The organism is Saccharothrix longispora (assembly GCF_030852425.1).
Classification (GTDB): domain Bacteria; phylum Actinomycetota; class Actinomycetes; order Mycobacteriales; family Pseudonocardiaceae; genus Actinosynnema; species Actinosynnema longispora.
The window spans coordinates 1-351,671 of the sequence record NZ_NSDM01000011.1 but is presented as its reverse complement, the minus strand read 5'-3'; the positions used below and the strand labels follow the sequence as shown (position 1 = coordinate 351,671).

Annotated in this window: 317 protein-coding genes, 4 pseudogenes and 1 riboswitch; of the genes and pseudogenes, 178 read left to right on the top strand and 143 right to left on the bottom strand. The window is 73.4% G+C overall.

The features are described from left to right. Positions 1–34 precede the first annotated feature (34 nt). From CKY47_RS25515 to CKY47_RS25505, 3 genes are all read right to left on the bottom strand, one after another. A complete protein-coding gene (locus CKY47_RS25515; RefSeq protein WP_306748682.1) occupies positions 35–21,520 on the bottom strand; it encodes a toxin glutamine deamidase domain-containing protein in 21,486 nt (7,161 codons plus the stop codon). Between the two features lie 200 nt (positions 21,521–21,720). Further along, a complete protein-coding gene (locus tag CKY47_RS25510) occupies positions 21,721–23,373 on the bottom strand; it encodes a WXG100 family type VII secretion target (protein ID WP_306748681.1) in 1,653 nt (550 codons plus the stop codon). A gap of 17 nt (positions 23,374–23,390) precedes the next feature. Beyond that, entirely contained in the window at positions 23,391–23,894 is a 504-nt protein-coding gene (locus CKY47_RS25505; protein ID WP_306748680.1) for a YbaB/EbfC family nucleoid-associated protein, read from the bottom strand. Positions 23,895–24,301: 407 nt separating this feature from the next. Between CKY47_RS25505 and CKY47_RS25500 the strand changes: the two genes are divergently transcribed. From CKY47_RS25500 to CKY47_RS25475, 6 genes are all read left to right on the top strand, one after another. Then, positions 24,302–25,438 (top strand): BMP family lipoprotein, encoded by a 1,137-nt coding sequence (locus tag CKY47_RS25500; RefSeq protein WP_306748679.1) that lies wholly within the window; start codon positions 24,302–24,304, stop codon positions 25,436–25,438. Positions 25,439–25,578: 140 nt separating this feature from the next. Continuing rightward, on the top strand, positions 25,579–27,138 hold the full coding sequence (locus CKY47_RS25495; protein ID WP_306748677.1) for an ABC transporter ATP-binding protein: 1,560 nt from the start codon (positions 25,579–25,581) through the stop codon (positions 27,136–27,138). Next, positions 27,138–28,208, top strand: coding sequence for an ABC transporter permease (locus CKY47_RS25490; RefSeq protein ID WP_306748675.1), 1,071 nt, complete (start codon positions 27,138–27,140; stop codon positions 28,206–28,208). Before CKY47_RS25495 ends, CKY47_RS25490 begins: the two co-directional genes overlap by 1 nt. After that, positions 28,205–29,470, top strand: coding sequence for an ABC transporter permease (locus CKY47_RS25485; RefSeq protein ID WP_306748673.1), 1,266 nt, complete (start codon positions 28,205–28,207; stop codon positions 29,468–29,470). Before CKY47_RS25490 ends, CKY47_RS25485 begins: the two co-directional genes overlap by 4 nt. Further along, positions 29,463–29,852 carry a cytidine deaminase gene (locus tag CKY47_RS25480; protein ID WP_306748671.1) on the top strand — a complete coding sequence of 130 codons (390 nt, stop codon included), beginning with the start codon at positions 29,463–29,465 and terminating at the stop codon, positions 29,850–29,852. Before CKY47_RS25485 ends, CKY47_RS25480 begins: the two co-directional genes overlap by 8 nt. Further along, complete coding sequence (locus CKY47_RS25475; protein ID WP_306748670.1) at positions 29,849–31,123, top strand: thymidine phosphorylase; 1,275 nt, start codon at positions 29,849–29,851, stop codon at positions 31,121–31,123. The genes CKY47_RS25480 and CKY47_RS25475 overlap by 4 nt, the downstream gene beginning before the upstream one ends. Before the next feature lie 132 nt (positions 31,124–31,255). Here CKY47_RS25475 and CKY47_RS25470 read toward each other — a convergent pair whose 3' ends face one another. Next, positions 31,256–32,455 (bottom strand): coiled-coil domain-containing protein, encoded by a 1,200-nt coding sequence (locus tag CKY47_RS25470; protein ID WP_306748669.1) that lies wholly within the window; start codon positions 32,453–32,455, stop codon positions 31,256–31,258. A gap of 409 nt (positions 32,456–32,864) precedes the next feature. Between CKY47_RS25470 and CKY47_RS25465 the strand changes: the two genes are divergently transcribed. After that, the gene (locus CKY47_RS25465; protein ID WP_306748668.1) at positions 32,865–33,929 is read left to right on the top strand and encodes an adenosine deaminase; all 1,065 of its coding nucleotides are present in this window, start codon (positions 32,865–32,867) and stop codon (positions 33,927–33,929) included. Positions 33,930–33,983: 54 nt separating this feature from the next. Here the strand turns inward: CKY47_RS25465 and CKY47_RS25460 are convergent, their stop codons facing one another. The 5 genes from CKY47_RS25460 to CKY47_RS25440 form a co-directional block, all read right to left on the bottom strand. After that, a complete protein-coding gene (locus tag CKY47_RS25460; protein ID WP_306748667.1) occupies positions 33,984–35,192 on the bottom strand; it encodes a SatS C-terminal domain-containing protein in 1,209 nt (402 codons plus the stop codon). Positions 35,193–35,256: 64 nt separating this feature from the next. Then, positions 35,257–35,766, bottom strand: coding sequence for a YbaB/EbfC family nucleoid-associated protein (locus CKY47_RS25455; protein ID WP_306748665.1), 510 nt, complete (start codon positions 35,764–35,766; stop codon positions 35,257–35,259). Continuing rightward, positions 35,763–36,119, bottom strand: coding sequence for a YbaB/EbfC family nucleoid-associated protein (locus CKY47_RS25450; RefSeq protein WP_306748663.1), 357 nt, complete (start codon positions 36,117–36,119; stop codon positions 35,763–35,765). Before CKY47_RS25450 ends, CKY47_RS25455 begins: the two co-directional genes overlap by 4 nt. Positions 36,120–36,123: 4 nt before the next feature. Further along, a complete protein-coding gene (locus CKY47_RS25445) occupies positions 36,124–37,287 on the bottom strand; it encodes a bifunctional WXG100 family type VII secretion target/C40 family peptidase (RefSeq protein WP_306748662.1) in 1,164 nt (387 codons plus the stop codon). Position 37,288: 1 nt separating this feature from the next. Next, a complete protein-coding gene (locus CKY47_RS25440) occupies positions 37,289–37,612 on the bottom strand; it encodes a hypothetical protein (RefSeq protein ID WP_306748661.1) in 324 nt (107 codons plus the stop codon). A gap of 167 nt (positions 37,613–37,779) precedes the next feature. Here CKY47_RS25440 and CKY47_RS25435 point away from each other — a divergent pair, with 167 nt between their 5' ends. The 8 genes from CKY47_RS25435 to CKY47_RS25400 all read left to right on the top strand — a co-directional run bounded on the left by CKY47_RS25435 (position 37,780) and on the right by CKY47_RS25400 (position 43,497). Further along, the gene (locus CKY47_RS25435) at positions 37,780–38,337 is read left to right on the top strand and encodes an SMI1/KNR4 family protein (protein ID WP_306748660.1); all 558 of its coding nucleotides are present in this window, start codon (positions 37,780–37,782) and stop codon (positions 38,335–38,337) included. A gap of 64 nt (positions 38,338–38,401) precedes the next feature. Then, on the top strand, positions 38,402–38,788 hold the full coding sequence (locus CKY47_RS25430; RefSeq protein WP_306748658.1) for a Panacea domain-containing protein: 387 nt from the start codon (positions 38,402–38,404) through the stop codon (positions 38,786–38,788). Between the two features lie 279 nt (positions 38,789–39,067). Next, positions 39,068–39,412 carry a hypothetical protein gene (locus CKY47_RS25425; RefSeq protein WP_306748656.1) on the top strand — a complete coding sequence of 115 codons (345 nt, stop codon included), beginning with the start codon at positions 39,068–39,070 and terminating at the stop codon, positions 39,410–39,412. Between the two features lie 78 nt (positions 39,413–39,490). Continuing rightward, on the top strand, positions 39,491–40,003 hold the full coding sequence (locus tag CKY47_RS25420) for an RNA polymerase sigma factor (protein ID WP_306748655.1): 513 nt from the start codon (positions 39,491–39,493) through the stop codon (positions 40,001–40,003). Then, positions 40,000–40,806 carry a cupin domain-containing protein gene (locus tag CKY47_RS25415; protein WP_306748654.1) on the top strand — a complete coding sequence of 269 codons (807 nt, stop codon included), beginning with the start codon at positions 40,000–40,002 and terminating at the stop codon, positions 40,804–40,806. The genes CKY47_RS25420 and CKY47_RS25415 overlap by 4 nt, the downstream gene beginning before the upstream one ends. 14 nt (positions 40,807–40,820) lie before the next feature. Next, positions 40,821–41,606, top strand: a complete 786-nt coding sequence (locus CKY47_RS25410) for an ABC transporter ATP-binding protein (protein WP_306748652.1) — start codon at positions 40,821–40,823, stop codon at positions 41,604–41,606. After that, positions 41,603–42,952 carry a hypothetical protein gene (locus CKY47_RS25405; RefSeq protein WP_306748651.1) on the top strand — a complete coding sequence of 450 codons (1,350 nt, stop codon included), beginning with the start codon at positions 41,603–41,605 and terminating at the stop codon, positions 42,950–42,952. The genes CKY47_RS25410 and CKY47_RS25405 overlap by 4 nt, the downstream gene beginning before the upstream one ends. Further along, positions 42,952–43,497 (top strand): hypothetical protein, encoded by a 546-nt coding sequence (locus CKY47_RS25400; protein ID WP_306748648.1) that lies wholly within the window; start codon positions 42,952–42,954, stop codon positions 43,495–43,497. The genes CKY47_RS25405 and CKY47_RS25400 overlap by 1 nt, the downstream gene beginning before the upstream one ends. A 45-nt stretch (positions 43,498–43,542) precedes the next feature. On the opposite strand, the gene CKY47_RS25395 is transcribed toward CKY47_RS25400, so the two are convergent. From CKY47_RS25395 to CKY47_RS25375, 5 genes are all read right to left on the bottom strand, one after another. Further along, a complete protein-coding gene (locus CKY47_RS25395; protein WP_306748647.1) occupies positions 43,543–44,406 on the bottom strand; it encodes an aldehyde dehydrogenase family protein in 864 nt (287 codons plus the stop codon). Then, positions 44,399–45,826: an aldehyde dehydrogenase family protein gene (locus tag CKY47_RS25390; protein WP_306748645.1), complete on the bottom strand. Its 1,428-nt coding sequence runs from the start codon at positions 45,824–45,826 to the stop codon at positions 44,399–44,401. The genes CKY47_RS25395 and CKY47_RS25390 overlap by 8 nt, the downstream gene beginning before the upstream one ends. Positions 45,827–45,829: 3 nt before the next feature. Beyond that, positions 45,830–46,795 carry a deoxyribose-phosphate aldolase gene (gene deoC / locus CKY47_RS25385; RefSeq protein WP_306748644.1) on the bottom strand — a complete coding sequence of 322 codons (966 nt, stop codon included), beginning with the start codon at positions 46,793–46,795 and terminating at the stop codon, positions 45,830–45,832. Positions 46,796–46,874: 79 nt separating this feature from the next. Continuing rightward, positions 46,875–47,522: a DUF1707 SHOCT-like domain-containing protein gene (locus CKY47_RS25380; protein ID WP_306748643.1), complete on the bottom strand. Its 648-nt coding sequence runs from the start codon at positions 47,520–47,522 to the stop codon at positions 46,875–46,877. Between the two features lie 469 nt (positions 47,523–47,991). After that, positions 47,992–48,975 (bottom strand): Gfo/Idh/MocA family protein, encoded by a 984-nt coding sequence (locus tag CKY47_RS25375; protein WP_306748641.1) that lies wholly within the window; start codon positions 48,973–48,975, stop codon positions 47,992–47,994. A gap of 119 nt (positions 48,976–49,094) precedes the next feature. Between CKY47_RS25375 and upp the strand changes: the two genes are divergently transcribed. After that, a complete protein-coding gene (gene upp, locus CKY47_RS25370; protein WP_306748640.1) occupies positions 49,095–49,718 on the top strand; it encodes a uracil phosphoribosyltransferase in 624 nt (207 codons plus the stop codon). Positions 49,719–49,900: 182 nt separating this feature from the next. On the opposite strand, the gene CKY47_RS25365 is transcribed toward upp, so the two are convergent. Beyond that, on the bottom strand, positions 49,901–50,749 hold the full coding sequence (locus CKY47_RS25365; protein ID WP_306748638.1) for an SDR family oxidoreductase: 849 nt from the start codon (positions 50,747–50,749) through the stop codon (positions 49,901–49,903). A 234-nt stretch (positions 50,750–50,983) separates the two neighbouring features. On the opposite strand from CKY47_RS25365, the gene CKY47_RS25360 reads away from it, so the two are divergent. Continuing rightward, positions 50,984–52,294 (top strand): glycoside hydrolase family 18 protein, encoded by a 1,311-nt coding sequence (locus tag CKY47_RS25360; protein WP_306748636.1) that lies wholly within the window; start codon positions 50,984–50,986, stop codon positions 52,292–52,294. A 63-nt stretch (positions 52,295–52,357) separates the two neighbouring features. Here CKY47_RS25360 and CKY47_RS25355 read toward each other — a convergent pair whose 3' ends face one another. After that, on the bottom strand, positions 52,358–52,963 hold the full coding sequence (locus tag CKY47_RS25355; RefSeq protein WP_306748635.1) for a TetR/AcrR family transcriptional regulator: 606 nt from the start codon (positions 52,961–52,963) through the stop codon (positions 52,358–52,360). 77 nt (positions 52,964–53,040) lie between these two features. Between CKY47_RS25355 and CKY47_RS25350 the strand changes: the two genes are divergently transcribed. From CKY47_RS25350 to CKY47_RS25335, 4 genes are all read left to right on the top strand, one after another. Then, positions 53,041–53,247, top strand: a complete 207-nt coding sequence (locus CKY47_RS25350) for a type II toxin-antitoxin system VapB family antitoxin (RefSeq protein ID WP_015105038.1) — start codon at positions 53,041–53,043, stop codon at positions 53,245–53,247. Between the two features lie 383 nt (positions 53,248–53,630). Next, a complete protein-coding gene (locus tag CKY47_RS25345) occupies positions 53,631–54,014 on the top strand; it encodes a type II toxin-antitoxin system death-on-curing family toxin (RefSeq protein WP_306748633.1) in 384 nt (127 codons plus the stop codon). An 81-nt stretch (positions 54,015–54,095) separates the two neighbouring features. Further along, complete coding sequence (locus CKY47_RS25340; protein WP_306748632.1) at positions 54,096–54,479, top strand: MerR family transcriptional regulator; 384 nt, start codon at positions 54,096–54,098, stop codon at positions 54,477–54,479. A 44-nt stretch (positions 54,480–54,523) separates the two neighbouring features. Continuing rightward, complete coding sequence (locus CKY47_RS25335; RefSeq protein ID WP_306748699.1) at positions 54,524–55,432, top strand: aldo/keto reductase; 909 nt, start codon at positions 54,524–54,526, stop codon at positions 55,430–55,432. A gap of 42 nt (positions 55,433–55,474) precedes the next feature. Here the strand turns inward: CKY47_RS25335 and CKY47_RS25330 are convergent, their stop codons facing one another. Beyond that, complete coding sequence (locus tag CKY47_RS25330) at positions 55,475–55,924, bottom strand: flavodoxin family protein (protein ID WP_306748631.1); 450 nt, start codon at positions 55,922–55,924, stop codon at positions 55,475–55,477. A gap of 247 nt (positions 55,925–56,171) precedes the next feature. Here CKY47_RS25330 and CKY47_RS25325 point away from each other — a divergent pair, with 247 nt between their 5' ends. Next, positions 56,172–56,504 (top strand): hypothetical protein, encoded by a 333-nt coding sequence (locus tag CKY47_RS25325; protein ID WP_306748630.1) that lies wholly within the window; start codon positions 56,172–56,174, stop codon positions 56,502–56,504. An 18-nt stretch (positions 56,505–56,522) separates the two neighbouring features. Here CKY47_RS25325 and CKY47_RS25320 read toward each other — a convergent pair whose 3' ends face one another. From CKY47_RS25320 to CKY47_RS25310, 3 genes are read right to left on the bottom strand one after another with little or no spacing between them, the layout of a single operon-like run. Beyond that, a complete protein-coding gene (locus CKY47_RS25320; protein WP_306748629.1) occupies positions 56,523–58,139 on the bottom strand; it encodes a phospho-sugar mutase in 1,617 nt (538 codons plus the stop codon). Beyond that, positions 58,136–58,966, bottom strand: coding sequence for a purine-nucleoside phosphorylase (locus tag CKY47_RS25315; protein ID WP_306748628.1), 831 nt, complete (start codon positions 58,964–58,966; stop codon positions 58,136–58,138). The genes CKY47_RS25320 and CKY47_RS25315 overlap by 4 nt, the downstream gene beginning before the upstream one ends. A 46-nt stretch (positions 58,967–59,012) precedes the next feature. Further along, positions 59,013–60,707 carry a serine/threonine-protein kinase gene (locus CKY47_RS25310; protein WP_306748627.1) on the bottom strand — a complete coding sequence of 565 codons (1,695 nt, stop codon included), beginning with the start codon at positions 60,705–60,707 and terminating at the stop codon, positions 59,013–59,015. 99 nt (positions 60,708–60,806) lie between these two features. Here CKY47_RS25310 and CKY47_RS25305 point away from each other — a divergent pair, with 99 nt between their 5' ends. The 6 genes from CKY47_RS25305 (at position 60,807) to CKY47_RS25280 (ending at position 68,813) form a co-directional block, all read left to right on the top strand. Then, positions 60,807–62,612, top strand: a complete 1,806-nt coding sequence (locus tag CKY47_RS25305; RefSeq protein ID WP_371320731.1) for a methylmalonyl-CoA mutase family protein — start codon at positions 60,807–60,809, stop codon at positions 62,610–62,612. Then, entirely contained in the window at positions 62,609–64,795 is a 2,187-nt protein-coding gene (gene scpA / locus CKY47_RS25300; RefSeq protein ID WP_306748626.1) for a methylmalonyl-CoA mutase, read from the top strand. The genes CKY47_RS25305 and scpA overlap by 4 nt, the downstream gene beginning before the upstream one ends. After that, positions 64,788–65,774 (top strand): methylmalonyl Co-A mutase-associated GTPase MeaB, encoded by a 987-nt coding sequence (meaB, locus tag CKY47_RS25295; protein WP_306748625.1) that lies wholly within the window; start codon positions 64,788–64,790, stop codon positions 65,772–65,774. The genes scpA and meaB overlap by 8 nt, the downstream gene beginning before the upstream one ends. Positions 65,775–65,889: 115 nt before the next feature. After that, positions 65,890–66,210, top strand: a complete 321-nt coding sequence (locus CKY47_RS25290) for a hypothetical protein (RefSeq protein ID WP_306748624.1) — start codon at positions 65,890–65,892, stop codon at positions 66,208–66,210. 177 nt (positions 66,211–66,387) lie between these two features. Further along, complete coding sequence (locus tag CKY47_RS25285; RefSeq protein ID WP_306748623.1) at positions 66,388–67,554, top strand: M20 family metallopeptidase; 1,167 nt, start codon at positions 66,388–66,390, stop codon at positions 67,552–67,554. Next, on the top strand, positions 67,551–68,813 hold the full coding sequence (locus tag CKY47_RS25280) for an amidohydrolase (RefSeq protein WP_306748620.1): 1,263 nt from the start codon (positions 67,551–67,553) through the stop codon (positions 68,811–68,813). Before CKY47_RS25285 ends, CKY47_RS25280 begins: the two co-directional genes overlap by 4 nt. 176 nt (positions 68,814–68,989) lie before the next feature. Here the strand turns inward: CKY47_RS25280 and CKY47_RS25275 are convergent, their stop codons facing one another. Beyond that, positions 68,990–69,364, bottom strand: coding sequence for a DUF6968 family protein (locus CKY47_RS25275; protein WP_306748619.1), 375 nt, complete (start codon positions 69,362–69,364; stop codon positions 68,990–68,992). Positions 69,365–69,489: 125 nt separating this feature from the next. Continuing rightward, the gene (locus tag CKY47_RS25270) at positions 69,490–71,208 is read right to left on the bottom strand and encodes a glycerol-3-phosphate dehydrogenase/oxidase (RefSeq protein ID WP_306748618.1); all 1,719 of its coding nucleotides are present in this window, start codon (positions 71,206–71,208) and stop codon (positions 69,490–69,492) included. Positions 71,209–71,396: 188 nt separating this feature from the next. Here CKY47_RS25270 and CKY47_RS25265 point away from each other — a divergent pair, with 188 nt between their 5' ends. Both CKY47_RS25265 and glpK read left to right on the top strand, forming a co-directional pair. Beyond that, complete coding sequence (locus CKY47_RS25265; RefSeq protein ID WP_306748617.1) at positions 71,397–72,137, top strand: MIP/aquaporin family protein; 741 nt, start codon at positions 71,397–71,399, stop codon at positions 72,135–72,137. 14 nt (positions 72,138–72,151) lie between these two features. Then, on the top strand, positions 72,152–73,657 hold the full coding sequence (gene glpK / locus CKY47_RS25260) for a glycerol kinase GlpK (protein ID WP_306748616.1): 1,506 nt from the start codon (positions 72,152–72,154) through the stop codon (positions 73,655–73,657). A 53-nt stretch (positions 73,658–73,710) separates the two neighbouring features. Here the strand turns inward: glpK and CKY47_RS25255 are convergent, their stop codons facing one another. Then, entirely contained in the window at positions 73,711–75,114 is a 1,404-nt protein-coding gene (locus tag CKY47_RS25255; protein ID WP_306748615.1) for an NAD(P)H-quinone dehydrogenase, read from the bottom strand. A 147-nt stretch (positions 75,115–75,261) separates the two neighbouring features. On the opposite strand from CKY47_RS25255, the gene CKY47_RS25250 reads away from it, so the two are divergent. Beyond that, complete coding sequence (locus CKY47_RS25250; protein ID WP_306748613.1) at positions 75,262–75,711, top strand: gamma-glutamylcyclotransferase family protein; 450 nt, start codon at positions 75,262–75,264, stop codon at positions 75,709–75,711. A 98-nt stretch (positions 75,712–75,809) separates the two neighbouring features. Here the strand turns inward: CKY47_RS25250 and CKY47_RS25245 are convergent, their stop codons facing one another. From CKY47_RS25245 to CKY47_RS25205, 9 genes are all read right to left on the bottom strand, one after another. Then, positions 75,810–76,724 carry an endonuclease domain-containing protein gene (locus tag CKY47_RS25245; RefSeq protein WP_306748611.1) on the bottom strand — a complete coding sequence of 305 codons (915 nt, stop codon included), beginning with the start codon at positions 76,722–76,724 and terminating at the stop codon, positions 75,810–75,812. A gap of 158 nt (positions 76,725–76,882) precedes the next feature. Continuing rightward, entirely contained in the window at positions 76,883–77,680 is a 798-nt protein-coding gene (locus tag CKY47_RS25240; RefSeq protein WP_306748610.1) for an ESX secretion-associated protein EspG, read from the bottom strand. Then, positions 77,680–78,996, bottom strand: coding sequence for a PPE domain-containing protein (locus CKY47_RS25235; RefSeq protein ID WP_306748608.1), 1,317 nt, complete (start codon positions 78,994–78,996; stop codon positions 77,680–77,682). Before CKY47_RS25235 ends, CKY47_RS25240 begins: the two co-directional genes overlap by 1 nt. 30 nt (positions 78,997–79,026) lie before the next feature. Beyond that, complete coding sequence (locus CKY47_RS25230; RefSeq protein ID WP_306748607.1) at positions 79,027–79,437, bottom strand: transcriptional regulator; 411 nt, start codon at positions 79,435–79,437, stop codon at positions 79,027–79,029. Positions 79,438–79,500: 63 nt separating this feature from the next. Next, entirely contained in the window at positions 79,501–80,088 is a 588-nt protein-coding gene (locus CKY47_RS25225; RefSeq protein ID WP_306748604.1) for a DUF3558 domain-containing protein, read from the bottom strand. Positions 80,089–80,094: 6 nt separating this feature from the next. Then, positions 80,095–80,535 carry a GNAT family N-acetyltransferase gene (locus tag CKY47_RS25220; RefSeq protein WP_306748602.1) on the bottom strand — a complete coding sequence of 147 codons (441 nt, stop codon included), beginning with the start codon at positions 80,533–80,535 and terminating at the stop codon, positions 80,095–80,097. An 11-nt stretch (positions 80,536–80,546) separates the two neighbouring features. Beyond that, positions 80,547–81,419, bottom strand: a complete 873-nt coding sequence (locus CKY47_RS25215; RefSeq protein WP_371320730.1) for an HAD family hydrolase — start codon at positions 81,417–81,419, stop codon at positions 80,547–80,549. Next, the gene (locus tag CKY47_RS25210; protein ID WP_306748601.1) at positions 81,416–81,796 is read right to left on the bottom strand and encodes a DUF1707 SHOCT-like domain-containing protein; all 381 of its coding nucleotides are present in this window, start codon (positions 81,794–81,796) and stop codon (positions 81,416–81,418) included. Before CKY47_RS25210 ends, CKY47_RS25215 begins: the two co-directional genes overlap by 4 nt. Before the next feature lie 9 nt (positions 81,797–81,805). Continuing rightward, complete coding sequence (locus CKY47_RS25205; protein WP_306748600.1) at positions 81,806–83,575, bottom strand: acetyl/propionyl/methylcrotonyl-CoA carboxylase subunit alpha; 1,770 nt, start codon at positions 83,573–83,575, stop codon at positions 81,806–81,808. A gap of 115 nt (positions 83,576–83,690) precedes the next feature. Here CKY47_RS25205 and CKY47_RS25200 point away from each other — a divergent pair, with 115 nt between their 5' ends. Continuing rightward, the gene (locus tag CKY47_RS25200) at positions 83,691–84,359 is read left to right on the top strand and encodes a hypothetical protein (protein WP_306748599.1); all 669 of its coding nucleotides are present in this window, start codon (positions 83,691–83,693) and stop codon (positions 84,357–84,359) included. 97 nt (positions 84,360–84,456) lie between these two features. On the opposite strand, the gene CKY47_RS25195 is transcribed toward CKY47_RS25200, so the two are convergent. Then, positions 84,457–85,818, bottom strand: coding sequence for a dicarboxylate/amino acid:cation symporter (locus CKY47_RS25195; protein WP_306748597.1), 1,362 nt, complete (start codon positions 85,816–85,818; stop codon positions 84,457–84,459). A 176-nt stretch (positions 85,819–85,994) separates the two neighbouring features. Then, positions 85,995–86,603 carry a Maf family protein gene (locus CKY47_RS25190; protein WP_306748596.1) on the bottom strand — a complete coding sequence of 203 codons (609 nt, stop codon included), beginning with the start codon at positions 86,601–86,603 and terminating at the stop codon, positions 85,995–85,997. Positions 86,604–86,721: 118 nt separating this feature from the next. Here CKY47_RS25190 and CKY47_RS25185 point away from each other — a divergent pair, with 118 nt between their 5' ends. Continuing rightward, positions 86,722–87,129 carry a hypothetical protein gene (locus tag CKY47_RS25185; protein WP_306748593.1) on the top strand — a complete coding sequence of 136 codons (408 nt, stop codon included), beginning with the start codon at positions 86,722–86,724 and terminating at the stop codon, positions 87,127–87,129. Positions 87,130–87,157: 28 nt separating this feature from the next. Here the strand turns inward: CKY47_RS25185 and CKY47_RS25180 are convergent, their stop codons facing one another. Together CKY47_RS25180 and CKY47_RS25175 are read right to left on the bottom strand one after the other, a co-directional pair. Beyond that, positions 87,158–87,370 carry an acyl-CoA carboxylase subunit epsilon gene (locus CKY47_RS25180; RefSeq protein ID WP_306748592.1) on the bottom strand — a complete coding sequence of 71 codons (213 nt, stop codon included), beginning with the start codon at positions 87,368–87,370 and terminating at the stop codon, positions 87,158–87,160. Beyond that, positions 87,367–88,998 (bottom strand): acyl-CoA carboxylase subunit beta, encoded by a 1,632-nt coding sequence (locus CKY47_RS25175; protein WP_306748591.1) that lies wholly within the window; start codon positions 88,996–88,998, stop codon positions 87,367–87,369. The genes CKY47_RS25180 and CKY47_RS25175 overlap by 4 nt, the downstream gene beginning before the upstream one ends. 176 nt (positions 88,999–89,174) lie before the next feature. On the opposite strand from CKY47_RS25175, the gene CKY47_RS25170 reads away from it, so the two are divergent. The 7 genes from CKY47_RS25170 (at position 89,175) to CKY47_RS25140 (ending at position 95,419) form a co-directional block, all read left to right on the top strand. Next, entirely contained in the window at positions 89,175–89,981 is an 807-nt protein-coding gene (locus CKY47_RS25170; RefSeq protein WP_306748590.1) for a biotin--[acetyl-CoA-carboxylase] ligase, read from the top strand. Between the two features lie 30 nt (positions 89,982–90,011). Then, the gene (locus tag CKY47_RS25165; RefSeq protein ID WP_306748589.1) at positions 90,012–90,542 is read left to right on the top strand and encodes a PH domain-containing protein; all 531 of its coding nucleotides are present in this window, start codon (positions 90,012–90,014) and stop codon (positions 90,540–90,542) included. Next, positions 90,529–91,458, top strand: coding sequence for a hydroxymethylglutaryl-CoA lyase (locus CKY47_RS25160; RefSeq protein ID WP_306748587.1), 930 nt, complete (start codon positions 90,529–90,531; stop codon positions 91,456–91,458). Before CKY47_RS25165 ends, CKY47_RS25160 begins: the two co-directional genes overlap by 14 nt. A gap of 100 nt (positions 91,459–91,558) precedes the next feature. Next, entirely contained in the window at positions 91,559–92,065 is a 507-nt protein-coding gene (locus CKY47_RS25155) for a YbaB/EbfC family nucleoid-associated protein (protein WP_306748586.1), read from the top strand. Next, entirely contained in the window at positions 92,062–92,370 is a 309-nt protein-coding gene (locus CKY47_RS25150; protein ID WP_306748585.1) for a hypothetical protein, read from the top strand. Before CKY47_RS25155 ends, CKY47_RS25150 begins: the two co-directional genes overlap by 4 nt. Positions 92,371–92,384: 14 nt before the next feature. Further along, complete coding sequence (locus CKY47_RS25145; protein WP_306748584.1) at positions 92,385–95,144, top strand: TNT domain-containing protein; 2,760 nt, start codon at positions 92,385–92,387, stop codon at positions 95,142–95,144. Further along, entirely contained in the window at positions 95,141–95,419 is a 279-nt protein-coding gene (locus tag CKY47_RS25140) for a hypothetical protein (protein ID WP_306748583.1), read from the top strand. The genes CKY47_RS25145 and CKY47_RS25140 overlap by 4 nt, the downstream gene beginning before the upstream one ends. On the opposite strand, the gene CKY47_RS25135 is transcribed toward CKY47_RS25140, so the two are convergent. Both CKY47_RS25135 and CKY47_RS25130 read right to left on the bottom strand, forming a co-directional pair. Further along, on the bottom strand, positions 95,406–96,680 hold the full coding sequence (locus CKY47_RS25135) for an ATP-binding protein (RefSeq protein ID WP_306748582.1): 1,275 nt from the start codon (positions 96,678–96,680) through the stop codon (positions 95,406–95,408). The genes CKY47_RS25140 and CKY47_RS25135 overlap by 14 nt on opposite strands. Next, entirely contained in the window at positions 96,680–97,345 is a 666-nt protein-coding gene (locus tag CKY47_RS25130; RefSeq protein ID WP_306748696.1) for a response regulator transcription factor, read from the bottom strand. Before CKY47_RS25130 ends, CKY47_RS25135 begins: the two co-directional genes overlap by 1 nt. Before the next feature lie 39 nt (positions 97,346–97,384). Between CKY47_RS25130 and hisN the strand changes: the two genes are divergently transcribed. Beyond that, complete coding sequence (gene hisN / locus CKY47_RS25125; protein WP_306748581.1) at positions 97,385–98,173, top strand: histidinol-phosphatase; 789 nt, start codon at positions 97,385–97,387, stop codon at positions 98,171–98,173. A gap of 176 nt (positions 98,174–98,349) precedes the next feature. On the opposite strand, the gene CKY47_RS25120 is transcribed toward hisN, so the two are convergent. The 3 genes from CKY47_RS25120 to CKY47_RS25110 are packed head-to-tail and all read right to left on the bottom strand — an operon-like array spanning position 98,350 to position 101,844. Further along, a complete protein-coding gene (locus CKY47_RS25120) occupies positions 98,350–98,904 on the bottom strand; it encodes a GtrA family protein (RefSeq protein WP_306748579.1) in 555 nt (184 codons plus the stop codon). Positions 98,905–98,908: 4 nt separating this feature from the next. Further along, entirely contained in the window at positions 98,909–99,424 is a 516-nt protein-coding gene (locus tag CKY47_RS25115; protein WP_306748695.1) for a GtrA family protein, read from the bottom strand. Positions 99,425–99,459: 35 nt separating this feature from the next. Then, on the bottom strand, positions 99,460–101,844 hold the full coding sequence (locus tag CKY47_RS25110; RefSeq protein WP_306748578.1) for a sigma-70 family RNA polymerase sigma factor: 2,385 nt from the start codon (positions 101,842–101,844) through the stop codon (positions 99,460–99,462). A gap of 228 nt (positions 101,845–102,072) precedes the next feature. Between CKY47_RS25110 and CKY47_RS25105 the strand changes: the two genes are divergently transcribed. Beyond that, positions 102,073–102,798, top strand: coding sequence for a GGDEF domain-containing protein (locus CKY47_RS25105; RefSeq protein ID WP_306748577.1), 726 nt, complete (start codon positions 102,073–102,075; stop codon positions 102,796–102,798). Positions 102,799–102,887: 89 nt separating this feature from the next. On the opposite strand, the gene CKY47_RS25100 is transcribed toward CKY47_RS25105, so the two are convergent. Continuing rightward, on the bottom strand, positions 102,888–103,370 hold the full coding sequence (locus CKY47_RS25100) for a ricin-type beta-trefoil lectin domain protein (RefSeq protein ID WP_306748576.1): 483 nt from the start codon (positions 103,368–103,370) through the stop codon (positions 102,888–102,890). 234 nt (positions 103,371–103,604) lie between these two features. On the opposite strand from CKY47_RS25100, the gene CKY47_RS25095 reads away from it, so the two are divergent. The 6 genes from CKY47_RS25095 to CKY47_RS25070 all read left to right on the top strand — a co-directional run bounded on the left by CKY47_RS25095 (position 103,605) and on the right by CKY47_RS25070 (position 108,957). After that, the gene (locus tag CKY47_RS25095; protein WP_306748574.1) at positions 103,605–104,021 is read left to right on the top strand and encodes a GntR family transcriptional regulator; all 417 of its coding nucleotides are present in this window, start codon (positions 103,605–103,607) and stop codon (positions 104,019–104,021) included. Beyond that, a complete protein-coding gene (locus tag CKY47_RS25090; RefSeq protein ID WP_306748573.1) occupies positions 104,018–104,917 on the top strand; it encodes an ATP-binding cassette domain-containing protein in 900 nt (299 codons plus the stop codon). Before CKY47_RS25095 ends, CKY47_RS25090 begins: the two co-directional genes overlap by 4 nt. Further along, a complete protein-coding gene (locus tag CKY47_RS25085; protein WP_306748572.1) occupies positions 104,914–105,954 on the top strand; it encodes an ABC-2 membrane transporter-related protein in 1,041 nt (346 codons plus the stop codon). The genes CKY47_RS25090 and CKY47_RS25085 overlap by 4 nt, the downstream gene beginning before the upstream one ends. 69 nt (positions 105,955–106,023) lie before the next feature. Further along, the gene (locus tag CKY47_RS25080; RefSeq protein ID WP_306748570.1) at positions 106,024–107,226 is read left to right on the top strand and encodes a 5-(carboxyamino)imidazole ribonucleotide synthase; all 1,203 of its coding nucleotides are present in this window, start codon (positions 106,024–106,026) and stop codon (positions 107,224–107,226) included. Beyond that, a complete protein-coding gene (gene purE, locus CKY47_RS25075) occupies positions 107,223–107,756 on the top strand; it encodes a 5-(carboxyamino)imidazole ribonucleotide mutase (RefSeq protein ID WP_306748569.1) in 534 nt (177 codons plus the stop codon). The genes CKY47_RS25080 and purE overlap by 4 nt, the downstream gene beginning before the upstream one ends. Positions 107,757–107,793: 37 nt before the next feature. Then, positions 107,794–108,957, top strand: a complete 1,164-nt coding sequence (locus tag CKY47_RS25070; RefSeq protein WP_306748568.1) for an acyl-CoA dehydrogenase — start codon at positions 107,794–107,796, stop codon at positions 108,955–108,957. A gap of 61 nt (positions 108,958–109,018) precedes the next feature. Here CKY47_RS25070 and CKY47_RS25065 read toward each other — a convergent pair whose 3' ends face one another. Together CKY47_RS25065 and CKY47_RS25060 are read right to left on the bottom strand one after the other, a co-directional pair. After that, positions 109,019–109,498, bottom strand: a complete 480-nt coding sequence (locus CKY47_RS25065; RefSeq protein ID WP_306748567.1) for an SRPBCC family protein — start codon at positions 109,496–109,498, stop codon at positions 109,019–109,021. Continuing rightward, positions 109,495–109,827 carry an ArsR/SmtB family transcription factor gene (locus CKY47_RS25060; protein ID WP_306748566.1) on the bottom strand — a complete coding sequence of 111 codons (333 nt, stop codon included), beginning with the start codon at positions 109,825–109,827 and terminating at the stop codon, positions 109,495–109,497. Before CKY47_RS25060 ends, CKY47_RS25065 begins: the two co-directional genes overlap by 4 nt. Positions 109,828–109,982: 155 nt before the next feature. On the opposite strand from CKY47_RS25060, the gene CKY47_RS25055 reads away from it, so the two are divergent. Continuing rightward, positions 109,983–110,393 (top strand): DoxX family protein, encoded by a 411-nt coding sequence (locus tag CKY47_RS25055; protein ID WP_306748565.1) that lies wholly within the window; start codon positions 109,983–109,985, stop codon positions 110,391–110,393. Here the strand turns inward: CKY47_RS25055 and CKY47_RS25050 are convergent. The 3 genes from CKY47_RS25050 to CKY47_RS25040 form a co-directional block, all read right to left on the bottom strand. Next, on the bottom strand, positions 110,390–111,085 hold the full coding sequence (locus CKY47_RS25050) for a TIGR03089 family protein (protein ID WP_306748563.1): 696 nt from the start codon (positions 111,083–111,085) through the stop codon (positions 110,390–110,392). The two genes, CKY47_RS25055 and CKY47_RS25050, sit on opposite strands and share 4 nt — an antisense overlap. A gap of 304 nt (positions 111,086–111,389) precedes the next feature. Further along, positions 111,390–112,619, bottom strand: coding sequence for an LCP family protein (locus tag CKY47_RS25045; protein WP_306748562.1), 1,230 nt, complete (start codon positions 112,617–112,619; stop codon positions 111,390–111,392). Between the two features lie 84 nt (positions 112,620–112,703). Further along, on the bottom strand, positions 112,704–114,143 hold the full coding sequence (locus CKY47_RS25040) for an LCP family protein (RefSeq protein ID WP_306748561.1): 1,440 nt from the start codon (positions 114,141–114,143) through the stop codon (positions 112,704–112,706). A 269-nt stretch (positions 114,144–114,412) separates the two neighbouring features. On the opposite strand from CKY47_RS25040, the gene rfbB reads away from it, so the two are divergent. Continuing rightward, positions 114,413–115,405, top strand: a complete 993-nt coding sequence (gene rfbB, locus CKY47_RS25035; RefSeq protein WP_306748559.1) for a dTDP-glucose 4,6-dehydratase — start codon at positions 114,413–114,415, stop codon at positions 115,403–115,405. 1 nt (position 115,406) lies between these two features. After that, positions 115,407–116,300, top strand: a complete 894-nt coding sequence (rfbD, locus tag CKY47_RS25030; protein ID WP_306748557.1) for a dTDP-4-dehydrorhamnose reductase — start codon at positions 115,407–115,409, stop codon at positions 116,298–116,300. Between the two features lie 67 nt (positions 116,301–116,367). On the opposite strand, the gene CKY47_RS25025 is transcribed toward rfbD, so the two are convergent. Beyond that, on the bottom strand, positions 116,368–116,769 hold the full coding sequence (locus CKY47_RS25025) for a hypothetical protein (protein WP_306748556.1): 402 nt from the start codon (positions 116,767–116,769) through the stop codon (positions 116,368–116,370). A gap of 277 nt (positions 116,770–117,046) precedes the next feature. On the opposite strand from CKY47_RS25025, the pseudogene CKY47_RS25020 reads away from it, so the two are divergent. The 4 genes and pseudogenes from CKY47_RS25020 to CKY47_RS25005 all read left to right on the top strand — a co-directional run. Continuing rightward, positions 117,047–117,325 (top strand): annotated as a pseudogene (locus CKY47_RS25020) (FtsX-like permease family protein); the annotation flags it as partial. Between the two features lie 82 nt (positions 117,326–117,407). Next, entirely contained in the window at positions 117,408–118,088 is a 681-nt protein-coding gene (locus tag CKY47_RS25015; protein ID WP_306748555.1) for an ABC transporter ATP-binding protein, read from the top strand. Further along, on the top strand, positions 118,088–118,702 hold the full coding sequence (locus CKY47_RS25010; RefSeq protein ID WP_306748694.1) for a TetR/AcrR family transcriptional regulator: 615 nt from the start codon (positions 118,088–118,090) through the stop codon (positions 118,700–118,702). The genes CKY47_RS25015 and CKY47_RS25010 overlap by 1 nt, the downstream gene beginning before the upstream one ends. Positions 118,703–118,743: 41 nt before the next feature. Beyond that, positions 118,744–119,520 (top strand): hypothetical protein, encoded by a 777-nt coding sequence (locus tag CKY47_RS25005; RefSeq protein WP_306748554.1) that lies wholly within the window; start codon positions 118,744–118,746, stop codon positions 119,518–119,520. On the opposite strand, the gene CKY47_RS25000 is transcribed toward CKY47_RS25005, so the two are convergent. The 3 genes from CKY47_RS25000 to CKY47_RS24990 all read right to left on the bottom strand — a co-directional run bounded on the left by CKY47_RS25000 (position 119,517) and on the right by CKY47_RS24990 (position 121,194). Continuing rightward, complete coding sequence (locus tag CKY47_RS25000) at positions 119,517–119,957, bottom strand: Imm1 family immunity protein (protein WP_306748553.1); 441 nt, start codon at positions 119,955–119,957, stop codon at positions 119,517–119,519. The two genes, CKY47_RS25005 and CKY47_RS25000, sit on opposite strands and share 4 nt — an antisense overlap. A 236-nt stretch (positions 119,958–120,193) precedes the next feature. Next, entirely contained in the window at positions 120,194–120,382 is a 189-nt protein-coding gene (locus CKY47_RS24995; RefSeq protein ID WP_306748552.1) for a DUF397 domain-containing protein, read from the bottom strand. Further along, the gene (locus tag CKY47_RS24990; RefSeq protein WP_306748550.1) at positions 120,364–121,194 is read right to left on the bottom strand and encodes a helix-turn-helix domain-containing protein; all 831 of its coding nucleotides are present in this window, start codon (positions 121,192–121,194) and stop codon (positions 120,364–120,366) included. Before CKY47_RS24990 ends, CKY47_RS24995 begins: the two co-directional genes overlap by 19 nt. A 127-nt stretch (positions 121,195–121,321) precedes the next feature. On the opposite strand from CKY47_RS24990, the gene CKY47_RS24985 reads away from it, so the two are divergent. Beyond that, entirely contained in the window at positions 121,322–121,612 is a 291-nt protein-coding gene (locus tag CKY47_RS24985) for a hypothetical protein (protein ID WP_306748549.1), read from the top strand. On the opposite strand, the gene CKY47_RS24980 is transcribed toward CKY47_RS24985, so the two are convergent. From CKY47_RS24980 to CKY47_RS24965, 4 genes are read right to left on the bottom strand one after another with little or no spacing between them, the layout of a single operon-like run. Then, positions 121,588–122,673, bottom strand: a complete 1,086-nt coding sequence (locus CKY47_RS24980; protein WP_306748548.1) for a glycosyltransferase family 4 protein — start codon at positions 122,671–122,673, stop codon at positions 121,588–121,590. The genes CKY47_RS24985 and CKY47_RS24980 overlap by 25 nt on opposite strands. After that, positions 122,666–125,176 (bottom strand): glycosyltransferase, encoded by a 2,511-nt coding sequence (locus CKY47_RS24975; protein ID WP_306748547.1) that lies wholly within the window; start codon positions 125,174–125,176, stop codon positions 122,666–122,668. Before CKY47_RS24975 ends, CKY47_RS24980 begins: the two co-directional genes overlap by 8 nt. A gap of 29 nt (positions 125,177–125,205) precedes the next feature. After that, positions 125,206–125,613: a CU044_2847 family protein gene (locus tag CKY47_RS24970; protein WP_306748546.1), complete on the bottom strand. Its 408-nt coding sequence runs from the start codon at positions 125,611–125,613 to the stop codon at positions 125,206–125,208. 48 nt (positions 125,614–125,661) lie between these two features. Beyond that, positions 125,662–126,582 (bottom strand): glycosyltransferase family 2 protein, encoded by a 921-nt coding sequence (locus tag CKY47_RS24965; RefSeq protein ID WP_306748543.1) that lies wholly within the window; start codon positions 126,580–126,582, stop codon positions 125,662–125,664. Between the two features lie 20 nt (positions 126,583–126,602). Here CKY47_RS24965 and CKY47_RS24960 point away from each other — a divergent pair, with 20 nt between their 5' ends. From CKY47_RS24960 to CKY47_RS24935, 6 genes are all read left to right on the top strand, one after another. Then, a complete protein-coding gene (locus tag CKY47_RS24960; RefSeq protein WP_306748541.1) occupies positions 126,603–127,637 on the top strand; it encodes a glycosyltransferase family 4 protein in 1,035 nt (344 codons plus the stop codon). 79 nt (positions 127,638–127,716) lie between these two features. Further along, positions 127,717–128,841, top strand: a complete 1,125-nt coding sequence (locus CKY47_RS24955; RefSeq protein ID WP_306748693.1) for a glycosyltransferase family 4 protein — start codon at positions 127,717–127,719, stop codon at positions 128,839–128,841. Between the two features lie 66 nt (positions 128,842–128,907). Continuing rightward, positions 128,908–129,351 (top strand): DUF4396 domain-containing protein, encoded by a 444-nt coding sequence (locus CKY47_RS24950; RefSeq protein ID WP_306748540.1) that lies wholly within the window; start codon positions 128,908–128,910, stop codon positions 129,349–129,351. A 10-nt stretch (positions 129,352–129,361) separates the two neighbouring features. After that, positions 129,362–130,213 (top strand): glycosyltransferase family 2 protein, encoded by an 852-nt coding sequence (locus tag CKY47_RS24945; protein ID WP_306748539.1) that lies wholly within the window; start codon positions 129,362–129,364, stop codon positions 130,211–130,213. Between the two features lie 9 nt (positions 130,214–130,222). Further along, entirely contained in the window at positions 130,223–131,083 is an 861-nt protein-coding gene (locus CKY47_RS24940; protein ID WP_306748537.1) for an NACHT N-terminal helical domain 7-containing protein, read from the top strand. Further along, on the top strand, positions 131,059–132,138 hold the full coding sequence (locus CKY47_RS24935; RefSeq protein ID WP_306748536.1) for a hypothetical protein: 1,080 nt from the start codon (positions 131,059–131,061) through the stop codon (positions 132,136–132,138). The genes CKY47_RS24940 and CKY47_RS24935 overlap by 25 nt, the downstream gene beginning before the upstream one ends. Positions 132,139–132,153: 15 nt before the next feature. Here CKY47_RS24935 and CKY47_RS24930 read toward each other — a convergent pair whose 3' ends face one another. After that, complete coding sequence (locus tag CKY47_RS24930) at positions 132,154–132,549, bottom strand: hypothetical protein (protein ID WP_306748535.1); 396 nt, start codon at positions 132,547–132,549, stop codon at positions 132,154–132,156. Between the two features lie 156 nt (positions 132,550–132,705). Here CKY47_RS24930 and manB point away from each other — a divergent pair, with 156 nt between their 5' ends. Continuing rightward, on the top strand, positions 132,706–133,782 hold the full coding sequence (gene manB / locus CKY47_RS24925) for a mannose-1-phosphate guanylyltransferase (protein ID WP_306748534.1): 1,077 nt from the start codon (positions 132,706–132,708) through the stop codon (positions 133,780–133,782). Further along, on the top strand, positions 133,783–134,706 hold the full coding sequence (locus CKY47_RS24920; protein ID WP_306748533.1) for a DNA-3-methyladenine glycosylase family protein: 924 nt from the start codon (positions 133,783–133,785) through the stop codon (positions 134,704–134,706). It abuts the gene before it with no gap. A 25-nt stretch (positions 134,707–134,731) separates the two neighbouring features. Here the strand turns inward: CKY47_RS24920 and CKY47_RS24915 are convergent, their stop codons facing one another. From CKY47_RS24915 to CKY47_RS24900, 4 genes are read right to left on the bottom strand one after another with little or no spacing between them, the layout of a single operon-like run. Then, complete coding sequence (locus CKY47_RS24915) at positions 134,732–135,274, bottom strand: NUDIX hydrolase (protein WP_306748691.1); 543 nt, start codon at positions 135,272–135,274, stop codon at positions 134,732–134,734. A gap of 2 nt (positions 135,275–135,276) precedes the next feature. Then, positions 135,277–136,605: a coenzyme F420-0:L-glutamate ligase gene (locus CKY47_RS24910; protein WP_306748690.1), complete on the bottom strand. Its 1,329-nt coding sequence runs from the start codon at positions 136,603–136,605 to the stop codon at positions 135,277–135,279. Then, positions 136,598–137,563, bottom strand: a complete 966-nt coding sequence (cofD, locus tag CKY47_RS24905) for a 2-phospho-L-lactate transferase (protein WP_306748532.1) — start codon at positions 137,561–137,563, stop codon at positions 136,598–136,600. Before cofD ends, CKY47_RS24910 begins: the two co-directional genes overlap by 8 nt. A gap of 25 nt (positions 137,564–137,588) precedes the next feature. Beyond that, the gene (locus CKY47_RS24900) at positions 137,589–138,341 is read right to left on the bottom strand and encodes a site-2 protease family protein (protein WP_306748531.1); all 753 of its coding nucleotides are present in this window, start codon (positions 138,339–138,341) and stop codon (positions 137,589–137,591) included. Between the two features lie 340 nt (positions 138,342–138,681). On the opposite strand from CKY47_RS24900, the gene CKY47_RS24895 reads away from it, so the two are divergent. Both CKY47_RS24895 and CKY47_RS24890 read left to right on the top strand, forming a co-directional pair. Further along, a complete protein-coding gene (locus CKY47_RS24895; protein ID WP_179118482.1) occupies positions 138,682–138,918 on the top strand; it encodes a WhiB family transcriptional regulator in 237 nt (78 codons plus the stop codon). A gap of 131 nt (positions 138,919–139,049) precedes the next feature. Then, positions 139,050–142,352, top strand: a complete 3,303-nt coding sequence (locus tag CKY47_RS24890) for a glycosyltransferase family 2 protein (RefSeq protein WP_306748529.1) — start codon at positions 139,050–139,052, stop codon at positions 142,350–142,352. Between the two features lie 192 nt (positions 142,353–142,544). Here CKY47_RS24890 and CKY47_RS24885 read toward each other — a convergent pair whose 3' ends face one another. Further along, positions 142,545–142,991, bottom strand: a complete 447-nt coding sequence (locus CKY47_RS24885; protein WP_306748689.1) for a metallopeptidase family protein — start codon at positions 142,989–142,991, stop codon at positions 142,545–142,547. Between the two features lie 146 nt (positions 142,992–143,137). Between CKY47_RS24885 and CKY47_RS24880 the strand changes: the two genes are divergently transcribed. The 6 genes from CKY47_RS24880 to CKY47_RS24855 all read left to right on the top strand — a co-directional run bounded on the left by CKY47_RS24880 (position 143,138) and on the right by CKY47_RS24855 (position 148,467). After that, the gene (locus CKY47_RS24880) at positions 143,138–143,494 is read left to right on the top strand and encodes a DUF3499 domain-containing protein (RefSeq protein WP_306748527.1); all 357 of its coding nucleotides are present in this window, start codon (positions 143,138–143,140) and stop codon (positions 143,492–143,494) included. A 145-nt stretch (positions 143,495–143,639) separates the two neighbouring features. After that, the gene (locus CKY47_RS24875) at positions 143,640–144,992 is read left to right on the top strand and encodes a phosphomannomutase/phosphoglucomutase (protein ID WP_306748688.1); all 1,353 of its coding nucleotides are present in this window, start codon (positions 143,640–143,642) and stop codon (positions 144,990–144,992) included. 5 nt (positions 144,993–144,997) lie between these two features. Beyond that, positions 144,998–145,195 carry a Trm112 family protein gene (locus CKY47_RS24870; protein WP_306748687.1) on the top strand — a complete coding sequence of 66 codons (198 nt, stop codon included), beginning with the start codon at positions 144,998–145,000 and terminating at the stop codon, positions 145,193–145,195. A 4-nt stretch (positions 145,196–145,199) separates the two neighbouring features. Then, the gene (locus CKY47_RS24865; protein WP_306748526.1) at positions 145,200–146,276 is read left to right on the top strand and encodes an SIS domain-containing protein; all 1,077 of its coding nucleotides are present in this window, start codon (positions 145,200–145,202) and stop codon (positions 146,274–146,276) included. An 11-nt stretch (positions 146,277–146,287) separates the two neighbouring features. Continuing rightward, on the top strand, positions 146,288–147,499 hold the full coding sequence (gene manA, locus CKY47_RS24860) for a mannose-6-phosphate isomerase, class I (protein ID WP_306748525.1): 1,212 nt from the start codon (positions 146,288–146,290) through the stop codon (positions 147,497–147,499). Positions 147,500–147,540: 41 nt separating this feature from the next. Then, on the top strand, positions 147,541–148,467 hold the full coding sequence (locus CKY47_RS24855) for a cation diffusion facilitator family transporter (RefSeq protein WP_306748523.1): 927 nt from the start codon (positions 147,541–147,543) through the stop codon (positions 148,465–148,467). Between the two features lie 54 nt (positions 148,468–148,521). On the opposite strand, the gene CKY47_RS24850 is transcribed toward CKY47_RS24855, so the two are convergent. Continuing rightward, positions 148,522–149,811, bottom strand: a complete 1,290-nt coding sequence (locus CKY47_RS24850; protein ID WP_306748522.1) for a glutamate mutase L — start codon at positions 149,809–149,811, stop codon at positions 148,522–148,524. Between the two features lie 80 nt (positions 149,812–149,891). On the opposite strand from CKY47_RS24850, the gene CKY47_RS24845 reads away from it, so the two are divergent. After that, positions 149,892–151,412, top strand: a complete 1,521-nt coding sequence (locus CKY47_RS24845) for an amino acid permease (RefSeq protein WP_306748520.1) — start codon at positions 149,892–149,894, stop codon at positions 151,410–151,412. Between the two features lie 45 nt (positions 151,413–151,457). Here the strand turns inward: CKY47_RS24845 and CKY47_RS24840 are convergent, their stop codons facing one another. Beyond that, positions 151,458–153,839 carry a hypothetical protein gene (locus tag CKY47_RS24840; RefSeq protein WP_306748519.1) on the bottom strand — a complete coding sequence of 794 codons (2,382 nt, stop codon included), beginning with the start codon at positions 153,837–153,839 and terminating at the stop codon, positions 151,458–151,460. Positions 153,840–153,963: 124 nt separating this feature from the next. On the opposite strand from CKY47_RS24840, the gene ahcY reads away from it, so the two are divergent. Beyond that, a complete protein-coding gene (ahcY, locus tag CKY47_RS24835) occupies positions 153,964–155,427 on the top strand; it encodes an adenosylhomocysteinase (protein ID WP_306748518.1) in 1,464 nt (487 codons plus the stop codon). Positions 155,428–155,503: 76 nt separating this feature from the next. On the opposite strand, the gene CKY47_RS24830 is transcribed toward ahcY, so the two are convergent. Continuing rightward, positions 155,504–156,475, bottom strand: a complete 972-nt coding sequence (locus CKY47_RS24830) for a hypothetical protein (protein ID WP_306748516.1) — start codon at positions 156,473–156,475, stop codon at positions 155,504–155,506. A 140-nt stretch (positions 156,476–156,615) separates the two neighbouring features. Between CKY47_RS24830 and CKY47_RS24825 the strand changes: the two genes are divergently transcribed. From CKY47_RS24825 to secA, 7 genes are all read left to right on the top strand, one after another. Continuing rightward, positions 156,616–157,257: a dTMP kinase gene (locus CKY47_RS24825; RefSeq protein WP_306748514.1), complete on the top strand. Its 642-nt coding sequence runs from the start codon at positions 156,616–156,618 to the stop codon at positions 157,255–157,257. Between the two features lie 186 nt (positions 157,258–157,443). After that, positions 157,444–158,121: an MtrAB system response regulator MtrA gene (mtrA, locus tag CKY47_RS24820; RefSeq protein ID WP_015104936.1), complete on the top strand. Its 678-nt coding sequence runs from the start codon at positions 157,444–157,446 to the stop codon at positions 158,119–158,121. Between the two features lie 16 nt (positions 158,122–158,137). Next, entirely contained in the window at positions 158,138–159,880 is a 1,743-nt protein-coding gene (gene mtrB, locus CKY47_RS24815; protein WP_306748513.1) for an MtrAB system histidine kinase MtrB, read from the top strand. Beyond that, complete coding sequence (locus CKY47_RS24810; RefSeq protein ID WP_306748512.1) at positions 159,877–161,625, top strand: LpqB family beta-propeller domain-containing protein; 1,749 nt, start codon at positions 159,877–159,879, stop codon at positions 161,623–161,625. Before mtrB ends, CKY47_RS24810 begins: the two co-directional genes overlap by 4 nt. 83 nt (positions 161,626–161,708) lie before the next feature. After that, on the top strand, positions 161,709–162,335 hold the full coding sequence (locus CKY47_RS24805; RefSeq protein ID WP_306748511.1) for a ComF family protein: 627 nt from the start codon (positions 161,709–161,711) through the stop codon (positions 162,333–162,335). A gap of 430 nt (positions 162,336–162,765) precedes the next feature. Further along, on the top strand, positions 162,766–163,455 hold the full coding sequence (gene hpf / locus CKY47_RS24800; protein WP_306748510.1) for a ribosome hibernation-promoting factor, HPF/YfiA family: 690 nt from the start codon (positions 162,766–162,768) through the stop codon (positions 163,453–163,455). A gap of 316 nt (positions 163,456–163,771) precedes the next feature. Beyond that, positions 163,772–166,651 (top strand): preprotein translocase subunit SecA, encoded by a 2,880-nt coding sequence (secA, locus tag CKY47_RS24795; RefSeq protein WP_306748509.1) that lies wholly within the window; start codon positions 163,772–163,774, stop codon positions 166,649–166,651. Positions 166,652–166,762: 111 nt separating this feature from the next. Here the strand turns inward: secA and CKY47_RS24790 are convergent, their stop codons facing one another. Beyond that, positions 166,763–167,098: an Rv3235 family protein gene (locus CKY47_RS24790; protein WP_306748508.1), complete on the bottom strand. Its 336-nt coding sequence runs from the start codon at positions 167,096–167,098 to the stop codon at positions 166,763–166,765. 50 nt (positions 167,099–167,148) lie between these two features. Here CKY47_RS24790 and CKY47_RS24785 point away from each other — a divergent pair, with 50 nt between their 5' ends. Next, positions 167,149–167,553, top strand: coding sequence for an HAD-IA family hydrolase (locus CKY47_RS24785; RefSeq protein WP_306748507.1), 405 nt, complete (start codon positions 167,149–167,151; stop codon positions 167,551–167,553). A gap of 19 nt (positions 167,554–167,572) precedes the next feature. On the opposite strand, the gene CKY47_RS24780 is transcribed toward CKY47_RS24785, so the two are convergent. Further along, complete coding sequence (locus CKY47_RS24780; RefSeq protein WP_371320729.1) at positions 167,573–168,316, bottom strand: TrmH family RNA methyltransferase; 744 nt, start codon at positions 168,314–168,316, stop codon at positions 167,573–167,575. A 63-nt stretch (positions 168,317–168,379) separates the two neighbouring features. Here CKY47_RS24780 and CKY47_RS24775 point away from each other — a divergent pair, with 63 nt between their 5' ends. Genes CKY47_RS24775 through CKY47_RS24765 form a run of 3 tightly spaced genes read left to right on the top strand, consistent with a single transcriptional unit; the run spans position 168,380 to position 170,943 of the window. After that, positions 168,380–169,051 carry a phosphotransferase gene (locus tag CKY47_RS24775; protein ID WP_306748505.1) on the top strand — a complete coding sequence of 224 codons (672 nt, stop codon included), beginning with the start codon at positions 168,380–168,382 and terminating at the stop codon, positions 169,049–169,051. A gap of 27 nt (positions 169,052–169,078) precedes the next feature. Beyond that, on the top strand, positions 169,079–170,455 hold the full coding sequence (locus CKY47_RS24770) for a WS/DGAT/MGAT family O-acyltransferase (protein WP_306748504.1): 1,377 nt from the start codon (positions 169,079–169,081) through the stop codon (positions 170,453–170,455). After that, complete coding sequence (locus CKY47_RS24765; protein ID WP_306748503.1) at positions 170,452–170,943, top strand: DUF6912 family protein; 492 nt, start codon at positions 170,452–170,454, stop codon at positions 170,941–170,943. Before CKY47_RS24770 ends, CKY47_RS24765 begins: the two co-directional genes overlap by 4 nt. Positions 170,944–170,971: 28 nt before the next feature. Here the strand turns inward: CKY47_RS24765 and CKY47_RS24760 are convergent, their stop codons facing one another. The 3 genes from CKY47_RS24760 to aroA all read right to left on the bottom strand — a co-directional run bounded on the left by CKY47_RS24760 (position 170,972) and on the right by aroA (position 173,908). Then, entirely contained in the window at positions 170,972–171,340 is a 369-nt protein-coding gene (locus CKY47_RS24760; RefSeq protein WP_306748502.1) for a VOC family protein, read from the bottom strand. A 290-nt stretch (positions 171,341–171,630) separates the two neighbouring features. Beyond that, complete coding sequence (rsgA, locus tag CKY47_RS24755) at positions 171,631–172,641, bottom strand: ribosome small subunit-dependent GTPase A (protein WP_306748500.1); 1,011 nt, start codon at positions 172,639–172,641, stop codon at positions 171,631–171,633. 1 nt (position 172,642) lies between these two features. Beyond that, complete coding sequence (gene aroA / locus CKY47_RS24750) at positions 172,643–173,908, bottom strand: 3-phosphoshikimate 1-carboxyvinyltransferase (protein WP_306748499.1); 1,266 nt, start codon at positions 173,906–173,908, stop codon at positions 172,643–172,645. An 85-nt stretch (positions 173,909–173,993) separates the two neighbouring features. Here aroA and CKY47_RS24745 point away from each other — a divergent pair, with 85 nt between their 5' ends. Both CKY47_RS24745 and CKY47_RS24740 read left to right on the top strand, forming a co-directional pair. Beyond that, positions 173,994–174,755 (top strand): SOS response-associated peptidase, encoded by a 762-nt coding sequence (locus CKY47_RS24745; RefSeq protein WP_306748686.1) that lies wholly within the window; start codon positions 173,994–173,996, stop codon positions 174,753–174,755. Then, complete coding sequence (locus CKY47_RS24740; RefSeq protein WP_306748498.1) at positions 174,752–175,366, top strand: alpha/beta hydrolase family protein; 615 nt, start codon at positions 174,752–174,754, stop codon at positions 175,364–175,366. The genes CKY47_RS24745 and CKY47_RS24740 overlap by 4 nt, the downstream gene beginning before the upstream one ends. Before the next feature lie 15 nt (positions 175,367–175,381). Here the strand turns inward: CKY47_RS24740 and ybaK are convergent, their stop codons facing one another. Further along, positions 175,382–175,858 (bottom strand): Cys-tRNA(Pro) deacylase, encoded by a 477-nt coding sequence (ybaK, locus tag CKY47_RS24735; protein WP_306748497.1) that lies wholly within the window; start codon positions 175,856–175,858, stop codon positions 175,382–175,384. Between the two features lie 214 nt (positions 175,859–176,072). Here ybaK and CKY47_RS24730 point away from each other — a divergent pair, with 214 nt between their 5' ends. After that, complete coding sequence (locus CKY47_RS24730) at positions 176,073–176,699, top strand: sigma-70 family RNA polymerase sigma factor (protein ID WP_306748496.1); 627 nt, start codon at positions 176,073–176,075, stop codon at positions 176,697–176,699. After that, positions 176,696–176,998 carry a mycothiol system anti-sigma-R factor gene (gene rsrA / locus CKY47_RS24725; RefSeq protein WP_306748494.1) on the top strand — a complete coding sequence of 101 codons (303 nt, stop codon included), beginning with the start codon at positions 176,696–176,698 and terminating at the stop codon, positions 176,996–176,998. The genes CKY47_RS24730 and rsrA overlap by 4 nt, the downstream gene beginning before the upstream one ends. Before the next feature lie 77 nt (positions 176,999–177,075). On the opposite strand, the gene CKY47_RS36970 is transcribed toward rsrA, so the two are convergent. After that, positions 177,076–177,150 (bottom strand): 50S ribosomal protein bL37, encoded by a 75-nt coding sequence (locus CKY47_RS36970; protein ID WP_096498094.1) that lies wholly within the window; start codon positions 177,148–177,150, stop codon positions 177,076–177,078. 107 nt (positions 177,151–177,257) lie between these two features. Between CKY47_RS36970 and CKY47_RS24720 the strand changes: the two genes are divergently transcribed. Continuing rightward, positions 177,258–177,473, top strand: coding sequence for a biotin/lipoyl-binding carrier protein (locus tag CKY47_RS24720; RefSeq protein ID WP_306748493.1), 216 nt, complete (start codon positions 177,258–177,260; stop codon positions 177,471–177,473). Then, positions 177,474–178,952 (top strand): PAS domain-containing sensor histidine kinase, encoded by a 1,479-nt coding sequence (locus CKY47_RS24715; RefSeq protein ID WP_306748685.1) that lies wholly within the window; start codon positions 177,474–177,476, stop codon positions 178,950–178,952. Between the two features lie 126 nt (positions 178,953–179,078). On the opposite strand, the gene CKY47_RS24710 is transcribed toward CKY47_RS24715, so the two are convergent. Together CKY47_RS24710 and CKY47_RS24705 are read right to left on the bottom strand one after the other, a co-directional pair. Further along, the gene (locus CKY47_RS24710) at positions 179,079–179,333 is read right to left on the bottom strand and encodes a WhiB family transcriptional regulator (RefSeq protein ID WP_015104912.1); all 255 of its coding nucleotides are present in this window, start codon (positions 179,331–179,333) and stop codon (positions 179,079–179,081) included. A 247-nt stretch (positions 179,334–179,580) separates the two neighbouring features. After that, entirely contained in the window at positions 179,581–180,525 is a 945-nt protein-coding gene (locus tag CKY47_RS24705) for a diacylglycerol/lipid kinase family protein (RefSeq protein ID WP_306748484.1), read from the bottom strand. Between the two features lie 254 nt (positions 180,526–180,779). On the opposite strand from CKY47_RS24705, the gene CKY47_RS24700 reads away from it, so the two are divergent. The 3 genes from CKY47_RS24700 to CKY47_RS24690 all read left to right on the top strand — a co-directional run bounded on the left by CKY47_RS24700 (position 180,780) and on the right by CKY47_RS24690 (position 183,064). After that, complete coding sequence (locus CKY47_RS24700; RefSeq protein WP_306748483.1) at positions 180,780–181,178, top strand: hypothetical protein; 399 nt, start codon at positions 180,780–180,782, stop codon at positions 181,176–181,178. 125 nt (positions 181,179–181,303) lie between these two features. Continuing rightward, entirely contained in the window at positions 181,304–182,053 is a 750-nt protein-coding gene (locus CKY47_RS24695) for a S1 family peptidase (RefSeq protein WP_306748481.1), read from the top strand. A gap of 204 nt (positions 182,054–182,257) precedes the next feature. Beyond that, the gene (locus CKY47_RS24690; protein ID WP_306748480.1) at positions 182,258–183,064 is read left to right on the top strand and encodes an SAM-dependent methyltransferase; all 807 of its coding nucleotides are present in this window, start codon (positions 182,258–182,260) and stop codon (positions 183,062–183,064) included. Here CKY47_RS24690 and CKY47_RS24685 read toward each other — a convergent pair. Then, entirely contained in the window at positions 183,054–183,494 is a 441-nt protein-coding gene (locus tag CKY47_RS24685) for a MarR family transcriptional regulator (protein ID WP_442638271.1), read from the bottom strand. The two genes, CKY47_RS24690 and CKY47_RS24685, sit on opposite strands and share 11 nt — an antisense overlap. 61 nt (positions 183,495–183,555) lie before the next feature. Here CKY47_RS24685 and CKY47_RS24680 point away from each other — a divergent pair, with 61 nt between their 5' ends. Beyond that, a complete protein-coding gene (locus CKY47_RS24680) occupies positions 183,556–184,074 on the top strand; it encodes a hypothetical protein (protein WP_306748474.1) in 519 nt (172 codons plus the stop codon). On the opposite strand, the gene CKY47_RS24675 is transcribed toward CKY47_RS24680, so the two are convergent. The 4 genes from CKY47_RS24675 to sodN form a co-directional block, all read right to left on the bottom strand. Then, complete coding sequence (locus CKY47_RS24675; RefSeq protein ID WP_306748472.1) at positions 184,019–184,519, bottom strand: GNAT family N-acetyltransferase; 501 nt, start codon at positions 184,517–184,519, stop codon at positions 184,019–184,021. The genes CKY47_RS24680 and CKY47_RS24675 overlap by 56 nt on opposite strands. Next, positions 184,512–185,117 carry a histidine phosphatase family protein gene (locus CKY47_RS24670; RefSeq protein WP_306748471.1) on the bottom strand — a complete coding sequence of 202 codons (606 nt, stop codon included), beginning with the start codon at positions 185,115–185,117 and terminating at the stop codon, positions 184,512–184,514. The genes CKY47_RS24675 and CKY47_RS24670 overlap by 8 nt, the downstream gene beginning before the upstream one ends. 68 nt (positions 185,118–185,185) lie before the next feature. Beyond that, positions 185,186–185,497, bottom strand: a complete 312-nt coding sequence (locus CKY47_RS24665) for a hypothetical protein (protein WP_306748470.1) — start codon at positions 185,495–185,497, stop codon at positions 185,186–185,188. A 124-nt stretch (positions 185,498–185,621) separates the two neighbouring features. After that, a complete protein-coding gene (gene sodN, locus CKY47_RS24660) occupies positions 185,622–186,041 on the bottom strand; it encodes a superoxide dismutase, Ni (protein ID WP_306748469.1) in 420 nt (139 codons plus the stop codon). Between the two features lie 78 nt (positions 186,042–186,119). Here sodN and CKY47_RS24655 point away from each other — a divergent pair, with 78 nt between their 5' ends. Next, positions 186,120–186,434, top strand: a complete 315-nt coding sequence (locus tag CKY47_RS24655) for a S26 family signal peptidase (protein ID WP_306748468.1) — start codon at positions 186,120–186,122, stop codon at positions 186,432–186,434. Between the two features lie 7 nt (positions 186,435–186,441). Here the strand turns inward: CKY47_RS24655 and CKY47_RS24650 are convergent, their stop codons facing one another. Continuing rightward, positions 186,442–187,035, bottom strand: a complete 594-nt coding sequence (locus CKY47_RS24650; protein ID WP_306748467.1) for a dTDP-4-dehydrorhamnose 3,5-epimerase family protein — start codon at positions 187,033–187,035, stop codon at positions 186,442–186,444. A 286-nt stretch (positions 187,036–187,321) separates the two neighbouring features. On the opposite strand from CKY47_RS24650, the gene CKY47_RS24645 reads away from it, so the two are divergent. The 5 genes from CKY47_RS24645 to CKY47_RS24625 all read left to right on the top strand — a co-directional run bounded on the left by CKY47_RS24645 (position 187,322) and on the right by CKY47_RS24625 (position 193,922). Next, positions 187,322–188,506 (top strand): NAD(P)-dependent malic enzyme, encoded by a 1,185-nt coding sequence (locus CKY47_RS24645; protein ID WP_306748466.1) that lies wholly within the window; start codon positions 187,322–187,324, stop codon positions 188,504–188,506. A 235-nt stretch (positions 188,507–188,741) separates the two neighbouring features. Continuing rightward, positions 188,742–191,951 (top strand): bifunctional diguanylate cyclase/phosphodiesterase, encoded by a 3,210-nt coding sequence (locus tag CKY47_RS24640; protein WP_306748464.1) that lies wholly within the window; start codon positions 188,742–188,744, stop codon positions 191,949–191,951. Between the two features lie 63 nt (positions 191,952–192,014). Next, entirely contained in the window at positions 192,015–192,464 is a 450-nt protein-coding gene (locus CKY47_RS24635; RefSeq protein ID WP_306748463.1) for a YbaB/EbfC family nucleoid-associated protein, read from the top strand. Next, on the top strand, positions 192,461–193,273 hold the full coding sequence (locus CKY47_RS24630) for a hypothetical protein (RefSeq protein ID WP_306748462.1): 813 nt from the start codon (positions 192,461–192,463) through the stop codon (positions 193,271–193,273). The genes CKY47_RS24635 and CKY47_RS24630 overlap by 4 nt, the downstream gene beginning before the upstream one ends. A gap of 55 nt (positions 193,274–193,328) precedes the next feature. Then, positions 193,329–193,922, top strand: coding sequence for a hypothetical protein (locus CKY47_RS24625; protein WP_306748461.1), 594 nt, complete (start codon positions 193,329–193,331; stop codon positions 193,920–193,922). 3 nt (positions 193,923–193,925) lie between these two features. On the opposite strand, the gene CKY47_RS24620 is transcribed toward CKY47_RS24625, so the two are convergent. After that, positions 193,926–195,485, bottom strand: coding sequence for a bis-aminopropyl spermidine synthase family protein (locus CKY47_RS24620; RefSeq protein WP_306748460.1), 1,560 nt, complete (start codon positions 195,483–195,485; stop codon positions 193,926–193,928). 109 nt (positions 195,486–195,594) lie between these two features. Here CKY47_RS24620 and CKY47_RS24615 point away from each other — a divergent pair, with 109 nt between their 5' ends. The 4 genes from CKY47_RS24615 to CKY47_RS24600 are packed head-to-tail and all read left to right on the top strand — an operon-like array spanning position 195,595 to position 198,914. Further along, positions 195,595–196,644, top strand: a complete 1,050-nt coding sequence (locus CKY47_RS24615) for an ABC transporter ATP-binding protein (protein WP_306748458.1) — start codon at positions 195,595–195,597, stop codon at positions 196,642–196,644. Between the two features lie 49 nt (positions 196,645–196,693). Then, on the top strand, positions 196,694–197,296 hold the full coding sequence (locus CKY47_RS24610) for an ABC transporter permease (RefSeq protein ID WP_306748684.1): 603 nt from the start codon (positions 196,694–196,696) through the stop codon (positions 197,294–197,296). After that, the gene (locus CKY47_RS24605; RefSeq protein WP_371320732.1) at positions 197,296–198,033 is read left to right on the top strand and encodes an ABC transporter permease; all 738 of its coding nucleotides are present in this window, start codon (positions 197,296–197,298) and stop codon (positions 198,031–198,033) included. The genes CKY47_RS24610 and CKY47_RS24605 overlap by 1 nt, the downstream gene beginning before the upstream one ends. After that, positions 198,030–198,914: an ABC transporter substrate-binding protein gene (locus CKY47_RS24600; protein WP_306748456.1), complete on the top strand. Its 885-nt coding sequence runs from the start codon at positions 198,030–198,032 to the stop codon at positions 198,912–198,914. Before CKY47_RS24605 ends, CKY47_RS24600 begins: the two co-directional genes overlap by 4 nt. 192 nt (positions 198,915–199,106) lie before the next feature. On the opposite strand, the gene CKY47_RS24595 is transcribed toward CKY47_RS24600, so the two are convergent. After that, entirely contained in the window at positions 199,107–199,886 is a 780-nt protein-coding gene (locus CKY47_RS24595) for an IclR family transcriptional regulator (RefSeq protein WP_306748454.1), read from the bottom strand. Between the two features lie 44 nt (positions 199,887–199,930). On the opposite strand from CKY47_RS24595, the gene CKY47_RS24590 reads away from it, so the two are divergent. From CKY47_RS24590 to hutI, 9 genes are all read left to right on the top strand, one after another. Next, on the top strand, positions 199,931–200,410 hold the full coding sequence (locus CKY47_RS24590) for a SigE family RNA polymerase sigma factor (RefSeq protein WP_306748453.1): 480 nt from the start codon (positions 199,931–199,933) through the stop codon (positions 200,408–200,410). Between the two features lie 124 nt (positions 200,411–200,534). Then, positions 200,535–201,395, top strand: coding sequence for a hypothetical protein (locus CKY47_RS24585; RefSeq protein WP_306748452.1), 861 nt, complete (start codon positions 200,535–200,537; stop codon positions 201,393–201,395). Further along, on the top strand, positions 201,359–202,864 hold the full coding sequence (gene hutH / locus CKY47_RS24580) for a histidine ammonia-lyase (RefSeq protein WP_306748450.1): 1,506 nt from the start codon (positions 201,359–201,361) through the stop codon (positions 202,862–202,864). The genes CKY47_RS24585 and hutH overlap by 37 nt, the downstream gene beginning before the upstream one ends. After that, positions 202,864–204,504 carry a urocanate hydratase gene (gene hutU / locus CKY47_RS24575; RefSeq protein WP_306748448.1) on the top strand — a complete coding sequence of 547 codons (1,641 nt, stop codon included), beginning with the start codon at positions 202,864–202,866 and terminating at the stop codon, positions 204,502–204,504. The genes hutH and hutU overlap by 1 nt, the downstream gene beginning before the upstream one ends. Continuing rightward, entirely contained in the window at positions 204,504–205,697 is a 1,194-nt protein-coding gene (locus CKY47_RS24570) for an allantoate amidohydrolase (protein ID WP_306748447.1), read from the top strand. The genes hutU and CKY47_RS24570 overlap by 1 nt, the downstream gene beginning before the upstream one ends. Beyond that, positions 205,694–206,974, top strand: coding sequence for a formimidoylglutamate deiminase (locus CKY47_RS24565; RefSeq protein ID WP_306748446.1), 1,281 nt, complete (start codon positions 205,694–205,696; stop codon positions 206,972–206,974). The genes CKY47_RS24570 and CKY47_RS24565 overlap by 4 nt, the downstream gene beginning before the upstream one ends. 92 nt (positions 206,975–207,066) lie before the next feature. Continuing rightward, a complete protein-coding gene (locus CKY47_RS24560) occupies positions 207,067–207,897 on the top strand; it encodes a helix-turn-helix domain-containing protein (RefSeq protein ID WP_306748445.1) in 831 nt (276 codons plus the stop codon). A gap of 14 nt (positions 207,898–207,911) precedes the next feature. Next, complete coding sequence (locus CKY47_RS24555) at positions 207,912–208,088, top strand: DUF397 domain-containing protein (protein ID WP_306748444.1); 177 nt, start codon at positions 207,912–207,914, stop codon at positions 208,086–208,088. Further along, the gene (gene hutI / locus CKY47_RS24550) at positions 208,085–209,245 is read left to right on the top strand and encodes an imidazolonepropionase (RefSeq protein ID WP_306748443.1); all 1,161 of its coding nucleotides are present in this window, start codon (positions 208,085–208,087) and stop codon (positions 209,243–209,245) included. The genes CKY47_RS24555 and hutI overlap by 4 nt, the downstream gene beginning before the upstream one ends. A gap of 297 nt (positions 209,246–209,542) precedes the next feature. Here hutI and CKY47_RS36965 read toward each other — a convergent pair. Beyond that, positions 209,543–210,046 (bottom strand): annotated as a pseudogene (locus CKY47_RS36965) (DUF222 domain-containing protein); the annotation flags it as partial. 134 nt (positions 210,047–210,180) lie between these two features. Between CKY47_RS36965 and CKY47_RS24545 the strand changes: the two are divergent. From CKY47_RS24545 to CKY47_RS24530, 4 genes are read left to right on the top strand one after another with little or no spacing between them, the layout of a single operon-like run. After that, on the top strand, positions 210,181–210,768 hold the full coding sequence (locus CKY47_RS24545; RefSeq protein ID WP_306748441.1) for a hypothetical protein: 588 nt from the start codon (positions 210,181–210,183) through the stop codon (positions 210,766–210,768). Between the two features lie 17 nt (positions 210,769–210,785). Then, positions 210,786–211,829 carry a sensor histidine kinase gene (locus tag CKY47_RS24540; protein ID WP_306748440.1) on the top strand — a complete coding sequence of 348 codons (1,044 nt, stop codon included), beginning with the start codon at positions 210,786–210,788 and terminating at the stop codon, positions 211,827–211,829. Beyond that, positions 211,826–212,473, top strand: coding sequence for a response regulator (locus CKY47_RS24535; protein WP_306748439.1), 648 nt, complete (start codon positions 211,826–211,828; stop codon positions 212,471–212,473). The genes CKY47_RS24540 and CKY47_RS24535 overlap by 4 nt, the downstream gene beginning before the upstream one ends. A 59-nt stretch (positions 212,474–212,532) precedes the next feature. Beyond that, positions 212,533–213,525, top strand: a complete 993-nt coding sequence (locus CKY47_RS24530; protein ID WP_306748438.1) for an aldo/keto reductase — start codon at positions 212,533–212,535, stop codon at positions 213,523–213,525. A 52-nt stretch (positions 213,526–213,577) separates the two neighbouring features. Here CKY47_RS24530 and CKY47_RS24525 read toward each other — a convergent pair whose 3' ends face one another. Further along, positions 213,578–214,123, bottom strand: coding sequence for a hypothetical protein (locus CKY47_RS24525; protein WP_306748436.1), 546 nt, complete (start codon positions 214,121–214,123; stop codon positions 213,578–213,580). Positions 214,124–214,348: 225 nt separating this feature from the next. Here CKY47_RS24525 and CKY47_RS24520 point away from each other — a divergent pair, with 225 nt between their 5' ends. Next, complete coding sequence (locus CKY47_RS24520; protein ID WP_306748435.1) at positions 214,349–214,957, top strand: TetR/AcrR family transcriptional regulator; 609 nt, start codon at positions 214,349–214,351, stop codon at positions 214,955–214,957. 254 nt (positions 214,958–215,211) lie between these two features. Here the strand turns inward: CKY47_RS24520 and CKY47_RS24515 are convergent, their stop codons facing one another. The 3 genes from CKY47_RS24515 to CKY47_RS24505 all read right to left on the bottom strand — a co-directional run bounded on the left by CKY47_RS24515 (position 215,212) and on the right by CKY47_RS24505 (position 219,871). Beyond that, the gene (locus CKY47_RS24515) at positions 215,212–215,676 is read right to left on the bottom strand and encodes a hypothetical protein (protein WP_306748433.1); all 465 of its coding nucleotides are present in this window, start codon (positions 215,674–215,676) and stop codon (positions 215,212–215,214) included. Positions 215,677–215,906: 230 nt separating this feature from the next. After that, complete coding sequence (locus CKY47_RS24510; RefSeq protein WP_306748683.1) at positions 215,907–216,089, bottom strand: DUF6104 family protein; 183 nt, start codon at positions 216,087–216,089, stop codon at positions 215,907–215,909. Positions 216,090–216,166: 77 nt separating this feature from the next. Then, positions 216,167–219,871, bottom strand: coding sequence for a multifunctional oxoglutarate decarboxylase/oxoglutarate dehydrogenase thiamine pyrophosphate-binding subunit/dihydrolipoyllysine-residue succinyltransferase subunit (locus CKY47_RS24505; protein ID WP_306748432.1), 3,705 nt, complete (start codon positions 219,869–219,871; stop codon positions 216,167–216,169). A 359-nt stretch (positions 219,872–220,230) separates the two neighbouring features. On the opposite strand from CKY47_RS24505, the gene CKY47_RS24500 reads away from it, so the two are divergent. Together CKY47_RS24500 and CKY47_RS24495 are read left to right on the top strand one after the other, a co-directional pair. Then, a complete protein-coding gene (locus CKY47_RS24500) occupies positions 220,231–220,587 on the top strand; it encodes an ArsR/SmtB family transcription factor (RefSeq protein WP_306748431.1) in 357 nt (118 codons plus the stop codon). Next, the gene (locus CKY47_RS24495) at positions 220,584–221,081 is read left to right on the top strand and encodes an SRPBCC family protein (RefSeq protein WP_306748429.1); all 498 of its coding nucleotides are present in this window, start codon (positions 220,584–220,586) and stop codon (positions 221,079–221,081) included. Before CKY47_RS24500 ends, CKY47_RS24495 begins: the two co-directional genes overlap by 4 nt. Before the next feature lie 39 nt (positions 221,082–221,120). Here the strand turns inward: CKY47_RS24495 and CKY47_RS24490 are convergent, their stop codons facing one another. The 6 genes from CKY47_RS24490 to ald all read right to left on the bottom strand — a co-directional run bounded on the left by CKY47_RS24490 (position 221,121) and on the right by ald (position 229,150). Beyond that, positions 221,121–224,885, bottom strand: a complete 3,765-nt coding sequence (locus CKY47_RS24490) for an ABC transporter ATP-binding protein (RefSeq protein ID WP_371320727.1) — start codon at positions 224,883–224,885, stop codon at positions 221,121–221,123. Positions 224,886–224,962: 77 nt separating this feature from the next. Beyond that, positions 224,963–225,835, bottom strand: coding sequence for an ABC-2 transporter permease (locus tag CKY47_RS24485; RefSeq protein WP_306748427.1), 873 nt, complete (start codon positions 225,833–225,835; stop codon positions 224,963–224,965). Beyond that, a complete protein-coding gene (locus CKY47_RS24480) occupies positions 225,835–227,091 on the bottom strand; it encodes an ABC transporter ATP-binding protein (protein WP_306748426.1) in 1,257 nt (418 codons plus the stop codon). Before CKY47_RS24480 ends, CKY47_RS24485 begins: the two co-directional genes overlap by 1 nt. 50 nt (positions 227,092–227,141) lie before the next feature. Continuing rightward, a complete protein-coding gene (locus tag CKY47_RS24475) occupies positions 227,142–227,516 on the bottom strand; it encodes a hypothetical protein (RefSeq protein ID WP_306748424.1) in 375 nt (124 codons plus the stop codon). Between the two features lie 4 nt (positions 227,517–227,520). Continuing rightward, positions 227,521–227,703, bottom strand: a complete 183-nt coding sequence (locus CKY47_RS24470) for a hypothetical protein (protein WP_041315353.1) — start codon at positions 227,701–227,703, stop codon at positions 227,521–227,523. Between the two features lie 340 nt (positions 227,704–228,043). Continuing rightward, positions 228,044–229,150, bottom strand: coding sequence for an alanine dehydrogenase (gene ald / locus CKY47_RS24465; RefSeq protein WP_306748423.1), 1,107 nt, complete (start codon positions 229,148–229,150; stop codon positions 228,044–228,046). A 197-nt stretch (positions 229,151–229,347) separates the two neighbouring features. Further along, a riboswitch (glycine riboswitch) is annotated at positions 229,348–229,438 on the top strand. Positions 229,439–229,562: 124 nt separating this feature from the next. On the opposite strand from ald, the gene gcvH reads away from it, so the two are divergent. The 3 genes from gcvH (at position 229,563) to CKY47_RS24450 (ending at position 232,192) form a co-directional block, all read left to right on the top strand. Beyond that, the gene (gene gcvH, locus CKY47_RS24460; RefSeq protein ID WP_306748422.1) at positions 229,563–229,943 is read left to right on the top strand and encodes a glycine cleavage system protein GcvH; all 381 of its coding nucleotides are present in this window, start codon (positions 229,563–229,565) and stop codon (positions 229,941–229,943) included. Positions 229,944–229,945: 2 nt separating this feature from the next. Then, positions 229,946–231,310, top strand: a complete 1,365-nt coding sequence (locus CKY47_RS24455; protein WP_306748419.1) for an L-serine ammonia-lyase — start codon at positions 229,946–229,948, stop codon at positions 231,308–231,310. A 117-nt stretch (positions 231,311–231,427) separates the two neighbouring features. Further along, complete coding sequence (locus CKY47_RS24450) at positions 231,428–232,192, top strand: hypothetical protein (protein ID WP_306748418.1); 765 nt, start codon at positions 231,428–231,430, stop codon at positions 232,190–232,192. A gap of 45 nt (positions 232,193–232,237) precedes the next feature. On the opposite strand, the gene CKY47_RS24445 is transcribed toward CKY47_RS24450, so the two are convergent. The 3 genes from CKY47_RS24445 to CKY47_RS24435 all read right to left on the bottom strand — a co-directional run bounded on the left by CKY47_RS24445 (position 232,238) and on the right by CKY47_RS24435 (position 233,892). Beyond that, complete coding sequence (locus CKY47_RS24445) at positions 232,238–232,723, bottom strand: glutathione peroxidase (protein WP_306748417.1); 486 nt, start codon at positions 232,721–232,723, stop codon at positions 232,238–232,240. Beyond that, positions 232,683–233,282, bottom strand: a complete 600-nt coding sequence (locus CKY47_RS24440) for a hypothetical protein (protein ID WP_306748416.1) — start codon at positions 233,280–233,282, stop codon at positions 232,683–232,685. Before CKY47_RS24440 ends, CKY47_RS24445 begins: the two co-directional genes overlap by 41 nt. Positions 233,283–233,535: 253 nt before the next feature. Beyond that, positions 233,536–233,892, bottom strand: coding sequence for an SSI family serine proteinase inhibitor (locus CKY47_RS24435; RefSeq protein ID WP_306748415.1), 357 nt, complete (start codon positions 233,890–233,892; stop codon positions 233,536–233,538). A 217-nt stretch (positions 233,893–234,109) separates the two neighbouring features. On the opposite strand from CKY47_RS24435, the gene CKY47_RS24430 reads away from it, so the two are divergent. Continuing rightward, positions 234,110–235,405, top strand: a complete 1,296-nt coding sequence (locus CKY47_RS24430; protein WP_306748414.1) for an MFS transporter — start codon at positions 234,110–234,112, stop codon at positions 235,403–235,405. On the opposite strand, the gene CKY47_RS24425 is transcribed toward CKY47_RS24430, so the two are convergent. Then, a complete protein-coding gene (locus CKY47_RS24425) occupies positions 235,394–236,413 on the bottom strand; it encodes a Gfo/Idh/MocA family protein (protein WP_306748412.1) in 1,020 nt (339 codons plus the stop codon). The two genes, CKY47_RS24430 and CKY47_RS24425, sit on opposite strands and share 12 nt — an antisense overlap. Positions 236,414–236,562: 149 nt before the next feature. Between CKY47_RS24425 and CKY47_RS24420 the strand changes: the two genes are divergently transcribed. Both CKY47_RS24420 and metX read left to right on the top strand, forming a co-directional pair. Further along, positions 236,563–237,852 carry a bifunctional o-acetylhomoserine/o-acetylserine sulfhydrylase gene (locus tag CKY47_RS24420; RefSeq protein WP_306748411.1) on the top strand — a complete coding sequence of 430 codons (1,290 nt, stop codon included), beginning with the start codon at positions 236,563–236,565 and terminating at the stop codon, positions 237,850–237,852. Next, positions 237,849–238,946, top strand: coding sequence for a homoserine O-acetyltransferase MetX (metX, locus tag CKY47_RS24415; protein WP_306748410.1), 1,098 nt, complete (start codon positions 237,849–237,851; stop codon positions 238,944–238,946). Before CKY47_RS24420 ends, metX begins: the two co-directional genes overlap by 4 nt. A gap of 80 nt (positions 238,947–239,026) precedes the next feature. Here metX and CKY47_RS24410 read toward each other — a convergent pair whose 3' ends face one another. Continuing rightward, entirely contained in the window at positions 239,027–239,527 is a 501-nt protein-coding gene (locus CKY47_RS24410) for a hypothetical protein (RefSeq protein WP_306748408.1), read from the bottom strand. Between the two features lie 160 nt (positions 239,528–239,687). Between CKY47_RS24410 and CKY47_RS24405 the strand changes: the two genes are divergently transcribed. From CKY47_RS24405 to CKY47_RS24385, 5 genes are all read left to right on the top strand, one after another. Beyond that, positions 239,688–240,542 carry a histidine kinase dimerization/phosphoacceptor domain-containing protein gene (locus tag CKY47_RS24405; protein ID WP_306748407.1) on the top strand — a complete coding sequence of 285 codons (855 nt, stop codon included), beginning with the start codon at positions 239,688–239,690 and terminating at the stop codon, positions 240,540–240,542. After that, positions 240,506–240,814, top strand: a complete 309-nt coding sequence (locus CKY47_RS24400) for a sensor histidine kinase (RefSeq protein WP_306748406.1) — start codon at positions 240,506–240,508, stop codon at positions 240,812–240,814. The genes CKY47_RS24405 and CKY47_RS24400 overlap by 37 nt, the downstream gene beginning before the upstream one ends. After that, a complete protein-coding gene (locus CKY47_RS24395; protein ID WP_306748404.1) occupies positions 240,811–241,446 on the top strand; it encodes a response regulator in 636 nt (211 codons plus the stop codon). Before CKY47_RS24400 ends, CKY47_RS24395 begins: the two co-directional genes overlap by 4 nt. Before the next feature lie 63 nt (positions 241,447–241,509). Further along, positions 241,510–242,181, top strand: a complete 672-nt coding sequence (locus tag CKY47_RS24390; protein ID WP_306748403.1) for an alpha/beta hydrolase — start codon at positions 241,510–241,512, stop codon at positions 242,179–242,181. After that, complete coding sequence (locus CKY47_RS24385) at positions 242,178–243,074, top strand: acyltransferase family protein (protein WP_306748402.1); 897 nt, start codon at positions 242,178–242,180, stop codon at positions 243,072–243,074. The genes CKY47_RS24390 and CKY47_RS24385 overlap by 4 nt, the downstream gene beginning before the upstream one ends. Here the strand turns inward: CKY47_RS24385 and CKY47_RS24380 are convergent. Continuing rightward, on the bottom strand, positions 243,053–245,197 hold the full coding sequence (locus CKY47_RS24380; protein ID WP_306748401.1) for a phospholipase A2: 2,145 nt from the start codon (positions 245,195–245,197) through the stop codon (positions 243,053–243,055). The genes CKY47_RS24385 and CKY47_RS24380 overlap by 22 nt on opposite strands. 95 nt (positions 245,198–245,292) lie before the next feature. Continuing rightward, complete coding sequence (locus CKY47_RS24375) at positions 245,293–245,868, bottom strand: SACE_7040 family transcriptional regulator (protein ID WP_306748400.1); 576 nt, start codon at positions 245,866–245,868, stop codon at positions 245,293–245,295. A 190-nt stretch (positions 245,869–246,058) separates the two neighbouring features. Here CKY47_RS24375 and CKY47_RS24370 point away from each other — a divergent pair, with 190 nt between their 5' ends. From CKY47_RS24370 to CKY47_RS24355, 4 genes are all read left to right on the top strand, one after another. Then, positions 246,059–246,847, top strand: a complete 789-nt coding sequence (locus tag CKY47_RS24370; RefSeq protein ID WP_306748399.1) for an SGNH/GDSL hydrolase family protein — start codon at positions 246,059–246,061, stop codon at positions 246,845–246,847. Between the two features lie 114 nt (positions 246,848–246,961). Further along, positions 246,962–248,566, top strand: a complete 1,605-nt coding sequence (locus tag CKY47_RS24365; protein WP_306748397.1) for a carboxyl transferase domain-containing protein — start codon at positions 246,962–246,964, stop codon at positions 248,564–248,566. 5 nt (positions 248,567–248,571) lie between these two features. After that, positions 248,572–250,494 (top strand): acetyl-CoA carboxylase biotin carboxylase subunit, encoded by a 1,923-nt coding sequence (locus tag CKY47_RS24360; RefSeq protein WP_306748396.1) that lies wholly within the window; start codon positions 248,572–248,574, stop codon positions 250,492–250,494. Positions 250,495–250,497: 3 nt separating this feature from the next. Then, positions 250,498–251,655, top strand: a complete 1,158-nt coding sequence (locus CKY47_RS24355) for an acyl-CoA dehydrogenase family protein (protein WP_306748395.1) — start codon at positions 250,498–250,500, stop codon at positions 251,653–251,655. On the opposite strand, the gene CKY47_RS24350 is transcribed toward CKY47_RS24355, so the two are convergent. Together CKY47_RS24350 and CKY47_RS24345 are read right to left on the bottom strand one after the other, a co-directional pair. Then, entirely contained in the window at positions 251,645–251,857 is a 213-nt protein-coding gene (locus CKY47_RS24350) for a DUF397 domain-containing protein (RefSeq protein ID WP_306748394.1), read from the bottom strand. The genes CKY47_RS24355 and CKY47_RS24350 overlap by 11 nt on opposite strands. Beyond that, entirely contained in the window at positions 251,857–252,729 is an 873-nt protein-coding gene (locus CKY47_RS24345) for a helix-turn-helix domain-containing protein (protein ID WP_306748393.1), read from the bottom strand. Before CKY47_RS24345 ends, CKY47_RS24350 begins: the two co-directional genes overlap by 1 nt. Positions 252,730–252,842: 113 nt before the next feature. Between CKY47_RS24345 and CKY47_RS24340 the strand changes: the two genes are divergently transcribed. Beyond that, complete coding sequence (locus tag CKY47_RS24340) at positions 252,843–253,436, top strand: Scr1 family TA system antitoxin-like transcriptional regulator (RefSeq protein WP_306748392.1); 594 nt, start codon at positions 252,843–252,845, stop codon at positions 253,434–253,436. Between the two features lie 24 nt (positions 253,437–253,460). On the opposite strand, the gene CKY47_RS24335 is transcribed toward CKY47_RS24340, so the two are convergent. Together CKY47_RS24335 and CKY47_RS24330 are read right to left on the bottom strand one after the other, a co-directional pair. Further along, the gene (locus CKY47_RS24335; protein ID WP_306748391.1) at positions 253,461–254,222 is read right to left on the bottom strand and encodes a crotonase/enoyl-CoA hydratase family protein; all 762 of its coding nucleotides are present in this window, start codon (positions 254,220–254,222) and stop codon (positions 253,461–253,463) included. After that, positions 254,219–255,811: an acyl-CoA dehydrogenase family protein gene (locus CKY47_RS24330; protein WP_306748390.1), complete on the bottom strand. Its 1,593-nt coding sequence runs from the start codon at positions 255,809–255,811 to the stop codon at positions 254,219–254,221. Before CKY47_RS24330 ends, CKY47_RS24335 begins: the two co-directional genes overlap by 4 nt. A gap of 88 nt (positions 255,812–255,899) precedes the next feature. On the opposite strand from CKY47_RS24330, the gene CKY47_RS24325 reads away from it, so the two are divergent. Further along, positions 255,900–257,243, top strand: a complete 1,344-nt coding sequence (locus tag CKY47_RS24325; RefSeq protein ID WP_306748389.1) for an FAD-binding oxidoreductase — start codon at positions 255,900–255,902, stop codon at positions 257,241–257,243. Positions 257,244–257,257: 14 nt separating this feature from the next. After that, positions 257,258–258,490 carry an SAM-dependent methyltransferase gene (locus CKY47_RS24320; RefSeq protein ID WP_306748387.1) on the top strand — a complete coding sequence of 411 codons (1,233 nt, stop codon included), beginning with the start codon at positions 257,258–257,260 and terminating at the stop codon, positions 258,488–258,490. A 144-nt stretch (positions 258,491–258,634) separates the two neighbouring features. Here CKY47_RS24320 and CKY47_RS36960 read toward each other — a convergent pair. The 5 genes and pseudogenes from CKY47_RS36960 to CKY47_RS24290 form a co-directional block, all read right to left on the bottom strand. After that, a pseudogene (locus tag CKY47_RS36960) lies at positions 258,635–258,927 on the bottom strand (S1C family serine protease); the annotation flags it as partial. A 118-nt stretch (positions 258,928–259,045) separates the two neighbouring features. After that, the gene (locus tag CKY47_RS24305; RefSeq protein WP_306748383.1) at positions 259,046–261,172 is read right to left on the bottom strand and encodes a putative bifunctional diguanylate cyclase/phosphodiesterase; all 2,127 of its coding nucleotides are present in this window, start codon (positions 261,170–261,172) and stop codon (positions 259,046–259,048) included. A gap of 316 nt (positions 261,173–261,488) precedes the next feature. After that, positions 261,489–262,253: an ESX secretion-associated protein EspG gene (locus CKY47_RS24300; RefSeq protein WP_306748382.1), complete on the bottom strand. Its 765-nt coding sequence runs from the start codon at positions 262,251–262,253 to the stop codon at positions 261,489–261,491. Beyond that, positions 262,250–263,929 carry a PPE domain-containing protein gene (locus CKY47_RS24295; RefSeq protein ID WP_306748381.1) on the bottom strand — a complete coding sequence of 560 codons (1,680 nt, stop codon included), beginning with the start codon at positions 263,927–263,929 and terminating at the stop codon, positions 262,250–262,252. The genes CKY47_RS24300 and CKY47_RS24295 overlap by 4 nt, the downstream gene beginning before the upstream one ends. Positions 263,930–263,943: 14 nt before the next feature. Then, complete coding sequence (locus CKY47_RS24290; RefSeq protein WP_306748380.1) at positions 263,944–264,324, bottom strand: hypothetical protein; 381 nt, start codon at positions 264,322–264,324, stop codon at positions 263,944–263,946. Positions 264,325–264,536: 212 nt separating this feature from the next. Here CKY47_RS24290 and CKY47_RS24285 point away from each other — a divergent pair, with 212 nt between their 5' ends. Beyond that, positions 264,537–267,269 carry an AfsR/SARP family transcriptional regulator gene (locus CKY47_RS24285; protein WP_306748379.1) on the top strand — a complete coding sequence of 911 codons (2,733 nt, stop codon included), beginning with the start codon at positions 264,537–264,539 and terminating at the stop codon, positions 267,267–267,269. 221 nt (positions 267,270–267,490) lie between these two features. Here CKY47_RS24285 and CKY47_RS24280 read toward each other — a convergent pair whose 3' ends face one another. After that, complete coding sequence (locus CKY47_RS24280) at positions 267,491–269,146, bottom strand: FAD-binding dehydrogenase (protein WP_306748378.1); 1,656 nt, start codon at positions 269,144–269,146, stop codon at positions 267,491–267,493. Positions 269,147–269,457: 311 nt separating this feature from the next. Beyond that, positions 269,458–270,285, bottom strand: a complete 828-nt coding sequence (locus CKY47_RS24275; RefSeq protein WP_306748377.1) for a hypothetical protein — start codon at positions 270,283–270,285, stop codon at positions 269,458–269,460. Between the two features lie 256 nt (positions 270,286–270,541). On the opposite strand from CKY47_RS24275, the gene CKY47_RS24270 reads away from it, so the two are divergent. Next, positions 270,542–273,787, top strand: coding sequence for a S8 family serine peptidase (locus tag CKY47_RS24270; protein WP_306748376.1), 3,246 nt, complete (start codon positions 270,542–270,544; stop codon positions 273,785–273,787). Positions 273,788–273,844: 57 nt separating this feature from the next. On the opposite strand, the gene CKY47_RS24265 is transcribed toward CKY47_RS24270, so the two are convergent. Then, positions 273,845–274,234, bottom strand: coding sequence for a hypothetical protein (locus CKY47_RS24265; protein WP_306748374.1), 390 nt, complete (start codon positions 274,232–274,234; stop codon positions 273,845–273,847). Between the two features lie 44 nt (positions 274,235–274,278). Continuing rightward, entirely contained in the window at positions 274,279–275,421 is a 1,143-nt protein-coding gene (locus CKY47_RS24260; RefSeq protein WP_306748373.1) for a mechanosensitive ion channel family protein, read from the bottom strand. 195 nt (positions 275,422–275,616) lie between these two features. On the opposite strand from CKY47_RS24260, the gene CKY47_RS24255 reads away from it, so the two are divergent. Further along, on the top strand, positions 275,617–276,453 hold the full coding sequence (locus tag CKY47_RS24255) for an alpha/beta fold hydrolase (RefSeq protein WP_306748371.1): 837 nt from the start codon (positions 275,617–275,619) through the stop codon (positions 276,451–276,453). On the opposite strand, the gene CKY47_RS24250 is transcribed toward CKY47_RS24255, so the two are convergent. The 3 genes from CKY47_RS24250 to CKY47_RS24240 form a co-directional block, all read right to left on the bottom strand. Continuing rightward, a complete protein-coding gene (locus CKY47_RS24250; protein WP_306748369.1) occupies positions 276,434–277,765 on the bottom strand; it encodes a DUF4153 domain-containing protein in 1,332 nt (443 codons plus the stop codon). The two genes, CKY47_RS24255 and CKY47_RS24250, sit on opposite strands and share 20 nt — an antisense overlap. 63 nt (positions 277,766–277,828) lie before the next feature. Beyond that, on the bottom strand, positions 277,829–278,875 hold the full coding sequence (locus CKY47_RS24245) for a HAMP domain-containing sensor histidine kinase (RefSeq protein ID WP_306748368.1): 1,047 nt from the start codon (positions 278,873–278,875) through the stop codon (positions 277,829–277,831). Further along, positions 278,872–279,540 (bottom strand): response regulator, encoded by a 669-nt coding sequence (locus tag CKY47_RS24240; RefSeq protein WP_306748366.1) that lies wholly within the window; start codon positions 279,538–279,540, stop codon positions 278,872–278,874. The genes CKY47_RS24245 and CKY47_RS24240 overlap by 4 nt, the downstream gene beginning before the upstream one ends. 148 nt (positions 279,541–279,688) lie before the next feature. On the opposite strand from CKY47_RS24240, the gene CKY47_RS24235 reads away from it, so the two are divergent. Then, positions 279,689–280,783 (top strand): hypothetical protein, encoded by a 1,095-nt coding sequence (locus CKY47_RS24235; RefSeq protein WP_306748364.1) that lies wholly within the window; start codon positions 279,689–279,691, stop codon positions 280,781–280,783. A 9-nt stretch (positions 280,784–280,792) separates the two neighbouring features. Then, positions 280,793–282,970: an SF1B family DNA helicase RecD2 gene (gene recD2, locus CKY47_RS24230; RefSeq protein WP_306748363.1), complete on the top strand. Its 2,178-nt coding sequence runs from the start codon at positions 280,793–280,795 to the stop codon at positions 282,968–282,970. 51 nt (positions 282,971–283,021) lie between these two features. On the opposite strand, the gene CKY47_RS24225 is transcribed toward recD2, so the two are convergent. Next, on the bottom strand, positions 283,022–283,864 hold the full coding sequence (locus tag CKY47_RS24225) for a MerR family transcriptional regulator (RefSeq protein WP_306748362.1): 843 nt from the start codon (positions 283,862–283,864) through the stop codon (positions 283,022–283,024). A gap of 41 nt (positions 283,865–283,905) precedes the next feature. Then, entirely contained in the window at positions 283,906–284,148 is a 243-nt protein-coding gene (locus CKY47_RS24220) for a DUF2630 family protein (protein ID WP_306748361.1), read from the bottom strand. A gap of 150 nt (positions 284,149–284,298) precedes the next feature. Here CKY47_RS24220 and CKY47_RS24215 point away from each other — a divergent pair, with 150 nt between their 5' ends. Then, positions 284,299–286,068: a M14 family zinc carboxypeptidase gene (locus CKY47_RS24215; protein ID WP_306748360.1), complete on the top strand. Its 1,770-nt coding sequence runs from the start codon at positions 284,299–284,301 to the stop codon at positions 286,066–286,068. A gap of 91 nt (positions 286,069–286,159) precedes the next feature. Here CKY47_RS24215 and CKY47_RS24210 read toward each other — a convergent pair whose 3' ends face one another. From CKY47_RS24210 to CKY47_RS24200, 3 genes are all read right to left on the bottom strand, one after another. Then, positions 286,160–286,552 (bottom strand): hypothetical protein, encoded by a 393-nt coding sequence (locus tag CKY47_RS24210; RefSeq protein WP_306748359.1) that lies wholly within the window; start codon positions 286,550–286,552, stop codon positions 286,160–286,162. 423 nt (positions 286,553–286,975) lie between these two features. After that, complete coding sequence (locus CKY47_RS24205) at positions 286,976–287,455, bottom strand: MarR family winged helix-turn-helix transcriptional regulator (RefSeq protein ID WP_306748358.1); 480 nt, start codon at positions 287,453–287,455, stop codon at positions 286,976–286,978. A 106-nt stretch (positions 287,456–287,561) separates the two neighbouring features. Continuing rightward, positions 287,562–289,190 (bottom strand): glycosyl hydrolase family 18 protein, encoded by a 1,629-nt coding sequence (locus CKY47_RS24200; protein WP_306748357.1) that lies wholly within the window; start codon positions 289,188–289,190, stop codon positions 287,562–287,564. 254 nt (positions 289,191–289,444) lie between these two features. On the opposite strand from CKY47_RS24200, the gene CKY47_RS24195 reads away from it, so the two are divergent. Next, a complete protein-coding gene (locus CKY47_RS24195; RefSeq protein ID WP_306748356.1) occupies positions 289,445–290,542 on the top strand; it encodes a serine hydrolase domain-containing protein in 1,098 nt (365 codons plus the stop codon). Between the two features lie 140 nt (positions 290,543–290,682). Here the strand turns inward: CKY47_RS24195 and CKY47_RS24190 are convergent, their stop codons facing one another. Next, positions 290,683–291,144, bottom strand: coding sequence for a heme-degrading domain-containing protein (locus CKY47_RS24190; protein WP_306748355.1), 462 nt, complete (start codon positions 291,142–291,144; stop codon positions 290,683–290,685). Between the two features lie 125 nt (positions 291,145–291,269). On the opposite strand from CKY47_RS24190, the gene CKY47_RS24185 reads away from it, so the two are divergent. Genes CKY47_RS24185 through CKY47_RS24175 form a run of 3 tightly spaced genes read left to right on the top strand, consistent with a single transcriptional unit; the run spans position 291,270 to position 294,103 of the window. Further along, positions 291,270–292,310 carry an ROK family transcriptional regulator gene (locus tag CKY47_RS24185; protein ID WP_306748354.1) on the top strand — a complete coding sequence of 347 codons (1,041 nt, stop codon included), beginning with the start codon at positions 291,270–291,272 and terminating at the stop codon, positions 292,308–292,310. A 54-nt stretch (positions 292,311–292,364) separates the two neighbouring features. Then, complete coding sequence (locus CKY47_RS24180) at positions 292,365–293,114, top strand: PP2C family protein-serine/threonine phosphatase (RefSeq protein WP_306748353.1); 750 nt, start codon at positions 292,365–292,367, stop codon at positions 293,112–293,114. Next, a complete protein-coding gene (locus tag CKY47_RS24175; RefSeq protein ID WP_306748352.1) occupies positions 293,087–294,103 on the top strand; it encodes a hypothetical protein in 1,017 nt (338 codons plus the stop codon). The genes CKY47_RS24180 and CKY47_RS24175 overlap by 28 nt, the downstream gene beginning before the upstream one ends. Here CKY47_RS24175 and CKY47_RS24170 read toward each other — a convergent pair. Further along, complete coding sequence (locus CKY47_RS24170) at positions 294,096–294,773, bottom strand: ArsR/SmtB family transcription factor (RefSeq protein ID WP_306748351.1); 678 nt, start codon at positions 294,771–294,773, stop codon at positions 294,096–294,098. The two genes, CKY47_RS24175 and CKY47_RS24170, sit on opposite strands and share 8 nt — an antisense overlap. Positions 294,774–294,838: 65 nt before the next feature. Between CKY47_RS24170 and CKY47_RS24165 the strand changes: the two genes are divergently transcribed. Further along, positions 294,839–296,179 carry an isocitrate lyase/PEP mutase family protein gene (locus CKY47_RS24165; RefSeq protein ID WP_306748350.1) on the top strand — a complete coding sequence of 447 codons (1,341 nt, stop codon included), beginning with the start codon at positions 294,839–294,841 and terminating at the stop codon, positions 296,177–296,179. Positions 296,180–296,208: 29 nt separating this feature from the next. Here CKY47_RS24165 and CKY47_RS24160 read toward each other — a convergent pair whose 3' ends face one another. After that, on the bottom strand, positions 296,209–297,495 hold the full coding sequence (locus tag CKY47_RS24160) for a PepSY-associated TM helix domain-containing protein (protein WP_306748349.1): 1,287 nt from the start codon (positions 297,493–297,495) through the stop codon (positions 296,209–296,211). Between the two features lie 69 nt (positions 297,496–297,564). Continuing rightward, on the bottom strand, positions 297,565–298,086 hold the full coding sequence (locus CKY47_RS24155) for a hypothetical protein (RefSeq protein ID WP_306748348.1): 522 nt from the start codon (positions 298,084–298,086) through the stop codon (positions 297,565–297,567). A 406-nt stretch (positions 298,087–298,492) separates the two neighbouring features. Between CKY47_RS24155 and CKY47_RS24150 the strand changes: the two genes are divergently transcribed. Then, complete coding sequence (locus tag CKY47_RS24150; RefSeq protein ID WP_306748346.1) at positions 298,493–301,171, top strand: ATP-binding protein; 2,679 nt, start codon at positions 298,493–298,495, stop codon at positions 301,169–301,171. 13 nt (positions 301,172–301,184) lie between these two features. Here CKY47_RS24150 and CKY47_RS24145 read toward each other — a convergent pair whose 3' ends face one another. From CKY47_RS24145 to CKY47_RS24125, 5 genes are all read right to left on the bottom strand, one after another. Next, positions 301,185–301,646: a DUF6194 family protein gene (locus CKY47_RS24145; protein ID WP_306748345.1), complete on the bottom strand. Its 462-nt coding sequence runs from the start codon at positions 301,644–301,646 to the stop codon at positions 301,185–301,187. A gap of 72 nt (positions 301,647–301,718) precedes the next feature. Further along, positions 301,719–303,002 (bottom strand): RNA polymerase sigma factor, encoded by a 1,284-nt coding sequence (locus tag CKY47_RS24140; RefSeq protein ID WP_306748344.1) that lies wholly within the window; start codon positions 303,000–303,002, stop codon positions 301,719–301,721. Positions 303,003–303,058: 56 nt separating this feature from the next. Continuing rightward, positions 303,059–303,490 carry a YciI family protein gene (locus tag CKY47_RS24135; RefSeq protein ID WP_306748343.1) on the bottom strand — a complete coding sequence of 144 codons (432 nt, stop codon included), beginning with the start codon at positions 303,488–303,490 and terminating at the stop codon, positions 303,059–303,061. A gap of 177 nt (positions 303,491–303,667) precedes the next feature. Further along, positions 303,668–304,099 (bottom strand): DoxX family protein, encoded by a 432-nt coding sequence (locus tag CKY47_RS24130; protein ID WP_306748342.1) that lies wholly within the window; start codon positions 304,097–304,099, stop codon positions 303,668–303,670. Between the two features lie 65 nt (positions 304,100–304,164). Further along, entirely contained in the window at positions 304,165–304,884 is a 720-nt protein-coding gene (locus CKY47_RS24125; RefSeq protein WP_306748341.1) for an MSMEG_6728 family protein, read from the bottom strand. 72 nt (positions 304,885–304,956) lie between these two features. On the opposite strand from CKY47_RS24125, the gene CKY47_RS24120 reads away from it, so the two are divergent. Next, on the top strand, positions 304,957–305,628 hold the full coding sequence (locus CKY47_RS24120; RefSeq protein WP_306748340.1) for a TetR/AcrR family transcriptional regulator: 672 nt from the start codon (positions 304,957–304,959) through the stop codon (positions 305,626–305,628). Then, positions 305,625–306,263, top strand: coding sequence for a ThuA domain-containing protein (locus CKY47_RS24115; protein WP_306748339.1), 639 nt, complete (start codon positions 305,625–305,627; stop codon positions 306,261–306,263). Before CKY47_RS24120 ends, CKY47_RS24115 begins: the two co-directional genes overlap by 4 nt. 22 nt (positions 306,264–306,285) lie before the next feature. On the opposite strand, the gene CKY47_RS24110 is transcribed toward CKY47_RS24115, so the two are convergent. Next, positions 306,286–307,557, bottom strand: coding sequence for an ROK family transcriptional regulator (locus tag CKY47_RS24110; RefSeq protein ID WP_306748337.1), 1,272 nt, complete (start codon positions 307,555–307,557; stop codon positions 306,286–306,288). Between the two features lie 156 nt (positions 307,558–307,713). Between CKY47_RS24110 and CKY47_RS24105 the strand changes: the two genes are divergently transcribed. From CKY47_RS24105 to CKY47_RS24085, 5 genes are read left to right on the top strand one after another with little or no spacing between them, the layout of a single operon-like run. Further along, positions 307,714–309,402, top strand: a complete 1,689-nt coding sequence (locus CKY47_RS24105) for an ABC transporter substrate-binding protein (protein ID WP_306748336.1) — start codon at positions 307,714–307,716, stop codon at positions 309,400–309,402. Between the two features lie 26 nt (positions 309,403–309,428). Continuing rightward, entirely contained in the window at positions 309,429–310,418 is a 990-nt protein-coding gene (locus CKY47_RS24100; RefSeq protein WP_306748335.1) for an ABC transporter permease, read from the top strand. Between the two features lie 17 nt (positions 310,419–310,435). Further along, complete coding sequence (locus tag CKY47_RS24095; RefSeq protein ID WP_306748333.1) at positions 310,436–312,232, top strand: dipeptide/oligopeptide/nickel ABC transporter permease/ATP-binding protein; 1,797 nt, start codon at positions 310,436–310,438, stop codon at positions 312,230–312,232. Next, positions 312,229–313,092, top strand: a complete 864-nt coding sequence (locus tag CKY47_RS24090) for an ABC transporter ATP-binding protein (RefSeq protein ID WP_306748332.1) — start codon at positions 312,229–312,231, stop codon at positions 313,090–313,092. The genes CKY47_RS24095 and CKY47_RS24090 overlap by 4 nt, the downstream gene beginning before the upstream one ends. Continuing rightward, on the top strand, positions 313,089–315,146 hold the full coding sequence (locus CKY47_RS24085; protein ID WP_306748331.1) for a glycoside hydrolase family 36 protein: 2,058 nt from the start codon (positions 313,089–313,091) through the stop codon (positions 315,144–315,146). Before CKY47_RS24090 ends, CKY47_RS24085 begins: the two co-directional genes overlap by 4 nt. A gap of 338 nt (positions 315,147–315,484) precedes the next feature. On the opposite strand, the pseudogene CKY47_RS36955 reads toward CKY47_RS24085, so the two are convergent. Then, a pseudogene (locus CKY47_RS36955) lies at positions 315,485–316,153 on the bottom strand (DUF222 domain-containing protein); the annotation flags it as partial. A gap of 197 nt (positions 316,154–316,350) precedes the next feature. Then, positions 316,351–318,471: an alpha-galactosidase gene (locus CKY47_RS24075; RefSeq protein WP_306748328.1), complete on the bottom strand. Its 2,121-nt coding sequence runs from the start codon at positions 318,469–318,471 to the stop codon at positions 316,351–316,353. Between the two features lie 119 nt (positions 318,472–318,590). On the opposite strand from CKY47_RS24075, the gene CKY47_RS24070 reads away from it, so the two are divergent. From CKY47_RS24070 to manA (CKY47_RS24045), 6 genes are all read left to right on the top strand, one after another. Next, a complete protein-coding gene (locus CKY47_RS24070; protein WP_306748327.1) occupies positions 318,591–321,080 on the top strand; it encodes a glycoside hydrolase family 2 protein in 2,490 nt (829 codons plus the stop codon). Further along, entirely contained in the window at positions 321,077–321,937 is an 861-nt protein-coding gene (locus CKY47_RS24065; RefSeq protein ID WP_306748326.1) for a LacI family DNA-binding transcriptional regulator, read from the top strand. The genes CKY47_RS24070 and CKY47_RS24065 overlap by 4 nt, the downstream gene beginning before the upstream one ends. After that, positions 321,934–322,914 (top strand): L-glyceraldehyde 3-phosphate reductase, encoded by a 981-nt coding sequence (gene mgrA / locus CKY47_RS24060; protein ID WP_306748325.1) that lies wholly within the window; start codon positions 321,934–321,936, stop codon positions 322,912–322,914. Before CKY47_RS24065 ends, mgrA begins: the two co-directional genes overlap by 4 nt. A 10-nt stretch (positions 322,915–322,924) precedes the next feature. Further along, positions 322,925–323,932, top strand: a complete 1,008-nt coding sequence (locus CKY47_RS24055; RefSeq protein WP_306748324.1) for a Gfo/Idh/MocA family protein — start codon at positions 322,925–322,927, stop codon at positions 323,930–323,932. 133 nt (positions 323,933–324,065) lie between these two features. Beyond that, complete coding sequence (locus CKY47_RS24050) at positions 324,066–325,028, top strand: ROK family protein (protein WP_306748323.1); 963 nt, start codon at positions 324,066–324,068, stop codon at positions 325,026–325,028. A gap of 16 nt (positions 325,029–325,044) precedes the next feature. Next, positions 325,045–326,142: a mannose-6-phosphate isomerase, class I gene (gene manA / locus CKY47_RS24045; protein ID WP_306748322.1), complete on the top strand. Its 1,098-nt coding sequence runs from the start codon at positions 325,045–325,047 to the stop codon at positions 326,140–326,142. A gap of 110 nt (positions 326,143–326,252) precedes the next feature. Here manA (CKY47_RS24045) and CKY47_RS24040 read toward each other — a convergent pair whose 3' ends face one another. The 3 genes from CKY47_RS24040 to CKY47_RS24030 all read right to left on the bottom strand — a co-directional run bounded on the left by CKY47_RS24040 (position 326,253) and on the right by CKY47_RS24030 (position 328,333). Beyond that, positions 326,253–326,924, bottom strand: a complete 672-nt coding sequence (locus CKY47_RS24040) for a lytic polysaccharide monooxygenase auxiliary activity family 9 protein (RefSeq protein ID WP_306748321.1) — start codon at positions 326,922–326,924, stop codon at positions 326,253–326,255. Positions 326,925–327,098: 174 nt separating this feature from the next. Beyond that, positions 327,099–327,527, bottom strand: a complete 429-nt coding sequence (locus tag CKY47_RS24035) for a nucleoside deaminase (protein WP_306748319.1) — start codon at positions 327,525–327,527, stop codon at positions 327,099–327,101. Beyond that, a complete protein-coding gene (locus CKY47_RS24030; RefSeq protein WP_306748318.1) occupies positions 327,524–328,333 on the bottom strand; it encodes an LLM class flavin-dependent oxidoreductase in 810 nt (269 codons plus the stop codon). The genes CKY47_RS24035 and CKY47_RS24030 overlap by 4 nt, the downstream gene beginning before the upstream one ends. A 93-nt stretch (positions 328,334–328,426) precedes the next feature. Here CKY47_RS24030 and CKY47_RS24025 point away from each other — a divergent pair, with 93 nt between their 5' ends. Beyond that, entirely contained in the window at positions 328,427–328,885 is a 459-nt protein-coding gene (locus tag CKY47_RS24025; protein ID WP_306748317.1) for an Lrp/AsnC family transcriptional regulator, read from the top strand. Positions 328,886–328,891: 6 nt separating this feature from the next. Here the strand turns inward: CKY47_RS24025 and CKY47_RS24020 are convergent, their stop codons facing one another. The 3 genes from CKY47_RS24020 to bdeA form a co-directional block, all read right to left on the bottom strand. Further along, the gene (locus CKY47_RS24020; protein WP_306748316.1) at positions 328,892–329,749 is read right to left on the bottom strand and encodes a hypothetical protein; all 858 of its coding nucleotides are present in this window, start codon (positions 329,747–329,749) and stop codon (positions 328,892–328,894) included. Next, a complete protein-coding gene (locus tag CKY47_RS24015; RefSeq protein WP_306748313.1) occupies positions 329,746–330,372 on the bottom strand; it encodes an RNA polymerase sigma factor in 627 nt (208 codons plus the stop codon). The genes CKY47_RS24020 and CKY47_RS24015 overlap by 4 nt, the downstream gene beginning before the upstream one ends. A 373-nt stretch (positions 330,373–330,745) precedes the next feature. Then, positions 330,746–331,654 carry a bis(hydroxyethyl) terephthalate hydrolase gene (gene bdeA, locus CKY47_RS24010; protein ID WP_442638272.1) on the bottom strand — a complete coding sequence of 303 codons (909 nt, stop codon included), beginning with the start codon at positions 331,652–331,654 and terminating at the stop codon, positions 330,746–330,748. A 254-nt stretch (positions 331,655–331,908) separates the two neighbouring features. On the opposite strand from bdeA, the gene CKY47_RS24005 reads away from it, so the two are divergent. From CKY47_RS24005 to CKY47_RS23990, 4 genes are all read left to right on the top strand, one after another. Next, complete coding sequence (locus CKY47_RS24005) at positions 331,909–334,533, top strand: glycoside hydrolase family 3 protein (protein WP_306748311.1); 2,625 nt, start codon at positions 331,909–331,911, stop codon at positions 334,531–334,533. Between the two features lie 888 nt (positions 334,534–335,421). After that, positions 335,422–336,102, top strand: a complete 681-nt coding sequence (locus tag CKY47_RS24000; protein ID WP_306748310.1) for an SAM-dependent methyltransferase — start codon at positions 335,422–335,424, stop codon at positions 336,100–336,102. Between the two features lie 134 nt (positions 336,103–336,236). Beyond that, positions 336,237–338,360, top strand: coding sequence for a putative bifunctional diguanylate cyclase/phosphodiesterase (locus tag CKY47_RS23995; RefSeq protein WP_306748308.1), 2,124 nt, complete (start codon positions 336,237–336,239; stop codon positions 338,358–338,360). Between the two features lie 207 nt (positions 338,361–338,567). Further along, positions 338,568–338,978, top strand: a complete 411-nt coding sequence (locus CKY47_RS23990; RefSeq protein WP_306748306.1) for a DoxX family membrane protein — start codon at positions 338,568–338,570, stop codon at positions 338,976–338,978. A gap of 40 nt (positions 338,979–339,018) precedes the next feature. Here CKY47_RS23990 and CKY47_RS23985 read toward each other — a convergent pair whose 3' ends face one another. Further along, positions 339,019–339,801: a TetR/AcrR family transcriptional regulator gene (locus CKY47_RS23985; protein WP_306748305.1), complete on the bottom strand. Its 783-nt coding sequence runs from the start codon at positions 339,799–339,801 to the stop codon at positions 339,019–339,021. A 58-nt stretch (positions 339,802–339,859) separates the two neighbouring features. On the opposite strand from CKY47_RS23985, the gene CKY47_RS23980 reads away from it, so the two are divergent. Both CKY47_RS23980 and CKY47_RS23975 read left to right on the top strand, forming a co-directional pair. Beyond that, positions 339,860–340,780 (top strand): ATP-binding cassette domain-containing protein, encoded by a 921-nt coding sequence (locus tag CKY47_RS23980; protein ID WP_306748304.1) that lies wholly within the window; start codon positions 339,860–339,862, stop codon positions 340,778–340,780. Further along, a complete protein-coding gene (locus CKY47_RS23975; protein ID WP_306748303.1) occupies positions 340,777–341,535 on the top strand; it encodes an ABC transporter permease in 759 nt (252 codons plus the stop codon). Before CKY47_RS23980 ends, CKY47_RS23975 begins: the two co-directional genes overlap by 4 nt. Positions 341,536–341,857: 322 nt before the next feature. Here CKY47_RS23975 and CKY47_RS23970 read toward each other — a convergent pair whose 3' ends face one another. Continuing rightward, positions 341,858–342,088 (bottom strand): hypothetical protein, encoded by a 231-nt coding sequence (locus CKY47_RS23970; RefSeq protein WP_306748301.1) that lies wholly within the window; start codon positions 342,086–342,088, stop codon positions 341,858–341,860. A 233-nt stretch (positions 342,089–342,321) separates the two neighbouring features. Between CKY47_RS23970 and CKY47_RS23965 the strand changes: the two genes are divergently transcribed. Together CKY47_RS23965 and CKY47_RS23960 are read left to right on the top strand one after the other, a co-directional pair. Then, the gene (locus tag CKY47_RS23965; RefSeq protein WP_306748300.1) at positions 342,322–342,606 is read left to right on the top strand and encodes a hypothetical protein; all 285 of its coding nucleotides are present in this window, start codon (positions 342,322–342,324) and stop codon (positions 342,604–342,606) included. After that, positions 342,603–342,806 (top strand): cold-shock protein, encoded by a 204-nt coding sequence (locus CKY47_RS23960; RefSeq protein WP_306748299.1) that lies wholly within the window; start codon positions 342,603–342,605, stop codon positions 342,804–342,806. Before CKY47_RS23965 ends, CKY47_RS23960 begins: the two co-directional genes overlap by 4 nt. An 84-nt stretch (positions 342,807–342,890) precedes the next feature. On the opposite strand, the gene CKY47_RS23955 is transcribed toward CKY47_RS23960, so the two are convergent. The 3 genes from CKY47_RS23955 to CKY47_RS23945 all read right to left on the bottom strand — a co-directional run bounded on the left by CKY47_RS23955 (position 342,891) and on the right by CKY47_RS23945 (position 346,525). Beyond that, positions 342,891–344,399: a helix-turn-helix domain-containing protein gene (locus CKY47_RS23955; protein WP_306748298.1), complete on the bottom strand. Its 1,509-nt coding sequence runs from the start codon at positions 344,397–344,399 to the stop codon at positions 342,891–342,893. A gap of 311 nt (positions 344,400–344,710) precedes the next feature. After that, on the bottom strand, positions 344,711–345,460 hold the full coding sequence (locus CKY47_RS23950) for an SDR family oxidoreductase (RefSeq protein WP_306748297.1): 750 nt from the start codon (positions 345,458–345,460) through the stop codon (positions 344,711–344,713). Positions 345,461–345,619: 159 nt separating this feature from the next. Next, a complete protein-coding gene (locus CKY47_RS23945; RefSeq protein ID WP_306748296.1) occupies positions 345,620–346,525 on the bottom strand; it encodes an AraC family transcriptional regulator in 906 nt (301 codons plus the stop codon). A gap of 141 nt (positions 346,526–346,666) precedes the next feature. On the opposite strand from CKY47_RS23945, the gene CKY47_RS23940 reads away from it, so the two are divergent. From CKY47_RS23940 to CKY47_RS23920, 5 genes are all read left to right on the top strand, one after another. Next, positions 346,667–347,020 carry a putative quinol monooxygenase gene (locus CKY47_RS23940; protein ID WP_306748295.1) on the top strand — a complete coding sequence of 118 codons (354 nt, stop codon included), beginning with the start codon at positions 346,667–346,669 and terminating at the stop codon, positions 347,018–347,020. Between the two features lie 40 nt (positions 347,021–347,060). Beyond that, positions 347,061–348,041 (top strand): alpha/beta hydrolase, encoded by a 981-nt coding sequence (locus CKY47_RS23935; protein WP_306748292.1) that lies wholly within the window; start codon positions 347,061–347,063, stop codon positions 348,039–348,041. 147 nt (positions 348,042–348,188) lie between these two features. Beyond that, on the top strand, positions 348,189–348,497 hold the full coding sequence (locus CKY47_RS23930; RefSeq protein ID WP_306748291.1) for a site-specific integrase: 309 nt from the start codon (positions 348,189–348,191) through the stop codon (positions 348,495–348,497). Between the two features lie 1,041 nt (positions 348,498–349,538). Then, the gene (locus tag CKY47_RS23925) at positions 349,539–350,744 is read left to right on the top strand and encodes a pentapeptide repeat-containing protein (protein ID WP_306748290.1); all 1,206 of its coding nucleotides are present in this window, start codon (positions 349,539–349,541) and stop codon (positions 350,742–350,744) included. Positions 350,745–351,066: 322 nt separating this feature from the next. Then, the coding region (locus CKY47_RS23920) for a suppressor of fused domain protein (protein ID WP_306748289.1) at positions 351,067–351,671 on the top strand (605 nt) is incomplete at its 3' end.

Here is a 351,671-nt window from a genome sequence, read left to right as displayed (position 1 = left end):
ATGTCTGCTGCTCTGGTCGGGGTGGTGCAGGACGCTACGGGACCGGGCCGGCCGTCGGCGTCGCGGTGGTGGGCGGCGGGCCCGGCTGCGGCAGGTCCGGCAGCGGGATGAACTGGATCGTGACCACGTCGCGCTCCAGGTCGGCCGGGCGGTGGTTCTGCGAGTCGAAGAACGTGATGTCGCCGCGGTCGTTCCAGGCGTTGAAGACGTGCCCGGTGCCGTCGGGGCGGGTGATGCCGACGCTGACGTGCCTGCCCGGCTGCGCGGCGAGGTGGTCGACCACCTCGTGGTAGTTCGCGACGGTCCGGAACGTCGAGGCGAAGGTGGCCTCCAGGTACGAGCCCTGCGCCGGTGCGGGCAGCGGCGGCGCCGCGACCGGGCGGCCGTGCAGCGTCTCGTGCGTGGCGATCACGCAGTTCGTGCAGTTGACGTTGTGGCCGGGGACGTTGTTCTCGAAGTTCACCCGGTTCACGTTCGACAGGCCGGGGTAGGCCGTGTTCGCCCACGTGGCCGCGGCGTTGTCGTCGGCGAACGCCGCGGCGTGCTTCGTGCCCGGCGGCAGCCACCTGGCCAGCTCGGCCGCGTGCTCGGCGTTGTGCCGGGCGTTGAGCCGGTCCTCCTCGGCCTTGCGCTCGGCTGCCTGGCGGGCGTCGAGCGCCGCCTCGGCCTGCTGCTGCTCCAGCAGCTGCCTGGCCTTGAGGTCCTGCTCCGCCTTGAGGCGCTCGGCGTCCTGAGCGGTCTTGAGCTGCTGGGCGGCCTGCTGCCGTTCGACGAGCTGCCGCTGGTCGAGCTGCTGCTCGGCGGTCTTGCGGTCCTGGTCCTGCCGGGCGACCAGCTCCTTCTCGACCCGCTGCCGCTCGGCGGCCTGCTCGGTGTCGAGCTGCTGCTCGACGGTGCGCAGGAAGGCCGCCTGGTTGTTCAGGACCTGCTGCCGGACCTGGTCCGGGTCGAACGACCCGGGCGCGACGGCGAGCTGCTGCTGGATCTGCGCCTCCACCTGGTCCCGCTCCAGCTTCTGGTGCGCCAGGACCTGGGTGGCGAACTGCTGCCGGTACGCCTGCTGGTTGGCCGCCAGCTCGGCGGAGACGCGGTCGTACTCGGCCTGGAGCCGGGCGGCGAGCGCGTTGCTCTCGGTGACGCGGTCCTGCTGCTGCCTGGTGAGCAGGTCGGCCTCGGCCTTGAGGCGCTCGGCGTCGAGCCTCGCGGCCACGGCGGCGCTCTCGGCGTTGTAGTCGGCCTGCTGCTTCGCCGTGAGCGCCAGCGCCTCGGCCTGCTTCTCGGCCGCCTGGCGGGCCGCGACGGCGTTGCTCTCCGCGGTCCGCTCGGACCGGTGGCGCGAGGTCAGCGCGGCGGCGGCGGCGTCACGCCGGGCGGCGGTGCTCGACGGGCCCGGCGTCGGCGTGCCGGGGGTGGGTGTGCCGCCCGCGGCGGGTGCGCCGAAGGTGCTCGTGGCGGTGACCGCCGGCGCGCCGAAGGTCTGCGCGCCGAAGGTCTGCGCGCCGAAGGTCTGCGCGCCGGGCGGGGGGACGAAGGCGGGGCCGGACCGGGGGGTGGTGGTCCCGGAGGCGGGCGGAGGGGTGCCGGTGGACGGGGTGCCGGTGGACGGGGTGCCGGTGGACGGGGTGCCGGTGGACGGGGTGTTGAACGTCGCCAGTCGCCGGTCGGCCTCGGTCTTGGCGTTCCACCAGTTCGCCTGCTGGACGTCGGCCGCGTCCTGCTGCTGCGCCAGGTCGGTCCCGACGGTGGTGATCCGCGTCTCCAGGTCGGCGCGTTCCCGCACGACCCGCTGGTGGTCGAACTCGGCCGCCTGCCTGTCCTGCTCGGCCCGGCGGGCGTTGCCGCGGGCCTCGCGGAGCCGGTCGTCGGCCGTGGCGAAGTCGCGGCGCGCGTCGGCGGCGGCACGCTCGGCCACCTCCAGGTCGGTCCTGGCCCGGTCCGCCGCGGCCTTGGCGTCCGCGGCCGCGTCGGCCGCTGTCCGCTGCCGGTCGAGGGCGGTCCGGTGGTCCTGCCGGGCCTTCGCCAGGTCGAGCGCGGCCCTCTCCTGCCGGGCCTGCCGGTCGTCGCGGATCTCGGTCGCGTCCTGGACGGCCCGCACCAGGGCCGACCGCACCTGGTCGGCGTCGGCGTCGGAATCGGCGTCGGTGGTCGGTGTGCCGGGCGTGGTGTCCGGGTCGGTGGTCGGTGTGCCGGGCGCGGCGTCGGGATCGCTGGTCGACGTGTCGGCCTCGTCGTGCTCGGCCAGGGCCGTCTCGGCGTCGCGCAGCGCCCGGTCCGCCAGGGCGCGGGCGTCGTCGACGGCCCGCGCGTGGGCCTCCGCCCGCCCGACGCCCTCCTGCGTCGTCCGGACGTCCGCCGCCGCGTCGCCCAGCGCCTCGTCGGCCCGCCGGGAGGCGTGGTCGAGGTCGACCGCGCGGGTCTCGGCGTCCTCCAGCGCGGTCTCCGCCGCGTCACGGGCGGTGCGGGCCTCGTCGACCGCGGTGGCGTGGGCGCCCAGCGCGTCGAACGCCGTCTCCGCGTCCCGCGACCGGGTGTCCAGGACGGTCTGGCGGTTGGTGACCTCGATGTCCGCGCCGGTGCGCTGGACCAGCAGGTCCTGCGCCTGGTGGCGCGTGGTCTCCACGGCGGCCTCGGTGGTGCGCCACGTCTTCGCCACGTCCCGCACGCCGTCCAGCGCGGTCGCCAGGTCCGGCGGGACGGTGCGGCCCAGCGTCGCCTCGACGTCCGCCAGCGGCATCCGCAGGTCCACCGAGTCGGGCACGGTCAGGTCGTAGACGCCGACCTTGCCGCCGCCGAGGTCGGCGACGAACCGGTACTCCACGGTGAACCCCACCAGGCCGGTGCGCCCGGACGGCTTCACGTTCTGCTGCGTGCCGCTGACCGGGCCGCCCGAGTCGGCGGTCGAGTCGTCGGCGCTGTGCTTGAACTCCGGGAAGGCGAACGCGGAGTTGGCCGAGTCGACCAGGTTCGGGTTGCCCTGCGCGTCGTCCGCCTTCTTGTTCACGCCGCCCGTCGGCGCGACGACGAAGTCCCCGCTCTGGGTGTGCTTCGCCTCGGACGTGGTGGTGTGCGTGGTGGAGGTCGGGTTCTCCAGCTTGACGCCGTCGCTGAGCGAGCCGAGCCGGGGGTCGACCAGCTTCGCGTACACCTTCAGGTTCGCGTGCTGCGCCCTGCCCAGCGTCGCCTCGTGCAGGCCCGGCACCTCCAGCGGGCCCTTCGTCATGCCGGGCAGCATCGACTGGAGCGTCTCGGAGCTGAGCGTGGACAGCAGCGAGTTGAGCGAGCCGGTGCCCTTGCCGGTGATGCCCTTGCCCGCACCCGCGCGTTCGAGCGCCGCGACGGCCGCCATCCGCACGTCCTGGACGCCGCGCATCCCCTCGACCGACGCACCGCCGGGCACGTCGTGGCCGCCCCGCTTCCAGGCGTCGACCTGGGCCCGCGCCGCCTCGGTCGGCGGCCGGCCGGTCGCCTCCGCGCCGTACGGGCGGCCGTCGGCCGGCACGTCCGCCGAGTCCACGCGGACGTTGTCGGCGTGGACCCGGACGGTGATCGGCGCTTCGTCGGCCTTGACCCGCGCGACCTCCTTGTCGCCCTTGTGCACGACCAGCTCGAACTCGACCGGCACCTCGTAGCGCACGGCCGGGCCGGTGGCGGTGTGCTTGTGGCCGAACAGCTCGGTCGTGGTGTCGGTGGTGGTCTTGGCCTGCGCGAAGTTCAGGCTCGCGCCGACCGCGCCGCCGGCGGCGGGCGACTGGCCGTTCTTCACGTCCGGCAGGTGCTGGCCGCCCGCCCTGGCGCTGACGCCCCAGGAGGACCCCGTGGTGACGGCGTCGGAGTTCTTGTTCGAGCCGGCCAGGATGTGCTCGATGTCGCGGCCGTCGTTGACCGCCTCCAGGAACTTCGGCTGCCCCACCTTGGCCTTCAGCGTGACCTGGTAGGTGTTCTTGCCGATCACCGCGCCGGGCTTGTGCAGCAGCAGCGGCACGCCGCCGTCCACCGCGGAGTCGATCAGGCCCTTGACGCTCGTCGGCGACGTCAGGTCGACCAACCGCTGGAGGTTGCGCATCGAGTCGTCCAGCACCGAGTCGGGGATGAGCTCGCGCTTGGAGTTCTGGTTGACGACCGCGGCGAGCTGCGCGACCACGGGGGACAGGTCCGGCACGTCGTCCACCAGGCTGAGGCCCAGCCCGCCGGGCTCGCCGGGGTTGAGCCGCTTCGGCGGGCGCATCGTGCCGTGGTCCGGCGAGTCGTGCGGCGGCACGTCCTCCAGCAGGCCCATGTCCCGCGCGACCTGCTCGCTGACCCGCACGAACACGCCGCCCGGCAGGGTCACCGTGCCGCCGCCGGCGCGCGGGGTGCCCTTGTGGATCGCGTTGCCGGACCGGCTCTCGCCGACGATGGAGAATGTCGCGTCCATCTGCACCAGCACGGTCCGCTCACCGGACGGGCGGACCAGCTTGCGGTCGACGTTGCCGCCGACCTCGCGGGCCGTCGTCCCGGTCTTCGACCACGGCGTCCACTTCGCGCCCGCGGTGAACGTCGCCCCGCCCCGGGGCGTCGCGTCGTTCGGCTTGCCGCCGAGCCCGACGCCCACCGAGCCCTCCACCGACTGGCCGTGCGCGACGCTGTCGCCGGCCTTGAAGCCGCCGGTCGTCCACGTCTCGACCGGTGTGGTGTCGGAGATGGACACCAGCTTCGCCCCGCCCAGCTCGACGGTCATGCCGACCGCGCCCGTGCGGTCGGTGACGCGGCGGTCGAACCGCAGGCCGTCCTCGACCAGGCCCGTCTCGGCCATCCTGCGCAGGTTCGCCTTGAGGTTCTCCGGGCTGAACATCCTGTCGATCTGGTTGCGCGCCTGCGTGCCGGGCACGGTCAGCGACCCGTCCGCGCCCGCCGAGGTGTTCAGCCACTCGACCGCCTTGTCCCGCAACGCCTCCGCGTTCGTCACGGCTTCGACGTGCAGCCACTCGTGGCGTGGCGGGCGGGTCGTGCCCGGCTTGAGCAGGGCGGAGATGGTGGTGCCCGGCGGCAGCGCGCCGTCCACCGGCTCGCCGGGCTTGAAGTCGGTCGACGGGGTCTTGAGCGCGGAGCCGTCCGGCACCCAGAGCTGCACCTTGCCGCCGATCTGCGGCAGGATCGTCGGGTTGCCGGGGGCGTTCGGGGCCGGCGGGTTGTCCGGGTCGGCCGTCCGGACGACGGTCTTCTCCTTCGGCACCTGGAGGAACGGCGAGCCCGGCGTGACCCGCTTGACCCACGACCGGTTGCGGCTGAACGTGGTGATCTCGATGTCGAACTCGATGTCGTGCGCGAACACCTGCGACCTGGGGTCGCCGACGTTGAGCGCCACGTCGTTCACCACCGGCCCGGCGGTGGTCTTGTTCGCCGTCGTGCTGCTGTACTTCACGGCCGCGTTGCCGGTGGGCGCGAGCGCCGCGGTACCCGGCTTGACGTTCGCGCCGCCGCGACCCTCGACGCCCGCGCTCCAGCCCTTCGTCGTGGTGGTCGCGCTGTCCAGCTTCGGCGCGGAGGAGGACAGGCCGCGCACCTGGCGGGCGTCCGCCTCGCCGAGGTGCTTCCCCCCGCTCAGCCTGGCCTTGACCGTGACGTTGACGAAGTCGTTGGTGGCGAGGCCCTGCCGCTTGAGCTGCACCTGCACGCCCGGACCGAGCAGGCTGTCCATCTTCGCCTTCAGCGCGGTCGGCGACAGCTCCGCGTCGAGCTTGCGCTGGTTGTTCAGCCTCTCCACGACGTCGGCGAAGTTCTTGCCGTCCGCGCGCGGGTCGGTGCCCCGGTTCCACTCGGGCAGGAAGCCGTCGAAGTCCGGCAAGCCCTTGAGGGCGTTCTCGACCTGCGCCTGCACCTGGTTCGCGGTGGCGAACTCGCCGACGCGGATGTTGCCCGCCGCGAGGCCCTCGGCCAGGTAGGGCGGTTCGAACCGGGTGTCCTCGGTGCCGGGCTTGGTGACCCGGGCCTGGGTGCCCGCCGGTACGGGCAGGCCGTGCGCGTTGGCCTCCGGCAGGCCGAGCCGCACGTGCGCGGTCACCGGGACGGTCACCGTGCTGCCGTTGGGCGTGCGCACCTCGACGTTGGCGGACACCCTGTACAGGCCGGTCTGCCCGCCGACCTGCATGCCGGCGCGGTTCACCGACGTGGTGCCCGCCGACGAGCTCTCGGAGGTCTTGGCGGACGCCGAACCCGTGATGCCCGCCGTGCCGATGGGCACGCCCGGCGTGCCGACACCGCCGCCGACGGCCGCGTTCACCTCGACGCCCGAGCCGACGGTGGCCGTGACACCCGTGTTCGTGGTCGCCGTGTCGTGCATCCGGAACTGCGTGCCGCCGTGCGTGCCGACGAGCTCGGCCTCCACCAGCGTCGCCTTCATCTGCACGGCCGAGCCGTACGCCGAGTGCGGGCTGGTCAGGTTCGGCGAGGTGACCCAGCCGTTCAGCATCACGTGCAGGTTGTCGCGGATGTTCGTGGCGCTGAGGAAGTCCCGGAGCACCGTGCGGCCGTCCGCGCCGGGCTTCGTGACCGACGGGTGCAACTGCGCCGCCACGTCCCGGAACGCCCGGTCGGCGTCGATGTCCGTGACCGCCTCGGGCACGAGGTGCTCGACCTTCGCGCCCCAGGCCCCGTCCGCCGGCCGCACCTTGCCCAGGGCGTTGTCGGTGTTCGCCAGGTTGCGCAGGTCGTCCGGGATCTGGAGGGCGACGCCGGTCCCGTCGGTCCGGACGTCCGTGCTGCCGACGACGACGCCCCGCGCGTCGGTCAGCGTGACCCGGTACGTGACCGGCACGTCGTGCTTGGTCGAGCCGTCGCCGCCGCGGACCTCGCGGTCGTCCAGCGCCGACGTCGTGGCGGTGTTGCCGGTGACGGGGGTGGAGAGCGTGGTCTTCACACCGACCGTGCCGTACACGCCCATGCCCTGGCTCGCGGTGGCGTTGAGCGAGACGTCGTTGCCGGTCGTCAGGCTCGTGGTCGTCGTGGTGGTCGCGCCGCTGTCCACCCGGCTGTCGACCTTGGCGGGCGACGCCGTGCCGGGGCCCGTCGCGGGGTTGAGGACCGCCGTGACCTTGGCGTCGTAGAAGTTCTTGCCGACCTGGACCTGGAACGTGCGGCCGTTGCCCAGGAAGGACTCGAAGTCGTCGTCCAGCGCCTTGCCGATGCGGTCGACGCCCCGCGGCGTCACCCCGTCCACGGTGGGCAGGAGGTCGTCCACCGCGGACGTGACCTGCTCCGCGCCGCGCACGCCGTTGACGGCGACCGAGCCGAGCGCCTGGTTGTTCTGGAAGAAGTCCGGCAGGTCCACCGAGGCGAAGACCGGTTCCGGGACGGGCGGGGTGATCGTGACCAGCGGGACGGCCGGGGGCGGCGCGGGCCGGGACCGCCGGAACGGCGCGTTCGGGGCCTGCACGTCCGACTGGACCGTGTCGAGGACCTCCTCGGCGAAGGTGTCCGACACGCGCGGCGGCCGGTGGTCGATCCGGGGCGCGGTGCCGCCGGGGGCCGGGACCACGGCGCTCGGGTCCGTCCACACGGCCGCCGGGTCGTTGGACGACTCCAGCGCGCGCATCCGGTTCTCGACCAGCCACAGGTTGCGCGGCTTGAGGCTCGCGTCGGCCTCGTCGATGCCGTCGGTCGTGGGCGCGTTGTCGCCCATGACCCGGCCCTTGCCGTCCTGGTGCTGGAAGATCGGCCTCGCCTTGCCGGTCTCGAAGTACTCGTCGTGCAGGCCGAGGAAGTGGCCGACCTCGTGCGCGAGGCGGCGCGGGTCGGTGTCCACGGGCCAGCTCAGCTGGTTGGCGCGGCCGTCGGGCGCGGCGACCTCCACGGTGGCGTGGGCGTCGGCGGGGTCGGTGGTGAACTCGACGGTGACGTGGAACTGCTCGCCGCTCGGCAGCCGGTGGCCCTGGTTGAACAGGTGCTCCACGCCCGCGCGGGTGCGGTCGCGCACGTCGGCGAGCTGCGCGGGATCGGCGTGGCCTGCCGGGTCGAGGTGCACCTTGACGGTGAAGTCGCGGACCGGGGTGCCGTTGACGTCCAGCACGCGGGTGTCGTAGGCGATCGGGCCGCGCCACGCCTTCATCTTCACGCCGTCGCGACCGACGGTGGTGGTGTTCATGACACCGCCGTCCTCGCCGCGGACGCGGCCGGTGATCGGCGCGCCGGCGCGGGCGGTCCCGATGTCGGCGTCGGACGCGGGCGCGGGGTTGGCGAACCAGTCGGCGGTGGGTGCGGTGCTGTGCCGCCAGGACGGGTCGTCCAGCACCGGGTGCGGGGCGGCCGGTCCGGACGACGTGATGACGGTGTCGGTGACCTTGGCGCCCACCGGGGCGGCGGGCGGGGTCCAGCCGTCGGCGCGCTTGAGCTCCCAGTCGACGTGCACGTCGGTGGTCGGCGTCGTGGTGTCGCGGACGGTCGCGTCGATGCCGTGCGCGGCCAGGGCGTCGGCCACGAGCCGCGCGTCCGGGCCGGTGACCGCGACGGTGGGCCGCTGGTAGCCCTTGCGGTCGCGGATGCCGTTCTGCTCGACCAGGTCCTTCGCCAGGGTGTCGAGCACCGCGCGGTCGGCCGGCGGCAGGTCGGTGGCGCCGGGCGGCAGGTCGAACGACCGCTCGGGCCTCGGGCCGCGCACCGCGCGCGCGGCGGGGGGCGTGCCGGCCGCATCGGTCTGGGCCGCATCGGTCTGGGCCACCTGGGGGACGCCCGGCTGCGTCACCGGCACGTCGCGGTTCAGCGGCGGTGCGGCGGGCGGCGTGACGACCGGCGTCCCGGGCGGCGGCGCGCTGTTCGGGGCGGTCCCGGGAGGCGGCGGGGTGCCGTCGTTCGTCGACGCGGGGGCCGGCGCGGGAGCCGGGACCGGTGCGGGAGCCGGGGTCGCGTTGTAGGTGTCGACGCGCTGGTCGACGACGCGCTTGGCGTCCCACCACGCCTGCTGCCGCGCGTCCGCCTCCTGCCGGCGGTCGTTCAGCACGACCTCGGCCGCGGCGATCCTGGCCTCCTGCGCGTCCCGCGCGGCGAGCAGCACGTCGTAGCGGGCCTGCTTCGCGTCGCGGTCCGCCGTCGTGTCGCGGACGGTCCGCTGCTGGTCGCGCAGGTCGGTCTTGGCCTGGTCGAGGGTGTCGCGCGCGGTCTTCAGGTCGTCGCGGGCGGTCTTCAGGTCGCCCTCGGCCCGCTCCAGGTCCGCGTTGGCCCGCTCGGCCGCGTCCTTCGCGTCGCGCTGGGCGTCGAGGTCCGTCGAGTGCTGCGCCTTCGCGTCGTCCAGCTCGGTGCCGAGGCGGTCCACGCCGGCCTGCACGCCGTCGCGGGTGCTCTTCGCGGTGTCCACCGCGTCGGCCAGGTCCCGCTCGACGGCCGGGTCCACCGGCGGCGCGCCCTCGGCGGGCGGCGGCGCGGCCCGGTGGTCGGCGAGCGCCTTCCCGGCCGCGTCGAGGTCCTGCTTCGCCGTGTCGAGCTTCTCCCGCGCCTCGCCGAGCCGGAACTCCAGGTCGGCGACGGTGTCGGCGGACGACTCCACGTCCGCGGTCGCGTCGCGCAGCGCCTCGTCGGCGTTCTGGGCGACGACGTCCAGCTCGCCGACCTCGGTGTTGAGGTCCTTGACCCGCTGCTGGAGGTCGGCCACGGAGTCGCGCGCGTCGTCCACGGCCTTCGCCAGGCCGTCGACCTTGCCCGACTCGGCGCCGGCGGCGCCGATCACGCCGTTCAGGTCGTTGGACAGCGCGTGCACCTCGGCGTCGGTCTTCGCCAGTTCGGCGGCGGCGGCGTTGATCGCGTCCTGCGCCGCGTGCCGGGCCTTGTCGACCTCGACCTCCGCGTCGCGCCAGCTCTTCGCCGCGGCCTTGACGTCGTCCTGCGCCTTGGCCAGCTCCGGGTCGAAGTCCTTGCCCAGCACGGCCTGCGCCTCGGGCGCGGGCATCCGCACCGCGGCCGAACCCGGCACGGCCAGGTCGACGACACCCGTCCTGCCGCCGATCGTGGCGACGACCCGGTACTCGACGTCGAACTCGACCAGGCCGGTGCGGCCCTGCGCCTTGAGGTTGTTGACCTTGTTGTCGGTCGCGCCGCCGGACACCGCCTGCGAGTCCTCGGCCGCGTGCCTGACCTCGACGCCGCCGGTGTTGAAGTTGACCGTGTCCTTGGGGTCCGTCCCCTGCTTCACGGCCGCGCTGCCGGTCGCGAAGCCCACCGACACGTCGGCGCTCTCGGTGACCTTGGCCTCGCCGCTGGTGGTGCTGACCACCGAGACCGGGTTCTCCAGGTTCACGCCGTCGCTGAGCGCGCCGAGCCGGGGGTTGACCAGCTTCGCGTACACCTTGACGTCGGCGTCCTGGCCGAACGTGAGCGCGGCCTCGTGCAGGCCGGGCACGTCCAGCGGCCCGTCCAGCATGCCGGGCAGGCCCGGCTGGAGGTTCTCCGAGCTGAGCGTGGACAGCAGGGTGTTCAGCGGTCCGGTGCCCTTGCCGGTGATGCCCGGCTTCGCACCCGCGTCGGTCAGCGCCTTCACCGCCGCGTCCCGCAGGTCCTTCGCGCCGCGCAGGTTCTCCACCGACGCGTTCGGCGGCAGCGACGACGGCGACCCCGCCCGCTGCCACGCCCGCGCCGCGGTCGGCGTGCCGAACTCGGCGCCGCGCTTGATCGCCGCCGCCATGTACGGCGGCGTCGGCCCGGCGGCCGGGTCCGCGACGCGCTGGTTGTCGGCGTGCAGCCGGATGCCCATCTCCTGCGCGCCGGTGGTCGCCCTGGCGATCTCCTTGTCGCCGCGCTCCACCACCAGCTCGAACTCGACCGGCACGGTGTACTTCGCGGCCGGGCCGCTGCCCGCGCGCAGGTGGCCGAACTGGTGCGTCGTGGCGTCGGTGACCGTGCTCGACTTGGCGTGCCCGTAGTTGGCCGACGCGATGACGCCCGCGGTGCCGGACACGTTCGGGTTCGCGCTGCCCGGCGAGGCCAGGCCCGGCGCCTTGACGCCCACGCCCCAGCCGGAGCCCCGGCCCTGCCCGGTGGTGACCTTCTCGGCCCCGGCGATCGTGTGCTCCACGTCGACGCCGTCGTTGACCACCCGGTCGAACTTCGGCTCGCCCGCCTTCGCGCGCAGCGTGACCTGGAACGAGTCCTTGCCGAACGTCCCCGGCTGGTGCACCAGCAGCGGCACGCCGCCGTCCAGCGCGCTGTCGATCATCGCCTTCACCGAGGCCGGCGAGGAGAAGTCGACCAGGCGCTGGAGGTTGTTCATCGAGTCCTTGAGGACCGAGTCGGGCACCAGCGGGTCGCCGAACCGCTTCGACGTCTTCGCGTTCACCTGCGTCACGAGGTCGTCCACCGCGGCGGACAGGTCCGGCACCTTGTCGACGGCGGACAGGCCGAGCGAGCCCGGCTCGTCCTTGGCGAGCGTCTTCGGCGGCGCCATCCCGCCGAAGTCCGGCGAGCCGACCGTCGGCGCGACGTTCGGCAGCACGCCCAGCTCGCGCGCCACGTCCTCGCTGACCCGCACGAACACCGACTTGGGCAGCTTCACCGACGCGCCCTCGGCGCGCGGCGTGCCGCCGTGGACGACGTTGCCCGCGCGGCTCTCGCCGACGATCGTCACGTCCGCGTCGAGCTGGATCAGCACGGTCCGCGCGGCGGGCGGCGTCACCACGTTGCGGTCGACGCTGCCGGCCACCTCGCGCGCCTCGGACTTCGAGTCGGCCCACGGCGTGTACTTGCCGACCGCGGCCACACCGCCGGCGCCGCTCGCGGGCGTCGGCTCGCCGGCGGGCGGCGGGGTGGCGTTCGGCCTGATCGGCACGTTGACGCCGCCGGTGATGTCCACCGACCGGCTGGTGGACGACGCGTCGCCCGCCTTGTAGCCGCCGGTGACGGCGTTCTCCGTGCCGGTGTCGTCGGCGATCGACACGAGCTTCGGGTTGCCCAGGGTCATCGACATGCCGACCGAGCCGGTGCGGTCGGTGACCCGCCGGTCGTACTTGAGGCCCTGCTCCTGCATGCCCGTCTCGACGAGCTTGCGCAGGTTCGCCTTGATGTTCTCCGGGCTGAACATGCGGTCGATCTGGTTGCGCGACTCGGTGCCCGGCACGGTGAGCGCCGAGTCGCCGTTCGCCGCGCGGTTGAGCGCGTCGATCGCCTGGTCCCGCAGCGCGGTGGTGTTCGCGACCGCCTCGACGTGCAGGAACTCCGGCGACGCCGGCTTGGTGCGGTTGGTCAGCAGGTCCTTCACCGTCGGCGCGTCGGTCAGCGTCGTGACCTGCGGGTCGCCGGGCTTGAAGCCCTTCGGGTCCACCTTCAGGGCCGAGCTGTCCGACACCCAGACGTTCACCTTGCCGCTGATCGCGGGCAGGATCTCGGGGTTGTTCGGCGCGGCCGGGTCGAGCGACGCGCCCACGGTGCGCGCCACGACGCGCGGCTGCGGCGCCTGCCGACCGGGCAGGCCGGGGGTCACCCGCTGCACCCAGGAGCGCGGCCGGGTGAACGTGGTGATCTCGACCTCGAACTCCACGTCGCCCTGGAACACCTGGGCGTTCGGGCTGCCGACGTTGAGCGACGTCGAGTTGACCGTCGGGCCGCCGGTGTTCTTCGACGTCCACGAGTGGTTGTACTTGGCGCCGAACTGCGGGGTCGGCATGAGCGTCGCGTTCGCGGTCTTGGCCGGGATCACCACCTTGCCCTCGACGCCGCCGCTCCAGCCCTTCGTGGTGGTGGTGGCGCTGTCGAGCTTCGGGCCGCTGGACGACGCGCCGCGGATGTTGCGGGCGTCGGCCTGACCGAGGTGCGTGGTGCCGGAGAGCTTCGCCTTGACCGTGATGTTGACGTAGGTGTTGGTCGTGGCGTCGGAGTTCTTCAGCTGGACGTTGACGCCCGGTCCGAGCAGGCTGTCCATGTTGGACTTCAGCGCGGTCGGCGACAGCAGGTTCAGCTTGCGCTGGTTGGCCAGCCGCTGCGCGACGTCCGCGAAGCCCTGCCCCTTGCCGCTGCGCGGGTTCGCGTTCGGGTCGTTCCAGTTCGGCAGGAAGTCCTTGAACCCGGCCACGTTCTTCAGCGCGGCCTCGACCTGCGACTGCACGCGGTTCGCCGGCTCGAAGTCGCCGACGCGCGCGTTGCCCGCGGCGAACGCGGAGTCCAGGTACGGCGGCGCGAAGCGGGGCGTGTCGGTCGGCTTGGTGGTGCCCTTCTGCGTGCCGTCGGGCACCGGCAGGTCCAGCGCCGCCGCCTCCGGCAGGCCCAGTCGCATGTACGTGGTGACGGGCACGGTGACGTTCGCGCCGCTCGGCGTGCGCACCTCGACGTCCGCGGTCACCTTGTAGAGGCCGGTCTGGCCCTTGAGCTGGATGCCGGTCTTGTTCACGGTGTTCGTGCCCGCGTTCGAGCTGTCCGCGGTGCGCGCCGAGTACGTCGCCGTCACGCCGACCTGCCCGCCGAGCACGCCGGCCTGGCCGATGTTGCCGCCGAACCCGGCGGTGGCGTCGAACCCGGTCTTCGTCGTCGCGGTGACACCCGTGCTCGACGAGGTCGAGTCGTGCAGGCGCAGCTGGGACGCGTCGTGCACGCCGACCAGTTCGGCGCCCTTCAGGGTCGCGCGCGCCTGGACCGCCGAGACCTTGCTCGCGTGCGGGCTGACCAGGTCCGGCGAGGTCACCCAGCCGGTGAGCATCGCGCCCATGTTGTCGCGCATGGTGGTCGGGCTCAGGAACGTCTGGAGCGCCGCGCGACCCGGTGAGCCGATCTTGGTGATCGACGGGTGCAGCTTCGCCGCGACGTCCGAGAACGCCTTCGTCGAGTTCACGTCCGTGACGGCCTCGGGCACGGCGTGCTCGACGCGCGCGCCCCAGTCCGCGCGCGGCGCGTTCGGGTTCGCCGCGAGCGCCGGCTTCGAGTCCGCGATGGTCGACAGGTCGTCCGGGATCTGGAGCGTCACGTCGACCGGGCCGGCCGGGTCCGAGTCGACCGTGATCGGCGGCTGGGCGTTGCCCCGCGCGTCGGTCAGCGTGACCCGGTAGCTGACCGGCACCTTCGCCGTGGTCGAACCCTCACCGGAGCGGATGATCCGCTGGTCGGTGGTGGCGGTCGAGCTGGTGATGCCGGTCGCCGGGGTCGCCTGCTGGGCCTTGCCGCCGATCGAGCCGTAGGGCCCCGTCGCGACACCCGCAGTGGCTGCCGCGCCGACGTCGTTCGCCGTGGTCAGGTTGGTCGTGGTGGACGTCGCCGTGCCGCTCTGCGCGGTCATGTCGACCTTGGTGGTCGTGCCGGGCGTCGTCACCGCCGCGGCAGGGTCGGCCGGCGGCATCATCGTGGCCTGGACGTTGGCCTCGAACCAGTTCCGGCCGATCTTGACCTGGAAGTTCCGGCCGTTGCCGAGGAACGACTCGAAGTCCGAGGTCAGGGCGCTCTCGATGGCGGCCTTGTCGTCGGCGCGCAGGCCGTTGACGGCCTCGGTGACCTTCGGCGCGCCCCGCACGTCGACCGGGGCGATCGTGCCCAGCGCCTGGTTGCCCTGGAAGAAGTCCGGGAGGTTCTTCGTGGTGAGGACCGGTCCCGGGGTGGGCGGGGTGAGCGTGGCCATCGGGATGACCGGGTTCGGCGTGGGCCGGGACCGCAGGCGCGGCGCGTTGGGCGGTTGCACGTCCGCGTCGGTGTCCGTGCGGGTGTCGGTGCCGAGGTCCCGGGAGCGCGTCTCGGGCACGACCGGGGCCGCGGTGTCCGGGCTCGTGGTGCCGGGGGCCGTGCTGGTGGGGGCGGTGGTGTCCGGGGTCGTGGTGTTCGAGGTCGACGGGACGTCGGGCGTCGGCGCCGGCCTGGTGCCCGGCACGTCGGGGGTCGGCGCGGGGCGCGTGCCGGGCACGTCCGGGGTCGGCGCGGGGCGCGTGCCCACGACGTCCGGCCCGGAGGCCGGGGCGACGTGCGGGGTGTAGGTGCTCCGGCCGTTCGGGCCCTGGACCGCGTCCACCTCGATCGGGGCGACCTCGGGCAGGTCCGTGCCGAACGGCGTGTAGGTCGTCGGCGGACCGGACGGGTGGTGCACCACGATCGGCGTCCGGAGCTGCGTCGCGAGCGCCTGGGCGGCGATGTGGTCGGCGTTCGCCGCGCTCTCGGCGTCGGCCCTCACCTGCGCGGGGTCCGGCACGTCGGGCAGCGGACCCGTCTCCACCGGTCCACCGTCCGGGTGAACGTCGGGGCCCGTCATCACGTTGCGGGACTCCGCGCCGGGCACTTCTCGCAGGACGGACGGGTCGAACTCCGGGTTCGGCCCCGGCTGCACGACCGAGTTGACGAGGTCGCCGTTGGTGGTCGGGTGGTCCGTGATGAAGTCCGCGAGCTGCCGGCGGATCTCGATCTCGGCCTCCGCCTGCGCCTTGGCGTCACCCCTGAGCTTGCCCTTGTCGGCGCTCAGGGACGACACGTAGTCGGTCACGTCGCCGCGCAGCTGCGCCGGGTCGACGTTCTGCGCCTTGCCCACCGCGTCGTACAGGCCGTTCGGGGCGGGCGGGAGCGTCGAGGGCAGGTTCGAGATGTTGTTCATCGCGCCGAACCTGCGCTGCATCGACGCTTCCGGCCCGGACATCGCGGTGTTGACGCCCGCGACGGTCTTGACGATCCGGTTGCGCTGGTCGATGCCCGCCGTCACGCCCGGGTGGCCGGGCACCGGCGTCGACATCGCCGAGTCCATCTTGCGGCTGGGGCCGGCACCCAGGTCCTTCGCGACCTTGGCGACCTCCTTGAACTGGGGCGCGGTCGACGGCTGGGGCGGGGGTGCGGTCGGGTTGTCCCTGGGGGGCTTCGTCTGCGGGGGGTTCGGGTTCAGCTGGGGGTCCGGGTCGGCCCCGAGGTTCGCGGGGTCGCGGTTGACGCCGGCGAGCTTCGGGAACTTGTCCCGGAAGCCGCTGAGGCTCGTGCCGGACTTGTCCTCCTTCCGGTGGAAGAAGCGGTCCGCGACACCGCCCAGCGCGGCGTGCGTCTGGGGGAGCGAGCCGGACTGGACGTAGGTGACCGCGATGCGCGTCAGGTCGGTCTCGACCGCGCCGCCCTTGAAGTCCGAGATGAACGCCCGGGTCCGGATCGGGTGGCTGTAGTTCTGGGCGTCGACCGCCAGCTGCGAGAGCTGGACGTCCTTCTGGTCCGCCACGTCGGCGGCGGTGTCCGCGGCGACGTCGGCGTCCATGTCGACGTCGGCGTCGGCGTTCGCCCCGGCGTCGGCGTTCGCCTCGATGTCGGCGATCTTCTGGTCGTAGACGGCGCCGAGCTCGTTGGCGAAGAAGTTGTTCAGCGACCTGCCGAGCATCGAGAACTCCGCGCCGCCGTCGCCGAACCGCACGGTCGGGTCGACCAGCGGCGCGACCCCGTCGAAGAACAGGTTCGGCTCGGGCGTGTACGGCAGCATCGGGCTGGTCTTGGCCTGCTCGACGCGGGCGTCCATGTCCTGCGTGATCTTCCGGGCGAAGTCGCTCTTGAACGCCTCCGGGTCCGGGATGGTCCCGCCGGTCTGCTGGAGCTTGGCCTCCACGTCCTGGACCAGGGTGTCGAGGTCGGGCGTCCGGTAGCCGCCGCTGAACATCAGCGGGCGGGCCGGCGGGAGGCCGTCGGGGCCCTTCATGCTGTCGACGACGTGGTTGAAGATGTGCCGACCCGACGGCACGTTGCGCGAGCCCAGGTCGAAGTCCTGCACCGCGATGTACGGGTGGCTCCCGTTGTTCGCCATCGCCGAGATCGCGAACTTGTTCGGCGTGCTGTCCAGGGTCTCGTTGCGCATCGTGCCGTACGGCAGGTTGCCGCTGGACGGCATCTTCCAGGTGAAGCCGGTCAGGGCCACCGGCACGTCGATGTCCGCGAGCACCGGTTCCAGCTCGGCCAGCTTCGCCTCGACCGCCGCCTGCGCGTTCGGGTCCAGGTCGCCCCGGGTGTTCACGCCGATCACGAACGCGACCTTGCCGTCGAGGCCCTTGGCGTCCGCCGTGATCTGGCCGATCACGTCCCGCAGCGAGTTCGCGTCGATGTCCTTGATCGGCACGATGGCGTTGACGACGAAGCCGACCGGCTTGTCGTTCTTGACGTTCGCGTCGAGGTCCGCCAGGTAGCCGCCCGGCGTCGGCAGGTGGACCGGCCTGCCGTTCGCGAGGTCCTTGAAGGCGTCGTTGAACTTGGTCGTCGCGTTGCTCTGGAGGTCGACCACCGGGCCGTTCACGTCCCCGACGGCGTCGGTGCCGGCGTCGGGCATCTCGACGTCGGCCGCCGGGTCGAGCGGGGCGTTGACGTCGTTGTCCCACGTCACGCCGGTGATCGGGTCCGTGTCGGTGCGCGGGCGCTTCGACACGTCCCGGACGTCGGTGTCGGTGTCGACGTCCATGTCGGTGTCGACGCCGTCCTCGCCGTCGCGCTTGCGCTTGCCGCCGCTGGGGGCGGGCCGGCTGCCGGGCGTCTCCGGCGGGGTGGCGTTCGGGTTCGGCGCGTTCGGGCCCGGGTTGGCGGGGTCCGGCGCCGGGGCCGGTGCCGTGGTCACCGGGGGCGCGTACGTCGTCGGGGGCCTCGACGTGGGGCCCGGGTCGTTGAGCAGCGTGTCCGGGACCGCGACCTGGCTGTTGGCCGCGCGCTCGACCAGCCACAGGTGGCGGGGTCGCAGGCCGGGGTCGTTGCCGAGGACGTCGCGGCCCATCATGCCGCCGTCGTTCAGGTGCACGCCGGAGTTGGTGGCGTGCTGCTGGAAGACGCGGGTGGAGTCCGAGTACTCGTCCGGGACGCCCAGGTAGTGCAGGGTTTCGTGGGCGAGGAGGTTGGGACTGGAGTTCGGGTTCCAGTGGGTCTGGTCGGTGCCGGTCTTGCCGACCTCGATGGTGGTGTGGGCGTCCTTCGGGTCGTTCGTGAACTCCAGGTTGAGGTGGAACTGGTCGCCGCTCGGCAGGCGGAAGCCCTGGTTGAGCAGGTCGTCCACGCCGGTCTTCGCCTTGACCTTGAGGTCCGCGATGGTCTGCGCGTCGACGTCCGGGTCCTTGCCGGGCTTGAGGTGGACCTTGACCGTGTAGTCCTGCACGAACTTGCCGGGCGCGACCTCGATGCGGCGCAGGTCGTAGTTGACCAGCCCCTGGTAGGACTTGATCTTGCTGGGCGTGCTGTCGGTGGTGACGTCGGCGACGACCGTGTTCACGGTCTTGAAGTGCGCGTCGGCCCGGCGAGGCGCCCACACGTCCGGCGACACGGGGTCGCTGGGCGCGAACCAGTCGGCGGTCCTGGCGGGGTCGTGCCGCCAGGACTCGTCGGCGATGACGTCCTTGCCGCGGGGCCCGGTGGGGGCGTCCAACTTGGGCGGCGCTCCACCGCCGCGGACCTTCTTGTTCTTCGCCGGTGCCGGCGGTGCGACCGGTGGCACGACCACGGCGGCCGCGGGGGTCTGCACCTGGGTGTCCGGCGCGGGCCGGGTCTTGACGTCCGGTGCGGCGTTGGCAGCCGGTGCCGCGTCGGTCGCGGGTGCCTTGGGCGACGTGCCGGGAGCCCCGGAGTTCGGCGGCGTGCCCGGAGTGGGCGGCGCGGTGGCGGTCGGCGCATTGCTGTTGGGCCCGCTGGTGTGGGGCGCGGTGGTGTTCGGCGTTCCCGGCGGGGCCGGTGGTGTGGAGGCCGGCGGCGGTGCGACCGGCGGCGTGCCGGCCGCAGGCGTGTTGACGGCCGGGGGAGTTGCTGCCGGGGGTGTGGGGATCGGCGGGGTGACGGCAGGCGGGACGACCGAGGGCGCGTTGACCGGAGGGGCGCTCGCTACCGGCGGTGTCGAAACCGGCGGCGGTGCGACGGGCGGCGTCGAAATCGGAGGCGTGGAGATCGACGGCTTCGAGACCGGTGGCGTCGAGGCGGGGGGCGGGGTGGAGGCAGGGGGCGTCGAGACGGGGGGTGTGGAAGCCGGTGGCGTCGAGGTGGTCGGCGACGAGATCGGTGGCGTGGAAGCCGGTGGCGTGTTGACCGGTGGCGTGTTGACCGGCGGGGTGCTGACCGGCGGCGTTGCGACCGGGGGTGGCGAGACCTGTGGTGTCTTTGCGACCGGTTGGGCCGGGGTCGGCTGGTTCGGGGCCGGCGGGTTCGTGCTGGGCGTGTTCGCGGCCGGCGGGGTGTTGACCGGCGGCGTGTTGACCGGCGGTGGCGTGCTGATGGACGGGGTGGCCGGCCTGGGCTGAGCGGCCGGGGGCGCCTGCGACCCGGCGGGGGCGGACTTGACCGTGCCGTCGCCCGCAGGGGGCTTGGGTGCGTCGAAGACGCCGTTCGGGCCGCTCGGCTTGGCGGTCCCGCTCGTGCTGCCCGTGGTCGGCGGCGCGGTCGCGGCCGGCGTGGCAGCCGGGGGCACCGCGCTTGGCGGCACCGCGGTGGACGGAGTTGCGGTCGAGGGTGCGGTGATCGGCGGTGCCGCGACCGGGGGAGGCGTGACCGGCTGTGGTGTCTTCACGGCCGGTTGCTGCGTGCTCGGCTGCTGCCCGGCCGGGGACGGCGTCGACGTGGGACTCGGCGTCGACGTCGGATTCGGCGGCGGCGTGACGCTCGGGGTGGTCGGGGTGTTGATCGTCGGCTTGGGTGCCGGTGGTGGGGTGGACGAGGAGGTGGGCGGGGCTTTGGTGATGGTGCCGTCGGCGGTGGGTGCCCTGGGTGCGTCGAAGGTGCCCTTGCCGGGTCCGCCGGTGAACTTGCTGGACCGGTCCGTGCCGCCTGCCGCGCCGGGTGCCGCGCCGCCCATGGGGCCGCCGGCCATCGGGGCTCCGCCCGCGGGCGGGGTGACGGTCGAGGGCGTTCCCGCAGTCGGCTTCGGCGTCGTCGGCGGGGCGGTGGCCGTGGTCGACGGCGGGGTGGAGGTCGTGGGCGTGCCGGGCGTGCTGCCGGGAGCGCCGGTGCTCGGGACGCCGCCACCCTGGGCCCCGCCGCCCGGGGTGCTGATGCTCGGGACGCTCGGGGTGGTCGGGGTGTTGATCGTCGGCTTGGGTGCCGGTGGTGGGGTGGACGAGGAGGTGGGCGGGGCTTTGGTGATGGTGCCGTCGGCGGTGGGTGCCCTGGGTGCGTCGAAGGTGCCCTTGCCGGGTCCGCCGGTGAACTTGCTGGACCGGTCCGTGCCGCCTGCCGCGCCGGGTGCCGCGCCGCCCATGGGGCCGCCGGCCATCGGGGCTCCGCCCACGGGCGGGGTGACGGTCGAGGGCGCGCCACCGAGAGCGGCGGTGATCTTCGACGCCGCCGTGCCCGCGCCGGGCTGCGTGGTCACGCCGGTGACCGGGGCCGCCCCCGGCGTCGGGCCGCCCTTGGCGATGGGGCCTGCTCCGGACGCACCGGGCACACCCGTCACCGGGCTGACGCCGGGACCACCGGTCGAACCCTTCGAACCACCCGGCGTGGCACCGGGGGCACCGGGCACACCGGCGATGGGGCCGACACCGGGTCCGCCGGTGGTCCCGCGCGTCCCGCCGGGGGTGGTGCCGGTGGCGCCGGGGACGTTCGTGATCGGCCCGACGGACGCCCCACCGGGGGTCTTGCCGCCGCCGGGCGTGGTGGCGCCGGTGGCGCCGGGGATGTTGGCGATGGGGCCGACGGACGCCCCGCCCTTGGGGCCGCGAGTGCCGCCGGGGGTGGTGCCGGTGGCGCCGGGGACGTTCGTGATGGGGCCGACGGACGCCCCGCCGGTGGTCTTGCCGCCGCCGGGCGCGTTGGGGCCGGTGGCCCCGGGGACGTTCGTGATGGGGCCGACGGACGCCCCGCCGGTGGTCTTGCCGCCGCCGGGCGCGTTGGGGCCGGTGGCCCCGGGGACGTTCGTGATGGGGCCGACGGACGCCCCGCCGGTGGTCTTGCCGCCGCCGGGCGCGTTGGGGCCGGTGGCCCCGGGGACGTTCGTGATGGGGCCGACGGACGCCCCGCCGGTGGTCTTGCCGCCGCCGGGCGCGTTGGGGCCGGCGGCCCCGGGGACGTTCGTGATGGGGCCGACGGACGCCCCGCCGGTGGTCTTGCCGCCGCCGGGCGCGTTGGGGCCGGCGGCCCCGGGGACGTTCGTGATGGGGCCGACCGATGCCCCGCCGGTGGTCTTGCCGCCGCCGGGCGCGTTGGGGCCGGTGGCCCCGGGAACGTTCTTCACCGGGCTGACCGACGGCCCGCCGGCCGTCCTGCTGCCGCCGGACCCGTTGGGCCCGGACGCGCCCGGCTGGTTGTTGACCGGTGAGACCTGCGGCCCGCCGGGGCCCTTCGTCCCGAGCGGACCGGTGCCGGGCGACCCCGGCTGCCGCTGGGCGTTCGAGTTCGGGTCGATCGCCTTGAACTGGTCGCGGCTGAACTGGTCGTTCTGCACGTGGGTCTGCGCGGTCGCCTTCAGGCCCGACTGCACGTTGCCCATCGCGGTCGACGCGTTGTTGGCCTGCGCGACCGACGCGTCGTTGGAGTTGTTCAGGGCGGGAACGGCGACGATGCCGATGGGACCGAGGGCGTTCGGCCCCAGCTTGAGGCCCGTGAGGCCGCTGGAGATGGCGGCGAGGCGGGCCTGGAAGTCACCGGCCTTGCGCTGGAGCCCCTCCATGGAGGAGGAGTTCATGCCGAAGCCGGAACCCCCGGTCGGCCCACCGGCCGGGGGTGGCGGGGCGGACGGCGGCGGCGAGGACGGGCTCCCCGAGGGGTTGCCCGGGGAACTGGGGTCTGCGCCGCCACCGCGTGCCATGGATGCTTCTCCGCGCTCTTGGACCGTGACCGGGCTCTCGTGCACACCGGACCTCGTGGGCCGGTGGGCACGAGGCCTCAGGTGGTGACCGAGTTGCTGCCGTTCGTGCCGCCGCTGTTCTGGGAGTACTTCTCCTGGTAGGCGTCGTAGCTGGACTTCGCGGCCTCACCGGCGGCCTTCGCGTCGTCCGCCGCCTTCTCGACCGCGGCGCCGGCCTGCTCGGCCTTCTTCGACGCTTCCTCCGCGGCCTTGATGTCGGCGTCGTCGCCCGACGCGAACGCCTTGGCGTTGGCCTCGGCGGCCGCCGCGTTGGCCGCCGCGAAGTCCACGTTGGCCTGCTCGTACGTGGCGTTCGCCGCCTTCGCCGCGTCGTTCTTCGACGACATGTCGGTCTCGGCGGACGTGCGGCCGGGGTCGTCCGGGCCCGGGTTGTTCTTCTTGTACTCCTCGTACGCGGCCTTCGCGGCCTCGTCCGACGGCTTCGCCGCGTTCAACGCGTCGTTGCTGGCCTTCGCGGCGTCGGCGACGTCCCGGCTCTCCTTCGCGGCGGCCTCGGCGGCCTTCGCGGCGTCCGAGCGGGCCGCGTCGGCCTCGGTCTTGGCCGACTCGTACTTCGCCATCGCGGCGTCGTACCCGGCCTGGTCGCCGCGCGCGGCGGCGGCGTTGGCCTCGTCGATGGCCGAACCGACCTTGTCGTTCGCGGCGGCGGCCTTCTCCGAGGCGGTGTTCAGCGCCTCGTTGGCCTTCTTGGCCTCCTCGGCGGCCTTGGTCTCCGCCGCCTTGGCCTCTTCGTACTTCTTGTTGGCCTCTTCGGCCTTGTTGTTGGCCTCGGTGACCTTGTCGTCCTGCGCGTCCTTGGCGAGCGCCTTGTCGATCTCGCGGTCGACGCCCTTCTGCGCCTTCCACGACTCGTAGCCGACCTCGGCGACGTCGGCGATGTTCTCGAACCGGTTCCAGCCCTTGCCGACCTTCTCGGTGATCTCGTCGAGGTTCTTGATCCGGCCCATCTGGCGGGTGAGCGCGGCGGTCAGGCGGGCGATGCGGGACGCGATGTTCACGCCGAGCGCCACGGCCTTGCCGACCGCGAAGCCGATGTAGGCGGCGATCGACGCGCCGAACGTGATGATCGCGGTGGCGGCGGCGATCAGCGCGCCCGCCAGCAGCGACCCGAGCAGCTGGGCGATCAGGTCGCGCACGATGTCGCGCAGCACCGACACCAGCACGCCGCAGATCGCGACGATCTTCGCCTTCTGCTCGACCGCGTTGGCCAGCGCGTCCAGCTCCTGGCCCATGCTGTCCATGTTGGTCTTGAACGCCTCGGACGACGCGCCGGACCACCCGTCGAACGTGGCCAGCCCGCTGCGGTGGTCCTCGGCCAGCACCCGGATCTCGGCGGCCTGCGCCTTCGTCGCCTCGACGTTGGCGTTGATTTCCTCGGGGTCGCCCATGAGCTGGTCGAGCGGCTCCTTGAGGAAGCTCACGTGCTCGATCAGCCAGCCGATGCCCGCGCCGAGGATCGTGCCGAAGGGGTCGACGGCGAGCATCGCCATCGACGACGCCGTGCCGATCGCGGCGAAGGTGATGTCGAGCGCCTTCTCCGTCTCGGTCTCGGCGTCCTTGCCGATGCTCGTGATCATCTCGTCCCAGGCCGAGATGAACAGCGACCCCTTGAACTTGTTCTCCTCGGTGATCTCCATCCCCGGGGGCGAGGCGATGGGGGTTTCAGGCATGGTTCAGACCTTCCTCGTCACCAGGGCTGGTTCTCGTCGTCGTCGTCGTCCGCGGGCGACCTGCGGGCAGGGCGCGCGGGCATCTGCATCTGCCGGGACGCGTACGGCGGCGTCGCGCGGGCGGGCTCCGGTTCCGGCTCGGGGTCCGGCTCGGCGTAGTCGTGGTCGTCGACCTGCGACTGGTCGTCGTCCGGGATCGAGTCGCTGACCATGCGCATGGCCTCGGTGCCCTCGCCCAGCGGCTCGAACGCCTCCATCACCTTCTGCGCGGCCTGCTTCTGCGCGGTGCGGGCGGTCTGGAGGATGACCGCGGTCAGGCGGGCGGCGCCCAGTTCGACGGCGCGGTGCCCCAGTTGGAGGTTGAGCAGGCCCCCGTTCGGACCGACCGTGACGGTCACCGAGCCGTCCTGGCTGGTGGCCGTGGCCTGGGAGTTCTCGAAGTTCTCCTGGAGGTCCGCCGACTTGCGCTGGAGGTCGGCCAGCTTTGCCTCGAAGTTGTCGAGCCACTGCTGGGGGTCCAAGGTCGTCCTCCTGGGGTGGATACCGGTGCAGCCTGGAGTGCACCTCCACCCACCAACGCGCGCCCAACGCGTCACCAACGGGCTAACCGGGCGATGACGCTGCGGAACGCCGTATGCGAGGCGAAGGCCGGGACCCCGCCGTTGGCCCCGACCTCCACCAGGGGTTACGGGGGAGCGCGGGCGGTGGTTCACCAATTTACCCTGCGTGACGGAGTGCGACGCGCGGAACACGGGGGATCACGCCGAGTGGCGGTGTCGCCCGGTCGCACCAACGATTAGGTCACGGCGGGCCGGTAGGTGCGCGGGCGTCATTACCACGGGGTACGGTTCGCCACTCGGAACCCGACATGGCCGTCGGGATTGGTCTGCTCACTGAGCAGGGAGGGAGACGAGCTGTGCGTCGTCGTATGCGTGGCCTAGCGGTGGCCGCGGTCGCGTTGACCAGCGTTCTGTCGATGGCCGCGTGCGCCAAGGACACCGGTGGCAACACCGGCGGGTCCGGGTCGACCAACACCGCCGAGGGCTGCAAGCTGGCCGACAAGCCGGCCGCCGCCTCGGCGACCTCCAGCGCGTCCAACGCCGGCGAGAAGATCGACGGCAGCGCCCTGAAGGTGGGTCTGGCCTACGACATCGGCGGCCGGGGCGACGCGTCGTTCAACGACTCCGCCGCGGCGGGCCTGGACAAGGCCAAGGCCGACTACGGCATCAAGCCGGAGAACGTCAAGGAGCTGACCGCCGCCCCGAACGAGGCGGAGGACGCCAAGCAGACCCGGCTGCGCCAGCTCGCCAGTGAGGGCTTCAGCCCGATCATCGGCGTCGGCTTCGCGTACGCCGAGTCGCTGAAGGTCGTGGCGCCGGAGTTCCCGGACGTCAAGTTCGCGATCGTGGACGGCGCCGTCGAGGGCGCGGCCAACGTGACGCCGCTGGTGTTCGCCGAGGAGCAGGGTTCCTTCCTGGCCGGCGTCATCGCCGCCTACCAGTCCAAGTCCTGCCACGTCGGCTTCGTGGGCGGCGTGGAGATCCCGCTGATCCAGAAGTTCCAGGCTGGCTTCGAGCAGGGCGCCAAGGCCGCCGCGCCGGACGTCAAGATCGAGGAGAAGTACCTCACCCCCGCCGGTGACTTCACCGGTTTCCAGGACCCGACCAAGGGCCAGGAGGCCGCGACCGGCCAGATCGAGGCCGGCGCCGACGTGCTGTACCACGCGGCCGGCGCGTCCGGCAAGGGCGTGTTCTCCGCCGCCAAGACGGCCAACGTCAAGGCCATCGGCGTCGACTCCGACCAGTACAACCAGACCACCGTCGCGGAGTCCAAGGACGTGATCGTCTCGTCCATGCTCAAGCGCGTCGACGTCGCGGTGTACGACTTCGTGGGCGCGGTCGCCAAGAACGACCTGGCGAGCCTGCCGAAGGTGTTCGACCTGAAGGTCGACGGCGTCGGCTACTCCACCTCCGGCGGCAAGATCGACGCGGCGCTCCAGGAGGTCCTGGAGGGCTACAAGGCCCAGATCATCGAGGGCAAGATCACCGTCAAGTCCACGCCCTGACCCATCGGGCCGGCCCACCGGGCGCCGCCCCGTCGGGCCCCACCCCAATCCGGCCTCCGGCGCACCGGGCCCTGCGAGCACCCTCGCAGGGCTCGGTGCGTGGTTAGCCCCGGCGCAGCCGGAGAACTGACGGAGCTTCCATGAGCACTACCACCCCTGCCGTCGTCCTGTCGGGCATCACCAAGCGCTTCCCCGGTGTCGTCGCCAACAGCGACGTCCACCTGAGCGTGCAGGCCGGCGAGGTGCACGCCCTGTGCGGTGAGAACGGCGCGGGCAAGTCCACCCTGATGAAGATCCTCTACGGGATGCAGCAGCCCGACGAGGGCACCATCGAGGTGGCCGGCAGACAGGTCCGGTTCCGCACCCCGGCCGACGCCATCAAGGCGGGCATCGGCATGGTGCACCAGCACTTCATGCTGGCCGACAACCTGACCGTGCAGGAGAACGTCGTGCTCGGCGCGGAGTCCCTGCACGGCATCGGCGGCAAGGCGCGCAGGCGCATCCAGGAGCTGGCGGAGGCCACCGGCCTGACCGTGGACCCCGGCGTCCTGGTCGAACGGCTCGGCGTGGCCGACCGGCAGCGCGTCGAGATCCTCAAGGTCCTCTACCGGGGCGCCAAGGTGATCATCCTCGACGAGCCGACCGCCGTGCTCGTGCCCCAGGAGGTGGACGAGCTGTTCGCCACCCTGCGCGGCATGCGGGAGCAGGGCTTCACGTTCCTGTTCATCTCGCACAAGCTCGACGAGGTCCGCGCCATCGCCGACTCCGCCACGGTGCTCCGCCGCGGCACGACCGTCGGCACCGTCGACCCGAAGACCGTCAGCTCCCGCCAACTCGCCGAGATGATGGTCGGCAGCGAGCTGCCCAGCCCCGAGACGCGCGAGTCCACCGTGACCGACCGCGTCGTGCTCAAGGTCGAGAACCTCGGCCTGGTCGCCGAGGAGGGCACCCGCCCCGTCCTCGACGGCATCGACCTGGAGGTGCGGGCCGGCGAGGTCGTCGGCATCGCCGGCGTCGAGGGCAACGGGCAGACCGAGCTGGTCGAGACGATCATGGGCATCCGCCGGGCGCACCACGGCCGCGTGCTGCTGAACGACCGCGACCTGACCCGGGCGAGCACCCTCCAGCGCCGCGAGGCCGGCATCGGCTACGTCCCCGAGGACCGCCACCGCCAGGGCCTGCTGCTGGAGCAGCCGCTGTGGGCCAACCGCATCCTCGGCCACCAGACCCGCCGACCCGTCGCCAAGGGCCAGTGGCTCGACCTCGCCGGGGCCAAGGAGGACACCCGGCGGATCGTCGAGGAGTTCGACGTGCGCACGCCCGGCATCGACGTGGCCGCCGCCGCCCTGTCGGGCGGCAACCAGCAGAAGCTCGTGGTGGGCCGCGAGCTGTCCGGCGACCCGGTGCTGCTCATCGCGTCCCACCCGACCCGGGGCGTGGACGTCGGCGCACAGGCCCTGATCTGGGACGAGATCAAGAACGCCCGCGCGCGGGGCCTCGCCGTGCTGCTGATCTCGGCCGACCTGGACGAGCTGATCGGGCTGTCCGACACCATCCGGGTGATGCTGCGCGGCCGGCTCGTGGCCGACGCCGACCCGGCCACGGTGACCCCCGAGGACCTCGGCAGCGCGATGACCGGTGCGGGCACGGGCACGGGCGCCACCGCGGCCCGGCCCGGTGCGGAAGTGGAAGGCGAGTAATGGGAATCTTGCGCGGCAAACTGCTGCCGCCGGTGCTGGCGATCCTGTTCTCCGCCCTGCTGTGCGGCATCGCGCTGGTCGTGTCCGGCGCGAACCCGCTGCGGGCGTTCGGGGTCATGGTGTCGCAGGTCGGCCAGGGCACCACGGCCGTCGACATCGTCAACAGCACCGGGACGTACTACATCGCGGCGCTCGCCGTCGCGATCGGGTTCCAGATGAACCTGTTCAACATCGGCGTCGAGGGCCAGTACCGCGTCGCGGCCGTCGTCGCCGCGGTCGTCGGCGGCTCGATCGCGCTGCCGCCCGGCATCCACGCCCTGGTGATCATCCTGACCGCCGCCGTCGCCGGCGCCCTGTGGGCCGCCGTCCCGGCGATCCTCAAGGTGACCCGGGGCGTCAACGAGGTCATCTCCACGATCATGATGAACGGCCTCGCGCTGGGCCTCGCGGCCTACCTCATCGGCTCCGACGTGTTCGGCGAGCTGCGCGGCAACAACATCCGCACCCCGGAGATCCCGGAGAGCGGCTGGGTGCCCGGCATCTCCTTCGGCTCGTCCGGCACCGTGTTCGGGCTGGTCTTCCTGGCCGCGGCGCTCGGCATCGGCTACTGGGTGATGATGAACCGCACCCGGTTCGGCTTCGAGCTGCGCGCCTCCGGCCAGTCCTCCACGGCCGCCGCCGCGGGCGGTGTGAACGCCAAGAAGATGGTCCTGATCGCCATGCTGCTCTCCGGCGCGATCGCGGGCCTGGTCTCGATGCCCGAGATCCTCGGCCGCGACCACACGTACAACCTGAACTTCCCCGCCGGCCTGGGCTTCTCGGGCATCGCCATCGCGCTGCTCGGTCGCAACCACCCCGGCGGCATCGCGTTCGGCGCGCTGCTGTGGGCGTTCCTGGACAAGTCCGGCCTGGCCCTGGACAACGTCGGCGTGCCCCGCGAGATCGTGACGATCATGCAGGGCGCGATCGTCCTCTCCGTCGTCGTCGCCTACGAGGTGGTGCGGCGGTTCGAACTGGCCGCGCAGCAGCGCCAGGTCGGCAAGCAGCTCGGAACGGTGGGTGCGGCATGAGTACTTCCCTGATGAACCCCTCCGAGGCGCCCACCACGGTGCCGCCGCCCCGCAAGTCCCGGCGCATCCCCGGCTGGGCGGTCGGCGCGCTCGGCGTGGCCGGGGCCGTGGTGCTCCTCTCGACCACGTCCTACCTGACCGGCGTGCCCCAGCTCACCTCCACCGGCACCATCCAGACCGCCGTCCGCCTCGCGCTCCCGATCCTCCTCGCCGCCCTCGGCGGCCTGTGGGCGGAACGCGCGGGCGTCGTGAACATCGGCCTCGAAGGCATGATGATCATGGGCACCTGGGGCGCCGCGTGGGCGGGCTACCAGTGGGGCCCCTGGGCGGCCCTCGTCTCGGCGGCCGTGTTCGGCGCGCTGGGCGGCCTCCTGCACGCCCTCGCCACGGTCACGTTCGGCGTGAACCACATCGTCTCCGGCGTGGCCATCAACCTCCTGGGCGCGGGCCTCACGAAGTACCTCTCCACGCTGATCTTCTTCCCCCTGTCGAACAACCCGCGCGAGTCCCCGGCGGTGCCCAAGTTCGACACCTACTCGGCGCCGGGCGTCTCCGACTGGCTCGCCGACCTCGAAGCGCAGCAGCGCGTCGGCATCTCCGACGTGGCCGGGATCGTCCGCGGCCTGATCACCGGCGTCTCGCCGCTGACCATGCTCGCCATCGCCCTGGTCGTCGGCAGCTACCTGCTGCTGTGGAAGACCCGCTTCGGCCTCCGCCTGCGCTCGTGCGGCGAGAACCCGGTCGCCGCCGAGTCCCTGGGCGTCAACGTCTACCTGCACAAGTACGTCGCCGTCATCGCCTCCGGCGCCCTCGCGGGCATCGGCGGCGCGGCCCTCGTCCTCAACCCGGGCCAACCGGGCTACCTGGAGGGGCAGACCAACGGCCGCGGCTTCATCGGCCTCGCCGCGCTGATCTTCGGCAACTGGCGGCCCGGCGGCCTCCTCGGCGGCGCGGCCCTGTTCGGCTACGCCGACGGCCTCCAGCTCCGCTCCGGCGGCAAGACGTTCCTCGCCCTCATCTACGGCGCGGTCCTGCTGCTCGCGGCCATCGTCGTCTGGCAGCTCGTCCGCCGCCGCTGGTTCGCCGCCGCCGCGGGCATCGTCGCCGCGGGCGCCCTCTACGCCGTGTACTACACCGTCGACGAGGTGCCGTCCGAGCTGACCACCTACGCCCCGCACGTGGTCACCCTGGTCGTCCTGGCGGCGGCGTCCCAACGCCTGCGGATGCCCGCGGCCGACGGCGTGGTGTACCGCCGTGGGTGACGTCGACTGGGAGGCGCTCCGCGCCAAGGCGGTCGAGGCCGCCCAAGCCGCCTACTGCCCCTACTCGAACCTCCAGGTGGGCGCCGCGGCCGTCTGCGACGACGGCCGCGTCATCACCGGCTGCAACGTGGAGAACGCCGCCTACGGCGTCGGGCTCTGCGCCGAGTGCACCCTCGCGGGCCAGCTCTTCCTCACCGGCGGCGGCAAGCTGGTCGCCCTGGCGTGCCGCAGCGGAGAGGGCGACCTGCTCATGCCCTGCGGCCGGTGCCGCCAGGTGATCTACGAGCTGGGCGGCCCCACCTGCCTGATCGACACCCCGTCCGGCGTCAAGCCGATGACCGAGGTCCTGCCCGACGCCTTCGGACCCGGAGACCTGCCGTGAACCACACCGCCGTGGACGTCATCAGGGCCAAGCGCGACGGCGGGGCCCTCTCCGACGAGCAGATCGACTGGGTGGTCGACGCCTACACCGAGGGCCTCGTGGCGGACGAGCAGATGTCCGCCCTGGCCATGGCCATCCTGCTGAACGGCATGACCGCGCGGGAAACCGCGCGCTGGACCCGCGCGATGGTGGACTCGGGCGAACGGCTGCACCTGGACGTCGGCCGCCCCACCGTCGACAAGCACTCCACCGGCGGCGTGGGCGACAAGATCACCCTGCCCCTGGCCCCGCTGGTGGCGGCCTGCGGCGCGGCGGTGCCCCAGCTCTCCGGGCGGGGCCTGGGCCACACCGGCGGCACGCTGGACAAGCTGGAGTCCATCCCCGGCTGGCGGGCGCAGCTGTCCGTGGACGAGGTCCGGGCGCAGCTCCGCTCGGTGGGGGCCGTCATCTGCGCGACGACCGAGGGCCTGGCCCCGGCGGACCGGAAGCTCTACGCCCTCCGCGACGTGACCGGCACCGTCGAGGCGATCCCCCTGATCGCCTCCTCCATCATGTCGAAGAAGATCGCGGAAGGCGCCGAGGCGCTGGTCCTGGACGTCAAGGTCGGCTCGGGCGCGTTCATGAAGTCCGAGGAGCGGGCCCGTGCCCTGGCGGCGGCCCTGGTCTCCATCGGCGTGGACCACGGCCTGGCCGTCTCCGCCCTGCTGACCGACATGTCCACCCCCCTCGGCAGGGCGGTCGGCAACGCGGTGGAGGTGGAGGAGTCCGTGGACGTCCTCAAGGGCGGGGGTCCGCAGGACGTGATCGACCTGACGGTCGCCCTCGCCCGGGAGATGCTGGCGCGAGCGGGCATCACCGCCGACCCGGCAGCCGTCCTGGCCTCGGGCGAGGCGTACGAGACCTGGGCGCGCATGATCCGCGCGCAGGGCGGCGACCCGGAGGCCGCACTGCCCCGCGGCGGGCACCGGCACGTGGTGACCGCCCCCGCCGACGGCTACCTGACCAGGCAGGACGCCTACGCGATCGGCGTGGCGGCGTGGCGCCTGGGCGCGGGCCGGGCCCGCAAGGAGGACCCGGTGCAGGCGGGCGCGGGCATCCTCTGCCTGGCCAAACCGGGCGAGCGGCTCGCCGAGGGCCAGCCCTTCCTCGAGCTGTACACCGACACCCCCGAGGCCATCCCGGCAGCCCTGGCCACGCTCGCGGACGCCCACGGGATCGGCGACGAACCGCCGCGCCCGACCCCGCTGGTCATCGACACCATCAGGGGCTGAGCACAGCTCGCGATCCCGGCCCCCGCGCGGGGGCCGGGATCGTCGGACCCCCGGGCACGACGAAGCAGGGGCCCCCGTGGCGGGGACCCCTGCGAGGCGCGATCCGCCGATGGTCAGCCGACCTGCCGACCGTCAGGCGCCCTCGGCCGTGAGGTCGTCGTCGTCCCGCACGTCGGACTTGGGCCCGTTCTTCCGGGTCCGCCGCTGCGGCCGGGGCAGCGCGGTGGGGGGCGGCGGCGGGGTGGGCGAACCGCCACCCAGGATCAGCTCCGCGAACGTGGCCATGGCCTCGTCCAGCTGACCGCCGATCCGCAGCTCCGACTCCTGGTTGCTCCGCCGCACCAGCGACGCCAGAGAGTCGGCGTCGGGCCGCGAGGACAGCGTGCCCTCGACCTTGGCGATGCCCTGCTCCACGACGCCGGACAGCTCGCCCAACCGCGCCGCGAAGTCGTCCTCCACGGAGTCGAGCCGCGTGGTCATGGTGTCCAACCGCGAGGTGACCTGCTCCAGGCGCTGCGCCAGCGCCTCCAGCCGGTCCGTCGCGTCGACCTGGTCGCGCGTCTCGTCCAGGGCCGCGTGCAGCGCCTCGCGCGCCTCGTCGAGCTTGCCGGTCACGGTGCTCCGCGTGTCGGCCAGCGACGAGTGCAGCGAGTCGCGCGTCTCGGTGAGCGAGGAGTGCAGCCCGTCCCGGGTGCTGTTGATGTTGTCGCGCGTCTCGTCGATGCGGCCGTGGAGCGCGTTCGTCGAGTCGGTGAGCGACCGCTGGAGCGCCTCGCGGGTGCCGTCGAGGTGCTCGTGCACGCCCTCGTCGACCTCGTCCAGGCGACCGCGCAGCGCGACCTCCAGGGCCTCGATGCGCTCGCGCAGCGGCGCGACGATCGCGTTCGGGAGCTGGTCGACCTTGGTGTCCTGCTTGTCCAGGTGCAGGTCGAGGTCGTCGATCCGCTTGTGGATGTGGGAGAGCTTGTCCTCCAGGCCGTCCATGCGGCCCGCGACGCCCTCGAACCGACCGGCCACCCCGTCCAGTCGGCCGTCGAGCTGCGCGAACGGCTTGGCCAGCTTGTCGACCAGGCCGTCGACGGCACGACCGATGCCCTGGACGGCGTTGTCCTGCGCCTCCAACCTGGCGAGCGCCTCGTCCAGCCGCTCGGCCAGCACGCTGATCTCGGTCCGGTCGGGCAGCTCGGACAGGCGCTTGCGAACGGAACCCAGCGACTCGAGCGGGGACATCCGTGCGTGGATCTCGTCCAGTGCGTCGAAGATCTGCTGCTGCTCGCTCTCACGGATCTCCGCGGCGCGCGTGAGCATGTTGCGCATCCGATCGAAGGACATCGTGGAGTTGTTGTTCTCGTTCACGGCTCGGGTGCCTTCGTCCAGGGGAGGGGAGACCTCCGGGAGCCTAACCAGGTTGGGGCTCGAAGCTGTACCAGCCCCCGACGGGGACCGCCCGCCTCGACCTTCCGTGTAGTCCGTTCGAGTTACCGAGGTCGACCCTACCCGAAAGTAACCTCAGGACCGGGTCTGACTGCGTCGCGTGAGCATCCGCCGTGCGAGTGACTAAAGCCGAGGTGGAGGTAGCGGAAAGTTCTGCATCACGACTGCACAACAACCAAACGAACCTGATCTAGTGGTTCTGCACACACACCCGTCCGAGTTAAGGACGTGATCATACCGGAACAAGATCATCGAACGCGGCAAGCGGGACGACGTGTCGCGCGACCCACCCGTATACGGTGACGCCATGCCGACCCCGCTTACCCAGGAGGCCCTCCGCAGCGCGCCGAAGGTGCTGCTGCACGACCACCTCGACGGTGGCCTCCGACCCCAGACGGTGATCGAACTCGCCGACGCCTGCGGCCACCAGGGCCTGCCCACGACCGACCCGGCCACGCTGGGCGAGTGGTTCCGCGACAACGCCAACTCCGGCTCGCTGGTCCGCTACCTGGAGGGCTTCGCCCACACCTGCGGGGTCATGCAGGACGAGGAGGCGCTGGTCCGCGTCGCCTCGGAGGCCGTGCAGGACCTCGCCGCCGACGGTGTCGTCTACGCCGAGATCCGGTACGCGCCCGAGCTGTTCACCGACAAGGGCCTCTCCCTCGAACAGGCCGTCGAGGCGGTCCAGGAGGGCTTCCGCAAGGGCGAGGAGGCCGCCGGCCGCACGATCCGCGTCGGCACCCTGCTCTGCGCGATGCGCCAGAACGACGGGTGGCAGCGCATCGCCGACCTGGTCGTCCGCTACCGGGACGCGGGGGTCGTCGGCTTCGACATCGCGGGCCCCGAGGCCGGGTTCCCGCCGAGCCGCGAGCTGTCCGCCTTCGAGTACCTGCGGCAGCAGAGCGCGCACTTCACCATCCACGCCGCCGAGGCCGCGGGCGTCGAGTCGGCCTGGGAGGCCGTGCAGCTCGCGGGCGCCGAACGGCTCGGGCACGGCGTGCGCCTGGCCGAGGACATCCGGGGCGACGAGGTCGGCCCGCTGGCCGCCTACGTGCGGGACCGGCGCATCGCGCTGGAGATGTGCCCCACGTCGAACGTGCACACCGGCGCCGTGGCGTCCCTCGCCGAGCACCCGATCAAGCGGATGCACGAACTCGGCTTCCGGGTCACCGTGAACACCGACAACCGCCTGATGAGCCAGGTGTCGCTGAGCGGCGAGCTCGCCACCGCGGCCGAGCACTTCGGCTTCGGCTGGGAGGACCTGCGCGCGTTCACCACGAACGCCGCGAAGGCCGCGTTCATCACGCACGAGGAGCGCGGGGCGCTGATCCGGAACGTGATCAACCCGGCGTTCGACGAACTGGGCGGGTGAGCGAAGGGGGCGGCCCCGCGAGGCCGCCCCCTCCCCACCGCCTGGTGGAACCGCCTAGTGGACCTTCAACCGGTCCTCGAACTGCGCCACGAGCGTGCGCCACGCCGTCACCTCGTCGTCGAACGGCGCACTGGGCGCCAGCCGCGTCGGGTCGGGCTTGAGCACGTAGTTGACCAGCCACCCCAGCCGCTCGGACCCGTTGAGCGCCACCTTCACGGTGTCGTCGTGGGCCCACTCGCCGGCGTCCTCCAACAGCTCCACGACCAGGTCGAGCTGCGTCGGGTCCACCGCGTCCGGGCCGTCGGCGATGTCCTCGTCCAGACCGGTGAGCACGTAGACGTTGTCCGGGTCGACCTCGACGTCCAGGTCGCCGCCCGTCGCCTTGGTGACCAGCTCGCCCCAGGTCGACACCTCGTTCATGTCGTTGTCGTCGGCCTCGACGATGAACCGGGCCAGCGCGCGCGGCGAGCCGAACACGTCGATCTTGCCCTTGCGGCCCAGGAACACCGGCTGGTCGTCCAGGTAGCAGCGCAGCGTGTAGTACTCGCCCGCGCCGGTGATGATCTTGATCGGGTCGATGCCGACCTCGCCCCAGAAGCCGACCGGCTCCTCGTCGGAGTCCTCGTCGTCCTCGTCCGACCCGACGGCGGCGGCGTTGGCCTCCTCGAACGCGGCCAACTCCTCCCGCGTGGTCCTCAGCGTCGTCTCGTCCACGTCGGGCGTCGTCACGACCTCGTCGATCGCGTCGAGCACCTCGTCCCACTTGTCGGAGACGACCTGGGCGATCTCGGTCCACAGCGCCTGGCCCTCGCGACCGGTGAACGGCAACGTGCCCTGCGGCAGCAGCGAGAAGCCCTCCGCCGAGTCCAGGATCTCGTGCACCTTCTCCAGGTCGCACACGTCCGCCAGCGAGCGCACGATCGAGATCACGTCGGCCAGCTCGCCGATGACCCAGGTGTCGGGCTCCTCGGCGACCAGCTCCGGCACGCCCACCAGGTCGAACTGGTGGTTGTCGTCCGGCGACAGCTCACCGACCGTCAGCGCGGGCACCACGTGCCACGCCGGGTGGTCGACCAGGTCGTGCTCCTCGGCCGTGCGCACGAACGCCGCCAGGTGCGCGGCATCGGGAAAGACGTACAGGTCCTCCTCGTGGCCGAGGAACGCTTCCCACTCCTCGCCCTCTTCCCGCCAGCGGGGAGCCCACAGGGTGACGACATCACCCTGGGTGAGTCCCAGCTCGATCGGGACGATGTCCTGTGCCATCCGACCTCCCGGTCACGCCATGCCCCTTTGCGATGCGGGGCAAGAGTACGGGGTCGATCACCCACTACTGCCGTTGACCACGGAAAGGGTCGGCGAAGTAGTCGTCGTCGTCGACCTCCCCGGGTTCTCCGCGGTGGCGCGCGGGGGGTGAAGGCCGAGGTCGGCGGGAGAACGGGCCCGGCGCGACCGGGCCCGGCGGGACCGGCCCCGAAGCTGCGGGGCCCGAAGCCACGGGAGCCGCGGCGGCGGGCGGACGCGCCGCCCGGGCGAACGGCGGCGGCCCGGCGAACGCCTCCACCGCCATCGCCACGCCGTCACCCAGCGACTTCGCCAGCTCGTCGTAGCTCCGCTGCACCGCCACCCCGGTGGCCAGCGCCGCCGTCTCCACGACCAGCGCGCCCACCGCCTGCGGCCCCCGCGCCAACGCCGCCGGGTGCAGGTCGAGCGCCACCAGTTCGCCGCCGGCCGTCGCCGTCACGCGGGCCAGGCCCGACGGGTGCTCCGCGCTGCCGGTCGTCCGCGCCAGCACGCGGGTCAGGGCCTCGGCGGCGGCGAGCTTCTCCTCCGCGCTCACCGCACACCCCTCGGGAAGCCGAAGTCCTCGTCCGGACCGCGCTCGAACCCGATCTCCGCCAACGCGGCCACCGCCTCCGGCTCGACGACCCGCTCCAACGACCGGTCCGCCGCGTCCCGCGACGCCCGCCGCGACACCCGCAGGATCTCGTCGGCCAGCGCCCTCGGCCCCATGCGCAGCGCCGCCGGCGACACCCGCACCTCGCGCGGCGGTCCTCCCGGGACCGCCACCACGGTGACCGCGCCGTCCGGCGACGACGCCCGGCCGAACACCGGTCCCGTGCGCGCCACGTGCTCGGCGGCCCGCCGCCCCGCCTCCGCGACCCGCCGGGCCGCCCTCTCCACCTCGTCCACGTCGTCAGCCCGTCGGTCGGTAGAAGCCGTAGAAGGACATGCCGCTGTTGCCGGTGCGGATCGCGCCGACCTGCACCGGGTCGCCCGCCTCCACCATCTGCCCGTTGCCGATCACCATGGCCACGTGCCCGTCCCACACCACCAGGTCACCGGGCAGCAGCTGGTCGGCCGGCACGGAGGCGCCCATCGCCTGCGAGGACGCGGGGCGCGGGAGGTCGAACCCGGCGCCCGCGTACGCCCACTGCGTCAGGCCGCTGCAGTCGGTTCCCCGCGGCGGGTTCGCGCCGCCCCACACGTACGGGGTGCCCAGCGCCGACAACGCGTTGCGCACGGCTTGCGCGGCGACCTCGTTGGGCGCTTCGGCGGAGCTGCCGTCCGGCAGGTTGACGCCCACGCCGGTCCCCGGCTGGGGCGGGATGGCCACCGGCAACCGCGGACCGCTGCCGCCGCCACCGCCCGACCCGCCGCCCGACCCACCGCCGCCGCCCGACCCACCGCCGCCGCCGGACCCGCCACCGGTCCCCGACCCGTTCCCGCTCCCGTTGCCGGAGCCGCTCCCGCCGTCGCCGACCGACGACACGGACGTGGTGCCGCCCTCGGCACCCAGCGGAGCCCCGAGCCCGGCGAAGTCCGGCTGCCGGAGCCCCTGGAGCAGGGCGACGACCGCGGTCAGCTCGCCGCGGACCCGCTCCAGCTCCTGCCCGGTCTTCCCCTCGTACTCCCGCGCCTTGGCCGTCACCTCGGCCGCGACCGCGAGCACCGCGCCGATCCCGCCCAGCACCGACGCCGCCGCGGCGGCCGCGAGCCGGGGCCAGGCCCACCCGGTGAACTCGTCGATGAGCCCCCGGATCGCGGTGCGGCCGGACGTCACCGCGTCCACCGCCGTCGTCACCGCCTCCCGGGTGGCCGTCGCGTTGCGCGCCAACGCGCCCACCCCGCCGGAGAACGCCGACACCCGCTCCTGGAACGCGTTCGCCTTCTCGCCGTACCAGGTGGCCAGCGCGGCGTTCGCGGCACCGGTGTGCCTGCCGTCGACCTCGGTCAGCGCCGAGGACGCCCGCCCGAACGCGTCGGCCGCGCCCGACGCGGCGCCGGTGTCGCCCTCCAGCCGGGCGAGGTGGTCCTCCATCGGCCGGACCAGACCCGCGAGGAAACCTGCGACGTCCACGTCAGCCCCGGTACGCCCGGCCGAGGTCGGCGCCCGTCGCCGCTTCCTGCTCCACGTACGCCTCGCCCGACTTCCGCACGGCGTCGGCGAACCCGGTCAACCCGGCGGCCGCCGCGGCGACACCGTCCACTTGGGCCTGCGCGGCCCGCTGGAAGGCGGCGCCCAGGCCGACCTCGTCGCCGATCCTCCCGAAGCTGCCCGCGGCCAACGCCGTCGTGCCCGCCAACGTCGACGTGCCGACCTCGCCGACCTCGCCCGCCAACCCGGCGGCGGCGCCGCCGTACGCCGACAGCGCCGCGGTGTCGACGCCGAAACCCCGTTCCACGCTCACGTCCCCCTCGCGGTGCCTTCCCGAGCCCCCGGTCGCCGGGGTGCCCGTGCGAGCCGATCCTGCCCGATGGCGCGGGCCGACGTGCCGCGTTCCGGCGGATCGTCCCCGATGGGCGGTACCGCGGCGGGGTATCGCGACCTGATCATGTCGGGGTGGGTGTTGTGCGCCATTGGGAACGGATCGTGGCGTGGCTCGACGATCACGCGCCCTCGACCCGAGCGGTGTTCGCGCCCCCCGAGGGCCCCGCCGCCGTCGAGGCGCTGGTGGCCGCCACCGGACTCGACCCGCCCGACGACCTGCGTGCGTGGTGGGCCGTCTGCGGCGGCACCGCCGACCTGGCGTTCGCCGAGGTGCTGCCGCCCTTCTACACCCCGCTCGGCCCGTCGGACTCGCTGCGCTCGTGGCGGCTCAAGGAGCGGTTCTGGCCCGGCGACCCGGCCACGGAGGCGGGCACGCCGACCACCGGGTTCCACCCCCGGTGGCTGCCGATCGCGTTCGACGGCTGCGGTGACGCCCTCGCCGTGGACCTGCGGCCCGGCGTGCTGTCCGGCTGCGTGGTCGAGTGGGACCGCGAGGCGGGGGAGATGCCCAAGCCGCAGTGGACGAGCCTCGACGAGATGCTGGACGGGATCGCCACGGCCCTGGAGCACCGCGGCGCGCTCGGCCACTGCGAACCGCTCGTCACGACCGACGGCCGCCTGGGCTGGCGCACGAACTAGGCCGCCGGCCCTGCCGCGACCGGGTGATCCGGAGGAACGGGTCTTCCCGGCTCACGGCCTGGCGGTGGCATGGCGAACGTCCACGACGTGGCCGCGGCCGTGCTCGACGCCGGTCCGAGTCGCCGGTGAAGCTCCTCCGCACGCCCGGGCGTGGCACCTGGCCGGGCACGACGAGCCGCTGTTCGACGCCCGGATCGAGGCGTGGTGGCGCGGCCCGGTGGTGCCCGGGTCCTACCACCGCCACCAGGGCCGGTCCGAGCCCGCCGCGCCGGCCGAGCGCGAGCGCACCGCGGTGCGCTCGGTGGCCGAGCGGTACGGCCACTTCGGCAGGCGGGAGCTGAGCGACATGGCGCACGCGGAGGAGCCGTGGCGCGTGGCGACCTGCCGGAGTCCGAGCCCGGCAGCGGGTCGCTCGGGCACGACGTGCCGGCCCGGTACTCCCGCCGGCTGACCCGCACCCCCGACGACACCTCGCCCGCGCACGGTTCCCGGACCGGTTCTCGTCCACTTCGCCGAGGTCGACGCGCTGCGCCCGTTCCGGGAGGGCAGCGATCGCGCGCGGCGGGCGTTCTCCGGGCAGCCGGCGCCGGAGGCCGGGTGGCGCGTCGCGGTCGCCCAGCCGGACCCGGTGGCGTTCACGGCCGCCTGCCGCGCGGGCACGACCGGACCCCGGACGCCCTGCGTGGTGTTCGACCAGGTCTGAGGCCCGCCTGACGGGGTACCCGGCGGCATGACCAGCTACGAGTACCGCGCGCCGGTCGGGATGGCCGCGCAGGAGTTCTTCGGGTTCCTCGCGCGCCCCGGCAGCCTGTCCCAGCACCTGCCCGGCCTGTCCGGGACGACCCCGGGCGTCGACCAGGACAGGCGGGTCGTGACGTGGGACGAGAACGGCTACCGAGGCGAGCTGACCGTCGTCGAGGACGGCGCCGGGCAGAGCGAGATCGTGATCGTCGTGGAGACCGAGCAGGGCGGTGACGTGCGCAAGGAGTTGGCGGAGGCGGTCGCCGCGGTGTCCCACCGGGCGACCGCCGAGGCCGAGACCAGCGCCACCGCGGAGGAGAACAGCTGGTATTGATGTGACGCAGATCACGTAAAATCGAGAACCTCGTCCGGGCAGCCGGTCGTCTTGCCGGGTGTGGACGAGGAGAGGTTGGTGCGGGCGGTCGCCGGGGGCGACCGCGCGGCCTTCGAGGAGCTGTACCGGCGGACGTCGCCGTGGCTCGCCGTGCGCCTGCGCCGCCGGTGCTCCGACGAGCAGGTCGTCGCCGAGGTGATGCAGGAGACATACCTGGCGGTGTGGCAGGCGGCGGGCTCGTTCGCGGGCTCGGCGGTGGACGGCACGGCCGTCGGCTGGCTGTGGACGATCGCCGCCCGCCGCCTGGTCGACGCGTTCCGCAGGCGCGCCCGGCAGGACCGGGCGCCCGACACCTCCCCGACCCCCGCCCCCGCCCCCGCCGCCGAGGACGAGGTCCTGGCCGGCGCGCTGGGCGACGAGGTGGGCGGCGCGCTGCGCGACCTCGCCCCCGAACTCAGGCAGGTCCTCCAGGCGATGGTGCTCGACGGGCTGACCGTGCGCGAGACCGCCGTCCTGCTCGGGGTGCCCGAGGGCACCGTCAAGACCCGCGCTCGGCGGGCGCGCACCGCGATGCGGGAGGCACTGTCATGAGGGAGCACGCGCCCGGGAACGACCCCCGGAACGGCGACGGGCACGCGTCCGCCGACCTGATCGCCCGCTACGCCGCGGGCGACGACATGCCCGCCGACCTGCTGTGGGCCGTCGAGGCGCACCTGGAGACCTGCGGGCTGTGCCGGTTGCGGCTGGCCGACGCGGCCCCGCCGCGGGTCACGGCGCTGACCGAGGCCGTGTGGGCGGACCTCGACCCGCCCGGCACGCCCGCGCCGCACCGGCGGCCGCTCGCCCGCTGGGCCCCGCCCGCGCTGGTGCCGTGGTTCGCGATGACCACGTTCGTCGTGCTCCTGGCGCTGCTCGTGGACCTCGTCGCGCCCAGCGGCGTGACGGCGTCGGCGGTGCTGCTGCTCGCGCCGGTCGTGCCGCTGCTCGGCGTCGCCGGGGCCTGGTCGCGCTCCCTCGACCCGGCCTACGAGCTGGTCGTGTCGACGCCGCGCGCCGGTCTGCGACTGCTCCTGCGCCGGACGTTCGCCGTGCTCGTGGTCGTGCTGCCGGTCCTGCTGGCGGCCGGGTGGCTGACCGGCGCGTCCCCGGCCTACTGGCTGCTCCCGTGCCTGGCGGTCACCTCGGTGACGCTCGCGCTCGGCAGCGTCCTCGGCGTGCGCCGGGCCGCGATCACCACCGCGTCGCTGTGGGCGGCGCTGGTGGTCGGCCCGGCGGTGGTGCTCGGCGGTGTGCCCGGCGTGCTCGCACCCGGTGCGGCGCCGCTGTGGGCGGCGGCGCTGACGGGGGGCGCCGCCGCCGTGTTCTTCAGGTCCGCGGCGTACGCGCGATCGTGACGGAGGAGGAAATGGTGCGAGCGGTGGGTGCGGCGGAGGTCGCGCCGACGGGGTACGCCTGGCAGGTCAGGGCGGAGGGCCTGCGCGTGCGCGCGGGCCGGCGGATGGCGGTCGACGGGCTGGACCTGCGGCTGGGCCGCGGCGTGCACGGCCTGCTCGGCCCGAACGGCGCGGGCAAGACGACGCTGATCCGGGCGCTGGCGACCGTGCTGCGGCCCGCGTCGGGGGAGTTGGAGGTGCTCGGCTCGTCGGTGACCGGCCACGTCGACCTGAGGTCGGTGCGGCGGTCCCTGGGGTACCTGCCCCAGGACTTCGGCTACTACAAGCGGTTCACGGTGCGCGAGTTCGTCGAGTACGTGGCCTGGCTCAAGGAGATGCCCAAGCGCGACGTGCCCGGCGCGGTGCAGCGGGCCGTGGAACGGGTCGGGCTCGCCGACCGCGCCGACGACCGGCTCAAGACGCTGTCCGGCGGCATGGTGCGGCGGGCGGGCATCGCGCAGGCGATCGTCAACGACCCCGAGGTGCTGCTGCTGGACGAGCCGACGGCCGGGCTCGACCCGGCGCAGCGCGTCCGGTTCCGCGAGCTGGTGCAGGAACTCGGCGCCGACGCGTGCGTGGTGATCTCCACGCACCTCGTGGAGGACGTCGCGGCGGCGTGCGCGGACGTCGCGCTGGTGTCCGCGGGCAAGGCCGTGTTCCAGGGCACGCCCGACGAGCTGGCCGCCGCGGGCGGACCGGACGACGTCGGCGACAGCCCGCTGGAGCGCGGCTACTCGGCGCTGCTCGGGGGTGCCTGGTGAGGCGGGTCCTCGGGATCGAGCTGCGGCGCGGCTCGGCCCTGCTGCTCGGCGCCGCGGTGGCGCTGCTTGTGGTGGGGCTGCTGGACTGGGCCCCGTCGATCAAGAACAGCACGGCGTGGACGCGCCAGTGGTCGACGATGGCCGAGTGGGCGCGGTTCATGCTCGTCTTCGCCTGGCCGCTCGCGCTCGGCGTGGGCGCGCTCCAGGGCCTGCGGGAGCGGCGGTCGGGCGTCGGGGAGCTGTTCTCGTCCACGCCGCGCCCCCGCGCGCACCGCGTGGCCGGCACGTTCGGCGCGCTCGCCGTCGGCCTCGTCGGCGGCTGCGCGGTGGTGCTGGTGGTGGGCGGCGTGCAGGTCGCGTCGGCCACCGACCACCTGCACTGGCGCTGGGTGCCCGCCGCGCTCGTCGGGGCGCTCGCCCTGGTCGCCGCCGCGTGGCTCGGCTGGGCGCTGGCGCAGCTGGTCGCGTCACCGCTGCTGCCGCCGGTCCTGGCGGTGGGCGCCATGGTGCTGATGGCCTTCGCCCAGGGAGCGGACGCCGGGGAGGCGTTCCGGTGGGCGTTGCTGCTGCCGTTCCTGCCCCAGCCGGAAAGCGCGTTCACGTCCGTCACCGGGACGGTGAGCGCCGTGCAGGCGCTGTGGTGGGCCGCCCTGGCCGCCTCGGCGTTCCTGGTGGTCGGGCTGCCGCGCAGGCGGTGGGCCGCGGTGCTCCCGGTGCTGCTGGCGGGCGCGGTCGCGGTGCCGCTGCTGCCCACCTCGGAGCAGGAGGCCCGACGGGTGGACCCGGTCGCCGCCGAACTGGTGTGCGCCGACGGGCTGTGCCTGACCCGGGCACACGAGGACGAGCGGGCCGCCCTCGCCGGACCGGCTCGCGAGGCGCTGCGGCGGCTGGCGGGGCTGCCGTCCCCGCCCACCTCGGTCCGTGAGGTCGCGGCGCCCGTGCACCAGCGGCAACCGCGCGGGCCGGAGTCGACCGACGCGGTGTGGGTGGCCCTGGACGAGTTCACCTACTTCCGGCGGGACCCCCTGCCGGCGGACCGGCTGGTGCGGCACCTGCTCGCCGGGGCGGGCACCCGCACGTGCCTCGGCGTCCGGCACGAGCAGGAGGACGCGGTGCGCGAGACCGCGGCGCGGGCCGTGATGGGCTCGTGGCCGACCGGGCGGTTGGAGGAGCTGCCCGGCTACCAGGCGGGGGCGGGGGACGAGGCCGACGCGCTGGCCGCGTCCGCCTGGGACGCGCTGCGGGCGCTGCCCGAGGCGGAGCAGGCCGCGCGGGTGCAGGCGGCGCGCGACGCGCAGAGCGCGTGCTCCGGCGACCCCTACGCCGTGCTCACCGGGACGTCGTGATGCGCTGGGCGCTGCTGTACGCCCGGTCGCGGGAGGTGCCGGCGTCCGCCGCGGTCGTCGTGGTGGCGGTGACGCTGCTCGGGCTGCCCGAGGGGGACCTGCGGCTGTCCGCGTTCGCCGCCGCCGTCGGGGTGGCGGCGCTCGCGCTCGGCCTCGGCGCGCACGACGTGGCGCTCGACCGCGGCGCGGCGTTCGGCTGGCCGCCCCGCCGGGCCGCGCACCTGCTGCTCGGCGGCCTGTTCGTCGGCGGCCTGCTGCTCACCGTCGGACCGGACGTCCCCGACCACGCGGTCGTGTGGCGCAACGTCGCCGGCCTGGGCGGCCTGGCCGCGCTCGGCGCGCTGCTGTTCGGCTCGCGCACCGCGTGGGCGCTGCCCGTCACGTGGACCGGCGCCACCCTCGTGGTCCCCTCCGGCGACCTGTGGTTCGAGGAGCTGCTCGGCTGGCCCGTGCAACCCGCCGGCACCACCTCGGCCACCACGACCGCGCTGGTCCTGGGCCTGGCCGGCCTCCTCGCCGGCACCGCCCGGACCACCCGCCGCTGACCCGCCGCGGTCCGACGCCCGGCGTCGGACCGCGGCGGCCCGGGGTCAGGTGCCGGTGGGGTGCCAGACGGTCTTCGTCTCCAGGAACGCCCGCAGGCGGGACAGGTCCGGCTCGCGGGTGAAGTCCTCGGCCGGCCGGGTGCGCGGCACGCGCTTCACCGTGCCCGCCGCCGAGCGCTCCAGGTCGGCGCGGGCCTGCTCCGGCGCGCCGGTCAGGTCGAGCGCGTTCACGTCGGCGTGCGACGCGAGCCACGGCGCGATCTCCGCCGTCCGCCCCGTCAGCACGTTCACCACCCCGCCCGGCACGTCGGACGTCGCCAGCACCTCGGACAGCGTGATCGCGGGCAGCGGCCGGTCCTGCGACGCCACGACCACCGCCGTGTTGCCGGTTGCGATGACCGGCGCGATCACGCTCACCAGGCCCAGCAGCGACGACTCCTGCGGCGCCAGCACGGCGACCACACCCGTCGGCTCCGGCACCGAGAACGAGAAGTACGGCCCCGCCACCGGGTTCGCCGCACCCAGCACCGTGGCGAACTTGTCGGTCCACCCCGCGTACCAGACCCAGCGGTCGACGGCCGCGTCCACCAGCGACTGCGCCTTCTTCAGCGGCACGCCCTCGGACGCGGCGACCTCCGCCGCGAACTGCTCGCGGCGGCCCTCCAGCACCTCGGCCACCCGGTACAGCACCTGCCCGCGGTTGTACGCCGTCGCACCCGACCACCCCGCGAACGCCTTGCGCGCCGCGACCACCGCGTCCCGGGCGTCCTTGCGCGACCCCTGCGCGGCGTTGGCCAGGAACGCGCCCTTGGCGTCCACGACCGGGTAGGAGCGCCCCGACTCCGACCGGGGGAACCCGCCCCCGACGTAGAGCTTGTACGTCTTCGCCACGGCGATGCGGTCAGACATCGAGGTACGCCTCCAGCCCGGTGCGGCCGCCCTCGCGGCCGAAGCCCGACTCCTGGTAGCCGCCGAACGGGGCGGTCGGGTCGAAGCGGTTGAACGTGTTGGCCCACACCACGCCGGCGCGCATCTTCTGCGCCGCCCACAGGATGCGGGAGCCCTTCTCGGTCCAGATGCCCGCGGACAGCCCGTACGGCGTGTTGTTCGCCTTGGCCACCGCCTCGTCCGGCGTGCGGAACGTCAGCACCGACAGCACCGGCCCGAAGATCTCCTCGCGCGCGATCCGCATCGCCTGCGACACGTTGGAGAACACGGTCGGCGCGAAGTAGAAGCCCTTGTCCGGCAGCGGGCACGCCGACGTCCAGCGCTCGGCGCCCTCCTCCTCGCCGGACGCCGCCAGCTCCTGGATCCTCACCAGCTGCTCGCGCGAGTTGATCGCGCCGACGTCGGTGTTCTTGTCCAGCGGGTCGCCGACGCGCAGCGTGGACACGCGCACGCGCAGCTTCTCCAGCAGCTCCTCGGCCACCGACTCCTGCACCAGCAGCCGCGACCCCGCGCAGCACACGTGGCCCTGGTTGAAGAAGATGCCGTTGACGATGCCCTCGACGGCCTGGTCGAGCGGGGCGTCGTCGAACACGATGTTCGCCGCCTTGCCGCCCAGCTCCAGGGTGAGCTTGCGGTTGGTGCCCGCGAGCTGCCGCTGGATGGCCTTGCCGACGTCCGTCGAACCGGTGAACGCGACCTTGTCCACGTCCGGGTGGTTCACGACGGCCGCGCCGACGTCACCCGCGCCGGGCAGGATGTTGACCACGCCGGGCGGCAGGTCGGCCTGCTGGATGATCTCGGCGAGCACCAGCGCGGTCAGCGGCGTCGTCTCGGCGGGCTTGAGCACCACGGTGTTGCCGCAGGCCAGGGCGGGCGCGATCTTCCACGCCGCCATCAGCAGGGGGAAGTTCCACGGGATGACCTGGCCGGCCACGCCCAGCGGCCGCGGGTCCGGCCCGTGGCCCGCGTAGCCGAGCTTGTCCGCCCAGCCCGCGTGGTAGAAGAAGTGCGCGGCGGCCGTGGGCACGTCCACGTCCCGCGACTCCTTGATCGGCTTGCCGTTGTCCAGCGACTCCAGCACGGCCAGCTCGCGACCGCGCTCCTGGACGAGCCGGGCGATGCGGAAGAGGTACTTGGCCCGCTCGGAGCCGGGCATCCTCCCCCACACCCGGTCGTAGGCGCGGCGGGCGGCCTTCACGGCCTTGTCGACGTCCGCGGTGGTGGCCGTGGAGACCTCGGCGAGCACCTCCTCGGTGCCCGGGTTGATCGTCTTGAGCGGTTCGCCGCCGCCCTCGACGAACTGGCCGTCGACGAACATCCGGTAGGTCGGCTTGAGGTTCGCGATGTCCCGCGACTCGGGCGCGGGCGCGTATTCCCACATGTCTCAGTCCACCGTCACGTAATCGGGGCCGCTGTAGTGGCCGTCCAACTGGGTGCGCCGCTGCATCAGCAGGTCGTTGAGCAGCGTGGAGGCGCCGAACCGGAACAGGTCCGCGGTCAACCACTCGGGGCCCGCGACCTCGTGCACCGCCACCAGGTACTTGATCGCGTCCTTGGTGCTGCGGATGCCGCCCGCGGGCTTCACGCCCCGCAGCCCGCCGGTCAGGGTGTACCAGTCGCGCACCGCCTGGAGCATCACGTGCGCCACCGGCAGCGTCGCGGCGGGCGACACCTTGCCGGTGGAGGTCTTGATGAAGTCGCCGCCCGCGAGCAGGCCCAGCCACGAGGCGCGGCGCACGTTGTCGTAGGTCGCCAGCTCGCCGGTCTCCAGGATGACCTTGAGGTGCGCGTCGCCGCACGCGTGCTTGACCTGCACGATCTCGTCGAACACCTGGCCGTAGCGGCCGGAGAGGAACGCGCCCCGGTCGATCACCATGTCGATCTCGGTGGCGCCCGCTTCCACCGCGAACGCGGTGTCCTCCAGCTTCACCTTCAGCGACGAGCGGCCCGACGGGAACGCGGTGGCCACGCTGGCCACGTTGACGCCCGTGCCCTCCAGCTCCTTCACGGCGGTCGCGACCATGTCCGGGTACACGCACACCGCGGCGACCCTCGGCACCTCCGGCCGCTCCGGGTCGGGCCTGCGCGCCTTGGCCGCGAGGGACCGCACCTTGCCGTGCGTGTCCGCGCCCTCCAGCGTGGTCAGGTCGACCATGGAGATCGCCGTGTCGATCGCCCACAGCTTCGCGGCCTTCTTGATGCTGCGCGTCCCGAGACCGGCCGCGCGTTGTTCGACGCCGACCTGGTCCACCCCGGGCAGCCCGTGCAGGAACCGGCGCAGCGACGCGTCGTCGCGGACGGCGTCGGCGAGCACCGGGGGCAGCGACGCCTCTGTCGATGGAGCAGCCATGCCGCCGAGTCTAGGCGGAGTGGGACGGCCGTCCTAAGTGAGCGGGTCCGGGCAGGTCAAGGCCGGTCCGGGGGTCCCCTCAGCCTTCGATCTCGTCCCGCTTCACGCCCTTGACCTTCTTCTTCTTGGGGCGGCGCACCTCGACCCCGGCCATCACCGCGAAGCCGGTGATGCGCACCACCGGACCGCCCGGGATGGTCGGTTCACCCTTGTGGGTCGAGTCCTCGAAGGCGCCCATGAACCCGATGCCGTCCACGCGCACGGTGACGTCCGGCGGCACGATGATCTCGATGCCGCCCATCAGCGCGTAGGCGTTGATCGTCGTCTCCTGCTGCGCGAACCGGGCGCGGGTGAGGTCCAGCTGGACGCCTCCCATGATCGCCACGGCGTTGTGCGTGGCGGGCACGACCCACTCGCCGCGCCGCTCGACGCCGGACCAGAACGCGAACGACGTGGCCGAGCCCGGCGTGCCGCCGATCCGCGTGGACGGCAGGTTCTGCTGGAGCGGAGCCGGCAGCACGGTGGGCGTCGCGACGCCGAGGTCGGCGGTCAGCGGCACCAGGTCGCCGTAGGTCTTCGACGCGTACACCGCCGCCAGGCGCTCGTCCAGCTCGCCCAGGTCGAGCCGGCCCTCGCCGTGGGCCTGCTGGAGCACCCGGGCGACCTTCTCGCGGTCGGCGTCCGAAGCGCGCATCTGACGGGGGTCCGGGACCAGCTCGTCGCTCACACGGGTGAGTCTAGGAGCACGTCGTGCGTTTGACGACGGAACGCGGGATCGCGCCGGAACCGGTCGCGGTCGCGTCGGTCACGTCCCGGTGGCGGTGAGGACGAGCGTGCCCGTCCCGACGTCCGGGTACGCCGCGCCCACCACCCGTCCTGGGAGAACGCGCTGGTCGACACCTCACCGGTGCCGAACGGGCCGGGTGGGAGCGCGTCGCGCGGACCGTCCGCCACCGACGGCTCGCGGCCTTCCGCGACCGGGTGGTGCGCCGACACCGGGCCGGTCACCCGGTCGGCCGGCGGCGTCACCACCGCGTCGGTCCGGCAGGTCGAGGGGCCGGGCACGTCGGCGCGCCCGTACGTGCCCGACGTCCACCGCGCGCACGCCGGGGTCCCCAGCCCCGGGACCGCGACCGCCCACGGCCTCCCGGACGACCGGCCGCGGATCGCACGCCGGCCGCGTCCGGGGAGCGGGATCAGCTCGGCCGGCGAACCGGGAGACCGGCGGTCGTGTAGATCGCGTCGATCACCCGCATGCCGGCCACCGCGTCGTCGGCCGTCGTCGGGAACGGCGTGCCGTGCAGGACCGCGTCGGCGAACGCGTCCAGCTGGTAGGCGTAGGACGGCCGGCGGTCGAAGCGCTCCACCCGGCGCTGCCCTTCGAGCTTCACGGTGAGCCGGTGGCCCAGTTGCGGCATGAAGGGGTTGAGCACGCGCATCTCGCCGCGCTCCCCGATGACCCTCGCCGACAGCTTGAGCAGCGAGCGCGACCACATCGACGTCACCACGGTGCCGGTGTGCCCGGCCGGGAACAGCAGGCCCGCCCGCATCGCCCGGTCCACGCCCTCGCCCTTGAGCAGCGCCCGCGCCGACCGCACCTCGGGCTCGCCGCCGCCCAGCAGCCGCACCAGGTTCACCGGGTAGCACCCGGCGTCCATCAGCGCGCCGCCCGCCAACCCCAGCGAGTACCGGATGTCGCCGAACCTCGGCAGCGGGAACGACATGCGCGCGTCGACGTGCCGCAGCGGCCCCAGCTCGCCGACGACCTCGACCATCCGCGCGACCAGCGGGTGGTAGCGGTAGTGGAACGCCTCCATCACCACCAGCCCGCTCGCGTTCGCCACCTCGGCCACCTCGGCCGCCTCGTCGGCGTTGGCGGCGAACGGCTTCTCGCACAGCACGTGCTTCCCGGCCGCCAACGCCCTCAACGTCCACTTCCCGTGCAGCCCGTTGGGCAGCGGGATGTAGACCGCGTCGATGTTGGGGTCGTCCAACAGCGCCTCGTAGCTGTCGTGCACCTTGGCGACCACGTGCCGGTCGGCGAACTTCCGCGCCCGCCCGGCGTCCCGCGCCGCCACCGCCGCCACTTCGACCGCCGTCGAGGACCGAGCCGGTCGAACCACTGCCGCCGGCGCGATCCGCGCCGCACCCAAGATCCCGATCCGCACGTGGTCGGTCATGTCAGGGACGCTACCCGCGCGAGCGCCTCGTCAACCCCGAGCCGCCGAACGCGCGGCCGGCGCGGGGGCGGTCGGCCGACGGCGGCGACCCGACCGGGGGTGTCACATACTGTTCGACCATGGACGTCCTCGTCGTCGATCACCCCCTCGCGCGTGCGCGGTTGACCACCATGCGCGACGCGCGCACCGACAACGCGGCGTTCCGCGCCGCGCTGCACGAGCTGACCGTGATGCTGGTCTACGAGGCCAGCCGCGAAGCCCCGGTCGCCGAGCAGAAGGTGCACACGCCGGTCGCCCGCACCACCGGGTACCGGCTGGCGAACCCGCCGCTGCTGGTGCCGGTGCTGCGCGCCGGGCTGGGGATGGCCGACCAGGCGCACAAGCTGATCCCCGACGCGCAGATGGGGTTCGTCGGCCTGGCGCGCGACGAGGAGACGCTCCAGCCCACGCCGTACATGGAGTCGCTGCCGGAGAGCCTGGCCGGGCGGCCGGTGTACGTGCTGGACCCGATGCTCGCCACCGGCGGGTCGATGGCCTACACGATCCGCCTGCTCACCGACCGGGGCGCGACGGACGTGACCGCGATCTGCGCGCTGGCCGCGCCGGAGGGCATCGAGCACCTGGCCGACTCCGGCCTGCCGGTGCGCCTGGTGACCGCCAGCGTCGACGAGCGCCTGAACGACTCGGGCTTCATCGTCCCGGGCCTCGGCGACGCCGGCGACCGCCAGTACGGCTCCGTCTGACCCACCCACCCCGCGAGTCGTACGTCCGCACCCCGCGAGTCGTACGTCCAGGGCCCCTGAGTTCTACATTCGCGCTCACACCGGCAGGCATGAGCGCGTGACTCGCGGTCGTGAACGCCGACCTCGCGGGGCGTGGACGTACGACTCGCGGGGCGTGGACGTACGACTCGCGCGGGGTGGGGTTACGACTCGCGGGTGAGGTCGGCGGCGTGGTCGGCGGCCCACTCGGCCAGGGTGCGGCCGCGCCTGCCGGTGACCTCGGTGAAGTCCGGGGTCACGGCGGCAGGCTCCTCGGCGTGCTGCGCCATGTACCCCAGCAGGTACTCGGCCACGTCGTAGGGCAGGCCCTCGTCGCGGATCAGCGCGGCCCGCGCCTGCCCGTAGGTGAGGCGCTCGAACCGGATCGGCCGACCCAGGCCCCGCGCGAACGCCTCCGCCTGCTGCCGGTGCGTCAGCGCCTCGGGGCCGCTGAGCGTGTAGGCGCGACGCTCGTGCCCGTCGCGGAGCAGGGCGTGCACGACGACCTCGGCCACGTCTGCCTCGTGCACCGGCGCACCGACCGAGTCCGGGAACGGGGCGCGCACCACGTCCTCCTCCCTGATGCCGCGCGCCCAGACCAGCTTGTTGGCCATGAACTCGCCGGGCCGGACGTGCGTCCACGCCACCCCCGACGCCTCCACCACCCGCTCCACGTCGCGGTGCAGCTCGTAGCTGCCCGGCCGCCGCGCGGTGACCGCGCTGCTGGACAGGAACGCCACCCGCCGCAGGTCGGGCGCGGCCGCCAGGAAGGCCTCGGCGTGCGCGGGCGCCTCGTCCGACTCGACGACCGCGATCAGGTACGCCGCCGTCACGCCCGCCAGCGGCAGGTCGGCCGGTCGGGTCAGGTCGCCCGCCACGACCTCCGCGCCGGCCGGCAGGTCCGCCCGCGCCGGGTCACGGGTGAGCGCCCGCACCGGCACGCCCGCCGCCACGAGCTGTTCCACCACGGAGCGTCCGATCGTGCCGGTCGACCCGGTGACCAGGATCGTCACGTGTTCCCCCTAGAACCTCGGTGTTCAAATTTGAGTACCGAAGCTAGCGCGGTGGGGCGGTCACACGCACATGCAAAAGTTTGCAGGGTGGGCGGGGTGTGCCCAGGGGGATCGGGTCGGGAACCGGGAATGGCCGGATTGGGCCGTTCGGTCGTAGCAATGGTCTAGACCTCATGACTACCGTGGTCCAGACCACAACCGGAATGCTGCCGCCGCACCCCCGCGAGGAGAAGCATGTCGAGCAGGAGATGGGTGCTCCCCGCCCTCCTGGCCACCGCACTGGTCGCCTCCCTGGCGCCCCAGGCCGCCGCCCACGGCGACGACCGGCACGGCGGCGACCGCCACGTCGGCGGGACCAAGACCCGCACCGTCGGGTACTACACCCAGTGGAGTGGCTACGACCGGAACTTCCTGGTCAAGAACCTCGTCACCAACGGCACCGCGCCGCGCCTGACGCACCTGAACTACGCGTTCGGGTTCCTCGACGAGGGCGGCGCGTGCGTCAGCTCCGACCCGTGGGCCGACTACCAGCGGCCGTTCACCGCCGAGCAGTCCGTCAGCGGCAAGGCCGACGAGGCGGGCCAGGCGCTGTCCGGCAACCTCAACCAGCTCAAGCAGCTCAAGGCCAAGTACCCGAAGCTGCGGATCAACATCTCCCTCGGCGGCTGGACCGGCTCGAAGTACTTCTCCAACGCCGCCCTCACGCCCCGGTCGCGCGCCGCCCACGTGGCGTCCTGCGTGGACATGTGGCTCAAGGGCGACCTGCCCGGTCTCGCGCCCGGCGCGGCGGCCGGCGTGTTCGACGGCATCGACCTCGACTGGGAGTGGCCGGCCAGCGAGGCCGCACCCGGCAACGTCGTGCGCCCCGAGGACAGGGAGAACTTCACCGCGCTGCTCGTCGAGTACCGCAAGCAGCTCGGCAAACTCACCTGGCGGACCGGCAGGACCTACGACCTCACCGCGTTCCTGCCCGCAGACCCGCGCCAGGTCGACCGGGGCTTCGAGGTCTCCCGCGTGTTCGGCCTGCTGACCTTCGGCACGATCCAGGGTTACGACTACCACGGCGCCTGGGACCCGCGGACCAACCAGCAGTCGTCGATCCGCACGCCCGCGGGCGATCCCGCGCCGCTGCCGTTCAGCTCGCAGGTCGCGATCGACCACTACCTGAAGAACGGCGCGCCGAAGAACAAGGTCGTCATGGGCGTGCCCTTCTACAGCCGCGGCTGGACCGGTGTGACCAACGCGAACAACGGCCTGTTCCAGGACGCCACCGGCCCCGCGCCGGCGACGTACGAGGCGGGCTACGAGGACTACCGCGTCCTCAAGGCGCAGCTCCCGCGGTTCACGGTGCACCGCGACACCAGGGCCGGGCACGCCTGGCTGTTCGACGGCACCACTTTCTGGACCTGGGACGACCCCACCGAGATGAAGCGCAAGGGCCGCTACGTGGCGGACCGGCGGCTCGGCGGCGCGATGATCTGGTCGCTCGACGGCGACACCGCCGACGGCGAGCTGATCAAGGCGCTCACCAGCGGACTGTCCTGACAAGGGCAGTCCACGGGGTCCGGGGGGATTTCGCGGCGGCCGTCCCCCCGGACCCCACCTTCCTCACCGGCGGCGCCAGCCGCCGGTGAGGGCGCGCAGCGCACCCTCGTAGATCGCGTCCACGTCCAGCGTGGTCGGCAGGTTGCCGTTCAGCTCCAGGGTCAGCAGGCCGTGCACCGAGCCCCACAGGCCCACCGCGAGCCGCGCCGCGACCTCCGCGGTCGGCTCGCCCTCGAACAGGCCCGCCTCCAGGGCGCGCAGGACCCGCTCCAGCAGCGGGGCGAAGGTCGCGCAGGAGGTCGCGAACACCTCGGCGGACGGCTCGAAGCCCGGCACGGACTTGCTGTACATCACCAGGTAGAACCGCGGTTCGGCGAGCGCGCCGCGCCGGTAGCCGAGGCCGAGTTGCACGAGGTCCTCGACCGGGTCGTCGGTCAGCGGCACCTCCGCCAGCCGTTCACCGAAACGGTGGAACGCCTCCTCGTAGAGGGTGTTGAGCAGTGCCGGCTTGCCGCCGAACAGCGAGTAGACCGCGGTGGTCGAGGTGTTGACATCGGCCGCCAGCCTGCGCAAGCTCAGTGCTCCCGGCCCTTCCGCGGACAGCAGCTCGCCTGCGCGGACCAGCAAGCGGGCGCGGAGAGCGTCGTCGTGCGTCTTGGGGCGCGGCACCCCCGCATTGTATATGAAAACAGCGTTACCAAATACTTCCTGGCCATCGTGGTATCAAGTTGGTACCGTCGTTCCCCATGGCGATGACCCTGCGTCTGAGCGACGAGGAGAACCGGCGGCTCGACGAGCTCGCCGCGGCCGAGGGACGTTCCAAGCAAGAGGTGGTGCGCCTGGCGCTCGCCGAGCGCTGGGCGAGGCTGCAGAAGGAGGAACAGCTGTCCGAGGTGCTCGGGCGCGTGCTCCCCAAGTACCGCGGCCTGCTCGACCGGCTCGGTTCCGCCTGACCCCCGTTCGTCGCATTGCGGACTTCCGCAGCTCTGCGTAGTCGATCTACTCGATCGTGTGATCACCTCCTTTTGCCCTCGTCGTTCGAACATATGTTCGATACGATGAATCCGTGCAGCTCAACGACTGTCAGCCGCTCCGTCTGCGTGCGCACCCGTGCGAACGTCCGCGACGCCGCCGGGGGCCCCGGTATGGTGCGCCGTTGAAGATCGGGCCGCGTCCGGGTTGCGCATCGGTGAGCCGCGCGGCCGACACCATCCTCGACGCCGCGCGGGCGGAGAGGCGATACGGACCTGAGGGGGTGGGTGGTGGCGCCAGAATGCCGGCGGCGGCGTGGCCGTCCCGGAGTCCCCGCCCTTCAGGACAGGGAGCGCGTCAAGCAGTGGTCAACTACCTCGACGCCGGCGACTTGCTCGTGCTGGCGACCGCCGTCACCGGCGGGGACCTGGTCGTGCGCGACTTAGGTCTCCTCGACTCCGCAGCCCACCGTCCCAGGGCAACAGTGCTGGGGGTCGAGGCGTACGACACGCTCTGGCTGAAAGCCGCCGCCCTGCTCGACTCGATCGTCCGCACCCGTCCCCTCGTCGAGGGCAACTGGCGGCTCGGCTGGGTCGCGGCCGTGGCGCTGTGCGACATCAACGGCTGGTGGATCGACGCGGAGGAGGACGAGGCGCTCGACCTCGTCCGCGCCCTCGGCCGGGAACAGATCGACGTCGCCGGCATGGCGGCCCACCTGGAGGCGTGGGGCCTGCCCAAGGAGGACTGAACGGCGTTCGTCCCGGCCCGGGTGGGGTCGTCGCCCGAAACGGGTTGACCTGGAGTGCACTCCAGCTCCTACGGTCGTCCGGTGACTTACTCGATCGCCCAGGCGGCGCAGCGCAGCGGGCTGTCCATCGACACGCTGCGCTACTACGAACGCATCGGCCTGGTGGACCCGCCCGCGAGGGACTCGGGCGGGCGGCGCACCTACAGCGACGACGACCTGGGCTGGCTCCACTTCCTCACCCGCATGCGCACGACCGGCATGCCGATCCGCATGATGCGCGAGTACGCGCAGCTCAGGCACCGCGGCGTGGTGACCGCGGGCAGGCGCAAGCAGTTGCTGTTCGAGCACCGCGCGTCGGTGCGCGCGCGGATCGCCGAGTTGCAGTCCTGCCTGGAGGTGCTTGACCACAAGATCTCCCACTACGAGCAGATCGAGCACACCTTCGCGGAAGGGATCACGGCGTGACGCTGCTGGGCGGACTCGAAGCGGGTCGGCAGGGCCTGGGCTGCATGGGCATGAGCCAGTCGTACGGCGCGGGCGACGAACGCGAGTCGATCGCCACCGTCCACCGCGCCCTCGACCTCGGTGTCGTGCTCCTCGACACGGCCGACGTCTACGGCGCGGGTGCCAACGAGGAACTGGTGGGGCGGGCCGTCGCGGACCGCCGCGACCGGGTCGTCCTCGCGACCAAGTTCTCCCTCGCCGACCCCGACCGCCGCCCGCGCGGCGACGCGGCGTACGTGCGGCAGGCGGCCGAGGCGTCGCTGCGTCGGCTCGGCGTCGACCACGTGGACCTGTACTACCAGCACCGCGTCGACCCGACCGTGCCCGTCGAGGAGACCATCGGCGCGATGGCCGAGCTGGTCGCGGAGGGCAAGGTGCGGCACCTCGGCATGTCCGAGGCGTCGGCCGCCACGATCCGCCGCGCCCACGCCGTGCACCCGATCGCCGCGCTCCAGAGCGAGTGGTCGCTGTGGACGCGCGACGTCGAGGCGGACGTGGTGCCCACGTGCCGTGAGCTGGGTATCGGCCTCGTGCCGTTCTCGCCGCTCGGGCGGGGCTTCCTGACCGGCCGCGTCCGGTCCGTCGACGACCTGGCCGACGACGACGTGCGCCGCGGCCTCCCGCGGTTCGCGGAGGAGAACTTCGCCCGCAACACCGCGATCGTCGAGGCGCTCCGCGCGCTCGCGGCCGAGCGCGGCGTCACCGCGGGTCAGCTCGCCCTGGCGTGGGTGCACCACCAGGGGCCGGACGTCGTGCCGATCCCCGGCACCAAGCGGGTGGCCTACCTGGAGGAGAACGTCGCCGCCGCCGACCTGGAGCTGACGGACGACGACCTGCGGGTGATCGGGGCGGCCGCGTCGACCGTCGCCGGCGAGCGGTACACGCCGGAGATGCTCGAGCTGTCCAACGGCTGAGCCGACGGAGCGGGCCCGGCGCGGTCGACCGCGCCGGGCCGTTCACATGATCGTGGCGGCGACCACGCCGCCCAGCTCGTAGCACCGCTCCCGCGCGGCCCGGTCCGGTGCGCCGGTGATCGACACGGTCTCGCCCACCGGCGCCCACCCGAGCCCGGTCGTGATGTCCCGGATCGCCTTCACCGCGCCCTCGGTGCCCTGGTTGCCGTGCACGTAGGCGCCGAACGGCCGGCCGCGGGTGGCGTCGAGGCACGGGTAGTAGACGGTGTCGAAGAAGTGCTTCAACGCGCCGCTGACGTACCCGATGTTGACGGGCGTGCCGAGCACGAACCCGTCGGCCGCGAGCACGTCGGACGCCGTCGCGGACAGCGCCGGCACGCGCACCACCTCGACCCCCGCGACCCCGGGGTCGTTCGCCCCGGCCACGACGGCCTCGAACAGGTCGTGCATCGCCGGTGACGGGGTGTGGTGGACGATCAGCAGGCGCGGCATCCCGCCGAGGGTGCCGTGGAGCGGTCCCGCGCGCAATCGCGGTGCTGCCCGGATTCGTCGGGAGTGGTGACCGCCTGTGCGGTCGACCGGGGACCCCGCGGTGGTGCGGCGGGCGGCGAGGTGTGGTCGGCTGGAGGTCGGGGATGTCCCACCGGCCGTCGTCGACCCGCCCTGGTGCATGATCGACATCTGTCGCGGGGAACCGGCGCGGCCCCCGCGCGTCTTTAATGGTGACCGGGAGGGAGTCATGGAAACTCGCAGCATCGCCACGATGGAGCGCAACCGCAGGATCGCCTGGGGCGGCGGCGTCGGCCTCTCGCTCGTCCTGATCGGCCTGCCGCTGGTCGCGATCTCGCTGTGGCCGGGCGTCGACCACAGCCCGTGGGAGGTCAACACGATGATCCTGGCGGTCGGCGTCGCGCTGTGCACCGCGGGCTACGTCGCCGGGCGCATCTCGATCGCCGCCATCACCGAGAACCGGCCGAACCGCGTGAGCCCGCCGACCAGGCGGCCGTACCTGGTGGCGGGCGGTGCGCTCGCGGTCGCCGTGCTGTGCCTGGTGATCGCGATCATGTCCTAGTCGGGTCCCGGGCGCCGCTCAGGTCGCGAGCAGTTCCGACACGCGGGCGCGCAGCTCGGCCAGCCGGGTCGTGGCGCGTTCGCGGGCCGCCGGCAGGTCGTCCGACACGGGTTCGACGACCTCCAGGTACGCCTTCAGCTTCGGCTCGGTGCCGGACGGCCGCACGACGACCCGCACGCCCTCGGCCGTCAGCCGCACCACGTCGGCCCGCGGCAGCAGGTCCTCGAAGGCGAAACCGGCCGGCGGCTCGGCGCGCAGCCGCGCCATCAGCGACCCGATCAGCGACAGGTCGGTGAACCGCAGCGACACCTGGTCGGTCAGGTGCAGGCCGTGGTCGACGGCGAGCTGGTCGAGCGCGTCGAGCAGGTCGCGTCCGGACGCCTTCAGGCCCGCCGCCAGGTCGCACGCGAGGACGGCCGCCGAGATGCCGTCCTTGTCGTTCACCGCGTCCGGGTCGACGCAGGTGCCCAGCGCCTCCTCGTAGGCGAACACCAGCCCCTCGCCCGCGCGGACCAGCCACTTGAACCCGGTGAGCGTCTCGGCGTACCGGGCGCCGTGCGCCGCCGCGACGGACCCCAGCAGCGACGACGACACGATCGTCGTGGCCACCAGCGGGTCCGGCCGGTCCACCGTGGACAGGACGAGCGAACCGAGCAGCACGCCGGTCTCGTCGCCGCGCAGCATCCGCCACGACCCGTCGCGCTCCCGCACGCCCAGCGCGCACCGGTCGGCGTCCGGGTCGAGCGCGATCGCCAGGTCCGCGTCGACCTCCGCGGCGAGCGCGAGCAGGCGGTCCGCCGCACCCGGCTCCTCCGGGTTGGGGAACGCCACGGTGGGGAAGTCCGCGTCCGGCACGGCCTGCTCGCGCACGACCCGCACGTCGGTGAACCCGGCCCGCCGCAACGCGTCCACGGCCGTCGCGCCGCCCACGCCGTGCATCGGCGTCAACACCACCCGCAGGTCGCGCGCCGTGCCGCGGGGCAGTGACGCGACCCGCTCCAGGTACTCGTCCACCTCGGCGTCGGTCACGGTCCCCCACGACTCCGCCAGCGGCACGGACACCGCCGCGGGCACCGCGCGGATCGCGGCCTCGATCTCCCGGTCCTCCGGCGGCACGATCTGCCCGCCGCCCGCCAGGTACAGCTTGTAGCCGTTGTCGGCGGGCGGGTTGTGCGAGGCGGTGATCTGCACGCCCGCCACCGCGCCGTGCCGCTTGACCAGGAACGCGAGGACCGGCGTCGGCAGCGGCCGGGGGAGCGCGCGCACGTCGAAACCGGCGGCGGCCAGCACCCCGGCCGCCGCGGCGGCGAAGTCCTCCGAGCCGTGCCGGGCGTCGCGGCCGACGAACACCGTGCCGGTGTGCCCGTTCGCCGCGAGCCACGCGGCCAGCCCGGCCGTGGTGCGCACGACGACGGCCCGGTTCATGCCGTTGGGCCCGGCGCGCACGGGGCCGCGCAGCCCGGCGGTGCCGAACGTGAGCGGCCCGTTCATCCGGTCGGCCAGCTCGTCGACCGCCACCGGGTCGCCGCCCATGGCCCGCGCCAGCACGCCCTGGAGCTCGGCGCGGGTGGCCGGGTCGGGGTCGTCCGCGATCCACCGGAACGCGGCGTCGCGCGACGCCGGTGCCAGGCTCATGCCCGCGCCACCAGGTCCGCGCGGGTCACCAGGTCGCGCAGGAGCGCGCCCATCCGGCTGGCGGCGGCCTGCCCGGCCTCCAGCACCTCCTGGTGGTTGAGCGGTTCGCCCGTGATGCCCGCGGCGAGGTTCGTGACCAGGGACAGCCCGAACACCTCGACGCCCTCGGCGCGGGCCGCGATGGCCTCCAGCACGGTGGACATGCCGACCAGGTCGGCGCCCATGGTGCGCAGCATCCGGATCTCGGCGGGCGTCTCGAAGTGCGGACCGGGCAGGCCCGCGTAGACGCCCTCCTCCAGCGACGGGTCGATCCGCCGGGCGAGGTCGCGCAGCCGCGGCGAGTACAGGTCGGTCAGGTCCACGAACCGCGCCCCGACCAGCGGCGACGACGCGGTGAGGTTCAGGTGGTCGCTGATCAGCACGGGCTGCCCGACCGACATGCCCTGCCGCAGGCCGCCGGCGGCGTTGGTCAGGACGACCGCGCGCACCCCGGCCGCGGCGGCGGTGCGCACGCCGTGCACGACCCGCTCCACGCCCTTGCCCTCGTACCCGTGCGTCCGACCGAGCATGACCAGCACGTTCTTGTCGCCGACCGGCACCGACCGCAGCGTCCCGCCGTGCCCGACGGCGGTGGGCGCCGCGAAGCCGGGCAGTTCGGCCATCGGCACCTCGGCGGCGGGTTCCCCGATCAGGTCGGCGGCCGGGCGCCAACCCGAGCCGAGGACGACGGCGATGTCGTGCTTGCCCACCCCGGTCCGCTCGGCCAGCGCCTGGGCGGCCTCCGTGGCCAGGGCCTCCGGTGTGGTGTTCTCACTGATGGCGGTCACGGCACGGCAGCCTAACCGCCGCTCCCGGCCGCTGCCCGCGAGCCGGCTAGCCGGTCACCACGAGCGTCGGCGCGATCGTCGTGAACAGGTCCCGCCCCGTCGCCTCCTGCTCCGTCGGCACCACGACCTCCACCACCCACAGGTCGGCCCCGCGCGGCAGGACGCGGGAGTAGTGGGTGCGGCGCAGGTCGGGTGGCGCCGGGGCGCCCGCGCGCGACCGGACCGTGGCGCGCTCGGCCGTGCGGTAGCTGTAGCCGACCCCCCGCTCGGGGCCGCCCGGCGGGAGGACGTCGGTGGGCTCCGCCGGCGTCTCGTAGAAGTAGTCCTCGCCCCACTTCGCCCGGATGAAGGCGATGTAGTCGCCGACGTCGTGCGCCGGGTAGTAGTCCGGGAAGCGCTGCACCGTCACCTCGCGCACCCCGCCGGGCGCGACCAGGTGCACGACGGTGCCCGGCGCCAGGCCCTCGTTGGTCCGCTGCTCCAGGAAGCTCGTCCAGTCCGGGCCGACGTCGATGGTGAAGCCGGCGCCCTGCTCGCCCTTCGCCGACGCGGCCGAGGCGGTGGTCGGGACGAACGACGGGGGCTCGGTGATCGCGGGCAGGGACGGCGTCCCGGTGTCCGCGGGCGGGGGCAGCAGCGGGGCGCCGGCCACGGTCCGGGTCAGCGCGAAGCCCGAGGCGCCACCGATCGCGAACAGCACCGCGGCGCCCAGCGCCACCAGCACCGACGTCAGGGGGCGCGACCGGCTCGGCGAGCGGGTCGCGGTGGGGTGCACCGGGAACGGCAGGGGGCCGGGGTCGTCGGCCAGTGGCGTGTCCGGCGCGATCCTCGGCTTCACCAGCGGCGGGCGCACCACCCGCACGACCGGTCGGGTCTCCGCGCCGGCCGGGAACACGTCCGTCCCGGGGTCCGGCAACAGGGGGCGCACCAGGCGGCGCACCTCGGCCAGCGGCATCCGCTCGGCCGGGTCCTTCGTCATCAGGCCGGTCACCACCGGCGCCAGCGCGCCGCACGCCGTCGCGGACGGCACGTCGCCCTCGACGACCTGGTTGATCGTCTGGAGCACGTTCGCGCCCTCGTACGGCTGCCGGCCGGTCATCGCGTGGAACAGGGTCGCGCCGAGCGACCACTGGTCGGCGACCGGCGACACCGCCTCGCCCGCGGCCACCTCGGGCGCGATGTAGGCGGGTGTGCCGAGCGTGATGCCCCGGCTGGTGAGCGTCGCCTCGGCGACGTTGCGGGCGATCCCGAAATCGGTCAGCTTCACCCGGCCGTCGTCGGCGACCAGCACGTTGCCGGGCTTCACGTCCCGGTGCGTGATGCCCGCCCGGTGCGCGGCCTCCAGGCCCGCGGCGACGGCGTCCGCGACGACCGCGCCCTGCGCGTCGGTGAGCGGTCCGCGCTGCCGCACGATCTCGGCCAGGGAGGACGAGACGACCAGTTCCATGACGACGTAGGGGTCGCCGTCGACCTGGGCGACGTCGTAGAGCGTCACCAGGTTCGGGTGCGCCAGCGCCGCGGCCGAGCGGGCCTCCCGCAACGTCCGCTCGCGCAGCAGCGCCGCCTCGCCGTCCGACGCCTCCGCGGGGCGGAGGATCTCCTTGACGGCCACGTCGCGGCGCAGCACCTCGTCGTGCGCCGCCCAGACCGTGCCCATCGACCCCCGGCCCAGGACGTGCCGGAGACGGTAGCGCCCCGCGATCAGGCGGTCGCCCCCGGCCGACCCCTGTTCTTCCTCCACTGGGCCATCATTCCCCAACGTGGAAGACTGGCGTCTGCATCGTTCACGGCGGTGAACCTCACATAGCCGTCGTACTACTGGTGAGTAACACTGCGGAGCATGATGGAACCGTCAGGCGAGTTGGCGCTGGCCGCCGAGTTCCCCACCCCCGCCCGGGAGGCGTGGCTCGACCTCGTGCGCGGCGTGCTCCGCAAGTCGGGCGCCGACTTCGGGTCGCTGGTCACCACCACCTACGACGGCATCGACGTGCAGCCGCTCTACACCGCCGCCGACGAGGCCCCGGCCGCCGGGTTCCCCGGCCTGCCCCCCTTCACCAGGGGCGGCCGGCCGCAGGGCTCGGTCGACGGCTGGGACGTCCGCCAGCAGCACCGGGTCGCCGACCGGGACGCGGTGACGGCGGACCTGGAGAACGGCGTCACGTCGCTGTGGCTCAAGGGCCTCGACCCCGCCTCGTACGACGACGTGCTCGCCGACGTCTACCTCGACCTGGCGCCCGTGGTCGTCGACGGCGGCGCGGACTTCCTCGCCGCCGGGCGCGCCATGCTCCGGGTCTGGGACCAGCGGCCCGTGCTGCCGAGCCAGGTGCGCGGCAACGTGGGCGCGGACCCGCTGGGCGTGCGGGCACGCACCGGGCAGCCCGCCGACCTGGCCGCCCTCACCGACCTGCTCGGCAAGGCCCGCGGGTTCCCCGAGCTGCGCCTCGTCGTCGTGGACGGCCTGCCGTTCCACGAGGCGGGCGGGTCCGACGCCCAGGAGCTGGGCGCGTCCCTCGCGACCGGTGTGGCGTACCTGCGGCACCTCACCGAGGCGGGCCTGACCGCGGCCGAGGCCGTGCGGCTGCTGGAGTTCCGGTACGCGGCCACCGCCGACCAGTTCCTCACCATCGCGAAGTTCCGCGCCGCCCGGCGGCTGTGGGCGCGGGTCACCGAGGTCTCCGGCGCACCCGCCCCGCAGCTCCAGCACGCGGTGACCTCGCCCGCGATGATGACCCGCCGCGACCCGTGGGTGAACATGCTGCGCACCACCGTGGCGTGCTTCGGCGCGGGCCTGGGCGGCGCGGACGCGGTGACCGTGCTGCCGTTCGACGCGGCCATCGGCCTGGCCGACGACTTCTCCCGGCGCGTCGCGCGCAACACGCAGTCGCTGCTGCTGGAGGAGTCGAAGCTGGCGGGCGTGATCGACCCGGCGGGCGGCTCCTGGTACGTGGAGAAGCTGACCGACGACCTGGCGCGCGCCGCCTGGGACTGGTTCCGCCGCATCGAGGCCGCGGGCGGCCTGCCGAAGGCGTTCGACCTGGTCGCGGGCGAGATCGCGGAGACGTGGGCGAAGCGGCGGGAGAACCTGGCCGACCGCACCGACGCCATCACCGGCGTCAGCGAGTTCCCGGACCCGGCCGAGCGGCCCGTCGTGCGCCCGCCCGCGCCCGGGGAGCCGGGTGCCGGGGAGCCTGGTCCGGGGGAGCGGGCGGGCGGCCTGCCGCGCGTCCGCTACGCCCAGGAGTACGAGGCGCTGCGCGACGCCGCCGACGCGGCCCCCGAGCGGCCCAAGGTCTTCCTGGCCACGCTCGGCCCGGTCGCCGCGCACACCGCGCGCGCCACGTTCGCGGCCAACCTGTTCCAGGCGGGCGGTATCGAGACGCCGAGCGCCGGCCCGACGAGGACCGCGGACGACGTCGTCGCGGCGTTCCGCGCCAGCGGCGCCCGCGTCGCCTGCCTGTGCGGCAGCGACAAGGGCTACGCCGAACTGGCCGCGCCCGTCGCCGACGCGCTGCGCGAGGCGGGCGCCGAACGGGTCCTGCTGGCCGGCAGGGCGTCCGACGCGTCGATCGACGAGCACGTCTTCACCGGGTGCAAGGCGCTCGACGTCCTGGAGCGCACCTTCGACCTCCTCGGAGTGCAGCGATGATCCCGAACTTCGCCGACGTCGACCTCGGGGAGCCGACGCCGTCGACCGCCGCCGAGTGGCAGCAGGCGCTCCAGGAGGCGACCGGCAAGGGCGCCGACGCGCTCGCGTGGGAGACGCCGGAGGGCATCGGCGTCAAACCCGTCTACAGCGGGGCCGACACCGAGGGACTGGACTTCCTGGGCACCTACCCGGGCATCGCGCCGTTCCTGCGCGGCCCGTACCCGACCATGTACGTCAACCAGCCGTGGACCATCCGGCAGTACGCCGGGTTCTCCACCGCCGAGGAGTCGAACGCCTTCTACCGCCGCAACCTCGCGGCCGGCCAGAAGGGCCTGTCCGTCGCGTTCGACCTGGCCACGCACCGCGGCTACGACTCCGACCACCCGCGCGTGGCCGGCGACGTGGGCATGGCGGGCGTGGCGATCGACTCGATCTACGACATGCGGCAGCTGTTCGAGGGCATCCCCCTGGACAGGATGAGCGTGTCCATGACCATGAACGGCGCCGTGCTGCCGGTCCTCGCGCTCTACGTCGTCGCGGCCGAGGAGCAGGGGGTGGCGCCGGAACTCCTCGCGGGGACCATCCAGAACGACATCCTCAAGGAGTTCATGGTCCGCAACACCTACATCTACCCGCCGCAGCCGTCGATGCGGATCATCTCCGACATCTTCTCGTACACCTCGCGGCGGATGCCGAAGTTCAACTCGATCTCCATCTCCGGCTACCACATGCAGGAGGCCGGCGCGACGGCCGACCTGGAGCTGGCGTACACGCTGGCGGACGGCGTGGAGTACCTGCGCGCGGGCCGGGACGCGGGCCTCGACGTGGACGCGTTCGCGCCGCGGCTGTCGTTCTTCTGGGCGATCGGCATGAACTTCTTCATGGAGGTCGCCAAGCTGCGGGCCGCCCGCCTGCTGTGGGCCAAGCTGGTGAAGGGCTTCGCCCCGGAGAACCCCAAGTCGCTGTCCCTGCGCACGCACTGCCAGACGTCCGGCTGGTCGCTGACCGCGCAGGACGTGTTCAACAACGTGACCCGCACGTGCGTCGAGGCGATGGCCGCGACCCAGGGGCACACGCAGTCGCTGCACACCAACGCGCTGGACGAGGCGCTGGCCCTGCCCACGGACTTCTCCGCGCGCATCGCCCGCAACACCCAGCTGCTGCTCCAGCAGGAGTCCGGCACCACCCGCGTGATCGACCCGTGGGGCGGCAGCGCGTTCGTCGAGCGCCTGACGCACGACCTCGCGCACCGGGCGTGGGCGCACATCACCGAGGTCGAGGCCGCCGGCGGCATGGCCAAGGCCATCGACGCGGGCATCCCGAAGCTGCGCATCGAGGAGGCGGCGGCCCGCACGCAGGCCCGCATCGACTCCGGGCGGCAGCCGGTGATCGGCGTGAACAAGTACCAGGTCGAGGTCGACGAGAAGATCGAGGTGCTCAAGGTCGACAACGCCGGGGTGCGCGCCCAGCAGCTCGCCAAGCTGGCGCGGCTGCGCTCCGAGCGCGACCAGGCGGCCGTGGACGGCGCCCTGGACGCCCTGACCGCGGCGGCCGGCGGGGACGGCAACCTGCTGGAGCTGGCCATCGTCGCGGCCCGCGCCAAGGCCACCGTCGGCGAGATCTCCGAGGCCCTGGGCCGCGTGTGGGGCCGCCACTCCGCGCAGATCCGCACCATCACCGGCGTCTACCGGCAGGAGGCGGGTTCCGTGTCGAACCTGGACGCCACCCGCGAGGTGGTCGAGCGCTTCGCCGAGGAGGAGGGCCGCCGGCCGCGCATCCTGGTCGCCAAGATGGGCCAGGACGGCCACGACCGCGGCCAGAAGGTGATCGCGACCGCGTTCGCCGACCTGGGCTTCGACGTGGACGTCGGCCCGCTGTTCCAGACCCCGGACGAGGTCGCCCGCCAGGCGGTCGAGGCCGACGTGCACATCGTCGGCGTCTCGTCGCTGGCCGCGGGCCACCTCACCCTGGTGCCCGCGCTGCGGGAGGCGCTGGCGGAGCTGGGGCGCGAGGACATCATGATCGTGGTCGGCGGCGTGATCCCGCAGCAGGACTTCGACGCGCTGCGCCAGGCCGGGGCGGCGGCGATCTTCCCGCCCGGCACGGTCATCGCGGACGCCGCGGGCGACCTGCTGCGCAAGCTCGCCGACCGGTTGGGCCACGAGCAGCCCGCCGATGCCTAGGCGGCTCGACGTCGGCGAGTACGCGAAGGGCGTGCTCGCCGGCGACCGCGGCACCCTCGCACGGGCGATCACGCTGGTCGAGTCGACCAGGCCCGACCACCGGGCGGCGGCGCAGGAGCTGCTGGTCGAACTGCTGCCGCACGCGGGCAACGCGCACCGGATCGGCATCACCGGCGTGCCCGGCGTCGGCAAGTCGACGTTCATCGACGCGTTCGGGACGATGCTGACCGGGCTCGGGCACCGGGTGGCCGTGCTGGCCGTCGACCCGTCGTCCACCCGGACCGGCGGGTCGATCCTGGGCGACAAGACGCGGATGGCGCGGCTCGCGGTGGACCCGGCGGCGTTCATCCGGCCCTCGCCGACCTCCGGCACGCTCGGCGGCGTGGCCCGCGCGACCCGCGAGTCGATCGTGCTGGTCGAGGCCGCGGGGCACGACGTGGTGCTGGTCGAGACCGTCGGCGTCGGGCAGTCCGAGGTCGCGGTGGCCAACATGACCGACTGCTCCCTCTTCCTCGCGCTGGCGCGCACCGGCGACCAGCTCCAGGGCATCAAGAAGGGCGTCCTGGAGCTCGCCGACGTCATCGCGGTCAACAAGGCGGACGGCCCGCACGAGGGCGAGGCCCGCAGGGCGGCCCGGGAGCTGGCGGGCGCGCTGCGGCTGCTGCGACCGCCCGACGCGCTGTGGCACCCGCCAGTGCTGACGTGCAGCGGCCTGGACGGCTCGGGCCTGGAGGCGCTCTGGGAGCAGGTCGGCGCGCACCGGGCGGCGCTGGAGGGCGCGGGCGAGCTGACCGGGCGCCGCCGCCGCCAGCAGGTCGAGTGGACGTGGGCGACGGTGCACGACCGGCTGCTCACGCGATTGCGGTCGGCGCCGGCCGTGCGCTCGATCGTGCCCGAGGTCGAGCGGCAGGTGCGGGATGGCGAACTGACCCCCACATTGGCCGCCGATCGTATATTGGATGCGTTCCGGGACGTATAAGACCTGAAGGTGTGCACTTTCTGCGTACAAGTACACACGCTTCGTGAACGACCCACCGGTTTGGCGGACCACGGGCAGTGGTAACCGGACTGTGCGGTGACTAGGCTTGGCAACCATGTGGCGATCTGCGTTCGCGGTGTGCTTAGTGGTGCTGGCCGGTGCTCTCACCGTGTCGGGCACAGCGTCGGCCGCGCCGTCGTCGCAGGTCCGGCACGTCGTGCAGCCCGCGGACACCCCCGCGCCGGGCAACGAGACGCTCCAGCCCGGCACCACGGTGGGCCCGGGTCCCGCCGTCGACGCGCCGCAGGAGCCCGCGCCGTCGACGGACACCCGCAAGAAGTTGTGGCTCGGCGGTATCGCGCTGCTCTTGTTCGCCCTCGTGTATTGGCGCAACAAGAAGCGGTGGTCGAAGTGGCGGGCGGGCAAGAAGGGATAGCGTTCCACTCACTGGGACGGGCCGGTCGGTATATGGTCCCCCTGTAGAAGTGCCTGCGCAGAGTTGATCGGTACGACCGATACTCGAGCACCGCTTGGCGCACCCCCGCGACCGGTTGCCGGTTGACCGGCGTGAGGGGCGTCGCGGCTCACGGGCCTGATGCAGGATGGATGTGAAATGAGTACCGACTTCACGATGAGCACGCGCTCGGCCGTCGAGCGGTACTCGACCGCCCTGGTGGACCTGTCCCGCAGCATCCACGCGGAACCCGAGCAGGCGTTCGCGGAGCACCGCAGCGCCGCCAAGGTCGCCGACCTGCTCGCCGCCGAAGGCTTCGAGGTCGAGCGCGGCGTCGCCGACCTGGAGACCGCGTTCACCGCCTCGTTCGGCTCCGGCGAGCTGGTCCTCGGCCTGTGCGCCGAGTACGACGCCCTGCCCGAGGTCGGCCACGCGTGCGGGCACAACGTCATCGCCGCCGCGTCCACCGGCGCCGCCCTCGCCCTGCGCGACCTGGCCGACGTCCTCGGCATCACGGTCCGGGTGATCGGCACGCCCGCCGAGGAGGTCGGCGGCGGCAAGGTGCTGATGCTCGAACGCGGGGTCTTCGACGACGTGGCGTTCTCCATGATGGTGCACCCGGCCCCGTACGAGGCGGTGGCCGCGCGCTCGCTCGCCATCACCGACGTCGAGGTCCACTACACCGGCAAGCCCTCGCACGCCGCCGCCGCGCCCCACCTCGGCGTGAACGCGGCGGACGCGATCACCGTCGCCCAGGTCGCCATCGGCCTGGCCCGCCAGCACCTCGAACCCGGCCAGATGGTCAGCGGCATCGTCACCCGCGGGGGCACCGTCCCCAACGTGGTGCCCGCCGCGACCTCGGCGATGTTCGACCTGCGGGCCGACGACATGGACTCCCTGCGCAGGCTGGAGGAGCGGATCAACCGCTGCTTCGAGGCCGGCGCCCTGGCCACCGGCTGCACGCACGAGGTCGTCAAGGTCTCGCCCGTGTACGCCGAGCTGACCCCCGACCCGTGGCTCGCGGACGCCTACCGGCGCGCGGTCACGGAACTGGGGCGGCATCCCATGAGCCCCGAAGACGAGCTCAAGGAGAAGATCGGCAGCACCGACATGGGCAACATCACCCGTGCGCTGCCGGCCATCCACCCGACCATCGCCATCGACTGCGGAGACGCGGTGAACCACCAAATCGAGTTCGCGAACGCCTGTGCCTCGGCTTCGGCCGACCGAGCCGTGCTCGACGGGGCGCTCGCCCTCGCCTGGACGACAATTTCCGCCGCTGTGGACACCGATCAGCGCGCCCGTCTCCTGGGCGGTGTGGCATGACGGTCCTGGACGCGCGCCTGCCGGAGGAGGGGGCCGATGTGCTGTTGACCGATCACGGGGTCAGCATTGCCCTTGTGGACGATCTCGGTGAGGGCCGCGGGCCCTCCTGGTTGGACGACTGGCTGGCGTCGAACGCCCCCGAGGTCGTCGCCTGGCGGCGGCACATCCACGCGCACCCCGAGCTGTCGCGCAAGGAGTACGCCACCACCGAGCTGATCGCCCGGGTGCTCCGCTCGGCGGGCCTCAAGCCCCGCATCATGCCCGGCGGCACCGGCCTGGTCTGCGACGTCGGCTCCGGCCCGCGCTGCGTGGCCCTGCGCGCCGACATCGACGCCCTGCCGATCACCGAGGCGGGCGGCTCGTCGTACGCGTCCACCGTGGACGGCGTGATGCACGCGTGCGGGCACGACGCGCACACCACCGTGCTGCTGGGCGCGGCCCTGGCGCTCGCCTCGGCGACCGAGCTGCCCGGCCGGGTGCGCCTGGTGTTCCAGCCGGCGGAGGAGGTCATGCCGGGCGGTGCGCTCGACGTGCTCGCCGCCGGTGGCCTGGACGGCGTGGAGCGCATCTTCGGCCTGCACTGCGACCCGAGGCTGGAGGTCGGCCGCGTCGGCACGAGGATCGGCCCCATCACGTCCGCGTCGGACATGCTGGAGCTGCGCCTCACCTCGCCCGGCGGCCACACCTCCCGGCCGCACCTGACCGCCGACCTCGTGCACGCGCTGGGCACCGTGATCACCGGCCTGCCGGGCCTGCTGTCCCGGCGCGTGGACCCCCGTTCGGGCACGGTCCTCGTGTGGGGCGCCGTGCACGCCGGCGAGGCGCCCAACGCGGTGCCGCAGGACGGCGTGCTGCGCGGCACGCTGCGCACCGGCGACCGGGACATCTGGGCCGAGCTGGAGCCGCTGATCAAGGAACTGGTCGGCGCACTGCTGGCCCCCACCGGGGTCGGCTTCGACCTGCACCACCGCCGCGGCGTGCCGCCGGTCGTCAACGACCGGGAGAGCACGATGCTGCTCAGGGCCGGCATCGAGGCGGCCCTGGGCGAGGACGCGCTGGCGGGCACCGTGCAGTCGTCCGGCGGCGAGGACTTCGGCTGGTACCTGGAGCACGTGCCGGGTTCCTTCGCCCGCCTGGGCGTGTGGGACGGCGTGGGCAAGCAGCGGGACCTGCACCAGCCGGAGTTCGACCTGGACGAGCGGGCGCTGATCGTCGGCGTGCGCGTGATGGTGCACGCCGCGCTGGCCGCGCTGGCCTGAGGAAGCGGTCGACGAACCACCCGGAGCGCTCCTGGGGGAGCAAACGCTTGCGCAGGGGTCCCCGCCGGGGGACCCCTGTTCTCGATTCTTCCAGAGCGGACCGACGATCCGGCCGACCGACCGGGTGCCGACCGACCGGGTGCCGCCGGACGGGTACCGGCCGGACGGGTTCGGGGTCAGGCGCTGGGCGGGACGAACCCCGGCGGGACGAACCCCGGCGGGACGAACTCCGGCGGCACGACGGTCAGGCCCAGCTCCGGCACGCCCAGCCAGTCCAGCTCCACCCCCGCCTCCTCCGCCCGCGCGGCCAGCCCCAGCCTCAGCGCGTACACGCCGAGCAGCAGCGCCTGGAGCGAGTCCACCCCGAACGACGCCGAAACCGCCTCGTCACCCAGCCCCACCACCTGGTGCGGGCAGCACCAGTCGCCGTTCCGGCTCAGCGGGTCCGGATGGGGCGTCCCGACCCTGATCACCACGGACGCGCGCGTGCCGTCCCCGGCCACCGCCTCCAACCGCCGCTCGGCCACCACGACACCCATCTCGTACGTCACGGGACCGACGGTACCGCCATCGCCGCGCGGAAGATCGAGTCCGTCCTCGGCGCACTCGTGGCCGCGCCCCGGCAAGGCGTTCACCGCCCGCGCCGGCCGCGGGACGCCGGTCGCCCGCGGGGACGTCAGCTCACGGGTTCGGTCAGCTCCGGCCGGGCCTCGGGCGCCGCCGCGCGGACGGCGTCCGCGGCCTGGTCGTCCGGCTCGGCCTGCGAGGCGCGCTCGGCCTCCACGCGCGTCGTGTAGACGGACACCTCGTGCGCGATGCGCTCCTCGTCCCACCCGAGCACGCCCGCCATGAGCCGCGCGACCGGTTCGGCGCACTCGACGCCGCGGTGCGGGTACTCGATCGAGATGCGGGTGCGGCGGGTCAGCACGTCCTCCAGGTGCAGCGCGCCCTCGTGGGACGCGGCGTAGGTGACCTCGACCTGGAGGTAGTCGGGCGCGGCCGGCACCGGCTTGAGCAGGTCGGGACCGGCGGACGCCAGCACCTCGTGGACCAGGGAGCCGTAGCGGTCGAGCAGGTGGCGGACCCGGTACGGGTGCAGGCCGTAGCGGGTGGCCAGCTGGTCGGCCTGGTTCACCAGCGCGTGGTAGCCGTCCGCGCCCACGAGCGGCACCTTGTCCGTGATGGACGGCTGGATGCGGCCCGGCAGGTCCACCCCGGCGGCGTCCACCGCGTCCGCGCCCATCACCCGGTACGTCGTGTACTTGCCGCCCGCGATGGCGACCAGCCCGGGCGCGACGCGGGCCACGGCGTGCTCGCGCGACAGCTTCGACGTGGACTCGCTCTCCCCGGCCAGCAGCGGCCGCAGACCCGCGTAGACGCCCTCGATGTCGTCGTGCGTGAGCGGCGTCGCGAGGACCGAGTTGACGTGGTCGAGCACGTAGTCGATGTCCTTGCGGGTGGCCGCCGGGTGCGCCAGGTCGAGGTTCCAGTCGGTGTCCGTGGTGCCGACGATCCAGTGGTTGCGCCACGGGATGACGAACAGCACCGACTTCTCGGTGCGCAGGATCAGGCCCGTCTCGGAGACGATCCGGTCGCGCGGGACGACGATGTGCACGCCCTTGGACGCCCGGACGCGGAACCGGCCGCGCGAACCCGACAGGCGTTGCAGCTCGTCGGTCCACACCCCGGTCGCGTTGATCACGGCGTGCGCGCGGACGTCCGTCTCCCGGCCGTCCTCGACGTCGCGCACGCGGACACCCGACACGCGGTCCGCCTCCTTCAGGAAGCCGACCACCTGGGTCGAGGTGCGCACCACGGCGCCGTAGTGGGCGGCGGTGCGGCCCACCATCATCGTGTGGCGGGCGTCGTCGGCCTGCGCGTCGTAGTAGCGGATGCCGCCGACCAGTGCGTCCGGCTTCAGCGCGGGCACCATGCGCAGCGCGCCCGCGCGGGACAGGTGCTTCTGGCCGGGCACCGAGCGGGCGCCGCCCATCGTGTCGTACATGAGCAGGCCGGCGGCCGTGTACGGGCGCTCCCACGCGCGGCGCGTCAGCGGGTACAGGAACGCCACCGGCTTGACCAGGTGCGGCGCGAGGCGGGTGAGCATGAGCTCGCGCTCCCGCAGGGCCTCGCGGACCAGGCCGAACTCCAGCTGCTCCAGGTAGCGCAGGCCGCCGTGGAACAGCTTGGACGAGCGGCTCGACGTCCCGGAGGCCAGGTCGCGGGCCTCGACGAGGGCGACGCGCAGGCCGCGGGTCGCGGCGTCCAGGGCCGCGCCGACACCCACCACGCCGCCACCGATGATCACCACGTCGAAGGTGTCCGCGCCGAGCCGCTCCCACGTGCGCTCGCGCTCGTCGGGGCCGAGACGTCCGGGCTGGTTGGGCGTGACCACGCTGTTCGCCTCCCTGATGCCGACGTCGACCGGAAACTCCGACCAGGACTGACTCGACCACGTTACCCGCCGGTACGCCACCCGTGGACAATTGATCAGGTCGGAGTTAGCGTCAGCGGCGTTGTGGGGTGGGCAGCGCCGCCGGACCCGGACAGTGCTGCCTCCTGCGAAGGCGAGGAGGTCGGCGGATGAGCAGTGGCGCGATCTTCGTGTGGGAAGTCCTCGGCACCGCGGTGCTGATCCTGATGGGCGCGGGCGTCGTCGCGAACGTCACCCTGAAGAGTGCACTCGGCAACTCGGGCGGGTGGCTTCTGATCAACTTCGGCTGGGGTTTCGCGGTCTTCGCGGGTGCCAGCATCGCCGCGCCGAGCGGCGCTCACCTCAACCCGGCGGTGACCCTCGGGCTGGCCGTCGCGGACAAGCTCCCGTGGGGCCAGGTGCCGGTCTACTTCGCCGCGCAGCTGGTCGGCGCGTTCCTCGGCGCGGTGCTCGCGTGGCTCACCTACAAGAAGCAGTTCGACACGCACGACGACCCCGCCGGCACGCGCGGCATCTTCTGCACCGGCCCGACCGTGCCCAGCGCGCCGTGGAACGTCGTCACCGAGGTCATCGGCACGTTCGTGCTGGTCGCCTGGGTGCTGCTCAGCCCGGCCGCGAAGGAGGCGGCCGACGGCGTGCCGCAGCTCGGCAACTCCGCGCTGGGCTACGCCGGCGTCGCGTTCGTCGTCATCGGCATCGGCAACTCCCTCGGCGGCCCCACCGGGTACGCCATCAACCCCGCCCGCGACCTCGGCCCCCGCATCGCCTACGCCGTCCTGCCCATCCGGGGCAAGGGCAGCGCCGAGTGGGGCTACGCCTGGGTGCCGGTCGTCGGCCCGCTCCTCGGCGCGGTGCTCGCCGGACTCCTCTACCTGGTTCTGCCCGTCTGAAAGGACGCATCCCCATGACGAAGTACGTGGCCGCGATCGACCAGGGCACCACGTCGACCCGGTGCATGATCTTCGACCGCTCGGGGCGGGTGGTCGCGGTCGACCAGAAGGAGCACGAGCAGATCTTCCCGAGGGCCGGGTGGGTCGAGCACGACCCGACCGAGGTGTGGGCGAACACCCGCCAAGTCGCCGCGGGCGCGCTGGCCAGGGCCGACCTGAACGCGGGCGACATCGCCGCGGTCGGCATCACCAACCAGCGCGAGACCGCCGTGGTCTGGGACCGCACCACCGGGCGACCCGTCTACAACGCGATCGTGTGGCAGGACACCCGCACCGACGCGATCTGCCGCGCGCTGGGCGAGCTGGGCGGCGGCCAGGAGCGCTACCGCGACAGGACCGGCCTGCCGCTGGCCACCTACTTCTCCGGCCCGAAGGTGCGCTGGGTCCTGGAAAACGTCGAGGGCGCCCGGGAGAAGGCCGAGGCCGGCGACCTGGTGTTCGGCAACATGGACACCTGGGTGCTGTGGAACATGACGGGCGGCGTGGACGGCGGCGTGCACGTCACCGACCCCACCAACGCCTCCCGCACGCTGCTGATGGACCTCGACACGCTGAGCTGGGACGAGGGCATCGCCGCCGACATGGGCATCCCGCTGTCGATGCTGCCGGAGATCCGGTCGTCGTCCGAGGAGTACGGCAGGGTGCGCGAGCGCGGCGCGCTCGCGGGCGTGCCGATCGCGGGCATCCTCGGCGACCAGCAGGCCGCCACGTTCGGCCAGGCGTGCCTGTCGCCGGGCGAGGCCAAGAACACCTACGGCACCGGCAACTTCGTGCTGCTCAACACCGGCACCGAGAAGGTGATGAGCGAGAACGGCCTGCTCACGACGGTCTGCTACAAGATCGGCTCGGCCGACCCGGTGTACGCGCTGGAGGGGTCGATCGCGGTGACCGGCTCGCTCGTGCAGTGGCTGCGCGACAACCTCGGCATGATCACCACGGCCGCCGAGGTCGAGGAGCACGCCCGCACCGTGGACGACAACGGCGGCGCGTACTTCGTGCCCGCGTTCTCCGGCCTGTTCGCGCCGTACTGGCGGTCCGACGCGCGCGGCGCGATCGTCGGCCTGACCCGCTTCGTCAACAGGGGCCACCTGGCCCGCGCGGTGCTGGAGGCCACGGCGTTCCAGACCCGCGAGGTGATCGACGCGATGAACGCCGACTCGGGCGTGGCGCTGACCTCGTTGAAGGTCGACGGCGGCATGGTCGTGAACGAGCTGCTCATGCAGTTCCAGGCGGACATCCTCGGCGTGCCGGTGATCCGCCCCGTGGTCAGCGAGACCACGGCCCTGGGCGCCGCCTACGCCGCCGGGCTCGCGGTCGGGTTCTGGGAGTCCGAGGACGACATCCGGCAGAACTGGGCCCAGGACAAGCAGTGGGACCCGGACATGGACGACGAGACCCGCGAGACGCAGTACGCCCTGTGGAAGAAGGCCGTGACCAGGACCTTCGACTGGGTGGAGTGATCGGGCTCCCCCGGGGAGGGTGCTGCCGCCCTCCCCCCCCCGGGGGACCGGGCTCAGTCCAGGTCGTCGTGGCGCATGAGCTGGCGGCCGGCCTCGGTGAGCGACCCCGTCAGCGACGGGTACACCGAGAACGTGGTGGCCAGGTCCTCCACGGTCAGCTGGTTCTGCACGGCCAGCGCGATCGCCAGGATCAGCTCGCTGGCGTTCGGCGCGACCACGACACCGCCGATGACCACGCCGGTCGCCGGACGGCAGAACAGCTTCACGAAGCCCCGCCGCAGGCCCTCCATCTTGGCACGCGGGTTCGTGGCCAGCGGCAGCATGACGGTGCGGGCGGGCACGGTGCCCGAGTCGATCGCCTGCTGGCTGATGCCGACGCTCGCGATCTCCGGGTTGGTGAACACGTTCGCCGCGACCGTCTTGAGCTTGATCGGGCTCACGCCCTCGCCCAGGGCGTGCCACATGGCGATGCGGCCCTGCATGGCCGCCACGGACGCGAGCAGCAGCACGCCCGTGCAGTCGCCCGCCGCGTAGACGCCGGAGACGTTCGTGCGCGACACCCGGTCGACCGGGATGTAGCCGCCGCGGCCCAGTTCGATGCCGATCTTGTCCAGGCCCAGGTCGGCGGTGTTCGGGACGGAGCCGACCGTCATGAGCGCGTGGCTGGCCTCGATCGTGCGACCGTCCTCCAGGTGAATCAGGACACCCTCGCCGGTGTTCTCCACCCGGTCCGCGCGGGCGTGCTTGACCACCGCCGTGCCGCGTTCGGCGAACACGTCCTCCAGCACGGCCGCCGCGTCGGCGTCCTCGTGCGGGAGCACCCGGTCGCGGGACGAGACCATGGTCACCTTCACGCCCAGTTCGGTGTAGGCGGAGGCGAACTCCACACCGGTGACACCCGAACCGATGACGGCCAGGTGCTCGGGGAGTTCCGGGAGGTCGTAGATCTGGCGCCAGGTGAGGACGCGCTTGCCGTCCGGCTCGGCGCCCGGCAACACGCGCGGGGTCGCGCCCGTGGCGATGAGCACGACGTCGGCCGGCAGCACCTCCGTGGTGCCGTCGTCCGCCAGCGCCACCACCTCGTGCTGGGCGAGGCCCTTGGCGCCGTCGCAGAACTTCGCGGTGCCGTTGACGATCCGCACGCCCTCGCGCTGGAGGCGGGCGCGGACGTCCGCGGACTGGGCGAGCGCGAGGCCCTTCACCCGGCCGTGGACGACCGGCAGTTCCACCTCGGCGGCGGCGTTGTTGGTGCGGATGCCCAGCTCACCGGCGTTGCGAAAGGCGCTGCGGCCACCGGCGGAGGCGATGAACGTCTTGGACGGCACGCAGTCGTAGAGCACGCAGGCGCCGCCCAGGCCCTCGTTCTCGACGATGGTCACGTCGGCCCCGTGCTGGGCCGCGACCAGTGCCGCCTCGTAACCTGCGGGGCCACCGCCCATGATGACGATGCGGGTCACGACACGTCCTCCTCGGGTTGTCGGCGCTGGTGCCGGCGCTGTTTGCGCCGTTTGCGACCGGTGTCAACGGTACGCGGTCGGGTACGGGGGCGTGTCGTCCGGTCTTCTCGTGCCTCGCGGTGATCGCGGTGTCGCTAGGCTGTGGTCGTGCCGCTCTATGCCGCGTACGGGTCCAACATGGACCCGAACCAGATGATGGAGCGAGCCCCGTACTCCCCCATGGCGGGGACCGGGTGGCTCGCCGGTTGGCGTCTGTCGTTCGGTGGCGAGGACCTGGGCTGGGAGGGCGCGCTCGCCACCATCGTCGAGGACCCCGAGTCGCAGGTCTTCTGCGTGCTCTACGACGTGAGCCCGCGCGACGAGTCCCGCCTCGACAGGTGGGAGGGAGCGCTGGGCCTCTACAAGAAGATCAGACTCCGGGTCCAGACCCTGGAAGGCTCGGTGACCGCCTGGCTCTACGTCCTGGACGCCTACGAGGGCGGGCTCCCGTCGGCCCGCTACATCGGCGTGGTGGCCGACGCGGCCGAAGCCGCGGGGGCCCCCGACGACTACGTGGCCGACCTCCGAACCCGCCCCTGCCGCGGCATAGGCCCCTGACCCGCGAGTCGTAAACCCAGGCCGCGCGAGTCGTAAACCCAGGCCGCGCGAGTCGTAAGTTCGGGCCCGGAGTGTCGTAGGTCCGGGCCCGATGAGTCCTAGATCCAGAACCCTCGTGTCGCACGTTGAGGGCCGCTGAGGTCTGCCCGCAGGCGGTTGAACAACGCGGTCGGGTCGCGGAGGTCGGAAGCACTGGCACGGAGCACCCGCCACCCACGTCGTCGCAGGTCCTCGTCACGGGCCCGGTCCGACTCGACCTTGTCCACGTGAGCGGCGTAACCGTCGTACTCGAGGGCGAGACGCGCGTGGGGCCAGCCGAAGTCCAGGCGCCAGACCTCGCGACCGTCAAGGTCGCGCACCGAGTACTGGGGCTCGGGCAGTGGGAACCCGGCCTCGGCGATGAGCAGCAGGAGCATGCTCTCCGGTGGCGACTCCGGTAGCCCTGACGCGAGGTCGAGCAGGAAAGCGGCTTGACGCTTGCCCCTCGAGTCACGTCGTGCGGTGATTCGTGCGGCGATATCGCCCTTGAATTCCGCACGTTCGTGTGAAGGAATTTGTGCCAACGCCTCGTCTGCGCATGCCAGGGCCGTGGACCGGCGGGCGCGGCAAAGCAGTTCGGTGATGGCGTGCGCGACCGTGAAGCAGCGGAGACGGTCGACCTCGGTGACGTCGGCGATGTCATAGGCCTGCTGGTGCACGTCCAGCCCGGGACGCGAGTGCAGGCGGCGGTCGTAGTCGACAGTCAGGTGCACGCGGTGCGTCGATGCGGCCGTGCAACCGTGCAGCCACGCCGACGTGTGGCTCGACAGCACCGCGTCGGGACCGGCCATCAGCAGTGCGGCGGCCGCACGTGTGCGCAGCTCGGACATGTTCTCGCGGCGGATGACGACCTTGCGGCCGTAGTTGATCAATCGTCCTTCGGCGGTCAACCGCTCCAGTTCCTTGCGGCTGAAGTGAGTGCGCAGTTCGGTACGGCGGTAAGCGCCGTGGAGACCCTCGGGGAGTTCGATCATGCAGAACCGAGTGGCCCTGCCGGGATTTCGTACACGGATCACCCGAACGTGCAAGATCCAGTGCCTGAACTTACGACTCGCCGTGCCTGAACTTACGACTCGCCGTGCCTGAACTTACGACTCGCCGTGCCTGAACTTACGACTCGCCGTGCGCGAACTTACGACTCGCTGGTCAGGGAGTCCAGGTGGTGGAGGAGGCGGCGGGTGTCCACGGGGGAGATGGTGCTCCAGGGTTGTTGGCCGGGGGTGGCCCGGCGCACCTGGAGGTAGCGGCCCCGGGGGTTGTCGAAGAAGCCGATCACGCGGTCCGGGCGGACGCGCTTGCCGTACTTGTCGCGGAACGCGGCGCCGAACTGGCCCCGGTGGTCCGCGTCGCGGAACACCTCGGCCAGGGTCTGGGCGTCCTGCCGGCGGACGCCCCGCGCCAGGAGGGCACGGACCAGGTCGTCCGGGGTGTTCGAGCCGGCCGCCGCGGCGTCCAGGTCGGCGCTGGGCAGCGTCACGGAGTGCCCGGGGCCCGCGGGGGCCGGGGGCAGGGCCGACAGGGCCTCGCGGGCCAGGCTCTCGGCGGACGCGGCGCGCAGGGTCAGCTGGTCGCCGTCCAGCACGGCCAGCACACCGGACTGCCCCTTGGCCGCCGCCAGCACGCGGACGCTCCGGCCCAGCCACAGCCGCCCGTCCACCTCCCGCTGCGGCCGGTTGAGCAGGTGCAGCAGGTCCTCCAGCATCGGGTCGAGCGACACCGGACGGCCCAGAGCGCGCCGCTCCAGGTCCGTCCACGCCCGCTGCTCCAGCTCGGCCCGCTCGGCGTGCGTCTTCCCCGGCGAGGGCACCTTGAGCACCAGCGGCATGGTCTCCAGCCGCAGGTGCTCCCACAGCACGTCGAACTCCAGCGCCGAGATCGTCACGGGTTCGCGCAGGTCGCTGGTGCCCAGGTCCACACCGAACATCGTCATCAGCTGGTGGTGCTCTCCCCGATCACGGGCGGCGAGAACCCGCCCACCCCGTAGATGTCGTCCGTCTCGCGCAGGTAGTCGGCCGCGTCGTGCGCCGCGTCCTCCTCGTCCTCCGCCGTGCGCGGACCGCCCAGCCCGCCGAACGGGTCGAACGCGGGCTGCGCCGGCACCGCGCCGACGGTGCGCTTGTGCACGCTGTCGCCGCCGCCCTGACCCGCGGCGCCGCCCGACAGGCCCGCCGCCGGGACGCCGGTGCCGGTCGTGGCCGCGTGCTGGGCGTTGGCCGCCGCGAACGCGCCGAAGTCCGCCGAGCTGGTCGACGTCGTGCCGGCGGGCAGCGGAGCGCCGGGCGGGAGCGGCAGCAGGTGCTGGCCGGCGGCGGGAGCGCCGGAACCGGCACCGCCCGCGCCGCCGCCGCCACTGCCGGCCGCGTGCTGCTCGGTCGTGGTCACGTCGGACTTGCGCTTGTCCTCGTCACGCCGGCCGCCGCCGATCACGCCACCCGGCCCGAACGACCCCGTGCCGGGACCGGACGCCAGGGGCTGCGTCGACGGACGGGTCTGCCCGGTGGACGGCGCCGAACCCGCGGACGACGTGCCCGTCGAACCACCGGTCGGCGACGGGGGACGCACCGCCGGCGCGGAGCCGCGACCACCCGGGCCGCCACCGCCGCGCCAACCGCGGCCGCCGCCCCAGCCGCCGCGGCCGCCGCGCGCGCCACCGTGGCCCCACCCGGGACCGGGCACGCCGGGAGCGTCGTTGCGCACCGCGTCACCGGCGCTGATCACCAGCTGCGGGGGCTGGTGGAACTGCCCCAGCGTGTTGGTGTTCGACGTGGTGGAGGACGCGTACGTCGTCATCACCTCGCGGGCGCGCTGCTCGGCCGCGTTGGACGCCTTCTCCTGCAGCTCGTAGTCCGTCTGCCCGCCGATCAGCGTGGTGATCGCGCTGACGAGCGGGTTCGGCTTCTCCGCGGTGACCGGCACCGGCGGCGGCATGTCGGAGCGCGCCTTGGAGATGTAGTCGGCCTGGAGCTCCGCCGAGACCCGCATCACCTCGGAACCGGCGCGCGCGTCGTCCGCCCAGGAGGCCAGCGGGTTGATCCCCATCCGCGCCTTGTCGGCCGCGGCGCCCTCCCACGAGGCGCCGGAGCGCAGCACGCCGGCGTGCAGCTCGGAGTTGATCTCGGCCAACGCGGCCGAGACGCCCGCCCAGCGCTCCATGGAGGAGTGCGACGCCTGCGGTCCCGGGCCGGAGTTGATCGCTTGGTACAGCTCTTCGTGGCTGTACCCGCTCCAGCGGTGTCCATCGGGCATGAAGATTCCCCTTGCCTGCGCCGGGTGCCCTTAACGGCCGCCCTGCTGTCCCATCAAGCCGGTGTTGTCGTCTTCGATGGACTGGTACTGCCGTTCCACGAGGTTGAGGGCGTCCATGGCCGACTTCAGCTGTTGCTGGTAGTTCTGCAACGCGGCCAGCGCCGAGTCGCCGGACTCCAGCGACCGGTCGTTGAACCTCTCCGCGGCGTCCTTGCTCACCGGGTCGCCGGCCCAGGGACGCACCCTGACCTCGGTGATGGCGAGTTCGATCTGCTGGTCCAGCCTCGTCAGGGCGCCCGAGAACGCGCTGCGGAGACTGGGGATGGCACTGGGGTCCACGTTCAGGGTGTGCGCCAAGGGCGGTGAGCCCGAGTCGGCACCGTGGCCGCGGTCTTCCGGCGGCATGGACAACCTCCCCGTCTTCGCGGTTTCGTCGCGCATGGTCACTCTAGCCACAGGGTCCGACAACAGGGAGTGGGCGCACCCGCACATCCCCCGCGCGGGTCAGCGCCGTTGCAGCAAACCGGCCACCGCCGCTTCGGCCGCGCGTTGCGCCCCCTGGCACAGGGTGTCCTGCTTGGCCTTCTTCTCGTTACCGCCGTCGCGGAACATCACGTCCAGGAACTGCCCTTCCGCGACGTCCACCTCGACGTTGCACACGTGGTCCATCCCGGGTGTCCGGACGGTGAGCCCGGGAAACCCGTTCACGGTCGTCTGGCGAGCGTCGACCTGCGCGTTCTCGTCGAGCCACACGCCGATGCCCTCGACTGTGACGAGCGCGAGGCGCACCACGTTCCCGCTGATCGTGCTGCGCATGGTGCACGCCTTCGCGTTGCCGAAGCTCGATTCCACGTAGGCGCTGGGCGGGTTGTCGAGGCTCAGCGCCACCCGCTGGTCGGCGGACAGCACCGCGCACGGGTCGACGTCGTCCAACCGCAGTTCACCGGGGCGCGGCGGCATCGGCGGCACGCTGGTGGCACTGGCGATGACCGGTTCGTCGGACCGGCCGTCGGCGGTGTTCTCCGGTGAGGGCGTGCAAGCCGGCAGCGCCAACGCGCACAACGTGGCGATGATCACGCGAGCAGCCCTCATGAGCACCTACCGTAGTCGGGTCCACACACCGCGTGGACCCCCGGCTGTGAAGCCTGTTCGCCCGGCGAGTCGCCGGGCGGCTTCGCCCTCGGGTCTGGCGGTGATCAGGGGGAGGTCGAGGAAGCCGAACCCGAACCGGGCCACCGCGTCCACGGCGTGGGTCGCGACGCCCCGGCGGCGCCGGGGCGGGGTGGTCCAGCAGGTCAGCTCGCCGCGCGCGGTCAGCACGACCTCGCCCACGGCGGTACCGGTGAGCTGGTCGCACACGGCCCACGAGCAGCTCTCGCCCGCGTGCCACTGCCGCGCCCGCTCGGCCACGTGCGCCGCGGCGGCGTCGAGGTCGGCGACCAACCCGCCGCCGACGAGCGGGACGCGGTCGTCGACGCGGTCGTCGTGCCGCAGTCCACGCAGGTAGAACTCACCCGCGTTGATCTCGACCGCCTCCATGGGCGCGGAGACTAGTCGGTGACGAACCCGTCGTAACGGGCGGCCAGCGCTTCGAGCAGGCCGCGGTGCGCCGAGGCGGGTTGGCCGTCGGGACCGGTGGTCGGCTCGACCACCCAGTCGGCGTCCTCCACGTCGTCCTCGCCGGCCAGCAGGTCCTTGTGCACGGCGCACGGCGCCCAGCCCGCTTCGGCCAGTTCCCCCGCGGCCTGCTCGGCGTCGTCGCGGTCGTGCAGGACCAGCAGCAACGGGCCGCCGCGCGTGGTACCGGGGGCGCCGCCCCCGCCGTCCAGCAGGCCGCGGGAGCGGAGGGCCTCGCGCAGGGAGGCCGCGTCGGGCGTGTGCACGGCGTCGAGGCCGATGGTGCGGGCCGCCGCCGCGTTCTCCTCGTTGTCGTCGCAGAACAGGGTCGAGGACGTCGAGTGCTGGAGCACCCGCAGCGCCCGCCGGAACGCCTCGGGCGACGGCTTGGCCACGCCGAGCCGCGCGGACGTCACGACGGCGTCCACCTCGCGGTCCAGGCCGAGGGCGGCGAGGTCGCGCGGCAGGCGGTCGGTGGCGTTGGACAGCAGCGCGACCCGGCAGCGCCCCCGCACCCGCCGCACCAGGTCCAGGGCTTCCGGGATCACCTCGCCGGTGCGGGTCCACGCCGCCACGGCCGCCGTCGCCGCGTCCTCGGGCACGTCCTCGCGGACCAGTTGCCGCCGGACGGCGTCGCGCCACTCCTCGTCGGTGACGCGGCCGGTCACGGCGGGCACGGACAGCGCGAACGACACCCGGGCCAGTGCGCCGCGCGGCAGGCCGAACTCGTCCTCGATCGGCGCGTCCGGCCCGAACCGGCGCAGCACGCCGTCGAGGTCGAGCAGCAGCAGCGACGGTGCGCTCACCGCTTGCCCGACCGGCCGAGCAGCAGCATCACCGGCAGGACCAGCAGGAACACGAACGGGTTCTTCAGCACGAAGAACAACGCCACGCACCCCAGGAGGACGACCGGCAGCACCACGCCGGACATCCGCGGCTCCAGCGCGAACGACGACCGCCGCGCGGGCGGCTCGGCCGGCGCCACCTGCCGGAACCGCGGCCGCGGGTCGGGCAGGTCGGCGAACAGTTCGAGCAGGTCGCCCCTGGTGCGCGCGGTCGCGACGCGGGCGGAGCGCTCGCCGAACTCGTCCACGGTCAACCGACCCTGGCCGAGGTGCTCGCCGAGCAGTTCGAGCGCGTGCTCGCGCTCCGCGTCGCCGATCCGGATGTCCCGCTCGCTCACACGGCGAGCCTATTCCTTGATCTCGCAGAGCACGGTGCCCTGGGTGACCGCCGCACCGGGTTCGGCGGCCAGACCGGTGATCGTGCCCGCCTTGTGCGCGGTCACCGGGTTCTCCATCTTCATGGCCTCCAGCACGACGACCAGGTCGCCCGCCTCGACCTGCTGCCCGTCCTCGACGGCCACCTTGACGATGGTGCCCTGCATGGGCGCGGCCACCGCGTCGCCCGACACGTTCGCGCCGGACCCGCCGCCGCGCTTGCGCGGCTTGACCTTCGCGGTCGCCTTCGCCCCGCCGCCACCGCTGCCGCCGAGGGCCAGGTCACCGGGCAGCGACACCTCCACGCGACGGCCGCCGACCTCGACCACGAGGGTCTGCCGGGGCTCCTCCCCCTGGGCCTCGGCGGGGTCGGTGAACGGCGCGATGGTGTTGTCGAACTCGGTCTCGATCCACCGGGTATGCACGGTGAAGCCCTCGTCCGTGCCCACGTACGCCGGGTCGCGCACGATCGCGCGGTGGAACGGCAGCACGGTGGCCATGCCGTCGACGACCATCTCGTCCAGTGCCCGGCGCGCCCGCTCCAGGGCCTGGGTGCGGTCCTCGCCGGTGACGATCAGCTTCGCCAGCAGCGAGTCGAACTGGCCGCCGATGACCGTGCCGCTCTCCACGCCCGCGTCCACCCGGACGCCGGGGCCGGACGGCGCGGTGAACGTCGTCACGGTGCCGGGGGCGGGCAGGAAGTTGCGGCCCGCGTCCTCGCCGTTGATGCGGAACTCGATCGAGTGGCCGCGCGGGGTCGGGTCCTCGGTGAACCGCAGCGGCTCGCCCGCGGCGATGCGGAACTGCTCGCGCACCAGGTCGATGCCCGCGGTCTCCTCGCTGACCGGGTGCTCCACCTGGAGGCGCGTGTTGACCTCCAGGAACGAGATGGTGCCGTCCACCGCGACCAGGTACTCGACGGTGCCCGCGCCGTGGTAGCCGGCCTCCTTGCAGATGGCACGCGCGGACCGGTGGATCTCGGCGCGCTGCTCGTCGGTGAGGAACGGCGCGGGCGCCTCCTCGACCAGCTTCTGGTGGCGGCGCTGCAACGAGCAGTCGCGGGTGCCGACGACGACCACGTTGCCGTGCTGGTCGGCCAGCACCTGCGCCTCGACGTGCCGCGGCTTGTCCAGGTAGCGCTCGACGAAGCACTCGCCGCGGCCGAACGCGGTGACCGCCTCGCGCACCGCGCTGTCGAACAGCTCGGGGATCTCCTCCATCGTGCGGGCGACCTTCAGGCCGCGACCGCCGCCGCCGAACGCCGCCTTGATCGCGACCGGCAGCCCGTGCTCCTCGGCGAACGCCACGACCTCGTCCGGGCCGCCCACCGGGTCCTTGGTGCCCGGCACCAGCGGCGCGCCCGCGCGCATCGCGATGTGCCGCGCGGTCACCTTGTCGCCCAGGTCGCGGATGGCCTGCGGGGTCGGCCCGATCCAGGTCAGGCCCGCGTCCAGCACGGCCTGCGCGAAGTCGGCGTTCTCGGACAGGAAGCCGTAACCGGGGTGCACCGAGTCCGCGCCGGCGCGCTTGGCGACGTCCAGGAGCTTGTCGACGGACAGGTAGCTCTCGCCGGGCGTGCTCCCGCCCAGCGCGAATGCCTCGTCGGCGAGGCGGACGAACGGGGCGTCGCGGTCCGGGTCGGCGTACACGGCGACGCTGGTGAGCCCTGCGTCACGGCAGGCGCGGATGACCCGGACGGCGATCTCACCGCGGTTGGCGACGAGGACCTTGCGCAGCGACACGACGTCCTACCTCCTGGCAACGCTGGTGTGGAGTGGTGGTGGTCGGGGAGTTTAGTGACCCCCCGGTACGTCGCGGTCGAGAGACGGGTCACGCTTGGTGCGACAATCCGAAATCGTGTCCTCCCCGCCTAAAGCCGCGCTGGTGGTCGCCTGTGCCGCAGTCCTCACCACCGTCGCCAGCGTGGCCGTCGCCTGGTCGCTGCGGCCACCGGACCAGCCGGACGCCGGCGCCGCGCCCGCCCAGGACCAGCTGCGCTGCGGCACCACGGCGTGCCGGTCGTTGGTCAAGCGCGAGGTGGGCGCCGACTCGGTCGAGCTGCTCGTGGGGTCGGGGGAGGGGCGCATCCGCACCAACGGGGCTTCGGGGCCGAACATCTTCGAGCTGACCGTCGCCGCCTCGGGCGCCGACATCACCGAGGGGTCGCTCCAGTGCGCGGACGCGGAGGTCACCGTGTGCCTGGTCCGGGGCGCGGCGGGCGGGGAGGTGCGCGGCGAGGTGATCGTGCGCAGGTCGGGGGCCTGGACGCGGGCGCAGGTGCCGTACCTGTCGTCGGGGGCGCACCTGGCGCTGGCCGACGTGGACCGGGACGCGGTGGCCGACGTCGTCGCGGTCCAGCGCGCCTGCCCGGGGGTCGACGACTGCGGCCGGCGGTTCGCGCAGGTCTTCTCGGTGGTGGGCGGGGGCGAGGTGGGCTGCACGGTGGTCGTGGGATCGCCCGAGGAGCTGCCGGGCTGGCCGGAGGTGGTGCCGGACGCGTCGACCCTGGTGCGCTGCCGTCCCTGAGGCGGGTACCCGAGGCGGGTGTCCCTGGACGGCGGGTCCTGGACGGCGGAGGGGGCCGCCTGCGGGCGACCCCCTCCGGGTGGTGGTGCGGTCCGGCTCAGACCCGGACGACCTCGCGCGTGCCGGTCCCGGGAGCGGTCCCCGACGTGCCGGTCTCGCGCGGGCCGTTGAGCAGCGGCGGCTCGCTCGGCGAGTTCAGCACCTCGTCGTCGATCAGGCCCTCGCCGCGCGCCACCAGTACCGGGACGGCGATCTGACCCGTCACGTTGGTCGCGGTGCGCACCATGTCGAGGATCGGGTCGATCGCGTAGACCACGGCGACACCGGTCGCGATGACCTCCGGCGGCATGTTCACCGCGCCCAGGGTGAGGGTCAGCATGGTGAACCAGCCGGTGGTGCCGGCGGTGGCCAGGGCGCCGAACACGGCCACCGCGACGATCGCCACGTACTGCCAGACGCCGAGCTGCACGCCGAACAGGTTCGCGATGAACACCGTGGCGATGGCCGGGTACACGGCGGCGCAGCCGTCCATCTTGGTGGTGGTGCCCAGCGGCACGGCGAACGAGGCGTAGTCGGGGTCCACGCCGAGGTTGGCGGCGGTCTGGCGGCTCAGCGGCAGGGTCGCGCCCGACGAGCGGGACACGAACGCGAACTGGATCGCGGTCCACGCCTTGCCGAAGAACGTCTTCGGCGACACGTGCCCGACGAACCGCAGCAGCACCGGGTAGACCACGAACAGCACCAGCAGCGACCCGCCGTACACGGCCGCGATCAGCGAGAACAGCGGGCGGACGAACGAGTTGCCGTACGTCGCGAACGCGGTGCCGATCAGGCCGAACACGCCGATCGGGGCGAGCAGGATGATCCAGCCGACGACCTTCTGGATCAGGTCGAACACCGACCGGGTCAGGTTCACGAACGGAGCGGCCCTGTCGCCCAGCGCGTACGCGGCGAAGCCGACCAGGACCGACACGAACACGACCTGGAGCACCTCGCCCTCGGTGAAGGCGGCGAACAGGTTGGACGGGATCAGCGTCTCCAGCAGCGTGCCCCACGAGCCGGGGTCGCGCGCGGCCAGCCGTTCGACGGCGGCCTGCGACGGCTCGACCTGCACGCCCGCGCCCGGCTTGAACACCAGCGCGATGGCCAGGCCGATGAGCACCGAGATCAACGAGGTGATCGCGAACCACAGCAGCGTCTTGCCGCCGAGCCGGGCCGCGCGGTTCGAGCCGAGGCGCCGCAGGCTCGTGATGCCGACGACGATCGCGGTGAAGACCAGGGGGATGACGGTGAACTGCAGCAGGCTGGTGAAGACGTCGCCGATCCGGCCGAGCGTGGTGGTGAGCCACGTCAGCCCGGCGCTCTTGGCGAGGAAGCCCGCGAGCGCGCCCAGCACGAGCGCGGCGAGCACGGTGACGCCGAAGACCTTCGGCTTTGTGTAGGTGCGGACGAACGACACGACTGCTCCGGATGGGTGCGCGGGGTTGGCTGGACGCGGGGCGTCAGCCCCGACAGCTCGCCGTCGTCCTGCGCCCGTAGTCGATGTGACGACGGCGCGTCAGCAGTTCGTTCATCGCTTCCCCCAACGCCGGTCCTGGTCCGGAGCTTCCCCGGCCGGGGGAAATGTGACAACGGCTACCAGATGTCGGACACCGCGACGCCGACTTGACGCAGCAGCCGCCTCGTGAGCGGGAGGCTGATGCCGATCACGCTGGACGGGTCGCCGTCGATGCCGTCCACGAACCAGCCGCCCAGGCCGTCGAGGGTGAACGCGCCCGCCACGTTCAGCGGCTCGCCGGTGGCCAGGTACGCTTCCAGTTCGTCCTCGGCCGGCCGGCCGAACCGGACGAGCGTCGCCTCGTGGCCGACGGCCCGGCCGACCTCGGCGCCGTCGCGCAGCCGGAGCACGGCGTGGCCGGTGAGCAGCGTGCCCGAGGTGCCCGCCATCCGCTTCCAGCGCTCGCGCGCCACGTCCACCGTGCGGGGCTTGCCGTGCACCTCGCCGTCGGAGGTGAGCAGCATCGAGTCGCAGCCCACCACGACCTCGTCCCCGCTCGACCCGCTCGCGATGGCCTCGGCCTTGGCCAGCGCCAGGGTCGTGACGAGGTCGTCGGGGGTGGGGTCGACCAACGACGCGGCGATCGCGTCCTCGTCGACGCCGGAGACCCGGACGACGGGCTCGACCCCGGCGGCGCGGAGGACGGCGAGGCGGGCGGGGGACTGCGAGGCGAGGACGAAGCGCACGGCGTGCAGCCTAGGGCGCGCCGGACCGCGCGCCCGAGCGGTGCCACGGCGCCGCGTGGACCGGCGCTGCGTAGAACTACCGATGCGCGCCGCGACGGCGTCGGCCACCCTCGGTGAGGTGCAGCGTTGGGCTCTGGTGGTGCGCCGGACCGAACGGGGGCGGAGGAGGCGGCGGTGGTTGTTCCCGCTGGTGTCCGCGCTCATCGTGGCGGGGTTGGCGGTTCCGGTCGTGTCCAGTGACCCGGTCGGGTACGGGGTGCCGTTCTGGCCCTTCGCGAACGGCAGCGACCGGGTCGAGTGGCGGGTGATGGACCAGGTCACGGCCACCGCGCGGGCGATCGGGCGGCTCGACGCGGTGCCCGACGCGGTCGCCGACGAGGAGGTCGAGGTGCTGGCCGCGCGGATCGGGGCGGACGCCATGTGGATGCGGGTGCGCCTGCACGTCCCCGACGGCGTGCGCTGCCGCGAGGTGTCCGTGCTGGGGGACACCGGTGTGCGGGTCAACAGCCGTCGGGTCGACTGCTAGCCGGCCCGACGGCCGTCGACCCGCGGGGTCAGCCCGGCAGCCCGGACGCGCGCCACGCGCCCGGGCCGTGCGGCAGCGGTCGGCGGACCAGCCGGGAGGGGTCCGCCCAGGTCGAGGGGCGGGATCGCTCGGGCGCCGACCCGCCCGACGCCGCCAGGCCCGCCACGACGGCGGTCACGACGGCCAGTTCCACGTCGTCCGGGTTCCCGCGCACCACCCGGAGGTGCGGCCCGCCGCTCACAGCGGGATGTTCCCGTGCTTCTTGGGCGGCAGCACCTCGCGCTTGTCGCGCAGCACCGCCAGCGCCCGCGCCACGTGCGCCCGCGTGTAGGACGGCGGGATCACCGCGTCCACGTACCCGCGCTCCGCCGCCACGTACGGGTTGCACAGGGTGTCCTCGTACTCCTGCTGCAAGCGGGCGCGGAGCGCGTCCACGTCCTCGCCCTTGCCGACCGCCGCCGCCAGCGTCTTGCGGTGCACGATGTTCGCCGCGCCCTGCGCGCCCATGACCGCGATCTGCGCCGTCGGCCACGCCAGGTTGACGTCGGCGCCCAGGTGCTTCGAGCCCATCACGTCGTACGCGCCGCCGTACGCCTTGCGGGTGATCACGGTGACCAGCGGCACGGTGGCCTCGGCGTAGGCGTAGATCAGCTTCGCGCCGCGCCGGATGATGCCGTTCCACTCCTGGTCGGTGCCGGGCAGGAAGCCGGGCACGTCCACGAACGTCAGCACCGGGATGTTGAACGCGTCGCACGTGCGCACGAACCGCGCGGCCTTCTCCGAGGCGTCGATGTCGAGGCAGCCCGCGAACTGGGTGGGCTGGTTGGCGACGACGCCGACCGAGTGACCGTCCACCCGGCCGAAGCCGATCAGGATGTTCGGCGCGAACAGCGGCTGGACCTCCAGGAACTCGCCCTCGTCCAGCACGCGGGTGATGACCTCGTGCATGTCGTAGGGCTGGTTCGCGGAGTCCGGGATGAGCACGTCCAGCTCGCGGTCGGACTCGGTGACCGAGTCCTGGATCGAGCCGTGCACGAGGTCGTCCGGCGTGTCGAACACCGGCGGCTCGGACATGTTGTTGGCGGGCAGGTAGGACAGCAGCTCCTTGACGTAGGAGATGGCGTCCTCCTCGTCCCCGCCGAGGTAGTGCGCGTTGCCCGACTTCGTGTTGTGCGTGCGACCGCCACCCAGGTCCTCGAAGCCCACGTCCTCGCCGGTGACGGTCTTGATCACGTCCGGGCCGGTGATGAACATGTGCGAGGTCTTGTCGACCATCACCACGAAGTCGGTCAGCGCGGGGGAGTACACGTGCCCGCCCGCGTTCGCGCCCATGATCAGCGAGATCTGCGGGACGACGCCGGACGCGGCCACGTTGCGGCGGAAGATCTCGCCGTAGAGGCCCAGCGAGACGACGCCCTCCTGGATGCGCGCGCCGCCGCCCTCGTTGATGCCGATGATCGGCCGGCCGGTCTTGATCGCCAGGTCCATGACCTTGACGATCTTCTCGCCGTACACCTCGCCGAGCGAGCCGCCGAAGACCGTGACGTCCTGGCTGAACACGCACACCGGGCGGCCGTCGACGGTGCCGTAGCCGGTCACCACGCCGTCGCCGTACGGGCGGTTCCCGTCCTGGCCGAAGTTGGTGGAGCGGTGCCTGGCCAGCTCGTCCAGCTCGACGAACGAACCCGGGTCGAGCAGCAGTTCGATGCGTTCGCGGGCGGTCTTCTTGCCCTTGGCGTGCTGCTTCTCGACCGCGCGCGCCGAGCCGGCGTGCACGGCCTCCTCGTTGCGCCGGTACAGGTCGGCCAGCTTGCCGGCCGTGGTGTGGACGTCCGGCTCCTCGCCGATGGGGGCGGTCGCACTGCTCATGACCGGGCAGCTTAGCGAGGCCGGTCCAAGGCGGGGCGGACGCAGTTGCCCACGTCACGATCGTTCCGGTTGACCTCCAGCACGCTGGAGGTTGCAGGCTTGTCGCGGGCGGCCCGGCCCGCCGTCCACACCGCTCCGACACAGCGGGCGGGACGGGTCGCTCCTACGCTTCGCCGGTGACCTCGCACCCCACCCCGGACGTCCCGGTGGACGTCGCCGTCCTCCGCCGCGAGCTGCTCGGCCGCTACGCCGCGATCCACGTCGTGGAGAGCACCGGCTCCACCAACGCCGACCTGCGCGAAGCCGCCGCCGGGGGCGCGCCCGACCGCACCGCGCTCGTCGCCGGGCGGCAGACCGCGGGCCAGGGCAGGCGCGGGCGGTCCTGGGCGTCGCCCACCGGCGGCCTCTACGTGAGCGCGCTGTTCCGGCCGGACGGCGTGCCGCCCGCGCGGCTGCCGTGGCTGACGCTGCTCGCCGGCCTCGCCCTGGTGCGCACCGCGCGCGGGTTCGGGGTCACCGCAACCCTGAAGTGGCCGAACGACCTGCTGGTCGACGGGGCCAAGGCCGCCGGGGTGCTGGCCGAGGGCACCGCGGGCCCGGCCGTGGTCGTCGGCATCGGGCTGAACGTCGCCGAGCCGCCCGACGACGTGGAGCCCGGCGCGGGCGGCCTGCGGCCCACCGGCCTGGAGACCCACGCGGGCCCGCTGGACCGCACGGCCGTCGCGGTCGCGCTGCTCGGCGAACTGGCCGACCTGGAGGAGCGGTGGCGCCGCGCCGGCGGCGACGACCCGGGGCTGCGCGCCGAGTACGAGCGGCACTGCGGCACGCTCGGCAGCCCCGTGCGGGTCGAACTGGCCCGGGACGGGCTGCTGCTCGGCACGGCGCGCCGGCTGGAGCCCGACGGCACGCTCGTGGTGCGCGACGAACGAGGCGCGGACCACTCCGTTTCCGCCGGGGACGTGGTGCACCTGCGAGTACGGTGAGGCCCAGCACACCCACCGAAGGGGACCGCCGTGGCCTACCCGGACGACCTGCTCAGCCCGAGCGAGCACGTCGTGATCCACAAGCACCCGCACTGGAAGGCGCTGGTGGTCCCGGTGGCCGTGCTGGTCGCGGTGCTCGCCGGCGGGACCTGGCTCGCGGTGCTGGCCGCCGACCTGACCTGGGCGTCGACCGCGTGGCTCGTGCTGGCCGCCGTCGCCGCCCTGCTGGTCGGGTGGCTCGTGCTCGCCCCGGTGCTGCGCTGGCGCACCACGCACCTCGTCATCACCACGGAACGCGTCATGTGGCGCATGGGCGTGGTGCGGCGGGTGAGCCTGGACCTGCCGCTGCGGCGCATCGACAGCGTCCGGTTCGAGCAGGGGGTGACCGACCGCCTGCTGCGCTGCGGCACGCTGGTGATCGACTCGGCGTCGGACCAGCCGCTCGAACTCGACGACATCCCCGACGTGGAGACGGTGAACTCGCTGCTCCAGCGGGAGATCAACGACAACCCGGAAGACGACTACCAGCCGGAGGACGGGGTCATCGATGGGCGCGCGTGAGGTCGGCCTGCCCGAGACGGTCGGCGGGGGAGGGCTCCCCGACCGCGTGACGATCTGGGAGGTGGGTCCCCGCGACGGCCTCCAGAACGAGTCCGCGGTCGTGCCGGTCGCCACCAAGCTCGAGTTCCTGGACCGGCTCGCCGACGCGGGCGCCGCGGTGCTGGAGGCGACGAGCTTCGTCCACCCGAAGTGGGTGCCGCAACTGGCCGACGCCGAGGAGCTGCTGGCCGGCCTCGACCGGCGGGACGGCGTCGACTACCCCGTGCTGGTGCCCAACGAGCGCGGCCTGGAACGCGCGCTGGCGGCGGGCGTCCGGCACGTCGCGATCTTCGCCAGCGCCACCGGGACGTTCGCGCGGCGCAACCTCAACCGGTCGCTCGACGAGCAGTTCGCCATGTTCGACCCGGTCGTCGCGCGCGCCAAGGCCGAAGGGCTCGCGGTGCGCGGCTACGTGTCGATGTGCTTCGGCGACCCGTGGGAGGGCGCGGTCGGCCGCGACCAGGTCGTCGGCGTCGGCAAGCGGCTGCTGGACATGGGCTGCGACCAGCTCTCGCTCGGCGACACGATCGGCGTGGCCACCCCGGGTCAGGTGACGGCGCTGCTGGCCGCGTTCGGCGGCGTCGAGCGGCTGGCCGTGCACTTCCACGACACCTACGGGCAGGCGCTCGCGAACACGCTGGCCGCGCTCCAGGCGGGCGTCACGACCGTCGACTCGTCCGCGGGCGGCCTCGGCGGCTGCCCGTACGCGGAGTCCGCCACCGGCAACCTCGCCACCGAGGACCTGGTGTGGATGCTCGACGGCCTGGGCGTGGCGCACGGCGTCGACCTGGACAAGCTCGCCGACACCAGCGCGTGGATGGCGGAGCGGCTCGGCCGGCCCAGCCCGTCGCGGGTGGTCAGGGCCCTGCGCGGGTAGCGCCGGATTTTCCCGCGCGCACCGGAACCGGGGTGGGGGTCGCAACGTCCAACGCGCGACCGACGACCATGCCCGGCGACGGTTCGAACCGGAGGTGGCCGTGACGACCGATCACCGCGCCCAGGTGGACGAGCTGCTGGCCGACTACCGGCGCAGCCGCGACCAGCTGGCGTCCGTGCAGCGCGACCTGGCGAAGGTGTCGGGCGCCGCGACCAGCCCGGACGGCTCGGTGACCGCCGTCGTCGACGCGCAGGGCACGCTCACCGACCTGGAGCTGGCCGACCACGCCTACCGGATGCGCCCCGCGCAGCTGGCCCGGCTCATCCTGCGCACCGCCGCGGAGGCCGCGGTCAAGGCCGCGGAGCGCACCTACCAGGCGTTGGGCCCCGTGCTGCCCGCCGGCACCGACCCGGAGGCGCTGGTGCGCGGCACCGCGGACCTGCGCCCGGAGGAGATCCGACCGCCCGAACCCGCCCGCCGGCCCGCCGTCGTCGACGACGACGAGGACTTCGAGCAGCGCGACTGGCTCGACGTGGACGCCGCGACCCCGGTCGCGGGCGGTCCGCCCGTCGCCGCCCCGAGCGCCACCCCGAGGAGAACGAGATGAACGGGTTCCGCACCGACCTCGCCCGCCTCACCGGGGGGGCGCAGGACTTCGGCGCGTTCGCCGAGCGCGCCGGGAGGATCGCGGCCGACCTCGGCGCGACGCTCGACTCGCTGGGCGCCTGCTGGGGCGACGACGCGATCGGGCAGAGCTTCGCGGCGGGCCACGTGCGGCCCGCCGGTGACGTGCTCGCCGGGCTGAACGGCCTGGGCGGTGGCTTCGACGGCGTCGCGGAGCGCTTCGCCGGGACGGCCCGCACCTACCGCGAGGTCGAGGACGGCAACAGCACCGCGCTCGGCGCGATCTGACTCAGGGGGCCGTGATGGGGATCGAGCTGCCGGCCGAACTGGCCGAGGTGGCGGCGAAGGCCGGTGTGGTCTGGCCGCAGGCCGACGAGGACGCGCTGCGCTCGTCCGCCGTCGCGTGGCGGGAGGCGGGCGACCGGCTGACGACGCTCGCCGGCGAGGCCGACGGGTCGGCGGGCACGGCGCTCGCCGCGATGTCCGGCGCGGCCGGCGAGGCGGCGCGCGGGCACTGGAACGCGTTCACCGCGCCCGACGGCACGCTGAACACCGTGCTGCGCGGCTGCACCGCCGCGGCCGACCGGTTGGACCACGCGGCCGAGCAGATCGGCGCGGCCAAGGTCGAGCTGGTGCGCGAGCTGGTGAACCTCGCCAAGAACAGCGACGCGGCGCAGCAGGCGGCCGACGCGGGCAACCCCTCGGCGCTGCTCGGACTGGACACCGCCGTGCGCGGTGCGGCGCTCAACGTCGCCCACCTGACCGAGGCGCTGGCCAGTGCGGTGCGGCTGGACAGCGGCGTGACGATCGTCGGCCACCAGCCGCCGGTCGACACCAACCCCGGCGTGCACGGCCCGGCCGACGGCGCTCCCGGTCCGCACGGGCCCGGTGCGCCCGGCGGCCCCCAGCAGGGTGGTGGCCAGCAGGGTGGTGGCCAGCAGGGTGGTGGCCAGCAGGGTGGTGGCCAGCAGGGTGGTGGCCAGCAGGGTGGTGGTCTGCTCGGCGGCGGTCTGCTGGGCGACCTGCTCGGCGGCGGTTCCCCGGCGGACGGCCAAGGACAGGGCCAGGCGCCCGGTGCGGGCGCGCCGCCGGCCGCCGGTCCCGGGACCGGCGGCGACCAGGGCGGCGGCCGGGGTGGTCCGCTGGGCGGCCTGCTCCCCGGCGGGAACTCGCCCGGTCTCGTCGGCGGGATCGTGGACGGGCTGGTCGACACGGTCGACGCCGTCGCGAAGCCCGTCGTGGAAACCGTCGGCGCGGTCGCGCCGCCGGTCGCGGCCGTGGTCGACCCGGTGCTCGACCGGACCGGTGACGTCGTGCGCGGTGTCGGCGACGGCGTCGACCGCACCGTGGGCGCGGTCGCCCCCGGCCCCGGGCCCGACAACGGCCCCGGCCACGGCGGTTCCGGTGGTCACGGTGGTTCCGGTGGCCAGGGGCAGGGCGGTCACGGGCAGGGCGGTCACGACGGTCCCGGCCAGGGCGGCGGCCCCGGTCCGGTGGGTCGGATCGGCGATGCGGTGAACCAGGTCGTCGGCGGCGCCACCGGCGCGGTCGCGGACGTCGTCACCCGCGCCGAAGGCACGGTCAGCCAGTCCTCGGCCGCCGTGCTGGACCGACCCGCGGTGCACGCGGACACCCCGCACGCCCCCGCGCAGCAGCCCTCGGCCCCGGCCGCGAACCAGGCCGCGCCGCAGGGACCGGCGTTCGGCGGTCCCGCCGGCGGCGCGCCCACCGCGTCCCCGGCGGCCGGTGCGGCGGCAGCTGCGGTCGGCCAGTCCCCGACGGCGAACCCCGGCACGGCCACCCCCGGTCAGCAGCCCCAGGGACAGCCCGCCCAGGCCGCGCCCAAGTCCGATGTCCGCGCCGGTCAACCAGGGCAGCCCGGTCAGGCGCCGGCGGGTCACGCCTCCGCCCAGGGGCCGGTGCAGGCCCAGGGCCAGTCGCAGGGCCAGAACCAGGCGCAGGGCCAGAACCAGGGCCAGCCGGCCAAGCCCGACGCGACCGCCAAAGCCGCCGGGTCCGCCGGGGCCGGGGCCGCGGGGTCCACCGGCCTCGCCCAGGGCGAGACCACCGCGGTCCGCGACGACCGCGACGACCGCGAACCCGATCGGGACGTCGACCTGGACGACCTGCGCGCCGCCGTGGCGAACGCGGGTGACGCCGCCGCCGGCGCGGTGGCCGACGGGGCGCTCGCGTTCGCCGTCGTGCCGATCCCGGTGCGCGGCCCGGTGCTCGACCGGTCACCGCTGCTCCCCGCACCCCGCCGGGCCGCCGAACCGGAGGCCGAGGAGGACGACGCGCCGCAGGTGCCGGCCGCGTCCACCGCGCAGCCGACCACCGAGGCGGCCGCGCTGTTCCTCGCGCACGTGTTCCCCGGCGGGATGCTCCCCCGCCCGCGCACCGCGCCCGCGCGGCAGCTGCCCCCGCCGTCCGGTGAGGCGGCGTTCGCCGCGGGCCTGCGCTTCGAGCCGCAGAACCACCCGGACGGGCACCTGGTCGACGCGTCCGCGCAGCCCGGCGTGGACCTCGTGCACGGCGACCGGCTCCGGTCGCGCCTGTCGGGCGACGCGCACGACGCCCCGTCCACCGACCCGGTCCCCGCCTGCCTGCGCCCGCGCCTGGTCCTCGCGCCCGGCGGGGAGCCGGACCCGGACCTGCTGGCCGGCTACGACCCGCAGGCCGGGGCGCACGAACGCGAGTGGGACCGCCGGTTCCTGGTCCGGGCGGACCCGCCCGAGTACGCGTGGCCGCCCGGCGAGCTGTTCCCCGAGGGCGGGTACGAGGCCGGCCAACCGGGCGTGCTCGCCGCCGGCGTGGAGCTGGACCGCTTCGGCGGTCCCGAGGGCCGGGTGCTGTCCGAGCTGGGCACCCCGTTCCCGGAGCGGTCGCTGCCGCCCGCCCTCGCCTCGGCCGGCTACCACCGCTACCGGGTGACCCGCGTGCTGCCGGTGTGGTTCACGCTGTCCGCCGAGTGGTTCGGACAACCCGGTGGCGGCGTCCGCTACCGGACGACCTACCCGGTGGCGGACCTGCTCGCCCTGGGCTACCTGGAGGAGATCAGGTGAACGTCGAGTCGGTCCTGGGCTGGCTTCTCGCGGTCGGCGTGCCCGCGGAGGTGGTGTCGATCGGGTCCGAGGCCGACAACACGTGGTGCCTGCTCCAGACCGGCGAGGGCTTCGAGGTGTTCTGGCGCGAGCAGGGCAACCGGTACGACTGGGCGGCGTTCACCAGCGAGGACGTCGCCTGCCACTACCTGTTCGGCCGCCTGGTGTGGGCGCAGGTCGTGCGCGGCGCCGTGGGTGTGCTGCCGACCGCCGACGAGGCCCCTAACGGGGCGTGAGGTCGGTCCGCCAGGACACCCCGACCACGTCCTCCGCCTTCGGCACGGGCAGGAACACGGCGAACGTCGCGGGCCGGGCGGTGGACAGCTCCAGCCGACCGCCGTCGGCGTCGACCAGGGCGCGCGCGAGCGCCAGGCCCACGCCCGTGGAGCCGCCGCCGGACACGCCGCGCTCGAAGATGTGGTGGGCCAGCTCGTCGGGCACGCCCGCGCCGCCGTCGGCGACCTCCACGACCACGGTCGCGTCGTCGCGGCGCGCGGACACCGTGACCGGGCCCTCGCCGTGCCGCAGGGCGTTGTCCAGCAGCACGCCGATCGCCTCGCGCAGCCGGGCGGGCGTGGCCCGGGCCAGCAGCCCCTCCGGCACCCGCACCCGCAGGGCCCGGCCGACGCCGCGCAGCGGTTCGCGCCACTCCTCGGCGATCGCGGACAGCTCCGCGCCCAGGTCGAGCGGCTCCGCGCCGACCGCGCGCGCGGCCCGTGCGGCGGCGAGCATCTCGTTCAGCACCTCGCCGAGCCGCTCGGCCTGCTCCAGCGCGGCCCTCGCCTCCGCCGCCGCGTCCGGTTCGGGGTGCAGCGACAGCGCCTCCAGCCGCAGCTGCAACGCGGTCAGCCTGCTGCGCAGCTGGTGCGACACGTCGCCGACCAGCTCGCGCTCCCGCTGCACCAGCTGGGCCAGCGCGCCCGCCGACTTGTCCAGCGCGTCGGCCACCAGGTCCAGCTCGGGCACGTCGTGCCGCCGGTCGTCACGCCGGAAGTCGCCCGCGCCGAGCCGCGCCGCGCGGGCCGCGACGTGCCGCAGGGGGCGGGCGAGCTTGCGGGCGGTGACCGTGGCGACGACCGTGCCGGTGCCCACGGACAGCACGACCAGCAGCACCACCAGGGCCGCGACCTGGTACTGCGCGGTGTGCATGGGGGCCGACGACACCTCCAGCCGCACGGTGCCCTGCTGCGCGATCGGCAGCTCCACCGACAGCGCGTCCGGACCCGGCGTCGTGCCGAACTCCCGCACGCCGTCGGCGGACGTCACCACGAGGTGACCACCCTCGGGCACGCCGACCTGCACGGGTTCCAGGTCGATGGGGCGGCCGTCGGCGATCTGGTCGTCGATGAGCGCCGCGATCTGCCGCGCCCGGGACGCGAGGTCGCCGCGCGCCCCGTCGTCGACCAGCCGCAGGGCGGTGTAGCCGAGCGGGATGCCCAGGGCGATCCCGGTGACGGCGACGGCCAGCAGGATGGCCCGCAGGATGCGGCTGCGCATCAGTCGGCGGTGTTGAAGCGGAAACCGACCCCGCGCACGGTCGCGATGCGGCGCTCCACGGTGCGGGTGTCACCGAGCTTCCGCCGCAGCCACGACATGTGCATGTCGAGGGTCTTGCTGCTCTTGAGCTCCGGGTCGTTCCACACCTCGGAGAGGATCTCGTCGCGGTGCACGACCTGGCCGGCGCGCTGGATCAGCACGCGCAGCAGCTCGAACTCCTTGTTCGCGAGCTGCACCTCCTGGCCGTCCACGGTGACGCGGCGGGCCGCGAGGTCCACGCGCACGCCGTTGACCTCCAGCGTGCCGGGGGCGCGCCGGCGCAGCAGGGCCCGGATGCGGGCCATCAGCTCCGCCAACCGGAACGGCTTGGCCACGTAGTCGTCCGCGCCCGCGTCGAGGCCGACCACGAAGTCCACCTCGTCGGACCGCGCCGTGAGCATCAGCACGGGGATGCCGCGCCCGCCCGCCCGCAGCCGGCGGCACACCTCCAGGCCGTCCATGCCGGGCAGGCCCAGGTCGAGCACCAGCAGGTCGATGCCGCTGTGCGTGGCGGCGTCCAGCGCGCCCAGGCCGTCGCCGACGACCTGCACCTGGTAACCCTCCCGCTGGAGGGCCCGGGACAGGGGTTCGGCGATGGCCGGGTCGTCCTCGGCCAACAAGACCACGCTCACGGCACCCAGCGTAGGCGTGGCACGATCCCGTGCGTGTCAGACCTTCGTGCAGACCTGTCCCTGGCCCTGCGGTTGGCCGACGAGGCCGACGCGATCACCACGGCCCGGTTCCGCGCCCGCGACCTCGTCGTGGAGCGCAAGCCGGACCGGACGCCGGTGACCGACGCGGACGTGGCCGTGGAGGACGCGATCCGCGCCGTGCTGGCCGTCGACGCGCCGGGTGACCAGGTGGCGGGCGAGGAGCGCGGCGGCGCGGTGGGCGCCGGGCGCGCGTGGGTCGTGGACCCGATCGACGGCACGAAGAACTTCCTGCGCGGCGTGCCCGTCTGGGCGACCCTGATCGCGCTGGTGGTCGACGGCACGCCCGTCGTGGGCGTGGTGTCGGCCCCGGCGCTGGGCCGCCGCTGGTGGGCGTCGACCGGTTCGGGGGCCTTCACCTCCGACGCCTCCGGCACCCGCCGGATCGCCGTGTCGGGGGTGTCCGACCTGGCCGACGCCTACCTGTCGACCACGCACCTGGGCACGTGGACGCAGTACCACTCGCGCGAGGCGTACCTGGCGCTGGTCGACGCGTGCTGGGAGAACCGGGCGTTCGGCGACTTCTGGCAGCACTGCCTGGTCGCGGAGGGCGCCATCGACGTGGCGGCCGAGCCGATCGTGAACCCCTGGGACGTGGCCCCGTTCCAGGTGCTGGTCCGCGAGGCCGGCGGCCGGTTCAGCGACCTGACGGGCGCCGAGCGCTTCGACGGCGGCAACGTCCTCTCCACCAACGGCCACCTCCACCGCTCAGCCCTGGCCATCCTCGCCACCCGCGAGTCGTAAACCGGGGCCGCGCGAGTCGTACGTTCGCGCCCCGCGAGTCGTAAATCCGGCCCCAGCGTGTCCGCACTCGGGCCGACCGGTGGGTATGCGGACCGGCGATCTCGCGGGGCGTGAACGTACGACTCGCGGGGCGCGAACGTACGACTCGCGGGGCGTGAACGTACGACTCGCGGGGGTCAGGAGTGGCCCAGGGCTTGTTCGTCCTCTTCGGGGAGGTCGTAGGCGCGGGTCACGCGGCGCGGGCGGGCGTCGGCGTTCGGGAAGACCCACCTCTTGTAGCCGTACCAGCGGAACGCCATGCCGATCAGGGTGCCGACGATCTGGGCGCTGACGAAGTCGGCCACCTCCTCGCCGACCCGGCTGATGTTCGGCTCCTGGAGGTCCAGCAGGTAGCGCGACACCCACAGCGGCGCCGAGTTGAGCACGATGCCGATGCCGTTGACCAGGAAGAACAACGCCGCCTCGTGCCGCCGCTCACGGCCGCCGCGGGTCTTGAACGACCACTCGCGGTTGAGGACGTACGACACGATCGTGGCGACCAGGGTGGCGATGATCTTCGCCGTCACGGGGTGCTCGGTGAGGACGATCGACTTCAGGCCGATGAAGATGGCCGTGTCGATCACGAAGCACGTGCCGCCCACGACGGCGAACTTGAGCAGCTCTCTGTGCTTGAGCGCGAGCGAGCGCAGCGGTTCGGGCAGGTGCAGGACCACGTTTTCGACTACGGACACCCGGTCAGGCTACTTCGCGCTGCTCCGCGACGACGTGCAGCGGCCGGACCGAGGGGCGTGCGTCGGCCTGGGGGAACACGAACTTCCGCATCGCCCAGAACTTGAACCCGGTCGCGAGCAGCATGCCGATCACCGATCCGGTGACGAAGTCCGCCACCTCCGAGTGCAGGTCGAACACGTGCCGCGACACGTACAGCGGCAGCAGGTTCACGCCGATGCCGACGCCGCTGACCAGGAAGAACAACGCGGCCTCGTGGTGGCGCTCACGCCCGCCGCGGGTGTGGAACGACCACTCGCGGCTCAGCACGTAGGACGAGATGACGGCCACCAGCACGGCGATGGCCTTCGCGGTGACGACCTTGTCCTGGAGGAACGTGAGCTTCAGCGCGTACCAGACGCCGTTGTCGATCACGAACGTGGTGCCGCCGACGACGGCGAAGCGGATCAGCTCGCGGTGCTTGCGGATCAGGAACCGGACCGGTTCCGGGAGGAGCCCCAGCACCTTGCGCACGAGTGGCAACACCGGGGCAGGTTACCGACCGCGTGACGAGTCGATCACGAAGGGGTGCGGCACGGGAGGGGCAGCAGGTCGCCCAGCAGCGGTGGCCACAGCGGTATGACCGGTTCGCACGGTTCCAGCCGGTCAGTGGGGGTGGGCTCGCTCGGTGTGGGCACGTTCGGCGGACTCGTCGGGGACCCCGGCGGGGGCTCGGTGGCGGGCGGGGGCTCGGTCGCGGGAGCCGTCGGATCGGTCACTCGGGGCGGCTCCCCGGACGGCGACGTCGGCGTGGTCGACCGGGTCGTGGTCGACGGCGGCGTGGTCGTCGTCGTCGGACGGGTCGTGCTCGGCTCCGTCGTCGTGTTCGTGCTCGTGCTCGGGGTGCCGGTCGGCGGGTGCCCGGGGTGTTCGCCCGGACGGGTGAAGACGGTGACCGTCTCGCTCGCGGTCGCGGCGCCGAGGGTCGCGGTGACCGTCACCGCGCCGCCCTTCCGGCCCCGCTCGTCCGACTCGCCGGGCGATCGTGACGGCTGCTCCTGGTGCCACGACGTCCGGAGCGCCCACACCGAGAGGCGGAACGACTCGCCCCGGTCCAGCGGCGCCTCGCAGACGATCCGCCGGTCGGACTTGGCGCACCCCCTGGTCAGGGTGATCAGGTGGACGTCGTCGGATTCCACCGCGAGGGTCAGGGGACCGGGGCGGCCACCGGTGTTGGTGACCTCCACGTCCACCCGGGAGCTCCAGTACTCGTGGTGCCACCGGGTGACGTCCACGTCGAGGTCCAGCGCGTCCTCGACCGGCGTGACCGCGACGTCGACCTCGATGTCCACGCTGAGCGACGTGCCCGCGGTGACCGTGCCGGTGATGCGACCGGTCATCGCCTCCCAGTCGGCCTGGAGGCGGAAGGCGAACGTCGCCGTGCCGCCCGGCGCGATGCCCTGCGGGGTGGCGCACGAGACCGCGCCCACGGCCGCCGGGCAGTCCACGGTCTGCTCGGGCAGCCCGTCGAACCGCGCGAGCCGCCCGCCCGCGAACGAGGCGGGACCGCCCACCGACCGCACGCCGGGCGGCAGGACCAGGGCCGCGCTCGCCGGCTGCGAGGTCGTCTCACCGGTGTTGCGCACGACGACGGGCAGGGCGACCGGGTCCGCGCCGGGCGTGAGCGCGAAGCCGCTGGGCACGGTCGGCACCAGGTTCGGCGGCGTGGGTTCCGGCTCGGGCTCGGGTTCCGGCTCGGGTTCCGGCTGTGGTCCGGGCTGCGGCGCCCGCGGTTCGGACGTGGGCGCCGGCTCGCTGGTCGGAGCGGGTTCGGTGGTGGTGGTGGTCGTGGGTTCGGTGGGCGTCGGAGCGGGTTCGGTGGTCGGTGCCTGCGTGGTCGGTGCCTGCGTGGTCGGCGGCACCTGCGGCGCGGTCCGGGTGGCGGACGTCTCGACCGGTGCGGTCTGGGCGGCGGGCACCCCCTGCTGCTCACCGCCGGACGCCAGGCCCACCGCCACGGCCACGACGAGCGCGGCCACCGAGGCCGCCGCGCCGAGGAACTGGCGGGGCACGGAGCCGAGCGCGTTGGTCGTGCCGCCGCTCGACCCCGCGGACCCGGCAGCCGCACCCGTCGCGGCGGCAGCGGCGGCCTTCGCCGACCCCGCGCCGGCCGCCGCCAGGTACCCGGTGGTGCCGACACCCAGCACCAGGGGCGCGATGATCCCGCGCAGCGCGCCGTTGACGTCGGCCAGTTCGGCAGCCAGCGCGCGGCAGTCCCCGCACTCGTCCAGGTGCGCCTCGACCTGCGTGGTCTCCCGCTTCGACAGCCCGCCGCGGGTCCACGCGCCGAGCCTGTCGGCGGTCGCGTGGCACCGCTCGGCCCGCGTCTCGGCCAGGTGCACCTGCAGATAAGCCTGCTTGAGGCCCTCGCGGGCCCGGTAGGCCAGCGCCGACACGCTGTTCGCGGTCAGCCCCAGCAGCGGGGCGACCTCGGCGGGCGACTGGCCCTCGACCTCGGTGTGCCACAGCACGGTCTGCCAGCGCTCGGGCAGGCGGGCGAACGCCTTCGCCGCCATCGACCGCTCCAGCCCGGCCACGGCGGTGTCCGTGAACGGCACGCTGGTCGCCTCCGGCGCGACCTCGGCGACGTCGTCGGCCAGGTGGACCTTCCGGTCCCGGCGGGTCTTGTCGTAGGCGGTGTGCCGCAGCGCGGTGAGCAGGTAGGCGCGGAACGCCGTGTCCGGGCCGCGACCCGCGCGCAGCGTGTCCAGCACCTTCGCGAACGCGTCCGACACCAGGTCGTCCGCCTCCGCCGCGGACCTGGCGAGCTGGCGGGCGAGGTTGTACGCGGCGCCCACGTGCCGTTCGTAGAGCTGCCCGTAGGCGTCGATCGCCCCGCCCCGGACGGAGTCGATCAGCTCCGCGTCACTCGGTCCGTGGACGTCCGCAGGAACTGCCGCCACCTGTGATCCCTCCTCGCGCGGCGACAGTCTGACGCACCGGGTCGGGCATCGTCACGCACGACTACCCAACTGTGTCCTGGTTCTGCCGTCATGGACGAGCGCCGGCGACGTCTCGTGGTCGACGGACGACGGCGAGGAGGCATCCGGGTGGGTGTTCGGGAAGCGGTGGCACGGCGTTCCGGCGCTGACAGGTCGCGCGCGCTGCGGTCGAGGTGGCGCACGGCGTCGATGGCCGCCGGCTGGGTGTTCCCGGCCGACTGGCCGGTGGACGAGGTCGACCGCGTCTGCCGTGCGGTCCTCGGACCGCGCGACCCCGCCGAGGAGCTGTACCGGCTGGGCAGCGCGCGGGCCCGGGCCGGGACGGGCCTGGCCGAGACGCTGCTGGACCTCGCGGCGCTGCACGCGGTGCTCGTCGAACCGCCTGGGGCCACCGGGATCGTCTCGCCGGACGTGGACGCCGTGCCGGCGCGCATGCTCCGCGTGACCGCGCTGGGCTGGGGTGACGTGGTGAGCGAGCAGGCGGGCAGCTGCGCCGCGGACAACCCGCTCACCGGCCTCGCGACCTCCGCCTACCTGCGGACGCGGCTGCGCGAGGTGTACGCGGAGGCGCGCGTGGCGGGGCGGCAGGACCACGTGCTGGTGCTCGTGTCGATCGACCTGAACCGGGTGTCCGGCTGGTCGCGGGTGGTGGCGATGACGCTGCTGGCGGACGCGCTGAAGGAGGTCTTCGACGCCGGCGAGACGCTGGCCTCGGTCGGGCCGTCCACGGCGTGCGTGCTGCTCAGGCGCGACGGGCGACTGGCGAGAGCCGTGGTCAACCTGCGCCTGCTCACCGCGCACAGGCTGGCCGTCGACCCCCACGTCGCGCCCACCGGCCCGGCGAAGGTGTGGCTGGAACAGCTGCCGGGCACCTACGACGAAGCGGCCCGGCTCGTCACCGCCCTCGGACGCTGACCCCGCCTCACCGGTGCGGTCGTCCGACCCCGCACGCGCGAAGGGCCCGGGCCGCGCGGCCCGGGCCCTTCGCGCCGGGGCGCTCCCGGCTACCGCCGGTGGATGATCCAGCGCTGGTCGGACCGCTCACGGTCGCACGGCGCGAGGACCAGTTCCGTGTAGACGCCGTTGTGCGTGACGCAGTGCCCGGTCCTTCCCGACTCGAACAGCCAGGAGTGGTAGCCGTCGTGGGAGTGGCCGACCCACCGCTGGTCCTCGGAGCCGTCGCAGGGCCGGCCCGCCAGCTTCCCGTCGATCGCCGTCGCGCACCACCCGTGCATCTTGTCCCTGATGGTGCCGTCGTCGGAGATGAACCACGTCTGGTTGTCCTCCCCGTGGCGGGGGTGGGGGATGATCGGGTACTGGGGGTCCCAGGCCCAGTTGGTCTGGTCCCACACGTCGCCCGGCCGCGTGACGCTCTCCAGCACCCACTCGTCCTGCCGGGTGTCGGGCTGGACGGCATTGGAGGTCGGCGCGATGAGCAGCGCCGAACCGGCCACGGCGATGGCGGCGATGAGTCGTCCGAGTTTCATGGTCTTCCTTCGGTGTCGTCGTCCACGTGCACCGTCGAGTACAAGCGCCGGACAGGACCCCTGCGCGCCGGGAACAACCATGGTGACGGGAAATGACCCGTCCGGTAGGCGCGGGCGCCGTGCCGGTCACGGACGCGGGACGCGACCGGCACCCCGCCGTGCGTCTTGACAACCTCCAGGTGTTCCTGAACGGTGTGCCGGTGTCTTAGTTGACTAGAACACTTTGGGGGCGCGGTGGAGTTCCGCATCGACCGGTCCAGCGGTCTCCCCGCGTACCTGCAACTCGTGCGGCAGGTGCGCGAGGCGCTGAGACTCGGCCTGCTGGGGCCCGGGGACCGGCTGCCGACCGTGCGCGACGTCGTCGGCACGAGCGGGGTCAACGCCAACACCGTGCTGAAGGCGTACCGGGAGCTGGAGATGTCGGGTCTGGTGGAGGCCCGCCAGGGGTCGGGGACGTTCGTGAAGGCCGGACTCGGGTCGACAGACCCGGCGGTCATGTCCGCGCTGCGCGCGCGGCTGTTCGTGTGGGTCCGCGAAGCCCGCGAGGCGGGGCTGGACGCGGAGGACATCGACGCGCTCGTGCGCTCGGTCCTCGGCGTCCCCGACGAGGGCGACCGGACCCGCGGGGGAGAGGGGGTGGCGGTCCTGTGAGCACCGCCGTCGAGACCGTCGGCACCGCGTTCGCGGTGCGCGCGCGGTCGCTGGGCAAGCGCTACCGGGACAGGTGGGCGCTGCGCGACTGCACGTTCGACCTGCCCGCCGGCCGGGTCGCCGCGCTGGTCGGCGCCAACGGAGCGGGCAAGACCACGCTGATGACGGTCCTCGCGGGCCTCCTCGACGCCGACGAGGGGTCGGCGGGCGCGGTCGGCCGCGTGGCGTTCGTGTCGCAGGAGAAGCCGGTGTACCGGCACTTCACCCCCGCCGACGTGCTGAAGCTCGGCGCGCGCCTCAACGTCGTGTGGGACGAGGGGCGCGCCCGCCGCTGGCTGGAGCGCTTCGAGGTCCCGCCGGACCGGGCGTGCGGCAAGCTGTCCGGCGGCCAGCAGGCGCAGGTGGCGTTCGCGCTGGCCATCGGCTCGCGGCCGACCGTGCTGATGCTCGACGAGCCGCTGGCCAACCTCGACCCGCTGGCCCGCCGCGAGGTCACCGCCGAGCTGCTGACCGAGGTCGACGAGACCGGCATGACCGTGCTGCTGTCCACGCACGTCGTGGCCGAGCTGGGCGGCGTGGCCGACTACCTGCTGCTCCTCGCCCACGGCCGGCTGCTGGCCGGCGGCGACCTGGACGAGCTGCTCGCGCGGCACGTCGCCTACACCGGTCCGCGGTCGGACGTGCCGCCGGCCCTGGGCGAGGTCGTCGAGGCGCGCCACCGCGGCAAGCAGTCGACGTTCCTGGTGAAGCTGCCCGACGGACACCCGCGCCCGGTCGTGGCGGGGCAGTGGGCCGAGCGGGCCGTGACGTTGGAGGACTACGTGCTCGCGCAGCTCGCGGCCACCCGCAAGGGCCTCGCGCCGACCGGTGCGGGACCGAGGGGGTTCGGCGCGTGACCACCGACGTGACCGGCGCCGACATGACCGACGCCACCGCCACCGGCACGACCGCCGCCGCGCCGCCGGTCACCCGGTCCGCCGTCGGCTGGCGGGACCTGGCCTGGCTGACCTGGCGACAGCACCGCGGCGGCATCGGCGCCTGCGCCCTCGTCGTCGCGGGCGCCGCCTGCCTCGCGCTGGCCCTGGCCGCGCACATCACCGCCAGTGGGCACAGCCGGCACGAGCTGTTCGGCGTGTTCGACTACCCGGACCTCGCGCAGGTGCTGACCCTCACGCCGCTGCTGCTCGGACCGGTGGTCGCCGGGTTCTGGACCGCGCCCCTGCTGGCCCGCGAGTACGAGCAGCGCACGCACCTCGTGGTGTGGAGCCAGGACGTGAGCGCCGTCCGCTGGCTGACCGGCAAGGTCGTGCTCCTCGGCGTGCTCGCCGTCGCCCTGGCCGCCGGCCTCGGCTCGTCGCTGGTCGTGCTCATGGACAGCGTGAACGCCACCAGCGTCGACTACGCGCCGTTCCGGCCGTTCGAGAGCCAGGCGTTCGAGGCCGCGCCGCACGTGCAGGCGGCCTACGCGGCGTTCGCCTTCGCCCTGGGGCTCGCGCTGAGCGCGCTCACCCGCCGCACGGTGGTGTCCATGGGGCTCGCGCTGGTCGGGTTCGCCTTCGCCCGCTTCTTCGTGGCCGTCGGGTGGCGGCCCCACTACCGGGAGCCGGAGCGCGTGCTGGAGCCCTACGCGGCGGACGGCCTGCTGCACTCGCGGATGCTCGACGACGACAGCTGGGTCGTCGACAGCGGGTACGCCGACGCCGCGGGCGACGAGGTCGACTTCCCCCGGTACTGCGTCCCCACCGGCCAGGACGTCGACCCGGCGTACACCAGGTGCGTCACCGACAGCGGCGTGGCGCAGCACTACGCGGACTACCAGCCGGGCGACCGCGCGGCGGCGTTCCAGTGGGTCGAGTCCGCCGTCTTCGCGGTGCCGGCCGCGGCGCTGCTCGTGCTGGTCTTCGTGTGGGTGCGCCGGTCGCACCGCGTCTGACGGCGCGGTCCCGCCCGCGCCGGGGTGCGTGCGGGACCGCGCTGTTTGTGCAGGTAGACTCACCGACCCGTGGACTCCCGAACCCGTCTCCCCGTCGTCGGCATGATCGGCGGCGGCCAGCTGGCGCGCATGACGCACCAGGCCGCGATCCCCCTGGGCCAGTCGCTGCGGGTGCTCGCCGAGTCGGACTCCGACCCCGCCGCGCTCGTCGCCCGCGACGTGGAGCTGGGCGGGCACACCGACCTGGACGCGCTGCGCGCCTTCGCCAAGTCGTGCGACGTCGTCACGTTCGACCACGAGCACGTGCCCCAGGAGCACCTGCGCGCGCTGGTCGCGGACGGCGTGAAGGTCTCGCCCGGCCCGGACGCCCTGGTGCACGCCCAGGACAAGCTGGTCATGCGCGTGAAGCTGGCCGGGCTGGGCCTGCCCGTGCCGCCGTTCGCCGAGGTCGCCGACACCGGTGACGTGCTGCGCTTCGGCGCGGAGCACGGGTGGCCGTGCGTGCTCAAGGCCGTGCGCGGCGGGTACGACGGGCGCGGGGTGTGGATGCTGAACACCCCGCAGAGCGCCCAGCGGGTCGTGCCCGAGCTGCTCGACGCCGGCACCCCGCTGATGGTCGAGCGGTGCGTGCCCATGCGCCGCGAGCTGGCCGCCCTGGTCGCGCGCTCGCCGTTCGGGCAGGGAGCGGCGTGGCCGCTGGTGCAGACCGTGCAGCGGGAGGGCATCTGCGTCGAGGTCCTGGCGCCCGCGCCCGCCGCCGGCGGCGAGGAGGCCCCGGGCGAGGAGGCGCAGGAGCTGGCGCTGAGGATCGCCCACGAGCTGGGCGTCGTCGGACTGCTCGCCGTGGAGCTGTTCGACACCGCCGACGGCCTCGTGGTCAACGAGCTGGCGATGCGGCCCCACAACTCGGGCCACTGGACCATCGAGGGCGCCCGCACGTCCCAGTTCGAGCAGCACCTGCGCGCCGTCCTGGACTACCCGCTCGGCGCGACGGACCTCGTCGCGCCCGCCGTCGTCATGGCGAACGTGCTGGGCGCGGCGGACGCGTCCGACATGGGCCCCGACGAACGGCTGCACCACCTGTTCGCCCGGTTCCCCGACGCCCACGTGCACCTGTACGGCAAGGCGGAGCGGCCGGGCCGCAAGATCGGGCACGTCACCCTCCTCGGCGAGCGGATGGAGGAGGTGCGCGAACGGGCGAGGCTCGCCGCGCACTGGCTGTCCGACGGAGTGTGGCTCGACGGGTACGACATCCACGGAGGAGAGCAGTGACGCAGGTCGGCGTGATCATGGGCAGCGACTCGGACTGGCCCGTGATGGGGGCCGCGGCCGAGGCGCTGGCCGAGTTCGGCGTGACCTACGAGGTCGGCGTGTACTCGGCGCACCGCACGCCGCAGCGGATGCTGGACTACGCGGCGTCCGCCGCCTCGCGCGGCCTCCGGGTGATCATCGCGGGCGCGGGCGGCGCGGCGCACCTGCCGGGCATGGTGGCCTCGGCGACCGTGCTGCCGGTGATCGGCGTGCCGGTGCCGCTGAAGTACCTCGACGGGATGGACTCGCTGCTGTCGATCGTGCAGATGCCCGCCGGCGTGCCGGTGGCCACCGTGTCGGTCGGGGGCGCGCGCAACGCGGGCCTGCTGGCGGTGCGCGTCCTGGCCGCGTCCGACCCGGTGCTGCGGGAGCGGATGGCCGAGTTCCAGGCCTCCCTCTCGGACCTGGTGCTGGAGAAGGACGCGGCGCTGCGCGCCCGGGCGGGTGTTGTTGCGGACGGCACAGCGGACAGTGGCGTGAACGCGCGCTAACATCCTGGCAGGACGCCCTACCGGGAGGTAACTTAACGTGGACCCGAGCTTCGGTACCTACCAGCTCGCCGAGGAGCACGAGGCGCTGCGCGAGGCGGTCCGGTCACTGGCCGACAAGGAGATCGCGCCGCACGCCGCGGAGGTGGACGAGCAGGAGCGCTTCCCGGTCGAGGCGTTGAACGCGCTGGTGAAGTCCGGTTTCGCCGCCGTGCACGTGCCCGAGGCCTACGAGGGCCAGGGCGCCGACTCGGTGGCCACCTGCATCGTGATCGAGGAGGTGGCGCGCGTGTGCGCGTCGTCGTCCCTGATCCCGGCGGTGAACAAGCTGGGCACCATGCCGATCCTGCTGGCGGCGTCGGAGTCGCTCAAGCAGCAGGTGCTGCCGTCCATCGCCTCCGGCGAGGCCATGGCGTCCTACGCGCTGTCCGAGCGCGAGGCCGGCTCGGACACCGCGTCCATGCGCACCCGCGCCCGCCTCGACGGCGACCACTGGGTGCTCAACGGCACCAAGTGCTGGATCACCAACGCCGGCGAGTCCACCTGGTACACGGTGATGGCCGTGACCGACCCCGACGCCCCGAAGAAGTCGCAGGGCATCTCGGCGTTCGTCGTGCACAAGGACGACCCGGGCTTCGTCGTCGGCTCCAAGGAGCGCAAGCTCGGCATCAAGGGCTCGCCCACCCGCGAGATCCACTTCGAGAACTGCACCATCCCCGCGGACCGGATCATCGGCGAGCCGGGCACGGGCCTGAAGACCGCCCTGCGCACCCTCGACCACACCCGCCCGACCATCGGCGCGCAGGCCGTCGGCATCGCGCAGGGCGCCCTGGAGCAGGCCATCGCCTACACCAAGGACCGCAAGCAGTTCGGCACGTCGATCGCCGACTTCCAGGGCGTGCAGTTCATGCTGGCCGACATGGCGATGAAGATCGAGGCCGCCCGCCACATGGTCTACGTGGCCGCCGCGAAGGCCGAGCGCGGGGAGCCGGACATCGGCTTCATCACCGCCGCGGCCAAGTGCTTCGCCTCGGACGTCGCGATGGAGGTGACGACCGACGCCGTGCAGCTGTTCGGCGGCGCCGGCTACACCCGCGACTTCCCGGTGGAGCGCATGATGCGGGACGCGAAGATCACCCAGATCTACGAGGGCACCAACCAGATCCAGCGCGTCGTGATGTCGCGCGCCCTGCTGAAGGGCTGATCCGGTCCGCCGGCCGACGGCCCGGACGTGCGCCCACCGCGCGCCTCCGGGCCGTTCGGCGTCACGACCGTTCGGCGAGGTACGCGGCCAGGCGCTCGTAGCTCGTCGTCGCCCCGTCCCGCATGCCGGTCCCGCTCGCGCGGTCGCGGGCCTCCTGCGACGGGAACCTCATCGTCTGCACGACGGTCGTGCGGTCGCCGTCGGCGGTGAACTCGGTCGTGTTCACCGTCTCCGGCCACTCCGGGCCCCACGACTCGGTCTGCACGGTGCGCGCGTGCGGGGTGACCTCCAGGTACCGGCCGACCATGGACATCGTGGTGCCGTCCGGGCGGTGCCACACCATGTGCCACCGGCCGCCGGGGCGGAGGTCGATCTCGCAGACCGGCATGGTCCAGCCGTCCGGGCCCAGCATCCAGTGCACGACGTGCTCGGGCTTGGTGAAGGCGTCGAAGACCAGGTGCCGGGGCGCGTCGAACGTCCGCGTCATCGCCACCTCGACATCGGACGGCAGGCTCCACAGCACGGTGTCGATGGTGCTCATCGCTCGGTCTCCTTCATGTGTCGGAGGTAGGCGTCCAGGCGGCGGTAGCTGGGCTCCCAGAAGCGGCGGAACGCCTCGGCCCACTCGCTGACCTCGCGCAACGGCGTCGCGTCGAGGGCGCACGGCCGCCACTGCGCGTCCCGGCCACGCGTGATCAGGCCGGCGCGCTCCAGCACGCGCAGGTGCTTCGACACCGCCGGACCGCTCATCGCGAACGGCTCGGAGAGCTCCTTCACGGTCGCCGCGCCCTCCGCGAGCCGGGCCAGGATCGCCCGTCGCGTCGGATCGGCCAGCGCGGCGAAGGTGAGGCTGAGGGGATCGTCCGCCATCCTCGTACCTAACCAATCGGTTATCTAACCGGTCGGTTAAGCAAAGCGCCCTGTCGGGTCGCTGTCAAGGCCGTGTCGGGACCCTGTCGAGGCGGTGAAATAGTTGAAACTTCATATACCTTCGGGGGGTCGTTCGAAGACGAAGGGGAGTCGCAATGCTCAAGGACGTGGCAGCGCTCATCGGCCGCATCGGCGTCGGCGTGGTGTTCATCGCCCACGGGTGGCAGAAGGTCGCCGAATGGGGGCTCGACGGCACGGCGACCGCGTTCGCGGGCATGGGCGTGCCGCTGCCGACGCTCTCCGCCTGGTTCGCCGCGATCGTCGAACTGGGCGGCGGCGCGATGCTGCTCCTCGGCATCGCCACGCCCGTCGTCGGCGTGCTGCTCGCGGTGGACATGCTCGGCGCGCTCGTGATCGTGCACCTGCCCAACGGCCTGCTCGGGCAGGGCGGCTACGAACTCGTGCTCGTGCTGGGCGTGGCGGCGCTGGCGCTCGGCTTCAACGGCGGCTCGCTCGCCCTCGACCGCGTGGTGAAGGACCGTCGCCGCGCCGCCGTGGCCGCCTAGCCGACCAGGTCCAGGGTCGTCTGCTCGTCGATGCGGCGGGTGGCGAGCAGGTCCGGGGCGGCGTTGCTGCACTGGACCAGCGACCCGCCACCCGCCAGCACGGCGAGGAAGCCGTTCAGCAGGCCGTCCGGCATGGACCAGTCCAGGGTGGACAGCACGCGCGAGGACGTCGTGATGCCCAGCGTCTCCGCCCGGTGGTGGGCCTCGGACACCACCTCGTCCACAGTGGACTTCAGCAGCGCGGGCGTCGCCCCCGGCACCGGTTCCCACGGCGCGAAGTCGTCACCGTGCACCCGCACGTCGTCGTTGTAGTCGACCGGGGCGCCGCCGCCCAGCCCCATCGGGTGCAGCGACGCCACCGCCACGACCCCCGCGCCCGGGGCGGCCCCGCCCGGCGCCACGACCGCCACCTTCGCGCCGGTCGGGTCGTCCGTCACCGCCGCGCCGCACCACCAGGCCCCGAGCAGCACGCCCGCCGTCTGCCAGTGCGCCGGCAGCAGCACCGCGACCGGGTCGCCGGGCTCCACGTCGTGCTCGTCGCGCAGCCAGTTGGCCGTCTTCGCCGCCCAGTTGCGCACGGTCGCCCGGGACAGCTCCACGCGCGTGCCCGCGGCGTCGTCGTAGTGGGTGATCAGGGGACGGCCGGGGTTCGCGGCGAACAAGGGGGCGAACAGCGCATCCGTGACGGTCATGGCACAACCTTGCCACGCCGGCCGCGACGTCCCGTCACCATCCCCGCGCGGAGCCGCGCCCGGCCCGCGGGATCGGCACGCCCGGTCGGCGGGGCGACCCGCCGGGTGGGGTGGTGGCACCGGCCGGGGGGCGGCGGTGGTGGGGCCTCGTGGTGGGTCGGCCGGGTCGTGGTGGACGGCTGGGTGGTCTCGGGGGTCCGATTCTCTCAACCGAGAACCGTAACGTCGTTTCCGTACACCCCGCCCGGCATCTTCACCTGATCCAGCTACTCCCCACGCCTGAAAGCTCAGGTCACCTCGCTGCCTAGTCCACGCACGGCGGTCCCTGCAACCCCGCCGCCAGGGCCCGACCACCGCCGTCCAGGGCCGGCAACCCACCGCGGCCGAACCCCGGCGGGGTGGGGGCCGCCGACGAACCGGGGGCGGCCGACGAACCGGGGGCGGCCGACGAACCGGGGGCGACAGACGGGGTGGGCACCACCGTCGTCTTCTTCTCGCCCAGCACCTGCGCCACGAACGCCTTCACCTGCGCCGGGTCCACGGTGACCACGCTCTGGCCCTGTTCGTTCACCACCCCGACGCCCGTCACCGGGATGGTCGCGAACTCCACGTTCCCGCCGGCCAGCCCCTGCGCCTGCGCGGCCAGGGTGGTGAGGTCGAAGTTCTCGTCCACGACCACCGACTTGCTCACCGCGTCCAACAACCCCGACAGCCTCGCCTGGTCGGTCAGCGTCCCCGCCGACAGCAGCTTCGACACCGCCGAGGACATGAAGACCTGCTGCCTGGTGATGCGACCGAGGTCGCCGTTGGGGACGCCCTTCCGCTGCCGCACGAACGCCAGCGCGTCGCCCCCGGACACGGTCTGCGCGCCCGCCCGGAAGTTCGCGCCCGAGTCCGGGTCCGAGGTCGCCGCCTTCAAGCACACGTCCACCCCGCCGATGACCTGCGTCAGCAGGTAGAACCCGTAGAGGTTGACCTCCGCGTAGTGGTCGACCCGCACCCCGGTCAGTTCCTGCACGACCTGCACCAGCGCCCGCCTGCCGGCCTGGTCGCCCTCGCGCGAGCGCTCCTCCAGCGGCACCCCCGACGCGGCCAGGCGCTCCATCGTGAAGAACTTCGTCACGCCGTACGCGGAGTTGATCTTCTCCTGCCCCTGGCCGGGGATGGTGACGTACGTGTCGCGCGGGATCGACACGGCGTGCGCCTTGCCGCCGTGCTTCGGCACCCGCAGCACGATGATCGTGTCGGTGTTGAGCGTGTCGGTCGCCTCGGTGCGCAACCGCCGCAGCACGTCGTCCGGCAGCGGACGCCCCTGGGCGTCGGTGCGGCTGTCGCTGCCGACGAGCAGGATGTCGGTCGCGCCGTCCTCGACGGGCGGGGCGTTGGGCACGTCCTCCAGCACCGTCAGCACGTCCGTCTTGTTCACGCTCTCCTGGACGCGCTGCACCGTCGCCCAGCCGTACCCGGCCACCGCCAGCACGGCCGCGGACAGCAGTGCGACCAGCACGCGCCCGGTGATCACCGCGGCCTTCACGGCGTTCCTCCGCTCCCCGAACCTGTCCGATCAGGCTAACCACCTTCGGCCGGTCGGACGCCGGTGAGCGCCTGGGTGGGGTGTTCAGTTGACGCAGACCACACCGTCGGCGGTGATCGGCGGGGTGAGACCGGTCGTCGGGGCGACCGCGGTGCGGGTCCCGTCGGCCGACGCCGGGTCGGACGAGTCGGGCGGGGAGTAGTCCGCCCCGACGTGGACGTGGACCTGCCCCCCGGGCACGGAGTCGTCCTCGACGGCCCGGGCGTTACCGCCCAGCGCGACGACCACCGCCTCGGCGGAGGCGCGCTCGCCCTCGGCGTACCGGACGGCCGTGGTGTCCGAGTACGTCCCGGTGTGGGCCCCGCCGCGCTGGAAGCCCTTGCGGGCCAACAGGTCCAGCACCGTGCCGGCGAGTCCGCTCACGCCCGCCGCGTTGTAGGTCTGCACGGTGATCGCGGACGCGTCCGGTCCGGTCGGGGTAGTGGTGGTCGCAGGAGCGGACGAGGACGACGAGCTGTCCGCGGCCAGCCCCTTGATGAACTGCCGCACCTGCACCGGGTCGACCGGCAGCACGTTGCCGTCGCCCCACGTGTCCATCGGCTCGCCGACGGGAATGGTGCGGAACTGGATGTTGCCCGAGACCAGGCCGCGCATCTGCTCGGCGAACTCGGTGATGTTCCACCGCTCGCTCAGCACCACGGACTTCTTCACGGCCGTCACGAGCTGGTTGAGCCGGTCGAAGTCGGTCAGCGTGCCGGTGGACAGCACCTTCTTCGCCAGCGCCCCGATGAACACCTGCTGCCGCACGATCCGGTCGAGGTCGCCACCGGGCAGGCCGCCGCGCTGCCGCACGAACGCCAGCGCCTCCCGGCCGGCGATGGTCTGCAGGCCCGCCGCGAAGTCCGCGCCCGAGTCGGAGTCGCTCGTGGCCTTGTTCACGCACACCTCGACGCCGCCGATGGCCTGCGTCACCTCGTAGAAGCTCGCCAGGTTGACCTCGGCGTACCGGTCGATCGTCACGGCGCCGCCGGTCAGCCCCTCGATGGTCTTGATGAGCGTCTTGCGCCCGGCGAGCGTCGACTCCCGCTCGATCCGCGCCTCGTCGGTCACGCCCTGCTCGCGCAGCTCCTGCGCGGTGTCGTTCTTCTGCCGCGCCATCGCCGAGTTGAGCTTGTGCTTGCCGAACCCGTCGGCGATCTCGACGTACGAGTCGCGCGGGAACGAGACGGCGACGGCACGGGTGCCGTCCTGGGGGACGTGCACCAGGATCATGGTGTCGGTGTTCAGCGTGCCGTCCGCCACCCCGCCGTTGAGGAGCGCCAGCACCTCGTCCGACAGTGGGTTGCCCTGCGCGTCCGTGCGGCTGTCCACGCCCACGAGCAGGATGTCGACCGCGCCGTCGAGCGGCTTGCGCGCCACGCCGTCGGGCGACTCGGTCACCGAGTTCGGGATGACGTCGGTCGTGGTGAGGTTGTCCTCCAGGTCCTTGAAGTAGTACCAGCCGTACCACGTGACGGCGAGCACAGCCGCCGACAGGAGGGCCAGGAATGAACGCCCGGTGACCAGGAGGGCACGCAGCGCTGTCGATCCGGCGGCTCTCCCGTGCGGACTGGTGTCCACTGGCCTGCCTCCCCCGTGTGCACAACCTGCCTGGTCAAAGGTAGTCGCGGACGGGTGAACCTCGCCGGACACTCTTCTTATACGGGAGACGCTGTAACAACCGGGTGGGTTGCACGGGTTTACCCCCTGACAGACTGCGATGGCACGAACCGCTGCGGAAGGGCGATCAGAGCATGCGCGTACTGGTGACGGGTGGGGCCGGCTTCATCGGCTCGCACTACGTGCGGGAATTGGTGGGCGGCGCTTACCCGGCCTACGCCGACGCGGAGGTGGTGGTGCTGGACAAGCTCACCTACGCGGGCAACGAGGCCAACCTGGCGCCGGTCGCGGACGACCCGCGGCTGACCTTCGTGCGGGGCGACATCTGCGACCCCGAGGTCGTCGCGGACGTGATGGCCCGCACGGACGTGGTGGTGCACTTCGCCGCCGAGTCCCACGTGGACCGTTCGATCTCCGGCTCGGCGGACTTCGTGCTGACCAACGTGCTGGGCACCCAGGTGCTGCTCCAAGGCGCGCTGGAGGCCGGCGTGGCCAAGTTCGTGCACGTCTCGACCGACGAGGTCTACGGCTCGATCGACGAGGGCTCGTGGACCGAGGACCACGTCCTGGAGCCCAACTCGCCGTACTCGGCGTCGAAGGCGTCCTCGGACCTGCTGGCCCGGTCGTTCCACCGCACGCACGGCCTGCCGGTGAACATCACGCGGTGCTCGAACAACTACGGGCCGTACCAGTTCCCGGAGAAGGTCATCCCGCGGTTCGTCACGAACCTGCTGGACGGCAAGAAGGTCCCGCTGTACGGCGACGGCCTCAACGTGCGCGACTGGCTGCACGTGGACGACCACTGCCGGGGCATCCAGCTGGTGGTCGAGGGCGGTCGCGCCGGCGAGGTCTACAACATCGGCGGCGGCACCGAGCTGACCAACCGCGAGCTGACCGGGAAGCTGCTGGAGGCCACCGGCCGCGACTGGGACTCGTTCGTCGAGCCGGTCGCCGACCGCAAGGGCCACGACCGCCGCTACTCGGTCGACATCACCAAGATCAGCACCGAGCTGGGCTACGCGCCCCGGGTCGACTTCACCGAGGGCCTGGCCGCCACCGTGCGGTGGTACCGGGACAACCGGGCGTGGTGGGAGCCGCTGAAGCAGCGCTCGGCGCTGGCGGGCTGACGTGGCACTCGCACTCCTCGTGCCGGGCGGGCGCGGGCAGCTCGGGCGGGACGTCGTGGCGGTCGCCCCGGCGGACGGCCTCGTGCACGCCCCGTCGTCGGCCGAGCTGGACATCACCGACGCGCGCGTCGTGGCCGACGCGGTCGCGGCCTTCGCGGCGAACGCGCGCGACGCGGGCCTGCGGCCGGTGGTCGTGAACTGCGCCGCCTACACGGCGGTCGACGCGGCCGAGGCGGACGAGGAGCGGGCGCTCGCCGTCAACGCCACCGGTCCCGGCCTGCTGGCCGAGCACTGCCGCGAGCACGACGTGCCGCTGCTGCACGTGTCGACGGACTACGTGTTCCCCGGCGACGCCACGCGGCCCTACGAGCCGTCCGACGAGACCGGGCCGCGCTCGGCGTACGGGCGCACGAAGCTCGCCGGCGAGCGGCGCGTGGTGGAGGCGTGGGACCGGTCCTGGGTCGTGCGCACCGCGTGGGTCTACGGCGCGCACGGGCCGAACTTCGTGAAGACCGTGGCGCGCCTGGCGGGTGAGCGCGAGACGCTGACCGTGGTCGACGACCAGGTGGGTTCGCCGACGTGGTCGCTGGACCTCGCGCGCGGTCTGGTGGCGCTGGCCGGCTCGGTGGCCGCGGGTGGTTCGCCGGCCCGGGTGCTGCACGCGACCGGCGGCGGCGAGACGACGTGGTGCGGGTTCGCCCGCGCGGTGTTCGCCGAGCTGGGCCTGGACCCGGAGCGGGTGCGGCCGTGCGCGACCGGGGACTTCCCGCGCCCGGCCCCGCGCCCGGCGTACTCGGTGCTCTCCGGCAAGTCGTGGGAGGAGGCCGGGTTGCCGCCGCTGCGGCCGTGGCGGGAGGCGCTGTCGGTGGCCGTGGCGACGAAGGCGGTGCCCTAGGGGGCCGGCGGCCCGGAGGCGTTCGCGACCTCACAGGGCGCACCCGTCACATGCCGACAGCTTGTCGTTAAGGTTGTCGACATGATGTCGGCACGTTGTGGGTGGTGTCGCCCGTGTTCCTGACGATGCGCGAAGTGGTCTTCGCGCGGAGCCGGTTCGCGCTGATGGGCTCGGTCGTCGCGTTGACGGCGATCCTCATGGTGTTGCTGTCCGGCCTGTCGGAGGGGTTGGTGAACGACGGTGTTTCCGGGCTGAAGAAGCTGCCGGTCACCTCGTTCGAGCGCGGCGTGGCGACCGACGCCGCGTTCTCGCGCAGCGTCGTGGACGTCGACGCCGTGGACGAGTGGGCGGGCCGCCCCGGCGTCGGGCGAGCGGCTGGGCTCGAACCCGGCGAGGTCGTGGTGAGCGCGACGGCGGTGGACGCGGGCGTGCGGCTCGGCGACGTCGTCACGCTCGACCGCATCGGCACCGGGCTGACGGTCGTGGGCGTGCTGGACGGCCAGCACACCTTCGGCCACGTCGACATCGGATACGTGCCGCTGCGCACGTGGCAGGAGGTCCGGCTGGGGATCGGACCGGGCGACCAGGCGCCCGCCGGCACCTACGACGAGGTCACGGCGGTGGCGGTGCGGTCCGGCGGGACGGACCTCGGCGCGGCCGACGCCGCAGCCGGGACGACGTCGCTGACGCTGGGCGAGCCCTTCGGCGCGTCACCCGGCTACACCGCGGAGACGTCGACCCTCCGGATGATCCAGGTCTTCCTCTACGCCATCTCCGCGCTGGTGGTAGGTGCCTTCTTCACGGTGCTGACCATCCACCGCAAACCGGAGATCGCCGTGCTGCGCGCGATGGGCGCGAGCACCTGGTACGTGCTGCGCGACAGCCTGGCCCAGTCCCTGGTGCTGCTGCTGGTCTCCACGGGCCTCGGGGTCGGCCTCGGGGTCGCGGCGGGCGCCGCCCTCGCCACGACGCCGATGCCGTTCGCGCCGAGCCCCGGCCCGGTCGCCCTCGCGTCGCTGCTGCCGATCGCCCTCGGCATGGTCGGCGCGTGCGTCGCGGTGCTGCGCATCACCAAGGTCGACCCCTCACCGCCCTCGGAGGCAACCGATGAGCACCGGACTGCTCCTGCAAGAGGTCACCCTCCGCTACGGCGACGGGGAGGAGGTCACCTCCGCGCTGGACGACGTGACCCTGCACGTCGGGCAGGGCGAGATCATCGCCGTGGTGGGCCCCTCGGGCGCCGGCAAGTCGAGCCTGCTCGCGGTGGCGGGAGGTCTCACCGTCCCCGACTCCGGCCGGGTGCTCGTCGGCGGGACCGACCTCGCCGGGCGCGAGCGGGACCGGGCGCGCGTCCGGCGCGAGCGGATCGGCTACGTGTTCCAGAGCAACAACCTCATCCCGGCCCTGACCGCGGCCGACCAGGTCCGGCTGCCGCTGACGTTCGGCAGGGTGCCGAACCCGCGCGACCCGCGGGAACTGCTCGCCGAGGTGGGCATGGGGCACAAGGCGGACCGCAGGCCGCACCAGCTCTCCGGCGGCGAGCGGCAGCGCGTCGGCATCGCCCGCGCGCTCGTCACCCGCCCCAGCGTCCTGCTGGTCGACGAGCCGACCGCCGCGCTGGACCGCCGGCGCGGCGACGAGGTGCTCGAACTGCTGGTCGGCGACACCCGCGCCCACGGGGTGGCTACAGTCGTGGTCACGCACGACCACGACGTGCTGCGCCACTGCGACCGGGTGTTCGAGATGGTCGACGGCAGGTTGACGGCGGGGGAGCGCACCGCGGTGTAGTGGACGGCGTCACCGACCAGGAGGAGAACGTGCCCCGCATCCAGGCGCCCACCGTCGCAGAGCACCGCGCGCGGCAGCGGCGGGCCATCCTGGACGCGGCGCGCGCGTTGCTCGCCGAGACGGGCGCGGCGCCGTCGCTGGCGGACGCGGCGGCGCGCGTCGGTCTCGCGAGGTCCAGCATCTACCAGTACTTCCCCTCGGCGGACGACCTGCTGGAGGCCGTGGTCTCGGACGTCTTCCCGACGTGGGCCTCCCGGGTGCTCGACCACGTCGCGGCGGCGGCCGGCCCGGCGGACCGCGTGTGGGCGTACGTGGAGGCCAACGTCGAGCTGTTCGCGGGCCCGGACCAGGCCGTCGCACGGGCCCTGCGGACCGTGGTGGACCCCGCGGTGCTGCGCGAGCACAGCGCGCAACTGCACGCCCGCCTCCAGGAGCCGCTCGTCGACTCCCTGCGCCTGCTCGGCGAGCCCGAGCCCGAGCGGATGGCCGAACTGGTCAACGCGGCCGTGCTCCGCGCGTCGCAGGACATCGACGGGGGCGGCCGGGCACCCGCGCTGGCACTCCTGGACCGGCTGCTCCGCCCGTACCTGGACGCGTACCGCGCGAACCCGTGAGCCTCCCCGCGCGCCGACCTCGGGCGCGGTTCGATGGCGGCGTGGAGACCGTGACGCTCGCCGAACGCCCCGACCTCGCCGACGCGGTGTTCGCCATCCCCTACCCACCGGGCACGGCGCGGTTCACGGAGGGCGTGCTCGCGGCGTCGCCGGTGACGCGCAAGCGCTTGGCGGCCCGGTGGCCGCACCTGGTCGTGGCGCTGGTGGACGGCGGTGTGGTGGACGGCGGTGCGCCGGTCGCGCGGGGCGTGCTGGTGCCGTACTCGGGGGCCGGCCGGCCCGAGCTGCCCGACGGCGGGTGGGACCAGGTGGCGGTGTGGGCGGCGTGCGACGCGCTGGACGGCGTCGCGGCCGACCGCGCCTGCGCGCTGGAGATCGCCGTGCACCCCGACCACCTGGGGCGCGGGTTGTCGGCGCACGTGCTCGCCGGGATGCGCCGAGCGGTCGCGGCGGCCGGGTTCGACTCGTTCGCGGTGCCCCTCCGGCCGCCGGACAAGGCCGCCGAACCCGACGTGCCGATGGACGTGTACGCGGCGCGCACGCGGGAGGACGGGCTGCCCGCCGACCGGTGGCTGCGCACGCACGTGCGGGCCGGCGGGGTGGTCGAGGGCGTCGCGCGGTGCTCGTCGACCGTGGTGGCGCCGTTGGCGGTGTGGCGCGGCTGGACCGGCCTGCCGTTCGACCGGGACGGCGACGTGCACGTGCCCGGTGGCCTCGCCCCGGTGCGCGTGTCGGTGGCGCGGGACGTCGCCGTCTACGTGGAGGCGAACGTCTGGCTGCGGCACCGGGCCGGCCGCGGCCCGGACCGGGGCGCCTAAGCCTCCTGCCACTCCACGCCGGACGGGCGCGTGGCCGTGTCCAGGAAGTCCTTCAGGGCGGTCGCCAGGACCTCCACCGGCACGCCCGTGCCCGCCGGGTAGTCCACGTACTCCGAGCGGAACTCGGGGGAGCCCGCCTCGCCCCGCAACACCGCGTAGTCGTGCTCCGGGTCCGCGTACGTCAGGTAGCCGAACCCGCCGTGCACCGCCGCCGCCACGTCGTGGTCCGGGATCTTCATCGTGCCCGGCGCGCCCAGCAGGCCCTCGGTGTCGGTGATCAGGTCGCGGTCGAGGTGCTCGATCACGGCGGGACCCGCGCCGGGTTCGGCCAGGCGGGACAGCAGGGTGTCGACGTCCTCCGGGGCGCTGACGGTCAGTTCGTCGGCGGCGTCGGGGTCGCCCGGGACGGAGATCGGCCACACAGCCGTGAAGCTCATGGCCGGCATCATCGCAGCGGACGCGGTGCGTGATCACGCGGGGGCCGGGTTGCGCCGTTGGGGTGTTACCTCCCCACCCCACTGGTTTTGCGTTCAACCAGTGCGGGATTCTTGCCCGCATGCCCGAGTCCTCGACAGGTGTGACCGCGCGTCGCGACGAGAGCGAGCGCCAGCGGTTCCTGCGTCGCGTGTGCGCCGTGACCGGTTCGCGGCAGGTGTCGTGGAGCGTCCTCAGGTCACCCGACCGCCCGGTCCGCCCCTCGTAGGAACGCGGACCAGGAGCGCAGGGGGACTTCGAGCGTCCCGGCGGCCGGGTTCTTGCTGTCCCGCAAGCGGACTGCGTCGCGCACGCGGGCGGCCTCGACGCAATTGGAGTTTCCGCCGCTGTGGCTGGACTTCCGCCAGGTCAGATCCGCTGCTCCCATGAGCCGTGGCCCTCCTCGGTGTACTTGCGCAGCAACGCGAGCGAGTCCTGCGGGTTCAAAGCTGCGCCGCACAGGTGCCGGAACGCCGGCCTATACCGCTCGACATCACTTTCCTCCTCCAAGAAGAGGGTGCCGCTGAGGTGGTCGATCGCGACCGTGCCGTAGCCGTCGTCGAAGCGGAAGCAGTCGAAGGGCACGCCCATCGCGATGTGCTCGCCGGTCCGGACCGGGATCACCTGGAACTGCACGTTGGGCAGGGACACCAGTCCAGGTAGCCGGGTGAGTTGGGCCACGTGCGCCTCCCGGCCGCCCACCGGGCGCAGGGGGGCGTCCTCGGTGACCACTGCCCAGACGTCCAGTTCACCGCGCAGGACCCGGTCCTGGCGCTTGACGCGGAGTTCGACCCGCTGGTCGAGGACTTCACCGGTGATGCCGGGGTTCGCGGCCCGGATGACCGAGCGGCAGTAGTCCTCGGTCTGGAGGAGACCGGGAATCAGGTCGATCTCGAAGTTCGACACGCTCACCGCGTCGGTCTCGAGTTCGACGAAGTCGATGTTCTCCGGGTTCGCCGACTCGTCGTAGACCTGGTACCAGCCGGGGCTCTTGGCCGTACGGGCGAGGATGACCATGCTCTCGACGGTTGCGCGGCCCGCGCCGTACAGCTCGCACAGCGCCCGGACTTCGTCGGGCTTCGCGCCGAGTTGGCAGGCTTCGAGCTCGGTGATCTTGGGCTGCTTGCAGCCGAGGTGGGCCGCCGCGTCCTCCAGACCCAGGCCGGATTTCAGGCGGAGTCGACGGAGCCTGCGTGCCAATCTGCGCTGCTTGGGAGTCATCTTCCCTCGATCGGGTGGAACTTGGAATCTAGTTCCATTAATGCTTGTACTGGTGCCGCGTGAGGAGCAGTGGTCTGGAATCTGATCCCTCCATCGAGGAGCGAGGATGGCTGACGGAACGCCTCGGGTGCTGGACGACACGCCGCTGCGCGCGTGGGTGGACCACGGGACCGCGACGGTCCACCTCGCCGTCGGCCCGCCGCCGGACGAGGTGCTGGTGGACCTCAGCCTGGTCGGCGCGTCACGGCTGGCCGACGCGCTCCAGCGCGAGGTGGCGGTGCTCGAACCGACCGGCTGCGACTGCGACGAGTGCCTGGACACGGGCACGCTGTGGACGCCGATGGCCAGGGGCGCGGCCTCGACGGCCTCGTGTCACTGCCCGGCGGCGCGCCGGTAGGCCCCCAGCGTCGCCGACGCCGTGCGGCGCCACGTGAACTCGGCCGCGTGCGCGCGCCGGGCCGCCGCCTCGGCCGCCGTCGAGGGCGTGCCGGCGGCGTCCTCCAGGGCCTGCGCCAGCGCCTCGACGTCACCGATCGGCACGTGCACCGCGTGCCCGTCGGCCACCTCGCGCAGCGCCGGGACGTCCGTGCACACCACGGGCACGTCGCACGCCAACGCCTCCAGCACGGGCAGCCCGAAGCCCTCGTCGCGCGACGGCAGCACGAGCGCCGCCGCGCCGGCCACGACGCTGCGCAGGTCGACGTCGTTGAGGTACCCCGTGCGCAGCACCCGGTCGTCCGCCGACCGCGCCCCCGGCCCGGCCAGCACCAGCGGCGGCAGCGAGGGCCGCGACGAGTGCGCGGCCATCAACGTGCCCAACCCCTTGCGCGGACCACCGGCCCCGACGAACAGCAGGTACTCCGACGGCAGACCGAGCCGCGCGCGCAGCGCGGACGACGGCGGCCGGGCCGCGAACCACGCCGGGTCGACGCCGAGCGGCGTCACGACGATCTTCGACGCGGGCACGCCCAGGCGCTCCTCCACCACCGACGCGACCGCCCGCGTGGGCGTGCACACCACGTCGGCGCGGGCCGCGGAGCGCCGCACCAGCTCCGGCAGCCGCCGGTCGGACGGGGGCAGGTCGCCCGGCGAGTCCAGGAACGCCAGGTCGTGCACGGTGACCACGCCGCCGGCGCGGATCGTGGGCGGCAGCACGAAGTTCGTGCCGTGCATGACGTCGGTCGGCCCGGCCAGGAACTCCACCGGCGGGAACGGCGCGCGCAGCCAGAACTGCCGCAGCAGCCGCGCGGACACGGGCAGGCCGCGCGCCAGCACGTCGTGCGGCAGCACGGTCCGCAGCGCCCGCCAGCCGCGCAGGGTGAACGCCACCGCCCGCACGTCGACCTCGTCCAGCATCGACGCCAGCTCCTCGGCCAGCGCCGCCGTGTAGCGGCCGATGCCGGTCCGGTGCCCGAGCAGGGGGGTGCCGTCGATCAGCACCTTCAGCGGCCTAGCCACGGCGCAGCTTCTTCAGCACGCGCCCGGAGGCGCGGCGGGCGACCTCGCGCGGACCGCCGGCGGTCAGGTACTCGCGCACCAGCTGCACGTCCCGCTGCACCTTGTCCAGCTTGCCCAGCGGCCGGTTGCGGACCATCGGCGACGCGCCGGGCAGCCGGTCGGCGGCCGGCCGCGGGTTGCGGCAGAACTCCACCAGCGGCGCCAGCACGTTGTCCCAGGTGAACCGCTCCCGCACGACGGCGATCCGCTCGGTGCACGCCGCCGCGAACGCCTCGTCGTAGAGCACCCGCTCCAGCGCGTCGGCGAGCGCGTCCGGGTCCTCGGACCGCACGACCACGCCCAGCCCCTCGCGGCGCACCAGGTCGGCGAACGAGTCGCCGTCCGTGGTGACGATCGGCAACCCCGCCCACAGGTAGTCCAGCACCCGGGTGCGGAAGGCGAACGTCGTCTCGACGTGCTCGAAGTGCGTGGTCACGCCCGCGTCCGCGTCGAGCAGCCAGTTCTGCCGGTCCTGGTAGGGGACCCAGGTCTCGTTGAAGAACACGTGCGAGCCGGTCAGTTCCAACCGGGCGGCCAGCGCCCGCGTCCGCACGCCGATGTCCATGTCCGGCACCTCGGGGTTCGGGTGCTTCATGCCGAGGAACACCAGCCGCACGTCCGCCCGCCGCGCCCGCAGCCGGTCGACCGCCGTGACCAGCGTCAGCGGGTCGAACCAGCTGTAGACGCCGCCCGCCCACAGCACGACCTTGTCCGAGTCGGCCAGGTCCAGCGAGGCGCGCAGCCCAGGCCCGGTGCGCTGCGGCGGTTTGCCGGACAGGCCGAACGGGACCTCGGCGAGCAGCGAGCGCGTGGTCGGGTCGTTGTCGTACAGCGACGGCGTGAGGCGACCGATCGCGGTCAGGTGGCCGAGCCAGAAGTGCCGCTGCCGCTCGGAGGCGCACAGGAAGAAGTCGCCGCGCCGCATCTGGTTGTCGATGACCCGGGTGACGCCGACCAGGTCCAGCTCGCGCTGCTCGTCGGTCGTGTCCTTGCCCTGTTCGAGCAGCTCCAGGTGCATCGGGTCGTAGACGTCGCAGACGACGATCTTGGTGCTGCCGGGCTCCTTGAGGAAGCCCAGGTTCTCCAGCACGTGGCCCTGGAGCACGACCACGTCGGCCCACTCGGCGTGCTCGACCAGCTCGTGCCGCACGGCGCGGGCCACCGGGAACGGGGCCTCGGGCGGGTCGCACCGCGCGTTGGTCGTGACCAGCCGCACCTCGTGCTCGCCGGCCAGCACGTCGGCCATGTTCCACGCCCGGATCGCCGGGCCCGCCATCCGGTCGGAGAGCGCGTCCCCGGTGATCACCAGCACGCGCCGGGGCCGGCCGAAGACCTCCTCCAGCCCGAACACCTCGACCAGCACGTCGTGCGCGGCCAGGTAGCGGGGCAGCGGGTAGGCGGGCTCCATCGCCTTGCGCATCAGCGGCAGCAGGTCGGCGTCGGTCAGCCGGCGCGCGGCCTGCTCGGCCTTCCGCGACTCGGCCAGCGACGGCAGCAGCTCCACGAACTGGTCGATCGCGAGGAACCCGGCCAGCGCCTGCCGCGGCACGGGCACGGGCGCGCGGTCGTCCTCGGGGTCGGCGGGGCGGCGGGTGATCTCCAGCTGGGTGGCGTCCAGCTCGCCGCGCGCGGTGGCCCGGCGCACCACCAGGGCCAGCGCGGCCGGCAGCGCCTTCGCCAGGGTCTCGTCGGAGAAGTTCTTGTAGAGCGCGGCGAGGGCGTTGCGCTCCAGCAGGTACAGCTCGCGGCTGCTGTCGATCCGCGACATCGACGCGTGGTGCCGGTGGAAGGTCAGGGACTTCGGCTCGTAGCGGACGCGCCAGCCGCGCAGGTTCATCCGCCAGCCGAGGTCCACGTCCTCGTAGAACATGAAGAAGCGCTCGTCGAAGCCGCCCAGCTCGCGGAACACCGACGTGCGGACCACCAGCGCCGAGCCGGTGCCGAACAGCACGTCGCGGGGCGTGTCGTGGGTGCCGTCGTCGGGCTCCCCGGCGTGCCGCTTGTAGCCCATGCCGAACCAGGTGAGGCCGCCGTCGACGAAGTCCACGTCCCGGCCCTCCCAGTCGAGGACCTTCGACGCGACCGCGCCCACGGCGGGTTCGGCGCGCAGCACCCGCACCGCCTCGCGCAGCCAGGCCCGGTGCGGGCGGGCGTCGTTGTTGAGGAACGCGACGACCGAGCCGCGGGCGTGCTCGACACCGAGGTTGCAGCCGCCCGCGAAGCCGAGGTTGGCGGGCGCCTCGACGACCTCCGCGGCGGGCGCGGCGGCCCTGACGCGCGCCGCGCCGCCGTCACCCGAGGCGTTGTCGACCACGACGACCTGGAGCTTGTCGGCCGGGTAGTCGAGTTCCCCGAACAGCGCTCGCAGGCAGGTCGTGGTGTCGTCGGCGCCGCGGTAGTTCACCACGACGACGGTCACATCAGGCAGGCTGCTCCCTCGCTCCACGCGCCAACTCTGCCTCATCACGCTCCGCGGCGTGCGGTCGCGGTGGCCTACACCCCACCGGTCGGGTCGGCGCCGACCGGGTCGGTCCCCGGCGCCTCCTTCGGCCTCGACTCGCCGTCCTCGGCCGGCGGCGCGGCGTCGAGGCCGTCGCGGTGCCACTCGACGGTGATCTTGATGTGCGCCTCGGCGGACGAGCGGGCGATCCCGAACGCGCCGGTCACCCCCGCCTTGAGGCCGATCTCGACGGCCACCTTGTCGGGGCGCGGCGACGGCATGTCGCCGATCTTCCGGGCCACCGAGCGGGCGACCTGCCGGGCCCGCTCGACCCCCTGCTCCAGGGTCTCCTCGACCCGGTCCCAGCGCCGTCCGGCCCGCACCGGGCCGTCGTACTCCTCGTCCAGCTCGAACGGCACCAGCTCGCCGTCCTCCGTGCGCACCTCGACGTACTCGGTCACTTCGCTCCTCGTCAGCCGGTTCCGGCAGGTCCCGCCGCCCGGGTGCCCCTACCGGCCCGCCCACTCCCGCCAGACCGCGCTCCGGGGCACCGTCGCGCGCCGGCCGATCCGGACCCGGTCCACCAGCGCGGCGGGCAGCCGGGCCAGCACCTCCGCCAGCACTCGGACGCGCAGGGGCACGCGGAAGTTCTCCGCATCCGGGCGGTCCCGGCGCAGCGGCAGCAGGGCGGTGATCGCGGCGAAGCGGGCCAGTTCCCGCAGCGCGACGGCGAGCGGGGCGCAGCGCAGCAGCATCAGCAGCCGGTTGCGCTCGTTCCAGCGGTGGAACGGGCGGGAGCCGGGGTTGGTGCTCGCCCCGTGCCGGTGCCGGACCCGTGCCGGGCCGACGGACAGCACGCGGTGGCCGTCCAGCCGAAGCCGCCACGCCGTGTCGGTGTCCTCGTAGTAGCAGAAGAACCCCGCCGGGACGCCGCCCGCGCGCGCCAGGGCGGCCGTGCGCAGCAGCGCCGCGCCACCGCAGAAGCCGAACACCTCGCGGCCCGCGAGCACCAGGTCCACGCCGTGCCCGTCGGCGGTCAACCGGACGCCGACCGACTGCGTGGAGCCGTCCGCGAGCACCATCGACGAGGTCGCGGCGGCGGCGTCCGGGGTCGCGTCCAGGGCGTCCTCCAGGGCGGCCAGCCAGCCGTCGTCGGGCACCGCGTCGTCGTTGAGCCAGGCCACGTACCCGGTGGTCACGTCCGGCAGCACGGCCGCCAGGCCGCCCGCGTAGCCGAGGTTGCGGGGCAGCCGGACGTGCTCGGGCGCGCTGGGGTGGGCCGCGACCAGGTCGGCGGTGCCGTCGTCGGAGGCGTTGTCCACCACGACCGTCCGGTGCGGGCGCTGGCGGGCGAGGGCGTCGAGGCACGCGGTGATGTGCCCGCGACCGCGCCACGTCACCACGACCACCGTCGTGCTGGGGGTCGACACGGCGTGAGACGGTACGCGACGTGCCGAACCTGGTGGTGCTGACCGAGCAGTTGCTGGCCCCGGTCCCCGGTGGGACCGGCCGGTACACCCGCGAGCTGGCCGCGGCCCTGGCGGCGACCGCGCCGCCCGGTTGGACCGTCACCGGCGCCGTGAGCAGGCAGGCCGACGTGTCGGCGGCCGTCGTGCCCGGGGTCGCGGGTCCGCGGGTGCTGCCGCTGCCCCGGCGCGCGCTGATCGCCGCGTGGGAGCGCGGCGTCCCCTACTGGCCCGGCGGCGACTCGGTGCACGCGTTCACGCCGTTCGCGCCGCCGCGCGGGCGGGTCGTGGTGACCGTGCACGACACCGTGCCGTGGACGCACCCGTCGACGCTGACCCCGCGCGGCGTGGCCTGGCACCGGCGCGCCATCGGGCGGGCGGTGGCGCGGGCCGGCGCGGTCGTCGTGCCGACCGCGGCCGTCGCCGGGGAGCTGCGCCGGTACGCGCCGGGGCCCGCGCCCGTGCACGTCGTCGGCAACGGCGTCACGCGGTTCGCCGACGAGGAGGCGGTGCCGGTCCCGCCGCGGTACGTGCTGGCGATCGGCACGATCGAGCCGCGCAAGGGGTTCGACCTGCTCGTGGCCGCGACGGCCGGGTTGGGCGTGCCGCTGGTCGTCGTCGGGCCGCAGGGCTGGGGCGGGGTGGACCTGCGCGCGCCGCACGTCCGGCTGCTCGGGCGGCTCACCGACCCGCAGCTCGCGTTCGTCCTGCGCCGGGCGGCCGTGCTGGCCGCGCCGAGCCTCGCCGAGGGCTTCGGCCTGCCGGTCGTGGAGGCCATGGCGGCCGGGGTGCCCGTGGTCCACTCGGACGCGCCCGCGCTGGTCGAGGTGGCCGGCGGCGCGGGCGTCGAGGTGGCGCGCGGCGACCTGGCCGCCCTGACCGCCGGACTGCGCCCGGTGCTGTTCGACACAGCGCTGGCGGAGCGGTTGAGCGCCGCCGGCCGGACCCGCGCCGAGGCGTTCACCTGGGAGAACACCGCCCGCGCGGTGTGGGGTGTGCACCTGGGACTGTTTCGTTGACGAATCGTTTGCGCCATTTCCGGACACCCCGCCGTTCGTCCGCCGTACCCTTCACCGCGTGTCACCCGCCGAACCCAGCGTGCTGATCGACGCCACCGCCGTGCCGGCCGACCGGGGTGGCGTCGGGCGGTACGTGGACTCCCTGGTGAACGCCCTGGACGCCGACGGCGCGCGGCTCAGCGTGGTCTGCCAACCGCGCGACGCCGCGCTCTACGCGTCCCTGGCGCCCCGGTCGCGCGTCGTGGCCGCCGCCGACGCGGTCGCCACCCGCACGGCCCGCCTGAGCTGGGAGCAGACCACGCTGCCGCGGATCGCCGCCCGGCTCGGCGTGGACGTCGTGCACTCGCCGCACTACACGCTGCCCCTGGCCAACCGCACCGCGTCGGTCGTGACGCTGCACGACGCGACGTTCTTCACCGACGCCGTGCTGCACTCGTCGGTCAAGGCCAGGTTCTTCCGCGCCTGGACGAGGGCCGCGCTGCGCCGCGCCTCGCTGTGCGTGGTGCCGTCCCGCGCCACCGCCGACGAGCTGGCCCGCGTCGCCGGCGCCGACCGGCGTGCCCTGCACGTCGCCCAGCACGGCGTGGAGACCGACCGGTTCCACCCGCCGACGGCCGCCGAGGTGGCGGAGGTGCGGCGGATGCTGTCGCTGGGGGACACCCCGTACGTGGCGTTCCTCGGCGCGCTGGAACCGCGCAAGAACGTGCCCGCGCTGATCCGCGGCTTCGCGCAGGCGTGCCGGGACCGCGCCCGCCCACCCGCCCTGGTGCTCGCCGGGCAGCCCGGCTGGGACAGCCAGGTGGAGCGGGCGCTGGACGCCGTGCCGCACCGCATCCGCGTCATCCGGGCCGGTTACCTGCCGTTCTCGTCGCTGGCCGGGTTCCTGGGCGGCGCGGAGCTGGTGGCCTACCCGTCGCTGGGCGAGGGCTTCGGGCTGCCGGTGCTGGAGGCCATGGCCAGTGGCGCGTGCGTGCTGACCACGCGCCGGCTGAGCCTGCCCGAGGTGGGCGGGGACGCCGTCGCGTACTGCGGGGTGGGCGCCGGCGACATCGCCGCCGCGCTCGGCGAGCTGCTGGACGACCGGGCCCGCCGGGACGCCCTGGGCACCGCGGCCCTCGTGCGGGCGAAGGACTTCGCCTGGTCCACGTCGGCCGCCCGCCACCGCCTGGCCTACGAGCGCGCGGCCCGCGTCCACCGCCGCTGACCACCCCCGTCCCGACCCCGGTCCCCCCTTGCCTCCTTCATACCCCCTGGGGGTATATTGGGCGGTATGAAGGCATCCTGGTCAACGGCGGTCTCCGCCACGCTGCACTGCCTCACCGGCTGCGCGATCGGCGAGGTGCTCGGCATGGTCGTCGGCACCGCGCTCGGCCTGCCGAACTGGGGCACGGTGGTGCTCGCGGTCGCGCTGGCGTTCTTCTTCGGCTACGCGCTCACCGTGCGGGGCGTGCTGCGCACCGGGCTCGCGTTCGGCGCGGCCCTGAAGGTGGCGCTGGCCGCGGACACCGTGTCGATCGCGGTCATGGAGGTCGTCGACAACGCGATCATGGTCGTCGTGCCCGGCGCGATGGAGTCCGGTCTGGCGAGCCTGCTGTTCTGGGGCGCGCTGGCGTTCTCGCTCGCGGTCGCGTTCGTGCTGACCGTGCCCGTCAACCGGTGGCTGATCTCGCGGGGCAAGGGGCACGCCGTCGTGCACCACGCGCACCACCACTAGGGTGGCCGGCGTGACGCGCTACGGAGACGGCCTGGCGGTGGTGACCGTCACCTACTCGCCCGGTGACACCCTGGACACGTTCCTGTCCACGCTGTCGTCGGCGACGACCCGACCGGTGTCGGTGGTCCTGGCCGACAACGGGTCCACCGACGGCGTCCCCGAGCGCGCGGCGGCCGAGCACGACCACGTGACGTTCCTGTCGACCGGCGGCAACCTCGGCTACGGGGCCGCGGCCAACCAGGGCGTGCGGTCACTGCCGGACTCGGTCGGCTGGGTCGCGGTCGCCAACCCCGACCTGTCGTGGGGCGTGGGCAGCCTGGACGCCCTGCTGGAGGCCGCCAAGCGCTGGCCCCGCGGCGGCGCTTTCGGCCCGCTGATCCGCGAACCGTCCGGCGACGTCTACCCCTCGGCGCGCCTCCTGCCGTCCCTCGGGCGGGGCCTGGGCCACGCCGTCTTCGGGCACCTGTGGCCGGCCAACCCCTGGTCGACGGCCTACCGGCAGGCCGCGGCGTCCCTGGAGGAGCGCACGGCCGGCTGGTTGTCCGGCTCGTGCCTGCTGCTCAGGCGCGAGGCGTTCGACTCGGTCGACGGCTTCGACCCGAGGTACTTCATGTACTTCGAGGACGTCGACCTGGGCGACCGCATCGCCCGCGCCGGCTGGCTCAACGTGTACGTGCCGGAGGCCGAGGTGGTGCACATCGGCGGCCACTCGACGAAGCGCGCCTCGTCCCGCATGCTCGCCGCCCACCACTCCAGCGCCTACCGCTACCTGTCCGACCGCCACCGGGGCCCGCTGTGGGCCCCGGTGATGCTGGCCGTGCGGGCGGGCCTGTCGTTGCGGCTGAAGGTCCTGACCCGCTAGACCTTCCGGGTGCGCAGTTCCCTCTCGTACCGGGACGCCGTGAAGCCGCTCGGCGGCGACACCGGCCTGGCGAAGCTCCTGGACCACGCCTCCGCCGCCACCGTGCTGGTGACGGGTGGCATCGACCTGCTGGACGCCCGCACCGAGGTGGTGCGCGTGGGCAGGAAGGTCCTGTCGTCGGTGCGGGAACGGGTGACCGGCCTGCACCGGGTCGACCGGACCCGATTACTCGAAGCGGCGCACGGCGTGCTCGTGGTGACCTCCTTCTTCGAGGCCCTGGACGAGGTCGGCCTGCCCGCCGGGCTCAAGCTCGACGCCGGCGAGCAGTTGGTCCTGGCCGGAGCCGATCGCGCCACCTCGAAGCGCGACCTCGTGCGCGTGTTGCTGGACACCGCCATCCCGCTGCCGAGCGCCGAGCAGCCACCGGAGGACATCAGCGTCCAGCTCTGGACCTTCCACACGCTCACGACCCACGAAGTGATCGACTTCCTCGGCGGCCTCCGAGCGTGGCGGGCCCTTCCCGAGGCCCGGCGCGACAAGTTCGACAGGACCGCTGAAGCCGAGGTGCCGGACCGGGCCCTGGCCCACTACCGGGCGCGCTACCGCGCCCTCGCCCTCGACTGCCCCGAGTTCGCGGTCTGGACGAGCGGCATCGAGCACGCGTCGACCCGCGCTGCCGTGCGCGCCGCCCTGGCGGACATGCGCGAGCTGCTGGTGTCGCTCACGGGCTCGCAGCCGCCCGACGGGCGACGGGTGGACCTGGCCCGCGGTTACCGCGCCGCACTCGGCAGGCCGATCGTGGACGGTGAGGTGCCGCCCGGGCTGGTCCTGCCGATCCTGAGGCGTTGCGAGCCCTGTTCGTCAGACTGATCGACGCAGTGCAGCAGACGGGTCCGGAGCCGGAGCACGCGCGTTACGCGCCACAAGGGCTGCCGGTCACGCGACGTATCGCTGCGTACACCGCGAACCTCGTCGTGCTCGCCGTGGTGGTGAAGGGCGCGTTCGTGGCGTCGAGCCTGGGAGGGTCGAGTGGGCAGAGGGCGTGGCAATCCCTGGCGTTCCTCTGGCGATCGCAGGTGAGCGCCGAGGAGTGGGACAGCCTGACCGAGGTGTTGGACATCAGGATTCGCCAGGCGGACAGCGCCGACGTCGAGGTCGAGTTGCGGCGGGGTGCACCGGTCTTCGACCGCGTTGACGTCGATCAACTGTTCTACGACGTGAAAGGGGAAGTCGGAGAGGGTTATTTCTTCTCCGCCCTTGACGTGGCGGAATTTCCCCGCTGGGAGCGTTTCTGTGTTTCTGATCGCGGGTACCAGGTGCTGCACCTGGTCGAACCGCTGATGGAAAACCTGGAGCCCAACCCCGAGTTGTTCATCGTTTCCGACGGCCGGGCCCGTTCAGTCTCGCACCTGTTGTTGGTAGTGCCGACCTCGCAGTCCGAGGAGCGGCGAGCAGGTGCTTTCGAAGCCTGCCTGACGCACCTGTCGAAGTCCGGCGCTGATTTCAGTCCGTGCTGGACGATCCTGTTCGACGCGCCGGCGCGCGATGACGTCGCGTCCTTGTCGATGTTGCGCCTGGTGATGGCCTATGGCGATGGGAGCGGTGCGGAAGCCGATTCCCTGATCGGGTGCGCACTGCGCTTCCTGCGATCCGGGGGCGACTGGGAGGAGGCGAGTCCGATTTTCGCCAGGTACATGTCCAGTTGCTCGCCGAAGTCCGTGGCCGAAAGTCCGGTCTGCTTGATCGAATTGGGCTTCAACCTCTCGGGTCCGCCGATCACCGGCTTCGCCAGGGACGTGCGGAGCCTTCTCGGCCGGCTGGACCTCCGGACGCTCGCCGAAGTCGACCGCGGGCTGGTGGCACGCCTGAAGCAGGCGGCGACGTCCCAGGGCCTCGCCGACGCGGTGGAGTGGCCGACCCGCTAGACCGGCCCGGTGGCCTCAGTCCCCGCTCAACCGCCGCGACATGCCGGGCGGCGGCTGACTGGGGCCGCCCGACAACCGCTGCGACAGCGACGGCCGCGACACCGGGACCTGCTGCACCGTCGGCACCGGACCGGGGGCCACGCGCAGCTCCTGCTCGGGTTCCGGCGGCGCCGCGGGCGGCGGGGGAGGGGTCGTCGGGGGAGGGGCCGGCCTGCCCGCCGCCACGTGGGCGGCCAGGACCATGGTCGAGTCGGGGTCCATGCGGGGGTCCACGGCGTCGACCATGCTGCGCGGGATCTGCTGGGTGGCCGACGAGTCCATCGGCGACGTCATGTTGTCCGGCGTCACGACGTGGATGCCGCGGGCACGTGCACGGGCGAGTGCCGCGTCGGCCCGAGCGCGGGGGTCCATCCGGATCTCTCCTGCGTGCTTTGGGCCGGCGGTGAACGCCGGCGGTGCCGGATCGGTGTGCGCTCCCCGGACCCGGACCACCGCCCGTGCCGTCGAGGTGCTCGTGCCAGAGTATTCGCAACTCAGGGTGGAAGTAAGCGGAGGAGGAAAAACGGCATGTCGGAGCTGCAAGGCGCCGAGGCAGTGGTTCTGGTCGGGGGCAAGGGAACCCGGCTGCGGCCACTGACCCTGTCCGCCCCCAAGCCCATGCTGCCGACGGCCGGGGTGCCTTTCCTCACCCACCTGCTGTCGCGCATCAGGGAGGCCGGGATCACGCACGTGGTGCTCGGCACGTCGTACAAGGCCGAGGTGTTCGAGGAGCACTTCGGCGACGGCTCGGCCCTCGGCCTGGAGCTGGAGTACGTGGTCGAGGACGTGCCGCTGGACACCGCGGGCGCGATCCGGAACGTGGCCCACAAGCTGCGCGAGCGCGACGTGATGGTGTTCAACGGCGACATCCTGTCCGGCGTGGACCTGTGCGGCGTCCTCGACACGCACCGCGGGTCCGGCGCGGACGTGACGCTGCACCTGGTCCGCGTCGAGGACCCCCGCCGGTTCGGGTGCGTGCCGACGGACGCCGACGGGCGCGTCACCGCGTTCCTGGAGAAGACCGAGAACCCGCCGACGGACCAGATCAACGCGGGTTGCTACGTGTTCAGGCGCGAGGTGGTCGAGGGCATCCCCGCGGGGCGGCCGGTGTCCGTGGAGCGCGAGACGTTCCCCGGCCTGCTGGCGGCCGGCGCGCGGGTGCAGGGGCACGTCGACGCCTCGTACTGGCTGGACCTCGGCACGCCCGCCGCGTTCGTGCGGGGCTCGGCGGACCTGGTGCGGGGGGTCGCGCCGACCGCGGCGCTGTCCGCCACCGGCGAGGCGGTGCTGCTGCCGGGCGCCGTGGTCGACGAGTCCGCCGTGGTCCGGGGCGGCGCGACGGTCGGGGCCGGGTGCACGGTCGCGGCCAGTGCCGTCGTGGACGGCGCGGTGCTGTTCGACGGCGCGGTGGTCGGCGAGGGCGCGCGCGTGGAGCGCAGCGTGCTGGGGGCGAACGCCCTGGTGCAGGCCGGCGCGGTGGTCGTGGACGCGGTGATCGGCGACGGCGCCGTGGTCGGCGCGCGGTGCGAGCTGGTCGGCGGGGTCCGGGTGTGGCCGGGGGTCGTGCTGCCCGAGGCCGGGATCAGGTTCTCCGCGGATGCCTAGGTGACGGACCTCCGGGTGGCCGGCCGGACGTGGGCGCCCCCGTTCCCGCTCGACCTCGGCGCCGTGCTGGGGCCGTTGCGGCGGGGACCGGGGGACCCCTCGTTCCGGACCGCGACGGGGAGCGGGGCGGATGCCGGGGTGTGGCTGACCGCCAACACCCCGGCCGGCCCCGGCACCCTGCGCGTCCGGCGCGGCGACGCGGTGGAGGCCGAGGCGTGGGGGCCGGGGGCCGACTGGCTGCTGGACGGCCTGCCGGCCCTGCTGGGCGCCTCCGACGACGACTCCGCGTTCGAGTGCCACCACCGGCTGGTCGCGGAGGTCCGCCGCCGGCGCCCCGGCCTCAGGCTGTCGGCCACGGGCCGCGTGTGGGACGCCCTGCTGCCCGCCGTGCTGGAGCAGAAGGTGACCGGCACCGAGGCCCACCGCTCGTACCGCGAGCTGTGCCTGCGCTTCGGCACGGCGGCGCCCGGCCCGCTGCCCGACCTGCGGGTCCCGCCGACACCGCGCGCGATCCTGTCGATCACCGACTGGGAGTGGCACCGGGCTGGCGTGGACGGCACGCGCCGCCGCGCCCTCGTCGCCGCGGCCCGGGTGGCCCACCGGCTGGAGGACGCGTGCGCGCTCGGCGGCGAGGCCGGGCGGGCGCTGCTGCGCAAGGTGCCCGGCATCGGCGCGTGGACGGCGGCCGAGGTGGCCCAGCGCGCGTGGGGCGACGCGGACGCGGTCAGCTTCGGCGACTTCCACGTGGCCGGCCTGGTCGGCTGGGCCCTGCTCGGCCGCCGCGTCGACGACGACGCCATGGCCGCCGAACTGGCCGTCTACGCGCCGCAGCGGCAGCGCGCGGTCCGCTACGTCCTCGCGGCGGGCCTCGGCAAGCCCCGCTTCGGCCCCCGCTTCAGCCCGCGCGACCACCGCGCCCTGTGACCCCGGGGTCACGGGCGACCGCGGCTCAGCGCAACCGCGCCAGGGCCGCCTCGATCATCGGGAACAGGTCGTCCACGTTCGCGGGCATCGAGTCGAGCGGCCACCACTGGAGGTCGACCGACTCGGCGCTGCGCGTCGGCCGGGCGCCGACCGGGGCGCGCACCAGGTAGCGGACGTCGAAGTGGCGCGTCGGCTTGCCCAGCGAGCACGTGATCGGGTGCACGTCGAGGTGGATCGGCGTCGGCTCGACGCGCAGGCCCCGGATGCCCGACTCCTCGGTCGCCTCGCGCAGCGCGGCGCCGGCGAGCGTCGTGTCGGTCGGCTCGCAGTGCCCGCCCAGCTGGAGCCAGCGGCCCACCCTCGGGTGCAGGGTGAGCAGGGTCGCGTCGGCCGTCGCGTTCAGCACCAGCGCCGACGCGGTGACGTGCCCCGGCTCGCACGAGCGCAGGCAGCCGTCCTCCCGCGCCGCCAGGAACCCCAGGTACGCCTGCCGCAGCGACTCCTGGGTCCGGTCGGCGGGACGCCACCCGTCCAACGTGGCCACGGCGTCCGCGTGCAGGTCCTCCACGCTCACAGCTCCACGAACCCTTCGAGGTCACGGGGCGGGCGCGGGGTCAGCGGCGTCCCGGGCACGCCGACCGCCACCGCCCCCAGCGGCTCCCACGTCGCCGGCAGGTCCAGCGCCGCGCGCACCACGTCCGGGCAGAAGATCGTCGACGACACCCAGCACGAGCCCAGGCCCTCGGCCGCCAGCGCGACCAGCAGGCCCTGCACGGCGGCGCCGCCGGCCACGGTGAACATCGTCCGCTCGGCCGACGCGCGCCGCTCGTCCGGGTAGTCGTGCGCGCCCTCGCGCACCAGGAACGGCAGCAGGATTTCCGGCGCGTCCCGCAGGAAGTCGCCGCGCGCCGTGCGGCGGGCGATCGCCTCCTCGGACAGCCCGTCGCCGCGCAGGTCGGCCACCCACCGCTCGCGCATCGCGTCCAGCAGCGCCGCGCGCCGCGTCGTCGGCCGCACGAACCGCACCGGCCGCGTGTGGTGCGGCGCGGGTGCGGTCAGGGCGGCGCCCACGGCCCGTCGAAGCGCTTCGACGTCCACCGGCTCCGCCGCGAACGAGCGCACCGACCGGCGCAGCAGCACCGCCTCCGCCCGGCCCTGCGCGACCGCCTCGGCCGTGCCCAGCCGGAACAGGTCGTCCTCGACCGGGCGGGCCAGGTCACGGGCCGACGAACCGTCGTCGACGTGCGACAGGCCGCGCACCACCGCCACCGGCACCCCGCCGAGCTTGCCCTTGACCAGGTCGGCGGCGGCGGCGACCTCGTCGGCCACCGCGACCTCGGTCACCACCAGCTCGTTGCCCTGGCCGTCGACCGAGCCGGCGTACCGGTGCAGCACGCCCAGCCCGGACGCGCCGATCGCGGCGTCCGTCTGGCCCACCCGCCACGCCCGGCCCATCGTGTCGGTCACCACGACCGCCACGGACACGCCCAGCAGCCCGCGCAGCGCCGCCCGCAGCGCGCCGGCCGACCCGTCCGGGTCCAGCGGCAGCAGCGCGATCTCGTCACCGGCCACGTTGGACGCGTCCACGCCGGACGCGGCCTGCACCACGCCCAGCCTGTTCTCCGTGATGAGGGTCCGGCCGCGCCGCGCGATCACGCGCACCGCCTCGGCCCGCACCCACTCCCGGCGCACGGCGTCGCGCTCCTCGGGGTCGGTGGGCACGGGCACCAGCCGACCTTCCACTTTGGACAGCACCTTGGAGGTGACGACGACCACGTCGCCGTCGGCCAGCCACGGCGCGGCCGACGCGAGCGCCGCCGCCAGGTCGTCACCGGGCCGGAACTCCGGCAGCCCGGTCACCGGCAGGATCGTCAGGGCGGGCGAGGCGTGGTCAGCCAACCTCGACACCGGCCAGGTCCAGGGCGGCCTTCGCCATCGCGGCGGTCGCGTCCACATCGGACATCAGCAGCGGCACCGCGCGCACCGCCACGCCCGGCACGTCGCAGCGGTCGCCGGTGTGCACGAGCCAGCCGTCCAGCACGCCCTTGTCGGTCGTCCTGCGCGAACCGTAGTGGCGGCCGACCGCCTCGGCGGAGGTCTCCACGCCGATCGCGGACAGGCACGCGTCGGCCATCCCGCGCAGCGGCTTGCCGCCGACGATCGGCGAGAGCCCCACCACGCCCGCCTCGGTCTTGCGCAGCGCGTCGCGCACCCCCGGCACGGCCAGGATCGTGCCGACGCTCACCACCGGGTTCGACGGCGCGATCAGCACCGCGTCCGCACCCGCCAGCGCGTCGACCACGCCCGGACCCGGGGTCGCGGTCTCCGCGCCCACCGAGGCGAACGACTTCGCCGGCAGCGCCGCCCGGTGCCGCACCCACCACTCCTGGAAGTGGATCGCCTTCTCCGCGCCGTCGACGTCCACGACGACGTGCGTCTCCACCCGGTCGTCGGACATCGGCAGCAGCCGCACGCCCGGCTCCCACCGGTGGCACAGCGCCTCGGTCACCGCGGACAGCGGGTACCCGGCGCGCAGCATCCGCGTCCGCACCAGGTGCGTGGCGACGTCCCGGTCGCCCAGCCCGAACCACGTCGGGTCCGCGCCGTAGGCGGCCAGCTCCTCCTTCACGGCCCACGTCTCGCCCGCCCGGCCCCAGCCGCGCTCGGCGTCGATCCCGCCACCGAGGGTGTACATGCAGGTGTCCAGGTCGGGGCAGATCCGCAACCCGTGCATCCACACGTCGTCACCCGTGTTCACCACGGCGGTGATCTCGTGCCCCGGCCCGGCCAGGAGGCGCTTGAGCCCCACCAGGAACCGAGCCCCGCCAACCCCGCCCACCAGTACGACGACCTTCACGGGACGCCATCCTCCCACCCCGCGGTCAGCGCCAGAACATGAAGGTCCGCTGGCCGCGCCCGGCGAGCCAGTCCTCGCCCCCGACCAGCCCGAACACCGCGTACGAGGCGTCGAAGAACAGCCGGGCGACGGTCGGGAAGCCGATCAGCACCGCGAACAGCACGAACGGCGCCCACTGCCGGGCCTTCGCGCCGAACTGCCGCGCCGAGTACGACATGTACGGCTCGATCGCGCCCCAGCCGTCCAGGCCCGGGATCGGGAGGATGTTCAGCACGAACGCCAGGACCTGGAGCATCGCCAGGTAGGACAGGGCGGCGGCCAGGCCCAGCGGCGGCGAGAAGAGCACCACCGACATCGCCAGCAGGAAGCCCAGCAGCAGGTTCGACAGCGGCCCGGCCAGCGACACCATCGACTCCACCCGCCTGTCGCGCAGCGCGTGGTGGTTGATCCACACCGCGCCGCCGGGCAGCGGGATGCCGCCGAACGCCAGCAGCACCAGCGGCAGCACGATGCTCAGCACCGGGTCGGTGTAGCGGCGGATGTCCAGGGTCAGGTAGCCCTTGGCCCGCACGGCGTAGTCGCCGCCCCGGTACGCCACGATCGCGTGACCGAACTCGTGCAGGCACAGCGAGACCGCCCACCCGCCCAGCACGAAGAGCACCGTGCCGCCGACCAGGGCGACCCGCGACTCGTCGAACAGGGTCAGCACGGCGCCCGCCACCGTCACCGCGAGCAGGCTGAGGAACAGTGGACTCGGACGCACCGCTGATCGCTTCACCCCACCAGTGTGGCCTCCCCGGCCCGGTGGGCGGCAGGTCGGTTCTTGGGCCATCCGCGCACGCGGTATCGCGCGCAGCGGCGCGTCAATCACCGTCTGTGCAGCCAGTCAAGGATTTTGCGGCCAACCGCGCGAATATCCCCCGTCCTGTGGACTCGGCTTGACCGGGTGTTGTGACACAGGTGTAATCACATCGGTGTCATTCGTCGTTGTGGGGACGGCGAGTGGTGTCCGCCAACCGGGGAGAGCGGAAGGCGAGGAGGCGGACCGGATGCAGGAATTCGACGGGGGTCGCATAGTGGACGGGGACGTCCCGGCACAGGAGCCGGTCGTGCTCGGCATGTTCGACGCGGCCGACGAGCAGGACTGGCAGGAGCGCGCCCTGTGCGCGCAGACGGACCCCGAGGCGTTCTTCCCCGAGAAGGGCGGCTCCACCAGGGAGGCCAAGCGGATCTGCCTCGGCTGCGAAGTGCGCTCCGAATGCCTGGAGTACGCGTTGCAGCACGACGAGCGTTTCGGCATCTGGGGCGGCCTGTCCGAGCGCGAGCGGAGGAAGCTCAAGAAGCGCGCCGTGTGAGCGCGGGTGAACCGGGTGTGTGGTCCGCGGTCCGATCCGGCCGTGTGATCGTGCCGCGTCGATCCCCCGGTCCCGTCCTGGCTTACCGTGGGCGTCCCACGGCGTAGTCGGAACGGATCGAGGAGCGGCACTTGACGAGCGGGGCTGCTCCACGGTTGCGCACCGCCCCCGTGCTGGCGGTGCTGGTGTGCCACGACGGCGAGCGGTGGCTCGGCACGGCGCTGTCCGCGCTGCGCCGGCAACGACCCCGGCCCCGGCACGTCATCGCGGTCGACACGGGGTCCGTGGACGGGACCGCGACGCTGCTCGCCGACGCCGCCGAAGGTACCGATCGAGTGATCGACGGCGTGCTGACGCTGCCCCGCGGGACCGGTTTCGGCGAGGCCGTGCACGCCGCCGTGGAGCACGCCGTGCAGCGGTGGGGCGACCCCGGCACGTGGCTGTGGCTGCTGCACGACGACTGCGCGCCCGAACCCGACTGCCTGTCCGCGCTGCTGACCGCGGCCGAGGTGTCGCCGTCGGCCGCCGTGCTGGGCCCGCTGGCCCTCGACTGGGCCGACCCGCGCCTCGCCGTGGAGGCCGGGCTGTCCACGGACTCCTCCGGGCACCGGCAGACCGGCATCGACGGCCCCGAACCGGTCGCGTCCGGCTACTTCGAGCAGAGCACCGAGGCCCTGGCGGTGCCGTCGGCCGGGTCGCTGGTCCGCCGCGCGGTGTGGGAGGCGCTCGACGGCTACGACCGGTCGATGCCGCTGCTGGGCGACGACGTCGACTTCGGGTGGCGCGTCAACCTCGCCGGGCACCTGGTGCTGTCCGTCCCGGTCGCCCGGATGCGCCACGCGCGCGCCCTCGTGCGCGGCGAGCGGCGGCTGGACGCCGCGGCCGCCCGACCGGGGCCCGCCCTCCGGGGCGTCGACCGGGCGCACGGCCTGCGCACCTTCCTGGTCAACTGCGGGACCCCGTCCTTCCTGATCGGCCTGCCGCGCCTCGCCGTGCTCGCCGTCCTGCGCGCCCTCGGGTTCGTGCTGCTGCGGCGGTTCGCCGACGCGCACGCCGAGGTCGGCGCGCTGCGCTACCTGTTCAGCGGTCGCGCCCGACTGCTGGCGGGACGCGCCGAACGGCCGGCGCGCGGCGTGCTGCGCGGCCTGTTCACCAGTCGGGTCACCCGGCTGCGCAACACCGTCCGCGCCGCCTCGGCTCACCTGATCAGGCGACGGGTCGAGGCCGACCTGACGCTCGGCGGGCTGCCCGAGGACGGCGGGGCGGGCGCGTGGTCGCTGCCACCCGACGAGGAGCGGCGCGTGGTCGGCCCGGCCGCGCTGCCCGCGGGCGTCCTGTCCCGCCGGCGTCCCGTGCGGGTGACGGGCGGGCTGCGGCGCCCGGCGGTGACCGTGCCGGTGGGCACCGACGCGGTCCCGGCGGACCGCGTGCCCCGCCCCTCGCCCCGACCGCGCCCGTCGCCGGTGCCGCGGGGGAGCGCCGCCCCGACCACCGGGATCGTGTTCGTCGAGGTCGACCGGGCCCGCGTGCTGCGCTCCCTCCTCCTCGGACCGCCGCTGCTGCTCGTGCTCGGGCTCGCCCTGTTCGGGCTGCTGGCCAACGCGTCGCGCCTCGGCACGGACCTCGCCGGCGGCCGGTTGCTGCCGGTCGGCGACCTGGCCACGACGTGGTCGTCCTACCTGGCCGCCTGGCACCCCGTGGCGGGCGGCACCACCGCGCCCGCGCCCGCCGCGCTCGCCGTCCTCGGCACCCTCGGCGTGTTCGTCGGCTCACCCGCCGGGCTGGTCGCCCTGCTGTTCCTCGCGGACGCGCCGCTGGCCGGCCTGGCCGCCTACGCGGCGACGCGGCGGGTGCCCGTGCGGCGGCCCGTGCGCGCCCTCGTGGCCGCCGCGTACGCCCTGCTGCCGGCCGCGACGTCCGCCGTGAGCCAGGGGCGGCTCGACGTGGTCGTGGTGCACCTGCTCGTGCCGGTGGTGTTCGCCGGCGTGGTGTCGGTGCTGCGCGGCGGCACGGGAGCGGCCTGGTTGCCCGTGGCCTCCGGGACCGCGCTGGCCGTCGCCGCGCTCGGCGCGTTCTCGCCGCTCGTGCACGGCCTCGTGGCACTCGGCGCGCTGGTCGGGTTCGTCGTGGTGCCGGGCCGGGCGGGGGACGGGCGGCGGCGGGTGGCGTCGCTGTTCGTGGTCGTGCTGCTGCCGGTGGCGCTCCTGCTGCCGTGGCCCGCCGTGGTGCTCCAGAACCCGTCGGTCGTGCTGCACGGCGTGGGCGCGTTCGCGGAGACACCGGTGTCCGGGCTGCTCGACCTGCCGGCGCTGCGGCCGGGCGGCACGGGGGCGCTGCCGTTCGTCGGGTTCGCGGTGGTGGCCTTCGCCCTGTTCGCGGCCGTGGCGCGGCCGAACCGGTCGATGCTCGCCGGCGTCGCGGTCGTCGTGCTCGGCGGGTTCGCGGTGATCGTGCTGCGGACGGTGTCGATCACCCCGCTGCCCGGCGGCCCCGCCCAGCCCGGCTGGACCGGCGGCGCGCTCGTGGTCGTCGGGTGGGGGCTGCTGTGGGTCGTGCTGGCGGCGTTCCGGCGGGACGCCGCGCCCGTGCCGTTCGCGCGCGTCGTGTCCGCGGTGGGCGTGGTGGCGGTCGTCGGCCTGGCGTGCTCCGGGTTCGCCGGCCTGCGCACCGGCGCGTTGACCGCCGACGCCGCGCGGCTGCCGTCGACCGTGGAGCAGGAGCTGCCGCGCACCGGCCGGTCCGTGCTGGTCATCGGCACGCCCACCAGGCTGGTGGCGGGCCGGCTGCCCGCGTTCGGGGACGACGACCTGGTGCCCGTGGCCACCGCCACGACCCGGCTGGCGCGGTGGTCGCGCGACCTGACCGGCGGTGACCCCGCCGCCGCCCGGACCGCCCTGGCGCAGGTCGCGGCGTCCGGCGTGGCGTTCGTGGTCGTGCCCGACCTGGCCGCGGCGCGGCGGCTGCGCGACGCCGCGGGCGACCTGGTGGCCGTGACGCCCGCGATGAGCGACGGCCGACCCGTGCTGCGCGTGCAGCTGGCGGCGGGCAACGCCGTGCTGCTGTCCCCGGAACTGGCCCGCCGCGCCCGCACCGGCGGCAACCCGCCCGTGGAGCTGGGCGCACCCGGTACGGCCCCGGTGGAAGCCGCCCCGCCGGAAGTGGGCGTCCAGGTCTCCGAGGGCCCCGAGGGCCGCCTCCTGGTCCTGGCGGCCGAAGAGGAACCGGGCTGGCGCGCCACCGTGGACGGCAGGGAGGTCGCGACCGTCCGGGCCTGGGGTCACCTGGTGGGCGTGACCCTCCCGGTCACCCCCTCCGAGGTCCGCGTGGAGGTCTCCACCACCCTGCGCGAGATCCTCCTGCTGCTCCAGGCGGCCGCGGCCCTCTTCACCCTCCTGACCGCGATCCCCGCCCGCCCACCCCGCCCCCGCCCCTGACAACCCGGCGAGTCGTAAGCCCAGCCCGCGCGAGTCGTACGTTCGCCCCCTGCGAGTCGTAAGTTCGCACCCGCCGAGTCGTAGGTTCACGCTTGGCGGTGTCACGCGTGAACGTGCGGAACAGGAGGCGCCGACCTACGACTCGCGGGGGGCGAACGTACGACTCGCGCGGGCTGGGCTTACGACTCGCGGTTATTCGCCGTCGATCACGTCCGGGTCCAGGCCCAGGTAGTTGGCCACCTGCTCGACCAGGACGTCGTGCACCAGGTCGGACAGGTCGGCGCCGTCCTTGGCCCGCGCCTCCAGGGGGCGGCGGTAGAGGACGATCCGGGCACGCCGGTCGGCGCCCGCGGGCACGAGGCGGGCCAGCGGCACGTTGCCGTCCTCGACCACGTCGCCGTCGTCGTCGTTCGGCGCCACGTCGGGCACGTCGTCGACCGCCACGTCCAACTGGGTCAGCTCGGTGCGCCACCGCGCCTCGATCGGTTCCAGCGCCTCCAGCACCAGCGCGTCGAACCGCTCGGCACGGCTGCGCGCCGCCGGCAGCGTCGCCGGGTACAGCGGACCCCGCAGCCCCCGACCGTGCCGGTCGCGGTTGCGCCGCCGCGGAGCGCCCTGCCGCCGTGAACCCCGAGCCATCACCACGGGACAAGGGTAGTTGTCGGTCGTCCGACCCCGTGCGGTGCCTCCGCGACCAGGCAACTTGCCCAAGTCCGGGCCCGTCGCGAGCGCCGCGCCGGAGGTAATCCAACACACCTCGCGCGGGACGCGATATCGTCCCCGCCGTGCGGAGCGTGAGACGGTGCTCGCGAACCGGGTGCGCTAACCCGGCAGTCGCCACGCTCACGTACGCCTATGCGGACTCCACGGCGGTCGTCGGGCCCCTCGCGACCTACTCCGAACCGCACTCCTACGACCTCTGCGAGGAGCACGCGCTGCGCCTCACCGCGCCCCGCGGCTGGGAGGTCGTGCGGCACCAGGGCGAGTTCCGGCCGCCGGAGCCGACCGTCGACGACCTGACCGCCCTCGCGGAGGCCGTGCGCGAGGCGGGGCGCACACCTGCGATCGAGGTCCCCGAAGTGCCCGCGGGCACGATCAGGCGTGGCCACCTGCGGGTCCTGCCCGACCCGCGCGAGGACTGACCCGCACGAGGACCGGGCCGACCCGCGCGAGGACTGGACGGCTCGTCACGAAGTCCGAACGACCGGACGACCGGACGCGGCCCCCACGCCCGCGCCGGTAGGCTCCTCATCGCAGTGTCAAGAGCCGATTATCGGGAGTGTGGCCGTGCGCGATCTGTCCGGCATCGTCAAGGCTTACGACATCCGCGGTGTCGTCGGGGAACAGCTCGACGCGGATGTGGTGCGCGACTTCGGCGCGGCCTTCGCGCGCCTGGTCGGCGGCCCCGCCGTGGTGATCGGCCACGACATGCGCGACTCGTCGCCGGGCCTGGCGGCGGCGTTCGCCGAGGGCGTCACGGCCCAGGGCGTCGACGTGGTCAGCATCGGCCTGGCCAGCACCGACATGCTGTACTTCGCGTCCGGCAAGCTCGACCTGCCCGGCGCCATGTTCACCGCGTCGCACAACCCGGCCAAGTACAACGGCATCAAGATGTGCCGCGCGGGCGCCGCGCCGGTCGGCCAGGACAGCGGCCTGGCGCAGATCCGCCAGGACGCCGAGCAGGGCGTGCCGGACGCGGAGGGCGTGGCCAAGGGCGCCGTCACCGAGCGCGACATGCTCGCCGAGTACGCCGCCTACCTGCACGAACTGGTCGACCTGAGCGCGAACCGGCGGCTGAAGGTCGTGGTGGACGCGGGCAACGGCATGGGCGGCTACACCGTGCCGAAGGTCTTCGAGGGCCTGCCGTTCGACGTCGTCCCCATGTACTTCGAGCTGGACGGCAGCTTCCCCAACCACGAGGCCAACCCGCTCGACCCGAAGAACATCGTCGACCTCCAGGCCAAGGTCCGCGAGGTCGGCGCCGACGCGGGCGTGGCGTTCGACGGCGACGCGGACCGCTGCTTCGTGGTGGACGAGCGCGGCGAGCCGGTGTCCCCGTCCGCGATCACCGCGCTGGTCGCGGTGCGCGAGCTGGCCAAGGACCCGGGCGGCACGGTCATCCACAACCTGATCACCTCGCACGCGGTGCCGGAGATCGTGCGCGAGCACGGCGGCACCCCGGTGCGCACCCGCGTCGGCCACTCCTTCATCAAGGAGGAGATGGCGCGGACCGGCGCGATCTTCGGCGGCGAGCACTCCGCCCACTACTACTTCCGCGACTTCTGGCGCGCGGACACCGGCATGCTGGCCGCGCTGCACGTGCTGGCCGCGCTCGGCGAGCAGGACGGGCCGCTGTCCGACCTGACCAGCGCCTACGAGCGCTACGCCGCGTCCGGTGAGGTCAACTCGACGGTGGACGACCAGGCCGGTCGGCTGGCCGCCATCAAGGCCGAGTTCGGCGGCAGGGAGGGTGTCGAGCTGGACGAGCTGGACGGCCTCACGGTGAGCCTGCCCGACGGCTCGTGGTTCAACCTGCGCGCCTCCAACACCGAGCCGCTGCTGCGGCTCAACGTCGAAGCCGCCGACGCGGCCTCCGTCGCCGCTCTGCGCGACGAGGTCCTGGCGATCGTGAGGGGATGAGCGCCGTGGCAGTGCAACTCGACCCGCAGCTGCTGGAGATCCTGGCCTGCCCGTGCCCCGAGCACGCGCCGCTGAAGGCCGGCACCGCGTCCGACCCGCGGGCGGACTACCTGACGTGCACCTCGTGCGGCAGGTCGTTCCCGGTGCGGGAGGGCATCCCGGTGCTGCTGCTCGACGAGGCTGTCGAGCCGACGGACGGGTGAGGACGTGCTGGACGACAGCCTCCTCGACGACCCGTCCCGCCTCCTCGACGCGGACACGGGCGGTCTGCTGCGCGCCGCCGCCCGGGCGGGGGCGCAGGTCAGGGCCACCGCCGAGGCGGCGCACGAGCTCGGCGTCGAGAGGTTCTTCAGCGACCGGCCGCGCGCGCTGGTGCTGGTCGCCACGCCCGGTGTCGGACCGGCGGTCGCCGCGCTGGTGACGGCCCTGCTCGGGCCGCGCTGCCCGGTGCCGGTCGTCGTGTCCGACGACGTGCCGGCGTGGGTGGGCGCGCTCGACGTGGTGCTCGCGCACACCGAGGACCCGGGCGACGTGCGGCTGGCCGAGTCGGTGGACCGGGTGGCCCGGCGCGGTGCGCGCGTGCTGCTGACCGCCGAACCCGAGGGCCCGGTCGCCGCCGCGGCGGCCCGGCACGCCCTGCTCGTCCCGCCGCGCGTGCCCGTGCCGCGCGGCCTGGGCTTCGCGCGCGCGTTCAGCGCGTGGCTGGTGGCGCTGAAGGCGCTGGGGCTGCTCGACGTGGACGTGCAGGCCGTGGCCGACGAGCTGGACCGCGAGGCCGAGCGCTGCCACCCGCAGCACGAGTCGTTCGTGAACCCGGCGAAGACGCTGGCGCTGCGCGTGGCCGACCGCACCCCGCTGCTGTGGGGCCTGGACGACCTGGCCACGGCCGTGGCGGCGCACGGGGCGGGCATGCTGGCCGCGCACGCGGGCGTCGTCAGCGACGTGGCCGGCTACCCCCAGGCGTCGACCCGGTCGGCGCTGCACCGCCGGGCGGTCGGGGGCACGTCCGGCGCGGACATCTTCGCCGACCCGGACGAGGAGCAGGACGGCCTGGTCCGGGTGCTGCTGCTGGCCGTGCGCCGCGACCCGCAGGCCGAGTTCACCCGCCGGGTCGCGATGGAGACCCTGTCGGGAGCCGACGTGCTGGAACCGGCCGAGGAGGTCGGTGGCGGCGAGGCCGTGTGCGCCGCGCTGCTCGCGCTGCGGTTCGAGCTGGCCGCGCTGTACCTGGGCCTGGCGGCGGGGACGCTGGGTGGCCCGGGGCTGTACGCGCCGGCCGTGTGAGGGGATTGACTGTGGAACTGCTGCACAACGCCGTGCGCGCGTACGCGTGGGGTTCGCGCACCGCGATCGCCGAGATGCTCGGCCGCGAGGTGCCGGCGCCCCACCCCGAGGCCGAGCTGTGGATGGGCGCCCACCCGGGCGACCCGTCGCACGTGATCGGCGCGGACGGCGTGCAGCGCTCCCTGCTCGACCTGCTCGCCGAGGACCCGGACGGCCAGCTCGGCTCGCGCTGCGCCGACCGGTGGGGCAGCCGGCTGCCGTTCCTGCTCAAGGTGCTGGCCGCCGACGAGGCGCTGAGCCTCCAGGCCCACCCGTCGGCCGAGCAGGCGGCGCAGGGGTTCGCCGCCGAGGACGCGGCGGGCGTGCCGCTGGACTCGCCGGTCCGCAACTACAAGGACCCGTCGGCGAAGCCCGAGCTGGTGTGCGCGCTGACCGAGTTCCACGCGCTGGCCGGGTTCCGGGAGCCGGCGCGGACGGTGAAGCTGCTGCGCTCGCTCGACGCGCCCGACTTCGCGCCCTACACCGAGCTGCTGGCCGCCCAGCCGGACGCGGAGGGCCTGCGCGCCCTGTTCACCACCCTCATCACGCTGCCGCAGAACGCGCTGGACGTGCTGCTGCCGCAGGTTCTCGACGCGTGCGTGGTGCACGTGAAGGAGCACGGCGAGTTCGACCTGGAGTGCCGCACGGTCCTGGAGCTGGGCGAGGCGTACCCCGGTGACGCGGGCGTGCTGGCCGCGCTGCTGCTCAACCGGATCGTGCTCCAGCCCGGCGAGGCCGTCTACCTGCCCGCCGGCAACCTGCACGCCTACCTGCACGGCACCGCCGTGGAGATCCTCGCGAACTCCGACAACGTGCTGCGCTGCGGCCTGACGCCGAAGCACGTCGACGTGCCCGAGCTGATGCGGGTGCTCGACTTCTCGTGCGGCGACATGCCGGTGCAGACCGGTTCGCCGAGCGGGTCGGGCCTGTGGACGTACCGGACGGCGTGCCCCGAGTTCGAGCTGTCGCGCATCGAGGTGGACGGCGGGCGCGAGGTCCGGGTCGACCACACCGGCCCGCAGATCCTCCTCTGCACGCGTGGTGTGGCCAGGCTCACGTCCGGGGACACCGCCCTGGAGCTGCGGCGCGGCCAGTCCGTGTGGCTGCCGGCCGCCGATCCCGCGCTCGTGGTCACTTCCGCGGTTCCCACCCAGCTTTTCCGGGCAACCCCGGGCGTTGAGTAGGGTCACACCGACAAATCGGACTGGGCGTGTAGGGAGCAATTGTGTCAGCAGGGGGCGGTACCAAGGCGATCATCGCCGCACTGGTGGCGAACGCGGGCATCTCGGTGGCCAAGTTCGTCGGCTTCTTGATCACCGGCTCGTCGTCGATGCTGGCCGAGTCCGTGCACTCCGTGGCCGACACCTCCAACCAGGGGCTGCTGCTGCTCGGGCAGAAGACGTCCCAGCGCAAGGCCACCACGAACCACCCGTTCGGCTTCGGGCGGGACCGGTACTTCTACTCGTTCGTCGTGGCGCTGATGCTGTTCAGCCTCGGCTCCGTGTTCGCCCTGTACGAGGGCATCCACAAGCTGGAGGCGCACGAGGAGCTGACCAGCCCGCTGGTCGCGGTGATCATCCTGGTGGTCGCGATCGGCCTGGAGACCTACAGCTTCCGCACCGCGATCGTCGAGTCGAAGGCGGTCAAGGGCGACGCCACGTGGTGGCAGTTCATCCGCCAGTCGAAGGTCCCCGAGCTGCCGGTCGTGCTGCTGGAGGACGCGGGCGCGCTGTTCGGCCTGGTGCTGGCCCTGATGGGCGTCGGCTTGTCGACCATCACCGGCGACCCGGTGTGGGACGCCATCGGCACCATCTGCATCGGTGTGCTGCTCGGCGTCATCGCGATCATCCTCATCATCGAGATGAAGTCGCTGCTCATCGGCGAGGGCGCGGCCCCGGCCGAGCTGGACGTGATCATGGACGAGCTGGCGGCGGGCAAGGTCCAGCGGGTCATCCACATCCGCACCCAGTACATCGGTCCGGACGAGCTGCTGGTGGCGGCCAAGATCGCCCTCGACCCGGGGCTGCCGGTCGCCGACGTGGCGCAGGCCATCGACGACGCGGAGCAGCGCGTGCGCAACCGCGTGCCGTCCGCGCGCCTGATCTACCTGGAGCCCGACCTGGACCGGTCGCTGGCGCCCGGCAAGTCGTAGGGTCCGCGAACGGGGAGGGGCGGCGAGCCGGTGCGCTCGCCGCCCCTCCGCCGTTCAGGCGGGACGGGGGACGCGCGCCGGCAGGTCGAAGCGGCTCAGCAGGCGGTCCGCGGCCCCGTCCCGGCCGGCCCCGGCGAGCAGGCCCGCCGGGGCCAGCACGTAGTCCCGGTCCACCAGCACGGCGGCCTCGCGCAGCACGGGCCGCAGCACGGGGTCGGCGCGCAGGGTCTCCTCGATCCCGTCGACCGACTCGGCGTGCCGGAACACCCCGCCGGACAGCACGAGCAGGCCCGCGCCGCGCGGCCCCAGGCGCCCGTCGACCAGGCGCAGGTGCCGGCGCACGGCCAGGACGACGGCCAGCGCGGCCAACCGGTGGTCCACGGCGGGGTCCTCGGGCAGCCAGTCGACCCGCGCGGCCCGGCTGTCCGCCTCGGCGCGCAGGGCGGTCGCCTCGGCGTCGCCGACCAGCCGCTCGGCGTGGGCCTCCGCGACCAGCGTGCCCGCCGACCACCGCATCCCCAGGTCGCCCTCCACCGTGCGGCGGTCCGGCGGCAGCGCGACCGTCGTCTCCGGGCCTTCCGCGGTGGACACCGCCGAGTACACGTCCGTGGTGGCGCCGCCGACGTCCACCACGAGCACCGCGCCCTCCCGGTCCCGCGCGGCCAGCCGGGACACGCCGCCGAGCACCGCGTCGGGCGTCACGGCGCGCACCACGTCGCGGAACCGCGTGCCGCGCGACAGCCGCTTGCCGCCGATCACGTGCGCCAGGAACACCTCGCGGATCGCCCGGCGCGCCGGGTCGGGGTTCAGCTCGCCCACGTCCGGCAGCACGTTCCCCGCGCGCACCACCGTGCGGCCGGCCAGCAGTTCGAGCGCCCTCGGCTGCGCCTCGGCGTTGCCCGCCAGCACGACCGGGCACGCGACGCGGTTCGCCCCGAGCCGCCGGGCGTTGTGCAGCAGCACGCTGTCGTCGCCGCCGTCCGTGCCGCCGACCAGCAGCACCACGTCCGGGCGTGCCGCGCGCAGCGCCCCGACGCCCGCGCCGTCCAGCGGCCCGGCCGAGACGTGCACGACCCGCGCCCCCGCCGACAGCGCCACCCGGTACCCGGCCTCGGCGCTGACCAGCCGCTCCTGCCCCACGACCGCCAACCGCAGGCCGCCGCCCGCGGACGAGCAGGCCAGCACCTCGTCCGCGGGGTTTAGGGCCCCGGTCACCGCGTCAATACCCCGGAGCACCTCGTCCTGCGTGGTGGCGCGCTGCGCGGTACCCAGCAGCTCGCCGTCCGCCGAGACGAGGGCGCCCTTGGTCCACGTCGAACCGATGTCCAAGCACAGCACGGTCATGCGGCGCAAACTACCGCCGGGCCGAGCACCACCCGTCAGCCCTAGGCTGATCGGACCAACGAACCGAGGAGGGGGACGCCGTGCCGGGCAACGGGCTGTGGCGCACGAAGTCGATCGAGCAGTCGATCTCGGACACCGACGAGCCGGGCACGCGGCTCCGCAAGGACCTGACCGCGTGGGACCTGACGGTGTTCGGCGTCGCGGTGGTGATCGGCGCGGGCATCTTCACGCTCACCGCGTCGACCGCGGGCAACCTGGCCGGGCCGTCGGTGTCGCTGGCGTTCGTGCTGGCCGCGATCGCCTGCGCGCTGGCCGCGCTCTGCTACGCCGAGTTCGCCTCCACCGTGCCGGTGGCGGGCAGCGCGTACACGTTCTCCTACGCCACGTTCGGCGAGTTCGCGGCGTGGATCATCGGCTGGGACCTGGTGCTGGAGTTCGCGGTCGGCGCCGCGGCCGTCGCCAAGGGCTGGTCGCAGTACCTCCAGACGGTGCTCGGCCAGGCCGGCCTCGACGTGAGGACCACCACGTCCGTCGCCGGCCTGGACGTCGACTGGGGGTCGCTGCTGCTGATCGCGGTGCTCACCGTGCTGCTGGCCGTGGGCACGAAGCTCTCGTCGCGGGTCAGCGCCGTCATCACCGCCGTGAAGGTGGCCGTGGTGCTGCTGGTGGTCATCGTCGGCATCGGGTACGTCAAGATGGCGAACTACAGCCCGTACATCCCGCCCGCGGAGACCGGTTCGGCCGCGCACCAGGGCCTGGAGCAGTCGCTGTTCTCCCTGCTCACCGGCTTCTCCGGCTCGACGTACGGGGTGATGGGCCTGCTGGCCGCCGCGTCGCTGGTGTTCTTCGCGTTCATCGGCTTCGACGTCGTCGCCACCACCGCCGAGGAGACGAAGGACCCGCAGCGCGCCGTGCCGCGGGGCATCCTCGGGTCGCTGGCCATCGTGACCGTGCTGTACGTGGCCGTGTCGCTGGTGATCACCGGCATGCTGCCGTACACCGAGCTGAAGACCCAGCCCGACGGCAGCCGCGCGACGCTGGCCACCGCGTTCTCGGCCAACGGCGTGGACTGGGCCGCCACCGTGATCTCCGTCGGAGCGCTGGCGGGCCTGACCACGGTCGTCATGGTGCTCATGCTCGGCCAGTCGCGGGTGCTGTTCGCGATGTCCCGCGACGGCCTGCTGCCGCGCGGCCTCGCCCGCACCGGCCGGCACGGCACGCCGTTCCGGATCACCCTGGTCATCGGCGTGCTGGTCGCGATCGCGGCCGGGTTCTTCCCGGCGGGCAAGCTGGAGGAGATGGTGAACGTCGGCACGCTGTTCGCGTTCATCCTCGTGTCGGCCGGCGTCCTGGTGCTCCGCAAGACGCGCCCCGACCTTCCGCGCGGCTTCCGCGTGCCGCTCGTCCCGGTGGTGCCGGTCCTGGCGATCCTCGCCTGCCTGTGGCTGATGCTGAACCTGACCGCCCTCACCTGGGTGCGCTTCCTGGTGTGGATGGCGCTGGGCGTGGTCGTCTACTTCGCCTACGGCCGCCGCCACTCGCTGCTGGGCAAGCGGGGGGCGACCGCCGTGCCCGTGGTGAAGGAGGACGAGGTCCCCTGACGCGGCGGGCGGGCCCGGCGCCACGGCGTCGGGCCCGCCGACGGCCTACCGCTGCTCCGGAGCCGGGAACGCGCCCGGCGCCCGGCGCGCGACGGGCAGCACCGGCAGGGGTGCCTCTCCCGCGTCCAGGCCCGCCGCGAGCGCCACCGCGCGGTCCCACTCGGGGTCCGACGTGTAGTCGGCGTGCCGGTTCACGCCCGGCGCCCACCGCCGTCCCGGGAACGGGCCCCGCTGCGGGTCGGGCAGCCAGTGGTCGCCGCCCAGCACCAGCGCGCCGGTCGGGCCGCGCTCGGCCGGGGGCAGCGCGCCCGACGTGCCGTCCGCCCGGAAACCGGCCCCGAGCAGCATGCCGTCGTACACCTGCCGGTCCCACGTGGTGACCGCGCCGCCCAGCGCGTCGGTGCCACGGCACAGCGCCCGCCACCGCCCGGCGAGACGGCCCGCCAGGGACGCCAGCGAGTCGTGCGGCACGATCGCCGGGAACGCCCGCGGGTACGCCCACTGGAGCTGCGAACCGGCCGTGACCAGGCCCAGCCGCTCGGCCTGGTCGGGCGGCAGCTCCTCCAGCAGCCGGGCGGCGGCCACCGCGGCGAGCAGGCTGCCCTGGCTGTGCCCGGCGAGCACGACCCGCGTACCGGGGTCGGCCAGGTGCTCCCGCACCCGCGACACCAGCTCCGGCACGACCTTCAACGCGTAGCACGGCGGCACGACGGGGTGCGCCTCGCGCGGCCAGAACGCGGCCAGGTCCGCCAGCACGCCGACCTGGCGCGCGGTGTCCGGCCGCCGCGCCGCCAGCCACACCGCGCGCAGCAGCGCCAGCGCCAGCAGCGCCAGCACGGCGACGCCCAACCCGGAGAACGGCCACGACCACGCGGGCAGGTCGACCCCCTGGAACCGCAGGAACGCCGCCGGCACCGCCCCGACGACCAGCACGGCCGCCATGATCAGCACCACGTGGTGGCTGTGCCCGCGCTGCCACTGCGCCCACCACCAGGCCCGCGCCGCCCGCTTCAGGTCGCGGGAGCGCCCGGCGTGCAGCAGGGCGGCCTCGCGCGCCCACTCCTCGTGGCGCCGCAGCGAACTCCACCGCACCATCCCGGTGTACGCGGCGACCGCCGCCCCGGCGAGGAACGCCAGCGTGCCCGCGACGCCCCACAGCACGGCGACGTAGCGGTAGCCGTGCGGCAGGACGCCGTGCCCGAGCAGCGCCTGGAGCGTGAGCGCCACGCCCGCGCCGAACCCGCCGCCCAGCAGCGCGGACACCGCCACCACCGGCGCCGCCATCCAGCCGCCCGCCCACGGCCGCAGCTCGCGCGGCTGGGTCCGCCAGGTGCGCCGGGCCAGCAGCGCGGCGGGCGCCAGCAGCAGCCCGATCAGCGCGCACACCAGCGCCTCCAGGGCCGCCACCACCTGCACGCCCAGGTCCGCGCCGGCCATCCGCGCCGGCACGTGGACGAGCAGCGCGGTCGCCGCCAGCAGCGCCAGCCACGCCGTCGTGTGCAGCACGCGGCGCGGACCGCGGCCGAGGGCGGCGCGCAGCCACCGCCCGCCCCGGTGCGGCGAACCGCCCGTCGGGTCGTCCAGCAGCATCGCGCCCAGCGCGGCCACCGCCACCAGCCCGATGCCGACCCACCGGCACGCGGCGATCGCCGTGCCGTGCGGGCCGGGTGCGGCCAGCGCGTGGAACGGGCCGCCCAGCGCGATCACCACCCCCGTGCCCAGGGCCGCCACCAGGTGCAGCACCCGCAGCGACGGCGTGTCGGGGTCGGTGGCGACGTGCGCGCCGGGCAGGCCCGACCCGACCGCCGACGACGCGGGCACATCCCGCCGCTCGATCCGCCAGTCCACGCTGGAGACGCGGTGCAGGACGAGCACGACCAGTGCGATCGGCGCGGTGCCCACCACCGCCCGCACCCACGGCGTGCCGGCCGGCCGTGACGAGCCCCACAGGCAGGACGAGCCGGGCGCGAGGCACTGCGCGGCCACCAGGTCGAGGCTGATCACGGCCACCTGGGTGATCAGCAGCACGGTGAGCAGCAGCGCCGCGAGCCGCAGCAGCGCCCGCAGCCCGATGCCCAGCAGGTGCGCGGGGAGGTTCCCGGACGGCACCGGCGGCAGCATCCAGTGCGCCACGTTGGCCAGCGAGAACGGGAACAGCAGCGCCCACATCGCCTTGGCGCCGCCGCCCGAGGTCATGCCGCCCCACACGTACCCCTCGACGACGCGCGACACGGGCCGCCCGCCGGACTGGAGCACGGGGCCGGGCACGGGTCTGCGCAGGCGGTCGGCCGGGCGCACCACGCGGCCCAGGCCGTCGCCCGCCACGTCCACCGCCGCCACCGCGTCCACCAGCGACTGGGGCGTCGTGCCCTGCACGCCGTGCACGCGCAGTTCGACCACCCGTGTGTCGGGGCCGGGGATCAGCACTGGTCCTCCCGTGAAAACCTCACGTCAGCACATGGTGGTCCATGCTTGCTCAGTTGGACGCGACCACCGTGATCCGGCGTGGCGGGCGGTAGGGTCGGGTGAACCCGAGATGGAGGAACCCGCGATGACCGCCGAGAGGCTCCAGACCCGCAACGGCATCGACTTCGCCGTGGCGGACCTCTCCCTGGCCGAGTTCGGCCGCAAGGAGATCCGGTTGGCCGAGCACGAGATGCCCGGCCTGATGGCGTTGCGCCGCGAGTACTCGGAGGTCTACCCCCTCAAGGGTGCGCGGATCTCCGGTTCGCTGCACATGACGATCCAGACGGCCGTGCTCATCGAGACCCTGGTCTCGCTGGGCGCCGAGGTCCGCTGGGCGTCGTGCAACATCTTCTCCACCCAGGACCACGCCGCCGCCGCGGTCGTCGTCGGCCCGCACGGCACCCCCGAGGAGCCGAAGGGCGTCCCGGTGTTCGCCTGGAAGGGCGAGACGCTGGAGGAGTACTGGTGGACCGCCGAGGCCATGCTGACCTGGCCCGAGGGCGGCGGCCCGAACATGATCCTGGACGACGGCGGCGACGCCACGATGATGGTCCACAAGGGCGTCCAGTACGAGAAGGCCGGCGTCGTCCCGCAGGCCGACGCGAACGACTCCGAGGAGTGGGCGATCTTCCTGGGGAGGCTGCGCGACTCCCTGGCGGCCGACACCGGCAAGTGGGCCAAGATCGCCGAGGGCATCCGCGGCGTGACCGAGGAGACCACGACCGGCGTCATGCGCCTGTACCAGCTGGCCGCCGCCGGTGAGCTGCTGTTCCCGGCGATCAACGTCAACGACGCGGTCACCAAGTCGAAGTTCGACAACCGCTACGGCATCCGCCACTCGCTGATCGACGGCATCAACCGCGGCACGGACGTGCTGATGGGCGGCAAGGTGGCCGTGATCTGCGGTTACGGTGACGTGGGCAAGGGCGCGGCGGAGTCGCTGCGCGGCCAGGGCGCCCGGATCATCGTCACCGAGATCGACCCGATCTGCGCGCTCCAGGCGGCGATGGACGGCTACGACGTGCAGGTCCTGGAGGACGTGCTCGACCGCGCCGACATCATCATCACGACGACCGGCAACAAGGACGTCGTCACCGTCGAGCACATGGCCCGGATGAAGCACCAGGCGATCGTGGGCAACATCGGCCACTTCGACAACGAGATCGACATGGCCGGCCTCCAGCGCTACCCCGGCGTCCAGCGGATCAACATCAAGCCGCAGGTCGACGAGTGGGTGTTCCCGGACGGGCACTCGATCCTGGTGCTGTCGGAGGGCCGCCTGCTCAACCTGGGCAACGCCACCGGCCACCCCAGCTTCGTGATGTCGAACTCGTTCTCCAACCAGGTGATCGCGCAGGTCGAGCTGTTCACCAAGCACGAGGAGTACGACAAGGAGGTGTACCGCCTGCCCAAGAAGCTGGACGAGAAGGTCGCGCGCATCCACCTGGAGGCGCTGGGCGGCAAGCTCACCAAGCTGTCGAAGGACCAGGCCGAGTACATCGACGTGGACGTCGAGGGCCCCTACAAGCCCGAGCACTACCGCTACTGAGCCGGATGGCCCCGCCTCCGGCGGGGCGGCGAGGCCGCGTCGGCACGTCGAGGCGGCCTCGCGGGGTCCGGCCCCGTCACGTCCACTCGACGCCGACGCTCGCCACGCCCGGCCCGACGTCCTCGTAGTAGGCGCTGACGACCCCGCCCAGCCCGCAGACCAGCTCCTCCAGGTCCACCGGCAGGGCGTCGGCGTCGGACCGGAACTGCTTGGTGCACCGGGCCGGCAGGGCGCGGCGGTTGAACGCCAGCTGCACCAGGTAGCCGCGGCACGGCTCGCGGAACGCGCGGCGGTGGCCGGGGGTCGGCCCGCCGGTGTCGTCGACCACGGTGAAGCTGAACACGTGCTCCTCTCCCTCGCCGAGCCGCCGGTCGAACAGCAGCTCGAAGGCCAGCCCGCGGGTGGCGACCTGGCGGCGCACCCGACCCAGCCGGCACCCCTCGCCCGGCCGCACCAGGGCGTTGTCCACCAGGGACCCCTCGTCGCCCTGGTGGACGGCCAGGAACCGGTCGGGCCCGGCCCGGCCCGCGCGCACCACGAGCCGCGTGCTGATCGACCGCTGCTCGCGCTCCGGTCCGACGAGCACGGTGTCGTGCACGGACAGCAGTTCCAGGTCGGTGTTCGCGCCGGCGTCGCCGACCCCGTCGAACCCGGGGGTCAGCGGCGCCGCCGAGACCCAGGCGGGCCGCGCCGGTCGGGGCTGGGGCCGGGCGCCGACGAGCGCGACCAGCGACTCGGGCGGCAACCGCAGCACGGCCTCCAGCGCCCGGACGGTGGCGATGGCGCGCGGCACCTCGGGGTGGCGCAACCCGCGCTGCCAGTAGCTCAGCGTCGACTGGCCGACCTGCACGCCGTGCTGCCCGAGGTGGGCGCGCAGCCTGGCCAGGGAGAGGCCGCGGTGGGCGATGGCGTCGCGCAGGGCCCGGTGGAACGGCCCGTAGCGCAGCGTCTCGGCGAGTGCGCCCGGGAGGCCACCGGCCAGGTGACCCTCAGCCGGGTGGCCCGCCGGCTCGTCCACCGGTCTGGCATGCCCCGAGTCCGCGGTCACCTGTGGACCACCCCTTCGCGCAACCGGAAATGGGGTTCACCGTAGTCACTCAATCTGGTGACCGAAAGGATCAATCGTCACTCGACTGGGCGATGTGATGCCCCCGATCGTGCGCAGTCAGTGCCCCTTAGGGTGTTCTCGTGGGAAAACTCGTCGTGATCGAGGGCCTGGACGGCGCCGGCAAGCGCACCCTCGCCGGGCTGCTGACCGACGCCTGGCGGCGGGCCGGCGCGACGGTGGCGACCGGCGCGTTCCCCCGCTACGACGTGGACGTGCACGCGGACCTGGTGCGCGACGCCCTGCACGGCAGGCTCGGCGACGTGACCGGCTCGGTGCACGCGATGGCCGTGCTCTACGCCCTGGACCGGCGCGGCGCGGCGGACGGCATCCGCGCCGACCTCGCGCGGTGCGACGTGGTGCTGCTCGACCGCTACGTGGCGTCCAACGCCGCCTACGGCGCGGCGCGGCAGCACCAGGGCGCGGACGGGGAGTTCGTCGAGTGGGTCCGCGAGCTGGAGGTGGGGCGCTTCGGGGTGCCGATCCCGGACCTTCACCTGCTGCTGCGCGTGCCCACCGGGGTCGCTGCCGACCGCGCCGCGCGCCGTGAGCGGAGCGAAGCCCGGGAACGGGACGTCTACGAGTCCGACGGCGGGCTCCAGGCGCGGTGCGCGGCCGTGTACGACGGGCTGGCGGCAGTCGGCTGGTTGTCGCCGTGGGAGGTGCTCGACGGCACGGCCGACCTGCGGGTCGACGACGTCCTGGACCGCTGGTTCGCCCGTTAGTATGACGCCGTAACGAAACGTGACCACTTCGCCGATGAGTCGCTGGACGATGCCGAGCGACGAGGCGGGGTGGTGCTCGTGGAACGGCGGCACAGATCGGTCACGTACGGGTTCCGGGCGGCGACCAGCAGCGATGATCGCCGGTCGGTGCGTGGACTGCCGGCCACTAGTGGGACGATGTGGGGCATGAAGGCACGCGTGCTCGTCGTGGACGACGACCCCGCCCTGGCGGAGATGCTGACCATCGTGCTGCGCGGCGAGGGCTTCGACACCGCTGTGGTGGCCGACGGCGCCCGCGCGCTGCCCGCGCTGCGCGAGCTCAAGCCGGACCTGGTCCTGCTCGACCTCATGCTGCCCGGCATGAACGGCATCGACGTCTGCAAGGCGATCCGGTCCGAGTCGGGCGTCCCCATCGTGATGCTCACCGCCAAGAGCGACACCGTGGACGTGGTGCTGGGCCTGGAGTCCGGCGCCGACGACTACGTGGTCAAGCCGTTCAAGCCGAAGGAGCTGGTGGCGCGCATCCGCGCCCGCCTGCGCCGCACCGAGGCCGAGCCGGCGGAGGTGCTCCAGATCGGCGACCTCACCATCGACGTCCCCGGTCACGAGGTGCTGCGCGAGGGCAAGCCGATCCAGCTCACCCCGCTGGAGTTCGACCTGCTGGTGGCCCTGGCCCGCAAGCCGCGCCAGGTGTTCACCCGCGAGGTGCTGCTGGAGCAGGTGTGGGGCTACCGGCACGCGGCGGACACCCGGCTGGTGAACGTCCACGTGCAGCGGCTGCGCTCCAAGGTCGAGCGCGACCCGGAGCACCCCGAGGTGGTGCTGACCGTCCGCGGCGTCGGGTACAAGGCGGGCCCTCCGTGATCGGAGCCCGCCGGCGATGACCCCGCGACTCCTCGACCCCGTGGTGCGCGAAGCGCGCCGCGGGGTCGACCGCGCTCGTCGGCGGGTGGTCGCGTTCGGCGAGCTGTGGCGCCGCTCGCTCCAGCTGCGGGTCGTGGTGTCCACCCTCGCGCTGTCCTCGGCCGTGGTGTTCGTCCTGGGCATGGTGCTCCAGGTGCAGATCACCGGGCAGCTGCTGGAGACCAAGATCGAGGCGGCGCTGCGCCAGGGCGAGGCGAGCGCGGCGGCGATCCAGCCGGACCTGGCGGGCCTCAACCCCGGTCCGGACAGCGTGAAGACGCGGTTCACCACCGCGCTGAACAAGATCAACAGCTCGGGCGTGGACCTCGACCCGACCAGCCTGGGCGCGGGCGCGTTCGAGCCCGTCCTGTACGACCCGGTCGGCGGCACCGGCTCCGACGGCCAGCCCGTCGCCGTGGGCCGCTGGCGCGACGTGCCCGCCGACCTGACGAAGATGCTCGACCGGGGCAGCGCCGGCTACCAGATCACCACCGTGGAGCGGGAGACCGGCCCGACGACCCTGCTGGTCGTGGGCCGCGCGGTGAACACCTCGACCCGCGCCATGCACCTCTACCTGCTGTTCCCGCTGACCAGCGAGCAGGCCACCGCCGCCGTCGTGCAGAACACCCTGCTCATCGGCGGCGTCGTGCTGCTCCTGCTGCTCGCGGTGATCGCGAACCTCGTCACCCGGCAGGTCGTGCGCCCGGTGCGGCAGGCCGCCGAGATCGCCGAGCGGTTCGCGGACGGGGACCTCGACGAGCGGATGCCCGTGGTCGGCGAGGACGACGTGGCGCGACTGGCCGAGTCGTACAACGAGATGGCGGCCAGCATCCAGCGGCAGATCCACCAGCTGGAGGAGTTCGGCACGCTCCAGCGCCGCTTCACCTCCGACGTGTCCCACGAGCTGCGCACCCCGCTGACCACCGTGCGCATGGCGGCGGACGTGCTGCACGCCTCGCGCGAGCAGTTCCCGCCCGGCCTGTCGCGCTCCACCGAGCTGCTGGTCGACGAGCTGGACCGGTTCGAGTCGCTGCTGGGCGACCTGCTGGAGATCAGCAGGCTCGACGCGGGCGTGGAGGAGCTGGCGGCCGAACTGGTCGACATCCGCGTGCTGGCCCGCCGCGCCCACGACGCGGTGCGCGCCATCGCCAACAGCAACGGCACCACCATCGTGATGGACCTCCCGGACCACGAGGTGACCGCCGAGCTGGACTCGCGGCGCGTCGAGCGCATCCTGCGCAACCTGCTGGCCAACGCCATCGACCACGGCGAGGGCATGCCGGTCGAGCTGACCCTGCGCGGCGACGGCGAGGCCGTCGCGGTGATCGTGCGGGACCACGGCGTCGGGTTGCGCGCCGGCGAGGCCGACCTGGTGTTCAACCGGTTCTGGCGGGCCGACCCGTCGCGCAACCGGCGCACCGGCGGCACCGGCCTCGGCCTGTCCATCAGCCTGGAGGACGCCCGGCTGCACGGCGGCTGGCTCCAGGCGTGGGGCGAGCGCGGCCACGGCGCGGTGTTCCGGCTGACCCTGCCGTGCCGGCACGGCCAGGAGGTGCGCTCCAGCCCGTTGCCGCTGGAGCCGCCCGACCTGCCGCCGGTCGTCGAGCCCGACCCCGGGCCGGAGGCGCCCGAGCACGCCGGGGAGGTCGAGCTGACCGAGGAGGAGATCACGTGGCAGCCCGCCGAACCGGTCACCGCCGAGCGCGAGGAGGTCAGGTGAGGTCGCTCCGGAAGGCGCTGCTCGTGGTGCTGCTGGGCGTGCTGCCCGTCGCGGCGGGGTGCGCCGCGATCCCCACCCAGACCTCGCCGATCCCGGTCAACCCGTCCGCGGGCAACGCCAGCGCGGTCGCCGCGCCGGAGCCGGTCGAGGGCATCGACCCGCTGACCCTGGTCCGCGAGTTCGTCAACGCCGCCGCCAACCCCGAGAACGACTACGCCGCCGCCCGGGCCTACCTGACGCCGGAGGCCGAGAAGACCTGGGACACAAAGGGCGCGCCCGCGATCATCGAGACCACGTTCAACACCGTCCCCACGGCCGCCGCGGCGGACGACGACGACGAGCAGCGCACCGTGCTGCTCCAGGGCAAGAACGTCGGCCGCCTCCAACTGGAGGACAACTCGTTCGTGCAGCTGCTCGGCAACCTGGAGACGCCCATCGGGCTCCAGCGCGACGAGCAGGACCAGTGGCGCATCTCCGAACCCCCGGACGGCATCTTCGTGCCGCTCGCCGGGTTCCAGCAGAACTACCGGCGCGTGACGCTGTACTTCTACGACCAGGACTTCGGCGTGCTCGTGCCCGACCCGAGGTGGGTGGTCGTCGCGCCGTCCACGTCGATCCCGAGCCGGGTGGTGAACCTGCTGCTCAAGGGCCCCGCGGTCGGGATGAGGGGCGCGTTGTCCACGGCCGTGCCCAACGGCGCGGCGCAGCGGAAGAACACCGCCGAGAACGACAACGGGGCGCTGGAGGTGGACCTGACGAAGGTCGGGGACATCACGGCCGCCGCCGCCCGGCGGATCGTGGCCCAGGTGGTGAAGTCCCTCGCGGGCGTCACCAGCAGCCGCATCCGGGTGCTGGTGGAAGGTCAGCCGATCTCCGCGGACCAGGAGGAGTGGCGGCCCGCCGACGTGCAGACCGGCGAGGCGCTGACCACGCCCGCGGCCGGCCTGACCGGCCTGCTGGTGGAGAACCGGCGGGTCCTCCAGGTCAACGGCGACCCCCTGCCCGGTCCGGCGGGCCAGGGCGCGTACGAGGTGCTCAGCGCCGCGCAGTCGATGGACGGCAGCCAGCTGGCCGTGGTGGCCCGGACCGGGGCGTCCCCGCGGCTCCGGGTCGGCGGCGTCCAGTCGGACCTGGCCCAGGTCGACCTGGTCGCGAACACCCTCACCCGACCGACGTGGCTGCTCAGCGGGCGCCAGGACGAGCCGAGCGGCGAGGTGTGGACGGTCGTCGACGGCACCGACGTGGTGCGCGTGATCCGGACCGACAACGGGTGGACGGCCAACGCCGTGAACGCGTCGGAGCTGTCGCTGATCGGGAAGATCACCGAGCTGCGGCTGTCCCGGGACGGCACGCGGGTGGCCGCCGTGGTGGACGGCAAGCTGATCGTGGCGGCCGTCGTGCGGGGGCAGGACTCGGCGGTGTCGCTGCGGGCGCCGCGCAACCTCCAGCCGTCCGTGCTGGGCACGTCCGCGCTGTCGCTGGACTGGCTGGCGCAGGACGTGGTGGTGGCGAGCACGTCGCTGGCCGCGTGGCCGATCGCGAAGGTCAACATCGACGGGCTGCGGATCGAGCGGTACAACACCTCGAACCTGACCGTGCCGGTGGGTTCGGTGACCGCCGCGCCGGGGCGCAACGTGCTGGCGGTGGACCAGAGCGGGTTGTGGAGCGCGGGCGACGTCGGTGACGTGTGGCGTGCGTCGGCGACCGCCGTGGCGCCCGGCGCGCAGGCGTTCTACCCGGGCTGACCTGCGGTTTCCCAGGTTCACACGTTCGTGTGTCGGGGGCTCGACCTGCGGTGTCGCCGGCGGTCACCGGCAGGGTCCCGCGCATGCTCCTCGACGTGCTGTTCCCGCCCCGTTGCGCCGGCTGCTCCCGCCCGGGTGCCCGGCTGTGCCCGCTGTGCCTCGCCGCGTTCGGGCCGCCCGGGCGCGTGCCCGGCCCCGGTGCCGGCCCGCCGGTGTACGCCCTGGCCGACTACGCGGGCGCGGCGCGCGAGGCGGTGCTCGCGTTCAAGGAGCGCGGGCGGCGCGAGCTGGCGGTCGTGTTCGGCGCCCTCGTGGCCGCCGCCCTGCCGCTGCTGCCCGAGGCCGGACCCGAGCCGTGGCTGGTGCCGGCGCCGTCCCGGCGGTCGGCGGCGCGGGCCCGCGGCGGCTCCCACGTGCTGGGAGTGGCACGTGCGTCCGGCTTTTCCACGGCCCCCGCACTCGCATTCGTGAAAGGAGTTCGTGATTCGGTCGGGTTGTCGCCGACGGCCCGCCGGGCGAATCTCGCCGGCCGACTGCGCCTCGTCCCGCGCGCCCTCCCACCGCCCGGGAGCGCGATTGTCCTGCTGGACGACGTGATCACCACAGGTTCGACGGCATCCGCCTGCATTTCGACGTTAAGAACGGGCGGGTTCCGGGTATCCCTCGTCCTCGTACTGACCACTGCCCGCCGAACCCACCCGCACGGGTGAAACAACCCGGGAACCTCTCGGGAGCTTCGCCCGTTGGCCGGATATGAGACCCCCACCGAGGCCGTTGGAGGTAACCGCTCTGCTGACGGATGCCGGTGTGCGACTGGACCGTTCGGGTGAGCGGTCGGCCGTGGGGTGTCCCGACGCGTCCGCCCGAGCCAGGGGCGGCACCCGTTTTCGGTCGCTCAGAGTCACCGGCGGAAATTCTTCGAGTTCCCCCGCCCCGGGGGCTGTCGCGGCGGCGAATACCGGGCTAACGTCCAGCGCTATCAGCGTTCCCGGAACGCGGGGAGGAGGCGAACGGCCCATGACCCTGGCACCGGCGGGATGCTGAGGACAACCCTCCGCAGCGTGTTCGCGAACCAGATCGCAAATCCCGGTGCCAAACGATCCGAAGCCGTAGCTCGCCCCTAAGCGAGGGAGGTCGTGTATGGACATCGTCGTGAAGGGCCGCAACGTCGAGGTGCCCGATCACTACAGGGTTCACGTCGCCGAAAAGCTGGCCCGCCTCGAGCGTTACGACCGCAAGGTCATCCGCTTCGACGTGGAGCTGTTCCACGAGCCCAACCGCAGGCAGTCGAAGAACTGCCAGCGCGTCGAGATCACCGGCAAGGGACGCGGCCCGGTGGTCCGCTCGGAAGCGTGCGCGGGCGACTTCTACGCCGCCCTGGACGCCGCAGTCGCGAAGCTCGAAGGTCGTCTGCGCCGCTCGCACGACCGCAGGCGCGTGCACCACGGGCGCCGCGGCCCCACATCGGTCGCCGAGGCGACCAGCGGGCTCGGGGACTCCCTTCCCCTCGGCCCCGACCACGACGGTCAGGCGCAGGGCATGTGGCTCGGCCGCACCGCCGTGCTGGAGACCGCCGAGCCGGAACACTCGCACGAGGGCGCCGCGGACGTGCCCGCCCAGCGCTGGGAAGACGGCGTCGAGGACAACCTGCCTGGCCAGATCGTGCGCGAGAAGGAGCACGCCGCCAAGCCGATGACCGTCGACCAGGCCCTCTACGAGATGGAACTGGTCGGCCACGACTTCTACCTGTTCTCCGACGCGGACTCCGGACGTCCGAGCGTCGTCTACCGCCGGAAGGGATTCGACTACGGCGTGATCAGGCTGGCCTGAGCGCCACCTGCCACAGTCCCCGCCACTCGACTTCGCGACCCCCGGCGTCCCTCGTGCGCCGGGGGTTGCCCCCTGCCCGCACCCCGGCGGTCCCGCCGGCGGCCCCCGCTTCGGCCCGTCGCTCTCCGTGATCTTGGTCGCGCGCTCCGGGCGGTCGTCACAGGGCGTTCCGCACCCCTTCCTACCTGTGTCTGTGCACACACCTTCACGACTTGCCTACGATGGCGGGTGGTGAAGCCTCGTCATGGCCGTGACGAGGCCGAGGAAGGCGCCCGTCCCCCGGGCGCGTCGCGATGAGGTAATGAGGTCGACCCGGATGGTGCTGTCCCGACTGCTCCGCGCTGGCGAGGGCAAGATGCTCAAGCGCCTGCGCAACATCGCAGCGCACATCAACAACCTCGAAGACGACGTCGTCGACCTCTCCGATGCGGAGTTGCGCGCGAGGACCGAGGAGTTCCGCAAGCGCCACGCGGACGGCGAGTCGCTCGACGAGCTGCTGCCCGAGGCGTTCGCCGTCGTCCGCGAGGGCGCCAAGCGCACCCTGGGCCAGCGCCCGTTCGACGTCCAGCTCATGGGCGGCGCGGCGCTGCACCTCGGGCAGATCGCCGAGATGCGCACCGGTGAGGGCAAGACCCTGACCTCGGTGCTGCCCAGCTACCTGAACGCCATCGCCGGCAAGGGCGTGCACGTCGTCACGACCAACGACTACCTCGCCCGCCGCGACGCGGAGTGGATGGGCCGCATCCACCGCTTCCTCGGCCTCACCGTCGGCGCGATCCTCTCGGAGATGACGCCCGAGCAGCGGCGGGTCGCCTACAACGCCGACATCACCTACGGCACGAACAACGAGTTCGGCTTCGACTACCTCCGCGACAACATGGCGTGGAGCCGCGACGAGATGGTCCAGCGCGGCCACTTCTTCGCCCTGGTCGACGAGGTCGACTCCATCCTCATCGACGAGGCCCGCACGCCGCTGATCATCTCCGGCCCGGCCGACCAGTCGTCCCGCTGGTACGTCGAGTTCGCGCGCCTGGCCACCCGGATGCGCCGCGACACCCACTACGAGGTGGACGAGCGCAAGCGCACCATCGGCGTCACCGAGGCCGGCGTCCAGTTCGTCGAGGACCAGCTCGGCATCGAGAACCTCTACGACTCGACCAACACCCCGCTCGTCGGCTACTTCCAGAACGCGATCAAGGCCAAGGAGCTGTTCGCCAAGGACAAGGACTACATCGTCCGCAACGGCGAGGTCATGATCGTCGACGAGTTCACCGGACGCGTCCTCGCCGGCCGCCGCTACAACGAGGGCATGCACCAGGCGATCGAGGCCAAGGAGGGCGTCGAGATCAAGGCGGAGAACCAGACGCTCGCCACGATCACCCTCCAGAACTACTTCCGCCTCTACGAGAAGCTCGGCGGCATGACCGGTACCGCCGAGACCGAGGCGGCGGAGTTCCACCAGACCTACAAGCTCGGCGTGGTGCCCATCCCCACCAACCGGCCGATGCAGCGCAAGGACCAGGCCGACCTCGTCTACAAGACCGAGGAGGCGAAGTTCGAGGCCGTCGCCGAGGACATCGCCGAGCGGCACGAGAAGGGCCAGCCCGTCCTCGTCGGCACCACCAGCGTCGAGCGCTCCGAGTACCTGTCCAAGCTGCTCGTCCGCAAGGGCATCCCGCACGAGGTCCTCAACGCCAAGCACCACGACCGCGAGGCGCTGATCATCGCCAAGGCCGGTCGCAAGGGCGCCGTCACCGTCGCAACCAACATGGCCGGTCGAGGCACCGACATCGTGCTCGGCGGCAACCCGGACATCATCGCCGACCACGAGCTGCGCGAGCGCGGCCTCGACCCGGTCGAGAACCCGGAGGAGTACGAGGCCGCCTGGGCGAAGCTGATCGAGGAGGTCAGCGCCGTGGTCAAGGAGGAGGCCGAGGAGGTCAAGGCCGCCGGCGGCCTCTACGTGCTCGGCACCGAGCGCCACGAGTCGCGGCGCATCGACAACCAGCTGCGCGGCCGCTCCGGCCGCCAGGGCGACCCCGGCGAGTCGCGGTTCTACCTGTCGCTGAAGGACGAGCTGATGCGCCGCTTCAACGCGGCCATGGTCGAGACCGTCATGACGCGGCTGAAGGTGCCGGACGACGTGCCGATCGAGCACAAGATGGTCACCCGCGCCATCCGCAGCGCGCAGACCCAGGTCGAGCAGCAGAACTTCGAGATCCGCAAGAACGTCCTCAAGTACGACGAGGTCATGAACGAGCAGCGCAAGGTCATCTACGCCGAGCGCCACCGCGTGCTCGACGGCGAGGACCTGCGCGACCAGGTCACCCACATGATCACCGCCGTGGTCGGCGACTACGTCGACGGCGCGACCGCCGACGGCTACGCCGAGGACTGGGACCTCGACCAGCTGTGGACGGCGCTCAAGACGCTGTACCCGGTCTCCCTCGACCACAAGAAGCTGTTCGAGGACGACGACGAGGACATCGACCGCGAGGGGCTCAAGGCCAAGCTCCAGGCCGACGCCCTCGCCGCCTACGAGGCCCGCGAGGCCGAGATCGACGGTCGCGTCGGTCCGGGCGCCATGCGCGAGCTGGAGCGCCGCGTGCTCCTCTCCGTCCTCGACCGCAAGTGGCGCGAGCACCTCTACGAGATGGACTACCTCAAGGAGGGCATCGGCCTGCGGGCCATGGCGCAGCGCGACCCGCTGATCGAGTACCAGCGCGAGGGCTTCGACATGTTCAACACCATGTTGGAGGCCCTCAAGGAGGAGTGCGTCGGCTTCCTGTTCAACCTCCAGGTCGAAGCCGCCGAACCCGCCCCGCCCGCGGAGGCCCCCGCCCCCCAGGTCTCCATCGCCAACGGCGGCCCCCTGGCCGGCAGCCGGGCCCGCGCCCGCGCCGCCGCGGCGGCCGCGGCCCAGCAGGAGGCCGACGGCGCGGCCCAGGCCCCCGCGGGTCCCGCGCTGGCGCAGCTCCAGAGCGGCAACGCCATCCCCCCGGCCCTGCGCGGCAAGGGCCTCGGCGGCCGGGGCGCCCAGCAGGGCCTGACCTACACGGGTCCGTCGGAGAGCGGTGACGCGGAGTCCACCGGCGGCGCCCCGAACCAGGGCGGCTCCCAGTCCGGCACCCGGAAGGAGCGCCGGGCCGCGGCCCGCGCCCAGGCCAAGGGCCAGCGCAAGGGGCCCCGCGAGTAGCCCGGCGCACCGCGCGACCTCGTGGAACGCGGGTGGGGTGGACCGGGAACCCCGGCCCACCCCACCCGCGTTCGCGTGCACGCCCGACGGGCCGGTCCCGCCGGGTGAGGCTCACGGCAGCAGGTGGAACTCGGTGCACCGCCAGCGGGTGCCCGAGTGCTCGACCCGCGCCGCGAAGGCCCGCGTCCTGGTCGGCGTGTGCAGGGTCCCCGCCAGCTCGGCCTTCCCCGGCTCGACGTGGCACAGCCGGTACCGCCCCAGGCGGGTCGTGGTGGGGGTCGTGGGCAGCTCCTCGAGCGCCCGGGTCGGGAAGAGGGAGGTCAGCTGCTGCGGCGACCTGCGCCCCGAGAGGGCTTCCACCAGCGGGACGAGGAAGCGGCGGGCGTCGAGCGGACCCGGCGTGCCGGGCTGCGGTGAGCGGGGCAGGGCGCGGAGGCGGGGTGGCATGCTGAACCGAGGGGGACAACGCGGTTTTCGTACCCGGATCACCCGAAGGAGTGGCTGTGCGGGGACTGGTGCTCGACTTTGGCGGGGTGCTGACCGACTACGGGGACGACCACGGGGCCGACGAGCCGCCGCTGGTCGGGGTGGTGCGGCGGGTCCGGGGATCGGGGGTGCGGACCGCCGTGCTGTCGAACGCCGACGGGCTGTGGGCCCCGCCCCGCGCGTGGGCGCCGCTGTTCGACGTCGTCGTCACCTCGGGCGAGGTGGGCATGGCGAAGCCCGATCGGCGGATCTACCTGCTCACCGCCGACCGGCTCGGCCTCGACCCCGCCGACTGCGTGTTCGTGGACGACCTCGCGGTGAACGTCCGCGGCGCGGCGGCGGCGGGCATGGTCGGGGTGCACCACCACTCGGTCCGCGCCACCACCGAGGAGATCGAGGTCCTCCTCGGGACGTGAGGCGCGCCGGGCACGCGACCTAGGCGCGCCGGCGGGCCACCTCGAAGCACAGCACGGCCGCCGCGCCGGCCACGTTCAGCGACTCGACGCCCGCCGACATCGGGATGGACAGCCACCCGGTCACGTGCGGCCGCACGTCGTCCGAGATCCCCGCGGTCTCGCTGCCCAGCACGAACGCCGCCCGCGCCGGCAGGTCGGCGGTGAACACCGACGCGCGGGCGGACGCGTCCAGCGCGAACACCGGGTAGTCCAGGCCGCGCAGCGCGGCCACCGCCTCGGCGGCCGTCGCGCACTTCAGGATCGGCGCCCGGAACGCCACGCCCGCCGACGCCTTCACCACGAGCGGGTCCAGGGAGGCCACGCCCCGGCGCGGCACGACGATGCCCTCGATCCCGGCGGCGGTCGCGGTGCGCAGGATCATGCCCACGTTCGCGGGCGTCGTGATGCCGTCCAGGACGAGCACGGTGCGCGGCTCGGACCGCAGGCCGACCTCCAGGGTCCGCATGCGGGGCGCCACGACGTCCGCCAGCACGCCCTGGTCCTGCTTGCCGTTGCCGGCGAGCACCTTGACCCGCTGGGCCGTCGCGCGCTGCACCGGCACGCCCCGCCGGGCGGCGGCGTCGAGGACCTCGCGGGCGGCCTGACCGCGCGCGGTGTCGGCGAGCACGACCTTGTCCACGTCCAGCGACGGGTCGTCCAGCGCCTCCAGCACGGGCTTGCGGCCGTACACGGTGACGAACTTGTCCTTGGGGGAGACATCCACGCGGTAAGTGTCCAACACCCGTTTGGGGCTTGTATCTCCGCTGTCAATCATGATGATCGTCACATGGCAACGCGCAGCGAGGCGCACCGTCTGCTGGCCTCCGGCCGGGAGGCGGACGTCTACCTGCGTCCCGACGGCCTGCTGGTCAAGCGGGACCGCGCGGGGCGCGACCCCGAACCCGAGGCCGAGCTGATGCGCTACCTGCGTGGGCGCGGCGTACCGGTGCCCCGGGTGGCGGACGTGTCGGAGACCGACCTGGTCATGGAGTACGTGCCGGGCCCCCGCATGTCGCAGGAGCTGGACGCGAGGCCGTGGCGGGCGGGCGCGTTGGGCCGTGAGCTGGCCGAACTGCACCGCAGGCTGGACGACGTGCCGCCGCCCGGCTTCCTCGGCGGCGGGCGCGGCGGCGGCCTGGTGCACCTCGACCTGCACCCCGGGAACGTGGTGCTGGGCCCGGAGGGCGCGGTGGTGGTCGACTGGGCGAGCGCGGCGTGCGGCGACCGGCGGGTGGACGTGGCGATGAGTTGGCTGGCGATCGCGGTGGCGCCCCTGCGGCCCCTCAAGCGGCTGGCCCGCGCCCGGTTCCTCCGCGGGTTCCTGTCGGGTGCGGACGCCGGCGTCCGCCGGGCCATGCCGACCGCCGCCGCGATCAGGCTGGCCCGCCACCAGCGCGACGAGGCCGAGGTCGACGCCGTGCGCCGGCTGGTGGCCGACTGCGCCGACTGGAGCGACTGACCCCGCTCAGCGGCTAGCCTGGGCGGCATGCCCGACCGCCTGTCCGCGCTGGACGCCTCGTTCCTGTACCTGGAGGACGCCACGACGCCGATGCACGTCGGCGGGGTGGCGGTGTTCCGCCGGCCGCGCACGGGGTTCGACTACGACCGCCTGGTGGAGCTGATCGAGCAGCGCCTGTCGCTGGTGCCCCGCTACCGGCAGAAGGTCGTGCACGTGCCGGGCAGGCTGGCCCGGCCCGTGTGGGTCGACGACCCGGACTTCGACGTCACCTACCACGTGCGCCGCTCCGCGCTGCCGAAGCCGGGCAGCGACCAGCAACTGCACGAGCTGGTGGCCCGGTTGATGTCCCGCCCGCTGGACCAGACCCGCCCGCTGTGGGAGATCTACCTGGTGGAGGGCCTGGCCCGGAACCGCACGGCGGTGGTCACGAAGACCCACCAGGCGATGGTCGACGGCCTGGGCGCGCCCGAGATCGGCCAGGTGATCCTGGACGTGAGCGGCACGCCGCGCGCACCCGTCGAGTCGCTGTGGATGCCGTCCCCGGCGCCCAGCGGGCTCCAGCTGGTGGCCGACGCGGTGGCCGAGGCCGTGCAGCGGCCCGGCGAGGTGGTGGAGAACGCCCGGTCGGCGGCGGTGGACACGGTGGCGACGGTGCGCAAGGTGGCCGGGCTGTTCGGCGGGCTCGTCTCGGCGGCGCGCACGGCCGCGACCCCCGCGCCCGGCAGCCCGCTGAACGTGCGCATCTCGCCGCAGCGGCGGTTCGCGGTGGCGCGGACGCGGCTGGACGAGTTCCGGGCGATCCGGCGGGTGCACGGCGGCACCGTGAACGACGGCGTGCTGGCCGTGCTGTCGGGGGCGCTGCGGAACTGGCTGCTGTCGCGCGGCGAGGTCGTCACGGCGGGCACGACGATGCGGGCGATGGCCCCGATGTCGGTGCGCGACGACGAGGCGCGGGTCGCCGCGTACTTCGTGGACCTGCCGGTGGGGGAGCCGAACCCGGTGGTGCGGCTGCACCACGTGTCGCACGCGATGCGGGCGCACCAGGAGTCGGGCCAGTCGGTGGCGGCGCAGACGCTGGTGCGGTTCTCCGGGTTCGCGCCGCCGACGCTGCACGCCCTGGGCGCGCGGGCCGCGTCGTCGTTCTCCCGGCGGCTGTTCAACGTGGTGGTGACGAACGTGCCCGGCCCCCAGGTGCCGCTGTACGCGGCGGGGGCGAGGATGATCGAGATGTTCCCGGTGGTGCCGCTGGCGAAGAACCAGGCGCTGTCCATCGGGGTGACCTCGTACGACGGCGGGGTCTACTTCGGCTTGAACGCCGACCGCGACGCGATGTCCGATGTGGACGTGCTGGCGGCGATGGTGGAGGAGTCGGTGGAGGAGCTGATGGGAACGGTGTCCGCATGAGGGTGTACCTCCCGGCGACGGTCGCGATGCTGCGCGGCCTGGTCGACGACGGGCAGTTCGCGCCCGTGGGCGGGACGGGGTTCGCGCTGACGCCGGCGCTGCGCGAGTCTTACGCGACCGGTGACACCGAGGAGCTGGAGTACTCGGCGATGCTGGACGCGGCGCGCGCGTCGCTGCGGCTGATCGCGGGCGACGAGAAGGCGGTGCCGCGCCGGGCCGTGGTGTCGGTGGACGTCGAGGACGTGAAGCTGCGGCCCGACCTGGACTTCTCCGTGGTGAAGCTGTCCGGGCCGGTGCCGCTGGAGCTCGTCGCCGCCGTCCACCTGGACACGCTGGAGGCGGAGGACGACGTGCGCGCGGCGGCCGAGGTGATCGACGCGGCCGATTTGGGCGACCCGGACGCGGAGTTCACGCTGGGCGGCGCGGAGGACCACGAGCTGGCCTGGTACGCGGTGCAGGAGCTCCCGTTCCTGCTCGAGCTCATGTAGCCCGCGCGGGCGGCCCGCGCGGTCGGGCTCACATGCCGGGCGCGGGCTGCCACAGCTCGATCCGGTTGCCCTCGGGGTCGACGCACCACCCGAACAGGCCGAACTCGGACTCCTCCGCGTCCGGCAGCACCTCCACGCCCGAGGCGCGGAGCTGGTCGAGCAGGGCGGCCAGGTCGTCGACGCGCAGGTTGAGCATGGCGTGCTGCCCTGGTTCGCCGAAGTAGTCGGTGTCCTGGGCGAACAGCGCGAACGTCGTCGTCTCGTCCGAGGTCCAGTGGAACGTGACGGCCGCGCCGTCGCTCATCGGCACGCCGAGGTGCCGGCGGTACCACTCGGCCAGGCGCGTGGGGTTGCGGGCGCGCAGGAAGACACCACCGATACCGGTCACCTTGGCCACGGCTGCGCACCGTACTCCCGCACCCCGCGTCCGCGACACGAAAGCGGTCACCCAGCCACCCGATCCAGTGACACCACCATTCGGACCCCCGCACCCACCACCCGCGAGTCGTAAGCCCAGGCCGCGCGAGTCGTAAGCCTAGGCCGCGCGAGTCGTAAGCCCAGGCCGGGCGAGTCGTAAGTTCACGCCGCGCGAGTCCTACGTCCACGCTCAGCTGGGCAAGGGCGCGAACGTAGGACTCAGAGGGTGTGAACTTACGACTCGCGCGGCCTGGACTTACGACTCGCGGGTCAGTCGTATTCGTCGAACTTGCCGCGGGAGGACAGGAGGCGGCGCAGGGAGGCCAGGCGGCCGGGGGAGGCCTCACCGGTCTCGACCAGCTCGTCGAGCATGCAGTCGGGGTCCTCGGGCAGGCCCTGGTGGCCGCAGCCGGACGGGCACTCCTCGGCCATCGCCGCCATGTCCGGGAACGCGCCCACGATGTCGTTCGGCGTGATGTGCGCGAGCCCGAACGAGCGGATGCCCGGCGTGTCCACGGCCCACCCGCCCTCGGGCAGCGCCAGCGCCACGGCCTGGGTGGACGTGTGCCTGCCCTTGCCGACCCCGCTGACCACGCCCACAGCGCGGTTCGCGTCCGGCACCAGCCTGTTGACCAGCGTCGACTTGCCCACCCCCGAGTGCCCGATCAACGCGGACAGCCGGTGCACGAGGCGTTCGCGCAGCTCCGCCGGGTCCTCGTCGGACCGCGTCACGACCACCGGCAGGTCCAGCTCGGCGTACGCGGCCACCAGCTCGTCGGGGGAGGCCAGGTCGGACTTCGTCAGGCACAGCAGCGGTTCCAGCCCGCCCGCGTAGGCGGCGACCAGGCAGCGGTCGATGAACCCGCGCCTCGGCTGCGGGTCGGCCAGCGCGGACACGATCACCAGCTGCTCGGCGTTGGCGACGACGACCCGCTCGAACGGGTCGGTGTCGTCGGCGGTGCGCCGCAGCACGCTCCGGCGCTCCTCCACGCGCACGATCCGGGCGAGCGTGTCGGGCTGCCCGGACGTGTCGCCGACCAGCCCGATCCGGTCGCCCACGACGACCGGCGTGCGACCCAGCTCCCGGGCCCGCATCGCGGTGACCAGCCGGGACGGGTCGCCCTCCACGGCGCACGTCCACCGCCCGCGGTCCACGCCGACGACCATGGCGGGCACCGCGTCCGCGTGCTCGGGCCGGCGCTTGCTGCGCGGCCGGGTCCCCTTGCCCGGCCGCACCCGCACGTCGGACTCGTCCAGTCGCCGCCAGTCGCCGCGCGCCACGTCAGCGCGTCCCGAGCATCGTCGCCCACATCCCCGGGAAGTCGGGGATCGTCTTCGTCGTCGACCCGATGTCGTCCACGGACACCCCGTCCACCACCAGGCCGATGATCGCGCCGGCCGTGGCCATCCGGTGGTCGGCGTAGGCCCGCCACTCGCCCCCGCGCAGCGGCCGGGGCCGGACGACCAGGCCGTCGTCGGTCTCCTCCGCGTCACCGCCCAGCCGGTTGACCTCGGCGACCAGCGCGGCGATGCGGTCGGTCTCGTGGCCCCGGATGTGCGCGACGCCCCGGATGCGCGAGGGGCCGTCGGCCAGCGCCGCCAGCGCCACCACGGTCGGCGTCAGCTCGCTCTCGTCGCGCAGGTCCACGTCCAGGCCGGTGAGCCGGTCCGGGCCGGTCAGCACCAGCCCGTCGCCGGTCAGCACGACGGAGCACCCCATGCGCTCGAACAGCTCCCGCGCCGCCCCACCCGGCTGGGTGGTCCCCGCCGGCCAGCCGGGGATGGTCACCGACCCGCCCGTCACGGCCGCCGCCGCCAGGAACGGCGTCGCGTTGGACAGGTCCGGCTCCACGTGCCACTCGCGACCGGCCACGGCACCGGGCTCGACCCGCCACGCGTCCGGGGTGGACGCGTCCACCACCACGCCCGCCTCGCGCAGCATCGCGACGGTCATCCCGATGTGGGGCAGCGACGGCACCGGCGGGCCGGAGTGGCGGACGGTCAGCCCGCCCTCGTACCGCGCGCCCGACAGCAGCAGCCCGGACACGAACTGGGACGACGCCGAGGCGTCGATGGTGACCTCGCCGCCCGGCAGGCCGCCCTTGCCGTGCAGCGTGAACGGCAGCGAGTCGCCGTCCACGTCGGCGCCCAGGGCGCGCAGCGCGCCGAGGATCGTGCTCATCGGCCGGGTCCGCGCGTGCGGGTCGCCGTCGAACACGACGTCGCCGACCGCGAGCGCCGCGGCGGGCGGCAGGAAGCGCATCACGGTGCCCGCCAGACCGCAGTCCACCCGCGCCGGACCGCGCATCGCGCCGGGCACGACCCGCCACGAGCCGTCCGCGCCGTCGGTGAACCCGACCCCCAGGGACCCCAGGGCCGCGGCCATCAGCGTGGTGTCGCGGCTGCGCAACGGCGCGTGCACGGTCGACGGGCCGTCGGCCAGCGCGGCGAGCACGAGCGCGCGGTTGGTGATCGACTTGGAACCGGGCACGGGTACCGTCGCGCGCACGGGGCCGTCGGCGGTGGGAGCGGACCACTGCTGAGTCATGGGTCGATGATTCCGCATGGGGTGGTCGACGGCTCGCACCGGGCTTTCCGACGTGCGACGATGACTACCCTCGGAGGTGATCGTTGTGTGCGGCAGGTACGCCTCCACCAAGAACCCGGCGCTCCTCGCGGCCGAGTTCGACGCGGTGGACGGGACGGAGGGCGACGCGCCCGGGCCCGACTTCAACGTCGCGCCGACGAAGCACGTGCCCGCGGTCGTCGAGCGCCACCCGCGCGACGAGGAGGGCAACCCGGACCCGGGCACCACCGAGCGCAGCGTCCGCACGATGCGCTGGGGCCTCGTGCCGCACTGGGCCAAGGACCTGTCCGGCGCCGCGAAGATGATCAACGCCCGGTCGGAGAGCGTGCTCACCAAGCCCGCCTACCGCGACTCGGCGGCCAAGCGCCGGTGCATCGTCCCGGCCGCAGGCTGGTACGAGTGGCAGCCCGGCGAGGGCCGCAAGCAGCCGTACTTCATCAACCCGGGCGACGGCAGCAGCCTCGCCATGGCGGGCGTCTGGTCGGTGTGGTGGCAGCAGGAGGGTGACGAGCGCAAGCCGGTCATCACCTTCGCCGTGCTCACCACCGACGCCATCGGCGAGATGGCGACCGTCCACCACCGCATGCCGCTCGTGCTGCCGCGCGACCGCTGGTCGGCGTGGCTGGACCCGGACAACGCCGACCCGTCCGACCTGCTCGCGCCCGACCCCGACCTGGTCGCGGCGCTGGAGCTGCGGCCGGTGTCGACGCGGGTCAACAGCATCAGGAACAACGACCCGTCCCTCATGGACGCGGTCGCGCTGGGGGAGTCCGAGAAACCGGAGCCCACCTTGTTCGAGCTGTCATGACATCCCGCGTCGTCGACACCCCGCACGGCCCCGCGCGGGCCGTGCTGCACTGCGCGCCGGAGGGACGGGCGGCGCTGCTGCTCGGCCACGGCGCGGGCGGCGGCATCGCCGCTCCCGACCTGGTCGCCGCCGCGCGCGCGGCGGTGGGCGCCGGCGTGCACGTCGCGCTGGTCGAGCAGCCCTACCGGGTCGCGGGCCGTCGCGCGCCCGCGCCCGCGACCCACCTCGACGCGGCGTGGCTGGCCGTGGCGGACGACCTGGGCAGCCGCTGGTTCGACGACCTGCCGCTGGTGTTCGGCGGCCGGTCCTCGGGCGCCCGGGTGGCCTGCCGGACGTCGGTGGAGGGGCAGGCGGTCGCCGTGCTGTGCCTGGCGTTCCCCGTGCACCCACCGGGCAAGCCGGAGAGGACCCGGCTGCCCGAACTGGACGCCGTCGAGGTGTCCGCGCTGGTGGTGCAGGGCGAGAACGACCCGTTCGGCCGGCCCGGTCCCGCGCACCACCGCGAGGTCGTGGTGCTGCCCGGCGACCACAACCTCAAGGCCGACCTGGACGGCGTGCACCGGGCCGTCGGCGAGTGGCTGGCCCGCGTGCTGCGTCCCCTGGAGGTCTAGGGCACCCCCGGAGGTCTAGGCCGAGATCGGGGCCACCACGCCACCGGTGAGCCGCAGCAGGTCGGCCGGCGCCAGTTCGACCTCCAGCCCGCGCCGCCCGGCCGAGCAGTACACGGTGTCGAAGCCCTCCGCCGACGCGTCGAGCACCAGCGGCAGGCGCTTCTTCTGGCCCAGCGGCGAGATGCCGCCCGCCACGTACCCGGTGGCGCGCTCGGCCGCCGCGACCTCGGCCATCTTCGCCTTCTTGCCGCCCAGGGCCGCCGCCAGCGCCTTCAGGTCCAGCTGGCCGGTGACCGGCACCACGCCGACGGCGAGCTTGCCGTCCACGTCCGCGACGAGCGTCTTGAACACGCGTCCGGGTGGGACGCCGAGCGCCTCGGCCGCCTCCAGCCCGTACGACTCGTGCCGCGGGTCGTGCTCGTAGGCGTGCAGCGTGTGGGCCACCTTCTGCTTGTCCAGCAACGCGGTGGCGGGCGTCCCACGTCCGGCCATGATCACGCACCCTAGCCGAGGGAATGCCCGGAGCGGGCCGGGCGTTGGTGCGGGTGTGGCTACCGAGGTGATGGATCAGCAGGCCGCGAGGCAGGTCAAGGCCCGCCCGCCGCGTGGGTCGGCTCACTGCCGACCGGGCGCCCGCCGCGTATCCTCGAACGCGTCCCAGACAGCTTTGGCCACCGCGCCCACCGGCCGGTGGGAAGGGAGCGCGGTGCCAGCCACGCGAACGCAGGACACGCCGACGGACGAGACAGCGGAGGAGCGCGCGGCCAGGTTCGAGCGCGACGCCATGCCGATGCTCGACCAGTTGTACTCGGCTGCCCTGCGGATGACCCGCAACCCGGCCGACGCCGAGGACCTGGTCCAGGAGACCTTCCTCAAGGCGTACTCGGCGTTCGCGTCCTTCTCCCGGGGCACGAACCTGAAGGCCTGGCTGTACCGCATCCTCACGAACACCTACATCAACGGCTACCGCAAGAAGCAGCGCCAGCCGCAGCAGCAGCCGACCGACGAGATCACCGACTGGCAGCTCGCCCAGGCGGAGAGCCACACGTCGTCCGGCCTGCGCTCGGCGGAGGTCGACGCGCTCGACCGGTTGCCGGACTCGGACGTCAAGGACGCCCTGCAGAGACTGCCCGAGGAGTTCCGGATCGCGGTCTACCTGGCCGACGTCGAGGGCTTCGCGTACAAGGAGATCGCAGACATCATGGGCACCCCCATCGGCACCGTGATGTCCCGGTTGCACCGGGGCCGCAGGCAGCTCCGCGAGCAGCTCGCGGACGTCGCGCGCGAGCGCGGTTTCCTCCGGGACGGGCAGGCGGAGGTGGCGGGGCGATGAGCTGCGGCGAACACCACGAGACCGACTGCTCCGAGGTCCTGGCCGAGGTGTACCTGTTCCTCGACCACGAGTGCGACGAGAAGCGCAAGGCGCTGCTCGCGGCCCACTTGAACGAGTGCCACCCGTGCCTGGAGCAGTACGGCATCGAGGAGCACCTCAAGGCCCTGCTGGCCCGCAAGTGCGGTGGCGAGCTGGCGCCGGAGGAGCTCAAGCAGCGGCTGCGGACGCGCCTCCAGCAGGCCGTCGTGGAGGTCGTCGAGGTCCGCACGACGAGGATCACGACCACCACGGCCGAGTAGCGCGCCCGCGAGGACCGGAAGGAACGCGAAGGCCCCGGAGCCGCGGCTCCGGGGCCTTCGCACGCGCTGAGCGTTGATCAGGCGTTGGGGCGCTTCCCGTGGTTGGCGCCACCCTTCTTGCGGTCGCGGCGCTTGCGGGCACGCTTCGACATGGGGTTCTCCTAGTGCTCGAACTACCTCCCGACAGTGTGTCACGCGCGCGGAAGTGCGCGGCACCGGGTCTGAATCGTGGTTGGATGGTCGCGAGCGAAGGAGGGCCATGGCCGAGGAGATCAGGGCCGAGATCGTCGCCAACGTGGCGCAGATCGCCGTGCGCGAGGGTGACGAGGTCACGCACGAGACCACCGTCGTCGTGCTGGAGAGCATGAAGATGGAGATCCCGGTCCTGCCGGAGGGTTCGGGCAGGATCACCCGCATCGCGGTCGCCACGGGCGACGTGGTGCAGGAGGGCGACCTGATCGCGGTGGTGGAGTAGCTGTCCACGCTCACCGACCTGCTGGCCGAGCACACCAAGCTCTCCGGCGCCGCCGTCGACCACCTCCAGCTGGTGGTGGCCGAGTGGCAACTGCTCTCGGACCTCAGCTTCGCCGACTTCCTCCTGTGGGTGCCGCTGGACGACGACACGTTCCTGTGCGTCGCCCAGGCCAGGCCCACCACGGCGCCGACCGCGCACCCCGAGGACGTCGTGGGCAGCACGGTGGGCGTTGACGAGCACCCCCAGCTGCGCCGCGCCATGGCCGAGGCGCGGATCTGCCGCGAGGAGGACCCGCGCTGGCACCTCGGCGTGCCGGTCCGCCGCGAGGCCATCCCGGTGAAGCGGCACGACGAGGTCATCGCCGTCCTGAGCCGCAACACGAACCTGGCCGTGCCGCGCGTGCCGAGCCCGCTGGAGATCTCCTACCTGGGCAGCGCCGCCGACCTGTGCCAGATGATCTCCGACGGCACGTTCCCCACCACCGAGCCGTCCCCGGACGTGCACACCAGCCCGCGCGTCGGTGACGGCCTGATCCGCCTCGACGCGTCCGGCGCGGTGGTGTTCGCGAGCCCCAACGCGCTGAGCGCCTACCACCGGATGGGACACGCGTCCGACCTGGTGGGAGTGCACCTGGCGCCGTTGACGCGGTCGCTGATCGGGGACCCGTTCGACGCCACCGAGGTCGCCCAGCGCATCCGGGCGGCCCTGGACGGGCAGCCGTCGATGCGCATCGAGGCCGAGTCGCGCCGGGGCGCCGCGGTGCTGTTCCGGGCGCTGCCGCTGCGGCCGAGGGGCAGCGCGGCGGGCGCGCTGGTGCTGTGCCGCGACGTGACCGAGGTCCGCCGCCGCGACCGCGCCCTGATGTCCAAGGACGCGACGATCCGCGAGATCCACCACCGGGTGAAGAACAACCTCCAGACCGTGGCCGCGCTGCTGCGGTTGCAGAGCCGCCGCACCAGCAGCGAGGAGGCCCGCGAGGCGCTCGCCGAGTCGGTGCGCCGTGTCACCTCGATCGCCCTGGTGCACGAGACGCTGTCCATGTCGGTGGACGAGCGGGTGGACCTGGACGACGTGGTCGACAAGGTCATCCCGATGATGTCCGACGTGGCCGCCACCGAGTCGCAGGTCGTGGTGCGCCGCGAGGGGCCGTTCGGCATCGTGCAGGCCGAGCTGGCCACGCCGCTGGTGATGGTGCTGACCGAGCTCGTGCAGAACGCGTTCGAGCACGCCTACCACCCCGGGCAGCGCGGCGAGGTGGTCGTGCACGCCGAGCGCTCGGCCAAGTGGCTCGACGTGGTGATCTCCGACGACGGCCGCGGCCTGCCGCAGGGGTTCTCGCTGGAGCGCACCGACCGGCTCGGTCTCCAGATCGTCAGGACGCTGGTGGAATCCGAACTCAGGGGCTCGTTGAGCTTGCGGAGGCGGCCCAAGGGCGGTACAGAGGCGGTCCTGCGCGTGCCGCTCAGGGCACGGCGTTAGACTGCTCCCGTGCACACGTGGCCTACCTGCCTCAGCGGGGTCACGTGGTCATGCGGGAGGGTGTGCAACAAGACGAAGGGCCCGACACCTGGCACGGTGTCGGGCCCTTCGTGTTGGCCTATCGGCTCAGGCGTTGCTGCGAGCCCGGGTGCGGGCGTTGCGGCGCTTGAGGGCGCGACGCTCGTCTTCGCTCATCCCGCCCCACACGCCGGCGTCCTGGCCGCTCTCCAGTGCCCACGCGAGGCAGTCGGAGACGACGGGGCAGCGGCGGCAGACGGTCTTCGCCTCGGCGATCTGAAGCAGCGCAGGACCGCTGTTCCCGACGGGGAAGAACAGCTCGGGGTCCTCGTCGCGGCAGATCGCGCGGTGGCGCCAGTCCATTGGAACTACTCCTCAGCTAGGCGCGCGCAAGGGCGCGCCAGTCGTCAGCGGTCGGTTTTGGGGTGCTTGTGAATGCTTTCACGAACGGCTGGGATGTCAAGGGGTTAGCACTGACCCGGTGAGTGAACTCACCCGAAAGATCGACAGAGTTCACGCAGGGGGTTACTCCGCGACGTCTCAGCAGGTCGTAACGTCGCGGAACGGTCGCGTCCCGGTCACACGACGGTCACACGACGTGTCACAACCGTCACACGGCCACCGTGAGTGCCGCGCGGACACCCGTGAACTCCACTTCGGTGCAGGACCCGAGCAGGTCGCCGTCGACCTGGAGGTTGACGGGCTCGGCACTCGTCACCCGGACGAACTCGACGTCGTCGCGCCGGAGCAGGTTCGCGCCCCTGGGGTTCCCGTCCGTCGCCAAAAGATGCGTGACATAGCGCGCGATCGTGGGGAATCCCATCCCGTGCAGCGCGAACAGGCCCAGACCGCCGTCGAACGAGGTGCTCGGGTTGAGCCGGATGGCCTTGTCGCCGAGGTAGGTCCACGGATCGGTGTTGGACACGAACGCCAGCCGGACGTCCTCGAAGAGCGGCTCGCCCGGGAGCTGCACGGTGAGCGAGGAGGGTTGCCTGCGCTCGGTGAAGTAGGTGGTCAGGGCGGTGCGCACGTACAGGCCGGGTGACGCCTGGCGACCCTTGGCGCGCTGCCGCTCGACGTCCGCGACCACGTCGGCGTCCCAACCCACGCCCGCGTTGAAGGTGAACCAGCGGTCGTGCTCCTCGGTGCCGCCCGCGGAGGCGACCTTGCCGAGGCTGACCCTGCGGCTGGTGCCGTGCTCGACGGCCTGGAGGAGGCGGTAGGTGGCCTCCACCGGGTCGCGGGGCAGGCCGAGCGCGCCCGCGAAGACGTTCGCCGAACCGCCCGGGACCACGCCCAGCATGGGGAGCCCCGGTCGTGCCCCGTCGCGCACCAGGCCGTTGACCACCTCGTTCACCGTGCCGTCGCCGCCGTGGGCCACGACCAGGTCGTAGTCCTCGACGACGGCCAGCGCCGCGGCGTCGGCCGCGTGCCCGCGGTAGTCCGTCTCGACGACGTCGAGCTTCACCTCGCTGGCCAGCGCGTGCGCGAGCACGTCCCGGCCGGCAGGCGTCGTGGCCGTCGCCTGCGGGTTGACCACCAGAAGTGCGCGCACTCCAGCAGAGTAAGACAGCGCGTGACCTGAGGCCGATCGCGTGTCACCCAGTAGGAGGGATCAGAGCGCACGAAAGTGGTTCAGATCTCCTTTCGCCGTCGCCGTGCCGTACGTCAGCGACAAGTGCACCCCGGCCCGACCGCCGGCTCGCCGAAGACTTCCCCCGATCTTCGCCGCTGCGGCGGTCGAACGGGACTCGCCAACCGGGTGGCCTACGATGCGTGACGAGTACTCACCGTGAGGAAAGGCGCAGCGTGTCGACCCAGGAGCAGGTCCCGCCGGCCGTCCGCGTCGCGGGCGCGCTGACCGCGTTGCAGGGGTTGACCGGTCTGGCGTTCGCGGTGGTGCTGGTCCTCCACGCGTTCGACGCGCCCCGGCCCGGCCCGGTGCTCGGCGAGGCCGCGTACTTCACCGTCCTGGCGGGCGGCATCCTCGCCGCCGGCGTCGGCCTGGTGCTCGGCAGGCACTGGGGCCGCACGCCCGCGATCGTCGTGCAACTGCTCCTGCTGGGCATCGCCTGGTACATGTACGGCCCCTCGGACCGGCAGCTGTGGGGCGCGCTGCTCGGCGCGTACGTCGTGCTCGTGCTCTTCCTGCTGTTCACCAACCCCGTGCGCCGCTGGGCGCTGGGAGTGGACGAACGCGACGAATAGGGCATTCGGTCGCCCCCGATGGTCTGGGTGATCGCCAACTAACGGAGGGTAGCCAGCGTCACCGGTAAGAGTGACGCTGTGGGTGGTGAATTCACCATCCCTGCGTTCGTTGAGGTGACGAATCCATGCGACTCAATCGCGCCCTGTCCGCGGTGGTCGGAGCCACTACCGCACTGCTGTCCGCGTTCGCGCTGACCACGCTGGCCCCGACGGCCTCCGCGGCGCCGGCCGACGACGTCACGCCGTACATCATCGGCGGCGGCACGGCGACCAACGCGCCGTGGGCGGCCCGCCTGTTCCGCAACGGCCAGCAGAACTGCTCGGCCACGATCATCGCCCCGACCTGGATCCTGACCGCGCAGCACTGCGTGGCGTCCGCGGGCACCTACACCTTCCGGGTCGGCAGCCTCGACCAGACCACGGGCGGCACCCTGGTGACCGCCACCCGGATCATCCAGCACCCGTCGGTGGACCTGGCCCTGGCCCAGATCGACCGCTCGGTCTCCGGCACCTACGCGCCGCTGGGCACCACCACCGCGGTCGCGGTCAACCAGACCGTGCAGCTCTACGGCTGGGGCGCCACCTGCACCAACCAGCCGGAGATCAACTGCCAGTCGCGCTACCTCAAGTACGCCGACACCCGCGTCACGTCGGTCAACGGGCGTGACTACCGCGGTGGCATCGCCATCTCGGTGACCCGCGTGAACGGCATCGCCGCCGGCGGCGACTCGGGCGGCCCGATGTTCGCCACCAGCCCGGTCGACGGCCGCCGCTACCAGGTCGGCGTCGCCTCCACCTCCGACCGCTCCACCCGGTCGAACTACACCGCCGTCACCCGCTACCGCGACTGGATCCGCTCCTACGCGGGCGTCTGACGCCCGAACCGCCCGGCCGAGGGGGCAGGACCCCTGCGCCGTCCCCTCGGCCGGGAGCCATCCAGCGGGTTTGGTCGAACCGGCACCCACCAGTCACAATCACCCTGCGTGTTCACATTTGGCGGATGGACACGAACGGAGTAGCCAGATACGGTCTGGCAGGCGTTCACGCCGCTCCGGGTGCCGTGCAGGGTGAGGTGCGCAGTGCAGAACCCCCCGAGGTGGGTGTCGACGTCGGGTGACGTCGACCGGCCGAACGCGGCCCGGCTCTACGACTACTACCTCGGCGGCGCGCACAACTTCGCCGTCGACCGCGAGTACGCCGAGCGGTCGATGCGGCACGTCCCCGCCGCCGCGATGGTCCAGCACAGCCGCGCGTTCCTGCGCCGGGCCGTGCGCGAGTGCGTGTCGCGGGGCATCCGCCAGTTCCTCGACCTCGGCTCCGGCATCCCCACCGCCGGCAACGTCCACGAGGTCGCCCAGCAGGTCGACCCGACGTGCCGCGTGGTGTACGTGGACCACGACCCGACCACCGTGGCGCACAGCCGCGCGATGCTGCGGGGCAACGCGGGCGCCGCCATCGCCGAGGCCGACATCCGCGACGTGGCCGCCGTGCTCGGCGCGCCCGAGGTGCGCGGGATGCTCGACCTGGCCGAGCCGGTCGCCGTGCTGATGGTCGCGATCCTGCCGTTCGTGCCGGACGAGGACGACCCGGCCGGGGTGGTCGCCGGCTACCGCGACGCCCTGGCCGACGGCAGCGTGCTGGTGGTGAGCCACCTGACCTGCGACGTGCAGCCCTCCGTCGTGGAGGAGCTGATCGGCGTGGCCGAGGGCACCGTGATGCCGATGGTGGCGCGGTCCAAGGCCGCGCTGGAGGTCATGCTGGACGGCTGGGAGCTGCTGGAGCCCGGCTTGGTGCTGGCGACCCGGTGGCGCGGCGAGGACGAGCTGGAGACCGGCGCCGAGGCCGTCGCGTACGGCGCGGTGTGCGTGAAGCGGCCTACGACCTGAGGCGTTCGTCCCCGGTGAGCAGCCTGGTCTGCTCCTTGAGCACCTCGACCGTGCGCTGCACCCAGTCGCCGATGACCCGCTGCTGCTCGGGCGTGTAGCGGGCGCCCAGCTCGGCCATCGCCGCGCTCAGGCCCGCGAACACCCGGCCGAACGCGCCGGGCACCGCGCTGATCACCACCCGCCGGCGGTCGTCGGGATCGGGTTCGCGGCGCACCAACCCGGCCCGTTCGAGCCGGTCCGCCACGCCGGTGACCGCGCCGGGGGTCAGGTTGATCTCCTTCGCCAGTTCGCCGGCGCTCATCGGCCCCTTGCTGCCGATCAGCGCGAGCGCGCGCTGGTCCACCGCGGTGACGCCCAGGTGCGCGCCGACCGCCTCGTGGAACGCGACGACCGCCGTGCTCAGCTCGCGCCCGTGGTCCATGCCGTTCACTTTACCCGGGCAAATATTTCAGTACACTGAACTAAAATATTTGCCGACTGAGGGGGTTGGGGTGCGAGAGCTGTCGTTGGCGCTCGACGTGCTGCGCTGGGCTGCCGGGTTCTACCTGCGGCACTGGCCCTGGGTCGTGGGGTTGTCGCTGATCGCGTCCGTGCAGCGGCTCGTGGTCGTCGGTGGGTGGCTGTCGTCCGGGCCGGTCCTGGCGTCCGAGGTGCTGGTGGCGGGGGTGCGGATCGCGCTCGTCGTGCTGGTGTGGCGGGTGGCGCTGCGGGGCGAGCGGCCGGACTGGCCCGGCGCGCGGGCGTTCGTCCGGCGGCACTGGCCGTCGCTGGGCTGGCACGTCGTGCTGATGTCGGCGGCGGCCCTGGTGTTCGACGTCGGCCTGGAGGCCGCGGGCGCGCTGCTGCCCGAGGCGTGGCGGCAGACCTACCTGGCCGTGCTGCTGTTCGTGAAGAACCCGACGGTCATCGCGTTCACCGTGCTGTGGTGGGTGGGGGTGGTGCGGCAGGCCGCCGTCAGCCGTCCCGTCCTGACGGAGCCGAACCCAAGCGGGTCAAGGCCTCGTCCGTGAGCCGGAAGACGGTCCACTCGTCCTGCGGGACCGCGCCGAGCGCCCGGTAGAAGCCGATCGCGGGCGCGTTCCAGTCGAGCACCGACCACTCCAGCCGCGCGTAGCCGTGGGCGACGCACTCCTCGGCCAGGGCGCGGAGCAGCGCCTTGCCGAGGCCGTCGCCGCGGTGCGCCGGCCGGACGTAGAGGTCCTCGAGGTGGATGCCGTGCGTGCCGCGCCAGGTGGAGAAGTCGAGGAACCACAGGGCCGTGCCGACGACGGCGCCGTCCACTTCGGCCACGTGCCCGAACAGCGCGGGCGCGTCGCGGAAGAGGGCGTGGTGCAGCTGTTCCTCCGTCAGCCCGCACTCCTGGCGGGCGCGCTCGTACTCGGCCAGCTCCTCGACGAGGCGCACGGCGGCGGGCACGTCCGCGGGGCGGATGCGCCGGATGCGCGGGTCACTCAAGGTCGAACTCCCAGGCGGGCACGTTCAACCGACGCACCTGGGGGTCGCCGCGCTCGTCGCCGAGGACCGTGGTGCCCCCCGGGTCGAGTCCGAAGTGGACGCCCTCACTGGGCGGCAGGCCCAGCCAGGTGGCGACGAGGACGCGGCTGAAGTGCCCGTGCCCGACCAGCACCACGTCGCCGCCCACGAGCGCGGTGCGCGCCCGGTCCAGCACCCGGACGGCCCGCTCGTGGACCTGCTCGGCCGTCTCGCCACCGGGGGTGGGGTGCGACCACACGGTCCAGCCGGGCACCGTCTCCCGGATCTGCGGCGTGGTCAACCCCTCGTAGTCGCCGTAGTGCCACTCGCCGAGGTCCTCGGTCCGCTCCGCGTCGTGCAGGCCGGCCAGCTCGGCGGTCCGCCACGCCCGCTGCCGGGGGCTGGCCAGCACGAGGGCGGCCGGCCGGTCGGTCCCGCGCAACCGCGCGAGCACCGCCCCGGCCCGCCGGGCTTGCTGCACGCCGGCCTCGGTGAGCGGCACGTCGGTCCGCCCCGTGTGCCGCCCGGTCTCGGACCACTCCGTCTGCCCGTGCCGCAGCAGGTACACGTGTGAAGTCACGGGCCGATCCTACGGACGGCGCACCCACCGTGTCCCGCGCGTCGGCGTGCCGCCGGCCACGCGGGTGTTCACGACGGCCGGGCGCGGTGGTCGGAGCGGGGTTGGAGGGTGGCGGACAGGACCCACTGGGAGACCTGCACGTGGCGGCCCTCGCCGGCGATCGCGAACGTCACGTAGCCGACCCAGTGGCCCGTGGTGGTCAGGGACCAGAGGTGCAGCTCGCCCGGCACGGTGGCCTGGAGGTCCAGGCCGTCGGGGACGACGCGGCGGGGCCACCCGACCCGGAAGACCGCACCCAGGTCGACCCAGACCGGGCGGGCCGGCTTCACCTGGATCTGGCGGGTGCGCGGCGGCGGGATCGGGTTCAGGCCCTCGAACATGCGTTCGATTATGCGGCATCGAGCTGGAATCGCCGGCCCGGCCGGGCGTCCGACCGCGGACGTGGAACGGCGCCGACCGGGTGGAGGGGACCTCCGCCGATCGGCGCCGTGGTGGTGCCGGTGATCAGGCCGCGGCCTTGGTCTCCCAGAAGATCTTGTCGATCTGGGCGATCAGGTCGAGCAGCTCCTGGCCCTTGGCGGGGTCCATGGAGCCCTTGGCGCCCGACGCGCCGGCGGCCTTCGTGGCCCGGTTGAACAGGTCGTGCAGCTCCGGGTACTTCTCGAAGTGCGGCGGCTTGAAGTAGTCGGTCCACAGCACCCACAGGTGGTGCTTCACGAGGTCCGAGCGCTGCTCCTTGATGAGGATGGCGCGGGCGCGGAACTCGGGGTCCTCGTTCGCCTGGTACTTCTCCTGAATCGCCTTGACCGACTCGGCCTCGATCCGGGCCTGGGCCGGGTCGTAAACACCGCACGGGAGGTCGCAGTGCGCGGTGGCCTCCAGGAGCGGGCGGCGGAGTGAACGGATGCGCGACAGAAGTCGCATCTTTCCTCCCTGAGAGTGGATGCTCCGACGTGCGGAACCCTACTCCGGGACCGTGGGGCGAGCAGGTGGAGGTGATCGTTGGCACCGTCGGACGGCAACCCGTTGCCGCTGGTTCGGGTGGTCGGGCCGTCCATGTCCCCGACCCTGCGGACCGGTGACGTCGTGCTCGTCCGCCACGGGCGGACACCGGCACCGGGTGATCTCGTGCTGGTCAGGTGGCACGCCAGGCCCGGTCAGCTGTCGATCAAGCGCGCCGTGCGGGAGGTCGACGGGGGGTGGCACGTCGAGGGCGACAACCCGTTCGGCTCTACGGACTCGCGCACGCTGGGCGCGGCCGAGGTGGTCGGGGTGGTCCGGTACCGCCTGTGGCCGCGCCCGCGCCGGCTGGGGTGAGGGGGCCTCAGTCGCGCAGCGTCGCGTACCAGGTGGCGCACTCGTCGTAGGACGGCAGCAGGCCCGCCTCGCGGGCCTCGTCCACCGACGGCGCGGCGGCGTCCTTGGGGGACAGCACGGGCTCGACGTCGGCCGGCCACGGCAGGCCGAGCGACAGGGGGTGCACGGCGCGCTCGGCCTTCGGGTTGAAGCCCTCGGAGCACAGGTACGACGTGATCGTGCCGTCCTCCAGCGCCATCAGCGCGTGACCGAGGCCCTCCGGCACGTAGACCGAGTTGAACCGGTCGGGCGACAGCTCCACGGCGTCCCACTCGCCGAACGTCGGCGAGCCCACCCGCAGGTCCACCACGACGTCGAGCAGCCGGCCGCGCGGGCAGTGCACGTACTTGGACTGCCCCGGCGGCACGTCGGCGTAGTGCAGGCCCCGGACGACGCCGCGCCGCGACTCGCTGTGGTTGGTCTGGGCGACCCGCAGCGGGTGCCCGACGGCCTCGACGAACGCCGCCTCCTGGAACGGCGCGACGAAGAGGCCGCGGTCGTCGCCGAACACCGAAGGGGTGAACTCGAACGTGCCGGGAATTTTCAGCTCACGTGCCTGCATGGCGTCACCCTAGAACGTGCCGGCTCTTGACCGATCCTGCCTGCGGAAACTGACCGGTCGGTTCAGAAAACCGGACGTACGTTCTGCGAAAACCCGCTCTGACCTGCGGAAAGACTGTGACCCCCGTCGCAGACAGCGGTCCTGATCACTGCCATGCTTGCCGGACACCGCCCCCCAGGGACGCCGCGCTGACCGCGTGGCGGAGCCCGCAGCCAGGCCCCGCAGACCCGCGTGACAACGCCGGTCCGGTGCGCCGCAGGAATCGCGCACCGCAGGAGGGACTCCCGTGACCGCACTGAACGAGAAGCCGACCACCGCCGAGCTGACCGACGACGAGATCTTCGCCGCCCACGAGGGCGGCAAGCTGGGCATCGGCGTCACCGCGTCGCTCGCCGACTCGCGCGCGCTGTCCATCGCCTACTCGCCCGGCGTGGCCCGGGTCAGCCAGGCCATCGCCGGGGACCCGTCGCTGGCCGCCCGCTACACGTGGGCGCACCGCCTGGTCGCCGTGGTCAGCGACGGCACCGCGGTGCTCGGCCTGGGCGACATCGGCGCGAGCGCGTCGCTGCCGGTCATGGAGGGCAAGGCGGCGCTGTTCAAGACCTTCGGCGGCCTCGACTCGATCCCGCTGGTGCTGGACACCACGGACGTCGACGAGATCGTGGAGACCCTGGTCCGGCTGCGCCCGTCGTTCGGCGCGGTCAACCTGGAGGACGTGTCCGCGCCGCGCTGCTTCGAGCTGGAGAAGCGGCTGATCGAGGCGCTGGACGTGCCGGTCATGCACGACGACCAGCACGGCACCGCGGTCGTCACGCTGGCCGCGCTGCGCGGCGCGAACACCGTGCTCGACAAGCGCATCGCCGACCAGCGGATCGTCATCTCCGGTGCGGGCGCGGCCGGCGTGGCGTGCGCGAACATCCTGCTCGCGGCCGGTGCGGGCGAGGTCGTGCTGGTCGACTCGCGGGGCATCGTGCACGAGGGCCGCGACGGGCTCAACCCGGTGAAGGCCGAGCTGGCCGCGCGCACCAACGGCAGCGGCCTGCGCGGCGGCATCGCCGAGGCCCTGCGCGGGGCGGACGTGTTCGTGGGCGTCTCCTCGTCCACGGTCGGGGAGGAGCTGATCGCGTCGATGGCGTCCGACGCGGTCGTGTTCGCGCTGTCCAACCCGGACCCGGAGGTCCACCCGGAAGTCGCCGCGCGGCACGCCGCGGTCGTCGCCACGGGGCGCAGCGACTTCCCCAACCAGATCAACAACGTGCTCGCGTTCCCCGGCATCTTCCGCGGCGCGCTGGACGCCGGCGCCACCCGGATCACGGAGGGCATGAAGCTCGCCGCCGCGGGCGCCATCGCGGCCGTGGCCTCGGAGGACCTGGCCGCGGACCGCATCGTGCCGAGCGCCCTCGACCCGCGCGTCGGGCCCGAAGTGGCCGCTGCCGTGGCCTTGGCAGCACGTCAGGACGGAGTAGCCTGACCGGAGGCGGAGTCGGGAGAGCTCCGGCCGCGAAGTCCACACCCCTCAACACGGCAGCGAAACCACTACCGTGATGTTTCGTTAGCCCGTTGGGGGGTGGGCGATAACGCTCCGAAGCGCTACGGTCCCTCTCCACGGGTGAATATCCACCCATGGAGAGGGACGCCCCAGTAGGGGCCGCTGTCGGGTGCGGTCGGGCCGGTCATCCCTGCCGTGTTCACGGGAAGGTGGGACCGTGCCCAAGCGGGTTGGACGGGCTCCTGTGGCGCTCGACCCTGCGCGTCCGACGAACGGCCAGGTGACGCTCGACGGCCTCGCGCTGCCCGAGGCGCCCACCCTGCTCTGCGACCCCAAGGGCATCGTCATGCGCGCCGGCGCCGCCGCGGTCGAACTGGCCCGCGTCCGCTCCGCCGACGACCTGGTCGGCCGCCCGCTCGGCGAACTCCTGGTCGGCGGCCCCGACGACCTGCGCCTGCGCCGCGCCGACGGCGTGCTCGTGCCGGTCCGCGTGGTCCGCACCCAGGTGCCCGGCACGGGCCTCCAGGCGGTGCTCCTGGTCGACGTCTCCGACCTGGCCAGGGCCGCCGAGGACCTGCGCGACGAACAGCGCAGGCTGCGCACCGTGCAGCGGGTCGCCCAGATCGGCTCGTGGGAGTACGACCCGGGCACCGGCGTCACCGTCTGGTCCGACAACCACTTCGAGATGATGGGCCTCGACCCCGCCGAGGTGGTGCCCGGCGCGCAGGCCGTGCTGGACGTCGTCCACCCCGACGACTACGACATGGTCGCCAGCTACTGGTCCAACCGGGAGCTCGACGGCAACCCCATCGACATCGTCTACCGGATCTACCGGCCCGACGGCGACCTGCGCTGGATCAGGGGAGTCGCCGAGGCGAAGCTGCGCTCCGACGGGCGCACCCAGTTCATCACCGGCTACATCCGCGACATCACCGACCAGTGGCGCGCCGACCGCGCCCTGGAGACCGAGCGCGCCCGGCTGCTGGAGGCGCAGCGCATCGCGCGCATGGGCAGCTGGAGCTACGAGGCGTCGCCCGTCGCGGCGCAGCCCGGCCGGGTCCACCGCAGCGAGGTGCTGCTGGAGATGTACGCCGAGCTGGGCGTCGTCCCCGGCGACGACCTGCTGTGCGGCGTCCACCCCGATGACCGGGGCCGGCTGGAGGACCTGCGCCGCGCCCTGCTGCGCCCCCGGCGCGGCGACCCGGACGCGGGCCGCACGCTGGAGGCGGAGGTGCGCAGCGAGCTGGGCGACCGCGTCTACGTGTGCCGCGCCCGCGCCGAGTTCGAGGGCGGCCGGGTCCGCCGGCTGCACGGCACCATCCAGGACGTCACGGACGCCCGCGCGCTGGAGCGGCAGCTGCGCGAGGACCGGCGGCGGCTGGCCGACGCGCAGCGCGCCGCGCAGCTCGGCGTGTGGGAGTGGAACCTCCAGACCGGCGACGTGCTGTGGTCGGACATGATGACCCTGCTGTTCGGCGTGCCGCGCGGGGAGCACACCCGCTACCAGACCTACCTGGACCTGGTGCACCCCGACGACCGCGCGTGGGTGGACGACCTGTGGCAGCAGCTGGCCACCGAGGAGCGGTCGATCCAGCTGGAGCACCGCATCGTGCGCCGGGACGGCGCGGTGCGCGTGTTCCGCTGCTACGGCGTCGTGGTGAAGGGCCCCGACGGGCTCCCGCTGGCCGTCGGCACCGCCCAGGACATCACCGAGCAGCGCGCCACCGAGACCCGCATGAAGAGGTCGAGCCAGCGGTTCGCCGACCTCGTGTCCCTCACGCCCGTCGGCATCGGCCTGTTCGACGAGGGCGAGCGGCTGGTCGACGCCAACGACGCGCTGTGCGACCTGCTCGGCATGGACCTGGAGCAGCTGCGCGGCATGACCGCGGGCGACCTGACGCACCCCGACGACCCGGGCAACCCGCTGCCGTCCATCGACGACATGTCCGCGGCGGGCGCCGAGCGCACGCACAAGGTCCCGCAGCGCATCCTGGTGCGCCGCGACGGCGTGCAGGTGTACTGCGAACTGCACGTCGCGCTGTCCGTGCAGGACGACGGCCGCCGGTTCTGGCTGATCGTGTTCCAGGACATCACCGAGCGCCGCCGCACCGCCGAGGCGCTGCGACACCAGGCCACGCACGACGAGCTGACCGGGCTGCCGAACCGGGCGCTGGTCAAGGAGACGCTGGGCACGCTGCTGGAGTCGCCGGAGCGGTCGAAGGTGGCGGTGCTGTTCTGCGACATCGACAACTTCAAGCGGGTCAACGACTCGCTGGGCCACGACGCGGGCGACGAGCTGCTGGTGGCGCTGGCGCGGCGGCTGGAGGGCGGCCTGCCGGACGGCTGCACGGCGGCCCGGTTGTCGGGTGACGAGTACGTGATCATCTGCGAGAACATCGACCGCGTCGGCGGCGTGGACAAGCTGGCCACGACGGTGGCGAGCCTGCTGCGCACGGTGGTGCCGGTGCACGGGCAGCTGGTGCGGGTGTCGGCGTCGATCGGCGCGGCGGTGCCCAACGGGTCCCGCGCCACGGGCAACGACCTGCTGCGGTTCGCGGACGCGGCGATGTTCGAGGCGAAGCGGTCGGGCGCGGGGCGGGTGTCGCTGGCGTCGGCGGCGCTCATCGCGTCGGCGGACCGGCAGGTGCACCTGGAGGGGCAGCTGCGCGAGGCGCTGCAGAACGACGGGCTGGCGCTGCACTTCCAGCCGGTGGTGGGCGTGGACGGGTCGGTGCAGACGGCGGAGGCGCTGGTGCGCTGGCCGCACCCGGACCGCGGGCTGCTGCCGCCGGACATCTTCCTGCCGGTGGCCGAGCAGGGCGACCTGCTGCGCGAGCTGGACCGGTGGGTGCTGCGCACGGCGCTGAAGGAGGCGTCGACGTGGCCGTCGCCGGGCGACCAGCCGGTGTCGGTGGCGGTGAACCTGGCCGGTCTGGTGCCGGGCGACCCCGAGTTCGTCGACATCGTGGCCGACACGATCGCCGAGACGGGCATCGAGTGGGACCGGGTGGTGCTGGAGCTGGTCGAGACGGCGCTCGTGGACCTGCCCTCGCGGGTGCGGCAGTCGATGGACGAGCTGGTGGAGCGGGGCATCCGGTTCGCGGTGGACGACTTCGGCACGGGCTACTCGTCGTTGGCGCGGCTGAAGGACCTGCCGGCGCAGATCATCAAGGTGGACCGGCGGTTCGTGTCGGGCGTGGGCAACGACTCGTCGGACTTCGCGGTGGCGCGGGCGGTCGTGGACATGGCGCGGGCGATGGGCCGCAAGTGCGTGGCGGAGGGCGTGGAGACCGCGACCCAGTTCCACGTGCTGCGCGGCGTCGGCGTGGACGCGTTCCAGGGCTGGCTGTTCTCCCGGCCGGTGCCGCCGAAGGAGTTCCGGGCGGTCCTCGCCCTCGGACCCCTGCACATACCCCGCGCGGGCTGATCCGCGATACTCCACGATCGGGTGGCGGCCGGCAGTGGGGGGACGTGGGTGGACCCGGAACGGATGATCACGGACCTGGAGGCGAAGGCGCGCGACCTCGCCCGGCGCTCGCGCGAGGTGCGCGACGGCATCGGTGCCGCGACGGCCACCGCGTGCTCGCCCGACGGCGTCGTGACCGTGACCGTCGCCCCCAACGGGGCGCTGCGCGACATCGCGTTCGCCCGGTCCGCCGGGCTGTCCGACGAACGGCTGGGCGAGCTGGTCCTGGCCACCGTCCGCCAGGCGCAGGCCGAGGTGGCGCGGCGGGTGGTCGAGGTCGTCGAACCCGAGTTCGGCGGCACCGAGGCCATGGACTTCCTGACCGGGTTCCTCCCCGCCGGAGAACGGGTGGCGCGCGTGCCGCTGCCCCCGCCGGCCGTGCGGGCGGAGGACGTGCCGGACGCCGCGCCCGACCTGCCGCTGCCGCGCAGCCTGCGCGGAACCGACGACGACGGGGGGACGGCCCCGCGGTGAGCGACCTCGACCTGGCCGCGGGCCTGGCCGGCGCCGACCTGCCCGGCGCCGACCTGCCCGGCGACGCGTTCGGCGTGCTGCTGCGGCCCTTCGCGGAGGACGCCGCGCGCGTCCTCGACGACGTCCGCCGCGCCCTGGCCGACAGCGGCCTCGACGCGCCCGGCTGCGGCGGCACGACCGCGCCCGGCCGGGGACTGGCCGCCGCCTGGCTGGACACCCTCGGCGTCGCGCTCGACCCGTTCGAGGCGCTCGGCGCGGCCGGCGTCGGCTGGCTCGTCGAGCACGTCCGCTTCCTGCGCGCCCCGCTGGACTGGCTGGAGGGCGACGGCGAGCGGATCAAGGAGGTCGTCGCGCGCTGGCGGCAGGCGTCGCTCGACCTGGACCGCCTGGCCCGCGACCGCCGCGACGAGGTCCGCGTCGAGGTGACCGGCTGGGCGCCGCGCGCGGCGGAGGCGTTCCGGCGGGCGCGGCTGGCGTCGGCGGACGAGGCCGAGGCGGCGTCCCGGACCTGCGCCGCGGTCGCCGACCACGTGTCCACCGCGGGCACCGTCACCGCCGCCGTGCGCGGCATGGTGCGCGACCTCGTCGTCACGTTCGCCCGGGAGGCGGTCCGCAACGCCGCCGTGGCGCTGGCGTCGGCGGAGGCGAGCGGCGGCGCGTCGGTGGCCGCGTTCACCGCGTGGGCGGTCGGCCGGGCGGCGCACGTGCTGGAGCGGATCACCGCGCACGTGCTGAACCTGCTGCGCGCGGTCGCCCGCATCCTGGGCCGGCTGGAGGAGCTGGCCGCCTCCTTCGCCGCCAAGGGCTGAGCAACCGGTTCCCCGCTCGCGCGTCCTACTCCCGGTGACCGTCGGAGGGGGCTCGGTGGGATCGAGGACGTGGCAGGTCGTCGGGGTCGTGGCGCTGGTGCTGCTGGGCCTGTCGACGGGAGTGGTGGCCGTCGCCCTGCCGTGGTGGGAGATGGCGGCGTGGGTGCTGGTCCCCCTGGGCCTGGCACGGGCGACCTCCGCCCTGCGGCCCGGGAAGGGGAACGCCGCCGCCGGCGCCGGCCTGGTCGTGGGGCTCGTGCTGGTGACGGCGTCCGGCTGGGCCGTCCCGGCGGCCTGGCTCGCGGTGAACGGCGAGCAGGTGCGGTGCGCCCTGGTCGACCGCACCGCGGTGTCCACGAACGGCCAGGGCGGGCGCAACCGGTACGAGCACCACTTCGACTGCGCGGGCGAGCGGGTCCGCTACGACGTCGCGCGCACCGGTCACGTCGCCGAGGTCGGCGAGACCCGCGACCTCGTGCTCGACCCGGCGCGGCGGGTGCCGCCGCGGCTCGGCCCGGTGTCGCGGTTCCCCGTCCTCGTGCTGCTCCTGCTGTGCGCGGGCGCGGCGGCCTTCGTCGTCCTGGTCGCGGCGGCGAAGAGGGAGCCCGCGCCGCCGAAGCCGCTGACCCCGGACGACGGGTTCCTCTAGCGGTCAGCCCGCCGATCCGCCGATCAGCGGCAGCAGCGCGGCGATCCGGTGGCGCGGCAGGTCGACCAGCCGCAGCTCCAGGTCGTCGGAGTCGCCCACGGCCTCGTCGATGCGCTGCCTCGCCTCGCGCTTGGTCACCGCGCCGCGCGACGCCGTGACGAGCGCCTCGCGCCACACGTTGCCGAGCTTGCCGTGCGCCCGCACCAGCACCTCGCGCACCGCCAGGCCGCCGGTGTCGAGGGTGCCCGCGAGCACCTGGTCCGCCACCACGACGCAGTGCTTGCCGTCCGGTGTGGACCGCAGGAACCGCAGCGCGAACCTGGTGCCCACCAACGAGGCCAGGCCCTTCTGCCCCTTCTCGGACGCCACGTCGGGGTGGTTGTTCGGCACCAGCGCGGCCATCCGGCCGGGCGAGCAGGCGAGCAGGGTGCGCAGCAGCCACGGGCCCGGGTCGCCGGACAGGTCCACGGCGAGCGACGCCGCGCCCTTGCCGACCGGCTCCGCCCAGCCGGGCTGCCGGGGCCTCGGCGGCGGCGAGGACTCCGGGCGCGGGGCCAGGTCGACGAGGGCCTCCAACGCCTTCGAGCCCGGCCCGGACGCCTCCACGGACTGCGGGCCGTGCGTGTAGATCGAGGTGCGCGCGGGCGCCACCGGGCGGCGCGACGTGGGTCGGCACACGTACAGGTCGGCGGCGCTGCCGATGGCCTGCGCGCCGTCGAACCGGTGGAACGCGGGCAGGATCGCCTCGAACACCAGCCCCAGGCGTTGCAGCTCCTGCTGCACCTTCAGGCCCAGGGCGGGCGTGCGGTCGCTGAACCCGTGCGCCAGCAGCACCCGGCCGCGACCGGGGTCGGCCAACGCCTCGACGGCCCGCCCGGCGAACAGCGCCATGCCCTCCGGCGTGTACGGCGGGTCGCTGAACACGAGGTCCGCCGTCTCCAGCACGGCGGGCGGCAGACCGAACCGGAAGTCCGCGTGCACCGTGCGGATCGCGAACCCGCGTTCGGCGGCGCGCTCGTCCACGTACTCCAGCAGCCGGTCGTCCACGTCGACCACGACGACGGACACGTCCGGGTTCACCGAGCACACGGCGAGCGAGGTGAGGTCGTGGTCGCCCAGGCACAGCAGCGTCCGGCCGGCCAGGTCGTAGGTGTTGTCCAGCCACAGCGCGCGCTTCAGCGCGGTCTCCGCCGTGGCCTGCACGTGGTCCAGCGCGGCCAGCGGCGGCGGCACGTCGGCGATGTCGGCGAGGATCGCGCGCAGCTGCGCGGTGTGCCGGGACAGCAGCGCGCCGAACGGGTCCACGAGGTCGTCACCGCCCACGCCGAACCCGGCGTAGTCGGCGGCGTGCGCCGGCGCGAGCCGGTAGCGGTCGCCGCTGGTGTCCAGGTCGTCGCCGATCGCCGTCAGCAGTTCCTGCACGGTGCGCCGGGGCACCGCCGGGAGCCGCACCAGCTCGGCCAGCGTGTGCCAGTCGTCGGCGAGCAGGTCGACGACGCGGCGGAGCCCTCGGGCGTGCGCGCCGCGCTCGGCCAGGAGCGCGCGGACTGGTTCGGTTGCCACAACCGGTGCAGCCTACCGACCGGAATGCGGAACGTCGTGCCACGGTCGGACCAACGGGCTAGGGTCGATCGACGTTCGACGGCTCCCCCAAGCGGCGAGAGGACCACGGGTGATCGAATTCCGCGGCGTGACCAAGCGGTTCGACGGCGGGACCACCGCGGTGGACGACCTGGACCTCGTGGTCGAGGCCGGCACGATCACGGTGTTCGTGGGGCCCTCGGGGTGCGGGAAGACGACGTCGCTGCGCATGGTGAACCGGATGATCGACCCCACGTCGGGCACGATCCTGGTGGACGGCAGGGACGTCTCGGGCGTCGACCCGCCCACCCTGCGCCGCGGCATCGGGTACGTCATCCAGCAGGCGGGCCTGTTCCCGCACCGCACCGTGCTGGACAACGTGGCCACGGTGCCCCTGCTCACCGGCTGGACGCGCCGCAGGGCCCGGGCGCGCGCCGCCGAGCTGCTGGAGCTGGTCGGCCTGCCCGCCGAGCTGGGCCGCCGCTACCCCGCACAGCTCTCCGGCGGCCAGCAGCAGCGCGTCGGCGTGGCGCGGGCGCTCGCCGCCGACCCGCCCGTGCTGCTGATGGACGAGCCGTTCAGCGCCGTGGACCCGGTGGTGCGCGAGGGGTTGCAGGACGAACTGCTGCGGCTCCAGGCCGAACTGGACAAGACCATCGTGTTCGTCACGCACGACATCGACGAGGCGGTGCGCATCGGCGAGAAGGTTGCGGTTCTCCGAACCGGCGGCGTCCTCGCCCAGTACGCGCCGCCCGCCGAGCTGCTGGCCCGCCCGGCGGACGACTTCGTGGCCGGTTTCGTCGGCAAGGACCGCGGCTACCGCAGCCTGTCCTTCGTGGACCCCTCCGGAGTGGAGGTGGCGGACGTGCCCACGGTGTCCGAGGGGGCGCCGGCCGGACCGGGCGCCGACTGGCGGCTCGTCGTGGACGCCGACCGGAAGCCGCAGGGCTGGGTCGCGCCCGACGGCGCCACCGTCCCCGGCGGCTCGCTCTACGAGGTGGGCGCGCCCATCCGCGGCGCGCTGGACTCCGCGCTGTCCTCGCCGTCGCGCCTCGGCGTGGCCGTGGACGCCGACGGCAGGCTGGCCGGCGTCGTCACCGCGCGCCAGGTCCTCGACGTGATCGAGGGCCGCCGTGGGTGAGATCGCGACCTACCTGGGCGACGCCGGCACCCGCGCCGCGCTGCTCGACATGCTGCTCGACCACGTCTACCTGTCGCTGGTGCCGCTGGCCGTGTCCGTGCTGCTGGCGATCGTCCTCGGCCTGCTGTGCCACCGGTTCCGCCGCCTCAGGGCGGTCCTGGTCGGACTGTCGAACGTGGTCTACACGATCCCGTCGCTGGCGCTGTTCGCGATCATCCCGGCGGTCATCGGCACGCAGGTGCTCGACCCGCTCAACGTGATCCTCGCGCTCACCGTCTACACCACCGCGCTGCTCGTGCGCCCGGTCGCCGAGGCGCTCGACGCGGTGCCCGCGCACGTCACGGCCGCCGCCACCGCGATGGGCTTCCGGCCGCTGCGCCGCTTCCTCACCGTCGAGCTGCCGCTGTCCGTGCCGGTGCTCGCGGCCGGGGTGCGGGTCGGCTCGGTGAGCAACATCAGCCTGGTCAGCGTGGGCGCGCTCATCGGCACCGGCGGCCTCGGCACGCTGTTCACCGACGGGTTCCGGCAGCGCTACCTCGCGCCGATCGTCATCGGCATCGTGCTGACGCTGGTGCTGGCGCTCGTGGTCGACCTGCTGCTGGTGCTGCTGCGCGACCGGCTGACGCCGTGGGCGAAGGCGGGCACGCCGTGATCTTCGCCGACGCGCTCGCCTGGCTGCTGGACGCGGCCAACTGGACCGGTCCCAAGTCGATCCCGGTGCGGGTGGGCGTCCACCTGCTGTACTGCCTCGGCGCCGTCCTCGGCGCGGCGGCGATCGCCGTGCCGCTCGGGCTGTTCGTCGGCCACACCGGCCGCGGCGGCGTCGTCCTCGTCGGCGGCAGCAACGCCCTGCGCGCCCTGCCCACGCTCGGCCTGGTCACGTTCCTGTACCTGGTCGCGGGCGGCGGCACGTCCGGCGTGCTCATCGGCCTGGTGGTGCTGGCGATCCCGCCGATCCTCGCGGGCACCTACGCGGGCATCCAGGACGTCGACCGCGGGGTCGTGGACGCCGCGCGCGGCATGGGCATGACCGGCGCGCAGCGGCTGTGGCGGGTCGAGGTGCCGAACGCGCTGCCGCTGCTCCTCGGCGGTCTGCGCAACGCCACGCTCCAGGTCGTCGCGACCGCCTCGGTCGCGGCGTACGTGGGCATCGAGACGCTGGGACGTCCGCTGCTCGACGGCCTGCGGGTGCTGGACTACGGGCAGTTCGTGGGCGGCGCGATCCTCATCGCGCTGCTCGCGGTCCTGCTCGACGTCCTGCTCGCGGTCGTCGGGCGACTGGTCGTGCCGGCGGGTTTGCGGGTGTCCGCGCGCACCGCGCGGGGACCGTCGAGACGCCGACGCCGGGTCGAACCGGTGCTCGTCGATTCAGGAGGAAGCACGGCATGAAGCGCACGTTGGCCGTCATCGTCGCGTCGGCCGCCCTGGTGCTCTCCGGCTGCGGGTCCGCGGAGGACCTCGGCGGGAGCAACCAGCCGGCCGCGTCGGGCGAGGTCGTGGTCGGCTCCGCCGACTTCACCGAGAACAAGATCCTCGCCGAGATCTACGCGGGAGCGCTGAAGGCGACCGGCGCGACGGTGACGGTGAAGTCCGGCATCGGCGCCCGCGAGCTGCTCGTCAAGGCGTTGCAGGACAAGTCGCTCGGCGTGGTCCCGGAGTACACCGGCAACCTGCTCAACTACTTCGACAAGACCAACACCACCACCGAGTCCGAGGAGGTCTACGCGGCGCTCAAGTCCAAGACCCCGTCCGGGCTGGAGGTGCTCGCGAAGTCCGAGGCCGAGGACAAGGACGTCCTGGTGGTCACCGAGGAGACCGCCGGCAGCGGCGTGAAGTCCATCGCCGACCTGGGGACCGGCAAGTACGCGCTCGGCGCGCCCGGCGAGTGGGCGCAGCGCTGGGAAGCCAAGATCAAGGAGCTGTACGGCGTCACGTTCAGCGAGATCAAGACGACCGACGCGGGCGGCCCGGTGACCGTGGACTCGCTGAAGAACGGCACGGTGCAGGTCATCAACCTCTACACGACGTCGGCCGACATCGCGGCCAACGGCTTCGTGCAGCTGGAGGACCCGAAGGTCATGTACCCGGCGCAGAACATCGTGCCGCTGCTGCGCTCGGACGCGGTCGACGCCAAGGGCAAGGAGGCGCTGGACAAGGTGTCGGCGGCGCTGACCACCGAGAAGCTGGCCGACCTCGTGAAGCGGGTGGACGTCGACAAGGAGACCGCCGTCAACGTGGCGGCGGACTTCCTCAAGACCGTCTCGCTCTAGTCACCCCGCGGCGGCCCCGGACCCCTCGGCGGGTCCGGGGCCGCTGTCGTGCGCCGGGCTCACGCAGCCGGGCTCACGCAGCCGGGCTCACGGGTTCGTGCGGCGCTCCGGAGTCGGGTGATCCGAATCCGGCCATGTGCGTGCCTCTTCCGTCGCCCGAGAGGTCCGGCGGCGGCACCCCGCCGTTACGGCCTACCTCAGGCGCGCGGTCAGCTCGTCGGCCGTGCGCCGCGCCTCCGCCGCCAGGTCCGGCCACGTCTGCCCGCACTCGCCGCCGTCGGCCGTGTCGCACACGTGCCGGAACGTCACGGTGACCGCCGCGATCGGCCGCCCGCCGTGGTCGAACGCCGGGGCCGCGACGGACGCGAACCCGGCCGTCACGTACCCGTCCTCCACGGCCCAGCCGCGCCGGCGCTCGGCGGCCAGCAGGCGGCGCAGGGCGGGCAGGTCGGCGGGACCCCGGCCGGTCCGGTCGACGAACGACGACACCCCCGGGAACAGGGCGCGCACCTGCGCCGCCGGCAGGTGCGCCAGCAGGGCCCGCCCGGACGCGGTCAGGTGCGCGGGCAGCCGCACGCCGACGTCCGACACGATCGTCGTCGGCTGCCGCGGCTGCTCGCGCACCACGTAGAGCGACTCCGCGCCGTGCAGCACGCCGAGGTGCGCGGTCCGCCCGAGCTGGTCCACGAGCCGCCGCAGCAGGGGCCGCGCGAGCCGTTCCAGCGGGTCGTGCCGCAGGTAGGCGGACCCGAGTTCGAACGCGGCCACGCCCAGCCCGTAGCGCCGCTCCTCGGGGAAGTGGGTCGCGAACCCGGCCGCGGCCAGCTCCGCGAGCAGGTGGTAGGTCGTGGAGCGGGGCAGCCCCAGCTCGCGCGCCACGGCGGCGGCCGACATCGGCCCCGGTCTGCCGGCCAGCAGCCGCAGCACCGCGAGCCCGCGCCGCAGTGCCGGCACGTCGCTGCTGGCTCCCACGGGCCCATTCTCAACACAACGCCGCCGGGGCGCATTGGACGGGTATGAGCACCGGCTTCGAGGAGTTCGCCACCGAGCACGCCACGCCGCTGCTGCGCTACGCGACCGTGCTGACCGGCGACCCGCACCTGGCGCAGGACGTCGTCCAGGAGGTCCTGTTCCGGGCGCAGCAGAAGTGGGCGCGCATCGGCTCGGTCGACGCGCCGGGGGCGTACCTCAAGCGGATGGTCACCAACGAGTACCCCGGTTGGCGCCGCCGCCTGAGGGCGCACCTGCCCCTGACGGGCGTGGACCCGCCCGAACCCGATCCCACCGCCCACCACGACGAGCGGGAGGCGATGCTCCAGCGCATCGACCGGCTCCCGCGCAAGCAGAAGGCCGCCGTGGTCCTGCGCTACTACGAGGGCTGCGACGACGCCGAGATCGCCGCCGTCCCGGGGTGCGCCCAGGTCACCGTCCGCAGTCACATCTCCCGCGCGCCGGCAGTGCTGCGCGCCGACGAACGCGTGAGGCAGTCCCGATGAACGACACCACCGAAGACCTGATCGCCGACGCCCTGGAGCACCGGGCCGAGCGCACGCCGCCGGCCGGGCACCCGCCGCCCGGCTGGGCACCTCCTCCGCGCCCGCCCCGCTGCCGGTGGTGGACGTGCCCTCCAGGGTCCTGGAGTACCGCCCCGGGGTGATGCTCGACGGCTACACCGAGCGGCAGCGCGTCATCGCCCCGTGGGGCCAGTCGCGCGTCTACTCCGCCGGCGCCACCGACCCGGGCGCGCCGGTGGTCCGTTTCGGCGTCCTCACCTCCATCTCCGGGGACGTCGGCCCGAAGGTCGCGGACGCGAAGCCCGAGGACCGCACGACCGTCGCCGGCGCGACGGCGGCCTGGTTCGGCGACAGCCTGTACTGGAACGCCACCCCGGGCCGGGTGCTCAACGTCAGCCTGGAGAACGTCACCGGCGTCGACGCCCGCGCCGAGGCGCGCCGCATCGCCGAGTCCGTCCAGCCGGACACCACCGCGATGCGCGTCCCGTTCTCGCTGGACGAGTACCCCTACGCGGTCGTGGAGGGGCCGAACCCCGCGGAGTGGGCGATCAGCGGCACGAGCGACTTCGCGGACGTCCGCTACGCCGTGACCGTCACGCGGTCCGACACCCCGCCCGCCGGCGGCGTGCCGACCACCGTGGACGGGCGCGAGGCGTTCTACGTCGGCGACGGCTTCGGCCGGCTCACCCACCAGGTCGCGCCCGGCGTCCAGGTCGCCGTGGCGCCGCACGAGCCGAAGCTCCCGGACGTGCCCGAGCCGCTGCGGCCCGAGCACGCCACCGCCGGGCAGCTGGTGCGGGTCGCCGAGGCGCTGACCGTGGACGGACCGCCCCGACGTGGACTGGCTCGGCCGCTAGACCGTCTGCGATACCAGACACGATCGGGGGTTCCCGGGTCGTGCGGACCCGGCTGCCGGGGTGGGATGTGCTCATGCAGCAACCCGTGCAGCTGGGTCCCAAGCCCCTGACCCGCGACGACGTCCACGCCGTCGCCCGCGGTGGCGCGCGCGTGGAGATCGCGGAGTCGGCCCGCGAGGCGGTCGCCGCCGCCCGCGCGCACATCGAGCGCCTGGCCACGGCGGAGCAGCCGACCTACGGCGTGTCCACCGGGTTCGGCGCGCTGGCCGTCCGGCACATCCCGCCGGACCGCCGGGCCGCCCTCCAGCAGTCCCTGGTCCGGTCGCACGCGGCGGGCTCGGGCCCCGAGGTGGAGCGCGAGGTCGTCCGCGCGCTCGTCCTCCTGCGCCTGAAGACCCTCACCACCGGGCACACCGGCGTCCGCCCGCGGACCGCCGAGGCGATGGCCGCGATGCTCAACGCGGGCATCACGCCCGTGGTGCACGAGTACGGCTCGCTGGGCTGCTCCGGCGACCTGGCGCCGCTGTCCGCCGCCGCGCTCGCGCTGACCGGCGAGGGGTACGTGCGCGACGCCGACGACGTGCTGCTGCCCGCCGCCGACGCCCTCGCGAAGGCCGGGATCGAGCCGGTGCGGCTGGCCGAGAAGGAGGGCCTGGCGCTGATCAACGGCACCGACGGCATGCTCGGCATGCTGGTGCTCGCGATCCACGACCTGCACCACCTGCTCGACGTCGCCGACCTGACCGCGGCGATGAGCGTGGAGGCCCTGCTGGGCACCGACCGCGTGTTCGCGGAGGAGCTGCACGCGCTGCGCCCGCACCCCGGCCAGGGGCGTTCGGCCCGCCGGATGGCCGAGTTCCTGCGCGGCTCGGAGATCGTGGAGAGCCACCGCGGCCCGGACTGCACGCGCGTCCAGGACGCCTACTCGCTGCGCTGCTCGCCGCAGGTGCACGGCGCGGCCCGCGACACGGTCGCCTACGCCGAGGTCGTCGCCGACCGCGAGCTGGCCTCGGCGATCGACAACCCGGTGGTGCTGGCCGACGGCCGGGTCGAGTCCAACGGCAACTTCCACGGCGCGCCGCTCGCGTACGTGCTGGACTTCCTGGCCATCCCGACGGCGGACGTGGCGAGCATCTCCGAGCGCCGCACCGACCGCATGCTCGACGTGAACCGCTCGCACGGGCTGCCGCCGTTCCTGGCGCACGACCCGGGCGTCGACTCCGGCCACATGATCGCCCAGTACACGCAGGCCGCGATCGTGAGCGAGCTGAAGCGGCTGGCGGTGCCCGCGTCGGTGGACTCGATCCCGAGCAGCGCCATGCAGGAGGACCACGTCTCGATGGGCTGGTCCGCCGCCCGCAAGCTCCGCCAGTCCGTGGCCGGCCTGCGCCGGGTCCTCGCGATCGAGCTGATCACCGCGGCCCGCGCGCTGGACCTCCGCCACCCGCTCACGCCCGCACCCGCCACCGCGGCGGCCGTCGCGACGCTACGCGAGCACGTCCCGGGTCCCGGCCCGGACCGCCACCTCGCCCCGGAGATCGCCGCCGCCGAGGAACTCATCCGGAATGGAGCGATCTGATGGTCCGCGCCGCACGAGGAACCGAGCTGACCGCGCGCAGCTGGCCCACCGAGGCCGCGCTGAGGATGTTCCACAACAACCTGGACCCGGACGTCGCCGAGCGCCCCGAGGACCTGGTGGTCTACGGCGGCACCGGCAAGGCCGCCCGCGACTGGCCGAGCTTCCACGCCATCTCGCGCGAGCTGGCCCGGTTGGCCGACGACGAGACGCTGCTGGTGCAGTCCGGCCGCCCGGTGGGCGTGATGCGCACGCACGAGTGGGCGCCGCGCGTGCTGATCGCCAACTCCAACCTCGTGCCGGACTGGGCCAACTGGCCCGAGTTCCGCAGGCTGGAGGCCGAGGGCCTGACGATGTACGGCCAGATGACGGCCGGGTCGTGGATCTACATCGGCACCCAGGGCATCCTCCAGGGCACCTACGAGACGTTCGCCGCGGTGGCCGACAAGCGGTTCGGCGGGACGCTGAAGGGCACCCTGACGGTGACCGCGGGCCTGGGCGGCATGGGCGGCGCGCAGCCGCTCGCGGTGACCATGAACGAGGGCGTCGCGCTGTGCGTCGAGGCGGACCCGGCCCGCGCCCGCCGCCGGGTCGAGACCCGCTACCTGGACGAGGTCGCCGACGACCTGGACGACGCGGTCGCGCGCGTGCTGGCGGCCAGGGCCGAGGGGCGCGCGCTGTCCGTGGGCGTCATCGGCAACGCCGCCGAGGTGCTGCCGGAGCTGCTGCGCCGGGACGTGCCGGTGGACGTCGTGACCGACCAGACGTCCGCGCACGACCCGCTGGCGTACCTGCCGGTCGGCGTGTCGGTGGACGACTGGGCCGACTACGCCGCGAAGAAGCCCGAGGAGTTCACCGACCGGGCGCGCGCCTCGATGGCGCGGCACGTGGAGGCCATGGTCGGGTTCCTCGACCGCGGCGCCGAGGTGTTCGACTACGGCAACTCCATCCGCGGCGAGGCGAAGCTGGGCGGCTTCGAGCGGGCGTTCGACTTCCCCGGCTTCGTGCCCGCCTACATCCGGCCGCTGTTCTGCGAGGGCAAGGGCCCGTTCCGGTGGGCCGCGCTGTCCGGCGACCCCGCCGACATCGCCGCGACCGACCGGGCCATCCTGGAGCTGTTCCCCGAGGACGAGAAGCTCGCGCGGTGGATCAGGATGGCCGGCGAGCGGGTCGAGTTCCAGGGGCTGCCCGCCCGCATCTGCTGGCTCGGGTACGGCGAGCGCCACCGGGCCGGGCTCAGGTTCAACGAGATGGTCGCGTCGGGGGAGCTGTCCGCGCCGATCGTCATCGGGCGCGACCACCTCGACTGCGGTTCGGTCGCCTCCCCCTACCGGGAGACCGAGGCGATGGCCGACGGTTCCGACGCGATCGCCGACTGGCCGCTGCTGAACGCGCTGGTCAACACGGCTTCGGGGGCGACCTGGGTGTCGCTGCACCACGGTGGCGGGGTCGGCATCGGGCGGTCGATCCACGCCGGGCAGGTGACGGTGGCGGACGGCACGGAGCTGGCCGCGCGGAAGATCGAGCGGGTGCTGACCAACGACCCGGGCATGGGCGTCATCCGGCACGTGGACGCCGGGTACCAGCGGGCGGTCGACGTGGCCGCCGAGCGCGGTGTGGCCATCCCCATGGCCGGTGCCTGATGACGGACCTCGCGGACCTCGCCGACGTCGGCCGCGACCTCCGGCGCGGCGGGTACTCGCGGCACGGGTTCGACCGGGTCGAGCTGGAGCTGCGCGAGTGGTTCACCGAGGAGGCGCGGCGGCGCGGGCTGGACGTGCGGCCGGACCGCAACGGGAACCTGTGGGCGTGGTGGGGCGCGCCGGGACCCGGCGCGGTGGTGACCGGGAGCCACCTGGACTCGGTGCCCGGCGGTGGGGCGTTCGACGGCCCGCTGGGCGTGGTGTCGGCGTTGCAGGCGGTGGACCTGCTGCGGGCGCGCGGGTTCGAGCCGTCGAAGCCGCTGGCGATCGTGGTGTTCGTGGAGGAGGAGGGCGGGCGCTTCGGCGTGGCGTGCCTCGGGTCGCGGCTGATGACCGGCGCGATCACCCCCGAGGCGGCGGCCCGGCTGACCGACGCCGACGGCGTGACGTTCGGCGAGGCGGCGCACGCGGCGGGCTTCGACCCCCTGCGGATGGGACGCGACGAGCCCGCCCTGGCGCACGTGGGCGCGTTCGTGGAGCTGCACGTGGAGCAGGGCCGCGGCCTGGACGTGCCGGTGGGCCTGGCGTCGTCGATCCTCGCGCACGGCCGGTGGCGCTACACGTTCACCGGTGAGGGGAACCACGCCGGCGCGACGCTGATGGAGGACCGCCGGGACCCGATGCTCCCGGCCGCGCAGCTGGTGGTGGCCGCGCGCCGGGCCGCCCGGGACGGGGCGCGGGCGACCGTGGGGCGGATCGCGCCCAACCCCGGCGGCACGAACGTGATCGCCTCGTCGGTCGACGTCTGGCTCGACGCGCGGGCCGACGACGAGCCGCGCACCCGCGAGGTGGTCGAGCGGATCACCTCCGCCGCCCGCCGGGCCGCCGCCGACGAGGGGTGCGAGGTGCGGGTCACCGAGGAGAGCTGGGGTGGCACGGTGCTCTTCGACCCTGCTTTGATGGCCGACGTGCGACGAGCCGTCGGTGAGGACACCCCCGCCCTGCCCACCGGGGCCGGGCACGACGCGGGCATCCTCGCCGCGCACGTGCCCACCGCGATGCTGTTCGTGCGCAACCCCACGGGGGTGAGCCACGCGCCCGCCGAGTTCGCCGAGGCGGACGACTGCGCGGCGGGCGTGGCGGCGCTGGCCGCGACCCTGGAGCACCTGGCGTCCGCGGGAACCGCCCGGTGAAGAGCTACTGGTGCGAACGGGCGTGGCTGCCGGACGGCGTCGCCGCCCGCGTCCTGGTGCGCGTCGACCACGGCCGGATCGTCTCCGTGTCCACCGTGGACACCATCCCGCTCGGCGTGGAGCGGTTGTACGGCCTGGTGCTGCCCGGGTTCGCCAACGCGCACTCGCACGCCTTCCACCGGGCGCTGCGCGGGCGCACGCACGGCGGCGGCGGGACGTTCTGGACGTGGCGCGACGCCATGTACGAGCTGGCCGACCGGTTGACGCCCGACTCGTACCTGCGGCTGGCCCGCGCGGTGTACGCGGAGATGGCGGTGGCCGGCGTGACCGCCGTCGGCGAGTTCCACTACCTGCACGACGGCGGCAACGAGATGGCCGAGGCGCTGCGCCAGGCCGCCCGCGACGCCGGCATCCGCATCACCCTGCTCGACGCCTGCTACCTGGCGGGAGGCATCGGCGAACCCGTGCGCGGCGTGCAGGAGAAGTTCTCCGACGGCACCGGCGACGCGTGGCTCGACCGGGTCGCCGAGCTGCGCGGGGACGACAACACGAGGATCGGCGCCGCGATCCACTCGGTGCGCGCCGTGCCCCGGGACACCCTGGAGCTGGTCGCGGGCGCCTTCCCCGACCGCCCGCTGCACGTCCACCTGTCGGAGCAACCCGCCGAGAACCGGGCGTGCCTCGACGCGTACGGCCTGACGCCCACCCGGCTGCTCGCCGAAGCCGGTGCCCTCACCGGGCGCACCACCGCCGTCCACGGCACCCACCTGACGGCCGAGGACATCGCCCTGCTGGGCGGAGCGTCCTCGGGGGTCTGCCTCTGCCCCTCGACGGAGGCGGACCTGGCCGACGGCATCGGCCCGGCGCGCGAACTGGCGGACGCCGGTTCACCGCTGTCCCTGGGCAGCGACCAGCACGCCGTGGTGGACCTGCTGGCGGAAGCCCGCGCGCTGGAGCACGGTGAGCGCCTGCGCACCGGCCACAGAGGACGGTTCACGCCGGCGGAGCTGGTCGGGGCGCTGACCAACCACGCCGCGATCGGGTGGCCGGAAGCGGGCGGCATCGTGGTCGGCGCGCCGTGCGACCTGGTGTCGGTCAGGCTGGACTCCGTGCGCACGACGGGCGTGGCACCGGGCCAGGTCGTGATGGCGGCGACGGCGCCCGACGTGTCGGTCGTCGTGGTCGGAGGTCGGGTGGTCGCGCGCGACGGCGTGCACGAGGCGTTGGGCGACGTGCCGAGGTTGCTGGGCGAGGCGCTGCGGTCACTGCTCGACTGACCGGGCTCGACTGACCGGGCTCGACTGACCGGGCTCACCTGATCGGGTAACGGGATTCCCATTCCCGGGACCCCGCCTGCCCATCATGTGCCATGCCGATGCGCCCGTCGTTCCGCCGCCGGAAGTTGGCCCGCCGCTTGCGCCGGATGCGCGAGGAAGCCGGGATGACCATCGAGGACGCCGCCGCGCGCCTCGACAAGCACCGGAACTCGCTCTACCGGATCGAGGCGGGGGAGACCAAGGTCGACGTCCACCTGGCGCGCACCATGATGGACGTCTACGACCACTACGCCCCCGACCTGCTCGACCAGGTCCGCGACGCCCTGACACCGGGCTGGTGGACCACCTACGGCCTCCGGAACATGGGTTATGTCGACATAGAGACGGAGGCGGTGGCCGTGCGGGAGTTGACCCTCCTCCACGTCCCCGGCCTCCTCCAGACGGAGGACTACGCCCGCGCGGTGCTCGAGAGCGGCCAGCGCTGGAGCAAGCCGGAGTTGGCGGCCCACGTGAAGGTCAGGATGGTGCGCCAGCGCCGCCTGACCGCCGAGGACGACCCGCTCCACCTGACCGCCCTGGTCGATGAAACCGCATTGCGCCAGCGCATCGGTAGCAGTGCTCTCATGAGGGAGCAGTTGGAGTACCTGACGATGGTCGCCGAAGTCGACACGGTCGACCTCCGCGTCCTGCCGCAGACCATCGGTGCTCATGCGGGGCAGCGCGGACCCTTCACGCTGCTCTACTTCCCCGACCCGGCGGAACCGCCCCTGCTGTACGTCTCCTACGCGACAGGGGCGCTGCACAGCGAAGATCCCGACCAGGTGAACCGGGCTAAGGTGTTGTTCGAGAACCTGCTCGGGCTCGCCCTGGCTCCGGCCGAGTCGGTCGCTTTGATCGAGCGGGTCCATGCCGAATTCGAGTGAGAGGGCGGCGCACCGTGGACACGACCGGTCTGGTCTGGCGGAAGAGCAGTCGCAGCGGCAGCGGTGGGAACGACAACTGCGTCGAGGTGGCGTTCCCGTCCCCTCAGGTGGCGGTGCGGGACTCCAAGAACCCGCCCGGTCCTCGGTTGTCGTTCTCCGCGCCCGCCTGGCGGCGGTTCGTGCGGCGGTGAGCGATCCGGCGGTGCACAGCACCCTCATCACCGGCATCGGGGAGTTGACCACCAACGACCCCGGACTCGGCCGCCTGACCGACGCGGCGATCGTCTTCGACTCGCACGTCCGGTGGGTCGGCCCGGCATCCTCCGCCCCCGCCGCCGACGAGCGGATCGACGTGGCCGGCCGCGCGGTGCTGCCCGGTTGGGTCGACAGCCACACCCACCTCCTCTTCGCCGGTGACCGCACCGCCGAGTTCGAGGCCCGCATGGCCGGCCAGGCGTACACCGCCGGCGGGATCGCGGTGACCGTCGGGGCAACCCGCGAGGCATCCGACGACGACCTGCTCGCCAACCTGCACAAGCACGTCGCGGAAGCCGCCCACCAAGGCACCACCACCGTCGAGACCAAGACCGGCTACGGCCTGACCGTCGCCGACGAGGTGCGCTCGGCCCGGATCGCGGCCGGTGTGGTCGACGAGGTGACCTTCCTCGGTGCGCACCTGGTGCCCGCGGACGTCGACAAAGACGCCTATGTGTCCTTGGTGGCGGGCGTGATGCTCGATGCCGTGGTGCCGTACGCGCGGTGGGCGGATGTGTTCTGCGAGCGCGGTGCGTTCGACGAGGACGAGTCGCGGACCGTGCTGGAGGCGGCGGCGGCCAAAGGACTCGGTCTGCGGGTGCACGGCAACCAGTTGGGCGAGGGGCCCGGCGTGAGGCTGGCCGTGGAGTTGGGGGCGGCCAGCGTCGACCACTGCACGTACCTGTCGGCCGCGGACGTAGAAGCGCTCTCGCGGTCGCGCACGGTCGCGACCCTGCTGCCTGCGTGCGATTTGTCGACAAGGCAACCCCTGGCACCGGGGCGTCGGCTGCTCGACGCCGGGGCGACCATCGCGTTGGCCAGCAACTGCAACCCCGGTAGTTCGTACACGACGTCCATGGCGTTCAACGTCGCCACCGCCGTGCTCCAGATGGGGCTGACGGTCGAGGAAGCGGTCACGGCGGCGACGCTGGGCGGGGCCAAGGCGTTGCGGCGCAGCGATGTGGGACACCTGGGAGTCGGCGCGCGGGCCGATGTGCACGTGCTCGAAGCACCTTCCGCGACGCACCTCGCCTACCGCCCCGGAGTGCCCCTCACGCACGCCGTGTGGCGCGAAGGCCGGCAGGTCCGCTGACCGGTGCGGTTCACGCGGCCAGCGGAGCCGACGCAGGTGTGGGTGGTCGGTGGAGCAGGTTCTGGCGTGCCTCTGTGCGGGGTGGGTGTGTCGGGGTGGGATGAAGGTCGGTGTCCCGCCGTTTGTCGCGACTCGCCGGTGTGTGTGGTGGATGAGTGTGTGGTGGGTGTGGCAGGGCAGGACGAGGTCGTCCAGGTCGGTGGTGCCGCCGTCGGCCCGGTGTTGGATGTGGTGGGCGTCGCACCACTGGGGTGGTCGGTGGCAGTCGGGGAAGGCGCAGCCCCGGTCGCGGGCGTGCAGTGCCCTGCGCTGGGCGGTGCTCACGGTCCGCTTGGCGCGGGCGGGGTCGAGTACTTCGGACGCCCCGCCGAGGACGACGGGGAGGACTGTGGCGTCGCAGGCGATGCGGCGGGCTTGGGCGGCGCTGAGGTGGTGGTCGCCGTCGAGCACCGCGTGCCCGACGCCCCGGCGGAGGGTGTCGTGGTCGATGGTGACGCTGATGTGCGGCCGTTCTCCGGCTTCGGTGGGCAGGTCGCCCGACCGCGAAGCCAGTGCGACCAGGTCGGCGAACGCCTCGCCCCTGTCCACCGCTTCACCTCCCGTGAGTCGGCGCGCACGAGACGCCGGTACGCATCCGCGCCCAGCCCACGCCGCAACACCTCGGCCAACAGGTGCAACCGCCGCACATGCAGCGCCCGCAGTGATGCCTCGACCTCCGCGATGGCGGCGAACACACCATCGTCGGAGAGCAGCGCGGGCGACACGTCCATGAATCCAGGCTATTCGAACACCAGTTCCCATTTCATCACTCGAATGGTTGTCCTGACGGATGAACCTGGTAGCTGTGGATCGACGCGGACTCACTCTCGGGAGTGAGTCGAAGACCGCTCCTGCCGGCGATCAATTCCGAACCGACGGTCCGCAGTCTGTACCGCATGAGGAACAAGGCTTTTCTCGTCGCACCCGTGCTGGTGCTGGTGTACGGGATCTTCCGGGTCTTCGACGGGTTCGACGGCGAACGGGGACCGGGGATCGCGTGGACGGCCGGCCACCTGGCGTTCATGGGGGCGCTGGTGGCGTTCGCGGTCGTCTTCCGGCGTCTTCGGGCGATGGCGGGCACCACGCTCGCGACGGTGACCGCCGTGGTGGCCACGGCCGGTGCGGCCGCGTTGTTCGGGCAGTTCGCGGTGGACGTGGTGGTCGGGCTGCTCAACGACGACCACGCGGGGATGGCGGCGATGTCGCGGCAGGTGAAGGCCGTGCCGGGGGTGGGGCCGCTGTTCTACGACCTGGGGCCGTACCTGTTCTACGTCGGCCAGTTGGTGTTGGTGGTGCAGGTGGCGCTGGCCGGGCGGGCGAAGGCGTGGACGCCCTTCCTGGTGCTCGCGGACCTGGCGATGCCGTTCGTGGACAAGGACCTGATCCCGGTGGGCGCGCTGCTCCTGCTGGTGTCGTTCCGGCAGTTCACCCGGCCCGAACGGCCGGCGCCGCGTTGGCGCACGCGTGACGGGGCCGCCGTGTGAAGATCCCTCGTGTGGTGGTGAGGTGGGGGCTCCCGGCGCTGGTCGTGGCGGCGCAGCTGTGGCCGTTCGCCGTCCGCGACGGCGAGTACGGCTGGTGGGGCTACGCGGTGGTCGTCGCCTCCGCCGTCCCGCTGCTGTGGCGGCGTGAGGCGCCGCTGGCCGCGCTGGTGCTGAGCCTCGCGGCGACCGGGCTGTACGACTTCGGCGGTGAGGCACCGGCCCAGCCCGTCTGGTACGGCGGGATCGTCGCGATGCACGCCGTGGCCGCCCACTCCGGTCGACGGGCGCGGGTCGCCGCGCTGGTGGTGTCGATCGGCGGCACGGTGCTGCTGGTGGGCCCCGAACCGGCGTTCCGGACCGTCGCGCTGCTCGCCGCCGCCTACGCGATGGGCCGGGCGGCGGCGGCCTCCGCGGAACGCGTCGCGCGGCTCGCGCGGGAACGGGAGCTGGAGGCCGAGCGGGCCGCCGAACGCGAACGCGCCCGCATCGCGCGCGACATGCACGACATCCTGTCCCACGCGGTGAGCGTGATGGTGGTGCAGGCCGAGGCCGGGCCGGTCGTGCTGCGGGCGGACCCGACGCGCGCAGAGGCGGCGTTCGACGCCATCGCGGCGGCCGGGCGGGACGCGATGACCCAGTTGCGCGGCATCCTCGCGGTGCTGGAGGACGACGACTCGCGCGCGCCCCAACCCACCCTCGACGACCTGCCCGCGCTCGCCGACCAGGTGCGCGCGGCGGGGGTGGACGTCGGGTTCGCGACCGGTGGCACGCCGCTGCCGCTGCGCCCGGACGTGGCGGTCGCCGCCTACCGCACCACCCAGGAAGCCCTCACCAACGTCGTGAAGCACGCGTCCGCCGGGCGCGCCGACGTCCGACTCGACTGGCGGGACGACGAACTCGTGATCAGCATCACCGACGACGGTCGCGGCACCGCGGCCGGACACGGGGGCCGCGGCCTGATCGGCATCCGGGAACGCGCCGCGGCCTGCGGCGGCACGGCCCACGCCGGACCGCGGACCGACGGGCGCGGGTTCCGGGTCGTCGTGCGGCTCCCGGCGTGAGCGTCCGGGTGGTCGTCGCCGACGACCAGGAACTGGTGCGGGCCGGGTTCGCGATGATCCTCGACGCGCAGCCGGACATCGAGGTCGTGGCGGAGGCGGGCGACGGCGCGCAGGCCGTCGCGGCCGTGCGGGAGCACCGGCCGGACGTGGTGCTGATGGACGTCCGGATGCCCGGCGTCGACGGCATCGAGGCGGCCCGCGCGGTCAGCGGCGAGACCAGGGTGCTGATGCTGACCACGTTCGACGCGGACGAGCACGTGTTCGCCGCGCTGCGGGCGGGTGCGAGCGGGTTCCTGCTCAAGGACGTGCGGCGGGACGACCTGGCGCACGCGGTGCGCGTGGTGGCGGCGGGGGAGTCGCTGCTCTCGCCGTCGGTGACGCGCCGGCTGATCGCCCGCTTCACGTCGCCGACCCCGGTGGAGGTGTCCGGCAGGCTGGACGTGCTGACCGCGCGGGAGCGGGAGACCCTGGCGCTCATCGCACGCGGCCTGTCGAACGCCGAGATCGCCGCCGAGATGGTGGTCACCGAGCACACCGTGAAGACCCACGTCGGCAACGTGCTGGCCAAGCTCGGCCTGCGCGACCGGGTGCAGGCCGTGATCGCGGCCTACGAGTCGGGGCTGGCCGTCCCGGGGGGCCGGTGACGGCCGACCTGGAGCGGCTCCACGTGGCCGGATCGGCCCGACCAGGGCAGGCTGGGGGCATGGAGTACACCCAGCTCGGCCGTTCCGGCCTGTCCGTGTCCCGCCTGTGCCTGGGGACGATGAACTTCGGCCCCGAGACGTCCGAGGCCGACAGCCACGCCATCATGGACCGCGCGCACGAGCACGGCCTGAACTTCTTCGACACGGCGAACGTCTACGGCTGGCAGAAGGGCGAGGGCGTCACCGAGCAGATCATCGGCCGGTGGTTCGCACAGGGCGGCGGTCGGCGCGAGAAGACCGTGATCGCGACCAAGCTGTACGGCGACATGGGGGACTGGCCGAACGAGGGCCGGCTGTCCGCCCTGCACATCCGGCGCGCGGCGGAGGAGTCGCTGCGGCGGCTCCGGACCGACCACCTCGACCTGCTCCAGATGCACCACGTGGACCGCAACACCCCGTGGGACGAGATCTGGGAGGCGTTCTCCGTGCTGCGGCAGCAGGGGAAGGTCCTCTACTTCGGGTCGTCCAACTTCGCCGGGTGGCACATCGCGCAGGCGCAGGAGGCGGCCCGCGAGCGGCACTTCCTGGGATTGGTGAGCGAGCAGTCGATCTACAACCTGCTCAACCGCTTCGTCGAGCTGGAGGTGCTGCCGGCGGCGCTGCACTACGGCCTCGGCGTCATCCCGTGGTCGCCGTTGCAGGGTGGCCTGCTCGGCGGCGTGCTGCGCAAGCAGCGCGAGGGCGGCGGTTCGCGGGGCACCAACGAGCGGAGCCGGAAGGCGCTGGAGAAGCACCGCGACGCCGTGGAGGCGTACGAGAAGCTGGCCGCCGACCTCGGTGAGGACCCGGCGCACCTCGGCGTGGCGTGGCTGCTGCACCAGCAGGGCGTGACGGCCCCGATCATCGGTCCGCGCACCATGGAGCAGCTGGACGGCTCGCTGCGGTCGGTGGAGATCGCGCTGGACGACGAGGTCCTGGCGAAGCTGGACGAGCTGTTCCCGGCACCCGGCCCGAACGGCAGCAAGCCCGCGCCGGAGGCCTACGCCTGGTGATCCCCGGCTCCCGCGCGCCCACCACCCCGACCGGGAGGTGGGCGCGCGGGTGTCAGCCCTCGTCGGCGGTGCGGCCGAGGCGCAGTGCCGAGACGAGGAAGAAGACGCCGCCGACAAGGGCGTAGCCGGCCAGGGTGGTCAGGGTCGCGCCGTCGCCGGACGCCTGGAGGAAGAACGCCGTCCCGGCCAGCGTGGACAGGCCGCCACTGGCGATCATCGCCCACTGGCCGCCCAGCTCCCGCCGCCCGACTCCGACGACGAGTTGCACGGCCCCCGACGCGACCGCCCAGATCCCCCACGCCCGCAGGACCGCCGGGACGCCACCCGACGTGACGGCGACGGCGAGGCCGACGGCGGCCAGCGAGCTGATCGCGATGTTCAGGTGGAGCCCCCGCGCCGACCCGGCGGCGCGTGACGAACGCGCGTCGACGACGGCCGCCGCCACGTCGAACAGCGGGTAGAGCACGAGCAGCGCCCCGCTCACCGGTCCGATGCCCGATGCGGTCGCGAACAGCGAGCCTGCCCAGACGAGGGCGAACGCGAAGCGGACGAGGTACAGGCGGCGGAGGGCGGGCGCGGAGGCGGTCGTGGTGGTCATGGCTGTTGTTCCCAACGGTCGGAGACACTGCGGACTTCGGCGGTAGACGTACTAGTTCGTCTACCTGATGACGGCCACCTTGCTCCGGTTCGGAGGGCTCGCACAACGGAAGGTGACCCGTCTCACGCACGCAGGACGCCAGCGAGTAGACGAACTAGTAAGTCAGCTACACTCGGCCGGTGCTCACCACCGGCCGGGACGGCCCGGAGAAGGGATGGAGCCGCGATGGCGCAGACCGCCGGGACCGACGTCCCGCCCAAGGGTCGACCGGTCCGGGAACGCATCCTGGCGGCGGCGGACGAGCACTTCTACGCCGAGGGCATCCGGGCGGTCAGCGCGGACCGGCTGATCGCCGAGGCGGGCGTCAGCAAGGTGACCTTCTACCGGCACTTCCCGACCAAGGACGACCTGGTCCTGGCCTACGTCGAGCGGAAGGCGGCGGTCGAGCGCGGCGTGCTGGAGGAGTTCCGCGAGCGGTCCGCCGACGCCTGCGACACGCTCGTCGCCATCGGCCGCGGCATCTCCGACATGAGCTGCTCACCGGGCTTCCGGGGCTGCCCGTTCATCAACGCCGCCGCCGAGTACGCCGACCCCGACCACCCCGTGCGGCGGGCCATCGCCGCCCACCGGGTCTGGTTCGCGGAGTACCTGGGGGAGCTGCTGGGGGAACTGGGCGTCGCCGACCGCGCCGCAGCCGTCGAGCAGTTGATCTTCCTCCGCGACGGCGCGATGCTCGCCGGCTACCTCAGCCTGGACCGCGCCGACCGCGCCGAGTCCATCGTCAGGGCCGGCCGAGCCGTGGTGGAGGCCGCCCGGACGGATGCCCTCACGTGAGATCCGGAGACGCCGGACGCGACGAGGCTCACGACCAGCCGGTTTCGTCGCTCGGTCGAAGACGGACGACGGATCGGGTGCCGAGGACCACCTGACCAGGTGGTGGTCGATACCGGTCAACCGGTTGATCGATCAGTAGGCTTGACCCGGGAGTCCGGCACCGCGGGTGCTCGGGCGAGTCGCAAGGCCAGGTGCACCTGGGGCAGACCGGGACCCTGGCCTTACGCATCTCCCGACTGTGGCGTTGAGCAGAGTCAGCACTTCGTCTCGACGAAGACCTCGTGCAAGCGGTCTTCGAGCATCCGCTGGTACACACTGTCGCCCATCAGATGGGCGCGCACCGCTCCGGCGATGATGTCGGCGGCCCAGAACAAGGGCTCCTTCGCTCCTGCCTGGTGCTCTACCCGGAACCGAGTGCCCTTGGGCAAGGCATGGCGGGCGCCGGTGACCGTGGTGACGTCACGCCTGTCCAACTCGGTCGTGCGAGATTCGATCAACAGTTCTCGGACCTCCAAGCTGTCGAGTTCGTGCACGAGTCGAGCCAGGCATGCCGCGCGCGCTCGCTCCTGTCGTTTGACGGGAAGCGAGGTGCCGACCGTGACGACGTGCAAGCCGTCGAGTTCGGCCAGTCGTTCGGCGGCGATCCGCTTCTGGCGCTTGTCCATCTCGTTCCAGTGAAGCTTGGCAGTACCGCGGTCGCCGCGCAGGTGCAACGACACCTCGCGCGCGTTCGCGTGCTCAGCAGGGGCGAAACCGCCGGCGCGAGCACGTAAAGCCCTCGCCGCCCTCGGTCGCTTCGAGGTAGGACTCGTCCGCGAACGCGCGGTTGTGCAGCAGGTCGGGGGACAACCATCGGCCTCTCGCGGAGATGTGCGGTCACATCATCTCCCACACCTCCGACATCCCCGAACCACGCGTGTAGCCACGGCGTGGCGACGCCCGACGCCGCTCAGTCCTCGAGGTCGTCCTCGTCGTCACGGGCCAACCAGGTCGCCAGGCGCTCGACCGGCGTCTCGAACTCCGGGTTCGCGTCGACGAACGCCCGCAGCCGATCGGCCAGCCACGCCAGCGTGACCTCCTCCTCGCCGCGCCGGCTCTCCAGCTCCTCGATGCCGCGGTCGGTGAAGTACACGTCGTCCTCCAAGACGGGGAAACGGCCGAGCCGCCGGAACGCGCGCCCCGACGGCTCGGCCAACGAACGGGAACGGCCTACTCGAACGCCTTGGCGATCAGCTCGCGCTGCTCGACCTCGTGCACCTTGGACGACCCCGCCGACGGGGCGGCCATCGGGCGGCGCGAGACGCGCTTCACCGTGAACCGCGTGGGCAGCAGCTCCGGCAGCGCCAGGCCGAAGAACGGCCACGCGCCCTGGTTCGCCGGCTCCTCCTGGACCCAGCGCACCTCGGTGGCGTTCGGGTAGCTCTTCAGGGCTTCGGTCAGCTTGCGCGCCGGCACCGGGTAGAGCTGCTCGACGCGGACGACCGCCACGTCCTTCGCGCCGCGCTTCTCCTGCTCGGCCAGCAGCTCGTAGTAGATCTTGCCGCTGCACAGCAGGACGCGCTTGACCTCGTCCTTCACCACGTTCCGGTCGTCGATGACCGACTGGAAGCGCTCCTCGACGAAGTCCTCGACCGGGCTGGTCGCGGCCTTCAGGCGCAGCATCGACTTGGGGGTGAACACCACCAGCGGCCGGTTGACGCCGTCCAGGGCGTGCCGCCGCAGCAGGTGGAAGTAGTTCGCCGGGGTCGACGGCACCGCGATGGTCATCGAGCCCTCCGCGCACAGCTGGAGGAAGCGCTCGATGCGGCCGGACGTGTGGTCGGGGCCCTGGCCCTCGTGGCCGTGCGGCAGCAGCAGCACGACGTCGGACACCTGGCCCCACTTGGCCTCACCGGACGAGATGAACTCGTCGATGATCGGCTGCGCGCCGTTGACGAAGTCGCCGAACTGCGCCTCCCACAGCACCAGGGCGTCGGGGTTGGCCACGGAGTAGCCGTACTCGAAGCCCAGCGCCGCGAACTCGGACAGCACCGAGTCGTAGACCATGAACTTGCCCTGGTCCTCGGCGAGGTGCTGGAGCGGGGTGTGCTCCGCGCCCTTCTTGCGGTCCACCAGCGTGGCGTGCCGCTGCACGAACGTGCCGCGCCGCGAGTCCTGGCCCGCCAGGCGGACCGTGCGGCCCTCCAGCACCAGCGAACCGAACGCCAGCAGCTCGGCGAACGCCCAGTCGATGCCGCCCTCGCGGGCCATCTTGGCGCGCCGCTCCAGCACCGGCTTCACGCGCGGGTGCGGGGTGAAGCCCTCGGGCAGGTCGACGTGCGCGTCGGCGATCCGCTCGATGACCGACCGGTCGACGCCGGTGGGCAGCTTGGCCGGGACCTGCTGCTCCTCCTCGATCGACGGCGAGGTCTTGATCGGGTGCTTCTCCAGCTCCCTGACCTCGTTGAACACGTGCTCCAGCTGCGAGGAGAAGTCCTGGAGCGCCTTCTCGGCCTCCTCGACGGAGATGTCGCCGCGGCCGATCAGGGACTCGGTGTAGGTCTTGCGCACCGAGCGCTTCGTGTCGATCACGTCGTACATGGCGGGCTGCGTCATCGAGGGGTCGTCGCCCTCGTTGTGGCCGCGGCGCCGGTAGCAGACCATGTCGATCACGACGTCCTTGTTGAACGCCTGCCGGTAGTCCACGGCCAGCTTCGCGACCCAGTAGCACGCCTCGGGGTCGTCGCCGTTCACGTGGAACACGGGCGCGCCGATCATCTTCGCGACGTCGGTCGAGTACTTCGAGGAGCGCGAGTTCTCCGGCGCGGTGGTGAAGCCGACCTGGTTGTTCACCACGACGTGCACGGTGCCGCCGGTGCGGTAGCCGCGCACGAGCGCCAGGTTCAGCGTCTCGGCGACCACGCCCTGCCCGGCGAACGCGGCGTCGCCGTGCATCGCGACGGGCAGCACGGAGAAGCCCTCGCCGCCCTTGTCGAGGATGTCCTGCTTGGCCCGGACGATGCCCTCCAGCACCGGGTCCACGGCCTCCAGGTGCGACGGGTTCGCGGTCAGCGACACCTTGGTCTCGCCGTCGCCGAACATGCGGAAGTACTTGCCCTCCGCACCCAGGTGGTACTTCACGTCACCGGAGCCGTGCGCCTGACCCGGGTCGAGGTTGCCCTCGAACTCGCGGAAGATCTGCGAGATCGGCTTGCCGACGATGTTCGCCAGCACGTTCAGCCGGCCGCGGTGCGGCATGCCGATGACGACCTCGTCCAGCTCGTGCTCGGCGGCCTTGTCCAGCACCGCGTCGAGCAGCGGGATGACCGTCTCGCCGCCTTCGAGCGAGAACCGCTTCTGGCCGACGTACTTGGTCTGGAGGAAGGTCTCGAACGCCTCGGCGGCGTTGAGCTTCGACAGGATGTACTTCTGCACGGAGGCCGGCGGCTTCTCGTGCGGGACCTCGACGCGCTCCTGGATCCAGAGGCGCTCCTCCGGGTCGAGGATGTGCATGTACTCGACGCCGACCGTGCGGCAGTACGAGTTGCGCAGCACGCCGAGGATGTCGCGCAGCTTCATCCGCTCCTGGCCCGCGAACCCGCCGACCGGGAACTCCCGGTCGAGGTCCCACAGGGTCAGGCCGTGCGACAGGACGTCCAGGTCGCGGTGGCTGCGCTGGCGGTAGTTCAGCGGGTCCGTGTCGGCCATCAGGTGGCCGCGGGTGCGGAACGCGTCGATCAGCTCGATGACGCGGGCGGTCTTGTCGACCGCGCCCTCGGGGATGTCGGCGACCCAGCGGATCGGCTCGTACGGCAGCCGCAGCGACGTGAACACGTCGTCGTAGAAGCCGTCCTCGCCCAGCAGCAGGTGGTGGATGCGCTTGAGGAACTCGCCCGACTCGGCGCCCTGGATCACGCGGTGGTCGTACGTCGAGGTCAGCGTGATGATCTTGCTGACGCCCATGTCGGTCAGGGCCTGCTCGCTGGTGCCCTGGAAGTGCGCGGGGTACTCCATGGCGCCGACGCCGACGATCGTGCCCTGGCCCGCCTGGAGGCGCGGCACCGAGTGGTTGGTGCCGATGGTGCCCGGGTTGGTCAGCGAGATGGTGGTGCCGGCGAAGTCCTCGGCGGTCAGCGAGCCCGACCGCGCCTTGCGGATCAGGTCCTCGTAGGCCTGCCAGAACTGCGTGAACGTCATGTTCTCGCAGCCCTTGATCGAGGCCACGACCAGCGAGCGGGAACCGTCCTTGCCGGGCAGGTCGATCGCCAGGCCGAAGTTCACGTGCTCCGGCGTGACGACGAACGGCTTGCCGTCTACCTCGGCGAAGTGCCGGTTCATGTTCGGGAACGCCTGGAGCGCCCGGACCACCGCGTACCCGATGAGGTGGGTGAAGGAGACCTTCCCGCCGCGGGTGCGCTTGAGGTGGTTGTTGATGACGATGCGGTTGTCGGCGAGCAGCTTGGCCGGCACGGCGCGCACGCTCGTCGCGGTCGGAACGGTGAGCGACAGCTCCATGTTCTTCGCGATGGCGGCGGCGGCGCCCCGGAGCTGCTTCTGCTCCTCGCCCTGGGCGGGCTTCACCGGCGCGGCCTTGGCGGCCTGGGCGGGGGCGGGCTTGCTCGCGGGCTTCGCCTGCGCGGCGGGCGCGGCCTTGGCGGCCGGGGCGGGCGCGGGCTTGGTCGCGGCCGGCTTGGCCGCGGGCTCGGCGGGCTTGGCGGCCGGCTTCGTCGCGGTCGCGGTGGTGGTCGTGGCGGTCGTGCCGTTCTCCGCGGCCGCCGCCGCCCCGTTGCCCGACCGCTGCGTCGACTTGTAGTCGGCGAAGAAGTCGTGCCAGGCAGGGTCTACCGACGACGGGTCGGCGAGGAACTGCTCGTACATCTCCTCGACCAGCCACTCATTGGGACCGAACTGAGAAGCAGGACTGCTGCTGGACACGGCTGGTGCTCGCCTCTATCCATCTCGCTCTTGGCAATGACTCACTCCTGTCCAGGCTAGTCCCCCGTCTGGTGCAGTTCACACACAGGAGGTGCCCGGCGCAGAGGTCTCACTCACAGGATCGATCACGTCATCGGTCCCGTTATGGGTGCTTGAGCACCTCTTGAGGTTAGGCCCGTCACGCGTCCCGCGGGGGTGCCGGCCCGCCGGCGTCGTGCGCACCGCCGGTCCCGCCGGGCGGTGAGGTGTTCACCATTCTGAACCCGATCGTGTGACCTGCTTGTTCAACCTGTCGGTTGACTTCACTGGTGACGCGTCGTAGGTTGTGTTCAACCGAGCGGTTGAACAAGGAGGTGGCGGTGGACGACCGGTTGTCGCGGGTCTTCTCGGCCCTGGCCGACCCGATCCGGCGCGACATGGTGGCGCGGCTCGCGGTGGCCGACGCGACGGTCAACGAGTTGGCCGAGCCGTACCCCGTGACCGTGCAGGCCGTGTCGAAGCACCTGAAGGTGCTGGAGGACGCCGGGCTGGTCAGCCGCGGCAAGCAGGCGCAACGGCGACCCGTCCACCTCGAGGCGGAGGTCTTCGACCTGATGGCGAAGTGGATCGAGCGCTACCGGCACGAGGCCGAACAGCGCTACCGGCGGCTCGACGCCGTGCTCGCAGACCTGGCCGACGAGGCCACCCCCGACGTGCGTGAAGGAGAAGCGTCATGACCACGACCACCCATTCCACGACCACCCACCCCGAGACCACCATCGCCGCCGACCCGGCGGTGCCGACCATCCGCATCAGCCGCGAGTTCGCCGCCCCGCCCGCGGCCGTGTTCCGCGCCCACACCGACCCCGACCTGGTCGCCCGGTGGCTCGGACCGCGCTCGGTGACCATGGTCGTGGAGCGCTGGGACGCCACCACCGGCGGCGCGTACCGGTACAAGCACACCCGCGGCGACGAGGAGTACGGGTTCTACGGCTCGTTCCACGAGGTGCGCGAGCCGTCGCGGATCGTGCAGACGTTCACCTTCGGGGGCTTCCCCGACGGCGTGTGCCTGGAGACGCTGACGCTGACCGACCTGGGCGACGGCCGCACGCGGCTCGACGCGGTCAGCGTGTACGACTCGTTCGAGGTGCGCGACATGGCCCTGTCCTCCGGCATGCAGACCGGCGTGGTCGAGGGCTACGAGCAGCTCGACGAGGTCCTGGCCTCCTGACCGGGACCCCTCGGCCCCGCCGCCGGCGGGGCCGAGGGGTCAGCCCACCTGCGCGCCCACGGCGTCGTCCGCGTCGTCCGGGGCGGCCTCGCCCACGCCGTGCGCCCACAGCCGCGCGTAGGGGCCGCCCGCCTCCAGCAGCTCGGCGTGCGTGCCCACCTCGGCGATCCGGCCGTCGGCCAGCACCACGATCCGGTCGGCGCGGGCGGCGGTCGCCAGGCGGTGGGCCACCACGAACGTCGTGCGCGCACCCGCCAGGTGGTCGCCCGCCGCCAGCACCGCCGACTCCGTCGCCGGGTCCAGCGCGGCGGTGGCCTCGTCGAGCAGCAGCAGCGCCGGCCGCACCAGCTCGGCGCGGGCCAGGGCGACCAGCTGGCGCTGCCCCGCGGACAGCCCCTGGCCGCGTTCGCCGACCTGCTGGCGGAAGGCGTTGGGCAGCGACGCCACGGTCGGCAGGGCGCCCACCGCGCGGACCGCCGCCTCGACCTGCGCCCGCGAGGCGTCCGGGTTCCCGTACGCCACGTTCTCGGCCACGTCGCCGCCGAACAGGTGCGCCTCCTGCGGCACGACGCCCAGCCGCTGCCGCAGCGCCGACAGGTCGTAGTCGCGGACGTCGACGCCGTCGATCAGCACCTGCCCGGACGTGACGTCGTAGAACCTGGCCACCAGCTTGACCAGCGTCGACTTGCCCGCGCCGGTCGCGCCCACCAGCGCCACCGTCTCGCCGGGCCGGACGTGCAGCGACACGTCCGCCAGCGCCGGCGCGGCGGTGCCCTGGTAGGCGAACGAGACGTCGCGCAGCTCCACCTCGCCCCGCAGCCCCGACACGCCCACCGGGTGCTCTGCGGGCGGCACGGAGGTGGGCGTGCGCAACAGGTCGCCGATGCGGCTGAGGCCGACCCGCGCCTGCTGGTAGCCGTCGAACACGCCGGACAGCTGGTACAGCGGCGCGAAGAACAGCCCCAGGTACAGCACGAACGCCAGCAGCACGCCCGTCGACAGCGAGCCCTCGGCCACCCGGTACGCCCCGACCACCAGGACCGCCGCCTGCGCGACCCCCGACAGCAGCGCCAGGAACGGGAAGTAGGTGGCGATGTAGCGCTGCGCCCGGATGCGGGAGCGGCGGTAGGCGTCGCTGCGCTCGGCGAACGCCTCCGCCGAACGCGACTCGCGCGTGTAGGCCTGGGAGACGCGCAGGCCGGACACGTTCTCCTGGAGGTCGGCGTTGACCGCGCTCACGCGTTCCCGCGCCTCCGCGTAGGCCCGCGACGACACCCGCTGGAAGATCACCGTCGCGACCAGCAGCACCGGCAGCACGCTCAGCGCCACCAGGGCCAGCCCGGGGTCGGTCACCACCAGCGCCACCGCGATGCCCGCCACCGTCAGCACGCTGATCGCGAACGTGGTCAGGCCCGTCTGGAGGAAGCTCGACAGGGCGTCCACGTCCGTCGTCATCCGGGTCATGATGCGCCCGGCCATCTCGCGCTCGTAGTAGTCCAGACCGAGTCGTTGCAGATGGGCGTAGCTGCGCACACGCAACAGGTAGAGCAGCCGCTCGCCGACCCGGGACGTGACGACGGTGCCGACCGCCGACGCCAGCCAGCCCAGCGCGACCAGGGCGAACCCGATCGCCGCCGCCGCCCACAGCCAGCCGGCCGCGCCGCCCACCACGCCCCGGTCGACGCCCAGCCGCACCAGGCCGGGCAGCGCCACGGCCAGCGCCGTGTCGACCAGCAGCAGCCCGCCGACGCCCACCATCGCCCACCGCACCGGCCGCAGCAGCGAGCGCAGCCGGAAGCCCGGGTCGGGCGCCGTCGGGTCCTCGCCGCGCAGGTCCGGCTCGTCCCGCGCCGGCGGCAGGGCCCGGACCCGCTCGACCAGCTCCGGCGTGGGCGGGGTGCCGCCCAGCAGCGCCGACGTGCCGCCACCGCCCCGGGCCACCTTCGGCGCGGCGCTGACCGCCCGGTTCGCCGCCCGCACGGTCAGCTCGTCCTCGTCCGAGTCCGGCCACAGCTCGGGCGTCACCCCGTCCGGGCCGGGTTCCAGGCGCGCGTCCGCCCGGGGGTCCACCTGCTCGATCGCCTCACCGGGCCCCGCCAGCAGGTCGCGGTACAGCCGGCAGCGGGCGGTCAGCTCCTCGTGCGTGCCGACGTCGACCAGGCGGCCCGCGTCGAGCACCGCGATCCGGTCCGCCAGCGCCAGCGACGACCGGCGGTGCGCGACCAGCACCGTGGTGCGCCCGGCGGTCACGGCGGCCAGCGTGCGGTGGATCGCGGCCTCGGTGGCGTTGTCCACGGCCGACGTCGCGTCGTCCATCACCAGCACCCTCGGGTCCGACAGCAGCGCCCTGGCCAGCGCCACCCGCTGTCGCTGGCCGCCCGACAGGGTCAGCCCGCGCTCGCCGACCACGGTGTCGTAGCCGTTCGGCAGGGCCTCGACGAACCCGTGCGCCTCGGCCGCCCGCGCGGCCGCGCGGACCTGCTCGTCGGACGCGTCCGGCACGCCGTAGGCGATGTTCGCGCGCACCGTGTCGGAGAACAGGAACGCCTCCTCGAACACCGTGCCCACGGTCCGCCGCAGCGACTCCAGCCGCAGCTCCCGCACGTCCACGCCGCCCACCAGCACCGAACCCCCGTGCACGTCGTAGAACCGGGGGAGCAGCAGCGAGATCGTCGACTTGCCCGAACCCGCCGTGCCGACCACGGCCAGCGTCTCGCCCGGCTCGACCCGCAGCGACACCCCGGACAGCACCGGCTCGCTGCGCGTGTAGCCGAACGACACGTCCCGCAGCTCCACCCCCACCGGCCCCGCCGGCACGTCGCGCTCGCCGTCCACCACGTCCGGCTGCGAGTCGACCAGCTCGTACACCCGCTCCACGCCCGCGCGCGCCAGCTGCGCCGTCACCATCAGGCTGGAGATCAGCCGGGTCGGGCCGACCAGGTTCGCCACGTACGTCGCGAACGCCAGGAACGTGCCGAGGGACACCTCGCCGCGCAGCGCCAGCCACCCGCCCAGCGCGAGCACCGCGACCTGGCCCAGGTAGGGGAACGCGGTCAGCGTCGCCGCCGGCTTCGAGGTCAGCCGGGCCGCCCGCATCCGCTCCGCGAACAGCGCCTTCGCCCGCGACTCCAGCCGGGCGACCTCCCGCGCCTCCTGCCCGAACCCCTTCACCACGCGCACGCCGGTGACGGTCTCCTCGACGTGCTGCGCCACGTCCGCCGCCCGCTGCTGCGCCGACCAGGTGGCCGGGAAGAGCGTCAGCCTGCTGCGCGCCGCGACCACCCCCACGGCGGGCACGACGACCAAGGCGATCACCGTGAGCAACGGCGACAGCCAGAACATGGCGACCAGCGCGGCCACCGCGAAGACGACCGTGCCGAACGCCAGCGGGGTCATCGAGAGCAGGCTGTTGACCAGTTGGAGGTCGGTGATCGAGCGCGACACCACCTGCCCGGTGCGCAGCGCGTCCTGCTTGTGCCCGTCCAGCCGCTGCACCGCGCCGAACACGGCCTGCCGCAGGTCGTGCTGCACGTCCACGGCCAGCCGGCCGCCCAGGTAGCGGCGCACGAACGCGGTGCCGAAGGTGAGCAGCTCCAGCCCGACCAGCACGGCCGCGAGCCAGGTGAGGCGGTCGGTGCGCCCGGCCACCGCGTCGTCCACGGCGGCCTTGATCAGCAGCGGCCCGGCGGCCTGGAGCCCCACCCCCACGACCGCCGCGAGCACCGACCACACCACGAGGGAGCGGTGCTGCCAGCACGCGCGCGCGAGTCGCCTGATCCAGCCGTCGGTGTCGGTCACGCCCACCACAGTAGGTCGACCGGAAAGCGGAGGCCGCCCCGACGACCAACACCGGGACGGCCTCCGAGAACGGGGTCACACCGTCACGTGATGTCCTTGCGCTGGGTGGCGGCCCACCCGCCCAGGAAGAACAACCCGGTCCACACCAGGAAGATCAACCCGCTCAGCCACCAGTCGAACGCCCCCAACGCCCCCGCGATCGCCCGCATCACGTCCACCAGCTCGTCCGGCACCACGCCCGCGTTGGCCAGGAACAGCGACGACGCGACCGACCCGGTCATGCCGTTCACCGCGCCGTTGGGCAGGAAGCCGATGATCTCCGGCAGGTTCTGCGAGGCCAGCACGAGCTGGATGCCGTTCTCGATGATCAGCATGTAGAGGATCAGCACCACGGTGGTGCCCACCACGCTCGTCATCAGCGCGCCGACGCCCACGCCGAACATCGTCATCAGGATCGACGACAGGACGCCGACCGCGGCCAGCGCCAACCACCCGGCCGGGTCCGGCAGCGCGCCGGAGTCCGAGGTGATCACGATGCCGATGCTCACCGCGGCCACGATCGCGATGCCGTAGATCGCGCCCCACGCCACGTAGACGACCAGCTTCGCGGTCAGCGCGGCGACGCGCGTGGGCGCGGTGAGGAACGTCGTGGTGATCGTCCTGCGGTTGATCTCGTTCGAGATCGCGAGCCCGCCGAAGATCATCGGGAAGATCGTGGCCACGTTGATGCTGCGGGCCATGCCGAACAGCGAGACCTGCCACTGCGCCGGGTCCACCCCGAGCAGCCTGGTCAGCTCCTCGGCCTCCTCGCTGCTGACGACGTCCATGATGCCCTTGCCGATGGCGCCGGTGCCGAGCGCCCAGCCCAGCGCCAGCAGCACGGTCGGGATCAGCAGGCCCCACCACAGACCCGTGGTGGTCGTCTTGCGGAACTCCGCCTTGATCAGGTTGCCCATCACGCACCGCCCCCGAGGCCGCCACCCTGCTGCTGTCCGTACGGGTTGTCCTGCGGCGGCTGCTGGTACCCGGGTGCCTGTGGCGGTTGCTGCGGATAGCCCTGCGGGGGCGTTCCCTGGGGAGGTGTCCCCTGCGGCGGGTAGCCCGCCACCGGCTGGTGGTAGCCCGACGGCGGCTGCTGGTAGCCCGACGGCGGCTGCTGGTACCCCTGCGGCGGGTAACCCGGCTGCTGGTAACCCGGCTGCTGCTGGTACCCGGCCGGCGGCGCGTAGTAGCCGCTGCCCGCGGGCGGGACCGGCGGCTGCTGCCCGTACTGGGCCTGGGCTCCGTACTGGGCCTGGGCCGGCGCCGCGTACTGACCGTTGGTGAGCTGGAAGAACAGGCGCTCCAGGTCGGCCTTCTCCTCCTGGATGCCGTAGATCGACACACCGGCCCTCAGGGCCGTGTCGGCGACCTGCTTGGCCTCCACGCCGGCGACCGCGATCCGGCCGTCGGGCAGCTGCTCGATGCCCGCCACGCCGTCCTCGCGGAGCGCGGCGACCAGCGCCCCGGCGTCCGACGGCTGCACGAGCACGCGGGCCTGCTGCTGGTCGCGCAGGTTGTCCAGCGCCCCGTAGTACATGGTCTGCCCCCGGCTGACGATGACCACCTGGTCCACCGTCTGCTCGACCTCCGCCAGCAGGTGGCTGGAGATCAGCACGGTGCGACCGCTGCGGGCGAACGACTGGAGGAACGTCCGCAGCCAGGCGATGCCCTCCGGGTCGAGGCCGTTGGCCGGCTCGTCGAGCACGAGGACCTGCGGGTCGCCGAGCAGCGCGGTGGCCAGTGCCAACCGCTGCTTCATGCCCAGCGAGAACCCGCCCGCCCGGCGTTCGCCCGCCGCGCCCAGGCCCACCAGCTGGAGCACCTGGTCGGCGCGCGAGTCCGGCACGCCGATCGCCGCCGCGTACACGCGCAGGTGGTTGCGCGCCGAGCGCTTCGGGTGGAAGCCCTGGGCCTCCAGCACCGCGCCCACGACCCGCCCCGGGTTGCCGAGCTGGTGGAACGGCCTGCCGTTGATCAGGCCGATGCCCGCGGTCGGGGTCACCAACCCGAGGAGCATGCGCAGCGTCGTCGTCTTGCCCGCGCCGTTGGGACCGAGGAACCCGGTAACCGAACCGGGTTCCACCGTGAAGCTCAAGTTCTGCACCGCTGCGACCGGACCGAACTGCTTGGTCAAGTTCTGCACCACGATGCGGCCACTGCCGTCGTGCACGCGTCCCTCCCGGAATTGCTCCTACCGGGCGTCATCCTGCCCTAGGAGGGTCAGTCGGGGAGGGCGTGTCGCGGTTTCGAGACCACCGCCGGTATCTCGGTGGTGGTCGCCGCGTCGTTCGGGCGGAGCAGCGGGCGCAGCGGTCGGCGGCGCTCGCGGTGCGGCAGGCCGTCGCCGATGAGGTGCTGGTGGGCCATCGTCCACACCTGGCACGGCCACTTCTTGTGCCGCAGGACGCCGGGGCACGCGCCGCAGCGGCCGTCCGGATCGGGTTGGTGCACGGTCAACAGCAGCCGCCAGCCGTCGGCCAGGCGGTGGATCTCGGACCGCGCCAGCGGCACCAGCGCGTCGGCCTCGCCGCGCTCGGCGACCTCGTCCAGCAGGGCCAGCCGGCGGAGCACGGCGGCCCGGAGCGCCTCGTCCACCCGGTCACATCCTGTCGGCGGCTTGGTCGAGCAGGCGGTGCAACCTGCGGGTCTGCGTGACCGACATCACCGCCGACTCGCCGGGTGGGGCGACCAGCAGGACGCGGTCGTCCTCGACGAGCACGGTCATCGACCGGTCTCTCCCGAAGGGGTCGTGGCAGTCGATCCAGCCCTGTGGTTCGGCCATCGGCACTCCGATCGCGAGGGGCGCGGCGGGGGCGCCGCGCGAGCGGGCGACCCCGTTGCGTAGCGGCGGGGGTCCCGTCCTGTGCATCGGCCGGCACGCCGCCGTGACTTACCCGTGACCCGGGTAATTCACTCATTCGCTTGACCAACCACCACTGTGCGTGGCTACGGAGGTGGGTGACGTGGGCCGGATCGGTGGGTCGCTGGGCAGGACACCCGGTTTCCCGCTAACATTGGAGACGCGGCCCGCTCCCAGTGACCCCCAGGCTGGTTGAGCGGGCCGCCTCGTACGACGAGGGCCCCGCTCACAGCACGTGAGCGGGGCCCTCTCCTCATCCGGATCAGATCTCGGGAGCGGTGAACTCCAGGTCGTGCGCCTCGGCGACCGGCGCGTTGGTCAGCAGGCCCTCGTGGGTGTTCAGGCCGAGCGCCAGCGACGCGTCCGCGCGCAGCGCCGCCCGCCAGCCGTGCTCCGCCAGCGCGACCGCGTGCGGCAGCGTCACGTTGGTCAGCGCGTAGGTCGAGGTGCGCGGGACCGCGCCGGGCATGTTGGCGACGCAGTAGAACACCGAGTCGTGCACCTGGTAGGTCGGGTCGGCGTGCGTGGTCGGCCGGGAGTCGGCGAAGCAGCCGCCCTGGTCGATCGCGATGTCCACCAGCACCGAACCGGGCTTCATCTCGGCCACCAGCTCGTTGGACACCAGCTTGGGGGCCTTCGCGCCGGGCACCAGCACCGCGCCGATGACCAGGTCGGCCTCGCGCACGGCCTGCTCGACCGCGTACCGGTTCGACGTGACGGTGCGCAGGCGGCCCTGGTACAGCGCGTCGATGTGCCGCAGCCGGTCGACGTTGGTGTCCAGGATCTCCACGTCGGCGCCCATGCCCGCGGCGATGCCGGCCGCGTTCAGGCCGGCCACGCCGCCGCCGATGACCACCACCCGCGCCGGGTGCACGCCGGGCACGCCGCCGGGCAGCACGCCCCGGCCGCCGGACGGCTTCATCAGCGAGAACGCGCCCACCTGGGGCGCGAGGCGGCCCGCGACCTCGGACATCGGGGCGAGCAGCGGCAGGGCGCCGTTCGGCGTCTGCACGGTCTCGTAGGCGATGGCGGTGGTGCGGGAGTCCAGCAGCGCCCGCGTCAGCGGCCGGTCGGCGGCCAGGTGCAGGTAGGTGAACAGCACCTGCCCCTCCCGCAGCAGCGGGTACTCCTCGGCGATCGGCTCCTTGACCTTGAGCACCAGGTCGCCCTCGGCCCAGACGTCCTCGGCCGCCGCGAGCACCTTGGCGCCCGCGGCGACGTACTCGTCGTCCGCGATGGCCGAGCCGAGACCCGCGCCCGCCTCGACGAACACGTCGTGACCGCGCGACGCCAGCTCGTGCGCGCCGGCCGGGGTCAGCGCGACGCGGTACTCGTGGTTCTTGATCTCCCGGGGGACTGCGATCCGCACGGTGGACTCCTTCGGCCGGTGTTGTTGCCAAAGGTCGGGTACCCGGGGCGCGGTGTCATCGTGCGCGCCGCACCAACGCGGACCGGCCCGGTTGTGCCGGCGGGACAAGTCGGGGGGCGCGTTGACACCCGTCCGGGCGGCACCTAGCGTGCGGGGCACCCAACTGAACATCGGCCGCGGCGCCCCACGACGGCGCCGGAACCCGCGCGGGAGAGACCTCGTTCGTTCGAGGCGCCGAAGGAGCAAGCACCCCGCACACTCTCAGGCAGCGAGAACCGCGCGCGGTGAGGCGACTCTGGAAAGCGCACCCCGAGTCCGGGGCGCGCACCCACGGTGCAAGCCGCGCCCGCGGCGAAGCTCTCAGGTCCCAGGACAGAGTGGGGACCGGACCTTCACCACAGGGAGCGCTGACGTGACCTTTCCGGAGAACCTGCTGTACACGCCCGAGCACGAGTGGGTCGACTGGGCACCCGGCACCCGGGAGCCCGTGTCGGTCGGCATCACCTCGTACGCGGCCGGCTCGCTGGGCGACATCGTGTTCGTCGAGCTGCCCGCCGTGGGCACGCGCGTCGCGTCCGGCGAGGTGTGCGGCGAGCTGGAGTCGACCAAGTCGGTGAGCGACCTGTACGCGCCGGTCGGCGGTGAGGTCGTGGAGGTCAACGCGGCGGCGGTCGACGACCCGTCGTTGATCAACAACGACCCGTACGGCGCCGGCTGGCTGTTCAAGGTGGCCGTCGAGGACGCCACCGGGCTGCTGACCGCCGCGAAGTACGCGGAACTGACCGAGGCCTGATCGTGGCGATCAGCGTGTTCGACCTGTTCTCCGTGGGCATCGGTCCGTCGAGCTCGCACACGGTCGGGCCGATGCGCGCGGCGACGATGTTCGTGGACCGCCTGGGCGCACGAACGAGTTCAGTCGACCGAGTGCACGTGGAGCTGTTCGGGTCACTCGGCGCGACCGGTCACGGGCACGGCAGCCCCATGGCCGTCCTGCTCGGCCTGGAGGGCCACCGGCCCGAGGACGTGGACCCGGTGGCCGCCTCCGCGCGGGTCGCGGAGGTCCGGGCGACCGGGCGGCTGCGGCTCGGCGGCGCGCACGAGATCCGCTTCACCGAGGACACCGACCTGGTGATGCACCGGCGCAAGTCGTTGCCGCTGCACCCCAACGGGATGCGCTTCGAGGCGTTCGCCGGGGCCACGCCGGTGGACTCGGCCGTCTACTACTCGGTGGGCGGCGGCTTCGTGGTCGACGAGACCGCGTCCGGCAGTGACCGGATCAAGCCGGACAGCACGCCGCTCGCGCACCCGTTCCGCACCGGGGACGAGCTGCTCGCGCGGACCCGGGAGACCGGGCTGCCGATCAGCGGGGTGATGCTGGCCAACGAGCGGTCGTGGCGCGGCGAGGCCGAGGTCCGGTCGGGCCTGCTGCACATCTGGCAGGTCATGCAGGAGTGCGTGGAGCGGGGCTGCACCGAGACCGGCGAACTGCCCGGCGGGCTCAAGGTGCGGCGGCGGGCGGCCGAGATGAGGGCCGGGCTGACCGCCGAGCACTACGCCACCGACCCGCTGCGGGTGATGGACTGGGTGACCCTGTTCGCGCTGGCGGTCAACGAGGAGAACGCCGCCGGCGGTCGCGTCGTCACCGCCCCCACCAACGGCGCGGCCGGCATCGTGCCCGCGGTGCTGCACTACTACACGAGGTTCGTGCCGGGCGCGTCCGACGAGGGCGTGGTGCGGTTCCTGCTCACGGCGGGCGCGATCGGCGTGCTGTTCAAGGAGAACGCGTCGATCTCCGGCGCCGAGGTCGGTTGCCAGGGCGAGGTCGGCTCGGCCTGCTCCATGGCCGCCGGCGGTCTCGCCGAGGTGCTCGGGGGCACGCCGGAGCAGGTCGAGAACGCGGCCGAGATCGCGATGGAGCACAACCTCGGGCTGACCTGCGACCCGATCGGCGGGCTCGTGCAGATCCCGTGCATCGAGCGCAACGCGCTGGCCTCGATCAAGGCCATCACGGCGGCGCGCATGGCGCTGCGGGGCGACGGGTCGCACTTCGTGTCCCTGGACAAGGTCATCAAGACCATGCGGGAGACGGGCAAGGACATGCACCACAAGTACAAGGAGACGGCCCGCGGCGGCCTGGCCGTGAACGTCATCGAGTGCTGACCCGGTCCGCTCGCGCCACCTCGGTGCGCGGAGCGGGGCTTCGGTTATCGTGCCGTCATGCCCGATCATTTATCCGCTCGGCCTCGACCGGTCGCACGGTCGAGGCCGAGCGGGCGTGTGACGCGCACCGTCGTGGGGCGCCGGGAACGCGCTGCGAAGGGCGATGACCGACCACTGCCGCCTCGTAACGGTGATCGCGAGAACAACGCGCTGTCCGGTTATCTGCTCACCGCGTTCTCGTTCGTGCTCGGTGCGACCGCGCTGCTGAGCTTCGCGCGGTGGAACATGTCCACGGCGCTCGTGCTGGCGAAGACCCTCAACTTGGCCTCGATCGGGTTGTTCTACGCGTACTTCATGCTGCCGTTGCTGGCTGTCTACGGTGCGGCCTGGTACTCGGTGTCGGAATCCGCTCTGCGCAGACCGCTGAGGCACGCGGTGCCCGTGCTGCTCGGGGCCCTCGCGCTGGTGTTCGCCACTCAGCCCTTGGGGAGGACGCTGCCCTACCTGGTCCCCCTGGTGGTGCCGGTGTTCCGTCTCTTTGCCCGGCGAAGTCGTTGGATGCTGGTGGCCATCCGACGGTGCGTCGCAGGGTTCGTCATCATCGCCTTCCTTTTCGTCACGGCGGTGGGCCGCGTCTCCTGGCTGCCCCTGGAGATGGTCACGACGGACCAGGGCGAGGTTCGCACCGGGTGGGTGCTGGAGTCCGGTGACCACGACCTGACGTTCATGGACGAGCGCGACGACCACGCGCAGATCATCAGGCAGAACGTGATCGTGAGCCGCACGCTGTGCGAGGGCAAGGGGCCGAACGATCGCGGGCACTACCCGGCTCTGGTCCTGTTACTGGACCCGGAGCGCAGGTCCGGCCTGCCGGCCTGTTGAACGGGTCGTCCCGCCATCAGGTGACGGGACGACCTCGGAACAGGACTACGGCAGGGCGGCTTCGATCGCCTTCACGACCTCGTCGGCCTCGGGGTCGGTGGCCGGGCGGAAGCGGGCGACTACCTCGCCCGTCGGGGACAGCAGGAACTTCTCGAAGTTCCACTGCACGTCCCCGGCCTTGCCGTCGGCGTCCTCGGTGGGGGTCAGCTCGGCGTACACCGGGTGCCGCGACGGGCCGTTGACGTCGATCTTCTCGTACAGCGGGAAGGTGACGCCGTAGGTCGTCGAGCAGAAGGTGGCGATCTCCTCCGCCGTGCCCGGCTCCTGGCCCATGAACTGGTTGCACGGGAAGCCGACCACCGAGAAGCCGCGCTCCGCGTAGCGCTCCTGGAGCCGCTCCAGGCCCTCGTACTGCGGCGTCAGCCCGCACTTCGACGCCACGTTGACCACCAGCAGCGCCTTGCCCGCGTGCTCGCCCAGGCTGGACTCCTCACCCGCGAGGGTGCGCACCGGGATGTCGTGGATGCTCATGTCGAGAGGCTACGTGCCGCCACGCCGCGCCCGCCGCACCGAGGAACGCCGCGGCTGCGGGGACCGCTGCGGGCAGGAGCAGGGCCACGGACGCGCACGCGGTCACCGCGTAGGCCGTCGCCGCCGAGGCGAGCAGGTTGTCGCCGGACTCCGCGGCCAGGCCGAGCAGCACCACCGCGACCAGGATGAACGGGGTCGCGGACGGCAGGGCCTGGGCCAGTGCGGTCGTGCCCGCCACGGCCACCGGCAGGGCGGCCACGCCCAGGTCGTGCCGCCGCCACAGGACCGCGGCCACCGACAGCAGCACGAGGCCGAGGACGAGGGCGGCCGGACCGTCCGACAGCGGGGGGAGGTCGGTGGGCAGCACGGCCGCGGTCAGGGCGGTGGCGGCCAGGACGGCGGACACCGCCGCGCCGACCAGGTCCGGCCGCCAGGTGGTGGCGAGCACGCCGAGGGCGAGCGCCACCGGCCAGTGGCCCGTCCAGGCGGGCACCAGCGACACCACGCCGAAGCACAGGAGGGTCGGCGCGGTGGCCCCGCTCCCCGACAGGTCTGTCACGTCCCCGAGTGTCCCAGGCGGTCAAGGGCGACGGGGGCGTCCGCCCACCGGTGGGGGCGGAACCCGGGAACCGGTCGGGAGCAGCGTGTTCGCGGCGCTGTTTCACCACTGTGAACTTCGTTGACGGTTCGCCCGCGGATTCCCTACCGTCAGCGCCGGAGGTCCGAGGACCTCCGGAACCCGTGGAGGGGCCCACGACGTCGGCGGCGGTGTCGTGGGCCCCTCCACGGGTGTCCTCGCGAAGGGGCGGGGATCAGAAGTCGAACACGGGGCCGGTCTCGGCGCGCAGGACGCACGGGTTCGGGAACTCCGCCTCGAACCAGCGGTCCTCACCCCGCCACGTCCCGGTCGCCCTCACCCGGACGGGGTCGTACTCCAGGGTGCAGATCACGTCGCCCCCGGTGGAGAGCCGACCGACGTCCCCGTCCACAAGGGACAGCGCGTCGCACGCCCGGTCCGCCCGGGGGTGCAGGCCGCCGGGGGGTTCGCACGTCAGGTTGACGATCTGGAGCGATTCACCCCGCTGCACGTTCAGCACGAAGCTCGACTCCGGCGAGGAGACGAGTGGGGCCAGCGCGGCCATCGCCGCGAGGAAGGGGAGTGGTGCCATGCCACCACGATGCTGGGCGTGGCACCGCTCCCTCCAGCGATCTCACCGGATCGTGTGGTGTGTTCAACGGTTCCCGTGGTCGAGCGGCCCTGCGGTCGGGGCGTCGACGCGGTCGACTCCGCGACCTCGTCGCGCGCCTGGGCGGATGTGCGGACCGTGATTGTGACATCGCTCACGGTCACGCTCACCCGTCGGGGCGCCGGGCCAGGGTGGGGGGATGGCTACCGGGGTGGCGACGTCGAAAGTGCGCAGGGTGGCGCTGGCGAGCTCGGCCGGCAACGCGGTGGAGCTGTACGACTTCCTGCTCTACGGGACGGCGTCCGCGCTCGTGTTCGACAAGCTGTTCTTCCCGTCCTTCGACCCGCGGATCGGCACGCTGCTCGCGTTCGCCACGTTCGGCGCCGGCTTCCTCGCCCGGCCGCTCGGCGGCGTCGTGATCGGGCACTTCGGCGACCGGATCGGGCGGCGGTCGATGCTCGTGCTCACGCTCACCGCGACCGGCGTGTGCACCGCGCTGATCGGGTTGCTGCCGACCTACTCGTCCATCGGGATCGCCGCGCCGCTGCTGCTCGTGCTGCTGCGCCTGGTGCAGGGCTTCTTCCTCGGCGGGGAGCAGGGCGGGGCCACGCTGATGGCGGTCGAGCACGCGCCGCCCGGCCGCACCGGGTGGTACGGCAGCTGGACGTTCCTCGGGTCGCCCCTGGGGCTGCTGCTGGCCAACGGCGCGATGGCCGCGTCCACCGCCGTGTCCGGCGACGCGTTCCTCGACTGGGGCTGGCGGGTGCCGTTCCTGCTCAGCCTCGTGCTGGTCGGCGTCGGCCTGTACGTGCGGCTGTCGGTGGAGGAGAGCCCGGAGTTCCGCGCGGCCCGCGAGTCGCGCGGCACGGTCCGGCTGCCGGTCGCCGAGGTGCTGCGCCGGTCGTGGCGGACGGTGCTGCTGGGCGCGGGCGTGAACCTCGGCTTCACCATGTTCATCTTCGTCGTGGCCACGTTCGCCGTGTCGTACGGGACCAGGCAGCTCGGGATGACCCGCGCGACGCTGCTCAACGCCGGGCTGATCGGCGCGTTCACCCAGGCGGTGGCCATCCTGGTGTTCGCGCGGCTGTCCGACCGGGTCGGCCGGCTGCCGGTGATGCTCGGCGGCGCGGTGTTCCTGGGGCTGTACGCGTTCCCGTTCTTCCGGCTGCTGGAGACCCGGTCGACCGGGTTGGTGGTGCTCGCGATGGTGCTGGCGTTCACCGGGTCGGCCGCGCTGTTCGGGCCGATGCCCGCCTACTACGCGGAGCTGTTCGGCACGCGGGTCCGCTACAGCGGCGTGTCGTTGAGCTACCAGCTGGGCGCGGTGCTGGGCGGCGGGCTGTCCCCGATCGTGGCGACGTGGCTGCTGGGCGCCACGCCGACGCACGACTCGTGGCCGATCTCGCTCTACCTGGTCGCCGGGGCGCTGGTCAGCGCCCTGTGCCTGCTGGGCATCGGCGAGACGTCGCGGCGCGGCGCCGGTTCAGCCCGGTAGCGGGATCGCGTCACCCGTCCGGGCGGACTCGAACGCCGCCTCCACGACCTCCAGGCCGGTGATCGCGTCCGCCACCGGGACGGGCGCCCGCCCGGCGGCCACGGCCGCGTAGAACTCCTGGTAGGCGCCGGGCTCGGTCGGCACGCGGGTGCCGCCCAGCAGGCCCCACCGCTCCTCGGGTTCCTCGCCCCACCCCGGCCCGCCGGGCACCGCGCCCGCCTTGAGCGCCTCCTCCTGCGGGTCCATCCCGTCCTTCACGTACGCCGCCCGGTCGCCCAGCACCCGGAAGCGCGGGCCCGGCGCCCCCGCCAGCGCCGACGCCCACAGGTGCGACACGGCGCCGGACGGGTGGGTCAGCGCGAGGAACGCGTCGTCGTGCGCCCTGACGCCCCGCCGCAGCGCCCGCACCTCCGCGTACACGCGGGTCGGCCGGCCGAACAGCGCCACCGCCTGGTCCACCAGGTGCGTGCCCAGGTCGTAGACGATGCTGCCGAGGTCGGCCGGGTCGCCGGACTCCTTCCAGCCGTCCTTCGGCTCGGGCCGCCACCGCTCGAACCGCGACTCGAACCGGTGGACCGCGCCGAGCGCGCCGTCGCCGACGAGCCGCGCGACGGTGCGGAAGTCCCCGTCCCACCGCCGGTTGTGGAACGGGGCCAGCAGCAGGCCGCGCGCCGCCGCCAGCCCGGCCAACTCCCGCGCCTCCGCCGCCGACCCGGCGAACGGCTTGTCCACCACCGCGTTCAGCCCGTGCTCCAGCGCGGTGCGCGCGTGCCCGGCGTGGAAGCGGTTCGGGGTGGTCACCACGACGAGGTCGAACTCGTCCGCCCGCGCCCACACCCCGTCCGCCGACGGGACGACCTCGGTGCCGGGGTAGCGGGCCGCGACCTCGGCCGCCCGGTCGGCGTTGCCGGTGACCACGGCGGTCAGCTCCAGGTCCGGCGAGGAGGACAGGAAGGGTGCGTGGAACGCGGCTCCGCCGAGCCCGTACCCGATCAGTGCGGTGCGCATGGTCCCGAACCCTAGGCGTCCCAGCACGTGGACGCCCTGTCGCGGACGGTGGACCGTTGCTACGTTCAGCCGCACGGGTCTGCTGGTGCACCTCGACGCGCGAACCCCGCGCGCGTCGCCGGCACGGCCGCCTGACAGGGAGCTCACGCATGTCCTGGTCCTTCGACACCCGGCAGGTCCACTCCGGCGCCGCGCCCGATCCCGCCACGGGCGCGCGCGCCACGCCGATCTACCAGACCACCTCGTTCGTGTTCCGCGACACGGCGCACGGCGCCGCGCTGTTCAGCCTCGCCGAGCCGGGCAACATCTACACCCGCATCAACAACCCGACGCAGGACGTGCTGGAGCAGCGGGTCGCGGCGCTGGAGGGCGGCGTGGCGGCGGTCGCGTTCGCGTCCGGCCAGGCGGCGGAGACCGCGACGATCCTCAACCTCGCCCGCGCGGGCGACCACTTCGTGGCCAGCGCGTCCCTCTACGGCGGCACGTACAACCTGTTCCACTACACGCTGCCCAAGCTCGGCATCGAGGTGTCCTTCGTGGACGACCCCGACGACCTCGACGCCTGGCGGGCAGCCGTGCGGCCGAACACCAAGCTGTTCTTCGCGGAGTCGCTGGCCAACCCGCGCAGCAACGTGCTGGACGTCGAGGCGGTCGCCGCGCTCGCGCACGAGAGCGGCGTGCCGCTGGTCGTGGACAACACCGTGCCCACGCCGTACCTGCTCCGACCGCTGGAGCACGGCGCGGACATCGTGATCCACTCCGCCACCAAGTACCTCGGCGGGCACGGCAACGCGGTCGCGGGCATCGTCGTGGACGGCGGGAAGTTCGAGTTCTCCGACGCGGCGAGGTTCCCCGACTTCAACGAGCCGGACCCCAGCTACCACGGCCTCCGGTACTGGCCGGCGCTCGGCCACGGCTCGTTCGCCGCGAAGCTGCGCGTGCAGGGGCTGCGCGACACGGGTGCGGCGATCGCGCCGCTGAACAGCTTCCTGATCCTCCAGGGCATCGAGACGCTGTCGCTGCGCCTGGAGCGGCACTCGGCCAACGCGCTGGAGCTGGCCCGCTGGCTGGAGTCGCGCGACGAGGTGGAGAAGGTGCACTACGCGGGCCTGGAGTCCAGCCCGTGGAACCACCTGGCGCGGAAGTACCTGCCGAACGGCGCGGGCGGCATCGTGTCGTTCGAGCTGCACGGCGGCGTCGAGGCGGGACGGGCGTTCGTGGACGCGCTGGAGCTGTTCAGCCAGCTCGCGAACATCGGTGACGTGCGCAGCCTCGTCATCCACCCGGCCAGCACCACGCACAGCCAGCTCACGCCCGAGGAGCAGGTCGTCGCGGGCGTCACGGCCGGCCTCATCAGGCTCTCGGTGGGCATCGAGGGCGTGGAGGACCTCAAGGCCGATCTGGAGACGGGCTTCCGGGCCGCCAAGTCGGTGCTGTGAGCTTCGGGTCCACGGGTTCGGGCTCCACGGGTTCCGGGTCCACTGTCGGGGAGACCCCTCCCGCCGCCGGCGGGTGGCGGGAGGGGGACCCGAACGGGCGACGCCGGTGGTTCCGCGGCGAGCTGCCGGGCGAGCCGGCGCTGCCGCTGTCGATCGCCTACGAGACGTGGGGCGAGCCGAACGCCGACCGGTCGAACGCCGTGCTCGTGCTGCACGCGCTGACCGGGGACAGCCACGTGGCGGGCGGCGTGGAGCCGGGCCACCCGACACCGGGTTGGTGGGACGGCCTGGTCGGCCCCGGCCGCGCGCTGGACCCGGCCGAGTGGTTCGTGGTGGCGCCGAACGTGCTGGGCGGGTGCCAGGGCACCACCGGACCGTGGTCGACCGCCCCGGACGGCGAGCCGTGGGGGCCGCGGTTCCCGCGCGTGTCGGTGCGCGACCAGGTGGCCGCCGAGGTGCTGCTGGCCGACCACCTGGGCGTGGCGTCGTGGGCCGCCGTGCTCGGCGGCTCGATGGGCGGGATGCGGGCGCTGGAGTGGGCGGTGACCGCGCCCGAGCGGGTGCGGAACCTGCTGGTGCTGGCGGCGCCCGCGTCGTCGTCGGCGGACAACATCGCGCTGGCGTCGGCCCAGCTGCACGCCCTCCGGCTGGACCCGGTGGGCGGTCTCGGCGTGGCGCGGCGCATCGCGCACCTCAGCTACCGCAGCGAGGCGGAGCTGTCCGCCCGCTTCGGCCGCGAGGTGCAGGCGGACGGCCGGTACGCGGTGGAGTCGTACCTGGACCACCACGCGGCGAAGCTCGTGCGCCGGTTCGACCCGGAGAGCTACGTCGTGCTGACGGAGGCGATGAACGGCCACGACGTGGGCCGTGACCGGGGTGGCGTGCGCGAGGCGCTGTCCCGGGTCACCGCGCGCACGATCGTGGCGGGCATCGACTCCGACCGCCTCTACCCCCTGGCCCGCCAGGCCGAGATCGCCGACGCCGTCCCGGGCGCCGGCGACGTGCGCGTGGTGACCTCGCCGTACGGGCACGACGCGTTCCTGATCGAGGTGGACCAGATCGCCAAGCTCCTGACCGAGCTCCTGACCCCCTGACCCCGGGGGTCGGACTCTCGGGTGGCCGGTCGTGATGATCACCCGTACGGGTGACAAGGCGGCTCGGTGGCGCGTCGGGGCTACTCGTCGAGCGCGGTGGCGATCCACGGCGCCACCGGCAGGTCGCGCACCTCGCACTCCAGGGCGAGCTTCACCGTCCAGCGCAGGGCCTGGAGCACGACCGTCGCCAGCTCCTGCGGCTGCCCGTTGGCCAGCGCGATCTCGATCTGCTCGGCGGCGGCCTCCTGGTCGCCGTGCACCTCGGCGAGCAGCGTGCGGATCGCGGTGCGGACCGGCGGGTCCGCGTCGTCGATCGGCACCTCCTGGCCGTCCTCGTCGAAGACCTGCATCTTCACCGGCGTCGCGCCGCCCGAGCCGAGCGCGGCGACCATGTCGCTGCACTCGGAGAACAGGAGCAGCACCAGCTCTCTGATCTCCTCGTCCCCCTCGGGGGAGCCACTGAGGTAACCGGTCACCAGGTCGACCGCGACAGCGTCCTCCCCGACCTTGGTGGCGGTCAGGGCCTCACCGGCCACGGCGCGGAGCCGTGACCAGCGGTCGGGGTCCTGGTGCGGGTGCATTCAGCCATCTTCCAACACGGAGTAGGGGTTCTCGCGCTCTGCCGTACTGCCTACCCGGTGGTGTCAGTTCTAGGCAACGCCTTGTCCGCCGGGGTGCTACTCCGGTATGACACCCCCGGGTCGCATGTGCGCGGGGCCCCACCCGCCTGGCATCGGCCCCGTGATCCGCACCCTCCTCCAGGTCGTGCCGCTGCGCGACCGCACGCGGGTCTTCGCGGACTTCCGGCACCGGCGGTCCGCCTGGGCGGCGGTGGTGCTCTACGGCCTGGTCGTGGCCACCGCGCAGAGCGTGGAGTACGCCTCGAACAACGACCCGGACGGCTGGTGGCCGCTGCTGTTCGCACTCGTCGGGGGCACGTTCGCGCTCATGCTGCGCTCGACGCTGGCGGCCTGGCGGCTGGCCACGGCCGGCCTGGTCGCGACGAGGCTGCTGCTGGACTCCGAACCGGCGATCCTGGGACCCACGAGTTGGTGCTGGTACATCCCGGTGATGCTCGCCGTGGGCATGATCCACAGCGGTCGCGTGGTGGTCGCCGTGGGCTTGCTCACGTCCGCCGCGGTGTTCCTGGCAGGCGCCCTGGGCGACCTCGACCACTTCCCGGCCACGATCGGCACGCTGCTGATCCTGCTGCTCCTCGGGTACGCGTTCGGCGCGCGAGGCCGGGCCGAGCAGCGGTTCCACGACGAGCGCGACGCCAAGGCCGCCCTCGAGGAGCGGGCCCGCATCGCGCGCGAGATGCACGACGTCGTGGCGCACCACATGTCGATGGTCGTGGTGCGGTGCGAGACGGCCCCCTGCCGGCTGCCCGGCCTGCCCGACGGCGCGCGGCGCGAGTTCGCCGAGCTGGGCGAGGCCGCGCGGGCCGCGATCACCGACATGCAGCGGCTGCTGGGGTGCTGCGGGCCGCCGGGCAGAGCGCCGACCGCCTGCCCCAGCCCGGTCTGGCCGACATCCGGTCGCTGCACGCCGACGCCGTCGTGGCCGACGCCGAGGTGCCGGGCGCGGTGGGGCTGACCGCCTACCGGGTGGTGCAGGAGGCGTTGACCAACGCGGCGCGGCACGCCCCCGGTTCCACCGCGTCGGTGGTGGTCGAGCTGGTGGGTGGCGAGCTGCGGGTGGTCGTCCGCAACACGGCGGGCGGACCGCCGCGCGGCGGCGGTGGCGGCGGGCACGGGCTGCCGGGCATGCGGGAACGGGTGGCGGTGCACGGCGGTTCGCTGACCGCCGTGCCGACGGAGGACGGCGGGTTCGAGGTGCGGGCGGCGGTTCCTGTGGTGCGGCGGTGATCCGGGTGCTGGTGGTCGACGACCAGGAGATGGTGCGGGAGGGCTTCTCGGCACTGCTCGACGCGCAGCCGGACATCACCGTCGTCGGCTCGGCGGGGGACGGCGCGGCGGGCGTGGCCGAGGTGCGGCGGCTGCGGCCGGACGTCGTGCTCATGGACGTCCGCATGCCGGAGGTGGACGGGCTCACCGCCATCCGGCTGCTCGCCGACGACCCGGTCACGGTGCTCGTGCTGACCACGTTCGACCTGGACGACTACGTCTACGAGGCGCTGCGCGCCGGGGCCGGCGGGTTCCTGCTCAAGCACGCCCCGGCCAGCGAGCTGCTCAACGCGGTGCGCGTCGTGGCGCGCGGCGAGGCGCTGCTGGCGCCGTCGGTGACCAAGAGGCCCATCGAGGACTTCGTCGAGGCCCAGCCGGTGCGCCCGGTGCGCCCCGCCGCGCTGGACGCGCTGACCGAGGTGCTGCGGCTCGTGGCCCAGGGCCTGTCCAACACCGAGATCGCCGCCCACCTCGTGCTGGCCGAGCAGACGGTGAAGACGCACGTGAGCCGGGTGCTGATGAAGCTCGCCCTGCGGGACCGGGCGCAGGCCGTGATCGCGGCCCACGAGTCGGGGCTCGTGGTACCGGGGTAGCGCCCGTTCGCGGGTACTCCGGGGTGACGACCGGCGGCACGTCACCTCCCTGGCTTTCCCGGCGTGACGAAGACGATCGCGCTGCTCGTGGCGCTGCTGGTGCCGGCGACGCCCGCCGGGGGAGACCCGCCGCCGTTCACCCCGCGCGTCGAGGTGGTCGGCGACCTGGCGCGGGCGGCGCACGTGGCGGTCCTCGTGCCGGGGTCCGATGTGGACGAACGGCGGTTCACCGCGGCGGTGGGCCGGATGGCCCGCGAGCTGTTCGCCGCGGCCGGGCGCGACGACCTGGCCGTGGTCGCCTGGCCGGGCTACCGGACGCCGTCCGGGCTCGGCGTGGACGCGGCCTCCGGCCGGTTGGCCCGCGCCGGGGCCGGGGCGCTCGGCGGGTACCTGCGCGGGCTGCCCGGCCGGGTGCGCCTGGTGTGCCACAGCTACGGCTCCGTGGTGTGCGGGCTCGCCCGGCCGCTGGTGGCCGACGTGGTGCTGCTGGGTTCGCCGGGCGTGCGCGCCGACTCGGCCGCCGAGCCGGGCGGCCGGGTGCGGGCGGCACGCGGCGCGCGGGACTGGACGAGGTGGGTCCCGGGGGTGCGGGTGGGCGACCTCGGGCACGGGGTGGACCCGGCGTTCGGGGCCCGGGTGTTCGACGCGGGGGACGCGGCGCACGACGGGTACTTCACGCCCGGGTCGCCGTCGCTGCGCGCCCTCGCCCGGCTCGTGGTGGGGGAGTCGCCGTGACGGGTCGGGACCCCCGGGTCGACGCGACGCGCGCGCTCGCGGTCGTCGGCGTGGTGCTGGGCCACTGGCTCGTCACCGCGCTGGTGCTCACCGACGACGGGCTGGTGGTGGACAGCCCGCTGCGGTGGGTGCCGGAGCTGGCCCCGGCGTGCTGGGTGCTCCAGGTGCTCGGCCTGTTCTTCTTCACCGGCGGGTTCGGGGCGGCCCGCTCGACCACGCCGTGGTGGTCGAGGGCGCGCCGGCTGCTGCCGCCGGTCGCCGGGCCGCTCGCCGTGCGGGCGGTCGTCCTGTTCGGGCTGTCGGTGCGCGGCCTGCCGCAGGGGACCGTGTGGAACACCGGGTACGCCGTCGTCACGCCGCTGTGGTTCCCCGGCGTGTACGTGCTGCTGCTGGCGGCCACCCCGCTGATGGCGCGGCTCGGCTGGTGGGGCGTCGCGCTGCCGGTCGCGCTGGTCGCGGTGGACGCCTGGTGGGCCGGCCCGGGCTGGGTGAACGTGCTCGCCGTGTGGTGGGCGCCGTGGCAGGTGGGCGTGCTGGTGGCCCGGCACGGGTGGCGCCGCTCGTGGGGTGCGGCGCTGCTCGGGACCGGCGCGGTGGCGTTCGCCGCGCTGCTGGGCCCCGGCCACCCGGCCTCTGCGGTCGGCGTGCCCGGCGCGGCCGAGTCGAACCTGTCGCCGCCCTCGGCCGCCGCGCTGGCGCTCGCGCTGGCCCGAGTGGGCCTGGTGCTGCCGGTGCGGCCGGCGTTCCGCGCCCCGGCTCACCGGCGGCGCCGCCGGTCTTCCTGCTGCACCAGAGCGCGCTGCTCGTGGTCACGCTCGTCGGCTCTGCGTTCGGCCCGCTGCGTGGCCTGCACACGCCGCCGTCGGACGCGCTACGGGTGCTGGAGCGCCTGACGTGGCTGCCGGTGTTCGGCTGCGTGCTGCTGGTCCTGCTTCGGTATGGCGGCCAGCAGCGCCGCCGCGATCGTCGCGCCGTGCAGCGCGACCACGGCCGCCGTGGGCTCCAGGACCAGCAGCGGCGGGACGCAGGCCAGCGCGGTGAGCAGCCAGGGCTTGCGGCCGTGGCAGGCGCCGGTGTGCGCGGCGTGCAGCAGGTACCAGCCGAGCAGCAGGTGGATGAGGTTCTGCAGCGGGTCGACCTCGATCACGACGAGCGTGCCCGCCGCGCCGGCGAACCCGGTCACCACGAACCCGAGGACGCCCAGCACGCCGTAGCCCACGCCGAGGGTGGCGGCCAGCCGGGTGCGGTGGGTCTCCCGGCCTCGGCCGAGGTCGGGCAGGCCGTTCCGCTCGAAGCGGTGGAACAGCAGCAGCACGGGCAGGAGCAGCAGCACCAGCACGGCCAGCCAGCGGGGCCGGGTGACGACCCAGTCGAACGCCGCGCGTCCGTCGAGCACCCCGAGAACGCCGACCAGCGCGGCCAGGGCGGTCAGGTAGCCGAGGTAGACCGTCATCGGGGCGGCGCGGGCGAAGTCCACGACCTGCCGCTGCCGGTGCCCCTCCAGCCAGGCGGTGACGCGGTCCCGCAGCAGCAGGACGACGCAGATCTGCGCGAGGCCGAGCACGAGCAGGCACACCGTGGGCGGGCTGAGGTTCGACGCCCGCTCGCCGGGCAGCGCCATCATGGTGCGCGGGTAGCCGCCGAACGTGATCAGCGCCAGTAGGGCGGGCACGGCGGCCAGCGCGAGCGTGGCGAGGACCCGGCGCGTCACGCGCCGCAGGCCGCCGTCCGCGTAGTGGAAGCCGACCTGCTGGAGCAGCAGCGCGCCGAGCACCAGGTTCAGGTAGCCGCCGCTGCGCCAGCCGAACCCGATGCGGCAGGCGTCGACGGCGATCATCAGCGCGACCAGGCCGACCGGCGCGAGCAGCCGGGCGTTGCGGTGCAGCCACGCCATGACCGGGGTCGCGGCGACCGCCACCAGGTAGAGCCCGAGGAACCACAGCGGGTGGGCGATCAGCCGCCCGAACATCTCCACCCGCGACTTGTCCACGTCCAGCAGTTCCAGCGGCAGCGGCAGGACCAGCCAGGCGAGCACGAACGCCAGCACCGGCCGCAGCAGCCACGAGATCCGCGCGGCCAGGTACCGCCCGTACCCGCCGTGGTCGGCCTGCACGGCCCGCCAGCTGAGCAGGTTCGCCTGGCCGCCCGCGAAGTAGAAGACCGGGATCGCCTGGAGGAGCCAGGTGAGCAGCCACAGCCAGTTCGCGCTGACGCCCGCCCAGTGCAGCACGGTGAGCGTCGACTGGCCGAGCACCACCATGCCGAGCGCGGCGAGCCGCAGGAACGTCGCGTACCGGTCGGGGGCGGGCCGCGGCCGCGGTTCCGGGTCCGGTTCGCGCCGGCGCGGCAGCCGTGCCACCAGCAGGAACACCACGACGGCGCTGCCGAAGCCCCACGCGAGCACCGGCTCGTGACCGGGCGGCCCCCACCGCTGCCGCCACGAGTTGAACTCCAGGCCCGCCGCGTACAGCCGCGCGGTGGCGTGGCACCGCGCGCCGTTGCCGCGCGGGTTCGCGTCGCACTGGGCGTGCATGTCCCGGGAGAGCCGGGCGTCGAGCGACTTGCGGGCGTCCCGGTCGAGGGGGCGGCCCTTCCGCTCGGCGTACCGGAGGAGGTCGTAGCCGAGGTCGTGGGCCCGGCAGCCCGTGCCGAAGTCCCACTCGGTGTCGCCGGCGGGGCCGGAGCACCCCCCGTTCGGGTCGATGGCGCGGGTGGTGCCGTCGGGTGCGGTGACGACCCGCGGGTCGCGCCCGACGACGCGGTCGAAGTCCTCGGGGAAGGCGAGCAGCGGGTTGGCGTCGCCGGGGTCGGCCATCGCCTCGACGGCGCGCGCCGCGGTCGCCACGTCGCCGGTCAGCGGGCCGGGGTCGGTCGCCCCGACGGGGCGGGACGCGATCACGCCGCACGCGAACACGGCGAGCGCGACCAGGACGAACCGGAACCAGGTCGGTAACCGGGCGAGCAACCGGAGACCCGGCCACCCCCCGGTGTCGCTGCGCGCCGCCGTGTCGTTCATCGGCGGTCCAGGTTACGGACGCGCATCGGTGGCCGCCAACCCCCTGTCCCCCTGCCACGTGGTGGGGCCTGCCCCACCGCCGGCGGTGGGACGGGTCAGGCCACCGTGCCCGACAGCGAGGCCAGGGCCATCCGCGACAGCAGCTCCGCCATCTGGTCCCGGTCCAGGTGGGCGCTGTGCGGGGTCGAGTTGATCAGGCCGAACACGGCGTGCGCGGCGGCGCGGGCGGTGGGCTCGTCCACCTCCGGCGAGGTCTTGCGGATCGTCTCGACCCACACCTCGACGTACCGCCGCTGCAACGCGCGCACCCGGCGGCGGTCCGGGTCGGTCAGGTTGGCCAGGTTCCGGATCTGCACGGTGATCAGCGCCGGGTCGTCCAGGGCGAAGTCCACGTGCCACCCGATCAGCTCGCGCAGCGCGTCCGCCGGTCCGGACGACGTCTCCACGCGCGCCACGCCGCCCTCCAGCAGCCGCTCGCTGATCTGAGTCAGCATCTCGCCGAGCATCGCGTCCTTGCTGCGGAAGTGGCGGTAGAGGGCGGGACCGGAGATGCCGACCGCCGCGCCGATGTCGTCGATGCCCACGCCGTGGAAGCCGTGCCTGGCGAACAGCTCGGCGGCGGCGGCCAGGATCTGGTCGCGGCGGGATTGCTTCACGGGCTCGGCTGGCACGCCGCCCATCTTAAGCGGCCCGCCCCACAGGCGTAAACGTTCGTTAACCGGGCTGTCGGCAGGACATTGTTTACTCACCGTGGTTATAACCCGTTAACTATTAACTTTTCCTATTTGCGCGGCTCTACCTGCTGGTAACTCTTGACGTGCTCCGCATCACACCTGCGTTGTTTCCCTCCGGGAGGCTCCGATGCGCCTTGTCCGCACCCTGTCGAGCGCCGCGCTGGCCATAGTCGCGTCGCTCGCCCTCGTCGTGCCGGCCGAAGCGGCCGCCGCCAACTACGTCGCCCTCGGCGACTCCTACTCCTCCGGGACGGGCACCGGCTCGTACTACTCCGACTCCGGGGGCTGCAAGCGCAGCCAGTACAGCTACCCGGCGCTGTGGGCGGCCTCGCACGCGCCCGCGTCGTTCAAGTTCGTCGCCTGCTCGGGCGCGCGCACCGGCGACGTGCTGAACAACCAGATCGGCTCGGTCACCGCGACGACCTCCCTGGTCAGCATCTCGATCGGCGGGAACGACGCCGGGTTCACCGACGTGATCACCACCTGCACGTTCGGCACCGACTCGACCTGCGCCAACCGGGTCAACCAGGCCAAGGCGTACGTCTCGGGCACCCTGCCGGGCCTGCTGGACAACGTCTACGCCCAGATCCGCGGCCGCGCCCCGTCGGCCACCGTCGTCGTGCTCGGCTACCCGCGCCTCTACAAGGTCCCCGGTTCCTGCAACGTGGGCCTGAGCGACACCAAGCGCGCCGCGATCAACTCGGCCGCGGACGCCCTGCACACCGTCATCTCGGCGCGGGCGGGCGCGAAGGGCTTCGCCTACCGCGACCTGCGCGGCGCGTTCGCCGGTCACGAGATCTGCTCCGGCGACTGGTGGCTGAACAGCCTGTCGTGGCCGGTCGAGGAGTCCTACCACCCGAACCGCAACGGTCAGCGGCTCGGCTACCTGCCGCAGTTGAACGCCGTCACCGGCTGAGTCGGGTCACCACCGCGGAGGGGGTCGCCACGGCGGCCCCCTCCCGCTTGTGACCGGGGGTTAACAAGCGCTAACATCTCCTCGCGTTAACGACGGCTAACCGCGAGGAGCGTGATGGACGCCCCGGTGCTGCGCAGCACGGCCGACAAGTCGGCCGACGCCTTCCGGCGCTACCACGACGAGCACAGCGCGCTCGTCCACGACCTGCGCGCCAAGCTCCGCCAAGCCGCCCTGGGCGGTCCGGAGAAGGCCCGCGCCCGCCACGTGGCCCGCGGCAAGCTGCTGCCGCGCGACCGCGTCGACACCCTCCTGGACCCCGGCTCGCCGTTCCTGGAGCTGTCCCCGCTGGCCGCCGACGGCATGTACGGCGACGAGGCCCCGGCCGCCGGCGTCATCACCGGCGTCGGCCGCGTCTCCGGCCGCGAGGTCGTGGTCGTCGCCAACGACGCCACCGTCAAGGGCGGCACCTACTACCCGATGACGGTCAAGAAGCACCTCCGCGCCCAGGAGGTCGCGCTCCACAACAACCTCCCGTGCGTCTACCTGGTGGACTCCGGCGGCGCGTTCCTGCCGAAGCAGGACGAGGTGTTCCCGGACCGCGAGCACTTCGGCCGCATCTTCTTCAACCAGGCCACGATGTCCGCCCGCGGCATCCCGCAGGTCGCGGCGGTGCTCGGCTCGTGCACGGCGGGCGGCGCGTACGTGCCCGCCATGTCCGACGAGGCGGTGATCGTGCGCGGCCAGGGCACGATCTTCCTCGGCGGCCCGCCGCTGGTGAAGGCCGCCACCGGCGAGGTCGTCACGGCCGAGGAGCTGGGCGGCGGCGAGCTGCACTCGCGCACCTCCGGCGTCACCGACCACCTCGCCGAGGACGACGGGCACGCGCTGCGCGTCGTCCGCTCCATCGTCTCCACCCTCGGCCCCCGCGCGCCGCGCCCCTGGCGGGTCGAGCCGAGCGTCGAGCCGGTCGTCGACCCGGCCGAGCTGTACGGCGTCGTGCCGACCGACAGCCGCACCCCGTACGACGTGCGCGAGGTGATCGCGCGCGTCGTCGACGGCAGCCGGTTCCAGGAGTTCAAGAAGGAGTACGGCACGACGCTCGTCACCGGGTTCGCGCGCATCCACGGCCACCCGGTCGGCATCGTCGCCAACAACGGCGTGCTGTTCGGCGAGTCCGCGCTCAAGGGCGCGCACTTCGTCCAGCTGTGCGACCAGCGGTCCGTGCCCCTGGTGTTCCTCCAGAACATCAGCGGGTTCATGGTCGGCCGCGAGTACGAGGCCGGGGGCATCGCCAAGCACGGCGCGAAGATGGTCACGGCGGTGGCGTGCGCGCGGGTGCCGAAGTTCACCGTCGTCATCGGCGGCTCGTTCGGCGCGGGCAACTACTCGATGTGCGGCCGGGCGTACTCGCCCCGGTTCCTGTGGATGTGGCCGAACGCCCGCATCTCCGTCATGGGCGGCGAGCAGGCCGCGTCCGTGCTCGCCACCGTGCGGCGCGACCAGCTCGGCGACGAGTGGTCGGCGGAGGACGAGGAGGCGTTCAAGGCGCCGATCCGTCAGCAGTACGAGGACCAGGGCAACCCGTACTACTCCACCGCGCGCCTGTGGGACGACGGCGTGATCGACCCGCTCGACACGCGCACCGTCCTCGGCCTGGCCCTGTCCACGGCGGCCAACGCCCCGATCGAGCCGGTGTCCTACGGCGTCTTCCGGATGTGATGGCGATGTTCGAGTCGGTACTGGTGGCCAACCGCGGTGAGATCGCCGTCCGCGTCATCCGGGCCCTGAGGGCCCACGGCATCCGCTCCGTCGCCGTGTACAGCGACGCCGACGCCGACGCCGCGCACGTGCGGCTGGCCGACGAGGCGGTGCGGCTCGGCCCGGCGGCGGCCCGGGAGAGCTACCTCTCGATCGAGAAGGTCGTCGAGGCCGCGCTGTCGACGGGCGCCCGGGCGGTGCACCCCGGCTACGGCTTCCTGGCCGAGAACGCCGAGTTCGCCCGCGCCTGCGACAAGGCGGGGCTGGTGTTCATCGGCCCGCCCGCCGAGGCGATCGAGGCGATGGGCGACAAGATCCGCGCCAAGCTGACCGTCGCGGCGGCCGGGGTGCCGGTCGTGCCGGGCCGCACCGAGGTCGGCATGACCGACGACGACCTGGTCGGCGCGGCCGCCGAGATCGGTTTCCCGGTGCTGCTCAAGCCGTCCGCGGGCGGTGGCGGCAAGGGCATGCGGCTGGTCCGCGAGCCGGGGGCGCTGCGCGACGCGATCGAGTCCGCCCGGCGCGAGGCGCGCGGGTCGTTCGGCGACGACGCGCTGCTCATCGAGCGGTTCGTCGGCAACCCCCGGCACGTCGAGATCCAGGTGCTGGCGGACGCGCACGGCGGCGTCGTGCACCTCGGCGAGCGCGAGTGCAGCCTCCAGCGGCGGCACCAGAAGATCATCGAGGAGGCCCCGTCACCGCTGCTCACCCCCGAGGTCCGGGAGGCCATGGGCCGGGCGGCGGTGGAGGCGGCGCGGTCCGTCGGGTACGTCGGCGCGGGCACCGTGGAGTTCATCGTCGACGGCGCCTCCGGCGACTGGTTCTTCATGGAGATGAACACCCGGCTCCAGGTCGAGCACCCGGTGACCGAGCTGGTCACCGGCGTGGACCTGGTCGAGCAGCAGCTGCGGGTGGCGGCGGGCGAGCCGCTGGGGTTCACCTCGGTCGAGTTGACCGGGCACGCCGTGGAGGCCCGCGTCTACGCCGAGGACCCGTCCCGCGGTTTCCTGCCCACCGGCGGCACCGTGCTGCTGCTGGAGGAGCCGGCGGACGTGCGGGTCGACTCGGCGTTGCGCGTCGGGCTGACCGTGGGCAGCGACTACGACCCGATGCTGGCCAAGGTGATCGCGCACGGCGCCACCCGGGCCGAGGCGCTGCGCCGGCTGCACGCCGCGCTGGGCCGGTTCACGCTGCTGGGCGTGACCACGAACGTGCCGTTCCTGCGGGCGCTGCTGACCGACCCGGACGTGCGGGCGGGCGACCTCGACACCGGGCTGGTGGAGCGCAAGCTCGACTCGCTGGTGGCCGTCGACCGGCCCGACGAGGTGCCGGCCGCCGCCGCCCTGGAGCGGCAGCTCGCCCTCGCGGGCGACGACGGCGACCCGTGGGCGCGGTCCGACGGCTGGCGGCTCGGCGACCGCGCGTGGACCCGGTGGCTGATCGACGGCGTCGAGGTGCGGGTGCGCGGCGACGAGGTGTCGGTCGCGGACGGCGAACCGGCGCGGTACGCGGTCCGGGTCGAGGGCGACCGGCTGGTCGTGGGCGGCCGGCGGTACGCGATGGCCCGGGACGGGGACGTGCTGTGGCTCGGCCGGGACGGGCACGCGTGGGCGTTGACCGAGACCAGGCCGTCCGAGGTCGCCGCGTCGGGCGCCGCCGGTCGCGGCGGTCCGGTCACCAGCCCGATGCCCGGCACGGTGCTCGTCGCGCGGGCCGCGCCGGGCGACGAGGTGACCGCCGGGCAGGCGTTGTTCGTGGTCGAAGCGATGAAGATGGAGCACACCGTCACGTCACCCGTGGCCGGCGTGCTCACCGAAGTGCACGTCCGGGAGGGCCAGCAGGTCGCCCTGGACCAACCCCTGGCCGTCGTCGTGCCCCACGAGGAGTGAGCGATGCTGGACTTCCGCCTTGACGAGGACTACGAGGCGCTGCGCAAGACCGTCGAGGAGTTCGCCCGGGACGAGGTCGCCCCGGTCATCGGCGGGTTCTACGAGCGCGAGGAGTTCCCCTACGGGATCGTCGCCAAGATGGGGCGGATGGGCCTGTTCGGCCTGCCGTTCCCCGAGGAGCACGGCGGCATGGGCGGCGACTACTTCGCGCTGTGCCTGGCGCTGGAGGAGCTGGCCCGGGTCGACTCGTCCGTCGCCATCACGCTGGAGGCGGGCGTCTCGCTGGGCGCGATGCCGCTGTACCGGTTCGGCTCCGACGAGCAGAAGGCCGAGTGGCTGCCGAAGCTGACCTCCGGCGAGGTGCTGGGCGCGTTCGGCCTCACCGAGCCCGGCGGCGGCTCCGACGCGGGCGCGCTGCGCACCACCGCCAAGCAGGACGGCGACGAGTGGGTGCTCAACGGCACGAAGGCGTTCATCACGAACTCGGGCACCGACATCACCGGCCTGGTGACCGTCGCCGCCGTCACCGGCCGCCGCGAGAACGGCAAGCCCGAGATCTCCGCGATCCTCGTGCCCTCCGGCACGCCCGGCTTCACGGTGTCCCGCAAGTACTCCAAGGTCGGCTGGAACGCCTCGGACACCCGCGAGCTGTCCTTCCAGGACTGCCGCGTGCCGCTGGCGAACCTCGTCGGCGAGCGCGGGCGCGGCTACGCCCAGTTCCTCCGCACCCTGGACGAGGGCCGGGTGGCCATCGCCGCGATCGGCGTCGGCCTGGCGCAGGGCTGCGTGGACGAGTGCCTGGAGTACGTGGGCGAGCGCGAGGCGTTCGGCCGCCGGATCGGCGAGTACCAGGCCATCCAGTTCAAGATCGCAGAGATGGAGGCCCGCACGCACACCGCGCGGCTGGCCTACTACCAGGCGGCCTCGAAGATGCTGCGCGGCGAGCCGTTCAAGCGCGAGGCGGCCATCGCGAAGCTCGTGTCGTCCGAGGCGGCCATGGACAACGCCCGCGAGGCCACGCAGGTCTTCGGCGGCTACGGGTTCATGAACGAGTACCCGGTCGGCCGCTTCTACCGGGACGCCAAGATCCTGGAGATCGGCGAGGGGACCAGCGAGGTGCAGAAGATGCTGATCGCGCGGGAGCTGGGCCTCAAGGCGTGACGGGCGGGCGGGGCGTCCGCCAGGCTTCGAACGCCCCGCCGCGCACGCCCACCAGGAAGGCGCGCCACCCGGACGCGAGGCTGATCGTCGGGCGGCGGTTCTTGCTGTCCCGCACGCGGGTGGTGCGGCCGTCGAAGCGGACCTCCACGCACTCGCCGGACGCGGTGCTGTGGCTGCTCGTGAACCAGGTGCCGGTGCGCATCAGGGCTGCTCCATCTCGTCGTGGACGCGGCGGATGAACTCCTGCGAGTCGCGTTCACCGAGCGCGAGGTCGAAGGTCTCGGTGTAGCTCGCGGTGGATTCGAGTATCACGCGGGGCCTGTCGATCAGGACACCGCTGATCGCCGTCTCCTGGTACACCACGTCGCGCAGCCTCGGCGAGGGGAAGGACATGATGCGCAGCGCGGCGCCCAGCAGCGGGTGCGCCCCCGCCGTGAAGGGCACCACGCGGAGGCGGACGCGGTCGCCCTTCCCCGCGACGACCCCCAGCAGGTGCGCGAGCTGCCCGCGCATCACCCCCGGACCGCCGATCCGCTGCCGCAGCGCGGCTTCGCCGAGCAGGACGTCGACCTTGAGCGGGTGCTCCCCGTCGAGCCTGGCCTGGCGGGCCAGGCGCGTCTCCAGGCGCGGCCCGACGTCGACCGGCCTGGTGTACGGCGTGCCGGCGCACATGACGGCGCGGGCGTAGTCGGCGGTCTGGAGCAGGCCGGGGACGATGTCCGGCGCGAACTCCGCGACGCGCTCGGCGCCCGCCTCCAGGCCGAACATCCGGACCAGCTCGTCCGGGTGGAGGTGGGCGTGGTCGTGCCACCACTCGCGCCGCTCGGTGTCCGCGCGCAGCCGTTCCAGCTCGGTCAGCTCGCCGCCCGACAGCCCGTAGAGGGAGGCCAGCTCGGCGAGCCGGGCGGCGGTGAGGCGGCGCTTGCCCGATTCCGCGGCGGACAGGTTCGTGCTCCCCATGCCGGTGGTCCTGCCGACGAACGCGGCGGTGAGGCCGAGGCGGTCGCGGTGCTCGCGCAGCCGCAGCCCCAGTTCCCACGCCTGGACCGTGCTGGAGATCGGTCCCCCGGTCATCGGATCCGTCCTGTCCGTGGTGCTGGGCGGCGTCGCTTCGGCACACAGGGTAGCGATGCGCAACCCTGTCGAGGAATCGCCACGAGATACGTATCGCGATTAGCCTCAATCCGGTGATCGCACCAGAGGGCACCGGCCTGCGCGGCCGGTTGCTGGGCCGGGAGCTGCGCCGGGTCCGGGAAGCCGCCGGCATGACCACCGCCGAGCTGGCCGCGCGCACCCGGCTGCCGCGGCGGGAGGCGGTGCCGGGGGAGGTGGTGCTGCGGGAGGGCGGTGCGGTCGGCTCGCCGACGCGCGTCCCCTTGGCGCGCGTCCCCCCGGCGCACGAGCACGACCTGTGGTGCCGGTGGGACGACGGCGACGCGGCCCGCGTGCTCAACCTGCTGTGCCGCAACGCCGTGGCGGTCGACGTGCTGGCGCCGTTCGGCATCCACCCGGCGCTGCCCGTGCTCGACCCCGCGCGCTGCACGGCGTACCTGCTGGAGGGGACGACCGGCCGCGACGACGTGACCGCCCGGGTGATCCCGCGCGACGCGGGCGCCTACCCCGGCGTCGAGTGCCACCCGGTGACCTGCTTCGGGATGACCGACGGCGCGGCGGTCGTGTTCTACGCCCACCCGCACGCCGCGCTGTTCACCGACGACCCCGGCCAGGTGCGCGAGGCGCGTGGCCTGTTCGCGCGGCTCGCCGGGTTCACCGGCCCGTAGGATCTCCCACCGGGTGCGGGCGCGTCACCCCGGGAACCTCCCGTGCCTGCCCTCCCCGGCGCGGAACCGGGTCAGCCCCGCCTCCACCTCGCGCAGCGAGACGAGCCCGTGCTCCAGCTCGTTGGCGAGCGCCGCGTCCTCCGGCAACCCCTCCTGCTCCAGCAGCGACAGCCGGTCCTCCCGCAGGCAGACCTGCGGGAACGCGGCGATCTCCCGGGCCAGCCGTTCGGCCTCGGCGCGGGAGGTCCCGTTCGGCACGACCCGGTTCGCCAGGCCGATCCGCAGCGCCTCGCCCGAGTGGACGGGACGACCCGTGAGCACCAGGTCCATCGCGCGCGACGCCCCGACCAGCCGGGGCAGCCGGACCGTGCCGCCGTCGACCAGCGGCACGCCCCACCGGCGGCAGAACACGCCGAACACGGCGTCCTCCTCGACGACCCGCAGGTCGCACCACAGCGCCAGCTCCAGCCCGCCCGCCACGGCGTGCCCGGCGACCGCCGCGATCACCGGCTTGGACAGGCGCAGGCGGGTCGGCCCCATCGGGCCGGACGGCGCGAGCGGGTCGTTGCCCCGCGCGGTGCCGATCGCCTTGAGGTCCGCGCCCGAGCAGAACGTGCCGCCCTCGCCGTGCAGCACGGCCACCGACGCGGCGGGGTCCTCGTCGAACTCGCGGAACACCTCGGCCAGCGTGTGCGCGGTCGGGCCGTCCACCGCGTTGCGCACCTCGGGCCGGTCCAGCAGGACCGTGAACACCGGCCCCGAGCGCTCCACCCGCACCGCGCTCACAGCTTCGGCGACCCCCGCTCCACGATCGCCGCGAAGTCGACGCCGCGCGGCAGCGTGCCGAACGCCACGCCCCAGTCGCCGGACAGCCGCGACGCGCAGAACGCGTCCGCCACGGCCGGGTTGCCGTACCGGACCAGCAGGGAACCCTGCAACGCCAACGCCATCCGCTCCACCAGCCGGCGCGCCCGCACCTCCAGGTCGGCGGGGTCGGCCAGCTCGTCCCCGATCGCGTCGACCGCCGCGTCCAGCCGCCGGTCGGCGCCGCGCGCCGCGTCCAGCTCGGCGAGGAACTCCGCCACCGCCTCCGGCTCCCGGGCCATGGCGCGCAGCGCGTCGAGCGCGGCCACGTTGCCCGACCCCTCCCAGATCGACATCAGCGGCGACTCGCGGAACAGCCGGGGCATGCCGGAGTCCTCGACGTAGCCGTTGCCGCCCAGGCACTCCAGGGCCTCGGCGGCGTGCGCCGGGCCGCGCTTGCACACCCAGTACTTGGTCACCGCGAGCCCCAGCCGGCTGCGGTTGCCGGCCAGCCACAGCGCCACCGTCGTCGCCGCCTCCGACTCCACGGCGAGGTCGGCCAGCACGTTGCGCATGGCCGGCTGGTCGACCAGGTACGAGCCGAACGCCCGGCGGTGCGCCGCGTGGTGCGCGGCCTGGGTGACGCCCAGCCGCATCCCGGACGCCGAGCCGAGCACGCAGTCCAGGCGGGTCGAGTTGACCATCTCGATGATGGTCCGCACGCCCCGGCCCTCCTCGCCGACGAGCCACCCCACCGCGCCGTCGTACTCCACCTCGGCGGAGGCGTTCGACCTGTTGCCCAGCTTGTCCTTGAGCCGCTGGAAGAACAGGGCGTTGCGGGTGCCGTCGGGCAGCACGCGCGGCAGCAGGAAGCAGCTCAGGCCGCCCGGCGCCTGCGCCAGCGTGAGGAACAGGTCGGACATCGGCGCGGACGTGAACCACTTGTGCCCGGTGATCACGTGGTGGTCGCCGGCCGGCACCGCGCGCGTGGTGTTCGCCCGCACGTCGGAGCCGCCCTGCTTCTCCGTCATGGACATGCCCGCGATCAGGCCGCGCTTGCCCTCGGGGGCGCGCAGCCCGAAGTCGTACTCGCGGGACGCCAGCAGCGGTTCGAAGCGCTCGGCGAGCGCGGGCGTGGTGCGCAGCGCGGGCACGGCCGCGTAGGTCATCGAGATCGGGCAGCCGTGCCCCGCCTCGGCCTGGCTCCACACGAGGAACTTGGCGGCCCGCGCCACGTGCGCGCCCGGCCGGTCGTCCCGCCACGGCGAGGCGTGCAGGCCGTGGGCGACGGCGGTGGTCATCAGCTCGTGCCAGGCGGGGTGGAACTCGACCTCGTCCACCCGGTGCCCGTACCGGTCGTGGGTGTGCAGCACGGGCGGGTGGGCGTTGGCCTGCCTGCCCAGCGCCTGCATGCGCGGGCTGCCGGCCAGCGCGCCCAGTTCGCGCAGCTCGGGCTCGGCCCACCCGGCGCCGCCGCGGTGCAGCGCTTCCAGCAGCGCCGGGTCGGCGGAGACGTCGTGGCCCTCCAGCGGCGGCACCTGGTTCGTCACCTCGTGCGTGGCGTGGGTCATAGCCGTCAGGGTACTACTCGTCGGTAACTTCGCGGGAGGTGAAAAATCGGGGGTGCCGATCTTCGGTTCCGGGCCTAACGTCGATCCGGTGAGCGATCACGGAGCAGACCACGCGAGAGCGGTGGCCGCGTTGCGCGACCAGTACGCGGCGGTCCCGCCGGGCGCGCCCGTGCGGTTGGCCAAGTCGACGTCGAACCTGTTCCGGTTCCGCGACGACCAGGCGGGCGGCCTCGACGTGGCCCGGCTCGACCGGGTCCTGTCCGTCGACCCGCGGACCCGGACCGCGCAGGTCCAGGGCATGACCACCTACGAGCGCCTGGTCGACGCCACCCTCCGGCACGGCCTGATGCCCCTGGTCGTGCCGCAGCTCAAGACGATCACCCTCGGCGGCGCGGTCGCGGGCCTGGGCATCGAGTCCAGCTCGTTCCGCAACGGGCTGCCGCACGAGTCGGTGCGCGAGCTGGAGGTCATGACCGGCGACGGCTCGATCCGGGTGGTCGGCCCCGACGACGAGCTGTTCCGCGGCTTCCCCAACTCCTACGGCACCCTCGGCTACGCGCTGCGGCTGGAGATCGAGCTGGAGCCGGTCAAGCCGTACGTGCGGCTGCGGCACGTGCCGTTCGGCGACGCGCGGCAGTGTGCGGAGGCCCTGGTGGCGATCTGCGCGGAACGGGCCTACCGGGGTGAACCGGTCGACTTCGTGGACGGCACGGTCTTCTCCGGCGGGGAGCAGTACCTGACCCTGGCGACCTTCGCCGACGGCGCGCCCGCCACGTCCGACTACACCGGCAACCGGATCTACTACCGGTCCGTCCAGGCCCGGCGCACCGACCACCTGACCGTGCGGGACTACCTGTGGCGGTGGGACACCGACTGGTTCTGGTGCTCGCGGGCGTTCGGCGTGCAGCACCCGGTCGTGCGGCGGCTCGTGCCGAAGCGGTACCTGCGGTCCGACGTGTACCGGCGGGTCGTGGCGTGGGACCGCCGGCACGGGTTCTCCGGCCGGTTGACCAAGGCGGTGCAGGAGCCGGTGATCCAGGACGTGGAGATCCCGGTGCACCGGCTCGCCGAGTTCCTCGACTTCTTCCACCGCGAGATCGGCGTCAGCCCGGTCTGGCTGTGCCCCGTGCGGCTGCGGGACCGGTCCGGCTGGCCGCTCTACCCCATGGACCCGGACGTGCTCTACGTCAACGTCGGCTTCTGGTCGACCGTCCCGCTGCGTCCGGACGAGGAGCTCGGCAGCCGGAACCGGATGATCGAGGCCGAGGTCACCCGGCTCGGCGGGCACAAGTCGCTGTACTCCGACTCGTACTACGGCGAGCAGGAGTTCTGGGACAACTACAACGGCCCCGAGTACCGGAAGCTCAAGGAGCGGTACGACCCGGCCGGCCGGCTGCCCGACCTGTACGCCAAGTGTGTGCTGCGCGAGTGAAGGGAGCGGGGGCCATGCGGTTGGCGGAGGTGTTCCAGCGGGCGGTCGGCGGTGACGGGTCCGTGGGCTTCAGCGCGTTCGACGGCAGCGAGGCCGGGCCGCGCGACGCGGCGGTCCGGATCGAGGTCCGCACGCCGGAGGCGTTGTCGTACCTGGCGTCCGCGCCGGGGGAGCTGGGGCTGGCGCGCGCGTACGTGACCGGCCACCTGGAGATCGTCGGGGACGTGCACGAGGCACTGGCGCACCTGTCGGACATGTCGTTGCGCGACCTGCCGTGGGGGCAGCGGGTCGAACTGCTGTCCACGTTGGGGCGCACGCGGCTGGCCACCAGGGTCGAGGTGCCCGCGCAGGAGCGGCGGCTGCGCGGGCTGCGGCACTCCAAGGCGCGCGACCGCGAGGCCATCGCGCACCACTACGACGTGTCGAACACGTTCTACGAGTGGGTGCTCGGCCCGTCGATGACGTACACCTGCGCGGTGTACCCGACCGCGTCGTCCACCCTGGAGGAGGCGCAGGCCGCCAAGCACGACCTGGTGGCGCGCAAGCTCGGGCTGCGGTCGGGGATGCGGCTGCTCGACGTCGGCTGCGGGTGGGGCGGCATGGTGATGCACGCGGCCCGCGAGTACGGCGTGCGGGCGCTGGGCGTGACGCTGTCGCGCAACCAGGCCGAGTGGGCGCAGAAGGCCATCGTCGAGGCGGGGCTGTCCGACCTGGCCGAGGTGCGCCACCTGGACTACCGCGACGTGCGGGACAACGGGTTCGACGCGATCAGCTCCATCGGCCTCACCGAGCACATCGGCAAGGCGAAGCTGCCCGCGTACTTCCGCTCGCTGCACCGGAAGCTGAAGCCCGGCGGCAGGCTGCTCAACCACTGCATCACCCGGGCCGACAACCGGCAGCGCGCCCGCACGGGCGGGTTCATCGACCGGTACGTGTTCCCGGACGGCGAGCTGGTCGGGCCCGGTCACATCGTGTCGCTCGTGCACGACCACGGGTTCGAGGTCCGGCACGAGGAGAACCTGCGCGAGCACTACGCCCTGACCCTGGCCGCGTGGTGCCGCAACCTGGACGACAACTGGGACGACGCCGTGCCGGAGATCGGCCTCGCCCGGGCCCGCGTGTGGCGCCTCTACCTGGCCGCCTCGCGCCTGGGCTTCGAGCGGAACGACATCCAGCTGCACCAGGTCCTGGGCGTGAAGCTGGACGGCGCCGACGCCCACTTCCCCCTGCGCCCGACCTGGCCCTGACCCGAGAGTCCGACGCTCAGGCCGCGGGAGTCCGACGCTCAGGCCTCATGAGTTCTACGTTCGGGCTCGCGCCGTCGATCCTGGGCGTAGAACTCGGTGGTCCTGAGCGTCGGACTCCCGAGACCCGGGGGTTGGGCTCTCGGATCACGTGAGGATGGGGACGATCCGGTCGACCTGGTTCGACGGGATCGCGAAGCCGATGCCCACGCTGCCCGCCCCACCGCTGTCCGACGCCGGCGAGTGGATCGCCGAGTCGATGCCGATCACCGGCCCTCCGCGTCCACCAGGGGACCGCCCGAGTTGCCGGGGTTGATCGACGCGTCGGTCTGGATCGCCTGGTAGCGGACCGGCGACGTGCCGCGGCGCGTCGTCTGCCGCGGCACGGTGACCGTGCGGTCCAGGGCGCTGACGATGCCCGTGGTCACGGTGCCCTGGAGGCCCTGGTGTCCGACGCCACGTGTTCCGGCACCGCTCGCAGAGACCCGCTCACCGCGGGAAGTCCTGTGTCATGGGCCCACTGTCGCGCCGCCGGCTGTGAGCGGCCTGAACGTCCCGTCAGGACTCGCCGAGAATCCGGGCGACCTCGTCCGCGGTCAGCGGCCCCTCGCCGAACACCGGCCCCTGCACGCCCGTCACACCGAGCTCCACCAGGCGCGACACCGCGTCCTCGCTCGTGATGCCCGCCGCGTACAGGGGGATGCCGAGCGTTCCCGCCCAGGTGAGCAGCGCCACGGCCGCCGCCTCGTCGAAGCGGTTCGCCCCGTCGGCGAGCCCCGCCACCGGCGCGCCCTGGAACTTCATGCCGCTCAACGGGAACCGCCGCAGCCGGTCCACCGGGATGTTCCCGCCGCCCACCTGGTCGAGCACGAGCCGCACGCCGTGCTCCGCGAGGTACGTCAGCTCCTCGGCCTGCTCGTCGGTGATCAGCGCGGGCAGCTGCTCGCCCAGCTCCAGCTGGAGCCGCGCCGCGGGCAGGCCGCTCTCCCGCAGCACCCGGCGCACCTCGGCCACCAGCTCGGGCTCCTGGCACTGCCGGGCCGTCAGGTCCATGGTCAGCAGCGGCGCGCGCTCGCCGAACTCGGCGTACCACTGGCCTGCGTGGTGGCACGCCTGCTCCATGGCCCACTTGCCGAGCCGCACCACCATGCCGGTCGACGTGGACAGGGACACCAGGTCCTGCGGGTCCAGCAACCCCTCGGTCGGGTGATCCCAGCGCAGCTTCGCCTCGACGGCCAGCAGCGACCGGTCCACCGGCGAGTACACCGGTTCGTAGTCCACCCGGAAGTCGCCCTGCTCCAGCCCGCCGGAGATGGACGCCGCGAGCCGCATCCGCTGCCGGTCGCGGCGGTCGCGCTCCCGGTCGTACAGCGCCCACTGCGCCTTGCCGTCGTCCTTGGCCCAGCGCACCGTCATGTCGACGCACCGCAGCAGCTCGGCTGCGTCCGCACCCCGCGCGGGCGCCACCACGATGCCCACGCTGGCGCTCACGCCCACCCCGTCGTCGCCGACCCAGACGGGTTCGGCGAGCAGGTCCACGGCCTCCTCGGCCAGCATCACGACGGTCGCCACGTCGACCGGGTCGCGGATGAGCACGCCGAACTCGTCGGGCCCGGTGCGCGCGACGTGCCCGACGCCCTCGAAGACCGCCCGCAGCTGGTTCGCGACGCCGCTCAGGACGCGGTTGCCCACCTCGTGCCCGAACGCGTCGTTCACGACCCGGAAGCCGTCGACGTCGAACACGACCAGGCCGAGCGTCGCCGGTCCCCGGCTGCCGACCGCGTTCTCCAGCCAACCCACGAACTGCTGCCGGTTGGCCAGGCCCGTCTGCACGTCGTTGAGGCTCTGCCGCAGCAGTTGGGCCTGGAGGGCGCGCACCTCGTCGAGGCTCTCCATCATGGTCACGTAGTAGGCGGGTTCGCCCAGGTCGTCGCGGACCAGGGACATCGCCACGAGCACCGGCACGCTCTCGCCGTCGGCGTGCATCAGCCTGACCTCGGTGCGCACGTGCTCGCCGAGCCCGGCGGCCAGCTGCTGGGCGCCGCGCCGCAGGACCAGCCGGTCCTCCGGGTGCAGCAGCTCGCCGGCGGTCGTGCCCACGAGCTGGTCGGCCGAGAAGCCGACCATGGCCAGCATGGCCTCGTTGCAGTCGATGACCTCGCCGTCGAGGCTGGTCACCGAGATGGCCACGGCGGTGCTGTGGAACACGGCGCGGAACTTCGCCTCGCTCGCCCGGACGGCGGACTCGGCCGTGCGGGTGGTCACCAGGGCGTGCTGGGCGCTCTTCTCCTGCTGGTCGAGGGTGTGCACGCGCAGGCCGTCGGCGAACCCGGCGGCGAGGGCGCCGAGCACGGCCATGAGCCGCCCGGTCCGCCCGGCGGGCAGGTCGAACGCGGTCGGCAGGTGCGCGCCGACGAACGTGATCGTGTGCTCCAGCGTCGTGGCGGACACGAGGCCGTGCTCGACCAGGCCGCGGCCGACGCGCAGCACGGGAGCGGTGGTGCCGTCGTGGTCCAGCGCGGCGAGCAGTTCGTCGGTGAACCCGGCGAGGATCTCCTCCAGCCGGGGGCGCGGCAGGTCGGCCATCACCGTGGAGCTGATCGCGGCGGCCCAGCGATGCGCGAAGTCGGCCCGGGGTCCACCGAGCCCGTCACGCGGTGCCGGCGCGCCTTCCTGTTCGACCATCCTCATTCAGCTCTGCGGGCCAATCGTCGAGGGCGAACCCGGGTTCCGTGCACCGCGCGATGAAATCACCGCGGTGGACCGGTGTGCGTTTTCCGGCCCGATTTCACTCGAACGGTGCAATGGGGACCGGTGGTCCCATTCGAGTTTAGTGGCCGTTGACAGGCGTGCCGCAAGACGATCTCCCCGCTGCGGGTGTTTCGGGCCGCGGAATCCCCGGGAGCGCGGAATCCCCGGGGCCGCCGAATCCCAGGGCCGCGGAATCCCAGGACGACGGAGGGCCCCGGCGCGCACGCCGGGACCCTCCTGGTGGAACGTCCTACGCGACCGCGGACAGCACCGAGGCGATCCGGGTGGCGATGCGGTCGTTGTCGGTCGGCGCGAGGCTCAGCCAGCCGTCCTCGCTGACCATCAGGTAGCGGCCCTGGGGCGTGTCGAACCACGTGATCAGGGTGCCCGCGCGCGAGGCCCGGTAGCCGCCGCCGACGGTCACGCCGAACTGGCCGCCCGCGACCCGGTTCGCGGCCAGCTCGCTGATCACGGAGGCGTCCTCGCGGGACAGGCCCGCCTTCTGGAGCGCCTCCCGCTCGTCCAGCTCGCCGCTGCCCCACGGGTCGTCGTCGTCCTCGGCCTGCTCCTCCTGCTGGAGGGTCACCGCCGCGTTGAGCGTCTCCAGCCGCAGGGACAGCGCGCTGCCCGGACCGGCCGAGCCGGCCGGCAGCACCTCGACGATCGACCTGGCCAGCGCCGTCGGCCGGATCTCCAGCACGCCGAGCTTGTCGCCGTCGACGACCGCCAGCGCCCCGCGCTCGCCGTTGGACACGGCCAGCGCCCGCACCGACCGGTCCACGTGCGCGACCGCGTCCACCGCGACGTCGTGGTCGGCGAGCAGCCGCAGCAGCTCCGCCAGCCTCGGCGCGGGCTCGCCGTACTCGGCCAGCACCTCGGCCCGCAGCCGCTTGCGCTCCTCCTCGGTCGCGCCGACGCTCGGCACGTCCAGGGGGTAGGGCAGCCGGCCCAGGCCGAGGTGGTGCCACAGCACGTCCATCTGGCGCTGGTCGAGCAGGAACTCCGGCTCGATCACGCCTGGTCGCCCTTCTTGCGGACCTTGGCGCCGCCGATCACCGACGGGGGCAGGTTCTCGCCGGGCACGTCGAAGATGTCCTCGCCCTTGATGTAGGCCGCGGCCCGGTGCTCCTTGTCCTCGCCGCCCTGGCCGCCGGGTGCGCCGCCGCCCATGGGGGCACCGCCCATCGGGGCGCCCGCCGGGCCACCGGCCACGCCCGGGCCGAAGCCGCCGGGCACCGCGGCCCGCGCGCCTGGGCCCATCGCGCCGGTCGAGCCGCCCGCGCCCATCGTGCTGCCGCCCGGGCCGAAGCCGCCCGCGCCGCCCGCGCCGCCGGAGCCCACGGGGCCGAAGCCGCCCGCGCCGCCGCCGCCGAAGCCGCCGGGCATGCCGCCCGTCGGGATGCGCGGCATGCCACCGCCGGCACCACCGCCACCGCCGGTACCACCGCCACCGGCGCCGCCCGCACCGCCGGTGCCGGGCAGACCGGTCACCGGGGGCGTGCCGGGGCTGCCCGCCGGCACGTACGCCGGGGGCCGCACGCCGGGCGGGAGGGTCCCGCCGCCCTGGCGCGGCACCGCGTTCGGGGCGGCCGGCTGGTACGGCGGCACGTAGCCGCTGCCGCCGGGCGGGTTGTACTGGCCGCCGGGCGGGGTGTAGCCCGCGCCGGGGTTGTACGAGCCGCCGGGCGTGTAGGAGGTCGACGGCGGGGTGTACGGGTTGGCCACCGGCACCTGGGCCGCCGCCGCGGCGGCCGTGGTGCCCTCGGGGCGGTACGTCGCGGCGGGGGCCAACGGCGTGGCGCCGCCGCCGTACGACCCGCTCGGACCGGTGTACGACCCGGCGGGACCGGTGTAGGACCCGGCCGGGACGGAACCGCCCGAGTAGGCGGCGGGCGCGCCGGCGCCGGCCCCACCGGAGGCGGCGGGCGCGCTGTAGGCCGGGGCGGACTGCGGGCTCGTGGCCGTCGTCGACTGGAAGGCCTGCGACTGGTTCTGGTAGGCGGTGACCGGGGCGCCCGCGGTCGCGCCGCTCGGCCGGGTCGCGTCCGACACGTCGCCGAGGGTCGGCGCGCCGGCGGACGCGAACGCCATCACCTGCGGCTCCTCGGTGCGCCCGGTGACCGGGTTGAACGGCGGGGTGAACAGCGGCGTGGTCTGGTCGACCGCGCGCGACTCGTTCTCCATCGTGTTCATGACCGTCACGGCGTGGTCGTGCAGCGCGCGCGACTGGTCGTTGGCCGCCTGCACGTCGGCGGCGGAGCTCATCAGCCCCTGGATGCCGCCCGCGGTGAACGTGCCCGTCGCCTGGTCCCAGTTGAAGTCGACCGGCTCGGGCATGGACGCCCGCGCGTTCTGCATGATCTGGCTCTGGTCCTGCACCCGCTTGCCGACCTCGACCGCGGTCTCCGCGGTGTCGGTCACCCAGTCGGCGAGCAGCTTCAGGGCGGTGCGCGCGGCGTCGGCGGCGTCACCGGTCCAGCCGGACTCGGTGAGCGCGACCCGCTCGTTGATCAGCCGCGCGGACTCGGTCAGCTCGGTGCCGAACTGGCCCCACTCCGCGCCGATCTCGCCCGTCTGGCCGGGGTCGTTGTTGTTGTGCACCGCCTCGTACAGCTCGCGGTGCGACCGGGAGGCCCAGTTCTGCGGGTCGGTGAGGACGATGTCGATGTCGTCCGGGTTCAGCTGCTTCATCTCGCCGGCTCCCGTCAGTTCCCGCTCAACCTGGTCAGCTCGCCGCCGTGCTCCTCGTCGACCGCGGTGAAGTTGCGGATCGCGCTCTGCACGGAGTCGTGGGTCTGCTGGAGGACCTCGCGGTAAGCGGTCATCACGGCCACGAAGGACCGGGGGTCGCCGTCGGCGCGGGTCTCGAACTTGTGCGCCATCCGGTCGCCGACGGGGTTCGCGCCCAGCGGGGCGGGACGGGCCAGCCGGCCCGCGCGCTCCAGCCAGGAGTCGACCTGGTCCATCTGCTCCAGGAGCATCCTGCGCATCTCCTCGCCCGTCGCGGGGTCGAGCGACACCCGGCCGGAGTTCACCGTCTCCTGGAGGGCCACCACCTGACCGCCCACGGTCAGCGGTTCGGTCACGGTGCGGGGAAGGGCCTGGGGCGGGGCCTCTTCATCCCCGGGTTCGGCGATGTACATCGGTATCCCTCGCGAAGGCAGGCTGCTGGACTGAAGCCAGCCTGACGGTTCGCCCCAACGCCGGGCCAACGCGGCCCCAACGCGGGCGTCGGGCCACCGGAAACGACTGTGCGAAACTCATCGACACACGGTGACAACGCCGAAAGGTCTTCAGCATGCGGGTGAACCTGCTCGGCCCCGTTGAGCTGGTTTCCGCAGGTGGGGAAGCCGTCCGGCTGGGTGCCGCGAAGCGCAGGACCGTCCTGGCGGCCCTCGCGCTGGAGCTGAACCGCGTGGTGTCCGGCGACCGGCTGCTCGACCTGGTGTGGGACGGCTCACCCCCGCCTCAGGCCAAAGCCGCCCTTCAAGGACATATCGCCCAACTCCGCAAGGTTCTCGCCGACGGGGTGTCGCTCGTCACCCGTGCCCCCGGCTACGTGCTGACCGGCACCCGCGAGGACGTGGACGCCTTCCGGTTCGAGGACCTGGTGGCCTCCGCCCGCGACGCCGACGACGAGCGCGCCGTCGCCGCGCTGCGCGAGGCGCTGGCACTGTGGCGCGGCCCGGTGCTCGCCGACGTGCCCGGCGACCAGCTGCGCGAGGCGGTGTCCGCGCGGCTGGAGGAGCTGCGGCTGGTGGCCGTGCAGGACCTCGCGACCAGGCTGTTCCGGCTCGACCGGGCCGGCGAGGTGGTGTCCGGGCTGCGCGACGCGGTGGACGCCAACCCGCTGCGCGAGGCCCTCGTGTCCAGGCTCGTGCTGGCACTGCACTGGACGGGACGGCAGGCCGAGGCGCTGGAGCTGTTCCACCGGACCCGCGAGCGGCTGGCCGAGGAGCTGGGCGTCGACCCGGGGCCGGAGCTGCGCGAGGCGTACCAGACCGTCCTCGCGGGCGACACCGCGCCGAAACCGCCCGTCGTGGAGCGCGCGCCCGCCCAGCTGCCGCGCGAGCACCGCGGGTTCGTGGGGCGCGAGCTGGAGCTGTCCGACCTGGGCGAGAGCCTCATGGGCCAGGACTCGGCGATCGGCCTGCTCGTCGGACCCGCCGGGGTCGGCAAGACGGCGCTGGCGCTGCGCTGGGCGCACCGGGTGGCGGGCGACTTCCCGGACGGCCAGCTGTTCGTGAACCTGCGCGGGTTCGACGAGACCGAGCCGCTTGACCCGCGGATCGCGTTGGTCGGGTTCCTGCGCGCGCTCGGCCTGACCGACTCTCAGATCGCCGTCGACCTGGAGGACCAGGCCGCCCAGTACCGGTCGCTGCTCGCCGGGCGGCGGGTGCTCGTGCTGCTCGACAACGCCCGGTCGGCGGAGCAGGTCCGGCCGCTGCTGCCGGGCTCGGCGCGGTGCCTGGTGCTGGTCACGTCGCGGCACCGGCTCGACGACCTCGTGGTCACCGAGGGCGCGACGTCGCTGCACGTGCCGACGCTGCCCGAGGAGAGCGCCGAGCACCTGCTGGCCGCGCTGCTCGGGCGCCCGCGCATCGACCAGGAACCGGAGGCCGTCGCCGAGCTGTGCGAGCTGTGCGACCGGCTGCCGCTGGCGCTGCGGATCGCGGGCGCACGGCTGGCGTCCCGTCCCCGGTGGACGATCCAGTCGCTGGTCGACGAGCTGCGCGACGAGCAGGGCAGGCTGTCCGCGCTGTCGCTGCCCGAGGCGGGGCGCGGGGTGCACGCGGCGCTGGCGGTGAGCTACCGGGAGCTGCCCGAGGGCGCGGCCAGGCTGTTCCGGCGGTTGGGGCTGCACCCCGGCACCGACCTGGACAGCTACGCGGCGGCGGCGCTGCTCGACATCAACGTGGTGAGCGCCCGCACCCACCTGCGCACCCTCGCGTACGCGAACCTGCTGCACGAGTCGACGCCCGACCGGTACTCGCGGCACGACCTCGTGCGGTTGTTCACGCACCACCTCGCAGCCACCGAGTCCGATGTGGACAACCGGGCCGCCACCGCGCGGCTGCTCGACTACTACCTGCACGTGGCCGACTCGGCGCGGGCGCACCTGTCCGACCACGTGCGACCGTTCGGGCCTCCCGAGCACCGGCCCGCGTCGTTCCCGGAGCTGCCGTCGCACGCCGCCGCGCTGGACTGGTTCACGCTGGAGGAGGCGAACCTGGGGTTGGCGCTGGACATGGCGCTGAACTCCGGCCAGCGGGAGCGGACGTGGCAGCTGGCGCTGTGCCTGGACGCGTTCCACTTCCGGCGCGGCAACCGGTTGGACCGGCTGGCCCTGTGCCGGATCGGGCTGGCCGCGGCGCGGTCGTTGGGCGACGGGCACGCCGAGGCGACGTTCCTGCTGCGGTTGGGGTCGACGCTGGCCGACCTGGGGCGGATCGACGAGGCGATCGAGGCGTGCACCCGTGCCGCGTCGTTGGCGGGCGGTGACCGCGACCTGGAGCTGGCGGCGCTGGCGAACCTCGGGTACTGCCTCATGGCCGACGACCAGCTGGACCGGGCGCAGGCCGTGATCCTGGACGCCCTGGAGGTCGCGCGGGAGGTGGGCGACAAGCGCTCGCAGGCCAGCGTGCAGAACAACCTGGCGAACGTGCTGCTGCGCAAGCACCAGCCGGAAGAGGCCCTCAGGCACGCGACCGAGGCCCTGGGCCTCTTCCCCGCGGCCCCGTCCAAGGCCCACACCGCGACCCTGCACACCGTGGGCGCGGCCTCCCAGCAGCTGGGCCGCGCCCACGAGGCCCTGGAGTCCTACCGGGCCGGCCTGGCCCTCGCGGCCCGCCTGGGCGACCGCTACCAGGAAGCCCTCTGCCACCGCGCGATAGGCGACGTGCTGGAGCAGTCGGAGGGCCAGGACGCCGCCCGCCCCCACTGGCTGGCGGCCCTCCGCCTGTACCGCGACCTGCGCCTGGCGGACGCCGACGACGTGGCCCGCAAACTGGACCTCCTCACCTACCCCTGACCCGCGAGTCGTAATCCCAGACCGGGCGAGTCGTACGTTCAGGTCCCGCGAGTCGTAACCCGAGGTCCGGCGAGTCGTACGTTCAGGACCTCTGAGTTCTGCATTCGGGCTCGGCATGTAGCCCAAGGCCCGTGAATTTACGACTCGCCCGGTCTGAACTTACGACTCGCGGGGCGCGAAGTTACGACTCGCGGGGGGTGGGTTTACGACTCGCGGGTGGGTCAGGTGGTGGCCTGGGCCGCCGCGCGGCCGGCGGTGCGGCCGGAGAAGAGGCAGCCGCCGAGGAAGGTGCCCTCCAGGGCCCGGTAGCCGTGGACGCCTCCGCCGCCGAAGCCGGACGCCTCGCCGGCGGCGTAGACGCCGGGGAGCGGGGTGCCGTCGGAACGCAGGACGCGGCCCGACAGGTCGGTGTGCAGGCCGCCCAGGGTCTTGCGGGTCAGCACGGACAGGCGCACGGCGATCAGCGGGCCGGCCTTCGGGTCGAGGAGGGGGTGCGGCTCGACCACGCGGATGAGCTTGTCGGTCAGGAACTTCCGGGCCTCGCGCATCGCGTTGATCTGCGCGTCCTTGCCGAGGCCCGAGATGACCTGGCGGTCGCGTTCGACGATCGTGCGGTGCAGGGCGTCGGCGTCGATCAGGGAGGTGCCGGTCAGGGCGTTCATCCCGGCGGCCAGTTCGGCGGCGGTGCGGCCGAAGACGAACTCGTCCGAGCGCTTCGCGAACTCCTCGACCGGGGCCACGGCGCCGGGCAGCGCGCGCTTCAGCACGGCCCGGACGTCCTTGCCGGTCAGGTCGGGGTTCTGCTCCGACCCGGACAGCGCGAACTCCTTGCCGATGATCCGCTTGTTGAGCACGAACCACGAGTAGCCGTGCCCCGTCTTCACGATGTGCTCCAGCGCGCCGAGCGCGTCGAAGCCCGGGAAGAGGGGGACCGGCAGGCGCGAACCGGTGGCGTCGAGCCACAGCGACGACGGGCCGGGCAGGATGCGGATGCCGTGCCGGTTCCACACCGGCGCGTAGTTGGCGATGCCCTCCGGGTAGTGCCACATGCGGTCCTCGTTGACGATCTCCCCGCCGGCGGCGTCGACCACCCGGAGCATCTCCCCGTCCACGTGGTCGGGCACGCCGGACAGCATGTGCTCGGGCGGCGTGCCCATGTGGGACGGCCAGTTCCGGCGCACCATCTCGTGGTTCGCCCCGATGCCGCCGGACGTGACGACGACGGCCTGGGCGGTCAGCGCGAAGTCCGACACGACCGTGCGCGACGACGGTTCGCCGCGGCCGACCGCGCTGGGTTCCAGCACCTCGCCGGTCACGCCGTCCACCACGCCGCCGGTCACCGACAGGCCCGTGACGCGGTGCCGGAACCGCAGCTCCACCACGCCGCGGGCCACGCCCTCGCGCACCCGCCGCTCGAACGGCGCGACGATGCCCGGACCGGTGCCCCACGTCACGTGGAAGCGCGGCACGGAGTTGCCGTGCCCGCCCGCCAGGTACCCGCCGCGCTCGGCCCACTGCACGAGCGGGAACCAGCGCACGCCCATGGCGTGCAGCCACGACCGCTTCTCGCCCGCCGCGAAGTGCACGTACGCCTCGGCCCACTTGCGCGGCCAGTGGTCCTCGGGCCGGTCGAACGCGGCCGAGCCCAGCCAGTCCTGGAGCGCCAGGTCGGCGGAGTCGCGCACCCTGAGCCGGCGCTGCTCGGGCGAGCCGACCAGGAACAGCCCGCCGAACGACCAGAACGCCTGGCCGCCCAGCGACGCCTCGGGCTCCTGGTCGAGCAGGATGACCTTGCGGCCGGCGTCGACCAGCTCGGCGGTGGCGACGAGCCCCGCGAGGCCCGCGCCGACGACGATGACATCCGCGTCATGTGGCATCGGGCGAGTCTAGATCGAAGCCTGCGGGCCACCGATACTTGAATTAGTTTCATTTTCGACACGCGGTTCGGAGGGCCGCCGGCCGTGCGGTGGGGGAACCGTCCGGCCGACGGCGGTCGGGCATGCGCGGGCGCACCTGCGACGTCTCGGGGAGAGGTACCGCGTCGAGGCCCGGGGGGAGTGGCCCCTGCGGTCCTGACGTCCGGTGCGGCGTCCACGTGCCGACCAGTAGTAGAACGGGCGGTGTCGAACGGGTGTTCCCCGGATGGCGCCGGGGTGTCGCGCGTCACCGGCGCGGCCACCGCCGCGCGTCACCCGTCGCGCAGCAGGGCGATCCTGGTCTCCGCCCTCGCCAGCTTCTCCCGGGCGGTGTCCGCCCGGCGGCGGGCGCGTTCGGCGGCGGTCGCCGCCTCCTGCTCGGCCTTCTGCGCCTGCCGCAGCTCCGCGCGCAACGCGGCCGAGCGCTCCTCGCGCTCGTCCAGGACCCGTTCGGCTTCGGCGACGGTGGCGTCCGCCCTGCGGACGTCCTCCCGGGCGGCGGTGATGTCGTCGCGGGCCTGGGCCAGTTCCCGCTCCCGGCGCTGCTCGCGGCGCGGGGCCAGGTCGTCGCGCGTCGGCACGGCGCCCTCGACCAACGGCCCGAACCCGGACTGCTCGGCCGGCCTCACCAGGCGACCGGCCCGGATGCGGGCCGCCAGCACGGCGTCGGCCAGCGCCGACGCCAGCGTGGCGCGCACCTGCTGCACGGCGTCCGGGCCGAGCGGCCGGCCCGCCGCGTCCGCCAGCTCCTCCACCCGCCGCACCAGCGCGCCCAGCACGGCCCGCCGCCGCGCGCCCAGCGCCCGCAGCTCGCCGCCGCGCAGCTCCTCCTGGGCGGTCCGCAGCTCGTCGCCGAGCGCCACCGCGGCGGCCAGGTCGGCGGGCGCCTCGCGGGCCAGCAGGTTCAGCGCCCACGCGGACGCGGTCGGCTTGCGCAGCGCCGAGATCCGCTTCGCCAGGGCCTTGTCGCCGCGGTCGGCGGCGAGCTGGGCGTGGGCGTCCCTGGCCGCGACGAACTCCGCCGGCGGCAGGGCGTACAGCTCGTCGGCGACCTGGTCGATCGGTTCCGCGTCCACGATGCCGACCAGTGTGCTCGCCATCGCGCCGATGTGCGATTCGTTACCGATTTCCCGTGTGGGGAATGGCTTCACCGTTGACAGTGTTTGACATTCCGGCCGGTCGGCTCTTGACTGGAGGGGTCGCCCTCGTTCTCGAGTCGTGCGGCACCTCCCGCGCGTTCGCGCAATAGCCTGAACAGTCCAATTAGGACTTCCGTATGCGGCTGTTCGTCCTATTGTCCGGCGTGACCCGGGGGGATGTGCTTGCGCTTATCTTTCCCCACGAAGGGTTTGCGCCGTGAACAACTCAGGAAGACGGTGGAGACACCGCACCAGTGCGGCCCTGCTGGCCGCCGTGCTGGGCACCACTGGGTTCGGCTTCGCCGCCGCTCCGGCACTCGCGCAGGAAGCGCCCACCAACGCGCCCGCGCCCGCCGACAAGCAACTCGACAAGCAGGACCTGGAGCTCCTGGCCGAGGCCGAGAAGGCCGGCCAGGACAACGTGACGCTCCTCGTCGCCGCCGAAGAGGGCAAGCTGGACTCCGCCGCCGACGACCTCCGGGCGCTCGGCGGCGTCGTCGAGAAGACCGAGGCCGACGTCGACTACCTCAAGGTGTCGGTGCCGCGCGGCAACGCCGAGAAGGCGGCCAAGCTGGCCTCCGTGAACGCGGTGGACGTCGACGGGCTCGTCGAGCTCGACGACCCCAAGCCGGAGGGCGCGATCACCCCGCTGCCGCAGCCGGCGCCGGGCGCGAAGACGCCCAAGAAGAACCCGTACATGCCGACCCAGGACACCAACGCGGCGCAGTTCACCGACCAGCACCCCAAGTGGGACGGTCGCGGGACCACGATCGCGATCATGGACTCCGGCATCGACCTCGACCACCCGGCGCTGGCCACCACGACGACCGGTGAGCGCAAGGTCGTCGACTGGTACAACGCGAACGCCACGAACTCCGGCGACGGCACGTGGGTGCAGGTGGCCGGCCGCTACACCGGCACGTTCACCAGCGGCGGCGCGACCTACAAGGCCCCGGCCACCGGCGGCCCGTACAGCTTCGGCCTGTTCCGCGAGTCCGCGGGCGACCTGGGCCTGGCCAACAGCGAGACCGGCGGCGACATCAACCGCGACGGCGACCGCGTGGACGTGTTCGGCGTGCTCCAGGACGTCACCACCAAGGAAGTCCGCGTGGACGTGGACGGTGACGGCGACTTCACCGACCAGACCGCGATGCTGGACTACAAGTACAAGAAGGACGTCGGTCACTTCGGCGTCGACAACCCGTCGACCCCGGTGCTCGACACCGTGGCCTTCGTGGTCCAGACGGACCGGTCGATCTACGACAACGCGGGCACCGCGTACGTCAACATCGGCATCTCCGCCCAGCACGGCACGCACGTCGCGGGCATCACCGCCGCCAACAAGATGTTCGGCGGCAAGATGACCGGCGCGGCCCCGGGCGCGAAGCTGATGGCCGTCAAGGTCTGCCTCACCACCCCGTCGTGCACCAACAGCGGCCTGATCGACGGCCTGCTGTACGCGGCGCGCAACGGCGCCGACGTCGTCAACATCTCGATCGGCGGCCTGCCCGCCCTCAACGACGGCAACAACGCGCGGTCCGAGCTCTACAACCGCACGATCGCCGAGTACAACGTGCAGGTGTTCATCTCCGCCGGCAACAGCGGCGCGGGCGCGAACACCGTCGGCGACCCGTCGGTGACCACGGACGCGGTGAGCGTCGGCTCGTACATCACCGCCGACACCTGGCTGTCGAACTACGGCTCGGTGACCAAGCAGAAGGAGGGCCTGCACGGCTTCTCCTCCCGCGGCCCGCGCGAGGACGGCGGCTTCAAGCCGACCATCGTCGCGCCCGGTTCGGCGATCTCCACCACCCCGCAGTGGCAGAACCCCGGCCCGGTGGCCGGCACGTTCGAGCTGCCCGCGGGCTACGCCATGCTGAACGGCACCTCGATGGCCTCGCCGCAGGCCACCGGCGCCGCCGCGCTGCTGATCTCCGCCTACAAGGCCGAGCACGACGGTCAGCGGCCCCCGGTCGCCGAGCTGCGCAACGCCATCAAGTCCGGCGCCAAGTGGGTCTCCACCCTCCAGGCGTACGAGCAGGGCGCCGGCCTCTTCGACACGAAGAAGGCGTGGGCCCAGCTCAACGCGCACCCGAACACCCAGGCCGTCACCACGTCGGTCGCCGTGAACACGGTGCTCTCCCCGCTGCTGGCGACGCCGAACACGGGCGTCGGCATCCACGACCGCGAGGGCGTGGTGATCGGCAAGGAGTACACCCGCACCTACACCCTGACCCGCACCACGGGTCCCGCCCGCAACCAGCAGTTCCTGGTGAAGTGGCAGGGCAACGACGGCACGTTCTCGTCGAAGTCCCTGGTCAGCCTGCCGCTGAACACGCCGGTGTCGTTCGACGTGAAGGTGAAGCCGAAGACGGCGGGCGCGCACTCGGCCGTGCTGAAGCTCGACAACCCGTCCACCCGCGGCATCGACGTGTTCACCCTGAACACCGTGTTCGCGGCCGACGAGTTCACCGCCGCGGGCAAGTACGCGGTCACCAAGTCCGGCACCATCGCCCGCAACCAGTCGAAGTCCTTCTTCGTGAAGGTGCCGGCCGGCACCAGCGCGCTGAAGGTCGACATGGCGGCCGGCGGCGCCGAGGCGGGCAAGGGCCAGGTGCGGTTCCTGCGCTACGACCCGTACGGCGTGCCGTTCGACACCACCTCGTCCACCAACTGCTACAACCCCGACGCGGGCGCGGGCTGCGCCGGTGGCTCGCCCACCAGCCGCACCGTGAGCAACCCGCTGCCGGGCGTGTGGGAGATCGTGGTCGAGGCGCGGCGCACCTCCGACGCCGACACCGCGCCGTTCTCGGTGACCGCGTCGGTGCTGGGCACGACCGTCAGCCCGAACCCCGATACCATCCCGTCGGCCACCCTGGGCACCCCGGTCGAGCGCTCCTACACGGTCGAGAACTCGCTGGCCGCGTTCAACGGCCGGCTCGTCGGCGGCACGCTGGGCAGCGCGAAGGTCGAACGCGCGACCATCGCGGACGGCGCGGTGCAGCTCTTCGACCTGACCGTGGCGCCGGGCTCGTCGCAGCTGCGCGCCACGATCGGCCGCACCGCCGACGTGGCCGCGGACCTCGACCTGTTCGTCTACAACTGCACCACCGGCACCTGCGTGCTGGCCGGTCAGCAGGCGGACGGCGACTCCGAGGAGTCGGTGACGATCAACAACCCGGCGGCCGGCGCCTGGCGCGTCCAGGTCGACGGCTACGAGGTGCCCGCGGGCACCACGGAGTACGACTACGTCGACGTCTACACCGCCGCGGGCCTCGGCTCGGTCGTGGTGACCGACGTCGACGCCGACCGCGTGGCCGGTTCGTCGTGGACGGTGCCCGGTGTGGTCACCCCCCTCGGCCTGCCAGGTGCCGGTCGCGTGCTGCGCGGTGAGCTGACCGTGCAGACCTCGGAGGGCGCGGTCGTCGGCCGCGGCGCGGTGGTCGTGCAGAACGTCGCCTGATCCCGTTCCACCCCCGTCCCGGGGCCACCTCGTTCGCGGGGTGGCCCCGGGTCCGTTCTACGGCTCGGGGTCGCGGTTGGACAGGGGCCGGTCGACGTCGACCTTCCCCACGCCCGCCAGCGCGGGCACGTCCACGGCCAGGTCCACCGGCACGGCGGCCCGCACGTAGCCGATCGCCGCGTCCGACGCCTCCACCACCGCGCCGAGCCGCTGCAACGAGGCCACGACCTCCTCGGTCCGCCCCTGTTCGGCGGCGATGGTCAACGTCACCGTGGGCACGCCGTCGCGCTTCGCCTCGGCCACCGAGTCCTCCCCGTTCGGGCTGAGGGCGGGCGCCGCCGCGCCCGCGGAACTCGTGAGGGGCAACGTGGTCCCCTGCTCGACGGGGTGCGCGCCGCACCCGGCCAGCACCAGCCCGAGTCCCGCCACCGCCAACGCTCTTCTCATCCACGCCTCCACGCCGGGTCCTGTTCCCAGGACGGAATGGTCGGTCATCGCGGTTGCACCGGTTGCTCCGGCCCGCTGAACGCCTGCACGCGCTCCTGGCCGTCCGCGCTGTCGCCGAACACGCGGTTGTCGGCCGACCCGTTCGACGGCTGCTCCACCACGCGCCCGTCGACGGCGCGGGGCAGGTCGCGGACCCGCACCTGCGGCAGCGCCGACGGGTGCTTCGACCGCACCCACGCCACCAGGTGCTCACGCGCCACGCACCTGAGGTCCCAGAGGCGACCGGCGTCCGAGGCGCTCACCAGCGCGCGCACCCGCACGAACGAGCCGACCGCGTCGGTCACCTGGAGCACGCACACGCGGCCGTCCCACAGGTCCGTGCCCTCCATGGCGTGCCGCAGCTCCTGCCTCAGGTCCTCGACCGGCACCGTCCAGTCGAGGTCCAGCTCGACCGTGCCGAGCAGGGCGGACTGGGTGCGCGTCCAGTTCTCGAACGGCGTCTTCATGAAGTACGACGTGGGCAGGATGAGCCGCCGGTCGTCCCACAGGTGGATGACGACGTAGGTCAGCGTGATGTCCTCGATGCGGCCCCACTGCTTCTCCACGACCACCACGTCGTCGAGCCGCACGGCGTCGCTGAACGCGATCTGCACGCCCGCGAACACGTTGCCCAGCAGCGACTGCGCGGCCAGCGCGGCGATGGCGCCGATGACACCGGCCGAGGCCAGGATCGAGGTGCCCGCGGCGCGCGCGCTCGGGAAGGTCATGAGCACCGCGGCGGCGGCCAGCACGCTCACCACGACCACGGTGACCCGTCTGACCAGCGTGATCTGCGTGTGCACGCGCCGGGCGTGCCTGTTGTCGGACACGTCCACGCGGATGCGGGCGAGCGTCGCGTCCTCGATCACCACGAGCAGCGAGGCGAGCAGCCAGGCGCCGGCGAGGATGAGCGCTATCCCCGTCGCGTGCAGCAGCCCCGGCCGCCAGTCCCCGCGTGCGACCAACCCCAGCGAGAACTGCACGGCGACCAGGACGGCCACCACGACGGCGGGTTTGTGGGCGTGCCGGGCGAGGCCCGCGAACAGGTCGGACCGCCTGCCGATGCGGCGGATCACCCGGTGGACGAGCGTCACCACCGCCAAGGCGACCAGCAGCGAGCCGGCGAAGGTCAGAACGGCTGCGAGCAAGGGAAGGGCACCTCCTCGGGGACACGGGCACGTCCTCGGGTCCGTACCCACCATCCGGGAAGATCACCCGTTCGGGAGAGTTTCGCCACTGGGAACCCGCGCGCGGAACCGCGTTCGGCCGTTCGCCGCGCCGCCGGCGGGGTGCGGCGCGTAGCTTCGCAGGGGCTACGCACGAGTAACGCAGTGGAGGCACCGGTGCACGTGGAGTCCGAGGGCGCGCGGTTGGCCGTCCACGAGCGGGGCGACCGGTCCGCGCCGACCGTCGTGCTGGTGCACGGCTTCCCGGACACGCACCGAGTGTGGGACGGCGTGGCCGCCGAGCTGGCCGGGGAGTTCCACGTGGTCGCCTACGACGTGCGGGGCGCGGGGGCGTCGTCCGCGCCGCGCGGGCTGGCCGCGTACCGGCTGCCGGTCCTCGCCCGCGACCTGCTCGCGGTGGTCGCCGCCGTCAGCCCGGACGCGCCCGTGCACGTCGTGGGGCACGACTGGGGCTCGATCCAGGCGTGGGAGGCGGTGACGACGCCCGGCGCGCCCATCGCGTCCTTCACGTCGGTGTCCGGGCCGTGCCTGGACCACGTCGGGCACCTGCTGCGCCGGGAGCGCGGGCCCCGGCACCTCCGCCAGCTGCTGCACTCCTGGTACATCGCGGCGTTCCACGTGCCCGTGGTCGCGCCGCTCGTGTGGCGGCACGTCGTGGGCCCGCGCTGGGGGGACGTGCTGCGGCGGGTCGAGGGCGTCTCCGCCGACGTGCAGCCGACGATCGTGCGCGACGGCGTGAACGGCATGGCGCTGTACCGGGCGAACTTCGTGCCGCGCCTGCGGTCGCCCCGCGCGCGGCGCACGGACGTGCCCGTGCAGCTCGTGCAGCCGCTGGGGGACCGGTACGCGACCCCGGCCGTCTCGGAGGACGTGGAGCGGTGGGCGACGGACGTGCGGCGGCGGGAGCTGGACGCGGGCCACTGGGCGCCCGTCACGCACCCCCGGGCGCTGGCCCGGCTCGTCGCGGAGCACGTCAGGGCCCACACGCGGTGAGCCCGGCCTCCGCCGTCCGCCGGCGGGCGATCTCGCGGCCCAGGTTCCAGGTGCGCCAGTCGTCGGCGGTGAACGGGCCGCGCATCGCGAACGCGCAGTCCCGCAGGTGGTCGGGCAGGGTCAGGATCGCGGGCACGGCGTCGTCGGACAGCGTGCTCAGGTAGGGCAGGTCGATCGTGCCGGACCGCTGCCAGCGCTCGACGTTGCGCTCGGCGACGAACCGGTCGGGGTCGAGGGCGGCGAGGACGAGCAGCGCGCCGAACCCGGTGGCCACCACCGCCCTGGCGAGCCACGCGCCGTCCAGCTCCACGCCCGCGGCGATGACCAGCAGGTAGACCACGCCCAGCCACAGCTCGCAGGCGAGGACCAGGAGGCGGGGCACGGTGAACCCGTACGCCTGCTGGTAGAGCCACATGCGGGTCAGCGCGCTCGCCACGATCACCAGGGTGAGCACCGCGAGCGCGCCGAGCAGGCCGCGCAGCCACGTCCGGTCGCGGTCGGTGTCGAGCCGGGCGAACCGCGCGACCGGGGCGATCACGCCGAGGGTGAGCACGGTGACCGCCAGCAGCTGCCAGAAGCCGGTGCGCGCGTACCCGGAGTAGGTGAGGCCGTCGGTGGTGACGACGTGCGCGTCACCGGCGAACAGGGTCGTGAGCTGCACGCCCGCGAACGCCGCGAACAACGCCACCAGCGCGCCGACCGGCAGCGCCCAGTCGCGGCGGGCGACGCGGCGGGCCGGCCGCGCGGTCCCGTCCAGGTCGACCGGCACGGCCAGCAGGTGGCACGCGCCGAGCACGCCCAGGGCGACCAGCGGGAACACCACGAGCGCCTGCCCGTCCGCCTCGGGCGTCAGCGTGCCGAGCAGGTCCGCGAACGACTCGTCGGCCCCCGCGAGCAGCGGCACGAACACCAGCAGCAGCGCGACGGTCACCAGCACCGGTCGCGCCGCCGCCGGCACGCCCCCGCCCCGGAGCCCGCGCGCCAGCCACGGCAGGGCGCGGAACGAGGCCACCGGCACCGCCGCCGAGCCCAGCACCAGCCCGCGCGCGGTCCGCCCCCCGGCGACCGCGAGCGAACCGGCCGCGCACCCCGCCACCGCGCACAGCGCGAACAGCCACTCGGCGGCGAGGAACGCGCCGACCGCGAACAGCGCCGTCGACAGCGCCGCCCAGCCGGGTGCGACCCGGCGCAGCAGGCCGAAGACGACCAGCGCCGTCAGCACCCACCCCAGGCCGGGCCGGTCCAGGGGCAGCAGCACGGCGCCCGCCGCGCCGGCCACCGCCGCGGTCAGCAGAACGCGGTTGGGGGTCATCGGGTCGTCCTCCGTGGCGTGCGTGGTCGCCGCCCGGGCCGGGCGGGCGGGGAAGCGGTCCGGTCAGGCGTGCGAGCCGTGCCGCCGGTCCGCGCGGGCGGTCGCCGGCAGCACGGCGCGTATCCGGCAGCCCGGCCCGTCGACCACGGCGATCGTGCCGCCGTGCAGGTCGACCACCCACCGGGCGATGTTGAGCCCCAGCCCGGTGCCCCCGCCGCCGGCCCGCTCACCCCGGGTGAAGCGCTCGAAGACCCGGTCCCGGTCCCGGGGGGCGATGCCCGGCCCGTCGTCCGCGACCTCCAGCACGAGGTCCTCGCCGACCGACGCGGTCACCCGCACCTCGCCGCCCGCCGGGCCGTGGCGGGCGGCGTTGTCGAGCAGGTTGGCGACCACCTGCGCCAGGCGGGCCTCGTCGGCGTGCACCGTGGCGCCCGGCGGCGTGACCTCCACCGTGAACCGCACGCCGCGGGCGGCGACGGAGGCCTCCGCCACCACGTCCGAGAGCAGGGGCTCCAGCGCGAACTCGGCCTTGTCGAGCCGGTGCGCGCCGGCGTCGATGCGCGACAGGTCGAGCAGTTCGGCGACGAGCCTGCCGAGCCGCTCGGTCTGCGCCAGGGCCGTGCGCATGGTCGCCGAATCCGGCTCCACGACCCCGTCCACGACGTTCTCCAGCACGTTCTGCAACGCCGTGATGGGGGTGCGCAGCTCGTGCGACACGTTCGCGATCAGCTCGCGCCGCTGCCGGTCGGCCGCGCCCAGGTCGGCCGCCATCCGGTTGAACGCGACGGCCAGTTCGCCGACCTCGTCGCGCGCCGTCGCCCGCACCCGCTGGCTGTAGTCGCCGGCCCGCATGGCCCGCACCGCCGCCGTCATCGCCCGCAGCGGCCTGGTCATGCCGTGCGCGAGCACCTGCGACGTGACGACGACGATCACCATCGTGCCGATCGTCGTGTTCGTCGGCAGCCAGCCGATGCGGTACCAGAAGAACGCGAACCCGGCGGCGAACGCCGACACCAGCAGGATGCCGATCTTCAGCTTGATCGACCGCACCGGGTCCAGCGGGCGCGGCAGCAGCTCCGCGACCGCCTCGACCGCCGACCGCAGGCTCACCGCGGCACCTCCAGCGCGTACCCGACGCCGTGCACGGTGCGGATCAGGTCCGTCCCGAGCTTGCGCCGCAACGCCTTCACGTGGCTGTCGACCGTCCGCGTGCCGGTGCCGTCGTGCCAGCCCCACACCTCGCTGAGCAGGCGTTCCCGCGACTGCACGGCGCGGGGCCGTTCGGCGAGGTGCACCAGCAGCTGGAACTCGGTCGGCGTCAGGTGCGCCTCCTCGCCGCCGCGCAGCACCCGCCGCTCGGCCAGGTCGATCTCCAGGTCGGCGACGGCGATGCGGGTCGCCGCCGCCGACGCCGCCCGCTCCACGCGCCGCAGCAGCGCGTGCACCCGGGCGGCCAGCTCGCGGATCGAGAACGGCTTGGTCAGGTAGTCGTCCGCGCCGACCGCGAGCCCCACGAGCAGGTCCGTCTCGTCACCGCGCGCGGTCAGCATGAGCACCGGCACGGGCCGCCGCGCCTGGATGCGCCGGCACACCTCCAGCCCGTCGAAGCCGGGGAGCATGACGTCCAGCACGACCAGGTCGGCATCACCGGCCCGGTCGACGGCGGTCGGCCCGTCGTGGGCCAGGAGCACCTCGAACCCCTCGGCGCGCAGCCGCGCGGCCACCGCCCCGGCGATCGTCAGGTCGTCCTCGACCACCAGCACCCGGCGTGTCATGCGACCGACTCTAGGTCGGGGCCGTGGAGGCGGGCGGTGGAGGTTGTGAACGTCGTGTGGAGGACCACCACCCGTCCGGGAGCGTTCCCAACCGCGGGCCGGCCTGGTTTGCTGGGTGCGGGCGGGCTCCGAGGGGAGGAGAACGGTCGTGCGACGTGCGCTGTGCGGTGCCGCGGTGCTGGCTGTCGTCTGGTGGCCTGCTGTCGTCTGGTGGCCTGCTGTCGTCTGGTGGCCAGGGGTCGCGTCCGCGGCCACCGGCGTCGAGGTGCTGGAGGTGCCGCCGGGCACCACGGGGAGCAGGGCCGTCGCGGTCAACGCCGCGGGCGTGGTCGTCGGCTCCGCCCGGGTGGACGGCCGGAACCGGCCGGTCCGCTGGTCGGCCGACGGCGAGCTGACCGAGCTGGGCCTGCCGGACGGGGTCGGCGTGGTGGCCGGGGTCGACGACGCCGGCCGCGCCTACGGCACCTCCGGGTCGAGGGCGACCCGGTGGGAGGCCGACGGCTCGCCGACCGCGCTCGACGCCCTGCCCGGCGGCCGGTACGCCCGGGTGCTGGCGGTGAACCCGGCCGGTGTGGCCGTGGGCACGGCCTCGGACGCCGCCGGCGCGCGCCACGCCGTCCGCTGGGACGTGGACGGCCGCGTCACCACCCTGCCCGGCGGCGTCCGGGCCGAGGCCGTGGACGAGGACGGCGCGATCGCGGGTGTCGACGACGCCGACCGGCTCGTGCGCTGGGACGACGGCGCGCCCACCGGACCCGTGACCGTGCCCGGCAGCACCCGGACCTGGGTCGAGGCCGTGCGCGGCCCGCACGTGGTCGCCCAGTTCTCCCGCGAGGACCGCACGAGCTACGCCGTGCGCTGGGACGGCGGTGGGGCGGTCGAGCTGCCCGCCACCGAGTACGGCGTGCTGCGGGCGGTCGGGCCGGACGGCGCGGCGTACGGCTCGTGGGAGGGCAAGGCCGTGCGGTGGGACCTCGGCGGCGCCCTCACCTCGTTCGACCTGCCGGACGGCTACGGCGGCGGCCAGGTGGAGTTCGTCGCCGACTCGGGCGTGAAGGCGGGCATCGCCCGGGGCGGCCCGAGCCACCGCCCCGTCCGCTGGTCGCCGACCGGCGAGGTCGAGCTGCTGCCCGTGCCGGGCGGCGAGACGCAGGGCTTCGTCGCGGGCCTCAACGACGCCGGCGTGGCGGTCGGCCAGCTGGAGGGGCGTGCCGTGCGCTGGCCCGTCGGTGGGCCCGCCTAGGGTGACCGCGTGGGCGAGGCTGTGCTGGAAGCGGTGTTGGAGAGGATCACCTTCGCCAACGAGGAGACCGGGTACACCGTCGCGAGGGTCGACCCGGGGCGCGGCGGGGACCTGGTGACCGTGGTCGGGGCGCTGCTGGGCGCGCAGCCCGGCGAGTCGATCCGGATGCGCGGCCGGTGGGGCTCGCACCCGCAGTACGGCAAGCAGTTCCACGTGGACGACTACACGACCGTGCTGCCCGCGACCATCCAGGGCATCCGCCGCTACCTCGGGTCCGGTCTGATCAAGGGTATCGGGCCGGTGCTGGCGGACCGGATCGTCACCCACTTCGGGGTGGACGCGCTGGACGTCATCGAGCACGCGCCGGAGCGGCTGGTCGAGGTGCCGAAGCTCGGGCCCAAGCGGACGAAGATGATCGCCGCCGCGTGGGAGGAGCAGAAGGCGATCAAGGAGGTGATGGTCTTCCTCCAGGGCGTCGGCGTGTCCACGTCCCTCGCCGTGCGCATCTACAAGCAGTACTCGGACAAGGCGATCGACGTCGTGCGCGAGGAGCCGTACCGGCTGGCCACCGACGTGTGGGGCATCGGCTTCCGCACCGCCGACGTGATCGCCAAGGCCGTCGGCATCCCGCACGACAGCCCGCAGCGGATCAAGGCGGGCCTCCAGTTCACGCTCGGCGAGGCCACCAACGACGGCAACTGCTACCTGCCCGAGAACGAGCTGATCGGCGCGGCCATCAAGATCCTCCAGGTCGACGCCGGCCTGGTCATCGAGTGCCTGGCGGAGCTGGTCGGCGAGGAGGGCGTCGTCCGCGAGGTCATGCCGGACGGCGAGCCCGCGATCTACCTGCTGGCGTTCCACCGCGCCGAGATCTCGCTGGCCAACCAGCTGCTGCGGCTGCTGGGCACGGAGGCCGAGCGGATGCCCGCGTTCCAGCGCGTGGACTGGGCGAAAGCGTTTGCGTGGCTGGGCGCGTCATTGGAGGACAGGCAGCGCGACGCCGTGCGGCTCGCCCTGACCCGCAAGGTCGCCGTGCTGACCGGCGGCCCGGGGTGCGGCAAGAGCTTCACCGTCCGCTCGATCGTCAAGCTGGCCGTCGCCAAGGGGGCGAGGGTGGTGCTCGCCGCGCCGACCGGGCGCGCGGCCAAGCGGCTCACCGAGCTGACCGGGCACGAGGCGCGCACCGTGCACCGGCTGCTGGAGCTGAAGCCCGGCGGTGACGCGGCCTACGACCGCGACCGGCCGCTGGACGCCGACCTCGTCGTGGTGGACGAGGCGTCCATGCTCGACCTGCTGCTGGCGAACAAGCTGGTCAAGGCCGTCGCGCCGGGCGCGCACCTGCTGCTCGTGGGCGACGTCGACCAGTTGCCGTCCGTCGGCGCGGGCGAGGTGCTGCGCGACGTGCTCGCCGAGGGCGGCCCCATCCCGAACGTGCGCCTCACGCACATCTTCCGCCAGGCGCAGCAGTCCGGCGTGGTGACCAACGCCCACCGCATCAACTCCGGCGACTACCCGGTCGTGCAAGGCATGCCGGACTTCTTCCTGTTCCCCGTGGAGGAGGCCGAGGAAGCGGCGGCGCTCACCGTGGACGTCGTCGCGAACCGCATCCCGCGCAAGTTCGGCCTGAAGCCGCGCACCGACGTGCAGGTGCTCGCACCGATGCACCGGGGTCCGGCGGGCGCGGGCGGGCTGAACGCGTTGCTCCAGGAGGCGTTGACACCATCCACACCGGACCTGCCCGAGCGCCGGTTCGGCGGCCGGGTGTTCCGGGTGGGCGACAAGGTCACCCAGATGCGCAACAACTACGAGAAGAACGTGTTCAACGGGACGCTCGGGATCGTCACGGCGATAGACGCCGTGGAGCAGAAGTTGACCGTTCGGACCGACGAGGAAGAGGACGTGGACTACGAGTTCGGGGAGCTGGACGAGCTGACCCACGCCTACGCCATGACGATTCACCGCTCACAGGGCAGTGAGTACCCGTGCGTCGTCATCCCAATCACCACGAGCGCGTGGATGATGCTCCAGCGCAACCTGCTCTACACGGCGGTGACCCGGGCGAAGAAGCTCGTCGTCCTGGTGGGTTCCCGGAAGGCGATCGGTCAAGCGGTCCGGACGGTGGGCGCGGGCCGCCGGCACACCGCCCTCGCCCACCGCCTGTCCCACCGGCTCCAGGCGGCCTGGTGACCGTGCCCGCGCGGTCCTTCGAGGTGTTCCCGCGCAGCCTCCGCTGACGCGCTAGCGCATCGGGAACGCCACGTCGCACACCTCGTCGCCAGGTCCGGCGGCCGCGAAGTCGGTGAAGTAGACCTCGCGCGGCGCTCCGGCGACCGCGTGGCCGTTCTCCTCCAGCCACGCGGCGACCGCGTCGAACGCCGACAGGATCTGCGGGAACACGACGTGCGCCTTCGGCAGCCGGGCGTACGCCTCGCGGTGCGCCTCCTCGACGCGGTGCGCGGCCGTCACCTCCGCCCCGCCCGGCTCGATCGGGAAGCACAGCTCGACCGGCCCGTCGCTGTCCTCGTTGACCTCGCCGTGGTACACGACGTACGGCGCTCCGGCCGCACCGCCGAACGGGGCCGCGGCCCGCTCCGCCCGGACCATCGCCGCGCCGATCCACTCCACCAGCTCCGGCTGCCGCAGGTGCCGCTGCTCGGTGAGCACGACCTGCGCCGCCACGTCCCGCTGCCTGATCTCGTACATGTCCGACAACCCCTCGCCTCCGGCCAACACGACGCGGAGGTGCGCGGCCAGCGCGCGCTGCACGGCCATCCGGTGCTCGACCCCGTCCCAGTACCGGGCGACCAGGTCGGACCGGCGGTCCTCGGGCGCGGCCACGATCGTGCCGACCAGGGCCAGCGGCATGTCGAGCCGCCGCAGCAGCGCCACCAGGCGTGCCGGCGCCAGCTGGTCCTCGCGGTACCGCCGGTAGCCGGTGGCCGGGTCGACCGACGCCGGTCGGAGCAGGCCCTGCCGCTCGTAGAGCCGCAGCGCCTTCACCGACAGCCGTGAGCGCCGGGCGAACTCCCCGGTCCCCAGCAACCGCGTCCCAGGTCCTGGCACCACCCGCACATCCTCCACGGGAAGACCGTGCGGGCCGCCCCAGGGGCCGGGTCAAGCGGCTACTGCCGGTAGCCCTCCACGGTGCCGGGGGAGCGGGGCTCCGCGCCGTCCGGGTCCAGGCCCGCAGCGCGGCGGGCGCGGCGCCGGCGGAGCAGGTCCCACGTCTGGTCCAGGGCGACTTCGAGGTCGCGCAGCCGGCGCACGTCACCGTCGGTCAGGCCCTCGCCGACGCGCGAGCCCTCCAACCGGTGTTCCTCGTCCACCAGCTGGGTGATGCGCGCGACGAGTTCTTCGTCAGTCACGTCTCCTCCTCCATCCGGACCGGGATCGGGTACCTCCCGGCCGCCGGCCGAAACGCCGCGTGCGCGACCCCGTGGGAATGACCGGTCGGCGGGTGTGCACCGGCGCGGTTTTGCCCCATCCTCCGATCACCCTGCATTGGAGGAAACACCGTGAAGTCGACCGGACGTTCACTGCTGACACTGGCCGCGGCCGGTGTCGTCGGGCTGGCGGTGGTCACCGCGAGCCCCACGACCGCGGGCCCCGCCCCCGAGGTCGCCCAGGCCCAGGCCGGCCCCACCTACGTGTACAAGGTCCACGCCCCGCTCGGGAAGAGCGCCCAGGACCTGCTCGGGCGCGGCTTCGACGTGCTGGAGGACCGGGACGGCGATCACCTGTTCGTGTTAGGCGGTGCCTCCACCGGCGCCGACCTGGCGACGGCGGGCTTCAGCGCGGTGATCGACGAGGTGCTGCCCGCCCCCGAGTGGCAGCCGCCGGCGAAGAAGTCCCAGTCGCCCACCTTCGACGCCGCCGACGTCAACGAGACCTACTACGGCGGCTACCGCACGATCAACGCCCACTGGTCGCACCTCGACCTGGTCGGGCGGAACTACCCGGCCCTCACCACGGTGGTCGACTACGGCGACTCGTGGAAGAAGACCCAGGGCGCGGGCGGCTACGACCTGCGCGCCGTGTGCATCACCAAGAAGAACGCGGGCGACTGCGCGCTGAGCCCCACCGCGCCCAAGCCCCGGTTCTTCGTCATGGGCCAGCTGCACGCCCGCGAGCTGACCACCGGTGACGTGGCGTGGAAGTGGATCGACCACCTGACCCAGGGCTACGGCACGGACGCCGAGGTCACCGCGCTGCTCGACACCACCGAGGTGTGGGTCGTGCCGATCGCCAACCCGGACGGCGTGAACATCGTCCAGCAGGGCGGCAACTCGCCGCGCTACCAGCGCAAGAACGCGAACGACACGCACGGGTCGGGCTGCTCGGGCACGTCGTCCTCGCAGATCGGCGTCGACCTCAACCGCAACACCGACTCGCACTGGGGCGGCGAGGGCACCTCGTCCAGCCCCTGCGCGCAGACCTACAAGGGCCCGAGCGCCAACTCCGAGGTCGAGACGCGGGCGTTGCAGGCGCTGTGGCGCAACCTCTACCGGGACCGGCGCGGCACGGGCGTCACCGACGCCGCCCCGGCCGACACCACCGGCGTCGTCGTCTCCATGCACAGCTACTCGAACCTGGTGCTGTTCCCGTGGGGCTGGACGACCCAGTACAAGGCGGGCAACGACGCGCCGCTGCGCGCGATGGCACGGGACCTGGTGGGCCTGGCCGGCTCGGGCTGGCAGTACGGGCAGCCCGGTGAGGTGCTCTACAACGCGGCGGGCGCGACCGACGACTGGGTGTACGACGACCTGGGCGTCGCCTCGTTCGTGTGGGAGATCGGGCCGTCGTCGGGCACCTGCTCGGGCTTCTTCCCGGCCTACTCGTGCCAGGCGTCGACGTTCTGGCCGAAGGTCAAGCCGATGCTGATGTACGCGGCGAAGAAGGCGACCAGCCCGTACGGCGGCGGCGGGAACCCGCCCACCGACTGCGCGAAGGCCACCAACGACGCCGACGTGGCCATCCCGGACAACGGCCCGGCCGTCACCAGCACCATCACCATCGCCGGGTGCACGGGCAACGCCTCGTCGACCTCGCAGGTGGAGGTGCACGCCGTGCACACCTACCGGGGCGACCTGGTGCTCGACCTCGTCGCGCCGGACGGCACGGCGTACCGGCTGAAGTCGTCCAACAGCGACAGCGGCGACAACATCGACACCACCTACACGGCGAACGTCTCCGCCGAAGCGCGCAACGGCGACTGGAAGCTGCGCGTGCAGGACGTGTACTCGGCCGACACCGGGTACCTGAACTCGTGGAGCCTGACCCTCTAGGCGAATTCGAAGAATGCTCGAAAAGGGCCTGCGGGGGATCGCCCCGCAGGCCCTTCGCTTTTCGCCGCCCCGATGTCCGGGGAACGCGGGATCAGAGCAGGTCGACGATGACCTTCGAGACGTCGATGTCGTCGATCAGGTCCAGGTCGTCGACCGCGTCGACGATGATGCCCTTGAAGACCAGGTTGTCCTCGACGTCGACGTCCTTCAGGACGTTCTCGATCGTGACCTCGAGCAGGTCCAGCTCGGTGCCGTTCAGCACCTTGTTGTTGCCGAGGATGTCGCCGAAGGTGATGACCGCGTCGGGCAGCACGTCCACGTCGACGTTGATGCTGCACGTCACGACGTTGATCAGCCCGAGCGGGTCCGAGTTGACGCACGAGGCGTCGGGGGTGGTGGTCGCCTGCGCCGCGGTGGAACCGCCGAACACCAGCGCGCCGGTCAGCGCGGCGAGGGCGGCACCCGAGACAAGACGCTTCAACACGAGGACTCCCTGGTTTTCCGTTTCCGTTGGCGCCGGTCGGCGCTGCTCGAAGAAAAGCAGAAGACGGCTGCGGGCCGCACGGGTCCTTTCGTGTGACGGACGAAAAGAGCCGGCGAAATTCCTCTTTTCGTCGGACGCCCTCGTCGCGCGATCGGACGTCCATTATTTTCGGCCCCGATGTATCCGTATCCGGCGTTTCCCGTCGGGCCGCCGGCCCAAACTGGTCTGCTCGTGGGAGTCGCGCGCGAGCCGCTCCGGGGGCGTCGTCGCGCTTCGTGCCGGGTGTCCGCAAGCGTGCGGCGCGGAACGCCTGCGACCGGGTGGCGACGCGCCCGCAAACACGTCGGAACGGGTGATGACGGAACAGCGGGCAGGTGGTGTGACCTACTTCACCGGTCGCACGGCTCGTCGGCGGGATGACGGTCACGGTTCCTCCGCCGGGGTCGGGGTCCCGGCGGGGTCCGGGGCTCCGACCAGGTCGCCGAGGTCGCGCAGGGTGCCGGTGACCGCCCGCAGCTCCGGGAGGGCGATCCGCCCGCCCAGCTCGTTCGCCCACTCCGCCTGCCGCCGCTCGACCTCGCGCAGCGCGCGGCGGCCCCGGTCGGTGAGGACGAGCAGCCTGGCGCGCCGGTCGGCCGGGTTGTCCCGCAGCTCCACCGCGCCCTCGCGCGCCAGGGCGTTCGCGGTCTCCCGCACGGCCTGCCGGGTGAGGCCCATGGCCCGGGCCACCTGCGCCACCGTGCACGGGCCGTGGTCCACGACGCCGAGCACCTGCCAGCGGGCACTGGTCAGCCCGGAGGGGGCGGTCAGCCGGTCGCCGGCGGCGAGCAGCAGTCCGTTGAGCCGGAACACCTCGACGAGCAGGTCCGAGAACTCCCGGCCGCGGCCGGTCAACGCGGTCATCCCCGGAAGCTCCCAGATTGACAAGTACTTGTCAAAGTTGTCGTCCGGGCACGTCGAAGGGCCCCTGCGGTGGTCCGCAGGGGCCCTTCGGGTCGTGCCGGGAGGGTTACTTCAGGCCATTGCTCATCGCGGTGATCAGCTCGCCGTTCGCGGTGTCGCCGTCGAGCGCCCAGAAGAACGCGCCGCCGAGGCCCTGGCTCTTGGTCCACGACATCTTGCCGCCGATGGTGGCGGGGGTGTCGTAGCTCCACCAGTTGTTGCCGCAGAACGCGTACGCGGTGCCCGCGACGGTGCCGGTGGCCGGGCAGGTGTTCTTCAGGACCTTGTAGTCCTCGATGCCCGCCTCGTACGTGCCGGGCGCCGCGCCGGTCGCCGTGCCGCCCGGGGCGGCCTGGGTGACGCCGGTCCAGCCGCGGCCGTAGAAGCCGATGCCGAGCAGCAGCTTGGCCGCCGGGACACCCTTGCTCTTGAGCTTCTGGATCGCCGCGTCGGAGTTGAAGCCCTGCTGCGGGATGCCGGGGTAGGAGGTGAGCGGGGAGTGCGGGGCCGTCGGGCCCTGGGCGTTGAACGCGCCGAAGTAGTCGTAGGTCATGACGTTGTACCAGTCGAGGTACTGCGCCGCGCCGCCGTAGTCGGCCGCGTCGATCTTGCCGCCGTTGGAGCCGTCCGCCGTGATGGCGGCGGTGACCAGGTAGTTGGCGCCGAACCGGGTGCGCAGGGCCTGGGAGACCGTCTTCATCGAGCTGAAGCCGGAGGTGTCGCAGGTCAGGCCGCAGGCGTTCGGGTACTCCCAGTCGATGTCGATGCCGTCGAACACGTCCGCCCAGCGCGGGTCCTCGACGAGCTTGTAGCAGGACTCGGCGAACGCGGCCGGGTTCTGCGCGGCCTGGCCGAAGCCGCCGGACCAGGTCCAGCCGCCGAACGACCACAGCACCTTGATGTGCGGGTACATCTTCTTCAGCTTGCGGAGCTGGTTGAACGAGCCGCGCAGGGAGCCGGTGTCCCAGGTGTCCGCGACGCCGTCGACGGAGTTCGCGGCGGTGTAGGCCATGTCGTAGTCGGCGTAGGCGTCACCGATGGTGCACTGGCCGTTCTGCACGTTGCCGAACGCGTAGTTGATGTGCGTCAGCTTCGCGGCCGAGCCGGAGGTGTGGATGTTCTTCACGAAGTACTGGCGGCCGTAGACGCCCCACTGCGTGAAGTAGCCCAGGTTCTTCTTGCCGCCGGGCTGCGGGGTGCCGGTGGTCGTGGTCGTCGGACCCGTGGTGGTCGTCGTGGTCGTGGTGGTGGTGGTGGTGGTCGTGGTGGTCGTCGTCGGGTTGGTCCCGCCGGCGTCGCACGACGCGCCGTTCAGCTTGCAGTTGGCCGGGGCCGAGTACGAGCCGGAGTAGGTCACGTTGAAGCCGAAGCTCACCGAGCCGCCGGTGCCGACGCTGCCGTTCCAGGTCGGCTTCACGGTGACGTGCTGGCCGCTGGTGGTCTGGGAGCCGTCCCAGATGGAGCTGACCTTGGCGCCCGCGGGCAGGTCGAACTCGACGGTCCAGGTGCTCAGGGCGGCGCTGGAGCCGTTGCGGATCGTGTACTTGCCCTCGTAGCCGGTACCCCAGTCCGAGCCCTTGGTGAAGGTGGCGGAGACGCCGCCCGCACCGCTCGCCGCGGGTGCGACGACCAGCCCCACCGCCAATGTGGCGACGGCTACTGCCGCCGCTGTGACATGCCATCGGATCTTGGACATCGTGCTCCTCGTCAGGAAAGGAGTGCAGGGTGGTGTCACCATGTGGTTCAGACCACTTCACGGTCAAGGTCTAGACCATTGTCGTCACTCGAACGGAGTAACGCGGGCGGCTTCGGAATCGGTTCCGCGGGCCGCTGACCACTAGGGGTGGTCGAGCCTAAAGTCGACGGTCCCCCGCCACCAGGGGGTGACGCCGGCACCCGTCCACGTGGCCAGACTCGGGGCATCGGCGTCGAACGGGAGGACACGCGTTGATGGGCACGAGGGGAATCGCCCTGGCGGCCGTCGTGGGGACGGCCGCGCTGGGGCTCGGGGGAACGGCGGTCGCGGCCCCGGCCGGTGACCGGGTCGACCGCGCGGTGGTGCAGCGGGCGCTCGACGAGATGGCCCGCACGGGCGCGCAGGGCGTCCAGGTGCGGGTGGTCGACGGCCGGCGGGAGTTCACCGCGCGCGCCGGCACGGCGGAGGTCGGCTCGCCGCGCCCGGTGCCGCTCGACGGCCGGTTCCGGGTCGGCAGCATCACCAAGACGTTCGTGTCGACGGTGGTGCTCCAACTGGTCGGCGAGGGTTCGGTCGGGCTGGACGAGCCGGTGTCGCGCCACCTGCCGGGCCTGCTGCCCGACGGCGACCGGATCACCGTGCGGAACCTGCTCCAGCACACCAGCGGGCTCTACGACTACACGGACGCGCTGCCGTCCGACCCGGAGGGCTACGAGGCCATCCGGTACCGGACGTGGGCGCCGGCCGAGCTGGTGGCCCTGTCCACGGCCCGGCCGCTGGACTTCCGGCCGGGCACCGGCTGGAACTACTCCAACACCAACTACGTCGTCGCGGGCCTGCTCGTCGAGAAGGTCACCGGGCGGCCGTACGGGGAGGCGGTGGCGCGGCGGGTCCTGCGCCCGCTGGGACTGCGCCACACCCACGTGCCGGGCGCCGCGGTCGCGATCCCCGGGCCGCACGCGCACGGCTACCAGCGCCTGCGCGGCGAGGTGGACGACATCACGCGCATCAACCCGTCGGTCGCCCACGCGGCGGGCGGGATGATCTCCACGACCGCCGACCTCGACCGCTTCGCCGAAGCCCTCCTGGAGGGCCGCCTCCTGCGCCCCGCGCAGCAGGCCGAGCTGACGAAGCTGATCCCGGTGGCGGGGGAGTACGGGCTGGGCGTCGAGCGGTCGACCCTGCCGTGCGGCGTGGAGGTCTGGGGCCACGGCGGCGGCATCCCCGGCTACTCCAGCCTGGTGGTCGGCACGGCGGACGCGAGGACCCGCCTGACGGTGTCCCTGACCTCGGCCCCGGACCCGGGGCCGATCACCGGGGCCGAGGAGCTGCTGGCCGAGGTCTTCTGCTGACGGCCCGTAAAGGGCTGCGCGAGAAGGCTGCGCGGGGAGGGCGTCCGGTGTGCGGGCGCCCTCCCCGCGCAGCCCGACGACGCCTGGGGGTGCGTCGTCGCGGCGTGGTGGCGGCCGAGGGCGGTCGGCCGCCACCGTGGTCAGCGGGTGGCCAGGAACTCCTCCAGCCGTTCCACCACGAACGCGTGGTCCTCGGCCTGCGGCAGGCCGGACACGCCCACGGTGCCCACCATGCCCACCCCGGCCACCAGGACCGGGAAGACGCCGCCGTGCGCGGCGTAGCGGTCCGGGTCCAGGCGCGAGTCGCGGTCGAAGTCCTTGCCCGCCGCGCGGAACGACTCGCCGACCCGGAACGAGCTCTGGCCGTAGCGGTCCACGACGCGGGACTTGCGGTCGATCCACTCGTCGTTGTCGGCCGACGTGCCGGGCAGGGCCGCGTGGAAGAGGCGCTGGGCGCCGCGCCGCACGGAGACGGTCACCGGCAGCGCGCGGGCGCGGGCGGCGTCCAGGAGGAACGCCCCCAGCTCCAGCGCCACCTCGTTGTCGAACGCCCGGAAGACCAGCCGGGCCTCCTGGTCGACCAACTCGTCGAGCAGGCTCACGACGTCACCGCCCGCGCGGTCCGGGCGGGCGTCGGGCGTTCGCGACGGGGCGGTTCGGCGCGCGCAGGCATGGCCCCATTAAAGCAACGGCGTTTAGTAAACGCCACGCGTGCGAGGATGACCAGGTGCCCAACTTGCGCTTCCTGCGGGGATACAACGACGCGGTGGTGCTGGGCCTCGCCCGGTCCGGCGCCGTCACGAGGGTCGAGCTGGCCGAGCGCAGCGGCCTGACCCCGCAGGCGGTGTCGAAGGTCGTCGGCCGGCTCATCGCGGACGGCCTGCTCGTCGAGTCCGGCACCCGCAACGTCGGTGTCGGCAAGCCCCGCACGCTGCTCGAACTGGTCGCCGACAGCCGCCTCGCGCTCGGCGCGCAGGTCGAGCGGGACGAGCTGCGCGTCGTGCTCACCGACCTCTCGGGCACCGTGCTCGACCGCGCCGTGGCGCCGCTGCCGCGCGACTTCGACCCGCCCGCGTTCGTCGGCGAGCTGACCCGCCTGGTCGACGGCCTGCGCGACGACCGGCTCCTCGGCGTCGGCATCGGGTTCGTCGGCCCGCTCGACCACCGCACGGGCGTCGTGCACTACCCGACGGGGCTGAGCGCGTGGCACGACGTGCCGCTGCGCGCCCTCGCCGAGCAGAGCCTCCGCCTGCCCGTGGTCGTCGACAAGGACACCAACACCGCCGTCGTCGCCGAGGCGTGGCGGCGCGGCGAGGAGGTCCGCGACGCCGTCCTCGTCCTCGTCGGCACCGGCCTGGGCATCGGCATGCTGCTCGACGGCCGCGTGCACCGGGGCGTGCGCACGAACGCCGGCGAGTACGGGCACACCACGCTCCAGGTCGACGGGCCGGTGTGCGTGTGCGGGCGCACGGGGTGCGTCGAGGTCCTGCACAACCTCGCCGCCGCGCGCGGCGACCTGGTCGGCGCGACCGACGTCGTCGGCATCGCCGTGGCCGACCTCGTGCAACTGCTCGACATCGACCACGTCGTGCTCGCGGGCCGCGCGGTGCTCGCCGAACCCGCCGCCTACCTCGACGGGGTCCGCGCCCGGCTGCCCAAGGACGAGTGGCTCCCGGTGGACGTGTCGATCACCCCGCTGGGGGATGACGTGGTGGCCGCGGGGGCCGCGATGCTCGTCCTGAGCGAGTTCTACGGCCGTCCCCGGTGACGAATTGGAGATGCCCTGCTCACGGGCACCCGCGCGGGTGATTCACTATCCGACATGCATGCGCTCCGGTACGCCGTCGGCACGGACCCCGGCCTGCGCCGCGAAGCGAACGAGGACTCGGTCTACTTCAGCGACCGCCTCTTCGCCGTCGCCGACGGCATGGGCGGCCACGCGTACGGCGAGGTGGCCAGTTCGATCGCGATCGCGGTGCTCGCGGACCTCGACCCGGAGGCGGACGACCCGCTCGGCGAGCTGAACGGCGCGGCCCGGGAGATCGCCATCCGGCTGACCGACCTCGCCGAGGAGAACTTCGACATGCGCGGCATGGGAACCACGCTCACCGCGCTGTGGTGGGACGGCGAGCGGTTCGCCGTCGGGCACATCGGCGACTCGCGCTGCTACCTCGTGCGGGACGGCGAGCTGACCCAGGTCACCCGCGACCACACGATGGTGCAGGCGCTGGTCGACGACGGCCGCATGTCGGCGGAGCAGGCGGGCGAGCACCCCGGCCGCTCGATGCTGATGCGGGCGCTCCAGGCGGGCAGCGCGCACGACCCGGACCTGTTCCAGCAGGACGCCGCCGAGGGCGACCGGTACCTGATCTGCTCCGACGGCCTGTCCGACGTGGTCGCGCCCGCCGAGATCGCCGAGCTGCTCACCGCGTCGGCCGACGGCGACGAGACCGTGCGGATGCTGATCGAGGCGGCCAACGCGCGCGGCGGCCCGGACAACATCACGTGCGTGGTCGTGGACGTGGTGCCCGCGGGCAACGCGTCGTGGCTGCCGAAGTGGCTGCGCCGCTGACCGTGCCCGCCGACCTGCCACCCACCGTCGACCTCGCCTGGCGCGACCCCGAGCTGGAGCGCGCCGCCCGCGCGCTCGTCGCCGGCGACACCGGCCCGGCCCGCGCGCTCCTCGCGGCCACCCACGACCCCGAGCGCCGGGACCTGCGCGTCGACGTGCTCGGCGAGGCCGGGCAGCACGTGCTGCCCGCGCTGCACTCCGCCGTGGACGAGCGCCACGACGCCGACAGCCTGCTCCTGCTCGGCAGCGCGCTCAACGCCGCCGCGTGGGAGGAGCGCGGGGAGGCGTACGCGCAGTACACCGAGGAGGACCGGCTGGCCCGGTTCCTCGACCTCGCCGACCAGGCCCGAACCGCGCTGCGCCGGGCCGCCGAGCTGGCGCCGGACGACGTCGTGCCGTGGGCGCAGCTGATGAGCCTCGCCCTCGGCGCCCCGGAGCACGACCAGGACGGCGACCAGGTGTTCGTCCGGGTGCAGATGCTGTGCCCGGACCTCGTGTCGGCCAACGAGCACCGGCTCCAGATGCTCGCCGACAAGTGGTACGGCAGCCACGAGCGGATGCTGGAGTTCGCCCGCGTCCGGGTGTCCGACCTGCCGGCGGGGCACCCGCTGCTCGCACTGGTCCCCGCCGCCCACGTCGAGGTGCCGCTGCGCGACGCGGAGTCGGTGAGCTTCCGCCGGCGGTGGCGGTCGATCGACTACCTGGCGAGGCGGGTCGTGCGGCTGGAGGTGGCGGCCGTGTCGGACCACCTGCTCGCGGCCGGTGAGGTGGAGCGCGGCCACCCGCGGTGGATGCGCGCCAACCAGGTGTTCGCGACCTACTACGCCGGGGTCGAGGCGGTGGCCGGCCTGAAGCGCGAGGACGTTCGCAGGTTCCTCGGGCACATGGCGGAGGCGGGGGAGCGGGCGTCGCGGTGGCCGTGGTCGTACTTCGGCGACCACCACGCGGAGTTCGCCAAGGCCCGGATGCTCGCCGACAAGCTCAGCTGAGCCCCGGCCCGAGCCCGAGGAGGCCGGCCAGGGCCGTCCGGCCGGACGGGGTGAGGCGGACCGCGCGGCCCGTGCCGACGCGGCGCACCCAGCCCCGTTCGTGGAAGTGGGCGCACAGGTACGCGCCCGCCGCCCCGGCCAGGTGGGAGCGGCGCTCGGTCCAGTCCAGGCAGGCCCTGGCCGGCGGGCGGCGGGCCGGCGGGGTGAACCCCAGGTCGTCCAGCCACGCGCGGCCCGCGTCGGTGACGGCGAGGTCCGGGGTGAGCAGGCCCCGGCCGGTCATGGCGTCGGCGACGGCCACGCCGAGGCGTCCCGCGAGGTGGTCGTAGCACGTCCGGCCCCGGCGCAGGGCCTCGTCGGCGGTGGCGGCGCGGAGGGTGGGCCGCTCCGGGCCGGTGGGGCCGAGGTGGGCGAGCAGGTGCTCCAGGAGCCCGGCCTGGTCGGGGCCCGCCAGCTGCACGTAGCGGTGGCGGCCCTGGGCGCGGCGCACCAGCAGGCCGCCGTCGACCAGGCGGGACAGGTGTTCGCTGGCCGTGGACGGCGCGACGCCCGCCGCGGCGGCGAGTTCGCCGGTCGTCCACGCGCGACCGTCCAGCAGGGAGAGCAGGAAGCGCACCCGCGTGCGGTCGGCCAGCAGTGCGGCCAGGTCGGCCAGTTCCTCGGCTGCCACGCCGACAGTGTGCGCCGTCCGCGTTTCGGCGGGCGCCGAAGCGTCCCGGTCCTAGCGTGACCGGTGTGGACGAGCTGATGCGCGAGGACTACGCGGTCGTGCCGGTGCCCGAGGCGGGGACGGGGGTCGCGTGGCTGCGCGCGTCCGTCGCGCGGTTCAGCGAGGGGGAGGCGCACGTCCGCCGCCGGGCCGTCGCGGAAGCGCTCCTGTCCGCAGTGGACACCGCGCGGCTGCGGCGGCCCGGCGACCCCGTCGCGGTGCTGGCGCGGGCGCTGGGCCTGCCGTCGTCGGTGGCGGGGGACGTGGCGCTGGTGGCCCGCTGCTACCAGCCGCACCTGCCCGTGGCGGCCGGGGCGGACGCGGCGGTGGAGCGGCTGGTCGCGGTGTGCGGCGGCACGCGGGACGAGGTGACCGCCAACCGGATCGGCCTGCTGGTGCAGGCGTGCGACGCGACGAGGGCCCTGGTCGCGGGCGTCGAACCGCCGGTGCCGGTGACGCGTCGGCTCGCCCCGGACGGCTCGGTCGTCGAGGTGGACCTGAGCGGCGCGTGGTTCGGCGCCGGGCGGCACGCGTGCCCGGCGCGGGAGCACGCGTCGGCGCTGGTGGAGGGCGCGCGGGCGTTCCACCGGCTGCACGACGACTTCCTCGTCCTGCCGAACGCGTGGGACTTCGCCTCGGCCGCGGCCCTCGTCCGGGCGGGCTTCCCGGCGGTCGGCACGACCAGCCTGGGCGTGGCGGCGGCGCACGGCGTGCCGGACGCGGCGGGGCTCGCGCGGGACGAGGCGGTCGCGCTGGCCCGGCTGTTGGTGCGGCTGCCCGTGCCGGTGACCGTGGACGTGGAGGCGGGGTACGAGGGGGCGGCCCTGGCCGCCGAGCTGGCGGAGATCGGCGTGGCCGGGGTCAACGTCGAGGACGGCCGGGGCGCGGGGCTCGCCGACCCGGCGGAGCAGGCGCGGCTGGTGCGGGCGTTCAAGGAGGCCGCGCCGGGGCTGTTCGTCAACGCCCGCGTGGACACGCACTGGCTGGGCGTGGACCGCGGCTCGACCGTGGAGCGGGCGCTGCGGTACGCGGACGCCGGGGCGGACGGCGTGTTCGTCCCCGGCCTGGCCGACGAGCGCGGCATCGAGGAGGTCGTGCGGGCGGTGCCGCGACCGCTGAACGTGCTGGCGCAGCTGGACGTCCGGGTGCTGCGCGACCTGGGCGTGCGGCGGGTGAGCACGGGGTCGCTGCTGTTCCGCGCCGCCCTCGGGGAGGCGGTGCGGGCCGCGCTCGCCGTGCGGGACGGCGGCCCGGGGCCGGTGGGGGCACCCACCTGCGAGGAGGTGCGGGACCTGGGTGGGGAGGGCGGTGCGGCGTGGGCCGGGGGCGGTGTTGCGCGTCCACCGAAGCGCGTGAGCGCGGGCTGACCCGCTCCCGGCCCGACCGCCGCGTGGTCCTACACCGTCTCGGACTGCGGTGCGGCCTCCGGCGCGGTCTTCCCGCGGCGGGTGCCGACGACGGCGTCCACCAGCAGGAACGCCAGCAGCGACAGCCCGAACAGGGGCACGAACCAGCCCACCAGGGCGGCCACGACCAGGACCGCGACCAGCTGGGCGCGCGGCACCTTGCGCCACTGGCCGCGCGGCACGGGCCTGCCGAAGCCGCGGGTCGGCCTGCGCAGCCACCAGACCCGGTAGCCGAGCACGACCAGCGCGACCAGGCCGAGGCCCAGGGCGAGCAGCAGGAGCTGGTTGGGCCAGCCGAACAGCACGCCCATGTGCGCGTCGATGCCCCACCGCGCCAGCTTCGCCATGAACGGGTAGTCGTCGAACCGCACCTCGTCCACGACCGCGCCGCCGGTGACCGCCACCGCGTCCACCTGGGTGGGCCAACCGCGCTCGATCTCGGTGACGTGCCACGGCATCCCGGCCATCGCCGGCGGGGTGACCTCGACGAGGGCCGCGTCGACCCCGCCGACGCCGCGCGCCGTCTCCACGATCGAGTCGATCTCGCCCGTGGCGGGCGGGATGGGGTCGCTCATGTCGTGGCCCGCGTGGTCGCCCGGGCCGAGGGACGGCGTGGACCAGTCGAGCGCCGCGCGCAGCGCGGAGACGTTCTCACCGGCGTAGGTGGACCAGGTCAGGCCGGTGGCGGACAGGAACAGCGCGCCGAGCAGCACCCACAGGCCGAGCGTGGCGTGCCGCTTGGTGGTGGGCTTGAGGCGCTGCGCGCGGCGGCGGCTGAACCACAGGAACACGCCGCCCAGCGCGACCACCCACAGCCAGGACGCGGCCAGCTCGCTGTAGAGCCTGCCGGGTTCGCCGAGCATCAGGTTGCGGTGGACGGTGTCGATCGTGGTGCGCAGCGGCAGGACGCCGCTGGTGCCGTAGGTGTCGAGGGTGCCGACGACCCGCGCGTCCGCCGGGTCGACGAACACCGTGGGTCGGGCGTCGCCCTCGCCCGCGAACAGCACGCGGGTGGTGTCGCCGGGGCCGGGCGCGGGTCGCACGGCCACGGGCAGGTCGCCCTGCCGCGCGTCCACGGCGGCCTTGACCTGCTGGGACAGCGGAACGGACTGGGCGGACTCCGGCACGCGCAGCTGGTCGGAGTACAGCCACGACTCCAGCTGGGGAGTGGCCGCGTAGAGCACGCCGGTGAGGGCGGCGACCAGCACGAACGGGCCGACGAGCACGCCCGCGTAGAAGTGGAAGCGCAGCACGAGGCCGCGCCAGGACTCGGACATGGGAGCTCCTGGGTACGGGGAGGCGCCACCGGTCCCGGTTCGGGGCGGTGGTGTGGGGAGGGCGCGTACCTAGGGGCGGGGCGGGCCGCGGCGGGGGACCGCGCGGCGGCGCAGGACGTCCGACAGGGGGTGGTCGGGGTGCGCGGCGATGGGGATGCGCAGCGGCGCCGCGGCGGGCTGCGGGGCGAGGCGGCGCGGCAGCACGGCCGCCAGGGCGGCGGCGAGCCGGAACACGGCGCCCTCGAAGCCCGCGAGGGCCGAGACGACGACGGCGGTGGCGAGCACGTGGGCCAGCAGCATCGACGGCGGCGGGACGAGGTCGCGCTCGTGCCGGGACAGCACGGCGAGGAGCACGTGCGCCGCCACCTGGACCGCGCCGACGAGGCCGAGCAGGTCGCCGAAGCCGAGCCTGCGGTCGGTCAGCGGCGCGCACGCGCAGCCGATGGACAGCGCGAAGACCAGCACGTGGGGCGGGGAGGGCAGGTGGCCGCCGCCGGCGGCGTGCGCCAGGACGGCGAGCAGGCCCGTGGACACACCGACCGCGCCGCAGCGCACGACGCGCGCGGCGCCTCGGGTGGGGGCCGGTGCCACGATTCCGCAGCGTAGCGGCCGGACGAGTGCGGAAGAAGACCCGAGGGAGGATCGCGGCAGGGCCAACCGGACCACGTTGTCCGGGCGACCCCTATTCGCCGCTATTCACGCCCATTCGCGTGGAATATCGACGCCTCAGTTGTAGGGTAGTCCGCCGAACGGGCCGGTGGCCGCCGTGGCAGCGGTGGTGAAGAGCGTGACCAGCAGGGCGGCGACGAGCACTCGTCCGATTCGCATGCGTTCTCCAGTCTGGTGTGGCCGGGGAATTTCGTTGATTACCGTGCCGGCAGTCCGCGGGCCGTGGAGCGTAATCGGCGTGAACAAACAGCGGACCGGGTGGCATTCAGGTGAATTCGAAATAAGGTAACACCTTGTTGACGGGGGGTTAGCACCGTATTCTGACAGTGTGCGCGCCGTCACACTCCGCCTCGTCGGTCGCGAGCGGGAGCTGGGCCGCCTCCTGGCGCTGGTGGACGACCTGGCCCAGGGGCGGGGCGCCGCGCTGCTCGTCGAGGGCGAGGCCGGCATCGGCAAGACGGCACTGGTCAAGGCGGCGTGCGAGGTCGCCGCGGCCAGGGGCTTCCGGGTCTGCCGGGGCGCGGGCGACGAGCTGGGCCGCCCCCTGCCGCTGCTGCCGCTGCTCGACGCGCTGGCCGCCGGCCGTTCCGAGAGCTCCGCCGCCACCGCCGAACGGCTGCTCGCCCGGGTGGACGACCTGTGCGCGATCGGCCCCGTCGTGCTGGTGCTCGACGACCTCCAGTGGGCCGACAAGGCGAGCGTGGCCGTGTGGCGGTGGCTCGCCGAACTCGTGGACCAGCTCCCGCTGCTGCTGGTCGGCGTGCTGCGGCCGCTGCCGCGCCGCGACGACGTGGCGGTCCTGCGCAAGGGCGTGGAACGCCTGCCGCTGCCGCGCCTCGACCCGGTCGCCGTGGTCGAGCTGGTCGGCGCGCTCACCGGCGGCACCCCCGACGAGGCGCTGGCCAGGCTCGCCGAGGACGCCGGCGGCAACCCCCTCTACCTGGTCGAACTGGTCGAGGCGCTGTTGCGCGGCGGCGCGGTCGAGGTCGACGCCACGAGGATCGCGCGGCTCGTGCAGCTGGGTGTGCCGCCGTCGCTGTCGGCCGCCATCGCCGACCGGATCGGCTTCCTCGGCGCGGACGTGCGGCGCGTGCTCGTCGCCGCCGCCCTGCTCGGCGTGGACTTCCCGGTCGCCGATTTGGCCGCTGTCCTCGACCGCCGCGTGGTCGAGCTGCTGCCCGCGCTCCAGGAGGCCACCGTGGCGGGCGTGCTGGTCGACGGCACGGCCGGCCTGTCGTTCCGGCACCCGCTGGTGCGCACCGCCCTGTACGACGAGGTCCCCGAGGCGGCGCGCGGCGCGTGGCACGTCGAGGCGGCCCGCGCCCTGGCCGACTCCGGCGCGGGCGTGGACCGGGTCACCCGGCAGCTGCTCGCCGCCGACGACCGCGTGCCCGACTGGGTGGCGGACTGGCTGGTGGTGCACGGCTCGATGCTCGTCGCGCACGCCCCCGAGGCCGCCGTCGACCTGTTCGGGCGGGTCGTGACCTCGCCGAGCGCGGGCGAGCGGCGCGGCGTGCTGCTCGCGCACCTGGCGGAGGCGCGGTTCCGCTGCGGCGACCACCACGGGGCCGAGTCGGTCGCGCTGGCCGGCCTGGAGCACGGCGCGCTCGTGGACCTGCACTGGACGCTGGCGCAGTGCCGCAGCATGACCGGCCGGTCGGCCGAGACGCTGGCCGAGGTGGAGCGCGCGCTGGCCCTGCCGCACCTGACCTCGTCGGACCGCGCCCGGCTGCTCGTGCTCGCCGCCCGCGCGCACTGGGACATCGGGCAGCTCGACGACGCCGAGCGGCTCGCCGCCGCGGCCCTGGTCGACGGCGACCGGCGGGCCACGAGCTGGGCGCTGCACGTGCGCTCGATCGTGGCGATGGTGCGCGGCCGGATGGCCGAGGCGCTGCCCCTGTTCGACCGCGCGCTGGCCGTCGCGATGGGCGAGCCCGCGACGTCCGACCTGCGGCTGCTGCTCCAGATCAACCAAGCGGTGACGCTGGGCGAGCTGGACCGCGGCGCGGAGGCCATCGCCTCGGCGCAGGTCGTGCGGCACGCGGCCGAGCAGGTCGGCAACCTCGTGCGGCTCGCGCAGGCGCAGAGCGCGCTCGGCCAGCTCCTGCTCGACGCCGGCCGGTGGGACGAGGCGCTCGTCGACGTCGACCTGCTCCCCGACGACCTCAAGCACCCGCTGGTGTCGCGCTGCGACCACGGCGTCGCCGCCCTGGTCCACCTGCACCGCGGCGACTCGGCGGGCGCCCGCCGCCACCTCGCCGCCGCGGGCGCCGACCTGGGCGGCCACGTCGTCGGCCCGCTGTCGCTGGCACTGAGCCTGGAGCTGGAGCAGGCCGGGAAGGCGCGCGAGGCGTGGGCCGTGCTCGACGCCGGGTGGGAGTCGGTCGAGGACCTGCTGCCCGACACCGTGCGGCTGGCCGTGGAGCTGGGCGAGGACGCGTCCGCCGCGGTCGCGCGGGCCGAGGCGCTGGCCGTCGAACCGGCCGTGCCGCACCGCCGCGCGTCCGCCCTGCACTGCCGGGCCCTGGTGGCCGGCGACCCGGACGGGCTGCTGGCCGCCGCCGAGGAGTACCGGGTGGCGGGCCGACCGCTGTACCGGGCCGCGGCGCTGTCCTCCGCAGCCCTGCTGTTCGCCGCCGCGGGCGACCGGTCCGCCGCGCGGGACGCCATGGGCCGCGCCGTGGAGGTGCAGGAGGAACTGGGCGCGGAGTGGGACACGACCCGCCTGCTGGCCCGGCTGCGCGAGCACGGCATCCGGCGCGGCCCGCACGCCAAGCACCGGCGGGCCACGCACGGCTGGGACAGCCTCACCCCCATGGAGTTGAAGGTCACCGACCTCGTCGTGACGGGCCTGTCGAACCGGCAGATCGGCGAACGCCTGTTCCTGTCCGGCCGCACGGTCGCCACGCACGTCTCGCACGTGCTCGCGAAGCTCGGCGTCCGCTCCCGCACCGACATCGCGCGCGAGGCCATCCGCCACCGGCGGCCCGCCCGGGACCCGGGGTAGCGCGCCCGCCCGGTCACCCCGCCCGGTGGGGGCCGCCGCGCCCGACGTCCGCGCGGCGCGCGTGGTTGGCGTGCTTGCGCGCGGCGAAGGCGTGCGCCTCGGCCAGCAGCGGGCGCACCGCCTCGAACGTGGCGTCGCTCGGCGACACCACGCACACCCAGTGCAGACCCGCGTAGACGGGGTGCGGCATCAGCACGTCCCGCGCCGCGTGGTCGACCTCGCCCGGCGTCGACCCGACCACCGCCGCGTACCCCGCCCGCGTCAGGCCGATGTTCAACCGGTAGTCGTCCGTGCCGTCGAGCGCGGAGCTGTCGTCGTAGGCGTCCCCGGTCACGATCGTCGCGAACGGCACCTGCCGCTCAGGCGGGAGGTCGCCGTCCGGGTCGTAGAGGAAGAACGTGTCGCCGTTCGCCTCCGGCGCCCTGACCCCGTCGAACGTCTCGTCGATGTACCGCGTCACCCGCTCGGCATCCATGCTTCGAGTGTTCCATTGAACTCCTTTGTGAGGGTTCGGCGGAGGAATGGCCGGGAACGGCGGCGTGAACCCTCAAACCGGGGGTTCCCGGACCTGGCAGCCCGCGGGTCCGGGGCGGCAGGCGGCGGCGCGGGCGAGCAGCAGGGTGCGCTCCCGCCCGTTGCGGGTCATCGCGGCGCCCCGCTCGAACTCCACCCGCGCCTCGGCGTGCCTGCCGAGCTTCGCCAGCAGGTCGCCGCGCACGCTCGGCAGCAGGTGGTAGTCCTTCAGCGCCGGGGCGTCCACCAGTTCGTCCACCAGTTCCAGGGCGACGGCGGGCCCGAGCGCCATCCCGATCGCGACCGCGTGGTTCAGCTCCACGATCGGGGACGGGGCGACCAGCGCCAACGCCTCGTACAGGCCCGCGATCCGGGCCCAGTCGGTGTCCTCCGGGGTGCGTGCCCGCGCGTGGCACGCGGCGATGGCGGCCTGGAGCGCGTACGGCCCGGCCGGCCCGCCCAGCGCCTCGGCCCGCTCCAGGGAGGCCAGCCCGCGCCGGATGAGCAGCTGGTCCCAGCGCGCCCGGTTCTGCTCCATCAGCAGCACGGGCTCGCCGTTCGGGCCGACCCGCGCCCTGGACCGGGACGCCTGGATCTCCAGCAGCGCCACCAACCCGTGCACCTCGGGTTCGCGCGGCGCGATGCCGGCCAGCACGCGGGCCAGCCGCAGCGCGTCCTCGCACAGCGCGGGCCGCATCCAGTCGTCGCCCGCGGTGGCCGAGTAACCCTCGTTGAAGACCAGGTAGATCACGCCGAGCACGGACGCGAGCCGGGCGGCCCGCTCGTCCTCCGCCGGCACCTCGAACGGGACGCCCGCCTTGGCGAGGGTCTTCTTCGCCCGCACGATCCGCTGCGCCACCGTCGCCTCGGGCACCAGGAAGGCGCGGGCGATCTCCCCGGTGGTCAGGCCGCCCAGCAGGCGCAGGGTCAGCGCGACCCGGGCCTCGGTCGACAGCACCGGGTGGCAGGCGGTGAACACCAGGCGCAGCAGGTCGTCGTCGATGTCGCCGACGCCCGTGCTCGCGTCCGGCACGTGGTCCCGCGCGGTGTCCCGGCCGATCTGCTCCAGCTTGCGCTGGTAGTTCCGCCTGCGTCGGATCTGGTCGACGGCCCGGTTCTTCGCGGCGGTCATCAGCCACGCGCCGGGGTTGCGCGGGATTCCGGTCCCCGGCCACTGCTCCAGGGCGCTGACGAGCGCGTCCTGCGCCAGCTCCTCGGCCAGGCCCACGTCGCGGACCATCCTCGCCAGACCGGCGATCAACCGCGCGGACTCGATCCGCCACACCGCCTCGACCGCGCGACGCGCGTCGGTAGCCATCACGGTCCGGGATCAGACCAGCTACCGGCGCGCGTCGGCAAGGCGGTCGGCCTCCCTCAGCCCCGCGTGGTCGGGTAGCCCTGCTGCGCGCGCAGCTCGTTCTCGCGGTCGACCAGCTCCTGCGGCGCGTTCGCGAAGTCCTCGGACTCGATCACCTGCCGGACCTCGATCTGCGAGTGCCCGCCGGACGTGTTCGGCACCCGCTTCACCCACTCGACGCACTCCTCCAGGGACTTCACGTCGAGCAGCCAGAAACCCGCGATCAGCTCCTTGGTCTCGGTGAACGGCCCGTCGACCACGGTGCGCTCGTCGCCGTCGAAGAACACCCGGGCGCCCCGCGAGCTGGGGTACAGGCCCTCGCCGGCGAGCAGCACGCCCGCCTTCACCAGTTCCTCGTTGAAGGCGAGCATGTCCACCAGTTCCTGCTCGGTCGCCTCGGTGCCGGCCTCGCTCGCCTCGGTCGCCTTCACGATCACCATGAAACGCATCGTCGTTCTCCTCTTCGGTTCATCGGCCCGGTACATCCTGGCCCCTGCGGGGGCGACGAACGAGCCCCACGCGAAATCGACGCGGTGCCGGAACTTTTCCGGAGTTCTTTTTCGGGGACGCCGGCCGGCGATTCCCGGGTGAGGGGAGGCGAGCCGGCGGCGTGGTCGTGGAGGGCCTCACCGGCGCAGCGCCCGCCGGAGCGTGAACGCGCCCGGCCCGAGGGCGGAGAGGAGCAGGAACGCCCAGCAGTACACGGCCGCCAGCTCGCCGTTGTTGTGGATCGGCAGCAGCGCCACCGGCTGGTGCACGGTGAAGTAGGCGAAGGCCATCACGCCGGACAGCACGAACGCGGCGGGCCGAGCCCACAGGCCCAGCAGCACGAGCACCGCGCCGGCCAGCTCGACGACGCTGCCGTACCAGCCCGGCCACGAGCCGAACGGGACCGCGGCGCCCTGGCCGTCGACCCCGCCGAAGAAGCCGAGCCCCATCAGGCCGTGGAAGCCGAACAGGAACGACACGACCAGCCGGAACACGCCGAGCGCGACGTCGTTGCGCTTGGCGGTGCGGGTGTCGGTGGTGGTGTCGGTGGTGGTGGTGTCGGTGGTCATCGCGGGTCCTCCCGGGTCGTCTTGCCAGGGCGACGAACGGGGACCCCGTCGGATCGACACGTCGGTCAGATCTCTTCCCGGATCTTCTCCGGCACGTCGATCCGCAGGGTGAACCTGCCGGTCGGAGGGGGCAGCGGCTGGCCGCGGCGGAAGAAGCGGACCCGTCGCGGGTCCTCCGCCTCGGCGCGCATCGCCGCCAGGTCCGCCTCGGTCGGGACGCGGGCGACGGACGGCCCGGGCCGGTGGTCGAGCGGCGGCGCGGGCGGCAGGTGCTCGTCGGGCAGCGGCGGCGCGTCGAGCCGGCAGGCGACGAGGCCGGGCGTGTCCGGGAGGTCGGGCGGGAACGACTCGCCCGGCCAGTGGTAGTCGAGGTCGTCCGGCACGTCGGGGAACAGCGGGCGGTAGTGCTCGGGGTCCTTGCGCAGCAACGACGACCGGTGGCTGCGGTGCAGCCTCGCGTCACCCAGCCAGGGCGGCAGCAGGCCCTCGCGCAGGCACCACGACCAGGTCGGCTCCCGCCCGCCGTGGTAGTCGAGGAGCACGGCGCGCACGCCGTCCCGGTGCCCGCGCCGCCGCCACTCGTCGCACACCGCCACGCCGTAGGCGACGAGGGCGGGCGTGAAGCCGCGCCACATCACGACCGCCGGGTGCCGCTTCCAGCCGTACTCGGGCCAGACCAGGGCCCGCAGGACCTGGAGCGTCTCGACCCGCTGCTTGCCGAGGCGTCGCGTGTCCAGCGCCGCGGCGCTGCGGCCGAACGTCGGGTACGGCAGGAACGTCTGCACGCGCCCCGGTTACCCCGGTCGGCGGCCGGCACGCGCGATTACAAGAGACCGCCGGGCTGTTACCCTGATCGGGTGGAGTTCCAGCGCGCGCGCAGGCCCGAGCAGGTGGCCGAGCGGCGTCGCGCGATCCTCGGGACGGCGCGCGCGATGCTGCGGGAACGACGGGTGGCGGACATCAGCCTGCGCGAGCTGAGCGACCGGGTCGGTCTGGCCAAGTCGAACGTGCTGCGGTACTTCGACAGCCGCGAGGCGATCTTCCTGGCGGTCCTCGACGAGGAGTGGGGCGCCTGGCTGGACGACGTCGAGCGACGCCTGCCCGACGCCGGGGGACCGGTCGCGGTCGCCACCACCGTCGCGTCGTCCCTGGTCGGCCGGGACCTGCTGTGCGAGCTGGTCGCCGGCATGGCGGGCGTGCTGGAGCGCAACGTCCCCGTGGACTCCGCGCGCGCGTTCAAGCTCCGCGCGCACGCCCGCACGACCCGGCTGGCCGACCTGGTACGGGCCCGCCTGCCGGTCCTGGACGAGGTCGGCGCGCGGCACTTCGCGCACGCGGTGCTCGTCATGACGGCCGGGCTGTGGCCGTACGCGAACCCCACCGAGGCGGTCGCCGTCGTCCTGCGCGAGATGGGGTCGCCGCCGGCGGCCGAGCTGTTCGCGACCGGCCTCACCGAGGGCCTGGTCAACCAGCTCGTCGGCCTGGTGGCCCGCGCGGGGGGCGTCGCCGACTACAGTGCCTGCCCGTGAAGGCACTCGTGGTCCGCGGCGGCTGGGCCGGGCACTCGCCCGTGGAGGCGACCGACGCGTTCCTGCCGTTCCTGCGCGACGCCGGGTTCGCGGTGGACGTGTCCGACTCGCTGGAGGCCTACGACCCGGCGCTGCCGTCCTACGACCTCGTCGTGCAGTGCTGGAGCGACGGCGAGCTGAGCGACGACCAGTTCGCCTGCCTGGAGGCGGCGGTGCGGTCGGGCACGGGCCTGGCCGGGTGGCACGGCGGGCTGGTCGACGCGTTCCGGGGCTCGCGCGGGTACATGCGGCTGGTCGGCGGCCAGTTCGTCGCGCACCCCGGCGACTTCGTGGACCACCGGGTGGAGATCACCTCGACCCACCCCGTGGTGGCGGGCCTGTCCGGGTTCGCACTGCGGACCGAGCAGTACTGGGTGCTGGCGGACGGGCTCAACGACGTGCACGCCACCACCACGTTCGCGCCGGCGGACCCGTGGCACGCGCCGCTCACCGTGCCCGCCGTGTGGACGCGCCGGTGGGGTGCGGGGCGGGTGTTCGCCTGCACGGTCGGGCACGCGCCGGAGGACCTGGCGGTGCCGCAGGTGCGCACCATCGTCGAGCGCGGCCTGCTGTGGGCGGCCCGCGCCCGGGGCTGACCGGTTCGGGCGCCGACCCGGTTCAGGCGGTGTCGGCGGGCAGCGCGGCGGGTTCGGAGTCGGCGAGGTTCTCGGGCAGCCGCAGGCCCTCGTGCAGCGGGACCAGCTCGGACTGGAGCACGAGCGCCGCCGCGCCGATCGCCGACGCCGTGGCCGCCGACCGGGACAGGCGGACGTCCACGGCGTGCGCGGCGCGGGAGAAGAAGGCGCGGTCCAGCTCGTCGCGGACCACCGGCAGGTAGACCGAGCCCGCGATGGCGAAGCTCGGGCCGGTGAGCACCACGACCTCCAGGTCCATGATGTTCGCCAGGGTCCGCGTCGCGACGGCGATGTACCGCGCCGAGCGCTCCAGGATCGCCAGCGCCGACGGCTCGCCGCGCCGCGCCGCCCGGCTGACCGCCGCGAAGTCCGACGACACCGACCTGGACCGACCGGTGAGACCGGCCGACCGGGCCAGCGCCGCGTCCGCCCTGGCCGCCGCCACCACGGACGCCGGGCCCGCCAGGGCCTCGACGCACCCGCGCGCGCCGCACCAGCACTCCGGGCCGTTCGCGTCGACGCAGATGTGTCCGACCTCGCCCGCGTTGCCGCTGCTGCCCCGGTAGGTGATGCCGTTGATGACCAGGCCCGCGCCGATCCCGGTGCCCATGTAGAGCGCCGCCGAGATGGCCGTGCCGCCGATGCCGCCCGACCAGTGCTCGCCGAGCGCGGCGGCGGTGGCGTCGTTGTCCAGGACCACCGGCAGGCCGGTCGCGGCCTGCAACGCCTGGTCGAGCGGGAAGTCCTCCCACTTGCGCATGGACGGCGGGGTCAGGCCCATCCCCGTGGTCGAGCCGAGTGGGCCGGGGGAGACCAGGCCGAGCCCGAGCACCCGGTTGTGGTCCACGCCCACGCCGTCGACGAGGCCCCGGACCTCGGCGGCCATCCGCTCGACGACGGTCCGCGGCTCGGCCGCGCCCGCCCCGGCCCGTGAGATGCGCGCGACGACGGACCCGCCCAGGTTCGTCAGCACGTACGTGATGCCGGCGTGGTCCAGGTGCACGCCCACCGCGTAGCGGGCGGAGTGGTTGAGCTGGAGCAGCACCCGCCGCTTGCCGCCGGTGGACTCGGCGCGCCCGGTCTCCACGACCAGGCCCTCGTCGATGAGCTTGCGGACGACGGTCGAGATCGTGGCCCCGGTGAAACCGGTGGCGTTGATCAGGCCGACCCGGCTGATGGTGCCCGCCGCGCGGACCACGTCGAGCACGGCGGCCTTGCTGCTCGCGTGCCGCGTCGCCCGCGCCGGTCCGCTCACCAGGTCCCCCGCGTCCGTCTTAGTTCGTTCGTCGGACGAAGGGTAGCAACTTGGCCGGCAGATGACCGCCAGGTGTTGACTTCGTTTCTTCATTGACTTAACAATCTCGGGCAACGCGGGACCGCGGCCGGTCTCGGGCCACGAGAGGAATCAACGATGTTCCTGAAGGCAAGGCGCCCCTCCCGAGCGCGCACGGCGGCGGCCGGGCTGGCCGCGGTGGCCATGCTGGCGACCGCCTGCGGCGGGTCGGACCAGGCGAGCGACACGGACAAGGACACGCTGATCGTCTACACCGGGCAGTCCGGTGACTGGCAGATCAACTTCAACCCGTTCTCGCCCACCACGCTGGAGGGCCCGGGCACGATCTTCGAGCCGCTGTTCTTCTTCAACAACATCCGCGACGTCGAGCCGCGCCCGCGCCTGGGCAGGAGCTTCACCTGGAACGCCGACGGCACGAAGCTCGACGTGGTGCTCCGCGACGACGCCACGTGGACCGACGGCGAGAAGTTCACCGCCGAGGACGTCGTCTTCACCCTCGACATGGTCAAGAAGAACGCGGCCATGAACGGCACCGGCTACAAGGGCACCGCCACCGCGGTCGACGACACCACCGTCACCATCACGTTCGACGAGCCGTCGTTCATGGAGGGCCCGCAGGTGCTGGGCCGCATCTGGATGGTCCCCGCGCACAAGTGGAAGGACCTCGCGACGCCCGCGACCGACGTCGTCAAGGAGCCCGTCGGCACCGGTCCGTTCCAGCTGGAGGACTTCAAGGCGCAGGCGTTCACGCTCAAGGCCAACCCGTCCTACTACGACGGCGAGCCCGCGCTGAAGAAGGTCCGCTACCTCGCGCTGTCCGGCAACCAGTCCGGTGAGGCCGCCCTGCGGCAGGGGCAGATCGACTGGCAGACCGGCCCCGTGCCGGACATCGCCGACGTCGAGAAGAACTACCCCGGGTACAAGGCCATCACCGTCCCGATGAACCAGACGGCCCTGTTCACCTGCTCGAACGCCGCGCTGGGCTGCCAGGGCCCGCAGACCGACGTGGCCGTGCGCAAGGCGATCTACTACGCGATCAACCGCACCCAGGTCAACCAGCTGGCCTTCGAGAACACCTCCAGCGAGATCTCGCCCGGCGCCGCGCTGCTGGAGCGGGACGAGGACGTCGTCTCCGCGAAGCTCCAGGAGAGGTCCGCCCCCATGCAGCCGGACGAGGCCAAGGCCGCCGCGCTGCTGGAGGCCGCCGGCTACGCCAAGGGCGCCGACGGCGTCTACGCCAAGGACGGCAAGCCGCTGGCCATGACGCTGAAGGTCGTCGCCGGCTGGACCGACTACATCACCGCCGTCGACACGATGACCCAGCAGCTCCAGAAGGTCGGCATCAGGATCACCGCGCAGCAGGTGTCCTGGAACGAGTGGTCCGACGCGCGCGGTCGCGGCGAGTTCGAGCTGCTGATCGACGCCCTGCACCAGGGCCCGGCGCCCGACCCGTACTACAACGCGTCGTACTTCTTCAGCACCGCCACCACCGCCGCGGTCGGCGAGGTCGCGAACCCGAACTTCGCGCGCTTCTCCAACCCGGCCGTCGACGCCGCGCTCACCTCGCTCAAGGGCGTCGACCCGAAGGACGCGGCGGCCCGGCAGCCGTACTTCGACACCATCCAGACCGAGATCGAGAAGGCCATCCCGTACATCCCGGTGCTGACCGGCGGGACGACCAGCGAGTTCAACGCGAAGAAGTTCACCGGCTGGCCGACGAAGGACGACCTGTACTCGTTCCCGGCCGTCTGGGCGCGCCCGGAGCACTCGGAGATCTTCCTCAAGCTCAAGCCCGCCGGTCGGTGATCGCGCACTAGGGAACAGGCGGACCGATGAGGTACTACGCACGGAAGTTCGCGTTCTACCTGGTCGCCCTCTGGGCGGCGCTGACGCTGAACTTCTTCATCCCGAGGCTCATGCCGGGCAACCCGGTGGACATCCTCATGGCGAAGCTCGCGCAGCGGGGCGGAACCGTGGACCCGTCGGCCCGCAGGGCGTACGAACTGCTGCTCGGCACGAACAGCGGCGAGTCGCTCGTCACCCAGTACTTCTCCTACCTGGGCAACATGGTCCGCGGTGACCTGGGCATCTCGGTGTCGGCGTTCCCGACCCCGGTGTCCGAGATCATCGCGGAAGCGCTGCCCTGGACGCTCGTGCTCGTCGGCATCGCGACGTTCCTGTCGTTCGCCTTCGGCATCGTCCTGGGTGCGTTCGTCGGCTGGCGGCGCGGCACCTGGCTGGACGGCCTGGTGCCCGCCACCACCGTGCTCGCCGCCGTGCCGTACTTCTGGCTGGCGCTGATCCTGGTCGCCGTGCTGGCCTCGGCGCTGGGCTGGTTCCCGCTGCTCGGCGGCTACGACGTCGTCCTGTCGCCGGGCTGGGACGCCGACTTCATCGGCTCCGCGATCCACCACGGCACGCTGCCCGCGCTGACCATCGTCATCTCCTCGGTCGGCGGCTGGCTGCTGGGGATGCGCAACATGATGGTCTCCGCGACGGCGGAGGACTACGTGCTGACCGCCCGGGCCAAGGGCCTGCGCGACTCCCGGATCATGATCAGGTACGCGGCGCGCAACGCCGTGCTGCCGTCCGTGGCGGGCTTCGCGATCTCGCTCGGGTTCGTGGTGTCCGGGTCCGTCATCACCGAGCAGGTCTTCTCCTACCCGGGCATCGGCTCCAAGCTGCTCCAGGCCGTGCAGAACAACGACTACGCCCTCATGCAGGGCATCTTCCTCGTGATCACGGTCGCCGTGCTCGGCGCGAACCTCGTGGTCGACCTGCTCTACGCCGTCATCGACCCGCGCACCCGCGTCAGCGGCTGAGAAGGAGAGCGGACACCGTGACCAACCTCAGTCCCGTGACCGTCGCGCCGCCGCGCGGCCGCTCCGGCTGGCGCTCGATGCTGCCGCGCTGGTCGCCGAAGCTGGCGATCGGCCTCGGCCTGATCGTCGTCATCACCCTCATCGGCCTGGTCGGGCCGCTCGTCGTGGGGGACCCGAACGCCATCCGCGACATCGGCCTCACCCCGCCCGGCGGCGAGTTCTGGCTCGGCACCACGCTGACCGGCCAGGACGTCGTCGCCCAGATCGCCCACGCCACCCGCGGCTCGCTGTACCTGGGGCTGCTGGTCGGCGTGATGGCGACGTTCCTGTCCGCGCTGTTCGGCATCGTCGGCAGCTACGTCGGCGGGTACGTCGACGAGGCGTTCTCGCTGTTCTCCAACGTCATGCTGGTGATCCCAGGCCTGCCGCTGGTGATCGTGATCTCCGCGTTCGTGCCCGCCGACCAGCGCGGCTCCTGGACGATCGCGGTGGTGCTCGCCATCACCGGCTGGGCCGCGTCCGCCCGCGTGCTGCGCGCCCAGACGCTGTCGCTGCGCAACCGCGACTACGTGGCCGCGGCCCGGGTCGCGGGCGAGAAGCCGTGGCGCGTCATCACCGTCGAGATCCTGCCCAACCTGCTGCCGCTGCTGGCCTCGCAGTTCGTGTTCTCCGTCATCTACGCGATCCTCAGCGAGGCCGGCCTGTCGTTCCTCGGCCTGGGCGCGTCCAACTCGTCCACGCTCGGCACGATGCTCTACTACGCGCAGAACGGGTTCGCCCTCCAGCGCGAGGCGTGGTGGTGGTTCGTCCCGCCAGGCCTGATCATCGCCCTGTTCGGCTGCGGCCTGTCGCTGGTCAACTTCAGCATCGACGAGATCATCAACCCGAAGCTGCGCGACATCCCCCGCCGCCGGGAGGCCGACGTCGTCCGCACGCCCGAGCCGGTGGCACGCCCGGACGACGACGTGGTGCTGACCGTGCGCGGCCTGTCGGTCGTCTACCAGGTCGACCGGCCCGTGCACGCGGTCGAGGACGTGTCCGTCACGCTGCGGCGCGGCGAGATCCTGGGCCTCGCCGGCGAGTCCGGCTGCGGCAAGACCACGCTCGCCTACGCGGTCAACCGGCTGCACCTGCCCCCGGCCGAGGTGACCGCGGGCACGGTGACGTTCCACGACCGCGAGGGCGGCGACGTCGACGTCCTGGCGCTCACGCCGGGCGAGCTGCGGGCGTTCCGCTGGTCGAAGCTGTCCATGGTGTTCCAGGGCGCGATGAACGCCCTCAACCCGGTCATCACGGTCCGGGCGCAACTGGAGGACGTGCTCACCACGCACCGCCCGGGGATGACCCGGGAGCAGCGCCGGGCCAGGTGCGAGGAGGTGCTGGAGCTCGTCGGCGTCGACGTGCGGCGGCTGACGTCCTACCCGCACGAGCTGTCCGGCGGCATGCGGCAGCGCGTCATGATCGCCATGGCCCTGCTGCTCGACCCCCAGGTCATGATCATGGACGAGCCGACCACCGCGCTCGACGTGGTCGTGCAGCGCGGCATCCTGCGGGAGATCCTGCGGCTGCGCGACGAGATCGGCTTCGCCGTCCTGTTCATCACCCACGACCTGCCGCTGCTGCTGGAGCTGGCCGACCGCATCGCCGTGATGAAGGACGGCGAGGTCGTCGAGTACGCCACCGCGCAGGAGGTGTACGAGAACCCGTCCCACCCGTACACGCGGCAGCTGCTCGACTCGTTCCCCAGCCTGACCGGCGAGCGCGGCGCGTTCGTGCGGTCCGGCGAACCCTCGGCCCCCGGAGGCGTCCGATGACCACCTTGACGGCGAACGGTCTGGTCAAGGACTTCCACGTCCGGGTCGGCCTCAAGCGCGTGAAGCTGCGCGCCGTGGACCACGTGTCGTTCACCCTCACCCCCGGCCGCACGGTCGCGCTCGTCGGCGAGTCGGGCTCCGGCAAGTCCACCATCGCCCGGATGATCGCCCGGCTGGAGAAGCCCAGCGGCGGCGACGTCGAGATCACCGCCGAGGACGGGCGGCGCGTGCCCGACCGGCGCTACCGCGACCACGTGCAGATGGTGTTCCAGGACCCGTTCGCCTCGCTCAACCCGTTCCACACCATCGCCCACCACCTCGAACGGCCCCTCAAGCTGCACGGGCGACCGCACGACTGGGACGAGGTGGTGCGGCTGCTCGACCGGGTGTCCCTGCCCGGCCGCGACATCGCCGGCCGCCGGCCGCACGAGCTGTCCGGCGGCCAGCGGCAGCGCGTCGCCATCGCCCGCGCCCTGGCACCCGGCGCGAAGGTCGTGGTGGCCGACGAACCCGTGTCCATGCTGGACGTGTCGATCCGGCTCGGCGTGCTCAACCTGATGGCCCGGCTCCAGCGCGAGGAGGACCTGGCCGTCCTCTACATCACCCACGACCTGGCGACGGCCCGCCACTTCTCCGACGACATCCTGGTGCTCTACAAGGGCCGGGTCGTCGAACGCGGACCCGCCGACGACGTGATCCTGAACCCGCAGCACCCGTACACCCGCATCCTGGCGTCCGCCGCGCCCAACCCGGACGCGCGCGGTCGCGCCCTCGACATCGACCCCGCCGAGGTCGAGCGCGCCGGCGCCGCCGCCGCGTACGACCACGGCACCCGGCAGTGGGAGGACGCGGCGTCATGACCCTGACCTGGTCGACCGGCGCCGTGCGGCTGCTGCTGCGGACCGACGACGACGGTCCGGTGAGCCTGCTCTCGCTGCGTCCGGACGGTCCCCCGGACGGCCCCGGCGTGCCGCTGGTCGAGGTGCAGGCCCACGGGCACGGCCGGTTCCCCGGCAGCCACCGCTACGCCGACACCACGATCGGCGCGCGGCTGCGGTACCGGGACCACTCGGCGTCGGCGGACGAGCTGCGCGTGGTCCAGCACGACGACGTGACGGGTCTCGTGGTCACCTCGGTGTTCCGGGGCGTGGCCGACGTGCCCGCGGTGACGGCGTGGACCGAGGTGGCGGTCACCGGCGAGCCGGTGCACCTCCAGGCCGTCACGTCCCTGTCCACCGGGGCGTTCCTGGTCGACTCCGGTCGTGCGGTCGACGAGCTGGACCTGGTGCACGGCGACTCGGACTGGGTCGCCGAGTCCCGCTGGCACCGCACGCCGCTGCGCGAGGCCGGCCTGGTCCCGATGGACCCGACCGCGCACCACCACGCCTCGCGCAGCCGGTTCGCGCTCACCTCGCGCAGCTCGTGGTCCACGGGTGAGCACCTGCCGTCCGGCGCGCTCGTGGCCCGGGACGACAGCTGGGCGCTGTCGTGGCAGGTCGAGCACAACGGCGCGTGGCACTGGGAGGTCGGCGAGACCGTCGACGGGGCGTACCTGGCGCTGCTCGGCCCGGCGGACGGCGAGCACCAGTGGGCGAGGGTGGTGACCCGCGACCAGCCCTTCACCACCGTCCCCGTGTCGCTGGCCATCGCCCGCGGCGGGGTGGACGAGGCGTTCGCCGCCCTGTCCCGGCAGCGGCGGGCCACGCTGCGCGACCGGCGCGCACCGGAACTGCCGGTGATCTTCAACGACTACATGAACACGCTGATGGGCGACCCGACCACGGAGAAGCTGCTGCCGCTGGTCGACGCGGCGGCCGACGTCGGCGCGGACGTCTTCTGCGTCGACGCGGGCTGGTACGACGAGGACGGCGCCTGGTGGGACAGCGTCGGCGAGTGGCAGCCGTCGCGCACCCGCTTCCCCGGCGGGCTCGGCGAGGTCACCGACCGCATCCGGTCGCACGGCATGGTGCCGGGGCTGTGGCTGGAACCCGAGGTCGTCGGCGTCCGCTCCGCCCTGGCCCGGACCCTGCCCGCCGACGCGTTCTTCCAGCGGCACGGCGCGCGCGTCGGCGAGCACGGCCGGTTCCACCTGGACCTGCGCCACCCGGCGGCGGTCGCGCACCTGGACGAGGTGGTCGACAGGGTGGTGCGCGACTTCGGCATCGGCTACCTGAAGCTGGACTACAACATCATGCCGGGCGCGGGCACGGATGTCGGCGGCCTGGCGCCGGGCGACGGCCTGCTGGGCCACAACCGCGCCCACCTGGCGTGGCTGGACGGCGTGCTGGCCCGCCACCCGGCGCTGCTGATCGAGAACTGCGCGTCCGGCGCGATGCGGATGGACTACGCGATGCTGTCCAGGCTGCACGTACAGTCCACATCGGACCAGCAGAACCCCTTGCTGTACCCCAGGATCTCCGCCGCCGCGCCCGCGTCCGTGCTGCCCGAGCAGTGCGGGAACTGGGCGTACGCACAGCCGGGGATGAGCGTCGACGAAGCGGTCTTCACCCTGGCCACGGGCATCCTGGGCAGGCTCTACCTGGCGGGTCGGGTGGACCTGATGGACGAGGGGCGACGGGCTCTGGTGCGGTCAGCGGTGGACGCGCACAAGGCACTGCGGCCGGAGATCGCGGCGTCCGTCCCGTTCTGGCCCCTGGGCCTGACCTCACCTCCCGGTCCGTGGGTGGCGACGGGCCTGCGCGCCGGGTCGACCTACCTGACCCTGTGGCGCCTGCCCGACGCGTCACCCGACGTCGCCCTGCCCGTGCCGCACCTGCGCGGGCGGGCCGTGGAGGTCACGCCGGTGTTCCCGCTGTCCACGCCGTCGTGGTCGTTCGACTGGGACGCGGACGGAGGTGTCCTGCACGCCTTCCACGACGGCACCGCACCGGCTGCCGTCGTGGTCAGGCTGTGACCGTCACGCGGCCACGGGGGCGAGGGCCGGTGTGGGTGGTCGGTGGAGCAGGTTCTGGCGTGCCTCTGTGCGGGGTGGGTGTGTCGGGGTGGGATGAAGGTCGGTGTCCCGCCGGTGGTGGTGATCCGCCGGTGTGTGTGGTGGATGAGTGTGTGGTGGGTGTGGCAGGGCAGGGCGAGGTTGTCCAGGTCGGTGGTGCCGCCGTCGGCCCGGTGTTGGATGTGGTGGGCGTCGCACCACTGGGGTGGTCGGTGGCAGTCGGGGAAGGCGCAGGCCCGGTCGCGGGCGTGCAGCGCGCGGCGTTGGGCGGTGCTCACGGTTCGCTTGGCGCGGCCGGGGTCGAGTACTTCGGAGTCGCCGCCGAGGACGACGGGGAGGACTGTGGCGTCGCAGGCGGTGCGGCGGGCTTGGGCGGCGCTGAGGTGGTGGTCGCTGTCGAGCACCGCGTGCCCGACGCCCCGGCGGAGGGTGTCGTGGTCGATGGTGACGCTGATGTGCGGCCGTTCTCCGGCTTCGGTGGGCAGGTCGCCCGACCGCGAAGCCAGTGCGATCAGGTCGGCGAACGCCTCACCGCGCCGTCGTGCCGCGTCGCGGGGGCCGTCCGGGTGGGGTGTGGGGAGTGGTTCGAGCAGTGCGGTGAACCGCGCGCCGGTCTCGGCGGACAGTTCGCCGAAGAATTCGAGTCGTCCGCCGGGCAGGTCGCGCAGGTGCAGTGTGTCGCCGGGTGTGGCGGCGGGTTCGTCCACTTCGTCCACGCGGTCCTGTTCGGCGCGGTCGCGAATCCGGTCGGCGAGTTGCCGCACCGCTTTCGGTTCCGCCGATCGCGCGGCCTCGACCAGGATCTCCTCCGACCCCTCGGGCAGGCGCAAAGCGATGGCTCGCGCCAATTCGGTCAGGTGTCCGTCGGAGAGTTCTCCAGCACCGCCCCGGTCACGGGGTGCAGGGGTGGGAGTGGTTGGCCGGTGGGGCTGGTGGAGGGCAGGAAGAGGGTCGCCTGCGTCGTCCACCGCTTCACCTCCCGCGTGTCGGCACGCACCAATCGCCGATAGGTGTCGGTGTCAAGCCCGCGCCGCGGCTTCGGTCTCGGCGATGGCGGCGAACACACCATCGTCGGAGAGCAGCGCGGGCGACACGTCCATGAATCCAGGCTATTCGAACACCGGTTCCCGTTTCATCACTCGATCAGGCGTCAAATGATGTCGGTTCACACCGCCGTCGCCCGCAGCAGCACCAACCTCTCCGGGTACTGCACCGGGGTCTGCACGCCGGCCGACCCGAGCACCCGACCCGGCAGCGTCACCCCCGAAGGCGTCCACCACGGCAGCCGCACGCCCCAGTCGTCCGCGTTCCCGCCCGGCACGTCACCGGGCGCCAGGGGCCGCACGTGGTAGCGGCGGTCGGGCGAGAGGCCGGGCAGCCGCACCGGACCGGGCGGGTAGTAGGCCGACGTCGCCACCGACACCACGGCGAACACGGCGTCCGACCCGTCCTCCGCCACCACGCCGTGCACGTCGACCGCCGGGTCCGGGTGGTCGCCGTGCACGGCGACCCCGGTGTGCAGCAGCCCGCGCAGGGACTTGTAGAGCGCCACCCACTCCCGCAGCCGGTCGAGGTCGGAGGGCGACGCCGCCGTCAGGTCCCACTCGATGCCGAAGTGCCCGAACAACGCCGTGCCGGCCCGGAAGTCCAGCGGGTGGCTCCGGTGGGTCGTGTGCGACGTCCCCGCGCCGACGTGCGTGCCCATCAGCTCCAGCGGGATCAGTGCGTTCGTCCACCGCTGCGCGGACTGCCGCTCCAGCGCGTCGATGCAGTCCGACACCCACACCCGGTCGGTGCGCTCCAGCACCTCCAGGTCCACCCGCGCCCCGCCGGACGAGCACGACTCGATCTCCACGCCGGGGTGGCGGGCGCGCAGCTCGTCGAGCAGCCGGTACACGGCGAGCGTCTGGCCGTGCACGCCCGCGCGGCCGGTCGGGCGGTGCCCCGCGTCGACGAGGTCGCGGTTGTGGTCCCACTTCAGGTACGACACCGGGTAGGTGGACAGCAGGTCGTCCAACCGCTCCAGGACGTGCGCGTACGCCTCCGGCCGGGCCAGGTCGAGCACCTGCTGCGACCGCGCGGGACGGGGAAGCCGGTCGCCCGCCGCCATGAGCCAGTCCGGGTGCGCCCGCGCCAGGTCCGAGTCGGGGTTCACCATCTCCGGCTCGACCCAGATGCCGAACTGCATGCCCAGGCCGGTGACGTGGTCGGTCAGCGGCGTCAGGCCGTCGGGCCACACCTCGTCGGACACGTACCAGTCGCCCAGCCCGCGCTTGTCGTCGCGGCGCGAGCCGAACCAGCCGTCGTCGAGCACGAACCGCTCCGCGCCGACCGACGCCGCCGCGTCCGCCAACGCGGTCAACCGGGCCAGGTCGTGGTCGAAGTACACCGCCTCCCACGTGTTCACCACGACCGGGCGCGGCGAGGACGGGTGCGACGGCCGCGACCGCAGGTGCCGGTGGAACCGGGCGGACACCTCGTCGAGGCCCACGCCCCACGACGCGTACTGCCACGGCGACGTGTACGCCTCACCGGGCGCGAGCACGACCTCGCCGGACAGCAGCAGCTCGCCCGACCCGAGCAGTGACACCGAGTGGTAGGTGCGCTCGGCGAACGTGCGGTGGTTGCCGGACCAGGCGGTGTGCACGGCCCACACCTCGCCGGAGCGGTTGCCGAAGCCCGCCGTGCCCGCCGCGAGCAGGTACGCCGAGTCGTAGCCGGTGCGGCCCGTCCTGTTCTCCCGCACGCGCAGGCCCTGCGTGAACGCGGTCCGCTGCGGGCTGCGCTCGCGCCCCCAGCGGCCGGTGAAGTCCAGCAGCTCCACGGCCTCGGCGGGCACGGGCAGCGTCAGGTTGACCGCGTCCACCGCGAACGGCCCCGTGCCGGTGTTGGTGAGCGCGGCGCGTTGCCGCAGCAGTCCCGACGGCAGCAGTTCGACCGTCAGCTCCAGCTCCAGCCCGGCCGCCTCGTCCACCGCGCGCACCACCGGCCCGTCCACCGACAGGACGCGGAACGCGGTGGAGAAGTCGCGCCCGGCGCGGTTGCCGACGATGCCGGGCGTGCCGAGCCAGCCGGCCGACTGCTCGGGCAGCACGGCCACGTCCACGGCGCCGTCCACGGAGAAGCCGATGGGGTGCGGCGACCGGGCCAGCACCACCGCGTCGAGTTCGGACTCGGAGAGCGCGCCCAGGTCCGCGCCCCAGTGGCGGACCCGGGGGAGGGTGCCGTCGGTGAAGTCCAGCACCAGGCTCACCCCCGCCGCGCGCAGGTGCCTCACGTCTGCCACTTGTGGCCTTCCTCTCTGGTGGTGAACCTCGTTGACTTACTTTAGTTGCTGGCGTAAGAATCGCCATACCTTGGTGTTCACAGGGCAGAAACCCACCGTCGCCGCCGGAAAGAGGAACGATGATCCGTACGACCTTGCACGACGGGTGGCGTGTGAGCGCGGTGGGCGGGCCGGTGCCGGCGGACGTCGCGGGTCGCGAGGTCCCGGCCGCCGTCCCCGGCAGCACGCACCTCGACCTGCTCGCGGCGGGTCTGATCCCCGAGCCCTACCTCGACACGAACGAGTCCGAGCTGGTGTGGATGCACCGCGCGGACTGGCGCTACGCCACCACGTTCGAGGCCGACGGGCCGCGCGACGGCGAGGCGGTCGAGCTGGCGTTCGACGGCCTGGACACCGTCGCCACCGTCGAGCTGAACGGCCGGGTCCTCGGCCGCACCGCCAACATGCACCGGTCGTACCGCTTCGACGTGCGCGACGCCCTGCGCGACGGCGCCAACGAGCTGGTCGTCACGTTCCGCTCCGCCCTCGCCCACGCCGAGGAGCAGGAGGAGGCGCTGGGCCGCCGCGACCGCGCCTACGGCCACCCGTTCAACGCGGTGCGCAAGATGGCCTGCTCGTTCGGCTGGGACTGGGGCCCCGACCTCCAGACCGCGGGCATCTGGAAGCCGGTGCGGCTGGAGCGCTGGTCCGCCGCGCGCTTCCGCGAGGTGCGCCCGCTGGTCACGGTGGACGCCGGCGGCACCGGCCGGGTCGAGGTGCACGTCGCCGTCGACCGCGCCGGAGCCGACCGCGCCGGAGCCGACCGCGCCGGAGCCGATGGCGCGGCCGGCGCGGACCTCGTCGTCGTCGCCTCGGTCGGCGGCGTCGAGCGGCGGGTCGCGGTGGACGGCGACACCGCCGTGGTGGCCGCCGAGGTGCCGGGCGTCGACCTGTGGTGGCCCGTCGGCTACGGCGACCACCCCCTCTACGACCTGCGCGTCACCCTCGAAGCGGACGGCGTCGAGGTCGACGCGCGGGACCGGCGCGTCGGTTTCCGCACGATCACCGTGGACACCGAACCCGACGAGGTCGGTTCGCCGTTCACCTTCGTCGTGAACGGCGTGCGCGTGTTCGCCAAGGGCGCCAACTGGATTCCCGACGACCACTTCCTCACCCGCGTCACCCGCGACCGCCTGGTCCGCCGCGTCGAGCAGGCCGTGGACGCCAACATGAACATGCTCCGCATCTGGGGCGGCGGCATCTACGAGACCGAGGACTTCTACGACGTCTGCGACGAGCGCGGCGTGCTGGTCTGGCAGGACTTCCCGTTCGCCTGCGCCGCCTACGCCGAGGAGTCCCCGATGTGGGAGGAGGTCGAGGCCGAGGCCCGCGAGAACGTCGCCCGGCTGACCTCGCACGCCTCCCTGGCGCTGTGGAACGGCAACAACGAGAACCTGTGGGGCTACCAGGACTGGGGCTGGCAGGAACAGCTCCAGGGGCGCACCTGGGGCCTGCGGTTCTACGAGGAGCTGCTGCCCGCGATCGTCGCCGAGCTGGACCCGACCCGGCCGTACTCGCCGGGCAGCCCGTACAGCCCCGGCGACCTGCACCCCAACGAGGACACCCACGGCACCCGGCACGAGTGGGAGGTGTGGAACCGCCTCGACTACACCCACTACCGTGACTTCACGCCCCGCTTCTGCTCCGAGTTCGGCTTCCAGGGCCCGCCCACCTGGGCGACGCTCACCACATGGGTGCACGACGAGCCGATGACGCCCACCTCGCCCGGGTTCCTGCTGCACCAGAAGGCCGAGGACGGCAACGGCAAGCTGGACCGGGGCCTCGCGCCGCACCTGCCGGCGCCCCGGTCGTTCGAGGACTGGCACTGGGCGACCCAGCTCAACCAGGCCCGCGCCGTCGCGTTCGGGATCGAGCACTTCCGCTCGCACTGGCCGCGCACGGCGGGCGCCGTCGTCTGGCAGCTCAACGACTGCTGGCCGGTGACGTCGTGGGCCGCCGTGGACGGCGACGAGCGCCCCAAGCCGCTCTACTACGCGCTGCGGCACGCCTTCGCGCCGCGCCTGCTCACCGTGCAGCCGCGCGACGGCCGGGACGCGCTGCTCGCCGTCAACGACACCGGCGCGGCCTGGACCGGTGAGGTGGCGGTCACGCGGCAGACGTTCGCGGGGGAGGTCCTGGCGGCGGCTACGATTCCGCTCGACGTGCCGGCGCGGTCGGTGGCGACGCTGGAGCTGGCGGAGGACCTCGTGACGCCCACCGACCCGAAGGGAGAGGTGCTGGTCGTGAGCACGGCCGACGCGCGCGCCGCGCACGTGTTCCTGGAGGACCTGGAGCTGGCCTACCACCCCGCCCCGCTGTCCGCCGAGGTCACCCGGGTCGACGGCGGCTACCGGGTGGACGTCGCCGCCTCCTCGTTCGCCCGCGACGTCGCCCTGCTGCCGGACCGGGTCGCCGAGGACGCCGTCGTGGACGACGCCCTGGTCACGCTGGCCGCGGGCGAGTCGCACTCGTTCCTGGTGCGCACCGCCGCGGAGCTGGCCGACCCGACCGCGCTCACCGGCCCGCTGGTGCTGCGCTCCGCCAACGCCCTGAGCGCGGTGCGGACGTGACCACCGGCTCCGCCTCCACCCGTTCGGTCGGCCTCGTCCTGGCCCGCCCCGCGCGGCTGCTGGGCGCGGAGCCGTTCTTCATGGAGTTCATCGCGGGCATCGAGGAACGGCTGGCGGAGGACGACCGCTCCGTCCTGCTGCACGTCGTGGGCACCGAGGACGCCGAGATCGCCGCCTACCGCCGGTGGGCGGCGGGCGGCGTGGTCGACGCGGTGGTGGTCGTGAACCGCACCGTCGACGACCACCGCCCGGCCGTCCTGCGGGAGATGGGCCTGCCCGCGCTGTTCGTCGGCGAACCGGACGAGCTCGCCGTGCCCGCCGTCCGCTCGGACGACGCCGGACCGGTCCGCGAGGCCCTCGCGTACCTGCTGGAGCTGGGCCACCGGCGGATCGCCCGGGTCACCGGCCCGGAGACCCTGCTGCACACCAGGGCGCGCACCGCCGCGCTCCTGGAGGGGTGCGCGCGGGCGGACGTCGAGCCCGTCGTGCTGGAGGGCGACTACTCCGAGGAGTCCGGGGCGAAGCTCACCGCGACCCTGCTCGACGCCGCCGAGCCGCCCACCGCGATCCTCTACGACAACGACGTGATGGCCGTGGCCGGCCTGGGCGTCGCCAAGGAACTGGGCTTCGCCGTGCCCGAGCGGCTCAGCCTCGTCGCCTGGGACGACTCGTCGCTGTGCCGGCTGGCGTCGCCCGCGCTCACCACCATGAGCGTGGACGTGCACCAGTTCGGCGTCACCGTCGCGGAATCGGTGCTGGAGCTGGTCGGCGGCGGCGACGTCGCCGAGCGCTGGTCGCCCACCGCGACGCTCGTCCCGCGCGCCAGCACGGCCGCACCGCACCAGGGGAGACCATGACCCACCAGCCCGCCGCCGACCGCTACGAGTCCATGCCCTACCGCCGGTCCGGCCGCAGCGGGCTGAAGCTGCCCGCCGTGTCCCTGGGCCTGTGGCACAACTTCGGCCACGACAAGGCGCTGGACGGCCAGCGCGCGATCCTGCGCCGGGCGTTCGACCTGGGCGTGACGCACTTCGACCTGGCGAACAACTACGGCCCGCCGCCCGGCAGCGCGGAGGAGAACTTCGGCCGGCTGTTCGCCCTGGACCTCGCGGCGCACCGGGACGAGATCCTGGTCTCCACCAAGGCCGGGTACGACATGTGGGAGGGCCCGTACGGCGAGTGGGGCTCCCGCAAGCACCTGCTGTCCTCGCTGGACCGGTCGCTGCGCCGGCTCGGCCTCGACCACGTGGACGTCTTCTACCACCACCGGCCGGACCCGGACACGCCGATCGAGGAGACGATGGGCGCGCTCGACCACGCCGTCCGCTCCGGCAAGGCGCTCTACGCCGGCATCTCCAACTACTCGGCCGAGCAGACCCGCGAGGCCGCGGCGGTGCTGCGCGGGCTGGGCACGCCGCTGCTGATCCACCAGCCGTCGTACTCGATGTTCAACCGGTGGGTCGAGGACGGCCTGCTGGACGTGCTGGCCGAGGTGGGCGCGGGCAGCATCGCGTTCTCGCCGCTGGCGCAGGGCGTGCTGACCGACCGCTACCTCCACGGCATCCCCGCGGACTCCCGCGCGGCCGGCTCGTCGCCGTTCCTCGCCGCCGACCGGCTCGACGAGGCGACGCTGGCGAAGGTGCGGGCCCTGAACGCCGTCGCCGAGGGGCGCGGTCAGACGCTGGCGCAGCTCGCCATCGCGTGGGTGCTGCGCAACGTCACCTCCGCGCTGGTGGGCGCGTCGAGCGTGCGGCAGCTGGAGGACAACGTGGCGGCGACCGCGCGGTTGGACTTCACGGACGACGAACTGGCCGAGATCGAGCGCCACCTGTGACGGCGGAGCGGTGATCAGGACCGTCCAGGTAGGACTGGGCGCGTGGGGCACCGACTGGGCGGTGCGCGTCCTGCCCGAGGCGCCGGAGCTGGCCGCGGTCGGCTTCGTGGACACCGACCCGTTGCGGCGCGCGGAGTTCACCGCGCTGACCGGCGCCCCGGCGTCGGCCGCCGTCGACTGGTCGGCCGACTTCGACGCGGTCCTGGTCACCACCTCCCTGGGCGCGCACGGCCCGCTGGCGCGGACCGCCCTGGAGGCGGGCAGGCACGTGCTGCTGGAGAAGCCGTTCACGCTGGACCCGGCCGAGGCGGTGGAGCTGGTCGAGCTGGCCGAGTCGCGCGGCCTGGTCCTGCTGGTGTCCCAGAACCACCGCTTCTTCCCGGCGGTCGCGGTCGCGAAGGAGGCGCTGGCGCACGTCGGGCAGGTCCGCAACGCCCGCGTGTCGTTCCGGCGCGACCACCGCTTCCAGGCGCTCGGGCCGTCACCGGACACCTCGGTCCTGCACCAGTTGGCCGCGCACCACTTCGACCTGGTCAGGCACCTGCTGGCCGAGGTCGTCGCGGTCACCGCCCACCGCTGGCGGCGCGGTCAGGACCCGGACGCGCTGCTGTCGTCGTTCTCCGCGACCCTGGAGCTGGTCGGTGGCGCGCTGGTCGAGTACAGCGCGTCGACCAGCAGCCAGGCGACCACCACGCCGTGGTCCGGCGAGTGGGTGATCGAGGGCGACGGCGGCGCGGTGGAGTGGTCGGGGGAGAGCCTGGTCAACCTGTCCCGCGTGACGGTGCACCGGGCCGGCCTGCCGCCGGAGACCGTGCCGGTGGACGCCCCGCCGTCGAAGGCGGGCGTGGGCGACCGCGTGGCCGTGGTGCGGGACTTCGCGGACGCCGTCCACGAGGGCCGGGCGTCGTCCCTGTCCGGCCGGGCGAACCTGGGCACGGTGGCCGTGCTGCTGGCGGCCTGGGACAGCCTCGAACGGGGCGGCGCCCGCGTCGAGGTGCGCGTGCCGGGCACCGGGTGAGCCGGGGGCGGTGACCCGGCGGCCGTGTGTCCGGAGTGGACCGCGACGGCGCGGAGCGGGTGCGGGGGGTGCGGTCGGAGGACGAGCCGCAACGCCCTTGACGGAACTTTACTTAACCGCTTAACTAAGTTCCATGTGCCACGCACCCGATCCCGTCGCGGTCGCCCTCGACATCGGCGGCACGAAGCTCGCGGCGGCCCTGGTCGGGCCGGACGGCACCGTGCTCGCCCGCCGCACCGCGCCGACGCCCGCCGGTGACGCGGGGACCGTCTGGCGGGCGCTCGCGGGGGTCGTGACCGAGGTGGCCGACCGCGCCGCCGTGCTGGGGCGCGAACTCCTGGGCGTCGGCATCGCCTCGGCGGCGCCGATGGACCTGCGCGCGGGCACCGTCAGCCCGGTCAACATCCCCGGCTGGCGCGACTTCCCCGTCACCGCGCACGTCGCCGGACTCCTCCCCGGCCTGCCGGTGCGGCTCGGCGGCGACGCGCTGTGCATGGCGCTCGCCGAGTACCACCACGGCACCGGGCGCGGCAGCGCGTGCCTGCTCGGCATGGTCGTGTCCACCGGCGTCGGCGGCGGGTTCGTGTTCGACGGCCGGCCCCACTTCGGCACCACGGGCAACGCCGGGCACGTCGGCCACTTCGTGGTCGACCCCGCCGGGCCGCTGTGCGGGTGCGGCGCGCAGGGCTGCTCGGAGGCCGTCGCCAGCGGCCCGGCGATGGTGCGCTGGGCGCTGGAGCAGGGGTGGCGGCCGCTCGGCGGCACGGCCGACGGCGTCGCGCTCGCGGCGTCGGCGCGGGCGGGCGACCCCACCGCGCGGGCGGCGTTCCGGAGGTCCGGCGAGGCGGTCGCCCGCGTCGTCACGGTGGCCTCGGCGCTGTGCGAGATCGACCGGGTGGTGATCGGCGGCGGCGTGGCGCAGGCCTGGGACCTGCTCGAACCCGCCGTGGTCGAACCGCTGGCCGCCTACTCGGGGCTGGACTTCATGCGCCGGGTCGAGGTCCGACCGGCGACGCTGGGCGTGGACTCGGGGCTGATCGGCGCCGCCGCGCTGCTCGCGGGCGACCGGGCCCCGTCGCTGCCGGTCGGGATCTGACGTGCGGGGGAGTGCCGTGCGCAAGCTGGACGCCGTCGTGCGCGAGTACCACTGGGGCTCGCGGACCGCGCTCGCGGAGATGCGCGGCGAGCCGTCGCCGAGCCCGACGCCCCAGGCGGAGCTGTGGGTCGGCGCGCACCCCGACGACCCGTCTCGACTGGCGGGCTGCGGCGTGCCGCTCGACGCCCACCTCGCCGCCAACCCGGCCGGCCTGCTCGGGCCGGCGAGCCTGGCCGCGTTCGGTCCCCGGCTGCCGTTCCTGCTGAAGGTGCTGGCCGTCGACGCGCCGCTGTCGCTCCAGGTGCACCCGGACCGCGAGCGGGCCCGGACCGGGTTCGCCGAGCACGGCTACCGCGACGACCGCGGCAAGCCCGAGGTGCTGGTGGCGCTCACCGACTTCGAGACGCTGTCCGGCTTCCGCGACCCCGCCGCGACGCGGGCGCTGCTGCGCGAGCTGGGCGTCCCCGGGCTCGACCCGATGCGCGCCGCGCTGGCCGCGGGCGACACCGCGGGCGCGCTGCGCTGGGCGCTGCGCGAGGGCGGCGCCGTGGTCGACGAGGTGGCGCGGGCGGCGGCGGGCGTGCCCGCGCTCCGGCACGTCGCGGACCTGGCGCGGGTCCACCCGGCGGACGCGGGCGTGGTCGCGGCCCTGCTGCTGAACGCGGTGGTGCTGGAGCCGGGGCAGGCCGTGTACGTGCGCCCGGGCGTCCTGCACGCCCACCTGCGCGGTGTCGGCGTGGAGCTGATGGCCAACTCGGACAACGTGCTGCGCGCGGGTCTCACGCCCAAGGCCGTCGACGTGCCCGGCGTGCTGTCGCTGCTCGACCACCGCTCCGGTCCGGCGGAGGCGCCGGTCGTCGAGGTGGACGGTCCACTGAGGACCTACCGCACACCGGACCCGGAGTTCCGGCTGCACGCGGTGCGCGCCGGGGCCGTGCTGCCCGGCGACGGGCCGCAACTCCTGCTGTGCACCGGCGGTTCCGTCGTGGTCGCCCGAGACGGCGAGTCGGTCGTGCTGCGCGGCGGCGAGTCGGCGTTCCTGCCGCACGACCCGGCGAACGCGGCGTCGGTGACCGGTGACGGCGAGGCGTTCTGGGCCACCGTCGGCGGGTGACCCCCGGCGTGCCGCACGGGGTCGCGGTGGTCGGGGGCACCACCGCGACCCCGTGCGCGACCCCGTGCGCGACCCCGTGCGCGGGACCGTTCCGGGTGACGAGCCGCCGCCTACTGGAACACGACGTCGCTGCAGAGGTAGTACGCCTGGTCCATGTGGCTCGCCTGCCAGATCGTGAACACCACGTGCCGGCCGGTGCGGCTGCCCGCGTTGACCTGGGCCTGGTACAGGCCCGTGGTGCCGTAGCGACCGGTGGAGGTCACGAGCTCCAGGTCGCTCCAGCGCAGCGGCTGGGTGGCCGTGTTGACGCCCTGGCGGGTGATGTAGATGCGGAGGTAGTCCGCACCGTGCTTCGCCTGGTCCGTGATGGTGAGCGTGAACTGGCGCGGCTTCGTGGTGGTGTTCCACGCGCCCACCGTGTCGAGCGCCCGGTACCGGCCGCTCTCGGCGAGACCGCCGCTGCACAGCTGGCCGTTCGGCAGGGCGCCCTGGTGGTTGCCCCCGACACCGTTGCGGTACAGGCCGTTCCAGTTCCACATCGCGTTGGGGTCGGCCTTCCACGCCTGGGCGCACATGGGGTCCGTCTGGCCCATGTTCGGGTTCAGGTGGTCGCTGCCCCAGCGCTGCCAACAACCGTAGTTGCGCGACGGCGGGTCGGTCACCGACCCGTGCGCACTGGCGACGCCGGTTGTGCCGATGAGGGCCACGACGGTGGCGGCGAGGACCGCCAGGACCGAGGTGAAGACGCCGAGCACCGTGCGGAGACCGCGTCTGAAGGTCATGAGTCCTCCACGTTGAGGATGTACCGACTACCGGACTGGGAGCGCTCCCAGTTCCCCAAGGTAGCGAACCGGACACCTTCTGTGAACCCCGGACGCGTACGAAGCAGTTGCGTGGACGGCTGCCCCGGACGGCCCACCCGCACGGCGTCGAACCGGCCGACGGACCCCCCCGACCTACCGGTAGTAGTAGCCCTCGACGGCGGCACGCGCCTCGGCGAGCACGTCCGCCCCGCCGTGCCCGTCCGGCCCCTCGGTCGGCACGGCGGGGAAACCGCCCCCGGGCTTGAGCGCGCCCAGCTGCGCGCCGGACAGCGCGAACACCACGCGGCCCAGCCCGGAGCGCTCGATCGCGCCCGCGCACATCCCGCACGGTTGGCAGCTGGTGAACATCGTCGTGCCCGCCGCGACCTCCGGCGACAGCTCACGCGCCGCCCACCGGGCCAGCTTCAGCTCCGGGTGCGCGGTGATGTCGTCGTCCACCAGGCTGGTGTTGCGCTCCTCGGCCAGCACCCGGCCGTCCGGGCCGACCAGCAGCGACCCGAACGGCGGGTTGCCCGACGCACGGGCCTCCCGCGCCAGCTCGACCGCACGTCGCAGGCTCATCCGAACTCCTTCCGCACGGTCGCGAGCGCCTGCCACGCGACCTCCGGGTGCCGGGTCTCGTCGGGGTCGCCGACGAACGGGTCCAGCACCACCTCCTCCGCCCCGGCGGCCAGCAGCGCCGCCAGGTCGTCCACCACCTGCCCGGTCGAACCCTCGCCGAGCAGCCGCCGCTCCCCGTCGACCGCGGACCCCAGCCTCAGCAGGACGCGCGGGGCGGGCGCGGGCACGGGCCGCTCCTCGCGGTCGGCGATCGCCCGCAGCCGCGCCAGCGCGTCCCGGAACGCGGCGGGCGTCAACCGCAGCCCGTGCCACGCGTCGCCGAACCGCACGGCCCGCCGCAGCGCCGCGTCGGAGTGCCCGCCCACCCACACGGGCACGTCCGGCGCGTGCTCCCGCACCACCGCCAGCCCCTCGTCCGTGAGCCGGCCGCGCGCCTCGAACGGCACCCCCAGCGCGGCGTACTCCTGCCGCGCCCAGCCGACGCCGACGCCCAGCGCGAACCGTCCGCCGGACAGGTCCGCGAGGTTGGCCGACATCCGGGCCACCAGCAGCGGGTGCCGGTAGGGCAGCACCACCACGCTCGTGCCGAGCCGCAGCCGCGAGGTGACCCCGGCGAGCCACGCCAGCGCGGTGAACGGCTCGTAGAACGGCGCCGGGTACTGCTCGGCCACGTCGGGGGTGATCACCACGTGGTCGGACAGGAACAGGGAGTCGAAGCCCAGCCCCTCCACGGTCAGGGCCCAGCTCCGCAGCACCTCCGGTGAGGTGCCGGGGCCGAAGTTCGGGACGTTCACACCGAGTCGCACCCCACCAAGGCTAGGCGCGAGGGCTCCACCGGTGAAGGGACCGTCCACGGTCCGCACGGCCCGGGGCCGTGGAATCCACGGTAGGTTGGCCGGATGGCCGTGAACCTCGACGCCACCGACTGGGCGATCCTGACCGAGCTGCAACGGGACGGCCGCCTCGCGCTCACCGAGCTGGGCCGCCGGGTCAACCTCAGCGCGTCCGCGACCACCGAGCGCCTGCGCCGCCTGGAGTCCACCGGCGTGGTCACCGGCTACCACGCCGAGGTGGACCTGGCGAAGGTCGGCTACGCCGTGCTGGCCGTCGTGCGGCTGAAGTACCCCGGCAACCGGCACGAGCCGCTGCGCGCGCTGCTCGCCGAGCGCGGCGAGGTGCTGGAGTGCCTGCGCACCACGGGCGACGACTGCTACACCCTCAAGGTCGCCGCCACCTCCATGGCGCACCTGGAACGGGTGGTGGACGAGCTGATGGCGTTCGGCAGCACCACCACGAACATCGTCTACAGCCGGACCCTGCCCTACCGGGGCGTGTCGTCGCCCGACGCGCCCCGGTAGGCCGGGTCACCTCCAGCGCGTGCCGGCTCCGCAGGGCGCCGGGTCGGCGGCGCACCACGTGCCCCGGCCGGCCGGGTCGAAGCCGCCCAGCAACCGGCCGGACGCGTCGTGGGCGCGGACCTCGCCGAGCGTGAAGTCGTTCGGGATCTCCCAGGTGCTCGGGTGTTCGAGGTAGGCGACGAACGTGCCGTTGGCGACGGTGGCCGACACGGTCTCACCCCGCTGCTCCCAGGTCACCGAGGCGACGTCCGCCGTGACGCGGCCGGCCACGAACTCGGCGCCCGCCTGCCCGCGGTACTGGGCCTTGTTGCCCGGCACGTCGCCGCCGGCCCGGCCGCCGTTGAGGTCGACGGACACCGGCCCCACCAGCGTGCCGAGGTCGAACCCGGACCGCAGCCCCGAGTTGAAGGGCATCCCGGGGCCGTCGACGGTGCAGTCCAGCGCCGAGTCCTCCGTGAGGACCAGGGCGAAGTCACCGCCGGCGCGGGGTGCGTACTGGTAGAGCCTCGGCGTGCCCCGGACGCCCGCGATCGCCCGGCAGCCCTCCTCGACCTCGGCGATCCGCTCCGGCGTGAGGCCGGTGACCACCGGGTCGGCGCCGGGCAGCTTCGCGGCCGTCGTCGCGGCGGTGGTCGTCGCGGCGGTGGTCGTCGGGTCGGCAGCGACCTCCGCGCCCCCGGAGCGCTGTCCCGGCGCGATCACGGCGACCAGCGCGACCACGGCCGCCGCCGCGAGACCGGCGGCGACCAGCGGCGCGTACCGCAGGCGTCGGGCGCCGCGCGAGACGGCGCGCTCCAGCTCGGCGCGGATCTCGGCCCGCCGGCCCGGCGGCAGGTCGCGGGCCGGGGGGAGCGTGCTGTTCATCGGTCCTCCAGGGACAACGCGGGGACGGCGACGGCGGGTGGCGGGCCCAACCTGCGGGTCAACCGGGCCTTGGCCTTGCTGACCCGGGCACGCACGCTGCCCTCGGCGATGCCGAGCACTCCCGCGGCGTCCGCGTAGGACACCCCGGACCACACGCACAGCGCGAGCGCCTCCCGCTCGTTGCGGGGCAGCTCCTCCACCGCGGCCAGCAGCACCGCCATCCGCCGCTGGTCGTCGACGCGCTCGGCGACGAGGTCGGCGTGGTCGGGCACCGGGGCTTCGGCGGGGGCGCGCCGGAACAGCCGCAGCCGCCGCGCCAGCGCGCGCCGGTCGCCGCGCACCACGTTGGTCGCCACGGCCAGCAGCCACGGCAGGGCCGAGTCGTGCTCCAGCCGCAGCCCGTCGCGCTTGCGCCACGCCAGCAGGAAGGTGCTCTGGAGGTGGTCCTCGGCGGCGCTCCACGACGCGGTCAGCCGGAAGCAGTGGTTGTAGACGGCCTTGGCGTGCCGGTCGAACAGGACGCCGAAGGCGTGCCCGCTGCCGGCCGCGGCCTGGTCCCACAGCGCCCGGTCGTCCGGACCTCGCTCGTCCGGCCCGCGCTCGCGGGGGTCGTCGATCGTCATGTCCCGTAGTGGCCGCTCGCGGCGGGGGTGTTGCCACCACGGCGGGCGGGAGCCGTCGGAGCCGCCGCCGGCGCGGGGGTCGCCACGAGGAGACCCGCGGGCGTCGCGTGAGCGCTCACGCGGTGCCCGTCCACGCCGGCGACGGCCCTTCGACCCCGGCAACGCCCGCCGCCGGTGCGTCGCCGGGACGTCCTGGCACCCGCCGGACAGGTTCTGGGAACGCTCCCACAATGGAAGGTAACGCATGGCCGTTCATCGTGGCAAGCGCTTTCCCGGGTCGGACCGGCGGTGCTGTTCACCCCTCTGAACAGGGCGGACGGCACCGCCGGTCGGCCCACCGGTCGACCGCGTCGAACGGGCGGGTGGGACCGGGTCAGGAATGCGGGCAGGTGTCGCGGTACTCGGAGATGGCCGTGCCGCGCGGCGCCGGGCACAGGAACTGCTCGTAGCGGGTGTCGTCGTCGATGAACCGCTTGAGCCACGCGATGCTGTACTTCGCGATCGTCGTGTTGGGGGTGTTGGGCGCGAAGTGGCTCGCGCCGTTCAGCTCCAGGTACGCCTTGTCCAGGGTGGACGGCAGGCCGGTGTAGAACCGCTCGGAGTGCGTGGTCACCGAGGCGACGGAGTCGTTCTCCGCGCCGATGAGGAGCGTCGGCGTCCGCACGGTGGGCCAGCTCTTGGTGGTGTTCCAGGCGGTCAACGGGATCGACGCCTGGAGCGAGGGTCGGTCCTTGGTGGCCTCCAGCGCGCCGCCGCCGCCCATCGAGTGGCCCATGACGCCCAGCCGGTCGGGGTCGATCCGGTCGCGCACGGAGCTGGACCTGGTCAGGTAGTCCAGGGCCGCGAGCAGTTGGTCGCCGCGCGAGGACGGCTGGTCGTAGCGGGAGTTGGTGTCGATGGTGAACACGACGAAGCCCTGTGACGCCAGGCGCGGGCCGAGCCAGGAGATGCTCGACTGCGCCGCGGTGTAGCCGGGCGAGACGGCGACCGCGCCGAAGGTGCCCTCCGCCGTGCTGGTGGGGTAGTGGATGGTGCCGCCGCCGAACCCGGACACCGCCAGGGACGACACGGTGGTCTGGGCGGTGGCGAACGGGCCGCGCGCGGCCTCGATGCTCGCGGTGGTCGGCGCCGGTCCGCGCTCGTGGGGGTTGTCGGCGGCCTGGGCGACCGCGGTGGGCGTGGTGAGGGCGACCGCCGCGGCCAGGACCAGGGCGCGGCGGGACAGGGGTGACCTCATGGTTGCGCTCTTCTCGTTCGGGAAGGACTGGTGGTGAGTCCTCAGTGGACGGGCTTCCCGGTGGCAGAGCGTGCCCGTGTACCTACTCGGAAGTCAAGTAAGGAATATCACTCAACCGCTAAAGTAGTGGTTCTCCGTCTCGACACGTCGAATATGAAAATAAATCACGAGTACCGGGACGACGGTCATTTACCGGGACGACTAGCTGCACGGAAGCGCTCTCACCCCCTTGACCGGAACCGGTACCGGAACGAGGATCGGGCACGACGAAGCCGTCGCCCCTGACGAACGGAACACTGATGTCCCGCAGATCACTGAGCGCCGCGCTGGCCGCGGTGCTCGCCGCCGGTCTCCTCAGCGGAGGCGTGGCGAGCGCCTCCCCGGACTCGAAGCCCCGCCAACCGGTCATCGGGGAGCCGCGCACCGAGCACGGGTGCGCCCGCATCGAGAAGACCCTGCCGACGCTCTCCGACTGGCCGAGGGTGGACAGCCGGGTCGAGTCCCGCCCCTCCGACGAGCGCCGGATCAAGAAGATCGTCGAGAGCATGACCCTGGCCGAGAAGGTCGGCCAGATGACCCAGCCGGAGATCGCCGCGATCACCCCGGAGGAGGTCCGCGAGTACGGCATCGGATCGGTGCTCAACGGCGGCGGGTCGTGGCCGAACCGCGACAAGCACGCCCCGGTGGACGCGTGGCTGTCGCTGGCCGACGCCTACTGGGACGCGTCGAAGGCGAGCCGCACGAAGGTGCCCGTCATCTGGGGCATCGACGCCGTGCACGGCAACAACAACGTCTACGGCGCCACCGTCTTCCCGCACAACATCGGCCTGGGTGCCGCGCACGACCCGTGCCTGATCAGGGACGTGCACGAGGCGACCGCCGAGCAGATCCGCGCGACCGGCCAGGACTGGGCGTTCGCGCCGACGCTGGCCGTGCCGCTCGACGACCGCTGGGGCCGCACCTACGAGGGCTACTCGGAGGACCCGCGGATCACCCGCGCCTACGGCTACGAGGCCACCATCGGCCTCCAGGGCAGGAGCAGGCGCGACGTCGGCGTGCTCGCCACCGCCAAGCACTTCATCGGCGACGGCGGCACCACCGGCGGCAAGGACCAGGGCGTCAACCCGGCCACCGTCGCCGAGATGATCAACGTCCACGGCCAGGGCTACTACGGCGCGCTCGCCGCCGGCGCCCAGACCGTGATGGTCTCGTTCAACTCGTGGGACAACGAGGAAGCCGGGATCGCCGAGGGCAAGCTGCACGGCAGCAAGCTCGCGGTGAACGACATCCTCAAGGGCAAGATGGGCTTCGACGGCCTCGTCGTCTCCGACTGGAACGGCATCGGCCAGGTCGCGGGCTGCACCAACGCCTCGTGCCCGCAGGCGGTCAACGCCGGCATCGACGTCGTCATGGTGCCCAACGACTGGAAGGCGTTCATCGCCAACACGATCGCCCAGGTCGAGGGCGGCCAGATCGCCATGTCGCGGATCGACGACGCGGTGACCCGCATCCTGCGCGTCAAGCTGCGCTCGGGCGTGCTGGACGGCGAGAAGCCGTCGGAGCGCCGCCACGCCGGTGACGCCGACGCCCTGGAGGCGCGCAAGCTCGCCCGCGAGGCCGTCCGCAAGTCGCAGGTGCTGCTGAAGAACAACAACCGCACGCTGCCGCTGGACAGGCGGTCGAAGGTGCTGGTCGTCGGCAAGTCGGCCGACTCGATGCAGAACCAGACCGGCGGCTGGACGCTGACCTGGCAGGGCACCGGCAACACCAACGCCGACTTCCCGAACGGCCAGACCGTCCTCGGCGGGCTCAAGGAGGCCCTCGGCGAGGCGAACGTGGTGTTCAGCGAGACCGGCGACGTCGACCCGGCAGGGTTCGACGCCGTCGTCGCGGTGATCGGCGAGACCCCGTACGCGGAGGGCGTCGGCGACATCGGCAAGCGCACGCTGGAGGCCGCCAAGCTGTACCCGAACGACCTGGCCGTGCTGGACAAGGTCAGCGGCAAGGGCACGCCCGTCGTCACGGTCTACGTGTCGGGCCGCCCGCTGTACGTGAACAAGGAGCTGAACCGCTCGGACGCGTTCGTGGCGGCGTGGCTGCCCGGCACCGAGGGCGGCGGCGTGGTCGACCTGCTGGTGCGGGGCCGCCACACCTACCCGGGCTACACCGGCACGCTGTCCTACTCGTGGCCGAAGGCGGCGTGCCAGACGCCGCTGAACCCGGGCGTCGAGGGCTACGACCCGCTGTTCAAGCCCGGCTACGGCCTCAGGACCTGGTCGTTCCGGAACATCGGCCGGCTCGACGAGACCTCGCCCGAGTTCGGCTGCTCGGGCGGCGGTGGCGGCGGGGTCGCGACCGAGGACCTGGAGCTGTTCAACCGGGTCGACGTGGCGCCCTACAAGAGCTTCATCGGCTCCCCGGACAACTGGAGCGGCACGGAGCTGGGCCCGGACGCGGAGGCCGCGCACACCAACATCACCGTGGTGCCGGCGGACGTGAACGTGCAGGGCGACGGCCTGAGGACGACCTGGACCGGCACGGGCGCGGGCCAGCTCTACCTCCAGGACCCGGCGGGCGGCAGCGACCTGCGCGGGTACGTCAACGCCCGGGCGGCGCTGGTGTTCGACGTGGTGGTGCACCAGGCGCCCGCGGCGCGGACGGTGGTCAGCACGCACTGCACCTACCCGTGCTTCGCCGAGGTCAACGCCACGAACGTGTTCACGGGGCTGCCGGCGGGCGTGAAGTCCACGGTCAAGATCCCGGTCGCCTGCTTCGAGCAGGGCGGGCTCGACCTGGAGAACGTCAACACGCCGTTCCTGGTCTACACGGAGGGCGCGTTCCAGGCGTCGTTCGCGAACGTGCGGTGGGTGCCCGAGGCGGCCACCGACCCGGACGCGAAGACGTGCGCCGAGCTGACCGGCTGACCCCGGTCCGACCGGCCTGATCGGACGGAGGGGGCGGACCCGCACGGGCCCGCCCCCTCCGCCGTCCCGCGAGTCGTGCGTTCGGGCCCCGCGTGTCGTGCGTTCGCGCCCCACGAGTCACGCGCCCAGGGTGCGCGTCCAGTCGACGACCTCGCGGTGGTGGTCCGGGGCGCTCGGCGCGTAGTCGATCGGGTGCCCGTACCCGTGCAGCACGAACGCGCGCAGCCGGGCCGAGGCCGTGACGAACGGCGCTCCGACGCCGCCGGCGCTCGCCCGACGCGCAGTCGCCGCCCAGCGGCCGCCCGCGGAAGTGGTTGTCGTCGCCGACCACGACCACCACCGGCACGTCGACCAGCCGCGTGAACGGGATGACGACGTTGTCCGGCGCGATCGTGTCCACCGCCTCGGTCGCGGCGATCACGCTTGTCGAACATCGCGCCTTCCGGAAACGCGCGCCGTCGATGACGAGCACCTGGTGCGCGAGCCGAGGCTCGTCATGGAATAGGTGCGCACCGTTCCCGGATCTGCTCGCACCACTTCACCGTGATCGCGCAGTGATGAGGTGAACGCGTGCCGCTTGCGCGGCATCTCCAGGCTGTGCCCGAGCAGCGGCAGTCGACCGGGCGCCACCGGGACGGCCGTCGTCGCTCCTGTTCTCACCGAAAGGGGCGGACCGCCATAAGACCCGTTCGGTGGTCGGTCGTTCGTCCGCTGGGCCTCGGAAAAGGGGACGTGACCGGGAAGAGGTGTGGAAAATGAAGCAAGGCGAATGGATTCCAGCCGGTGTGGACATTTCCGCGCCGAGCATGGCGCGCACCTACGACCACATGCTGGGGGCGGGCACGACTTCGCGGTGGACCGCGTGGTCGGCGAGCGGATCGAGGGGCCGTGCCCGGCCTGCGCACCGCGGCCCGCGTCAACCGGGCGCTCCCGGGGCGCGTGGTGCGGTTCATGCTGGAGCGCGGCGTGCGGCAGTCCCTCGACATCGGGTCGGGCGTCCCGACCGTCGGCAACGTCCACGAGGTGGCCCGGGTGCGGGTGCCCGAGGCCCGCGTCGTCTACGTCGACCGCGATCCCGCGGCCGTCGCGCACGGCGAGTCGATGCTGGTCGGGAACGAGCTGGCGGGTGTCGTGCGGGCCGACGTGGGCGACCCGGACGCCGTCCTGGGCGACCCCGAGGTGCGCCGGTTGCTCGACCTCGACCAGTCGGTCGGGCTGCTCGTGCTGCTGGTGCTGCACTGGGTGCCGGACGAGGACGACCCGGCCGGGCTCGTCGGCCGCCACCGGGACGCGCTGCCGCCGGGCGGCTTCCTCGCGCTGACCCACGTGACCGGGGACCACCAGGGCGACGACCTCGCCGTGGCGACCGACGTGATCAAGCGGAGCCGGAGCCCGGACCGGGTCACCCTGCGCCCGCACCGCGCGGTGGCCGAATTGTTCACCGGGTTCGACCTGGTGCAACCGGGTTTGGTGGGGTGCGGCGAGTGGCGGCCCGGCGGACCCGCGGACATCGCGGAGGAACCCGGGATGAACATGCTCGTCCACGCGGGCATCGGCCGGAAACCGTAAGGAACGCTCATAAGTGACCGTTAGTGGTCAAATAGCCGATAGTGTGATCTTTTTTCACGCTTATGGTCGAGCCCAGACCAACGGGGCGTGGGTAAACTGCCGCGAAATCATCACATCACAGCAGGGCAACGACAATGTCGCACCCCACTCGCGGACCACGGACCACCCCGCCGGAACGCAGCCGGGAACTGCTCGCGCGCACGTGGTCCTACCTGCTCAGCGGGGCGGCCGTCGTCCCGATGTCGCGGGACGACCTCGATCGCGAACTGGGCGAGCGGCTCGACGAGCTGTGCGCCGCCCTGCACGCCGAGCCGTTCGCCGACCGGCCGGTCGAGCGGATCGGCGAACGGCTGGTCTCGCTCGGGTACGTCGGCGAGGCCGGGCTGCGCGTCACCGTGGACGTGCTCGGCAAGGGCCTGCTCGCGCTGCCCGAGTTCCAGCCCGTCGAGGCGTACGCGCAGCGGGTCCTGCTCGGCGTCGGCGCGCTGTCGTGCGGCTTCCTCGCGGCGAACCGGCGCTCGGTGTTCGAGCAGCAGGAGTCCATGCAGCTGTCGATGCTCAAAGCGGTCCGCGACGCCCGCTGGAACCTGCGCGAGAGCGAGGCCCGGTTCGACGAGGTCGTCACGTCGTCGGCCAGCGGCGTCCTCGTCGCAGACCTCGACGGCCGCCTCGTGCGGGTGAACGCGGCCATCGCCGAGATGCTCGGCCGGCCCACCGACGAGCTGGTGGGCAGCGACCTGCTGGACCTGGTGCACCCCGACTCGCGCAAGCACCTCGCCGAGGCGCTGCGCGGCCTCGCGGCGGGCGAGCGCGAGCGGGTCCGGCAGTCCCAGCGCCTGCTGCGCGAGAACGGCGACGTCGCCCGGATCTCGCTCACGGTGTCCCTGGTCCGCGGCGGCGCCGGGCCCGACCAGCCCGGCCACTTCGTCGCCGTCGTGGAGGACGGCACCGAGCTGATGCTGCTCCAGGCCGAACTGCACCGGCAGGCCCTGCACGACGTGTCGACGGGCCTGCCGAACCGCCAGTTCTTCACCACCCACCTGGAGAGCGCGCTGCGCCGCGCCGACCCGGTCCGCGGCGTCACCCTCTACCACCTCGACCTCGACGCGTTCGGCATGGTGTGCAACAGCCTGGGCCGCGCCACCGGCGAACGCCTCCTCGTGCACGTGGCGCAGCGGCTCACGTCCGTGCTGGCGCACGAGAAGGCCATGATCGCCCGCCTCGACGGCGACGAGTTCGCCGTCCTGGTGGAGAACACCGCCACCACGCCCGACATCGGCACCACGGTCGCCGCGATCAACCGCGAGCTGTCCGAACCCGTCTACCTCGACGGCCACGGCCTGGCCGCCACGGTCAGCGTCGGCGTGGTCCGCCGCCCGCCGCCCGACTCGTCGCCGACCGAGGTGCTGCGGTCCGCGGAGCAGGCCCTGCGCCGCGCCAAGGCGGGCCGGCGCGGCCAGTGGGAGCTGTTCGACCCGGAGCAGGGCCTCGCCGACCGCGCGACCGACCTGCTGGCCGTGCGGATGCCCGGGGCCCTGGAGCAGGGCGAGCTGACCGCCCGCTACGCGCCCGTCGCGTCCCTCGCCGACGGCACGACCACCGGCGTGTCCGCCCGCCTGCTCTGGGAGCGCCCCGACGGGGCGCCGGTCGACCACGACGCGTGCACGGGGCTGGCCGAGCGGACGGGTCTCGTGCTGGGGCTGGGCGAGTGGCACCTGGCGACGGCGTGCGGCCAGGTCGCGTGGTGGCGGCAGTCGGGCTTCACCGGCGCCCTGCACGTCGGCCTGACGCGGCACCAGTGGTGCGACGGCGACCTCGTCCGCCGGGTCCGGCGGGTGCTCGGCGACACGGGCCTGCCCGCCGACCGGCTGGTCGTCGGGATGCCGGTGGGCGTGCTCGCCGAGCCCGACGCCGTGGACGGCCTGACCGTGCTCGCCGAACTGGGCGTGGGCACGTCGCTCGACGACTTCGGCCTCGGGCCGGACGACCTGGCCGCGGTGGCCGACCTGCCCGTCCGCCTGGTCCGGGTGAGCCGCCGGCTGGTGGCGCGGCAGCTCGCGGGCGACGCCGACCACCTGGCCGGGTTGGTGCCGCTGGTGCGCGCGGCGGGCGCCGAGGTGCTCGTGGACGGCCTGACCACGCCGGAGCAGGCCGCGTGGTGGCACCGGGCGGGCGCGGTCGCCGGCAGCGGTCCGCTGCACGGCGAGGCGCTGGAGCCGCACGTCGTGGCCGCGCGCTTCGGCCCGCGGACCGGCTGAACCGGGCACCGCGCGACATCGGGTCTTCACAGGGCGTTTCCGTACCGTTACAGTTCTGGGAGCGCTCCCAGTCGATTCCCGTCAGCGTGGACCAGCGGATCGGCCGACGTCCCGTGACGGGTCGACGTGGTCCCGCCCGCGAAGGAAGTGGTGCGGATGGTCGAGTTCTCATCCCGTCTGGACGCGCGTGCGGATGCCCTGCGGGCGTTGAGCGTTCCCCTGCTCAGGGGATCGCTGGGCGTGGTGTTCGTGTGGTTCGGGGCCCTCAAGGTGGCCGGTGCGACACCGGTGGCGGACCTGGTGGCCCGGATCGTCCCGTGGCTCGACCCGGGCGCGTTCGTGTTCGCGCTCGGCGTGCTGGAGGTGGTGCTGGGGGTCGCCCTGGTGGTGGGCAGGCGGTTGCGCTGGGTGGCGCTGCTCGTCGTGCTGCACCTTGCGGGGACGTTCCTGGTGCTGGTCGTGCAGCCGGCCGCCGCGTTCCGGGCGGGCAACCCGCTGCTGCTCACCATGACCGGCGAGTTCGTCGTGAAGAACCTGGTCCTGATCACCGCGGCCCTGGTGGTCATGTCGGCCGACGCCCCCGCGCGACAGCGGGTGACGCGGGTCGGACAGCGGTGATCGCCCGGTGCCGCGGGGCCCCGACCGGCCCCGCGGCACCTCACGACCGGCGTGCCAGGTGCGCGGCCACGCCGTCCAGGAAGATGTTCAGGGCGAAACCGAAGTCCGCGTCCACCTCGTCCCGGTACAGGTCGTCGACGTCGAACACCCCCGAGTCCACGACGCGGCCCAGCGCGGGCAGCCGCCGGGGGTCCACGACGGTCCGCAGCACCCGCGCGTACTGCCGGCTGAACGCCTCCGGCTTGTCCTGGTAGTGCCGGGTCATCTCCGTGCCGAGCCGCAGCGTGCCGTGCACGAAGGTGAGCAGCCCCATCACGACGCCCACCTTCTCGTCCTCCGCGAGGGTGGTCTCGGACAGCGCCCCGAGCGCGCTGTCGAACCACGCGAGGTTGTGCGGCCCGGCGGGCGGTCCGGTCAGCGGTATCCGGGCGAACCACGGGTGCCGCCGGAACGCGGCCACCACGGCGTGCGTCCACGTGGTCAGCCCGGCCCGCCAGTCGCCGCCCGGCAGCTCGGGCGGGAGTTCCAGTGCGGCGTCCGCCATCAGCGCCAGCAGTTCGTCCTTGCTGTTCACGTGCCGGTAGAGCGCCATCGTCGACTTGCCGAGCTGCTGCGCGACGCGGGCCATCGAGACGGCGGCGAGCCCCTCGGCGTCGGCCACCTCGATCGCGGCGCGGGTGATGTCGAAGACTGTGAGGGACGGTTTGCGGCCCCGTTTCGGCGTCGAGCGCAGCCCCCAGAGCAGCGCGATCTCGTCCGGCAGGCCGTGCTCGTCGGTCATCCTCGCCCTCTCGTCGCGCCGGGTGCAGTCTAGGGCTTCCACGATTAACTGCGTATGGGCTACGCTAATGTGCGTATCTCATACGCATAAGGGGGCGACGATGATCGTCGACGTACGGGGCCTGCGCAAGGCGTACGGCTCGAAGGTGGTGTTGGACGGGGTGGACCTGGAGGTCGCCGAGGGGTCGGTCTTCGCGCTGCTGGGCGCCAACGGCGCCGGCAAGACCACCACCGTCCGCATCCTGTCCACGCTCACCGGGCCGGACGCGGGCGAACTGCGGGTGGCCGGCCACGACGTGGTGCGCGACCCGGCGGCGGTGCGCGCGGCGATCGCCGTGACCGGCCAGTACGCGGCCGTTGACGCCGAGCAGACCGGCCGCGAGAACCTCGTCGTGATCGGGCGGCTGATGGGCCTCGGGCGCGGGGGAGCCCGGACCCGCGCGGCCGAGCTGCTGGAGCGGTTCGACCTCGTCGACGCCGCCGACCGCCGCGTCAAGACCTACTCCGGCGGCATGCGGCGGCGCCTCGACCTGGCCATGAGCCTCGTCGCCGCGCCGCGCGTGATCTTCCTGGACGAGCCGACCACCGGCCTCGACCCGGCCGGCCGCACGACCATGTGGGACGCCATCCGCGACCTGGTGCGCACCGGCACCACGATCTTCCTCACCACCCAGTACCTGGAGGAGGCCGACCGCCTCGCCGACCGGATCATGGTGCTGGACAAGGGGAAGGTCGCGGCCGAGGGCACCGCGGACGACCTCAAGTCGCGGGTCGGCGGCGACCGGCTGGACCTCCGCTTCGCCTCGCCGTCCGACCTGGCCGCGGCCCACGCCGTGCTGGGCGGCTTCCGCCCGGCCGACCTCGTGCTCAGCCTGCCCTCCGACGGCACCGCGGCACACCTGCACGCCGTGCTGGACGACCTGCGCGCCGCCGGCGTGACGCCCGACCGGGTCTCCTCGCACCGCCCCACCCTCGACGACGTCTTCCTCGCCCTGACCACGCGCCAAGGGGTGCCCGCATGAGCCACGCCGCCGCCGACTCGATGACCATGATCGGCCGCAGCATCAGGTTGAGCAGGCGCAACACCGACACGCTCGTCATGTCGGTGGTCCTGCCGCTGATGATGATGGCCCTGTTCGTGTACGTGTTCGGCGGTGCCATCACCACCGGCACGGCGTACGTGGACTACGTGGTGCCCGGCATCGTCCTGCTGTGCGCCGGTTACGGCGCCGCGGCGACCGCGATGTCCGTCGCCGACGACATGACCTCCGGCATGGTCGACCGCCTGCGCTCCATGCCGATCCGCCCGTTCGTCGTGCTGACCGGCCACGTGGCGGCGAGCGCGACCCGCAACGCCCTCTCCACCGCGATCGTCGTGGCCGCCGCCGTGGCGATGGGCTTCCGCCCCGACGGCACCGCGGTCGAGTGGCTGGCCGCCGCGGGCCTGCTCCTCCTCTACGTCCTGGCCCTCTCCTGGCTGGCCGCCGGCCTGGGCGCCGTGGCCCGCTCGGTGGAGTCGGCCAGCGCCCTGAGCTTCTTCATGCTGTTCCTGCCGTACCTGAGCAGCGCGTTCGTGCCGACCGACACCATGCCCGCCGCCCTGGGGGCGATCAGCGAGCACCAGCCGATCACCCCGATCATCGAGACCGTGCGCGGCCTGCTCACCGGCACCCCGATCGGCGACAACGGGGCCTTGGCCCTCGCCTGGTCGGTCGGCCTGCTGGTCGCCTCGTTCCTCCTGGCCACCGCCCTCTACCGCCGTCGCGTGCGGGACTGACGCCGTGAACAGCCGGGTCCACCGGGGCAGCGCCTGGCCGGCCGGCGAACGGGTACGCGGCGCGGGCAGGTGGTAGTCGAGCAGCCGGAGCAGGGCGTCGGCGGTCTCGGCTGGAGGTTCCGCGGCGGCGAGCTCCTTGAGCGGGGCCGGCATCCGGTACCGCTCCGGCGCGACCTCCTCCGGCAGGCACACCTCGTGCAGGTCGTCGAGGACCTGGCGCGTCCCGGCGACGTCGCGGCCCGTGAGCGCCGCGGTGCCCGCCATGTCCAGGTCCGACCCGGGTGAGTGGCCCAGCGGCCGGAGCACCTCCTGCCGCGGCGCGTCAGCGGTTGGACGAGGGGAACCGGCCACCGCTGCTGCCGAGCGCGATGAGGTCCGTGTACTGCTCCTGCCACGACCGCTCGGTGGCCAGCAGGTCGGCGAGCTTCTGCACCCACTCGGCGTCGAGCGGTGGCGTCCCCCCGGCGGTCAGGTGCCGCTCGGTCTCCTGGCGTGCGCTGAGCCACTCGGTCAGGGTGGGGCCGAGGGCCGGACCGCCGGATTGTTCCGTCATCTGGAAACCGTACTGCGTCGAACCGGTCCGGCACGCGTCGACTGCGGTACATTCAGCCCAGTCGGGATACCAGGCGCAGGCACCCAGCCGTCGCGGTTCCCCGACCCAGTCCGGCCCAGGAGTTCTCCGGCCGGGGACGGGAGCACCGGCTTGCTGCCGGATCACCAGCTCGCCCCACCACTTCCCCCGATCTCGAGCTTCGGAACCCGCGGACGCGCAGAACGGGGACAGGCATGACGATCACCGGACGTCCGATGCGAGCGGGCGGCACCACCGTCGGCTTCGCGGAAGCACGGGCCGCCACCGACGTGGCCGAGGCCGCCCAGCAGTTCCAGGCGGCCCGCACGGTGGCGGACCACTCCCTGGACGTGAGCGACTGCCGTGAGCTGCTGTCCATGCTGGGCCTGTCGGCCCGCAGCGCGGACACGCCCACGCCCGCACGCCAGGAGCTCCCCGCGAACCGCACGCACCGCGATGCGCAGGGCGCATACCGGCCGACCGAAGGAGCACGTCGATGACCCAGGGAACCGTCAAGTGGTTCAACGGCACCAAGGGCTTCGGCTTCATCACCCCCTCGGGCGGCGGAGCGGACCTCTTCCTGCACCAGTCGGAGATCCGGGACTACGACTTCCACGGCGTCCCGGACAACCAGCCGGTGGAGTTCGAGATCGGCCAGGGTCCCAAGGGCCCGCAGGCGCTCGCCGTCCGGGTTCTCTGACGCGGAGCCGACAGGGGCGGACACGGTTCCCGTGTCCGCCCCTCGCCTTGTCCGGCGGCGCGACGCCGCGCACCGGCCGGACGGTCACGCCCGCGCCGGCTCCACGTGCACGCGGAGCGCGTGGTGCAGGTCGTACCGGGCCGACGGTCCGACCAGCAGCGCCCGGCCGAGGAGTTCCTCCACCCGCGCGAGGCGCTTGCGCAGGCCGTGCGCGGAGATCCCCAGGTCGGCGGCGGCGGCGGTCGTCCGCAGGTCGTGCCGGAACCAGGTCCGCACGGTGGTCAGCAGCGTCCGCCGGGTGGCATCCGGCAACGGGGACAACAGGGTCTCCGCCCAACGCCGGACCTCCGGGCGGTCGAACAGCTCGTCGATCCCGATCGCCCCGGCCGCCGCGCCGGGGTGCGGCCGCTCGTCGATCAGCTGCAACGCCAGGTGGAGCTCGGACTGCACCGCGAACCGGGTGAGGTCGCGGTCCAGTTCGGCGCCGACGCGGTGCAGGCGCGAGGCCAGCGTGTTGCGGTGGATCTTCAACTGCGAGGCCGCCCGCGCGCCGAACTCCAGCCACGACAGCAGCGTCGCCAGCAGCTCGAAGGCGTCCGGGTCCCGGGGGCGGGCGGGCCGGTACGCCAGCAGCGGCGCGAGCGTGCCGGCGGCCCAGGCGCGCCCGGCGTGGCCCAGCAGTTCGCCCAGCTCGCCGCGAGGCGAGAACCGGGCGTACCGCTCGGACCGGTGGCGGGCCACCGACAACGCGTGGAACGCCTGCTTGTACCCGATCGGGATGTCCCGCAGCGCCACCGGCAACCCGATGCCCATCCGGGTTCCGGGCACCGTCTCGACCAGTTCCCGGATCAGGCGGGTCGCCGGCGCCGGGCGTCGCTCGTCCCCACCGGCCGGGGCGATCACGATGACGTGCCCGCTGTAGACCGGGCACGGCACCACCCAGGCGGCCTCGCCGAACACGTCCCGGCAGCGCGGGGAGAGCCGGGCGCGGGAGTCCGGGGCGTTCTCGATGACGTAGACCCTCGCCAGGTCGGGCAGTTCCGGGCGGAGGACCGCCGCGGTCCGACGGGCGCCGGACACGTCCCCGACCATGAGCAGGTGCAGCACCGCTTCGCGCACCGTCGCGTCGGCGGCGTCGAGGCGCTCGGCCCGCTGCTCGGCGACCGCCGTGCGCCAGCACAGCCAGAGCGGGTTCACCGCGGCGGCGAGGAAACGCCGGTGCTCCGCGGTCAACGGGCCCCGGCGCGCGACGACGAGCACCGGCCGCGCGGGCGGTGGACCGACCGGCAGCACCGCGATGTCGTGCCCGCCCGCGTGCACCGCGGCGGCGTCGACGTGCCCGGCGCGCACCCGGGCGACGTCCTCGGCGAGTTCCCCGCCGACCAGGCGGAGGAGTCGCCCGGTGTCCGACGGGACCGCGACCGCCTGCCCCTCGCCCGGCCCCGTGAGCACGACCTCCCCGGTGAACCGGCGGGCGAGCAGCTCCAGCACGCGCCGCACGCCGTCCGGGCCCGTCGCCTCCTGGCACAACAGCCGCAGGTGGTCGTCCTCGGTGTGGCGGCTCGTGTTCGTCCGCGTGGGCCGGCTCGGCACTCCGGGCAGCTCCCTGTACGTAGCCCTGCCCGCCCTGGCGGGGCACGGACGCGCCGGCGCAGCGGGGGGTGACCGGATGCCCGGCGCACTGTGCAGACCGACACTGGGGCGGCTCGTCCCGGAAGTCTAGCGTTCCCGGTGACCGTGACCGACCCCCGAAGGTCGGCTCGGGTGCCCGGCGGCGGGCCGCCGGAGGGGGTGCCGGAGGGGGCCGCTCCCGCCGCGGGGCACGGAGCGAGGCGCCCCGGGCACCGGTGGGGAGTGCCCGGGGCGCCTCCCGTCCGCGTCGCGGCCCCCGGCCCGCCGGTCGGTCACCTCGCCTGGGCGAGCCGGACGGCGTCGGGACCGGCCGGGAACCGCAGCTGCCCGGTCGTGTCGTGCGCGGCCCGCCACACCGCCTCGGCGACGTCGCTCTCGCGCGTGAAGACGTCCTGGCTCATGAAGGCCTCCATGGCCTTCCGGGCCCACGGCGCGTAGGGCTCCGGGACCAGGTCGCCCGGTGAGGCGCCGTCCGCGGCCCTGGCCCCGAAGTTCGTCGTCAGGCAGGCGCCCGGCTGGACCGTCGCCGCCCGCACGCCGAAGGGCGCGAGTTCGAGCGCGAGGGACGCGGTGAACCCCTCGACGGCCATCTTGCTCGCCTTGTAGACGGCGGTGAGCGGCATGTGGCCCAGGACCACGCTGGACGTCACGTTCACCACCACGCCGGAGCCGCGCTCGCGGAACGCCGGCAGCACCGCCCCGGTCATCGCCATCACGCCGAACGTGTTGGTCTCGAACACCTCCCGCACGTGGGCCGCGGAGGTGCCCTCGAACACCCCCATCGACGGAATGCCCGCGTTGTTGACCAGCACGTCGACCGGCCCCGCCGCCTCGATCGCGGCGGCGATGCTCCCGGGGTCGGTCACGTCGAGGGCGACGACGCGGAGCCGCTCGGACGCGGGGAGGACGTCCGGACGGGGAGTGCGCATCGTGGCGATGACGTTCCACCCCCGGGCGTGGAAGTGGAGGGCGGTTTCCCGGCCGTACCCGGAGGAGGTGCCGGTGATCAGGACCGTGTTCACGGTGTGCTCCTTGCGATGTCGTGGGGACCGCACTCGCACCTGCACCTTCCTGGCCAGGAGGAGAAGCGGTGATCCCAGTCAATCGCTCCGACCTGCTGAAACGATAGAACGATCCCGCCTGTCCCTTGCACGATCCTCCACGGGGCGGTCCGAATCCGGTCAGGTCAGCGCGCCCGCAGGCGTGTGCCCGACGTCCCGCAGGCGGGCCGCGTCCCGGCTCGGGGGCGCGCCGAACCGGCGGCGGTACTCCCGGCTGAACTGCGACGGGTTGTCGTAGCCGACGCGCTGACCGACCCCGGTGACGTCGCCGGGGTGGGTGGCCAGCAGCAGCCGGGCCTCCTGCAACCGGATCTGCTTCTGGAACTGGATGGGGCTCATCGCGGTCACCGCCTGGAAGTTGCGGTAGAAGGCGGAGACGCTCATGCCGGACATGCGCGCCACGTCCTCCACCCGGAAGGGCTGCGCGTAGTGCTCGCGGATCCAGCGCACCGCCCGCGAGACGTGGCTGAGACCGCTGTCGGCCAGCCCGATCTGGCGGACCGTCGCCCCCTGCTCGCCGGTGATCAGGCGCCACAGGATCTCGCGCTTGACCAGCGGCGCCAGCACGGCCCGGTCACGGGGCTCGTCGAGCAGCCGCAGCAACCGGACCACCGCGTCGAGCAGCGCGGCGGGGGCGTCGCTGACGGCGATCCCCGACGGAACGCCCTCACCGGTCCGGGGGACGTCCCCCGGACCGGCTCGCAGCAGCAGTTCGGCGACGGCGGCGGGGTCCAGCACGAGACCGAAGCCGAGCGCCGGCTGATCGGGTTCCGCCCGGGTGAACTGCCCGGTGACGGGCAGGTCGACGGAGGCGACCAGGTACTGCCCGGGGCCGTACTCGTAGATCCGGTCGCCCAGGGCGAGGCGTTTCGCGCCCTGCGCGATGACCGCGAGGATCGTGCCGGACATGGAGGGCGTCGGCGGGTCGGACCGGTCCACCTTGGAGATGAGGACGCCGTCGATGGCGGTGGTCCAGTCGGGCCGGACATGCCGGGTCAGCAGCGCGCGGAACTCGTCGAGGCACATGCGCCCATTGCAGCACCGTTCCCCGCCACGGCTCCCGCATTCGAGAGGATCGTGCAAGCGGCAGCGAGGATCGTTCTACGTTTTCGCAGGTCAGGGCGATTGAATGGTGTCACTCCACTCCCCCGTCGAGAAAAGGACACCATGATCGCCACCTATGGCTTCAGCGCCACCCTGACCGCCGCGCCCGGCCTGGGCGACCGACTGGTCGACCTCCTGCTGACCGGCCTGGACGAGGGCAACCCCGGCGCGAGCGAGCACTGCGTCGTCTACCTGGTCTCCCGCTCCGCGTCCGACCCCGACGTCGTCCACGTCGTCGAGGGCTGGACCACCGAGGAGGACCACCACCGGACCTTCGCCGGCGAGGCCGCCCGGGCCATCGTGGCCCAGGTCGACGGACTGCTGGCCGGAGAGCCCCGGTACACCGATCACGTCCCGGTCCGAGGCAAGGCCGCCTTCCGACCCGGTGACCTCCCGGCCCCGCCCCGCACCCGGTGATGCGGTCCCTCCACCCCCTCCACCCGTGAAAGGCGTCACCATGACCACGGCCCGCCCCGCCCTGGACCCCGAGCTGCGCGCACTGCTGACCGGCATGCCCCTCATGTCCCGGCTCGACCCGGAGGTCCTCGCGCACCTGCGCCAGTACCCCTCGACCCCCGTCGAGTCCGTACTCGCGCACCGGCAGGTCGACCGGCGCGAGATCACCGTGCCGGCCGCGGACGACGTCCCGATCCGGCTGTCGGTCTTCCGCCCCGCGCACACCGACCGCACCGCCCCCGCCCCCTGCGTCTACTGGATGCACGGCGGCGGGATGGTCATGGGCGACCGCTTCTCGCAGATCGACATCCCGCTGGAGTGGCTCGACGAGCTCGGTGCGGTCGTCGTCTCCGTGGAGTACCGGCTCGCACCGGAGGCCACCGGCACCACCCTCGTCGACGACTGCTACCGGGGACTGCTCTGGGTCGTCGAACACGCCGCCGAACTGGGCGTCGACCCCGCCCGGATCATCGTCGCCGGCGTCAGCGCGGGCGGCGGCCTCGCCGCCGGCCTCACCCTGATGGCCCGCGACCTCGGCACCCCGGCGATCGCCGCGCAGGTGCTGATCTGCCCCATGCTCGACCACCGCAACACCAGCACCTCCAGCCGCCAGTACTCCGGCGTGCCCGGCGTGTGGACCGGCGAGATGAACGCGTTCGCCTGGCAGGCGGTCCTCGGCGACCTCCGCGACGACGAGGTGCCGGCCTACGTCTCGCCCGCGCTGGCCGATGATCTCTCAGGCCTGCCGGCCACCTACGTCGACACCGGCTCCGCCGAGGTGTTCCGCGACGAGGACACCGACTACGCCACCCGCATCTGGGCGGCCGGCGGCCACGCTGAACTCCACGTCTGGGCGGGCGGCTTCCACGGCTTCGACGCCCTGTGCCCGCAGGCGCGCATCTCCGCCACGGCCCGCCGGACCCGCACCGACTGGCTGGCCCGACTCCTCTTCACGACCTCCGACACTCCGGAAGGCGTCTGAGCATTTGGAGGCTGTCCTTGCAAGGAGTCGGCCGCAAGTATCTCAATGTGCGGAACGGTACTATCGAAATTCGGCGCGAACCGTGACCGGCGCCAGCTCAAGCAGCGAGCGCGCGGCGAGTGCCGCACGGTGCCCTGTCCACCGGAGTTGACTGCGCTGCTGCACTCCCACATCCGCCAGTTCGGCACGGCGGCGGACGGTCGGCTGTTCACCGGGGAGCGCAACGGCCAGGAGCTGCCGAAGCTCGTCGCTACGCCGCTGGCGGGCACGCCGTACGACCTGCGGCACGCGGCGGTGTCGACGTGGCTCAACGGAGAAGTGCCCGCGGTGACGGTGGCCGAGTGGGCGGGGCACTCGGTGGAGGTGCTGCTCAAGGTCTACGCCAAGTGCCTGGACGGAGAGGTGGTGACGGTCCGGCAGCGCGTAGAGGCTGCCCTGGGGCACCGACCGGGGTAGCAAAACTTTGGCCCGTATTTGGCCGGGACACCCGTAGACGGCCGGTCCCAGCCGGACACGGCCGGACAGACGACGAAGGCCCTTGGCCAGCGTATCCGCTGGTCAAGGGCCTTTCGTGCTGGTGGAACGATGTGCCCCCGGCAGGATTCGAACCTGCGCTCCCGCCTCCGGAGGGCGGTGCGACTACCCGTTACATCGAGCGCTCTACCAGCATAAACAGTAAATTGATCTTGTTCTTATGAGCTACTTTGGCCCGTATTTGGCACAGGTTGGGCGTCACGCCGACTGTTGGGTGCCGGTCAGCCAAGCGCAAGCGGCTGTAACAGCCGGGGCGGCGGGCGACGTGGCGACCATCGCTTGCTGTGCTCTGAGGGGTATCCTAACCCCTCAGCCGCAGCTCGCGCACCGCTCTGCGGCCGTCTCAGCGCTACGCGTAGGGCCCTGTGCGGAGATCGGTCCGCCCGCTGCTGTGAACCCACCGGGGGCGAGCGTAGGCAAGCGTGTGGAGCCAAGAAGAGCTTCAACACGCCCCGACTGTTACAGCGTTCTGAGGTCCGCACGGTGGAGTGGGACAGGTGGGACAGTGGTTCTGCGGACTGTCCCACCTCCGAACCGCTGGTCAGGGGGTATGGCGAGACAGCTGGGACAGGTGGGACAGCGTCCATCTCGGGAAGGCAGCTGCTGCCGCTCTGTCGGACAAGCAACAAGCGTGACGGATTTACAGAGTCCCACCCGAACCACACCTGACCAGCGCCTATAGCTCTCGGCACAGCTACTTCGGCACGTCCTCAGCACAGGAAGCCGCGGCAACCCTGTCCACGGCGAGCCGTCCGGCCCCGACTGGCGTGGCTTTGGAACACAACCACGTCGACCGACGATGGTCCGGACATGCCCGAGGACCGCCCAACGCCCGCGCCGCTCCCCCGTCCCGCACCCGGTGAGCAGTCCGCCACCCACTCGCCCGTGCCACTGCCGACAGCTTCCACGCCGCGCACGCCACTGGAGCCGATGCCGCGCAGGGTGATCGCGACCGTGGCGGCCGTGATCGCCACAGCGACGATCGGCCTAGTAGTGGCGCTGTGGTGGGCCGGAACTGCGGGACTCTCCGGCGCGGAGCTCGTGAACGCGCGATTCAACGCACTGCGCACCGGGTTGAGCATCGGAGTAGGCGGAGGCGGCATCTTCGCGCTGTACCTGGCCTGGCGACGCCAGCACGCCACCGAGATCGGGTTGGTGCAGAAAGAACGAGACCAGGCCGACGTCGCCCGCGCCTACGAACTGCAACGTGAGACCGCCGAACACACCCGCCTGCACGCCGAACGCGTCGCAGCCACGACCGAACGCGACGCCGAAGCGCGTCGGATCACCGACCTGTACGCCAAGTCGGTGGAGCAACTCGGGTCGGATAAAGCCCCGGTCCGCCACGGCGGCCTGTACGCGCTGGAACGCCTCGCGCAGGACCACCCTGAAAACCCCGCCCTACGCCAGACCGTGGTCAATGTGCTCTGCGCCTACCTCCGCGCCCCGTTTGACATCCCCGGTGACTCACCCGATGCCAATACAGATCGAGCCACTCGTGACGAGTACCGCGAACAAGTCCAGGAACGCGAGGTCCGGCTTACTGCTCAACGCATCCTTCTTGCCCACATGAAGCCTGGCAATGAACCTGCCCGCCCGAAGAATACTTTCTGGCCCGATACCAAACTCGACCTCACCGGTGCCACTCTCATCGACTGGCACATGGACGGCTGTCGGGTAGATGACGCACGCTTTAATAAGGCAACTTTTGTCGGATATACCCAATTTGAGAGGACGACGTTCACGGGGAACGCGTGGTTCCGCGAGGCAACCTTCACCTCCACCACCTCGTTCGATGAGACGCAAATCCGCGGCCTCGCATGGTTCGGTGAAGCCATATTCGATTCGTCCGCCCGGTTCCGAAGGACGGTGTTCACCGAAGACGCCATCTTCATCGAGGCGAGATTCGCAAAAAAGGCTAGTTTTGACAAAGCTAGATTCAACGGATCCGCCTGGTTTGGCGCGGTGACGTTCGTAAAGGACGCCGTATTCGACGGAGCAATGGCTGCGAAGACGCCAGAAGACAGATCTTACTGGCCCTCGGGATGGCAACTATCGGCCGACGACGCGGCTATCGAAGGCCACAAGGGCACGTGGCGTCGCCTTGTGAGAGTCGAACGTGGATCTCACTCTCTTGACAGCCCGGCCCTCGAATCGACTGACGACTGATCCCCAGTCTGCTCCCAATGAAAGCACCGTCTCGGGAGGGAACCGCGGTGGGGGAGACAGGTGGGACAGGTCTCTCATGACGTGTCCCACCATGAATTCGATGGTCAACCACTATGCCGGGACAGGTGAGACAGGTGAGACAGCACATGGGAGTGCTTAGCGCCGTTCCAACAGAACCCCTCCTGAGGGGGCTCGCCCAGAACACTGCGCGCCTAGAGGACCGGGAGTTCATGCCGAGATCTGTCACAATGTAATGTTCTCGCCAGGACGAGCGAGGCAGCGGGAAGCTGCTGAAGGTCACATATGCAAGGAGGGTTACTCAATGGCATCGCCCCACGATGCGCTTCACTCCCGGGAGTGCTTAGACGAGGCAGTCCGGTACTCCGAAGATGATCGTCATGCTCTTGAGAGGCATTACCGTCAATTCTTCGGCGGCGACTACTTTCGTGTGCAGCATGAAAAAGTATCTCATAAAGTACATGTTGATATTTACATCTATGGGGCAACGGTCGATCGTCCTTATGTCACTCTTGCCACGTCTGGCATGGGAGCTGCCGATGTTTCTTGTGGAGAACATGAAGAGGGCGATTTTTGTCATCCGACCGAAATGGTAACGTATGTCCCGCACGACTGGGACTTTTCCTCGTTCGAGTCGCAATGGCTAATGAGGCGTCTTGTGGATACGGCTCGCTATCCGCATGAGATGCAGAAAATTATAGCGAAGCATCAAACCTGGTGTATGTATGACGAGAAAACCGGGCTTGCCGACGCCTTGATTCCCGGATCTATCTTCACACACTGGTACTTTAGATCTCTTATTGAGGAACCGTCAGAGATTGATCATTTGGTTCTGTCAAGCGGTCGGCATATAGATTTCATCTGGCCTTACCCAATAACCAGGCATGAGTTGCACTTCTTGACTCAATC

Coding starts and splice junctions, on each gene's coding strand:
- CKY47_RS24425 (WP_306748412.1), bottom strand. CDS start 236,413: ATGCGCACCGCACTGATCGGGTACGGGCTCGGCGGAGCCGCGTTCCAC.
- CKY47_RS24635 (WP_306748463.1), top strand. CDS start 192,015: ATGATCACGGACCTGGAGGCGAAGGCGCGCGACCTCGCCCGGCGCTCG.
- CKY47_RS23945 (WP_306748296.1), bottom strand. CDS start 346,525: ATGTGCCTCGACGAGTTCCGCGCGCTGCTGACCCGGCATGTCCGGCCC.
- CKY47_RS24665 (WP_306748470.1), bottom strand. CDS start 185,497: ATGTTCGAGGGCCTGAACCCGATCCCGCCGCCGCGCACCCGCCAGATC.
- CKY47_RS25150 (WP_306748585.1), top strand. CDS start 92,062: ATGAACGGGTTCCGCACCGACCTCGCCCGCCTCACCGGGGGGGCGCAG.
- CKY47_RS25105 (WP_306748577.1), top strand. CDS start 102,073: ATGGCCGCCGGCTGGGTGTTCCCGGCCGACTGGCCGGTGGACGAGGTC.
- CKY47_RS24770 (WP_306748504.1), top strand. CDS start 169,079: ATGCCCGACCGCCTGTCCGCGCTGGACGCCTCGTTCCTGTACCTGGAG.
- CKY47_RS24885 (WP_306748689.1), bottom strand. CDS start 142,991: ATGGCTCGGGGTTCACGGCGGCAGGGCGCTCCGCGGCGGCGCAACCGC.
- CKY47_RS24205 (WP_306748358.1), bottom strand. CDS start 287,455: ATGACCGCGTTGACCGGCCGCGGCCGGGAGTTCTCGGACCTGCTCGTC.
- CKY47_RS25050 (WP_306748563.1), bottom strand. CDS start 111,085: ATGACCGTCACGGATGCGCTGTTCGCCCCCTTGTTCGCCGCGAACCCC.
- CKY47_RS25500 (WP_306748679.1), top strand. CDS start 24,302: ATGCGTGGCCTAGCGGTGGCCGCGGTCGCGTTGACCAGCGTTCTGTCG.
- CKY47_RS24025 (WP_306748317.1), top strand. CDS start 328,427: ATGGCCGTGAACCTCGACGCCACCGACTGGGCGATCCTGACCGAGCTG.
- deoC (WP_306748644.1), bottom strand. CDS start 46,795: ATGGCTGCTCCATCGACAGAGGCGTCGCTGCCCCCGGTGCTCGCCGAC.
- CKY47_RS24420 (WP_306748411.1), top strand. CDS start 236,563: ATGTCCTGGTCCTTCGACACCCGGCAGGTCCACTCCGGCGCCGCGCCC.
- CKY47_RS24285 (WP_306748379.1), top strand. CDS start 264,537: ATGCGGGTGAACCTGCTCGGCCCCGTTGAGCTGGTTTCCGCAGGTGGG.
- CKY47_RS24195 (WP_306748356.1), top strand. CDS start 289,445: ATGGGCACGAGGGGAATCGCCCTGGCGGCCGTCGTGGGGACGGCCGCG.
- CKY47_RS25400 (WP_306748648.1), top strand. CDS start 42,952: ATGCGCTGGGCGCTGCTGTACGCCCGGTCGCGGGAGGTGCCGGCGTCC.
- CKY47_RS24135 (WP_306748343.1), bottom strand. CDS start 303,490: ATGCGTTTCATGGTGATCGTGAAGGCGACCGAGGCGAGCGAGGCCGGC.
- CKY47_RS24470 (WP_041315353.1), bottom strand. CDS start 227,703: ATGGCCGAACCACAGGGCTGGATCGACTGCCACGACCCCTTCGGGAGA.
- CKY47_RS25015 (WP_306748555.1), top strand. CDS start 117,408: ATGAGCACCGGACTGCTCCTGCAAGAGGTCACCCTCCGCTACGGCGAC.
- glpK (WP_306748616.1), top strand. CDS start 72,152: ATGACGAAGTACGTGGCCGCGATCGACCAGGGCACCACGTCGACCCGG.
- manB (WP_306748534.1), top strand. CDS start 132,706: ATGTCGGAGCTGCAAGGCGCCGAGGCAGTGGTTCTGGTCGGGGGCAAG.
- CKY47_RS25160 (WP_306748587.1), top strand. CDS start 90,529: ATGGGCGCGCGTGAGGTCGGCCTGCCCGAGACGGTCGGCGGGGGAGGG.
- CKY47_RS25510 (WP_306748681.1), bottom strand. CDS start 23,373: ATGCCTGAAACCCCCATCGCCTCGCCCCCGGGGATGGAGATCACCGAG.
- CKY47_RS24950 (WP_306748540.1), top strand. CDS start 128,908: ATGAAGGCATCCTGGTCAACGGCGGTCTCCGCCACGCTGCACTGCCTC.
- CKY47_RS24530 (WP_306748438.1), top strand. CDS start 212,533: ATGGAGTACACCCAGCTCGGCCGTTCCGGCCTGTCCGTGTCCCGCCTG.
- CKY47_RS24350 (WP_306748394.1), bottom strand. CDS start 251,857: ATGCGCACCGGCACCTGGTTCACGAGCAGCCACAGCACCGCGTCCGGC.
- CKY47_RS25235 (WP_306748608.1), bottom strand. CDS start 78,996: ATGCCCGATGGACACCGCTGGAGCGGGTACAGCCACGAAGAGCTGTAC.
- CKY47_RS24710 (WP_015104912.1), bottom strand. CDS start 179,333: ATGGACTGGCGCCACCGCGCGATCTGCCGCGACGAGGACCCCGAGCTG.
- scpA (WP_306748626.1), top strand. CDS start 62,609: ATGATCCCGAACTTCGCCGACGTCGACCTCGGGGAGCCGACGCCGTCG.
- CKY47_RS24610 (WP_306748684.1), top strand. CDS start 196,694: ATGCTGCTCGACCACGTCTACCTGTCGCTGGTGCCGCTGGCCGTGTCC.
- CKY47_RS24345 (WP_306748393.1), bottom strand. CDS start 252,729: ATGACCGGGGGACCGATCTCCAGCACGGTCCAGGCGTGGGAACTGGGG.
- CKY47_RS24160 (WP_306748349.1), bottom strand. CDS start 297,495: ATGTCCGAGTCCTGGCGCGGCCTCGTGCTGCGCTTCCACTTCTACGCG.
- CKY47_RS24695 (WP_306748481.1), top strand. CDS start 181,304: ATGCGACTCAATCGCGCCCTGTCCGCGGTGGTCGGAGCCACTACCGCA.
- CKY47_RS24320 (WP_306748387.1), top strand. CDS start 257,258: ATGCGGTTGGCGGAGGTGTTCCAGCGGGCGGTCGGCGGTGACGGGTCC.
- CKY47_RS24765 (WP_306748503.1), top strand. CDS start 170,452: ATGAGGGTGTACCTCCCGGCGACGGTCGCGATGCTGCGCGGCCTGGTC.
- rsrA (WP_306748494.1), top strand. CDS start 176,696: ATGAGCTGCGGCGAACACCACGAGACCGACTGCTCCGAGGTCCTGGCC.
- CKY47_RS24370 (WP_306748399.1), top strand. CDS start 246,059: ATGCGCCTTGTCCGCACCCTGTCGAGCGCCGCGCTGGCCATAGTCGCG.
- CKY47_RS24050 (WP_306748323.1), top strand. CDS start 324,066: ATGTGCCACGCACCCGATCCCGTCGCGGTCGCCCTCGACATCGGCGGC.
- CKY47_RS25225 (WP_306748604.1), bottom strand. CDS start 80,088: ATGAGGGCTGCTCGCGTGATCATCGCCACGTTGTGCGCGTTGGCGCTG.
- CKY47_RS24330 (WP_306748390.1), bottom strand. CDS start 255,811: ATGACCCACGCCACGCACGAGGTGACGAACCAGGTGCCGCCGCTGGAG.
- CKY47_RS25065 (WP_306748567.1), bottom strand. CDS start 109,498: ATGAGCACCATCGACACCGTGCTGTGGAGCCTGCCGTCCGATGTCGAG.
- CKY47_RS24295 (WP_306748381.1), bottom strand. CDS start 263,929: ATGAAGCAGCTGAACCCGGACGACATCGACATCGTCCTCACCGACCCG.
- CKY47_RS25470 (WP_306748669.1), bottom strand. CDS start 32,455: ATGTCCTTCGATCGGATGCGCAACATGCTCACGCGCGCCGCGGAGATC.
- CKY47_RS24430 (WP_306748414.1), top strand. CDS start 234,110: ATGGCTACCGGGGTGGCGACGTCGAAAGTGCGCAGGGTGGCGCTGGCG.
- CKY47_RS25350 (WP_015105038.1), top strand. CDS start 53,041: ATGGCGATGACCCTGCGTCTGAGCGACGAGGAGAACCGGCGGCTCGAC.
- mgrA (WP_306748325.1), top strand. CDS start 321,934: ATGACCCACCAGCCCGCCGCCGACCGCTACGAGTCCATGCCCTACCGC.
- CKY47_RS25000 (WP_306748553.1), bottom strand. CDS start 119,957: ATGAGCTTCACGGCTGTGTGGCCGATCTCCGTCCCGGGCGACCCCGAC.
- CKY47_RS23970 (WP_306748301.1), bottom strand. CDS start 342,088: ATGACGGAACAATCCGGCGGTCCGGCCCTCGGCCCCACCCTGACCGAG.
- CKY47_RS25465 (WP_306748668.1), top strand. CDS start 32,865: ATGCCGACCCCGCTTACCCAGGAGGCCCTCCGCAGCGCGCCGAAGGTG.
- CKY47_RS24305 (WP_306748383.1), bottom strand. CDS start 261,172: ATGGTCGAACAGGAAGGCGCGCCGGCACCGCGTGACGGGCTCGGTGGA.
- CKY47_RS24105 (WP_306748336.1), top strand. CDS start 307,714: ATGTTCCTGAAGGCAAGGCGCCCCTCCCGAGCGCGCACGGCGGCGGCC.
- CKY47_RS25060 (WP_306748566.1), bottom strand. CDS start 109,827: ATGGCGGACGATCCCCTCAGCCTCACCTTCGCCGCGCTGGCCGATCCG.
- CKY47_RS23960 (WP_306748299.1), top strand. CDS start 342,603: ATGACCCAGGGAACCGTCAAGTGGTTCAACGGCACCAAGGGCTTCGGC.
- CKY47_RS24545 (WP_306748441.1), top strand. CDS start 210,181: ATGAGGAACAAGGCTTTTCTCGTCGCACCCGTGCTGGTGCTGGTGTAC.
- CKY47_RS24100 (WP_306748335.1), top strand. CDS start 309,429: ATGAGGTACTACGCACGGAAGTTCGCGTTCTACCTGGTCGCCCTCTGG.
- CKY47_RS25375 (WP_306748641.1), bottom strand. CDS start 48,975: ATGACCGACCACGTGCGGATCGGGATCTTGGGTGCGGCGCGGATCGCG.
- CKY47_RS24435 (WP_306748415.1), bottom strand. CDS start 233,892: ATGGCACCACTCCCCTTCCTCGCGGCGATGGCCGCGCTGGCCCCACTC.
- CKY47_RS25395 (WP_306748647.1), bottom strand. CDS start 44,406: ATGTCTGACCGCATCGCCGTGGCGAAGACGTACAAGCTCTACGTCGGG.
- CKY47_RS23940 (WP_306748295.1), top strand. CDS start 346,667: ATGATCGCCACCTATGGCTTCAGCGCCACCCTGACCGCCGCGCCCGGC.
- mtrB (WP_306748513.1), top strand. CDS start 158,138: ATGACCCCGCGACTCCTCGACCCCGTGGTGCGCGAAGCGCGCCGCGGG.
- CKY47_RS25425 (WP_306748656.1), top strand. CDS start 39,068: ATGACCAGCTACGAGTACCGCGCGCCGGTCGGGATGGCCGCGCAGGAG.
- CKY47_RS24720 (WP_306748493.1), top strand. CDS start 177,258: ATGGCCGAGGAGATCAGGGCCGAGATCGTCGCCAACGTGGCGCAGATC.
- CKY47_RS24070 (WP_306748327.1), top strand. CDS start 318,591: ATGATCCGTACGACCTTGCACGACGGGTGGCGTGTGAGCGCGGTGGGC.
- CKY47_RS25495 (WP_306748677.1), top strand. CDS start 25,579: ATGAGCACTACCACCCCTGCCGTCGTCCTGTCGGGCATCACCAAGCGC.
- CKY47_RS25460 (WP_306748667.1), bottom strand. CDS start 35,192: ATGGCACAGGACATCGTCCCGATCGAGCTGGGACTCACCCAGGGTGAT.
- CKY47_RS25175 (WP_306748591.1), bottom strand. CDS start 88,998: ATGAGCAGTGCGACCGCCCCCATCGGCGAGGAGCCGGACGTCCACACC.
- CKY47_RS24560 (WP_306748445.1), top strand. CDS start 207,067: ATGCCGATGCGCCCGTCGTTCCGCCGCCGGAAGTTGGCCCGCCGCTTG.
- CKY47_RS24250 (WP_306748369.1), bottom strand. CDS start 277,765: ATGACCCCCAACCGCGTTCTGCTGACCGCGGCGGTGGCCGGCGCGGCG.
- CKY47_RS25145 (WP_306748584.1), top strand. CDS start 92,385: ATGGGGATCGAGCTGCCGGCCGAACTGGCCGAGGTGGCGGCGAAGGCC.
- CKY47_RS23995 (WP_306748308.1), top strand. CDS start 336,237: ATGTCGCACCCCACTCGCGGACCACGGACCACCCCGCCGGAACGCAGC.
- CKY47_RS24355 (WP_306748395.1), top strand. CDS start 250,498: ATGCTGGACTTCCGCCTTGACGAGGACTACGAGGCGCTGCGCAAGACC.
- CKY47_RS24805 (WP_306748511.1), top strand. CDS start 161,709: ATGCTCCTCGACGTGCTGTTCCCGCCCCGTTGCGCCGGCTGCTCCCGC.
- CKY47_RS25290 (WP_306748624.1), top strand. CDS start 65,890: ATGTGGCGATCTGCGTTCGCGGTGTGCTTAGTGGTGCTGGCCGGTGCT.
- CKY47_RS24145 (WP_306748345.1), bottom strand. CDS start 301,646: ATGGATGCCGAGCGGGTGACGCGGTACATCGACGAGACGTTCGACGGG.
- CKY47_RS24895 (WP_179118482.1), top strand. CDS start 138,682: ATGTTCGACGCGGCCGACGAGCAGGACTGGCAGGAGCGCGCCCTGTGC.
- CKY47_RS24410 (WP_306748408.1), bottom strand. CDS start 239,527: ATGCACCCGCACCAGGACCCCGACCGCTGGTCACGGCTCCGCGCCGTG.
- CKY47_RS25230 (WP_306748607.1), bottom strand. CDS start 79,437: ATGCGCGACGAAACCGCGAAGACGGGGAGGTTGTCCATGCCGCCGGAA.
- hpf (WP_306748510.1), top strand. CDS start 162,766: ATGGACATCGTCGTGAAGGGCCGCAACGTCGAGGTGCCCGATCACTAC.
- CKY47_RS24240 (WP_306748366.1), bottom strand. CDS start 279,540: ATGACACGCCGGGTGCTGGTGGTCGAGGACGACCTGACGATCGCCGGG.
- CKY47_RS24200 (WP_306748357.1), bottom strand. CDS start 289,190: ATGTCCAAGATCCGATGGCATGTCACAGCGGCGGCAGTAGCCGTCGCC.
- CKY47_RS24985 (WP_306748549.1), top strand. CDS start 121,322: ATGGCTGACGGAACGCCTCGGGTGCTGGACGACACGCCGCTGCGCGCG.
- CKY47_RS24995 (WP_306748552.1), bottom strand. CDS start 120,382: ATGGGAGCAGCGGATCTGACCTGGCGGAAGTCCAGCCACAGCGGCGGA.
- CKY47_RS24090 (WP_306748332.1), top strand. CDS start 312,229: ATGACCACCTTGACGGCGAACGGTCTGGTCAAGGACTTCCACGTCCGG.
- CKY47_RS25360 (WP_306748636.1), top strand. CDS start 50,984: ATGTCGAGCAGGAGATGGGTGCTCCCCGCCCTCCTGGCCACCGCACTG.
- CKY47_RS24280 (WP_306748378.1), bottom strand. CDS start 269,146: ATGCCACATGACGCGGATGTCATCGTCGTCGGCGCGGGCCTCGCGGGG.
- meaB (WP_306748625.1), top strand. CDS start 64,788: ATGCCTAGGCGGCTCGACGTCGGCGAGTACGCGAAGGGCGTGCTCGCC.
- CKY47_RS25285 (WP_306748623.1), top strand. CDS start 66,388: ATGAGTACCGACTTCACGATGAGCACGCGCTCGGCCGTCGAGCGGTAC.
- CKY47_RS25245 (WP_306748611.1), bottom strand. CDS start 76,724: ATGATCGAACTCCCCGAGGGTCTCCACGGCGCTTACCGCCGTACCGAA.
- rfbB (WP_306748559.1), top strand. CDS start 114,413: ATGCGCGTACTGGTGACGGGTGGGGCCGGCTTCATCGGCTCGCACTAC.
- CKY47_RS24525 (WP_306748436.1), bottom strand. CDS start 214,123: ATGACCACCACGACCGCCTCCGCGCCCGCCCTCCGCCGCCTGTACCTC.
- CKY47_RS25490 (WP_306748675.1), top strand. CDS start 27,138: ATGGGAATCTTGCGCGGCAAACTGCTGCCGCCGGTGCTGGCGATCCTG.
- CKY47_RS24140 (WP_306748344.1), bottom strand. CDS start 303,002: ATGGCTACCGACGCGCGTCGCGCGGTCGAGGCGGTGTGGCGGATCGAG.
- CKY47_RS24035 (WP_306748319.1), bottom strand. CDS start 327,527: ATGAGCCTGCGACGTGCGGTCGAGCTGGCGCGGGAGGCCCGTGCGTCG.
- CKY47_RS24975 (WP_306748547.1), bottom strand. CDS start 125,176: ATGAGGCAGAGTTGGCGCGTGGAGCGAGGGAGCAGCCTGCCTGATGTG.
- secA (WP_306748509.1), top strand. CDS start 163,772: ATGGTGCTGTCCCGACTGCTCCGCGCTGGCGAGGGCAAGATGCTCAAG.
- CKY47_RS24265 (WP_306748374.1), bottom strand. CDS start 274,234: ATGAGAAGAGCGTTGGCGGTGGCGGGACTCGGGCTGGTGCTGGCCGGG.
- CKY47_RS25100 (WP_306748576.1), bottom strand. CDS start 103,370: ATGAAACTCGGACGACTCATCGCCGCCATCGCCGTGGCCGGTTCGGCG.
- CKY47_RS23980 (WP_306748304.1), top strand. CDS start 339,860: ATGATCGTCGACGTACGGGGCCTGCGCAAGGCGTACGGCTCGAAGGTG.
- CKY47_RS24380 (WP_306748401.1), bottom strand. CDS start 245,197: ATGAACGACACGGCGGCGCGCAGCGACACCGGGGGGTGGCCGGGTCTC.
- CKY47_RS25485 (WP_306748673.1), top strand. CDS start 28,205: ATGAGTACTTCCCTGATGAACCCCTCCGAGGCGCCCACCACGGTGCCG.
- CKY47_RS24020 (WP_306748316.1), bottom strand. CDS start 329,749: ATGAACAGCACGCTCCCCCCGGCCCGCGACCTGCCGCCGGGCCGGCGG.
- ahcY (WP_306748518.1), top strand. CDS start 153,964: ATGACCGCCGAGAGGCTCCAGACCCGCAACGGCATCGACTTCGCCGTG.
- CKY47_RS24015 (WP_306748313.1), bottom strand. CDS start 330,372: ATGACGATCGACGACCCCCGCGAGCGCGGGCCGGACGAGCGAGGTCCG.
- CKY47_RS24790 (WP_306748508.1), bottom strand. CDS start 167,098: ATGCCACCCCGCCTCCGCGCCCTGCCCCGCTCACCGCAGCCCGGCACG.
- CKY47_RS24520 (WP_306748435.1), top strand. CDS start 214,349: ATGGCGCAGACCGCCGGGACCGACGTCCCGCCCAAGGGTCGACCGGTC.
- CKY47_RS24130 (WP_306748342.1), bottom strand. CDS start 304,099: ATGACCACCGACACCACCACCACCGACACCACCACCGACACCCGCACC.
- sodN (WP_306748469.1), bottom strand. CDS start 186,041: ATGCGACTTCTGTCGCGCATCCGTTCACTCCGCCGCCCGCTCCTGGAG.
- hutU (WP_306748448.1), top strand. CDS start 202,864: ATGGTCCGCGCCGCACGAGGAACCGAGCTGACCGCGCGCAGCTGGCCC.
- CKY47_RS25265 (WP_306748617.1), top strand. CDS start 71,397: ATGAGCAGTGGCGCGATCTTCGTGTGGGAAGTCCTCGGCACCGCGGTG.
- CKY47_RS24850 (WP_306748522.1), bottom strand. CDS start 149,811: ATGACCGTGCTGTGCTTGGACATCGGTTCGACGTGGACCAAGGGCGCC.
- CKY47_RS23965 (WP_306748300.1), top strand. CDS start 342,322: ATGACGATCACCGGACGTCCGATGCGAGCGGGCGGCACCACCGTCGGC.
- CKY47_RS25335 (WP_306748699.1), top strand. CDS start 54,524: ATGGGCATGAGCCAGTCGTACGGCGCGGGCGACGAACGCGAGTCGATC.
- CKY47_RS24495 (WP_306748429.1), top strand. CDS start 220,584: ATGACCACGACCACCCATTCCACGACCACCCACCCCGAGACCACCATC.
- CKY47_RS24570 (WP_306748447.1), top strand. CDS start 204,504: ATGACGGACCTCGCGGACCTCGCCGACGTCGGCCGCGACCTCCGGCGC.
- hutH (WP_306748450.1), top strand. CDS start 201,359: ATGCAGCAACCCGTGCAGCTGGGTCCCAAGCCCCTGACCCGCGACGAC.
- CKY47_RS25220 (WP_306748602.1), bottom strand. CDS start 80,535: ATGGAGGCGGTCGAGATCAACGCGGGTGAGTTCTACCTGCGTGGACTG.
- CKY47_RS24445 (WP_306748417.1), bottom strand. CDS start 232,723: ATGAGCATCCACGACATCCCGGTGCGCACCCTCGCGGGTGAGGAGTCC.
- CKY47_RS24650 (WP_306748467.1), bottom strand. CDS start 187,035: ATGCAGGCACGTGAGCTGAAAATTCCCGGCACGTTCGAGTTCACCCCT.
- CKY47_RS25280 (WP_306748620.1), top strand. CDS start 67,551: ATGACGGTCCTGGACGCGCGCCTGCCGGAGGAGGGGGCCGATGTGCTG.
- CKY47_RS24740 (WP_306748498.1), top strand. CDS start 174,752: ATGACATCCCGCGTCGTCGACACCCCGCACGGCCCCGCGCGGGCCGTG.
- CKY47_RS25325 (WP_306748630.1), top strand. CDS start 56,172: ATGGAAACTCGCAGCATCGCCACGATGGAGCGCAACCGCAGGATCGCC.
- CKY47_RS24775 (WP_306748505.1), top strand. CDS start 168,380: ATGGCAACGCGCAGCGAGGCGCACCGTCTGCTGGCCTCCGGCCGGGAG.
- CKY47_RS24085 (WP_306748331.1), top strand. CDS start 313,089: ATGACCCTGACCTGGTCGACCGGCGCCGTGCGGCTGCTGCTGCGGACC.
- CKY47_RS23975 (WP_306748303.1), top strand. CDS start 340,777: ATGAGCCACGCCGCCGCCGACTCGATGACCATGATCGGCCGCAGCATC.
- CKY47_RS25390 (WP_306748645.1), bottom strand. CDS start 45,826: ATGTGGGAATACGCGCCCGCGCCCGAGTCGCGGGACATCGCGAACCTC.
- CKY47_RS24275 (WP_306748377.1), bottom strand. CDS start 270,285: ATGGCGAGCACACTGGTCGGCATCGTGGACGCGGAACCGATCGACCAG.
- CKY47_RS23935 (WP_306748292.1), top strand. CDS start 347,061: ATGACCACGGCCCGCCCCGCCCTGGACCCCGAGCTGCGCGCACTGCTG.
- CKY47_RS25240 (WP_306748610.1), bottom strand. CDS start 77,680: ATGACGATGTTCGGTGTGGACCTGGGCACCAGCGACCTGCGCGAACCC.
- CKY47_RS25515 (WP_306748682.1), bottom strand. CDS start 21,520: ATGAACTCCTCCTCCATGGAGGGGCTCCAGCGCAAGGCCGGTGACTTC.
- CKY47_RS24180 (WP_306748353.1), top strand. CDS start 292,365: ATGCATGCGCTCCGGTACGCCGTCGGCACGGACCCCGGCCTGCGCCGC.
- CKY47_RS24360 (WP_306748396.1), top strand. CDS start 248,572: ATGTTCGAGTCGGTACTGGTGGCCAACCGCGGTGAGATCGCCGTCCGC.
- CKY47_RS25415 (WP_306748654.1), top strand. CDS start 40,000: ATGAGGGAGCACGCGCCCGGGAACGACCCCCGGAACGGCGACGGGCAC.
- aroA (WP_306748499.1), bottom strand. CDS start 173,908: ATGACTCAGCAGTGGTCCGCTCCCACCGCCGACGGCCCCGTGCGCGCG.
- CKY47_RS24040 (WP_306748321.1), bottom strand. CDS start 326,924: ATGACCTTCAGACGCGGTCTCCGCACGGTGCTCGGCGTCTTCACCTCG.
- CKY47_RS24930 (WP_306748535.1), bottom strand. CDS start 132,549: ATGGACCCCCGCGCTCGGGCCGACGCGGCACTCGCCCGTGCACGTGCC.
- ybaK (WP_306748497.1), bottom strand. CDS start 175,858: ATGGCCGGACGTGGGACGCCCGCCACCGCGTTGCTGGACAAGCAGAAG.
- CKY47_RS25305 (WP_371320731.1), top strand. CDS start 60,807: ATGATGGAACCGTCAGGCGAGTTGGCGCTGGCCGCCGAGTTCCCCACC.
- CKY47_RS24005 (WP_306748311.1), top strand. CDS start 331,909: ATGTCCCGCAGATCACTGAGCGCCGCGCTGGCCGCGGTGCTCGCCGCC.
- CKY47_RS25135 (WP_306748582.1), bottom strand. CDS start 96,680: ATGCGCAGCCGCATCCTGCGGGCCATCCTGCTGGCCGTCGCCGTCACC.
- CKY47_RS24590 (WP_306748453.1), top strand. CDS start 199,931: ATGAGCACCGGCTTCGAGGAGTTCGCCACCGAGCACGCCACGCCGCTG.
- CKY47_RS25320 (WP_306748629.1), bottom strand. CDS start 58,139: ATGAGCCTGGCACCGGCGTCGCGCGACGCCGCGTTCCGGTGGATCGCG.
- CKY47_RS24600 (WP_306748456.1), top strand. CDS start 198,030: ATGAAGCGCACGTTGGCCGTCATCGTCGCGTCGGCCGCCCTGGTGCTC.
- CKY47_RS25330 (WP_306748631.1), bottom strand. CDS start 55,924: ATGCCGCGCCTGCTGATCGTCCACCACACCCCGTCACCGGCGATGCAC.
- CKY47_RS24485 (WP_306748427.1), bottom strand. CDS start 225,835: ATGGGCAACCTGATCAAGGCGGAGTTCCGCAAGACGACCACCACGGGT.
- upp (WP_306748640.1), top strand. CDS start 49,095: ATGGACGTCCTCGTCGTCGATCACCCCCTCGCGCGTGCGCGGTTGACC.
- CKY47_RS25055 (WP_306748565.1), top strand. CDS start 109,983: ATGCTCAAGGACGTGGCAGCGCTCATCGGCCGCATCGGCGTCGGCGTG.
- CKY47_RS24365 (WP_306748397.1), top strand. CDS start 246,962: ATGGACGCCCCGGTGCTGCGCAGCACGGCCGACAAGTCGGCCGACGCC.
- mtrA (WP_015104936.1), top strand. CDS start 157,444: ATGAAGGCACGCGTGCTCGTCGTGGACGACGACCCCGCCCTGGCGGAG.